Annotated in this window: 323 protein-coding genes, 7 tRNA genes, 1 rRNA gene and 2 pseudogenes (1 of these 333 cut by a window edge); 159 read left to right on the forward strand and 174 right to left on the reverse strand. The window is 40.8% G+C overall.

Annotated features, from left to right (window positions below; all coding sequences use genetic code 11):
* The 4 genes in view from QOL76_RS02745 to QOL76_RS02760 are tightly spaced (at most 1 nt apart) and all read right to left on the reverse strand, a layout consistent with a single transcriptional unit that may run on beyond the window.
* On the reverse strand, nt 1-314 hold the 5' end (the start) of the coding sequence (locus QOL76_RS02745) for a hypothetical protein (protein ID WP_283411493.1). It extends 382 nt beyond the left edge of the window; only the first 314 of its 696 coding nucleotides appear in the window; the start codon lies at nt 312-314; its stop codon lies beyond the left edge, outside the window.
* Nucleotides 304-678 (reverse strand): GntR family transcriptional regulator, encoded by a 375-nt coding sequence (locus tag QOL76_RS02750; RefSeq protein WP_283411494.1) that lies wholly within the window; start codon nt 676-678, stop codon nt 304-306. Before QOL76_RS02750 ends, QOL76_RS02745 begins: the two co-directional genes overlap by 11 nt.
* Before the next feature lies 1 nt (nt 679).
* On the reverse strand, nt 680-1,504 hold the full coding sequence (locus QOL76_RS02755; protein ID WP_283411495.1) for a hypothetical protein: 825 nt from the start codon (nt 1,502-1,504) through the stop codon (nt 680-682).
* Nucleotides 1,501-2,358 carry an ATP-binding cassette domain-containing protein gene (locus QOL76_RS02760; RefSeq protein WP_283411496.1) on the reverse strand — a complete coding sequence of 286 codons (858 nt, stop codon included), beginning with the start codon at nt 2,356-2,358 and terminating at the stop codon, nt 1,501-1,503. Before QOL76_RS02760 ends, QOL76_RS02755 begins: the two co-directional genes overlap by 4 nt.
* 100 nt (nt 2,359-2,458) lie before the next feature.
* Between QOL76_RS02760 and QOL76_RS02765 the strand changes: the two genes are divergently transcribed.
* Nucleotides 2,459-2,992, forward strand: coding sequence for a GNAT family N-acetyltransferase (locus tag QOL76_RS02765; protein WP_283411497.1), 534 nt, complete (start codon nt 2,459-2,461; stop codon nt 2,990-2,992).
* A 263-nt stretch (nt 2,993-3,255) separates the two neighbouring features.
* On the opposite strand, the gene QOL76_RS02770 is transcribed toward QOL76_RS02765, so the two are convergent.
* Nucleotides 3,256-4,074 (reverse strand): ferritin-like domain-containing protein, encoded by an 819-nt coding sequence (locus QOL76_RS02770; RefSeq protein ID WP_283411498.1) that lies wholly within the window; start codon nt 4,072-4,074, stop codon nt 3,256-3,258.
* 25 nt (nt 4,075-4,099) lie between these two features.
* A complete protein-coding gene (locus QOL76_RS02775) occupies nt 4,100-4,807 on the reverse strand; it encodes a ferritin-like domain-containing protein (RefSeq protein ID WP_283411499.1) in 708 nt (235 codons plus the stop codon).
* A gap of 230 nt (nt 4,808-5,037) precedes the next feature.
* On the opposite strand from QOL76_RS02775, the gene QOL76_RS02780 reads away from it, so the two are divergent.
* The 3 genes from QOL76_RS02780 (at nt 5,038) to QOL76_RS02790 (ending at nt 9,987) form a co-directional block, all read left to right on the forward strand.
* A complete protein-coding gene (locus tag QOL76_RS02780; RefSeq protein ID WP_283411500.1) occupies nt 5,038-5,853 on the forward strand; it encodes a creatininase family protein in 816 nt (271 codons plus the stop codon).
* 123 nt (nt 5,854-5,976) lie between these two features.
* Complete coding sequence (locus QOL76_RS02785) at nt 5,977-7,107, forward strand: FG-GAP repeat domain-containing protein (RefSeq protein WP_283411811.1); 1,131 nt, start codon at nt 5,977-5,979, stop codon at nt 7,105-7,107.
* A 216-nt stretch (nt 7,108-7,323) separates the two neighbouring features.
* Complete coding sequence (locus tag QOL76_RS02790; RefSeq protein WP_283411501.1) at nt 7,324-9,987, forward strand: DUF7133 domain-containing protein; 2,664 nt, start codon at nt 7,324-7,326, stop codon at nt 9,985-9,987.
* A 174-nt stretch (nt 9,988-10,161) separates the two neighbouring features.
* Here the strand turns inward: QOL76_RS02790 and QOL76_RS02795 are convergent, their stop codons facing one another.
* The 10 genes from QOL76_RS02795 to QOL76_RS02840 form a co-directional block, all read right to left on the reverse strand.
* On the reverse strand, nt 10,162-10,704 hold the full coding sequence (locus tag QOL76_RS02795) for a YceI family protein (RefSeq protein ID WP_283411502.1): 543 nt from the start codon (nt 10,702-10,704) through the stop codon (nt 10,162-10,164).
* Nucleotides 10,701-11,642, reverse strand: a complete 942-nt coding sequence (locus tag QOL76_RS02800) for a DUF5777 family beta-barrel protein (protein ID WP_283411503.1) — start codon at nt 11,640-11,642, stop codon at nt 10,701-10,703. Before QOL76_RS02800 ends, QOL76_RS02795 begins: the two co-directional genes overlap by 4 nt.
* Before the next feature lie 17 nt (nt 11,643-11,659).
* Entirely contained in the window at nt 11,660-12,079 is a 420-nt protein-coding gene (locus tag QOL76_RS02805; RefSeq protein WP_283411504.1) for a Rieske 2Fe-2S domain-containing protein, read from the reverse strand.
* Between the two features lie 112 nt (nt 12,080-12,191).
* The gene (locus QOL76_RS02810) at nt 12,192-12,902 is read right to left on the reverse strand and encodes a VIT1/CCC1 transporter family protein (protein WP_283411505.1); all 711 of its coding nucleotides are present in this window, start codon (nt 12,900-12,902) and stop codon (nt 12,192-12,194) included.
* Between the two features lie 104 nt (nt 12,903-13,006).
* Nucleotides 13,007-15,268, reverse strand: a complete 2,262-nt coding sequence (locus QOL76_RS02815; protein ID WP_283411506.1) for a lipid-A-disaccharide synthase N-terminal domain-containing protein — start codon at nt 15,266-15,268, stop codon at nt 13,007-13,009.
* The gene (locus QOL76_RS02820; RefSeq protein WP_283411507.1) at nt 15,261-16,013 is read right to left on the reverse strand and encodes a glycosyltransferase; all 753 of its coding nucleotides are present in this window, start codon (nt 16,011-16,013) and stop codon (nt 15,261-15,263) included. The genes QOL76_RS02815 and QOL76_RS02820 overlap by 8 nt, the downstream gene beginning before the upstream one ends.
* Before the next feature lie 20 nt (nt 16,014-16,033).
* Nucleotides 16,034-18,442, reverse strand: coding sequence for an outer membrane beta-barrel family protein (locus QOL76_RS02825; RefSeq protein ID WP_283411508.1), 2,409 nt, complete (start codon nt 18,440-18,442; stop codon nt 16,034-16,036).
* Nucleotides 18,432-18,893, reverse strand: a complete 462-nt coding sequence (locus tag QOL76_RS02830; RefSeq protein WP_283411509.1) for a PepSY-like domain-containing protein — start codon at nt 18,891-18,893, stop codon at nt 18,432-18,434. Before QOL76_RS02830 ends, QOL76_RS02825 begins: the two co-directional genes overlap by 11 nt.
* Before the next feature lie 59 nt (nt 18,894-18,952).
* The gene (locus QOL76_RS02835) at nt 18,953-20,242 is read right to left on the reverse strand and encodes a sensor histidine kinase (protein ID WP_283411510.1); all 1,290 of its coding nucleotides are present in this window, start codon (nt 20,240-20,242) and stop codon (nt 18,953-18,955) included.
* Entirely contained in the window at nt 20,239-20,913 is a 675-nt protein-coding gene (locus QOL76_RS02840) for a response regulator transcription factor (RefSeq protein WP_283411511.1), read from the reverse strand. The genes QOL76_RS02835 and QOL76_RS02840 overlap by 4 nt, the downstream gene beginning before the upstream one ends.
* A gap of 398 nt (nt 20,914-21,311) precedes the next feature.
* Between QOL76_RS02840 and QOL76_RS02845 the strand changes: the two genes are divergently transcribed.
* From QOL76_RS02845 to QOL76_RS02880, 8 genes are all read left to right on the forward strand, one after another.
* Nucleotides 21,312-22,094 carry a glycerophosphodiester phosphodiesterase gene (locus QOL76_RS02845; protein ID WP_283411512.1) on the forward strand — a complete coding sequence of 261 codons (783 nt, stop codon included), beginning with the start codon at nt 21,312-21,314 and terminating at the stop codon, nt 22,092-22,094.
* Between the two features lie 108 nt (nt 22,095-22,202).
* The gene (locus tag QOL76_RS02850; RefSeq protein ID WP_283411513.1) at nt 22,203-24,083 is read left to right on the forward strand and encodes a 7TM diverse intracellular signaling domain-containing protein; all 1,881 of its coding nucleotides are present in this window, start codon (nt 22,203-22,205) and stop codon (nt 24,081-24,083) included.
* 262 nt (nt 24,084-24,345) lie between these two features.
* On the forward strand, nt 24,346-27,357 hold the full coding sequence (locus tag QOL76_RS02855; protein ID WP_283411514.1) for a SusC/RagA family TonB-linked outer membrane protein: 3,012 nt from the start codon (nt 24,346-24,348) through the stop codon (nt 27,355-27,357).
* A gap of 12 nt (nt 27,358-27,369) precedes the next feature.
* Nucleotides 27,370-28,854, forward strand: a complete 1,485-nt coding sequence (locus tag QOL76_RS02860; RefSeq protein ID WP_283411515.1) for a RagB/SusD family nutrient uptake outer membrane protein — start codon at nt 27,370-27,372, stop codon at nt 28,852-28,854.
* A gap of 159 nt (nt 28,855-29,013) precedes the next feature.
* Nucleotides 29,014-30,600: a glucoamylase family protein gene (locus QOL76_RS02865; RefSeq protein ID WP_283411516.1), complete on the forward strand. Its 1,587-nt coding sequence runs from the start codon at nt 29,014-29,016 to the stop codon at nt 30,598-30,600.
* A gap of 130 nt (nt 30,601-30,730) precedes the next feature.
* Nucleotides 30,731-31,705: a carbon-nitrogen hydrolase family protein gene (locus QOL76_RS02870; RefSeq protein WP_283411517.1), complete on the forward strand. Its 975-nt coding sequence runs from the start codon at nt 30,731-30,733 to the stop codon at nt 31,703-31,705.
* On the forward strand, nt 31,702-32,484 hold the full coding sequence (locus tag QOL76_RS02875) for a tetratricopeptide repeat protein (RefSeq protein ID WP_283411518.1): 783 nt from the start codon (nt 31,702-31,704) through the stop codon (nt 32,482-32,484). Before QOL76_RS02870 ends, QOL76_RS02875 begins: the two co-directional genes overlap by 4 nt.
* A gap of 255 nt (nt 32,485-32,739) precedes the next feature.
* Nucleotides 32,740-33,603 carry a geranylgeranylglycerol-phosphate geranylgeranyltransferase gene (locus QOL76_RS02880; protein WP_377919045.1) on the forward strand — a complete coding sequence of 288 codons (864 nt, stop codon included), beginning with the start codon at nt 32,740-32,742 and terminating at the stop codon, nt 33,601-33,603.
* A gap of 33 nt (nt 33,604-33,636) precedes the next feature.
* Here QOL76_RS02880 and QOL76_RS02885 read toward each other — a convergent pair whose 3' ends face one another.
* Nucleotides 33,637-34,353 (reverse strand): hypothetical protein, encoded by a 717-nt coding sequence (locus QOL76_RS02885; protein ID WP_283411520.1) that lies wholly within the window; start codon nt 34,351-34,353, stop codon nt 33,637-33,639.
* 118 nt (nt 34,354-34,471) lie between these two features.
* Nucleotides 34,472-35,392, reverse strand: coding sequence for an IS1595 family transposase (locus tag QOL76_RS02890; protein ID WP_283411521.1), 921 nt, complete (start codon nt 35,390-35,392; stop codon nt 34,472-34,474).
* A 340-nt stretch (nt 35,393-35,732) separates the two neighbouring features.
* Between QOL76_RS02890 and proB the strand changes: the two genes are divergently transcribed.
* The 3 genes from proB to purN all read left to right on the forward strand — a co-directional run bounded on the left by proB (nt 35,733) and on the right by purN (nt 38,846).
* Nucleotides 35,733-36,815 (forward strand): glutamate 5-kinase, encoded by a 1,083-nt coding sequence (gene proB, locus QOL76_RS02895; RefSeq protein WP_283411522.1) that lies wholly within the window; start codon nt 35,733-35,735, stop codon nt 36,813-36,815.
* Nucleotides 36,808-38,049 (forward strand): glutamate-5-semialdehyde dehydrogenase, encoded by a 1,242-nt coding sequence (locus QOL76_RS02900; protein WP_283411523.1) that lies wholly within the window; start codon nt 36,808-36,810, stop codon nt 38,047-38,049. Before proB ends, QOL76_RS02900 begins: the two co-directional genes overlap by 8 nt.
* Before the next feature lie 239 nt (nt 38,050-38,288).
* The gene (gene purN, locus QOL76_RS02905) at nt 38,289-38,846 is read left to right on the forward strand and encodes a phosphoribosylglycinamide formyltransferase (protein ID WP_283411524.1); all 558 of its coding nucleotides are present in this window, start codon (nt 38,289-38,291) and stop codon (nt 38,844-38,846) included.
* Between the two features lie 84 nt (nt 38,847-38,930).
* Here the strand turns inward: purN and QOL76_RS02910 are convergent, their stop codons facing one another.
* On the reverse strand, nt 38,931-39,212 hold the full coding sequence (locus QOL76_RS02910; RefSeq protein WP_283411525.1) for a hypothetical protein: 282 nt from the start codon (nt 39,210-39,212) through the stop codon (nt 38,931-38,933).
* A 343-nt stretch (nt 39,213-39,555) separates the two neighbouring features.
* Between QOL76_RS02910 and QOL76_RS02915 the strand changes: the two genes are divergently transcribed.
* The 4 genes from QOL76_RS02915 (at nt 39,556) to QOL76_RS02930 (ending at nt 45,549) form a co-directional block, all read left to right on the forward strand.
* Entirely contained in the window at nt 39,556-43,635 is a 4,080-nt protein-coding gene (locus tag QOL76_RS02915; protein WP_283411526.1) for a two-component regulator propeller domain-containing protein, read from the forward strand.
* Nucleotides 43,636-43,940: 305 nt separating this feature from the next.
* Nucleotides 43,941-44,621, forward strand: coding sequence for a Tat (twin-arginine translocation) pathway signal sequence containing protein (locus QOL76_RS02920; RefSeq protein WP_283411527.1), 681 nt, complete (start codon nt 43,941-43,943; stop codon nt 44,619-44,621).
* A 1-nt stretch (nt 44,622) separates the two neighbouring features.
* Complete coding sequence (locus QOL76_RS02925) at nt 44,623-45,036, forward strand: DsrE family protein (protein ID WP_283411528.1); 414 nt, start codon at nt 44,623-44,625, stop codon at nt 45,034-45,036.
* Between the two features lie 147 nt (nt 45,037-45,183).
* Nucleotides 45,184-45,549, forward strand: coding sequence for a DUF2200 domain-containing protein (locus tag QOL76_RS02930; protein ID WP_283411529.1), 366 nt, complete (start codon nt 45,184-45,186; stop codon nt 45,547-45,549).
* Between the two features lie 214 nt (nt 45,550-45,763).
* Here QOL76_RS02930 and QOL76_RS02935 read toward each other — a convergent pair whose 3' ends face one another.
* The 5 genes from QOL76_RS02935 to QOL76_RS02955 all read right to left on the reverse strand — a co-directional run bounded on the left by QOL76_RS02935 (nt 45,764) and on the right by QOL76_RS02955 (nt 54,605).
* Entirely contained in the window at nt 45,764-48,172 is a 2,409-nt protein-coding gene (locus QOL76_RS02935; RefSeq protein WP_283411530.1) for an ABC transporter permease, read from the reverse strand.
* A gap of 231 nt (nt 48,173-48,403) precedes the next feature.
* Nucleotides 48,404-50,764: an ABC transporter permease gene (locus QOL76_RS02940; RefSeq protein ID WP_283411531.1), complete on the reverse strand. Its 2,361-nt coding sequence runs from the start codon at nt 50,762-50,764 to the stop codon at nt 48,404-48,406.
* 211 nt (nt 50,765-50,975) lie between these two features.
* Entirely contained in the window at nt 50,976-51,908 is a 933-nt protein-coding gene (locus QOL76_RS02945; RefSeq protein WP_283411532.1) for a DUF4097 family beta strand repeat-containing protein, read from the reverse strand.
* Between the two features lie 329 nt (nt 51,909-52,237).
* A complete protein-coding gene (locus QOL76_RS02950; protein WP_283411533.1) occupies nt 52,238-53,263 on the reverse strand; it encodes a cytochrome d ubiquinol oxidase subunit II in 1,026 nt (341 codons plus the stop codon).
* A gap of 10 nt (nt 53,264-53,273) precedes the next feature.
* Nucleotides 53,274-54,605 (reverse strand): cytochrome ubiquinol oxidase subunit I, encoded by a 1,332-nt coding sequence (locus QOL76_RS02955; RefSeq protein ID WP_283411534.1) that lies wholly within the window; start codon nt 54,603-54,605, stop codon nt 53,274-53,276.
* A gap of 273 nt (nt 54,606-54,878) precedes the next feature.
* On the opposite strand from QOL76_RS02955, the gene QOL76_RS02960 reads away from it, so the two are divergent.
* Nucleotides 54,879-55,865 carry a bestrophin family protein gene (locus QOL76_RS02960; RefSeq protein WP_283411535.1) on the forward strand — a complete coding sequence of 329 codons (987 nt, stop codon included), beginning with the start codon at nt 54,879-54,881 and terminating at the stop codon, nt 55,863-55,865.
* Between the two features lie 118 nt (nt 55,866-55,983).
* On the opposite strand, the gene QOL76_RS02965 is transcribed toward QOL76_RS02960, so the two are convergent.
* The 3 genes from QOL76_RS02965 to QOL76_RS02975 all read right to left on the reverse strand — a co-directional run bounded on the left by QOL76_RS02965 (nt 55,984) and on the right by QOL76_RS02975 (nt 60,166).
* Complete coding sequence (locus QOL76_RS02965) at nt 55,984-56,679, reverse strand: head GIN domain-containing protein (protein WP_283411536.1); 696 nt, start codon at nt 56,677-56,679, stop codon at nt 55,984-55,986.
* A 228-nt stretch (nt 56,680-56,907) separates the two neighbouring features.
* A complete protein-coding gene (locus QOL76_RS02970; protein WP_283411537.1) occupies nt 56,908-59,334 on the reverse strand; it encodes an ABC transporter permease in 2,427 nt (808 codons plus the stop codon).
* 142 nt (nt 59,335-59,476) lie between these two features.
* The gene (locus tag QOL76_RS02975) at nt 59,477-60,166 is read right to left on the reverse strand and encodes a head GIN domain-containing protein (RefSeq protein WP_283411538.1); all 690 of its coding nucleotides are present in this window, start codon (nt 60,164-60,166) and stop codon (nt 59,477-59,479) included.
* Between the two features lie 349 nt (nt 60,167-60,515).
* Here QOL76_RS02975 and QOL76_RS02980 point away from each other — a divergent pair, with 349 nt between their 5' ends.
* The 10 genes from QOL76_RS02980 to QOL76_RS03025 all read left to right on the forward strand — a co-directional run bounded on the left by QOL76_RS02980 (nt 60,516) and on the right by QOL76_RS03025 (nt 74,837).
* Complete coding sequence (locus QOL76_RS02980) at nt 60,516-62,453, forward strand: ATP-binding protein (protein ID WP_283411539.1); 1,938 nt, start codon at nt 60,516-60,518, stop codon at nt 62,451-62,453.
* A 216-nt stretch (nt 62,454-62,669) separates the two neighbouring features.
* Complete coding sequence (locus tag QOL76_RS02985; protein ID WP_283411540.1) at nt 62,670-63,884, forward strand: glycoside hydrolase family 18 protein; 1,215 nt, start codon at nt 62,670-62,672, stop codon at nt 63,882-63,884.
* A gap of 195 nt (nt 63,885-64,079) precedes the next feature.
* Nucleotides 64,080-65,606, forward strand: coding sequence for a bifunctional phosphoribosylaminoimidazolecarboxamide formyltransferase/IMP cyclohydrolase (gene purH / locus QOL76_RS02990; RefSeq protein ID WP_283411541.1), 1,527 nt, complete (start codon nt 64,080-64,082; stop codon nt 65,604-65,606).
* Between the two features lie 186 nt (nt 65,607-65,792).
* On the forward strand, nt 65,793-66,029 hold the full coding sequence (locus QOL76_RS02995) for a hypothetical protein (RefSeq protein ID WP_283411542.1): 237 nt from the start codon (nt 65,793-65,795) through the stop codon (nt 66,027-66,029).
* A 35-nt stretch (nt 66,030-66,064) separates the two neighbouring features.
* Nucleotides 66,065-66,310 (forward strand): type II toxin-antitoxin system RelE/ParE family toxin, encoded by a 246-nt coding sequence (locus QOL76_RS03000; RefSeq protein WP_283411812.1) that lies wholly within the window; start codon nt 66,065-66,067, stop codon nt 66,308-66,310.
* Nucleotides 66,311-66,499: 189 nt separating this feature from the next.
* The gene (gene cysS / locus QOL76_RS03005) at nt 66,500-67,990 is read left to right on the forward strand and encodes a cysteine--tRNA ligase (RefSeq protein ID WP_283411543.1); all 1,491 of its coding nucleotides are present in this window, start codon (nt 66,500-66,502) and stop codon (nt 67,988-67,990) included.
* Nucleotides 67,980-68,960 (forward strand): M28 family peptidase, encoded by a 981-nt coding sequence (locus tag QOL76_RS03010; protein ID WP_283411544.1) that lies wholly within the window; start codon nt 67,980-67,982, stop codon nt 68,958-68,960. The genes cysS and QOL76_RS03010 overlap by 11 nt, the downstream gene beginning before the upstream one ends.
* Nucleotides 68,961-69,096: 136 nt before the next feature.
* Nucleotides 69,097-70,119 (forward strand): LacI family DNA-binding transcriptional regulator, encoded by a 1,023-nt coding sequence (locus QOL76_RS03015; protein WP_283411545.1) that lies wholly within the window; start codon nt 69,097-69,099, stop codon nt 70,117-70,119.
* A gap of 4 nt (nt 70,120-70,123) precedes the next feature.
* Nucleotides 70,124-71,266: a galactokinase gene (galK, locus tag QOL76_RS03020; protein WP_283411546.1), complete on the forward strand. Its 1,143-nt coding sequence runs from the start codon at nt 70,124-70,126 to the stop codon at nt 71,264-71,266.
* Nucleotides 71,267-71,396: 130 nt separating this feature from the next.
* Nucleotides 71,397-74,837 carry a ThuA domain-containing protein gene (locus QOL76_RS03025; protein WP_283411547.1) on the forward strand — a complete coding sequence of 1,147 codons (3,441 nt, stop codon included), beginning with the start codon at nt 71,397-71,399 and terminating at the stop codon, nt 74,835-74,837.
* 129 nt (nt 74,838-74,966) lie between these two features.
* Here QOL76_RS03025 and QOL76_RS03030 read toward each other — a convergent pair whose 3' ends face one another.
* The 3 genes from QOL76_RS03030 to QOL76_RS03040 form a co-directional block, all read right to left on the reverse strand.
* Complete coding sequence (locus QOL76_RS03030; RefSeq protein ID WP_283411548.1) at nt 74,967-75,323, reverse strand: hypothetical protein; 357 nt, start codon at nt 75,321-75,323, stop codon at nt 74,967-74,969.
* A 70-nt stretch (nt 75,324-75,393) separates the two neighbouring features.
* Nucleotides 75,394-76,140 (reverse strand): NIPSNAP family protein, encoded by a 747-nt coding sequence (locus QOL76_RS03035; protein ID WP_283411549.1) that lies wholly within the window; start codon nt 76,138-76,140, stop codon nt 75,394-75,396.
* A gap of 79 nt (nt 76,141-76,219) precedes the next feature.
* On the reverse strand, nt 76,220-76,582 hold the full coding sequence (locus QOL76_RS03040) for a transmembrane 220 family protein (RefSeq protein WP_283411550.1): 363 nt from the start codon (nt 76,580-76,582) through the stop codon (nt 76,220-76,222).
* Nucleotides 76,583-76,761: 179 nt separating this feature from the next.
* Between QOL76_RS03040 and QOL76_RS03045 the strand changes: the two genes are divergently transcribed.
* Nucleotides 76,762-78,363, forward strand: a complete 1,602-nt coding sequence (locus QOL76_RS03045) for a mechanosensitive ion channel family protein (RefSeq protein ID WP_283411551.1) — start codon at nt 76,762-76,764, stop codon at nt 78,361-78,363.
* Nucleotides 78,364-78,844: 481 nt separating this feature from the next.
* Here the strand turns inward: QOL76_RS03045 and QOL76_RS03050 are convergent, their stop codons facing one another.
* The 3 genes from QOL76_RS03050 to QOL76_RS03060 all read right to left on the reverse strand — a co-directional run bounded on the left by QOL76_RS03050 (nt 78,845) and on the right by QOL76_RS03060 (nt 82,824).
* Nucleotides 78,845-79,864 carry an SMP-30/gluconolactonase/LRE family protein gene (locus QOL76_RS03050; RefSeq protein ID WP_283411552.1) on the reverse strand — a complete coding sequence of 340 codons (1,020 nt, stop codon included), beginning with the start codon at nt 79,862-79,864 and terminating at the stop codon, nt 78,845-78,847.
* A 172-nt stretch (nt 79,865-80,036) separates the two neighbouring features.
* A complete protein-coding gene (locus QOL76_RS03055; protein WP_283411553.1) occupies nt 80,037-81,521 on the reverse strand; it encodes an arylsulfatase in 1,485 nt (494 codons plus the stop codon).
* Nucleotides 81,522-81,549: 28 nt separating this feature from the next.
* Nucleotides 81,550-82,824, reverse strand: coding sequence for a sugar isomerase (locus tag QOL76_RS03060; RefSeq protein WP_283411554.1), 1,275 nt, complete (start codon nt 82,822-82,824; stop codon nt 81,550-81,552).
* Between the two features lie 764 nt (nt 82,825-83,588).
* On the opposite strand from QOL76_RS03060, the gene QOL76_RS03065 reads away from it, so the two are divergent.
* Genes QOL76_RS03065 through QOL76_RS03090 form a run of 6 tightly spaced genes read left to right on the forward strand, consistent with a single transcriptional unit; the run spans nt 83,589 to nt 90,829 of the window.
* Nucleotides 83,589-85,709 carry a bifunctional aldolase/short-chain dehydrogenase gene (locus tag QOL76_RS03065; RefSeq protein ID WP_283411555.1) on the forward strand — a complete coding sequence of 707 codons (2,121 nt, stop codon included), beginning with the start codon at nt 83,589-83,591 and terminating at the stop codon, nt 85,707-85,709.
* Between the two features lie 57 nt (nt 85,710-85,766).
* Complete coding sequence (locus tag QOL76_RS03070) at nt 85,767-86,801, forward strand: GntR family transcriptional regulator (RefSeq protein WP_283411556.1); 1,035 nt, start codon at nt 85,767-85,769, stop codon at nt 86,799-86,801.
* 10 nt (nt 86,802-86,811) lie between these two features.
* Nucleotides 86,812-88,137 carry an FGGY-family carbohydrate kinase gene (locus QOL76_RS03075; protein ID WP_283411557.1) on the forward strand — a complete coding sequence of 442 codons (1,326 nt, stop codon included), beginning with the start codon at nt 86,812-86,814 and terminating at the stop codon, nt 88,135-88,137.
* A 21-nt stretch (nt 88,138-88,158) separates the two neighbouring features.
* On the forward strand, nt 88,159-88,917 hold the full coding sequence (locus tag QOL76_RS03080; protein WP_283411558.1) for a (Fe-S)-binding protein: 759 nt from the start codon (nt 88,159-88,161) through the stop codon (nt 88,915-88,917).
* Nucleotides 88,914-90,272, forward strand: a complete 1,359-nt coding sequence (locus tag QOL76_RS03085; RefSeq protein WP_283411559.1) for a lactate utilization protein B — start codon at nt 88,914-88,916, stop codon at nt 90,270-90,272. Before QOL76_RS03080 ends, QOL76_RS03085 begins: the two co-directional genes overlap by 4 nt.
* On the forward strand, nt 90,269-90,829 hold the full coding sequence (locus QOL76_RS03090; protein ID WP_283411560.1) for a LutC/YkgG family protein: 561 nt from the start codon (nt 90,269-90,271) through the stop codon (nt 90,827-90,829). The genes QOL76_RS03085 and QOL76_RS03090 overlap by 4 nt, the downstream gene beginning before the upstream one ends.
* Here QOL76_RS03090 and QOL76_RS03095 read toward each other — a convergent pair.
* The 3 genes from QOL76_RS03095 to QOL76_RS03105 form a co-directional block, all read right to left on the reverse strand.
* Complete coding sequence (locus QOL76_RS03095; protein ID WP_283411561.1) at nt 90,826-92,133, reverse strand: sensor histidine kinase; 1,308 nt, start codon at nt 92,131-92,133, stop codon at nt 90,826-90,828. The two genes, QOL76_RS03090 and QOL76_RS03095, sit on opposite strands and share 4 nt — an antisense overlap.
* Before the next feature lie 112 nt (nt 92,134-92,245).
* Nucleotides 92,246-92,626 carry a VOC family protein gene (locus QOL76_RS03100; protein WP_283411562.1) on the reverse strand — a complete coding sequence of 127 codons (381 nt, stop codon included), beginning with the start codon at nt 92,624-92,626 and terminating at the stop codon, nt 92,246-92,248.
* A 63-nt stretch (nt 92,627-92,689) separates the two neighbouring features.
* Nucleotides 92,690-93,733, reverse strand: coding sequence for an NHL repeat-containing protein (locus tag QOL76_RS03105; RefSeq protein ID WP_283411563.1), 1,044 nt, complete (start codon nt 93,731-93,733; stop codon nt 92,690-92,692).
* An 86-nt stretch (nt 93,734-93,819) separates the two neighbouring features.
* Here QOL76_RS03105 and QOL76_RS03110 point away from each other — a divergent pair, with 86 nt between their 5' ends.
* Entirely contained in the window at nt 93,820-94,662 is an 843-nt protein-coding gene (locus QOL76_RS03110) for a sugar phosphate isomerase/epimerase family protein (RefSeq protein WP_283411564.1), read from the forward strand.
* Nucleotides 94,663-94,842: 180 nt separating this feature from the next.
* Nucleotides 94,843-95,988 carry a geranylgeranyl reductase family protein gene (locus QOL76_RS03115; RefSeq protein WP_283411565.1) on the forward strand — a complete coding sequence of 382 codons (1,146 nt, stop codon included), beginning with the start codon at nt 94,843-94,845 and terminating at the stop codon, nt 95,986-95,988.
* Nucleotides 95,989-96,033: 45 nt separating this feature from the next.
* Here QOL76_RS03115 and QOL76_RS03120 read toward each other — a convergent pair whose 3' ends face one another.
* Nucleotides 96,034-97,557 (reverse strand): M61 family metallopeptidase, encoded by a 1,524-nt coding sequence (locus tag QOL76_RS03120; RefSeq protein WP_283411566.1) that lies wholly within the window; start codon nt 97,555-97,557, stop codon nt 96,034-96,036.
* 143 nt (nt 97,558-97,700) lie between these two features.
* Between QOL76_RS03120 and QOL76_RS03125 the strand changes: the two genes are divergently transcribed.
* Entirely contained in the window at nt 97,701-98,306 is a 606-nt protein-coding gene (locus tag QOL76_RS03125) for a DUF2911 domain-containing protein (protein WP_283411567.1), read from the forward strand.
* A 124-nt stretch (nt 98,307-98,430) separates the two neighbouring features.
* Entirely contained in the window at nt 98,431-100,209 is a 1,779-nt protein-coding gene (locus tag QOL76_RS03130) for an arylsulfatase (protein ID WP_283411568.1), read from the forward strand.
* 81 nt (nt 100,210-100,290) lie between these two features.
* On the opposite strand, the gene QOL76_RS03135 is transcribed toward QOL76_RS03130, so the two are convergent.
* The 3 genes from QOL76_RS03135 to QOL76_RS03145 form a co-directional block, all read right to left on the reverse strand.
* The gene (locus tag QOL76_RS03135; protein ID WP_283411569.1) at nt 100,291-101,190 is read right to left on the reverse strand and encodes an energy transducer TonB; all 900 of its coding nucleotides are present in this window, start codon (nt 101,188-101,190) and stop codon (nt 100,291-100,293) included.
* A 162-nt stretch (nt 101,191-101,352) separates the two neighbouring features.
* The gene (locus QOL76_RS03140; protein WP_283411570.1) at nt 101,353-102,567 is read right to left on the reverse strand and encodes an exo-beta-N-acetylmuramidase NamZ family protein; all 1,215 of its coding nucleotides are present in this window, start codon (nt 102,565-102,567) and stop codon (nt 101,353-101,355) included.
* Nucleotides 102,568-102,935: 368 nt separating this feature from the next.
* Nucleotides 102,936-103,511: a hypothetical protein gene (locus QOL76_RS03145; RefSeq protein ID WP_283411571.1), complete on the reverse strand. Its 576-nt coding sequence runs from the start codon at nt 103,509-103,511 to the stop codon at nt 102,936-102,938.
* Nucleotides 103,512-104,058: 547 nt separating this feature from the next.
* Between QOL76_RS03145 and QOL76_RS03150 the strand changes: the two genes are divergently transcribed.
* The 5 genes from QOL76_RS03150 to QOL76_RS03170 all read left to right on the forward strand — a co-directional run bounded on the left by QOL76_RS03150 (nt 104,059) and on the right by QOL76_RS03170 (nt 107,603).
* Complete coding sequence (locus QOL76_RS03150) at nt 104,059-104,205, forward strand: hypothetical protein (RefSeq protein WP_283411572.1); 147 nt, start codon at nt 104,059-104,061, stop codon at nt 104,203-104,205.
* A gap of 80 nt (nt 104,206-104,285) precedes the next feature.
* Nucleotides 104,286-105,164 carry a hypothetical protein gene (locus QOL76_RS03155; RefSeq protein ID WP_283411573.1) on the forward strand — a complete coding sequence of 293 codons (879 nt, stop codon included), beginning with the start codon at nt 104,286-104,288 and terminating at the stop codon, nt 105,162-105,164.
* A gap of 942 nt (nt 105,165-106,106) precedes the next feature.
* Entirely contained in the window at nt 106,107-106,553 is a 447-nt protein-coding gene (gene tnpA / locus QOL76_RS03160) for an IS200/IS605 family transposase (protein ID WP_283411574.1), read from the forward strand.
* 95 nt (nt 106,554-106,648) lie between these two features.
* Nucleotides 106,649-106,873 (forward strand): hypothetical protein, encoded by a 225-nt coding sequence (locus tag QOL76_RS03165; protein ID WP_283411575.1) that lies wholly within the window; start codon nt 106,649-106,651, stop codon nt 106,871-106,873.
* A gap of 286 nt (nt 106,874-107,159) precedes the next feature.
* Nucleotides 107,160-107,603: a hypothetical protein gene (locus tag QOL76_RS03170; protein WP_283411576.1), complete on the forward strand. Its 444-nt coding sequence runs from the start codon at nt 107,160-107,162 to the stop codon at nt 107,601-107,603.
* Nucleotides 107,604-107,712: 109 nt separating this feature from the next.
* Here QOL76_RS03170 and QOL76_RS03175 read toward each other — a convergent pair whose 3' ends face one another.
* The 6 genes from QOL76_RS03175 to QOL76_RS03200 all read right to left on the reverse strand — a co-directional run bounded on the left by QOL76_RS03175 (nt 107,713) and on the right by QOL76_RS03200 (nt 115,816).
* Nucleotides 107,713-110,166: an ABC transporter permease gene (locus tag QOL76_RS03175; protein WP_283411577.1), complete on the reverse strand. Its 2,454-nt coding sequence runs from the start codon at nt 110,164-110,166 to the stop codon at nt 107,713-107,715.
* A gap of 205 nt (nt 110,167-110,371) precedes the next feature.
* On the reverse strand, nt 110,372-112,732 hold the full coding sequence (locus QOL76_RS03180) for an ABC transporter permease (protein WP_283411578.1): 2,361 nt from the start codon (nt 112,730-112,732) through the stop codon (nt 110,372-110,374).
* A gap of 34 nt (nt 112,733-112,766) precedes the next feature.
* Complete coding sequence (locus QOL76_RS03185; RefSeq protein WP_283411579.1) at nt 112,767-113,132, reverse strand: four helix bundle protein; 366 nt, start codon at nt 113,130-113,132, stop codon at nt 112,767-112,769.
* A gap of 118 nt (nt 113,133-113,250) precedes the next feature.
* Nucleotides 113,251-113,946 carry an ABC transporter ATP-binding protein gene (locus QOL76_RS03190; protein ID WP_283411580.1) on the reverse strand — a complete coding sequence of 232 codons (696 nt, stop codon included), beginning with the start codon at nt 113,944-113,946 and terminating at the stop codon, nt 113,251-113,253.
* A 175-nt stretch (nt 113,947-114,121) separates the two neighbouring features.
* Nucleotides 114,122-114,475: a four helix bundle protein gene (locus QOL76_RS03195; RefSeq protein ID WP_283411581.1), complete on the reverse strand. Its 354-nt coding sequence runs from the start codon at nt 114,473-114,475 to the stop codon at nt 114,122-114,124.
* 93 nt (nt 114,476-114,568) lie between these two features.
* Nucleotides 114,569-115,816, reverse strand: coding sequence for an efflux RND transporter periplasmic adaptor subunit (locus tag QOL76_RS03200; protein ID WP_283411582.1), 1,248 nt, complete (start codon nt 115,814-115,816; stop codon nt 114,569-114,571).
* A gap of 329 nt (nt 115,817-116,145) precedes the next feature.
* Here QOL76_RS03200 and QOL76_RS03205 point away from each other — a divergent pair, with 329 nt between their 5' ends.
* From QOL76_RS03205 to QOL76_RS03215, 3 genes are all read left to right on the forward strand, one after another.
* Complete coding sequence (locus QOL76_RS03205) at nt 116,146-117,534, forward strand: sigma-54-dependent transcriptional regulator (RefSeq protein WP_283411583.1); 1,389 nt, start codon at nt 116,146-116,148, stop codon at nt 117,532-117,534.
* Complete coding sequence (locus tag QOL76_RS03210) at nt 117,524-118,876, forward strand: sensor histidine kinase (protein ID WP_283411584.1); 1,353 nt, start codon at nt 117,524-117,526, stop codon at nt 118,874-118,876. Before QOL76_RS03205 ends, QOL76_RS03210 begins: the two co-directional genes overlap by 11 nt.
* A 376-nt stretch (nt 118,877-119,252) precedes the next feature.
* On the forward strand, nt 119,253-119,774 hold the full coding sequence (locus tag QOL76_RS03215) for a hypothetical protein (protein WP_283411585.1): 522 nt from the start codon (nt 119,253-119,255) through the stop codon (nt 119,772-119,774).
* Nucleotides 119,775-119,899: 125 nt separating this feature from the next.
* Here QOL76_RS03215 and QOL76_RS03220 read toward each other — a convergent pair whose 3' ends face one another.
* Nucleotides 119,900-122,056: a TonB-dependent receptor gene (locus QOL76_RS03220; RefSeq protein ID WP_283411586.1), complete on the reverse strand. Its 2,157-nt coding sequence runs from the start codon at nt 122,054-122,056 to the stop codon at nt 119,900-119,902.
* A 309-nt stretch (nt 122,057-122,365) separates the two neighbouring features.
* Here QOL76_RS03220 and QOL76_RS03225 point away from each other — a divergent pair, with 309 nt between their 5' ends.
* A complete protein-coding gene (locus QOL76_RS03225; RefSeq protein WP_283411587.1) occupies nt 122,366-123,124 on the forward strand; it encodes a sulfite exporter TauE/SafE family protein in 759 nt (252 codons plus the stop codon).
* A 193-nt stretch (nt 123,125-123,317) separates the two neighbouring features.
* On the opposite strand, the gene QOL76_RS03230 is transcribed toward QOL76_RS03225, so the two are convergent.
* Nucleotides 123,318-124,025, reverse strand: coding sequence for a LytR/AlgR family response regulator transcription factor (locus tag QOL76_RS03230; protein ID WP_283411588.1), 708 nt, complete (start codon nt 124,023-124,025; stop codon nt 123,318-123,320).
* Nucleotides 124,022-125,020, reverse strand: a complete 999-nt coding sequence (locus tag QOL76_RS03235; protein WP_283411589.1) for a sensor histidine kinase — start codon at nt 125,018-125,020, stop codon at nt 124,022-124,024. The genes QOL76_RS03230 and QOL76_RS03235 overlap by 4 nt, the downstream gene beginning before the upstream one ends.
* A 293-nt stretch (nt 125,021-125,313) precedes the next feature.
* On the opposite strand from QOL76_RS03235, the gene QOL76_RS03240 reads away from it, so the two are divergent.
* The 7 genes from QOL76_RS03240 (at nt 125,314) to QOL76_RS03270 (ending at nt 130,332) form a co-directional block, all read left to right on the forward strand.
* Nucleotides 125,314-125,763, forward strand: coding sequence for a nuclear transport factor 2 family protein (locus QOL76_RS03240; RefSeq protein WP_283411590.1), 450 nt, complete (start codon nt 125,314-125,316; stop codon nt 125,761-125,763).
* 18 nt (nt 125,764-125,781) lie between these two features.
* On the forward strand, nt 125,782-126,228 hold the full coding sequence (locus QOL76_RS03245) for a nuclear transport factor 2 family protein (RefSeq protein ID WP_283411591.1): 447 nt from the start codon (nt 125,782-125,784) through the stop codon (nt 126,226-126,228).
* Between the two features lie 12 nt (nt 126,229-126,240).
* A complete protein-coding gene (locus QOL76_RS03250; RefSeq protein WP_283411592.1) occupies nt 126,241-126,843 on the forward strand; it encodes a flavodoxin family protein in 603 nt (200 codons plus the stop codon).
* Between the two features lie 91 nt (nt 126,844-126,934).
* A complete protein-coding gene (locus tag QOL76_RS03255; protein WP_283411593.1) occupies nt 126,935-127,309 on the forward strand; it encodes a helix-turn-helix domain-containing protein in 375 nt (124 codons plus the stop codon).
* On the forward strand, nt 127,306-127,476 hold the full coding sequence (locus QOL76_RS03260; protein ID WP_283411594.1) for a hypothetical protein: 171 nt from the start codon (nt 127,306-127,308) through the stop codon (nt 127,474-127,476). The genes QOL76_RS03255 and QOL76_RS03260 overlap by 4 nt, the downstream gene beginning before the upstream one ends.
* 115 nt (nt 127,477-127,591) lie before the next feature.
* Entirely contained in the window at nt 127,592-128,050 is a 459-nt protein-coding gene (locus QOL76_RS03265) for a (2Fe-2S)-binding protein (RefSeq protein WP_283411595.1), read from the forward strand.
* Between the two features lie 11 nt (nt 128,051-128,061).
* Nucleotides 128,062-130,332 carry a xanthine dehydrogenase family protein molybdopterin-binding subunit gene (locus QOL76_RS03270; protein ID WP_283411596.1) on the forward strand — a complete coding sequence of 757 codons (2,271 nt, stop codon included), beginning with the start codon at nt 128,062-128,064 and terminating at the stop codon, nt 130,330-130,332.
* Between the two features lie 195 nt (nt 130,333-130,527).
* On the opposite strand, the gene QOL76_RS03275 is transcribed toward QOL76_RS03270, so the two are convergent.
* The 13 genes from QOL76_RS03275 to QOL76_RS03335 form a co-directional block, all read right to left on the reverse strand.
* Nucleotides 130,528-132,018 carry a hypothetical protein gene (locus QOL76_RS03275; RefSeq protein ID WP_283411597.1) on the reverse strand — a complete coding sequence of 497 codons (1,491 nt, stop codon included), beginning with the start codon at nt 132,016-132,018 and terminating at the stop codon, nt 130,528-130,530.
* A 128-nt stretch (nt 132,019-132,146) separates the two neighbouring features.
* Nucleotides 132,147-134,315, reverse strand: coding sequence for a hypothetical protein (locus QOL76_RS03280; protein WP_283411598.1), 2,169 nt, complete (start codon nt 134,313-134,315; stop codon nt 132,147-132,149).
* Entirely contained in the window at nt 134,312-135,484 is a 1,173-nt protein-coding gene (locus tag QOL76_RS03285; protein WP_283411599.1) for a BatA domain-containing protein, read from the reverse strand. Before QOL76_RS03285 ends, QOL76_RS03280 begins: the two co-directional genes overlap by 4 nt.
* Nucleotides 135,484-136,392: a DUF58 domain-containing protein gene (locus QOL76_RS03290; RefSeq protein ID WP_283411600.1), complete on the reverse strand. Its 909-nt coding sequence runs from the start codon at nt 136,390-136,392 to the stop codon at nt 135,484-135,486. The genes QOL76_RS03285 and QOL76_RS03290 overlap by 1 nt, the downstream gene beginning before the upstream one ends.
* Nucleotides 136,340-137,338, reverse strand: coding sequence for an AAA family ATPase (locus QOL76_RS03295; RefSeq protein WP_283411813.1), 999 nt, complete (start codon nt 137,336-137,338; stop codon nt 136,340-136,342). Before QOL76_RS03295 ends, QOL76_RS03290 begins: the two co-directional genes overlap by 53 nt.
* A gap of 2 nt (nt 137,339-137,340) precedes the next feature.
* Nucleotides 137,341-137,958 (reverse strand): DUF4159 domain-containing protein, encoded by a 618-nt coding sequence (locus tag QOL76_RS03300; RefSeq protein ID WP_283411601.1) that lies wholly within the window; start codon nt 137,956-137,958, stop codon nt 137,341-137,343.
* 145 nt (nt 137,959-138,103) lie between these two features.
* On the reverse strand, nt 138,104-139,426 hold the full coding sequence (locus tag QOL76_RS03305) for a TldD/PmbA family protein (protein WP_283411602.1): 1,323 nt from the start codon (nt 139,424-139,426) through the stop codon (nt 138,104-138,106).
* Nucleotides 139,427-139,442: 16 nt separating this feature from the next.
* Complete coding sequence (locus QOL76_RS03310; RefSeq protein WP_283411603.1) at nt 139,443-141,086, reverse strand: TldD/PmbA family protein; 1,644 nt, start codon at nt 141,084-141,086, stop codon at nt 139,443-139,445.
* Nucleotides 141,087-141,442: 356 nt separating this feature from the next.
* A complete protein-coding gene (locus QOL76_RS03315) occupies nt 141,443-142,051 on the reverse strand; it encodes an alpha-ketoglutarate-dependent dioxygenase AlkB family protein (RefSeq protein ID WP_283411604.1) in 609 nt (202 codons plus the stop codon).
* 8 nt (nt 142,052-142,059) lie between these two features.
* On the reverse strand, nt 142,060-142,908 hold the full coding sequence (locus QOL76_RS03320; protein ID WP_283411605.1) for a bifunctional helix-turn-helix domain-containing protein/methylated-DNA--[protein]-cysteine S-methyltransferase: 849 nt from the start codon (nt 142,906-142,908) through the stop codon (nt 142,060-142,062).
* Nucleotides 142,909-142,994: 86 nt separating this feature from the next.
* Complete coding sequence (locus tag QOL76_RS03325; RefSeq protein WP_283411606.1) at nt 142,995-143,123, reverse strand: DUF4287 domain-containing protein; 129 nt, start codon at nt 143,121-143,123, stop codon at nt 142,995-142,997.
* A gap of 90 nt (nt 143,124-143,213) precedes the next feature.
* Nucleotides 143,214-143,600, reverse strand: coding sequence for a DoxX family protein (locus tag QOL76_RS03330; RefSeq protein ID WP_283411607.1), 387 nt, complete (start codon nt 143,598-143,600; stop codon nt 143,214-143,216).
* 535 nt (nt 143,601-144,135) lie between these two features.
* Nucleotides 144,136-145,281, reverse strand: coding sequence for a cystathionine gamma-synthase (locus tag QOL76_RS03335; protein WP_283411608.1), 1,146 nt, complete (start codon nt 145,279-145,281; stop codon nt 144,136-144,138).
* A 129-nt stretch (nt 145,282-145,410) separates the two neighbouring features.
* Between QOL76_RS03335 and QOL76_RS03340 the strand changes: the two genes are divergently transcribed.
* Entirely contained in the window at nt 145,411-146,106 is a 696-nt protein-coding gene (locus tag QOL76_RS03340; protein ID WP_283411609.1) for a VTT domain-containing protein, read from the forward strand.
* Between the two features lie 67 nt (nt 146,107-146,173).
* On the opposite strand, the gene QOL76_RS03345 is transcribed toward QOL76_RS03340, so the two are convergent.
* The 6 genes from QOL76_RS03345 to QOL76_RS03370 form a co-directional block, all read right to left on the reverse strand.
* Nucleotides 146,174-146,317, reverse strand: coding sequence for a DUF2256 domain-containing protein (locus QOL76_RS03345; RefSeq protein ID WP_283411610.1), 144 nt, complete (start codon nt 146,315-146,317; stop codon nt 146,174-146,176).
* Nucleotides 146,304-146,942, reverse strand: a complete 639-nt coding sequence (locus QOL76_RS03350) for a flavin reductase family protein (RefSeq protein WP_283411611.1) — start codon at nt 146,940-146,942, stop codon at nt 146,304-146,306. Before QOL76_RS03350 ends, QOL76_RS03345 begins: the two co-directional genes overlap by 14 nt.
* A 28-nt stretch (nt 146,943-146,970) precedes the next feature.
* Nucleotides 146,971-148,071, reverse strand: a complete 1,101-nt coding sequence (locus QOL76_RS03355) for an FAD-binding domain-containing protein (protein WP_283411612.1) — start codon at nt 148,069-148,071, stop codon at nt 146,971-146,973.
* Nucleotides 148,071-148,361, reverse strand: coding sequence for a TIGR03643 family protein (locus tag QOL76_RS03360; protein WP_377919097.1), 291 nt, complete (start codon nt 148,359-148,361; stop codon nt 148,071-148,073). Before QOL76_RS03360 ends, QOL76_RS03355 begins: the two co-directional genes overlap by 1 nt.
* 676 nt (nt 148,362-149,037) lie before the next feature.
* Nucleotides 149,038-149,613, reverse strand: a complete 576-nt coding sequence (locus QOL76_RS03365; protein WP_283411613.1) for a DUF7010 family protein — start codon at nt 149,611-149,613, stop codon at nt 149,038-149,040.
* 582 nt (nt 149,614-150,195) lie between these two features.
* Nucleotides 150,196-151,695 carry an alkaline phosphatase D family protein gene (locus QOL76_RS03370; protein WP_283411614.1) on the reverse strand — a complete coding sequence of 500 codons (1,500 nt, stop codon included), beginning with the start codon at nt 151,693-151,695 and terminating at the stop codon, nt 150,196-150,198.
* A gap of 331 nt (nt 151,696-152,026) precedes the next feature.
* On the opposite strand from QOL76_RS03370, the gene QOL76_RS03375 reads away from it, so the two are divergent.
* Entirely contained in the window at nt 152,027-152,893 is an 867-nt protein-coding gene (locus QOL76_RS03375; protein WP_283411615.1) for an alpha/beta hydrolase, read from the forward strand.
* A 129-nt stretch (nt 152,894-153,022) separates the two neighbouring features.
* On the opposite strand, the gene QOL76_RS21230 is transcribed toward QOL76_RS03375, so the two are convergent.
* The 3 genes from QOL76_RS21230 to QOL76_RS03385 form a co-directional block, all read right to left on the reverse strand.
* Nucleotides 153,023-153,163 carry a type IIL restriction-modification enzyme MmeI gene (locus QOL76_RS21230; RefSeq protein WP_346771395.1) on the reverse strand — a complete coding sequence of 47 codons (141 nt, stop codon included), beginning with the start codon at nt 153,161-153,163 and terminating at the stop codon, nt 153,023-153,025.
* Nucleotides 153,164-153,486: 323 nt separating this feature from the next.
* Nucleotides 153,487-158,505, reverse strand: coding sequence for a putative type IX secretion system sortase PorU2 (gene porU2 / locus QOL76_RS03380; protein ID WP_283411616.1), 5,019 nt, complete (start codon nt 158,503-158,505; stop codon nt 153,487-153,489).
* Nucleotides 158,502-159,635, reverse strand: a complete 1,134-nt coding sequence (locus tag QOL76_RS03385) for a putative type IX sorting system protein PorV2 (protein WP_465251386.1) — start codon at nt 159,633-159,635, stop codon at nt 158,502-158,504. The genes porU2 and QOL76_RS03385 overlap by 4 nt, the downstream gene beginning before the upstream one ends.
* 960 nt (nt 159,636-160,595) lie before the next feature.
* Here QOL76_RS03385 and QOL76_RS03390 point away from each other — a divergent pair.
* From QOL76_RS03390 to QOL76_RS03435, 10 genes are all read left to right on the forward strand, one after another.
* On the forward strand, nt 160,596-160,925 hold the full coding sequence (locus QOL76_RS03390) for a PadR family transcriptional regulator (RefSeq protein WP_283411618.1): 330 nt from the start codon (nt 160,596-160,598) through the stop codon (nt 160,923-160,925).
* Between the two features lie 94 nt (nt 160,926-161,019).
* The gene (locus tag QOL76_RS03395) at nt 161,020-163,008 is read left to right on the forward strand and encodes a PspC domain-containing protein (RefSeq protein ID WP_283411619.1); all 1,989 of its coding nucleotides are present in this window, start codon (nt 161,020-161,022) and stop codon (nt 163,006-163,008) included.
* A 62-nt stretch (nt 163,009-163,070) separates the two neighbouring features.
* Nucleotides 163,071-164,471: an MBL fold metallo-hydrolase RNA specificity domain-containing protein gene (locus QOL76_RS03400; protein ID WP_283411620.1), complete on the forward strand. Its 1,401-nt coding sequence runs from the start codon at nt 163,071-163,073 to the stop codon at nt 164,469-164,471.
* Nucleotides 164,472-164,516: 45 nt separating this feature from the next.
* A complete protein-coding gene (locus tag QOL76_RS03405; protein ID WP_283411621.1) occupies nt 164,517-164,984 on the forward strand; it encodes a carboxypeptidase regulatory-like domain-containing protein in 468 nt (155 codons plus the stop codon).
* 87 nt (nt 164,985-165,071) lie between these two features.
* Nucleotides 165,072-165,581, forward strand: a complete 510-nt coding sequence (locus tag QOL76_RS03410) for a VOC family protein (protein WP_283411622.1) — start codon at nt 165,072-165,074, stop codon at nt 165,579-165,581.
* A 386-nt stretch (nt 165,582-165,967) separates the two neighbouring features.
* Nucleotides 165,968-166,537, forward strand: a complete 570-nt coding sequence (locus tag QOL76_RS03415; RefSeq protein ID WP_111612127.1) for an RNA polymerase sigma factor — start codon at nt 165,968-165,970, stop codon at nt 166,535-166,537.
* On the forward strand, nt 166,530-167,327 hold the full coding sequence (locus QOL76_RS03420) for a hypothetical protein (protein ID WP_283411623.1): 798 nt from the start codon (nt 166,530-166,532) through the stop codon (nt 167,325-167,327). Before QOL76_RS03415 ends, QOL76_RS03420 begins: the two co-directional genes overlap by 8 nt.
* A gap of 119 nt (nt 167,328-167,446) precedes the next feature.
* Nucleotides 167,447-168,478, forward strand: coding sequence for an outer membrane beta-barrel protein (locus tag QOL76_RS03425; protein ID WP_283411624.1), 1,032 nt, complete (start codon nt 167,447-167,449; stop codon nt 168,476-168,478).
* Nucleotides 168,479-168,601: 123 nt separating this feature from the next.
* Nucleotides 168,602-169,402, forward strand: a complete 801-nt coding sequence (locus QOL76_RS03430) for an outer membrane beta-barrel protein (RefSeq protein ID WP_283411625.1) — start codon at nt 168,602-168,604, stop codon at nt 169,400-169,402.
* A 12-nt stretch (nt 169,403-169,414) separates the two neighbouring features.
* Nucleotides 169,415-170,344 carry a DUF4097 family beta strand repeat-containing protein gene (locus QOL76_RS03435; RefSeq protein WP_283411626.1) on the forward strand — a complete coding sequence of 310 codons (930 nt, stop codon included), beginning with the start codon at nt 169,415-169,417 and terminating at the stop codon, nt 170,342-170,344.
* A gap of 199 nt (nt 170,345-170,543) precedes the next feature.
* On the opposite strand, the gene QOL76_RS03440 is transcribed toward QOL76_RS03435, so the two are convergent.
* Both QOL76_RS03440 and QOL76_RS03445 read right to left on the reverse strand, forming a co-directional pair.
* Nucleotides 170,544-171,086 (reverse strand): hypothetical protein, encoded by a 543-nt coding sequence (locus tag QOL76_RS03440; RefSeq protein WP_283411627.1) that lies wholly within the window; start codon nt 171,084-171,086, stop codon nt 170,544-170,546.
* A complete protein-coding gene (locus tag QOL76_RS03445) occupies nt 171,061-172,164 on the reverse strand; it encodes a ferredoxin--NADP reductase (protein WP_283411628.1) in 1,104 nt (367 codons plus the stop codon). The genes QOL76_RS03440 and QOL76_RS03445 overlap by 26 nt, the downstream gene beginning before the upstream one ends.
* Nucleotides 172,165-172,382: 218 nt before the next feature.
* Between QOL76_RS03445 and purB the strand changes: the two genes are divergently transcribed.
* Entirely contained in the window at nt 172,383-173,726 is a 1,344-nt protein-coding gene (gene purB, locus QOL76_RS03450; RefSeq protein WP_283411629.1) for an adenylosuccinate lyase, read from the forward strand.
* A 366-nt stretch (nt 173,727-174,092) separates the two neighbouring features.
* Nucleotides 174,093-174,230 (forward strand): hypothetical protein, encoded by a 138-nt coding sequence (locus tag QOL76_RS03455; RefSeq protein WP_283411630.1) that lies wholly within the window; start codon nt 174,093-174,095, stop codon nt 174,228-174,230.
* 247 nt (nt 174,231-174,477) lie between these two features.
* Here the strand turns inward: QOL76_RS03455 and ctlX are convergent, their stop codons facing one another.
* Complete coding sequence (gene ctlX, locus QOL76_RS03460) at nt 174,478-175,413, reverse strand: citrulline utilization hydrolase CtlX (protein ID WP_283411631.1); 936 nt, start codon at nt 175,411-175,413, stop codon at nt 174,478-174,480.
* Entirely contained in the window at nt 175,413-176,282 is an 870-nt protein-coding gene (locus QOL76_RS03465; RefSeq protein ID WP_283411632.1) for a hypothetical protein, read from the reverse strand. Before QOL76_RS03465 ends, ctlX begins: the two co-directional genes overlap by 1 nt.
* A gap of 131 nt (nt 176,283-176,413) precedes the next feature.
* Between QOL76_RS03465 and QOL76_RS03470 the strand changes: the two genes are divergently transcribed.
* From QOL76_RS03470 to QOL76_RS03485, 4 genes are all read left to right on the forward strand, one after another.
* Nucleotides 176,414-176,815 (forward strand): hypothetical protein, encoded by a 402-nt coding sequence (locus tag QOL76_RS03470; RefSeq protein WP_283411633.1) that lies wholly within the window; start codon nt 176,414-176,416, stop codon nt 176,813-176,815.
* A gap of 239 nt (nt 176,816-177,054) precedes the next feature.
* Nucleotides 177,055-177,128: transfer RNA gene (locus QOL76_RS03475), tRNA-Asn, on the forward strand.
* A 239-nt stretch (nt 177,129-177,367) separates the two neighbouring features.
* The gene (locus QOL76_RS03480; RefSeq protein ID WP_283411634.1) at nt 177,368-179,641 is read left to right on the forward strand and encodes a glycoside hydrolase family 20 protein; all 2,274 of its coding nucleotides are present in this window, start codon (nt 177,368-177,370) and stop codon (nt 179,639-179,641) included.
* 30 nt (nt 179,642-179,671) lie between these two features.
* Complete coding sequence (locus tag QOL76_RS03485; protein WP_283411635.1) at nt 179,672-180,832, forward strand: sialidase family protein; 1,161 nt, start codon at nt 179,672-179,674, stop codon at nt 180,830-180,832.
* Between the two features lie 14 nt (nt 180,833-180,846).
* Here QOL76_RS03485 and QOL76_RS03490 read toward each other — a convergent pair whose 3' ends face one another.
* Together QOL76_RS03490 and QOL76_RS03495 are read right to left on the reverse strand one after the other, a co-directional pair.
* The gene (locus QOL76_RS03490; RefSeq protein ID WP_283411636.1) at nt 180,847-181,536 is read right to left on the reverse strand and encodes a LytR/AlgR family response regulator transcription factor; all 690 of its coding nucleotides are present in this window, start codon (nt 181,534-181,536) and stop codon (nt 180,847-180,849) included.
* Nucleotides 181,524-182,663 (reverse strand): sensor histidine kinase, encoded by a 1,140-nt coding sequence (locus QOL76_RS03495; protein WP_283411637.1) that lies wholly within the window; start codon nt 182,661-182,663, stop codon nt 181,524-181,526. The genes QOL76_RS03490 and QOL76_RS03495 overlap by 13 nt, the downstream gene beginning before the upstream one ends.
* Nucleotides 182,664-182,842: 179 nt before the next feature.
* Here QOL76_RS03495 and QOL76_RS03500 point away from each other — a divergent pair, with 179 nt between their 5' ends.
* From QOL76_RS03500 to QOL76_RS03515, 4 genes are all read left to right on the forward strand, one after another.
* Nucleotides 182,843-183,721, forward strand: a complete 879-nt coding sequence (locus QOL76_RS03500) for an ABC transporter ATP-binding protein (RefSeq protein ID WP_283411638.1) — start codon at nt 182,843-182,845, stop codon at nt 183,719-183,721.
* Nucleotides 183,718-187,296: an ABC transporter permease/M1 family aminopeptidase gene (locus tag QOL76_RS03505; RefSeq protein ID WP_283411639.1), complete on the forward strand. Its 3,579-nt coding sequence runs from the start codon at nt 183,718-183,720 to the stop codon at nt 187,294-187,296. The genes QOL76_RS03500 and QOL76_RS03505 overlap by 4 nt, the downstream gene beginning before the upstream one ends.
* Before the next feature lie 543 nt (nt 187,297-187,839).
* Entirely contained in the window at nt 187,840-188,694 is an 855-nt protein-coding gene (locus QOL76_RS03510; protein ID WP_283411640.1) for an N-acetylmuramoyl-L-alanine amidase-like domain-containing protein, read from the forward strand.
* A gap of 211 nt (nt 188,695-188,905) precedes the next feature.
* The gene (locus QOL76_RS03515) at nt 188,906-189,568 is read left to right on the forward strand and encodes an SDR family oxidoreductase (protein ID WP_283411641.1); all 663 of its coding nucleotides are present in this window, start codon (nt 188,906-188,908) and stop codon (nt 189,566-189,568) included.
* Between the two features lie 4 nt (nt 189,569-189,572).
* Here the strand turns inward: QOL76_RS03515 and QOL76_RS03520 are convergent, their stop codons facing one another.
* From QOL76_RS03520 to QOL76_RS03550, 7 genes and pseudogenes are all read right to left on the reverse strand, one after another.
* Nucleotides 189,573-190,304, reverse strand: a complete 732-nt coding sequence (locus tag QOL76_RS03520) for a cyclase family protein (RefSeq protein WP_283411642.1) — start codon at nt 190,302-190,304, stop codon at nt 189,573-189,575.
* 310 nt (nt 190,305-190,614) lie between these two features.
* Nucleotides 190,615-193,305 (reverse strand): DUF4184 family protein, encoded by a 2,691-nt coding sequence (locus QOL76_RS03525; RefSeq protein WP_283411643.1) that lies wholly within the window; start codon nt 193,303-193,305, stop codon nt 190,615-190,617.
* Nucleotides 193,306-193,318: 13 nt separating this feature from the next.
* Nucleotides 193,319-193,705: a response regulator gene (locus tag QOL76_RS03530; protein ID WP_283411644.1), complete on the reverse strand. Its 387-nt coding sequence runs from the start codon at nt 193,703-193,705 to the stop codon at nt 193,319-193,321.
* 141 nt (nt 193,706-193,846) lie between these two features.
* A pseudogene (locus QOL76_RS03535) lies at nt 193,847-194,341 on the reverse strand (cupin domain-containing protein).
* A complete protein-coding gene (locus QOL76_RS03540) occupies nt 194,331-198,407 on the reverse strand; it encodes a PAS domain S-box protein (RefSeq protein WP_283411645.1) in 4,077 nt (1,358 codons plus the stop codon). The pseudogene QOL76_RS03535 and the gene QOL76_RS03540 overlap by 11 nt, the downstream one beginning before the upstream one ends.
* Nucleotides 198,404-198,946, reverse strand: a complete 543-nt coding sequence (locus tag QOL76_RS03545; RefSeq protein ID WP_283411646.1) for a heme NO-binding domain-containing protein — start codon at nt 198,944-198,946, stop codon at nt 198,404-198,406. Before QOL76_RS03545 ends, QOL76_RS03540 begins: the two co-directional genes overlap by 4 nt.
* Before the next feature lie 142 nt (nt 198,947-199,088).
* Nucleotides 199,089-200,441, reverse strand: coding sequence for a sigma-54-dependent transcriptional regulator (locus QOL76_RS03550; protein WP_283411647.1), 1,353 nt, complete (start codon nt 200,439-200,441; stop codon nt 199,089-199,091).
* Nucleotides 200,442-200,618: 177 nt separating this feature from the next.
* Here QOL76_RS03550 and QOL76_RS03555 point away from each other — a divergent pair, with 177 nt between their 5' ends.
* The 9 genes from QOL76_RS03555 to QOL76_RS03595 all read left to right on the forward strand — a co-directional run bounded on the left by QOL76_RS03555 (nt 200,619) and on the right by QOL76_RS03595 (nt 212,622).
* Nucleotides 200,619-201,500 carry a glycosyltransferase gene (locus tag QOL76_RS03555; RefSeq protein ID WP_283411648.1) on the forward strand — a complete coding sequence of 294 codons (882 nt, stop codon included), beginning with the start codon at nt 200,619-200,621 and terminating at the stop codon, nt 201,498-201,500.
* 7 nt (nt 201,501-201,507) lie between these two features.
* On the forward strand, nt 201,508-202,593 hold the full coding sequence (locus QOL76_RS03560) for a mannose-1-phosphate guanylyltransferase (protein WP_283411649.1): 1,086 nt from the start codon (nt 201,508-201,510) through the stop codon (nt 202,591-202,593).
* 17 nt (nt 202,594-202,610) lie between these two features.
* Entirely contained in the window at nt 202,611-205,634 is a 3,024-nt protein-coding gene (locus QOL76_RS03565) for a hypothetical protein (RefSeq protein ID WP_283411650.1), read from the forward strand.
* Nucleotides 205,631-206,452 carry a hypothetical protein gene (locus QOL76_RS03570; RefSeq protein ID WP_283411651.1) on the forward strand — a complete coding sequence of 274 codons (822 nt, stop codon included), beginning with the start codon at nt 205,631-205,633 and terminating at the stop codon, nt 206,450-206,452. Before QOL76_RS03565 ends, QOL76_RS03570 begins: the two co-directional genes overlap by 4 nt.
* The gene (locus tag QOL76_RS03575) at nt 206,449-207,009 is read left to right on the forward strand and encodes a hypothetical protein (RefSeq protein ID WP_283411652.1); all 561 of its coding nucleotides are present in this window, start codon (nt 206,449-206,451) and stop codon (nt 207,007-207,009) included. The genes QOL76_RS03570 and QOL76_RS03575 overlap by 4 nt, the downstream gene beginning before the upstream one ends.
* Nucleotides 207,006-208,187, forward strand: a complete 1,182-nt coding sequence (locus QOL76_RS03580) for a glycosyltransferase (protein ID WP_283411653.1) — start codon at nt 207,006-207,008, stop codon at nt 208,185-208,187. Before QOL76_RS03575 ends, QOL76_RS03580 begins: the two co-directional genes overlap by 4 nt.
* Nucleotides 208,184-208,675 (forward strand): GtrA family protein, encoded by a 492-nt coding sequence (locus QOL76_RS03585; RefSeq protein ID WP_283411654.1) that lies wholly within the window; start codon nt 208,184-208,186, stop codon nt 208,673-208,675. The genes QOL76_RS03580 and QOL76_RS03585 overlap by 4 nt, the downstream gene beginning before the upstream one ends.
* Before the next feature lie 136 nt (nt 208,676-208,811).
* Entirely contained in the window at nt 208,812-211,028 is a 2,217-nt protein-coding gene (locus QOL76_RS03590) for a T9SS type A sorting domain-containing protein (protein WP_283411655.1), read from the forward strand.
* Between the two features lie 265 nt (nt 211,029-211,293).
* Nucleotides 211,294-212,622: an ammonium transporter gene (locus QOL76_RS03595; RefSeq protein WP_377919194.1), complete on the forward strand. Its 1,329-nt coding sequence runs from the start codon at nt 211,294-211,296 to the stop codon at nt 212,620-212,622.
* 71 nt (nt 212,623-212,693) lie between these two features.
* Here QOL76_RS03595 and QOL76_RS03600 read toward each other — a convergent pair whose 3' ends face one another.
* Both QOL76_RS03600 and QOL76_RS03605 read right to left on the reverse strand, forming a co-directional pair.
* Nucleotides 212,694-213,065, reverse strand: a complete 372-nt coding sequence (locus QOL76_RS03600; protein ID WP_283411657.1) for a hypothetical protein — start codon at nt 213,063-213,065, stop codon at nt 212,694-212,696.
* An 87-nt stretch (nt 213,066-213,152) separates the two neighbouring features.
* Entirely contained in the window at nt 213,153-213,599 is a 447-nt protein-coding gene (locus tag QOL76_RS03605) for a hypothetical protein (RefSeq protein ID WP_283411658.1), read from the reverse strand.
* Nucleotides 213,600-214,154: 555 nt separating this feature from the next.
* Between QOL76_RS03605 and QOL76_RS03610 the strand changes: the two genes are divergently transcribed.
* Nucleotides 214,155-214,787, forward strand: a complete 633-nt coding sequence (locus tag QOL76_RS03610) for an ABC transporter ATP-binding protein (RefSeq protein WP_283411659.1) — start codon at nt 214,155-214,157, stop codon at nt 214,785-214,787.
* Nucleotides 214,780-215,841: a hypothetical protein gene (locus QOL76_RS03615; protein ID WP_283411660.1), complete on the forward strand. Its 1,062-nt coding sequence runs from the start codon at nt 214,780-214,782 to the stop codon at nt 215,839-215,841. The genes QOL76_RS03610 and QOL76_RS03615 overlap by 8 nt, the downstream gene beginning before the upstream one ends.
* A gap of 2 nt (nt 215,842-215,843) precedes the next feature.
* On the opposite strand, the gene QOL76_RS03620 is transcribed toward QOL76_RS03615, so the two are convergent.
* The gene (locus QOL76_RS03620) at nt 215,844-217,247 is read right to left on the reverse strand and encodes a sugar porter family MFS transporter (RefSeq protein ID WP_283411661.1); all 1,404 of its coding nucleotides are present in this window, start codon (nt 217,245-217,247) and stop codon (nt 215,844-215,846) included.
* 191 nt (nt 217,248-217,438) lie between these two features.
* Between QOL76_RS03620 and QOL76_RS03625 the strand changes: the two genes are divergently transcribed.
* A complete protein-coding gene (locus QOL76_RS03625; protein ID WP_283411662.1) occupies nt 217,439-218,434 on the forward strand; it encodes a PDDEXK nuclease domain-containing protein in 996 nt (331 codons plus the stop codon).
* A gap of 38 nt (nt 218,435-218,472) precedes the next feature.
* Here the strand turns inward: QOL76_RS03625 and QOL76_RS03630 are convergent, their stop codons facing one another.
* Nucleotides 218,473-219,270, reverse strand: a complete 798-nt coding sequence (locus QOL76_RS03630) for a phytanoyl-CoA dioxygenase family protein (RefSeq protein WP_283411663.1) — start codon at nt 219,268-219,270, stop codon at nt 218,473-218,475.
* Between the two features lie 286 nt (nt 219,271-219,556).
* Here QOL76_RS03630 and QOL76_RS03635 point away from each other — a divergent pair, with 286 nt between their 5' ends.
* On the forward strand, nt 219,557-219,874 hold the full coding sequence (locus QOL76_RS03635; RefSeq protein WP_283411664.1) for a GIY-YIG nuclease family protein: 318 nt from the start codon (nt 219,557-219,559) through the stop codon (nt 219,872-219,874).
* A 283-nt stretch (nt 219,875-220,157) separates the two neighbouring features.
* Here QOL76_RS03635 and QOL76_RS03640 read toward each other — a convergent pair whose 3' ends face one another.
* From QOL76_RS03640 to QOL76_RS03655, 4 genes are all read right to left on the reverse strand, one after another.
* Nucleotides 220,158-221,846 carry a sulfatase family protein gene (locus QOL76_RS03640; protein WP_283411665.1) on the reverse strand — a complete coding sequence of 563 codons (1,689 nt, stop codon included), beginning with the start codon at nt 221,844-221,846 and terminating at the stop codon, nt 220,158-220,160.
* 312 nt (nt 221,847-222,158) lie between these two features.
* Nucleotides 222,159-222,659 (reverse strand): peptide-methionine (S)-S-oxide reductase MsrA, encoded by a 501-nt coding sequence (gene msrA / locus QOL76_RS03645; protein WP_283411666.1) that lies wholly within the window; start codon nt 222,657-222,659, stop codon nt 222,159-222,161.
* Between the two features lie 32 nt (nt 222,660-222,691).
* Nucleotides 222,692-223,009, reverse strand: a complete 318-nt coding sequence (locus QOL76_RS03650; protein ID WP_283411667.1) for a low molecular weight protein tyrosine phosphatase family protein — start codon at nt 223,007-223,009, stop codon at nt 222,692-222,694.
* A gap of 242 nt (nt 223,010-223,251) precedes the next feature.
* Nucleotides 223,252-224,880, reverse strand: a complete 1,629-nt coding sequence (locus QOL76_RS03655) for a sulfatase family protein (RefSeq protein WP_283411668.1) — start codon at nt 224,878-224,880, stop codon at nt 223,252-223,254.
* 335 nt (nt 224,881-225,215) lie between these two features.
* On the opposite strand from QOL76_RS03655, the gene QOL76_RS03660 reads away from it, so the two are divergent.
* The 11 genes from QOL76_RS03660 to QOL76_RS03710 all read left to right on the forward strand — a co-directional run bounded on the left by QOL76_RS03660 (nt 225,216) and on the right by QOL76_RS03710 (nt 240,821).
* Nucleotides 225,216-226,814 (forward strand): sodium:solute symporter family transporter, encoded by a 1,599-nt coding sequence (locus tag QOL76_RS03660; protein ID WP_283411669.1) that lies wholly within the window; start codon nt 225,216-225,218, stop codon nt 226,812-226,814.
* A gap of 7 nt (nt 226,815-226,821) precedes the next feature.
* Complete coding sequence (locus QOL76_RS03665) at nt 226,822-227,895, forward strand: Gfo/Idh/MocA family protein (RefSeq protein WP_283411670.1); 1,074 nt, start codon at nt 226,822-226,824, stop codon at nt 227,893-227,895.
* Between the two features lie 5 nt (nt 227,896-227,900).
* Complete coding sequence (locus QOL76_RS03670; protein WP_283411671.1) at nt 227,901-229,346, forward strand: sulfatase; 1,446 nt, start codon at nt 227,901-227,903, stop codon at nt 229,344-229,346.
* Entirely contained in the window at nt 229,343-230,563 is a 1,221-nt protein-coding gene (locus tag QOL76_RS03675; protein WP_283411672.1) for a glycoside hydrolase family protein, read from the forward strand. The genes QOL76_RS03670 and QOL76_RS03675 overlap by 4 nt, the downstream gene beginning before the upstream one ends.
* A 52-nt stretch (nt 230,564-230,615) precedes the next feature.
* Nucleotides 230,616-231,866: an enolase C-terminal domain-like protein gene (locus QOL76_RS03680; protein ID WP_283411673.1), complete on the forward strand. Its 1,251-nt coding sequence runs from the start codon at nt 230,616-230,618 to the stop codon at nt 231,864-231,866.
* Nucleotides 231,867-231,923: 57 nt separating this feature from the next.
* Nucleotides 231,924-233,000 carry a glycoside hydrolase family protein gene (locus QOL76_RS03685; protein WP_283411674.1) on the forward strand — a complete coding sequence of 359 codons (1,077 nt, stop codon included), beginning with the start codon at nt 231,924-231,926 and terminating at the stop codon, nt 232,998-233,000.
* 75 nt (nt 233,001-233,075) lie between these two features.
* The gene (locus QOL76_RS03690; protein ID WP_283411675.1) at nt 233,076-233,249 is read left to right on the forward strand and encodes a hypothetical protein; all 174 of its coding nucleotides are present in this window, start codon (nt 233,076-233,078) and stop codon (nt 233,247-233,249) included.
* A 275-nt stretch (nt 233,250-233,524) separates the two neighbouring features.
* Nucleotides 233,525-236,830 carry a SusC/RagA family TonB-linked outer membrane protein gene (locus QOL76_RS03695; protein ID WP_283411676.1) on the forward strand — a complete coding sequence of 1,102 codons (3,306 nt, stop codon included), beginning with the start codon at nt 233,525-233,527 and terminating at the stop codon, nt 236,828-236,830.
* Nucleotides 236,831-236,843: 13 nt separating this feature from the next.
* Nucleotides 236,844-238,562, forward strand: a complete 1,719-nt coding sequence (locus QOL76_RS03700; RefSeq protein WP_283411677.1) for a RagB/SusD family nutrient uptake outer membrane protein — start codon at nt 236,844-236,846, stop codon at nt 238,560-238,562.
* Nucleotides 238,563-238,681: 119 nt separating this feature from the next.
* The gene (locus QOL76_RS03705; RefSeq protein WP_283411678.1) at nt 238,682-239,344 is read left to right on the forward strand and encodes a TetR/AcrR family transcriptional regulator; all 663 of its coding nucleotides are present in this window, start codon (nt 238,682-238,684) and stop codon (nt 239,342-239,344) included.
* On the forward strand, nt 239,337-240,821 hold the full coding sequence (locus tag QOL76_RS03710; protein WP_283411679.1) for a sulfatase family protein: 1,485 nt from the start codon (nt 239,337-239,339) through the stop codon (nt 240,819-240,821). Before QOL76_RS03705 ends, QOL76_RS03710 begins: the two co-directional genes overlap by 8 nt.
* 100 nt (nt 240,822-240,921) lie before the next feature.
* Here QOL76_RS03710 and QOL76_RS03715 read toward each other — a convergent pair whose 3' ends face one another.
* Both QOL76_RS03715 and QOL76_RS03720 read right to left on the reverse strand, forming a co-directional pair.
* Complete coding sequence (locus QOL76_RS03715; RefSeq protein ID WP_283411680.1) at nt 240,922-242,478, reverse strand: RagB/SusD family nutrient uptake outer membrane protein; 1,557 nt, start codon at nt 242,476-242,478, stop codon at nt 240,922-240,924.
* A 28-nt stretch (nt 242,479-242,506) separates the two neighbouring features.
* The gene (locus QOL76_RS03720; protein ID WP_377919137.1) at nt 242,507-245,698 is read right to left on the reverse strand and encodes a SusC/RagA family TonB-linked outer membrane protein; all 3,192 of its coding nucleotides are present in this window, start codon (nt 245,696-245,698) and stop codon (nt 242,507-242,509) included.
* Nucleotides 245,699-246,651: 953 nt separating this feature from the next.
* Between QOL76_RS03720 and QOL76_RS03725 the strand changes: the two genes are divergently transcribed.
* Nucleotides 246,652-246,843 carry a hypothetical protein gene (locus QOL76_RS03725; protein WP_283411681.1) on the forward strand — a complete coding sequence of 64 codons (192 nt, stop codon included), beginning with the start codon at nt 246,652-246,654 and terminating at the stop codon, nt 246,841-246,843.
* An 8-nt stretch (nt 246,844-246,851) separates the two neighbouring features.
* On the opposite strand, the gene QOL76_RS03730 is transcribed toward QOL76_RS03725, so the two are convergent.
* Nucleotides 246,852-248,669, reverse strand: coding sequence for an alkaline phosphatase (locus QOL76_RS03730; protein WP_283411682.1), 1,818 nt, complete (start codon nt 248,667-248,669; stop codon nt 246,852-246,854).
* A 251-nt stretch (nt 248,670-248,920) separates the two neighbouring features.
* On the opposite strand from QOL76_RS03730, the gene QOL76_RS03735 reads away from it, so the two are divergent.
* Nucleotides 248,921-250,000 (forward strand): phosphatidylinositol-specific phospholipase C1-like protein, encoded by a 1,080-nt coding sequence (locus QOL76_RS03735; protein ID WP_283411683.1) that lies wholly within the window; start codon nt 248,921-248,923, stop codon nt 249,998-250,000.
* Nucleotides 250,001-250,015: 15 nt separating this feature from the next.
* Nucleotides 250,016-251,863 carry a metallophosphoesterase family protein gene (locus tag QOL76_RS03740; RefSeq protein WP_283411684.1) on the forward strand — a complete coding sequence of 616 codons (1,848 nt, stop codon included), beginning with the start codon at nt 250,016-250,018 and terminating at the stop codon, nt 251,861-251,863.
* A 357-nt stretch (nt 251,864-252,220) separates the two neighbouring features.
* Here QOL76_RS03740 and QOL76_RS03745 read toward each other — a convergent pair whose 3' ends face one another.
* Complete coding sequence (locus QOL76_RS03745) at nt 252,221-253,966, reverse strand: RagB/SusD family nutrient uptake outer membrane protein (RefSeq protein ID WP_283411685.1); 1,746 nt, start codon at nt 253,964-253,966, stop codon at nt 252,221-252,223.
* A gap of 44 nt (nt 253,967-254,010) precedes the next feature.
* Entirely contained in the window at nt 254,011-257,082 is a 3,072-nt protein-coding gene (locus tag QOL76_RS03750; protein ID WP_283411686.1) for a SusC/RagA family TonB-linked outer membrane protein, read from the reverse strand.
* A gap of 836 nt (nt 257,083-257,918) precedes the next feature.
* Here QOL76_RS03750 and QOL76_RS03755 point away from each other — a divergent pair.
* Entirely contained in the window at nt 257,919-259,373 is a 1,455-nt protein-coding gene (locus tag QOL76_RS03755; RefSeq protein ID WP_283411687.1) for a PhoPQ-activated pathogenicity-related family protein, read from the forward strand.
* A gap of 74 nt (nt 259,374-259,447) precedes the next feature.
* On the opposite strand, the gene QOL76_RS03760 is transcribed toward QOL76_RS03755, so the two are convergent.
* Nucleotides 259,448-259,591 (reverse strand): hypothetical protein, encoded by a 144-nt coding sequence (locus tag QOL76_RS03760; RefSeq protein ID WP_283411688.1) that lies wholly within the window; start codon nt 259,589-259,591, stop codon nt 259,448-259,450.
* Between the two features lie 274 nt (nt 259,592-259,865).
* Here QOL76_RS03760 and QOL76_RS03765 point away from each other — a divergent pair, with 274 nt between their 5' ends.
* Together QOL76_RS03765 and QOL76_RS03770 are read left to right on the forward strand one after the other, a co-directional pair.
* A complete protein-coding gene (locus QOL76_RS03765) occupies nt 259,866-261,656 on the forward strand; it encodes a BamA/TamA family outer membrane protein (RefSeq protein ID WP_283411689.1) in 1,791 nt (596 codons plus the stop codon).
* A 187-nt stretch (nt 261,657-261,843) separates the two neighbouring features.
* Nucleotides 261,844-262,845 carry a sialidase family protein gene (locus tag QOL76_RS03770; RefSeq protein WP_283411690.1) on the forward strand — a complete coding sequence of 334 codons (1,002 nt, stop codon included), beginning with the start codon at nt 261,844-261,846 and terminating at the stop codon, nt 262,843-262,845.
* Between the two features lie 119 nt (nt 262,846-262,964).
* On the opposite strand, the gene QOL76_RS03775 is transcribed toward QOL76_RS03770, so the two are convergent.
* Genes QOL76_RS03775 through QOL76_RS03785 form a run of 3 tightly spaced genes read right to left on the reverse strand, consistent with a single transcriptional unit; the run spans nt 262,965 to nt 265,778 of the window.
* Nucleotides 262,965-264,350, reverse strand: a complete 1,386-nt coding sequence (locus QOL76_RS03775; protein WP_283411691.1) for an NAD(P)(+) transhydrogenase (Re/Si-specific) subunit beta — start codon at nt 264,348-264,350, stop codon at nt 262,965-262,967.
* Complete coding sequence (locus QOL76_RS03780; RefSeq protein ID WP_086501027.1) at nt 264,347-264,634, reverse strand: NAD(P) transhydrogenase subunit alpha part 2; 288 nt, start codon at nt 264,632-264,634, stop codon at nt 264,347-264,349. Before QOL76_RS03780 ends, QOL76_RS03775 begins: the two co-directional genes overlap by 4 nt.
* A 19-nt stretch (nt 264,635-264,653) precedes the next feature.
* The gene (locus tag QOL76_RS03785) at nt 264,654-265,778 is read right to left on the reverse strand and encodes a Re/Si-specific NAD(P)(+) transhydrogenase subunit alpha (RefSeq protein ID WP_283411692.1); all 1,125 of its coding nucleotides are present in this window, start codon (nt 265,776-265,778) and stop codon (nt 264,654-264,656) included.
* Nucleotides 265,779-266,187: 409 nt separating this feature from the next.
* Between QOL76_RS03785 and QOL76_RS03790 the strand changes: the two genes are divergently transcribed.
* The 3 genes from QOL76_RS03790 to QOL76_RS03800 all read left to right on the forward strand — a co-directional run bounded on the left by QOL76_RS03790 (nt 266,188) and on the right by QOL76_RS03800 (nt 268,795).
* Nucleotides 266,188-267,648 carry a Gfo/Idh/MocA family protein gene (locus QOL76_RS03790; RefSeq protein ID WP_283411693.1) on the forward strand — a complete coding sequence of 487 codons (1,461 nt, stop codon included), beginning with the start codon at nt 266,188-266,190 and terminating at the stop codon, nt 267,646-267,648.
* Between the two features lie 304 nt (nt 267,649-267,952).
* Nucleotides 267,953-268,186, forward strand: coding sequence for a hypothetical protein (locus tag QOL76_RS03795; RefSeq protein WP_283411694.1), 234 nt, complete (start codon nt 267,953-267,955; stop codon nt 268,184-268,186).
* Nucleotides 268,187-268,285: 99 nt separating this feature from the next.
* Nucleotides 268,286-268,795 (forward strand): heme-binding domain-containing protein, encoded by a 510-nt coding sequence (locus QOL76_RS03800; RefSeq protein ID WP_283411695.1) that lies wholly within the window; start codon nt 268,286-268,288, stop codon nt 268,793-268,795.
* Between the two features lie 86 nt (nt 268,796-268,881).
* Here QOL76_RS03800 and QOL76_RS03805 read toward each other — a convergent pair whose 3' ends face one another.
* Nucleotides 268,882-269,640 (reverse strand): DUF6503 family protein, encoded by a 759-nt coding sequence (locus tag QOL76_RS03805; protein WP_283411696.1) that lies wholly within the window; start codon nt 269,638-269,640, stop codon nt 268,882-268,884.
* 209 nt (nt 269,641-269,849) lie between these two features.
* Between QOL76_RS03805 and QOL76_RS03810 the strand changes: the two genes are divergently transcribed.
* The 6 genes from QOL76_RS03810 (at nt 269,850) to QOL76_RS03835 (ending at nt 278,575) form a co-directional block, all read left to right on the forward strand.
* A complete protein-coding gene (locus QOL76_RS03810; protein WP_283411697.1) occupies nt 269,850-270,851 on the forward strand; it encodes a Gfo/Idh/MocA family protein in 1,002 nt (333 codons plus the stop codon).
* Between the two features lie 264 nt (nt 270,852-271,115).
* Nucleotides 271,116-271,910 carry an SDR family NAD(P)-dependent oxidoreductase gene (locus QOL76_RS03815; protein ID WP_283411698.1) on the forward strand — a complete coding sequence of 265 codons (795 nt, stop codon included), beginning with the start codon at nt 271,116-271,118 and terminating at the stop codon, nt 271,908-271,910.
* 649 nt (nt 271,911-272,559) lie between these two features.
* On the forward strand, nt 272,560-274,971 hold the full coding sequence (locus QOL76_RS03820; protein WP_346771396.1) for a DUF1549 domain-containing protein: 2,412 nt from the start codon (nt 272,560-272,562) through the stop codon (nt 274,969-274,971).
* 390 nt (nt 274,972-275,361) lie between these two features.
* Nucleotides 275,362-276,795 carry a DUF1501 domain-containing protein gene (locus QOL76_RS03825; RefSeq protein ID WP_283411699.1) on the forward strand — a complete coding sequence of 478 codons (1,434 nt, stop codon included), beginning with the start codon at nt 275,362-275,364 and terminating at the stop codon, nt 276,793-276,795.
* Between the two features lie 129 nt (nt 276,796-276,924).
* Nucleotides 276,925-277,899 carry a DUF3887 domain-containing protein gene (locus QOL76_RS03830; RefSeq protein WP_283411700.1) on the forward strand — a complete coding sequence of 325 codons (975 nt, stop codon included), beginning with the start codon at nt 276,925-276,927 and terminating at the stop codon, nt 277,897-277,899.
* Nucleotides 277,900-278,134: 235 nt separating this feature from the next.
* Nucleotides 278,135-278,575: a carboxypeptidase-like regulatory domain-containing protein gene (locus QOL76_RS03835; RefSeq protein WP_283411701.1), complete on the forward strand. Its 441-nt coding sequence runs from the start codon at nt 278,135-278,137 to the stop codon at nt 278,573-278,575.
* 116 nt (nt 278,576-278,691) lie between these two features.
* Here the strand turns inward: QOL76_RS03835 and QOL76_RS03840 are convergent, their stop codons facing one another.
* Nucleotides 278,692-279,912: a cation:proton antiporter gene (locus tag QOL76_RS03840; RefSeq protein WP_283411702.1), complete on the reverse strand. Its 1,221-nt coding sequence runs from the start codon at nt 279,910-279,912 to the stop codon at nt 278,692-278,694.
* Between the two features lie 1,234 nt (nt 279,913-281,146).
* On the opposite strand from QOL76_RS03840, the gene QOL76_RS03845 reads away from it, so the two are divergent.
* Nucleotides 281,147-282,571: a DUF6600 domain-containing protein gene (locus tag QOL76_RS03845; RefSeq protein ID WP_283411703.1), complete on the forward strand. Its 1,425-nt coding sequence runs from the start codon at nt 281,147-281,149 to the stop codon at nt 282,569-282,571.
* 565 nt (nt 282,572-283,136) lie between these two features.
* Nucleotides 283,137-284,666 carry a SulP family inorganic anion transporter gene (locus tag QOL76_RS03850; protein WP_283411704.1) on the forward strand — a complete coding sequence of 510 codons (1,530 nt, stop codon included), beginning with the start codon at nt 283,137-283,139 and terminating at the stop codon, nt 284,664-284,666.
* A gap of 440 nt (nt 284,667-285,106) precedes the next feature.
* On the opposite strand, the gene QOL76_RS03855 is transcribed toward QOL76_RS03850, so the two are convergent.
* Nucleotides 285,107-286,399 (reverse strand): serine hydrolase domain-containing protein, encoded by a 1,293-nt coding sequence (locus tag QOL76_RS03855; RefSeq protein WP_283411705.1) that lies wholly within the window; start codon nt 286,397-286,399, stop codon nt 285,107-285,109.
* Nucleotides 286,400-286,635: 236 nt separating this feature from the next.
* Nucleotides 286,636-288,138, reverse strand: a complete 1,503-nt coding sequence (locus QOL76_RS03860) for a S1C family serine protease (protein WP_283411706.1) — start codon at nt 288,136-288,138, stop codon at nt 286,636-286,638.
* 356 nt (nt 288,139-288,494) lie between these two features.
* Between QOL76_RS03860 and QOL76_RS03865 the strand changes: the two genes are divergently transcribed.
* The gene (locus QOL76_RS03865; RefSeq protein WP_283411707.1) at nt 288,495-291,059 is read left to right on the forward strand and encodes a mechanosensitive ion channel family protein; all 2,565 of its coding nucleotides are present in this window, start codon (nt 288,495-288,497) and stop codon (nt 291,057-291,059) included.
* Between the two features lie 42 nt (nt 291,060-291,101).
* Here QOL76_RS03865 and QOL76_RS03870 read toward each other — a convergent pair whose 3' ends face one another.
* Complete coding sequence (locus QOL76_RS03870) at nt 291,102-291,293, reverse strand: cold-shock protein (protein WP_057935595.1); 192 nt, start codon at nt 291,291-291,293, stop codon at nt 291,102-291,104.
* 88 nt (nt 291,294-291,381) lie between these two features.
* On the opposite strand from QOL76_RS03870, the gene QOL76_RS03875 reads away from it, so the two are divergent.
* Complete coding sequence (locus QOL76_RS03875) at nt 291,382-291,867, forward strand: SixA phosphatase family protein (RefSeq protein WP_283411708.1); 486 nt, start codon at nt 291,382-291,384, stop codon at nt 291,865-291,867.
* Nucleotides 291,868-292,195: 328 nt separating this feature from the next.
* On the opposite strand, the gene QOL76_RS03880 is transcribed toward QOL76_RS03875, so the two are convergent.
* The 7 genes from QOL76_RS03880 to QOL76_RS03910 form a co-directional block, all read right to left on the reverse strand.
* A complete protein-coding gene (locus tag QOL76_RS03880) occupies nt 292,196-292,927 on the reverse strand; it encodes an SDR family NAD(P)-dependent oxidoreductase (RefSeq protein ID WP_283411709.1) in 732 nt (243 codons plus the stop codon).
* A gap of 29 nt (nt 292,928-292,956) precedes the next feature.
* The gene (hslU, locus tag QOL76_RS03885; protein WP_283411710.1) at nt 292,957-294,354 is read right to left on the reverse strand and encodes an ATP-dependent protease ATPase subunit HslU; all 1,398 of its coding nucleotides are present in this window, start codon (nt 294,352-294,354) and stop codon (nt 292,957-292,959) included.
* Nucleotides 294,355-294,466: 112 nt separating this feature from the next.
* On the reverse strand, nt 294,467-296,944 hold the full coding sequence (gene lon / locus QOL76_RS03890) for an endopeptidase La (protein WP_283411711.1): 2,478 nt from the start codon (nt 296,942-296,944) through the stop codon (nt 294,467-294,469).
* A gap of 234 nt (nt 296,945-297,178) precedes the next feature.
* Nucleotides 297,179-297,562, reverse strand: coding sequence for a hypothetical protein (locus QOL76_RS03895; protein WP_283411712.1), 384 nt, complete (start codon nt 297,560-297,562; stop codon nt 297,179-297,181).
* Between the two features lie 5 nt (nt 297,563-297,567).
* Entirely contained in the window at nt 297,568-298,842 is a 1,275-nt protein-coding gene (locus QOL76_RS03900) for a hypothetical protein (RefSeq protein WP_283411713.1), read from the reverse strand.
* A 142-nt stretch (nt 298,843-298,984) separates the two neighbouring features.
* Entirely contained in the window at nt 298,985-300,310 is a 1,326-nt protein-coding gene (gene rseP / locus QOL76_RS03905; protein WP_283411714.1) for an RIP metalloprotease RseP, read from the reverse strand.
* Entirely contained in the window at nt 300,310-301,476 is a 1,167-nt protein-coding gene (locus tag QOL76_RS03910) for a 1-deoxy-D-xylulose-5-phosphate reductoisomerase (RefSeq protein ID WP_283411715.1), read from the reverse strand. Before QOL76_RS03910 ends, rseP begins: the two co-directional genes overlap by 1 nt.
* 231 nt (nt 301,477-301,707) lie before the next feature.
* On the opposite strand from QOL76_RS03910, the gene QOL76_RS03915 reads away from it, so the two are divergent.
* On the forward strand, nt 301,708-303,156 hold the full coding sequence (locus QOL76_RS03915; protein ID WP_283411716.1) for a trypsin-like peptidase domain-containing protein: 1,449 nt from the start codon (nt 301,708-301,710) through the stop codon (nt 303,154-303,156).
* Nucleotide 303,157: 1 nt separating this feature from the next.
* Here the strand turns inward: QOL76_RS03915 and QOL76_RS03920 are convergent, their stop codons facing one another.
* The 5 genes from QOL76_RS03920 to QOL76_RS03940 all read right to left on the reverse strand — a co-directional run bounded on the left by QOL76_RS03920 (nt 303,158) and on the right by QOL76_RS03940 (nt 313,262).
* Entirely contained in the window at nt 303,158-304,690 is a 1,533-nt protein-coding gene (locus QOL76_RS03920; protein WP_283411717.1) for a hypothetical protein, read from the reverse strand.
* A gap of 50 nt (nt 304,691-304,740) precedes the next feature.
* On the reverse strand, nt 304,741-305,847 hold the full coding sequence (locus QOL76_RS03925; protein WP_283411718.1) for a DUF4249 domain-containing protein: 1,107 nt from the start codon (nt 305,845-305,847) through the stop codon (nt 304,741-304,743).
* 2 nt (nt 305,848-305,849) lie between these two features.
* Entirely contained in the window at nt 305,850-308,546 is a 2,697-nt protein-coding gene (locus QOL76_RS03930) for a TonB-dependent receptor (RefSeq protein WP_283411719.1), read from the reverse strand.
* Between the two features lie 67 nt (nt 308,547-308,613).
* On the reverse strand, nt 308,614-310,077 hold the full coding sequence (locus QOL76_RS03935) for a SusD/RagB family nutrient-binding outer membrane lipoprotein (RefSeq protein WP_283411720.1): 1,464 nt from the start codon (nt 310,075-310,077) through the stop codon (nt 308,614-308,616).
* 11 nt (nt 310,078-310,088) lie between these two features.
* The gene (locus tag QOL76_RS03940; RefSeq protein ID WP_283411721.1) at nt 310,089-313,262 is read right to left on the reverse strand and encodes a SusC/RagA family TonB-linked outer membrane protein; all 3,174 of its coding nucleotides are present in this window, start codon (nt 313,260-313,262) and stop codon (nt 310,089-310,091) included.
* Between the two features lie 419 nt (nt 313,263-313,681).
* Here QOL76_RS03940 and QOL76_RS03945 point away from each other — a divergent pair, with 419 nt between their 5' ends.
* Nucleotides 313,682-314,098, forward strand: coding sequence for a nucleotidyltransferase substrate binding protein (locus tag QOL76_RS03945; protein ID WP_283411722.1), 417 nt, complete (start codon nt 313,682-313,684; stop codon nt 314,096-314,098).
* Between the two features lie 31 nt (nt 314,099-314,129).
* On the opposite strand, the gene dnaA is transcribed toward QOL76_RS03945, so the two are convergent.
* Complete coding sequence (gene dnaA / locus QOL76_RS03950) at nt 314,130-315,554, reverse strand: chromosomal replication initiator protein DnaA (protein WP_283411723.1); 1,425 nt, start codon at nt 315,552-315,554, stop codon at nt 314,130-314,132.
* A gap of 407 nt (nt 315,555-315,961) precedes the next feature.
* Between dnaA and QOL76_RS03955 the strand changes: the two genes are divergently transcribed.
* Nucleotides 315,962-317,368, forward strand: coding sequence for a methylmalonyl-CoA mutase family protein (locus QOL76_RS03955; RefSeq protein WP_283411724.1), 1,407 nt, complete (start codon nt 315,962-315,964; stop codon nt 317,366-317,368).
* Nucleotides 317,365-319,485: a methylmalonyl-CoA mutase gene (gene scpA, locus QOL76_RS03960; RefSeq protein ID WP_283411725.1), complete on the forward strand. Its 2,121-nt coding sequence runs from the start codon at nt 317,365-317,367 to the stop codon at nt 319,483-319,485. Before QOL76_RS03955 ends, scpA begins: the two co-directional genes overlap by 4 nt.
* Before the next feature lie 11 nt (nt 319,486-319,496).
* Here the strand turns inward: scpA and QOL76_RS03965 are convergent, their stop codons facing one another.
* Nucleotides 319,497-319,943 (reverse strand): RES family NAD+ phosphorylase, encoded by a 447-nt coding sequence (locus tag QOL76_RS03965; RefSeq protein ID WP_283411726.1) that lies wholly within the window; start codon nt 319,941-319,943, stop codon nt 319,497-319,499.
* A gap of 11 nt (nt 319,944-319,954) precedes the next feature.
* Nucleotides 319,955-320,383, reverse strand: a complete 429-nt coding sequence (gene parS / locus QOL76_RS03970; RefSeq protein ID WP_283411727.1) for a type II RES/Xre toxin-antitoxin system antitoxin — start codon at nt 320,381-320,383, stop codon at nt 319,955-319,957.
* A 95-nt stretch (nt 320,384-320,478) separates the two neighbouring features.
* Between parS and QOL76_RS03975 the strand changes: the two genes are divergently transcribed.
* Nucleotides 320,479-321,828 (forward strand): AGE family epimerase/isomerase, encoded by a 1,350-nt coding sequence (locus QOL76_RS03975; protein WP_283411728.1) that lies wholly within the window; start codon nt 320,479-320,481, stop codon nt 321,826-321,828.
* A 152-nt stretch (nt 321,829-321,980) separates the two neighbouring features.
* Nucleotides 321,981-323,888 carry a TIGR00341 family protein gene (locus tag QOL76_RS03980; RefSeq protein WP_283411729.1) on the forward strand — a complete coding sequence of 636 codons (1,908 nt, stop codon included), beginning with the start codon at nt 321,981-321,983 and terminating at the stop codon, nt 323,886-323,888.
* Here QOL76_RS03980 and QOL76_RS03985 read toward each other — a convergent pair.
* From QOL76_RS03985 to lpdA, 16 genes are all read right to left on the reverse strand, one after another.
* On the reverse strand, nt 323,869-324,624 hold the full coding sequence (locus tag QOL76_RS03985) for a Dph6-related ATP pyrophosphatase (protein ID WP_283411730.1): 756 nt from the start codon (nt 324,622-324,624) through the stop codon (nt 323,869-323,871). The two genes, QOL76_RS03980 and QOL76_RS03985, sit on opposite strands and share 20 nt — an antisense overlap.
* Before the next feature lie 121 nt (nt 324,625-324,745).
* On the reverse strand, nt 324,746-326,284 hold the full coding sequence (locus QOL76_RS03990; RefSeq protein ID WP_283411731.1) for a M20/M25/M40 family metallo-hydrolase: 1,539 nt from the start codon (nt 326,282-326,284) through the stop codon (nt 324,746-324,748).
* A 136-nt stretch (nt 326,285-326,420) separates the two neighbouring features.
* Complete coding sequence (locus tag QOL76_RS03995; protein WP_283411732.1) at nt 326,421-326,870, reverse strand: YybH family protein; 450 nt, start codon at nt 326,868-326,870, stop codon at nt 326,421-326,423.
* A gap of 58 nt (nt 326,871-326,928) precedes the next feature.
* Entirely contained in the window at nt 326,929-327,678 is a 750-nt protein-coding gene (locus QOL76_RS04000; RefSeq protein WP_283411733.1) for a hypothetical protein, read from the reverse strand.
* Between the two features lie 252 nt (nt 327,679-327,930).
* Complete coding sequence (locus QOL76_RS04005) at nt 327,931-328,251, reverse strand: 2Fe-2S iron-sulfur cluster-binding protein (RefSeq protein ID WP_283411734.1); 321 nt, start codon at nt 328,249-328,251, stop codon at nt 327,931-327,933.
* A gap of 15 nt (nt 328,252-328,266) precedes the next feature.
* Nucleotides 328,267-329,271 (reverse strand): NAD(P)/FAD-dependent oxidoreductase, encoded by a 1,005-nt coding sequence (locus QOL76_RS04010; RefSeq protein WP_283411735.1) that lies wholly within the window; start codon nt 329,269-329,271, stop codon nt 328,267-328,269.
* 57 nt (nt 329,272-329,328) lie between these two features.
* Nucleotides 329,329-329,778, reverse strand: coding sequence for a MarR family winged helix-turn-helix transcriptional regulator (locus tag QOL76_RS04015; protein ID WP_283411736.1), 450 nt, complete (start codon nt 329,776-329,778; stop codon nt 329,329-329,331).
* A 149-nt stretch (nt 329,779-329,927) separates the two neighbouring features.
* Nucleotides 329,928-331,190 carry a replication-associated recombination protein A gene (locus tag QOL76_RS04020; protein ID WP_283411737.1) on the reverse strand — a complete coding sequence of 421 codons (1,263 nt, stop codon included), beginning with the start codon at nt 331,188-331,190 and terminating at the stop codon, nt 329,928-329,930.
* Nucleotides 331,191-331,298: 108 nt separating this feature from the next.
* Nucleotides 331,299-358,166 (reverse strand): DUF7507 domain-containing protein, encoded by a 26,868-nt coding sequence (locus QOL76_RS04025; RefSeq protein ID WP_283411738.1) that lies wholly within the window; start codon nt 358,164-358,166, stop codon nt 331,299-331,301.
* Nucleotides 358,167-358,571: 405 nt separating this feature from the next.
* Entirely contained in the window at nt 358,572-359,594 is a 1,023-nt protein-coding gene (locus tag QOL76_RS04030; RefSeq protein ID WP_283411739.1) for a threonine aldolase family protein, read from the reverse strand.
* Nucleotides 359,591-360,553 (reverse strand): glycerophosphodiester phosphodiesterase family protein, encoded by a 963-nt coding sequence (locus QOL76_RS04035; RefSeq protein WP_283411740.1) that lies wholly within the window; start codon nt 360,551-360,553, stop codon nt 359,591-359,593. The genes QOL76_RS04030 and QOL76_RS04035 overlap by 4 nt, the downstream gene beginning before the upstream one ends.
* Nucleotides 360,543-361,001 carry a DUF2721 domain-containing protein gene (locus QOL76_RS04040; RefSeq protein ID WP_283411741.1) on the reverse strand — a complete coding sequence of 153 codons (459 nt, stop codon included), beginning with the start codon at nt 360,999-361,001 and terminating at the stop codon, nt 360,543-360,545. Before QOL76_RS04040 ends, QOL76_RS04035 begins: the two co-directional genes overlap by 11 nt.
* 93 nt (nt 361,002-361,094) lie before the next feature.
* Nucleotides 361,095-361,790 carry a DUF2490 domain-containing protein gene (locus QOL76_RS04045; protein ID WP_283411742.1) on the reverse strand — a complete coding sequence of 232 codons (696 nt, stop codon included), beginning with the start codon at nt 361,788-361,790 and terminating at the stop codon, nt 361,095-361,097.
* 94 nt (nt 361,791-361,884) lie between these two features.
* Nucleotides 361,885-362,709, reverse strand: coding sequence for an anti-sigma factor (locus QOL76_RS04050; protein WP_283411743.1), 825 nt, complete (start codon nt 362,707-362,709; stop codon nt 361,885-361,887).
* Nucleotides 362,709-363,242, reverse strand: coding sequence for an RNA polymerase sigma factor (locus QOL76_RS04055; RefSeq protein ID WP_283411744.1), 534 nt, complete (start codon nt 363,240-363,242; stop codon nt 362,709-362,711). Before QOL76_RS04055 ends, QOL76_RS04050 begins: the two co-directional genes overlap by 1 nt.
* A 90-nt stretch (nt 363,243-363,332) precedes the next feature.
* Entirely contained in the window at nt 363,333-364,730 is a 1,398-nt protein-coding gene (gene lpdA, locus QOL76_RS04060; RefSeq protein WP_283411745.1) for a dihydrolipoyl dehydrogenase, read from the reverse strand.
* A gap of 293 nt (nt 364,731-365,023) precedes the next feature.
* Between lpdA and fabG the strand changes: the two genes are divergently transcribed.
* Nucleotides 365,024-365,770 (forward strand): 3-oxoacyl-[acyl-carrier-protein] reductase, encoded by a 747-nt coding sequence (fabG, locus tag QOL76_RS04065; RefSeq protein ID WP_283411746.1) that lies wholly within the window; start codon nt 365,024-365,026, stop codon nt 365,768-365,770.
* A gap of 266 nt (nt 365,771-366,036) precedes the next feature.
* Here fabG and QOL76_RS04070 read toward each other — a convergent pair whose 3' ends face one another.
* From QOL76_RS04070 to QOL76_RS04085, 4 genes are all read right to left on the reverse strand, one after another.
* Nucleotides 366,037-367,185: a hypothetical protein gene (locus QOL76_RS04070; RefSeq protein ID WP_283411747.1), complete on the reverse strand. Its 1,149-nt coding sequence runs from the start codon at nt 367,183-367,185 to the stop codon at nt 366,037-366,039.
* Between the two features lie 296 nt (nt 367,186-367,481).
* On the reverse strand, nt 367,482-369,119 hold the full coding sequence (gene pruA / locus QOL76_RS04075) for an L-glutamate gamma-semialdehyde dehydrogenase (RefSeq protein ID WP_283411748.1): 1,638 nt from the start codon (nt 369,117-369,119) through the stop codon (nt 367,482-367,484).
* Between the two features lie 81 nt (nt 369,120-369,200).
* Nucleotides 369,201-369,896, reverse strand: a complete 696-nt coding sequence (locus tag QOL76_RS04080) for a YjjG family noncanonical pyrimidine nucleotidase (RefSeq protein WP_283411749.1) — start codon at nt 369,894-369,896, stop codon at nt 369,201-369,203.
* Nucleotides 369,897-369,901: 5 nt separating this feature from the next.
* The gene (locus tag QOL76_RS04085; RefSeq protein WP_283411750.1) at nt 369,902-370,285 is read right to left on the reverse strand and encodes an ArsR/SmtB family transcription factor; all 384 of its coding nucleotides are present in this window, start codon (nt 370,283-370,285) and stop codon (nt 369,902-369,904) included.
* A gap of 151 nt (nt 370,286-370,436) precedes the next feature.
* Here QOL76_RS04085 and QOL76_RS04090 point away from each other — a divergent pair, with 151 nt between their 5' ends.
* Nucleotides 370,437-371,045, forward strand: a complete 609-nt coding sequence (locus QOL76_RS04090) for a carboxypeptidase-like regulatory domain-containing protein (protein ID WP_283411751.1) — start codon at nt 370,437-370,439, stop codon at nt 371,043-371,045.
* Between the two features lie 44 nt (nt 371,046-371,089).
* Here the strand turns inward: QOL76_RS04090 and QOL76_RS04095 are convergent.
* Nucleotides 371,090-371,461: pseudogene (locus QOL76_RS04095) on the reverse strand (GxxExxY protein).
* A gap of 110 nt (nt 371,462-371,571) precedes the next feature.
* On the reverse strand, nt 371,572-373,170 hold the full coding sequence (locus tag QOL76_RS04100) for an aminopeptidase P family protein (protein WP_283411752.1): 1,599 nt from the start codon (nt 373,168-373,170) through the stop codon (nt 371,572-371,574).
* A gap of 230 nt (nt 373,171-373,400) precedes the next feature.
* Between QOL76_RS04100 and pafA the strand changes: the two genes are divergently transcribed.
* Entirely contained in the window at nt 373,401-375,035 is a 1,635-nt protein-coding gene (gene pafA / locus QOL76_RS04105) for an alkaline phosphatase PafA (RefSeq protein WP_283411753.1), read from the forward strand.
* Between the two features lie 79 nt (nt 375,036-375,114).
* On the opposite strand, the gene QOL76_RS04110 is transcribed toward pafA, so the two are convergent.
* Nucleotides 375,115-376,278 carry a homogentisate 1,2-dioxygenase gene (locus tag QOL76_RS04110; RefSeq protein WP_283411754.1) on the reverse strand — a complete coding sequence of 388 codons (1,164 nt, stop codon included), beginning with the start codon at nt 376,276-376,278 and terminating at the stop codon, nt 375,115-375,117.
* Between the two features lie 281 nt (nt 376,279-376,559).
* Here QOL76_RS04110 and QOL76_RS04115 point away from each other — a divergent pair, with 281 nt between their 5' ends.
* The gene (locus QOL76_RS04115; RefSeq protein ID WP_283411755.1) at nt 376,560-377,201 is read left to right on the forward strand and encodes an MCP four helix bundle domain-containing protein; all 642 of its coding nucleotides are present in this window, start codon (nt 376,560-376,562) and stop codon (nt 377,199-377,201) included.
* Nucleotide 377,202: 1 nt separating this feature from the next.
* Here QOL76_RS04115 and QOL76_RS04120 read toward each other — a convergent pair whose 3' ends face one another.
* From QOL76_RS04120 to QOL76_RS04140, 5 genes are read right to left on the reverse strand one after another with little or no spacing between them, the layout of a single operon-like run.
* Nucleotides 377,203-378,069 carry a sugar phosphate isomerase/epimerase family protein gene (locus tag QOL76_RS04120; RefSeq protein WP_283411756.1) on the reverse strand — a complete coding sequence of 289 codons (867 nt, stop codon included), beginning with the start codon at nt 378,067-378,069 and terminating at the stop codon, nt 377,203-377,205.
* A gap of 54 nt (nt 378,070-378,123) precedes the next feature.
* Nucleotides 378,124-378,684 (reverse strand): gluconate 2-dehydrogenase subunit 3 family protein, encoded by a 561-nt coding sequence (locus QOL76_RS04125; protein ID WP_283411757.1) that lies wholly within the window; start codon nt 378,682-378,684, stop codon nt 378,124-378,126.
* A 17-nt stretch (nt 378,685-378,701) separates the two neighbouring features.
* Nucleotides 378,702-380,381 (reverse strand): FAD-dependent oxidoreductase, encoded by a 1,680-nt coding sequence (locus tag QOL76_RS04130; protein ID WP_283411758.1) that lies wholly within the window; start codon nt 380,379-380,381, stop codon nt 378,702-378,704.
* Nucleotides 380,382-380,409: 28 nt separating this feature from the next.
* A complete protein-coding gene (locus tag QOL76_RS04135) occupies nt 380,410-381,291 on the reverse strand; it encodes a hydroxypyruvate isomerase family protein (RefSeq protein WP_377919179.1) in 882 nt (293 codons plus the stop codon).
* Nucleotides 381,292-381,299: 8 nt separating this feature from the next.
* Nucleotides 381,300-382,526 carry an MFS transporter gene (locus QOL76_RS04140; RefSeq protein ID WP_283411759.1) on the reverse strand — a complete coding sequence of 409 codons (1,227 nt, stop codon included), beginning with the start codon at nt 382,524-382,526 and terminating at the stop codon, nt 381,300-381,302.
* A gap of 252 nt (nt 382,527-382,778) precedes the next feature.
* Between QOL76_RS04140 and QOL76_RS04145 the strand changes: the two genes are divergently transcribed.
* Genes QOL76_RS04145 through QOL76_RS04160 form a run of 4 tightly spaced genes read left to right on the forward strand, consistent with a single transcriptional unit; the run spans nt 382,779 to nt 386,228 of the window.
* Entirely contained in the window at nt 382,779-383,948 is a 1,170-nt protein-coding gene (locus QOL76_RS04145) for a Gfo/Idh/MocA family protein (protein ID WP_283411760.1), read from the forward strand.
* A 32-nt stretch (nt 383,949-383,980) separates the two neighbouring features.
* Entirely contained in the window at nt 383,981-385,036 is a 1,056-nt protein-coding gene (locus QOL76_RS04150) for a sugar phosphate isomerase/epimerase family protein (RefSeq protein ID WP_283411761.1), read from the forward strand.
* Between the two features lie 21 nt (nt 385,037-385,057).
* Entirely contained in the window at nt 385,058-385,489 is a 432-nt protein-coding gene (locus QOL76_RS04155) for a c-type cytochrome (RefSeq protein ID WP_283411762.1), read from the forward strand.
* Between the two features lies 1 nt (nt 385,490).
* Nucleotides 385,491-386,228: a 3-keto-disaccharide hydrolase gene (locus QOL76_RS04160; RefSeq protein ID WP_283411763.1), complete on the forward strand. Its 738-nt coding sequence runs from the start codon at nt 385,491-385,493 to the stop codon at nt 386,226-386,228.
* A gap of 34 nt (nt 386,229-386,262) precedes the next feature.
* Here QOL76_RS04160 and QOL76_RS04165 read toward each other — a convergent pair whose 3' ends face one another.
* A complete protein-coding gene (locus QOL76_RS04165) occupies nt 386,263-386,988 on the reverse strand; it encodes an SH3 domain-containing protein (RefSeq protein ID WP_283411764.1) in 726 nt (241 codons plus the stop codon).
* A gap of 134 nt (nt 386,989-387,122) precedes the next feature.
* Here QOL76_RS04165 and QOL76_RS04170 point away from each other — a divergent pair.
* From QOL76_RS04170 to QOL76_RS04195, 6 genes are all read left to right on the forward strand, one after another.
* Nucleotides 387,123-387,195 (forward strand) — tRNA-Lys (locus QOL76_RS04170).
* Between the two features lie 67 nt (nt 387,196-387,262).
* A tRNA-Pro gene (locus QOL76_RS04175) sits at nt 387,263-387,336 on the forward strand.
* 13 nt (nt 387,337-387,349) lie between these two features.
* Nucleotides 387,350-387,423, forward strand: a tRNA-Arg gene (locus QOL76_RS04180).
* A gap of 49 nt (nt 387,424-387,472) precedes the next feature.
* Nucleotides 387,473-387,545 (forward strand) — tRNA-Lys (locus QOL76_RS04185).
* 376 nt (nt 387,546-387,921) lie between these two features.
* A complete protein-coding gene (locus QOL76_RS04190; protein ID WP_283411765.1) occupies nt 387,922-389,409 on the forward strand; it encodes a PAS domain-containing protein in 1,488 nt (495 codons plus the stop codon).
* Nucleotides 389,410-389,665: 256 nt separating this feature from the next.
* Nucleotides 389,666-392,224, forward strand: a complete 2,559-nt coding sequence (locus tag QOL76_RS04195) for a M1 family metallopeptidase (RefSeq protein WP_283411766.1) — start codon at nt 389,666-389,668, stop codon at nt 392,222-392,224.
* Here the strand turns inward: QOL76_RS04195 and QOL76_RS04200 are convergent, their stop codons facing one another.
* Together QOL76_RS04200 and gap are read right to left on the reverse strand one after the other, a co-directional pair.
* Nucleotides 392,225-392,845 carry an LON peptidase substrate-binding domain-containing protein gene (locus tag QOL76_RS04200; protein WP_283411767.1) on the reverse strand — a complete coding sequence of 207 codons (621 nt, stop codon included), beginning with the start codon at nt 392,843-392,845 and terminating at the stop codon, nt 392,225-392,227.
* A gap of 111 nt (nt 392,846-392,956) precedes the next feature.
* Nucleotides 392,957-393,961 (reverse strand): type I glyceraldehyde-3-phosphate dehydrogenase, encoded by a 1,005-nt coding sequence (gene gap, locus QOL76_RS04205; protein ID WP_283411768.1) that lies wholly within the window; start codon nt 393,959-393,961, stop codon nt 392,957-392,959.
* A gap of 248 nt (nt 393,962-394,209) precedes the next feature.
* Here gap and QOL76_RS04210 point away from each other — a divergent pair, with 248 nt between their 5' ends.
* On the forward strand, nt 394,210-395,082 hold the full coding sequence (locus QOL76_RS04210) for a S1 family peptidase (protein ID WP_283411769.1): 873 nt from the start codon (nt 394,210-394,212) through the stop codon (nt 395,080-395,082).
* Between the two features lie 221 nt (nt 395,083-395,303).
* Here the strand turns inward: QOL76_RS04210 and QOL76_RS04215 are convergent, their stop codons facing one another.
* The 9 genes from QOL76_RS04215 to QOL76_RS04255 all read right to left on the reverse strand — a co-directional run bounded on the left by QOL76_RS04215 (nt 395,304) and on the right by QOL76_RS04255 (nt 406,016).
* Entirely contained in the window at nt 395,304-395,723 is a 420-nt protein-coding gene (locus QOL76_RS04215) for a hypothetical protein (RefSeq protein ID WP_283411770.1), read from the reverse strand.
* Nucleotides 395,724-395,991: 268 nt separating this feature from the next.
* Nucleotides 395,992-397,089 (reverse strand): GTPase, encoded by a 1,098-nt coding sequence (locus tag QOL76_RS04220; protein WP_283411771.1) that lies wholly within the window; start codon nt 397,087-397,089, stop codon nt 395,992-395,994.
* A 96-nt stretch (nt 397,090-397,185) separates the two neighbouring features.
* Nucleotides 397,186-400,176 carry a sensor histidine kinase gene (locus QOL76_RS04225; protein ID WP_283411772.1) on the reverse strand — a complete coding sequence of 997 codons (2,991 nt, stop codon included), beginning with the start codon at nt 400,174-400,176 and terminating at the stop codon, nt 397,186-397,188.
* Nucleotides 400,163-400,897, reverse strand: coding sequence for a LytR/AlgR family response regulator transcription factor (locus QOL76_RS04230; RefSeq protein WP_283411773.1), 735 nt, complete (start codon nt 400,895-400,897; stop codon nt 400,163-400,165). The genes QOL76_RS04225 and QOL76_RS04230 overlap by 14 nt, the downstream gene beginning before the upstream one ends.
* A 177-nt stretch (nt 400,898-401,074) precedes the next feature.
* The gene (locus QOL76_RS04235) at nt 401,075-403,306 is read right to left on the reverse strand and encodes an NADP-dependent isocitrate dehydrogenase (protein ID WP_283411774.1); all 2,232 of its coding nucleotides are present in this window, start codon (nt 403,304-403,306) and stop codon (nt 401,075-401,077) included.
* A 193-nt stretch (nt 403,307-403,499) separates the two neighbouring features.
* Nucleotides 403,500-404,297 carry an amidohydrolase gene (locus QOL76_RS04240; protein WP_283411775.1) on the reverse strand — a complete coding sequence of 266 codons (798 nt, stop codon included), beginning with the start codon at nt 404,295-404,297 and terminating at the stop codon, nt 403,500-403,502.
* On the reverse strand, nt 404,294-404,848 hold the full coding sequence (gene def, locus QOL76_RS04245) for a peptide deformylase (RefSeq protein WP_283411776.1): 555 nt from the start codon (nt 404,846-404,848) through the stop codon (nt 404,294-404,296). Before def ends, QOL76_RS04240 begins: the two co-directional genes overlap by 4 nt.
* On the reverse strand, nt 404,845-405,258 hold the full coding sequence (gene ruvX, locus QOL76_RS04250; RefSeq protein ID WP_283411777.1) for a Holliday junction resolvase RuvX: 414 nt from the start codon (nt 405,256-405,258) through the stop codon (nt 404,845-404,847). Before ruvX ends, def begins: the two co-directional genes overlap by 4 nt.
* Nucleotides 405,258-406,016, reverse strand: a complete 759-nt coding sequence (locus QOL76_RS04255; protein ID WP_283411778.1) for a hemerythrin domain-containing protein — start codon at nt 406,014-406,016, stop codon at nt 405,258-405,260. Before QOL76_RS04255 ends, ruvX begins: the two co-directional genes overlap by 1 nt.
* Nucleotides 406,017-406,185: 169 nt before the next feature.
* Between QOL76_RS04255 and QOL76_RS04260 the strand changes: the two genes are divergently transcribed.
* The 4 genes from QOL76_RS04260 (at nt 406,186) to QOL76_RS04275 (ending at nt 413,687) form a co-directional block, all read left to right on the forward strand.
* Nucleotides 406,186-407,838 carry a S41 family peptidase gene (locus QOL76_RS04260; RefSeq protein WP_283411779.1) on the forward strand — a complete coding sequence of 551 codons (1,653 nt, stop codon included), beginning with the start codon at nt 406,186-406,188 and terminating at the stop codon, nt 407,836-407,838.
* A gap of 133 nt (nt 407,839-407,971) precedes the next feature.
* Complete coding sequence (locus QOL76_RS04265) at nt 407,972-408,403, forward strand: VOC family protein (RefSeq protein ID WP_283411780.1); 432 nt, start codon at nt 407,972-407,974, stop codon at nt 408,401-408,403.
* Nucleotides 408,404-409,034: 631 nt separating this feature from the next.
* Nucleotides 409,035-412,181 (forward strand): SusC/RagA family TonB-linked outer membrane protein, encoded by a 3,147-nt coding sequence (locus tag QOL76_RS04270; protein ID WP_283411781.1) that lies wholly within the window; start codon nt 409,035-409,037, stop codon nt 412,179-412,181.
* Nucleotides 412,182-412,211: 30 nt separating this feature from the next.
* Nucleotides 412,212-413,687: a SusD/RagB family nutrient-binding outer membrane lipoprotein gene (locus QOL76_RS04275; protein WP_283411782.1), complete on the forward strand. Its 1,476-nt coding sequence runs from the start codon at nt 412,212-412,214 to the stop codon at nt 413,685-413,687.
* 154 nt (nt 413,688-413,841) lie between these two features.
* Here QOL76_RS04275 and QOL76_RS04280 read toward each other — a convergent pair whose 3' ends face one another.
* Nucleotides 413,842-415,800: a M1 family metallopeptidase gene (locus QOL76_RS04280; RefSeq protein WP_283411783.1), complete on the reverse strand. Its 1,959-nt coding sequence runs from the start codon at nt 415,798-415,800 to the stop codon at nt 413,842-413,844.
* Between the two features lie 157 nt (nt 415,801-415,957).
* On the opposite strand from QOL76_RS04280, the gene QOL76_RS04285 reads away from it, so the two are divergent.
* Nucleotides 415,958-417,784, forward strand: a complete 1,827-nt coding sequence (locus QOL76_RS04285; RefSeq protein ID WP_283411784.1) for a TonB-dependent receptor plug domain-containing protein — start codon at nt 415,958-415,960, stop codon at nt 417,782-417,784.
* Between the two features lie 101 nt (nt 417,785-417,885).
* Here QOL76_RS04285 and QOL76_RS04290 read toward each other — a convergent pair.
* The 4 genes from QOL76_RS04290 to QOL76_RS04305 all read right to left on the reverse strand — a co-directional run bounded on the left by QOL76_RS04290 (nt 417,886) and on the right by QOL76_RS04305 (nt 420,862).
* Nucleotides 417,886-417,960, reverse strand: a tRNA-Val gene (locus QOL76_RS04290).
* A 43-nt stretch (nt 417,961-418,003) separates the two neighbouring features.
* Nucleotides 418,004-418,078: transfer RNA gene (locus QOL76_RS04295), tRNA-Val, on the reverse strand.
* Between the two features lie 146 nt (nt 418,079-418,224).
* Complete coding sequence (gene amaB / locus QOL76_RS04300) at nt 418,225-419,769, reverse strand: L-piperidine-6-carboxylate dehydrogenase (RefSeq protein WP_283411785.1); 1,545 nt, start codon at nt 419,767-419,769, stop codon at nt 418,225-418,227.
* Between the two features lie 67 nt (nt 419,770-419,836).
* Nucleotides 419,837-420,862 carry a DUF4421 domain-containing protein gene (locus QOL76_RS04305; protein ID WP_283411786.1) on the reverse strand — a complete coding sequence of 342 codons (1,026 nt, stop codon included), beginning with the start codon at nt 420,860-420,862 and terminating at the stop codon, nt 419,837-419,839.
* Between the two features lie 332 nt (nt 420,863-421,194).
* Between QOL76_RS04305 and QOL76_RS04310 the strand changes: the two genes are divergently transcribed.
* Complete coding sequence (locus tag QOL76_RS04310) at nt 421,195-421,971, forward strand: glycosyltransferase family 2 protein (protein WP_283411787.1); 777 nt, start codon at nt 421,195-421,197, stop codon at nt 421,969-421,971.
* On the opposite strand, the gene QOL76_RS04315 is transcribed toward QOL76_RS04310, so the two are convergent.
* The gene (locus QOL76_RS04315; RefSeq protein WP_283411788.1) at nt 421,972-422,682 is read right to left on the reverse strand and encodes a glycosyltransferase family 2 protein; all 711 of its coding nucleotides are present in this window, start codon (nt 422,680-422,682) and stop codon (nt 421,972-421,974) included.
* An 83-nt stretch (nt 422,683-422,765) separates the two neighbouring features.
* Nucleotides 422,766-423,968, reverse strand: coding sequence for a pyridoxal phosphate-dependent aminotransferase (locus tag QOL76_RS04320; RefSeq protein WP_283411789.1), 1,203 nt, complete (start codon nt 423,966-423,968; stop codon nt 422,766-422,768).
* A gap of 134 nt (nt 423,969-424,102) precedes the next feature.
* On the opposite strand from QOL76_RS04320, the gene QOL76_RS04325 reads away from it, so the two are divergent.
* On the forward strand, nt 424,103-424,954 hold the full coding sequence (locus QOL76_RS04325; protein WP_283411790.1) for a toxin-antitoxin system YwqK family antitoxin: 852 nt from the start codon (nt 424,103-424,105) through the stop codon (nt 424,952-424,954).
* A 3-nt stretch (nt 424,955-424,957) separates the two neighbouring features.
* On the opposite strand, the gene QOL76_RS04330 is transcribed toward QOL76_RS04325, so the two are convergent.
* Nucleotides 424,958-425,485 carry a YSC84-related protein gene (locus QOL76_RS04330; protein WP_283411791.1) on the reverse strand — a complete coding sequence of 176 codons (528 nt, stop codon included), beginning with the start codon at nt 425,483-425,485 and terminating at the stop codon, nt 424,958-424,960.
* Between the two features lie 122 nt (nt 425,486-425,607).
* Nucleotides 425,608-425,964: a YraN family protein gene (locus QOL76_RS04335; RefSeq protein WP_283411792.1), complete on the reverse strand. Its 357-nt coding sequence runs from the start codon at nt 425,962-425,964 to the stop codon at nt 425,608-425,610.
* A gap of 84 nt (nt 425,965-426,048) precedes the next feature.
* On the opposite strand from QOL76_RS04335, the gene lipB reads away from it, so the two are divergent.
* From lipB to QOL76_RS04365, 6 genes are read left to right on the forward strand one after another with little or no spacing between them, the layout of a single operon-like run.
* Nucleotides 426,049-426,774 carry a lipoyl(octanoyl) transferase LipB gene (gene lipB / locus QOL76_RS04340; protein WP_283411793.1) on the forward strand — a complete coding sequence of 242 codons (726 nt, stop codon included), beginning with the start codon at nt 426,049-426,051 and terminating at the stop codon, nt 426,772-426,774.
* A complete protein-coding gene (locus QOL76_RS04345) occupies nt 426,771-427,172 on the forward strand; it encodes a hypothetical protein (RefSeq protein WP_283411794.1) in 402 nt (133 codons plus the stop codon). Before lipB ends, QOL76_RS04345 begins: the two co-directional genes overlap by 4 nt.
* Nucleotides 427,173-427,181: 9 nt before the next feature.
* The gene (locus QOL76_RS04350; RefSeq protein WP_283411795.1) at nt 427,182-427,931 is read left to right on the forward strand and encodes a 3'-5' exonuclease; all 750 of its coding nucleotides are present in this window, start codon (nt 427,182-427,184) and stop codon (nt 427,929-427,931) included.
* Between the two features lie 53 nt (nt 427,932-427,984).
* Nucleotides 427,985-430,186: a ribonuclease R gene (gene rnr / locus QOL76_RS04355; protein ID WP_283411796.1), complete on the forward strand. Its 2,202-nt coding sequence runs from the start codon at nt 427,985-427,987 to the stop codon at nt 430,184-430,186.
* A complete protein-coding gene (locus QOL76_RS04360) occupies nt 430,149-431,147 on the forward strand; it encodes a polyprenyl synthetase family protein (protein ID WP_283411797.1) in 999 nt (332 codons plus the stop codon). The genes rnr and QOL76_RS04360 overlap by 38 nt, the downstream gene beginning before the upstream one ends.
* The gene (locus QOL76_RS04365; protein ID WP_283411798.1) at nt 431,148-431,777 is read left to right on the forward strand and encodes a rhomboid family intramembrane serine protease; all 630 of its coding nucleotides are present in this window, start codon (nt 431,148-431,150) and stop codon (nt 431,775-431,777) included. It abuts the gene before it with no gap.
* Between the two features lie 281 nt (nt 431,778-432,058).
* Here QOL76_RS04365 and rpmA read toward each other — a convergent pair whose 3' ends face one another.
* Entirely contained in the window at nt 432,059-432,319 is a 261-nt protein-coding gene (gene rpmA / locus QOL76_RS04370) for a 50S ribosomal protein L27 (protein WP_283411799.1), read from the reverse strand.
* A 35-nt stretch (nt 432,320-432,354) separates the two neighbouring features.
* Nucleotides 432,355-432,666 carry a 50S ribosomal protein L21 gene (gene rplU, locus QOL76_RS04375; RefSeq protein ID WP_283411800.1) on the reverse strand — a complete coding sequence of 104 codons (312 nt, stop codon included), beginning with the start codon at nt 432,664-432,666 and terminating at the stop codon, nt 432,355-432,357.
* 580 nt (nt 432,667-433,246) lie between these two features.
* On the opposite strand from rplU, the gene QOL76_RS04380 reads away from it, so the two are divergent.
* From QOL76_RS04380 to QOL76_RS04390, 3 genes are all read left to right on the forward strand, one after another.
* A complete protein-coding gene (locus QOL76_RS04380; RefSeq protein ID WP_283411801.1) occupies nt 433,247-434,227 on the forward strand; it encodes a ribonucleotide-diphosphate reductase subunit beta in 981 nt (326 codons plus the stop codon).
* 39 nt (nt 434,228-434,266) lie between these two features.
* The gene (locus QOL76_RS04385; protein ID WP_283411802.1) at nt 434,267-436,666 is read left to right on the forward strand and encodes a ribonucleoside-diphosphate reductase subunit alpha; all 2,400 of its coding nucleotides are present in this window, start codon (nt 434,267-434,269) and stop codon (nt 436,664-436,666) included.
* 83 nt (nt 436,667-436,749) lie between these two features.
* A complete protein-coding gene (locus QOL76_RS04390; protein WP_283411803.1) occupies nt 436,750-437,196 on the forward strand; it encodes a DUF1569 domain-containing protein in 447 nt (148 codons plus the stop codon).
* Between the two features lie 218 nt (nt 437,197-437,414).
* Here QOL76_RS04390 and QOL76_RS04395 read toward each other — a convergent pair whose 3' ends face one another.
* Nucleotides 437,415-437,636, reverse strand: coding sequence for a hypothetical protein (locus QOL76_RS04395; RefSeq protein WP_283411804.1), 222 nt, complete (start codon nt 437,634-437,636; stop codon nt 437,415-437,417).
* Nucleotides 437,637-438,132: 496 nt separating this feature from the next.
* Nucleotides 438,133-438,221 (reverse strand): 5S ribosomal RNA (rrf, locus tag QOL76_RS04400); the annotation flags it as partial.

A 438,221-nucleotide genomic window follows, 5' to 3' on the forward strand; every position in this document is an offset into this window, starting at 1 on the left:
AGATTTTTAATAAAAAGTGTATCATTTTCCACTATAAAATCTTGAATTGGTTCGGTCTTGGGCGGCTTAAGACCTTCTCCAATTAACTCTTCATAATCTAGCCGATTGCTATCGCTAGGAACGATCTGAAGGCGTGAAGCTTCATCGATTGTAATCACTGAAAAATCTGCTAAATCAGTCTCTGATTTCACTACTTTACGCATTCCCGGAATATTATTATAATCTGCGAATTGATGGGAAATTAATAAAGTAGCCATAATGCTTACCCAAGCAATGGTCAAAAAGGAAAAGATGATTTTATTACTAGTTTGCATGGTCGTTGGATTGAATGGTTTGAATCAGGATTTGCAGATCCTCTGAGTTAAGTTTGAGCACTTCTATTTGGTGTAGAATAGAAGGAAGTTCATCTTGCAAAAATATCTGTTTTTGCATCTTGAGTAAGTTTCTCTTTGCGTCAGCCACTACGAAAAAGCCAATACCCCGCTTGTTTTCAATGATTCCCTCCTCCTCCATCAGGCTGTAACTTCTCATCACCGTATTGCGGTTTACTTCCATATCCACGGCGAGTTCCCGAACCGAAGGAATCTTCTCGCCAGCTACAATTTCCCCTTGTAGAATCTGGTCGGCTACCCAGTCCCTAATCTGGAGGAAGATGTTTTTTGTTTCGTTAAACTCCATCTTAAACTTCCCGCTCTTTGAGCTTTAGATAAGTGACAATAAATGGCAGAAAAACAGCAGTCCAGACCAGAATTAAGCATACTAGAATAAATAAAGGAACACCTTCAAACACCTCAGGATTACCAATCTCAATGTAAAAATTACTTCCAGGAGCAAAAGTATTTGGATCCAGTAGCAAACTCAATACATAGTATACTCCGATGAAAAACATCAGAAAAATTGCTATAGCAGTTGGCATTGCAATAAAACCCCACTTTCCAAAAAAAATACCCCCCAGAAACATCAGCACAGGAAGTGAAACAATCATCCCAAAAAGTATCCAATAACCAATATCTAAACTTGCATTTGGAATCCAGTACAAATACAAAACCTCCACCTTTTCAATCTCAGGAAGCGCAGTTTTTCCTAATAGCGAATGCTGAATGAAATAATATACATCAACTGATAAATTTGCTCCCAACCAAAAAACGATAGGATAAACAGTCAATGGTAAGAGTAAGCGAAGAAAGACTTGGACTAGGTACTTTTCCAGAGTACTTGCTGGCAAAGTCAAATACCGAATAGAGGAGGATTTTTCTCTCAAATCAATAAAACTCTGACTGACCCCAAAGACAGACAAAAAGGCAAATCCTCCGAAAAAAACTGAATTATAATCCACAGACCTCCATGTAAACCCTACATATTGATTAAACCAAACGGTCAAAAACACACCAAATGCGATCATGAATATCCCCAAGGTTCCAAATAGGTAAAACCTTTTATCCAATGCCCATTCGTATCGAATCAGGTTTTTCACTCGATGTAAACTGATTGAGTTAGCATTCATAGGGCTTCGGAATTTTGAGTTTGAAAAATGGAGTTACTGCTTAAACTTCTGTTCAGAACGGCATTGAAAAGCAGTTCCAGATTGATAGGAGTTTGCGCTTCCTGTTCTTTTCTAGACCGGATAAACTGGTAACCCGTCCCAAACTTCTCAGCATGCAATGCATCATCAGGTAGATTTGTAGACGAACTGAAAAGTAAGCGATCAGAAAGCTCCAATAAATCAGCATCCAGCTGAATCTTACCGTCATATAAAATCGCCACTCGATCTATCAACTTCTCCACATCAGCCACTAAGTGCGTGGATATAATAAGCGTCTGCTCATCTTTGAGATTTCCGGCAACTACTTTCCTGAAGACGCTTTTGGAAGGAATATCCAGCCCGTTAGTAGGCTCATCGAAAAGCAAAAACCTGCAATTCGTACTCAGCCCAAAGGAAAGGAACACCTTCTTTCGCTCTCCCAAGGAAAGCTCTTTAAGTTTGACTTTCTTTTCCAGACCGAAGTCAGTTAATATCTTTTCAAATTGTTCGGAGTCAAACGCTGGATAAAAAGCTCCCATTACTTTCTCGTATTGTCCTATGCTCATATTTCCTGAATAGGCGACATCATCGGCTAAAAAGAAAATCTCTTCCAAGAAAGCAGGGCTCCTATCTTTTGGACAATGTCGTCCTAGGTATATGGAACCACTTTTGGGAAACAATAAACCGGCAAGCAAATGAAGTAAGGTGGATTTACCCGCACCATTTTTTCCGAGTAAACCTACCACAGAACCTTCTGGTAAAGACCACTGAAGCCCTTCAAAAAGCAAAGGTTTCTTTCGGTATGAAAAATCTAATTCTTTGACTGAGATTACCATTGTGTTATACTGTCATAGTGTATTATGACACTAATGTATAAACTAAATCTGAAATACAAAAAATCCAGTCAACTATTTTTTGAAACTATTAAATTCAACCATGAATTCACCCTATCTTTTTCAAAGTCAGCGCCTAGGATTTCGAACTTGGCTTCCTTCAGACCTTCCTGCTTTTACAGCCATGAATGCTGATGCGGAAACCATGACTTTTTTCCAGCAACCACTTTCGAAGAAGGAATCACAAGCATTGATGGATAGAATGATAAGGCTATATGCTGATCGCGGGCATTGTTACTTCGCTGTCGACTTATTGGAAAGTGGGGAATTCTTAGGAATGATTGGCTTGGGCACTAAATCATTCAAAGCAGACTTCACCCCTTGTGTGGATATTGGTTGGCGGATCAGAAAAGAATATTGGAATAAAGGATATGCCAGCGAGGGCGCAGCAAGATGCCTTGAATTCGCAAAGGAATTAACAATCAAGAAAGTCTATTCCCTAGCCTCTTCGAAAAATTTAGCCTCCATTAGAGTAATGCAAAAAATCGGTATGAGCTACGAATATGACTTTGAACACCCAGACCTATTGGAATACCCAAGATTGCAGCCTTGTGCTTTGTATAAGATCGAGCTATAATCTCTCAAAGCGCATATTATAAGCTAGCGAGTAATAAGCAGAATAAAATCTGCAGGAATCTAAGAATTTTTATCTCTGCCTATCTGCGGGAGATTCTCAAGAAAGTCCCGGTAAAACCCGGCTTCTGGAGAAGCAGTATAACGATAACAAATAGCTGCCTTCTCTACGTTTCCCTCTGGGTGCTATGCGGTTAAAAAAAAAAAAAGATGCCACCTCCAAACGGAAGTGACATCTAACCACTTAACCCCAACTAATCACTCTTTCTATGCAAGGAAAAGCGAAGCAATCCCTAACACTTGATCTTTGTTAAGCGGTTCATCCCATCCTTCAGCAACTGCCGCCGCATCTATTCCAGTTAGATTTACCACGTTTACACCCCCGTGTGATACGTTATCTTCACCAGCATAAATCGGTTGAGTCGCTGCTGGAAGTGATCCTATAGAGTCATTGGTGATCCATCCTTTCACATCATCCTGACCTTTCTTTGTTCTCAATCTTCTGACCATAGAAGCATGCCTAGCTTCCACTGAGTGTATAGAAAGTGCAGCAGTCAAAACCACATCATTTTCCATAACATTTCCTGCCTGTCCCTTATACGCTCTCACTCCTGTGTCTTCAAAAGCTTGAGAAAGCGCCAAGAATGTAGGGTAATCAGAGAATGGCATAAAGTTGCCTCCAGCCGTAAAATCAAATTCCGGTTCAGCTACTGGTGTTCCCATTAACACGTTAGAAATTACCTCTTGAAGGAAATTCACATGAGCCAATTCATGATCTCTGATTTTGGTGAAAATAGCCATATCAGCACCATCAATTACGCCTGACTCTATCCCCATCTGGTAATATCTATACTCCAAATGCTCCAAGGTTAAGGCGTAATTCAATACACCTATCAAACTTGCAGTATCTGCCTTTGCTACTTTAGGCAAAGCTGACAGAATTCCAAGAGGCACAGCAGCCATAGCTACTTTTTTACTCATGTCTCCAAACTGGCGAAAGGCCTCTCTTCTGGAGAAAAAAACTTCCTTCTCTTCCGGACTATTTGTATCCGGGCACATTTTATCTAGCAATTTTAATAAGTTCATATCTAGTGTAGTTTAAAGTGGTTGATTATGATGTTGGTAGTTGGCTAAAATCTATTGGTGTAGTCACGTACGTACTTGCGGCAGTCAATACCTGGCTGAAAGTCAGCGTACGCTCAAGCCCATTGGCATCGATCAAATCATCACCTGCAAAATCAGCAGAACCTGGATTGATCAAATCTCTGATCGCAGCTGCATGTCTAGCTTCTACCGATACAATTTTCCCTGCTATCAAAAGGTAATCTACGTTTTGAATATACTGACCAGCCCCATTGTATGCAGCTACTCCCAAGTCTTCAAAAGTTTTGGCAGCGCCAAGCACTGATGTTCTGCTGCTGAAATCTATAGAACTAAAATCAACTTCCAGATCCGCAATGGCTGCATCTCCTAATGCTGCTTTGAAAAACTCTCGGTGCGCTCTTTCGTGCTTTTCCAAGTCGCCCATGATCGTTTTTTCTTCCGCACTGGCATTGTTGAAATAGGATCCTTGCAACACTGCAGCATAAAACGCTGCTTCCAATTGCTCGAGTGCATAAGCATAATTTAAAATCCCGATATCTCCTGAGCCTAGCATTACGCCATCTCCTACAGGAGGCATTGGATTCAGATCTTCTACATCTTTACAGCCTACCATGATCAATCCCGCAGCGGCTACTGATAGTGAGCCTGTTTTTAGGAATTGTCGGCGGTTGGCATTTTTGACCAGTCCTTGTGGCTTAATTACTTCATTTTTCATTTTCTGAGTGTTTAGGTTAATAATCCGGTTATGGTTTTCATTTGAAAAGAATCAATCACGCATCAGAATTAGAAGAGGTGATTTGAAAAAGAGTTACGAGCTAGGTTGGTCGATTGGATTTAGGACAAGAGGAATTATTCTAAAAAAAATTGGAAAAAGGACCTAAGTATGAAATGACATAGGTTAAATTGTAGGTTACACCCTATATAATGCCCGCTAAAATCTAAAACATGAAATTATTTTTAGTGCCAATTTTAATCGCTCTCAATGCTACTGTTCTTTTTGCCCAGCAAAATCCTTCCTCACGAGAGATGGACAGAATCAATTGGATGGAATTTGCAGAGTTTGTTCCCGAGAAAATCCCCACTGTTCTCTTGCCTACAGGCACCCTCGAACCGCATGGCGTGGTCAATAACGGAGCAGATAATACCGCTCCTACAGCTATGGCAAAAGAAATAGCAGAAGATGTGAATGCGCTCATTGCCCCTACCCTAAATTATGGGATCACCGGTAGCATGGCTGCATATCCAGGAGCATTTCAAATCACAGAAGAAGCCTATCGTCCTTTTATCAGAGATATCTTAAAAGGTCTTGCCAGAAATGGATTTAAAAATATTATCATTTTAAACGGCCATGGAGGAGGACAAACTAAAGTTCTGCAAGAAGTAACGGCCGAAATTTCAAATGAACTTGGCGTGAGAACCTTGGTAATAAATTGGTGGTCGTTTGCATCCGATGTTACTATGGAGGTTTTCAAAGAAGATGGTGGGCATGCCGGACTGAATGAGACTGCTTACATTCAGGCAATTGACCCTACCCTGGTTCATAAAGAAAGATACAGAGCCGATTTGGCAACTGCCTATCCTGAAGCGGGAACCTGGTCCGCCACTCCATTCCCTTCCTCTATAGGATTATATCAGGAGGGACAGGGATACCCAAATTTTAATCAAGCTCAGGCAGATGAATACTTCCAGAAAGTAAATGCAAAGGTTTCTAAATTTATTAAAGAAATAATTCAAAAATGGGACATGGCTGGACTACACTAAGCATGTAACCGAAGTCTTTGAAGAAAAACAAAAAAGGAATCAATAGTCACTACTTGAATTTAAATAGCACCGATTATGAAGCGAAACATTTTTAAACTTGGGTATCAACGGTTATGCGTCATTATGACTTTATTCCTCTTTACTAATCCAGCTTTTAGCCAAGAACATGAACTAGAATTCAAAAAAACTGTAATTACACGCGATTTTCTCTCTGAAGGAGTGGCTGTGGGCGATATGAATAAAGATGGTCAGCTGGATATAATAGCAGGCTACTATTGGTTTGAAGCGCCGGATTGGACACGTCATGAGATATCTCCTTCTAAAGTTTTTAACCCAAGAAAAGAATACAGCAATTCCTTTTTAAACCTAGGGATGGATGTAAATCTCGATGGCTGGGATGATGTGGTCATAATAGATTATCCGGGCACTCCTGCATATTGGTTTGAAAACCCAAAAACAGAAAGTAACAACTGGAAAAAGCATATCATCGCAGACCGAGTGGGCATCTCAAATGAGTCGCCTGCATTTGTGGACATTGATGGGGACGGCCGCCTCGACATCTTGTGTGGTGACTATGAAAAAAGACAAATTATCTGGCTCCAAGCTCCAACCACACCTGAAGCAACTGAATGGAAGCGCTTTAATATTTCAGAAGAAAATGTACCTGGAACTGATCGTTTTTCGCATGGCTTAGGCTACGGAGATGTTAACGGGGATAAAATCAAAGACGTAGTGATCTCCGAGGGTTGGTTTGAAGGCAAAGCGGATAAGAATTCCGGAGACTGGATTTTCCATCCAGTGCTCATAAGTGATCCTGCTTCCCACATGCAGGTTCTCGATGTCAACGGAGACATGGATAATGACGTGGTCAGTTCCTCAGCGCATTCTATGGGTATATGGTGGCATGAGTACAGGAATGATACAACTTTCAAAACTCACCTCATGAGTAACATAACAGCCCAAACCCATTCCACAATTATGGCTGATCTGAACGGAGATGGAGATATGGAAATGATCACTGGAAAGAGGTACTTGGCACACAATGGAAATGACGCGGGAGACGAGGACACCCCCTACTTGCTATATTTCGAATTCACCCCGATGATAGGCCCGTTTTTCCGCGAGCACATCATTGATAATGACTCGGGAGCCGGTCTAAACATTGCCGTTGAAGACATGAATAAGGATGGAAAACCTGATATCATTATTGCAAATAAGAACGGGATATTTTTGTTTGAAAATCAACTGAAGTAAAACAGAGAATCAGGCTAACCTTCAATTGGTAACCGTAGTGGAGTCTTTAACTGTGCCCATAAATACACATTTAACCGCTAAGCATCACTTATGCGCCAAAATTCACTGGTACTGAGCTTCTATTGATAATAACTTACCTTTTATCAATGAACCTGATATATTTGAGGGTGCAAATCGCATATTCCGAAATAATAAACCTCTAATATTATTTTTAGCATGTCTAAAATTTCCCTTCCTATAATAGCAATTATAGGCACCTTTCTAGCATTCGGATGCTCAAAACCCGACACCAGAAAAGCTGACTTAGAAGAACTTACCAATTACTATCCACAGTACCCCCTAGACACAGCCAAGCATGGCGCAGACAGTACCGAGCTGATCATGACTAATTTTGCGGGACCGGATATAGTTCCATCACCTGCAGCATTGGCGGTATCTCCAGACGGCAACGTGTTTGTTGGGGTAGATATGATGGGTTCACTTGGTAAAGAGCCTGGAAAAGGAGCAATTGTACGACTCGTGGATAGTAACAATGATGGCGAACTGGATGCCCACACGGAGTTTGTCAAAGTGGATAACCCACGTGGGATAATCGCTGTAAGAGATCAAGTCTTTGTTCTCCACACGCAATTTTCCGAAGAAACTGGAAAAGCCGAGGGAATGAACTTGGTAGTTTATGAAGATAAGGATAACGACGGTGTAGCTGATGGTCCATCCAAAATGCTAATTGAGGGAATCTCATCACCTGAATCCATACGTTCCCGTGGCACAGATCACTCTACTAATGGAATCAGAATGGGTATCGATGGCTGGATTTACATCGCAGTTGGAGATTTTGGGTTCCACAATGCTACTGACAGAGATGGAACGCAAATGACTATGCTGGGTGGAGGTATAGTCCGAGTACGGCCAGACGGAACCGAAATGGAAGAATACATCCATGGAACAAGAAATATCTACGATGTCGCGATAGATCCATTTATGAATATTTATACGCGTGGCAATACCAATGATGGAGGTGGCTGGAATATTCGTTTCATTCACTATACCCAATCCGGTGAATACGGGTACCCTAACTTTTTCAAAAACTTCACGGAAGAAACCATACCAGCACTGGTTGATCTAGGTGGCGGATCAGGTACTGGTAGTTACTTTATGGATGATGATCGCTGGCCAGCAAAATACAATCACGTGCCAATGATGGCGGATTGGGGCCGCAGTCAATTGTACATTCACAGGGTAACTATGGATGGCCCTGGTTTTACTCAGCAGACTGAAGAATTCATCAAACTTCCTCAAATCTCAGATTTAGATGTCGATGCCTCCGGACGCATGTTTCTCGCTGCATGGGATGGGGCTGGCTATTTTGGCAGTGAAGAAAAAGGATATGTAGTAAGAGTAGTACCTAAGGATTGGACTTACGAAGCTTTCCCAGACTTGAAAGCCGCAACTCTTGACGAATTAACCGCTTTACTTAAAGCCACTAATTCCGTTGCTCGCTTTCATGCTCAGCGTGAAATGCTAGCTCGTTTCCCTGAGGAAGCTGGTGCAGCAGCACTTTCTGTTGCAACTGATAAAACTTTACCGCTGGAAGCTAGAGTTGCGGGTATCTACACTTATGCGCAGGCTACTTGTGAAAATGGAAATGGAGAATTGGTAAAACTTAGTCAGGAAGAGAAAATCAGAGAATTTGCTCTAAGAGCTCTGGCGGATCGTAAAACCTGCCTTCAGGGAGTTCCACTAGACCCATTCATTGAGGGAGTCACTGATCCTAATGACCGTGTGAAGTCCGCGGCAATTGTTGCTCTGGGAAGAATAGGCAATCCAGAAGCTGCTGAGGAATTGCTAAAAGTGAAAGTACCAGCTTCATTCAAGCAGCCAGAGAAAGGCACCGAAGGCCCACACGCTACACCTAATTCAGCCATTATTCTTCCACACGTAGCTGTGAAATCACTGGTTAAACTTCATGCGGTGGATGCAGCTGTAGAAGCTATTGGAACAGAGAATTCAAAAATCGCACTTTGGACTTTGCGCTACATGCATGATCCGAAAGCAGTGGATGGCTTGATCAAAGCCTATGGCGATACTGATGACATGGAGTTGAAAGCTGAGATTTTGGGTACACTTTCTAGATTGTATAAGAAAGAAGCTCCTTATGACGGTTCATGGTGGTGGGGAACTCGCCCAGACACGCATGGTCCGTATTACAAAGGCATCACTTGGGAGGCTTCAGACAAAATCAAAGACTTCTTGGTAGGTGAACGTAATGCGCTAGAGGACCCAACGAAAAGACAATTCTTCACTGAGCTAAACGAGCGTAATCGAATGGATATAGAAGAGTTTGGTGAAGAGCAATCCAACTTGGTGATTCAGGAAACAGAAGTGGATCTGGAGAAAATCAAAAGCAAAAAAGGACAGGTCGGAGCTTCTTCTATCGAAGATGTGATGATCGCAGTACAAGATCTCAAAGGAGATCCAGTGAAAGGCAAAACCCTCTTCACCAGCCAAGGATGCATAGCATGTCATAGTATCGAGAAAGGTCAGCCGCTGAAAGGTCCATTTATGGGGCAGATAGGTTCTATTATGAACCGTTCTCAGATCACTGAATCTATTCTGAAGCCGAATGCATCTATCTCACAAGGTTTTGCATCAGTTCTGATCGACACAAATGACAACAAATCTTATATGGGGTTTGTCACAGCTGAGACCGCGGACGAAGTTGTAATTCAGGACATTACTGGTACAGCAACTAAACTTGACAAAAGCACTATCAAGACTCGTAAGGTGATGGAAACTTCCATGATGCCTCCAGGACTTGCTAATTCACTTTCTTATGAAGAGCTAGCTTCGTTAGTGACCTATTTGGAACAGCAGAAATAAAAGACTGCGAGATTTATACCATTTCGAAAACACCTTGGGATTTTAAGATTTCAAGGTGTTTTTTTTGATTTAATGCACTACTCTCCATAATCAAAAAATTGCAAACTGTGTAGAACAAAAAATGCCGTGGCATATACACATACACCACGGCAAATTATAACTAGTGAGCCAAATTTATTTTTTGACTAGCACCATACTTCCTGACACATCCACTATTTCAGCGATTTTGGAGAATACAATTGTCGGAATCTCAATTTTGTAATCTTCCAGTTTCACGGGGAATTTGAAGTCTAGCTTTAGCTGCTTTCCATCAGACACAATCGTACCGGGAATCAACACCTGATGGGTCACACCATGCATAGTCAAGGTGCCTTCAGCCGTTACCTGATACCTGCCTGCTACAGTAAGATCTGCTTGCTCTTTGATCTTTCCCTTAAACACACTAGTCGGAAATTTCTCACTTTCCAAGTAGTTTTCATTGAAATGCTCCTGCATCAATTTATTTGAAAACTCAAAGTCAATAACCCGCATCTGCACTGCCATTTCATTAGTTTCAGCATTGATGATGGCAGCGGTTTTTACATTGTCTGCCTGAATATCTTCCAGTGGAGCATCAGAATAGAATGAGACGGTTCCTTTAGCGGTGGAGAATAAATTCTGCGCAAACAGGTTAAGACTAAAACAGCTCAACAAGAGTACTAGAGATAGCTTTTTCATTTTGATTTCTTTTTATTATCACGTCCTAAACTGAATGTTCTTGCTATGTTAAATCCATAATAGATATCAGCATTTTCCCAAGTACCCGTATTTAACGCAATGAAATGGCGCTCTACCATTCCTCTGGCATTGGTGAAATGTAACTGGAATACGTGCCCGCCAGTATCTATATCCACTCCTAGGGAAAGTGAGTTATGATAGGGATAAGGTGTACCTGTTTCGAGTTGATAAGCATCTCGATCTGTGAAATTATAATAGTATTCGGCAGACAAGGTCACCCTATTACTCACTTTATATCTTCCCCCCATTCCTAGGGAGAATAGATTATTGTCCATGTATGGATTTTCCACCTTGTTGATGTGGATGAAGGTTGGAACCAATTGCATGGAGATTTTCTCGCTGAATTTCCTACCGATCAACAGTTGGCTGGTATAGGTTAATCTTTCTGCATTCGAATAGAATTTCATCTGACTTTCCGAATTCATCACATAGCCTGTTGCCATCGTGTTCACAGCCATACTGCCGTAGGCAGAAAGAGTGAAAGGAAATACATTGGACTGTCTCAGGAATTTGTACTTGCTGTAGAAGTCATACGTTTTCTCTTCAGAACTCCTCCCTACTCCGACCAGCAGTCTATCTGTGATTCCATATTCCAATCCCAGACGAATTCTAGCCTCATCCAGTCCAAAGAAATTGGAAATAAACCCACTGTTTACCGAGCCAAATCTATGGGAAATCCAAAAGTTCAAATGGTTCTTGGAAATAGTCTCCATGGTTTGTCCATTGATCAAGCGGGTTGCTTTGAAGGTTGCCTGAGTATAGACTGTTTCCTTTGGCAGCTCTTGATTCAGCATATTCAGCAAATCATCCTGCCCATAGGAGACCTTAGCCCCCATAAGGAAAATGATTAATACTGCAGTTTTCTTAAGTCTTTTCATCTCAGTTTATCAAAAGATTAAGCAAAGACATGAACTGATGTACCCGTAAATTCCGTGTTATAGGCTTTGATTCCTTTCTTTCCTTCAGAATTAAGTCCTTTGCCTTCCAGCGTATATCTTGCTCCATGTTCGGTACAATAGAATTCATCGTTTCTAAACACCACCTTGGATCTGTTTTCATGGGAACAAACTTGCGTGACAGCCGCAAAAGCATCTGTTGAAACTCTGGCTACTACAATCTTATTAATAACCAAATAGCCTCCGGTATTCAGGAGTTGCGCGTTCGCAGGATCATTTAGATCTAGGGTAAAATCTATTGCAGTAGGTCCATTTGTAGGATCACCTGCTTCATTGATACAGGATGATATAGCGGATGCACCGCAATAAATAGCCAAAAGAGAAGCGCCTTTGAATCCCATTGATTTAAGGAATTCCATTCTTGAGATTTTCTCGGTCATGAGTTCTAGTAGTTAAGTTTAAGATTTAGGGTAAGTATTGTAGGTGAGTAGGTACTCACAAGGGTAATTTGTAGTTAGGTAAGGTAGGCTCTTATGCCAAATTCACTCCGAATACGTAACCAATTAGTGCAGTGATTCCCATAGCCACTGTACCCCAGAAAGTAATCCGAAGTACTGGTTTGAGGATTGGAGAGCCTCCCGTTCGGGCGGAAACTGCTCCTAGAATTGCTAAAAATAAAATTGCAGAACCGTAGAGATAGATTTCCATCTGTTCTATGGGCATAAATAAAGCCACAAGTAAGGGGAGAATTCCTCCCACCGTAAATGAGGCTCCTGAAGCCATAGCTGCCTGAATCGGATGTGCTTGTGATATTTGATTAATACCCAATTCATCTCTGACATGGGCTGCCAATGCATCCTTTTGGGTGAGTTCTAGGGCGACAAGTTGTGCAGTTTGTTTACTTAACCCTCGCTCTTCATAGATAGAAGCCAATCTCTGGAGTTCAATTTCAGGCATTTCTTCAAGCTCCACTTTTTCACGCTTGATATCAGCTTTCTCTACGTCAGTCTGGGAACTTACACTCACGTATTCTCCAGCAGCCATAGAAAGTGCTCCAGCTACAAGTCCAGCTAGAGTCGCCAGGATAATAGGATCCCGCAGATTCGAAGCTGCTGCCACTCCAATAGCCAAACTGGAAGTGGACAAAATCCCGTCATTCGCTCCCAAAACAGCAGCTCTCAGCCAGTTGCTTCGCTGCACATAATGCACTGCCAAATAATCATCAACCAGTTCTGATTTCATATCTCTAATTTATTCCTTTTGACTTTATTAGCTCTCTAGTACTAAGCTCTGGATCATATCTTAAGTATATCTTAATCAATCCTTAAGCTAATCTTAAGCTTCACTCATTCTGCTCTTTGGAACTGGGTTATTCTCCATCCATCTACTACCTGAAGTTCCATCCATGATCCTCTTTCTTTTAGATCGGGCAGTTCCTTTTTTTCCTTTGAAATCCAAATCGAATTATTAGGTGCTTTATCAATAATCCACGCAGAATCCGATTGCAAATCGATCAACTCAGATTCCCATTTTTTATTCTGTTGAAATTGCGTTTCTCTGTTTAGGCTTTCATCTCCGTCATATACGGAGATCACTTCCAACACAGAATTGAATAGCACTGAAGGCAATCGCTTATTGAAAATGATCACTTCTTTTGTTGCTGGCTTATTTTTCATAATCCATTCCGTAACCCGATGCGTATCATTTGTCAAACCCGGATTTTGGCTCATGAAATAGGTCGACATCCCAGTCAAACCCATCGTGAAAATAAAAGCTGAAATCACAGCTCTCTCCATTCTTCGAATGTCAACTTTCTGCAAAGTCAAAAGAAGGGAAGCAGTCATAAACCAGATAAAGTAAAATTTGTAATTCAGCGTGATCTTCGGCCCTATCAAAGTCAAAGAAGCCAAGACAATCATCAATATCACATGAAAACCCAGTTGCCACCGCTCCCATAATCTCTGTTGAGAATCGCTCAGCTTTTCCCAATAATAGATCGCTCCTATAGCCAAACCAGAATAAAGGGGTAAAATATAAAGCACCAGTTTGGACTGACTGAGAGAGAAAAACACCAGCGGTAAAAGCACCCACATCACCAGCAAAGCTCCTTGCTTCACGAAATCAACTCGTTTGAGCGGAATCTTCTTCAAAAGAATACTTACCCAAGGAAAAGCTGTCCCCAGTAATACTGCTCCGTAAAACCAGAAGGGTTGACCCCGGTGGAAGGTATCTGTCGCGAATCGATCAATCGTATGTTTGAACAGGAAGTAATTGAGGAAGCGATCATCTTCCAAATACAAGAAGACAAACCAACTCAGCCCAATTCCCAGCATCAGTACTATTCCAGCCAAGTGGATTTTGAATGACCCCATTTTCTGCTTTATCACAAGAACTTGATAAATCCAGATCAAAAGCGGCACAATCAGCACCACCGGGCCTTTTGTCAAAAAGCCAATTCCCAGAAAAGCATAGCACACAAGTAGTTTCCACGGCTTTTTATCCTCCAAAAAAACAAACCAGAAATACAATGCAGCCAAAACGAAAAGTGCCAAAAATGTGTCCGTAGTCAGCGCTCTACTTCCTATGATCAAAGTAGGAAATGAAGCATAAAGCATAGCGGAAAGAAACGCAGGATTGGATCGCCTAAAGAAAATTAAAGCGATCTTATACACTAGCCAGATCTGAAGAAGCACTGAAATCTGAAGTAGGAATCTAGCCGAAAATGGAGAAATCCCCAGAACCTTATAGCTCAATGCCGTTAGCCAATAAGCCACAGGCGGCTTATGGTAATGGTAGATCCCCATCAGTTGAGGATGTAACCAATCTCCGGTTTGCACCATTTCTTTGGCGATCTCAGCATAGCGTGCTTCGCTGGATTCGGTAACTGACCAAGCTCCCAAGTTGAAGAATAAGGCCATTCCCACTAAAGCGAGTAACAAAATCATTCTCATGCTTTTGATCCGATCCAAGAAACTGAGCTTTGCTTCATTGGCTGCCCCGTAGTGTATCATCAGATTTCTTCCATACACCAAAACCCCAAAGGCCTGCCCAATAAATAGCACAGAGTCTTTGCGCAGAATCGCATAAGAAGCGATCAGGACTGCACCCACCAAACTGATGTACCAAAAACTCAACGGAAACTCAGATTCTTTGCTTCGTTCGGATTCAAACCATTGTACCACAAATCGGGTCGTAAAAATAACCTGACCCAGCGTCCCCCAAGTGAGCAGCATTCCACTGATCTCAGGATTATGCACCAAGCTGCGGAAGTCGTAGTGCGCATGAAATACCAAATATCCCAGAAATAGGATTGGCAGGAAAACAAAGCCCAATTGAATCCATTTCGGAAAAAGCTGCCATGCATTTTGGATTTTAAGGTTTCGGATATAAATAAAGTATCCCACTAATTGACCACCCACGATTACGAGATCTTGGCGAAATGTCCCATAAACCAGCAATAGAAAGGAAGCAACTAAGCTGAGTTGCCAAAAAATAACCGGAGAAAGCACTTTTCCTGCTTTCTCAGACTTCACCAATTGAATCAGAAATCGAGCTGAGAACAAGCCTTGAGCGAGAAAACCAATCCAAAGTAGAAAGGAGCTATTCATGGATTACTGCTTTATGTCTTTTGATAGAATTCTCAGAAATGGTATAAACAGACTGACGCTTCATCATCCAGCGCAGCGCAAGGGTATCCTGAAGTGGTGATAAAAGCCGATTCCAAAGATTGAACTTAGATTTGCCAGTAATTCTTGGGAAGTGTTTCACGGGTATTTCTATCACTTTTTTACCTTGAATCAATGCCAACGCAGGAAAGAACCGATGCATACCTTTGAAAAAAGGCATTTCCATGGCGACCGATCTTCTCATAATTTTCAGCGGACAGCCTGAATCATGCACCCCGTCATGCAGCATGGAATCCCGAAACCAATTAGCAAAACTGGAAGACATTTTCTTAACTGTGCTGTCCTTACGTCCCTCTCTTCTACCTGTCACCAGATCGTAATGAGGGATCATTGCTTCCAGCTTGAGGAAGTCGATAGGGTCTGTCTGCAAGTCAGCATCTATATACCCTACCCATTTGGTCATAGATCTTTCAAATCCCGCGCGAATTGCTGCACTCAGTCCTGCATTTTTATTAAAAGAGAGATACTCAACATACGCATCATGATCAGCAAGTTTCTTAATTTCAATCAGGCTATTATCTGTAGAACCATCATTGACCAAGAGTAGCTTCACTTCAAATTTGGAAGAGTTGATATACTCTTCAAATGCAGGTAAAAGCCGAGCAATCCCCTCTTCTTCATTGAAGATGGGGATGATGATAGTGATTCCGTAAGCATTTTCTTTCATGGGAAATCCAGTCAAAACCGTTAAAATTTATAACTATAGCCTACCCTGATTACCTGAGTCTCGTAATAATCGGTGCTAGTGTAGCTGAAGTCATTTCCATCAATCGTCTTCTTGATCATCATAGTGTTCAGCAAATCAGTGGCGTTGAGAAACAACTCTCCATTTCCTTGCTGTACCGTTCTCTTCAATCCCATGTCCAGTGAGAACCTAGCCTGGATTTTTCCCTGTGGAATAATATCCGGTGCCAAATAGATAGCTGTCAACTGTCCAGAAAAACCATCCGAAAATTTGAATTTCGAGTTCCACTTTACGTTTCCCGAAAAAATCTCCTGCTTGTCTGCGGAGAATAAATGTGGCGTAGGGTATTGGTTTTCCACTGTAAATGCATCGATCTGATTATGATATCCAGTCAGATTCAGGTCAAAGGAATACCAATCTGTGACATCCTGATCCCAAAAAATTTCCAAACCAGAGTTGTAGCTTTTGTCAGCATTCTGATAGATCGCGTAGATCAGTGTACTTCCCGGCACTGTCGTAGATATTCGCGTGATCGTGCCATCGACCATCCGGTAATATGCCGCGGTGTATAGATAGCCAGTACTCCACCCTGCTTTCCAGCCCAGTTCATAGAAATTAGTGAATTGAGGTTTCAAAGCTGGATTTCCCACTTTGATAATCTCAGCATCATCATACTTTGGAAAAATCCTGATATCAACTTCATTTGGTCTATCTACACGCCTGTTGTAAGATAGCGTAAGTTTATTTAACTCATTGATTTTAAAAGATATCCGTGCATTCGGAAAAGGTTGGAAGTAATTATAGCCATCACTTTTGTAAGTTGGATGATTTGGATTTACCTCGTAATCCAGATCTATGTATTCCAGTCTCAGTCCTATTTCCCATTCCCACTTTTTACTTTCATAAATATAATTTCCATAGACCGCGGGAATTATCTCCCTGTAAGTAGCCGATCCACCGGCTAAAGAATCAATCGGAGAATTCAAGCCTGGAAAAAACTGCATGTTGGTAGGAATCCAGCGTCTCCGTAATTTCAAGCCAGTTTCAAGACGACCATTTTTCAAGGGTTTTACATAATCTAGCGTCAGATCTATGACATTCTCATCGGAAAGCAATTTGAATGCATCCTCTCCTGTATAGCTCGGCAAGGTATTGGTGAAAAAATACTGTTCGTCTTCCCGGTGAAAGGTATAATTCAAGCCAGCGAAAAGGCTATGTCCCGGGTCTGTAAAATTGTGTTTGAAATCGACTGTCGCCATCACAGTAGTCTTCAACTCATCTTCCAGAAACTGCCAAAATCTCAATTGCTCCGAGTAATCTCCATTATAAAAAGGCTGATCTCCACGATCGATGATTTTTTCACTTCCGAACATCCCAGAAACAGTGAGCGTGTTCGCAGCATCAATTGCCCAATCCACTCCCGCCCGAGTGGTCAGGAAATTAGTATTTCTGTTACGTTTCAGTTGCTGATTGATGACCGTGCCATCATCGTATGTCCGTGTCACGAACTCATTTTTATTCAATGTTTGAGTATAGAGATTATCCGCCTGAAGGAAAAAATTCACATCCTTCTTTCGATAATTCAGCGAAAGTGATGGGTTGATTTTTGGCGTAGCCTGATACTGTGGACGAATTCCAGGAAGGTTTGCTTTCTTTTCCCAAAGCGCACCAAGCCCAAGTGCCATACCTACCGTTCCATTAAACCCTTCCTGCTTCTCCTTTTTGAGAATGATGTTGATGATCCCACCATTTCCATTGGCATCAAACTTAGCGGAGGGATTATTGATGATTTCAATCTTTTGGACAGAAGATGCAGGCAAATTATCCAGTCCAGACTGATTGCCAAAGCCAGTCAAGGCGGTCTGTTTTCCATCGATCAGTACGGTCACGCGGTTATTTCCACGGATTTGAACTTGTCCCTCCACTACAGCAACACCAGGAAGATTGGACATAGACTGAAGAACAGAACCGCCACTTTGGCTAATATTCTCGCTCAAATCGTAGGTCTTCTTATCCATCTTGGAGCTTAAGGCATCCTGAACTCCCACCACTTCCACCGCACCCAATTCTTGATAGGAGTCCGTCATCACGATTTCCCCTATATTCAAAAATGCAGAGCTGGAACCGACAAATAAGGAGGTCTTGCTCGTCTGGAATCCAATAAAGCTAGCCTCCAACACATAGTCTCCCGGCGCTACATCCGAGAGGGTGAAAAGTCCTGACTCATCAGAAATCGCACCTGTGACGAACCCTGAATCTGAGGCAGTTTTGAGTATTACATTTACGAAAGACAAAGCTTCCTGAGAAGCTTTGTCCGTAATTTTTCCTGAAAGTTTCACTTTTGTTTCTTGGGCGAAAACTGCCTGAGAAACTACTAATAGGGCTATCAGGAGTTGGTTTTTAATCTTCATCGTCTTCTTCGATCGCTTTCTTTTCCAGTAATTTTTCCTCGAGGTCGAACACCAATTCCCATTCTTCTTCGCCTTTTTCTACTGCAACTTCATAGACGCTACCATCCGCTTTTTCAGAGATTTCAGCCTCTTCGATTTTGAATCCTGCAAAATCCTGAGCTAAAGTCTGTTTGATCGCTTCTGGAATTTCAGTTGTTTTGATCTCGTGCTCGGTCTCTTGCCATGTTCCGCCTGTTAAAAAATTGGCTGAGTATTCTTTTCCATCCTGATTGAATTCTGCTTCCCATTCGGTCGCAGATTCCATATCCCAGTTCACTTTTTTTGCTTTAGGAAATTTCTGAAAAAAAGCATTTTTTACAGCTGATGGCACTTCATTTTCAGTATGCTCTTGGGCACATACACCTGCCGAAAGCAAAAGGCCAATCGATAAAATTGTAAAGTACTTTTGCATTAGAAATTTGGGTTTGGTAAAAATGATTACCCAAACTTCACATGAGATTTAGAAGACATTTAGAATTTCCCGAAGCGCACGGAAAAAATGTGGAAATGATCCAAAAAGTTATAGTTGATATCCCAGCCATTTTGCTTGCAAATCTCTTTCACGATGGCCAACCCCAATCCACTGTTAGTGGTCTCAGTGGTGGAAATAGAAAAACGCTTAAACAGTAAATCCTGATTTAACGCCTCATTGCCTGAATTCTTAAAAGAAAAGCCAGTTTCATCCCATTCCACACTGACTTCACCATTTTTGGAAGTGTGTCTAATTGCATTGGAAAGCAGATTATTAACTACTGTTTCCGCCAGAAATTTACTGCACAGAAACACGCATTTTCCAAGTGCTTTTTTATGAAAGTCCAACTGCTTTTCAACAATATAATCCTGAAGCAGCTCTTCACTTTTTTCTACTTTCTCCGCAAAATCTATTTCTGAAATATCTGAAAACTTGCTGTTGTCAATTCTAGCCAGTAAAAGTAAATTTTTGTTCACCCGAGTAAGTCTTGCCAGTGGAATCTGTATGGCATTTACCAATTCCGACTGCTCAGAACTGAGTTTTTCATCCTGAAAAAGCATGTCCAACTTGGATTTCAGCAAGGCAATCGGAGTTTGCAGTTCATGAGAAGCATTGGCAACAAAGGCTTTCTGTTGATTGTATGCGCTAACATTTTCAGATATCAGCTTAGATATCGTTCGATTCAATGCGTCAAATTCCTCAATATCAGTAGGCTCAAAACTCACTTCCTTACTCATGCTCAAGTCAAAAGATTTCAACTTATTCAGTGTACTTTCAAATGGGTCCCAGACACTTTTAGAAATCTTCCTGTTGAGCTGTATAAATCCAAAAACTAAAATCCCATAGAGAACGACCGTCACAAGGCCTATTGCAAAAATAGTCTCATAGGCTTCCTCCACGTTGGTCTCAATATTGAGCAGGTAAGGCTTCTTATCAATCTGAATTACCGTTTGAAGACCACGAAAACGATCCCATTCACCCTCGTATTCATTGTATTTAGTTACTTCATAAATACTGTCCTGTCTTGTTATATTTTCAGAAATCGCCATAATGGATGAACTCGGCTGCAAGGTATTCCAGGTGTGGAGAATCGTTTCCAAGTCATGTCCCGACACATGAGCCTGCTCAAATCGGTTCTCGATCCGCTCCATGATTATCTCATGATTATCATCTATCTCTGTCACCCAGATCCAGTCCACTACCAGAAAATATAGTGGGATGCTGACCAACAGTATGACCATAGCATATATTGTAAAAGCTTTGAAAGGCTTGTCGAGAAGTTTGATCATAGTTCCCATTTATATCCCGTGCCATACATCGTTTTCAAATAGTTACCATAGCCCGCTTCGCTAAGCTTTTTCTTCAGATTTTTGACATGGGCATAGACGAAATCATGACTATCAAACATATCCGCCAAATCCCCCGAAAGATGCTCTGCCAAAGCACTTTTTGATAAAACCCGATTCTTATTCCCAATGAAAAATAATAATAAGTCGTATTCTTTCTTGGTCAAAAGAATAGCGATATTTCCTATGTGGACTGTTTTTGAAAGTAAATCAATTTTTATCTCATTCTGGATAATAAGGTTGGAGGGATCAAATTGCTTCCTACGAATCACTGAGTGAATCCGTGCCGCCAACTCGGAGTGGTGAAATGGCTTGGCTAAGTAATCATCCGCGCCGATGTTTAAACCCTTGATCTTGTCTTCCAAGGTATTCTTGGCAGAAATAATAATCACGCCGTCCTGCTTATTCTGACTTCTCAGATGCTCCAGAATATCAAACCCATCTCCACCGGGCAGCATTAGGTCAAGCAAAATGCAATCGTATTGGTAGAGACTCACTTTTTCTTTAGCTGTCGCAAAGTCGCTAGCTGTTTCACAGCGATAATCCTCCTCGGAGAGGTATTTCACAATATCCCTTGCTAGCTCCTTTTCGTCTTCAATCACCAAGATTTTCATTGTTTCAAATTAAGCATTGAATTTGGAAGGAAATTAGAAGATGTGAATATTCAGTGATCAATTTTCAAATTCAATGATCAAGAAAGAAGAAAAATTCTTTTCACCGCAACCTCGTGAAGACTTCGGAGTTTTAGCAAAGAAACTTTAAATTGAATCCTTTGCAATTTTCTTTGCGTCTTGTCGCCGTGGCGGGATGATAAATGTTTAATGACCAATTTTCAAACTCAATTGTCAAGGAAAAACCCGCCCTATCCCTGGCGTCGCTGCGACGCCGCGAGCCAATTTCTGGCACATCCCAAACTCAATCATTATGTTTCTGTGAATTCTTACAACTGGGTATCTTCCTATCAAACGATTTTTTACTTTTGAAGAGTTAGTATTTACTAAACCTTACACCTATGCGTTTCGCACTTTTCACTCTTCTTACTTTTTTGATAGCAAGCTCCGCTTCCTTTGCACAAAAAACATTTCACAAAAATAAAGTAATCGCTCACCGTGGCGCGTGGAAAGCACAAGCACATCCTCAGAACTCTTTGGCTTCTCTCAAAGAAGCTGTGAAGCTAGGCTGTGAAGGTTCTGAGTTTGATGTGTGGATGACTTCCGATGGAGTTTTAGTAGTAAATCATGATGCGGATTTCGAAGGTATGGAAATCGAAACCTCTACTTATAAAGACCTTTTAACCATTAAACATGAAAATGGCGAGAAGCTTTCTACCGTAGAAGAATACCTAAAAGCTGGCAAAAAACAGAAAGGCACCAAGTTGATTTTTGAAATCAAGCCATCCAAAATCTCTGTGGAACGCAGCATAGAGGTTGCAGAAAAATCCGTGTTGGCTGTCAAGAAAATGAAAGCTCAAAAATGGGTGGATTACATCACATTCAGCTACGAAGGCGGTTTGAAGGCTATTGAAATGGATCCCAATGCAAATGTAGCTTACTTGACAGGAGACAAGACTCCAGCAGAATTGAAAGAGGCTGGATTTTTCGGCTTTGATTACAATATTAATCTGCTGAAAAAGAATCCTCAATGGATCAAAGAAGCACAGGATCTGGGGCTAACAGTAAATGCTTGGACAGTGAACTCTGCGGAAGATTTGAATTGGTTTCTTGATCAAAACCCGGATTTCATCACCACAGATGAGCCGGAGTTATTATTTAAACTGATCCAAGAAAGGAAGTAATCACGGCGCTTCGACTGCTGACTATTTTCAAATAAACCCTTCGATTTCACAAACCAAAAGCATTGGGTGTCGTTTTTGTTCCTTCTACAGGAATATACCCAATGTTTTATGGACAAGTTTTATCGAAATGTATTTGTACTCCTGAGTGCAGTGAGCAGTTTGTTGTCTTCCTATGCACTTGCCCAATCATCCCAGTACACTTTTCAAATCAACGATCAGCTTGACGAAAGAATCTATGCGATAGACCGCCTTACTTTCTATGAAGACCAGAGCAACGAGCTGGAGCTTAGCGACATACTCTCCAATCCAATTAACGGCAAACTCAAGATCAATCCTGACTTCAACAAAAATAAGTTTTCAACCGAAAGTACCTATTGGGTCAAAGTTGCAATTCAGAAAACACCGCAAAGTAACAAGCAGTGGCTGATGGAATTTTATGATCAGACGATTGATCAAATAACAGCATACATACCCTCAGAAAGCGGATATAAAGAATTAAAACTCGGTGATAAGGCACCTTTTGGAGACAGAATCTTTGCACATAAAAACTTTCACATCCCTGTAGAAAATGAAACTCCAGGAATAGCCACCTATTATTTCAAAATCAAATCTTCGCAGAAGGCTGACATACGAATTGCCTTCAGATCCTACAATCGCTTCATCTATTATGCACTAAATGAGTACTTCCTTTATGGCATTTTCTATGGAATGATTCTGATTATTTCACTTTACAATGGATTGATTTATCTGGCTATTAAAGAGGTGAAATACTTGTATTATGTATTCTACTTACTAAGCGTAGGTATTTTTGCAGCTTGTGTAGATGGGATCGCATTCCAGTATTTATGGCCCAATCATCCCGAGTGGAACCAGCCTATATCGGGCCTCTCCAGCTTTTTGATCATCGTATTTGCGCTGCTTTTCTCCACTCACTTCCTCAATTTGAAGAGGAGATTCCCCAGCATGCATCGCTGCTTTCATGTATTGCTCTTAGCTAAAACAATTCTTTTCGCAGCTGGAATTGCTTTTTTTCCAGCGCTGTTAGAAATTCAGATTTACGATATCATTCCCTTCTTTCTCATACTTTTTTCCAGCGTTTATGTCTTGGTAAAAGGCTACAGCGTAGCACGTTTATTTGTAATTGCTTATGCTATTCTTTTTTTGGGAGTAGCACTGAAAGCAATGGTCCACACAGCCATTATTCCACACAGCACAGTAATTTACTACAGTTTGCACATTGCCTTTCTGATGGAGATGTTGCTGCTAACTTTGGCACTTGGTGATCGGGTGAAAATTCTAAAAGACAATCGTGATCGGGCATTACTTCGCTCTCTTCGTCAAGCAGAGGCAAATGCCCAGCTGAAAGAAAAGGTCAATAGAGAATTGGAGCAAAGAGTCAATGAAAGAACTCAGGAACTGGCTAAAAAGAACCAACTCCTCCTAGAATACAATCAGCAGATCCTAGAAAAGGATGAAGAAATTAAGCGTATTAACTCCATTTTGGATAAAGACATCTGGAAGCTAAAGTCTCAGATCAAGGAGAACCTACAGGCGAGAATCACCAATAAACGGATGAGCTATGAAGATTTCAAAAAGATATTCCCAGATTCTACCGCTTGCCTTCGCTACTTGGAGCAAGTCAAATGGGACAATGGATTTTCATGCAAAGCTTGTGAGCATACTAAATTCTCGAAGAGCTCAAAGGTTTTTCACCGTCGATGCTCACGTTGCGGTCATATAGAATCAGCTACTGCCGGGACGATTTTCCACGGTATCCGTCTCCCGATTGAAAAAGCATTTTACCTGTCCTACACCGTCATTTCCGAGCATAGCAAACTCACGCTGGAAGAGCTTTCCCAGTTGCTGGATCTCAGAGTAAACGCGATAAGTAGCTTCAGGGTAAAGGTCAAATTGCAACTTGAAATGAAGGGGATTCATCAACCTGAATGGGAGGACATCGTGCTGGAGCGATCGCATGAACTCAACTGATTTCAAGCAATTATCATTGGTAGTCAAATCCTGATAATAAAGCGTGAACGAATTTCTAAAAACCCCCTAAATTAATTAAATAGACGTTTTTTCAATGAAAACAAAGCAGGAATTGACATCCAGAAATCGTTAGTTCCCAAACATTTTTTCAATCGATTTCGAAGTTATTTTTTCTTAAAATCTTCCAGTGGTGGTAGTTTCATTTACCACTGGAGCAAGTATGTGTCTCTAGTTATTAACTAAACCAAACCCAATACGCCAAATGGAAAAATTGCTACCTGAGCGGGGAAATACTTGGCATCTGAACAAGTATATAATTTTAGCCCTTCTCCTATTCTCATTCTTTACTGTCCATGATTCGTTTGGACAAAATGTTCCGGTCAGCGGCACTGTTGTCGATGACACTGGATTTCCTCTTCCAGGAGTGAATGTGGTCATCAAAGGAACCACCAACGGAACTGTCACTGACCTTGATGGTAAGTATTCCTTAGAAGTCCCAGAAGCCGCAGTTTTGGTATTCACCTTCGTGGGATTTCAAACGGTAGAGGAGCCAATAAATGGAAGAACTACCATTAACGTGACACTTGGAGAAGATCTATCTGATCTTGATGAGTTTGTAGTCGTCGGATATGGTATTCAGCGTAAAAGCGATTTGACAGGTGCGATCTCCAGTGTCAAATCTGAAGATATCAGTCGACTGCCTGTTTCCGATGTGACCCAATCCCTTCAAGGACGCGTCAGTGGTGTTCAGATTACCCAAAATTCCGGTGCTCCAGGAGCGGGCTCTACAGTTAGGATTCGTGGTGTCGGTACATTGAACAATTCAAATCCTCTGTATGTAGTCGACGGGATGCTGCTTGATGATATCAATTTCCTAAACCCAAATGATGTGGAATCCATGGAGGTATTGAAAGATGCCTCTGCCACGGCTATTTACGGATCGAGAGGTGCAAATGGGGTAATCATCGTCACTACGAAACAAGGTTCATTTGACACAGATACGCGAGTAACTGTGGATGCATACACAGGTGTGCAGCAAGTAGCTAATAAAATCAACCTCGTAAACGCCCGTGAATTTGCGCAGCTGGCAAATGAGCTGGAACAAAATGTAGGGAATCAGCCAATTTATAATGTAAATGATTACCAGGAAGGAACAGATTGGCAAGATTACATCTTCAGAAATGCTCCAATCAATAACATTAGCATTGGCGCGAATGGAGGTTCAGCGAAAACAAACTTCAACCTAAGTGCGAATTACTTCAATCAACAAGGTGTGGTCAAAGAATCAGAATTCGAACGTTTGACAATCCGATTGAACAACCAGTACAAAATGAGCGAAGCAGTGACTTTTGGTCACAACCTTTCTTTCATCTATTACAATCAGCAAAATGAGCCTGGGGTAATTGGAAATGCATATCGTGCGTATCCGATTTTCGAGCCTACTCAGCCTGATGGAAGCTATACCAACACAGCTCCAGTAGGAAATCCCGCTGCACAATTTGAGTACAACTCAAATAACCGCACCAACAACTACCGTGGAGTGGGTAACTTCTTCATGGATGTGAAATTCCTTAAGAACTTCACCTTCCGAAGTAATGTTGGGCTAGACCTGGTATTTCAGGACTCTAAGAGCTTTACTCCTGTTTACTTTGTCTCCCCTACCCAGCAGAATCCCGAGAATTCTGTAAATGTTTCCAATATGAGAAATACAAATATTCTCTGGGAGAATACACTGAACTACAGCAAAGAGTGGGAAGACCATCGGCTTAACTTGCTGGGCGGTATTACCACCCAAGATTTCTATACAGAATCCCTAGGTGGAGGAAGAAGGAATCTTCCAGGTGAAGACCCTTCACTTTGGTATTTGAATGCCGGTGAACTGACCTCCCAGACCAATTCTAATTCAGGAGAGTCCTGGGCTATGCTTTCCTACCTTTTCAGAGCAAATTATACGTTCAAAAACAAGTTTCTCTTTACAGGTACATTTAGAAGAGATGGATCTAGCCGATTTGGGGAAGAGAGAAGATATGGAAATTTCCCTTCCATTGCACTTGGGTATAATATCATCGAAGAAGGATTCCTTCAAAACCAAAATTTTCTTTCCAATCTGAAAATACGCGGTAGCTGGGGAAAAATCGGAAACGACAAGATCTATGTATATGAAGGCCGTCCTGTAGTAAATGGAAATCAAAACGCCGTATTCGGTGAAAATGAAGAGTTGGTTTACGGTGCGACAATAACCAGGCTTTCTAATCCATTTATTCAATGGGAAGAAACAGTTACCTCAAATATTGGTTTCGAGTTTGGCTTTTTTAATGAGAAATTGACAGGTGAGTTGGACTATTACACTAGAACCACCAACGACATCCTGGTAGCAGTTCCGATTCCATCTTATGTTGGTGCATCCAACAATCCTGTTGTCAATGCAGCAAATGTGAAGAATTCAGGGGTTGACCTTACGTTAAATTGGAGAGATCAAAAAGGTGACTTTTCCTACAATTTTGGAATCGTTGCTTCCACTGTGAATAACGAAGTATTGGATTTGGGAGATGGTAATGAGGCTATCTTCGGAGGAGCTGTAGGAATCTCAGGCTACCTCGGGTCCAGAACGATCGTAGGTGAATCAATCGGACATTACTATGGCTACAAGACAGCAGGTGTGTTCCAAAATGAAGCTGACCTTTCTTCCATTCCAAAGCGAGGACCAGAAGTAGCTGGTGACTTAATCTATGAAGATACCAATGGAGACGGAGTTGTCAACAGCAATGACCGGGTAATTCTTGGAAGCCCAATTCCTGATCTGGTTTACGGTTTCAATTTCGGCTTTGACTACAAAGGCTTTGATCTAAGTGCAGATTTCAACGGTACACTCGGAAACGAAATCTACAATGCGAAGAAGCAAACCCGCTTCAACACCTACAATTTTGAAACAAGCTACTTAGACAGATGGACCGGTGAAGGCACAAGTAATTCTGAACCTAGAGTTACGAATGGCGGACACAACTACGAAGTCTCTGATAGATTTGTAGAAGACGGTTCATTCTTGAGATTGAGAAACATCCAAGTTGGCTACAACTTCTCTGAGGTTGTTTTAAGTAAGGTAAAGCTTCAAAACTTCCGAGTTTACCTATCCGGCACAAATGTCTTGACATGGACAAAATACTCAGGATACACGCCTGAAATCGGCGGTGGAAATGTACTAGGAACTGGATATGACAGCGGTCTATACCCAGTAGCAAGAACGTTTAACGTAGGCGTCTCAGCCAGCTTCTAAACCCAAAAACAAATGAAAAATAAGATAAACCATAAAATAGCAGTCCTAGGCCTCGGCATTCTGATGAGTTTTGGGATAGTATCCTGCGAAGATTACTTGGAGAAAGCACCATTAGGTCAACTCACTTCTGAGAATTTCTTCAAAGATGCAACTCAGGCAACTCAAGCGGTTAATGCGATTTACGCGCATCTGAGAAGTTTCAATGTGCATGTATTTTCCTATATAGGTGTCACAGACATCGCTTCAGATGATGCAGACAAAGGTTCTGTGCCCGGCGATGCGGGATTCCTGCAGGACATCAATGACTTCACCTTTGACGCAAATAATTCTGCAGTAAACGGAATATGGTCAGGTTATTTTCAAGGAATTTTCCGCGCTAATCAGGTGATCGCAAATGTCCCTGAAATCGATATGGATGAGGAACTAAAAACCAGATTGATCGGCGAGGCAAGATTTCTAAGAGCCTATTTCTACTTCTTTTTAGTGAGAACTTATGGAGACTTGCCTTTGATCGAAACCCCGTTGAACCCTGATGAGTATCAACAAGCGCGTGTATCCAAAGAAACGATTTATGCATTCATAGAGGAAGATTTAGAATTTGCGGCAGCAAATCTGCCAGAGAAGTCTGAATATCCGGCTTCTGAACTAGGTAGAGCTACAGCTGGAGCTGCAAAGTCATTTTTGGCTAAAGTGCACCTTTTTCAAAATGAATTTCAGGAAGCCTATGATATGGCTCAGGAAGTGATTGCCAGTGGTGAATATGAGCTTTATCCCGATTACGAAGGCATTTTCCGTAGAGAAGGTGAGCATTCTTCGGAAAGTATTTTCGAAGTGTCCACCGTTGCGCTCGAAGCTGGTGGTGGCGGATCTCAGTTTAACGAGGTGCAGGGAATCCGTGGCAATCCAAATAACGGCTGGGGCTTCAATGGACCATCGGATGATTTGATGGCTGCTTATGAAGAGAATGATCCAAGACTTGCAGCGACCATAATTAACGAAGGTGATACTTTGCCTTCAGGAGAGATTGTGATGCCAGATCCAAATATGGGTGCTAATGCCCGTTTTAGTAGAAAAGCTTGGTTGCCGGAAAGACCACCGTCTGGCTTTGGTAACAGTGGTGCAAATATCCGCTTATTCAGATATGCTGATTTGCTTTTGATCGCAGCAGAGGCGGCTAACGAAATCGGGAATTCTAGCCAAGCGTTGGAATATGTCAACCTGGTGAGAGAAAGAGCCCGTCAAGGCAATGAGGATATTTTACCAGACTTGACTATGACTGAGCAGTCCGAACTAAGAGAAGCCATCTATCATGAGAGAAGAGTGGAATTAGCCATGGAGCAACACAGATATTTTGATTTGGTGAGACAAGGAAGAGCACAGGAAGTGTTCGCAGCACTAGGAATCACCTGGACTCCTGGCAAGCATGAAGTTTATCCAATACCTCAGTCAGAAATCGACATTAGCGGAGGTTCAATCATCCAGAATCCGGGGTACTAAACCCCTTGACTCCCGCTTACTTGCTGTGGTGGGAGTCTCCTTTTCTTTTATATTTCACCTAATTTTTAAGCTATGAAATCGAACATCAATCAGTCCATACACCAAGGAATGATCATCCGCGATGTGAGATTCCACGTGACAATTAAAATCAAGTAACACATGAAAAACCCTTTGCCCCTCCCCATTCTCACCTTAGCTGTATTTTCATTTGCTTGCCAACAAGCAGATGAAAATACCAATACCATCAAGGCGACACCATATGATATTCATGTGGAACTCTCTTGGGATAAAGATCCAAAAGCAGACTCCTATGGAGTATGGATAAGTATGGATGATGATCACTATACCAGACGGGCTGTGCTAGAGGACACGATTTACTTGGATTTCGTGAATGACCTCGGGATGGAACTGGATCTGAACTACGAGGTCAGAGCTTATTCCGGTGAGGATTCTACCATCGTTGGAAGAGCGGCCACCAAAACTCATAAAATGACGGATGAAGAACTTCTGGATATGGTGGAGTTCTATACCTTCCGCTATTTCTGGGATGGAGCTGAACCGAATTCTGGTCTAGCTCCAGAGCGAATTCACATCGATGGAGAATATCCGCAAAACGATGCCCACGTCATAACAACAGGAGGTTCTGGAATGGGCATCTTCGGTCTGATCGCAGGGATGGAAAGAGGCTGGATCACCAAAGAACAAGGAGTAGCACGATTTGAGAAAATCGTGGGTTTTCTGGAAAAAGCAGACAAATTCAAAGGGGTTTGGCCGCACTGGATAAACGGACAAACCGGAAAAGTGCAGCCTTTTGGCCAAAAAGATAATGGGGGCGATCTGGTAGAGTCTGCCTACCTGATGCAAAGCCTTATCGCCGTTCGGGAATATTTCAAAGATGGAGATGATAGACAAAAAGCGGTTGCAGACCGAATAGATCAACTCTGGAAAGAAATGGACTGGACATGGTACACTCGAGATGGGCAGGATGTGTTGTATTGGCACTGGTCACCGGAGTTTGCTTGGGACATGAATTTCCCACTGGAAGGATACAACGAATGTCTTATCACCTATGTACTCGCAGCTTCCTCTCCTACTCACACGATTGATCCAGCGGCTTACCACAAGGGATGGGCAAGAAGCGGAGGAATCAAATCCGAAAAGGAAGCTTTTGGCTATGAATTGGTCTTAAAGCATAATGGAGCTGAAGAAAAGGGCGGACCCCTTTTCTGGGCCCATTATTCCTATTTGGGCTTAAATCCTATGGGATTGAAAGATAAATATGCAGACTATCAAAAGCTAAATACTAACCATACGCTTATCAACCGAGCACACGTAGTTGAAAATCCAAATGGATTTGCCGGCTACGGAGAAGATCTCTGGGGACTGACTGCTTCCTACTCTATCAACGGCTATAATGCGCATTTTCCTAGAAATGATACAGGAGTAATTTCGCCAACTGCTGCGATTTCATCTATTCCTTACACTCCGGAAGAGTCCATGAAAGTGATCAAAAACCTCTATTACAATTATGGTAAAAAGGTGCTTGGAAGATATGGTTTCTATGATGCTATGAGTCCTGAGCATGATTATTATCCTGAGCGATACCTTGCGATCGATCAGGGCCCGATGGTCGCTATGATAGAAAACTATAGAACTGGACTAGGTTGGAAATTATTTATGGGCGCACCTGAAGTTCAGGAAGGATTGAAAAAGCTGGGCTTTGAAGGTCCAAACATTGCCAAATAGAAAAGTTGATATACTTTTACGATCAGTTAATCCCCCTATCCATAGTTGGTTAGGGGGATTACTTTTTACAGGCTCACTTCACTTTGATCGAAGATCACAATCCTGTAATTTCCGATCAAAATCCCCTATCATGACATCCTCCAATCTTCTGAAAGTAGCGCTAGCTCAAATTTCACCCGTTTGGCTAGACAAATTTGCCACACTTGAGAAAGTAAAAACTTCTATCAAAGAAGCTGCGGCTCAAGGTTGTGAGTTAGTTGTATTTGGAGAGGGGCTGGTACCTGGTTATCCTTTTTGGATGTCAATTACCAATGGATCCGCTTGGGATGATAAAGTGCAAAAGGAAATTCACGCACATTATTTAAGAAATTCGGTTCAGATTGAAAAAGGAGATTTGCTGGAGATTCAAGAGCTAGCTAAAAGTTTGAAAATTGCCATTTACTTGGGAATTATCGAAAGACCCATAGATAAAGGTGGCCACAGTATCTATTGCTCGCTGGTGTATATTAACACTGATGGTGATATTAAATCCGTTCATCGCAAACTTCAACCTACCTACGAAGAACGGCTCACTTGGGCTCCTGGCGATGGAAATGGGCTACAAGTTCATACGTTAAAGGAATTTACTGTCGGAGGGCTCAATTGCTGGGAAAACTGGATGCCTTTGGCAAGAACGGCCTTGTATGGTTTGGGAGAAAATCTCCATATCGCAGTTTGGCCAGGAGCTGTCAGAAACACAGAAAATATCACCCGGTTGATTGCTCAGGAAAGTAGATCCTTTGTTATTTCTGTTTCAAGTTTGATGAGTAAAACTGACTTTCCAGCTGGAACACCTCACCTAGATTTGATTCTTGAAAACGCTCCCGAAATTTTAGCGGATGGCGGTTCCTGCATTACAGGTCCAGATGGCAAATGGATCTTGGAGCCTGTGGCAAATAAGGAAGGTCTTTTGATTGAGACCTTGGATTTCAATCGGGTTCTGGAAGAGCGCCAGAACTTTGATCCCGTTGGACATTACTCTAGACCTGATGTGCTTCAGTTGAGTGTGAATAGAGAGAGGCAGGCGAGTGTGAAATATGAAAATCAACTCAAATCCATGAAATGAAGTCTATATTATGCTATATATTTTCAATTCCTATCACTAATCACTACACTACCCCCATGCCAATTAAGAATATTCTGATCATATCATTTTCTATACTACTAGTTTCCTGTACTGTAAAAAGGTCAAAAATGCAGGAGAGTCAATCAGATTTAGAAGGTAATAGAGGGAATTTTGATTTGGCTATTTTACACCTTGATAATGCTATTGTTTTAACTCCAACCAATAGTAGGTTATTTTATAAAAAAGCAAATTACTTAATTAATTTAGAGCAATTTCAAGAAGCTCTACAAGCTATTAACCTAGGAATAGAATTTACTGACAAGATGGGTTTATACTATTTAAAAAAGGCCGAAATATTTCATGGACTAAGTCAACTAGACTCTTCCTCATTTTATTACAACCTTTCTATTCAAAACAATCAAAACCCTGAAGAAGTCTATGAGAGAAGCGCAAGATCTTATATGAAGTTGGCTTTATATGATTCTGCCCTTTCGGACATTAACAGGGCTATTCAGATCAACCCCAACTACATTGAAGCTTATAATACAAGGGGTGATATTTATTATGATGAATTTGATTACGAAAATGCCATTAACGATTACACATTTGTGATTGATAATCCAATAGACGATGATGTCCTGACTGGATCTGCTTTTGTACACAGAGGCGGAAGTTTCTATAGAAGAGGTAATCTAAAATTGGCCTGTAAGGATTGGAAATTGGCAGTAGAACTAGGTATGCCTCAAGCTTCCATTTTGATAGATGATTTTTGTAATTAATTTGAAATACTAGACTGGCACTTCAGATAATTGCTTTACAAAAAAACCAGCGCCCTCTGTGGTGCCTTAGTGTCCTCCGCGGTTAAAAAACCTTTTAATTTCCACATACCGAGACATTTCCCTAGATGTGACGGGAATTGAATCTATTTTTGACGTATGAAATCGAGTATGACTAAAAAAGTCACACACTGGCAAGATCTAACCATGCGAGATTCCATCTGACCATAAAAAAGTAATTATTAACAGATGAATACCATGACTGTAGAAAGAACCATATCCATCCGGGGACTTTTTCGGATCAGCAGACCGATTAATCTGTTGATGGTGGGATTCGCACAGTTCATGACCGCTTATTTTTTGGTAGGCACTACCAATGCCGGCTTGCCTGTTCTTCAGGATTACAAACTGTACTTGATCATTTTCTCCACCTTATTGATCACTGCTGCTGGCTACATGATCAATGACTATTACGATGTCAAAATCGACTATGTCAATAGACCAAATGAGGTTGTAGTGGGGAAAGGAATCAAAAGAAGAGTCATCATTCTGCTTCACTCATTTCTAAATTTCACTGCGATTGGGCTGGGATATCTCGTCAGTCCAAAAATTGCTTTCATCAATTTTGTAGCGGCATTTTTACTTTGGATTTACAGCAATCAGCTTAAAAGAGAACCTTTTATTGGTAATGTGACCGTTGCATTTCTCACTGGACTTTCTATTTATATCATTGCTATTCATTACCAGAAAGCTGAGTTACTGGTTCTGACCTATGCCATATTCGCTTTCTTCCTTAATCTCATTCGTGAGATTATTAAAGACATAGAAGATAGACAGGGAGATAGAAAACACGGTTGCAGAACATTGCCAATTGTACTTGGCTTTCGCAAAACAAAAGCAGTTATTTTCTTGATTGCGGCAGTATTTATCTGTGCAATTTTGATTGTAATGTTCAAACTTGACCGACCCATTATTTTTGCCTATTTCGGTGGTCTGGGTATCTTTTTTATGTATTTCATGTACCGAATCTACCTAGCTGATCGCAAGGATCATTTTACTCAGTTAAGCACCATTGCCAAAATATTGATGTTGGTTGGGACGCTGAGTATGGGGCTTTTATAACTTCATTATTCGATAGTCAGCATTCAAATTTCATCATTTATTATTCCTAAAGAGTGTATAATAAAGAGTAATACGATTTGAAATAGTCTTTCTTTCAAAACTGTATGATTTCCCATAGAGCCTATAATCATTGCTTATCGATGAAAAATTATGATTTCTGGTGAAAGCAAGCCCCAGTCTCCAATACTCTAATGAGAATCCATATAGATAATTAGTATGGTATTTCTTAGAGATCGTTTCCACTGCATTCAAAGCATCCACAACTTCTTGAGTCCAGTCAATGCCATCAGGGATTTTGTCGAAATGAGGGCTGGAGGAAAAACTAAAAACCGGTACTATTCCGGCTATTAAATTGAATTTCAAAAGATTAAAACCAAATAAGTTCAATGACCCTCCGATTGGTAATTCCAAGTTTCTACTCACATAAGAAATCACCTTCTTAGAGTCAATTGGAAATCCTTCAATTGGAGTGGTCGCAAATATGGAAGCATATGATTTATAATATTGTGCCTCAATAGTTCCTTTAAATCTACTTCCAAAAGAATGTGCATATTGAACATAAGGCATCAACCTAGCATCGGAATTCCTTAAATTGCCTTCATAGATCGCCAAGGCATCTATTTGAATATAGGAGTTATTAAACTTCTCTTCGTTTGAAACTATTCCGAATCCTACTTTAAACTCCTGACTGCAGGCCAATAAAGGAATCAGGAATACAGACACAAAAAACAACGAAAATCTATAATTCATAAATTAAATAATTGAAAAACAATTAGATAGATTTTAAACCAGCAGCATAACTAAATATGAGCTAAGAAAAGTAAGTGTAAACAAACTCCATAAATATAAACTTAAAAAGTTAATATGATTATCCGCAATCATACCAGTATGGGTAAATTGAAGCAATGATGAGTCTGTCAAAGAGTTTTTGACCAAAATATCTTCGGTTGAGTTTGTAACAAAACTCGTCCAGATAGTTCTGCATCATTCGTTCACTGATCATATGGTATGTCTGCAGGTGTTTCTTTAAGTTACTGATTGCAATATGAACCCACTTGAGGTTAAAATTGCCTTCTTTGGTTCCAGAGATTTCACTGACATGAACATCAATACAATCACTCAGATCTGAGAAGGTGGTACTCTTATCTGTTTGAAGTACAGCGTTTGAATCAATGTAGTCTTTGATTAAATGCTGTGCTGTTTTTGCCTCCAAGTTCTTTATCTTCTTCATTTTGAAGTATCTGCAGCTCTTGTCACCTTTACCCGACTCAGGATCTTCTAAAGGCGTGGATTCAGCCATGACAGCCACTTTTGACTGTTTTTGACTGCCTCTTCCTCGCTTGAGTTGGCTTCGGACCTTGGCCTTGGTGGCTTTTCCCACGAATGCCTCATCGTATTCCACCATGTCCTCCAGTCGGTAGCGGTCATCCCGTTGCCCCATCACCACGCGGAGCTTGTGATACATCCTGAAAACCGGTTCGTAGCGTTTCATTCCCAGCTGTCGCTGGAGTTCTGCTGCACTGAACCCTTTCTTGGTGGCGGTGATGAACGTAATGGCCATCATCCAGGTCCTAATTGGCAGATTACTGCTCTGCATGACCGTACCACTCCTGATACTGGTTCTGAATCCACAGGAAGCACACTGGAAGGAAAGCTTATTTTCAAGCCAATAATGATTCAATCCAGCACACTTCTTACAGATAATTCCCTGATGGATCCTTTGTTCTTTGATGAATTCGATACAAGAAGATTCGTCTGGAAATCGATTAATGAAATTGATAATATTCATGGCCAAAACCATTTATTTCGACCTAATTTAAAACGAGTTAAAACCTCAATAAAGCAATTGTCACCAACTGTCAATAAGAACTTATTTGGTTACTGGTGTCTTTGCGGATATACATAAAAGTTAATTTAAATATTTCCCCATAATATCAAATGTTAATTTTTTTATGATTTTTAGTACAAAAGCTTTCAAATCCCAAACTCTTTTTGATTCTTGATTTTGAAAAAATAGATATTCTTCAACTTAGCTTAGCTGATCTTTACCTTTAGAATTAACCCCGTAAATCTTAAATCCGAAATCATAAGTCACAAATCTTCCCTATTTTCAGGCAAATTTTTCAATCATGCTAGACAGCAAATTACTTGTAATCAAGATCGGGTCGAATGTACTGACTCAGGAAAATGGACTTCCTGATTTAGATCGCATGGAAAAGCTTGTGGCCCAAATCCAAGCGCTAACCTCTCTCGGTAAGAAAGTCGTCTTGGTAAGTTCGGGCGCAGTAGCTTTTGGGAGACAAGCAATTCCTCTTCCCGAGAAACTCAACCCAGTTTTCAAAAAACAAATCTGGGCTTCCACCGGTCAAATCCGACTCATCAATCAATACCAGAATTTCTTCGAAAAACATAAGCAGCCCGTTGCGCAGATCTTGGTGACCAAGGAGGATTTTCGGGATAGAAAGCATTTCTTGAACATGAAAAACTGTGTGCAAGCCTTGCTTTCACAGGGCATCTTGCCTATTATCAATGAAAATGACACGGTTACCATTACCGAGCTGATGTTCACCGATAACGATGAACTGGCTAGTCTCACCGCTGCGATGATCAATGCAGACACCATGATGCTGCTTACGAATGTGGATGGGATTTTCACTGGAAACCCTTCAGATCCCGATTCTCAACTCATAGAAAAAGTAGCTTCTAAAATGCCTGAAGTTTCTAACTATATCTCAGCGTCCAAGTCATCTTTTGGCCGGGGTGGAATGCTTACCAAGTATGCCATGGCCAAGAAATCTGCCGATCTGGGCATTCAGGTTATAATCGCTAATGGCAAGCGGGAGAATGTATTGGGAGAATTTGCTGACAAAAGCTTGCGATGTACTTGGTTTGAACCTCAAAAAGCAAAACATGGTGCAAAGAAATGGCTGGCCCATGGAGAGCATTACTACGTAGGAGAGATCACAATCAATGAAGGAGCGAAAAGCTCCCTCACGGCAGAGGTAATCCGCAGTCTCTTGCCAATTGGAATTATTAAACTTGAAGGAGAGTTTTCCAAAGGAGATATACTTCTGATCAGAGACGAAACAGGTCATAAAATCGGCCTGGGGAGAGCAGAGTATTCCTCCAAAGTAGCCAATGAACGCATTGGCCAAAAGAACCAAAAAGCATTAATACACTACGATTACCTCTATATTTTCGATCATGACTGAGTACCAAGATATTTTTGAAGGAGTAAAAAAAGGAGCTAGAAAACTGACTGGACTCAGTAATGAGAAGGTAAATCAGGTTCTGCACAATCTGGCAATTTTGGCAGTTGAAAACACTTACTTCCTTTTGGAAGAAAACCAGAAAGATCTGGATCTCATGGAGCCAGACAATCCCATGTATGATAGGCTTTTGCTGACAGAAGAACGAATTCAAACTATCGCTGGGGAAATCATTCAGGTGAGTGCATTACCAAGTCCGCTTCATCATGTCTTGGAAAGTAAAACCCTTGAAAATGGACTTTCTCTGAAAAAAACTACCGTACCTCTTGGGGTGATCGGGATCATTTACGAGGCTAGACCCAATGTAACTTTTGATGTATTTACACTGGCTCTCAAATCAGGAAATGGATTGGTACTGAAAGGTGGTTCGGATGCTGATCATTCCAACCGAGCAATCATGAGTTTGATCCATCAAGTGTTAGAACTCAATGAGCTGCCAACTGAAGCATTCCAGCTTTTACCTGCGGAAAGAACAGCCACGAAAGCACTCTTGGAAGCAGTTGGTTTTGTCGACGTCATTATTCCACGGGGATCTCAGGGCTTGATCAATTTTGTCAGAGAAAATGCAAAAGTGCCAGTGATCGAAACTGGAGCCGGCATCGTGCATACTTATGTCGATGAATCCGCGGATTTGGAAAAAGCGAAAGAGATTGCCTATAATTCAAAAACCCGTAGACCAAGTGTATGTAATTCTCTGGATTGTCTAATAATTCATGAAGCAAAATTGTCCGTTTTAAATGACTTGATTCAGCCGATGTTGGAAAGCAAGGTTCAGGTTTTTGCAGATGAAAAGGCTTATGCAGCTCTAGATTCCCACGAATTGATTTCAAAAGCTGATGAGTCTCACTTTGGAACAGAATTCTTAGGGCTGAAATTAGCCATCAAAACTGTGGCAAATCTGGATGAAGCCTTAGATCATATTGCTATCTATTCTTCAAAGCATTCTGAAGCTATAGTTGCTGAAAACCAGGAGACTCTTGATCGCTTTTTACTGGAAGTGGATGCAGCGGCAGTTTATGCAAATGCCTCCACAGCTTTCACTGATGGAGCTCAATTTGGTTTGGGTGCAGAAATCGGCATAAGTACCCAAAAGCTCCACGCCCGTGGACCTATGGCGCTGAAAGAGCTTTGTAGCTATAAGTGGATCGTGAGAGGAAATGGACAGGTCAGAAAGTAGTTCGCAGTTTTCAGTGGTCAGTTTTGAGTTTATAGCCCTTCCCTTTTCTTTATGGAAAGATTGAAAAATTGGCCGGAAATGTCCTTTGAGGTGTAATCCCAAACGCCAGAGGGTTTGGGATCTCCTCGAAGGTCTTCTACTCGAAAACCTTCGAGGTTAGAAAAAAACCTCAAAGGTTACCCTGCGGTACAGTAGATTTCCCTTAATTTCGCATCAACCCATCAAAATCAAATATTCCCTTGAAACGTCTCGCAATCTTAGCTTCAGGATCTGGTAGTAATGCTGAAAAAATCATGGAGCATTTCCAGAATTCAAAAATTGCAGAAATAGCATTGGTTGCTTCAAATAAGTCAGATGCTTTTGTGTTGGAGCGGGCAAAGAAATTCGACGTTCCTACTTTTACTTTTTCCAGAAAAGAAATGGACGCTGGTGTTCTGCTTGAGAAATTACAGGAAGAAAACATTGACTGGGTGATTTTGGCAGGCTTTTTACTGAAAATCCCGGTTGAGTTAACCAGAGCTTTCCCTGATCGAATGGTGAATATTCACCCTGCTCTTTTACCCAAATACGGAGGAAAAGGCATGTATGGAAGTTTTGTCCACGAAGCTGTAAAAGCTGCTGGAGATACAGAAACAGGCATCACCATTCATCTTGTCAATGAAAACTACGACGAGGGAAGAATCGTGTTTCAGGCTTCTACCCCACTCACTTCAGAGGACACACCAGATTCAATAGCTCAGAAAGTGCATGCATTGGAGCATAAGCACTTCCCTGAGGTGATTGAAGGGTTATTGTGACATATAACAACTTATAAACACATCAAAATCATTAACAAGTGAAGTGAGGTATTAAAGCGAAAATCAAATTTATATTCTCACCTATCACCTTACCTGCATCCACTTTTTACTCTCCCGATCCACAAAGGTGATCGGCACAAACTTATCCGTAGGAGCACCGATAAAATAAACGGTCCAGTTTGGATCATGTTTAGTGAGCATTTCGGAGATACAGTCTGCTCTGTGAGCAGTAGGATTCAGACAATCATCCCAATAGAATAATTCTACTTTGTAATGAAGTGACTTCACTTCATTATTGATGATCACCTGGATGTCTATATTTTGTTTGCCAGGTAGATTCGGGATAGGAATGGCGATGTGACTCATGTGTTTGTGTGTTTTGGGTAAGGATTAATTCATGAATTGAGGTTGTAAAGTGAAAGCTGGTTTTTCTAAGATTTTAAAATATTGCGGTTTAGAGCAGATTCTTGATTAGGAAATATCGGGTTCTAGAACCTTCTACGCACCACTTCCTATGACCACTATTGTGCCAGCTAGAATAGCCTAAAACAGACAGTTTGGAAGTTCAAGCGGCTAAAGGCACTTAAGTCTTCGAACAAAATTGTTCGCAAATGGGCAAACAGCAGTTAACGTATTCTGCAAAAGATCAGTATCTTGAATCATGTTTTTTCAACGCTACTGGGTATTATTTTTAAAAAACCGGATTGGATTGAATCTAATCAGCAAGGAATTTCACGACTACTATTTAAGGTTTTTGGCAATACTTATTCTAGGTGTTTTTTATTCTAATTCTAATGCACAAACATCAACTACAAGAATCAAGTACTTCGGTCTAGAGGATGGGATTTCACAAGTTTCTATCAATGACCTGATACAAGATAAAAGGGGCTTTGTGTGGATTGCTACTCAGGATGGGTTGAACCGCTTCGATGGCAAAGAATTCAAAGTTTACAAATACAGCGAAATAGATTCAACCACGATTCATGGGAACTACACCAACAAAATCTTTGAAGATACTTCAGGTAAAATCTGGATAGGAACGATCGGAAATGGGCTGAGTTATTATGAACCTGACCAAGATCGTTTTCATCGTATCACATTAGCGAATTCTACAGATAAAAATGAAATCATCTCCTCTCTACTAAACGATCAAGATGGGAATCTGTGGGTAGCATCGAGCATCTCTGGACTTCATCAACTATCAAATAAAACTGATAAACAGAGTGCTTTTTTCAAAAACAAACCACTGACTACATTGTCTTTGGACAAAAAAAACACACTCTGGATAGGCTCCCAAAATGGAGAAATTTTCAACATAGACCCTACCAACACTAATTCATTTGATGAAGCCCCTGAATTCCTTGTGCAAGGTCAAGTAAAAGCACTTTACCCAACAGATCAACAGTTGCTAGTAGGAAGTGATTTTGGTTTGTTTATTTATGATTATGCAAAAAAAACTGCCCAGTTCTTCAACCTCGCCGAATCATCCTCAGCTCCTACCAGACATGTCAACTCATTCTTGAAAGAGAATGATTCAGAAGTATGGGTAGCCACTGGAAGTGGGCTTTACCTCTTCAATTGGAAAACTAAATCTATTCGAAGAAAAATCCTGAAAGATGATAATCAAAAAATTAGCCTAAGCAATGGCACTGTACAGTCCTTGCTGAGAATTTCGGATGAACAAATCCTCGTAGGGACGGCGAATTCATTGAATCAGTTGGATTTTTCAGAACCTTATTTTAAAAATATATCCAAGGATCTGAAAGGGGACCACTTATTAAATGACAACGTAATCTTTTCGATTTTTCGGGATGGGACGGACCTTTGGATAGGTACTTCCGATGGTGGGCTTAATTTGATCAGAGAAGGAAAAAGTTTCGCTTTTACTGAAAACCAAAATGATTCCTATAGCATTTCTGGGTCAGTAGTTCGGGCAATTCTCAAAGATCAAAAAAACAATAGGTTGTGGCTAGCTACTACCCGAGGTTTGAATATGATCAACCTAGAAACTTTTAATCCTACTAATCCCAAATTTCACGTATTCCAATTCGATCCTGAAAATGGGAATAGCATAAGCGATGATTTCCTAAAGGACCTGGCGCTAGACGCGAATCAAAACCTATGGGGAGCCACCAATGGAAAAGGGATTTTCCGGCTGGAATTCGACAATGAAAATAAGTATCAGGTCACAAGAATTAGCAAAAGCACTTCTGATGGCAATTCCTTGATCAACGACGTCGCTCATTGCATACGAGTAGACAACAAAGGGAACATCTGGGTAGGCACTCAAGCCGGGCTCTCCAAACTTAGCTTTGATGGCCCAGACTATACAAAGCCTGTTTTTGATAACTACTCTAGACTAAATGGGGAGGATATGGCACTCTCCCATAATTCAGTTTACGACATCTTGTTTGACCAAAGCGATCGAATCTGGCTCGGTACTAGACATGGGTTAAATTTATTCTTGGGAGACAATAAATTTAAATCCTGGACGGAAAGTCAGCAATTTCCAAATGCTATTATTTACAGTGTTCAGGACGATGAAAATGGAGATCTTTGGCTTGGAACGAACAACGGAATTGTGAAATTTGAACCTGAATCAGAGACCTTTACACATTATGGAGTTGAAGATGGCATCCAAAGCAAGGAATTTGATATCCACGCCAAATTCAAGGATAAAAGTGGGAAAATTTACCTAGGAGGCATAAGCGGAGTCAGTTATTTTCATCCAGCAGACCTGCTGAATATTGATCACCCAAAACCTCTTTATTTCTCAGAACTAAGAATCAAAGATGAAACCATAAAAACCAAAAGTGCACCTGATAATATCTTGCAAAAATCGCTTCTAAACACTTCCAGTCTCACGTTCACCAATAACCAGTTTCCTTTTTTTCTCCAATTCTCTTCCTTGGACTTTCGGATGAATAAAAAGGTAGAATATGGCTACAAGTTGTTGCCAAACAATGAGGATTGGAATATGCTTAAAGATCCGGAAGTCCAATTTCTTAATCTTCCCTCAGGCACGCACACTTTATTGGTGAATGGATTTGCGAGAGGGAAAGAGTGGGATCAGCTGCCATTGGAGATCAGCTTAATCATCCTGCCACCATGGTGGGCCTCTTGGTGGGCTAATATGTTGTATATCATCAGCATCGCACTACTCATCTATTGGGTATATCACTTCCAACTTTCTCGCAAATTAGCATTGGCAGAAAGCTTAAGACTAAAGGAGGTGAATCAACTTAAGAGCAGTTTGTACACAAATATCACCCATGAGTTCCGAACTCCTCTAACCGTGATATTAGGGATGGTCGACACCATTAAGACCAATTTGGATGACAAGGAATCCAACTCAACAGACCGACCGCTGGCGATGATCGAGCGCAACGGGAAAAAATTACTCAAGCTCGTAAACGAATTGCTGGCTACTGCTAAGGCAGAAAGTGGAGAAATGGGTTTGACCTTGATCCAAACTGATGTAGTTCCATTTGTTAAATACATTTGCGAAAGCTTTCAATCCCTCTCAGCAAAGTCAGACATTCAGCTTACAGTGTATTCGGAGGTTGATCATCTAGAGATGGATTTTGACCCAGAAAAACTTTCTGCAATCATCTCCAACCTCATTTCCAATGCCATCAAATTCACCCTTCCAAATGGGAAAATTCTGGTGCATATGAAGGTGGAAAATAGGAGTGGAAAGCAGTCCTTTTTCGTCAAAGTAAAGGATAATGGAATCGGGATTCCAGCAGAAACCATCCCGCATATTTTTGATCGTTTCTATCAAGTAGATCACTCCTCTTCTCGCATCGGCGAAGGAACTGGAATAGGTCTTTCACTGACCAACGAATTTGTAACCATGCTGGAAGGCACTATTTCTGTGAAAAGTGAACTGGAAAAAGGCAGTGAATTTACGGTGCAAATTCCTATTAGCAGAAAAGCCAAATTTGCTACCGAGGTAGATATGGATGAGATTCCTTCAGACTATTTAGCCTCTGAAGATTCAGCTCATTTTGAAATTATAACAACTCATGAAGAATCTGATCTGCCACTTGTACTGATCATCGAGGACAACATGGACGTTGCCTACTACCTGAAGTCATGTCTCGGTGAAAAGTATGAGCTTGTGCATGGACTCAATGGTGAAGAGGGAATAAACTTAGCTTTTGAGAGGGTTCCAGATATCATTATTTGTGATCTCATGATGCCAGGCAGAAGTGGCTATGAAGTCTGTGATGCATTGAAATCTGACGAGAGAACGGATCATATTCCTATTATTATCCTGACCGCCAAAGCCACTGCCAAAGACCGGATTACTGGACTCTCACATGGAGCGGATGCCTACTTGTCCAAGCCGTTTAATAAGGCGGAGCTTTTCACAAGGATAGAACAGTTGATTTTGCTGAGAAGAAAAATGGCTCAGAAATTCCGGCACGAGGAATTAAGTGGAGTGCTAGCCATCAAAAGTGAAACCCCAGAGGCAAAATTCCTCAAACGAACTATTGCAATCATCCGCAAGGAGCTCGATGATCCAGCTTTTTCATCCAAGCATTTGGCATTTCGCCTGAACATGAGTGATTCGCAGGTATACCGTAAACTGAAAGCCATTTCCGGGAAATCCACCGCGATTTTTATTCGCTCTATTCGTCTTCAGCAAGCAAAAGAATTACTTCAAATGAGTGATAAAACTATTTCGGAAGTGGCCTATGAAGTAGGTTTTAACGATCCTTCCTGGTTTAGCAGAGCATTCAAGGAAGAATTTGGATTTGCTCCCAGTACAATACATAAGTAATTTTTTATCAGTTAGTTAAACCAATACCGGTCACCATTTTTGAAAGAATGGTACAAGCTATTTTTTGTATTTGAACAATAGGTTCAAGCAGTTGCAGAAATACTGAATGTAACTAGAGCTCAGATTTTTTAGAATTGCACAGTAATAAATTGGCACCTCACTCAGTCTGGAATTGAAGTGAAATAAAGTATCCTTTTAGTGGATACTTCAACCTACAAATTTTTCAAAACAGTAATTCCTATTATTAAAATTTGAAATAGCCCCAAAAAATAAACCAAACCTTTTCCCACAATTAATACAATATCATGAAAAACAACGACGCTAATTCAAGACGAAAATTCATGGGTTCAGTACTCCTAGGAGCTACTTCAGGAACTCTTGCCATGATCACAAATCCACTAGTTGCTGACAATTCTGCTTTTGATGAAAGACGAATGTCTGACGCAGAAGAGTGGTTCAAAAAAATTAAAGGTAGCCATCGTATTGTCTATGATGGATCTACTCCTCATGACGGTTTTCCGATTATCTGGAACTGGGCTTTTTATTTAAGTAATAATGAGACTGGCTCTAGTGATAGTGACATCACTGCGATGACAGTGCTTCGTCATAATGCAATACCGTTTGCCCTCAAATCCAGCATATGGAAAAAATACAAGTTAGGAGAAGTCTTTGGTGTAAATGACAATTCCACCAAAGCTGCCTCATTGAGAAATCCATATTACGAGCCACAGGAAGGTGATTTTCCAATGCCTGTAATCCAAGGTATAAAGGACATGCAAGCACGGGGTGCTATGTTTTGTGTATGCAATTTGGCACTTTCTGTTTATAGCGGAGCTGTTGCTCAGCAAATGGGGCTTGATGCCACAGAAGTTTATAAGGAATGGGTAGCTGCCGTTCAGCCGGGAATTCAAATCGTTCCATCTGGTGTTTGGGCACTGGGAAGAGCACAGGAAAATGGTTGCGGGTACATTTTCGCCAGCAATTAAAATGAAAAGACACCTAATTATTGCATTAGCCTTGTTAATAACTACAATGGCTAATGCTCAAAAAACACCTGTAAAAGCAGTGTTTGACGTATCAAGTTCGAATGAAGACCTGCATGAAACCGTAGTTCGGCATATAGGATTGATGGCTAAAGCTTATCCTGATTCTGAATTTGAATTGGTAGCTTATGGTGGAGCTTATGCCATGCTCGTCGACGGTATTTCTACAGTAAAGTCGGGAATATCTGAGATTACAAAGATGGATAACGTATCAGTAGTGGTTTGTCAGGTTGCTTTAGAAAAGCATGGCAAAAACAAATCTGACCTTATTCCTGGAGTAGGCTCTGTTCCCGATGGAATCTATGAGCTACTTCTGAGACAGCAAGAAGGTTGGGGCTATATCAAGGAGATGAAGTGAGCACTGAAATCATTTAACAAGAACCTTGAAATTGTGATTATCGCCCGTTGTGAACTCAAAAACCTAAAACTTATTATTCTGGGAAAAAGAAAAAAAATTGACTCTTTTCAAATAACTTATAGAGTTTAAGGCAAACCAGACACAATTATGAGCAGCACCAGTCACCACGATGAGAAAATTGCGAAAATGACTTTCTCTTCGGTCTATCCACATTATGTCACCAAAGTGGAGCGAAAAGGAAGGACCAAAGCCGAATTGCATGAGGTCATTACTTGGCTAACTGGTTTTGATGAACAAGGCATTCAAAACCAAATCGAAGTAAAATCAACTTTTGAGCAATTCTTTGCGGAAGCAAAACTCAACCCTAATGCCAGCCTAATCACTGGCTCCATCTGTGGCTATAAAGTTCAGGAAATCGAAAATACGCTTACTCAGAAAGTACGCTACCTTGACAAGATCGTAGATGAATTGGCGAAGGGGAGAAAAATGGAAAAGATACTGAGGAAAGCTTAAAATAAAATCTTCACCTTGCTTCGTATCATCACAAACCGAAGTAATCCTAGGAAAGTTTGCCGTTCGTGATGACACAAACGGCGGCTTGAAAGTTAAGCTGCAAGTTTCTATGGTAGCAAAGTCTTAACTCTAATCCTTGGTTTTTAACATCTTGATTCTCGACTCGTGGCTCCACTATCTTGATACTTATGTCCAGATACTTGATACTCCAAGCTCACTCACTTTTCAAACTATCCACCGGATTCCTAATCGCTGCTTTAAATGCCTGGGAACTCACAGTTGCTAAGGCTATTAGTATGGCTACCAAACCTGAAACTGCAAATAACCACCACTCAATATCGATTCTATAGGCAAAATCCTGAATCCACTGATTCACTACATACCAGGAAACCGGAACAGCAAGGACGATAGCAACCAATACCAGTTTGATAAAGTCCTTTGAAAGTATAGCGACCACCGTGGTCACTGATGCCCCCAGCACTTTTCTGATTCCTATTTCCTTTACGCGTTGCTCCAAAGTGAATGAAACTAGTCCAAAAAGCCCCAAACAGGAAATCAGAATGGAAAGCCCCGTCAGCATGCCAACGATGGTATTTACCGTTTGGTCAGCTCTATACAATTCTGTAAAGTGATCGTCCAAAAACTGATACTCAAATTCCCGCTCAGGGGTTTGGGTATTCCAGATGGATTCGATCTGGGCAAGCGCTTCAGGGACATTATCTCCACTTATTTTTACAGATAATTCCTCAAAACCCCAATTACGCTGATTAAAAATGGTCAAGGTTTCGATTTTATGATGGAGAGAATTAAAGTTGAAATCCTTTACCACTCCCACTATCCTACCTGCCGAGTCCATTCCGCTGAATCCAAATTGCGAACCTATCAATGACTCGATATCCCTACCCTCTCCATCTTTCAAAATAAGCTCTTTGGCGAGGGACTCATTGATCAGATAGGTATTTCCATTGTCTGCCTCAGTGTCGTTAAAATTTCTCCCCGCTATCAATTCAATTTCATACACATCCAAAAAATTAGGATCCACTACAACCTGCGACGTAGCCAGATTTACTGCTGGTCCTGATCCGTGAAATGTAATTCCTGTCTGGTGAAGATTATTGCCAAGTCGCTGTCCGGAAGCAGTGACATCTTGCACTTGCGAGCTTCCAAGCAAAGCCTGTTTCAATGTCTCATACCGCTCAGTGTATCGCTGACCAAACGGAATTGTTATTACTTGTTCATGTGAAAACCCAAGGTCCTTTTCCTGCATGAACCTTACTTGCCGAGAAGCAAACAAAGTAGAAATAATCAGGAAAATAGCACAGCTAAACTGCACGACTACCAATACATTTCTGAAATCAGCCTTCCTTTTACCACTTACTGGAGAGCCTTTCAATACGTTCACTGGATTAAAACTGGATAAGTAAAGCGCAGGATACAAACCGGAAAGAATTCCTACCATAACAGCCCCCAGCAGCATAAATCCAAAGAATAAAGGATTAGTAAATAAAGGAAATTCAAGTTGGCGCTGACTGAATTGGTTTAATAAGGGTAATGCCAGAAATACGAAAACAGCTGCAAGTAACATGGCCATCAAGCTGATCACAATGGACTCACCGATAAATTGCAAATACAATTGAGTTTTGGAAGCGCCGGAAGCTTTTCTCACACCAATTTCCATGGCACGGCTTATTGATTTGGCAGAGGATAAATTCACAAAATTGATCCCAGCGATAAATAGCACGATCAACGCGATGTAGAAAAATATCCGGGTATAGGCTCCATCAAATTTTTGGTAATTGATATAATCATGAGTGATATCTGTAGATCCTGCATGGACTTCACTTAGAGGTTGAAGAAAAAGCTCATACCCACCTGCTCCTTCTTCTCCCATATGGGAAACCAAAAAAGCAGGGAATTTCGATTCCATTGCTTCAATATCCGCCCCTTCACTCAATTCCAAGTAAGTAGTCAACCAATTTCCTCCCCAATTTCCCATTGCCTGAGGCCCAGCATAGGTATTCAGAGAAACTAAGCCTTCAAACTGCAAATGGGAATTATCGGGAATATCAGCCATAATCCCTGTCACGGTGAAAAAAGTACTATCCTGATTAGCCACAGGTAATACTTTGCCTAGTGCAGGTTCATTTCCAAAAATCTTTTCCGAACTGGAAGTGGTCAACACAATACTATAAGGCTCCGTTAAGGCATTTTCAGGATCTCCTGCCAATATTTGAAAATCAAACAGAGCAAAGAAGGAATCGTCAGCAGAAAGTGTAGTAGCCAAAACCACTTGCTTCTCCTCATGTAGCAGCCTCATCTCTCCATTCTGAGTGATCCGGGTATAATTATCTATTTCAGGAAATTCGTCCAGTAAAGTTGGTCCCATAGGATACATGGACAAGGCTACTTTCTGTGGAGCCACCATACCTTCCCAATTCTGCACTTCGTCTAAACGATAGATATTCTTGGTGTGAATGCTATCAAAATTCCGCTCATAATTCACAAAAAGCATGATGAGAATACAAACCGCCATTCCTATGGACAGACCGGCAATATTCAGAAAGGAAAAAAGCTTGTTCTTCCTGATATTTCTGAAGGCGATTTTAAGGTAGTTTTTCCACATTTTTTTTGAGATTGAAAGATTGGAAAATTGAAATAACTTGTCCGCCGTGGCGGATTTGAAAATTAAGAGTTCAGGTGTGGGAAAGTGACAAAGTTGTGATAGGTGTCAGACTGAGCAGCTTGCATCGCCGTGGCGTGAAGTCGAAGTGGATCTACTAAAATCTTATGTCTTGATGCTTAATACTTGATTCTAACATCTTGAATCTTATGTCTTGCTACTTGATACTCCCCATCACTCGCTCTTCAGCGTCCTTGCCGGATTCGTCAGTGCTGCTTTGATAGACTGAAAACCTACGGTGAGCAATGCGATAAGCATCGTGACCATACCAGTGGCGACAAAAACCCACCATTCTACTCCCACGCTGTATTGATAATCCTGAAGCCATTGATCCATGATATACCAGGCAATAGGAACTGAAAACAGAAATGCAATTCCAACCAGCTTTAAGAAGTCCTTAGAAAGTAATAATGATATACTGCCTACACTTGCTCCAAGCACTTTTCTCACTCCTATTTCCTTCAGACGATTGGCAGCCATGTACGTGGAAAGTCCAAATAACCCCAAACATGAAATCACAATAGTCAGAATAGTAAAGACAATGGAAAGCTTTGCCGTTCGAGCTGTATCATCAAATTTCCTGGCATATTGCTCATCAGCAAATTGGTATTCAAAAGGGAAATTTGGGTTAAACTCTTCAAAAACGCTCTGAATTTTAGCGAGATTATCTACTACAGGTTGATCAGGATTGAGACGGATGTGTAGGTAACTGAACCAGGAAGATGGTCCAAATACCATTAAGGGGTTAACTGGATCATAAGGGGATTCGAAAATAAAATCCTCAATAATGCCAACTACCGTATAGTTATCTTCTCCATCAGAAACTATCTGCCCCAAAGGATTTTCCAATCCCATTTTTCTTATCGCTGTTTCATTCAATAAAATCGCTGTAGAATCACTAGCAAATTCATAGATATCTATGTCTCTACCTTCTACCAACTTGGTCCCCATTACTTTCATGAAATCGGCATCTGCACTGAACCGAATGAAATCAAGTTTTTCATCCTCTGGCGTACTACCTTCCCAAGAATACCCCCAGCCATCACTGTAGCGCTGAGTAATCGGACTCATCGATTGCGTGACCGCAAGGCTGGAGCCACTAGAAAGAAGTGCTTGTTTGATCGCACTATAATGCTTCTCTATATCACCCTGCATGTTGATAAAAATGAGGTTATCCTGATTATAACCCAGCTCACGGTTTTGAGCGTGACTTATTTGACGCTGAATAATGATCGTAGAGACGATTAGAATTATAGCAAAGCTAAACTGTATCACAACCAGTATTTTTCGGGGATTAACCGCCGAAGCAGCTGAACGGAAAGTTCCTTTAAGCACATTCACTGGACTAAACGAGGAAAGGAAAAATGCAGGATAACTTCCTGCCAAAAGACCAGTAAGCAATATAAAACTGATCAACTGAAGCCAGAAAACCACCTCAGTGTATGGAAGAAATAGCTGCTTGCCAATCAGGGTATTAAAGGAAGGGAGCGCCAGCTCCACCAGAAGGATTGCCAAAACTCCAGCAATCAACGCAATCAGCGTGCTTTCCCCAATAAACTGTGCGATAAGAGAAGTTTTTCTAGCTCCTACGACTTTTCTCAAACCTACTTCCTTGGCTCTCTTTTCACTTCGAGCAGTGCTCAGATTCATAAAGTTGATACAGGCAATGACCAGAATAAACAATGCGATAAATCCAAACATTCGGACAGTCACAATCCTTCCTCCTACGAGCTGCCCGTTCTCGCTTTTTCCATAAAGGTGTATCTGTGAAAGCGGATAGCTAAATACATCTGCAGTATTCTCCCCGTTGGTATGTTCCTTGGTAATGTTTATTACTTTCTCGTTGAATGCCTCATGGGAAGCATTTTCTGAGAGCAACACATAGTTCTCGACGGAGTTATTCCCCCACCATTCGTCATCCCAACCCAGTTTTTTCATGTAAGCCCACGATAGAAAGTAATCCGACTGGAAGCGCGTATTATTTGGCAAATTCTCCAGAACTCCCGTCACAGTAAAAATATCTGTACTATCGATCTTGACTGTTTGCCCCACAGCCATCTCAGTACCAAACAATTTTTTGGCAAAATCTTCAGTGACCACCATGTTATACGGATCTTCCAAAGCAGTAGAACTATTGCCTTGCAGCATAGGAAAATCAAACACATCCAAAAAATCCGGATCGATGAAAGAACCTGATTCGTTCATTTTCTTATCTCCAACGGTGAAAAGGAAATTGGCATGATTGATCCGAACCGCTTGCTCTACTTCTGGATAGTCCTTTTCTAGCGTAGGCCCCATTATTTTGGGAGTTGTACCCCATGCCCATAGTTCGCCGCTAAACGTATCTCTGTTATACATTCGATAGATTCGGTCCGACTTGGGATGCTCCCGATCCATACTCACCTCATTCTGTATCCACAGCAAAATCAGAATAGCTGACGCCATCCCAACACCCAATCCTCCGATATTGATGAAAGCGTAACCTTTACTTCTAACGATATTTCTCCAGGCGATTTTAAAGTAGTTTTTGAGCATTTTTCAGGATTGAAAGATTGGAATATTTTAAAATTAGAAGATTTCGGGTTCAGAAAGTTGGAAAGTGGTAAGGTGTTAAAGTTGTAATGTGGTAAGGTTTCATGCTTGTAAGGTTTTCAGTGTTGCCCCTATTCTAAATGTCCAAAGTCTTACATCCCACTTCCTTTATTAGCTCTTGGTTCTAGACTCTTGATACTTATATCTCTCAATCTCAATTAAACTCCAGATTGATACTTCCGCCTGAGCTCTGCATAGTCACAGGAACTCCTCCCCCATTTATTTTTCCTAGAATCCTGTCCTTTTTAACCTCTCCACTGAAATTGGAAAGCTTTGAATTGACTCTTCCTCCACTGAGATCAAGGTTTAAACCCAAGCCATCAGGAACTATTGCTGTAATACTCCCACCGCTAGATTTCATGGTCAGTTCTTTCTCAATATTTGTAAGCTGTGCTTTGATAGAGCCACCACTTGAGCTAGCTACTATGCTCCCACTAATAGCTTCCAGATTTATACTGCCACCAGAAGTATTTGCGTTCAAGTCCCCAATCAGCTGCTTTACTTTTACGGATCCTCCGGAGCTCTGAACATCCACACTTCCTTCAAAATTTTCCACTCTGAGTGAGCCTCCTGAACTACGAGTATTTATATAACCAGTGCTATTTACTACTTGGATACTTCCTCCACTTGTAGCTATTTCCTGCTGTCCGTTCAAGCCATCTACAGCAATTGATCCACCGCTGGACAGGAATTTAGAAGATATTTCTGTAGGCACCTGGACTTTAAAAGAGATATTCAATTTGCTTCTACCGCTGTTGTTTCGCTTTTTGAGGATCACGGAAATAGTATTTCCACTTTGGCTGATATCCAGAGTATAGTTATCTAGTTCATTCTCTACCTCAGCATCTTCCATTTCGACTTCTTTCCCATTCAACTTCACGTACATATCCACGATTACCTGATTTCCACTTGCGCCAGTGACTGCCACTGAAGCCCCGGAAGCTTCTACTTTGAGATTTCCAGAACCATTCAAAGTGAATTGTTTGGTGAGATAGGGATCTGCTTTGAAGTCAGATGCAAATGTTGAGAATTGCAAAGTCACTAGGACTAAAAACAACAATGCCGGGAAGAATTTTAAGAGTTTCATGGATAAGGAAATAAAATTCAGAGTTGATTGCAGGCCTCATATTCCCATTTGTATGCCATGAAAAAAACTGCGAATCTCCGCTTGAAATGGCATTTTTAGATTTAAAGCATATACTTCTCGGACAGTATTGTCCGCTAGTGGGCAAAGTCCAGTATAGTTTAAAAGTGGAAAGGATGTATAGCGGAGAGAGAATAAAGTTGATTCGTGGTGAAGTCTCTTTAGCCTAAAGGCTTATATCTTTTGCCTTTACTTCTAATTCTAGCTCCTTGACTTTTGGTTCTAGACTCTTGGTTCTAGGCTCTTCCTTCTTATGTCTTGATACTTACTGCTTACGATTCAAAAGTCTCTTCCCCCTCCTTACTTCCCTGAAAGCTATACAATAGGTAAAAAAGGGAAGGCAGTATAAAAACACTTCCAATCATCAGGGCCCAAGCCAAGGTGTCTATAGGTTTGCCAATAGCAGCGGAATTAAAGACAGAAAGGTTCTCTCCTGATTTGGTGATAATGATATCAGGAAAATAGTGATAACCAAAAGCCAAAAGGATAGCACTAACAATAAAACCACTTAAAAATCGAATTAAGGCCTTACTCCCTCTATCCAACTTTAACCAAAGAACTACAATAGCCAAAGTAGCCAACAGCAAAACAGCAATTGTAATCCACTCCTTCAATAGCAACCCTACAAGAGGAACTGCATCCACAATGGAGGCAGCAAAAACAAGACCGCCTGCCAGCACGGTGAATACTATAAATAACTTAGCTTTTTTTACCACCACCAGTCTAACCTCAGCACTTTTAGCCTCGCCTACTAAAAAAAGCGAAGCCAAAAACCCGCAAATAGCAACGGTGAAAATCCCCACTGAAATACTGAAAAAGTTAAACCAAGGATGAATATAGGCTTCATAAAACCCACTGGCTTCCGTATCTATCTCCCCTCCTATCGCCGCTCCGAAAATAAGCCCTAGAAAAAGGGGCGTGATAAAACTAGAATAGGTGAAAATGAGATTATAAACTTTCTGCATATCGTCCTGATACGCGTCATAATGCCTGAAAACAAATGCTGTCCCCCTTCCTATAATCCCAATAAGCATAAGTGCCAAAGGAATATGGAGATGAACAGAAAGAACGGTGTAAATCGGAGGAAATCCCACAAATAAAATCACGATGGCTATAATCAACCACATGTGATTGGCCTCCCAGATTGGACCAATAGTCTTGTATGTCGTGTTTCGAAGCTGTTCACGCATCGAGGAAGGAGTAACTAATTCCACAATACCAGCTCCAAAATCAGCACCTCCCAGCAACACGTACATCAATAGCGAAAGGCAAAGAAAAATAATAACTACGTAGAGCATAAGAGTAGATTTAAGAGTTGCCTGAGGTTTGAGCGTCTTTAGTCAAGTTTTCATCTAAAGCCTTAATCTGTCTATACAGCAAAAATGAAACGATTGCAGCAAGTGATACATAAATGGCTGTAAATATGAAAAATGAATACTTAATACCAGGAATTGGCGTCACAGCATCTCTTGTCAGCATAATCTCATAGATAATCCAAGGTTGACGTCCCACTTCGGTGACTGTCCAGCCAGCTTCCAATGCAATAAATCCAAGTGGCGTAGCCAATACAAAAAGCCATAAAAACCATCGTTGAATTTGCCAGTTTTTCTTTTTCCACAAAGAAATAAAATAAAGCAAACTGAGGCCAACCAATAGCATTCCTAGTCCCACCATGATTTGGAAAGCATAATGAACCACAGCAACTGGCGGATGATGCTCCTCCGGGAACTGATCCAAACCTATCACCTCAGCATCAAAATCCCCATGAGCTAGGAAACTCAAAGCTCCCGGAATTTTAATCGCATAGTTTACCTCCTTCGCTTCTTCATCGGGAATTCCCCCAATGATCAGAGGGGCAGCTTTGCTAGTTTCAAAGTGCGCTTCCATTGCAGCCAATTTTGCAGGTTGACGCACTGCAATATCTTTTGCAGAAATATCACCTGAAATAGGCTGAAGTAATGCTGCCACTGCCCCAAATACAATGGCAATGGTAAATGCTTTGCTATGAAATTGGATGTTTTTCCCCCTCAACATCATAAAGGCATGGATTCCTGCAACCGCAAAACCAGTAGCCGTAAATGCCGCTAAAGTCATGTGTAATGCTTGTGTAAACCAGGCATCATTGAACATAGCAGCGATAGGATCTATATTGAGAAATTTACCGTCTACGTAGTCAAAACCACTTGGGCTATTCATCCAGCCATTGGCTGCTACAACTAAGATCCCAGATGCTAAGCCACTGATTCCCACCACTACGCCAGTAAACCAGTGAAACCAAGGTTTGAATTTACCCCAACCGTAAAGAAAGAATCCTAATGCAATTGCCTCTATAAAGAAAGCCGTTCCTTCCAACGAAAATGGCATCCCAAAAATTGGTCCGGCATGTAGCATAAACTCCGGCCAAAGCAATCCTAACTCAAAGGAAAGCATGGTACCCGAAACAGCCCCGGTTACAAAGAATATGGCGACACCTTTACTCCAGGCTTTAGTCAGGTCTTTGTAAAGTGGATTATTGGTTTTCAAATACTTGTAATGGGACGTCGCCATAAAAAAAGGCATCACCATACCAATACAGGCGAAAATAATATGGAATCCCAGAGAAAGAGCCATCTGGGAGCGGGCAGCAAAAAGATCTTCCATGCACACTAGTTGGTTAAATTCAGTCTAGGTAAATAGCCTGAATGTATAAAACTCGTTATAGGATTGACGCTGAAATAAGAGGATTAGTTCATGTTTGATAAACTTAATTTCATACCAATACCAACGCCTATTTACCTTTTCCAAAGTTCAATTCTCAAGAAGTAAAATTATAAGTATTCCACTCACCCTTTTGTAATTTTTGGTACAGTAATACGCTTATTACTAATGGATTTTTGACATTTTTATGTAGTTTAATTGCAAAAAAATATTTTTATGTACGTAAAACGGTATTACAGTTTTTGGATGACCATTCGCTGGTCCAAACTTTCCTTAATTTATGGTCTGCTCTACTCGACTGTCATCATCGTCCTGTATGAAATCACTAACATCCCTTTTTCACTTCCTTGGCAACCTATCTCTGTAATAGGTATTGCTGTTGCCTTTTTCTTAGGTTTTAAAAACAACAGTTCCTACGACCGAACGTGGGAAGCAAGAAAAATCTGGGGAGCCATTGTAAATGAAAGTAGAACTTTTGCCACGGCTATTCTCAGTCTGCCAAATCCTGATTTGCCCAAGGAGGAAAAAAAGAAAATTATATACAGACACCTAGCTTGGCTTCTTGCCCTGAAGCATGTGATGCGAAAGGAAAAAACTTGGGAGCATAATTTACCAGTAGAAAAACTGGTTTTCATCCCAGGATTTATTAAAGAATACTACGACGGAATTTTTGCGGAAATAGAAAAATACGTCTGTGAAGAAGAGCTACAAACCGTCAGGGACAAGTCAAACATCCCCTCTCAGTTACTGAAAATCCAAAGCAAGGAAATAGCCAAGTTAAAAGAAGGAGGATTTATCTCTGATTATAAACAAGTTTGGATCCATCAGATACTAGCAAATTTCTACACCCATCAGGGCATGTCTGAGCGGATTAAGAACTTTCCTTTCCCCCGACAATATGCTTCCACCGGTCTATGGATCACCTATATTTTTTGCGCATTGATTCCCTTTGGTTTACTGGATATTTTTGCTCAAAGCACTGCGTTACATTATTGGCTGACCATCCCTTTTTCCGCAATTATTATTTGGACATTCTTCGTGGTGGATAGAATTGGAGATTACTCTGAGAATCCATTCGAAGGAGGGTACAACGATGTGCCTATTTCATCCATTTGCCGAGCTATAGAAATAGATTTGCTCGAGATGCTGGAAGAGGAAAATATCCCAGCTCCATATCAAACAGAAAATGGGTTTTTGATGTAATAAAGTTGGAAAATATAGGGTCCTCTGCGAAAAACTCTGCGTACCCTGCAGTAAAATCTACAGCAAAATAAATCCCTCAAACTTTCGCCTGAGGGATTGAAATAAGAGCAAGCCCTTATTATCTCTTTGTAATACTGCTTGAACCTGAAGTTCTAATGTTGCCCAACTGTGGGGAACCTGTATAAGTCACATCTCCTGAACCTGAAGAGCTCACTGATAATTTACCTAAGTCACCTACATTGGTGTCTCCTGAGCCAGACTTGCCAACTACTAATTCACCAATGGCAAACTTCTCAGCATCAAAATCGCCCGAACCAGATTGCTTAATTTCAGCTTGATCTGCAGAGCCATTTGTGATTTGAAGATCAGCAGAACCAGAAATACCAACTGACAATTTCTTGGCTTCCAGACTTTTCATTGTAATATCTCCTGAACCTGAAAGTGCTGCGTAAAATGAATCCGTCATCACAGGCGAATTCACTTCGATATTTCCTGAACCAGAGCATTTAATTCCCTCAAGTTCTTTATAGGTAATGAAGAATTTCAATTTGACGTTGTTATAACTTCCTTTCACCAAGCCTACGCTGAGCACATCCCCGTCTATCTCAGTTTTCACCTTGCTTAGGTCAACACCTTTCGCTTCGATTCTTACTTCTTCAGTATCCCCTTCAGTTAGGATTACCTCCCAGCTACCGCCAGAATGTACTTTAGTGAAATGTCCGGGAGTTCTAGTTTCTGTAGATTGTGCCTGTACGCAGGACACCATCACCAAAGCGGTCAAAGCAAATGCGAAGATTTTTGTGTAAAGTTTCATTATAAATGTATTGTAAGATTGGAAAATTGAAACATTGGAAAATTTGTAGTTGAAAAGTGATAAGTGGTAAAGTTTTAAATTCCTTTTCACATCTATAAGATGCTCTAGCTTCAGAAAAGGTTGCATGGACAGATCTTATTCATTTCTCTTAATCATAAAATCTTGAATCTTAATTCTTGGCTCTTGACTCTAGATACTTGATACTTTGTACTTAGTGCTAAGTACTCATCACTCACTTTTTATACTTTTCACTGGATCAGCCCAAGCAGCTTTTAATGATTGCGACATTACAGTGATGGCAGCTATTGCTCCAGCAATCAACCCCGCCCAGAAAAACACCGTCCAGCTGATTCCTATTGCGTAAGCAAAGTCTTCAAGCCAACTGGACATTCCGAACCAGGAAATGGGAATAGCAATAAGAAAACCTATCATTACAAGTTTTAGGAAGTCTTTGCCAAGTAAAATCAGAATATTCCCGGTCTCAGCTCCCATTACTTTCCTTATACCTATCTCCCGTGTTCTTTGCTGTGTAGCAAAAGTTGTAAGTCCTAACAAACCTAAAATTGAGATTATAACCGCTAAGCCTGAGAAAAAGGTAAAAATGGTTTTCACCCGCTCTTCAGCTTCATATTGCCGATTGAATCCCTCGTCTACATAAAGTGGCTCGAAAGGGAAGTCAGGTCTCAAGGCAGCCCATTCTTCCTTGATGTAAGCCATAGTTTGCTCCTGATTCTCAGCAGCTATTTTCAAGCTTACCTGATTATTTCTATCCTGGGAAATCATAAATACTATAGGTACAATCGGCTGATGTAAAGATTCGAAATGAAAGTTTTTCATAACGCCAGTCACAAATCCACGTCTGTCACCATACAAGAATTTCTTGCCTATGGCTTCTTCTGGACTTGACCACCCAATTTCTCTGATTGCAGCCTCATTGAGTACAAAAGCTTCCGTGGAATCACTCGCCAGATTGAAATTAAAGTCCCGCCCAGCTACTATTGGAATACCATAGGTATCCAAGAAATTATGTGCTACATGTATATCTGCTATCCGGACATTGAGCTGAGTCATTTCTCCATTTATCTCCGCAGTGCTGCCTTGGTTATCCAAAAGCCTTCCAGAAGGGACTCTACTGGAAATACTCACCGATTTTATCCCCTCATGACGCTCTAGTCTATCTTTCAAAATAAGATAATTCTGCTGAATTGCAGGACTTGAAGGAAGTACCACTATATCCTCTTTTTCAAAACCCAGATCCTTGCTTTGCATGAAATCCAGCTGGCGCACAACTACCAGTACTGCTACGATAAGCACTACGGAAATAGCAAATTGCCCAACCACCAACACTGAGCGGAATTGCTCATGACCTTTTCCAGCTTTGAAAGCTCCCTTAAGCACTTTGGCAGGGGAAAAACCTGAAAGAAACAAGGCTGGATAGCTTCCGGAAATCACTCCTACCAAAATAACCAAACCGATTATTCCCAAAATATACTCCGGGTTTTGTAAGAAGTTTAAATTGAGGTCTTTATCTGTAAAATTGGAAAAGGTAGGTAAAAACAAGTACACCAAAATCAAGGCAAAAACCATTGAAATGATGGTAAGCATAAAGGACTCACCCATGAATTGTCTGATTAAACGGCTCTTGTCTGCCCCCATTACTTTACGCAACCCCACTTCCATGGATCTCATAGAAGATCGGGCTGTGGACAGATTCATAAAATTAATACAAGCAATAAGGAGTATAAAAAGTGCAACTGCTAGATAAATATAGACATAATCAATGTTGCCATTTGGCTCCATCTCCGAGTCGAGATTAGAATACAGGTGAACGTCCGTCAGAGGCCACAGAAATAGCTTTGTTCCTTTAGACATCGGTACTCCAGATTGGGACTCCCCCATGTATTTATCTACCAAGTTTGGGAGTTTAGCTTCTAAGGATTTGTGATTGACACCTTCATTTAAAAGTAAATAAGTAGAGAAATTATTACTGCCGAAGTTACTCATGAAAGCATCCTGACCTCCATAGAAAGCCTCCACGGGAGCCATAGATGCTATGAAATCAGTATGAAAGTGTGAGTTATCGGGCATGTCCTGCATCAAGGCTCTTATTTGAAAAACAGCTTCCTGCCCTTCCAAATTTAGTATCAGATTTTTACCAATAGGATTTTCTTCTCCAAAGTACTTTTTGGACATAGACTCCGTGATCACTAGGCCATCTGAATTGGTAAGCGCCTCCTTAGCATCTCCTTCTAAGATGTTAAAAGAAAAAATATCAAATACTTCAGGATCTGCGAAAAAGAAATTATCCTCTTCGAAGGCCTTGTCTTCATATTTTACCAGAGGATCATAGTGAAAAAATCTACCCACTGCCGCTACTTCATCACCATAGTCAGCTTGGATCAAAGGACCAAATGGGGGAGCTGCATGTCCAAGATGCAAACTAAATTCTCCATCTGGATTGAACCAAGCTCTCGAAACTCTAAAGATCCGATCAGCATTTGCATGGTATCTATCATAACTCAATTCATGCTGAACAAACAAAAAAATCAAAATACTCACAGCCATTCCTACAGCCAAACCAAACACATTGATAAACATGTAAAGTGGGTTTTTTCGAGTGTTTCTGAGGAGTATTTTAAAGTAGTTTTTTAGCATGATTGTACGTGATTGGAAAATTGTAAGATCCGTATCGGGAACAGTAGTTAATTTGAAAAGTCTTCCGTATCTACTCTTGATTCTTGGCTCTAGACTCTTATTTCTAGATACTTGATCCTCTTTACTTGCAACTTTTTTCTGCTTACTTCTTAATCACCTTTGTAGAGCCTAAGTTACCCTTGCTAATATCCGTGGGATTTCCGCGGTAATACACATTTCCTGAACCGATAGAACCTACAGTAAGATCTCCATCTACACCTATATGTACATCTCCAGAACCTGTTTTGCCTATTTTCACATCACCGGCCATCAGGTCAATACCTTTGAAATCCCCAGAACCTACCTGGCCTATATTGACATCACCGGCTTTTCCACTTGCAATGGAAACAGTACCTGACCCACTCATACCTATATTTAAATCGTCAGTTTCAAGAAATTCCAATGATATCGTTCCAGAACCTGCTTGGCCTATTCCGAATTCTTTAGAATACACATCAGATCGAACCATGATATTTCCTGAGCCAGCCAATCCCAAACTTTCTAGTTTCTTGATGGTAACATAAACTGTAAAGTCTCTATTGTCATCATCATCGTCTTTGAGCTCAATCTCAAGTTTCCCGTCTTCCACTTCAGTAATTACCTCGCTCAAATCAAACCCTTTTGAAACTAGCTTGACTTGATCTATATCACCAATAGTTATGATTACATCCCATGAACCTTCGGAACTTACACCCGTAAATTTCCCTGGAGTTCGAATTTCAGTCTGTGCCTGAGCAGTTGTGCCCATTAAAAATAACAAAAGAACAAGTGCGGAAATTTTAGAGAAAGTCATAGCGATATATTTTAATTCGTGTGTGACTTCTACTTTTCAGAGATTGTGCCAATGAGAAAACCTACCTCATATGCCAATAAACAATGTTTCTGCACAATCTTCTGTCCGAAGCAATACCATTTTGTTCGGAAGCGAACGATAAATGCAAATAAAAAAGAATAACTGCTGTAGCAATCTTAGTAACAACGCAGTAAAAGGAATTCCCATTGACAAGTAAAAATTAATAGCTCTGGGTAGGAAAATTTTGCAATAGTTAAAATCACCAGTTTGATTTTCAGGCATTCAGATGCATCTTTACCTAATACTCCTTTTTATCACCTAAGGATAAAAGCCCACGTCAATCGCCTATATGCTTACTCACTTACTGGTTTGGATGGTTCTATTGATCCCATCTATGCAACAATCACAGACCGATAGTCTTAAGTCGGTTGTAAAGCAGACAGACAATGATTCCATCAAAGCGTCCGGATTTTACAATCTGAGTAGAATCTATTATCCCTACGACCAAGATTCAGCTATTCTATTTGCTACCTCCGCCAAGGAGATTTCAAATGCTAAGAATTTCAAAAAGTTGGAGGCAAATGCCCTCAATATTATTGGGGTTTCCTTTCTGATCAAAGCTGAATATGAAAAAGCACTAAGTACACATTTTGAAGCTTTAGGGATCCGCGAAACTCTGCAGGATACGGTCGGAATGATAGAATCAACGATGAACCTAGGCAATATCTATTACAGACTCGGCGAACCGGAAAAAGCAGTAGCTCAATACCATGAAGCACTGGCGCTGGCACAGCAAATCAACCATGAACGAGCCATGAGTTTGCTCTATAACAATCTGGGAAGTTTTTATAGAGATCGCTGGTTGGCTTTTAAGGATGAGAATGACTTTAATCAGGCCAAAGATTTTTTACAAAAGTCCCTGGACATAAAAGAAAAACTTCAGGACAATCGAGGTATCATCAATACGCTCGGCCAGCTTGGTGAGCTATATTACGAATCAGGTGAAAAGATCAAAGGCATAGAAATGGTGGAAAAATCCTTGGAATATTCTGAGGAACTGAACGACACCGAAGGTAGGCTTTCATCACTGGGGACGCTTTCCGATTACTATCGGGATGAACAGGACATCAGCAAATCTCTACCTTATGCAAAGGAGGCTTACGAACTGGCAGAAAGCACTGATTCCTACTATCATATTGCCATCGCAGCAAGCAGAATGGCTAATTTGTCCGCTTTAAATAAAGATTTTGAAAATGCTTACCAATACCTACTCGTTCATAGAGCCAGTAACGACTCAGTATTCAACGCATCAAGACAAAAAATTCGCGACGAATTGGAAATCCAATATGAGAGTGAAAAGAAGGAGTTGGAAAACCAGAAGTTGACTCAGGATCAAGCACTCGCAGAACTCTCCCTCACTCGTAAAAATGAACTGCTTTGGATTTTCATTTCAGTTGGACTGCTATTGCTCGCTCTCGCGTGGCATCAACGCAAAATCAACCAAAAACTACGGATAGCGCATCGTAAGTTGGAAGAAACCAACCAAAAAGTACAGAACCAAAACAAAAAAATTCAGGAACAGGCAGCGGAACTCAAGAACTCCAACCGAGAGCTCAAAAAAGCAAACAAATTTCGCGAAAAGCTTTTTTCTATCATTTCCCATGACCTGCGTACCCCCTTTGCCTCGCTTAATAATTCGCTGGATCTCTGGCAAGAGGGCGAGCTCAGTATGAATGAGATGAATTACATCCTTTCCAATATCGCCTCTAATACGCGATCAGCCTCTATCCTACTTTCGAACTTACTTACCTGGGCCAGAACTCAGATAAGCTCCGAGCAGGTAGAAAAAACCGAAGTTTCTCCCGCAGAGCTCATTTCCGAAAACCAACAGCTATTCGCCAAGCAATTAGATCAAAAAGAACTCACCCTCCATAACAATATCCCTGCAGGAGTATCCCTGCATACAGATCGGGATAGGTTACGATTTATCCTTCGAAACATTATTTCTAATGCTCTCAAATTCACACCTGCTGGTGGAGAAATCACTGCATCCCTTGATCCAGATTGCCCTTCAGCTATCCTAATCAAGGATAGTGGCATTGGAATGAGCCAAGCCCAGATCGACACCTTGTTTAACAAGAAACAGTACTCTTCTACGGGAACCAACGGGGAACAGGGTACTGGAATTGGATTGATGCTGTGCAAAGATTTTGCTGACAGTATAGGCGCAAAAATTACCGTCAGTAGTCAAGCGGGACGTAGCACAACTTTTAGAGTCGAGATTTGAAGGCATCTTACCTAATCTAATTCAAACTTGGGATAAAAGCCTAATACCAAGATTTACACTCCGAAGTGACTTTCCGAAATCAGGATACTAACTAAGCCCGGGCATCGGAAATTCACCTAAGGCAATTCTTTTCAGCAGAATTGTTGAAAAATATTTTTATTTAAGTAATTTCAACTTAATGTAAATTATTTAATAAGTACACTAAATCACCTTTCCTTGAAAACTGCTGTATTTCCCATTTTCCTTATTTTGACAGGCATCCTAGGTTGCTCTACTCCAACTGATAACTCTTCCGGGGAGTCAAAAGAATCTCAGTTACTCACCCCAGAACCAGTAATCATGGCCTATTATGTGGCAGAGCGAGATTACCAGCCAGAGAAAATTCCAGTAGAAAAACTCACCCATATCATATACTCCTTTACAAATGTTATTGACGGAGAAATGAAATTCCGAAATGAAGAAGTAGCAGGTCCAAAGATTGAAGCCTTGGTGAAGCAAAAAGAGCGTAATCCTGATTTGAAGGTAATGATTGCCTGTGGGGGCTGGGGAGCAGATGGTTTTTCAGATATGGCATTGACAGAAGAAAGCAGAGCAAAATTCATCAAAAGTGCTTCTGAATTCATTACCAAATACAAGCTTGATGGCATGGACATGGATTGGGAATATCCGGGGATATCCGGAGCTGGTACCATGGCTCGTCCGGAAGACACGGAAAATTTCACAGCTCTGATGAAGGGCCTAAGAGAAATGCTGGATGAATTTGACTCTCCAAAAGTCCTGACCTTTGCCTCAGCAGGCTGGAAACGATACTACGATTATGTTGATATGGACGAGGTGATGAAGTATGCCGACTATACCAATGTGATGACTTATGATCAAGTTTCAGGGGTCTCCATTTACACAGGTCATCATACCCCACTTGGCGATGTGAAGAATGCTGATACAGAAGGCACCCCCTTCCAAGCCCATTTAGATAGCCTTTATGCGAATGGTGAAAATCTTGATTCAGATCCACGTTCCTCTGAAAAAATTGTAGACTTCCTAATAAAAGAAGGTGTAGATCCAAAACAGATCGTCATAGGAGGCGCCTTTTACGGGAGAGTTTGGAAGGGAGTTCCACCTGTAAACAATGGCCTATACCAGTTGAGCAGTGGCTTGCATATTGGCTGGATGGCGTATCATCAGATTCGAGCCAAATACGAACAGGACAGCAATTTCACAAGATATTGGGATGAAAAAGCTGAAGCACCTTATATGTATAATGCTTCCGACAGCCTGTTTGTATCCTATGACGACACCGTTTCTGTGGCACTAAAAACAAGGCACACCATGGAGAAAGGTTTGGGAGGCATCATGTTCTGGGAATTGGGAAATGACACCAAAGAAGAAGGAAGTTTGCTAGATGCTATTTATAAGGCAGCAAAGGAATAAGTTTTTAAATCTTCTTGGTTCGTCTTACTACGTTCATGATTCAATATTAGAATTGATTAACACGGCCGTATAAGTATTATGGGTTTTGAAAGATCTCGTAATTCGTACTTCTTAAATCAAATTTCTTTCATCTCGCTTCCAAGCAAATTTCTTACCTTTGCACCTTGCTAAGTTTTCAAATCAACCCATTTCCAAATGGCTACAAAAAAAATAAAATCTGCCCTTATTTCTGTCTTCTATAAAGACAACCTCGAACCTATCATCGCCCTATTGAAAAAACATGATGTCACCATTTATTCAACCGGTGGCACTCAGAAGTTTATCGAGGATCAAGGTGCGGAAGTTATACCAGTAGAAGAGTTGACTAGCTATCCTTCCATTTTCGGTGGAAGAGTAAAAACCCTCCATCCGAAGATTTTTGGAGGTATTCTTTACAGAAGAGATAATGAAGGAGATCTTTCCCAAGCTTCAGAATATGACATCCCTGCTATTGATTTAGTCATTGTGGATTTATACCCTTTTGAGGAAACTGTAGCTTCCGGAGCTTCTGAAGCAGATATTATTGAGAAAATCGACATAGGAGGAATTTCCTTGATCCGTGCTGCTGCCAAAAATTTCAAGGACGTTACGATCATTGCTTCTAAAGATCAATATACAGAACTGGAAGGAAGATTAACGGAACAAGATGGAGCTACTACCCTAGCTGACCGTCGTTATTTCGCAGCTCAGGCATTCCAGGTGTCTTCCAACTACGACACCCATATTTTCAATTACTTCAACCAAACTGAAAACATTCCAGCGCTGAAAGTATCTGAAACTAAAGCAAAAGCGCTTCGCTACGGAGAAAACCCACATCAGAATGCCCATTTCTATGGAGATATGGAAGCACTTTTCGATCAGTTGAACGGAAAAGAACTTTCTTACAACAACTTAGTAGATGTGGATGCAGCAGTTAATTTGATCGCAGAATTCAAAGGGGAAACAGCTTTTGCAATTTTGAAACATACTAATGCCTGCGGAGTTGCTTTGGCACCAACTGTGAAAGAAGCATATCAGAAAGCTTTTGCGGCTGACACTACTTCTGCTTTCGGCGGTGTTTTGATTACAAATCAAACAGTAGATAAGGATGCAGCAGAAGAAATGCATTCCTTATTCTTCGAAGTCTTGATTGCTCCAGATTTCACAGATGAAGCGCTGGAAGTATTGACCGGCAAGAAAAATAGAATTTTGCTTAAGCAGAAAATGGATCTTCCTGGTACTAAAATGATCAAAACGCTTCTTAACGGCGTGATCGAGCAGGATAAAGATTTGGCAACTGAAACAAAAGCTGATTTCACGGTGGCTACCAAAAAAGCTCCAACAGAAGCTGAGCAAAACGCCTTAGTATTCGCAGCAAAAATCTGTAAGCATACCAAATCAAATACGATCATCCTTTCTAACAGTGATCAATTGTTCTCAAGCGGTGTGGGTCAAACTTCCAGAGTTGATGCCTTACTTCAGGCAATTGACAAGGCAAAAGCATTTGGCTTTGACCTGAATGGCGCAGTGATGGCATCTGATGCCTTCTTCCCATTCCCAGACTGTGTGGAGATCGCTGGAAAAGCTGGAATTACAGCGGTGGTTCAGCCTGGCGGATCTATTAAAGATCAATTGAGCATCGATTATTGTGACGAAAATGGCATCGCAATGGTGATGACCGGAGTGAGACACTTTAAGCATTAAAAAAGTAGCAAGTAGCAAGACATAAGTATCAAGACCTTCTGAGATTAAGTTTTCAGAAGGTTTTTTTGTATTGCTTAAGCCTTAAAATCAAAAACTTAGTGAGTCTTGGTTTTAGTGAGAATTTATAAAACCTCTATGTTTTGATTTAAGTTTGATATGTAATTTGTACTATCTAATCGAACTACTATGGATGTATCCGAACGAATTAAGAAAAATCTGATTTCCAGAATTAAAGAAACTCAGGACATCGATCTCTTAAAAGACATTGAATCTATTTTTGATTCTAAAAGTGATGAGGTGGTAGACTTAACTGAAGATCAATTGAGAGCTATTGAAACCGGACGTAATCAAATTAAAAATGGTCAATTCAAAGCTCATCAACAGGTAATATCTGAAATGAAAAAACGGCTAGAAAGCAAATAGTTTGGTCTGACTTAGCTTCAACTGAACTAGCAAGCATTTTAGATTTTTATCCTGTTCGTAATGGTAGCAATAGATATAGTTTAAAACTTTTAGATGAGATTGAAAAAGTAGTAAGTACTTTGATCGATAATGAGCATCCGGGTAGATTAGCTACAAATAAGTTAACTAGGATTTTACCTTTCAAATATTACTTGATTTTTTACGAAGTAAATCACCATCAAATAGAAATCGTTTCGATTTGGGATAATCGTCAAAACCCTGAGAGAAAAAAAGTTTACTGATTTTCTGTACTTAATTTTACAATTCAAGTAAAAAGGTTAAAAACCAATAAAATAAACTGAGATTATTTATACATATCCCATTTTTTCACAAACTTTCATTTCCCCATTTGAAACTGCTATTTTGCAGCCTGAATCAATTTCGGACTTTTTCCGTTCTTGCTTCTTGATACTTGAATCCTGATTCTATAAATGAAATCGCATAATTTAAAGCTATACAACACTCTTTCCCGCAAGAAAGAGAACTTCGAAGCAATCAACCCTCCTTTTGTAGGATTATATGTCTGCGGACCAACTGTCTACGGAGACGCGCATTTGGGCCATGCACGCCCGGCAATCACTTTTGATACTGTTAATCGATACCTGACCCATCTGGACTATCGGGTTCGCTATGTTCGAAACATTACTGACGTAGGCCACTTGCAGGGTGATGCCGATGAGGGGGAAGATAAAATCGCCAAGAAAGCCAAACTAGAGCAGTTGGAACCTATGGAGATTGCCCAGCAATACACGGATTCCTACCACAGGGATATGGCTTTGCTGAATACTTGGAAACCTAATATCGAACCTAGAGCAACCGGACACATTCCAGAGCAAATTGCTTTGGTTGAAGCCATTTTAAAAGAAGGTTTTGCCTACGTAGTAAACGGATCGGTGTATTTCGATGTGATGAAATACAACGAAACAAATGACTACGGTAAGCTTTCTGGCCGTGACTTGGAAAACTTGCTGACTGGCAGCCGTACACTTGATGGACAGGAAGAAAAGCGGAATGCAGTAGACTTTTCCCTTTGGAAAAATGCGTCTCCTGAACACCTCATGAAATGGGAATCTCCTTGGGGAGTTGGATTTCCTGGCTGGCATTTGGAGTGTACTGCCATGAGTTCAAAATATCTAGGAAAAACCTTTGACATCCACGGCGGTGGCATGGACTTGATGTTCCCACATCATGAATGTGAGATTGCGCAAGGAAACGCATGCAATCATCAGGATCCTGTGAAATATTGGATGCATAACAATATGATCACCATCAACGGACAGAAGATGGGTAAATCCCTAGGGAATTTCATCACCTTACAGGAACTGTTCAATGGAGATCATAAGCTGCTGGATCAGGCTTACAGCCCGATGACGATCCGTTATTTTATCCTAACTGCCCATTACCGCTCCACGTTGGATTTCTCTAACGATGCACTTCAAGCTGCGCAAAAGGGCTATAAAAAACTCATCAATGGTCTGAGAATTTCTAAGCTATTGAAATATGAGGCAGGTGAGGCTGAAAAGGATGAAGAGCAAATCGCTCAAGTAGAACAAATCATCACCAATGCCTACCGGGCGATGGATGATGATTTCAACACAGCACAAGCAATTGGACACTTGTTCAATTTGCTGAAGAAAATCAACTCCATGTATACAGGACAGTTAAAGTCCGCTGTCTTTGGTGAGGAGATATTCAAAAAATTGATTGATACATTTAACACATTCGTTTCGGATATTTTGGGTTTGATTGAGGAGAAATCAGACCACCAAAATGAAATGTTAAACTTGCTTTTACAATTGTATACAGAAGCAAAAACTGCCCGAGATTATACCAAGGTAGATGAAATCAGGGCTGGTTTGAAAGAGATAGGTTTTGTGGTAAAAGACATGAAAGATAAAATTGACTGGGCGTATGAAGAATAAATCTTGGCTGCTAGGCCTACTCTTACTTGCCTGGGCATGTTCTAGTCCTGAAAAGAAAGCTGAAACAGTAGCGGAAGTTCCAGTAAAGCCCTACCCTACTTTCTCTGCTGATTCGGCATATGCTTATGTGCAAAAGCAAGTAGATTTTGGACCAAGAGTTCCTGAAACTGAAGCTCATGAATCTACTAAAAACTGGCTTCTGGATAAGTTTGAAGGTTTTGGCTTTACCGTAGAAACACAGGATTTCGAAGCAATGACTTACGATGGACTTACCTGGAACTTGAGTAATATCATAGCTTCATATAATCCTCAAGCAAGCAAAAGGATTCTTTTGGCAGCACATTGGGACACCCGAAGAATTGCTGACAAAGATACTGAGCGAATCGATGAACCTATTGACGGAGCAAATGATGGCGGTAGTGGTGTAGCGATTTTAATGGAAATCGCTCGGGTGATAGGTACTCAGGAATTAAAGCCAGAAGTTGGAATAGACATTATATTATTCGACGGAGAGGATGACGGTGAGCCTGAAGGAACAGAAATGAGAAACAACGAGCAGGATTTCTGGTGGTGCTTGGGCTCTCAGCACTGGTCCAAAAACAAGCATAAGCCGAATTACTCTGCTTATTACGGGATCTTGGTGGACATGGTAGGTGCGAAAGGATCCCGGTTCTACCGAGAAGGTTATTCCCGTCAATACGCCTCAGGAATTGTTAAAAAAGTCTGGGACAATGCCCATCAGATTGGGCAGGGAGACTTTTTTATCTATAAAGATTCTCCAGAAATCACCGATGACCATGTATTTGTGAATGCATTTGCAAAAATACCCATGATAGACATCATAGAATTCTCACCTGATTTTGGATTTGCTCAGTATCATCACAAGCACTCGGATAATATGGAGATCATTGATCGTCGTACCTTACAGGCAGTGGGAGAAACTGTTCTTTTTACTGTTTACCAAGAGTAAAAACCTTATCTTTCCATCTTAGAATCGTCCAATTTAGATGCTACCAAGTGGATTCCTTAATCATTTTGACTAATGAAATCGAGAACTTCCGAGGTGCGAGATTCCATATGACCACTGAAAATACAATAGTAAGCATATGAAAAAAGGTCACCAGGTTACGATGAAAGAAATCGCCAAGAAATTAGGTGTTTCTGTATCGACTATTTCCCGAGCGCTAAAAGATTCTCCTGAGCTACACCCAGACACTAAAAAGCGTATAGTGGAAATGGCCAAGGAGATGAATTACCAGCCAAATCTCCTAGCTCAAAGTCTTAGGATAAGTAGAACCAATACCCTTGGTGTAATTGTGCCTGAAATCACCTCGCACTTCTTCGCTTCCTGTATCTCAGGCATTCAGGATCATGCCAATAAGCGTGGGTATAATGTGATGATTTGCCAATCGAATGAGACTTTGGAACTAGAAAAGGCAAATATCAGAACTTTAGTTTCCTCTCAAGTGGATGGCTTGCTGATCTCGCTGAGTAGAGAAACTAATAAATACGATCATTTATTTGACCTATATAATAGAGAAATCCCCTTTTTACTATTTGACAGAGTAAATGAAGATATTCCCGTATCGAGGGTGACTTTTAATGATGAGGGAGGAGCCTATCATGTGACCAAGCACCTCTTGGAAACTGGCTGCAAACGCGTAATGTATGTATCCGGTCCTGAAGACTTGTATATAAGTAAAAAAAGGAAAGAAGGGTATTTACATGCCCTTACAGAGTTTGGGATAGATGCTGATCCTGAATTAGTGAAGATTTCTGATCTGACTTCAGAAGGCAACGTAAAAATTGCCCATGAAATCGCAAAAATGACAAATCGTCCTGACGGTGTATTCTGTATGATAGACCCGGTCGCTTTGGATTTTATGTCTGTTTGGAAACCCATGGGAATCAAGATCCCTGACGACATGGCTCTAGCTGGATTTACCAATAATCCGGCCTCAGCAGTGATAGAGCCTCCATTGACCACCGTGGCTCAGCCCGGCTATGAAATGGGAAAATTGGCAGTCAGTCATTTGCTCGATCAATTAGAAGGCCAAGCTTCAGATGATCCGATTTCCATTGTTTTAGAAACTACCTTGCTACCCCGTCAATCGACAAAAGCACTTTAACTTAATGAAAGATAAAATTGCCCTATCCTTTGAGAATATCTTTGGAAATAAACCCATTATGGCGTTTGCCCCTGGAAGAATCAATTTAATCGGAGAACACACAGACTATCAGGAAGGTCTGGTTTTTCCAGCTGCTGTGGAACAAGGAATATGGGTAGCACTTCAAGAAAACAACCTTCCTACTTGCAGAATTTTTTCGGAAGACTATAATGAAGAGTTTGTCTTCGACATCCATTCATTCTCCCCAAAAAAAGGACACTGGGCCAACTACACCATGGGAATGGTCTCCCAATTTCAACAAGCCGGTTATAGATTAGAAGGGTTTGACTTAGTTTTTGGAGGCAATATTCCCGCTTCAGGACTTTCTTCCTCGGCTGCACTTTCAGTCGCAATTGGTACAGGGTTGACAGAATTATTTAAGTTACAAGTCTCCAAAAAGTCCATCGTACTATACGCTCAAAAGTCGGAGCATCTCTTTGCAGGAGTGAAATGTGGCATCATGGATCCATACGCCTCTGCCTTTGGGAAAGAAGATCATGCGTTAATCTTGGATTGCCGTACCAATAAGCACGAAGAAGTTGCTGTGAATTTCGGCTCCCATTCCCTAATATTGGTCAATTCTAAAGTCAAACACAACCTGGCTGATTCGGCCTACAATAAACGTAGAGAGTCTTGTGAAGAAAGTGTAAGTATACTTCAATCTTATTTTCCAGCGGCCACAACCCTCCGAGACATTCCAATAGGGGAAATTGAGAAAGTCAAGCAGACCTTACCGGCAACTCTTTTTCCAAAAGCAAAACATGTGATCACCGAAATAGAGCGAGTCAACCTTGCTTCAAAAGCTCTTCATAAAGGTAATTTAACTGTCTTTGGAAACTTATTGAAAGAGTCGCACAGGAGCCTGAGCAAAGACTTTGAAGTCAGTTGTTTGGAATTGGATTTTTTAGCCGATAAATCCTGGAGTTTACCTGGTGTATTAGGTTCCCGCATGATGGGCGGTGGATTTGGAGGTTGCACTATCAACCTGATTTCCAATTCACATAGGGAGAATTTCCAAAATGAAATACAGGCTTCTTACATAGAAAAATTTGGAATAGAAGCAGATTTCATACCTGTTAGTCTTTCTGAAGGAGCTAGAATACTGTAGAAATTTACCGCTTAAAAGCGCAATCCCATCTAGACAATAAATAGCGTATTTTTTTCCAAAAAAATCACCAATTTGTAGTCTTAACTCTCAAATGAGAATATTTGCCTATTATCCTAATAACATTAAACCTATGAATTTCCCAAAAAACCTAAGAAGCTTACTGCTGCTTGGAATGATAGCGAGCGTAGGTTTCTGGAGCTGTAATTCTCGCTCTGGAAAACCAAAAGTGCTCGTCTTTAGCAAAACCGCAGGTTACTATCACGCCTCTATTCCCCAAGGAGTAGCAGCTATTCAAAAGCTTGGCGCGGAGAATGATTTTGAGGTGGATACGACCACTCAGTCAGAAATGTTCACCGAAGAAAATTTAGCTCAATATTCAGCTGTCATCTTTTTAAGCACAACAGGAGATGTATTGAACAACTACCAAGAGGCCGATTTCGAAAGGTATATTCAAGCAGGTGGTGGATTCGTTGGTATCCATGCTGCCGCAGACACCGAGTATGGTTGGGGCTGGTACGGGAGATTAGTAGGGGGGTATTTCGCTGACCATCCTGGCATCAATGATCCCCATCCTAACATTCAACCTGGCGAAATAACGTTGGAGGACAATAGTCATTCTTCTACTTCCTTTCTCCCTAGCCCTTGGTCAAGAACTGACGAATGGTACAGCTATAAAAACCTGAATCCTGAGGTCAATGTGCTTTTGAGTCTGGATGAAGATTCTTATAAAGGTGGTATGGATATGGGTGAGCACCCTATCGCTTGGTATCATGATTATGATGGAGGAAGAGCTTTCTATACTGGAGGCGGACACACGGATGAGTCATACTCAGAAGAGCTTTACCTGAAGCATGTGCTGGCAGGCATACAGTATGCCATCGGAAAAAATGCAGAATTGGATTACTCAAAAGCTAAGAGCAAAAGAGTCCCAGAGGAAAATAGATTTTCTAAAACATCTCTGGTAGGACCAGAATTTACTGAGCCTACAGAAATGACCATTCTTCCAAATTTGGATATCCTTGTCGCTCAAAGAAGAGGAGAAATCTTATTTTTTAACAACGAAACTGAAGAGCTTTCAGAAGTGGCTAAGCTTGACGTTTACTGGAAAACTGATGTAAAAGGAGTTAACGCAGAAGAAGGCTTAATGGGAATTCAAAAAGACCCTAATTATGCTGATAATGGATATGTGTTTGTTTACTACTCACCGGTTGGAGACGAAGAAATCAATAGACTTTCCAGGTTTACTTTCAAAAATAACACCTGGGATATGAGCTCTGAGGTGGTGATCATGGATATTCACTCGGATCGGGATATCTGTTGTCACACTGGAGGTTCCATAGCTTTTGATAAAGAAGGGAACTTATACCTCTCTTTAGGAGACAATTCCACACCATTCAATCAGCCTGATTCTGAGTTCAGAAACAATGGTTTTGCACCTTTAGATCAGAGACCTGGATTTGAGCAATATGACGCGAGTAGATCTTCCGGCGATGCCAATGACCTTAGAGGTAAAATCCTACGGATTAAAGTAAATGAAGATGGATCTTACGACATTCCCGAAGGAAACCTTTACCCTGTTGGAACTGAAGGCACTAGACCTGAGATATATGTACAAGGAAACAGAAATCCTTATAGAATTTCCATAGATCAGAAAAACGGCTTTTTATACTGGGGGGAAGTTGGCCCAGATGCAAATGAAGACATGTTCGAAACCCGGGGACCACGAGGTTATGATGAGGTAAACCAAGCAAGAGAGGCAGGTAATTTTGGCTGGCCTTTCTTTGTAGGGAATAATTATCCTTACCGGGAATATGACTATGTCACAGGGGAATCAGGAGCCGCATTTGATCCTAAGGCACCTACCAACACCTCAATTAATAATACCGGAAAAAAGGATTTACCATCGCTGGCGCCTGCCTTTATTTGGTATCCATACGGGGAATCTAAAGAATTTCCACAGTTAGGGACTGGAGGAAGAAATGCAATGGCCGGCCCAGTTTACTACAGTGACATGTACACAGCGGATACTAAACTGCCAGACTATTTTGATTCCAAGGTGTTTATCTATGATTGGATCAGAGGATGGATAAAAGTAGTAACCCTAAAAGAAAATGGGGATTATGATAAGATGGAAGCATTCATGCCTAGCACAAAATTCAATTCTATCATCGATATGGAAATGGGGTCTGACGGTAGAATCTATATCTTGGAATATGGCAATGGTTGGTTTTCAAAAAACCCAGATTCAGGTCTTTCAAGAATTGACTTCAATGGCGGAAATAGAGCTCCTATTGTAACTCAAATCTCCGCTGACAAAACTTCAGGAACGAACCCTTTGACTGTCACTTTCACCACCAAAGCTTCCGATCCTGAAAATGATCCTTTGACTTATATCTGGGATTTAGGCAATGGACAAACTGTAACAACAGATGTACCTACACTTAAGCATACATTTGATGCTATCGGAGAATACGAAGTGACAGTTACTGCCAAAGACCCTAGTGGATTGACAGGAACTAGCGGATTGGAAAGCATTTATTCTGGAAATGTTGCTCCTGAGGTCTCTATCAGCATTGATGGAAATCAATCCTTCTATTTCCCTGGAAAAAAAGTGGCTTACAGCGTGAGTGTGAAAGATGCCGATAATCCTACAGCATCGTCTGATATGAGTACGCTTTACGTATCCGCGGACTACATAGAAGGATTGGATCAGGCAGAATCAGATATGGGTCATAAAGTAATGACTGAAGCTATGATGGGTAAATCACTCTTCACTACTTTGACCTGTAAGACTTGTCACAAAGAAGCAGAGGCTTCTGTGGGACCAGCCTACATCGATGTGGCTGAAAAGTACACCCAAAAAGATGCTGATTACTTGAAAAATAAAATCAAAAACGGTGGCGGTGGTGTCTGGGGAGAAGTAGCTATGCCTGCAAATCCAGACATGAAAGAATCTGATCTTAATGCCTTGGTAGCTTATATTCTCTCCCTAGATCAAGTGACTACGCCTTCACTTCCAGCTTCTGGAACTGTAGATGCCACTGCCGGCAAGGAAGCAACGCCAACAGGAGTATTGATGCTGAATGCATCTTATACTGACCAGGGAGGAGACAACATAAAACCCCTTTCAGGTTCTCAAACAGTATTTCTGAAAAGCAATACGATAGATCTTGGCAAAGCTGAAGAACTAATGGGTGGATATGCAGTCAATAGTTACGAAGGAGCAAACTTCCTAACAGTTCCTAAAGAAGATGGATCAGCTCTTATCACAACAGTAGATTTGACTGATGTTGCTTCAATAACTCTGAACACATTTACAATGGGCGCGCTAACGGGTACGTATGATTTTGAGTTAAGACTAGACAGTCCTTCCGGAGATCTAGTAGGCAAAGGAACCTTCAGTCCAAAAGGATCCACCACAGGAGGAGCACCAATTCAAGGTTCGCTGACTATTCCTTTCACTGGAAATGCTGATGGGAAAATGCACAAGGTATATTTGATTTCAACACCAAAAAATCCTGGCGAAGAAGGAAGGTTTGTAATTCGATCTTTCACTTTCAACGCTAAATAAAGTAACCATGAATAAAGCAAAAGACCCATGCAGAGATTACTGCATGGGTCTTTTTGTTTTCATTCACCTGGCGCCAAGAGCGTAGACAAGCTACCTTAGGAAGAATGAAATTTTCATAAAAAACGGGATTTAGTCAAATTGACATCTAGAATCTTCTGGCTGCCAGACTATTTTTGAATCCCCCAAATCTGCAAATGTATATTCTCCTTCGATTTGATTACCTCCACAATCCAATAGCAGCAAAGCCCAATTAGCCAAAGGATGGCAAGTTCCTGAGTAGAAAACAGTCTCTCCCTCAAAAGTAGCCTGAGCAAGGTAACTGTATTCAGAACTTGAACCAGATTCCGCTGCCTGTTTGATTGCATTGAGCCAAGCCAAATCTTCTACTGGATTAATAACGCCACAAACCATGACAGGATCTTTGTCTTCACTGCAAGCAAAAGAAAAGAGCAAACAGCAGTAAATTGGGTAAATTAACTTTTTCATTGAAGTAGATTTAGTGAAAAAAGAAGTTAAACCCAAAACGAAGCCATCAGCCAATACGCTACTTTTTCGCCTATTTTATCGGTGAAAAAGGAAGGGTTTTATAGAAAATAGCATCTACTTTCTCTACAATCTTCCCGTCAGCTTCAGATAGCTCCTTTGCCTTTACCCAAGCTGGGTCTTTGGCAAAGTTTTGAAAATTAGCTTCAAAAGATGCTTGATTTTTGTCACCCAATAAATAAACCAATTTAGGTTGACTGCCATCATTTTCAACTGTTACCCAATAGGGATAGTTTTTCAACCCTTGCTTCGCAAACAATTCCTGAGTGTGGTCTTTAAATCTTGTTAGTAGATTATCAAGCCTTCCATCAAAACAAGTATAGGTTCTCATCTGAAAAATCCCACTAGCCTGAGGGAGTGGGAAATCATTCAATCCTGGAGCAAGTTTCATGAATGTTTGATCCACACTTTTTACCAATGCTCCGTTTACCCTTGATTCCTCAAACACTTTTTGCCACACTGGATCATTCATAAATTTACCCCACATCACATCTCTTGACTTCTCATCCGGATAGCCAAGAATGTAGGTCAGTGAATTATCCTCATTATCAATTGGTAGAAAATAGATGATATTTTCCATCCCACTTTTCTCGAAAAGCGAAAGTGTATGCTCTTGAAAACGCTTGATCAAATCAGGAAGCTTTCCTTCATGGGCATAATACTTTCTTATCTCGAAATAAGTCGAAGTGTCACTCAACTTCTGTGCATAGCCTGCGAAGGCAAAAAGCATTGCAATCATACTGAAGATAATTTTTTTCATGAGTTATGATTTTGAGAATAAAAACGGCGGATTGGCTGACTTATTCAAATGAAAATTAAGCTATTGAAGAAGATAAAGCCTATTTCCTCCAAGACTTCCAGATTGCTGGAAACAACGCAACTAGAATAATTAATAAACCGAAAGTCTCTCTTGATTCTTCCATTGACTGAGTTTTCATACTTAGGTTATGTTGCTCCACTTCTTCGGAAATCCAACCTCCCACATCGCCTTGCCAATAATAAATAGCGCCAATAACACACGCTATTGCAAGAATTGTCAACGGAATTTTAGGGAAAATTCCCCGCACCCCCAACAAACAAAATATAATCGCTACTCCATAAATACTCACCCAAATCTCAGGATCAGGGTCGTTGAACTGCCAATAAGCAAAGAGTGAGAAAATAACAATCCAGATAGCAAAATAGATTTTGTTAAACTTCATAATATTTCAAGGGTTGGTTCATAACTACAGAAAGCAAAGAATTTTATTTAAATTGAAATGCTAACAATTGCCCAAATTACCGCTCTTAATTTTGGCAAACAAGGCATTATTTAAAGCTATTTATGACGTTCAATTTCATTTTAACTAGAGGAATTAAATTAATACTATTTTTCTACCTCATGTATTTTAGTTTTTGTTTTGCTGTCAATGCAGCTCAAGAAACTAGTCCGACTACTGCTCCCGAAATAAGTGCAGATACTACTGTAAAAGTGGAAAAAAGCCCGGTTGTCTTTTTTAGTGACACCCTCTATTTCATTTCTGCCAAGCTAGGTCCCTACTCTGCTGCTGAGCGAGCGCTCAACCAAAGTAAAAGGCTGGAAGCACTTATTGAAAATGATGAATTTGACACCTTATTACTCTCCACTTCTGAAGACGTGGTAGCGGTCGAAATACTGCATGGTGAACAAGTCATTGGAAGTATTACCCAAGCAGATGCGGACCTGTCCAACAAAAGTAAGTCTGAGCTAGCTGAAGACTATATTGCAGCTATAAAAATCAGTTTTGCAACGCATAATGACCAGCAAAGTCTAATTACAAATCTCACGAGAACAGGGCTTTTAATCGGGATTTTCTTAGTTCTTATAATCCTTGTCAAATTCATCAATAAGGGATTCAATAAGCTAATCGATTACATCTTACGCAAATGGCATAAATATTTTAAAGGCATAAAAATCAAAGACATAGAAATCCTTTCTGGAGAAAGGCAAGAGAAGTTGTTTTTCTTGGGTATGCGAGTGGTGAAGCTCATCCTTATCATCTTGCTATTATACCTTTCCCTGCCTATCATTTTCAGCATTTTTCCTGCGACAAAGGGGCTGGCTACTACCCTACTTTATTATATCACCTCACCAGTGAAATTAATTTTGTTAGGTTTTATAGGTTTCATTCCAGAATTATTCATGATTCTCGTCGTGATTTTTATCACGTACTACATCACCAAAGGAATCAATTTTATCTCCTTAGAAGTTGAGAGAGAAACGCTATCAATCCCTGGATTCTACCCTGAGTGGGCAAAGCCGACATTTAATTTATTTAAGATTATTGTCATGGCTTTTGCCTTCATCGTCATCTTTAATTATTTACCTTTTTCTGATTCTCCTGCTTTCCAAGGAGTTAGTGTATTCCTGGGTTTATTGATTTCTCTGGGATCTTCATCAGCTATCAGCAATATCATAGCAGGCTTAGTGATCATATACATGAGGGCTTTTAAGCTTGGGGATCGTGTAAAAATCGGAGATACTACAGGTGATGTGATTGAAAAAACTATGCTGGTTACCAGACTACGTACGATTAAAAATGAAGAGGTCACTATTCCAAATGCCTCGATTTTAGCAGGAAAAACCATCAACTACTCTGTGGAGTCTAATGGACCAGGTCTGATTCTGCACTCTACTGTAACAATTGGATATGATGTTCCATGGCGCAAAGTGCATGAATTACTTATTTCAGCAGCAATGAAAACAGACATGATCCTAAAGGCCCCATCTCCCTTCGTTTTGCAAACTAGCCTAGACGATTTCTATGTGAGTTATCAAATCAATGCCTATACCACTACTCCGCAAAAAGCGGCAGTGATCTATTCTGAACTGCACTCATTTATTCAGGATGCGTTTAGTGAAGCGGGTGTAGAAATTATGTCTCCCCATTATCGTGCTTCACGGGAAGGCAACGAACTCACAATTCCTCCAATCTATATTCCTGAAGAAAAAAATTCTAACTAGGACATACATATGTAAAACAAAAAGGGAAACCCTCTTGCGAACGCTTCCCTTTCTCCTACTCTAACCATAGTTAGCGTTAAGAGCCAAGCTACTGTTAAAAGACTTGTCATCCAGTTGCCCAGATTAATAATAATGATTTCTATGCTCAGTCTTCTACACCTTTCGGTTTCGAAAATTTCAATAAACACTTTTGTGGTAAACCATCTCAGACAAAATCCCGGAGGACATTGACCTTTCATGCAAATTTGAGAGCTTTCAATCCTTATCCGAGATCGTATTCCCGGTCTTTTTATCTCTTACTTGGTTTAATAAATATCTCCTTAAATTCGCCCAAAGACAACTTTTAGGCTAGTTAGTTTCCCACCATCTTTCCACCAAATTATATTCTAAACAAACACACATATCAACCTTAATTAGATGGTTATCAACTTTTTAATCACATCAATTAGAGATATATCATATATCTGCCAATAACTTGTTCTTATTTCATCTTAATTCTCATGAGAAACGCATCGGCAGTCATGTACAAATAATTCTCATCACTGTCAAAAGCACAATTTGCAGTGCCTTGCCCTGTCTTGATAGTACCTAAATGCTTCCCCTCAGGACTGATTACTAAAATACCTCCTGGACCTGAGGCAAACAAAGTCCCCGAACTGTGCACGGCCAGACCATCCGGTAATCCCGGATTCTCACTACCAATAAGCACTGTAGCATCCAGCAATATATTTCCTCCTAGGATATCTCCATTTTCACCCAAATCAAAAGCATAATACCTTGCTTTTTCGGGATCAGATTGCGCGATGTATAAGGTGCTCTCGTCAGGACTTAACCCAATCCCATTTGGCCTACTCAACGTATCCAAAAGCAGGTTTAAACTCCCATCAGGATCTAATCTATACACCCCTTGAAAATCCAATTCCTTAGTATTCCATGGGTCCAAACCATAAGGAGGATCATTGAAAAACAGCTGTCCAGATTTGTTAAATACTAAGTCATTTGGACTATTGAACTTTTTCCCTTCATAAGTAGAAGCAAGCGCTATAAAATCAGGTTTTGGATCAGAAAGAGAAGTATTCATTCTTGCTACCCTTCGTTCTCCGTGCTGGCAGATTATCAATTGTCCGGATGCATTCAATGCCAAACCATTGGATCCTGGTTCTTTCTTATTGGTCTCTGTTCCCAAATATCCAGAAGGCTCCAGAAATAAGCTTAAGCTATCCTTCTCAGTCCACTTCCAGATTTTATTGGTTGGCACATCTGAGAAGATTAATGCGTTTTGATCTTCCAACCATAGTGGTCCTTCTGACCATTCAAAGCCAGAAGCTATCACCTCTATCTTAGCATCCTCAGGCAAGAAAATATTCAAATCCGGGTCCAATCGTTCGATAGAACCAACAGATTGAAATTCGAAATCTTCATCTTCAATGTTAGATGATGTATTTGGATTAGCACATGCCGATAGTAGAATTAGTAATAAAAAGAGTTTTGAGTTTTTCATTTGGTTTTAGGTAGGGTTACTTGCTAATAATGAGTTAATTAATCGGAAAAAAAGTATCAAAACATTTAAATATCATCAAAATGATGCTTCCTAAAATAACCTATCCTTTGGGATTTTAAGGAGTAGGCAAAAAAGTGAAGATAAATCTTAGCCTTTTCCTCATGAAACCAATTTATTTTGCAGCCTGCCGTTCGGAAGGTAGTAAACTGAAAATAGGATTTTCTGTATGTGATGAATTCATCAAAGCTTCCATCTCCTTAACTTTTTCGGGATTTTCTGCAGCAATATTATTTTTCTCTCCCAGGTCTACGCTTAAATCATATAATTCAATCTTTGGCCTGTCGCTACCAAAAACCTGAAGCTTCACAGCCTTCCACTTGCCCTGCCTTACCGCCTGCTTACCACCTTGCTCATGAAATTCCCAATATAAATACTCATGTTCTTTCTGATCTTTTTGCTCCAACATAGAAGGTAAAAAAGAAATCCCGTCTATGTTAGTTGGAATTTCAGCACCAGCTACATCAGCAAATGTTGGTAGCAAATCCCAAAATGCTGATATGTGGTCACTTTTCGAACCCGCTTTGATCTTACCTGGCCACCAGGCAATCATCGGCGTACGGACTCCACCTTCATATAAGTCACGCTTATGTCCTCTGAAGGGTCCGTTGCTATCGAAAAAGTCTGGATCAGCCCCTCCTTCCTGGTGCGCACCATTATCAGAAGCAAAGATAATTAATGTGTTTTCGGCAATTCCTAGTTCATCCAACTTAGCCAGCACCTCTCCAACGTAAACATCCATTCGTTCTACCATAGCTGCAAATGCAGCATGTGGCGTAGGATGGGATTGGTAAGCAGTGATGTTGATGTCAGGACCATATTCTGTACCCTTTCCAGCTGGATGGGGTTTTTCATCACCAAATTTTGCTTTGTATTTCTCGATAATTTCATCATCCGGAGCAGCTAATTCAGCATGTGGCATAACGATAGGCATAAACAAGAAGAAAGGATTATCCTTGTTGTTTTCCAAAAATGTAATCGTCTCTTTCTGAATCACATCTGGTGCATATACCGTCTTATCGACCCAGCCATTTCCCTCCAAAACAATTTTGTCGCTATTATGCCATAAGTGCGCAGGATAATATCTATGAGCATATCTCTGACAATTATATCCGTAAAACTCCTCAAAACCTTGCTGATTTGGATCCCCAGTGGTTCCTACAAAGCCTAGCCCCCATTTCCCAAAAGCTCCTGTTTTGTAACCAGCATTTTCCAGCACTTTAGCGACGGTGGGAATAGAATCAGGCATAGGATATTGCCCCTCCGGCTGTACTTCACGATTGCCACGAATAGGCGTATGCCCCGTATGTAATCCTGTCAAAAAAGAGGATCTGGAAGGAGCACAAACAGTTGCTCCGGAATAATGATTAGTAAAAAACATGCCCTCCTTAGCCAGACGATCAATATTTGGAGTTTCTATGTATTCTTGACCAAGAAAACCCAGATCTCCATAACCTAAGTCATCTGCGAGGATAAAAATTATATTAGTCTTTTTTTCTACTTCAGCTATTGCGTTCTCCTTTTTCGAATCACAACTAGTAAAGCCTAGAAATGCAAAAGTAACCAGTAAGGATAGGGGTAAATATTTTCGTATTAACATGTCCCAAGATAACAAGAAATGTAGCGGCTTAAAATAAGTAGCTGTATGATTTTGCTCCGCGTTCCTGCACCAATTTATTGCGAATCATCAGGATTCTATACGCTTCTAAAGGCTCAGCAACTCCCCCAGACCGAAGTCTCGCCTCGCAAACCAAGGGCCTCACATCAGTCAAGTACGCCATTTGCAAAATCTCCTGAGCTTCTGAACCCTGCCCCTCTTTCTGAAACTCATTAAGCTTTTCCCGGTCCACCAGCAGCGCTTTTGCATAGGCAATTGTAATAGCTTCCAACGCTTGAATCAAATCGACCAAGGGATCTTGAGTATTATAGCTGGCATCTATCATCCAGGAAATACTTTCCCAAGCCTGTGCTCCATCCAGGTCTCCACTTATTAATTCAGTAAAAATCAAAAAAAGCTGATACGGCTTGATACTACTAGGATTCATATCATCCTCTCCATACTTACTATCATTGAAATGAAATCCTCCAAGGAGGTTTTGATACATTAGCGTAGCTACAATTTGTTCAATATTAGTTTTTGGAAGATGGTAGCCTAGATCCACCAGCGCTTTGGCCCTTGATCCTAATCGTTTGGCCAGCATACAGGAAGTCCCCCAGTCAGGGACCACGGTATGGTAGCAATTTGGCTCATAGGGCTTGTACTCTAGCATCAGATCCCAGTCTGAAGGCATGATTTCATATATTTCACGGAGAGACTCTTCAGTCCAAGCTAGAGTATTTCTGAAATTCGACTGACCTGGAAAATTACTTCCATCAGCCATCCAAACGGTCAACCCTTTGCTTCCCAGCTTTTTGCCAATGCTAATTACCTCTTCGTTGTGAGCAATAGCTTCTTGCCGGATTGTTTTGTCAGGATTCCCTAAAGAACCTAAAGCGGCATATTTCTGCTTGTTTTCATCCTGAGAACTTGTACTATTCATGGAATCAAATACCAAATCCAGATCAACAGCCAATTCTTTGGACTCCTGGTAATCCTCAGGCGTATCCCATGGTATATAAACAGATATTGAATTCGTTTTTCTAGTCAACTGCTGCAATAAGCCTACATCTTCCAACTTTTCATTTAAGTTTCGAGGCTCCCCTCCTGTTCTATGCATTTTTGCTCCTGCTCTACCGTTTCCCAACGCTGCACTTGGAATGGCTATTTGAAACTTTTGAATCTTCAGGATAATATCGTCAAAATCTAAGCGCTGATTTGAGAGTCGATCTCTCAATAAATCAACTGATCTGTAATGAAAATTAGTGGTAGAAAAAGATGCTATTTGGTCTTCAGTTATTTTCATAAATAGGTGGCAGTGTAACTTTTTTACTCATTTTGTTCATGAAAAGGCCAAAAATCAAGAAGAGAGGCCTTTCTTCGACTTGTACAATCAGATTAAGATATAAGGTTATTTCACATTCAATTTTTTGCTTTAACGTGTGAGAAAAGCTGTTTTCTCCTTCCGGCCCAACTGTTACTTTGGTAGGTAAAACACCCAAAACGAGTACGAATCAGCTTTTATAACAGATTTAAGAACTTGCTATTAGTGTATTCCCAACTCAGGTTTTTTGGGGAAAAATCATTGATATCTATTCCTATCCCAGTAAGCTGTTGGAATTTGTCCTAGTGATGAAGTATCAAATTGGTCGCCAAAAAAAAGTCCACAAAATCATTTAACTCCATAAAAAATATAGAAGTCTACCCCCTGAAATAAAATGAATTTCGCATTCTGCGTACACTCTTCCCCTATGATCTCTATAGATTTTGGATTATACTTTTTAAATTTCAGGTATAAAAAATATCCATATAGAGAACCAAAATTTTAGAAACAAACAGAAGGACGAGAACACCAAATACTACGGCAACCCTGAAATCCGTTTAATTAAAATTAAATTTCGAATAGTTGGGATATTTACAACAATAATATCATCGCATGATCTTTAGCGAAATATTGTAACAACCACAGGCCAAATAATTAGTGTTAATCTTTAGGTATTCAAGACAGCACAGGATACCTGAAGTAATCTTTTCGCCCATATTCACTATCAGAACAATCTGCTAAACGCAATGAGCATAACAACAAAAAACTTTAAGCATGTAAGTTACCTCTGGGATGATGCTGTAGCATCTAAACTTGAGGGAAAGGAAGTTGACCTTCTAATTTATCGTTCAAATATCCTTGGAGCTGATCTAAGAATCACCAATTACGGAGGTGGCAATACCAGCTGCAAAACCTATGAATCTGATCCGCTCACTAACGAAAAAGTAGAGGTAATGTGGGTCAAAGGCTCCGGGGGAGATATTGGGACTCTAACTAAAGCTGGCTTAGCTGGACTTTATGTGGATAAACTACGTGCTTTGAAAGGCATCTATAGAGGACTGGAATTTGAAGATGAAATGGTTGAACTTTTCAACCATTGTATCTATGATCTTAAGTCCAAGGCTCCTTCCATTGATACACCACTTCACGCATTTCTTCCATTTAAGCATATAGATCACCTTCATCCGGACGCAGCTATTGCAATTGCAGCTGCCAAAGATGGGGAGCAGATTACAAAAGACCTTTGGAACGGACAGATCGCTTGGGTGCCTTGGCAAAAACCGGGCTTTGATTTGGGCTTACAATTGAAACAAGCCCTAGACGAAAACCCTGGGATCCGAGGAATTATGCTTGGTGGCCATGGACTTTTCACATGGGGCGATACTGCCTTCGAATGCTATATCAACAGCTTGGAAGTGATAGAAACTGCTTCGGAATACCTAGCTCAAAATTACGGTAAAACCCGTCCGGTATTTGGAGGTGAAAAAGTAAAATCCCTAGCTCCAGAACAGCGAAAAAGTCAAGCAGCTAAGCTTGCGCCATTGCTTAGAGGCCTAGCTTCTTCAGAAAATCTGATGGTGGGTACCTTTACTGATGCACCGGAAGTCCTTCAGTTTATCAACAGCAACGACCTTAGCAAACTAGCTCCTATGGGTACAAGTTGCCCGGATCACTTTTTGAGAACAAAAATTTCTCCTTTGGTTCTGGATATTGCAGCAGATCAAGACCTTTCTGACCTTACCGCTTTGAAAGAGCAAATCAGTGTGGCATTCCAGTCTTACAGAGAAATGTATGCTGACTACTACGAAAATCATAAGCATTCCAATAGCCCCGCGATGAGGGATCCTAATCCGGTAATTATCATCTGGCCGGGTGTAGGCATGTTTAGCTACGCAAAAAACAAGCAGACAAGTCGTGTCGCTAGTGAATTCTACATCAATGCAATAAATGTAATGCGTGGTGCAGAGGCAGTTTCTCAATACGTTTCTTTGCCCCTACAAGAAGCCTTCAATATTGAATATTGGTTACTCGAAGAAGCAAAACTCCAGAGAATGCCAAAAGAGCAGCCTCTTTCGAGAAAAGTTGCCTTAGTCACAGGAAGTGCAGGAGGAATTGGTTTGGCTATCGTAGAAAAATATATCCAGGAAGGTGCCTGCGTGGTAGTTACTGACATCGATGAAAACAGACTTCAAACCACTGGAGAGGCACTTTTGAAAAAATATGGAAAAGATGCATTTCTAACTGTGAAGCTAGATGTGACTAATAGCGAAAGCTTAGAAGCTGCGATTGAAGCTACTTGTCTTCAGTTTGGAGGAGTGGATATCATGGTGAATAATGCCGGGATTTCTATTAGCAAGTCTTTTGAAGATCACACGGATCAAGACTGGGACAGACTGAATGACATTTTGGTGATGGGTCAATATCACATTTCCAAAGCCGGAGTAAAAATCATGAAGCTTCAGGGTCATGGTGGAGACATAGTAAACATTGCAAGTAAAAATGGCTTGGTGGCCGGTGCAAAAAATGTGGCTTACGGAACCGCCAAAGCAGCACAATTACATATGTCAAGATTGATGGCAGCAGAATTGGCGGAAGACAAAATCAAGGTCAATGTAGTAAATCCGGATGCAGTGATAGAAAACTCAAACATTTGGGAAGGCGGATGGGGTGAAAATCGCGCGAAGGCCTATGGAATAGAAGTGAAAGACTTGCCACAGTTCTATGCAAATCGTACCTTATTGAAAGAAAGTGTGAAAACTAGTGATATCGCCGATGCTGCATTCGTCTTCGTCAGCGGTCAACTTGGGAAGACAACTGGAAATATGTTGAATGTAGATGGTGGATTAGCCGCTGCATTCCCAAGATAGTTTATGAACTAATAAATTCCGATTCCCCCTAGTACCCCAACAATAACCTAAAACGCCATGTTAGTCGATAAATCAGAGAAAATCCACACGGATTCTCGAACCCCCAAGTACATGCAAGTGGTCAATCTAATTCTAGATGATCTCGATAGTGGTAAACTGAAGATCGGAGATAGAATTCCTTCTATCAATGAAACCAGTTTTGACTTTTTGCTCTCAAGGGATACCGTAGAAAAAGCCTATAATGAACTCCGGGATAGAGGAATTATAACTTCTGTGAGAGGCAAGGGTTTCTATGTTAATTCGACTAACATGGCTAATAAATTAAAGGTATTGTTGATATTCAATAAGCTGAGTTCGTATAAGAAAATCATCTATTATTCTATTATAGAGACTTTGGGAAATCAAGCGACAGTGGATCTTCAAATCCATCATTATAACCGCACCATTTTCGAAAACTTATTAGAACGAAACTTGGGAAACTACAACTACTATGTTTTAGCGCCGCATTTCTTTGATGACAACAATCATCCGGAAACCTGCTATGACTTGATTCAGCAAATCCCAAAAGATAAGCTTTTGATAATGGACCGTGATGTAAAAAATCATGAAAATGAATTCCCGGGAGTTTATCAGGATTTTGCCAGAGACATATTTGAAGCTCTGGAATCCGGTATTATTCACTTAAGAAAATATTCCAGATTAATTCTGGTGTTTCCTAAAGGAGACATGTATCCTGTAGAGATAATAGATGGTTTTAAACGTTTCTGCTATTTCCACAATTTCAACAATCTCATCCTAGATGGAATCGATGACGAACCTCTATATGAAGGAGATTCTTTTATCGTCTTAGCTGAAACTGACCTTGCCAACATTGTAAAAAAATCGCGGGAACAACAGTTACAACTAGGAAGCGACATAGGGATTATTTCTTATAATGAGACTCCCCTTAAAGAGATATTAGCAGAAGGAATCACCACCATTTCTACTGATTTTATGCAAATGGGGAATACAATCGCAAACCAAATCCTAGGTGCAGAGGACAGAATCCCTTTGAAAAGTCCATTCAAAATGATCATTCGAAAATCGCTTTGAAAGCGTAGCTATGAGTAAAATTCCAGTAACGGCTGTTTTTGATATCGGCAAGACTAATAAAAAGTTTTTTCTTTTTGATGAAAATTTAACCGAAGTACACAGTTCATATATTCGTCTGGATGCTATTCCAGATGAAGATGATTTTCCTAGTGAGCCCTTGGCACCACTTGAAGAGTGGATGATAAAGACCTTTAGGCAGGCGTTGAAATCAGAAGAATATCAGATCAAACGACTCAATTTCTCCTGTCATGGAGCTTCCTTTGTGCATACGGATGAAAAAGGAATTCCCGCAACTCCTCTTTATGACTACCTAAAGCCATTTCCAGATGAACTTCTTAAAAAGTTCTATGAAGAAAATGGTGGGAAAATGAACTTTTGCAGGGCTACATCCTCACCACCCTTAGCCATGCTAAACTCTGGTTTACAGCTGTATTTCATCAAGCACGAAAAACCAGAATTCTTTGAAAGAATCAAACATTCATTTCATTTCCCTCAATACTTAAGTTTCTTATTTACTGGAGAAATGGTATCGGATTACACGAGTATTGGGTGCCATACTGGGCTGTGGGATTATGAAGCGAACGATTACCATGCCTGGGTAGATCGGGAAGGAATCAGAAAGTTACTTCCTCCCATAGTACCTGGAAATACGCTTCTGAAGACTAAACCTGAACTTGGAAATATCCCCTGTGGCATAGGTGTGCATGACTCTTCTTCAGCATTGCTGCCATATATCAAGCAAGAAATAGAACCATTTGCTCTGCTTTCAACAGGTACTTGGGCTATTTGTATCAATCCATTCAACAAAACTAAACTCACCAAAAAAGAGCTTAAGCGGGATTGCCTACAGTTTTTAAGCATCAAAGGTGAACCGATCAAAATATCAAGACTTTTCATAGGTGAGGAGCATAAGTATCAGGTAGAAAAGCTCTATGAATACTTCCAAATGCCACTGGGTACTTACAAAAAATTAAAATTTAATTCTACCCTCTTTGAAAAAGTGAAGGGCTATACAGCTAAGCGAATTCATTTTCAATACCTAAAACCTAAGCATTATGGTTTGGATCAAGCAAAGGAAAATGATTGGTCTGTTTTCGCTGAATTCAATGAAGCCTATTATACGTTTATTCATGAACTAACAGATCTGCAAGCAGCGGCTATTAAGTTAGTCACAGACAATGCTCCTGTTGATAGGCTATTCATAGATGGAGGCTTCAATGCAAACGATATTTTTGTGGAGATGCTGCAGATTAAACTACCTGAATTAAAGATCATTCCAAGTGACTTCCCAAATGGATCTGCATTAGGTGCAGCTATGCTGGTTTCATTGGAATAGAAGGCTTAATTTACATTTCAAATGAAAAATAACGTACCACATATAGGCCTGTTTATTCCTTGCTACATTGATCAGTTTTATCCCAATGTCGCAATAGCGACGTTAGAATTATTGGAAAAATTAGGCTGTAAAGTAACTTACCCCTTAGGGCAAACGTGTTGTGGACAGCCCATGGCTAACTCCGGTTTTGAGGCTGACACAGAAGGCACCACCTCCAAATTTATCAGGGATTTTGCTGCATTCGATTACATCGTTGCTCCTTCAGGAAGCTGTGTTTTGCATGTAAAAGACCATTCACCAAAGATTAATAACCTTCAAAAAAACCAGGAACACGTACAATCAAACATCTATGAACTAAGTGAATTCATCACTGATGTTCTCAAAGTGGATTCTATCAAAGGTAGCTTTCCGCATAAGATTGGCTTTCATGCTTCCTGTCATGGACTTCGAGGATTAAGATTGGCCAGCGATTCTGAAAGAAATGAACCTAAATTCAATAAAACACTGCAACTGATGAGAGATCTGGAGGGAATGGAAGTAGTAGAACTTACCCGCAAAGATGAATGCTGTGGGTTCGGAGGAACTTTCGCTGTAAGCGAAGAAGCCATCTCAGTGCAAATGGGAAAGGATAGACTTGCCGATCATATGGACAAAGGAGTAGAAATCATAGTAGGTGGAGATATGTCCTGTATCATGCACATGAAGGGAATTGCAGCACGGGAACAGGCCCCGATTCAGCTTATGCATTTTGCAGAAATCCTAAACCAAGCCATCTCATGAGTCATCCAGAGAATGCCACGGTTTTTCTGAAAGATAAGGCGCGTGCCAAATGGCATGATGAAACACTTTGGATAGTACGTGAAAAACGTGACGCAACTATACATCAAATTCCCGAATGGGAGAAACTCCGGGAACTAGCTTCTCAAATAAAAGATCACACACTTTCCAAGCTTGATTTTTATCTGGAAGAGCTGGAGAAAAATGCCAGCGCAAATGGGATAAAAGTTCACTGGGCAGAAAATGCTGAGGAACATAATCAGATAGTTGCGAGCATATTAAAAGAAAAAAATTGCAAGGCGATAGTAAAGAGTAAATCTATCCTAACGGAGGAATGTCACTTGAATCCCTACCTGGAGGAAAGAGGCATTGAGGTGGTAGATACTGACTTGGGTGAGCGTATTATCCAATTTCTCAAGCAGCCACCAAGTCATATCGTAATGCCTGCTATTCACTTGAAAAAGTCCGATATCTCGGATATTTTTCACGAAAAACTGCATACTGAAAAAGGAAATGTGGACCCAGTATATCTGACTCATGCTGCCCGACTCCACCTGCGTGAAAAATTCCTCCAAGCCAAAGTGGCCATCACAGGGGTTAATTTCGCAGTTGCAGAGACTGGTGAGTTTGTCGTTTGCACCAATGAAGGTAACGCAGATATGGGTGTTCACTTGGCAGATACACACATTGCCTGCATGGGCATAGAGAAGCTAATCCCCCGCAGAAAAGACCTTGGCGTTTTCCTTAGACTCTTGGCAAGATCTGCCACTGGTCAGTCCATTACCAATTACAACTCGCATTTTAGAAGCCCTTCTCCCGGAAAGGAACTTCATTTGATTTTGGTGAATAATGGTAGGACAAAACAACTTGGAAGGGAGAAATTCAGAAATTCACTAAAATGCATACGCTGCGGAGCATGCATGAATACCTGCCCGATCTATCGTCGAAGTGGCGGATTTAGTTACGGAAGCACCGTTCCTGGACCTATTGGATCTATCCTTTCACCGGGAATAGACCTTAAGAAATACAGTACCTTACCTTTTGCCTCCACGCTTTGCGGAAGCTGCTCAGATGTGTGTCCGGTGAAAATCAACATTCACGAGCAACTCTACGAGTGGCGTCAAGAGATCACCAAAGCTCAAGGATCTTCCCTCAAAGGCCTATCTATGAAATTGGCAAATGGAATATTCAAAAGCCCCCTTGCATATAGGCTTTCAGGGAAAATGATGAGAGCTTCCTTAAAATCCCTTCCTGACAGTATCATTTACAATCCATTAAATGCATGGGGAAAAGGTAGAAATCTACCTGATTTGCCTGAAGAATCATTTAAAGCTTGGTACAAAAAGAATAGATCATGAGTAGTAGAGAATCCATATTGGCAGCTATAAAAGGACTAAAACTGGAAGAGAAACCGCTACCAGATATTCCGGATTTTGAGATTGCCGATGACCTCCTAGCAGCATTTACCAATTCTCTGAATGCTAATAAAGGAACCGTGGCGACCAAGGAAGAGGTTGAAAAATTGATTGAAGAAACTACATTTCTGAAAATTTACAGTGCTTCACCTGCATTTGAGCAATACAGCAATTGCCAAATACCGAAACATCCAGCCGACTTTGCTGACTTGGATCTGGCTATTATTGAAGGGCAATTCGCATCAGCTGAGAACGCAGCTATATGGCTGGATGAGAGTAATTTAGACCTTAGAGCTCTACCTTTTATCACAGCTCATTTAGTGATTGTGATCAAAAAAGAAAATATCCTTGGGAATATGCACCAAGCATATACTAGAATAGGATTGACCAATTCAGGCTTCGGGATATTCATAGCAGGACCATCGAAAACTGCAGATATAGAACAGTCACTCGTAGTTGGTGCTCATGGTGCGATGAGTCTTAGAGTGGTGATTCTCTAAGCAAGCTTTCTAGATAAAGTGAAGCAATTCTTGTAGTCATTACTGCTGGAATACTTCAATTCAAAATTGATTTTATCAGCAATTCTTTTGCAAAGCGGCAAGCCAACTCCAGTACCTTTTTCTTTTTTGGTACCGTATGAGGTCCTAGCTCTGAAAACAAATAAATTCTTTTGATCTGCTGCAGAAATCGTAACTCCCTGATTACACACTAACCAACTTATTTTATCTTCACTTATCCTGAGTTTGAGGTAAATAGTGGAATCTACAGGTGCGAATTTAATGGCGTTATCCATCAAATTTTTTAGGATAATTTTAATCTCGTTTATCTCCAAAGATATATTCCTGTCCTCCCCTTCTATTGAAAAATCTATAAGTTGGTTTTTCGCCTGGGCTTGCATTGCCATCATATCCTTCATCTCTTGAGTCAATTCACTCAAACTAATCTTATGAAGCTGTATTGGCGTATCTTCCAACTCTGTCATCACCCAACTTAATGTGTTATTGAGCACCTTATTCAGATGGTAGGTTTGCCCTTTCAAATTGTAAAGGATTTGCTCCATTTCTCCAGGCTCAAACGCATCCTTTTCTATTAGGCCTAGTGTAGTATGAAGCATTCCAATGGGGTTTTTCAAATCATGAGATAGCAACGCAATCAGCCTATTTTTCTGATCATTGAGCATTTTTACTTCTTCTAGGGAACTGTCCTGTCTCTCTTTGATTCGGTGGAGTAGATGACTTTGATTCAAATAGCTTTTTATAAAAAAGTGTATGACGGTAAAAACAAAGGCACTGATCCACAAAATTGCAAGCGTATGGTCAAAAAACTGATTCTCTACTCCATGATAATAATTCTCTACAATTATGTACCCTTTCACCTCCCCATAAAAAAGTATGAAAAACATGGAAAGTGAACCTAAATACCAAACCACTTTAAGCCAACCCTGAATCAGGAGGGAGGATACCACAAGCATTAAAAAAAAGGCGTATATCGTCGGTCCGTCATTCCCATCATTATATATAAAATTGATGCAAATGATTATATGGGCAATTATCAACAGGATATTCACGATCAGCTGCGACCTCCCGTATTTTGAAACTAAGTAATAGGAAATAATGAACGGAAGTGAAAATGCGATTTTAGAGAGATAAATTACGGGGGACATCCCAAGTAAAAAATCTGTGACGCCTAGAATCAATAACAGGTAAAAAGTTATTATGGCGAATATTTTTGCAATCTGTTCCTGGATATAATCAAGATTGGTGACATTCTCCTCAGTCAGCAATAATCCTTTTGTAATCAGCATAAAAATAGGTATAAACTAAATAGACTCGAAAATAATAAACTTTATCTTAGTTAAAGACTGGTCAATCCTAAATTAACCTCACTATCAAACTTTCTGATTTCTTTGGCAGTCATTAACTAGTGGAATGAAGTGCGATACGATTGCCTTCTGAGTCCAAAAAAACTCCCATATATCCATATTCCGGCGATATCATTCTTTTTTCGATCTGTACTTTACCTCCCGCTTCTTCTACTTTCTTCAATTCGATTGCCACATCTTCAGAAGAAAAATAAATAAGGGGACCGGCTAGTTCACTTGATTTGTAAAAATCTTTATGCAAAACTAAGCTTCCCCCAGCTCCAGAAGCCTCTCCTTCACCTGGAAACATAGCCATTTTGAAATCACCCATATCCATTTTATGAAGCGTGCAGCTAAATACCTTTTGATAAAAAGATATCGCTCTATCCATATCATTAACCGGGATTTCAAACCAGCCTACAGTAACTTTCTTCATAGTCTCGGAGATTTAATTTTTAATCACAACGTGGCTGAAAATCAATTCAGTGACAGGTTTCCATCACACTCTTGTCAACTTTATTGGGTAAGATTTTCCGGCATTCCACTGACATACATAAATATTCTCGTCCTGATCGACACATACGTCATGGCAATGCTTAAATATTGCTTCAGATTGTACCATTAGCTGTAGTTCACCATTTCGGTATTCAGGAGCTGTTCCGCCTGGATTAGATACGACCTTATTGTCTTTATCCAAGATAGTCACAAAACCAGAATCAGGTGTTTGCTCCAAATATCGAAGCCTAGACCAACAAACTCCAGCATAGAGATTGTCCCCATGAATCACAGGTCTGCAAACAAAAGCACCAGGCAAGAAAATCGTTTCCATATACTCCCCATCCATGGTGAATCGTTTAAAGGAATTATGTCCACGGGAGGTGCAAAGTAAAGTAGGCGTCTTGCCTCCTCGTTGATCTACTGTAATACCATGTGCGGTGCTAAATTGCGCGTCACCAGATCCGCTACCACCGAATTTGCGGATGAACTTGCCATTTTTATCGTAGTGTAGAAAAAACTGAGAACCATAGCCGTCCGCTATATACAAGTCGCCGTTCGGAGCAACTGTAGTTTCTGTAGGCACAAAAGACATTTTCTCAGTATAAATCCCTTCGCTTAAAGGTGGGGCTATTTCCGTGACAATGGTGCCATCGAGCGTAGTTTTTACTACTCTTCCTGCATTATCAGAAATCCATAGGTATTCTGCATCTCCCTCATCTACCAAAGTCAGGCCATGAGCCCGATCCATTCCTAGGGTCCAGGCTTTAATGAATTTTCCAGATTGGTCATAAATAATCACATTGTTTTTAGGCTCATCAGTGACCATAATCATCCGTCCTTTCCGATCCATCACCATTTCATGGCAATTGTTCACCGGTACTTTGGCTGGATCGAGCATGCCCCACTTGGCATCTACTTGATATTTAAAATCGCCGTGACCTATTACTGCATCTGGTCTTTTGGCAAAGGAAAATGAAGGGGAAATTGACATTGCTAATCCTATCAGGGAGGTATTTTGAATAAACTTTCTTCTATTGGAATTCATGAGTATAGGCTAAGGCTTCAATTTAAGTATTCTCTCGGAAACTAAATAAAATTATATATTTTAGGTCAAGACTAAATTAAATACAAATGAATAACTATTTAAAAGTAATCTCAATCACCCTACTAGTTGCACTACCCTTTTTCAAATCTCATGGGCAAGAAATAGCATTACAGCTGTATTCCTTGCGCAATGAAATGAAAATTGACCCTGTAAAATACCATGAGCGTATTGCTGAATGGGGTATCTCTGCGCTCGAAGGCGGTGGCACTTATGGAATGACGGATACAGAATATTCAAAACTACTAGCCGATAATAACCTCAGGGTAATCGGTGTAGGTGCAGAATACCTCCAACTCACCAAAAACTTACAGCCTATACTACACAAGGCGAAAAAATACGGAGCAAAATATGCGATCTGCTACTGGATTCCTCATGCGGAAGGTCCTATTTCTATGGAGGAAATTAAAATTGCAACTGCTCTTTTCAATGCCGTAGGTGCAGAATTGAAGAAAGAAGGAATAACTTTCCTTTATCACCCGCATGGATATGAATTTGCCAAGGATCGAAATAAGGTCAGATTCAATTACATGCTGGAAAACGCCAAAAATTTTGCCTTTAACATGGATGTGTACTGGGTAAAAATGGGCGGTGGAGATCCACTGAAAATCATGAAAAAATACCCTGGAAAATTCCCGATTCTACACCTCAAAGATCGTAGAAAAGGAACACTTGGATCTAAAAATGGTCAAGGCGATGTGGAAACCAATGTAATTCTCGGTACAGGAGATATAGATATTGCCGGAATCATCAAGGAAGCTAAAAAACAAGGTACCGAATACTTAACAATAGAAGATGAAAGTTCCAGATCCGTCACCCAAATCCCATTAAGTGTAGCATTTATCAAAAGAGAACTGGAGAAAAGCAACTAGCCCTCGAAGAGCAGATACATCAACTAGTGAGAATGTGATTGGTTCGTAAAAGGTGGTAAGTTTTGTTAGAAGTAAAAGGTGAAAAGTGTCCGAGCCTAGACTAACACAAAAAAAACAGGGGTTTCTTTTCATTTTCTGTTTTCTTTACCCTGAAAATTTACTTTGATTTCAATTGCACACATGAATGATTATCAGGTTGCGGTCATAGGCAGTGGGCCATCGGGCGCTATGGCAGCCTATTATTTAGCCGAAAAAGGTATTTCCACAGTTATCCTAGAGAAAGAAACCTTACCTAGGTATAAAACCTGTGGAGGAGGATTGGTTTTCAGAGGTAGACGCAAATTACCCTTTGATATTTCATCTGTGGTAGACCGAGAATACGACCGAATGAAGGTCTACATGGCGGGTGAATCAAAAGTACTTACCACAGTGCGGGACGTTCCGGTGATCAGCATGGTGATGCGGGACAAGTTTGATAATTTCCTGATCGAAAAAGCGAAAGAAGCCGGGGCAACTCTTAAGCAAAATCATAAGCTAACTTCTATTACTTTTGGTGAAAACCCCATCCTTCACACCAGTCAAGGAGATATTCAGGTTAGGCTGATAATTGCGGCAGATGGAGCGCTCAGTCCTACTGCCAAACTCGCCGGCTGGGAAGAAACCCGTAAACTTATCCCTGCGCTAGAATACGAAGTTGAAGTAAGTCCTGCAGATTTCGAGCGATTGTCAAAGGAAGTGCGCTTTGATATGGATAGTGTTCCTCATGGATACGCTTGGAGCTTTCCCAAGGAAAATCACCTTTCTCTAGGCATTGCTTCTACCCGAAGGAAGAGAATTGATCTCAAAGCGTATTACAAAAAATACCTGGATCTGTTGGAGATTAAGGAAGTCATCAGCGAAAAAGCACATGGGTTTCAGATCCCCATTACTCCCAGAACTGATGGTTTTTATAGAAAAAATGTCTTGCTGATTGGAGATGCTGCAGGTTTCGCAGATCCAGTGACCGCAGAAGGAATCTCGAATGCGCTTTGGAGTGGGCAATTAGCTGCTGAAGCAATTATAGAATCTGAGCTAAATCCAGAAAGGGCTGGCAGCATTTACCAGCAAAAACTGGAAAAAGAGATGCTTCCTGAGATCAGAACATCCCAAACAGCAGCCAAATGGTTCTACAGCTACCGGATCATCCGAAATATGCTCTTGAGAAAATATGGAGATTATGCCATCAACTTCATGACTGACATCTACATCGGTAACAGAACTTATCCAAAAGATCTGATGAAGACCATCAAAAATAAAATTCTTGAGATCAAAAACCCATTAGCGTAAAGGGGCCATTTTAATTGAAGTAGAAAAGTTGAAATCCCGACCTTACTATTTGCCTTCAAGCCAAGAATTTTGAATAGAACTCTGCAGGGAATCAAGGTTATTCATTCTGGAAATAGTGAATTTAGCTGCTTCGGTTCCTGTCTTATTTTCCTTAATTTCTAGGCCAGCATATCCTAAAAAAGTATCGTAATCCAGCTCCTTCGTGGTGTACACATATTCAAAAATCTCAGTCAAGGGAATTCCAGCCATTTCTTCACAGGTTTGCTGAAACTCTGCATCTGTAAATCCCCTGCCTAGATTTTGATAATAATGGGTGTAAAGTCTTCGCATGACATCATCCAAAGAAAGCTTATTTTCAGAGGCATTTCTGATTGCGAAATCAAGCAGCATACCCACCACAGGTCCTTTCGCATAATAAGAAATAGAACGGTCTGGACCCTTAGCCATCGTGCCAAAAGGTCCATCGCCCCAAGTAGCAAAACTTGCTTCCACTAATGATTGATGAACTTTTCCGGGATCATTTTCAAATTCATTGATATTACTTTCCAGGTTTTCGAAAAGCTCTTTTTCACTCATCAATCCACCTCTAAGTGTCACCAAATACTCATAGTAAACAGATAGCCCTTCGCTCACCCAAAGCAAGTTTGTCTTAGTGCCTTTGTCATAGTCAAATGGTCCCAATTCAAAAGGACGGATACGCTTAACATTGTAATGATGAAAATACTCGTGTGCGAGAAAATTCATCATTCTGAGCACACCTTCCTTATCCTCCATCTGCTTGCCATCGAAGCTGACTGTAGTATTATTTAGATGCTCAATACCTCCTCTTCCTGGACCTATTGCTATAAAAGTATATTCCTCAAAAGGTATGTCACGCATAATCTCCACGGACGATTCTACCACCTTTTTGAGATTTTGCATAAACGCCACTCGATCAAATTCACCCATTTCATAGCCAATAAACCTATGTTTCACGCCTTTAACTTCGAATGATGGCAACTCTTCCAACTCCCCGATCAAGAATGGACTGTCATATAAAACATCAAAATCCTCAGCGAAATAGGTCCTTTTATCATCAGAAATTTGCTTGAGTCCAGTGGCTACATCGGCCCATCGATCTACATCAACAGTAACGCTTACTGGTCTATTGATTTCTCCTTCCAAATACATAAACAAACCTGCCGGTATTAAATACGCATGGGTAGAATCAACCAAACTATTGGCAACAAACTTCTTATCCGCTTTCACTTCATAGCTCAGCATAATCTCAGAATTTTTGTCTGACTTCAATTGCCAAGTATTGGAATTGAGTTCGGTAATCGGGATTTCAGTACCATCTTCCCCTTTTGCAATGACATTGGAAACCTGCTCAGAATAATTCATCAATTGATAATAGCCTGGCATCCAATTAGGCATTTTGAGTGTTACTGTGTCATTCTCTCCCACCCATACATTCAGATTTACCTGAATTTTCTGATTCTGCGGATCATCGATTGATACTCGGTAGTGAAAATTAGGAGCTACTTGCTGTGAAAAAAGTAAATCCCCGCTTCTTGCAAATAAAATCAAAACAAGAAGTAGAATACACTTAGGACTAGAACACGTCATAAAAGATCAAAATTTAAGGAATGGTCAAAGATAAAATAAATGACTGTTTAGAGATGGGAAATACTTCTTAGATTGCTCTATAATCAATATCATTTATCTCACTTATGAAAAACAACAAACTCTTTTTATCGGCATTTGCCTTGATTCTCTTTTTCTCAGTTTCAAACACCTCTTTTGCGCAGCTACAAGCACCAGCACCTAGTCCAGCAGCTTACGTTTCCCAAAATGTGGGATTCACCAAAATCAGCATTGATTACTCCTCTCCTGCTGTCAAAGGCAGAAAAGTTTTTGGTGAACTTGAAAAATATGGCGTTACCTGGAGAGCTGGCGCAAATGGCCCAACCATCATAGAATTCAGTACAGGAGTAAACATTGCAGGTAAAAACCTAGCTGCAGGCAAATATTCGTTATTCATCACACCACAAGCTTCTGGTGACTGGACCGTGCACTTGAATGGAAAAGCCAATGCGGTTTTTGCTTACATGAAAGATGGTAAAATCGACGAGGAAGCAATGGCAAAAGACGATGCGGTGGCGATCAAAGTGACGCCGATTACAGCTCCTGAAACCTTCGAAAGACTGGCATACTTCATCTCTGCTGAAGACAATAAAGTAGCTACGGTAACCTTCATGTGGGCAGATGTGATGCTATGGTTTGAAGTAGATACCCAAGTGGATCAGAAGCTAGAGCAATTCAAAGGCGTTTTCTAACTTTCAGCAAACTTCAAATTTTATAAGGCCCGTATCAATTCCGGGCTTTTTTTGATTAAGACAATTCTACTTAAGTTGCATGTAGGATTTTATTAGAGTCAGCCCACTTAACCTTCGTAGATCCATGGTATTTAATCCAAAACTTATTTTTCATCTGATCCTTGGTATTGGACTTCTGCTTTTACAATCCTGCAAGCCAGAAACCAAAGAAATCACCAAGCCAAATATCGTCCTCATCGTGTCAGATGATCAAGGTTGGGGTGACTTGGGAATCAATGGAAATCCAAACGTACATACGCCCAATATTGACAAGCTGGCTGAAAATGGAGTGCAATTCAGTAGATTCTACGTAAACCCAGTTTGCTCTCCTACCCGAGCGGAGATTTTGACCGGCAGATATCATCCTCGTGGCGGAGTATATTCTACATCCAGAGGTGGTGAGCGATTGGATCTGGACGAAAAAACCATTGCGGATATCTTCCAATCAAATGGGTATAATACGGCTGCATTTGGCAAATGGCACAATGGCTCCCAACCTCCTTATCACCCAAATAACAGAGGCTTTGAAGAGTACTATGGCTTTGCCTCCGGCCATTGGGGCAATTACTTCAGCCCTATGCTGGAGCACAACGGTGAGGTAACCCAAGGTAATGGGTTTATCATCGATGACCTCACCGATCATGCGATGGAATACATGGAGAAAAACACAGATCAACCTTTCTTTGTTTACTTGGCATACAATACTCCACATAGTCCTATGCAGGTTCCTGATGTCTGGTGGGACAAATACAAGGATGCAGCTATAGATACTACTCATCGCTATGCCGATAAAGAAAAGATGGATAAAACACGAGCTGCTTATGCACTATGTGAAAACCTGGACTGGAATGTTGGCAGAGTTGTAGACAAACTCGATAGTCTGAAGCTTTTGGAAAACACGATCGTGATCTATATGTCTGACAATGGACCAAATGGCTGGAGATGGAATGATGGGCTGAAGGGCATCAAAGGCAGCACAGACGAAGGCGGCGTACGTTCTCCTTTTATCATGTATTGGAAGGAGCATCTCAAGCCGCAAATTATCTCCCAGATTGCCAGCACGATTGATATTTTGCCTTCACTGATGGACATGGCAGGAATCATAAATCCCTTCGAAAAGCCTCTTGATGGCGTAAGCTTGAAGCCTTTGCTAACGGGGTCTCAGGAAGAATGGAAGGCCCGAAATGTGTATAGCCATTGGAATGGAAGAGTCAGTGTCCGAAACCAAAACTTTATCTTGGATAGCGATAATCAGTTGTATGACTTAAAAGCAGACCCAGGACAGCATCAGCCTATTGCTCAGGCTACATCTGCTGCTTTTACAGAATTATCCAAGGCAAAAGAAGAGTGGATCAATTCCGTGTTATCAGAGCTTGATCGCGACAGGCAGGAGATATTTCCCGTAGGATACAAAGACAGCAAGTACACACTTCTACCAGCCCGAGATGGGATTCCCCATGGAGGCATAGCGCGGTCCAGCATTCATCCCAATTCCTCCTTTTTCACCAATTGGACATCCACTACCGATAGCGTCACCTGGGATACTGATATTCTGACTTCAGGGAAGTACAAAGCAACTGTTTATTATACCTGTAAGCCTTCAGCAGTAGGTGCTACGCTAAAACTGAAACAGGGAGCAAATGAAGTCAGCACTCCCATCAATGAAGCCCATGATTCAGACTACTTAGCCGTGGAATATGATCGTTCTCCTCGGGATGAATCCTATGAGAAGGATTACAAACCTTTGGAAATCGGAGTAATTCAATTGGATAAAGGCCATCATCCTATTACTATGAAAGCTTCAGAAATTAAAGGCCCGGAATTTATTGAGGTTAGGTTGCTGGTCTTGGAGAGAATTGATTAAATCCAAACCTCCTTCATTAAGTTTTTCAGTCTCTAATTCCTATCTAAATCACGAGAGGTCAAAAATTCTTCTAACTCACCATTAAAACCTAAATGGAACTTTTAGATTCGTTGCAATCGGCTGATTGTCGTCAACTTGGGCAGGGATAAACTTCGGCAAGGAACTCATCACCCGTATGGCTTCTACTTCCAACGCTTCGCCATTTTCAACCGTTTCCAAAACCTCCACATTACTCACATCTCCATTTTCATCTATACGCACATTCAGAAGTATCCGGCCTTTTGTCTCTGACTTTGGAGCTTTAAGATTTTCACTGATATGCTGTGAAATTTTAGCGTAGGTGCATTTTTCAATCTCCTGAGACGTACCCGAATCCTCACAGCCAAATGCTATGAATCCTCGTTCATTCGGCTTTCGATTTGGTTTGATGTAGGAAAAAGGTTGACCATTTACATTTAGCCCAATCATTCCTAAGCCTTTTTTGTAATACAAATTATAGACTGTCCCTTCCCGTTCTGAACTTTCCGTTTTCACTTCCAAGAGATCTGAAAATTCACAAAATGGAGTCGAATACGTGCTAGTCAAACTCACCACTTCATAGCTCCAGACCTGATCGCTACTTTTCCATTTTGTACCTACTTCTGGATTAGAAGGCAACTCCATGGATTGCCTGTTTTTCTCCTGATTCAAACTAAAAACGGCCTCATCCTCAGTACGCCAATACTTAGTTTTCACATCACCATTTGAATAGGATTGAGTTTCCACTAAAAAATATTTACCCTCAAACTCTACGCTATCCCCAGCGAAAGTCGAAACATAGGAATTGTTTCCATAGCTAAGGTTTTTCTTCAACCCTACCTCCATAGGCCAATAGGCACCGGAAGCATTCTCAAAGCAGTTACTTTCCTGTCCAAAAAGATGAATAATAGACAGGAAAAAGATAGAAATTGAGAGTGGGCACTTCATTGATTTGAATCTCATAGGTAACGACATTTCTGAGCTAAAAATACTGCTATTTTTGAATGGGAAAGAAACTAGATATAAATCCCCCAGCCGTGGTCTGTGTCTCACAGACCACTTCGTTCACAAATCATTTCGGTCTGTGAGACACAGACCGAGGCGATGGCTATTAGTTGATAGCGCTCAAGGATAAAGCAAATACTTTTCTCGCATTTTCTTGTAGGCAGTAAGCTCTGGTTCCCAGCCTGCTCGAATCACTTCCATAGGAACGCCATCAATGATTTGCTGTCTAAAATCTCCCCTACCTATCTGCATTTCGATGGTATTCATCTGGTTGCTGAGCTTAGAATCAAAAAACTTTTCCTTCTCTGGGCTAGCTTTATAAAGCTCACGGATCCATTCAAAATTGATTTGTCCGCTAGCTCTTAATTTTTCAGTGTCATATTCCCGCAGATCAATTCCATAGCAAACCTGATCCATAAAAAGTGGGGTTTCAGCCATGCCTTTGATACCTGTTGGGGTGAAGCTGAACTCGTAGATTCCCTTGTAAGCAGGACTTCCCAACACGGTAAAAGGAAAATAAGTACCGCGTCCAAGATTGATGTACGTTCCTTCAAACATGCAAAGGCTAGGATAAAGCAAGACCGACTGCGGAGTATTCAAGTTTGGCGAAGGAGACACCGGTAAATCGTACCGCATATCATGCGCATAATTTGCGACAGGAATTACCTGTATATCCGCTTTCACCTTGTTTGCCAACCAACCTTCTCCATTGGCCATCATCGCAAACTCTCCTACGGTAAGACCATGAGCCATAGGAATAGGAAACATCCCGATTCCTGATTTGTAGTTCATATCCAGCACCGGACCATCGATCAAATACCCGTTTGGATTTGGCCTGTCCAGGATAATCAAGCGCTTACCATTTTCCTGACAAGCTTCCATGAGCCGAGCCAAGGCATTGATATTGGTGTAAAATCGTACTCCCACATCCTGCAAGTCATAGATCAGAATATCCACATCTGCCAAATCCTCCTTGCTAGGTTTGCTTTTTCTACCATAAAGGGAAATTATAGGAATCCCTGTTCGCTCATCTTTCTCATCACTCACTTTTGCGCCAGCACTGGCATTACCTCTGAATCCATGCTCCGGACCAAAAACTTTTACAATGTTAATCCCCAAGGTTTGCAGACTATCCACTAGGTGGGTTTTGCCTATGATGGAGGTTTGGTTGGCCAGTACAGCTACCCGTTTGCCTTTCAAAAGCGGCAGGTACAATTCCGTTTGATCCGCTCCGGTTTTGATTTCTTGATCGGTTCCTTTGGCTTGCTCTGCAGGAAGTTTTGTGGTGCAAAAACAAAGGAGTATGCTTAGCGCAAAAAGTGAGATCGATTTCATGGGTTGGTTAAGTTTATTTCAGGATTTTTAAAAATACGTCATTGGGATGAACTAGGCAATTCAGATTATATAATGAGTCAGGCAGAGCGGAGTCAAAGGCGGTGTCAGACCTCCACTTTCTTATTATTGATAAAAACATATGTGTATCTGCTTAATTGTAAATACCTACTTTGAATTAAAGCTAGAAGTTCAAATTTGGCAATTCCCCCTTTCCAAAAGGGGACAAGGGGGATTATTTCAGGCTAGAACCAGACAAAATTTCTCCACCATGATCTGTGTCCCACAGACCACTTTCAGTTTAGTTTATTTCAGTTCGTCCTGTGGTGATCCGCCACGGCGGACAGGCACAGACCGAGGTATATAAAAACCTAACCACCCAACCTCCTGGTCACCACTTTATCAATTGCTTCAAAAAGCTGTTTGGGGTGACGGGTTCGCCAACTCACATCGTTTAACTTCACTCCCATGACCAAGTACCGGTCTACACCAAACCTGCTCATTTCAGACAGGACATGATCCTGCAGGTTAAGCATGACGATCCAACCTTCTTCTAATTCATCTTGCCATTCCTCGTAGTAATCATCAGCCTCCAGATCCCCGTGGAAATTCAGCACATTCTCACAAATCAGTATGTATTTATTGATGCCCTCTGCGATCATCAATTCTATGATATTCCGCTTCAAGGTCATGATGTTATTGTTCAGCAGGTCATTCCACTCACCAATAAATTCAATCACAGCAAAACCAAGGTTATAGTCTGCATAGAGAACTTTCAGAAAAAGCGTCTCAGACTCCATACTATCCCACTGTGGGTGAATCAGAAAATTATAGATCTGATCCGTAAAGTGAATCTCACTGTTCTGATATTCAAAAAACGGAGATTGAGGATCCTCCGCAGCGATGTAAAGATGTCTCCAGTTATAATATGGCTCAAGCGTATGCATGGTAGTTAAACAGAACTGACTTAGGCAAAGTTGCAGTTGATCCCTCCATTTACACTTCCCACCCCGTGGTCTGTGTCTCACAGACCACTTTCATTCCCCATGGTCTGTGTCCCACAGCCTCTTTTTTTTTCAGTTTATGTCGTTTCGCTCTTCCAATATAGTTTATTTCGGTCTGTGGTGATCCGCCATGGCAGACAGGCACAGACCTAGGTGGAGGAAGCCTTGAACCAAGAATCTTGAAAGGCCTAAGCACCTACTTTTGTGCCAACGGCACATCCAGTATCAGCCCTGAATACAGCGAAGCGAAATTCAGGGAGAGTGAAATTGATGTTGAAGCCATGAGTGCCAAAGGCACGATCTGTATCCCGTGGTCTGTGTACTACAGACCGTGGTGAGCAAGGAGTAAGGTGGTGTTAACCTTCCTTATCTATACATGTATCTTTTAATGCTTTCAGATAGCCTAAAAGCATTAGGAAATAAAAAAACTGCTTTTCGTTTTCAGGGTAAATGATATCTTTAGGAATCAGTTTTTATCAATTACCCGAAGATGCCTCTTTTTTATACATCAATTGCTGAAAAACCTTTCAGATCCCTGACCGAAATCAATCGCATCGATGCCGAAATCGACGCTTTGGTGTATGAGTTATATGGATTTACTGAGGAGGAGATTAGGATAGTGGAAGGGGGTGAGTAATATATAATTTTAATTTATCATTTTTGATTTATCATTCAGGAGTTAAATTTCGCTAAAAATTAATATAGATTTTTTATTATATGAAAAAATTATTTGGAATTGCATCGCTCATAATTTCAATTCTCACATTCATCATTTTGGTTCTTTCATATTTTAAAGAATTAGATTCGAAGGAACTAACATTAAGCAAAGATTATCAAGATATTTATATATCTGATATTGAGGATTATATAAGATTTTATGATTCATTGGGTGAAAATGAATATTTAAACTTAATGCCGTCACAAATAAAATTAGAAATTCCACCATACAGTCCAAATAAAATATCTATATCGGAATGGGTTATAAAAAATACTGGGCATATTCCAATAAAAAACGATAAAAAATCTAACTTAATTAAGATACAACTTCCATTGGAAAGTAAAATTTATTCTGTTTTATTAGAAGGGTCTTACTTATCTGAAGATCCAAAAGAATTGCAAGTTGATACTTTAGATAATTCTGTCACAATAGATGAATTTCTGTTAAATAAAGGTGATGAACTTTGGATTACCATTATACATGAGTTCCCTAATGCCAAACCGTATAACCTTAATCCACTTTTTATCTATAAAGGTGAAGGGATTACAGGATTTAAATCCTCAGATGAATGGGACCCGTTTAATTTGAATAAATATATTTATGTTTATACTAGTTTAAATGGGATTCAAATTTTAATCTTTTTTGTGCTCTCAGTTATTTTTTTTATTGTTGGTAGTTTTCGTGTAATTGTTTTTAAGTTTTCTAATAGGCGAAAATTATTGGAATTGATTTTTGTTTTCATTATTTCTATTTGTCTTGGGGAAATTTTGACATATTTATTATTTGGAAAAACTCTAAGCTTAGAAATCGCATCTATTCTATCAGTATTTGGAATCATTTATTATTTACGGTTGTACTTATTTTTAAAAAATAATTAATGTTGGATTCCTACCTCTGTATATTCTATTGCCTTTCTGTTTTGAGGTTTTATTGAGCCCCACTTAGACCGCGAAATTGACGCCCCACTGGGAATAGAAACTGTTACTAAGCGTAGATTGCATCTACGCTTAGTAACAGTTTCTAGCATTTGCAATTCCCGATATGTTCAACCCCTTTGGGGTTGCCATTTCCCATCACTATTTCACTTCCACGGGTTGCACCCGCGGTTATTGAAAAGTTGGACCACTACGTGGTCATAAGGTGAAAGCAAAAACTTACCTATTTAAATAATCCTGAAATGCATGCCCATTGCGGTTGAAATCTAATCTTTCAATAACCGTTCTGAACACATGATCCTGAAAGGATCAAACCTCTCAATAGCCATGGGTGCAATCCACGGTAAAAGAGCATCCAAATCCACCCCACGACCCCGAAGGTGGTCCAACTTTTTACATAATACCCATTGCCAATACCACCCAAATTCCCGAAATTCCAACACTCCACTAAGAGTAGAAACCTATACTAAGCGTAGATTGTATCTACGCTTTTTTATATTCTAGCATTTGCAATTCCCGATATGTTCAACCCCTTTGGGGTTGCCATTTCCCATCACTATTTCACTTCCACGGGTTGCACCCGCGGTTATTGAAAAGTTGGACCACTACGTGGTCATAAGGTGAAAGCAAAAACTTACCTATTTAAATAATCCTGAAATGCATGCCCATTGCGGTTGAAATCTAATCTTTCAATAACCGTTCTGAACACATGATCCTGAAAGGATCAAACCTCTCAATAGCCATGGGTGCAACCTACGGTAAAAGAGCATCCAAATCCACCCCAAGACCCCGAAGGTGGTCGAACTTTTACATAATACCCATTGCCAATACCACCCAAATTCCCGAAATTCCAACACTCCATTTTTCCACTAAATCCAGATTTTTATGAGCACTTACACACAGCTTATGTACCACATAGTTTTTTCCACCAAACACCGGGAACCCACACTTATCAAAGACGACAGACGCAGACTTTTTGCCTACATCCATCAACTCCTCACCAACAAAAATTGTCACCTATATCGGATCAATGGCGTGGAAGATCACCTACATATTTTAACCCATATCCATCCGACGATTGCGATTGCTAATCTGGTAAAAGACATCAAATTGGCCAGTGATGACTTGATAAAGGAGGAGAAGATTTTTCCTGATTTCCAGGGGTGGCAGGATGGCTATGGCGCATTTTCAGAAACTATAAAAGCCAAAGAAAGGCTAATGAAGTACATCAAAAACCAAGAGGAGCATCATCGTACCATTTCATTTGAAGATGAGTACAAATCCTTGTTGAATGAATATGAAATCAAATTTGATCCTAAATATCTATTGTGATTTTTACATTGCAAAAGGTTCACCCACTCCGTGGTCGTGCTTGTGAATTTAGAACTAAAAGCAAGACCCCCAATGGGGTCAAACCATTAATAACCATGGGTGCAACCCATGGTAAACGAATATCCCAAAGTGAACCCCACGACCCAGAATGGGTCGAACAATATCAGATTGAAACTCTTGACTATCACCTTCGATCTCCGAATTATCAGTTCAGAACACATACTTATCAGCTTAAAGCCGCTATGGATCAGAAAGAAGCACATAATTATCACCTCGGAATGAATAGCGAGCGGCTAATAGGCGATATTGAGCAGCTCTGATCAGATTTTGTGCTGCTTCGGGGGAATGGTCCTATAGATGAGACATTCCGGGTTTTGAAAACCTCAAAGGTCTTTGGGTAACTTTGCTTTTTATTCCTGGTCTTTTTGGTTCACCCATAAAAAAAACGAAGAATTTTCTTTTTGACCCGTCTGAGCGTAGTCAAATCATTGATTGGGACTGGGTGGGATTTGTAATCCCACCCTCCTATTCTAACCAATTTATAATTGGTAAAAACCTTCAGTATATTTTCCAAACCTTTTCTCTCCTGTCCAAGTAAAACCTATTATGAAAATCTTGGTAATCCTATTTTTCGCGATGTTGAGTTCTGGACTGTTTGCTCAATCGGTAATCGTAAATCCAGATGGAACTCACTCAGTGGTTATTGATCATGGCGTTCACAAAGTAATAGTCAATCCTGACGGAACCCACTCCGTTGCCGTGAATCCGGGCAGCAACAATATCTTGGTAAATCCCGATGGTACTCATTCACAAATTATTGGGAATGGAAACTCGAAAATCATTGTAAATCCAAATGGAACCCATTCCATCCTATTCTCACAAGATGATTCCCAGCAAGTAGCTGCAAAACCATACTCAGGATACCCATTCTTTTTCTTTAAAAAACGGGGAACCAAAACAATCATCCTTCCTGATGGGTCGGTTCTTCATTTCAAGAAAGTGAATAAAAAGAATAAGTCACAAATTAATAATAGACCTTCGAGGTTTTAAAAACCTCAAAGGTCTAATCTACTTTTCAGATCTCAGCCTTTAGCTTTCTGACTTGGCTCTTGTGTCTTGAATCTTAGGTCTTACTTCTTGATACTTGCTACTCTAAAAACTACTCACTTTTCAATGAATCCACTGGATTTGAAGTAGCAGCCTTAATCGATTGATAGCTCGTAGTCAGCAAGGCAATCAGAATAGCGAATAAACCTGCACCAAGAAATACCTGCCAGCCTAACTCCTGCTTGAATTGGTAGTCTTCCAGCCACTTTTGCATGGCATACCAAGCGATAGGCGATGCGATCACAAATGCGATAAGAACTAGCTTGGCGAACTCCTTAGAGAGTAATACTACAATACTTCCTATGCTGGAACCCAGCACTTTTCGGATACCAATCTCCTTGGTTCTCTGCTCTGCCGTAAAGGCTGTCAATGCAAATAGTCCTAAGCAAGCAATCACAATTGCAAAACCAGCAAAGATGCCAAAGACTTTGCCTAGACGGGTTTCTGAGGCATACATTTGCCCGAATCTATCGTCCAGGAAAGAATAAGTAAAGGGTTGCCCCGGAGCCAGTTCATTCCATTTTGCCTCGATGAAACTTACTACCTCATCTGTATTTGCAGAATTGAACTTGAAGGAAGCAATGCCGCTTGGACTTTCACTCAGAAAGATCATCACTGAACCTATATTTTCTTTGAGCGACTCGAAGTTGAAGTTTTTGACCACCCCTACCACAGTCTTACTTTCCAATTCATCCAAATTAGCGGTCTCGTTATTACCCGCCATGGAGTAGATCTTTTGACCTATAGGATTTCCGATGAAGTTGAATTTCTTTGCGGCTGTTTCGTTGAGAATCACAGCGCTGGAATCAGAGGGGAAATCCATGGAAAAATCTCTCCCTTCCACTATTTCCATTCCCATGGTCTTCACGTAATCGTAGTCCACCTGCCAGTTTTGTAAGCTGACCATATTTTCGGTTTGCTTGGGATCCCTGCCCTCTGCCCACCAAGGCGTGTCTGATCTCCAGGTTCCAGACACGGGCAGATATCCGGTAATTGTCCCCGACTCCATCATACTATTTGCCAGAATCTCTCGCTTGAAGGTCTCCGCCTGACCCTCTAAAGCATAGATATCATCCACGGTGATAATCTGCTCCTTATTGAAGCCGATCTTCTTGTTTTGTATGTAATTCAGCTGGTTGAAAACTGCGATAGTGGCGATCACCAAAATGATAGAGATCGCAAATTGAAATACCACCAGCGAGCTTCGAATCATTCCACTTTTCATTCCCATGGAAACCTTCCCTTTCAGAATGCTAATCGGTTTGAAGCCTGAAAGGAAAAATGCCGGATAAATACCTGCCAGTACGCCCGTACCAATCGCGCCTAAAATCAGAATCAGGTAAAAGGGCCCAAAGCTAAATGGCATGGCAAGTTCCCGCGCTGCCAAGTCATTAAACAGAGGCAGTAACAAAGAAACCAGCGGCACTGCAATCAAAAAGGAGATAAAGCTCAGTAGTATGGATTCCATCAAAAATTGTCGGATCAAGTGCGTTCGGAATGAACCCATCACTTTCCGAATTCCTACTTCTTTGGCACGGGAAGAAGATCTCGCCGTGGATAGATTCATAAAATTGATACAGGCAATAACCAGAATAAACAGAGCAATTGCCACAAACAGATAGACGTAGGTAACATTGAAATTAGGCTCAAATTCTCCCATCAGGTCACTTTTCAGGTGGATATCCAAAAGCGGCTGAACTTCATATTCCATTTTCCCACCATTTACAAACATAGTCTCCAGCGAAGCTCCTTCGCCGAATAGGTTACCCAACTCAGGTGTTATGTTCTTTTCTACCAGAGATTGTAATTTTTGATTTAAAGCGTCAGGATCTGTGCCTTCTCTTACTTTCAGATAAGTCTGGAAATTATTACTTAGCCATGAACTGGTCTGCGCTTCTTCCAAGCCTTCCATGGCCAATAAAAAATTGAAGTGGAAATGACTGTTTTGAGGAATATCTTCATAGACTCCAGTGATCCTAAAATCCATGTCATTATCCAAAATCAAGGATTTCCCTATGGCACTTTCCCCTGGGAAATACTTCTCTGCGATACTCTTGCTGATGGCCATGGTATTTGGTTCTGCCAATACCCCATCTCGGTTTCCTTCTAGAAGCGGAGTTCCAAAAACATTGAAATAGTCCTTGCTTGCCCAGATTACGCCATTTTCCTTGATGTTCTGATCTACTTTTTTCACCAGGTAAGAACCACGTCCTCTAAAGTTAACCGCATATTCCACCTCAGGGAATTCCTCAGGAAGAGCTTCAGCCATTGGAGCCGGTGCTTGGACCATATTCCAATGATTCCCACCAAAAATGATATCCGCATGAATCCTGTAGATCTGATCGGCATCTTTGAAGTGCTTGTCGTAGGAAAGCTCATTGATTACAAAAAGTGAGATAATCATGCAGACCGCCACACCCACCGATAGCCCTAGGATATTGATGAAGGTGTAGAACTTATGCTTCTTTAAGTTTCTGAGGGCGATTTTGAAATAGTTCTTAAGCATGGTTAGATAATTAAGGATTGAAACATAGGAAAATTGGAAGATTTAAAATTCAGATTTTGGAAGGCGGTAAGGTTGCCAGATATCTGGTTGTCTTTGTCCTCCAATCTATAAGTCTTTCCTTTTTATTCGATCTAGCTTCTTGGTTCTTGACTCTTGATTCTAGTTACTTGATACTTGCTACTTAAGTCTTATTATCAGCTACTTCCTACTCACTTTTCAAAGACTCCACAGGATTTGCAGAGGCTGCTTTAAACGCCTGATATCCTACGGTAATCAGAGAAATCACAATCAAAAGCACACCTGATCCAGCAAATATCCACCAGCTCAAATCTGTCTGGTAGGCATAGCTTTCAAGCCAGTTATTCGCGAAATACCAGGCAATAGGAATAGCGATCAGGATAGAAACCAGGATCAATTCGATAAAGTCTTTTGAAACCAAAGTCAGCACGCTCATTAAAGAAGCTCCCATGACTTTGCGCACTCCAATTTCCTTTTTGCGCTTCTCTGCAGTAAATGCGGCCAAGCCAAACAAACCTAGACAAGACAGGAAAATCGCCATAACACCGAAGTATTTTGCCAGCTTGGAAACCCTCTGCTCGGAGGCATAAAGCGACTGGTAATCTTCATCCATAAAGGAATAGTTCAAGGGCTGTCCAGTGAATTTTTCATAGATATCGGAAACACCTGCAATACTAGCCTGCTGATCATTTGACTCAATTCTCACCATTACCTTTTGAGCAAAACTCGGATCATATTTCAAAAAAGCTGGCTTTACTTTTTCCTTCAAAGATTCAAAATGGAAGTCTTTCACTACTCCGATCACCTCCATATCATCCCCCCAAAGGTTGACAATTTGCCCCACTGGATCTTGGAAACCTATAGTTTGAACTGCAGCTTCGTTTAGGATTATTTTACTTTCTTCCTCCCCAAACTCAGGAGAAAAGGCTCTTCCTGCCACCATATCAAAACCCATGGTTTCGATCAAACCCATATTGATACTGATATTTTCAAATTTGACTTGTTCCTCTTCATTTTTCCCCTCCCAAGTCAGACCTATAGTCGAACTGGAAAGTCCAACCAATGGGTGTGATAGGCTGGATGCATTGCTTACCCCAGCTACTTTTTTGGTTTCTTCAAGATAGGCCTCCAATTGGTTTGGAGTGATTCCAGAAGCATTCAATTCCAATAATTGAGCTTGATTATAACCCAGATTTTGATTTTGGATATAGCTCATTTGCTTGCTCAAAACCGTGATCCCGATAATCAGTAGAAGTGAGATTGAAAACTGAAATACTACCAGGCCTTTTCTGGCTAAAAGCTCTCCAAAACTTCCCTTGATAGTAGTTTTCATCACCTCCACTGGCTTAAACTTGGAGAGGTATATAGCTGGGTAAATCCCTGCCAATAATCCGGTAATCAACCAGACACTGAATAAGATGATCAGCACATCTGGCTGAAATGATAGCGTCAGGGATTTGGAAGTGACCTGATTGAAAAAGGGCTGAAGAACAAAAGACAACAACACTGCTAAGACTAGGGCAAATAGGGTCAAAACCAGTGATTCTGATATGAATTGGCCGAAAAGACCAGCTCTACTTGCTCCCATGGATTTCTTCACACCAATTTCCTTTAACCTACTCATAGATCTGGCCGTGGTCAAATTCATGAAATTGATGCATGCGATAACCAGGATAAAAATGGCGATCACTGAAAAGATTTTTACGTAGCTGATTCTTCCGCCGGCTACTTTTCCATCCTCATAAGTGCCATACAGATAGGTATCTCCAAATGGCTGTACAAAGACTGAGACATTGGACTCTACTTCCTTAGTTGTAATGAAATCAGAGATCTGGGCATTAAAACCATTGATGTCAGTTCCTTCTTTTAAGAGGACAGTTGTGGTCGAATTGTAATTATCCCAATGGGCGCCCTCTCCCAGCATTTGTTTGAAATAGGGAAATGCAAGCAGAAAATCAGGCTTATCAAGGTCTAGTTTCCCGAAGTCCTTATAAACTGCGGTAACTTCTACCTCATTCATAAATTCAAAAGCCTGCCATTTCAGAGACTTGCCTAAAGCCAATTGTGGACTTCCAAAAAGTTTGGTAGCCAAAGTTTCAGAGAGCGTGACGGCATTGATATCCGTTAATGCTTTTTGCGGGTTTCCAGCAACAAAATCCACATCGAAAATCTGGAAATACTCCTGATCTACAAAAAACCCACCCCCGGTCATTTTAGTATCTCCCTGCTCGAAAGTAACACCATCAATAAAAGAAGAATGCGCTGTTGCCTTTTCCACCTGAGACAATTCTACATTCATAGCTTCAGCCATCAACGCAGGGGTGTAAGGCACGGTAACAATCCCGGTGGAATTATCATGATTCGTCATCACCTGGTAAATCTGATCTACCTGAGTATGGTAGCGATTAATACTCATTTCATCCTTCACCCATAGCAAAATCAGAATGACCGTAGTCAGACCTACCGTCAACCCAAAGAGATTGATAGCAAAAATATGCTTGGACTTCATGAAGCTGCGGAAGGCGAGGAGGATATGATGGCGGAGCATGGGGAGGGGGAGGTTGGAGGTTGGAAGTGGGAGGTTATTTATCGGTTGATTTTAGTGTATTCCTAAAGGCGGCGATGCTATTCATCAAGTCAAAAGCTTGTTTATAACTATTCTGAAAGGATTCTTCTTCAATGTATCCGCGAAGTTTTGCTTTGTGAAGGCAGGTCACTACCTCAGCTAGTGATCTTAAGGAATAGCCAACAAATTTCCTGAATTCAGCTTGAGAATTACCAGTCGCTCCTTCTGCAATATTCAATGCAATAGAGTCAACTGCTCTACGGATTTGAGAAGTAAGGCTGTACAATTCCTCTTTTGGAAAATCTTTAGACATTCCAAAAATCATCTCGCCAAATACCATTGAAATTTGCCAGATACGAAGTTTTTCAAATTTAAAATCCATCAATTATTCGTTTTAAATTATATATCAATCGACAACAAAGCTCAATAACCACATATACTGTGATCACCAAACTTCCTACATCCCGACTTCCTACTCCCTAACCTCCTACTTCCCGACTTTAAACGTGAAACTGCTCCCTAATATTCTCAGTCACTACTTTACCATCAAATAGGTTAATGATTCGGTGAGCATAGTTAGCATCATGCGGAGAGTGAGTTACCATGACGATGGTAGTCCCCTCGTTATTCAATTCTTCCAAAAGACGCATTACTTCCTCGCCATTCGTAGAGTCCAAATTACCTGTAGGTTCATCGGCAAGGATCACGGAAGGCTTAGCTACAATTGCTCTGGCAATAGCCACACGCTGCTGCTGACCACCAGAAAGCTGCTGAGGGAAGTGGTTTCTTCTGTGCATGATATTCATGCGGGTAAGCACTTCTTCTACCCTTTTTTTGCGTTCATCTGCTGCGATTTTAAGGTAAAGCAATGGAAGCTCTACGTTTTCGAATACAGTCAATTCATCGATCAGGTTGAAGCTCTGGAAGACAAAGCCGATGTTTCCCTTTCTGAGTGAGGAACGCTGTCTTTCAGAGAATTTTGCAACTTCATGTTCAAGAAAGTGATACTCTCCATCATCAGGATTATCCAGTAGGCCGAGAATATTGAGGAGTGTGGATTTACCACAACCTGAAGGACCCATGATAGCGACAAATTCGCCTTTTTTGATTTCAATCTGGATGTTATCCAAAGCAGTTGTCTCTACCTCCTCGGTAGCGTACATTTTTCTGAGATTGACAGTTTTGATTACGTTCATGTTTTTTGAGTTTGAAGACGGGAGACCGAAGACCGAAGTGGGTTGGACCTTCCTACTTTATTTATAGATTTCTTTTTTAAAGACCGAAGACCGAAGTCTTTTGAACCCCCACCATTAGTGATAGAATTTTATGTTTTTTAGTATTTGAGACCCTGTCTCATGTCATCCTGCTTTTTTATTTAATCGCTTTTTTATATCCTATAATCATGTTCATCAGATTGAAACATTCCGAATAGAGTTTTTCAAACAGTGATTCCTCAATGTATTTCCTCCTTTTTGCTTTGTGCAAGCAAGTAACAACCTCTGCTAATGACCTCAGCGCGTAGCCAATAAATCTTCCTTGCTCAGGGTTAGTCTGACCAATCGATCCCTCGGCAATGTTTAAAGCGATAGAATCAGCTGCTCTTCGGATTTGAGAAGTAAGGCTATACAATTCTTCTTTTGGAAAGTCTTTGGACAAAACATGAATTTCCTCACCCAGATCCATAGCCTTTTGCCAAATGATCAATTTTTCAAATTTAAATTCCATATCCCATCATCTTAAATTCTGACTAGTATCGCTCATTGTCACTACTTACTTTCTTCGGTCTTCCGTCTCCCGTCTTCGGTCTTCCGTCTTACCTCACTTCAAATCCAAAATCTCATTCTTCCCAAAATTCTCATACCCAGAAATAATCACTTTCTCTCCTTCTACCAATCCTTCCAGCACTTCGTAATATTCAGGGTTTTTATTGCCAAGACGGATATTTCGCTTTTCGGCATTTCCATCGGAATTGATCACGAACACCCAGTTTCCGCCAGTATCCTTGAAGAATCCGCCTGTAGGTAGCAATAAACTTTGCTCGCTATCACTTAACTGCAATCTGATTCTTACACTCTGCCCTCTTCTGATTCCCTGTGGGCTTTCCCCGGTAAATCTCATATCGACTTCAAATCGCCCGTTTGTAATTGTAGGGTAGATCTTCGTGATCTCCAATTCGTGATCTACACCACTGAGAGTGAACTTTCCTCTCAGCCCACGACCGATTCTTGGTAGGTACAATTCATCGATCGGCACTCGAACTTTGAATTCATCCTGTACATCAATCTGACCATATCGCTCACCTGAATTGATCGCCTGACCAACTTCAATTTGCTCCATAGCCAGCTGCCCTGCAATGGGTGCTTTGATCACCAAACCATCGAGGATCTGCCCTACTCCATTCAGCGAAGCATTCATCCTGCTCTCAGACTGGCGGAGCTGAGCCAACTGATACGATCTGGCAATGGAATCACTTTTATACGACTTATAAGTCAATTCCTTTCTTTTCAGGTTGTATTCATATTGCTCAGCTACCTCTTCAAATTCCCGGTCAGAAACCAGTTTCTTCTCATGTAGCTCTTTGAATCTTTTATATTGTGGCTCAAGTAAACTGATCTGATAATCTATCTCTGCTAATTGACCTTGCTGACTCAAATCGTTTTGATCAAGGAAAAGACGGGTTTGACGTAAGTTGTTGATTTGCTCATAAAGCATGGTCTCACGCTGCATCACGTCCAATTGCAAATTGGAATTAGCCATAATCAAAATAGTATCCCCCACTTCCACCACCGCTCCTGATTCACGAACGATCTGTGCTACCATACCGCCTTCGACTGCATCGAGAAAGAATGTCTGAGCTGGTTCGATCTGACCCGACACTAATATGTAATCGGTAAACTCCCCTTTCGAAACTGTCGCGATACTTAAGCGATCCTTCTCCACATTCATAGTGGATCTATGATCTGCAAATCCGATTTGATAAATAATGCCGGCGACTAAAACAACTACGCCTACTATCCAGGCGATACGTTTAGGGGTCCAGGTTTTCTTAGCTATTTTTCTATCCATTGTGTGTAAATGCCATTTTCGGGCTATCCCCTTTATGCCAAATGGTATGCCATGCAAAAAATCGTCCTTACAAGCTTGTTTCGTTGATTTATAGAAAATCCAGAGCGAGACTCGCGAACATTTTCGTCCGCGAGCGAACAAAAGAATTCAAAGTCGACTATTTTTTCCCTAACTTATCTCCCACCTCATTTTCTAAAAAACATGCCTAGTTTGTCCGAAATCAAACGTTTTGTATCAAATTTAAACAGGATGGTTTTTCGGTATGCTTTTGGAACAAGGGGGTACAACACGACGGAAATTTTTCCGCGTCTGAATAAATTCTTTAAATCATGAGCGAGCAACGTACAGGCAAAATTCTAATTGTAGATGATAACGAGGACCTATTAAAGGCAGCGAAAATTTTTCTAAAGCGGCATTTTTCTCAAGTGGATACGGAAACCAATCCTGACCTACTACCTATCCTTACTCATAATGAATCCTATGACGTGATTCTATTGGATATGAATTTCACCAAAGATGTGAGTTCGGGTCAGGAAGGATTCTATTGGCTGGATCGTATTCTCGAGCTTGACCCTTCAGCAGTCGTAGTTTTGATCACTGCTTATGGAGATGTAAACCTTGCGGTGAAAGCAATCAAGGAAGGCGCATCGGACTTTGTGCTAAAGCCTTGGGAAAACGAGCGCTTGCTAGCTACGCTGAATTCTGCTCTGCAGCTTCGCAAAAAGAAAATGGAAGTGGATCTGCTTCGGGATCAGAAGCAGACGATGCAGCAGGACATAGATAATAAGTTCAAGGATATCATCGGGCAAAGTGATGCCATGCAGAAAGTCTTCGAGACTATAGAGCGCGTGGCTGTCACCGATGCGAATGTGTTGATTTTGGGAGAAAACGGTACCGGGAAAGAATTGATTGCACGTGCGATTCACCGGCATTCCAGAAGAAATAGAGAAGCTTTTGTGGGAGTGGATTTGGGTTCTATTACTCAGACACTCTTCGAATCAGAGCTTTTTGGACATAAAAAAGGATCTTTTACTGATGCCAAAGAAGACCGGGCAGGTAGATTTGAGCAGGCTCACAAGGGAACGCTTTTCTTGGATGAAATAGGAAACCTCCCTCTCGCGCTACAGTCTAAACTTTTAGCAGCTTTGCAAAACCGACAAGTAACTCGTGTGGGTGCAAACCGTCCAGTAGATGTGAATATTCGCTTGATCTCTGCCACCAATATGCCTATACATAATATGGTGTATGAAAATGGCTTTCGTCAGGATTTGCTCTATAGAATCAATACTATAGAAATCCAGCTTCCTCCACTTCGTGAGCGTGTGGAAGACATTCCACTTTTAGCAGATCACTTCATCGCCTTTTACTCTAAAAAATACAACAAAGACATACGTAAAGCTTCGGAACCACTGGTAAAACGCATGACCAAGTACCACTGGCCGGGTAATATCCGAGAATTACAACATAGTATTGAACGTGCGGTAATCATGTCCAATCATAATGTGCTGCAACCCGAAGATCTGTTTTTGCAGAAAATGGCTCAACCCGAGCGACAGGATGAATCGGTAAGTTTGGAGCACTTGAATATTGAGGATGTAGAGCGTATTTTGATCAGAAAGGCCCTGCAAAAGCACAATGGACATATCACCCGGGCGGCAGAAGAACTTGGACTAACTCGATCCTCTTTGTATCGCAGACTAGAAAAATATGGTTTATAAGCGGTTTTCCTTTGGCGTTGGACTTCGGATAATCGGTATCATCCTGAACCTCTACCTTGCGCTTTACCTTTATTACAGTCAGGACCTTTGGCTTGCTCCGGCAATCTTAGGTTTGATTGCTTTGATTCAGATTGGGGAAATGATTTATTATGTCAATTCCATCAACCATAAGCTGGCTAGATTTCTCGATTCCATACGATACGCAGATTTTTCCAGCTCCTTCACTTCGGACAGTAAAATGGGTAATTCCTTCCGTGAGGTAAACACTTCTTTCAATGAGGTCATGGAGGTGTTCAAACAAACCCGAGCTGAAAAGGAAGAACAGATGTTGTTTCTCCAAGTCATCATTCAGCACATCAATACCGGGATTATTTCCTTCAATGATGCTGGAAAAATTGGCGTGATCAATAACGCTGCAAAGCATTTACTGCAGATCCCGCAGTTTCGTGACATCACAGACCTAGGCAAACTCTCTCCAAAACTTCTGGAAGATGTAATGGAAATGAAGCCAGGTCAGCGTATTTCCAAGAAGGTGAATCTTTCCCTCCACCTTATTATTCAATCAACTTCCCTGAAGATGGGCGGCCAAAGCTGGACTTTGCTTTCCCTTCAAAATATCAATGCTGAACTTCAGTCAAACGAGTTGGAAGCCTGGCAAAACCTGACTAAGGTACTCCGACATGAAATCATGAATTCCATTACGCCGATTTCCAGTTTGGTAGAGTCACTTCGTACCATTTTGGATGAGGATAGTTACGTGCAGCAAGAGGGATTTCTAATTAAAAGAGATGGCTTTATGGATATGCAGGAAGGTCTGGATACCATTGCCAACCGTAGCCGCGGACTGGTGAATTTCGTCAATGCGTATAGAGATTACACCAACATTCCAGCCCCGAAAAAAGTCACCATGCCCGTGAGCGAATTATTCGAAAATGTACTCAATCTAATGCGGGAAGAGCTGAAATCTGCTCATGTGAAAATAGAAACTAAAATCCACCCGGTTGATCTAGAGATTCATTGTGATCCCGATCAGATTACCATGATCTTGATCAATTTACTAAAAAACGCATCTGAATCCCTTCAGAATCAAGCAGACCGTACGATTTGGCTTTCATCTATTGGACAGGGAGACCTAGGGTTGATGATACAGGTGGAAGACTCCGGACCTGGAATTATTCCTGAAGCTTTGGAGCGAATTTTTGTTCCTTTCTACACCACCAAAAAAACAGGGAGTGGCATTGGATTGGCGATTTCAAGGCAAATTATGAATCTGCACAAAGGCAGTTTGGAAGTCACCTCCATCCCGAATGAACGGACAGTATTCACGATGAATTTCAGGTAACATCTAACCTTTGAGGTCTTCAAGACCTCGAAGGTTTAATAAATTTGCAGTACCAGAATTTTTAACCGCAGAGCACACGGAGAACACGCAAAGGTCACAATTTAGTGTTAGCCAATTAATCCAGAGGTATGCTTGGTTCAAGTCTCATGACTAGGACCAGATCTAACGCAGTCTTCAGATTGCGATTATTCAAGCCTTTTATGAATCATTCCCTGTTAGTTCTCCACTAACAGTCCTGCCTGATTTCTAATGCTATTCGAGATTAGCAATCTGGAAGTACTAGTCATATCATTTTGCATCACCTTCAAAAAATACCACACCAACTTCATTTCATTGTTAATCAATACTTTGTAACTTATACAAAACGGATTATAAAATGGAAAACAACTTTTTAACACAAACCCAAGTAGCTTTTCACAATTTAAATGGCTTGGTTAATGGTATCGCCATGGATGGACGAATCACTAGAAACGAATACGAGGCACTCAAAGCTTGGTGTCAAACTCATGAAGGACTTTGTACGCAGGAACCTTTTGATTCTTTTTATAAGGAGATTTCTGCTAAAGTCAGAATAGGAACTGTAGGTGCTGAAGAGATATATGAACTCAAAGAAATACTGGAAAAACATGCACCGAACTTTGAAGAGACGGATAAAACCAAAGCCGATCTACACTTTCTCCAAGGAGTTTGTTATGGTATCATGGCCGATGGAGATATCAATAAATATGAGATAGAAATGCTGAAAAAATGGATGGATGAGAATGACCATTTGAGTGCATCTTATCCTTTCAATGAAATCCATGAGGTGGTGGAAAATGCAATAGAAAAGGGTAAAATTGATTCAGAGGAATACAAGGACCTGGTGAAGTATTTTAAAGAATTCCTAAAAATCGAATAGCAATTATCATTTGTAGAAAGTTGGTTGTACACATGGAAAAAAGCCTCTGAGATCAAATGATTTCAGAGGCTTTTAAATTCAGGTCCAGCTACTGGAAAAGTATGACACCTATAATTTCAAACTACTCAAAACTTATACATCGCAGTCACCCCAAACGTCGCTGGATTTCCCAAATGCGAAGGGCCGAAGTTGTATGCATAGTCAATGTAGGTTTCATCGAAGATATTTTTAGCCCAAAGGGTCAGTTCCATCGTGTCTGAAACCACCCCGAACTTTGCATTGGCGATCTGATATGCATCTTGGCTGATCGTATTTTCCAGATTGAAAAACTGCTCTCCGAAGTACAACCACTCCCCTCTTACCATCCAATCCAGCGTGCTGTAATTGAAAAACTGAGGTGTCCACTGCACGGCAACCATAGATGTGAAATCCGGGGTGAAAATCTGCCTGTTTCCAGCGTAATCCACTTCTCCCGATTCTCCAGGAAGGATCAGATTATCAAATGTCGCGTGTGTGTATCCGAAGCTCCAATCAATGCTCAAGTCATTGGTAGGAATAGTGTTGATCTCCCATTCTATTCCCTTGCTGGTCAGATCACCGGCATTTTGAGTGACTACGATTGCATCCGGCAATACTAAACTTGGAATTTGTACATCAGAAATTGTGGTATAGAATAGCGCGACATTTGCGCGAACTCTTCTATTGAAAAAGTAATTCTTACTTCCAATTTCAAAATTGTTTGAGAACTCAGGATCATAGGCAAATAACGGTGGATTGCTAGGATCAGAACCTATTTGGGTCAAGCCTCCAGGTCTGAAGCCACGGCTGTAACTTCCATATACCTCGTTTGTATTAGCCAGCTGATATGCCAAAGCAACTTTAGGAGAAATAGCATTGTAGTCTACATTTCCAGTGGTATCCGGCTGAGTCACCATAGGGTCCCCCTGACCAAAGTCCATCTCCTGCCCAACAGTCAACTCCTTTTTCTCATAATCAGAACGTAATCCAGCAGTCAGTTTCAACTTCTCTGTCAAACTGTAGGTTGCCTGCCCGAAAAACGCATAACCGTAACCAGTTGCTATATTGGTATTGATGGTAGTGAAATTGGAAATCGGAGAACCTAGCAGTGCTGCATCATCACCGAAATAAACGCCCTGCCGGGTAGGTGCATCAGAGGTGAATCCAAAAAACCCGACTTGCCAATTCAGTTTCTGACCTGAATTCACAGAAGCCAGCCTGAATTCCTGAGTCCAAACGGACACAGTATTCCAATCCTTGCCATAATCATTCACAATGGATACTCCATCAATAGGTGAAAAATCCCCATCAATCGGAGTCTTGTAGTAGCGGTAGTTCTTTTGGAAGGAAGTCTGGGAAGAGAAGTTGAACTTCGGTCCAGTATTTTTGATCACCAAGGAAACATTTTGACTGTCATCCACCATTTCAGTGGTTGCATTTTGATTGACCTCAAAAGGATTCTCTATAGCAGAATCAGAATCTGGAGCTAAAGAGAACGGACCATTATTTCTTCCTGAGTTGCTCTTGAAATTCACTATTGCTTCCCAGTTTTTTGCAAAGAGGTAATTCAAATTGCCGGCAAACAGCAAATTCTTTTGCTTGTCAAAATGGCTGTCGTTATACAAGTTAGTGTAGTACCCATCTGTTTTATCAGACAAAATAGAAAAGCCTGCATACAATTTTTGCGGAAGCACCATGGTCTTCACACCGGCAGCAATCCTAGAAAAACCATAATTTCCTACATCTGCACGAATAAATCCGGAGCGCTCGTCAGACTTGGGTTTGGTGATAATATTCATCACCCCTCCCATAGCATTTCTGCCATAAAGCGTTCCCTGCGGACCTCTAAGTACTTCTATTCTTTCCACATCATTTAGCAGGAAAAAGTAGGTATCCAAACCAAATTGATTCACTCCATCCACGTAAGTTGCCACTGCTGGCTCGTAGGAAGTGGTGGTGATACCACGAATGGAAATCACGTTTCTGTTGTCTCCAGGATTGGAAGAATACAAGTTTGGAATATATCCTCGAAGATCCTTCGTCTGCCAAAGGTTCATTTCCTCCACTTTCCGATCATCAACTACCGACACGGATATGGGAACCTTCTGGAGATTTTCAGTTTCTTTCTGCGCAGTTACCATCACTTCTCCGAGCTGAGTCAGGGGAATAGTATCGTTGCTTTGGGAAAAAGAAATTTGGGAAACTAGGCTAAGTCCTGTGACAAAGCACATCTTCGTCACAAATTGGGTATTAAAAATTGACATAAACGAATAGGTAGGTTTAGTCTTCAAATTTAGGGCTGGAAGATTGAAAACCCGATTTTTCAATAACTAATTACTTCCCAAAATACATGGGAATAAATTTGATTTGCTTATGCTATTGTTTGGAAAACGTATTTTTCTCCCAGAAAAGTCAGCCACTTTTACCTGTGATGATTCTGTGACTTACCCTTTGATAATTTACACTTCATAGGAAGACCAACAAAAATTCGACAATTTCATAGCTTTCAAACCTATTTCGATACTTGGAAATTAATTTAGGAACAGTTTCATGTGTCTAACCTAGCTTTCTAAATGCTCACCATAGAATACCTACCCCTCATCTTTTTCATCATCGCCTTATTTTACAGTTCAGTCGGCTTCGGAGGCGGATCTAGTTATTTGGCTATCATGAGTTTATTTCTGACGGATTTCTACGAAATACGCTCCACCGCCCTGATCTTGAATATCTGTGTAGTCACGATCGGGACGATAATCTTCATGCGCAACAAGGTGTTTGACTTTAAGCTCTTTTGGCCATTTCTGGTTTCCAGTATTCCATTGGCCTATTTGGGAGCGCAGCTGAAGCTTTCACAGCAGGCATTTTTTCTAATTCTAGGTGGTGCCCTGATTCTTTCGGGTGTGGCAATGATGCTTCGCTACCTTCAAGCCAAACTAGAATCACATGAATTTAGCCTGATCAAAAAATTGAGTTTGGGTGGTAGTGTAGGGTTACTGGCCGGAGTTTCCGGTATTGGAGGGGGAATTTTTCTTAGTCCTACACTCAATCTATTGAACTGGGCAAACCCAAGAACGGTAGCTGCACTTGCTTCCGTATTCATACTTGTGAATTCCATTTCCGGGCTAATAGGGTTAACCGTTGCAGGCACTTTTCAGCTTGATCCAGATTTGATCTGGAAACTTGTACTCGCAGTCGTGCTGGGAGGAAGCCTAGGATCCTATCTATCAAGCAAAAAATTTAATCTGAGAATCCTTGGTGGACTGACTGCTGTTTTGGTCATTTATGTCGGTCTAAGGCTTGTATTGATGCATGGGTTTGAGATAAATATTTAATATGATTATCCGCAATGATGCCAGTCACCTTAGATTCTTTGCTTATCAGGTTGGAAGACCGATGACCGAAGACTCCCGTACTAACGGGACAGGCTGAAGTGGCCTCAAATCTTAAGTCTAACAGATCTTACATTGCTTTTGCCACCTTATTGGTAGAAAAGGGGGAAAAGCACTCAATATATTTCAATTCGTCTCACAACAACTTCATCCCATCCAATTTCCTGAAAAAATCCTCCCGATAATTCCTGCTGATAGGATAAAGCTCCTTTCCTATCAAAACCTCATTAATCTGCACTTCATCGATATGCCGCATATTGATGATAAAAGATCGATGGATACGCACAAATTCTCCAGGCAAGGCATTTGCAATCCCGGTCAGGGAAACCAGAGACATCACCTTCCGGCTTGGTGTTATAAATTTCACATATTCTCTTTGCGCTTCAATCGCCTGGATTTCTGAAAAAAGAAACTTCACGATGCGGGTATCGGTCTTGATAAAAAAGTAATCCGGTTTCTCCGTGGCCTCTTCTGTAGTCACCTGCGCCGAAAGGTATTCTGTAGCCTTTTCGATTGCCTTTGTAAACCGCTCAAAGGAAACCGGCTTCATCAGGTAATCAATCACATCCAGCTCATAGCCTTTGACTGCATATTCCTCATAGGCAGTCACAAAAATAGTGAGTGGCTTTTCCTCCAATTCATTCAGCAAATCCATACCCGTCATCAGCGGCATGCGAATGTCGAGCAATAGGATATCAACCTGATTTTCTTTCAAAAACCCCAAGGCTTCCTCCCCGTTTTTGCACACCCCAGCGAGTTCCAAATTTGACATTTTGGATACATAATCGGAAAGCAACTTCCTTGCTGGCGGCTCGTCGTCTACAATTAAAACATGGTAGCTCATCCTAATTCAATGGTTAACTTCACTTCAAAGTACGTCGCATGCTGATCCAAGGTCAACTCATGCTTTCCAGGATAGATCAGATTCAATCGCTTTTTCACATTAGAAAGCCCCACTCCACTTTCTTCCTCTGCTGTCTTTCGGGCATCGATCACGTCATTTCTACTATAGAAATGTAACCTATCATCTGCGTCAATAGTCAATTTGATATCAATCGTACCATCAATTGTATTTCCATGTTTAAAGGCATTTTCCAGAAAAACCAGAAATATCAGATGGGCAATCCTGTGCCGATCTTTCACACCTTCATAAGTGAAAAATATCTTGGGCTTCTCATCCAATTTCAATCGCCACAGCTCAATAAAATTCTCCATAAAGGTGATTTCCCTGGAAAGTGATACAAACTTTCCCTGATCTTCATAGAGCATATGCCGCATCATCTCGGAGAGTTTCATGATCGCCGGAGCGGTATTATTCTCTTTGAAATAAGCCATGGAATAAATGTTATTCAGGGTATTAAAGAGGAAATGTGGGCTGAGCTGTAGCTTCAGAAACTTCAGTTCGGAGGCCAATTGACTATTGCGAAGTTCAATTTCATTTCGCTGAGCTTTGATCAGATTGGCAAAGAACCAGACCACCGTCGTGACCAAATAGAAACCAATGGCCGGAACCGATCTGATAAAATAAGTATAAGCTACAGATTGATGTGACATGCCGAGCATATTGACTCTCAGAAGCACAATGACAATCACCAAAGCAAGTGAAGCGATAACGTAGGAAAGATGCTTGCCTTTGGCATACAGCCTGGGCAGGAGCAAATAGTAATTCAGATACGTGATGGCGGAGGAAGTAAGCACATCAGAAATGACGATTTTCCAGATTTCCAACGGAGAATCAATCCAGCTGCTCAGCGAGGCAAATAATATAGCTCCATAGCAAAACCAGAATAGTACATGCAGTGCATAGAATGCCGGACGCGATATGACAGTATTCTTCATTTTCGAAATTTAGAATTTTAAATAACACCAAATCTCAGCGATCATCCAACTGACTGTTGCGCTCTACAGAAAACAGGTTTTCTCCAACCAATGGCAAAAGCTGTCTTTTGAGGCAATTTGTAGAATTGCACTTTTTTCATTCGTAGATCAAATCAGTTGACTGGGTGAGAGAACCTTGCTGTCTATTGATTTCCCCCAAACCCTAGGATTTTTTTTCGTCTATTAGTACTGATGAATTGGGTTAATCCAATTTACAACCAATTGAAAACTAGCACTTCAAAAACAAACTAACCATGAAAAAACTCCTCTTCATTTTTACCCTCCTATTATTCAGCGTTTCCTTCACTTTTGCCCAATCTTCCACGGAGCTGGAAATCAAAAAGCTTTCCATGGACAAATGGCAATGGATGGCCGATAAGGATGTAGCCAAACTGGAAAAGTTATTCGATGACAAAGCAAAGTTTGTTCACATGAGTGGAAGCTGGAAAAAAGACAGGGAACTTGAAATCATCGAATCCGGAAGCATTTGGTACAAGAAGGCGGATGTACACGATACGGCGATTGAGATCTCTGGAAACACTGCGTTGGTTTGGAATAGAATCACCTTGACTGCTCACGTGAGAGGAAATGATGTGGAAAATGAATTTACCGTGACAGAGGTATATCAAAAGCAGGGCGAAGAATGGAAAATGCTCGCGCTGACCTTCAGTAGTGTGCGTGATACACATGAGATAGAACATTAATCCTAAAACCAAGCAACCATGAAAAAGACAATCCTAGGAGTATTAATTCTTCTTTTTGCAATCCAGTTCACCTACGCGCAGGAGGAGGCTACCAAACAGGAAATCATTGAGCTCTCCAAGACCAAGTGGCAATGGATGGCAGAAAAGGATGCTGATAAACTTGCGGAGCTATTTGATGACAAATCGGTTTTCGTACACATGGGCGGTGCCTGGGGCAAAGACCGGGAAGTTGACATCATTCGGAGCGGTGGTATCTGGTATAAAAAAACCGATGTCCATGAGGTTTCTGTAGAGATCATCGACAATACCGCCATCCTACTCAACCGCATTACACTGATCGCCGAAGTCGGTGGTAATGAAGTCACCAATCCATTTGAAGTCACGGAAGTATACATTAAAAAGGCTGAGGGATGGAAACTCGGCTCGCTCTCATTTACCAAACTAATGGGGCCTGGCGACCGATAAACTCCTCGTCCAATGAAAAATTTCCTCCTGTTCATCTTCCTCTTCAGCTCGCTGAGCTGCAGCAGTCAAACACAGCCTGAAGTGCAGCTGAGTGAGGTAGCATCGGAAAAAATTCTAATTGTTTACCTCTCACGCACCAAAAACACCAAAGCTGTGGCGGAAATGATTTACGAAAAGGTAGGTGGAAGATTGGTTAGTCTGGAATTGGAAACTCCCTATCCGGAAGATTATGCAGCAATAGTCGCACAGGTAGCTCAGGAAAATGAAACTGGGATTCTGCCTCCCTTAAAGACTAAAATTAATCTTACTCAGTATGAAGTGGTCTTTTTAGGTTTTCCTACATGGGGAATGCAACTGCCACCACCTATGAAAACCTTCCTAAGTGAAAATGACCTGAGTGGAAAGACTGTCATTCCATTTAATACCAATGCAGGTTATGGAATAGGAAGCAGCTTTGATAAAGTAGAAGAGCTCTGCCCTGATAGTAAGATTCTGGAAGGCTATTCCACAAAAGGAGGCATAGAGCGGGATGGTACCCTGTTCGTCATGGAGGGTACCAAAGAAGTTGAAGTAAAAAAGGAAGTCAATGACTGGCTGAGCAGCTTGGGTTTTTAAAACCTCAAATTGATGCCAGAAAAAATTAATCAGAACTAAAAACAGGATGATTCGGACAGCAAGTAAATCACCAATAAGAATAAAAACTGATATGTCAGGAAATACTGCCGCAAACAGGATCAGTGCAGATTTTATGGAACTGTTGGAAAGTCAATTTCCTGTGACAGACCTGCGAAATACAATTAAACTAAGATCAGCTTCGGACTTTGCCCAAAAGCTCAATATCCATGTTAATCATCTTAACAGGAGTGTCAAATCGATTTTCCATAAGGCAACATCGGTGATTATCAGGGAAAGAATTCTGGCAGAATCCAAGCGTCTTCTAAAGCAAAGCGACTGGAATGTATCAGAAATAGCCTATGCCTTGGGTTTTACAGAAGTGACACATTTCAACAACTTCTTTAAAAAGGAAATGGACATGAATCCCTCACAATTTCGAAGATCGACGATTGAAAATATAGATTGATTGGGTTACAAGAGAAAGTTCAGGTCCATGTGGGTCTGGACTTTCTGCCTTCTGGGCTCGGCGAACCTGCCTACCCTCCTGTCTTTGCAGCTTTGGCAAATGCCTTATATAGAGGAACTGGAAAAAGCTTCTATGATCAGCCATTTATCAATCAGTTAACTAGCTAGTGAAAATTTAGAACCCATTTAAATTACTCCTATCAGCGGCAGAATATGCGTTTCGTTTGAATTTCGTAAGCATCACTCCTTGTAAATAATTAATTTAGAGATAAATACAACACTTATGGCACAGTACAACTTAACTATCAATGGTAAATCTCTCAACGTAGACGTAGATCCTAGCACTCCTATGCTTTGGGTTTTGAGAGATCATCTGGATCTGGTCGGTACCAAATTTGGCTGTGGCATCGCACAATGCGGAGCCTGTACAATTCATCTGGATGGCAATGCAGTGAGATCTTGCCAATTGCCAGTTTCGGCAGCAGAAAATGCTGAAATAACCACCATAGAAGGTATCTCCGAAAAAGGTGATCATCCTGTACAGAAAGCCTGGCTGGAGCATGATGTTCCTCAATGTGGCTACTGCCAAGCAGGTCAGATTATGTCAGCCACTGCACTTTTGAAAAGTAATCCCAGTCCTAATGATGAGGACATCGATAATGCGATGAACGGTAATATCTGCCGCTGTGGAACCTACACTAGAATCAAAGCAGCGATCAAAACTGCCGCTAAATCAGCTTAAATCCCGAGATCATGACATTACTAGATAAAAAGTTAAATAGAAGATCCTTTCTGAAAGTCTCCACTCTTGCAGGAGGCGGAATGATGCTGAGCTTTAGTTGGCTGGCAGGATGTAAGCCTACTCCTGAGCAGGTTCTGACCATGCCTAAAGAATGGTTTGAAATCAACAGCTACATCAAAATCGGTGATAATGGGGCAGTTACGCTTTTCAACCCAAATCCTGAATTTGGTTCAAATGTAAAGACTTCCCTTCCTATGCTTCTAGCAGAAGAACTGGATGTGGATTGGAAAAATGTATTTGTAGAGCAGGCAGATTTTTATCCTAAGCGATTTGAACGTCAGTTTACAGGTGGTAGCCAGGGAATCCGTTCTGGTTGGACTCCTTTGCGTACAGCAGGCGCGACAGCGCGTCAACTGATAGTGAATGCAGCAGCCCAAACCTGGAATGTGCCTGCAGGAGAAATCACCACCAATGCTGGAATGGTAGAACATACAAACTCAGGCAAAAAAGCTGGGTACGGTGAGTTGGCTTCTTTGGCAGGAACCTTAGAAGCTCCAGACCCTGAGACAGTCAAATTGAAGGATATTTCTGACTTCAAAATCATTGGTAATTCTAAAAAGAATGTGGATGGATCCAAAATCGTAACAGGCAAACCTATGTTTGCTATGGATCATAAGGTAGAAGGGATGAAGTATGCGGCTATCGTTCATCCACCGGCATTTGGGATGAAGATCAAATCCTTTGACAAAAATTCGGTGACTTCTATGCCTGGAATTCAGGATGCATTTGAAGTAAAGATTTTTAAAGATGATTATGGCCGTAATTTCTTTGACACCACGACATTCCCGGAGATCATTGCCATAGTTGGCAATTCCACCTGGGAAGTATTACAGGCCAAGAAAAGCATCAAAGCAGAATGGGAGAAAGCACCGGAAAGCAATTTCAAAATGGCTGGATGGGGAGGAAATATATCTGACGTCAAAGTTCCTAGCGGGTTGGAGAACTCCAATACGCATAAGGAAAAGATGGCCGAGTATATCACTAAACCTGGAAATGTGCTTAGAAAAGACGGTGATCCTGAGGCTGCTTTCAAGAAAGCTGCAAGAGTTCTCGAGAGAACTTATACCGCTCCTTTTTTGGCACATAATACCATGGAGCCTATGAATGCATTTGCGGATGTGAAAGGAGACAAAGCCGTCATCTATGGACCAACCCAAGCTCCTGAACAGATCAGTCAAACGCTTTCAAGCAGTCTGGGAATACCTAAAGAAAATATTCAAATCAACCTTGCCCGTATGGGCGGTGGATTTGGCCGAAGGGCTTATAGCCATCATTTGACTGAGGCCGCCTTGATTTCACAGAAAATCCAGGCTCCAGTGAAAATGGTCTATACCCGGGAAGATGATATGAGCGCCGGAGTTTACAGACCTACCTATTCTGCCACTTACCGCGCTGCCTTGGATGAAAACAATAATCTACTCGCGCTGCATGTTAAAGCAGGTGGGATTCCGGAATCTCCAATTCATGCGAATAGATTTCCAGCTGGGGCAATTGATAATTATCTGGCAGAAGGTTGGCAAATTGAATCCAATATTACTATTGGTGCCTTCAGAGCGCCTAGATCCAACTTTATCGCCGGAGCAGAGCAAAGCTTCCTGGACGAATTGGCAGAGGAAATGGGCAAAGACCCAATTGAATTCCGACTGGAATTGCTGAAAAAAGCAGAAACAAATCCCGTGGGCAAGGACAATGACTATGATCCTAAGCGATATGCAGGAGTGCTGGAATTAGTGAGGGATAAGTCCAACTGGTCTAACGTTCCAAATGGAATTTCCCGAGGCGTATCAGCCTATTTCTGTCATAACTCTTATGTAGCCGAAGTGGTGGATGTGAGTATCAAGGACAATCAGCCCGTAGTAGAAAATGTCTATGCAGCGGTGGATTGCGGAATCGTAGTAAATCCAGACGCAGCGGCCAACATGGGTGAAGGGGCGATAATTGATGGGATAGGCAATGCATTCTATGGGGAAATGGCATTTGAAAACGGAGCTCCTACCAAAAGAAATTTCGACACGTATAGAATGATCCGCCACTCAGAAGCTCCTAAGAAAATCGAGGTTCACTTCGTAGATAATAAGGAAGAACCAACCGGATTGGGCGAACCACTCTTTCCACCTGTTTTTGCAGCATTAGGAAATTCGCTTTACAAAGCAACTGGCAAAAGGCTTTATGAGCAACCATTCCAGCCCCAAATACTAGAAATGAAAAATTTAAGAATGTAAGTTCTTATCCAAAAGAATCGACTTTGGCTATGTCAATGAGGGCTTGATTTCAAGCTATTGACATAGTCAAGTGTTGATTTGGTTACTCCAAATTTTTAGAAGGTGAACTGCAAATAAGCGGGCTACTGGAATAACAAATGGAGCAGAAACGACTAGATCACTATTCTCCCCATCCATATAGTACACTTCGCACTCTTAATTGAGAACCTTAGGCTCAAGCCAAATCAAAGTCAAAACCAATAAAAACATCCCAAACCAAAGCCAATCAGAGATTTTCTCTTTCGAATTATTAATTGTTGAAGAAGTATCCTTATTCGAATACATAGTCAAAAAATCCGCCCGGAGCTTAGTAGCTCTCAAACTTGGCCATTCACCTGCTGCATAGCTATAAAACTCCAAGCTATCTGCTAAAGAAACCCATCCGGAGTCCAGACTCACAAAGCGCCCAGTCCTGCTAAAAGGATTTACCAGAGATGGTTGTAAAAAAACTGAATCGGATTCAATAGCAATAAAATCAGCTATGGATTCTTCTTCATTGATCTGAATTTCAGCCTGCAAGCCTCCAAAAACAGGTTGATTAAGTTCAACAGCTCCAGATTCCTGAGGTAGCATAGCTCCCAGGATTTGCTGCCAAATTGCCTGATACCTCAAGCTATCTCCGGCAAGTTTGATGGGGAAAGTGCTTTCTAAAAGACTCAGGCCTACCTTTGCATTTCCAATTTGCTGGACTGCAAAAGCATTATCGAAGAGTAGTTTCTGTGCGATAATGGATTCAAATTCATATGGAGCACCTCCCAAGTCCTCATCGATCACCCGACTTTCTTCGTTACTCGTTCGCTTTACTTTAAAGTTGGTCCCAAAGGCCTTATTAATCGCGGAGACATCATTGTTTACCTCGTTTCCATTCATCACCAAAACTGATGCTCCCTGATCGATTGCATCCAGCGTTGATTTCTTGGAAAGCTGAGCTGGGTCAATAATCAGGAACTGCAGGGAATCAGGTTCGGAATTTCCCGAGCGGATCACCGCGTTTTTTGAAATTGCAATTTGCTCATTCACCTGTTCTCCTGAGTTGATTAAATACTGAGTCAAAGTTCTGATTTCGGCATCAGGAAATGCAAACTGCAGCTTATACTGGATTGGTTTGGATGGCTGAACAAAGAAATTCACCCTCCCCAGCAGACTATCATTCATCATCAAATCCAACGCATTTCTCCCCACGACCTGTGCAGGAAATTCGAATTCGAAAATCCCAGAGTTTGCTTCGATGATTGTTTCTGCCAGTAATTCACCTTGCTGAGCAAGTGATAACCTCAGGGTATCTGTGGATTCTATTCTTCCTTTCACTACTTGCATTTCCCCTTTCCTGAGGATGCCTTTCCAGTTCAAATAAGTTATTGACCCACGTTCAGAGTCAGTTACCCATTGAATATCCTTATTCCAGAGGCCCAACAAATCTTGTTCTGAAAAGTCGGAACCTAACAGATAAACTGGATTTCCATCCCCTTGAAATTTAGAAATCTGCTTAGTCCTTTTGACCTTTAAACTATCTTTCCAGAAACCAATTTCATCTTTAGGTAGCTCTGAAGAGTATAGCAATATCGCTTCCTCCGGTAGATTGGAGGTCCAAGTAGGTTGAAAAATATAAGCTATCAGCAAGAGCCCAAAAAGGAAGTTCAATGCCATTCTAATTGCTTTCCTTGAGCTACTAAGATTCTTCTTCAGTATCCAAAAAAGCTGAACGCAAAGAATAACACAAATTGCCACAGCAAACAGCCAAGCCCAAGTCCAGGAAATCAGAGGTTCAAATTGAATCATTGTAACTTACTCCAAAAGGCTTTTTCTAATTCTTTTTGTTTGAGAAAAGATGCATTCACACCTTCTCTGCGGGCGATCAAAGGATATAATTTCTGAAACAGTTCCTTCTTTCCTTCCTTGCTAATTTTGCCGGAATTCAACTCCTGAAGCTGCAATAACACCGACCAATCTTGCAAACCGGAATAGTTCATACGGGCTGTCCAGAGTTCTCCGAATTTCTGCACCAAAGCCTTATCGACGGCAGAAAGCTGCTGCTTTGGCAACAAGCCTAGAACCTGAGACGCCAAAGGTGCTAGTCGGCTTTCCATAGCAATTTGCTCTATTTCAATTTGATCCTTCAAATCGTCCAATTCACCTGTCAGTCTCTTCTCCTCTTCCTTGATCGGAGGCGGATCAAACCCCGTTCTCTTCACATAAGCTCGTGATTTTTGCTGTACGCTTTTCAGGTATTCCAATGCTTTGTGTTGAAATGGCAGGGCTTTTTCCGGTTCAAATAGGCGAAGATGCAGCTCAGACTCCCACATTTCCTCCAATGCCATTTTCAAAAGGCTCATCGAAGAATTTTCATCCATTTTAGCCTTCGTAGATGTCTGGGTTTTATTCAGAAATGCACTCATTAAGCCCCCCATTCCGTCTTCGAGGTTGTTTGTCTCTGCTTTCTTAGATTCGCTACCCGATTTTTCCTTTTCAGGTTCAGCTACCAAATTGACAACTCCAGCTTCATGAGGATGATCATGGTCATGGCCAGCAAGGAAATCCACAGGCTCAGAGCCATTATTAGTTTCTGAATTTTCCTCACCTAGGTACTGACCGTATCGCATTCTTAGTAGCTTCTGATCGCTACCAATTAGGTTCGAGGCTGAATTAAATTCTTTCTCAGACATACTTTTCTGAGTAGCTATTAGATTTTCAGTATCAATAATAATCTGCCGCTGGCTACGAAAATACTCAGGCATCACATGGATCGCCATGCCTATCAGGTCCTGTTCTTCCACCCCTGTGGAATCTACATAATTGAGAAAGTAGGTGTCAGAGCGGGAGAAATTAGGCTCAGGCAATCTATTATCCATGGCAGCCCAATAGTAATACAATTCATCCCCGGGCTGAAAATCGAATGAATTCAAATCCAGGGTGACTGCTAGCTCATCAGATTTGAAATTCTGTTTCGGTATGGAAATTCGATTTTCTCTGAACTTGACATTCTCGCCAGAACCTCTAGCCAATGTTGCCACCAGATAAACTTCCTTTATTTTGAAATCATCAGACACTTTGGCTTTAACCTGCATGACCTGTGGATCCTTGGTGAAGTGGTACTTGTAAAGCTCCTTTTCACTGGGCTGAATCACAGGAGCCAAATCGTCAATTGCCTCCATTGGAAAATAATCAGATTCGTATACCACCTTTTCATCTCTCTTCGCCTGAAGGGCATAAATCCCAGATCCTATGACCTTATCCTGAAGAATAAATTGTTCTCCTGATTTGGTAAAAGGCAGGCTTTTCCCATTCGAATTGATTAATTCTAAAGATATATCCTTGGCATTCACCATTTCCACAACCCACTTGATATCAGAGTTTATAATTGTCTTGACCGAAAGCTCTGATTGAAGAGTATTTGGCAAGCCGGTATAGGCAGGCGGGGCGATGGAAATTTCCACAGAACCCATATCCACAGGCAAATTTGCCACTGAATTCACCTCCAGTTTATCTTCCGACTTAACCTGAGTTTTGGATGAATTTTCCGTCGGTAAGCTCAAAAGCGATAGACCATAGACTGCGAAAATTAGAAGTACCGCACTCAGGAAAGGCCAGGTATTCTTATACCAAACCTGAATAGCTCCACCTTGAAAAGTAGCATTCACACGCTCCCATTGAAGTTGCTCTGCACTATTTTTTGAGGGTTTGGAAAGGAGTTCCAGACTGAATTCCAAGTCAGGAAAACTATCATGAAGTAGCCGTAAAGCCTGTGTTCGCTTAGGTTGGAACAAACCCAAAAAGTACCCGAAAACAAAGAATCCAATTACCCCTATAACACTAATCGCAAAGATAGATGGAGTGAAAATCATGGAAAATACAGCCAGAGCAAACCCTGAGAGCAATGCTTTCAACCCAACTTGCAGAAAGAGTTGACGCTCAATATTGGCGATATAGCGCTCGATTTTGCTCATATCCCTTGTTGGTTTGCAAAGTATCGCTCAGCTGCAAAACAAAGCAGCAATAGCCCTAAAAGGAGCAAGTCGAGGTTTGCTTTCTTTTCCTGGGTATTTCTCCCTCCAACTATAAACCTGCTCTCAAACTGAGACTGGCTCAACTTTACATCTTGCTGCTCAATTCCAGAAAATGAGAGAAATGCCTCCAAAATCACTTCCGGAAGCTTTCCTGTCTGAACCAACTCAGATTCCTCAAAATCCAACTGATCCGGGAAAGTAAGCAAGTTTGATTGCTCTGAATAGGAATAATTATCCGAGACAAAGTAAAGCTTATCACTCTTCCTTTCAGCAGGCAGCTTGCTATCGAAAATCAACTTTGCCTCTTCCAACTGCTGCATTTCTTCAAACTCAAACCCGTAAACATCATTGATTGCATCTAGAGCGGCTTGGATAAATGTCCGCTCTGAAGAAGACACTTCATTCAACAAGTATCCAAATCGTTCCTTCTCAAATACTCTTTCCCCTTCGGCTTGTTGCCCTTTTGGAAGAGAATCCAATAACCCTTGCTCGTTTACTACCAGTGTTTTTTCTCCACCTAAAGAAACGGTCTGAGGCTTAGGCGTAGTAATATCTGCACTTCCTAAGTACAGGTTTGGTTTGATATTGCTTAAAAAGAACGATGAACCAAACGTGTTTTCCGAATTGCTCAAATACAGATTCAGGTCAGTAGCTTCAGAAGGAAGCTTATTCAGAGCTGCCTGTAGATTTAAAGTCATATACTCAAAAAGCAAATCCTCTATAGATTCAATTGGGGTCAAAGTTTCATCTGCCCAATAGACTTCTTCACCTTTTTCCAGCGCCTGCTGAAGCTCAAATTTATATTCCTCAGTGATCTGCCCACTAGGTTGCACCAGATGAACAATCCGCTCTTCAGAGACTTTATTATGCTTTGGAACAAACAGCTTACTGAGCAATAATACCAATATCACAAGCATCAGAATCCGCAGCAAAAGCACCAAGATATTTTCTAATCGTATGCCTTTTGCAACAGAACTTTCCTGAGTTGGGAGCCAATGCATCGCTGCCCAAGACATTACCTTTCCCTTTCTTCCACGCCACAGGTGGATAAGAAAAGGTATGCTAATTCCGAGCAAACCCCAAAGCAATATGGGCTGTAGCAACTGCATCAGAATAGGGATCTTTGTGATAAAAATTCACTGATCACACCGGCGATAGAATCCGTCAATCGCACCTGAAACAAATGAACTTGAGGTATAAGTAAAGATTGTTTAAATTCTGATAAATAGTTATTTATAGAATCGTTATAGGTTTTTTCTATCGCCTTTCCATCTAGAATAATTGATCGATCTGACTCCAAATCCTGAAGTGTGAAATTGCCCTTTAAATCAAACGCTAATTCCTGATTTCCTAAAATCTGGAATAGCACAATCTCTTTTTTGGGGTGGCGCATTTGCTCCACTATGTCCAGCCACTCATTATCCTTTTGCAAAAAATCAGAAACCAGAATGATCAATTCCTTCTGCCTGCTTTTCAAGACTGGGAACACCTGCTTTGACACTGGCCAAGAACCTGCCGCTGTCTCTTCTTCCAAAAAATAGAGCATGCGTTGGAAAGCTTTGGGAGAGGCAGACACCTTCTGCTCTACTCTACCATCCTGACAGGTAAAGTAACTCAATGAATCGCCTTGCTGATGTGCTAGGTATGCTAGAGAAGCAAGCAGGTTTTTAGCGTAGTCTAAGCGCTTAATCCCATTTTCCTCGTAGTTCATCGATCCGGACAAATCAAGCATCATACGGATCTGCAAATGGCTTTCTGTTTGGGATTCCTTGATCATATGCTTGCCAGACCTGGAAAAGTACTTCCAATCTATCCGCTTAGGGTCGTCACCTGGTTCGTAATACCTGTACTGCTCAAACTCAGAACCCACACCAACCCGCTTACCGAGATGTACGCCATGTTTCAGCTGCTCGCTGATGATCTTAGCGGCGAGCTTAAGGTTATTTAGTTTGATGATTTCCAGATTACTTGCCTGCATGTATCGGGAGCGCTTCGAGGATTTTGGAGATAACGGCATCTGACTGGATATTCTCAGCCTCTGCCCGGAAATGAAGGGAAAGCCTATGCCTCAAGACAGGATACGCGAGTGTTTTGATATCCTCAGGAGTGACTGAATAGCGGCCTTTCACCAAGGCTCTAGCTTTGGCACAAAGGATCAAAGCCTGCCCGGCACGGGTACCTGCACCCCATTCCACATAATCTATAACTGACTGTATTTGTGAGTTATCAGGCCTTGTAGCTCGAATTAACTTATTGATGTAAACCAACAGCTGAGAATCTATATGAACCTCTCTAGTCAGCTTCTGTAAGTTCTGAATATCGATACCAGTGAAGACTACTTCAGGTTTGCCTTTGTAAGTCCCTGTAGTCATTTCCAGTACATCCAGCTCCTCCTGCTCGGAAGGATAACCTAATTTGATGTATAAAAGAAAGCGATCTAGCTGCGCTTCTGGTAGCGGATAGGTTCCGGCTTGCTCAATCGGGTTTTGCGTCGCTATGATCAAAAAAGGAGCAGGTAGCGGATGATGCTGCCCTCCGTAGGTCACCACCTTTTCCTGCATGGCTTCCAATAGCGCTGCCTGAGTTTTGGGAGGCGTTCTATTGATTTCATCAGCCAGCACCATATTGGCGAAGATCGGACCTCTATTGAACTGAAAGAACTTCTTCCCTGTCTCATGGTCTTCTTCCAAGATCTCAGTTCCAAGAATATCCCCTGGCATCAAATCGGGTGTAAATTGAATTCTTTTGAAGTTCAGCTCCATCCCTTGCGAAAGAGAATTCACCATCAATGTCTTTGCTAGGCCAGGCACTCCTTCCAGCAAACAATGCCCCCCTGCTAACAGGGTAATGATAATCTCTTCGATCACAGATTCCTGACCGACGATGACTTTAGCTATTTCTTTTTTGAGCTGGGGAATCTTAGCCACCAACTCTTTATATGCTGTTAATTCTGTGTTTTCCAAACTCATTGTGTTAATGCATAAACCACTATGTTGACACCAAATTTAGTGTTATCGACTTTCAGGAATCGCTTGTTTCTAAAGTCATAATCCCATTCGCAGCCATAATCTTTGTTACTATAAAGGACTCCTATTCTGCCATTTATCACAATTGCCTTCAAGTAATCATGAATGAGGTCATCTCCCCAGCCATTGAGTTCAAATGAGGTAGCCGGAGGGCCATCTTCGAATTCAAAGAAGGAGGAATAAATTGGGTGGTTATTGGGGATTTTCTGGAGCGCATCAGCTCCAAAGGTTTTAGCCATTTCGGCTTCAAAGGATTTTGCGAAAAGCCCATCGATGTCATGATTGCAATCATCGGCAAAGACAAAGCCTCCATTTTCTACATAAGTCTTGAAGTTCTGCCGCTCTACCGAGGAGAACTCCACCAACTTATGTCCGCTGATATAGCAGAAGGGACTCTTAAAAATCTCCTTGCTACTCAGCTCCATTATTTTTTCCTTTTCGTCCACAGGAATGGTAGTGTATTCCACTAATGAATTTAGGAGGTTGATCGGCATGCGCTGATCGGTGTCCCAATTGCCGGAATTGTATTTTATTCTAGTGAAGAAGAAAGGTTGCATTTCAGTGAATAGTATTCAGTATCATCGCAGCTACGATTAACAGTAGTCAGTCGCTGGTTCAGTTTATAGAAAACAAGTTTCAATAAATAATCAGTGATCAGTAAGCAGCCGAACTGAGACTGCAAACTGATCACTGCAAACTGGTTTAAACTGCGTCAGATAAGCTAGTAAAGGTAAAGTCCCGGATCTTCATCGCAGGAATCAGATCACCTCCCACTCGCTGAGGTTTACCCATTGCTTCAATGTTGTTCAACATGATAATCGGACTCTCATTGAAACGGAAGTTTTTCACAGGGAATTTGATCTGACCGTTTTCAATGTAGAAAGTACCGTCACGGGTCAAACCAGTAAACAATAGGGTTTGAGGATCTACAGCTCTGATGTACCAGAATCTAGTCACAAGCACACCTCTTTCGGTGCTTTTAATCATATCTGCAATTGACTCGTTTCCACCAGCAAAGATATACCCACCTCTTCCAGGACTTGAAAGTGGCGGTACACCTTGCTTCTCGGCCCAATACCTAGAGTAAGCGAGATTTTTTACAACACCGTTTTCCACCCAGGTAGTCTTTTGCCTCGGCAGGCCATCACCATCCCAAGGAGACGAAGGGATTTCTGTATTGGTAGGATCAGAAGTGATGGTCACGCGCTCGTCAAATAATTTCTCTCCAAGTCGGGTTCCACCGCCTTTTTTGCTCATAAAGCTTCGCCCCTCGTCAGCGCTTCTGGCATCAAAGCCTCTAGTGAGCAAGCCAAGTAAATCTCCAGCTGCTGTAGGCTCTAAAATCACTGTGTATTTGCCTGGCTCTATAGCTTGTGCATTTGCAGATGCTTGTGCCTTTTGCATAGCAATGCTTGTTACCTCTTTTGAATTCAAAAGGTTTACATCATTAAAATCACGTGTAGCATATCCAGATCCTGTTCCGTCGGTAGTTCTCACTGTGATAGAAAAATCTACAGAGGTGCTGGTATTATAACCGAATAGCCCTTTGCTGTTTCCAGTTGCTACGAATCCTGAGAAGTCTTCCAAGTAACCTGCAGCCGTCAGATCTCCTCCACTACTCACCTCTATACTGTCTCCTGCAAGTTTCGCTCGAAACTCAGGATCTATTTTATCAGTAGCCGAACTGAAGGTAGCGGCTTCTGGATAAGTTTGTGGTCCGAGCATAGGCATATACTCCGGGTTTTCTGGAGCTAACTTCGCGATTTCCTCTGCACGTGCCACCACCTTTTTGAGCGATGCATCATCCAGTTCGTTGGTAGAAGATGACCCTACTTTTTTGCCAAATACCGAATTGACACTTAGTCTAATTTCATTGGTCTCACCACTGGTGTTAACAGTGTTTCTGGCATATCTAATATTGCCTGTTCTTCCCCCGAAAATGGAAACTTCCATCTCGTCTGCTGTGGAATAGGAAAGTACTTTATCTATAATTTGCTTTGCTTGTTCTTTAGTTAATATGGCCATAATTTCCGCGTTGAGGTTAAATATTTCTTCCCGTATTGATCACGTTCACACCGTCAAAACGGGTAGTTGAACTGCCATGAGAAACTGCTGATGATTGTGAAGGTTGACCTTTGCCGTCATTGAATGACCCAAAGAACCTGTAATCATCTTCATCACATATTTGGGAGCAAGAATTCCAAAACTCCTGCGTGTTGGACTGATAAGCTACATCTTCTAGCATTCCTGCGATTTTACCATCCTTGATTTCGTAGAACAACTGACCTCCAAACTGGAAGTTGTAACGCTGCTGATCGATGGAATATGAACCTCGTCCAAGGATGTAAATCCCTTTTTCGACATTCTTAATCATATCAGCTGGACTCAACTTTTCTTTACCAGGACGCAAAGAAACATTGGGCATACGCTGGAACTGAACTGAACTCCAATTATCTGCAAAAGCACAACCGTTGGATTCCTTTTCTCCTAATATTTGAACTTGATCACGGATAGCCTGATAATTCACAAGAATTCCATCCTTGATCAGATCCCACTCCTTACATTTTACGCCTTCATCGTCATAGCCTGTATTTCCCAGAGAATAAGGCTGAATCTTATCTGCAACAATATTTACCTTATCAGAACCATACTTAAAGTCACCAGATTTCCATTTGTCCAGTGTAGCAAAGCTAGTACCGGCATAATTTGCCTCATAGCCCAGTACACGGTCCAACTCAAGCGGGTGACCTACAGATTCATGAATCGTCAGTCCTAAGTGATCAGGGTCGAGTACTAGGTCATATTTGCCAGGGATCACTGATTTTGCGGAGATTTTCTCTTTGGCATGTTTCGCTGCATTGACTGCATCTTCCACCATGTCATACGAATTTTTATAGCTATTAAAGCCAGCAGGATTCATCATTTTATCCTTGGCTAAGCCATCCATGTATTCATAGCCCATTCCCATAGGAGCACTTAGTGCTTGCCTGCTTCGGAATCCGCCGGCACCTTTGTTCACAGCGGTGACTGAAAACGTAGGCCAGATCCTGTGGATATCCTGATCAATATAAGAACCATCGGTAGAAGCAAAATATTTCTGCTCATTGATTACAAATAGTGCGGAGTTGACAAAAGCAGCGCCGTTGTCCATCGCAGAATTATTCACGTTTAGAAGTAGGTCGATTTTATCCTTAACAGGGATTTCCATCGCATTCTTCTGAATTGGGGTATTCCAAGTCACTTCCCCATGACCGCTTACTGGAGCAAGCACTACAGGTTCCTTTTGCAATTTGGAATTCGCTTTTGCGATAGCCACGGCGGTTTCTGCACAGCTCTTAATGCCATCTGGTGTCACATCTGAAGTAGCAGAAAAACCCCAAGTACCGTTTGCTATCACTCGAATGCCAACCCCAAACGTCTCTGAATTTGAGATATTTTGAACGTTTTTCTCTCTTGTGCTTACATTTTGACGCAAGTATCTTCCGATACGAACATCAGTGTAAGTAGCGCCTTTGGTTCTGGCGGCATTCAATGCTATGTCTGCAAGTACTTTCTTAGCCGCTGGATCCATACCTGGCTCAAGCAGTTGCTCAGCCGAGACAGGATTTCCCATCATGACTAACCCGGAGGTGGCGAGGGCTCCTAGCCCCATCCCGGAAAGGTGGATAAAATCTCTTCTTTTCATGGTTTAAATTTGACAAGTAGTAGGTCACATTGAATCTCCTATGCAACATATTCTACGATTGGTAGGATATTTTCATATTGGATTTCAATTTGATCTACTGGTTAAAGTGTTTGGTTTATATTCTTAGGGTTAAAACAATGTTTAATACTTCTATCAAAGTACTGTTATCCTTGGATTAAGAAAAATAAAAATACAGACTCGGTAAAAATTCAGGGTGCAAATTGAAAAATCCCTGTTGGGAATTCTAAAATCCTAATTTTTTTGACCCTTAGATTGTAAAAACTTTAAAACTTGGAGAAAGGGAATTGGCTGATTTTATTGATGTATTGCCAAGATTGATAAACCTGCTTCTAGTATCACCTCACGATCGTCCGGAAGGTCAAATTGACTCTAGGTTTAGAAACCAGCTTTGTTGGGGGTAGTCTATGAAGCCAATGCGACTGAGTAGTTCCTTTCATCAGCAGCAAACTCCCATTTTCTAAAATCTGAGAAACAGTCTCTTTGGTTGCCTTATGCTTGAAAGCAAACTTCCGTTCGGCTCCAAAACTTACCGAAGCAATGGCACCATCCTTTTTCAAGTCCGTTTCTCCATCACTATGCCAAGCCATCCCCTCACTCCCATTGTGATATAAATTCAGCAAGCAGGAATTGAAGGTTTCCCCAGTTTTCTTTTCTACTAAATCCTTTAAATCCAACAATTCCTTGGTCCATGGCAATGCCGTCTTGGTGTTATTGGAATAAGTGTATTCAAAAGGCTTTTCGGCATACCAAGCCACTTTACGCTTGGTTTCTATTCGCTTTCCAAAAATCACTGCTACATCATTCTTCCATTGAATCTCATTCAATAAGTAATCCAGATAGTCCAAAGCACTGGCTGAGGGCATAATCTTTCCAAAGTAATTTACTACACCGTCTTTGGGTAGCAGATTTGTATTTTCTAATGAATCCTGATTGAATAAATCCATTCTCTAATTTATACTTCTTGGTTTAGCTGGGCAGCTTCCCAACCTATAATTGCTGACTTTCTGGTATTCCCCCACATATAGCCACCGATTTTGCCGCTGGATTGAATTACTCGATGGCAGGGGATCAGGAAAGCAACAGGATTACTCCCAATTGCAGTTCCAATAGCGCGGGAAGCTTTTGGTTTTTCTATTTTCTCAGCTATGCTACCGTAAGTAGTCAGATTTCCCATTGGGATCTTCAGAAGGGCATCCCAAACCTTCAATTGAAAAGGAGTACCATTCAAATGCAACTTGATTTGATTGAGTTTGTACCAATCATGCTGAAAAATATACAAAGCTTCTTGCTGAATTTTATCCACCAACTGATGATAATTCGCATTGGGAAAGCGGGCTTTCAAGGTAGATTCTCCTTCTTCCTGATCTGAGAAAAAGGCCATGTGGCAAATGCCTTTGGAAGTGGAAGCCACAATGATTTCTCCAAAAGGACTTTCTGCAAAGCTGTAATTGATCTGAAGGTTTTCTCCCCCATTCTTGAATTCGCCTGGAGTCATTCCCTCAATTTTAATAAACAAATCATGAAGTCTGCCAGTGCTTGAAAGCCCAGTTTCCTGAGCGGCTTCAAAAAGTGTAGCTTCTTTGCCTTTCAAAAGCTGCTTGGCATATTCCACACTTAGAAACTGCATAAATTTCTTTGGGCTCACTCCTGCCCATTCACTAAACATGCGCTGAAAGTGAAACGGACTCAGATGTACTTGCTCTGCAATTTCCTCCAAAGAAGGTTGGCTTTTGAAATTAGCCTGTATATAAGCAATCGCTTCGGCGATACGATGGAAATTGACGGATTGACTTTCGTTCATATTCTGAATGCTAGGTTATCCAAAAGTACCCTGAATAAGGAAATTGCAAAACCCGATTCTTGCGGAGTTTGAGACTGGAGTACTACTTATTCTGCTTTACCCTTTAGCATCGCATAAATTGCCATCGCATGTCCATGACCAATTTCAAAGTCCTGCTTTAGCCAGTTAGTAATTTCTGTAGCCTTAGTACCTGAGGTGGTTTTTCCACTAGACAAAACCCTTTTTCAGAAGCAAGTCCTTTAAAATTTTCTCGGCTCTTACCAGTCTTTGCTTGAATATTGGCCAAATAGGCTAGAAAGGACACCTTAGTAGGTTTTGAGGGCTGAATTGAGCTTATGGAAATAGCTATAGGATACTGCCAAAATAGCCAGGATGATTAGAGGAAAAATGGTTTGAAATCCAAAACCATCTACAGCCCAATGGCTGATGCAGGCAAAAATAAAATCGAAGGTGAAACCAGCATATGCCCATTCTTTCACACGCTTTGGGAATTTTGGAATCATTAGTATCAAAGTGCCACATACTTTAAAAACAACTAATGCATTCCCGAAATACAGGGGGTATCCCAGGTGACGGATCCCTTCTTTCGCAAGTTCAGTTTGGGATGTAAGAGCCGGCATTAGCCCTTCAAATAGGAAAATAAAGCTTGTTGCTGTCCAGAAAATGATTTTGTCTCTTTTAGTAGGATCCATCTTTTTACGTTTTAAATGATAGTCAAAGATTAAATTGTTGACATAATTTGACACGGTGGATTAATGACAAAGAGGAGGTGATTTGCGAAGGAGAAAATTGATGGGGCTTTTCAATACTGATCGTGCCTTTGGCACTCAATTTAAAAAATCGAATTCCATATGACCCAGAATTGCATTCTGGGCTTTTATAGGCCTTGCCGTTGGCAAGGGTTCTTTTTTAGATATTACGATGGACAAGGTTCAGGAATTCAATAAAAAGAATAAAAAATATACGGCTATTAGTTAGCTGAGATTAACCATTGTGCCAACGGCACAACCTGTATCAGCCCCGAATACAGCGCAGCGAAATTCGGGGTTCAAATGCAAAATGGAAAAATCTAAGAGTGCCAACGGCACGATCGGTGATAAAACAGGAAGAATTCACAGCACAATATATTTACATCATGGAGATAATAATCATTCATAAAAAAACCGTTCGCAATCCTGTCTTAGTAACAAGGTCACGAACGGCTGATATTTATTAAATCAATTCTAATTAGATCTTCTCCAATGCATTGGCCAAATCATTCTTCAAATCTTCGGCATCTTCCACGCCTACGCTCAATCGAATCAATGAATCCACTAATCCAACTTTTTCCCTCTCTTCCTTCGGGATACTCGCATGAGTCATAGAAGCTGGGTGTCCACAAAGCGATTCTACTCCACCGAGTGATTCTGCCAAGGCAAATAAATGAAAGCTCTCCATTACTTTTCTTGCATCAGATTCTTTATTTCCAACCAATGTGAAGGAAATCATTCCTCCATAATCGCGCATTTGCTTTTTGGCGATATCATGATTGGGGTGATCCTCAAAACCTGGCCAGTAGACTTTATCTACTTTGGGATGATTTTTTAGGTATGCCGCAATGGTTTTGCCATTTTGAGAGTGACGCTCCATTCTTAGATGAAGTGTTTTGATTCCTCTGATTACTAAAAAGCAATCCTGGGGCCCAGGTGTCGCGCCTGAAGCATTCTGAATGAAAACCAGCTTTTCTGCCAATTCATCATCATTTACCACCAAAGCTCCCATTACTACATCCGAATGTCCACCAAGGTATTTGGTCACTGAGTGCATCACGATGTCAGCACCAAGATCCAGAGGGGTTTGCAAGTATGGAGAAGCAAAGGTGTTATCTACTGCGACTATGATTTTATTGCCTTTTCCCAACTTTGCTACTGCAGCAATATCGATAATATTCATCATAGGATTGGTGGGCGTTTCTACCCAGATCATCCTAGTCTTTTCCGTAATATGATCAGCTATTGAAGCCGGGTCTGACATAGGCACAAACTTAAATTTGATCCCATAACGCTCATAGACTTTAGTAAAAAGCCTGTAAGTTCCACCATAAAGATCATTAGTGCTGATGATTTCATCACCTGGGTTAAATAACTTGATTACCGCATCGATAGCTCCTAGGCCAGAGGAAAAACAAATTCCATGCTTTCCATTTTCCAGCGCTGCCAGATTATTTTGCAAAGCAGTTCTGGTAGGATTGTGCGTGCGGGAATACTCATAACCTTTGTGATCACCAGGAGATTTTTGCACGTAAGTGGAAGTCTGGTAAATCGGAGTCATGATAGCTCCTGTCGCAGGATCTGGCTCTATTCCGGCATGAATGGCTTTTGTTCCAAATTTCATTCGTTATTGGTTTAGGTTGTTTCGGTTCGTAGGAAAATGAAAATCAGTTACGATTTTCAGGGTTATTTTAAGCAGTGCGTGTTAAACTTGCAGACTTTCCCAGTGAATCCAATAGATAAGAGACCAAATATGACAAAAAAGGGCAGGATATTCAAAACTATCCGAAGGTACTTCGGCAGTCATCCTGCCGGTATTTTTGCCTGGCTCTGGGTCACCGCTATGCCTTTTATTGGAAGCGTGATTTTTGCCACAAAGTATAATCTGCTTGAAGCATACCAACTTGAAAGTGGATTTGAATTCTTCGCATATACAGTCATTGGAGCGCTGTTAATGGGTTTGGCTCTGCTGCCAACTACGCTCATCGCCCTGGCGTCTGGATTCTACTTCGGTTGGGCTTCCTTACCCTTCTTGATTTTGGGTTACTCGCTAGCTTCTGTATTAGGGTATGCTTTAGGAAAAATCACCAACATGGGCTTCACAGAATTACTTTTTAAGAAAAACCCAAAATTCCGGAAAGAAGTAGAATCACGAAAAGAAAAGGAAGGATCCTTGGTCTTTTTTGTGAGAATCTCTCCGATTGTACCCTTTGCAGTTTCCAATTTTCTCTTTGCCTCGATGAATATCAAGATTTGGAAAGTATTGGTTTATGGTATTCCTGGTATGCTCACTAGAACGGTCATCGCTTTCGCCGCTGGAGTCATCGCCAATTCCTATATAGCTGCCAAAGAATCCATGAATAGTCCTTTGCAATGGGGAATTGGACTTGCTCTATTAGTAATCGGGGTAGCGGGGATTTACAATTACCTGAGAAAAAAGAAAAAATGAACAAGGTGCCATAGTCAATGATCAAGGGTAGACACCAATTCTAGATTCTTCTATTTGCTTGATGATTTCAAAAGAGTCTTTCTGCTTTATTCCTCCTGCATCTTTCGCTACAGTATCTTACCTCATCCCAGTTCTTTTCCCATTTTTTGCGCCAAGTAAAAGGTCTTTTGCAAACCAGGCAAATCTTGGTTGGCAGGTCAGATTTTTTCATTGAATTCAGGAATTTCATTTTCCCGTACATAGGGAAAAGAGTCCAGCTTCTTGAAGCCATAATAGGTATTCAAACCTGAAATTCCGACACCAGCATAACTTTCTAAATTCATTTGCCCTAGGTCATTAATGATATCATCTGGACAGATGATCATCTGCACCGAACCTATGATAAAAATGCATCCATTAGGTAAGGGGATACTTTCCTCGTACTTCATCCCGATTTTAACAGGACTTTCCTTCACAAAAGGCGCATGGAAGTCTCCAATATACTCTGGTCTCAGCTTCATCCTTTCAAATTCAGAATATCCTTTTAGCAACTTGGCTGAGGTGTAATGCGCTTTCTCTATAAAAGCTTCTGAGACATGATTAATCGTATAAAATCCCGTTTCCATAATGTTGGGATAGGTATCCCGAGGAATAGCTGTCTGCGGGCGCATGATGAAAGCTAACTGAGCTGGACTTGATCCCAAATGCACCACTGAGGAGAAAATAGCTACATTTTCCTTATTGGTAGAGGACCTTGTGCCAATCAGATTTGCTGGTTTGATTCCGCTTATGGAGTTGATTAAGTTCAATCTATAAGCACGCTCCAAGCGCTCTATATCTTCTTTATGTAATTTCATACGATCGGTATTGATTCAACTTGCCCTTTTATGACTCGAGTTCAATTTCTTTTTTACATTTTCTCCAAAACGAAAAAAAGGAAGGAAAATACCCCGTCACACTGCTCAGCCAGTCTCTGGCTTCTTCTATGCCTTGATAATGTCTACTGGCGGGATGTTCTTTGTAAACAATTTGATCTGGATTAAGCAATTCCATCAAATCAGAAAACTCCCCTACAAAAAGTTGAATTCCTTCAATGTTTTCGCTTAGATCAAGTGCAAAATCCAGACATTTTTGACTCACCGGATTCTTTTGAAAAAAAGAAGGCTCTAGGAGAAAAACCCGCTGCACGTCTTCTCCTTTATGCCAGTAAGGATCAAGATTATAGTAATTGTAGATGAGCGTCTTTTTATCTTTCTCAAAATTTGGTTGAATATGATTCGGAAGTTCCGTGTGCAAATTGAAAGCTACGGTGTCAAGCAATTGATTTGGAACTTCAAGCTGATTGAATTCCTCATAGGCTACATCCAGAAAAGTACCTTTTTGATTGTCATCAAAATAGGTATTGACATTCCATTGATTGGCAAAATATTTCTTACTGGAAAAAGCTCCCGCCACCCATTGCCAGCTCAACTGATTGCTCGCCAAATCTCCATCCAATAAGTGGCTATACATCCACTTTGCAGGCTCTAGCCAATGCGAATTGGCAATATTGCAGCAGATAGATGCCACGTACATTCGCATGTGGTTGTGCATATAGCCAGTTCGGTAAAGCTCCTTGATCGCTTGGTCAACTGTATTGATTCCTGTCTCTGCATTGAGAATGGCGGATGGGATTTGATGATTGGAAATGGGAGCTTGCTCTTGCTTGAGATCTTGATTAATCCCCTCACCTTTTGCAATCCATACCTGCTGCCAGTAATCCCGCCATGCTAATTCTTGAACGAGTTTTTCAACTTGGTACCACTTCAAATCCAGGGTTTTGATGTACTCAAAAACTTGCTTGGTGGAAATCACACCGCGTGAGATGTAAGGGCTCAGCCTTGTTACTGCCCCGTCTTTATAATTTCGAGTAGAGCTATAGCTAACTGGGTCAATAGCGCGAATCCTACGTTCTATGGAAGGCAAATCTGTTGGAAAATGATTCACTAGCTAATTTTATTTAAGGAAATACTTCGTTGTCTGGAGCATTTGAATCGCTCGATATCAGGATTTCTCTTTTTCAGATGCTTCTGACTCACTCCACTATTCACACGCTTTCGCCACATCTTAAAAGAACTTTCTTTGAGTTCTCTCCGCATCAGCTTGATCACCTCAGCTTCACGGATACCAAATTGTGTTTCTATAGCTTCGAAAGGCGTTCTATCCTCCCAAGCCATTTCTATAACTCGATCTGTTTCTCGCTCAGTCATTCGTAGTATTCTAGTTGTGAATCTCATTTTTATAAAAAAATGAGACTTTATTCCTTCCTACATTTAAAGCTTAGAGCGGGTAGAAATGTTTTGATGAATCCAGACTTTTTTGGTTAGAACTTCCCCCTATTAAAAAATATTATGCTATCCGATTTTGTTCCAGTATGGAGTCAAAAGCAAAAAAAGGATAGGTTAAACTTAGGAATTGAGGCGGTTTCAGCCTGTCCCGCCAGTCCGACGATAAGCAAAGAATCCAAAGTCACTGGCATCTTTGCAGATAATCATACAAAATATTTATTCTAGCAAAAGAAACTTGCCAATGTACAAATGGAGCATATAGCAAGAATGAAAAGGCTAAAAATCGTCAAAGGACGTTTTTTGTTTTGGAAGACAAATTTGACCCCCAGAACTAAAAAAACTAGTTGGGCAAGCAGAAACGGAATGGTGAGTAGTTCTACAAAAAATACGATAATCGCAGAGTTTAATTCCAAGAAATTCACCAACCAAAGGCAAATGAAATAGCCAACAATTAAAAAATTGATACCTGTCACTGTTGAATCATTCAATCCACCACGCATGATCTGGCTTATTTAAAATTAAAACTTGACTTCAAGCACATCGTCTAATAGCTCGAGACATCTCTTTCTCAAAATCTCCACACATGGAAATTCAGTTTATTTTCAGATATACCTCTCTTCTTTAATCATTCCTCTTTTCTTTTAAACCTTACTAAAACGAAAATACCAATAACTATCTCAATGAGGGATCCAGTAAGAGCTGAACCGAATGATTGGATATTAAGGGCAAAAAGTAAATACGCTGCTACACCCAAAGCAGCTCCAAGAATCCAGAAAATTTTATTACCATATAAAGAGGCAAAGGTCAAATACCTTCCGCCTATGATTAATAACATACCTTGAAAAAACCACTCGGTATGCTGAAATGACAATAAAAAAGCAATAGGTAAACACATCAGCATAAACACTGTCCCTTCCATAGCCAAGTTCCCCAAAGGATTTCCCTTACTATGTGCTCCTCTTATTTTAATGATTTTTGCCAGTGCCACACTTAGAGGAAAAATGAACATTCCACCTATCAAAAGTGTCCAAATAGCATGATGATCAGAAAACTGAAGAGATACCATTGATGATATGAACCAAACAAAGCCTGATACCAGCATGCCCACCGCCCCATTTCCATATCCAATACGCATGTCTCTCTGTGCTTGAGCTACTGAATTAGAATTACTTAATGTATTGTCGGTAGAGTTATTTTTCATTTGGCTTTCAGACTAATTTTATCATCCAATTATCTCGGGGTAAAAGATTCAAAGATATCATTTCAAAAGATCTATCAAAGACCCGATCAACAATACCGCAAAACTAGCGCTCTCCTATAGCCCAAACTTCTCCCCTTCTAAAACTTATTCAATCACCCAGCTACTTTATAAATGAAGCAGCAGTACTAAGAAGAAGGTACTGGGATCTATACGAGCACTTTACCTGTTTTTGGGCAACCACTTGGTTTTAGTATACAGGCTTTTGATAGGTGCTTCCAAATCGAATTGGGATAAAACCTGCTGAGGCGAATACTATGATAGATTAGATTCAGACTCCAATGGAGCAATTGCAAATCCAGCTAATCTCCTGAGGATCATTGAAATAATCCAAGATGCTTTTCTCCTTTCTCTATACCAATCCAAAGGATTGAAAGCATCTGCGTTCTAGCTATTTATTTTTGAAATATGATAATTCTCTGAAGACTGATAACACAGGGTATTTATAGAAGGTAAAAGCTTAACGTATCCAATTATTATAGCCACGTAATTTCTTAGCTTATATACTTCCAGTGCAGAAAGGGATTATTGATTTGGAATCAATTTTCTATAAAGCAAACTATGCTCCTCCATGACATTCCCATATTCATCAATCAGCCTAAACGTAACCTGAGGTTCTTCTTCATTCATGGAAAAAGTAAGCTCACCAAATGCTTTTAAACCTTGTCCAAGATATCCAAAAAGTTGCGTAGAGGAATCCTTGGCAATTGCTTCCGGTCCGGGAACTCCTCCTAGAGATGCAGGTCCAAACTCGTAAAACGCAAATCCTGAATTTCTAGGGATCGTAAAACCACGTGCACCATGCCGATCTCCACTCAGTAAGAGTACTCCAGGAATATTTTCAGTCTCAATTAACTTGTAAAGCTCTTCCCGACCCAGCGTATCCCAAGTCCCCCAAGAATCTTTGCCATCCGAGATAAAATCGCTCCACATTGTTCCGCTGGAAATCACTTTGAAAGTTGCAGGGGAAGTGATCAGTACATCCTTCAGCCAACTCAACTGTTCCTCCCCCAAATAAGAATTATAAGCTCCTCTTCGCTCATTTTCCCGGAAGGATCGAGTATCCAGCATGATGACCTCCACATCTGCTATACGCGTATTGAAATAAATACCTGCCGATTCATTCTTAGGATTATTCCAGTTCTCGGCCCAAATAGCCCGAAGCGCCTCCCTGTCTTCTTTGCTAACACCTTTAGGCAATCCACTTAGGTCATTATTGAGGTAATCATGATCATCCCAAGTAGCATATACAGGAACATTTGCGGCTAACTTTTTCCAAGCCTGCGAGACATCTCTTAGCAAATAATCAGATCTATGCATGCTGAGATTAGTATCTCTATCATCCACAGCCAAATCACCCAGTAACAGCATAGCCATAGGATCTCGAGCTAAAATGGCTTCCATCAAATTGGGGTTATGCAAGCCTATCTTATGAAAATCTGAAGCAAAGGCTAGTCGTAGCTCGCTTGTTTCTTCGATTTTTGAGGCGGTTTGGAAAGTACCTTTCGCCACCTCTGCACCTTGTATTTTCATTAAATAGGAATACTTCGTTGCTGCTGACAAATTTCCTAAGACGATTCGCTCAGCTTGTCCGGCCACGCTTGGATTAAAAAAATAAATCTTTGTTTCTTTACCAGCTAAATCTGCTATTTCAATTTCAATCAGATTTTTACTTGCTGGTCTAAGCCAAATACTTACTCCATTCTCTTTGATATCTCCCAACATCGGTCCAGCAATCAGCGGAATATCATTATTCGCAGCAGCTGCTACAATTCTTTCGTCTGTAAAATCAACTGCATTATCCTCGAATACCGACCTAGCTTCCAGATAAAACTTTCTAATATTCTCAGGTAATCTCACATAACTATCGAGAAGCAAACTGTCAATTTCCAACGTTCCCTTGTGTGCTTGTGGTAAAGAAACGTCATGTTTTACCGGTATGGAATCAGTTCTTTGCGCAAAAGTAGCAGTACTAAAAAGAGTGACGATAAAGGCAAAGAGGCTGGATATTTTTTTAAATCTCATTGAGAGTGGGGTATTGGAAGTATTGGAAAAGTTAAATTACGGCTTTAGCGGGTGGTAAAAAAGTTGAGTTCTAGGCAAAAGATGGCTTAATGCAAATTCGATTGTATAGAAGCAGAGTGGGAAAATTACATCTAGCCAAAACCCTTGACAACGTTCAGTTGGGTTCCCAGCATATAGACCACACTCTATGGGGAATTGACCATCGGAAAATCCGCACGACCGCAAAAAAAGTAAGGATTTTTATAAATCCATCTTTATGGTAGATTAAAGAATTGATAGATATTTTGTCTTAAAATCAAACTACTACTAAACCCCAAACTCCCTAACCTATATGAAAAGATACACACTTGCTTTAGCCTTATGTTTACTGTTTTCAGTACTTGCTTTTGCACAAGACAGTAAGGTTTTTGATCAAATGACAATGCAGAGTAAAATTCTCAATATGGAGCGGAAATATGCGATCTATCTCCCCCCAGGTTATGAGACCTCGCAGCGCTCTTACCCTGTCTTGTATCTCCTTCACGGAGCCGGAGATGATCAGACAGGTTGGGTACAGTTTGGAGAAGTCCAACACATCGCTGACAAAGCCATCTTGGAAGGAAAATCCACGGCTATGATCATTGTCATGCCGGATGCCAATACCGGAAAGCGCGGATACTTCAATGATGTCAACAATGAATGGCGATATGAAGATTTCTTTTTTGAGGAACTGATGCCTGAGGTAGAAAAAAAGTACCGAATCAAATCTGAGAAAAGGTATAGGGCAATAGCTGGATTGTCCATGGGAGGCGGTGGCACATTTTTCTACGCCATGCACCGCCCGGACTTATTTTCTTCCGCTTGCCCCTTAAGTGCAGCCTTGAGGAATTCCACTTTTGAAGAATTCAATCAAGGACTTCAAAACAGTAAAACTGAGGTAAAAAATAGGGAGGCCTTACAAGGCTATTATGACAAGCATTCGGCACTAAGGCAAATCGAATTGAATGAGTTGGAAGCGATGAAATCTGTGAAATGGTATTTTGATTGTGGGGACGATGACTTCCTTTATGAAGGAAATAGCCTAGTACATATCGCAATGAAGAAAAAAGAAATCCCCCATGAGTTCAGAATAAGGGATGGCGCTCATAATTGGACCTATTGGAGAACATCCCTTCCCGAAGTGTTATCATTTGTATCAGATACCTTTCGTCAGAAATAGGCATTATGTAGATCTAGAACTGTCCTTGTAGGAGTAATTCGTGTGTTTGAATCCGTGGGTATAGTCAATAGCTTGCCGATAGGTTCGATCAAGGTTTTTACCTCGACTTTTCATTTCTATTAAAATCGTCTATTTCCAAAGCAGATCAATGTAGCCGTCTCTGGGATCCAACTTTTTTACGCGATGTTCGAAAGTTGAAACCCGATTGCGGCTTATACCAAACACGTTAAAAAAGTCTACTAAAAATGGCTGACACATCCGCTCCCTCATTGGATGTATCAGCCCATTTCTTAGAAAAATTTAAAAAGCTATTTTTTATTTCTTTCCAGCTTAGTGCTATTGGTTTATAGGTTGAAGGTTGTGGTGAGGAGAGGGTGGTTGCCAGCGTTATTCACCCAAGTAAGATAAGAAGGTCAATTTCAAATTGATAAAGATAGGAAGGTAGGATCGAGCGTAAAAAATGCTTTGTTAAAGCATTTTAGCGAGAGGCCAGCATGCAGGGCTGGAATCTACACCTAGCGACGGCAACGCCTAGAGTACGCTCAGAGGGGGATTACTGCAGATGAGCAGCTGGACAATCATTTTCAAATGATTTACCTCAACAAATACATCTTCCCATATCCCTTCTTAAATGCCTTATCTCCGGCAGTAGGTCTATGCTCCATGAATTGCCCGTTTTTGCGAACTAGAACGCGGTAGATATAGACACCATTGGCAAGTTGGTCGCCAAACTCATCCTTGCCGTCCCAAGCGTATTCGGTCAGGTTATTTCCGATGCGGATAGGACCTAATTCGTTCTGCAAAATCTCCCGGACAACTTTTCCGGTTACAGTCATGATCTGAATCTTAATTTCATCGGGCACTTCCATACCTGTGACCGTAAAGACAAAGCGAACACTCGTACTGAATGGATTCGGATAAGGATAAAAGTTCGTGATCTGGGATTCGTTGATCACCTCAAAAGTAACTTCATAAGGTTCACTGGAATCCTCATTAACCACTCTTAGGGTATAAATCCCATCTTCCAATGGTCCTGGAATCAGTGAAACTTTGAAGTCCTCATCTTCTGAAGCTGGTGTCCAAGTCAAGTTTGGATTGGAGAAACTTACCCGCTTGAAGTCACAGGCCTCACAGTTTTGCTTCAGATATAGATCCAGCCCAACTGTGTCTTTCTTATACAATAAGGTTTGATCATTTTTAAGAAGGGCGGTGATCAGTACATTTGGCGAGACGATATCCCCGTCCATGATGTAGATTCCGTCAAAGTTTACATCCAGCAGTGCCGTAGAATTATCTCCCTCCACGATGAAGTAGGAACCAAGATCTACCTGATTATTGCGGAAAGTCTGCTCCCGCTGTATTCTAGGATTGGCAAAAATCTCTAGTTCATTCTCACCTGATTTCCCGATGGAATTAAACTCTATCGTAAAGTCAAATGACTCTCCGGCTTTCAGCGCAGGGAATTTCTTCGAGAATTCCTCCACTTTCTTGCTCGTCAGATGGGTCATATTCCAATTCACCTGAATAGAATCCAAGAAATTGTACTTGGAAATATTCTTGAATTGCAGTTCCAGAAGCCCAGTTTCTCCCTCCCGCAGATTCACTTGCTCTTTGGCAGATTTCAGGATTAAAACTCCCTCAGGAACTCCAGTATAATTCACCTGCCACTTATCCAACTGAGCTGGGGCGGTGGAAGCAGGATCATTCATACTATAGCGAAGTTTCAGATATGGATAAACATCCGTACTGATAAAAGACAGATCCATTTCCTGATCGTAAGTATTTCCTATCAAGAGATCCTCCTCCCCATTTTCCTTCACTCCGATGATATCAAAGTAGGTTTTCTCCTCCTCATTGATCCAGTTTCGAGCATTCACATTTTGGAAGAAACGCTCCCAAGATGATGCAGGGCCAACTCTTGGTGTCAAAATCATCCCCGAAGTCAGGTAGCCTGAAAGCTCAGTATCGAAGGAGAGTGTTTGCTGAGAAGCCGGAACTTCCATGTTTTTATTCCCTACTATCTCAATCGCCTCACCCGGACGCATGCCTTTTCTTCCGTAAAGAATATAAGGTTCACCTGTTTTCAAAGCTCGCAGCGTAGCCTCGCTTGCTCCAAATTCTTTCAGCTTTTCAAACGCAATATCTGGCCAAGCTTCAAAGGTGACATTGCCCACAGAGAAAATCACCACATAATCACCAAGTTTCACATTGTTCACATACTGCTCCAGCATAGTCTGCCCCGGCGTTGTAATCCAGGAATTCTGAATACTCTGGATCATTTGCGGCACGCGACCACAAGCTCTGGAATCCAGTATATCAAATCCGGGAACAGGAATCGCCAGGTAGGGCATCAGGCTTTTTTGCTCAAAAGCCACCAAACCCAAGGAGCCATTAGGACACAAGCGGCTGTTGGCATTATTCACATTATCAATGATCTGCGGGATCTGATTTAAGTAGAATTGAGTGTTGCGGAAAGAAAGTGTATCCACCGCAGCCCCAACCGTAAAGACCTCAATATTAGCTTGCTGATCTAGGTATTTCCAGCTTCTATCGGATTCTTTGATTTCCAGATTTGTCAACTGATCCTCAGCAAGCTGGTAAGTTGTGCGCTGAGTCCAGCCTTCTGGGCCAGATGGAATGAAAGAGAAACTGGAATTCGTCCAAGCATCGGTTTCGCCTGGTTTTGTTTCCTGAAATTTTGATCTCCAATAATAGGTGGTGCTATCCGAAAAAGCAGTCAGAGCCAAAGGCATTTCTGCCAATCCTCGTGTAGTGACTCGAACTTCCTTGCGATAGGCGGAATTAAATGCAACAGCAGTATCCAATTGGATGATGATGGTGCGGTCTTCAATGATTTTTCCAGGTGCCTGAGCAATTAGCTTCGTCTCAGTTCCACTCACGATTCCATATTCTATGGGATAAAGATTGAGTGTCCCGCTTAGTGGAATAAACTTGGTGAAGCTGACAGAATTATTGGCAAAGGTCATTTCCTCCACTTCCCTTTTCGAATTTACCTCAATGCTAAATGTGTTTTCTCCAGCTGAATTTCGGCCGATATTTGGAATAGTAAAATTGATAGAATCAATTCTTGGGATATAGGGGATTTTTACCGGATCAAAGCTTTCGGTAGTTCCATCAGGCAATCTTCTACTCACTTTATACTCTATGGAATCAGTATCTACACGGCCGATATTTCTCAGGACGAAACTCAATTTCAAACTATCCGAAAGTACAGAAATAGGCACTTCATCGAAGCTATCTACAGAAACCTCTTCGGCCTTGACCGCATAGTCAGCTTTGTCTGCAGGAAAAATCCTTACGCCCGGATCACCATAATTAATCATCTGCTCCATGTGGGAGTAAGACAGCGGACTTGTGCCATAGTTATCAATATATTCCTCCTCAGCTTCCCGCTTTACCTCACCAAGTGTGCGATAAATCAAGGTACTATCGGCAAAAGCCTTTCTGTAAAACATATCCGAATAGCGGCGCAGATACACATCCACACCTATGGAGGAGTTAGCCAAAACTGAAACAGCTCCCTTATCCGGTGTAATCACCCAATCTTCCCCTTGGGTATAGCTATTCCCATAGGCACTTCCGTAGTCGCAACCATTGAAAAGCATGACTGGATATTTCCCCTTATTCTGATAATTCAGTGTGGGATCAGAGGCAAAACCAATTTCAATATCAATGACTGTAGGTGAACCATGTCCAAAAAACGTCAGCATGGATCGGCCTTCATTCAGATCTCCTGTAATGTCAATCACTTCAATGGTGGAATTTGAACGCTTGCGGTAGGTGGTGACATTTCCTCCAAGATAAGGTCCTTCGGCAATGGTTTTGAAACCATTCATGAAATTGAAATACCGCTCCAACTCAAACTCGGATACTCCGCCAGTGAGGTGAATCAACTCTTTTTGCCAAGGTTCAGCAATGCCAACCGCATCTTTTTCTATTGCCTTGCTCAGGTAATCTGCCAGGTGTTGTGAATTTCTAGCCGGAATCCTTCCTACTGCCAGGGCCGGAGCCAGAGGTTTGTCAGGGTCAAGTCCAAGGGTGTAAACATTGTCCGAAAAAGGAAACCCACCAGCAGGAACTAGGTCACGAAAGCTAAAAGCTGCGGGATTGTTTCGGTAGAAATAAGTAACACCACCAGCCCTGGCAGTGGAATAAATTGCCAAAGCTCTACCTGCAAGAAGCATGTGCGTGGGTTTGTGAACGGGAAAATACGCCCTCAAAAACTCATAGATCGCAGCGGGGGTATATTCTCCATAGGAAAACTGATTATACAAATCCTCAACTTTCACTGTGAGCGTATCAAACCCTCCTCCTGCCGGCGAAGCTCTGTGTTCAGCATAGGATTTTAAGGGATTGTCAAATTGGCTACTCGGCTGCTCCAAAGCTGAATGTCCAACCAAAATATAATTAGCGGCTTGTGCAAGGTAATTCCTAAACTTAACTGGCTCTAGCGTAGCAATCGGGATGATATTCTGCTCGTTTTGAATCCAAACTTTGCTAGAATCACTTGGGATAGAAGACCTGAAAGCCAAGATCTGCCCAGTTTTACTTAGTTGTACTTTTTGTGGATTAATAGGATCTGCAATATCTATAGCTGAATAATTTCCAGAAATTCCCGTGAGCTGGATTCTCTGATTTCCAGATGGGGAGATGAACAATTTTGAGGTAAAATCACCGGAACTGACATTATTTCTATAAGTGATTTTGGCATAAGCCACAGAAATATTATCCACAGATTCTGCTCCCGCCGAATTCACCCCAATGACTATACTTCCGTCCGAATTGAAGTCACTCATAGCTAGGTCTAAGGTGACCTGAGGATACTCGTATTGAAGGCTCGAAATAGTGCCAATAAGCCGCTGATTTGCTGCAGTAGGTCCAGCCAAAATTCTTGTGGTGTGAGGATTATACGACCTACCTACCAATCCGATTTCGAGCTTGGCCGTGCCTGTCCCCATTACTCCGAGTTGATTCAAGGTTAGCTGTCGGGTATTTCCTTTCGTGATGACGGCTGACATCCACCCTTGCCCCTGATCAAATTTGGATAATCTAAAGTCAAATGCATAACCCACACCCAGCGAATATTGCTCTCCAAGAGCCAATAATTTCTCTGATGCATAACTTGTCGCTACTGGCAATGATGCTTCTGGGGCAGATCGGAGATTCATCCGCTTTCCATTTTGCCCTGAACTAACTGTCAGAAAAAAAGCAGTGGTGTCAGAATTGGTGTTGAAATAGGGATTTGGGATCTTTTCAAAGTCCGTGTAAAGCAATTTATCTACCGTTCCGTCATTTCGTTGTCCAAAGAAATCTATGTAATCGCCCGAATCAAAACGTCCATCATTTTCTCCTTCTATGTGAATTGCCACTTCCTTTCCTCTATGATAAAGGCGGATAGTTCTAGGGTCCAAGCCAGTTAGGTTTATCCCTGAGTTGCTTAGTGAGGTGGCAGAAATCCGATGAATTCCATCTGAACCGGTTAGGATTTTATAGTAGGTTTGGTCATAATTATACCAAACAGGCTCCTGGGCTAGAGCTAGGTTGGAAAGCATGAGAAATGCCAGAAAAACGATGCTGATGTTTTTTATCATTTGTCTGTCCAGCTTTTAAATTTTCTGAAATCAGGATCCAATTTCTCCAAACTCACTTTTACACTAAACACATGGGAATAAGGTGTTTCTGAAACATTTCCAATATCTGAAAGGGCGTAATCAATCTGAAATCGCTCACTTATAAAAACCCCTATACCCATACTCGGCTGCATATTCAAGCTTTCTTTTCCCTGAAAATCCTTGATATACTGGAAATTCCCAACACCTGCGCGTAGGAAAGCAATATTCTGAAAACCTGCTTCCAGTCCAAACCGTGGGTCTATACTTAGCAAAGGCGTGCTAATCACGGTGTTTCTTTCCCCATCAAAAGTCATATCCAAGTCCAAAGTCGTTAGTAAATTAAACTGCTTTCCGATTTGAAATGTGTAAGCCACGGAGGAAATCGCTCGTGGCAAGGTCAATTCCACAGAATTGACAGGAATCTCGTTATCTGTTTGTGAGTATATCTCCCTAACTAACTCGGCATCATGAGACCAAGCATTGAAAGTGGTAGTGATATCACGAACCATCAAGCCCAGCGTCAACTTGTCTTTCACATAGATTCCGCCCACATCTAATCCAAAACCCCATGCTTGAGCGAATTTACCTACATTTCTATGGATGATTTTGGCGTTCATGCCCACTTTGAATTTGTCTGATAGATCCCGTGCATAGCTGAGAAGCATGGCATAATCTGCCGCATTGAAAAACTGGATATTATTGTAATTCAAAGCGCCATTCGCATCATAGAGAAATCGGGTATCGGGAATATCGTCCACTCCAAAGCGAATGATAGAAACAGCAACTTGGCTTCGGTCTTTGATAGGCGTAGTGAAACTTAGATAATCGTATTGTGCTACTCCGGCAAAGTATTCCGAGTGCATTAGGCTGAACTCATATTTATGCTGGACTCCCATCAGGGCCGCAGGATTCCAATAAGCCGCCGTCACATCGCGCACAGCCGAAACCTGCGCTCCACCCATCCCTAGAGCTCTGGCTCCTACTCCTATGCTGAGAAATTCATTGGAATATTTGGGAGCTAAATCTTGAGAAAAAACATGCGTATTCCTCCCCATTAAGAGTATTAAGAGAAAGGAATAAAAAACTGTAGTTGCTCTGCTAAAATTCACCTTTCAAAATAAACCAAATAATCAGTCCAATGGTAACCGGTGCGAAAAATAATGAAATAATGCCGCTATAATTATCTTCTATAATGCCAGAAACCTTACTTACTTTCTTTTCTTGCTCTGAAGGAAGACCCGTGAGCTAAACCATCTTAACGCGAGTTTTCACCCTATAATTAAGTCGATTTCAACCATTTACTGATACAATTGCGGAAATACACCTAAAACATGGAAACTGGATTTGGCTTTGATTGACGGAAAACAGAAATAAGCATTAATACGGATCGTACCGTTGGCACTCATAGTCTCCTCAATGCTCCTCATTACCCTGAATTTCGCTTCGCTGTATTCAGGGCTAATACTGGATGTGCCGCTGGCACAAATAATAATATGTGTATCTGCAGGGATGCACGTACCAGAATTTTGTCTAGTTCAAGCCCCCCCCCTTAACACTTTTGGAAAGGGAGTATTGGCAAATTTGAACCTCTAGCCTAAATTAAAAGCACATACGTGCACTTAAGTGCAACTTCACTAATAATAAATTGAATAAACAGTTTGCCCAAGGCAACACCTGTAAAAGCCCGGAATGCAATTCTAGGTGAATGCAGCATATGAAAATAGCGAAGAGTGTCAAAGGCAGGATCGGTAATCAATTTGGTACTACAAAGGTCCAGACCACCTGTCCGCCCCCGTACATAAATATGTTCAGAAATTTAACATTTCATTAAAGTTGGAAAGCCAATATTTTTTTTGAAAACTTTTTTTCCTCCAAGTTCAAAAAACCTAAAACATCGATCTGAGTGAAATAAGAGTGGTTTTTTGACTATATCACTATACCTACTACCTGTTTATCACAAGGAAATAGGTTATACAAGGTAGCTTGGAAAAGATTGGTATAATTTTTCTTTACCAAGAAGGGACGGGAATAGGTATTTTCCGAAACATTGACACATAATCACCTTACAAATGAATGTCGCCAACACACAGATTCAAATGCGCAAAGGGCTCTTGGAGTTTTGCGTGTTGCATATCATCTCTCGAGGCGAGGTTTATACTTCAGATTTGATCGAAGAGCTAACCCAAGCTCAAATGATCGTAGTGGAGGGCACGCTGTACCCACTGCTCAACCGTCTAAAGTCTGCCTCATTGGTCGAATATCGCTGGGTAGAGTCTGAATCCGGTCCGCCGAGGAAATACTACTCCATCACGGAAGAAGGAAAATCCTTTCTGAGCACTCTCTCCAACACCTGGGATTCACTAGTCAATTCCACCCTTCTTATCACCTCAAAGAATTGATCATGAAATCTAGCCCTACATCAACTATCTCAAAGTGGAGCAACTCTCTAACAGGCGAGATTCCATCTGACCGTAAAAATTTAATGACAAACAGATGAAAAAGACTATAAGTATAAACATCAGTGGGATTCTTTTCCACATCGAGGAAGACGGCTATGATACGCTCCGAAAATACCTGGATGCGATCAATCAGCACTTTTCTTCCTATAAAGACAATCACGAGATCATCTCCGATATTGAAAATCGAATTGCCGAGATCTTTCTAAGCAATCTGAAAAACAATAAGCAGGTAATTTCTGCGGAAAACGTAGACAAACTCATCGAGAAGATGGGGACTATAGCAGATTTTGCCTCTGTAGATGAGGAAAAAGCGGAAGTTGATCAAGAAGAGGAAAATACTGCCAAAGACCAGGATTTCTATAAGTATGTCACTCCTCCGGAATCTGAGAGAAAAGGGTATAAAAAATTAATGCGCCTGGAAAACCGTAAAATCCTCGGTGGTGTTTGTGCCGGAGTGGCTCATTATTTTACCATAGATCCACTTTGGACCAGACTGATTGCCATCCTTTTGCTTTTCTCTGGGAATCTACGGTTCAACTTCGGTTTCTTGGATATTTGGCCATTTGATGACTTCAGGTTAAACCTAAGTTTTGGGATTTTCGCAGCAGTAGCCTACATCGTATTATGGATTATCCTTCCTGTTTCCTATGAAATTGAAGAGGATAAGAATATCAAAAAACTATATCGGAACCCTGACGATAAGGTAATCGGTGGTGTGGCAAGTGGATTGGCAGCATACTTCGGTGTGGAAGTGGTCTATACAAGATTGGCATTGGCCTTTTTGATTTTGGCGGGTGGATCTGGATTCTTGATTTATCTTATTCTATGGATTATCACACCAGTGGCGAGTTCGATCACTGAGCGTATACGTATGAAAGGTGGGGAAATCACGCTGGATAATATTGATTCGACCTTGAAGGAAAACATAAACCCTATCCCAAAAGCCCCAGAATCAAAAACTAGGCAAATCCTTCTTACTCCATTTAGAATAATAGGACAGGTCATCGAAGCTATTGGATCAGCTTTGGGACCATTAGGAAGATTCTTCCTGAATGTGATCCGGGTGATCTTCGGTTTATTTGTATTCTTTATTGGATTAGGATTGACCATCGCACCTATATTTAGTTTGGCTGTTTACTTGGGCATATTTACCAATGACGACTACCGAGTACTAATGGATAATTTCCCAGTGGAGCTATTCTCCAATTTGATCCCAATCTGGTTAGTGGTAGGAGCATCGTTCCTCTTAATCATCCCAGGTATTATCATCATTCTGCTAGGGCTTAGCGTTTTGATGCAAAAGAATCTAATTGGCTCCAGATTTGGCTTTGTAGCACTTGGCTTATGGTTGCTTTGTGTAGGAATCTGTGCTTTCCAAATCCCATTGATCGTAGCACAATTCAAAGAAGAGAACTGGCATAAAATCGAAAACACAGTGCCTGTCACTGAAGGAATCATGATTCTGCGACTAAACCCAATCGGTGAAGAGTCGACGTTCAATAACGTAAACCTGAAAATCGAAGGGACTTCTGATAGCACAGTCACACTTCGCGAGGATTTCTTTGCCAGAGGCAAAACTAAAGCAGAGGCAATGAATAATGCCAAAATGATCACTTACCGATATGAAGTATTGGATTCTATGATCACCTTCGATGAAGGTTACGATGTTTCCAACTTGGATAAGTTCAGAGATCAAAAACTGAATCTCTTTCTGGAGATACCTTATGATAAACCATTTATCATGGAACGCTCGCTTCTTGAAATCCTAAGAAACACTATTTATAGAAATGGCTACAGTTCAAACGATCTTTCCCAAAATGCAATCTGGACATTTAATGAGCAGGGATTAGTATGCTTGACTTGCAAAGAGGATGTTGAGCTGGAGGAGGAAACTGAAGATGTAAACTTTGAGGTAGAAGAACCCGATACTGGAGAGTACGACAGAGCACAACTCGACAGTATAAGTCGGGCAAAATTTAATCAGTCCCAAGCTCCCGTAGATACCTCAGTTGTAATTGACTAATATTAAAGGCACCCAAATGGGTGCCTCTTTTTTTGTATCTTTTGGGTTAAACCCAAAAGAATATGGATGTAAGCGTAAAATTTTTAGGTGCAGCAGGTACAGTCACTGGTTCCCGCTATTTATTGGATCTTGGAGATTTTGAATTTCTTGTCGATTGTGGGCTTTTTCAGGGAAGAAGGGAACTGCGGCGGAGAAATTGGGACAAATTCCCAATGCCACCTACTGATATGGAAGCGATTGTGCTTACTCATGCACACATGGATCATATCGGTTGCCTACCAAAACTGGTGAAAGATGGTTTTAGAGGACCAATTTATTGCACTGCCGCGACTGCTGAGCTAGCCAAAATCCTACTCCTTGACTCTGGTAAGCTACAGGAAGAAGAAGCAGAATATGCCAAAAAGAAGGGTTATTCCAGTCATGAGAATCCAGAGCCCCTTTATACAGTAGAAGATGCAGAAGCTGTATTTCCCTTGTTGGTCCCGCAGAACTTCAAAAAACCTTTCTCTATTCATCCTTCAGTGGAAGTGACTTACTATCACGCAGGGCACATTTTGGGAGCAGCTATAGTCAAGGTTGTGATCAAAGGCGATTCCCAAACAAAAAAATTGGTTTTCTCAGGAGATCTAGGAAGATATCATGATCCTATACTCTACCCTCCTACCCTGATTCCTGAAGCAGATATAGTATGGATAGAATCCACTTATGGGGACCGTGTTTCTACTCCCGTAAAACCTGAGGAAGAGCTCGCTAGCGCTATCAATGATGTGTTTGATCGAGATGGTTTGGTGATTATCCCAGCATTTGCGGTAGGCCGTACCCAGTTGGTTATGTATTATTTGTATCAGTTGGTGAAAAAAGGAAAAATCCCAAATGTGCCTATATATCTGGATTCACCCATGGCCATCAATGTATCTACCCTTTATAAAGATTTCCACCAAGACCACCAGCTTATAGCAGTTTTAGACGATCAAGCTCAGCATCCATTCCAGCATTCTCAGTTGCATTATTTCAGAAAACAAGAGCAGTCACGCACGCTCAATGACCTGAAAGGAAAGGCTATCATTATCTCCGCAAGCGGCATGGCTACAGGAGGCCGTGTCCTTCATCATTTATTTCATCACTTGCCAAATGAAAGAAACGGCGTGGTCTTCGTAGGATATCAGGCAGAAGGAACTCGCGGAAGGCGTTTGGTGGATGGAGAGCCAGAGGTAAGAATATATGGACAAGAAGTTCCTGTAAAAGCTAAAATCTATAGCGTGGAAGGACTTTCTGCACATGCCGATCAAAATGAGTTGATGGAATGGGCTGAGGGGTTCGGTGAAAAGCCAAAACTTGCATTTATCGTTCATGGTGAAGAGCGTAGCGCAGGTGTGCTAGCGCATAAACTTAAAGATGAACTAGGCTGGAATACCATCATCCCAAATTATTTGGAATCATTTATGCTGTTTGAGGAAATATAAAAAACAGGAGATTTACTCCGCTTGAATTTATAATTCCATCTACTCATGAACCAACTACTTAGAATTCTGATCGCATTTGCATTTACATCTATCCTTTTCCAATGTGCACCCTATCAACCCGAAGGTCAGGGTGTGGTAGGTCAGGTAACTTGGCTTGAAGGCAATCAAATGCCTATGGTGTTGGAGGAAGAAAAGAAAGCGAAGGATACCAATACAGGAAACCCTGTAAAAAGAACAGTACGGGTTTATCCATTAATTAAAATCTCTGATGTGACCTTGGAAAATAGCTTGTTCCAGTCGGTGGCTGCCAAACCCATTACCGAATTCGAAACTGATGAAAACGGTAAATATTCCATCAACTTGAGCCCAGGACGATATTCCATACTTACAGTTGAAGAAGGCGGGCTTTTCGCAAGCATATTTGATGGAGATGGAAATATCCAGCCAGTGACCGTGAAAGAAAATGAATGGACATTGTTGGATATTGTGGTGAATTATAAAGCAGCGTACTAATAGCTCAAGCTTTTAGGCATTGGAGCATTTTCTGAACTCTTTGTCAAGATGCATAGTTCTCCACCCATTATTTATCATTAAGCAATTATGGAAAAAACGACTTATCCTAAATCATTTTCTCATATAGGAATCACCGTTCCGGATATTCAAAAGGGCGTAGATTTTTATCGTGACGTCATGGGCTGGTATGTGATCATGGCTCCTTCCAAAGTAAAGAAAGAAAAAGAAACAGCTATTGGTCAAATGTGTATAGATGTATTCGGAGATGATTGGGAGGAATTTGAAATCGCTCATATGTCCACTTCTGATGGAGTAGGTATAGAGTTATTTTCCTTTCCCCATGGTGTGAAAAAGGCTCCTGCTTTCAATCCTTTTAATACAGGACTATTTCATTTTTGTATCCAGGATCCGGAGATTGAAGCGCTTACCAATAAAATCGTAGCGCATGGAGGCAAGCAAAGAATGCCTATTCGTGAGTATTATCCTGAGGAAAAGCCTTTTAAAATGGTCTACGTAGAAGATCCATTTGGAATAGTATTCGAGATATATACGCATAGCTACGAATTGACCTACTCATCTGGAGCGTATCAGAAATAAGAACTTGTCTTATAAAAGTCTATTATCAGCCCCAACATGGCATTTAGTCAAGTTGGGGCTGTTTTATTAGTCGTCAGTTTCGCAATTTCTCAATAAGATGATTCAATTATTTTGTAAGTAGCAGGAAGCCAGCCATAGGTTTAAAGTAAATTGTAATTTCCTTACTCATTTTGTAAAGGCTTAGTTTTTTTAATCCTTACTTTCGATACAATATAAAGTCACAAAAAACGTGATCAGAAAACCCCACGTAAAACACTAATTTTAAGGAGATTAAGATTACACCTATCTTCAGTCAATTCGTTAAATAAAAATAATTAACTTTTTTTCACTTACCCACGCAACCATTTTTTCAATACGGGCATCTACCTAATTGAAAGCTAATTCAAATGTTCAGCAGAGTCAATTTTTCAAACGAATCAGATTTACTACAAGGATGTCTCAAAGGAGATAGAATGGCGCAGCGCCACCTGTATGATCAGTATTCGGGAAAATTCTTGGCCATCTGCATCCGATATCTAAAAGATCGGGAACATGCCGAAGATGTGATGATCGAAGGCTTTATGAAAATCTTTGAAAAACTCCCTCAGTTTCAGTCAAAGGGAAGTTTCGAAGGCTGGATGAAGCGAATCATCGTCACTCAAGCTCTCATGACGCTGAGAAGTCATCGTCATCTTATGATGGAGATCAACATGGAAAATGAGACTGAATATCAGGATCACAACTACGAGCTCAACCATATGGAAACTGAAGATTTGATGAGAATGGTGGAAAGCCTTCCGGTAGGATATCGGACAGTATTTAACCTCTACGCAATCGAAGGTTTCTCGCACCAGGAAATTGGAGATCTCCTGGGAATCACAGAAAGCACTTCAAAGTCCCAGCTCAATCGGGCAAGGAATACTTTGAAGGAAAAAATTGCCAGTCAAACACCAAAAGAAAGGAGAATCAATGGCTAAGGAAAAAAATAATCTCGATCAGTTTTTCAAAGAAAAACTAGAAAACCATACCGAAAGACCAAGCAAGCTTGCCTGGGAAAGGCTAGAATCTCAGCTTCCTCAGCAAACTAAATCCTACAAGGGGATTTGGTGGGCAGCGGCTGCCACTATTACTATCCTTTTCACGGTTGGATACTTTGTCTTGAGGGAAGGAGATGTGACCGTAGAAAAGCCAATGCTTGCTGACAATACCACTGAAGAAGTAATTGACACTCCAACTCAACCAGAAGTCATAACACCTGAAGAAACAGAGAAAACGCAAAACGAAATTGAAAATCAGCAGGCTGCTGAGGAATTGAATACTAAACCAACTACTACTACCACAAAATCTAAAGCCAAGCCTGCTGATACTTCTTCTAACACACAAAAACCTCAGAATACAACTCCTCAAAATCTAGTCGCGATGAACGAGGTAAAAGAGGAACCAAAGCCAATAAAAACGGAAGCTCCCATAATCGAGGTGGAAACACCTGATTTCAAAGAAGCGGAACTACCTCCTTTGAACTTGGAACAAGCTGTAGCACAAGCAACAGAGTCAGTAGAAGCTGAACCAGCGTACCGGGTTAAAATCTACTCCAGTGGGCTCAAAGAAGAACCAAAAGATAAAAACCTAATCGCCGAAATCGGCAAAACTGTCAACGAAGTAGAGGACTTATTGGGCAAAGTAGATCAAGGGTTTGCAGACCTGCAGGATGCAAAAAACAATCTCTTCGCCTCAATCACCACCCGAAAATCAAAAGCAGAAAAGTAAACTTCACCAACTCATAAAATTTGAAACTCAACATTAAATTGGGCATGCCCCATGCATCAATCGGAGACCTTTTTTGCCCGAAATGCAGGATGCCATTTGATAGAAAACTCTAAATACCAATGAAAAAATACCTTCTATTATTTTGTTTGATGGCCATCGTGCAAATGGGATTTGCGGGAACCATGCCATCGGTAGACCACGGCGTTCTAAGTGACAGTGTAGTGGTGGAATTCGGTAAAGCCGGAAGAATAGTAATCATCGTGAACAGTAAAGAGGATTTTGAAAAACTAAAACTGATGAACATCAATCAGATCATCCGTGAGCTGGATCTGGAAGAGAATGAAGAAACCGGAGAAACAACCATCGTTGAAATCAAGAAAAAAGATGGCTCATCCAAGCAAGTGGTTAAAGTGACAGAAGATGGAGCGGAGACCGAAGTTTACATCGGCAATATGCGTCTGCTGGTAGATGAAACCGGTGAAAACACAAAAGTCCGATTTGAGCCAGGCTTAAAAAGGAAAAGCGACCCTCCTTTCAGAACCTATTTTAATCTGGATCTGGGAGTAAATAACTACCTGGAAGATGGGAAATTCCCAACCTCTGATAATCCATACGCTGTAAAAGGCTGGGGAAGCTGGAATGTAGGAATCAACTGGATGGCTGCGCAACGTATTTCCAAAGGCTTCTATTGGGACTTCGGACTTGGATTCCAGTTCTACAACTTCAAGTTTGAAAACCGAGATTTCCAAGCGGTAAGAGGTGACGATTCAATTGATTTCCTCCAGAGAACAGATGTGGACGGATTCAAAAGCAAGATATCTGCTTCTTATTTGACCGCAATGACGATGTTGGAATTGGATTTTGGCAAAATGAATGACAATGGTCGCCGTGGAGTAAGAATTGCCGCAGGACCTTATGTTGGCTACAGGCTAGGCGGACAATCCAAATATGTCTATCGTGAATTAGGCGGATCTGGACGTAAGAAAGACAAGCAAGACACTGGTCTTTACCTTCAGAATTTCAGATACGGTATCCGTGGAGAACTTGGAATCGGAAGAGTTAAATTCTTTACCACTTACGACCTGAATGAATTATTCCAGGAAGACAAAGGACCTGCTCTTAACCCGATCACTTTTGGGATAGTATTTTAAGCGATCTCATCTTCACTACTTGAGTCAGACTGAGCGACCTAGCAAGCTATCCGGGTCGGAATAGGCTTCGACTTCGCTCAGCCTGACTATTAAAAACGAATTTTTCGTCAAACCTTTTAAATAATGAAAACTACACTACTACCACTATTATTTCTTGTCCTATCACTTAGCCAGGCCTTTGCTCAGGACAAACCAGACACGGTGATTTACACGAAAAGTAAAGTAATAAAGGTCTTTGGGAATACTTGGTCGTACCAACAAAAAGAAGACGGAAAATGGATTCTGGATATTGAAGAATCAGATGAAGTGAAAATCAAAGATCTTAAACAAAATCGTCGATTCACTGCCGGAATAGACACAGAGTTGGGAATCAATCAGGTGACTCCTACTGACAGAATGCCTACTGTAAAGCCTTGGGGTTCCTGGTACTACGCTATCAATTTGATGGGAACTACCAAAATCTCTAAAAACTTCCATTTGTACTCTTCTATTGGGGTAAACTGGTATAATTTCAAATTAGAAGACAGAAGCTTAATTGCCGTAAAAACTCCAGATGGAATCGTTTGGGAAGAGTTTGCAGGACCTGGCACAGGCACCAAATCAAAAATCTCAGCTTCCTACCTCAACTTTACTTTAGTACCTACGATTCTTACAAATAATCAAAAACTCCGTCTTGGAGTCGGAGGATACGCAGGTGTGAGAATCGGAGGTAGAGGAAAATATGTCTATGACGATGAAAACGGCAAAAAGCAAAAGCAATTTGAGAAGTCTAACATGTACGTGGAAAACTTCCGCTACGGAGCACGTGCAGAGATAGGAGTCAGTGACGTCACCTTATTCTTTAATTATGATTTAAACAATCTTTTCCAAGAAAACTTAGGCCCCGAGGTACAGGCAATCAGCTTCGGAGTTACTATCAGATAAACAACCAGAATTATGAACAGACTATTCAAATTTTCGAGCTTGGCCTTAGCCATGATACTGATCTCAGTGGTCAGCTTTGCACAAAAAGTATTGGTTGACGCCAATAAAAACTATTCCAACATCAAGGCTATCGAAGTTAGCGGTGGTTGGCTGGATGTCACCTTCTCAGGTGGGTCAGATTCTAATGTGAATGTGGAGGCATTTCTTGAATCTTCAAATGAAAATCAAGACATCATTTTTGTGACAGTCGGCGATGTATTAAAGATCTCTTACGAGCAAAGTTCGAACAATTCTTCCTGGGGTAACAATCGAAATAAGGGCTATATCAAAATCACAGGTCCAATGAACATTGACCTAGACATGAAAAATTCCTCAGGAACCTTGACCGTAGATAAAGTAGTAGGTGATGAAACCAACCTGAGAGTTTCATCAGGAAAAATCACGGCCACCAACATCTCAGGCGATTTGACCATCAAAGCCAGTTCAGGCTCTCTTTATATAGACAAAGTATCTGGAGATATAGAAGCTGGAGTAACTTCAGGAAATGCAGACATCAACAATGTGGGTGGGAATGTTGACTACAAATCAACCAGTGGTTCATTGACTGCAGATAGAATTAAAGGCGAATTAAGTGTTGCACTTACTTCAGGAAATGCAAAGTTGAGTAACATTGGATCGTTGGGTTCCATGAAATTCACATCTGGCAATATCAGAGCGACTAATGCTGGGCTTAGCGGAAACACCAACTTCAACGGTACCTCAGGGAATTTCAAAATTCAAACTTCTTCGAATTTGAAGGACTTCAATTTCTCTTTGAAAGCGTCCTCCGGAAATCTTAGGGTAGGCGGAATCAATACAGGTAAAAATCTGGAAATTGATAATGATGCCTCTGCTTGGGTAAAAGGGTCTATTTCTTCAGGAAATATCTCAATAGAAAACTAATCATTAGCTATAATAATCCGAAAAGGCCAATCCGCATGGGTTGGCTTTTTTTGTATTTTCTAACCGCGGGGATCGCAGAGGATTACGCAGAGAACACAGATAATCAACATTATTATCAATGTAGAAATCTAACATTCAGATCGAATATTCTTGGTTATAAAATCTTAAATCTAACGTCTAACGTCTTGCATCTAAAATCTCAATCTGGTCTCGAAGCCAACCTGATCACTTCGGCATCCTCTTTATTCAGCTTTAGCAATTTTTGTATTCGCTCAGGAGTTGGCTTGGCTACAGAAAAAAAGAATAGCGCCACGGCAAAAATCACGTTGTAAATAGCCGACCCGAAAAAAAGCAATCCAGCTGAGCAGATCAGCGCAATCACAAAAAGTATTAAATATCGCTCTCTGGTGGCGCTTGCATAAATCTTCAATTTCATCAACAGCTTGTCAGTGTGAAAAACTGCCTTAATTTTCTTGCGGAAAAGTAAGTATTGCGCCAGCAAAAGACCAACTCCTAATCCTGACAAAACCTGACCAACAAAAGCAGGCAACTCCGGTAGATCCCACTTGATTTCCCCGCTGGACTGATACAAATAGATCATCCCAAAAAGTGGTAAAACCAAGATCAGTAAGACCAAAATAAGTTTATCCAGGTTTTTATAAACCCTCCTGAATTCCTGAGTTTCCAGATTTGGAGTTTCGTTGCTATTATCCAAATTACTCAATGGTGATTTTGACATCATCTGTTAGTGGGTGCCCTACACAGCAAAGTACATAACCTGCTTCGATTTCATTTGGACTAAGACCAGCATCCTCATCCATTTTCACTTTTCCACTCAGTAATCTACCTCTACAAGCCGTACATAATCCACTTTGGCAGCTATATGGCATATTCAGATCCTGAGAAAGGCCAGCTTCTAGTATGGTTTTGTCAGGTGAAACTGTGACAATACTTTCCTCACCTTCCAAAATCACAGTGATATCTCTTGTCAACAAACCACCTGTAATCCCATGCGCAGCATCTTCATGTGCTTTATCCGCAGCTGAAGAGTAAAAGCTCTCTCGATGCACTTTTTCACTTGGTACACCTAGCTCCTCCAAGACAGCAACCACATTATCCATGATTCCTTCCGGACCACAGGCAAAATATTCTTTTTCAAATTCCGGATCCAACTCAGCTTTCTTAGCAAAGTCAGCAATACTTTCCTTTGTCAATCTACCCTTCATCCCTGTCCAAGCTTCCGAAGGCTGACTTAGATTGTGAATTACTTCCAGTCGATCAGGGTTTTTCTCAGCCAATGCGGCTAACTCCTTCTTGAAGATAATCTGCTCTTCATTTCTACTGCAGTAAAGCAAGGAAACCTTGGAATTTGGCTCATTTACCAGCACAGATTTAAGAATACCCATGATAGGCGTGATACCACTTCCGGCGGCTACTAAAAAGAAATGCTTCTTGTTCTTGGAGTGAAAATCAGTGGTGAAATTCCCCAAAGGCTTCAACACATTGATAGTTTTTCCAGGAAAAACTCGTTCATTTAAAAAATTAGAGAATTTGCCTTTTGGCACTCGCTTGACAGAAATCCCGGGAAATGGATCCACATAGGGCGAAGTACACAAACTGTAAGATCTTCGCTGCTCTTTTCCTTCAAACTCCATCACCAAAGTCAAAAACTGACCTGGTTTATAGTCCAAAAACGGTTCTGGTTGCTCAAAATACAAGGTTACTGTATCCTCTGTCTCTCTTACTACCTCTCTCACTTTTAGTGGCAAAAACTGTGGGGCCTTTACCTCTTCCTTCTTTTTCTTAAATAAATTGAACATTCCTGATCTGAGCTTTTATCTGTTAAACGGTTGCAAAATTAACGCTGAAAGCCAAATATTCTGGCTTGTCACTGATTATTTGCTCATGATAACTCAGATTATGCTTTAGTGGTTCGAATTAATTGAAGGATATTTCCCGAATTAGCCTACTCAAAACCGAACTTTTGGCTTCAAAAAATTAACTTTACAGCTTCCTAAAACCAAATTGATTTAAAGAGATGGAATTAAATGCATTGACCGCGGTGACTTCAGTAGATGGACGCTATGCTGGCAAAACTGCTCCGCTGAGAGCATATTTTTCTGAATTTGCCCTGATCAAATACAGAGTGCACGTAGAAGTGGAATATTTCATAGCACTTTGCGAACTTCCATTGCCTCAACTTAAGGATTTTGATAAAGGCTTATTTGCAAACCTAAGATCTATCGTTTCTGACTTTTCTATGGATGATGCAGCTACCATCAAAGCCACCGAAAAGATCACAAACCATGATGTGAAGGCTGTGGAATATTTCCTGAAGGAAAAATTCGATGCGCTAGGTTTAGAAGCACACAAAGAATTTATTCACTTTGGACTGACTTCCCAGGACATCAATAACACGGCTACGCCACTGATGTTAAAGGAAGGCTTGAATGAAGTGATTTTACCTCAGCTTAATGCTGTAATCGATAGACTTCATGTATTGGCCAAAGATTGGAAGGATATTCCAATGCTAGCAAAAACGCATGGTCAACCTGCCTCCCCTACCCGGCTGGGCAAGGAAATCGAGGTGTTTGTAGTGAGATTAAAAAAGCAGCTTGAACTGCTTCACCACATCCCTTACTCAGCAAAATTTGGTGGAGCAACAGGCAATATGAATGCGCACCATGTTGCTTATCCAGAATTTAAGTGGAATGAGTTTGCGTTTCAGTTTGTGGGTGAATATTTAGGCTTGGAAAGAAGCTACCCAACTACGCAGATTGAGCATTATGATAATCTGGCAGCTGTTTTTGATGGATTGAAAAGAATCAATACCATTCTTTTGGACTTGTCTAAGGATGTGTGGCAGTATGTGGCTATGAATTACTTCAAGCAAAAGATCAAAGCTGGGGAAATCGGATCATCTGCGATGCCACACAAGGTAAACCCGATTGACTTCGAGAATGCGGAGGGGAATTTAGGTATTGCCAATGCCCTTTTGGAGCACTTGGCTGCAAAACTTCCTGTTTCGAGATTGCAGCGGGATTTGACAGACAGCACAGTTTTAAGAATCATCGGTGTGCCACTTGGTCATATGCTGATTTCTTTTGAGTCTTTGCTGAAAGGACTTGGTAAATTAGAATTGAATGAAGCAGCTATACAATCGGATTTGGAGGAAAACTGGGCGGTGGTAGCGGAAGCAATTCAAACGGTATTGAGAAGAGAAGGATTCCCAAAACCTTATGAAGCGCTAAAAGACCTTACCAGAACGAATACAAAAATCACCGAAAAATCTATTGCTGAGTTCATCGCCAACCTACCGATCTCGGATGAATTGAAGGCTGAGCTAAGTGTGATTTCACCATTTAACTATACTGGAATTTAATTGATGTCGGATGTCGGATGTCGGATGTCGGATGTCGGATGTCGGATGTCGGATGTCGGATGTCGGATGTCGGATAAGTAAACTTTGGTTTGAGCTTAGGGTTTCAAGATTTGAAAACAATTCTTGAAACTCTAAGCTTTCTTTATTTCAGGATCAACTTGAATTTAATTTGCAATAATTAAAGTCAGTAAATCTTACTTTTTTACCATGAAAATCATTCATAGAGCTCTGGTAGTGTTAATTAGACAAGTTTGATTGTACTTTTCCAATAAATTATCAGTAATTTACTTTCATCAAACAGAATAAATAGCAGTTCAAATACACTCAACTGCTGTTTAGACTTTAAACACTCTAAAGCTTAATGTTATGAAAAATAAAAAAACAACAACTTCAACTCAAGAGAATCAAGTTACAAATGCGGCTATTGATTCGGTTAAAAACATTTCCGAATTAGGAAAAACCGAACTTTTGAGAAAAAAGAAAGTAGATCCAGAAATTGAGTAGGGATTACACTATTCCAAGATATGTATGTCTGCTTTTGTACCAGGATGGAGTCAAAAGAAAAAAAGGATAGGTAAAATTTAAGAATTAAGGCCGCTTCGGCCTGTCCCGCCTGTGTGGAAGTCATCGGTCTTTCGACCAGATAACCAAGGATCTAAGGTACATGCCATTTTTGCGGATAATCTCCTAGAAAATGTATTAATCGAAAACCGTGTGTGAGACACTGACGGTGGCTAAGGACTTCCTAAAATCAATTAGTTGCCACAGGCAAAAAGATCTCAGCCATCATACAGCGTGCACTTCCACCTCCTAATTTTTCTATTGTAGGAATAGAAGGGCTTATGATGGTTGAGAATTTTTCTATCAGTTGAATCTGCCCCACATTCAACGAGTCCAGTGCAGTTTCAGACATAACGGTGAACTTTTCCCCGCCGTCATTCCCTACCTCAAGCATATTCCCTGCGAAATGAAACTTTTGCTTAGGAGTGATAGGAACCACTTTTTTACCGGCTTGAGTTAGACACTTCTGCACAGCCTGCTTTTCAGAAGCTTTCGGAATACTATCCAAACAAACAACTGCTAAGTCTGTGCCTACATGCATCATTACATTCGTATGATAAATAGGAGAAAGTACCCCTTGATTCTCCTGCACAGCATGAAAACCTATTACTTTATACCCAAGCAGCTTGCCTAGATAGTCCAGAGGAATGGTATGGGTTCGTTCTGAAAAACAAGCATAAATTATTTTGGACTGATGATCTATAACCATACTGCCAGTCCCTTCTAAATACTGCTCATCCTCCTCAAAAAAACTTAAATCAATGATTTCCTCAACTTTAAATTTCCGCTGCATCAGATCCTCCACAAAATCCTTTCTTCTTTCTAGTCTTCGCGTAGGAGAAAACATAGGATATAGAATCAATCTACCGTCAGGATGTGTGCTAAACCAGTTGTTGGGGAAGACAGCATCGGGCTTGATTGGATCAGAAGTATCATCCTCCACGATCACCTGTACTCCTTGATCTCGCAGCATTGCCACAAATCCATCAAATTCCTTCTGCGCCAACGCATTGATCTCAGAAGCAGGTCTATTATCTGATTGTTGATAAAAGTTATTTTCAGCAGTTTCGGGATTGAACCCAAAGTTTGCTGGACGAACCATCAGAATAGTAGAGGTAGTTTGCATTAAGGCTTTTTAGCTGTGTACTTATAAAGAACGGGATCCAGATCGAATCGTTTTTCACTCAAGGTATAGTATGCTTTTCCGCTCGGCAAAAAACCTATTGCCTCACCCTGAGGCTCTGGAGAATATGGCAATTGAATAGGAGTTCTACTCATGGCTTTCTCGATAGACTCCCCTTCTTTTCTCTGCCAGTAATATATTTCCAGGTAATTTTTGACTAGAATCTGACTTCCATCAGCTGAAATATCTGCCCCAGTAGCGCTGGTAAAAGGCAACTTAATCAACTCCTCTAATTCTACATCAAGAGTTCCAAATTTCTCAGCAGGCAATCTATAAAGTGTATTTACACTATCTCGCTTGGACACTATGAAAATATCTCCTGAAACGGGATCAACCATCAGAGATTCCGCATCTCTAGCACCTCCAGGATAGTTAAATGTCTGCTTTTCCGGAATTACCTGCGTAATTGATTCCTTTTTCATTGGCTCTGGCACTCTATAAATAGCGACTTCATTATAAGCAGCATTATTATCTCCAATTTCGCCAACATAGATATAGGATTTACCATCTGCTCCAGGACCTACTGCAATATCCTCCCAGTCTCTATTTTGAGCTCCGAGAAACTCAATTTTCCCCACATTATTCCCGGTGGAATCCAATATAAATATAGCCGCTTCTCCCCCGCTATCATTATGTACATACATCAACCCGGGAAGGGTCCTACTGCAGGAAAGGCCTGATATCTCATCTAACTCCTTATCGATTAATGTAGAAACAGCAATTCCTTCACTAAAAGCTGTAAGTAATTCCTCCTGTGCATTAACGCAGGAAAATGAAAAAAATAATAGGATTGCGCTGACTGATATTTTCATAAGATAGCCTTAGATACATTCAAAAGTAAATAAAATGCCCGAGTAGGCACGCTATTATACATCAGCTTGGAAGGGAATTTTTATATTAGTGGACATCATATACACTACCTATGAACCCAATTCTAAAGAAAATGACATGGAAAGAGGGTATGAACATTCAAGTATGGAACTGCCCGGCAGAACTTGAGGGATTAATTATCGAATGGAAAGCAGAAGGCTTGTTAGATGGTAGCAAAAACCCCGATTTTATGCTGGCTTTTGTCCAGACGGAACAAGAAGTGAAAAAACACTTTTCTGTGATGCAGAATCTTGCCACAGACGATCAGCAGATTTGGCTAGCCTACCCCAAAAGAACTTCTAAGCGATACAAAGCTCAAATAAATCGCGATTCTGGATGGAAGTATCTAGGTGAGTTTGATTATGAAAGTGTCAGACAAATTGCCATCAACGAAAACTGGTCTGCTTTACGCTTCCGCAAAACAAGGTATGTAAAAGTCATGACCCGGAAATTCAGCGTGAAAGACCAAAAGTAAGAATGTAGGTTCAGTTCCAAATTCTTTGTGATCAAAAAACACTACCTAGAAAGCCTGCTTGCAACATCAATCAAAAAAAGTAACAAATTATTCAAAAAATTAAGTCTCTGATTTTGAATACAAAAACAACACACAAAGTAAAAACATGTAGTTTTTCCTGATTGTAGTTTGGAATAATTGGAATAGCCTCCTACATTTGCATCACCAATTCGGAACAAGCTCCGAATGAAACACAAAATTCCTCCTTAGCTCAGTTGGTTAGAGCATCTGACTGTTAATCAGAGGGTCCAAGGTTCAAGTCCTTGAGGAGGAGCACCTAAAGCCTCATTTCGTAAGATTTGAGGCTTTTTTTTTGACCAAAATTATTGAAGTCAAAATTCTCTTAAAAACCTGCTGTTTTTCCATTGAGGGGTTACAATAAAGTTGCTCTAATAAAATCAATTACAAAACACAGCATCTGCCTCCTTCCGTTAGTTACATTATTTTTACAACACTGGTTTCCGGCTATAGTATTTCACGGCTACCTTTGCAGTTCACCTAGACTGATTTATTTTGAAGTATCTTGCTTTTTTCGCTTCCACCCTTTTGGCACTTGCATCTTGCAGCTCACCAGAATCTATCGAATTTTCTATAGTTCCTTACCCTTCTCAGATTGAAACTGGAAGTGGTCAATTTCACTTGAGTTCCAACACCCAGCTACTCGTTCAGAACCAGGAAGAGTTTTCGGAGGAAATCGCCTTTTTTCAATCCATGATGCAGCAGGCACTTGGCCAAAAACTCTCTGATGGAACTGGAAAAAACATATTGGAAATCAGGAAATCAGAAAACTCTGACACTCCAGAATCTTACCATCTTTCCATCTCTGCTGACAAAATACTCTTGGAAGCCGGAGATGCTCAAGGTATATTTTATGGTATGATTACCCTAAGGCAGCTACTACCTGCCAGCTTTGAGTCCGGGCAAATTAGTGAAGGAATCACCTTCCCTGAACTGGAGATTAATGACCAACCTCAATACGACTGGCGGGCAATGCATCTAGATGTTTCAAGGCATTTTTTCTCCATGGATTACCTTCGACGCTATGTGGATTTGCTATCGCTTTATAAACTCAATAAACTCCATTTACACCTGACTGATGATCAAGGCTGGAGAATAGAAATCAAAAAATATCCTGAACTCACGGAGCAGGGAGCCTGGAGAACGTTCAATGAACAAGACTCTATTTGCATAGAAAAATCCAAGGAGGACCCACGATTTGCTTTGGAATCAAAGCACATAGAAATGCGGGATGGAACTCCATATTATGGAGGATATTATACTCAGGATGAACTTCGCGAATTTGTAAAGTATGCGCAAACCAAACATGTTGAGATCATCCCCGAAATAGATATGCCGGGACATATGATGGCTGCAATAGCGATATTTCCCGAATTGGCCTGTAATGGTGAAGCAGCCTGGGGAGATTTGTTTTCTACCCCACTTTGTCCTGTAAATGAAGAAGTTTACACGTTTGTAGAAAATGTACTAACAGAAGTAATGGACATTTTCCCTTCAAAATACATCCATATCGGAGCCGATGAAGTAGAGAAAAAGACCTGGGAAGAGTCAACTGCTGCTCAGAAATTCATGAAGGAAAATGGAATGAATAACGTAAATGAACTGCAATCCTATTTTGTAAACAGAGTTTCAGCTTTTCTGCAAAAAAACGGCAAAGAAGTGGTAGTCTGGGACGATGCCATGGCTGGGGGAATTGATCCTAATTTGAAAGTAATGTACTGGCGAAACTGGGTAGCTGAAGTCCCTGATAAAGCTGCGCAAAATGGGAATGAAGTCATCCTAACTCCCGGTGATCCATTTTATTTCTCTTCTCCTAATTCCAAGCTATTTGACATTTATAACAAGCCACTCTTGGGATCAAAATTCCCAAAAGAGCTTTCGGATAAAATCAAAGGTATGCAAGCTTGCCTTTGGACCGAAACTATACCTTCTGAGGCGCTAGCTGATGCTATGCTTTTCCCAAATGTGCTGGCCTTGGCAGAAAGAGCTTGGTCCGTCGAAGAAGCCCAAGATTGGGATTCTTTTAAAACCCGACTTAATGGTCAGCTACTTCGACTTGACCAACTTGGAGTAAAATACGAATACAACCCATCCACAAAGCTTATCCCCTTTATGAATGTGGATACAGAGGCAAAGCAGATAGGAATCACACTGGAGAGCGAAATCAGCAAACCTACCATCTACTATACCACGGATGGCTCTCAACCAACTACTGCGTCCAACCTGTATAAAGGAGAATTTTTCGTCAACGGAAGCGCCAATATCGCAGCAGCTGTTTTTCAAGACGGGAAGATCACCGAGCCAGTACTTCATAAGCAAGTAGACTACCATAAGGCAATAGGTAAATCAGTGGAGTATCTCAAGCCATGGAACAAATCGTACCCTGCAGGTGATGCAGGAAGCATGACCGATGGCTACCGAGGCGAAGAATCCTACAATGATGGCAAATGGCAAGGCTTTACGAATGACTTTGCGGTAACCGTGGATATGGGTGAAAAAACTACCCTAAACTCCATCTCTGCTTCTTTTATGCAAGCCGCCGGGCCAGGAGTATTTATGCCTGAATACGTAGAAGTTGCTATTTCTGATGATGGGGAAAATTTTGAATCCATTCTGAAAATTGACAACGATATTCCCATCACTGAAAAAACTAAAGTGGTTAAAGACTTCAAAGGATCCTTGGAAGGAAAAGAAGCGCGATACGTAAAAGTGGTCGCTCCAAACGTTCAGAGAGGGTTTATTTTCGTAGACGAATTGGTCATTAATTAGTCATTTTTAAAAAGTCATAAACCCAAAATCATGAAACCTCTCTTTCCCCTATTATTTATTTTCCTGTACTCCACAGCCTTTGCTCAGGAAACGATCGTGTACCAAGGTGGTCAAGAAGGACATGCTACGTACAGAATCCCAGCAATTATTGACTTACCTAGTGGCGAACTTTTGGCTTTTGCCGAAGGCAGAGTAAATGGATCAAATGATTATGGTGACATCAATTTGGTGCTCAAGAGAAGCAAGGATAAGGGAAAAACTTGGTCACCACTCCAAACCATAGTTGATTACGACGACTTGCAAGCCGGCAACCCCGCGCCAGTAATCGATCTTTTTGATCCAGCATATCCGAATGGCGTGGTGTACTTATTCTATAACACCGGCAACAATCATGAATATGACATCCGAATGAATAAAGGAGTTCGTGAGGTTTGGATGATCCGATCGCTGGATCTGGGAAATTCTTGGGAAGAGCCTATAAACATCACCAGCCAAGTGCACAAGCCAAATAACCCAGCATTCAATGCTGCATACACCAATCCTGCAGACTGGAGGCATTATGCGAATACTCCTGGCCATGCCTTTCAATTCCAAAATGGAGCTTATAAAGGAAGAATCTACGTAGCGGCAAATCACTCCCAAGGAGATGCCCAAGATGAATTCAAAGATTACCAGGCACATGGTTTCTATACTGACGACCATGGTAAAACCTTCAAAATCTCAGAATCAATTAAATTTCCTGGTTCTAACGAATCTATAGCGGCAGAACTTCCGGATGGCAAAATGATCATGAGTACGCGTAACCAACGAGGCGATATTCGAAGCAGAATTCTCGCCTATTCTGAAGATGGAGGTGCGACTTGGTCTGAGCAATACTTCGAAGACGGGTTACCTGATCCAGTCTGCCAAGGCTCTATACTTTCTTTTCAAGATGAAACTGGAAATACTTTTCTGGCTCATTCGAACAATGCTGATGAACTCTATAGAAATAACTTGACACTAAAAATCAGCAATGACTTAGGCAAAACTTGGCCAAAATCTATTCTGATTGACCGGAAGGATATTCAAAAAGGTAAAACCTGGACAGCTTACAGTGATTTGGTTTTACTGGATTCACAAACCCTAGGCATCCTTTACGAACGAGATGATTATAAAGAAATCGTGTTTAAGTGGATAGACTGGGAAAAGTAACAGCGAGCATAAACCTAGCCCAGCAGCCTACTTACCTCTGCTTTATACGTTTGGCCAATTGGAATTTCATTCCCATCAATTTTGATTCGATTACCCTCGATGGTTTGGATTTTGGCTGTATTGACCAAATAGGACTTATGAACCCGTAGAAATTTTCCTTGCACCAATTTCTTTTCCAGCTCAGAGATTTTCTCCGGGCAAATAATCATACCAGACTGATGATAGACTTTGAAGTAATTCCCAAGAGCCTCAACAAAGCAAATCTTGTCCAGTTCAATCTGCACGTGCTTTTTGTCTGACTTAAGAAAAATCCGCTCTGGTTCATCCTCCTTTTTGGAAGCTGAAGCATTTGAAGAGCATACCTTATTGATAGCCTTGATAAACCGATCCAAACTAAAAGGCTTCAGCAAATAATCGGCAATATCCAGCTCATAACCTTGGAGAGCAAACTCCTGATGTGCGGAAGTTACAATCACCTTGGGAGGGCTTGGCAGAGATTTCAATAATTCAAAGCCTGTAAGTTTTGGCATATTGATATCTAAAAAGATCAGATCTACCTGATTACTCCTGAAAAACTCCAAAGCCTCAAAACCATTGAAGAAATTGCCCGCTTTTGCCAAAAATGAAAAGTTCTCACAATAGCCTTCAATAATACGATGTGCAATGGGCTCATCATCCAATATAACGTAGCTTACCTGCTCCATAAGATTTCCAAAACCAAAGTATAGATACCGTTCTTTTGAGTGATTTGCAAGGTATGTGAGCCAGGATAGGTTAATTCCAGTCTCCTTTTTAAATTCTCCAGTCCTATTCCAGGAGCTGTAGATTGGGAGCTGAGATCGAAATTATTTTCAACTTCAAGCCTTAATTTTTCCTGATTCGAATCCAATGTAATGGATACAAACGCCTCTTCTGCCAACTTTTCAACTCCATGTTTAAAAGCATTTTCCACAGGTACAATAAACAGTAAAGGAGAAATTAATTTGTCTTCTGACACGGACACACTAAAATCAATTTTAGGGAGTTGGCGATGACGAATTTTGTGCAGTTCTAGGAAATTTTCCACATAGGCCACTTCCTGAGAAACAGACACCTCCTTTTTTCTCCCCTCATAAATCGTATAGCGCATCATATCCGACAGCTTCAGCACCACCTCAGGCGCAGCATCAGATTTCTCCACACAAAGTCCATAGAGGTTATTAAGTGTATTAAAAAGAAAATGCGGATTGATCTGGTTTTTCAGCATGGCCAGTTCCGCCTGATTTTTCTGGTTTTCCAGATCTCTCATCCTTTTCCATTGCTCAAAAACCCATAACAAAAGGAAGAAAGGAATCGGAATCAACAACATGAAAATAGCCATTTCATGGTGTTCTCGCAGGTAAGTTTCATGCCAACGAAGAATGGAAAAAACCATCCATATCAGTCCATAAACAATGAAAATGACTTTTTGGTACTTCTTGAAAAAGGCCGGAGCGACAAACCTGGCAATCCCCATCCAAAATAGAATTAGCAAAAAGATGGAAACCGGATTATCAGGAATGGACATCCATTGATCCAAAAGCAAAATTCCAGTGAAGAAAAGTGCCAGATACAGAATCTTAAGGAGGTTCTTTTTATGCAAACTGATTTTTCTGCTGTAATAAAAGACCAAACTGGTCAATATCCACCAAGACCCAAGGATCAGTACATTCTCTAAATATTCATCAAAATCAATCTTGATAAACCCGATTCTTTGGAGCAAAAAGGTGATAAGCAAGGTAACTGCGAAACCCCAGGCCAAGGCCTTAAAAAAAGAAGCTTTTGGAAACATACTTCTAAGATAGCTAAGCACAGATTTTTAGAAAATAAAGATGACCAACTGAGGTATTTCGATGATAAACTTATTAAAACCTTCACTTTATGCCCAGATCCATTAGATACCGAGTTCATCCTCAATTTGAACCTGTTTGACATATTAATTAGATCTAGTCTTTTCGATTCCCAATTTTTGATGGAGCAAAAACACAGGACATGAACCAACTCGAAATCAGAAATCTCAGCAAAACCTATCCAAATGGGATCAAGGCGTTAAATGACATTTCCATTACCATCACTAACGGGATGTTTGGTCTGTTGGGACCTAACGGCGCGGGAAAATCCAGTTTGATGAGAACACTTGCCACACTTCAAGCAGCAGGTTCAGGGGAAATTTTTTTCAACGGGCAAGATGTCCAGAAAAAACCTGAGATCATCCGCTCTGTACTAGGCTATTTACCTCAGGAGTTTGGGGTGTATCCAAAAGTTTCCGCACTTGAATTGCTCGATCATATCGCCATCTTAAAAGGCATCACAAATTCTGTTCAGCGAAAAGATCAGGTCCATTTTTTACTTCAACAAACCAACTTATACGATCATCGAAAAAAAGCTGTGCATTCCTATTCAGGTGGAATGAAGCAGCGGTTTGGAATTGCCCAGGCACTTCTAGGGGATCCCAAATTGATTATCGTAGACGAACCAACGGCTGGACTTGACCCCGAAGAAAGAAATCGTTTCCTAAATCTTCTGAGTGAAATCGGAGAAAACATCATCGTTATTCTTTCCACCCATTTGGTGGATGATGTATTGGAGCTTTGTCCTCAAATGGCAATTATGAATCAGGGAAAAATTATTAAACAAGGAAATCCTGCAGTGCTCACAGCAAGTTTGGAAGGCAAAATATGGCGAAAAAAAGTCTCCAAATCGGAGTTGCCCCGCTACCAACAAAAGCTGAATATCATCTCTTCCAAACTCATAGCCGGAGAAACTTTGATTCATGTAAAAGCCGATGAATTACCCGAAGTAGGTTTTGAGCAAATCAAACCCAGCTTAGAAGATTTCTATTTCTCCACGCTTCAACAGACAAAGCAATGAACAGCTCAAGATTTATTTCTTTACTTCGATTTGAGCTCAGCTATCAACTCCGAACCAAAGCCGTTTACCTCTTTGGGCTAATCTACTTTGGATTTGCCTTTCTGATGGGAAGCCAAGGAGCCACGCCAGCCGGAGTCAATTACAATTCAGCGTATGAACTGTATTTCAAAATGGGGTTGGTTAGCTTGGGTGCAGTTTTTTCCATTATGTTTTTCGTAGTCAATGCAGTTCTGCGAGACAGTAAATTTGGCATGGAAGCGCTTATTTTCTCCAGTCCACTTTCCAAATTGGAATTCTTTTTCAGTCGTTTCTTAGGCGCCTGGCTGGTCGGAATACTAGTGCTAGTATTAGCAATACCAGGCTTCCATCTAGGAATCGCTTTTTCTGATCTAGATCCGAACAGAATCACGCCCCTTAATTTAATAGACAGCATTTCAGTAGCTTGGATGCTTTTGATCCCATCGGTGACAGTTTGTACAGTGCTGCTTTTTACCGTATGTCTGCTCACCAAAAACTCATTAGCGACCTATGCTATGGCAGTTTTAATTTATGCCTTGTATTTCATCTCTGCCATTTTTCTGAACTCGCCGCTCCTGGCAAATGCAGCACCAGTTTCCAGCGAGAACTTATTCCTTGCAGCTCTGGCTGACCCTTTTGGACTTTCAGCTTTCTTCGAGCAAACCAATCTTTGGACACCATTTCAAAAAAATCAGGAGCAGATTTCATTTATCAGTTTGCTGGGATTGAACAGATTAATCTGGCTAGGGATCAGCGGATTGGTTTTGACAGCTTGCTATCGCAAATTCTCTTTTAGATCCTCCCATCAAAAACAGCAAAAAACTGAACCTCTCAAAGAAGATGAAAGTCTAAATCGTCTTTCACTCCCTAAACCAAAAAAGGCTACCATTTCAATTTGTAATTACTTCCCAATTCTTACTTCTCTGATCAGAATAGATCTGAAATTCATATTCCAAAGCATTGCCTTTTGGGCTGTTTTGGGGATTTGGATAGTACTGGCTGTAACCGAAATTTATTCAAAAATCTATGCAGGAGGAGCCTATGATGAGAATTACTTTCCTGCCAGCCAACTGCTTTTGGAGCAGGTTCAACAGCCTTTGTATCTATTTGGAATCTTGCTGCTGGTGTTTTTCTCAGGTGAATTAGTCTGGCGAGTGAAAAATGTAAAGTCACATGAAATCATAAGCGCCACTCCTATTCCAAATACCTATTTTTTTCTTTCTAAACTGGGTTCACTCTCAATTCTAGTACTGCTTTTGATCGGAGTGACTGTGGTTATTTCCTTAAGTTTCCAATTGCTGCAAGGCTACCTAAATATGGATAGTCTAGCGATTTTAAGCCTGTTGATTTATCCCGGAATCCCCCTTCTCTTCTATGCTTGCTTTTTTCTTTTGATTCAGAATTTCTCTCGAAGCAATTACCTTGGAATGGGACTTTCAGTCCTTGCATTCGCCTTATTCGCAGGCCCATTGGGCACTGCATTGGGACTTAATCATCCCTTATTAAAAATCGGAGACCTTCCTGCACTGGTCTATAGTGAGCAAGCTGGATGGGAAATGAATGCATCCGGTTTTTGGATTTTGGCCTTGCTTTGGGTACTACTTATAGGAAGCGCCACGCTATTTTCTATTACTGATTGGCGTGGATCACTGGATAGAATATCAGGAAAATTTACTTGGAACAAGTTCAATAAGGCTGGATTAATCTGCTTGGCGGCATCTACTGCAGTGATTGGGTTCAGCTTCCATCAAATAAATTATGAGGAAAATTATCAAAGCAGAGATGAGATTCTTTTCGCAAAACAGGATTATGAATTGAAATATAAGCACCTGCAAAAAAGCCCTGTTTTAAGTTACTCAGCTTTGAATATGAAGGTGGACATTTTTCCTTCCAAAGGAACCTATTCTGCAATGGTAAAGGGAAAGCTGATAAACAACAGTGACAGCCCAATCAGTAAAATGCTGTTAACAGAAAAAGAGGAATTGAAGAATTTAAGCTTGCAAAAAGCCACTGAGATCACAAAAGATGAGTCATTGGGAGTTTATGTAGTAGAGTTTGAAATCCCCTTATTACCTAAGGAAGAGATTGAATTTTCGTTTGAAGTGCAGACCAAACCTTCCATCTTCTCCACAAATCCTGCTGTTATCAAAGATGGCACTTACCTCAATTTCCGTGATTTCTCACCTTATTTTGGCTATTCTGAAGAGAGGGAAATTAGCGACAATCAGGAAAGGAAAAAGCGAGGTTTACCTCTTAAACCAAATTTTTACGGTTTACAAGAGCACAAAGAGCAATTAGAAAGAAACTTGGCTAAAATTGATTTTGAAGCAGAAATCAGTACAGATTCAAATCAGATTGCATTAACCTCAGGTGATTTAATCGCGCAAAGAACCCATGGGAGCCGTACCACTTTCATGTTTAAGAGCCCTCATAAAATAATGCCTGCCATCGCTTTTTTCTCCGGAATCTACCAGGTAGAACGATTGAATCTAGAAGGAAAACTTCTGGAAGTTTATTCAATTCCAGCCCATCACCTGAGCTCCAAAGAGACTTTGGCGATCATGAAAACCAGTTTGGAGATGCTCTCAGAGACTTTTGGCGAATACCCTGATGAGCATCTGAAAATAGTAGAAGTACCATCCTACTGGGCATTTGGAGGCTTTGCCCATCCCGGAATTATCAGTATGGTTGAGGACAATTACTTTCTGGTGAGATCCGAGCCCGAGAATCAATTTGATTTAAAGCGCAAGCGGGTAATTCACGAAGTTGCACATCAATGGTTTGGGCATCTTCTAGCACCAAGAAATCTACCTGGCGCTTCCCTTTTCGTGGAAGGATTTGCAAAATATGCCGAGGCGATGGTGATGGAGAAAGAAATCGGAAAATCAGCGCTTTGGCACTTGACCGACAATGCTACCAGAACTTACTTTTCAGGAAGGGCTTTCGCTTCAGAAACAGAGCCAGCGCTCTCCAGTGTTGAAAACCAAGGCTATTTATCCTACGGAAAAAGTCTTTTGAGTTTGCTAGCAACTCAGGAATTGATCGGTGAGAAAAAACTCAATTCAGTAATTCACAAAATTGTGGAAACCAATCGAGAGAATACCCAACCAAAGGTGAAGGTGAGCGATTTTCTAAGCGAACTAAGCGCAGTATGCAAGCCTTCCGAAAATGCATTGATTAGCGATTGGTTTGAAAAAGTAATTCACTACGACATCAAAATTGAGGACGTTACTATACAGGTCTTGCATAGTGGCGAATACGAATTGAAAATATCCTATGCAGCTAAAAAGCTAGAGACATTAATCGACGGTTCTGTTCAAGAAATCGCGATGGATGAACCTCTGACTATATCCCTTTTGTCTGATCATCCAGAACAAATCGAATCAGACTCTGAAATCATCTCTACCTATAAATCACCACTAAAAAATGGAAATGGTGACTTGATTATCATTTCCAAGGTAAAACCGCAATGGGTTGGAATTGATCCCTGGGGCACGAGGCCGGATCAAAATAGAAGAGATAATTTTTATAAAATAAAATTTGAATATTCGCAATGATGCCAATCGTCTTAGATTCCCTGCTTACTTGGTTGGATGAAACCGGAGACCGCAGGTGCCTCAATTATTTATTGTTATAATTTAAATTGCTTTTGGCTCTTTATTGGTAGATAAGGATGTACATAAAATAAGTTTTCCTTATTTGCACACTATCTACCTAAAGCATTCCTAGCTCAGTTACTTTAGCTCATCCCCTCTTGATGAAATCGGAAAAGCAAAGCTCCTATGCATAAACCCCATGTAGATCTCAATATATCTGTCTCTTTCTTCATCTGTCAAAACACCTATGAAGTTTGCTATCAGATCATAAATATGTGATACAGGAATAATATTGATCCTTCCCTTTTCAAAATAAGCAGGGAAGCACTTATGGATGCCGCGGAATCCATGGCTGTAAGAACGGTAAATGGCACGCTTATTTAGCGTTCAGTCAAGAAAACCGCAGAACCAACAAAAGAAAACTTTCAGATTCTGTTTATTTGGGAGTTATTTAGATGTTATGTGGTATGAGTCAGATACTGCTCATCCTATATAATTCCATTTATGAACAAGATTATTCCGTTAGTCCTATTTCTCATCCTACCATTCCTCTCCCCTGCCCAAACGGTCTGCACTTTGGAGAGCAGAGAAAAACTTGAGGAGATGCTGGACCAACTCGCACAGGAAGGTCTTAGCAATAGAACTTCAAATGAGCGGGTAATCGAGATCGGAAAGAAATTCCTTAAAACTCCCTATGTGGAAAAAACGCTGGAGCTTCCGGGTGAAGAAAAGTTGGTAATCAACTTGACTGGTTTGGACTGCACCACTTATGTGGAAACTGTTATCACACTTACACGAATTGCAGAAGAGGGTAAATTCACTTTCCAGGAATTCGAAAAGGAGCTGGAAAATCTTAGGTATAGAGATGGAACCAACGAAGGGTATGCTACCCGACTTCATTATTTTTCTGACTGGATTTTTGAAAACGAACAAAAGGGCATTTTGAAGGATGTTACCAAGGAAATCGGGGGGGCTCCTTATGCCAATGCTCCTACTTTTATGTCTGAAAACCCTCAATTTTACAGGCAACTGAGTGAATCCGAGAATTTGGACGCCATCAAAGAAACTGAGTCAAAAATTGACAAGCGTGGGTATTACTATGTCCCGAAGGCGGATATTCAATCCCTTGAAAAAAATATACAATCTGGGGATATCATTGCCATCACCACCTCCATGACTAATCTAGACGTTGTGCACACGGGCTTCGCTATTGAGAAAAATGGAAGAATTCATTTGATGCACGCAAGCTCTAAAAACAGAGAAGTGGAGATATCCGAAAAACCCTTGAGCGAGTATCTCGCAGGCAATAAAACTCAATCCGGAATTATCGTTTCTAGGCTGATCAAAACAGCCTATTAAGCCTATACGCTTATTTTTAAGCCTTTTCTCTTAGAACCTTTTTAGCATATACTGGCATTCATTCTCACCATTACATACTACATCTTCGACCCATGGGAAATTGCATTTTACTTCAAATGTACCTGGTTTTTTTGTTGAAATGAGAACCTTAGAATCTAACAAATACAAGTAGTGGCTTGCTTATTGGACTTTTGCCAATAAAAAAAAACTCATGAATACCGAAAAGCAAAAAGTATTGATCATCGGTGCTAATGGAAGCACTGGTAAACTCATATGTAATTTATTAAAGTCCTCTTCTTCTTATTCTCCTCTCGCCATGATCAGAAAGGAAGCTCAGAAGGAATATTTTGAGGATAAGGGAATAGAAACCGTGATGGGCGATCTGGAAAAAGATTTTGAATCTGCTTTTACTGGCGTTTCAAAAGTAATTTTTGCCGCAGGCTCTGGAGGTTCAACTGGACCAGAAAAAACCATAGCAGTTGACCAGGATGGTGCTATAAAGAGTATTGACTTCGCTCAAAATCATAAAATTGAAAAATTTGTCATGCTAAGCTCCATGGGGGCTGGTAATCCTGAAGATTTCGAAGATTCAAAAATGCATGGATATTTGCTTGCCAAGCATAAAGCAGACGAGCACTTGATAAAAAGCGATTTGAATTACACTATCGTTCGCCCGGGAACATTGACAAACGAGACTGGAACAGGCAAAATTGAAGCTGCCCAAAACCTTGGTAAGCGTGGTGAAATATCACGGGAAGATGTCGCTGAAACCCTGGTGGAAGTTTTGGATTCCAAACTCGCTTCGATCATATCATTTGAGATGATAAAAGGACAGGACAAAATCCGAGAAGCACTTGAGAAGCTAGGCTCCTAAAATATCATTCAATTATAGTGGCTATAATCCTTAAGGGGCCTCCACTCCCTCCTTTGATTTTCATAGGAAGTGCAACTACGTAAATGCCAGTAGGGGGAAGTAAATCCAAGTTGGCGACATTTTCAAATCCGGGAATTTGGTTTTCCATCAAGGCTTGATGCGCTGCAAAGTCCTTGGACTGACCAAAGTCTAAACTTGGGGTATCCAACCCCACTGCTTTCACTTTACGTGTTTTGGCTAGCCAAGTAGCCGTTTCGGGCTGAATCCCCGGAAAATGGAGCTCGGGAATCGCTTCTGCGCCCGATTTAGCAGTGCCAAAATAAGCTTCCCGATCAGGATAAAATTTCCCATATCCAGTGCGAAATAACACCATCGCCTGGACTGGGATTTTTCCATGCTCTGCTTCCCAATTCAAAATAGCTACAGAATCGATCAAATAATCCCGGTCTTCCAAGGCTTTTCCACTCACATCTATTACCACTGCCTCTCCCGTCAATTTGGACAAAGGAAGTTCGTCTACCGTTTCTCCTTTTGCAAAAAAGTGAATAGGCGCATCCAGATGCGTACCACCATGTTCGGGGGTCAAAATCGTATAGGAAGAATAATAATACCCCAAGTCAGTCACACCTTCCGCATCAACTCTGTGCTGAAATCCATCAGGATTATTAGGCCAGTATAAGGTGGTAGAATCAAAAGCATACGACAAGTCAATCCATTCACTTTCTAAAAAAGGCATCTTTGGAACGGGGGCTTCCGCTTCTTTTTGCTCGCAGGCGCCTAAACCACAAAAAATTAAGACAACGACAACCTTTCTACTAATTTGGACAAACTCAAAAAATCTCATCTGCTAGTACGTTTTGTTTCATTCAAGTTAAAAATAGATTTGATTTTTCGCAATGATGGTAGTAGCCATACTACTTGGGGTCGGTGTGTCTGATGGGAATCTAAGGCGGGCAAGCTCCATTGCGGATAGTTATTTAGATTAAAAAAGCCCTCTCCAAATGGAAAGGGACTTGGGTGAATTAAACAACTTAAGCGGGTACTCTTTAGAAACTTTTTAGCACTTTAAGTGTGATATAATGAAAGCTGTAGCCCGTTCCTGAGGCAGCTGCCACATTGCTGAATTGCCCGTTGAGGCCAAAATCAAATCCATTAACTCTATAATTAATCTCAGCTTGCGCTCTAAAAGATGGATCCCATCCTCGCTTCTCTATTTGTTGCAATCCTGCCGCAGCTTGAATTTTGAGCGCCATCTTTGACACCAAAGGCAATGGAGTACTATAGTCAACAAATACTTCAGTGCTTAAAAACTGATCAGGTGCGAAATACAACGTGGTCTCAGAATCACTAAAGCTGAGTGCAGAAAAGTTCAACCCAGTTTTCAAAGTAGGCTCTGTTCTCAACAACCTGTAAACTGAACCGAAAAACTGAAGTCTGGAATTCTGATCATTTAGAAAACCTACATTTCCCTGAGAAAAGAAGCCTGTTTTACCGCCAAACATAATATGAGTCACATACCCCAGACTTTGACTTCTGATATCTTTTCCTAGCAAATCTGCTGTAAAATTTAGTATCTCAGAACTATAGGTAAGCCCAACCATCCTTCTATCATTGGGCTGATATTTAGTTTCAAATTTTCCAGTCACTCCTGTAAAAGAATCGCCTTCTTCAGGGGAAACTTGCTGCGCAACAATCTCAGCACTACTTTGTAAGGCCTGGCTCCAATTGATTCCTACTCCTGCAGCAATAAACTTTGTCTTAGTCAACTGACCTTCCGGTGCTTTTACCTGATTTGCACCCGCTCTTACATTTACTTGTAAAGGAGCACTTAATTGGTTTTGCCAGAAAATAGATTGCTCTGTTCTTGTGTTTTTAGCCACATCCGCAAAGTACCCTACTGCAATTCCGGCAATTTGCTTATCTCCCTGACTTAGGAGGCCACCCAGCTTTTCCTTTTGGGAATCTGACAATTCATCTTCATAATCGTTCAGGATCTTAGCTGCCTTATCCCACTGTTTTTTCCCAGCGAGCACCTCGGTAAACTCCTGTATATAAGGAGCTTTTGGAAATCTTTGAATTAAGGAATCGTAATAAAGTTGACCTTGGGTATAAGCACCACCTGTAGTGTATAATCTGGCTTTCATCACCAAAACCTGATCTTCATCTACTAAGCCGGCATTATCATTTAAAAACGCTTCAGCATCTTTAGTTTTTACATTCCACAGAAGCGCATTGAAATAGTTGACTACAGCACTTTTGTTTTCCTGATCCTGATTCCACGCACTATAAGCAGCTTCCAGCGCTTTGGATGGCTTTTTACTCATAAAAAGTGCATAGGACAAGTTTACCCGAACTATTGTGCTTTCAAATTCTAATGGCACCAACGAAGAATAAACCTCCACGGCTTGAGCAAAATCCTGATTCTGAAGACAAAGGTCTCCTTTGAAAAGTAAAATTTGTGCATCCAGAGGATTATGAACTAGAATGCTATCCAACTGAGCAATCGCGCCAACATAATTTTCCTTACTTCTCAATTGAGTTGCTTCTTGAATAAACCCCTCACGCTTTGCTGGATCTAAGGCTTCGCTTTGACCAAAGGCAAACAAAGGCATAGATATTAATCCTAAAAAGAGTATAAGTTTAACTGGAGAATTAATATATTTCTTCAAATTCTTATTCATATGGATATTCAGATCAGCGAATTTTTGATCACAGGAGAAAACAAACCCGCGCTTAAAGTTCAAATAAGAGGTGAGGCTAAAGGCAATGCGACTGAACTTCTCAGAAGCAGACTTCCAGAAATTACTGCCAGTGATACAAATTTGGTTTACCTGGACATCAGAAACTTGACCGACAACGATTTGGGGTTTGTCAATGAAGTCATTCACCTGCACTATACCTTGACCGAACTTTCCAAGAAATTCATTCTTCTCTATCAAAAGGGCTCTACTTTTGAACCCTGGATTAGTACCTCGGGAATTGATAAGTTTATTGCTCTTGCTATGACGGCTTAAACGTGAATTATCTGCAATCCTTAAAATCAAAGCAGCGAAGATCAACCCATAAAATAGTCCCCCTACACACATCATAAACACATCCCAAAAGGATATAAACTCGGGAAACAAATAAATTCTTGACAGGATTGCTGCTGTGAATCCTATTGACACCAATATCCAAAATCTGTTTTTCCCAAACTTGGCAGCATTAGCCTCTGGCATGGATTCCAATGAAATAAGTACCCTGGCCACCATGACCAACCCTAGGACACTAAGACCATATTGCAATAGATCATATACCGCAATAGTGAAAATCTCATGCTGTAATAAAGGCAACAAAGCCACCACCCAACCATCATAGTGAGTCATACCGTCCAAAATCAAATGAGTAGCGATTCCAATTGTTATAGACATCACTACCCACATCCAATTTTGCGTAAAGAATTTATTCCAATCCAAGTTGACCTGCCCTGCGACTTTCATCTGAATCTTAGCAGGACTTGCGTTATACAATGGTTTTTTCACCAAACCATGAAATAGAAAAGCGACCAGTAGCGCCACCGGAAGATCGAATAATATCACCCCGGGAAGTGTATGCCCTATATTTTCACCAAGTTTTAGTTTGAAGTAAAACTCCAGATCAGGCACAAGACTTCCTATCACCAATCCTGTCTGAGAAAGACGCTTGTTAGGCTTAGTAAAAGGAAGAATAGCTGCTGGATGTGAAAATGTAAATGGCATGGAGACTTGTGGTTTAGGCTAGTTTGGCGGATTGGAAGTTGTCTACTATATCTTTCACCAACTCCTCAGTGACGTTACTTTTCAGCAAATACTCCACTGACCCGTGTTCTATGGCGGCAATTGCAACCTCAAGACTTTCTAAGGCCGTGCAAAAAACAACTTCAATTCCTGGAAAGTAATTTTTCACTTCCTGGAGGATTTCCAGTCCATTTGAATTTTCCATCTGGTAATCCAAAAAAATCAATCCTGGATTGAGGTGGATGTGATTTAGACAATCTACACCGTCCTCAAATGTGTGGATTTTCGTAAATCCTAGCTCGGTGAGGATTTGCTTTAGGATAGCAGTCCAGAAAGGATCGTCATCTACTATAAAGGCTGGTAAAATTTTTATGTTTTTCATGTTTTCCAATTTCTATCTCTATATTCCAAATTGAGACCAAACTAAAAAAGTGCCTTAGAATAGCTCTAAGGCACTTTTTTAGTTACAGTATTCCAGTATTTGGAATTAATTTCTAGAAATTGGAATCATATCCTGGCTAGTTCACCTGCCGAAATCATCTTGCAGCCTAACTATATCTTCTTCGTCCGACGGATTGGAAGCATCTGTATGTTGCCAGATTTCAGCTACAACTCCCTAATCATCCAATCCAATCAGTCTATGCCTTTCCCCTTGTTTCAGTTTAACTTTATCTCCCTTGGAAAGAGTAATGATTTCTTTTTCAACATCATGATCACTTTTGGCAACTGCCACTTCACCCGCAATACATCTCCAAATCTCAGCTCTTCTAAAATGATATTACCAACTCAGCCGTTTGTTAGGAGCCACCAATAAAATCTTTGGACTCAGCTTTTCGGAAATCTTCAAGGAATCAAAATCCTCTTCTGGGAAAAACTCCTTGGCAAATTGCGAGGCTTGGCTTTCATTCAGGACAAGAAAACCGCCCCAGGGACGCATTCTGTCCTGTTCTTTAATTTCAAATCCTAGGTTTAGGACAAGAGATTCTGCGTATTCAAATATTTCCTCCTTACTTTTCATTGTTAATTGATTTCATGTCCTTAGCTACCCACTTGAGAACTTGATCGATATGACCCATTAAATAAACCATTCTTTCAGACCGTTTTTGGCTCATTACTTCCAGCTCTACTTCAACGACTTCGTCAATGATTTCATGAATATTCAACATCTTAATAGAGGGCTTGATCTTATGGGCCAGTTTTCTTACTTGATCAAAATCTTCCCGTTCAAAAGCTTCAACAGCCTGGTCTACCGACTCCAGTATGCTTGTATGGAATGTTTCGATCATTTTCGCCATGAACTCCGAATTACCCTTAGAAATAGCCTTTAACTCATCTAAAGAATATCTCTCCTTTTCCTCTTTCACCTTCAAACTGCCGATGTAATTCTGAACTGGCTTGCCTTTTAATAATTGGGAAACAATATGCAGTAGCTCACTCTCCTTAAATGGTTTAGCCAAAAAACTATTCATTCCTTTAGAAAGGTATTTCTCCATATCTCCTTTCATCGCAAAAGCAGTCAAAGCAACGATTGGCACTTCAAGCTTTAAGTCTTCTCTTATTATTTTGGTAGCCATGATCCCATCCATTATTGGCATCTGAACGTCCATCAAAACTATATCGAAAACTTCTTCCCTTAATAAATCTACGGCGTCTTGCCCATTGACAGCAGAGGTAGTAATAATATCATGCTGCTCCAAAATAGTGCTTGCCAGAAGTCGGTTGAATTCATTATCATCTACGATTAACACTTTCTTTCCTTTCAGCATCCCATAGTCTATGGAAACAGGAAGATCCTTTGGAAGATCATTCGAGCTACCTTTTAGCAACGCTAATTTCACTGAAATTTTTGTTCCAACTCCTTTTTCGGATTCAATCTGCATTTCCCCTCCCATAAGCTGGGTAAGCTCCTTTGATATACTCAACCCTAAGCCAGTACCTCCATATTTTCTTGTTATAGTGGTATCCTCCTGGACGTATTTCTCGAAATTACTTTTGATAAAAGACTCCTCCATGCCTATTCCCGTATCTACTACGGTAAACTTGATTTCCTGCTTCTGATTGTTTTCAGAAATAAGATCACATGTAATGTATACTTTGCCTTTTTCAGTAAACTTTACAGCATTAGACAGGAGGTTAAGCAGGATTTGGCTAATTCTAATAGGATCCCCTATCAAGACCTCTTTAATTCTGCTGTCGAAATTTAAAATAGCGAAATCCAACCCTTTCATCTCTGCCTTGTCATTCATCATGGCAAACACATGGTCCACAATGTTTTTAGGTTTAAATCCTATTGATTCAATAGTCATCTTACCGGCTTCGAGTTTGGACAAATCCAAAATATCTTTGATAACGACCATCAAATGGCTTGCGGAATTTTGGATAGCTTTTATGTATTTCGTCTGTTGATCATTTTGACTGATTTTCGCTAATTGCTCACCCATTCCTACAATAGCATTCATTGGCGTTCTTATCTCATGACTCATATTTGCAAAGAAAATTTCCTTTGCTCGTTTCGACTTTTCCGCCTCCTCTTTTTGCCTGATTAATTCCTCTTCCAGCCTCTTCTGATCGGTGATATCTAGATGTATACCTATAGAGCCGATTAGCTCATTGTTATCGTTGTAATTAGGCGCTCCACTGATAAACCACCATCTATATTCTCCATTTGGCCTCTTGTACTTTAACTCATATGAATCTGAAATCCCGGTTTTTCTGCTTTCTGACTTTTGTAAGAGCCTTTCTTTATCTCCAGGATTCAAAAGTAAATCTGTAGCCTTCTTCCCTACCAACTCCTCCAATTTACGATCAGCCATTTTACAGAATGTTTGATTTGCATGGAGTACATTCTCTTCAAGGTCTACTTCCAAAAGACCCAAATTCATATTTGAAATAATATTTCTGAATTTTTCTTCCTGTTGGAAGAGTCTTTTTTCGGATTGCTTTCTCTTTTGCACATTGACTAGCATTTGTGCAAATACAAATAATAACTCAACTTCTTTTTTGGAGTATGAATGTTGTTTTTTAACTGAATCAAAGCCGACAAAACCCAATAGTTCGTCTTTAATCATCATCGGAATTGTGATTAGGCTTTTGATCCCTTGAGGCTCAAGAACATCATATAAACCATCCATCCCCTGTTCTTTTAACAAGGAGACATCTTCCACTAAGAAGGATTCTCCATTAGAATGGACTTCAAACCATTGAGGAACATATTCCAAAGGAACGTTTTGAGTATTTTCTATTTCTTGGGATATTCCTGGGGCACACCACTCATGTGTGCAGGAGCATGTCAAAGCATTTAAATCATAGGAAAAAAGATAAGCACGGTCAGCATTGACAAACTCTCCGATTTTCTCCAATGAAGCATTTATTTTCATATCCACCTCCTCTAAATCAATATTGATATAGGTCGAGGAGATGTCGATTAAAATATTTTTGAGTTGTTCTTGGGATTTTATGAGTGCTTCCGTCTTTTTACGCTCGGTGATATCCACCAAAATCCCATTCATTCTTACTGGTATGCCATCCTCAAAAATTAGCTTCCCTTTATTTTGAACCCATTTTACCTTCTGGGATGTAGTAACAATGCGGTATTCTTTGACATATTCATGATTAATACCTACCTGCTTAATGATATCACTTAAGACATGTTTATCCTCTGGATGAATTGATTTTTCCCACCAGGATTTATCATTCATCATGGTGTCCAGGTGCAACTCGAAAAGATCTTCGGCTGAAGGTGTAAAAAATATACTGTTCATATTAGGATAGCTGACTGACCAGATTACATCTCTCAATTCATTTAAAACGCTACCCAATTTAGTATTGAGGTTTACCAGCTCTTTTTCTGAGTCTTTCTGATCAGTGATATCAGAATGAGTTCCTATAATTTTAAGAGGAACCCCATTTTTATCCTTTTCAATTACGATTCCTCTGTCCTTTACCCATTTTATACTTCCATCTTCATGCAGCATCCTGTATTCTAGCTGATGTGATGAAATCTCCCCGTTTTTGTATTTCTTATCGTTTTCTTCTAGTAAAATCAAATCTTCAGAGTATACGTGAGCATACCACACATCTTCAAGGTTTGTGTTTTGGTCAAATTTAAGACCTAGGAAGTTTTTTGCCTGATTAGAAAAACTTGTCTTTCCAGTCCTAAAATCATGTTCCCAAATATTATCCCCAGAAAATTCCAATACCTGTCTAAAGGTATCTTCGAATACTTTAATCTTATTCTTGGATTCTTTTTCTTCCGTGACATTTTCCAACAGCGTGAAGAAGTGTAGAAAATTACCTTTTTTATCAAGAACCACCTGACCATTAACTCTAGACCAAAACCAAGTACCATCCTTGCGGTAATGCTTTAGTTCTATTTTAAATTGCTCTTTATTATAAAAAGCATCTATCATTTTATGGATTTCAGGCTTCTCAGTTTGATCTCCAATCCCGATTTCAATGGGAGTTTTACCTAGCACCTCATCTATTTGGTACCCAGTTTCATCCAGATATCCTTTATTCACATAAGTTATTAAGCCATTCTCATCTGTGAATATGATCCCGTCTGCATTTGCACTAGCGACATACGACAAGTTTTCAAGCCTCTCTTTTTGCTGAGTAATCGTCCCTAGGAGTTCTTTCAAGTCTGAAGTAACCAACTCTTGATTTTTGATTAAATGCAGGAGGTCAACTAAAGGATCTAGGGGCGCAAAGTCAGAGATTGACAAATCGTTAGCCACTAACTCTTCGATAGAACTGAACCAAGGTGAACCAAGGAATAGCAGAATGTCATTATCTTCAAAATATTCGAACTGTCCCCTAAAAAGAGTGGAGTTAGATGACTTTGTCCTTAATAAGAAAGTTTTTTGCTGTGTTTTTGCGAGTTGATCAAACTCGAACTTCGTATCTCGCGGGCGCTCAATAAGAAAAATGTCACTAAATAATTTCCCTTTGACATCGCCCATCATTTTTAGAAAACTAGAACCAAAAAAACCAATAGTTCCACTCTTTAAAACCGCGAAGTGAAAAGGAAAAGTCCGATCAATATGACTTTTTTTTACTTCAATATTTAAATCATCCTTGCTCACCAGCTTACTTTAAAAACTTCATTATCATGTCCATTTTCTTTACTGTTAATATGGTCAATTTCTACAGGGGTTTCAAACAATTTCCCTAATCCTGAAAGTAATCCTTTCATAAAACCCACCAATCCATCTCGTTTTGAAATGTAATATAGTACTAATGAATTCTCCTCAATCTCTGCTATTTCAAACTCCGGAGGAGTCAGCTTTGGATAAAGCAACATAATTCGATCATGAAAGAGTGGTAGGTTAATTAAAAACTCTTTTAGATTATTCCCGCCAGCTTTCATTAAGCCACCATACTTCTCATTGCCGGTTTTTAAAATCCACCATTCTCCAAAGACAAACAAAATTTCATCTACTGAGACATTTAATTCTTCCGAGGCAGCTTGTGCTAATTTAAAAGTTATTGAATCATCATAGGGCTCAGTACTGATGAAATAATCAATTTCTATCCCACTGTTTAATTTGATAATATCCCACTTCTCCTCTCCAAAATTAGTGGTAATGAGTTCCTGAATTGATTTATTTACTAATCCGTACATAGTGCTTTAGGTTGTATTTCATTTACCTAAAGAAAAATCAAGCCAAGTCCACTACCCCTCTTATTTGGGTATTTACTAAGGATTACTAACTATAAAACCACTTCAAATTCCTAATACTGGAAGATCATTCCAGATTCTGGAATCACTCAGTGTTAATTTCCCCCTCCTGAATCATTTTATAAATCGTACTTTTCCCAATATCCAAAACCTTAGCCGTTTCTATCACATCGCCATTATTTTTCTTTAAATAGTGATTGACGATATCACAGGTGTGTTGCCTGAGTGTTTTATTTTCCATTAGAAAAACATTCTCTTTCTGCAGAGAAAAGAAACTAATATCTTCTCCTTTGATTTCTCCCTCATCAGCCATTACAGCAGCCAAGTCTATCACCGCTTTCAGCTCTCGTATATTCCCTGGGAATGGATATTTCAATAGTTTATCCTTTGCGTCTGTTGAAAGCGATAGAGGCGGGATTTTATTGCTCTTGGCAAATTCGCTTATAAAATGCTTCGCCAAAATCAGCACATCTGAACCTCGCTCTCTCAAGGGAGGCAAATCTATCGGCAATCCCATCACCCTGAAAAATAGATCTTCTCTAAAATTCCCTTTTCGCACCTCTTCAGAGAGATTCTTATGCGTCGCAGTAATCACCCTTACATCCAACTTCACGGATTCATTCCCTCCCACCCTGGTCAACTCTCGCTCTTGCAAAACCCTGAGCAATTTTGATTGAAGATTAAGGTCCATTTCAGCGATTTCGTCCAGAAAAATTGTACCTCCTATAGCCTCCTCAAACTTGCCTATTTTACGACTCATTGCTCCAGTGAAAGCTCCTTTTTCATATCCGAACAGCTCACTTTCAATTAGATCTTTTGGTATAGCAGCCATGTTTACTGCCACGAAGCTCTTTTTCTTTCGATCGCTATTATAATGGATTGCTTTTGCCACCACCTCTTTACCTGTACCAGTCTCACCGGTGATAGACACATTGATATTGGTTCGAATAGACTTTTCGATCAATGTGAAGACTTTCTTCAGCACTGGGCTATTTCCCAGAATTGATTTTTCAAAAGAAAATTTTTGTCCTAACTCCTCTTTTAAAGTCTCTACTTCTTTTTTTAGAGATTGATTTTCCCTGATCTTAATTACGCTGTTCCAGAGCAGGTCTTTTGTTGCCTCATCTTTTACCAGGTAATCACTGACTCCTGCCTTAAGTAGCCCCACAGCTACACTTATATCCTCCTGGGAGCTAATTACAACGACTGGAATAGTAGGATCAAACTCTTTGATCTTTTGAAAAAGCTTATCCCCAGATAAGTCAGGTAGGGAAAAATCTACGGTAATAAGGTCCGGCTTCTCGTGGAGCTTTGTAAGGCAAGCTTTGGCCGTTGAAAACAGATTGACATTATAATCCGGATTTAAACTCAAATGATATTCGAGTATCTGACCATACCAAGGGTCATCTTCCACGATAAATATTTTAAACTGGCTCATAGCGTTTCATTAGTCCAATAAGTTACAAAAAGGAAATAGAAGGGATACATTTTTTGGAATTTTTTCCATTATATGGAAAATACAGATTAGTGAAAATACATATACCTTTATTAATCAGTTACTTATGAAAATGGTTTATGATTTGAATAAATGTTGGCACACCGAAAAACAACTGGGATGACAACGATACAAATTCAAAAACACCAAAACGAAATCAATCATTTACTTCAGAGTGCTTTGAAATACGAGCCAGAGATTCAGCATAGGTACGCCATCGTAGTCCCTTGCTACAATGAGGAAAAAAGATTTGCGTATCAAGAGTTTAAAACGTTTGCCCAAAGCCACCCTGAAGTATTGCTTTGCTTAGTGAATGATGGCAGCAAGGATAAAACCTTAGCGGTGCTCAGAGGTATTCAAACTGAAAGCCCGGGGAATATTGTGGTTTTTGATATGCCTCAAAATGGAGGTAAATCAGAGGCTGTAAGACAAGGAATGTTATTTGTCCATAAGAATTACGATTCTAACCTGATTGGATTTTTGGATGCAGATTTAGCTACCACGCCTGAGGAATGGTTGATGATGGCAAAGTATAAAGAAAATCATCCTAAATACGGTGCTATAGTAGGTAGTAGAATTCAGCGTTTGGGTGCAGAGATAAAACGCGACGATAGTAGATCATTAGCTAGTAAAGTGATAAAAAAAATCATCAAGTCTATTCTAAAAGCAAATTTTCAAGACACCCAATGCGGGGCTAAAATTTTCCAAAGAAACCTCGTCCCATTTTTATTTAAAACCCAGTTCCAGACACCTTGGCTTTTTGATGTGGAAATCTTCCTCAGACTACAAGGAAAGTTCGGTAAAACCACCTTGCAAAAAGGAGTGCTTGAATACCCACTGCTTTACTGGTCCGAGATCGGTGATTCTAGGTTAAAGCTAAAAGACACCATCAAGATCCCTGTTCAACTTCTAGGGCTATACTATCACTATCAAATAAAAAGCAAACCTAAGGGAATCATAACCGCCAATAAATCAAGTGTATCACTTCCAAAAGCCAATTAATAATCTTATGAAAAATCAAAATAATTATGTCGCAATTATGGCCGGAGGAGTTGGAAGCAGATTTTGGCCAATGAGCAAAACCAGCTATCCAAAGCAATTTTTGGATATACTAAATACAGGAAAAACATTGATCCAGTCCACATATGATCGATACACTTCGTTTATCCCTGAAGAGAATATTTTCGTGGTCACGTCAGAAGAATATGTCTCTATCGTGAGAGAACAATTGCCCATGCTCCCTGCAGAAAACATAGTGGCAGAACCACAACGAAAAAACACTGCTGCTTGTGTAGCCTATATCTCCTTCAAACTGCAGAAAATCAACCCAAATGCTAATATGATTGTGGCACCCAGTGACCACCTGATTGGAGATTTGGATTTGTTTACCCAGACTTGCCAAAAGGCTTTAGATTATACTTCAAGTAGCTATTCTTTTGTGACACTAGGTATTAAGCCTACACACCCAAATACTGGATATGGCTATATTCAGTACGATGAGAACAAAAGCTCCGAAGGAATCTTTCAGGTAAACCGATTCACAGAGAAGCCTGACCTATCCACCGCTAGAGAATTTTTGTCAGAAGGAAATTACCTCTGGAATTCAGGAATATTTATTTGGAAGGCTGAAGACATTATTGATTCATTTTGGGAGCATTCTCAATACATATATGATTTATTTAAAGATATTGAGGCAGACTTAAATACTGAAAAAGAAGCTGAGGCAATCCGAAAAGTCTATGAGGTTTGTCCTTCTACTTCTATTGATTATGCCATAATGGAGAAAGCTAATAACGTCTTTCTAATTCCTTCGGATTTCTCATGGAATGATTTAGGAACTTGGAATAGTGCTTGGGAAAACTTCTCAAAAGATGAAGAAATGAATGCCAGCAATAGCAACAGCACAATTCTAGTAGATAGCAAAGGTTGCTTGGTTCATTCAAACGAACAAAAGCTCATGGTGATCGGCGGTCTAGAAGATTTGATCATCGTCAATACACCCGAGGCACTGCTTATCTGTAAAAAAGAAAATGAGCAACAAATCAAGGAATACGTCGCTAAAGTCAGGAAAGTAAAAGGAGAACTTTATATTTAGTAAAAAAGGATTAGCACGTGAAGAGTCAAGACACTATGTTATGGGAGGAATTTATAGGGAAAAGGCTGCTTTTGGTAGCCTTATCTCTTGGACTAATTACTCATGGGATAATTGTCTACTTCACCTTGCCCCAGACCTATGACGCCTATGTGCATATGTTTTTCGCGGATCATTATTCCAGGTTTTGGTTTGAGCCGTGGGAATATCGCTGGTATACGGGTTTTCTGACCATCAGCTATCCACCTTTAGTTCACCAGCTTCTAGCTCTGATCAGTAAAGTATTTCCGCTGAAAATTGCCTTTAGCATCTATTCAATAGTGATTTTTGAAGCTTTGATCATCGGAATCTATCGATTCACCAAGATGTTCTATTCGAAGCAGACTGCTGGAGTCGCAGCTATTCTGGCAGTGGTATTGAGCTCGCTAGTAGAGACACTTCACGTATATGGTCAAGTACCCACGCTCACAGGACTGGCTTTCTTGCTAAACTCATTACCATTTCTTTACCAATATTTCAAAACATCTGATTGGAGGTACCTAATCATGGCTTGGGCTTTTATCGGCGTAGTCGTGAGCTCCCACCATGTTACTGCTATTTTTGGAATGGTGTTTTTTATAGCTCCTACAGTACTAATGGCGCTGATAGACAGACACCCAGAGTTGGGAAAAAAGAATCTATTTGGAAGGTTTTTCCCTGATTTGCTAAAAGTCATTTGGGGTAATATGTGGCGAATACTACTCTTCGGTGTTACAACAATCATCTTGACTATTACGCTGATTTTCCCGTATTGGTATTGGAGTCGAACCGACCCTATCAGTCAAGTATCAATTCCTCATGGATCGAGAGACAATTTTCTCGAGGTTACCAGCTCAGGATTGGTTTTTTATATCATCCCTCTACTACTGATTTTCGCCTTGCTTCCGGCGATCTCCTTTTTGATCACCCGAAAGAAAAGACACCTAGGATGGGCAGTTTCCTTCTATATCTGCCTTTTACTTGGAAGTGGCGGCACCACCCCCCTTCCCAGACTTATGCTAGGCGAAGCCGCATTCAATATCTTGACTCTGGATCGTTTTGGATTTTGGGCTTCTATCATCGCCATACCATACATGAGTCATTTGCTGGTTTCCTTTTTAGGCGGAAACATCAAAAATTATTGGACAAAAAAATACGGGGAAACTTCACACTTCCTTATCTCAGGAGTGAGCGGTTTTTCCTATCTCCTATTTATCATATACATTTTTCATTTGGCTAGTTTTCGCCCGCTACAGCCCAAATCTGTGGAGATTGAGCCCATCATCAATTTTCTAAACCGGGACGATCACATGCGTTGGCGCTTTCTGACGCTTGGCTTCGGGGACCAAATGGCCTGGCTTTCTTCCAATACTCTGGCAGCTACGATTGATGGCAACTACCACTCCGCCAGAAGGCTTCCCGAAATGACTTCCCGCGCAGTGGAAAGATTGGAAAATGCAAAATACCTAATGGAAGAAGGCATGGCTTCATTGAACGACTTCCTCACCGTAGCAGAAAAATACCAGCTGAAATACGTATTCAGCAATGACAGGTATTATGATCCTCTCCTCTTTTACACAGGCTGGAATAGAACCATTAGTTTAGAAAATGGGATCATCGTTTGGGAAAAAGGCAATATTTCCACCATACAACCTATCAAACCGAAAGAGCTAAATCCTTTGCTTAAAAAAGCTTGGGGAATTCTCCCCATATCTACTTTACTGGTTGCTATAGGTCTCACTTTTGTTTACTTATTCTATTTCAAAAAAACTCAGGAAGAGCTGGTAGCAGATGAAGAAGTGAGCATATATCCCAAACCGGTAATTTATTTGACAGCATGGCTACCCTTTGTTATGTTCAGCAGCTTTTTGGTCTTTCAGATCTATGAGCTTTTACTGATCGATGAGCAAAAGGACCCTACGACTACAATTTATTCCCATTTTGATGATTTAGATTTCCAGCGATTTGAAGAAGCATTTCAATTTTTTACCCCCGGGCCTTCCTATAGTCTTGATCAATATTTACTGGAAAAATCAGTAAGCGATGGAGGTTTATTGCCGTCTTTTGCAAAGCTCGATGCACTCAAAATAGATACGCTAGAGCTGGAGGAAAATTCAGCCAAAATGAACGTCCTAAGCACTTGGAGAACTTCTTTAGGCAATAGGGAGAAGCAAGAAGTGATGAACTTGGAAAAATTAGGGTCCAAATGGTACATCACCCCTCCTAAACTTGACTTGGAAATTCCTGAAGAACAAGTAATTACTTACAATTACACACTATTCAAGAAAATGGGGAAGCGTAAAATCAGTAGTTTTCCAACCGTAAAAGACGACCGGATCAAGAAGCCATTTGCTGGATTTTATCAGGCAAATTTGATTCAAGTAGGTGAAGAATATAACCTTACCGGAGAGCTGATCAACGCCGATAATATCCCGATCACTTTAGCACTAAAAGCCGTGGTAACTTATGAAAATGATAGCTCAGCTACATTTTTCCCGAAAACAAATTTCCATTACAATCTTGCACCAAAGGCTTCTACCTGGTTTCAGTTACCACTGGGAATGCAAGAGTTGGAAGACCAAAAGAAAATTACATCAATCAGGCTGGAGTTAGAAACTGACATCAGTGAGCGTGGCTATATCAGAGGTGGCGAATTAGGCTATAAGACACTCACAGAAACTCCAGATGAAATGCTGTTTGAAGCTTCCATGAAAAATCCCTTTACCGTAGAAATAACTATCCCGGGTGTACTTATTTCTGAAAAAGACGATCTAGGAAGGATCCTTCAGGTAGACCTATGGACCTATCCTAAATCTATACGTAGCGGGCTGGAAGGTAATTTTGAAATTCCTTTCCAAAAAATAGGTTCAAACTCAAAGGTCCTCACCCACCTACCGATAGAACTTCAAATTAACGGTCAAAGGAGACAAATGCTAGACGAATTACCAGCAAGTCAACCTTCCCCAAATGAAAGAATCAGCTTATTGCCTCATTGTTTTTTATCTCAAGAAATCTACCTTCAATGAAACGACTACTATTATTCATGATAGGTAACTTACTTTTTGGCTGCCAGCAAGAAAAGGTTACAAAACCTGAGATGTTGAATCCAAAAGCAACATTTGTGGTCAACCTAGACAGTCTTCTATTTGAGGCAGAAGCACGTGAATGGCAGGCCTGGGTGAGTACGGCAGTTCAGGTTATTTATCCTGAAGTAACCCAACATGAGCAACAATTAAGCATTTCTATCAATCCGAAAAATGGAGTAATAGAAGGCTCTGCTTACCTTACGCTTCAGGCAGGAGAGGATCAATTTGTTTATCCTATTTATCTCAGAAACCCTAAAGAAACGCGCAATTTGGTAGATCTGCGAAGTCCGAAAACAGTCAATACTGATTCTTCAATGATTCAGCAACAAATTCTATATTCCTACGACCATTCAGGTAACCTATCTGTTTTGGAAGAAGGGGTATACTTCAAGGAAAATTCAATAGGATTAAATCCAAAAACAGGAACATTCAAAGGCATAACAGCAAGCAGACAATCCAGTTTCTATGTAGACCCTGGAACTGTCACTGAAATTCCCCTAAGTATTTCAATTGATGATTATGCAAGCACGGTTACATTCAAAGCTGGCCCACTAGTAGATCAATATAAAAACGAGGTAGCAGATGGTACTCTCGTGTTATTTCTCTTTGAAAAAGACAACTACCAAAAAAGAATTGAAGCAGTAGTAAAAGATGGTTACAGTATTCTGACTTCACCCTACTCCGAAGTAGAAAATGGTAAAATAAAAGTAAGAATTGCTCACATTTATTCTCAAACCTTAACTATCCAGAAGCTATGACCAGATGGATATTCCTAGGATTTCTACTGATAGTTGGGGCATTACTGATCTCCATGTCCCGACTTCAGGTAAAAAATGATGATGTCCCCTATTTTCTTAGATATGATTCGATTGCAGCTAATTCTAACCCTCAAATTGACCTAGAAATTGAATCAGTTATTGTTCCTTCTGAACAGCAAATAGAAAAGCTTTTGGAAGATTATGCAGCAATTTGGGCACATCTGAACGAGCTCTATCAGCATTCTAACCCTAAGCCCAATAAAGAACGATTTACAGAACGATTCTACGTCAATCTTGCTGAGAACTATCAAGAAGGCCCACCCGGTCCCATCCGACGAACGAATTTAAGTCATGCTATTCAGATAAAAACTTGGTCAAAAGACGGACTAGCCTGTAATATACTTGACAGTTTAGCTGTATTCCAGTATCGGTTTCCTGATAACACCAGCCAAACCAGCGAAGCAAAAATTGCAGTTAGCCTTCTATTCCAAGGAGACAACTGGAGATTAGATGCCATCAGATTTATTGAGGAAAAAACCACAACCCCGACACCATGAAATTAGCCTTCATTACTCCCTACCCACCAAGTCAAGTGACCCTTAATGAATACGGGTACCATCTTTCCCAAAGCTTCATCGGCAAAAAGGGCATAGAAAAGATCTATATTCTCACCAACAATCTGGAGGACAATAGCCAATATTCCAGGTACGCTACGGATGGACTGGAAATTATCCCGTGTTGGGATTTTGATAGCTGGTTTACAGTTTTGAATCTGAAGAAAAAGCTAAAAGAGCTGGCTCCAGACGCAGTAATTTTAAACCTACAGTTCATGACTTTTGGTGCTGGCAAAATTCCTGCGGCATTAGGTTTACTTACTCCCTGGATGTGTAAAAAGCTGAATATACCCTCCGTAGTCATCCTTCATAATATTACCGAAACGGTAAAATTGGATACCATAGGGATGGCTGATAGCAAATTGAAAGGCAATCTTTTCCTTTGGATAGGTGAGCAACTCACCAAATTCATCCTCAAGGCAGATCTAGTGGGTGTTACGATTTCCCAATATGTCACCATTCTCAAGGAAAAATATAAGGCTGAGAATGTGATTCTTCTTCCTCATGGAAACTTCGAGCTTCCCGAGCGTAACTACGTTCCAGAAGGCTCAAACAAGATCAACTTGATGGCTTTTGGGAAATTTGGTACCTACAAAAAAGCTGAGGTGATGATAGATGCAATGGAAATTCTTCAGAAAAAATATCCTGAATTGGAATTCACCTCCACCGTAGCAGGCACAGATAATCCCAACGTGAAAGGCTATATCGACAGCCTAAAAAATAAATATGCTCATCTACCCAATGTAGAGTACACCGGATATATCCCGGAGGAAAAGGTCTCTCAAATCTTCTGGGAAAGCACATTTGTAATTTTCCCTTACACTACTACTACAGGAAGCTCAGGCATTCTGCATCAGGCAGGAAGTTATGGACGAGCGTGCATACTACCAAAAATTGATGATCTCGAACGGGTGGTAGACGAAGAAGGATATGGTGGAGCCTATTTCGAAACTGATGATGCTGCGAGTCTCGCTCAGGCAGTTGCTAGCTTGATAGATAACCCAGAAGAACGTAAGAAGATCGAAGACCAAAACTACAAAGCAGCCAAAGGGCTACCTATGGGAGAACTCGCACAATGGTACCTAAGCCACATCCACACTCTCTTGAACCAAAGAAAATGATCTCACTACTTAGCCGGGCGATAGAAGCTTTCCTGCAGCTATTTTACCCTCTTTTCAGAAAATGGCTTGCCTATGATGTGTATGCCTATTTGGCTGTAGGAGCGATCAATACCGCTTTAAACATCCTATTATTTGCAGTTTTGTATGAGTTTATCCTTCCTAAAGAAGGTTGGGTAATACTTGACTACTCAATAGCCTCTTACACGCTTGCCTTACTTATTGCTTTTTTCGTCACCATTCCTACAGGGTTTTGGTTGAGTAAAAATTTCGCTTTTAAGAGCGCTCCCTCTGGAGGCAAGAAAACCACAAAGCAACTATTTAAGTACATATTAGTAGTTGGGCAAGGCCTTGGCAGTGATTACCTGATCCTCAAAGGATTGATTGTATTTTTTGAAATGGAACCCACCCTGGCCAAAATCTTCTCTACAGTCATCGTATTGACAGTGAATTTTTTACTTCAAAAGTATTTTACATTTAAAAACCACTAAGTATTTTCCATATTTTGGAATATTTCACTAAATATTCCTAATAATGGAAGGTGCGCCAAATGCAACTTATTGATTTTAAGGTTTTTATGAGTTGGCTTACAGATTGAATAAGTATTACCACTTAACAATCGGAGTCATGCTAAAAAAACTACTTTCCAAACTAATTTTCATTGTGCTTTGGACTTTAATAACAAGCATAAGTCATATGGCTTTAAGCCAGCAAGTTGGAAACAGACGTTGTCCTGAGCTTTACAAAAGAAATAACGGGAACGGACAGAAGGTTACTGAATATGCCTCAAACATCAGTCCTGCAAGCATTTATTTCCTAAGTGCACTTTCCAAATCAAATCAAGGGAATTTCACCTTTGGCTGGGCGGAGCCAATCATTTTTCCACCCGTTGTGACTAAATCATGGATCACAACTACCGACGGCAATACTTACTTAGATTGGGAATTTGGCAACAATGAATCTGGAAGTCCATTTAATCCTCCAGGAATTCCAAATGGAAATGAGGTGAAATATACTTTTTACAACAATAACCTTCCCACCGCAGGTCTAATCACTTTAGAATTAACAGACCCAATTGACGGATTACCTTATTGCACTTGTACCTACCCATTGACTTCGGGCTCATCAGCTGAAGTAAAGTTAGTTTCTGAAGAAAATTTGCGGGTAAGCTCTGGAAATGACGGTGGATTGGAAAGTAGAAGTCTGGGTACTGCAGTGGTAGAGCAGGTTTTTGAAAGATTCTCCAGTGGAAAAAACACCTTGAACTACAAAGAGAAAGAAACTCTAAAAAATTATAGAAAAGCTAAAGTAAACGGATTTGAACTCTCTTCTTTAATCCCAGATGAACAAATGCTGGGAGAGAATTTTGTGGGGTACCTTACCAGTCCAGAAGAGTTGTTAGCTATCACCAATGCCGAGGAAGTTGTATCAGTTGACTTTCTGAATCAAGGAAATAACCTTGCGACTTTCTTTGCTACTAAAACATCGGAAAAGGTTTACGAGCACTCCAAATACGTGTGTGATAGGTTAAAGGGGGCTGAAATTTTGGCAATTGACAGTATTCAGATTGGTGAATTTAATTTGATCAGGAGCTTGCTGAAACCAACCTCTGGCCTAAATGAATATTCAATCTCTTTTTCCATCGGAATTACTCCAGCTTCGAATGAAATGCATTTGCAATCCGCATGGCTTTTGGAAGATTATGTTTCAGAGCCAAGTTTTTACAACTTCCAATTTTGGAGTGCTGATGGAAAACTCCTTCAGTTGATGATTGAAAATATTTTATCCCAAGTGAAAAACTTCGGATCACTGCATCAGACAGTGTCTAAAACAACACCGGGGATTTTTGTGAGCAAAACCCATAGAATCACAAATGATCCAAGCAAGGTGTCATTAAAAATCTGGAACCGAACGCTTGAAACCTCAGCTACAATCCAACTTACTTCCAAACCAAATGAAAATTCACAGACTATGATTACGAGTACTATGGAGGTGGAATTGACCCCCATGGGAACATCTTCAGTGGAAATCGATGCAAAAGATTATTCTGAGGTAAGTATAAGTTTGATAGATAAAAGCATCAAAAATGATTACCTCTATCAAAGTGATGGGATTTGGGCACATTACATCCCAACGGGTGGTAGTATCATTCAAAATCAAATTAGCAACACAGACAATTTTGAAGTTTTGGACGGCGACTATCCTATTTTACGAAATGTAGCGTTTTCTGCTTCTGGATCTGATTATGCCACTGTGTATAAGACCATAAAAGGAGGTGCAGTACCTGAGGACTTGAGTGAGTTCAACTTCTTAAATTTTAAAGCTTCCGGTCAAGGAGAAATGACCATACGTTTTGTGAAAAAATCAGTAGAGAACTTCGACGCTCATTACTACTATACTTTTGACCTAAGCAAAGAAATCAAAAGCTATAGTATACCCTTGAGTAATTTTCGATCAAATGAGTTTTCAGAAAATGTGAAACTTGATGATTTGGTCATCCTTTCCTTTACCTCTCAAAATCAGGGCTTAATAGCTATGAACCTGAGTGAGATTCGCTTTTCAAATAGAAATGAAAATCAAAAGAACTCTGTCTTATCGATAAAAGCTTACCCAAACCCATTCCAGGAAAAGACTAATATTCAGTTTGAGTCAAAATTTGGAGGGCAGATGCAATTAGGCGTTTATAATCTTGACGGAAATCTAGTGGCAAGTGATCTTATAGAAACTAAAGCAGGCCAAAATCAGCGAATTCTAGAATTGAACAGAGTGACTAAAAAAGGTATCTACATTCTAAAAATCTCTTCAAACTTAGAATTACTTACTTCAAAATTAATCATCAATTAAGAGTATTCTGACATAGAATCCATAGAAGCGGTTAAAAAAACCACCAAAAAATAAATCTTAAACAGGAATTTGGGGTGAAAAGAAAATGCAGAACACAAGTAGTAATCTCCTGTTTTATAACACCTTAAAGCGTATAATTACCAGTTTTTAAAAACCCTACTTTATTAACTTTTTGCCTTTTATTGTAAGTTTTTATTCTGTATTAATTAAATAACACAGAATAAAAGATTAATTATTTTATTTTTGTGGCATGGAAAAAAGTGGAATGAAATTCAAGTGGAAGGTTGCATTTCTGATAACGATTGCGGCACCTGTACTAGGTCTTTTTTGGAAGCATAGTCAACCTGTACTGGAAAACTTTGGAACTGAGAGTGATCTGAATTATGCGGATATAGCTTGGCTACTCACCGCATCCTGTTTGGTTTTACTGATGACGCCTGGGCTCTCCTTGTTTTACGGCGGGATGGTCGGCAAGAAAAATCTTATTTCCACAATGTTGCAGAGCTTCATCTCGCTGGGAGTAGTCACCATGCTGTGGGTAGTGGTAGGTTTCAGTATCGCCTTTGGGGATCCTATCGGCATTACCATCGATGGAGTAAAGTATGGTCTTTTTGGCAACCCATTCCAGTACATGTTCTTTGATCAGGTAGCAGAATTACCGCATAAGGCGCTTGGTTCCTCGATTCCATTTATCCTGTTCGCCTTATTTCAGATGAAATTCGCTGTGATTACTCCTGCGATCATCACAGGATCTTTTGCGGAGCGGGTTCGCTTTATAGGCTACCTTTTCTTCATTGGCATCTTCTGCATATTTGTCTATGCACCTCTGGCACACATGGTTTGGCATCCAAATGGGCTGATCGGTTCCTACTTTGGTGTGCTTGATTTCGCCGGCGGGACAGTTGTGCATATCAGCGCGGGTCTTGCTTCCTTGGCTGGGGCTTTATTTTTGGGTAAAAGAAACAAGCCTCATCACGAACCTTCGAATATCACCTATGTACTCCTCGGAACTGGCATGCTCTGGTTTGGCTGGTTTGGATTCAACGCGGGTTCTTCCTTAGGAGCCAATGCCACAGCGGCACTTGCATTTGCTACTACAACAATATGTTCCGCAACAGCAATGATGACCTGGGTGCTTTTTGATAGGATTCAGGGAAGAAAAATCTCTGCCCTGCAAGCTTGTATAGGTGCAGTAGTCGGGCTGGTAGTGATCACCCCGGCAGCTGGCTACATCACGGTTCCCGAAAGTTTCTTCTTTGGAGCTGTGGGAGCCATCGTTTCCAATTTGGCTATGCATGCGAAGTTTTTGAAGAAAATTGACGACACACTGGATGTCTTTGCTTGCCACGGAATTGGCGGAATTATGGGGATGATCCTCACTGCAATCTTCGCAGGAAAAGAAGGCTCTAGTTTACTTCATGGAGGCATCGGAGTATTCGCGTCACATATGGTGGTGCTAGTGGGTGTATGTCTTTTCTCCTTTGGGATGGCCTATGCTATTTTCTTTATCCTAAACAAATTTGTTACGCTGCGAGTGCGGGAGGAATACGAAGAAGTGGGACTTGATATTTCCCAGCATGGGGAGTCGATATAAGTATTTTACCTTTCCACGAAAAAAAGCCTCTGAGAAATCAGGGGCTTATTTCTTGTGAAGTTTCCTATTTCTTAATACCCAAATTTAGAAAAGGTCACAAAAGTTGAGTCATTTTCAATCCTATATTCTACACGTTTTTCTAGTGGTGCTCCATTAGTATAATATCCAGTAATGCTGGTTTCTTTTTTACCATCCGAATGGGTAAATGTCAAAGAATATGCACCATCAACAATATTATTTTTCATAGACAAAAAATCTGACACACGCTCATCAGCCTGAATATCACCCATAGCCAGGACTTCCAACTTCTCTGTGGTGCTAAATCCCACATTCGTCAGCATTTTGTCTGTGTTGTTTTTGATAACTACCTCAATACCTTTTTCCTCGTGAGAAACACAGGAAATTAAAGTCATAATTAAAAATACAGGCAGGAATTTTTTCATTTTTTAGTCACAAATAATAATCTAGTCAACTGCATAGTAATATCAAGTCCAGCTTCTGGAGAAGCAGGACAACAGTGGGATTTGGAATCACCTCTCTAATTCCTTCCTCATAGCAAGCCCAATAATTGGCCCAAACACTAAAGCAGGAGCTAGAGCAGTAATTACAATTCTTATCAACCCACTCAATGATAGATCAGAGACTGAAGCAAAAAACATTATTAATAAACAAGGTACCGTCCAGCAAACTAACAGGCATTTAACACCTATAAATACCCCATTCCTTCCTTGACTAATAGCCTGAGCAGCATGTGGCCCAATGAAATAAGCTATCGCAAGTGAGCAAAAGATTAACAAACAAATCATAAAAATTTGCATCGGTTCAATAGCAAAGCCAATTGCTAATCCACTACTGCTTTCCCCAATGGTTCCCACCATAATTAAGATCAACAGTACAATTGTTATAATGGCTACCGTACCTGTGATCAGCAGATATTTAATAAATAAAAAATTAGTATTGCCAGGAAGCTGTATCATAGTCTATGTTTTTAAATGCTTATCTAACTCTAACAGTCGGTTTCTCAAGTCTATTCTTTCATGGAGGATCCTGGTGATTTCCACATAATCTTCATTCACTTTTCGATAGAAAATTATGTGTCGATTTGACCTCATTCCAAGCAACGCTTTTGTGATCCCCTCGTAACTTTGACCTAAAGCTGGCTTGTATGCAATAACCTGGCAGGTTCCTATTAGGAATACTTGTCGGCTTGGTTTTCTGACCCCATATCAAATATATTATTCTATTTTGAACAATTGGTCAAAATGATTTCCGAGTGATATTGATGTGTTTTTGTTCATCCTGATGCTGTTTGGTTTTAATATACCAAAAATTGGTACATCTTATAACTACTGGGTTTTCTATAAATGAGTGAAATAACCAATTCCAACTAGGTTAAAATTCCTAAACCCCTCCCACCATAACCCAGAATTTCTGAAATTGACTTTCTAAGCAAAACGCAAGTCCAGCTTCCGGAGAAGCAGGACAACTGCGTCCTTTGCGTGAACTTTGCGAACCTCTGCGGTTAAAACTTTATGCTAGAAATACAGCACTTCAAAAAAACTTACCCCACCGGCTTTCAGATGGAGATTGATTCACTCCACTTGGCTAAAGGCATACATTTAATCAAAGGTGAAAATGGCTCAGGGAAATCTACTTTGCTTAAGGCTGTTGTCGGGATTCATGACTTTGAAGGGGAAATTAAGTTGGATGGGATTTCACTGAAGAAAGAACCTATCTCCTTTCGCAAGCTGGTCAATTACTCTGAAGCAGAACCCCTTTTCCCGGATTTTCTAAGTATGGATGAACTGATCGCCTTTGCTGCAGAAACCAAAGGAGCGGATCAATCTCAAATACCGGTTTTAAAGGAGATTTTGGGCATAGGTGACTTTTCCAAGAATCCCATAGCTACCTATTCCTCGGGAATGTTGAAAAAGACAGGATTGATCTTAGCTTTTCTGGGCAAGCCAAGCTTGATCATTCTTGATGAACCCTATACGACGATCGACGTGGGAACACAGCAACGATTAACTGAGCTGATCCATCGTGAACTGGAAGGCGGAGTGAGTTTTCTACTAACTTCCCATATCGCGGATTTCGAAGAGTTTTTCGCCTATGATTCTGTCCTGACTATCGCTGATGGCAACCTGATCCAAAGTCATGAATGAGCTATTTTTCAAGACTTTTGTAATCACTTTCTACCGGGCTTTTCTGGGATTTTTCATATTGGTCATCTTGGTTTTTGGTGTCTTTATGGAAATGAAGCAACACCTCATGATTGCCGAGCGACTGCTTCATGATTTTATAGGTTTTTATACTATCCTGCTGATTTTCCTGGGCTATTCTTTGGCTCAAAAAAGATTTCAGATTCGACTCCTGAATGACAAGCATTATAGAATCTTTCATCAGCTAGGCTTTTTCACCTGGCACCAACTTGGCCGAAACTTCCTGCCTGTTTGGCTGGCAAATCATGCCCTAATTTTAGTCTATTCGGTTTTGCTGACTTATGTAGGAATTGGGATTAATGCTGGTGGAAAGCTTGGGATACTTTGGCTATTTCTCATTGGTATTTTCTTGGCTGATATCACTCTCCTTTATTTCAAACTCAAAAAACCTTTCCCCGAAAGCACCCGAGTTAGACCAGCCATTTTTAGAAATCTAAGCTTCGAATTTTGGTTTTTGATGCATTTGAGGGAAAATAGAACGCTCTTAATTCTGGCTGTGAAAATCATCAGCATCTTCCTGCTGAATGGGTTTTTCTACTTCTATTTTGGTGGTGGTTACGACCTGCGATGGCTGGAGTTTGGGCTACTCTGCGCGGCCTATGTTCACTTTCCAATTTGGCTGGAGAAAGATGGATTTGAATCAGCGCAACTAAGCTATTTCCGTAATATGCCATTGAGTTTTTCTAGAAAGATCTGGCAACATTCAGTTCCTATTTTACTCATTCTTTTCCCAGAACTTGCCTTGCTGGTCTTTAAGTTTGGTACCCTCGAAAACATTCCAGATCTAGTCTTTTTGCTTATCCTCTTGATCGCTATCAATATGGGGATCTATGGTCTTATCAAATTGAGAAATGAGCAGGAGAAAGCCTTAAAACTTGGCTATTTGGTTTTCTTTTTCCTATTCCTGCTTGTGATATTCGGGATTCATCCGCTGATTATTTCTGCGGTTTGCTTGATTCCTTTTTTGGTTTCAGTGAGGGCTAGGTACTCGGTCTGAGTTTACCCCACCAATTCCTTTTCTATCTCTTCCAAGGACTTGCCCTTTGTCTCGGGCAGCACAAAGTAAATCACGAGGAACCCAAAAGCACAGATTCCTCCATAGAGCCAGAAGTTATTTGCCCATCCTAGATTCTCACGGATAGCGGGAAAGAAATAGGTCAGGGTGAAGTTCCCAACCCAGTGCGCAAGCGCTCCTATAGAAATCGCTGCTCCCCGGATTCGTGTAGGAAAAATCTCCGAAAGAACTACCCATAGCAAGGGTGCCAAGGTGAAGGAATAAAACATCACATTGGTCAATACAGCAAATACTACCGCATTTCCACCAAGATCTATGTAGAAAAAGTAGCCGATCAGACCATACAATATCGCCATCGCAGATGTACCGATCAGCAAGAGTTTCTTTCTGCCAAATCTATCCACTGTAAAAATGGTGATGAACACCGATAGCACCATCACCCCACCAATCACCACGATATTCAGCATCATCTGTTTGAGATTATATCCCGCTGCTTGGAAAATATCCGCAGCGTAATAGATCACCACATTGATTCCGCTCCACTGCTGTAGAAAAGCTAGAAAAATACCTATTCCCAATAGCTTCATAATTCGCTTTTGAAACAATTCCTTCAGATTCACCTGCCCAAAATCACCTTCCTTCAAGGTGGTTTTCACCTCAGCGATAGTGTCTTCGGCATAGGCATTCCCACCGATTCTTTGGAGAATGGTACGCGCCCGACCTTCTTCCTTATTTTTGACCAACCAAGGCACGGACTCAGGCACAAAAAACATCAACACAAAAAACAAGAACGCTGGAATAGCCTCAGCAGCAAACATCCATCTCCAGCCATTTTGCCCAGACCAACTGGCCGCGATCATCTCGAAAGTAGCATCATCAGCCAATTGGGTATCCGCAAGAGAAATCTGCCAGTTGATTATCTGAGCAAGCAAAACTCCGATCATAATCAGGAGCTGATTAATTGTGACCATTTTGCCGCGTTTCTCTGGAGGCGAAAGCTCTGCGATGTAAAGCGGTGAGAGGTTTAGCGCTACTCCCATCGCGACACCACCAATGATTCTATAGAAATTGAATTCCCAGAAAGTACCAGCCAAGGCAGTTCCTATAGCCGATATGGAAAACAATAAACCAGAAGCGATCAGTAATCTTTTCCTCCCAAACTTATCCGAAATCAAGATGCAAATCCCCGCTCCGATCATGCAGCCAATGAGTGCCGAGCTTGTTCCCCAACCCTGATCGCCCACCGAAGTAATATTGAAAAAAGGCTCGTAAAAAGGCTTGGCCCCACCTATCACCACCCAATCGTAGCCAAACAAAAACCCTCCCAAAGCAGCAGTAAGGCTAATCAGCCAAATATAAGTTTGGTTGTAAGTATAGGTAGGCTTCATGGGATCAGGTTAGGTTTTGGGAAAAAGCATAAAATCGAAGCCATAAAATAGGGCTTTTTGGGATTTCAGCAATCCTGTGGTTAACCTATAGGAATGTATCCATTAGTTTACTATTTCAGAAATAGGATAAAGCTTAGACTCAAAATAAAGATTAGCATTTATATTAGTATATCATTCGTTATGAAGACACTATGAAGCAAATCTCTAAATCGTTTGTAGAGAATATCAGGCAAATCATTTCTCAGGCGCAAGCAAATGCGGTTCGTGCAGTAAATCATGAACGGGTATTAATGTATTGGGAAATCGGAAGACATATCGTAGAAGAAGAGCAAAACGGAAAAGAACGTGCAGATTATGGGACTTTTCTCTTAAAAAACCTGGCTGAACTACTGGAAAAGGACTTTGGAAGCGGTTTCTCAGTTCGGCAATTAGAACTTTGTCGGCAGTTTTTCAACACCTTCTCAATTACGAACACACTGCGTTCGCAATTGAATTGGTCTCAGTACAAACTTCTGCTCCGTATTCAAGATGAAGACAAAAGAACCTACTATATAGAAGAAACCTGCAACAACAATTGGAGTGCAAGACAATTGGAAAGACAGATTAACAGTCAGTTATACGAACGTCTTTTGCTCAGTAACGAGAAAGAGAAAGTACTTGCCGTAGCAAAAAAAGAAGCTCAACCTGAAAGCCCAAGAGAAATAATTAAAGATCCGATGGTGCTGGAATTTTTAGGATTAAAACCACAAGCTTCATACTATGAAAAAGATCTGGAAAATGCCCTAATCTCCAATATGCAAACCTTTTTATTGGAGCTAGGTAATGGCTTTTCATTTGTAGCCAGACAAAAAAGAATTCAATTGGAAGATGATCCCTATTTCATTGATTTGGTTTTCTACAATCGACTGTTGCGGTGTTTTGTTTTGATAGAAATAAAAACACACAAGCTGACACATCAGGATTTAGGACAACTGCAGATGTACGTCAATTACTACGATCGAACTGAAAAGCAGGCAGATGAAAATCCTACGATCGGCATTATACTCTGCGCTGATAAAAACAATACCATGGTGGAATATGCCCTACCCAAACACAACACCAATATCCTAGCAAGCAAATACCAATTATACCTCCCTAAGAAAGAGGAACTAGAGAAAGAATTCGAAAAAATCATACAAGACAGTTAAGTAATCCTTTACTTACATGCTATCATAAAAAAGTTATCTTATCCAGCCACAGGATTCAATTCCGTATCGATCACCTCGCCGATCTTCGCTCCCGGGCACCAGGTATTCCAGTCATTGATCTGATTAGTATTTTCAGGATTCTTGAGTTTGGCGGTTGCGTCCATATAGATCACTGTCATTACTTTTCGCATTTGATCCGTCTGATTCGCTCCGGCACGATGGAAAACCCATCCTGAGTGAAAGCTCACCTCTCCCAAATCGAATGCTTCGATCACATGCTCGAAGTTATTGATACGAAGATTCTGTTTGATTTTCAGTTCTGAGTCATCCCCTATTTCCAAGTCTCTACCAAAAACAATCTGCTGGCTTCCGGCAGAAAACTCCAGCGGCCCCATTTCCAGCGGAGTTGCTTGAAGAGGAATCCAGGCTGTTATCGTATTATCGGAATCTATCGGCCAGTAATACTGATCGGCATGCCAAGGAGTAATTCCTCCACCCGCCTCTTTAAATAAGGCCTGATCGTGGTATATCCGAACTTGCTCACAGCCCATCAGATCCGCGGCGATTTGTGCTAGTCGTTTGCTTAGGACCAGCTTTTTCACTTCCTCAGATTCGGTCCACAAATTAAAAATCTGTAAGAATGCCTTGCTGTAAGTATCACGCTCCTCCATCGGTTTATCCTGCGTGTTTTTTCGCTGAACTTCTGCTGAAATCACTTCATTAAAATGAGCGACTTCCTCAGGACTGAGTACCTGCTTCAGTTTGATAAAGTTATTTTCTTGGTAAAAAGCTTTGGCCTCAGGAGAGATTGGATAGGGTTGATCGAGGTTATTCATGGGTTTGGGTTAGTTGCTTTTAAATTAGGAAGCTCAAATGGGTAATAAAATAGATTTTAATAAAAAGTGGTTTTTACCGCAAATCGTGTTAGTCCGAGCGGTGTCGAGGACATTAATGTTACATAAATTAAAAGGGGCTTCGACTTCGCTCAGCATGACAACACCTTCGCTCAGCCTGACAACTACAGAAAGATTAATTGTAATTTAATACAACTTAGATATCCACATTCGGCACTGGTAATTGGTATATTGTTATTACAAAACTCATTTTTTCAATTGAAATTGTATGAAAATATACTTCGTCTACATACTGAAATGCTCCGACAATACTTTCTATACAGGAGTTACAAATAATTTGGAGAGGAGATTGGCTGAACATTCTGAAGGCATAGATCCCTTTTGCTATACTGCAAAAAGACGGCCTTTGGAGTTAGTGTTTGTTCAGGAATTTCAAGAAATCAAAGAGGCTATTTCTTTTGAAAAACAAATTAAAGGATGGAGCAAAAAGAAAAAACTCGCAATGATTAATGAAGAATGGGATAAATTGAAAGAATTATCAGCGTGCAAGAATGAGACTTCTCATAAAAATTTAAAGGAGAATTAATATATGGCATGCTGATGAAAATTGACGAGGGCTTCGACTTCGCTCAGCCTGACATACGACTTCGCTACCAATGACGGATTATGTTTTTAACCGTAAATCGTGTCAGTCCGAGCGAAGTCGAGGACAATAACTTCATTTACTTTAAAAGAGGCTTCGACTGCGCTCAGCCTGACACCGACTTCGCTTAGCCTGACAATTGCGCACACCGCGTTAACCTCCGCGACCTTTGCGGTTTAAAAATAAGCCCCAATTCTCATCGGGGCTTCATATTAGGTTTGTTGAGTTATTTCTTCCTCTCCTCAAAAATCTTATCGATCAACTCGGTGTTTTTACCTCCGTTATACGAGTTATTCTCCTGAATGTAGTCAAGGTATTTCTCTATATATTCCTGACTTAGCTCTGAGCTATCACCATATTTTTCTCTCATATCATCCAACTGCTTATGCAAATCTGCTCTTATCTCTGCATAAGCTGGATCATCATAGACATTGGTCAACTCCATAGGGTCTTTCTTACGATCGATCAATTCCCATTCGTCATTATCAAAGTAGTAGTGAACCAGTTTATACTCCTTGGTAATGATCGCATAGTGACGCTTCACCATATGCACCGATGGATATTCGTAATAGTGGTAGTAAACCGCATCACGGGTCCACTTATCTGTTTCCCCAGTAAGCAAAGGCAACAAACTCTCTCCCTGCATATCAGATGGAGCTTCTATTCCAGCAGCTGCTAAGAATGTCTGTGCAAAATCCAGGTTCTGTACCATCTCATCTGATTTGGTTCCTCCTTCTACTTTGCCTGGCCAAGCCATCAATAAAGGTGTTTTGAAAGACTCATTGTACACAAAACGCTTGTCAAACCATCCATGCTCACCTAGGTAAAAACCCTGATCAGAGGTGTAAACTATGATCGTATTTTCCATCAAATCATTTGCTTCCAAATAATCCAATACCCGACCCACATTTTCATCCACAGCTTTGATCGTGCCTAGGTAATCCTGCATGTAGCGCTGATATCTCCACTTCATTTTATCCTCTTCCGTCATGGTTGGGTAGGCTTTTTTGAAGTCTTCATTCACTTTCATATACGCCTTGTCCCAGTTGGCACGCTGAGTTTCATTCATTCTGCCTACTTCTCTATCAAAAGCTCCCTTGTCCCAACCGGATGTTCCTTCTATGCCCAATTCGTCCATCACTTCCGGGTAAACTTTTGAGTCCCCAGACCAGTGCATATCTGTCAGAAGATTCATCTCAGCCTCGTGCGCAGCTCTACCTCTGCCTGAGTAATCATCGAAAAGTGTCGCCGGTTCTTTGAAAGTTCTGTTGGTGAATTCCTCTACATGTCTTTCAGCCGGAAGCCATTCGCGATGTGGCGCCTTGTGCAGGTACATCAACATAAAAGGCTGATCGGCCTTGCGCTCATTTTGCAACCAATCCAAGGTCATATCTGTGATAATATCCGTCACATAGCCTTCAACTTTGATGTTTCCCTCATTTTTGGTGATAAAATCAGGATTGTAATAAGCACCCTGACCTGGCAAAATCTTGAATTGATCAAAGCCTTTTGGACTGTTTCCGAAGTGAAGCTTTCCAAACATGGCAGTCTGATATCCTGCATCCTGAAGGATCTGCGGGAAAGTCACATTTGTGGTATCAAAGGGAAAATGATTATCCACTTTTCCATTGATGTGCGAGTGTTTTCCAGTCAAAATGGTCGCTCTAGAAGGCGCACAGATAGAATTTGTCACAGATGCATTAGTGAAAAGCATCCCCATTTTCGCTATGCGATCAATGTTCGGAGTTTCTATCAAAGTATTGTCGTAAGCAGAAATTGCTTGATACGCATGATCATCCGACATGATAAAAATGATATTTGGCCTCTCCGCAGTTTTTTCAGCCTCTTGGGTTTTACATGCAAAAGCAAGTATAGCCAAGGAGCCGAGGAAAAAAGATTTTAAACTATGCTTCATTTTAAGGTGGTTTTTTGAGTATTAATATTTGTGTTTAAAGATGTCAGTTGCAGCACTTTCATTGGTTTGCCGGATGCCGGATGTCGGATGACCGGTACGGCCTCAACAATTGATCTGACCTCTTCTTTTATTGCTTGAATTTTCATGTTGGCAGACAGGCTAAGAGACAAAAGCAACATAAGAAATACTTAACTTTTAACTTTAGACATCAGCCTACTTACGTCTCCCGTCTTCGGTCTTCGGTCTTCGGTCTTCGGTCTTCCGTCTTCGTTCACCTTACATCGGACACCCTACATCGGTCATCCGTCCTCCTCATCCCTCAATAAAACTCTCCTCAAATCTCAAGAAGTGACAAGTATATCCATTCGGGTTTTTTACCAAGTAATCCTGATGATAGTCTTCTGCTGGCCAAAAAGGAGTAAAAGGCTCCAAGGTGGTCACTACGTTATCAGGCCATTTGCCGGATGCATTGACTAAGTCAATCATTTCCTGAGCTTCCGCTTTTTCTTCCTCATTTTGGTAAAAAATCGCTGATCTATAGCTCGAGCCCATGTCATTTCCCTGCTGATCCACCGTCGTAGGATTGTGCATTCTGAAGAAGTAATCCAAAATTTCTTTAAAGGACGTTTGGCTTGGGTCATAGGTCAGTTCTATGCCTTCGGCATGACCTGGATGGTTTTTGTAGGTGGGGTTTTCATTTTCACCACCTTGGTAACCAACTTCTGTATCTACGATTCCCGGACGTGTTCTGAAGAGATCTTCCATCCCCCAAAAACAACCGCCTGCGATGTATGCTTTTTTAGTATTGCTCATTTTGTTTTGGTTTAGCGTTAATGCGTTTTCATTTACAAATACTGATCAACAGAAACTCTAATCATATCAATTAGTTCATTATCCATAAACTGATAATCATCTTCAATATCCAGAATCACTAAAGTTTTATCTTCTATCTCATCTCTAAAATTTTGAAACAATCTTTGTTTATGCTTCTTCTCCATAACAAAAATTATGTCCGCCCACGAAATAGACTTTGCAGAAACTTTAATCCTTGCAGAGGGCTCAGTTCCAGCTGATCTGAAATTGTGATCTTGCCTATTTTTATAAATCGCTTCTGCAGTTGGACTTCTCCAAATATTTCTACTGCAAACGAATAGTATGTTCATCTTTCATCGCTTAGATAAATTCAAATTGTGTTGGATTATCAATTCTGAAAATTAATATTCTCGATTGTCAAATATCATTTTCAAAGTAAATAATTGAACTGTTGAACTACTTCATTTCCTTACCTGCTCTACTAATTTTGACCACCTGTAGTTGTTGACAAAAGTATCATAGGATTTGGCAGATGCTAAGTTTAAGGCTACTTCGGTCTCCCGTCTTCTGTCTCCCGTCTTCTGTCTGGTAATTACTTTCCATTCCTCCTATTATAAACTTCCATATATTCATCCAGGAAACGCTTATCATTCGCATCGCTGTCTCCATACTTTTCGCGAACCTCCTCAAATTTCTTGTGCATCATTTCCCTCACCTCAGCATACTCAGGATTATCGTAGACATTATTCATTTCACTAGGGTCTTTTTCCAGATCGTAAAGTTCCCACTCATCGATGTCATAATAGAAGTGAATCAGCTTGTATCTATCGGTGGCGACGCCATTATGACGCTTCACGCTATGCTCAGCAGGATATTCATAATAAGTATAATAAACTGCATCTCTCCACTCTTTACTTTCTCCGCTGACTAGCTTTCTGAAAGACTCGCCCTGCATTTCTTTAGGAGCTTCAATACCTGCATAATCAAGGAATGTAGGCGCAAAATCAAGATTCTGAACCAAGTTTTTGATGGTAGTTCCTGGCTTGATTTCTTTTGGATACTTTACCAAAAGCGGAGTACGGAAAGACTCTTCGTACATAAAACGCTTGTCAAACCAGCCATGCTCTCCCAAGTAAAAACCCTGATCGGAAGTATATACTACGATGGTGTTTTCCGCCAGTCCATTTGCTTCCAAATAGTCCAAAACCTCTCCTACTCCATCATCCACGGATTTGATTGTACGCAGGTAATTTTTGATGTAGCGATTGTATTTCCAGATCGCGATCTCACGTTTCTTCTCCATGCTCAAGGTCTTCTCGTCCAGTTGTCCGTAAGCCTTCAGGAAAGCCGCATTCTTTGGATCAAAAGCTTCTCTCCAAGCCTTCAATTGCTCAGGATTGAATCGCTTTAAATCTCCTGCCAAACCAGTACTATCACCGTTAGGATTTACTTCCAACATCAAATCACGTCCCCAACGCATGATCTCATCAATCTCCATTTCCTGCTCACGAGCTGCTGTTCCTCTTCCCTGATAGTTTGTCTCTTCATCAAAGAAATTAGCCGGAGGAGTGAATTCCTTGTCATCATACAATGTCAAGTACTCTGGCGCTGGCTTCCAATTTCTGTGAGGAGCCTTTTGGTGATAAAGCATTACAAAAGGCTTTTCCTTATCTCGTCCATTTTCCAACCAGTCCAAAGCCAAATCGGTAGTAATATCTGTGACGTAGCCTTCTATTCGCTTTTTCTCCCCATTGATTAAAAAGTCGGGATTGTAATAGTGACCCTGTCCAGGCAAAACCATAGAATAATCAAAACCCTGAGGCTGTCCGTCCAAGTGGATCTTACCAATTAGTGCTGTAGTGTAGCCATTGGCCTGCATCAGTTTCGGGAAATTATCCTGATCCCAATTGAATGGCTGGATATTATCCACTTTACCATTCATGAAACTATGCTTTCCTGTGAGCAGAACAGCCCTAGATGGTGCGCAGATGGAATTTGTTACTGTAGCTCTGGTGAAAATCGCTCCTTCTTTTGCTATTCGATCTATGTTTGGCGTCTCATTCAACCCTCCACCATAGGCACTAATGGCCTGATAAGCGTGATCATCAGCCATGATAAAGATAATATTGGGCTTTTGGGGTTGCTTTTGCTCCTCCTTAGCGTTGCAGCTAAATGCAAAAGCCGCAACTAAAAAAAGAAAATAGAGTTTTGACTCAGACATAGTGTATTTTTTTATTGAAGTTCGAATTTATAGTTATTTGATCAAATCATGCAGTTTAGAAGAAAATCTATCAAAATTCCATGGCTTGTACTGTATTAAGTGCTGGAATTCAAAACAGAAATTAAGCACTCAATAAATCTACATCGCTTCGATAGAACAAACATTCCATTGTTAATGCGGTGGTAATATCATCGGAAAATTAACCTAATACTATTAGTGAACAAAAAATTAAGAGATAAACTAGGGCTCTAGCACTAATTTAATTATGTTAGTAGCGATTTACCAATAAAGGCAATTGTTTATGCCCCATATTTGGTATTCAACAACCCGATGTAATGACCTCAATAAGCGCATTAGACTTACTAATAATAATTGTTTACCTGCTGGCAATAGTTGTCATTGGCCTATGGTTTTCTTCCAAAAAGAGGAAAACTAGTAAAGGCTATTTTCTTGCGGGGAAATCTTTGACCTGGTCTGTAATCGGCGCCTCACTTTTTGCCTCTAATATTTCTACCGTTCATTTGGTAGGTTTAGCAGAATCAGGATTTATAGACGGCATAGTTTGGGGGAACTTCGAATGGTTCTCAGCATTTGAACTGCTCATACTCGCTTTTGTATTTATACCATTCTATCTAAGAACGAAAATCACCACGCTTCCTGAGTTTTTGGAAAAGCGATACGATCAGCGTTCCCGTATCATTCTTGCAATATTCAGCATACTGGCGGCTCTATTTATGCATATTGGTGTCAGCTTCTATGCAGGGGCGGTAGTTTTCGAGCAAATATTCGGAATTAACATCCTCAGCTCCATTGTAATTATTGCCCTTGCAACCGGGATATATACCATTATCGGTGGGCTTACTTCAGTCGTAGTCACCGAAACTATTCAGACAGTGATCCTGATTTTAGGTTCGCTAACGGTGACTTTACTTGCAATTTTTGCACTTCCAGATGTAGGAATTACTAGCTATGCGGAATTAAAAAATGCTGTTTCAGCCGACCGTCTCCATGCAGTAGCTTTTGATTCGGAAGCGAAAGGCTTCACTTTTCTGGATATGCTTTTCGGGCATTTGATTTTGGGTATATGGTATTGGTGTACAGATCAGACGATCGTACAGCGTGTCCTTGGAGCCAAATCAGAAAATCAGGCAAAACTCGGAGCCATTTTCGCGGGCTTCCTAAAAATCTTGCCTGTCTTTATCATGGTAATTCCGGGGATTCTTGCCTTTGCTTTATTCAAGGATGAAATAGGTAGTGACACTAAATCTGTGCTCCCGATTATGATTATGAACTTGATGCCTATCGGGCTAAAAGGATTGATGGTGGCAGCTTTACTTGCAGCTGTGATGAGTTCTGTGGCAGCGGCATTGAATAGCTGCTCCACGCTTTTAGTATATGATGTTTTTGGAAGAATCAACCCAAATCTATCGGATAGCATGAAGATCAGAATTGGACGAATTTCGGCAATAGTGGTTTTAGTGCTGGCTGTGGCGTGGTCTCCATTCTTAGGCAACCTTGGCGCCATTTTCGAACTCATCAATCAGATGTTTTCCATCTTCGCTCCATCTATAGTTGCGGTTTTCTTATTTGGAATTTTGTCTAAAAAAGGGACTTCAACTGCTGCTTTTGTCACCTTACTTGGTGGGAGTTTATTTGCCGGAGTGATTTTCATGATAGAAAAGTATATTCCGGTCGGAGGAGTAGATAATTACATTTCCAGCAGCGAGGGACTTGGTATCAATTGGCTTAGGCAAACCTATATTTTCTTTCTGATCTCCAGTTTGATTTACTGGGCCACTTCATTTACTGATAAACAAGCGAGTTCCGTTAACGGAGATTTCTATCTCAGCATAGAATCGTCCTCTACCAAAACAAAAGTGTTGAGTGCCCTCCTTGTAGCCATAATGCTAACCATTTACATGATTTTCTATTAAAGCAAATATGAATTTAAATCAGTCTCCTATACTTCCTCAGAACCCTCGCCCTATTGCAATTATAGGTGCAGGTGGGATAGTGACAAATGCTCACTTACCTGCTTATACCTTGGCTGGATGGAAGGTCATGGGAGTTTATGATTTGGATAAAGCGAAAAGTGAGAATGCAAAAGCTGAGTTTCCAATTGTATCTCAGACATTTTCCGATTTATCGGAATTGATTAAAGCCGCCACTGAGCAAAAGGCGATAATCGACCTTGCCGTCCCAGCAGATCAGATTATCCAGATTCTTGAGCAGTTGCCTAATGGCACGGCAGTGTTGATCCAAAAGCCAATGGGCGAAACACTGGCTGAAGCATCTGAAATCCATGAGCTTTGTCTCAAAAAGAAGCTGATCGCAGCAGTGAATTTCCAATTGAAGTTTGCTCCCTATATGCTAGCTGCCAAGGATATGATTAAGCAGGGATTACTTGGGGAAATATATGACCTGGAACTGAAAGTCTGCGTTTTTACCCCTTGGCATCTTTGGGGATTTCTGAAAGAAAAGCCTCGTATGGAAGTGCTCTACCACAGCGTTCACTACTTGGATTTGATTCGCTCATTTATGGGAAATCCCTCGCGGGTACATGCCAGCACCATCCGTCATCCCAAAATGACAGAATTGGCAGATACACGAAGCTCCATCATTTTGGATTACGATGAATTCACCCAAGCCAGAATTCTAACAAATCATGGACATGAGTTTGGTCTAAAAAACCAAGAATCCTACTTCAAAATAGAAGGAACAAAAGGCGCAATCAAAATAACAATTGGGCTATCTCTGGACTATCCCAAAGGTCAGGCTCCAAAGATGGAGTACTGTCTGTTAGATGATCCTAAAGGCTGGCAGGAAATTCCGCTGAAGGGTGGCTGGTTTCCTCATGCATTCATCGGCTCGATGGCGGCCTTGCAGGTAACCTGCGAAAATCCTGGAACTCATTTACCAAACAGTACAGCAGACGCTCTTCAGACCATGAAACTCGTCGAAACAGTTTACAAAGCATCCGAATCAGGTGGTACACCATTCGGTAAAATAAGTTGATCCTCATGAAAAAACTACTTTACATCACCTGTTGTCTACTATCACTTACAGCTTTTTCCCAAGAAAAGAACAAGCCAAATGTGTTGTTTATCATCTCTGATGATCTGACTACGACAGCCCTAGGAGCATACGGAAATCCGGCACCAAAAACCCCAGTCATCGATCAGTTGGCGAAGGAGAGCACACTATTTACCCGCGCGTACACACAATATCCAGTTTGCGGACCATCCCGTGCTTCCTTTATGTTTGGCTATTATCCCAATGCTACGCAAACCTATGGCTACGTAAGCGGTAGGGAAAATGTAGGTCCTGACCGACCTTCCTTGGCTGAGCTTTTTAAGCAAAATGGCTACTACACAGCCCGAGTGAGCAAAATCTATCATATGGGCGTCCCGATCGATATAGAAAAAGGGTCAGATGGAACAGATGATCCTGCTTCCTGGACTGAGAAATTTAACTCCCAAGGTCCTGAATGGACGGCTGCAGGTAAAGCAGAACTGGTGCAAAACAACCCTGACGGAAGCATAGAGCGAAAAGGTGGAAATGTGATGACTATAGTCCAAGCTGACGGGGATGACTTGGTACATTCTGACGGTAAAACAGCCGAAAAAGCATCCGAATTGATCCGCCAACATAAAGACAAGCCCTTCTTTCTAGCAGTAGGATTGGTTCGACCTCACGTGCCTTTTGTGGCGCCAGCAAAGTATTTCGATCCATTTCCATATGAAGAAATTAAGCTACCAGAGCAGGTAGAGAATGATTGGGATGATATACCTGAACGTGGGATAAACTACGTCACCAGTGTCAATGCGGAGATGAATGACGTGCAGAAGCAAAAGGCAATTGCTGGGTATTATGCAGCAGTTTCCTATATGGATGCGCAAGTTGGGAAGGTCTTAAAGACGCTGAAAGAAGAAGGATTGGAAGACAATACAATTGTGATTTTCACCTCGGATCATGGTTTTCACCTGGATGAGCACGAGTTCTGGATGAAAGTGAGTTTGCACGAAGAGTCTGTTCTCGTGCCGATGATGATCAAGGTGCCTGGCAAAAAACCGGCTGTAGTAAACTCTTTCACCGAGCTACTGGACCTCTACCCTACATTGGCTGACTTGGCAGGATTGGAATATCCAGCGGCTATTCAGGGGAAAAGTCTGGTTCCTGTTCTACACAATCCTAAGAAAAAAGTGCGGGATTATGCTTTCTCTGTCACGCAGGGAGGCAAGTCCTTTTTGATTCGCACAGATAAGTGGGCTTATATACAGTACAATGAGGATGCCTCAGCAGGAATGGAGCTTTTTGATATGGAAAATGATCCCCAGCAATTTACAAATCTTGCCCATGATCCAGCGCACAAAGCAACTCTAGATGAATTGCAGGCAATCCTAAAGAAAAAATTGGCTGAGGTAAGAGACAATGATTTGGGTATAAATTATCAAGCTTCGAAATGAAAACTGCATTGAAGAAAATAGCTTTAGCCTGCTTTCTGATTTCCATTTCAGGAATTGCTACTGCACAGTTTCAAGTGAAGCCTTTGCCTGTACAGGCAGTGCTGAAACAAGGCGAAGAAAATCAATTTCTAGACGGACCTTCTACCTTGAAACTGAAGGATTATTTCGTTTGGGGAGGTTCCGTAGTAAAAGGTAAAGAAGGGAAATACCACATGCTCTTTGCTCTCTGGGAAAGTGGGGCTGATAAAGAGCAGTTTAATAAAAGTTGGGTCCTGGAAAGCAAGATTGGACATGCTATCTCTGACTATCCTGACAGGGATTTTGAGTTCCAAAAAATTATTCTTCGAGGTGCCCGCTACGATGGAAATGTAGATGCTTGGGATGCGCAAGGCGTCCACAATCCACATGTGAAGGAATTTGATGGATCATTCTATCTCTATTATATAGGCGGAAAAGACCCTGGAGAGCAAATTGCTCCAGATGTGGATAAGAGAAATCGTGTGCAGCAAAGCCAACAACTTGGTGTGATCAAATTCGATTCCTTTGAAGATTTGGAAGCAGGGAAATTCACTCGGCCTACAGAGCCGCTATTAAGTCCACGGACACGTGTCAAGCCTAACCAAGTAGTCAATCCTTCTCCTGAAGGAACCGTAGCTAAGCCAGATAACCTGATTGTGGTGAATCCCTCCGTGGACTACAACCCGAAGACAAAGGAATACATGCTTTTCTTCAAAGGAAACATCTACGAACCATCCTGGAAGGGTGTTCATGGAGTAGCGACTGGACCCACACCTGTGGGGCCATTTACGGCAAGGGATGAATTCATCTTCGATGTACGTATGCCAGACGGGAAAATTGCCAGCACAGAAGATCCTTACGTCTGGTTCTCTACTAAATACGACTGCTTTTTTGCAGTGGTCAAAGACTTTACTGGCACTGTGGCAAGAAGCGAAAAGAAAGTTCTGGCGATCCTAAAATCTGAGGATGGCATCAAATGGGAAATCACGAGCGAGCCTCTTTTTATGAAACGGGAGGTTACTCTTGAAAATGGAGAAATCCTTCATTTAGATCGTCTGGAGCGACCTCAACTACTACTTAGTGATGATGGAATTCCGCTTTACCTCTATTGCGCAGCCGCTGTGGAAAATGTGAACGACAAAAAGGACGGAAGTTCATTTAATATACAAATACCTCTAGCAGTGACCCCTGCAAATTAAAACCTATGCAATCAACCTATGCTGTATTAAAATCAGCAAAACCATTTTAAGAATGAGAAAATCTATTGTAATTAAAAAAGGCCTTTCGAGTGACATGCGCTTTGACTTAAAGGACGGCGCGGGATCTGATGCTGTACATACCAGTCCCGTTTATGCCTATGCAGTCTGTAAGCTTGCCACTGATACTGAGTTGGAAGGAGTAGGTCTTGCCTTCACTTTAGGATCTGGAAATAAAATTGTTTGCGACGCGATAGAATACCTAGTCAAACACATAGAAGGTAAAGAGATCTATGAACTGATGTCCGACTTTGGTACCACCTATAAAAAAATGGCAGATGACCCAAACTTCCGTTGGTTAGGCCCGCATAAGGGCGTGGTTCAATTGGCTTTGGCAGCGATAGTGAATGCTTGCTATGATCTTTGGGCAAAAGCAGAAGGAGTCCCCTTGTGGAAATTACTTACTGATTTGAGTCCTGAGCAATTGGTAAACACGCTGGACTTCTCTTACTATGAGGACATTCTACCAAAGCATGAGGCTATTGAGCTGATCAAAAACCAGAAAGCTGGAATTGCATCACGTGAAAACATCATCAAAACTGGTTACCCTGGCTACGATACTTCGATTGGCTGGTTCAATTATTCTGACGAAAAAATCATCCAAAATGTGGAAGCTGCTATGGATAATGGGTTCGCTGCAATGAAACTAAAGGTAGGAGCTCAAAATGCAGCTCATGATATCCGCAGAGCCGAATTGGTGAGGAAAGTAGCTGGAGATCAGGCCACCATTATGTTTGATGCAAATCAGCAATGGACTTTACCTCAAGCAATTGATATTTGCTCCAAATTAAAAGAACTCAATCCGTTTTGGATAGAAGAGCCTACGCATCCAGATGATGTATTTGCTCATATGGCTTTGGCAAAAGCTGTCGATGTCCCCCTTGCGCTGGGCGAGCATGTTCCGAACAAGGTGATATTCAAAAACTTCATTCAATCTGGATGCATGTCATTCAATCAGGTGGATGCTGTACGGGTAGGTGGAGTTTCTGAGTTCATTTTGATCAGTTTACTTTCCCGCAAATACAATATACCGGTAGTCCCACACGTGGGAGATATGGGACAGATTCACCAGCATTTGGTCTTATTCAATCATATTACTTTGGGACATCCTGCTTTGCTTTTGGAATACATTCCTCATTTACGTGAGTATTTTAAGTCCCCGGCAATTGTCAAGGATGGCAAGTACCTAACTCCCCTGGAGCCAGGAATGAGCGCGGATCTTTTACAATACGAATACTCCTATTAAGGGAGCACGGTAGCCAACTACCAAAATTGCTCAACAGGTTTCTAAAACATTCTTCAAATGAATATTTCTTTTAAAAAAGTAGCCATTGCAAGGTATGCCCTAGGGATTTTAGGTTGGCTGTCGCTCCAGACAATTTGTTTAGCGCAAGATGATTTGCAAATTTCTAAATCCATTTTGCCAGTGGATACCGAAAATATCTTTCGAACGGAAGCTTATTACAATTGGGGCGGATCGATTGTCAAAGGAAATGATGAAATGTACCATCTCTTTTATTCCCGATGGCCAAAAACTACCAGTTTTAAGGGCTGGCTAGTTTACTCTGAGATAGCTCATGCTGTGTCGAGCAGCCCAACAGGACCTTGGGAATACAAGGAAACAGTTTTGAAGAGCAATGGAAAAGGGCATTGGGACGCCATAACTGCACATAATCCCAAGATCAAATACTTTAAGGGCAAGTATTACCTCTACTACATATCCACCAATTTGGGGGATAACTTAGATTATTCAGAAAGTGATTTAAAGAGTTTTAGCCAGAAGGATTTGAAAGATCCAAACAGGCATATTCTCAGATCAAATCAGCGTACCGGAGTGGCTGTTTCAAATTCGCTTTCTGGTCCATGGGTGAGACAGTCCGTGCCCCTTATAGAACCTTCAGGCCCTATCACGACTTTGACCGTGAATCCAGCGGTGACCCGAGGCAAGGATGGGAGATATTATATGATTGTCAAAGGTGATAAACCAAATGAAACAAAATTTATCAGAAATCAGGCTATAGCTATAAGCGATCACCCTGAAGGACCTTATGAGATTCAACCTGACCCGGTAATTGATTATTTGGACACCGAAGACATGTCACTTTGGTACGATGAGCAGCGTGAAGTTTACTATGGGATCTTCCATGCGTCTGATGGATTTATAGGTTTGGTCAGCTCTTCTGATGGTCTCCAATGGCAAAAAGCTTCAGAGTATCGAATCATGCCAAAAGAAATAAAGATGAAAGACGGATCTATCCTCAAACCCGATAGACTAGAACGACCATTTGTATATCAAGAAAGTGGAAATCTGATCACCTTAGGGTTAGCCGCTAAACAAGGCGATGATTCATTTATTGTTTTTATCCCGCTACATAAATAAGCAAAACCGAAATCCTTGTCTTTTTCGACTTAGTCCAATGATATCATCTTTTTTAAAATCGTATAATTCACCTATATGAGTATCCGCAAAGATGCCAGTCACCTTAGCTTTTTTGTTTATCTAGTCGGAAGATCGGTGACTCCTACACTGGCGGGACAGGCTGAAGTGGCCTCGATTCTTAAGTCTAACCTATGCTTTTTTGCTTTTGACACCATACTCAACCAAAAGCAGATATACATATTCCCTTAAAAGGGAAAACTCCTTTACTATTGAAAAGTAAGGAGTCCATGCCCATATTCTATTTTTCTTCCTACCAATTCCCCAGAATAATCCCCACTGTTTGAGCAGTAAATCAATATTTTACACGTTTTTAGACCTAAAGCCCTATTTTTTTCAAAAACTACTAGGACATCTGCACTATTTTTACTTAACTTACCCGCAGCTATCTAGAAATAGCTTTATTCAATTCCCTTCCTAGATAGCTGTCTACAACATTTCTATCCAATACAAACCACTTTGTGCGTATGAAAAATTCTACTACAAAAAATCTGAGTAGTATCAGAATGTGGCCTGAAACCAAAGTAAATTTTGGTATTCTTGGTTGCATCTGCCTTCTACTCTTTTTCCTGTCAAGTTCAGGATCAAGTATGGCCCAAACGTCTCCTATTGCCGTAAAAGGCACTGTAGTCGATTCAGAAGGCCTTCCATTGCCAGGATTGACAATTCTAGTAAAAGGTGCCACAGCTGGTACTGTAACGGATTCGGAAGGCAGATATTCCATCACTGTCCCTGGAGAAAGCACAGTTTTAGCTTTCAGCTACATTGGTTATCAATCCCAAGAAATCACTGTAGGTAGCAGGACCATAATTGATTTGGTCATGGAGGAGGATATTTCATCTTTAAATGAGGTGGTGGTAGTTGGCTATGGCACACAGAAAGTCACCAACCTCACTGGAGCTGTAGATGTAGTTGAAGGAAAAGTGTTAGCAGACCGTCCTTCTCCTTCAGTATCACAATTGCTTCAAGGAACCTCACCTGGTCTAACTTTTAGTGTTGGTAACAATGGGTTTCAGCCAGGGGCTGAAATGAATATTCAGATCCGAGGTATGGGATCCCTTAATGGTGGCTCTCCCTATGTAGTTATTGATGGGATTCCTGGAGACATGGATCGCTTGAACCCAAATGACATAGAATCTATTTCAGTATTGAAAGACGCTGCAGCATCTGCAATCTTCGGAGCACGAGCACCATATGGTGTTATCGTAATTACTACAAAATCAGGAAGAGGTAAACTGAAAGCAAGCTATTCGGGAAGTGTAGGGGTAGCTTCTCCTCAAAATCTTCCATCCATGCTAAACTCTTATGATCACGCCAAGGTAATTAATGAGGCGGGTGTATTTGGCGCTGGCGGAAGATTTTTCCCAAACAGAACAATTGACAATATTCTTGCTTTCCAGAACGGTGACTTTGACTTCCTAAGATCAAATGCCAACTTCCCTGCCGATGCTACTTTCTTTGAAACAACGCCTAACCCCAACAACGTAAATCAATGGGGTTTCAACCAATTTGGTAATGCAAACAGGGATTGGTTTGATGAATATTTCGGTAAGGGAATGATTCAAAAGCATGACCTCAGCCTTTCAGGTGGGTCTGAAAAAACTTCATATTACTTCTCTGCAGGTTTATATGGTCAATCAGGTGTCTTAAACTATGGCACAGATACTTTTGATCGCTATAATATCATGGGTAAGATTACAACTTCCATTACAGATAAATGGGATTTTACCTACCAGCCACGTTTTTCCAAGCAGATCAGGGAAATCCCTAATATGGACAGACAGGGTAGCTATGATCTGATTTTCCATCAAATCGCCAGAACCATGCCTACTAATGCTATGTACGATGGCTTTGGAAATATCATGATCCAATCCAAAATCCCTTGGGTAAACGATGCTGGTACAGATATCACTGAGACCACCGAAAACTGGCACACCTTTGCAACCGACCTGAGACCTACAGAAGGATGGACTATTCATGGAGATTTTGCCATGAAAAACACTGATATTTTTTATAGAAGTAATGAACTTACCGTATATGACCATTTAGTGGACGGAACAGTCACACCAAGTGGAAACACAGTACCAAGCAATACTAGAAGAACTCATTATAGTAATTTGTATTGGACTAGTAACATTTACACTTCTTACGAATTCCAGCTGAATGAAGTCCATAATTTCAAAGCTATGGTTGGAACCCAATTTGAAAAGACTCAAAACAGGAATTTATCTGGATATAGAACCAACCTATTGGTACCTAACGTCCCATCTTTGAACACCGCTGATGGGGAAATTCAAATGAATGAAAACCTTTTAACAGTAAGCACTCAGGGTTATTTTGGAAGATTCAATTACAACTTTGATGAGAAATACCTGATTGAAGTAAATGCACGATATGACGGTAGCTCAAGATTCAGAGAAGGAAACAGATGGGGCTTTTTCCCATCCTTCTCAGCAGGGTGGAATATCGATAAGGAATCTTTCTGGCAGCCAATCAGCCAGACGGTAAACACGTTTAAAATCCGTGGTTCGTGGGGTGAATTGGGGAATCAAAATGTAGATCCTTATCAGGATTTGCAACTAATTCCGCTATCTGGCAATGCAGTAAACTGGATCTTCTCTCAGGGCGGAACTAGACCAATCGGATTTGCTGGCACACCTTCATTGATTAGTCCAGACCTCACTTGGGAAACTGCAAGGTCTATAGACATCGGTGCTGATATGAGCTTCTTGGATAATCGTTTGAAGTTTGTATTCGACTGGTTTGAAAGAACAACTTTTGATATGATCGGCCCCGTGGATCCTGCGCCAGGAGTATTGGGTGCTACAGTACCGCAGTCTAACAATGCCACGCTAAGAACAAGAGGATGGGAAACAACCATTAACTATGGTCAAACGCTTTCTAATGGACTTACTTTCAATGTAGGCTTCAACATTTTTGACAGCCGCACATTTGTAACAGAGTATCTTAATCCTAACGGCGTACTTTCTACTTGGTATGAAGGTAGAGAGCAGGGTGAAATCTGGGGCTACACTGCCAATGAATTATATGCAAGCCAAGAAGACGTAGATTCTTACACTTCACAAGTAGACTTATCTGATTTGACAGGCCTTAGCTGGAATCCAGGTGACGTAAAGTATTTAGATATTAATGGAGATGGAAAAGTTGACAATGGAACTAATACCCTGGAAAACCCTGGTGATTTAAGCATAATTGGAAACAGTACTCCAAGATGGCAGTATGGTCTAAATCTCAATGCTTCCTTCAAAGGATTTGACCTTTCTATGATCTGGAGAGGTGTAGGAAAGAGAGACATTGCATTTGGCTCTGGAGACAATATTTTCTGGGGCTTCAGATCAGGTAATCAGTCCTCCTTATTTCCAGAACATTTGGATTATTTCAGAGACACTCCTGGGGATATGTATACAGGACTATATGAAGGCGATGCAAATATCAATTTAGACGCCTATTTCCCAAGACCTTATATTAATGATGGTCAAAACAATAAAAACAGATTGACCAGTACAAGATACCTTCAAAGTGGAGCCTACTTGAGATTGCAAAACTTGCAGGTAGGATATACACTTCCAGACCCGGTGTTGAACAAAATGCGCCTGAGCAATTTCAGAATGTATGTAACAGGAGAGAATCTATTGACTTTCTCCAAAATACCAGTAGGTATAGATCCAGTAGCTACCGGAAGTTCATGGGGAGCTGGAAAAACCTATGGAGCGGATAGAATGATATCTGTAGGTGTACAAGTATCCTATTAAAATGACGATGACAATGAAAAAATCAATATCAATATTTGGACTCTTGATTGTTCTGGCCGGAACTTTTGGATGCGAATCCTTTATAGACAATGCGCCTGAAGATCAAATTGCAGTTGAAGACTATTTCAAAACTGCAAATGACATAGAAAACTATGTAAAGAAGTACTATGCAGGACTTCCTACCCATGGTTCAGCAAATCTCCCTTTATCAGAAACTAGCTCAGACAATCTGATCGTAGCAGTCCCTAATGCAGTGATTCAAGGTTCACGCGCTCCTAGAAATGGACAATGGACAGGAGAATGGGATGACATTAGAAGTATTAATATTTTATTTGACAATCTAGAAAATGTGCAGGACGATCTGAGTTCATATGCGCAATTTCTAGGAGAAGCTCATTTCTTCAGAGCTTGGTTCTACTACGAGAAGCTACAGGTATATGGAGATGTGCCGATTTATACGAGTCAGTTACTCCCAGGTGATGAAGGGCTTTTTAAATCACAAGACCCAAGAACTGAGGTTGCTGATTTTATATTATCTGAGCTGGATTTTGCATTCCAACATCTTGGAACCAGAGCCAGCGTAGGTAATGCCAGACTGAATAAAGAAACTGCTCTTGCATTTAAAACGCAGGTGGCTCTTTATGAAGGCTCTTGGCAAAAATACCATGCAGGCACTGAATTCGGTACTAGCGGCGCCGATCCTAACAAGTACTTTCAGGAAGCTGTCATTGCAGCAGAAAAACTTATGAATGGTAGCTATACTGTAGGCGTATATTCCACAGGAAATCCAGAGTCAGATTATTACGATTTATTCGGAAAAGACAACATGTCTGATATAAACGAAGTTCTTTTTTACCGAATTGCCAGCACATCAGAGCAACTAGGTCATGAACTGCAGTTTTATACGACCAGACGCACAAGGGATATGTCTTTGACATGGTCTTTGATCAGTTCTTACCTCGGCAAGGATGGCAAACCTTATAACTATGAGGCCCTCACTCAAACTGCAAAGGGAAATGAATTTCTTAAGAAAATTGCAGAAGAAACTGATCCGAGATTACAATCCACAATCTGGATCCCAGGGGATTTAAGAGTAGCTAGCTCAGGACAGGTATTTGATAAACCTTTCTTGACTGGCGGATCCGAGGAACTTTGTTCAACCGGATTTCAAGTGAAAAAATTCTCAAACCCTTATTCTTCGGCAGCAGGTGCAGATTTTGGAGGATTAAGTCAAACAGGAAGAATATACTTCCGATACGGAGAAGTGCTACTAAATTATGCAGAAGCTAAATACGAATTAGATGGTACCATCGCATTCGAAGCTCTCAATTTACTGCGTGATCGAGTAGGCATGCCAGCGTTTGAAGTAATTCCTCAGTCTGAGTATGGAGCCAATTTGCTCGACTATGGCTATTCAATTGACGATGCACTTTATGCCATTAGAAACGAAAGAAGAGTGGAGCTAGCACTGGAAGGTCAGAGACCTGATGACTTTAGAAGATGGGCTGCTCATAATCTGGTAATTGGAAAAAGACCAAAGGGTTACCCTTTTGATCCTGCAGAATTCCCTGGTTTCACTCCTCTGATCGATGCAAATGGTCAGACAGACTATTTCAAGAACCAGTTGCCAAATGGATATGGATTCAGACCTGATCAGGATTACCTCACCTCAATTCCTTCTGATGAATTAGTGTTGAATCCTAACCTCGTACAGAATCCAGGCTGGGAATAAAAAAACTTCATAGGTTTAATTTGGGTTTATAAAAGTAAAAAAGGGGATTTATAATCTCCTTTTTTATTATTTCAGATTATCTTGAATGCCCATCTTTTTTTAAGTATCAATAAATCGAAATGGAAAAATCTAAAAAGATCAAAACAAAGGATAAAATCTTACTAACTGCCATCAAGCAATACAACGAAGTAGGCGTCCAAGGCGTGACTAGTCGGCATATTGCTGGAGAAATAGGCATTAGCCATGGCAATTTAGATTACCACTATAAAACCAAAGAGGATTTGATATTGGCAATCCATGAGAAAATGAGGGAAGAAATGAGTGGGATTTATGAAAATCAAAACACTATCATTTCCTCAATAGAAAACTTCCATTTGCTATTGATCCAGTTTGAAGAGTTCCAGTACAGATATAGATTTTTCAACCTAGACGTCCTGGAAATCACCCGCTCATTCCCAGAAGTAAGCAAATTGATACAAAGCACTTTAGAACTCAGAAAATCACAAACTGAACTTCTTTTCGAAAGGCTAATTGAAGAGAACTTTATCGCAAGTAATTACGCTGAGGAAGCTGAAAGAATACAACATATTATCCGTATGGTTATTTCCTTTTGGCTATCACAACGTGAGGTATTAATTACCTACAACTTTACTGAAAAGGGAGAAATGGTCAAAAGTATCTGGGCAATAATCAATCCCTACCTGACTGAAAAAGGCAAAGAAGAAAAAGAAAAAGTCATAGCCAAATACGGTTATACACAGATAGAATCAAATAATGAATAGTAAAACCACAGTTTTCTGTCTAGGAATAGCGCTTTTATCTCTTATTTCAACACAAGAAAACCTAGCCCAGACATCACAAAGTAAACCCAACGTCCTCTTTCTTTTTGCTGATGATCAGCGAGCCGATGCATTAGGGGTATCTGGAAATCCTTACATCCAAACACCAAATCTGGATCAGTTGGCTAGTGAAGGTAGCCGATTTGCCAATGCCTATGTAATGGGCGGAAATCATGGAGCTGTCTGCGCAGCAAGCCGAGCTATGCTTTTAAGTGGAAAAAGCTTGTTTCATGTCTATGACAAGCTCCAAGGTGAACGAACCATGCCTATGGACTTTGCACAGGCAGGATATTCTACATTCGGCACTGGCAAATGGCATAATGAGAAGACCGCATTCGAAGCTAGTTTTCAGCAGGCAAAAAATGTCTACCTAGGTGGAATGGCTGATCACTACAGTGTAGCGCTGCGTGATTACGACGAAAACGGAAAACTAGGTGAGCCAACCCATAAAGGCTATTCCACCGAAGTATTTGCTCAAGGCGCTATTGATTTCATTAATTCTCATGCGAAGGCAGGTTCTGACAAACCATTCTTTGCTTACGTAGCATTCACAGCACCACATGACCCTTACTCTCCGGAGGCAGGCTACATTTCTCACTATCCAGATGGTTCTTTGCCCCTTCCAGGAAATTACAAACCATATCATCCCTTCGAGTTTGATAATTTAATGGTCCGTGATGAATTGCTAACGGACTGGCCAAGAAAGCCGGAAGTGATCCAGATGATACTTTCTGATTACTATGCGCTGGTGACTCACTTGGATAGCCAGATTGGCAAAATCATCCAAGCCCTGAAAGACAATAATCTTTATGAGAATACCATCATCGTTTACGCAGCAGATAATGGGTTAGCAGCGGGAAGTCATGGATTGCTAGGAAAGCAAAGCCTGTACGAGCATAGCACCAACGTACCGATGATCATCAAAGGCCCCGGTGTACCTAAGAACGAGACTTTTGACGCGATGGTCTATCTCTACGACTTGTACCCTACCCTTTCAGAATTGGCTGGCTTACCTAAACCAAATCAGGTGGATGGAAAAAGCTTGGCTCCCATCTTAAAAGGAAAAGAAAAGGAAGTTAGAAATAGCTTATTTACTGCTTACCGATATACAGTGCGTGCAGTCAGAACAGCAGAATGGAAGTTAATTCGCTATCCTGAGCGTGATTATTTCCAGCTTTTCAACTTGAAAAATGACCCCTTAGAATTGAATAATCTGGCAGAAAACAAGGAGTATTCCGGAACTAAGGAAGAGTTAATCACTTTGCTCAAAGACTGGCAAAAAAACGCGGATGATACCGCAGCATTTACTACTAAAGTAATCAAGCCATTGGAATATGATCCAGCCACACTTTCCCGTCAACCAGATCGATGGCAGCCAGACTATACGCTGAATAGGTATTTTGGAAATATGGAAAAGTAAGGTATGTCTGAAGGTTAAGTTCAATTGTCTTCAAAAAAATCAAAAAAAGGGCTCCTAGGTAGGAGCCCTTTTAATTCACTATTAATTCTAAAACTATTCTTTAATACCCAGGATTCTGAGGAGTCAAATTTGGGTTATTCTGCATTTCTGGAAGAGGATAAGGCATTAAGTAATGCTTTGCCTGGAGCGTTTGATTAGAGCTTGGATTGGTATGTCCTTCAAAATTGTCAAATCCATTGGTAGCTTCATTGTACACTTTGCGCAAGCGAAGCATATCGAACCAAGTAATCTGCTCGTAGCAGAGCTCATGCCATCTCTCTCTTAACACCGCATCTCTGAATGTATCTGCAGTAAATCCGCCCACAGATGGAGTACTTAGTCCCGCTCTGTCTCGAATTCTCTTCAAGCTTTCAACCGCCAAAGCATTTGGACCCCCAACTTCGTTCTGTGCCTCTGCGTAGATCAACAATACTTCCGCAAATCTGATCAATGGGACATTGAGATTATTAGCTCTAGTGCCCGGCTGGTCTTTAGTGCCCAATGCCATCTGATTAAAATGCTTGAAAATATACGGAGCACCTAGGTCAAATTCAGCACCGCTACCATTCGTATAGTAAGTAGTATAAAAGAACCCTTCCTGATTCACCGCCCTCTTATCTCCAGGCTCATATGAATTGTAGAAATCCTCAGTCGGCACAGTACTCCCCGTACCTGAAGGTCCTGCGAATGTTACCGGCTTAAAGTTTGGAAACATATTATTCATTGGATTTCCAGCAACGATCACGTTGTACTGAAGCATGAAAATATGCTCTAGAATGTTGTCGTTATTCTCATCGTGGATTGCCTTATAGGTAGGAAACAAATTAATAGATAAAGGATTACTGTTAGCGTAATCGATAACCTCTTTTGACTTATCAGCAGCCATTTGATAATGAGATGCTCCCTTACTCAATGGAAATCCTGCCATAGTCAAATAGACCTTTGCCAACAATGATTTGGCAGCAGCCAAAGATGCCCTACCACTATTGTCCATCCATGGTAAGCCTGCTGATTCCGCCGCTTTCAAATCCTCAACGATCAAGGCGTAAACGTCCTCTTGCGAAGCAGGTGCCGGTCTAAAATCTTCAGAACTGGCTGTTTGTGGCAACGTAATCAATGGCACATCACCCCAAAGTCTAACTGCATAGAAATAAGCCCAGGCTCTCAAGAATCTTGCTTCACCAAGGATTTTCGTTTTCTGTGCAGCATCCATTGGCGTAATTGCCGGCACTTTCTCCAACACCAAATTGGCTTGCGCAATCACTTTATACAAGCCATTCCACCAGTTGATCACATGTTGAGTTCTTCCATCATAGATTAGACCATATAGGTTATTCAAATCGGAATTTTGTGCTGTTTCAGTGGTAGATGTACCTGTTGGAGCTTCCAATAATTGCCAGGTAGAAGAAAAGATTCCTCCATCTCCTCCTATAAATCGAGTATCAGCATAAACTGATGCAAGTGCTGCTTCGGCGTGGTCTGGAATAGTATAGAAACTTTCCGGTGTCAAATTAGAAGGATCCTCTTCCTCCAGAAAACTTGAACAACCTACAAATCCTGCCACTAATGCTCCAAATAAGAACAATCTGCCTGCTTTGTTATATATGTTATTTTTCATTGTTATATCGCTTTAAGTAAAACAAGGATTAAAGAGTCACCTGTAGACCGAACATAAAAATTGTAGGTCTTGGATAACTGTGCCAGTTCATACCCTGTGAGAACACATTACTACCGTCACCACCTCGTATAGGTGTTGTTTCAGGATCTCCATTGATATCTTTTCCTGTCAAAAGGAAGAAATTCTGAGCTGAGGCATAGGCTCTCAATCTACTTAGCTTGATAGCGCTGGTAACATTTGAAGGAAAATTATATCCCAGTAACAGGTTTCTACCTCTAAGGAAGGAACCATCTTTCACCCAGTGTGAATCCACATTTGTTACATATCCAGCACGAGTATCACGTATCTCAGCAATCATCGTATTTTGATTCTGAGGTGTCCATGCATTCAATACTGAAGTGTAGCTATTTGCTAAAGCCTGACGATCTTCACTTGGGTGAAGTGTCATATCTAGTACATCATTACCCACACTGTATTGCAGCTCAACAGTAAGGTCAAAATTGTAAAATCTGAAGCTATTGGAGATTGCTCCCCAGAAATCAGGACTACCGTTACCTATGATCATTCTGTCCGAATCGTTGATTGCTTTATCACCGTTTACGTCTAAATATTTGATATCTCCTGGAAGAATAGTGAGTCCATTTCTATAACTCACAAATTCCGCAGCTTCTGCTCTTTCTGCCTCACTCCAAGTACCTAATCTTACAAGTCCCCAGAATGAACCTACTGGCTCACCTACTCTGATTATGTTGGTTTGATTAGTAAAATTAGGACCACCTACACCGAAAATATCTGCTGGCGTAGCTAGTGATAAAACCTTGTTTCTATTTAGCGAAAGGTTAAAAGAAGTATTCCAGCTGAAATTTTCTGATTCAAAATTCACGGAATTTAGAGTGAATTCTATCCCTTTGTTCTCCATGGAACCTACATTGCTTCGAATGGTCGCATAGCCACTTGTTCTTGGCACTGGGGAATCCAATAGCATGTCAGTAGTTTTTCTGTAATACAGATCCACTTCCAAATTCAATCTATTATTGAACATTCCTAGCTCAACCCCAAAATCCGTCTGAGCTGTTTTCTCCCATTTCAAATCCGGATTTGCTAGTCTATTGATACCAGTTCCACCCACTTGATTCTCGTTGTAAATAGCTGAATAATTAGAGCTCAATAAAGAAAGTGAGGAGTAAGGCGGAATTTCAGAGTTACCTGTCAACCCGTAACTCGTTCTAATCTTCAGGTTTGAGATAGTTGAATTACCCTTTAAAAATCCTTCCTCAGAAACTCTCCAAGCTAATGCGGCAGAAGGGAAAAAGGCATACTTGTTATTGTCACCGAATTTGGATGAACCATCGGCACGACCAGTCGCAGTAAACAAATACTTATCATCCAGAATATAATTAATTCTAGCAAAATAGGAATTTAATGCTTCGCGCGCTGCACCAGAACCTACCCTTGGTAATTGACTTCCAGCTCCAAGGTTATTATACAGGAAGTAATCTGTTGAAAAATTCTGGATACTAGCACTCATGGAAGAGAAATTGCTCTCTTGCCAGGAAATACCCAGTAATCCTTCAACAGCATGTCTTTCAGCAAAGACCTTATTATAGGTCAAGTAATTCTCAAGAGACCAGAAGGTGTTTTTACTTAAACTTTTGGATGCGGTACCACTTTGACCTATGGCCAAGGTCCTTGTCTCAGATCTATCATTTTCTTGGGTTAGGATATTTACCCCCAAGGCAGTTCTCATTTGAAGTGCATCAGAAAACTTGATATTGGTATACGCACTTCCCAAAGTTGTTTGCGTATTGAGAATATATCTCCTTCCAGACAATCTGTGCATGGAACTCATGGTGCCCTCAGCAAATGGATAATCTCTGTTATTTGCAAACGTACCATCTTCGTATTTCACAGGAAGGAAAGGAAAATCCTCCACCATCTGTCTAGCTACCGCATCAGATACATCGACTAGATTTTCTGACTGATTGTTATAGCTTAGACTACCACCTACTGTCAACCAAGTTTTCACTTTATCTTCTATGGTAAAACGCGTAGAATATCTCTTTAAATAGGATGTTTTCACTAAGCCTTCATCATCTCTGTATCCTAAAGAAAGAGAATATGAAGTACGTTCGTTACCTCCTGTAAAGCCTAATTGATGGTTTTGAGAAAGTTTATTTTGAGTAGTTTCTTTTAGCCAATCGGTATCGTAAAGTGGATTTCCTTGGCTATCAAAAATACGCGGGTCAGTTCTACGGAGAGCTGGGTTCAGATATGCCCATTTGCCAGCATTCCATCCTTCTGGATCATATTTGGCCATATTTGCCCAAGCCAGATCTTCCACAGCTAGGTATTGCTCGGCATTCAATACTTCCGGCCTATTGGGACCGATGATAGGAACACTTAAGTCCACATTATAGGTCACACTTCCTTCGCCTGATTTACCTTTTTTGGTAGTTATGAGAATGACACCATTTGCTCCTCTGGAACCATAAATAGCAGTAGATGAAGCATCCTTTAATACTTCTACAGATACGATATCGTTAGGGTTGATGTAATCAACTGCACTACTTTGCTGATCCAAAGTACTCATCGGCATCTGGACACCATCTATCACATATAGAGGATTGTTTGATGAGTTGATTGAACTGAAACCCCTGATTCTCACAGTAGTTCTTCCCCCTGGTCTTCCTGAGTTATTGTTTACTTGAACACCGGAAATTCTTCCCGCCAAAGCTTGATTTAGAGATGCAGCTGGACGCTCTCTCAGTGCTTCTGCACCTACAGAACCTACCGAGCCCGTCAAATCACTTCTTTTGGTAGTACCGTATCCAATTACGACCACCTCATCTAATGCTGTTGCATCAGGCCTAAGAGTAATGTTGATGACAGATTGAGAACCAACTGTTACTCGCTGTGGCTCATATCCTATGTAGGAAAATATCAGCTCAGCATTGTCAGCCACAGTAATTGTATACTTGCCATCTATGTCTGTAATGGTACCAGAAGTAGTACCAGCTACTGATACTGTAGCACCAGGAAGTGGTAATCCTGTTTCATCCAAGACTTTCCCGGTTACAGTTACATCCGCTATTATTACATTTATCAGGGGATCTGCATTAGCACTTGTAATTACTATAGCACTAAACATAAGTTGAATTAAGAACCCATACAGGACTCTTTTAGACACCCGAAAGAGTCGTCTATGTAATGTTGATTTCATATTATGTGAGGTTTATTATTAAAATTGACTAAAAATATTCTGTAATTATTTTTCAAAAAACAGATTATCGAGTATTGTGCAGCGAGGAATTTTCTAAAATATCAACTGCTCCTTTCAAAGGTTCCTTTAGTTTAATTCATTGGCATTGTTTTTATGTAAAAATTATGTAAAACCTAGTTGAAACATCAAAGAATAAATAATATAAAACCAAAGAGATCTAATCTAAGTATTCATAACCAAGACCAAATCAACCTAAAAAGCATTAAAACACTGATAAACAAATCATTACACTCTATATATAAATGTCAGGTATCCCAAAACACCTATATAAAGTAATTCGTAATATAAAAAATGAATCTTATGCAAAAGCAGCATAGAATCACAATTAGAGATTCAAATTTTTAAAATTAGTAATACCGAAAGTTAAGATTTAACAAAATTATTAAACATATCCAATATTAATTGAACTAAACTCATTTAGAGTATTAATAAATCAATTTAAACATACCAGCCCTGTGAAAAAGACCTCTTCCTAATTTAAACAAAAAAATTTATCATTTGACCTGAGTAATAAAAAAATATTAACAATCAAAAATACAAGCTATTACCCTACTTAGCTAAATTTTACATTTTTAATAAAAAATATTAAATATAAATAAACCACCATTTCCTTTTTAGCAAAGAAAAATCTATCCATGATGGATTCTGATACCTTAAAACTCCAAATTGAACAATTTTAGTAATCATGTTTTTTATCAAATGAATTGAAAGCACCTCATAGACTAATTCATGAGTCCGGAAAAAATTAACTTTTCCCAATAAAATGTCCGAAAACCCCAATTTTCGTGTTCGGTTTCGTGACAGAAATTACCTTCAACCTGCGTGTATTAGCTAAAAATCGATTTAATTGAGATTGGAATAAGTATTGAATCTCTCAATCCTAAAAACAAACTATGCTAAGCTTCCTTCTTTGGTGCATCCTCTTTATCCTTTGCTGGCCATTGGCAATTATCGCTCTTCTCCTCTACCCCATAGTATGGCTTCTTTTACTTCCTTTTAGGCTATTGGGATTTGCTGTTGACCTTTCCTTTGACCTGATCAGAAACATCTTTATGCTGCCCTTTACTTTGGTAGGCAAGCGATAGAAAGCAACTTATTTGGAGTGATAGCGCTTTACCAATTTCATGATTTTATGGAATACTTCAGTATTTTCATAAATCCCTCTGAAATCACCCGAATGTGCACCGTAAGCAAAAATAGGAACCATAATCCCGGTATGATCATCAGAATGGTAAGCTAGCTCTACAGTTCCAGTTGCAATATCCCCCTGCGGAATAGAAACACCGCCTGTCTCATGATCGGCAGTAATGATGACCAAAGTTCCGGGATTTTGGTCTGCAAACTGTATCACTTCAGCTATTGCCTGATCAAAATCCAGCATTTCGGAAACTATCATGGAGCTGTTATTCTCATGCCCTCCCGAATCGATATTGGCTGCCTCCACCATTAGGAAAAAAGGTGTGTTTTTTTTCGCTAAAAAGTTAAGACCAAAGGCGGTGCTTTCTACCAAATATTCTCCTCTTCCTTCCAGCTTTTTAGGCAAAGCATCATTTGCAACAAAATAACCTATTCTCTCCGCCGATGTTTCGCCTAGACTCTCCACCATGGTGAAACCAGCATCTTGGAGATTTTTCGACTCTGAGGAAAATTTTGTTCCTCCACCAGCGATAAACATGTCCAGTTTACTCTTCGACAAATACGCTGAGATCTGATCTGCATCGTCACGCTCAGGATGATGCGCATAGAAAGAGGCTGGCGTTGCCCCTGTCAGTTGATCCGTGGTGATGATGCCGCTCGCAAAACCATACTCATCCAGGATGTCTGGAAGATTTGACAAAGCCTTTCCTTCTGAATCCACTCCCAAGGCTCGATTATTTGTTTTTTCGCCTGTGGCATAGGCTGTGGCTCCAGCCGCTGAGTCGGTTGTAAAATCGTCTGCCGCTTGAGTTTTCACCAAACCCAGATTCTTCAGCTGAGTCAGGTTCAATTGATTACCATTGGAAAATAAAGCTGCAGAAATCTGAGCCAAGCCATTACCATCCCCTATCATCAGAATCACATTTCGCACAGGCACATTGGCTCCATCCAGTTCGAATGTAGGCTGATACACTTCATGTTTTGAGGTATTATGATAGACATTTTTAGTCAGCTTACTGAGGTAATCAGCAGCCTCATTTGGATGATCTGTGTTGATGTAATCTTCTCCCATTTCATAGAAAGCCTTCCAGGCCGACTTGCTATCCGGTGATCCCCAAAAGCGCACAGGCTTACCAAAACTATGAACCAAATCAATGAAGTTTTGGAGCTTCGCACGTTGTTCTTCCACCATTCTCCCTTTTCCATTCCAAATAGAAAACTGCCTAAAACTTAAGCTGACCATTCCGATTTTATCCCAAGGCAAATCCTTGCTTAATTCCTTACTTTGATAATCAAAAAGCATCCAGTCCGGATAATTTTTATAATCGTCAGGTTTTGGTCTATTGCCTGAAATAATCAATTTCAATCCACCCGGATTGCTTTCAGAAAAAAGTACATCCTGATAGTTCAACATGCTTTGCTCTAATACTTCCAAAGTAGAATAGGCTTCCGTCTTTAGGTCCACCAGCAAATGAAAATTGATGGAAGGAATAATATCATTTTTTAAGCCTTCTTTAATGGGGTCTAAATACAAGCTTTCTATGGTACGTCGAGAGTCAATACTCTCCACTTCATGAGCAGCCATCAGAATACCATCTTGCAGGATCAAATCGACTTCAATGGAAGTAGCTCCTGCACCATAGGCCGTCCAAAACGGCACAGTCTGCAAATAGTCGTTGTGGGAATGGATTTGAAATGCTGCCTGATTCTGAGCAGAAAGGCCAAAAGAAATCAGTAGTAGCAGTAATAACTGAGTTGAAAAGAATTTATTCATGCCTAAAATTAGGGTATTCAATAGGATTAAATGCCTTCATTATGTTCAAAAAACAAAGCCTTAACATATTCATAAACTATAAAGCATTAGAGTAAAACATAGAATCCAGTTTAAAAAATTAATACCCTAATAATAAAGCTATTGTATGGCTGACTTCGATTTCAGATTCTTTTAAATCATAACATAAACATGAAGCAAAAAATAAAAATCATCTTCAAATTAGTAGGAACTTGCTATTCAAAATACATCTTATGAAAACCTCCACCAACGTACTGTTACTAGCTTTTTGCCTGTTTTTTTACTCTGCTATTTCTGCTCAAGACCTCAAAATCAACCAAATTCAGGTAATCGGCAGTCACAACAGTTACAAAAGTCAAATGGCACCGGAATTACTGGCTTATTTGGCCAAAGTAAACCCATCAGCATCTCAGAGTTTGGAATACGCACATATTCCTTTAGAAGCTCAACTTGATCTGGGACTTAGAAATTTGGAACTTGACGTGTACCACGATCCCGCAGGAGGAAGATATTCAAACCCGAAAGGATTGGAAATCATCAAAGCCAGCGGAGGAAATATTCCTGATTATGATCCTAGCGATGCACTTTCCAAGCCGGGCATGAAACTGTTCCATGTGCAGGATCTGGATTTTCAGTCTCACTACCTACTTTTTGCAGATGCTTTGACAGCACTCAGAAAATGGAGCGACAACAATCCTGAGCACTATCCTATTTTCATTTTGATCAATGCAAAAGATGGAAACATCCCCGGCACTCGCCCTACTTTACCTTTCACTGCTGCCGCGCTGGATAGCATTGACCTGGAAATCAGGACACATTTAGGAATGAATAAACTAATCACTCCAGATAGGGTAAAAGGAAAGTATGCTGATTTGGAAGCTGGCGTGTTAGCCGGAAACTGGCCTAAATTGGATGATGCAAAAGGAAAATTCCTTTTTGTTTTGGATGAAAGTGAGGAGAAAATCGATCGATATCTCGAGGCTAAGCCGGAGCTAAGGAATGCGGTGCTTTTCGTGAATAAAAAAGAAGGTAATTCTACCGCTGGATTCAGGATTATTAATAATGCAGTGAAAGATGAAGCCTACATCAGAGACCTAGTCCAGAAGGGATACATGATCAGAACGCGTGCGGATTCTGACACGAAACAGGCCAGAGCAAATGATTACACCACATTTGAAAAGGCAAAAGCTTCTGGCGCACAAGTAATCTCTACTGACTATTATTACCCTTCTACTTTCTTTAAATCAGAATACAAAGTTAATTTCGAAGGAAACACCTACGAAAGACCTAATCCAGTATTGGTCAACAAATAGCTTTACTGCATTATTTTGAACAAAAAATACCTTCTTCCAAGCATCCTTGGCGCTGCAATGCAATTAATCGGCGCCAATACACCGCTCGTTGCGCAAGGATCAGCTGAGATTGAAATCGCTTTTCTCTCAGACATCCATCTTCAGGACATTTATGCAGACCTGCAGTCACCTGATTTTAATGGAATTCTGAATCCAAAAACCGGTAAATACGCGACTATTCGCACCATGAAAAGTCAGTTGAATTCCACCCGCCTGTTCAATGAAAACTATTTTGCTTTCATCAGCGCATTGGAAGATTTGCGGGAAAAAGGGATTCAGCTCGTAGTGCTTCCAGGCGACTTTACCGATGATGGCCAACCGATGAATGTCCTAGCTCTACAGAAAATTCTTGAGCACTATTCCAGCAAGTTTGGAATGCGCTTTTTTCTGACCACTGGGAATCATGACACAGTGAAGCCTTACGGAGGTCTTGCAGGCAAGCGTGATTTTCTTGGCACCGATGGAAAGGAGCAGGCTATTGCTGGAGATGCAAAGGTATTCCCAGCTCTTGAGGTGGCGCAATCAGATCAAATCAATTACTGGGGCTATCCTGAGGTTACTGCTGCTTTGAGCAATTTTGGTTTTTTCCCTGATGAAAAAGACCTCTTTTGGGCACATCCTTTCCAGGAGCTTGACTATGAAAACTATTCTTTCGATCAGGCTATGGCCTCTGCTAACCTCGAACAGAGAAAGTTCCCTCTTTCGGATTCAGGGTTATTTCTACCGGATGCCAGTTATGTAGTTGAGCCTATCGAGGGAATCTGGCTGCTGGCTTTGGATGGCAATGTATTCACTCATTCGGGAAAAGATTTGAAAGAAGGCTGGAAAGGCTCCTCTGTTGGATTCAACCAAGCTTCTATTTCCAAAAAGCATCAGCTAGACTGGATTAAAAAAGTAGCTGCAGAGGCAGAAAAGAGAGGCAAAACGCTGATTTCTTTCAGCCATTATCCCCTAGTGGAGTTTCATGATGGAGCTTCCGAAGAAATGAAATCACTCTTTGGACCTAGAAAATTTCAACTGGAGCGCGTGCCTACCAACGAAACCAGCGAACTCTACGCCACGGCAGGCATCAACATTCATTTTGCCGGACACATGCATATCAATGACACCGGAGTTTATCAAGACCAATCAACCACCCATACCATGTATAATATTCAAGTACCTTCTTTGGCTGCTTTCCCACCTGCTTATAAGACTGCAAAAATCTCGAAGAAAGACAATTTTGAGATTGAGACTATCCCACTGACGGAAGTAGATCATATGAATGAATTCTTTGATCTCTATAGAATGGAACATAGATGGCTGCTGGAAAATCAAGATCCTGGAATTTGGGACACTACCATCCTAGCATCAAAAAATTACCTGGAATACACCCGGAATCACTTACTTGAATTGACCAAGTCCAGATTTATTCCTTCAGATTGGCCAGAAAACCTCGCCCTGCTGTTGCAAAATATGACGGAATCTGAATTAAGGAATTGGAGTCAAATCAATGAAAAAGAAGGGGAAATTTATCTTTCTAAAATAGTAAATAGGTTAAAATCCAGCTCTACACAAAGCGGCTCTAACCTAAGTATAATCGATGATTTCTACCTTTTGAAAAATGGAGATGACCTTGGTAAACGCCTCATTCCAGACAATAGGCTAGGTTTTTACAAGGAAATCATCCCCGTGATTATTCAAAAAACATATTCTCAGGAACAAATTCATAGTAAGGAATTGATTCAGTTTTTTAGGATTTTTGACCTGCTTTTCCATTCCCAGCCTGCAGATCATTTTTCGATTGATCTAAAGAAGAATACCATCAAAATGATTGAAGATTGATTTTCTGGAGTTTTACTTGATAAAGGAATAGCATCAAAAACACAATACTGATCGCACCGGGGGCACTCCTCAAAATACACGACCTGCGGAACCCAGAATGTTGTTTCTGGGCTAGTATTGGTCTAGCCTTAGGTAAGATGTTTTCAACCTTCTAACTTTCTCTTGCTTGCTCAACCTAGATGCTTTTTTCTTTCACCCTTCATTAGGGCTACTACTATCCTAAACAATCCCCAATCTATGAATGCCAAAGGCACGATGAGTAGCTTTACCTAGTCCTATTTTGCCCTAAAAGCGTACAAATAGCAAAGCCGATGAGTAATCTCATCGGCTTTGCTTTTAATAAGAGGTTATCAACTATTAATACCCTTGATTTTGCACCAAGAAACCAGAAACATTTGAGGCTCCATCTATTGCCCTTTGTGGAATTGGGAACAATCTTTTGTTCGGATCGCTATCGGTTTTCTCAGTCCAGCTATCTTCATATTTACCAAATCTGATTTGATTGGTTCTTCTCAAACCTTCCCAATAAAGCTCAAAGCCAGATTCACGGAATAGTATATCCAAATCAATCGAAGCCAAAGGAGCAGGTGTTTGCGCAGGACGAGCTGTTCTCGAAGTTCTGAGGGTATTTACATCTGCAAGTGCCCCTGCATTATCACCTTTTCTCAACTTGGCCTCAGCACGCATCAAATAAACCTCACCTAATCTCAGCAAAACGATATCTACACTGCTATTTGAACAGCAATTCGGCGCGGTTCGGCTAAACTGATATTTAGAGAATCGATTTCCAGTATTGTGCAAGCTACCCTCGCTGGTAAAATCCACCTGGAAGGTGTGATCCACGTAACGGATATTTGCTCCACTACTTCTTCTGTTAATCACTGGATAGATTTTCACTTTCCCATCAGTATCCCGAATAATCGCTCCGGTTTCATCTTTTCGCGGTCCCCAGATAATATTTCGAAGAATCCCTCGATCCATTTCAAACTCGGTATCTTCTACTGTGTAATAGTGATCTTCATCATTTGTAGGATTAACCCCTGTTAAGTCTTGAAGATTCTCAGGAACCATCGTATTGCGCATGAAGAAACGTGCATCTGCATCCGCAGGATCCACATTACCATATGCGTCATACCAGGTTTGCACGAAATCCGGTGTAGCAGCGACCGCATCAGTTCCTCTAGTGCTAGGGTACTCAGGTCTTGGAACCTGATCACCCGAAATTGACCAGTATTGCCATCTGCTATGCTCAGTCTGCAATACACCACGCTGGTCTAGAGAGAAAATAATCTCCTTATTGGTATTATTATCATCATTAAATAAAGCGAAGTATTCAGCAGACAAGGTATAAGGTCCATTGATTATATCAGTCGTGTATTCTATGACCTTATCCATGTCCTCAGTTCTGAAGTCAGGTGTACCATAAGGATCACGATATACAGCGGCATTCAAATACAAGCGCGCTAACATTCCCTCAACAGCATATTTATTTATTCGGCCTGGACCATTAGTGCTACTGATCACATTGACAACCGAAAGCAGCTCATTCTCAATGTAATCGAGTGCTTCTTGGCCACGCAAAATGACAGACTGTTCGTCAGAAGCATCTTTTCTGAAAACCAACCCCCAGTTGTCCAAAGCAAGCATATTCAAATATGCCTTCATTGCTATCATTTCATACAGTGGGTTTTGAGCATTCGTGTTCCCGTTTTCCACCTCTAGAGTCAATTGCTCCTCTGCCGCTACTGCTCTGGAAAGTGTCAAGGTGATATAAGTCCAAGAATCACCAACTAAGCTGTTTCCAGGAGTCATCAAATGCTGGTGTATAGCGATAAACTTACCTCCATCAAACCAATCTGTACCTCCACGGTAGGGAAGAATCCCTTCGTCTGAAGCTACTTCTTGAAGACCAAAATTAACGGTATGCATCCATACCTGCCGAAGCATCCCATATACTGGCGCAATAGACCCGCTGACGATTTCTGCTTCGCCAGTACCTGTAAGTGACTCATCGAGGATGTCTTCATCTAGTGTAGTGCAGCTTAGAAATGCAAGCAACAATGCAGCTACAGGAAGTATTCTATTAAACTTGATATTTTTCATTTTATTAAAATTTTCTAGAAGATTATCTGGTGATCTTTGAGTGATTAAAAGGTAACATTCAAGTTGATTGTGAATGTCCTCGCTCTTGGGTAGGTGAATCTGTCAATACCGAAAGTCTGAATTCCAGAAGAAGTAGAACCTGTATTGACTTCAGGGTCAAATCCGGAGTAGTCAGTTATCACGAAGAGATTCTGACCGGTAACTGAGAGCCGGATATTTTGGAATGTATTGCCCATTCCAAAGCTTGTTGGATTCACATTATAGCCCAATGTTGCGTTGTTAAGTCTAAAGAATGACCCACTCTCCAAAAATCGTGTTGACACCGTATTGGAGTTGTTGAAAGATTCCTCTGGATACTGTACGGCAAAATCTGTGGTATTATTTGATCTGGAAAGTTGGGCTTTGGTAAACAAAGACATGGTCGTGTGATTGTATATCTTGTTGCCAGCAGCTCCATTAAAGTTTAGACCCAAGTCGAAACTATTAAATCGAAAATTGGTATTAAATCCGTAGATGACCTTTGGTATAGCGCTTCCTACCACGCTTCTGTCATTATCCAGAATTTGTCCATCATTATTGATATCCACGAATTTATTGAGTCCATCTTCTCCGATTCCATCAAACTCAAGCATGTAAAAAGCGCCGATCGGTTGATTATTAATGTAGCCATTAATAGTGGCACCAGTTTGGCCTGCGCCCTGCGCTGCCCCAGTAGTCAAGACTGCGTACGGAGAATCTCTCACCTCATTTTTAATAAATGTGACGTTACCACCAATTTCATAAGAGAAGTTGGTTGATTCCTTACTAGCATAATTCAAAGTAAGCTCCACACCACTATTGTGGATTTCCATATTGTCGATATTATCCCAAAAAGTGGAGGTAGGCTGAACTGGATCTGCAGGAACTACCTCAAGGAGGATATTTGAGGATACCTTGTTGAAGTAATCCAACGTACCGCTCAATCTGTAATCCATCAAGGCAAAATCAATTCCGAAATCGATTTGGGTAGAAACTTCCCATTGCAAATTTGGATTTGCTAATCGCGTGAAGACAATACCGTAAGGGTAGCTATCTAACGTAGTTCCGTCAGTGTCTATTGGGTAAGTATTCAAACTACCTGAACCAGTTGCCAATCGATCTTCGGAATAACTGGCTTTGGTGATCTTAGACGGGATCTCCTGATTTCCTGTTTGACCCCAGCTCGCACGTACTTTAAGGTTATTGAAAATGGAGTTGGCCATGAAAGCTTCTTTACTCAAATTCCAACCCAATGCAAATGAAGGGAAGTATCCATACTTATTGTTTTGTCCAAATTTGGAAGAACCATCTGCCCGGAAAGTAGCTGTAAATAAATATTTATCAGCATATACGTAGTTCAGTCTGCCAAAGAAAGATTGTAATTCATTTCGCGTCGCAGAAGCATTTACCGTTGTTGGAAACTCGCTAGTACTGTTATGGTCCTGGTATCTTGGTTCTATATTGTTTGCAGCGAATCCTCGGTAATAAGTTCCTCTAAATTCGTCCAGAAAGGTCTGGTAAGAATGTCCTGCTAACACAGTAAAATTGTGTTTGTAATTGTTCCAATTATAGGTCAGGGTGTTTTCTACCAAGCTATTGGTATTGGAAGAAATAAGTTCGTCCAAGGTGCCGTCAGAGACATTAGATTCGTTGATCACCTCTGTATATGGCTTGTATTGCACATATCTGTTGGTGGTGGAATAATCCACACCTAAATTCAACTTATACGTCAAGCCATCAAAAATCTCAAAAGATGGGGAAATAGTCCCTAAAATCCGGTTGTTTGCCGCATCATCGCTGTACAAATCATATCGCTTGATTGGATTCAATGCATTTGTATTCAACAGCGTAGGTTCGCCATTCGTAAAAGCTGGAATTGTGGGGTTGAGCCCCAACATATCGCTAATCGTTCCAGTAATTACAGGTCTAAGGTTCTCTGTGTAAGCAGCTGTAAGATTGTAATCAATATTCAATCTGCCTTCGAAAGCCTTTTGATTTACGTTTAGTTTACCTGAATAGCGCTTCAAGTCACTGTTTTTCAAAATACCTTCTTGCTCCTGAAAGCCCAATGAAGCGAAATAGGAGAATCTCTCCGTATTGGCGCCACTCATGGATAAACTATAATCCTGAGAGAAGCCTACTTGAGTCAACTCGTCTTGCCAATTGGTATTTCCTCCGAAATCCTCCAGATTCCCTCCTACTGCCACTACTTGCTCTCTAAACTCATCCGCACCAAAGACATCAATCTGCTTTGCCATGGAAGACCAAGACGTTCCAACGGAGAGGTTCACCTGAGAGCTTCCCTTTTTGCCCTTTTTGGTGGTAATAACCACAACCCCATTTGAAGCGCGAGAACCATAAAGCGCAGTTGCACTAGCGTCTTTAAGCACATCGATACTTTCAATATCATTGGGATTTAGGAAGTTGAGCGGATTTGATGCTACTCCAGTTCCAGAGTTATCCAATAAAAACCCATCCAATACGTAAAGCGGCTGGGTACCTGAGCGTAAACTTCCGATTCCACGGATGATCACATTTTGATTTGCACCAGGCTCACCACTGGTAGAAGTAATGTTTACGCCTGCCATTTTTCCTTGCAACAGATCAACTGGATTTGTGATCACTCCCCTATTAAAATCCTCACTTTTAACAGAGCCAATAGCCCCAGTAACATCGGATCTTTTTTGGGTACCGTAGCCTATCACTACTAGTTCGTCTAGTTGGGTAGCATCAGGCTGCAACTGCACATCAATGATGGATTTTCCATTCACGGAGATTTCTTGGAGTATATACCCCACATAAGAAATCTGAAGAATAGCGTCTTCACCCACCTCAATTGTAAATTTGCCATCCAGATCAGTAACCGTTCCATTCACAGTACCTTTTATCTGAACTGTGGCTCCTGGAAGTGGCTGACCCGTTTCATCGGTGATCGTTCCAGTCACTGACTGTTCACCCGAAATCAAGGTAGATGTCGACAGACTAGTTCTAGTCTCTAGTTCTTTCGCAAGTAGTTGCGAGGAACTGGAGACTGATGTCCAAATCAACATACAGGTGGACGCATAAATAATTTTAGATAATTGTAATTTTGTATTCATAAAATTTATTGTATATAAAAGAGAACAATTCATATAAAAAACTAAACCAACCCTGTTAGCTTAGCCAAAATTCAAACGCAAAAGTACCGCTTACCTAACACAGTCCTGTTAAGGATATTTTAGGCTTATATTAAGTAAACTGAACCAATTTAAAGATCTATTATTTGCTCGGTAATGATTTCATCTCAGTAACTTAAAAAAACGACAAACACCTAAAAAGCCTTTAAAAATGTAAAATAAGGCCTTTCACAGGTTTTAATACTGGAATAACAATCCCAACAAAGAGTCAAAAAAAAGAAACAAACCAGCTTAAATTATTATTTTGTTAATTAATTAATATCTTTTGTAGACATACCTATAATTAAATTAACTTAACATTATATATACACTAGCTATACTCCCTAGTATTTTATTATCACATAATAATTTTAAATATGTCCACCCGCTTTTCTGCCAGTAAGGTAGCAAAGGCAAGGTAGGATATGTTAACCTTAAGAATTGAGGCTACTTCAGCCTGTCACGCCCTTGTGGGAGTCTCGGTTACTTGTAGTGAGCGTAGCTGAAGTATCGGTCTTATACCCTGACAGGCAAAAAAGCTAAGGCGACTTACTTCATTGCAGATCATCTTATTTTAAAAAACTCACAAGAATAAAGGGTTGCTTTAAGAAAGCTAAGCAACCTATCTCTCAACTTAATTGGTCAGAAAACCAACTTTTCAACAGTGAAAGGAAAAAGTAATTATTCATAGAATTCCTTCGCTATCATAATCATGTTGACGAATAGTTTATAAATTATATGATTATTAGCTTTTAATGATTAACAAAACCCAATTCCTGATGAAATCACTTTTTCCACGTCCCACACTGGTTTTTACCTGTGCTTATGTTTTCATTTCCCTTGTTTTTTTCTCCTGCCAAAAGCCAGAAGAAAAAACAATAACCCAAGAAATTGCCTCAGACAACCTGTTGAAGGATTATGTAATGGCTCCAGACTCTGCATTCAAATTTGAAGTAGTCCATACGGTCACGGGGGCAGAGTATGATTATCACGTCATCAAAATGACTTCACAGCACTGGCTCACTCCAGAATTAGTAGATAAGACCGAGTGGTGGCACTGGATTTCTATAGTGGTGCCTAGAGATACTCCCTTTGAAACAGGGTTGATGTGGATTGGCGGGGGAAGTACAAACACAAAAATGCCGGAGAACCCTGATGAACTGATTTTAGCCGCAGCGATGCAGACAAATTCAATTGTGGCACAAGTCCATAATATTCCTTTCCAGCCCTTAACCTTCGCGAACGATCCAGAAGGAGAAAGGTATGAGGATGCCATTATTGCTTATGGCTGGAGAAAGTTTCTGGAAGGAGGCGCTAAAGACGAAGATGCGATTTGGTTGGCTCGCCTCCCGATGACCAAAGCGGTAAAACTCGCAATGGATGCTACTTCAGAGGTAGTAAAAACCCTTTATGACAAAAACCTAAACAACTACGTCGTCGCTGGAGCATCGAAACGTGGGTGGACCACTTGGACAACTGCAGCTGTGGATGATAGGGTCGTTGCGATTATTCCAATCGTCATAGACATGCTAAACTTAGAATCTTCATTTAAGCATCACTGGAAAAATTATGGATTCTGGGCTCCAGCCGTAGATAATTATGTGAATGAAGGTGTAATGGACTGGATGGGAACTCCTGAATTTGATAGGCTATTAGCGATTACAGAACCTTATACTTTTGCTTCTGAGATGGAATTACCTAAGCTCTTGATCAATGCAGCAGGAGACCAGTTTTTTCAACCGGATAGCTGGGAATTTTATTGGAATGATCTGCCCGGTGAAAAGCATATTCAATACGTCCCGAATTTCGGACACGACTTAGGAGATTCTGATGCATTACCAAACATGATCTCCTTTTATTCCTCGGTGCTAAACCAAAAACCTAGACCTAAATACGAATGGAAAATTGAAGGAGACCTCATTTCATTTCAAGCGGATCCTGCCGACAAACCAATTTCAGTAAAAATCTGGAGCGCATATAATGATAAGGCTAGGGATTTTAGAGTGGATGTGTTTGGACCAAATTGGAAAGCAACTGAGTTAGAAATGGAAGCAGACGGACTTTATGAATTCCAGATGCCAGAACCTGAAACAGGGTATCAGGGATATTTTATGGAAGTCACTTTTGCAGGTCAGGCGCCTATGAAAGTAACAAGTGGTGTAGAAGTTCTGCCTAGATCCTATCCATTTGAGGAATTTGAACCTTCCCATGCTGTCTTAGAAAAATCAAACTAAAATTTTATAATAAAAACTTCCTTCATTTCTACATTTCCTTCCTATCCTTCTAAAAAAATAGTCTTCCATGGCAATTAATCATCCTCCACAGTTCCATCTGCATTTTCCCAAGGTATTAGCTTAGAAGTGTTCTTAGTCAGCTCCTTGTAAAAACCGAAATAGGCTCTCAACGCTGGCTTTGCAGAAAATATGGATTGGACAAGGTCAAAAGTCTCCAAAAAGAGCTAATATTTTTGAGTCTTAAACCTTTTGGCAGCTTATATGCAATTGAAAAAAACAATGTGATTATCCGCAATGATGCCAGTTGCCTTAGATTCTTTGCTTAACTGGTCGGAAGACCGATGACCGAAGACTGAAGTGACCTCAATTATAATTTTGAACAAATTCTAGATTGCTTTTCCCTCTTTACTGGTAGAAAAGCGGATATACATAAAAAACAAACTCTCATTGCAGAAATCAGAGCTTAATTTTTCGATTAAATTATAAAAAAACTTGTCAAAAGCATCATTAGGGGCACTTTTACTACTAATCATACTCCTTAGTGTGAAGCAGAATCTTTTTGCCCAAAATGAGAAAGATACTTCCAAAATTTCCATTACTCAAAAGGCCTTGGAGAAAGGAATGGATCTGATTACCAGATCAAATAGAGATTCCGTTTTAGTAGAAAAAGCAGAGGAAAAATTCCTTCCATATGAAGGAATGATCATCCGTAATATTACGATTGAAAACCTAGGATTTGAATTTTCTATTTATGGTCGACAAAAACCCATCGTACAGAAAGTTGGCAGGATAGCAAATAAGCTTCACACCAATACCCGCGAAAAAACTATCCGTCAACATCTTTTCATCAAGCCAAATCAAAAACTCAACCCTTACAAACTGGGCGATAATGAGCGATACCTCCGGGATCAATCGTTCATTTTGGAAAGTAGAATAATAGTGACCCCTATAGCCGGGACAGACTCCGTGGATCTGGCAATTGTCACCCGGGACATTTTCAGTTTTGGAGGCTCATTAAGCGGAACAATCCCTACAGCACCCTTGCTGAAAGTGTACAATGCCAACTTAGATGGACGAGGCCAGGGTTTTGAATTCGACATTCTATATGACCATGATCGAAGTCCAAAAACGGGGATAGCTTTAGCTTATACCAAGAGTAGTTTTTTGGGAAGTTTTGCGGATTTCACTGCCTATTATACCCAGTTGAATTCGGGAATCAGTGCCGGTGAAGAGAAAGAATACGCTACAGGCATCAGTTTAGAGCGTCCCCTTGTTTCTCCCTATTCAAGATTTGCAGGGGGAGCTGGATGGAGTCAAAATTGGTCAAAGAATGTAGATTCAAGACCAGATTCGGTATTTCTAGATTACAAATACAACATCATGGATCTCTGGATCGGCTATAATTTAGGGGCGAATAAAATACTCCAAGATAGAAAAAGAGAGTTTCTGGCGTTGCGGGTTTTTGATGGATATTTCATTAATCAGCCTGAACAGGAAGATGTGATTGATGAAAGTAGATATAATGATAGCAAGGGAATATTGGCAGAGTTTACGGTTTACGAGCAAGACTTTTTCAAAACCCAATATGTCTATGGTTTCGGGCGAACGGAAGACATTCCTTCTGGATACAATATCTCCACGACCTGGGGTTTTACAGAGACTATGGGTTACAAACGACCTTATGGAGACATCAATATCAATTTCAAGAGAGCCTTCAAAAGTGGTAGCTTTTATGATTTGAATTTAAATGGAGCTAGTTATTTAAGAAATGGCCTCGAAGACGCTGTACTTCAAACTGGGGGAACCTATTACACTCAGGCTTTTTCTCTTGGAAAATACAAAATCAGAAACTCTGCGAGTGTACTATACACCCATATTTATAAGCGACTCACTAACGATTGGTTAACTATCCGGGGTAATCTAATACCTGGACTGCGCGTGGAAGAGGTGGATGCCACCCGACGTATAGCTTTAGGCTTTGAGACCAGCCTATTCACTCCTTGGTCTTTGGTGGGATTTAGAGTAGCTCCATTTTCCTCATTTTATTGGGCAAAACTCAATTGTTACACTTGTGAAGAAAAATACCAGAATTACACTGGAATCAGTCTCGGAATGAGAATACGAAATGAAAACTTAATCTTCGGTACTATAGAATTGAAGGGCACCTTTATTCCCAACGATGACGAAGGCAATTCCAAGTTTGCTTTCAGCGTAAGAAAAAACTTGAGATTTAGGAAATCAGACATTTTTGTGACCGCTCCAAACTTGATAGTATATAACTGAGATCGTCATAATTAAGCTATCAAAGGAGGGGGAAAATGTGTCAAGTATGGCTCAAAAACCTAGTGTCAATTTCGCTGCGGATAATCATATTTTTTTTAGATGAACTTACAATTCCTTACAGGTAAGCAAAGGAAACTTGCCCTTTTTTTATAACTTATTTCATCAATCCAAATTTAAAATAACACTTATGTCAACCTTACTTTTCATTCTCTCCCTATTCAGCCTTTTACCCCAACCCGAAAAACCAACGGTGAAAATTCTCTCCTCTGGTTTTATCTACGAATCGGCTCCTTTCCCCTCTTGTCACGCCTCTACTTTAATTGAAACTGATCGAGGTATTATGGCTTCCTGGTTTGGCGGCACCTACGAAAGGCATCCCGACGTAAGTATCTACACTTCCCTTTTAGCAGACGGAAGTTGGTCAACTCCAGAAATGGTAGCTGATGGTATTGAAAATGAAGTTTTCAGAAACCCTACTTGGAATCCTGTTTTATATAAGAGCCCTGCAGGCAAAATTTTCCTTTTCTACAAAGAAGGACCTAACCCAAGAGAATGGTGGGGGCTATACAAAACCTCAGATGATGAAGGGAAAACTTGGTCAAAAGCCATTCAAATCCCGCCTGGAATGCTCGGTCCTGTGAAAAATAAAGCAGTGCTTTTAGAGGATGGCACACTACTCCACCCATCTAGCTTCGAAACCAACGGAGTTTGGAGCATGCATGTGGAAACTACAAACTCAGAAGGTCAGAATTGGAAGAAAACAGAAATCGACAATGGAGAATTTCATGCGATTCAACCAACTATTCTGCAATACCCAAACAACAAGCTACAAATGCTTGCCCGCACCCAAGAAGATGTCATAGGATCTACCTGGTCAATGGATGGAGGCAAAACCTGGTCGAAAGTAGAATCAACTGGATTAATTCACAATAACTCCGGGATTGATGCGGTGACTTTAAAGAGTGGGATTCAATTACTTCTTTGCAATCCAATCAAAGATGGAAGAAACAAGCTTTCTCTCATGATGTCCATGGATGGGATGAATTGGGAGGAGATATATGTATTGGAAGATCAGCCAAAAGGGGAATTCAGCTACCCTGCTATCATTCAGGGAAAAGACGGTACCGTTCATATGACATATACTTATAACAGAGAGAAGATTAAATATGTATCTCTCACTTTAGAATAATCATTAAAAACCCACAGTTACCTATAAAACAAACTGTGAATGGAAGGGCTATAATCAAAAGGGCTATCTGAAAACCATCAGATAGCCCTTATTATATAGGTTTGAGATAAAACAGGTAATTACATTTCTTTCATTTCGGACACCACTTTGGTAATAGTTTGCTTGGCATCTCCGAAAAGCATGAGACAGTTTGGATAGCCAAAAAGCTCATTTTCCACGCCTGCATAGCCTTTACCCATACTTCGCTTACTGACGATTACCGTTCTAGCTTTGTCCGCATTTAAAATCGGCATACCATAAATAGGACTTTGAGGATTATTTCTAGCTGCTGGATTTACGACGTCATTTGCTCCTACGATTAGCACCAAATCAGTATTTGGGAATTCATCGTTTATGGATTCCATTTCAATCAATTTGTCGTAGGAAATATTTGCCTCGGCGAGTAGTACGTTCATGTGTCCTGGCATTCTACCTGCCACTGGGTGAATAGCAAATTTGAAATCTATGTTACGCTTTTCGCATTGCTCCATCAATTCTCGGATTACATGCTGAGCTTGAGCTACAGCCATTCCATAGCCAGGAACTACAATCACCGAAGAAACTCCATCAAACAACATAGCCGTTTCCTCCACTCCAATTTCCTTCACAGTGATCGATGGGCCGTCTCCTTGTGCCTCATTCACCGTCTGCCCAAATCCTCCAAGCAACACATTGACCAAAGATCGGTTCATCGCCTTACACATGATCTGAGTGAGGATAATCCCAGATGCTCCGACCAGTGATCCAGCTACGATCAACACATTATTATTTAGGATAAAACCAGTAGCACATGCTGCCATACCTGAGTAGGAATTCAACAAGGAAATCACCACCGGCATATCCGCTCCTCCGATAGGGATCACCGTCAAGATACCCAAGAGCAAGGCAATTACAATTAAAATAATGATCAGCATAGGGTCAGTTTGATCCATTACGGTAAAGACCGCAGCTGTCAAGAATCCTAAAAACAGGATCAAGTTTATCGCGTGCTGTCCTTTGAAGGTAATCGGCGAACCGGAGATATTCCCATTCAATTTCAGATACGCGATCAAAGATCCTGTAAATGTCAGACCGCCTATAAATACCGAAACGATAATACTGATTACAGTTACGAGCTCTATGGATTCCATATTGACTTCTGTACGAAGGAAATAATCCGAGAGGGCTACAGAGAAAGAAGCTAATCCTCCAAATCCGTTGAAAATGGCCACCATTTCAGGCATTTTAGTCATCTCAACTTTATTGGCATAATACAAGCCAATGGCAGATCCTAATACCACGCAACCTAGTATCTCAACCAAGGAAATGGCATCGATCTGTAGCAAGGTAGCTACAATGGCTATAAACATTCCCAAAGCTGAAAGACGGTTACCCTGTCTGGCAGACTTGGTTTTATTCATCATTTTCATCCCCAGTACAAACAAGACTGAGGCGATCAAATACGCTAATTCTATGGCTATACTCATTTCTTCTTAAACATTTTAAGCATACGATCTGTGACAGTGTAGCCGCCGACTACGTTGATGGTGGCAAGCACCAAGGCTACCATTCCCAGCCATTTGCTAAGGGTGGTGTAGCCCATTTCGTTACAGGCTAAAAGCGCTCCTACTATGGTGATTCCGGAAATAGCATTCGAACCGGACATCAAAGGGGTGTGCAAGGTTGGGGGAACTTTTGCGATTAGCTCAAACCCCAGAAAACTTGCTAATACAAGTATATAAATCAGAATAATCAGTGCTTCTGAGCTCATAATTTGAAAAGGTTAATTCTTATTTATTTAATATTTTATTGGTGAATTCATGCACTACCTGACCTTCATAAGTGATCAAAACACCTTTGGTGATTTCCTCCTCCCGGTCTAGATTAAATCCATCTTTGGTAGCCAGATGCAGCAATAACGTGCTGATATTAGTTGCATAAAGCTGACTGGCATTGGTAGACATCAAGGAAGGCAAATTAGATTCACCGATTATTGTCACTCCATGCTTTTTCACGATTTGGTCCTTTTCAGAAATTTCACAATTCCCCCCAGACTCCACTGCCATATCAACGATAACAGCCCCTTTTTTCATAGTTTTCACCATTTCTTCAGTTACGAGAATGGGAGACTTCTTCCCCATCACCAAAGCCGTGGTAATAACTAAGTCTGAGTCCTTGATCTTACTTTGAATAAGTTCCTTTTGCTTTTGTAAAAACTCAGCAGAAACCTCAGCAGCATAGCCTCCCTCTACCTTCACTTCTTCTGCTCCTTCTACAGTCAAAAATCTACCGCCAAGAGACTCCACTTGTTCTTTGGTTTCGGGACGCACATCAGACACTTCTACGACAGCTCCCAAGCGCTTGGCCGTCGCGATCGCTTGTAGTCCAGCTACACCCGCACCGAAAATCAACACTTTAGCAGGCGTAATCGTACCGGAAGCAGTCATCATTAATGGAAAAATTTTCTCGAGGTAATTTGCTCCCAAAATCACAGATTTATAGCCAGCAAGATTAGCCTGAGAACTCAGGCAATCCATTTTTTGGGCTCTAGAAATCCTTGGTACAGCATCCATGGAAAAGGAAGTGATGGATTTCTTATTCAATTCTTCAAGGATTTCAGGATGATTATAAGCATACATGATTGACATACATGCACCACCATTCTTCATCTGAGCTACTTCTGTTTTGGTAAAGAGGTTCACCTTTAATAAAATATCTGCAGTAAATACCTCAATATTATCACCAACGGTGGCACCTGCATCCTTATAATCCATATCAGAAAAATTGGATCCAATACCAGCACCAGGCTCTACAATGACCGAAAATCCCTTTTTGATCAATTGCTTGATGACATCCGGAGTAAGTGCTACCCTATTCTCACCCTCCTTTGTCTCTTTTAAAACTCCTATTTTCATTTTAGGCTAGTTGAGTTTGTTTATTTCAATGCTATTTCATTTCAATGCTTCAAATAAAGTAGGAAATTCTGGCATGCACTACCTGCTTTATCCTGTTTTTTTACTATTTCTTGATATTTTATTTTGACAAACAGAAAAACCATAAAATAAAACTTTAACCAAAAAACTTGAAATCAACCAGTTATACCATCGATTGCACAACAAATTTTAACCGGATTTCTCAGCGAAAATTCTTTTTTTTAAAATAAGTAAGAAGAAAGTACCCCCTATTTCTAAAATTGGGATTTTAAGGAGATTTCATACATCACCCTTAGTCATTTGATAATTATTGTTTAACAACAAAGAGGATTCTTCCATGAAAATAAATCCCTATTTTAGAATACTTATTTGACTTTAAACTAATAACCTCATGCGCAAACCAAAGAAAAATTCCGAGGGACAAACCCGAAGGGATTTTATCAAAAATGCAGCAATTGCATCTTCTTTTATGATTGTTCCCCGACACGTATTAGGCGGTGTAGGATTTATTTCCCCTAGTGATCAATTGAATCTAGCTGCTATTGGAGCTGGTGGAAAAGGAGCCAGTGACATCAGAAATGCCTCAGTGAATGGGCGAGAACGAGTAACTGCACTATGTGATGTTGATTTTTCCGGTTCTGCCAAAGCTTCTGTAGAAAGATTCCCAGACGCAAAACTTTATGCGGATTTCCGCAAAATGCTGGACACAGAAAAGGATATCGATGCAGTGACAATTTCCACCCCAGATCATGTCCATGGTCCTGCTGCTAAATACGCAATGGAGCGCGGTAAGCATGTATATGTGCAGAAACCAATGACACATAACATCAAAGAAGCAAGAATGCTTACCGAAATGGCGAGAAGTCAAAAGGTAGTAACTCAGATGGGAAATCAAGGTGGTTCAAATGAGCTTTTGAAACTTGTCCAGAAATGGGTAGATGACGATAAAATCGGTAAAATCTCCAAAGTGGAAGTTTGGACAAACAGACCAGTTTGGCCTCAAGGCGGTGCTTTCCCTAAGCCGAATCCTAGTGCTAAACCAGACGCTTTAAACTGGGATCTGTGGCTAGGCCCATCACCGGAGATTCCTTATACTCCAGGACTTCATCCGTTCAGTTGGAGAGGCTGGTGGAATTATGGTACTGGGGCGCTAGGCGATGTAGGATGTCACTTGATCGATATCCCATTTAGAACCTTGGGATTACACTATCCAACCGATGCAGAATGTAGTGTAGGGTCTGTTTACAGTGGAATGTGGACGCCAGATTATCATCCTGACGGCTGCCCGGCCTCTTCTTTTATTTCTTTGAATTTTGCGGCAACTCCGAAAAGCAAGTCACCTATCAACATGACTTGGATGGATGGCGGTATCAAACCAGCACATCCGGATATTATCCCTGCAGATCAGGAAATCGGCGGTGGTGCTAACGGCGTGCTGATTATAGGTGAAAAAGGAATAATCGCTACTAACATCAATGATTCATCTCCTTTGATGCCAAAACTCTATCTGAATGACGGCACTCAGGAGTTTGGCCCTCAAACGGAAGAAAATATTGAACCAGAGTACGGACATCAACGAAAATGGGTTGATGCATGTAAAGCAGGTTTCGGTAGCAAGGAGCACAAAGGCTTGACATCTTCATTCGACTATGCCGGACCTATGACTGAAACTGTATTAATGGGTAACCTAGCCATCCGAAGCTATATGCTTCGCAGAGAAAACTCCAAAGGTCAAATGGAATTTTATGGTAGAAAGAAATTACTTTGGGACGGAGATAAACTACTGATCACCAACTTTGAAGAAGCCAATCAATTTGTTGGAAGGACCTACAGAGAAGGCTGGGAAATGTAATTTTTCCCTAAAAATGAATCATTCGAAACCCGTTCAAGTTGACATTGGACGGGTTTCGATATTTAAATGAATATACCAACACACCCTGTCCAAGAATTAGCCTAATTCAGCATACTAAATTTTCTTTCGTCAAGTGAATTTTAAGTTTATGGTGGAGCAGGAAATAGAATTTTTATGGCCTAAAACCAAAAAATATTCTGTAAATAAGTATTAAAAAAAATTGGATTTTATCCATAAATACTTTGCTTAGTTTTTTTTTAAACGACAAGCATTCTTAGATTGGCAGGAATTAAATAATTGATAAATGGCACAAATGATTAAAAAGGGGAAAGAGCTAATTCGTATCTGCCCAACCAACACGCTTAAAATTGAATACTCTGTAGATGAGGGTGAAACTTGGGCTCTACGTTATATGGGAAATCCAGCAAGTCCAGGAGAATTTTCAGAATTAGCTGATGGTGGTAAAGAATTGCTAGCAGAAGGGCCTAAAGGAAGTTTTTATTCTAAAAATAAAGGCAAATCCTGGCACAAAAAATAGTGGACTAGCAAGGGTATCGTTTATCCAAAAATTAATAGTTTCTGATAAAAATTTAAACTTTCCCTACTACCCCAAGTCTAACAAGAAAATCTTTTAGCCATGTTAAAAAAAGTCGGAATTGTTCTCTTAGTTATTCTAGTAGCCATTCAGTTTATCCCTTATGAAAAAAATGAGGGTTCTCCAGCTGCAGCCCCGTTATCGGGTAGCTATAATGTTCCGGACAATGTCGATAAGTTATTGGTGAATGCTTGTAACAATTGCCACACAAATAAATCGGAATACCCTTGGTATGCGAAAATAGAACCTGTCGGGTATTGGCTAAACCATCATATAGAAGATGGCAAAAGACATCTAAATTTTGACGAATTCACCAATCGCCCACTGGCTTATCAGAATCATAAGTTGGAAGAAACGATTGAAATGGTTGAAGAGAAGGAGATGCCTTTGGAATCTTATACCTATTTCGGACTACATCCTGAAGCTAATCTGTCGGATGCAGATAGAAAGGTGATTATCGATTGGGCAAAGGATCAGATGGCATATCTGAAAGCCACCTATCCAGCGGATAGCTTGGTAATGAAGAGAAGAAGTCCTCCTCCAGCGCAGTAGAAGTTTTAATCGTTTAGGATTCTAACTCGTAAATAAAAAAACAGGCTCAGATAACTCTGAGCCTGTTTTTTTTAGGAAGTTTTCTCCTAATCTACAGCCCCATCCTTTTTATAAAAGGAGGACTCTTTACTGTCTTTTGATAAAGAAATATTGGTGAAATTGACTCTATTTCGCTCCCCAACTATTTCTCCGTCCTCGAGCTTTTGCCATGCAATAGAAGTCGGTAAGCTTACCCCATTTACTTCAGCCCATTCATCGTACCTAATCCAGCTTGGAGGGCCTGGCTTCAATTCTTCCCCAAAAGTCGCTTTATATCCCAACCAGGCCATTTTCTTGGTTTCTGGATGGTAATGAAGCAAGTAAATATCTTCCGGGGCCTCACCCACATTGGCTTGGTAGGTGATTTTCACTCCAGGATAGCTTATTCCTTCATAAACCATCGGCTCAGCTGTTTCATAATTGATCCCTTCGTCAGCAAGAACAAAAGGCATGGCATAAAAATAAAACATCAGATCATGCCTGAAAGAGGGATCTCCCTTATATTCTTCAGCCTTATTCAATGACCAAGCAGAAACTCCGTCAAAACCTATGTCATAAGCCGGCGCCACTACTCTATCCATTCTAGAATGTAGATCTATCGTATGCACTTCATCAAAGCCTTCCTTTGGAATAGAAAACGACAAGGTTTTCATTTGATCCCAATTCTCTATGCCACCATGCGCTTCCAACACATCCCACAATTCCTGCGGGATACGTTGTTTTTTAAGATCGTACTGCTTTTCATCTTGAGCACCACAAGCTGACAAACCAAATAGTAATAAACTAACAAGGATAAAATTCTTCATAAGAGTAAAAGTGCCGGAAAATGATTTACTGAACAACATTACCCATGGCATTATTCGTCGTCAAGCATACAAAAGATTACTATCTAGCTTTTTCAATCCCACATTTACAAACCTTACTTTCAGTGGTTGTTTAAGCAAAAACTAGCTGAACCAATAACTATCTTAGGATTAATGCCTATTCTTTACGCAGTATCACCTATTTTTAAAACATGAGCAAAATCCAAGATAACGAAGTCAAATGGGGAATTTTAGGCGTGGGAAATGTCTGTGAAGTCAAATCTGCACCTGCCATGAACCTCATTCCCAATAGTAAAATAGTCGCGGTGATGCGCCGCTCTGAGGAAAAAGTAAAAGACTACGCCAAAAGACATGGAGTAGGTAAATGGTACACTTCCGCTCTGGATCTCATTAATGATCCTGAGGTGAATGCGATTTACATTGCTACACCTCCCAATGCACACCTCGAATTAGCCACTATCGCGGCCAAAGCTGGCAAACCCGTGTATGTGGAAAAGCCGATGGCTAGAACTCATCTGGAATGCCTGGAAATGATCGAGGTGTGTAAGCAAGCAAACGTCCCGCTATACATCGCCTATTACAGACGAGAACTTCCGCACTTCCTGAAAATCAAAGAATTGATGGATGCAGGAGTTTTGGGTAAAATCCGTACAGTCCACATCAATCTCAAACAAAAGCTGGACGCGAGTTTAATAACCAAAGTTGAGACCAACTGGCGCGTTGATCCAGAGCTAGCCGGAGGTGGATATTTCTTTGACCTTGCCTCTCATCAATTAGACTTGCTGGACTTTTTCTTCGGAAAAATCACCCATGCGAATGGATTTGCTTCCAATCAGGCAAAAACCTACGCAGCCGAAGACATTGTGACAGGTAATTTTGTTTTTGAAAGTGGGGTTTTAGGATCCGGAAACTGGTGTTTTACCACATCCAAAAATGCAGAATTAGACCAAACCATCATTTACGGTAGCAAAGGCAAAATCAGCTTTGAGACCTTCGGCAAAGGGGAGTTCATTCTGGAAACTGATGAAAAAGGTCTTGAGAAATTTTCCTTCGAACTACCAAAACATATACAGCAACCCTTGATCAAAACTATTGTTGGCGATTTATTAGGCACCGAAACATGCAACAGCACTGGTGAAAGTGGAGCCAGATCAAACTGGGTAATGGATCAGTTGGTGAAGGAAAGAATATAATACATTTAAGCTGTTCAGTTAATGTCTTAGCCTCATCTCATGTCTCACTAACCAAAAAAACACCCTCGCTTTGCATTTCAGCCTCCACCTTTGTCACGAATCGAAACGTTCTGACAATTTCGAGAGGCCAAAAATAGCAGCATTAAAAATTAATTTTCTCGAGATTATTTCCACTCTTCCGAATTTTCTTAACGCTTAGATAGTTTACTCTAGCATGTAGCACTTCGCTACTTTTCAACTATTCATTTTTAATCATCACAAACAATGGATTTAAAATTAGAAGACAAAAAAGCATTCATCAGTGGATCTACAGCAGGAATTGGTTTTGCTATCGCAAAGAGATTCTTGGTAGAAGGTGCTACTGTCATCATCAACGGAAGATCTCAGGAAAGTATAGATAAAGCCATCTCAGAACTGAAAGAAGAAACTGGATCGGATAAAGTCACAGGGATACCAGCTGATTTCTCTAAAGTTGAAGAAGTTGATAGTTTGCTTCAAGCCCTACCGGAAGTAGATATCTTAATCAACAATGCAGGGATCTTTGAGCCAAAGGCATTTGCGGATATTCCTGACGAGGACTGGTTTCGATTCTTCGAAATGAATGTCATGAGCGGAATCCGTCTTTCCCGACAGTATTTTCCAAAAATGCTTACAAAAAATTGGGGTAGAATCATCTTTATATCCAGCGAGTCGGGAGTTTTCATCCCAGACGAAATGATCCATTACGGAATGACCAAAACCGCCCAATTGGCTGTATCAAGAGGTTTGGCAGAACTGACTAAAGGTTCAAATGTCACCGTAAATACAATAATGCCTGGCCCTACCAAATCAAAAGGAGTGGGTAAATTCCTCGAAGACATGTCAAAATCAAGTGGTAAATCCGTAGCAAAGGTTGAAGAAGAATTCTTCCAGGATATGAGACCAACTTCCTTGATTCAGCGCTTTGCTTCTGTGGATGAAGTGGCGGATACCGTAGTGTATTACTCCAGTCCATTGGCTTCGGCGACGAACGGTGCAGCCATACGGGTAGAAGGCGGACTAGTAAAGTCAATTCTGTAAGATTCGCACTTCTGATACTAATGGAGTAATATTTTTATTCTTACAGAAAATCAATTCAGAAGCCCTGTTTCACGTAGAGACAGGGCTTTTCCATTTTATCAACCGCTCAAAGGGTTGAGTACAAAGAGCATGGGTACTACAGCTCCGAAGGTGCGAAACAATTCATGACCCTGTACGAAGTGCAGGGAAGCGATTTAGTTATTATCCTGAAGCTCTGAAGGTGCGAAACTCCAGAGTTATCCTGCTTCTCCAGAAGCTGGACTTTGACTGATTCAAATTTAACAATTGCCCCATCGGAGCAAACTCTTGGTAGCTAAATAAGGTCTAGCAATAATTGCTATGCCTTTTGGGACAGCACATTAGGCGCAAGTCTGAAGGCTTTAGCCAAAATGCATCAAAGTAGAATTGTCAGGCTGAGCGAAGTCGAAGCCCAACAAAATTTCTAACATCTTTCCCCATTCATCAAATCAACCCACAAACAGGATAGGTTTACTCAACAAAACCACTATTTTTCAATTGTAAGATAAGTAAGCTCCTAATCCTGAGCGCTTATTGTTAAATTCTTATTTAGAGGACTGCATTGAAAAATCAATCTCAAACCCATTATTCACCTCCATTATTCCTCCTTCTCATAGGAGGTTCACTTTTTATTAATTTTTCAGCATTTGGACAGACTGAAGTAGTAGAAGAACCTGCTTTTTGGCTTTGGCAATTCCTAGGTAGGCTTCATCCTCTGATCGTCCATTTCCCTATCGCGCTGATAGTGGTAGCGGCTTTGATGGAGCTCTTCACCTTCGGGAAATTTAATTCCAAGATCAGGCCTGGAATTCTGATTTTAGCGGTTATTGGCGCTGTTAGTGCAATTATAGCTGCTCCCATGGGTTGGCTTTTGGCAACAAATGAAGGGACATCCGGCGAACTTTTGGATCTGCACCAATGGATAGGAATTGGAACCGCGATTCTGAGTCTTGTTACAATATTCTTCCTATCCAAAATCAGAACCAACCCCAACCCTACTCAGATAATAGCCTTTAGAGCAACACTTTTTTTAACTGCCATATCCGTATCAGTTGCTGGACATTTTGGAGGTTCACTTACACACGGGGAGGATTTCCTTACCGAGGTTTTGCCTAGCGACAAAGAGGATGATTCAGAAATAGAAAAAGCTCCGATCAACCTTGCTTCCTACAACACAGAACTAACTCCTGACAAAGAGATGAAACTCATCGGGGAAGTTCGGATGGTCTTGGCGCATAATTGTTACAAATGTCACAGCGGAGCAAAGATCGAAGGAGAATTACGCTTGGATGAAAAAGAGTTTGTCTTTGCCGGAGGCGAAAATGGCCAAATTCTAATCCCTGGAAATCCCGGGGAAAGTGAGATCATCCGCAGAATTAACCTCCGCAAGAATCACAAGGAGGTGATGCCTTCCAAAGGCAAACTACTCAGCAAAGACGAACGAGATTTGATCGCGCTTTGGATTGCCAAAGGAGCTCCTTGGCCAGATGGCGCTGCCCAGCAGTCAGTATACCGTGTTGCGGAGTTGGCTCCGAGAAATCCTACCCTACCCGCTTACAAAGCTGGCATGGAAAACCCAATAGATCTCTGGGTGGATCAATATTTCCAGGCAAACAAGTTGGATTGGAAAGGCGTCGTGGACGACAAAACTTATCTCCGCAGGATCTATCTGGACATCACCGGAATGATTCCAAGCCCACAAGAACTGGATGATTTCAGATCTGACTCGCGGCCTGACAAGAGAAGCATCTGGCTACAGGATTTATTAAATCAATCGGATGATTATGCCACTCATTGGCTCACTTTCTGGAATGACGCCTTGCGCAATGACTATACGGGAACGGGCTACATCACCAAAGGCCGTTATAATATCACAGACTGGTTATATACTTCATTACGTACTAATAAACCATACGACCAATTCGTGAAGGAATTGCTCAATCCAACTGAAAAGTCCAAGGGCTTTATCGAGGGAATTAAATGGAGAGGAACTGTAAATGCAAGTCAGCGAACCGAAATGCAGGCTGCACAAAATGTGGGACAGGTGATTTTAGGGTTGAATTTGAAATGCGCCTCCTGTCATGACAGTTTTATCTCTGACTGGAAACTGGAAGAGTCTTATGCTTTTGCCAATATTTTCGCAGATTCTACGCTGGAAGTCAGTCGCTGTGAAGTACCTACCGGGAAGATGGCTAAGACCAAAATCCTCTGGGAAGAACTTGGAGATATAGACAGTGCAGCGAGCAGGGCAGAAAAGCTCCGACAGCTCGCTGATCGATTGGTACAGCCAGCGAATGGAAGAATGTATCGCACGATTGTGAATCGGGTTTGGAAGCAGCTTATGGGGCGTGGAATCGTAGAGCCCGTCGATGAAATGGACAACGAACCTTGGAGTCAGGATTTACTGGATTGGCTGGCTTCGGATTTCGTGGAAAATGGCTATGACCTCAAGGAGCTGATTTACCAGATTGCAAGTTCGAAAATCTACCAATCCCAATCCATTGGTTATGAATCCTACGATGAGGTGATGGCCGACGATTACAAATTCAGCGGAATGGTACGTAAGCGGATGACAGCCGAGCAGTTTTCTGATGCCGTTAGTGAAATCGTCTATCCTCTTTTCACGGAGGAGGAAATCAAGTACAATCCCTTCCAGCTTCAGCAACCTGAATTGGCAACTCCATCCTTTGCGCGAGCATCCCTTGTCGCTAATAATCCTTTCCTAACGGCTTTGGGAAGACCAAATCGTGAGATTGTATCGACAAGCAGGGAAGCGCAGGGGAGTTTGTTGCAGGCACTGGAACTTACAAATGGAGAGCGCCTGAATACTGCTTTGCACAAAGGAGCGGAAAAATGGAAGACACAACTCAGCGATCCTGTTCAGATCACGGAAGAATTATACCTGAAGGCACTTAACCGAAAACCAAACGAGAAAGAACTGGCGATCGCAAAATCGGCTTTAGGCGAAAAACCAGACGCTGCTAAAATCCAGGATTTATTCTGGGCGGTGATATTGTTGCCGGAGTTTCAGATGGTGGAGTGAAAAAGACGGGAGACAGGAGACGGGAGACAGAAGACAGAAGACGGGAGTGTCGTCATTTGTAGGAGGCACTGCATTTCTCTTCAGCAAAAAGAGTTAAGTTTTCAAAGGAAATGAATGAAGTGCAACTGAGGCTACTCCCTCCGCCGCGGCGGAGGGCAAGGGGGATTTAAAAAAATAGACGGAAGACAGGAGACGGGAGTATCGTCATTGCGAGAAGGCACGACGAAGCAATCTGTAAGAGATTAATGATTTCCCGCAGATCAGCGCAGAAAACTATCGCTGATTTTCGCTGATCTTGTGTTGTAGTAAATAAATTAAGTATAGTAAATCTGCGTTTATCTGCGGTTCTTTTCAGCGATAATCTGCGGGAAAAAGAGAGTTAACCAAACCATGAAAACACCACTTAACCGTCGAGACTTTATCAAAAAAACCTCAGCTGCAGCCATGGCAACCATGGGGATGGGCGCTCCATTAGCGGGGTTGTTGTCTTCCTGCGGAGTGGACAAAATCCCTGCAACGGCAGACTCGGTGATCTTACTTTTCATGGCTGGGGGAATGGCGCACACCGAGACCTTCGATCCAAAGAAATACACCCCATTTCGCAAGGGAATGGAATCCAAGGAAGTGCTCAGCACCTTCCCTTCTATTCCGACAGCCTTGGATGGAATCCACTTTTCTGAAGGTTTGGAATCCATCGCCAAAATCATGGACAAGGGAACGCTGATCCGCTCCTACGTGGCGGCAGATCTGGGTCACATTCTTCATACACGCCACCAGTACCATTTCCACACCTGCTACGAACCTCCACAATCCGTAGTCGTACCGCATTTAGGTTCTTGGATCTCCAAGGAACTCGGCCCCTTAAATCCTGTGATTCCTTCCTTTATTAATATAGGTCAGCGATTTTCTGTGGGTGAAGGTGAGGAACTGAAGGCTTTTCACAGTGCCGGTTTTCTGGGTTCTGAGCATGGCCCATTTTTGATTCCAGATCCTTCGGCTGGTTTGGAAAGCGTGCGCCCTCCTATCGGCATGTCCACGCAGCGTTTTGAATCCAGAAACCAACTTTACCAAGACCTGATTTCTGCTGGAGCGATGGGAGAATATGGATCGGACTATCAAAAAGAATCACTGAAGCGATCCATGGAGCAGGCGTACATTCTGCTGAATTCTCCTGAGGCAAAGGCTTTTGATCTAAGTCTGGAGCCCAAGGAAAGCTATGACAAGTACAACAACAGTAAGTTTGGGCTGGGATGCCTGCTGGCAAAAAGACTGGTGGATCAGGGTGCCAGATACATCACGGTCACCTCCGAGTATGAGCCTTTCAAAGGCTGGGATACGCATGACAATGGACATACCCGATTGACAGAAATGAAGAAGATAATCGACTCTCCTATCGCCCAACTTATCTCTGATCTGGATGAAAGCGGGAAACTGGATAGAACCCTAGTGATCGTAGCTTCTGAGTTTAGCCGGGATATGCTGACAGAAGGAAGACCTGGGCTGAAAGTAAAAGATCAGGTGGAAGTGCCTGATATCATAGAAGACATGAAAAATTACGGAATGCATAGGCATTTTACCGATGGCTGCTCCATGCTGATGTTTGGTGGAGGAATCAAAAAGGGTCATGTGTATGGCAAAACCGCAGATGAGCGTCCTTGCAAAAGCATAGAAAACCCGATCAAAATCGACAGCATTCACCAGACCGTTTATCATGCCTTAGGTATAGCTCCAGAAACCAATTACGAGATCGAACAGCGCCCATTCTTCACCACGCCAGATGGACATGGGAAGGTGGAGTTTGATTTGTTGCAAAAAGGATCCTAATCCAAACCCAACCTTTTTTTAACTAAGATTTGTAGGACAATGTTAGGTAGTGTAATTTGAAGTGATCATTACTAATACCAAACCCAATCTACTCCATCTCAAGCCTTCACACTTATCTTTCGCATCAATATGAACATCCTCAAAACCATATCCTTGCTAGCACTTTTACTTCTCCCATTAATAAGCTTCGGGCAGGGTGAGAAAGAAACTTATAAGAAAGTATCTGCTGAATTTGAACAGTTTTTTAATGCAGATGAATATCAGAAGGTATTTGACCTATTCTCTTCACAAATGAAAGCGGCTTTACCGCTAGAGAAGACTACAGAATTTGTAAAGGGAATAAAAAGCCAGGCTGGTTCTATTGAAAAGATGGAATTCATCAGGTACGAAAATGGCACCTATGCTTCGTACAAGACAAATTTTGAGCGAGCCGTTTTTGCTGTCAATATTTCGGTTGATGGAGATAATAAAATAAATGGCTTGTTTGTGAAGCCTTATCAAGATAGCAAACTCCCAACCCTTGTGCGGAACGAAACTAAGTTGATCTTACCATTCAAAGGTGAATGGACGGTGTTTTGGGGTGGTGACACCAAGGAATTGAATTACCATGTAGAAAATATCGCTCAAAAAAATGCCTTTGACATTTTGGTCATCGATGAAGACGGGAAGTCCTTTAAAACAGACGGGAAGCAAAATGAAGACTATTATGCCTTTGGTAAGGAACTGATTGCTCCTGCAGACGCAGAAGTCGTACTGGTGGTAGACGGAGTCAAAGACAATGTGCCAGGTGAGATGAATTCTATTTACATACCTGGGAATACAGTCATTTTAAAGACTGCAAATAATGAATATCTATTCTTTGCACATTTCAAACAAAACTCAATTGTAGTAAAGCAAGGTCAACAAGTAAAACAAGGCGACTTATTAGGTCTTTGTGGTAATTCAGGCAATTCTTCAGAAGCCCACCTACATTTCCATATTCAGAATTTAGAAGACATGACCAAAGCTACTGGAGCGAAAGCCTATTTTGAGGAAATAATAGTGAATGGAGAATTGAAAACGGATTACTCACCAATAAAAGGGGAGAAAATTAAAAATCCATAAAACCCATCTAAGTGTAAACTATGCATTGAGGCTGCTAGGGATAGACTGTATCTACGCCCCCCTCTGAGAGTAGATTAGGCGTTGAGGGCGCTAGGTGTAGATTGTATCTACACCTTAATATCCTTATCAATTTCAAATTTATTTTTATACAAGGGTGAAGTTGCAAATTTCCCCCAGTCATAGTAGCTGCAAATCGTTGGGCGCAAGTCAATGTACAATTTACCAAAGACTAGGAATGAGGCATTTAATACTTCTGACAATCTATTTAATTCCATTTCTTTCAACTGGACAAACACGAACAATTTCTGGAAAAGTCATTGACGAATTCGGACTGACGACCATTCCACAGGTGAGAATTCAGAATCGCGACACCGTACAACTTGGGACAACTGACATAAACGGGAATTTTAAAATAGAACTCCCCGCTGAGACCGAGCAATTGCAATTCAGCTTTATAGGTTTTGAGTTGACAACGGTTCAGATTCTAAACAACTGCGACAACCTGGAGATTATCATGATGGTGGCAAGCTCCTATGACTTCATGACAATGAAGAGAGTTAATAGGAAACGATATAAAAGATTCAGAAAATTAAATGAACGACATAAGGAAGCATTTGAGAAAGGTGTTTTTAAGTCAAGGACACCTTGTGTGGCTTATATCTTCAGTGAAGATTAAACGCTTGAACCCAACAAACCACACTAAGCGTAGACTTGGCGGTGAGGTTGCTAGATGTAATCCCGAACAGAAGCCGAGGTAATTACACCCCTAGGGACAGGGCACTCCATACTCTGTCAATCGCCAATTTTTTTCATTGCCATACTTGCTGTAAGTCCATGAATCAAAATAGACAAAGCCACCATCAGCGATACCATAGACCAAAGCTCATCTTTATTCTCAAATTCTACTTCTTGAAAGGCAAATGCCAGATAGAAAATTGACCCTAAACCTCTGATACCGAAAAAGCTGATTGTGATTTTTTCCCTGTTTGATATGGCTGCTCCCTGTAAACTTAAGTAACCTACTACCGGCCGGATCACAAGTAAAAATAACAACACGAAAAACACCATAATCCAACTTAGATTTTCTAGCACTCCTAATGAGATAGCCCCTCCAAAAAGCATCAAAAGTAGGACTACAAATATCCTCTCGATTTGATCTGTAAACGAATGCATGGATTCATGGTACTCGTGATCTTTTTCATAGCTACGAAGAGCTAATGCGCCTACAAAAACGGCTATAAAACCATAGCCATGCAATAATTCTGTAAATCCATAGACGAACAAAGTCATGGATAGCGCAACGAATCCGTCTAATTTCTCCAAAAACTTATACTTTTTAGAGAAAGTGAATAGTAAGTAACCCACTGCCTTGCCCAACAAAAAACCTACAACTAATCCTACGGCGATTTGATAAACAAAATGGTAGGAAAACCAACCCCACAGCGTATCATCACTTCCAGCACTTATTGAGGCAACAGTTATGGCTAGCCAGGTAAATGGAAAAGCCAATCCATCATTAATTCCAGCTTCGGCAGTTAGGGCAAATTTTGTTTCCGGACCCTTCTTTTCGTTAGGCGGACTTACTTGAACATCCGAAGCGAGCACTGGATCAGTAGGTGCTATTACAGCCGCCAATAAAAGGGACGCAGCCAAATTCAGGCCTAGCATAAAATAACCCAGCAAAGTGGCTATCACTATCCCCAAGAGCATAGCTATAAAGACCAATCGCAAAGGCAGGCTCCAATTTTTTAGAGAAAAAGTGCGTTTTATTTTCAGTCCCGCACCCATTAAAGAAATAATAACTATCAGTTCTGTCAAGTGGAGAACGGCAGATTCATTCTCCTGTGGCAGGGGATTTGGCAGATAATCAGGAAAAAGCCAATAAAGTAAAACACCCGCAACCATGTAAAACACCGAATAAGACACCTTCAGTTTCTTGGAAACGAAAGGCATCCATGCCATAGAAAAAGTCACGAGCCCAATGATAAAAAGCGAAACAATAAACGAATTCATAAGTGGAAATTAATCAATGCTATTGGGTTCAAAATCTGCATGGCAACAAGTAGGCTAATAGAAAGAGAATTTTCGTGATACTTTATACCATTATTAAATATCTTAAATGATTATCCGCAATGATGCCAGTCAGCTTAGATTCTTTGTTTATCAGGCTGGAAGACCAATGACCGAAGACTCCCGTACTAACGGAACAGGCTGAAGTGGCCTCAATTTTTAAGTTTAACATATCTTACATTGCTTTTGCCACCTTACTGGTAGAAAAGGGGATATACATAATATTTTATTTTGGTTTGTGGACTTGAAAATAGATAAAGGCAAATTTTTAGCCAGCTTGAAAAATTGCACTGCAGCGACATTTTAGCCCATTGATGATACTCTGCGGGTCAAATACTGCTTAATATGTTGCTAAATATCCCACAATCTCTTTTCTCTACCGGAAGGGCAGCTAACAAAAAATTGATTAGACCAAGCGATAGAGTAGCTTGGACTTTACCCCGACTAAGCGTAGAAAGGCCTTGAACTCACTAGGTTTAGATTATATCTACACCTATCCAATCCAATTTTTAATTGGTCACCTAGATCAAAATCAATTACAATTCGAAAAGTACAGTTGGGTGAAGTTGCATCAAAAATTTATTGGGATGCACCCAGCCGATATTCCATTCATCCTATTTAACCTTGGCCAATTTGAGCATAGTAAGATTACATCATAGTTGAATCTCACATCTACATTCAGAAGGCAATTAATTACCTTCTGAGGATAACTTTTTAATCGAGTAGCAAAGAAAGGATCCTTGTGAAGAGAGCAAGTTTTGCTTTTTACATAATTAATTCTCCTCCGAATGTAATTTTTCAAGAAAAAATACTTTTTATTTTAAAGAAGTAATACCGTAGAATCCGGGTTTTTTCTGGCAAAAGCTTAAATCTATCCAAAAAATTATTTAAAAGGCCAAAAGAGATTAATTAAATTTTTTATATAAGTTTTAATTTTCATCATCAATCTTAAGGTAATATTAAGATTTAACGCAACCATTGACTTAATTTTTTACGTAAACCACTTCCATAGACTAGTTCTTTTTAGATAAGCCCTGAAAAGTTGGCGTGATTTTGGTTTTAGTATGCATGCATCCTTTTTATAGAAAATTGCATCTACCTAACTAGGAAGCCTTAGAAAGCCAACAACCGGAAAGAAATACCAAACCAATATTATTTACACCTAAACCCACTAAATATGAAAACGCTACAAGTACCAAACTGGATGAGAAACTTGATGATGGGCTTTGTCGCTTTGCTTTGGCTTAGCCCATCTGATGCCTCAGCTGATGACATGAACGGTGTCTCATTTCAAGTATTCTATGACGAACTGATGCCTTATGGTGATTGGGTCAAAGATGGCCGTTATGGCTACGTATGGTTACCTGCTGTGTACGATGATTTCCATCCTTATGGAACAAACGGACACTGGGTGATGACGGAATATGGAAATACCTGGGTTTCGGATTACGATTGGGGTTGGGCGACATTTCACTACGGTAGATGGTATTATGATGACAATTTCCGTAGCTGGGCATGGATCCCTGATTATGACTGGGGACCAGCATGGGTGGACTGGAGAACTGGTGGCGGATACTACGGATGGGCCCCTATGGGCCCTGGATTCTCTGTCAATGTGAGGATCAACATTCCTACTGCATACTGGTTGTTTGTACCACAAAATAGATTTGCATACCACAATGTATACAACTACTATGTGCCATACGCTAGAAGAGTCAAAATCTATAACAATACCACAATCATTAATAACACGGTAGTTTATAATAACAACCGATACTATGCAGGACCTTCAAGAAGAGAGATTCAGCGCGTAACTAGAACAACCTATCCTGTACACAGCGTGCAGTCTGCAAGAGCTGCCGGGAGAAATACCGTATCCAGAAATACCGTTAATGTATATAGACCAGACTTAAACAGCGGCGGAAGAACAACCGCTGCAGCTAGACCTTCTAGAGTACTTGCAAACGGACAAAGCAGAACACAACCTGCATCCGTACCATCCAGAGGAAATAGCAGAACTGAAACTGTATCCGGAAGATCAGCTACTACTCCTGCGGGAACTACCAGATCTAGCCAAAGAACTTCCTCTTCCCGTTCTAGCAACTCAGAAGTGAGATCCACTACCCCATCGTCTAGTCGTGGTGGAAGTTTTGAGACAAAGCCGTACTCCGGAGTTCAAACTAGAACCGCTACGCCTAGCAACTCTAGAAGTAGTGAAACTAGAACTTCTACTCCGTCAAGCAGAGAGTCCCAGACTAGATCTAACCCTACGAGAACACAAAGTTCTGCTCCTGCTCAACGATCTAATGAATCTAGAACTCAGCCAGCTCCTACTCAGCGTTCGACTCAGCCAAGAACTCAATCTGCTCCTGCGCAGCGTTCGACTCAATCTAGGACACAGCCAAGTAGCTCTTCTAGACCTGAAGTAAAGTCTAGTGCACCTACGAGATCAACTCAGTCTAGAACTCAATCTTCCTCCAGTAGATCAACTCCTCAGGTAAAAAGCGCGCCTTCAAGGTCTTCTACCCCTACCAAGAGTTCAAGTAGAACAACTACTAGTTCTTCTTCAAGAACCACTTCAAAAACAAGAGGAAATAATTAAACCCAGTTAAACCAAAGTGAAAAGGATAGCCAAATGGCTATCCTTTTTTTTTAGCCTACAAGCGTAATTAGATAAGTCCATTTTATGAAATAGGAAAGTCCCTTAGGGACGAAATATGGGTAGAAAAAGGGGAATATTTATTTTTTGCTGTTTGGCAGAAAAGGAGTGAATTGAGAAGAAGATTTTTCGCCAAAAACAGTTGATGTATGATAAAGGAAATGAAATAAGCATCGCCCTTCAAAGGCTCATATTATGATTTAATAAATTTGTCCAACAAGCTATTGGACTTGCACCATATCTTCTTGCTTACCTAAAAGTAGAACAGCATTCAACCGAGGACACTACTCAAACAGATTGCTTCAGGGCAAAATCATTATTGAATTAAATAAACTCTTCGTATGCCCTTCGCAATGACGAAAACCAAAACAAACAAAAGAATCCAGTCTTTGATTAAAGCGACACAACAAACCCATCTTACCAAATAAAATTTCGAATTGCAGTTTTTGTCTATCTTTGCAGCTTGTTTTCAACACACGCGACCTCAGTCGTCAAACCTATTCACACCTTGAAACAATACTTCAACTTATTCGACTTCAGTCAAAAGGTAGATTACAAAACCGAAGTTCTCTCTGGACTTACGGTTGCCATGGCGCTTATTCCTGAGGCAGTTGCCTTTGCATTGATTGCCGGACTTTCCCCATTGACTGGCTTATATGCCGCATTTATGATGGGATTGGTCACTTCCATTTTGGGAGGTCGTCCAGGAATGATCTCTGGTGCTACCGGCGCTGTAGCTGTGGTAATCGTCACATTGGCAGCTACCCACGGCGTAGAATATGTATTCGCTGCAGTTGTACTTGCAGGCATTCTTCAGGTTTCTGCTGGAGCTTTGAAACTAGGAAAACTCATGCGTCTAGTGCCACATCCGGTGATTTTTGGATTTGTTAATGGACTTGCCATTATCATTTTTATGTCCCAATTGGACCAGTTCAAAGATGCTAGCGGTGCTTGGCTGACAGGTTCTTCACTTTATATTTTGCTTGGCTTTGTCCTGTTGACTATGTTGATCATATGGGGATTACCAAAGCTAACCAAAGCTGTTCCTGCTTCCTTGACAGCCATTTTGGTTGTTTTCGGACTGGTAACTGTCTTAAATATCGACACCAAAACCGTAGGTGATATCGCCGCTATCAAAGGTGGCTTCCCTCCTTTTCACCTTCCTGCCGTTCCATTGACTTGGGAGACACTTCAGATTATTTTTCCGTATGCAGCTATTGTAGCAGGTGTAGGTTTGATCGAAAGTTTATTGACTTTGAATATCATTGACGAAATCACCGAAACCCGTGGACGTGGAAACAAAGAAGCAGTAGCTCAAGGCGTAGCAAATATGCTTTCCGGTGTATTCTCTGGAATGGGTGGTTGTGCTATGATTGGTCAGAGTTTGATCAATATTTCATCCGGTGCAAGGGCGAGACTTTCGGGCATAGTTGCTTCTGTGATGCTATTGGTATTCATCATGTTTGGATCCAGCTTGATCGAGCAGATGCCAATGGCAGCATTGACAGGGCTGATGATCATGGTATCTATTGGAACATTTGAATGGGCTAGCTTGAGAACCTTCACCAAAATGCCAAAATCAGATGTTTTCCTGATGGTTTTGGTAACGCTAATTACTGCGTTTCTACACAATTTGGCATTGGCAGTACTGGTAGGCGTGATCTTAGCAGCCTTATTTTTCGCTTGGGATAACGCCAAAAGAATCCGTGCAAGAAAGAATATCGATGCCAACGGAGTGAAGCACTACGAAATGTTTGGCCCATTATTCTTTGGATCAATCGCTGCTTTCAACGAGAAATTTGACGTGCTCAATGATCCGGCAGAAGTGATCATAGACTTTCAGGAAAGTCGTGTAGTTGATATGTCAGCTATTGAAGCCTTGAATAAATTGACGGAGCGCTATCACAAGGTTGGTAAAAAAGTACACTTGAAGCACCTAAGTCCTGACTGTAGAAGACTGCTGGAAAACGCAGATGAACTCATCGATATTAATGTAATCGAAGACCCTACGTATAAATTAGCGGTGGATAAGGTTTGATTTTTAACCGCAAAGATTCGCAGAGGACACGGATAAAACCGCCCTCAGCTCAATAAGATATATTAAACTGAAAAGGGAAGTTGATCGACTTCCCTTTTTGTATTTCATCATAGATCAATCCTATTTTCCCCAATGAGTATAATTCATCGCTGGCGATCTCTCGCGACTTTAGGAAGTAACACTGCCCCGTCGGGGCAAACTATGGGTAGCTTTTGAATGATTTAATATAATGCTGTGCCTTTAGGTACAGTTCTAAAATTGTTAATACAGGGCCGTACCTAAAGGCTCTGCTGGTTTTCTCTTTTCTATTTTTCTACCCACAGCTAGTCCCTGACGGGACAACTGTATGGTAGGTTTTTAGCCGCTCAGCTTAGCCTCGATTCGTCTCTCACGAAAGGATTTAGAATAAAAAACCTATTCTCGAATCTCAAATCAGCTCATTATTCAATCGCAGAGAAAACCATTTGTCTGAATTTCCAAGCGGACTCATCGCCTGTTCCTCCCTGGGTTTGCTTCATTAAGATTCCAATCGTGTTTGTAACGGGATCAGCGAAATACTGAGTATTGAAATATCCTCCCCAATCGAAGGTACCCAAACTTCCAAGTCCCCCTTGTGCTACTCCTTTTTCATCCACCAAACCAAAAGCTAATCCATAATCCTTTCCTCCATCTCCTAACATATCGCCAACTTGATTACTCATCATAGTTTTTATCGTTGTTGGACTGAGGAATCGAGTTCCATTATACGCTCCTCCATTCAGGTACATTTGAAGGAATTTAGCATAGTCTTCGGCAGTAGAAGATAGGCCGGCACCTCCCGAGAAAAATGTCTTTGCGCCAGTTTTAGGATAATCAGGATCATAGAAAGTTACAGGAAAGGATTCCCATTGGTTGTTTACTTTTCTATGAATTGTTACCAGCTTTTTCCCTTGAGCCTCATTCAGATAAAATCCTGTATTACTCATTCCCATAGGATCAAAAATTCGCGTTTTCAGAAACTGGTCAAATGGCATTCCTGAAACAACTTCTATAAAATATCCCAACACATCTAACCCTTCGCTATAAGTGTATTTCGTGCCTGGTTCGTGGTGAAGTGGTAGCTGTGCAAGCTTTTTAATGTTATCGCTGATCTTCACGGGTTCGGAAGTGAACAAATCCACAATCCCGGCTTTTTGGTAGACCATTTTCATCTGCTCATTTCCATCTATCACCCCATAACCTATCCCAGAAGTATGGGTAATAAGATGTCTAATGGTGATTTCCCTTGGTGAAGGTCTGGAAGAATAAGAAGAATCCGCATATCGAAATCCAGACAAAATCCTAGGATTAGCAAACTCTGGAATGTACTTGGAGATGGGATCATCCAACTTAAATTTCCCCTCCTCCCAAAGCATCATTACGGCAGTAGAAGTAATTGCCTTGGACTGAGAAGCAATCCTAAAAATCTGATCTTTAGCCATTTTAGTACCGGAAGGCACATCAGCTAATCCTTTAGCTTCGTGATAGACTATTTTACCATCTTTCACGATCAATGCCACTAGACCGGGAACCTGATTATCAGCCAGGGTTTGATCCAGCATCTGGTCAATTCTCTCTAAACGTGCAGAAGAAATACTTTGAAGGGGTTGTTTTCCTGTAGGTGCAAGGACGGTTGATGGACTTTGAGCTTGTGTATTAACGCTTAATACTAGCAGAAAAACTAGGCTTCCGAGCGCGCCGAGGTACTGTTTCATGGGTTGTATGGGTTTGATTGAAAAGTAAAGTAGTTAATCTCACTAAGAAATCTATCCCGCTGGAAAAAATGGCAGGAAAACTGGGGAAAATGAGAATTTAATAAGAATGGGAGCCAGTCATTTGTCAATGTTATCAGCAACCTTAAACGGCACATAAAGCAGTCAAAAAAGTGTAACAAAAAAAACAGGCCGATGAAAATTCATCGGCCTGCCTAATGTAGACGCTCAGTTGTATATCAATTCAATTCAAAATAATATTCTGTTCCGTCTTGGAACATACCAAGTACTACGATATCGTCACCCTGAGTATCTTCTAATACACTTAGTAAGTTGTCAACTCCGGATATTTTGACTCTACCACTTTCTGTGATGATAGAAGTGATAATAAAGCCCTCTCTTGCTCCAGCTTCTCTCCATTTTTGACCATTGACAGAAGCAATCAGTGCGCCACCGGATAACTCAAGCGACCTTTTGATTTGATCAGGAACTTCTTCAAAATTGACACCCTGAAACTCAAAGGTTTTTGGGATTACTTTTTCTACTATATCAGTTGTTCCTGAGAAGTTTTTCAATGTAGCTTTCGCTTTGTAGGTTTTTCCATCACGGATATATTCCACTTCCACCTTATCACCTGGTCTCTTTCTAGCAACCATTTCCTGTAGATTTGCGACGTTATTGGTCACTCTACCGTCTACACTGATAATGATATCTCCTATCTTCAGTCCTGCTTCTTCTCCTGCACTATTTTCGTTGACGCCACCTATATATACCCCTTGCTCTACAGGGAATTCGGTGTCCAGGTAATCTGCTAGCTCAGGGCTTACATTTTGGATATTAACTCCCAGCAAGGCACGCTGTGCTGTACCATATTGCATGAGATCATCCATTACTTTCTTCACCAAGGTACTTGGTACAGCAAATGAATAGCCATTGAAAGTACCTGTTCTACTTGCGATGGCAGTGTTGATACCGATTAGTTCTCCTGCTAAATTAACCAGCGCTCCACCGGAATTCCCAGGGTTCACTACAGCGTCAGTCTGAAGGAAAGCCTCTACGGAAAGGTTATTCTCAACGTTTTCCAGAATTCTGATATTTCTGGCTTTTGCTGAAATAATACCTGCAGTAACTGTAGAGTTCAAATCGAAAGGATTACCCACAGCAAGCACCCATTCACCAATTTGAGTTTTGTCTGAATCACCGAATCTCACGAAAGGCAGGTTTTCTCCGTCAATTTTCAACAACGCTAAATCAGTGGTAGGATCTGTCCCGATAACTTTGGCTACATAACGCTTATTGTTGTCAAGAGAGATTTCTAATCTATTGGCATTTTCAACCACGTGATTATTGGTAACTATATAGCCATCAGGAGAGATGATTACCCCGGAGCCGGAACTCATCATAGTTCTACCTTCTCCACCTCTATTTTGGTCTTCTCTAGGCGGGATTCCAAAAAACTCCTGTAAAGGATCTCTTCTTCCTCTACTATTTCCAGTATAGGTCATCTGACTTTTGACGTGAACAACAGCGGGCACTACTGCTTCTGCAGAAGCTACAAAATTGATCCCGTCAGGCACGGTAAAGTCTTCCCCCGAAAGTAAGTTTGCAAAGCTAGCCGGCTGCTTATCATCGAAGCTTGTTGCATTTTGTGGTTGTACTAGAAAGCTGACGCCCGCTAAGGCAACTATGCCTCCGATCAAAGAGGCAAGAAGCATTCCCAGAAAGAATTGTCTTTTGCTCATATTTTTAAATTTTAATAATTAATGTTATTAGGGTAATACTCGAAAAGAACCAAATATTACACCTGAAAAAGTGGCTAGATCTCCAAATTAACAGGAATTAACCAATTTCTTCAGATATTAATTAATATTATGTTTTAAGGCTCTATTTGCTTGCCAAATCTGAAATGACTGACACTTTCAAACAAAATTCTGAAATTTTGACAGGAAATCGAAGGTGATTTCTGACTGATGGTTTTCAGAAATTGAATTAAAGTTTCAGTACCTAATACAGTTATTAACTCATTCTAGCATCATCTTGTTTTGGTTCCTAACTACTGTTGTTTTTTTATTTACTTTAAATTTTCATATTGAGAATTATGTACAAAATTCTGGTAGCCTTTCTTCTATCCCTGCAGGTAATTCAATCAGCATCTGCTCAAGGTACAACTGCGGAGGGCAATTCAACAGAGGAAGGAACAGGTATTGAACTTATTGACAGCCTTTTTATTTTCTCCGATTCGGTAGATCTCACACCTACAAAACCTAAGACTGGCGGAGCGATATTAACTCAGTTGATCAATAAGGCCCAGCGATATGCCTACGATCTGAGTGAACTTAACGTAGAACTAGCGGAGAGCCTTGATACCACTGCAATGTCTGAAAGGCTGAGGATAATTAACATTGTGGCCAAGAGAGTCAAAGCCAAAACGGAGGAAGATGCCGGAAATCTAAACCACCGGTATCTGATTGGTATGGAAAATCTGGTCTCAACGGTGGCTGATGAAAACATAGGTATACAAAAAAAGATCCAAGAAAGAGTTGATAAACTATCGGCTGCCGGGAATAAACTAAATTCCATAAAGTCTGACTCACTATTTGCAATGACTCTTCGTGACACCTCATTGGTTCCTGCTATCAATAGAGAGCTTAGACTCCTCAAGGAATCATTGAAAAATATAGACAGCATATATTTGGAGCAAGAGATTCTCACTGCAAAATTGCAGGCAAAGGTTTCTGAAAATGCAATGGCATTTCTTTCGTTGAAACAATACCTCAACCAGACCAAGAAAAAACTTGACAGGCAGTATTGGACAAAAGAAATCAACTACGCATGGGAACCGGCTAACTACCAAAAATTTAGCGACTTACCTACTAGAGCAAAAAGGTCTATTGACCTCAACATTGACCTAATGAAAGCCTATGCAGAGCGGAATTTATATACTTTTTTAATCTGTGCTATACTCTTCGGGCTATTATACTGGAAAATCAAATCCACAATCAAAGAGATTAGTAATCAGAAGGATTTTGCCTCGCTCATTCTAGATAGGGTTAAGTATTTCAATAAACACACCTTCTTTTCCACCCTCATAATTCTTATTCCCATCTTTTTAATAATATTCAGTAAGCCACCTCTGGTTTTTATTTCCATTTTATCTTTATGCCTAGTCATTGCCTCTAGTTTTCTAATCAAGGAGCAATTCGGCCAAAAGCTCAATAAAATATGGCTTATCTTCCTCACACCTTACATCGCACTGGCTATTAGTGGTTTAAATTGGATAGTAATCTATCAGGAGCGATGGTACATTTTACTCTCATCACTGACATTTGTAGTAATGGGAATTGTTGTTTTAAAAGAAGTCTTAACCAATAAGGAAAAACAATTTACTTTTTTAAAATACCTCGCCATATTCCTTATTATCATTGAAACATTTGCTTTTTTCAGCAATATTTTAGGGCGATTCAGTCTTTCCAAAACCTATTCTATCACTGGTGTAATACTATTTTATCGAGGCATAGGTTTATTCCTATTTGTCAATGTTTTCCTTGAAGCTATTTATCTATTCATAGAACATAGTAAAAAAGAGAGTGACGTATTCACCTCCTATTTTGATTTCCAGGATTTGCAAAAAAGGATGAAAGGAATCCTTTACGTTTTTGCGGCTGCAATCTGGGTTTATGGCTTAATTTGGCATTTAGGTTTCTTTGATAAAGCGTACAATACTGTGCAGGAGTTTCTGCTCAAAGACCGCACACTGGGCGACACTGTATTTCAATATGGCAGCATTCTCCTATTCATTATTGTTCTCTATATCTCTACTTTTCTTGCGAATAACATCGCTTATTTCGCGTCAGTCAAAGATCAAAAAACAGCAGCTTCAAGAAAACAGCGCCTAGGCAGCTCTATACTTCTGATCAGGTTAGCTGTTTTGTCGATAGGTTTTTTGATCGGAATGACCGCCGCCAAAATTCCTTTTGACAAAATAGCCATTGTTCTTGGGGCGTTATCGGTAGGTATTGGCTTTGGTCTGCAAACCATCATCAACAACCTGGTCTCGGGGATTATTCTAGCCTTCGAGCGCCCTATTCAGATAGGAGATGAAATTCAAGTGGGGATGAATGCCGGTACAGTAAAAGACGTGGGTATCCGAGCAAGCAAAATCCAAGCTTACGACGGTTCCGAAATCGTTGTTCCAAACGGCGACTTGCTATCGCAAAGCTTAATTAACTGGACGCTTTCTGACAAAAAACGCAGGGTGGAACTGATCATAGGCGTGGGCTACGGATCAGATATGAAGCTGGTAAAATCAGTGCTTGAAGAGGTAATGAAAGGCGAGCGCATCCTGAAAGCTCCCGCTCCCCGTGTTTATATGCAGACCTTCAATGATAGCTCAGTAGACTTCAGGGTGCTTTTTTGGGTAGAAAGTATGGATATTTGGATTGATGTGAGAGGCGAGGTAATGAGTACCATATTTGAAAAATTTGCTGAGCATGACATCGAAATTCCATTCCCGAAGAGAGACCTCTATCTAAAATCCGTGCCATCCAACTGGCAGGAAAAAATATCCAAGCCTGGAGAAGATATCAGCCCAGGGGCTTTAGATGTTAAACCGAAAGATGATTTATCAGATATGGATAAAAACAAAAAATCCCCTGAAGAATAATCTTCAGGGGAAAGTTTTTTTCGCTAACAAAAAAGATATTGATTAAGCTCTTTTGACATTGACAGCGTTAGGACCTTTTTTGCCATCTTTGATGTCATAGGTTACTTTGTCATTCTGTGCGACTTGATCCACCAAACCGGTTGCGTGTACGAATACTTCGCTTTGAGACTCATCGTCAACGATAAATCCGAACCCTTTGGCTTCATTGTAAAATTTTACTGTTCCGGTAAACATAATAATTTGTGATAAATTGGAATTGAAAGAGCGCTAAAAGTAAATATTCAATTAAAAAAAACAAAATAATCATTCTTATTTTCAAGAAATGAAGAAAATAATTTTGATCAGACACGGAAAATCAGATTGGAACAACCCTAATCTGACAGATCACGACAGACCCTTGGCTCTGCGTGGGTTGAATGATGTGCCTGAAATGAGCTTGCGTCTGAAAGAAAAAGGAATTTTTCCAGACCTTATTTTAAGTTCTACAGCCCTTCGGGCGATGCAGACCGCAGAAATAGTAGCCGAAGTTCTGCACATTCCCAAAGCTAGTTTGGCTTTCGAAAAAAACCTCTACCATGCTTCCTATGGTATGATTTTGAAAAGCATCCAAAGACAAGATGATTCGAACGAACTAATCTTCATAGTTGGCCACAACCCAGGAATGAATGATTTTATAGAATTTATGGGTGGAAATTTAGATAACCTGCCAACCTCAGGGCAGTACGCCTTTATAGTCGACACAGCTCATTGGATCCAACTACGCCCAGATAATGTTAAAACCTGGTTTGTTGATTACCCGAAGAAATGATTGTTCAGTGTAGCTAGTGCCCAGTCTCAGGTATCAGTATTCAGTCTCATTTCTCAAACACGTCAATCTACCATAAGGTGACTAAAGAATTTTATGATTATCCGCAAAGATGCCAGTCACCTTAGATTCTATGCTTGTCTGGTTGGAAGACCAAAGGCCGAAGACTCCCGCACTGACGGGACCTCAATTCCTTAATTTAGCATATCCTTTTTTGCCTTTGACTCCATCCTGGAACATAAGCGGATATACATAAAGAATTTTATTGATTAACTACCTAACTGCACTGCGCACTCAGAGTTAGCTTCTGTGACCAATGCTGTCAAAATTTTCAAGGCAAATCAAAATTCCTTACATCCTGAATTACTTCTTGAAACTCATTTTCATGTTCCAATAGATAACTGATTTTGGAGGCAACCGATTCTGGAGAGGACAAATCCCCATTTTCCTTGTAGCTTTTGAATCGCTCTATCTCAGGAAAATCCAAACCATCTGCCTGCCGGATCTCATCTTGCATTTGCGTATCTACGATACCTGGCGCTATGCTGAAGAATCTAAATTGGGAATCAGCATTCTCTTTGGCAGCCACTTTGGTAAACATAGCAATAGCAGCCTTTGTGCTGCAATATTGGCCCCAACTTTCCATGGGCTTTGACGCGGCACCTGAACTGATGTTGCAAATGATTTTTTTAGCCGTTGAATGCTTATAAGCAGCTACAAAAGCATTTGTCAGATACATTGGAGCTAGCAGATTGATATTGACACTATTCCGCATATGTTTCACCTGAAGACTGCCAACAGGTTTAATCTCCCCTATCCAACCCGCATTATTTATTAATATAATTTCTTCGAACTCATCGGAAGGAAACAAGTTGGAAAGTTCAGTTTCTAAAACTTCCAACTCACCGAAATCCATGCTGATTTCGGTGAGATTTGGTTTGTTCAAGCCCAGTTTTGTTCTGGAAATAGCAATTATTTCAAACTCCTCTTTCTGCAGATAAGTATCTAAAATAGCTCTGCCGAGCCCCTTGCTATGACCTGTAAGTATGAGAAGTGACTTCATTACCTATTGGATTCTATTTCAAATTGGAATTAAAGAATATACTGAGACAGATCTCTATTCTGAACCAGCGAACTCAACCTATCCTGAACCATCTCTTTGGTTACCATGATTTTCGAATTGGCAGTGATCGTATCCGGCACTTCAAACAAAAAGTCATTTAACAAGTGACTCATTACGGTGTGAAGTCTTCTCGCGCCAATATTTTCTACTTCCTGATTGATCAAGAAAGCTAATCGTGCGATCTCTTCAATCGATTCGTCATTGAATTCCAAGTAAACTTCCTCTGATTCAAATAGCGCCTGATACTGTTTGGTGAGGGCATTTTTTGGCTCGCGCAAAATTCTGGAAAAATCTTCCTGAGTTAAACTCTGCAACTCCACGCGAATCGGGAATCTACCTTGTAATTCAGGAATTAAATCAGAAGGCTTCGCCACGTGAAATGCACCCGCAGCAATAAACAACACATGATCGGTGTTGATCACCCCATATTTGGTATTGACAGCAGAGCCTTCCACAATCGGCAGCAAATCACGCTGCACACCTTCCCTACTCACATCAGGTCCTCCACCATTTTTACCTGATTTGGAGGCAATTTTATCGATCTCATCGATGAAGATGATGCCGTTATTTTCAGCAAGTTTGATTGCTTCCTCTTTTACTTCTTCGAAATCAACCAATTTTGACATTTCCTCTTCGAGCAAAATCTTACGCGCTTCGGAAATACTCACTTTACGTTTTTTGACTTTTTTGGGCATCATATTGGAAATCATATCCTGAAGACCTGCCATACTGGCATCATCCATCATTCCATTTCCGATCATCCCTACACCCATCGGAGATCCTGCTTTTACGCTGATTTCGATTTTGCGCTCGTCCAACTCTCCGTCACGAAGCTTCTCTCTGAATCGCTCACGGGTTCTTTCGTTTAGCTCTGCATCATTGTTTGGCTCAGCATTCGTATCCGAATCCACAGGAATAGCCCGTGTAAATCCAGCACTTTTCACCGGTGGAATCAAAATATCCAAGATAAGTTCTTCGACTGCTTCGGCCGCTTTTTCTTTGACAGATTCATTCTTTTGCTCTCTGACCAATGCCACAGACTGCTCCACCAAGTCACGGACCATGCTTTCTACGTCGCGTCCTACGTAGCCTACTTCGGTAAATTTGGAAGCTTCAACTTTGGTGAATGGGGCATGAGCCACCTTAGCCAATCTTCTAGCGATCTCAGTCTTACCTACACCGGTAGAACCGATCATCAGGATGTTATTTGGCACAATGTCCTTTTGTATATCCGTCTTTACCATCAAACGACGGATTCTGTTTCTCAGCGCAATCGCTACATTACGCTTGGCATCGTGCTGCCCAATGATATATTTATCCAACTCAGCGACAATTTGTCTCGGAGTAAGTGAAAGTATTTTTTCCATGTTGTTAGGTTAAAATGCGCTCAGACCGTAGTGGTTAAGTTTCGATCTAAAGCTTTGTGGTATGATAGTTAAAGGAAAGTGCCTCCTGAACAGGAAGCACTTTTATCTTTGATTAGTTTTCTTTTCCGCTGTCAGACTGAAGATTAAAGTGAAGAGGGTGATCTACTTTGGTTTTAAGTAAAGCAATCTCCAAAACCTCCTCAACTCTGTTCACAAAGTGAAATTCTACTCCTTTCACGTATTGCTCATCGATCTCTTCGATATCGCGTTTGTTTTTACTACAAAGGATGATTTCCTTGATTCCAGCTCTTTTCGCAGCCAAGATTTTCTCCTTGATACCACCTACAGGCATTACTTTGCCTATTAAGCTGATTTCTCCAGTCATAGCCACTTTCGCTTTTACTTTTCTCTGGGTAAAAACAGAGGCCATTGCTGTCAGCATAGTAATACCAGCCGAAGGTCCATCTTTAGGAACAGCTCCTGCAGGCACGTGAATATGAAGATCGTATTGATCAAACACTCTATGGTCAATTCCTAGCGTTTCCGCCTTAGACTTCAAATAAGACAAAGCAGTTATAGCCGATTCCTTCATCACATCACCAAGTTGTCCAGATAGCGTAAGTTTCCCTTTGCCTCGGCTCAAGCTTGTCTCAATGAATAAAATCTCACCGCCAACACTTGTCCAAGCCAATCCAGTGACCACTCCTGCAATGCTGTTATCAGTATATGACTCCTTATCGAAGATTTCAGAACCCAAGATTTTCCTTACAGCAGCAGCTGTGATTTTAGGGCTATATTCCTCTTCCATAGCAATTGACTTGGCAATATTTCTTACCACTTTCCCAATTGCTCTTTCCAAGCTTCTCACACCGGATTCTCTAGTGTAATCTTCTATCAACTTCACCAACGCTGCTTTGTCAAATGTAATCTGCTTGGCTTTCAACCCATGCTCTTTGCGCTGTTTTGGTACCAAGTGGCGCTTAGCTATTTCCACTTTCTCTTCCTGGGTATATCCAGTCACCTCTATGATTTCCATTCTATCCCGCAATGCAGGTTGAATAGTGTCCAATGAGTTGGCTGTAGCAATGAAAAGAACCTTACTCAAATCATATTCTACTTCAAGGTAATTGTCCAAGAAAGCATTGTTTTGCTCGGGATCAAGAACCTCAAGGAATGCCGAGGAAGGATCTCCACGAAAATCTGAAGAAAGCTTATCAATCTCATCCAAGACATAAACTGGATTAGAGATTTTCACCTTTTTCATGTTTTGGATAATCTTTCCCGGCATCGCGCCTACGTAAGTTTTGCGGTGACCGCGAATCTCTGCTTCGTCATGCATACCGCCAAGAGACATTCTGACGTATTTTCGACCTAATGCCGCTGCAATAGACTTTCCTAGGGAAGTCTTACCTACACCTGGAGGGCCATAGAGACATAGAATTGGACCTTTAAGGTCATTCTTCAACTTCAATACTGCCAAATATTCGATAATTCTTTCTTTGACTTTTTCCAGTCCAAAGTGATCTCCATCCAATACTTTTTTGGCATGATTCAGATCAAAATTATCCTGAGTAAACTCGTTCCATGGCAATTCAACCATAGTTTCAGCATAATTCAAGGCAATTGGATATTCTGCTGCAGAAGGGTTAATTCTTAGGATTTTATCCAGTTCTTTTTCAAAGTGTTTTTTCACTTCAGCAGGCCAGTTTTTCTTAGCCCCACGAAGACGCAAATCTTCTACTTCCTTCTCTGGTCCTTCATCGCCAAGCTCCGTTTGAAGCACTTTCATCTGCTGACGCAGGAAGTAATCCCGTTGCTGCTGATCAATGTCAGTGTGCACTTTCTTCTGAATTTCAGATTTCAGTTCCAGCATCTGGATGTCTTTCATCATGAATTCCAGCAAAAGCGTCGCACGCTCTACCCCATCATTAATCTCCAATAATCTCTGCTTGGCTTCCACCGGAGCATTGATATTGGAAGAAAGAAAATGAGTAAGGAAAGGGGTATTATCAATATTATCTAAAGCTACTTGTGCCTCACGGGGAATTTCAGGATTCAAGTGAAGAATGCGGGTAGCAGATTCCTTCAAAGATTCCTCAAGCGCTTGAATTTTCTTGGAGCTTTTTGGAAAATTCTCTTCCAGATACTCTGCTTTAGCAATAAAATAGGGATCATCAGTGATTTGCTCACTGACTTTAAAACGCTTCTTGCCCTGGATAATAATTGTAGTATTTCCATCCGGAAGTACGATCATTTTGATGATTTTGGCGAGAGTCCCTACTTGGTAGATATCTTCCCATCCTGGATCATCTATGTTTGGATTGATCTGAGCACACACTCCTATCAACTTATTTCCCTTTTGGGCTTTCTTCACAAGACGGATGGATCGCTGCCTACCGACAGTGATAGGAATCACAACTCCTGGGAAAAGAACTGTATTTCTTACTGTAAGTATTGGAATCTCTTCTTCAAGGACTTCCTTTCCTTGTGAATCATCCTCTTCGTCGGTTATCAGCTGGATCAGATCTCCCTCACCGGCATATTCACCGACCATTAAGTTTTGAAACACAGAATTTTCGAATTGGCTCATATAGACAGAATGACAGCTAAGCTGTCGGTTTTATGCTAAAATAAAAGAAGAACCCTCAAAATACGAAGGTTCTTCCTAAAAGGTCAAGGTGCATGCCAAAGGCTGAAGTGGTCAGATTGGCAGTTTATTCTTTGAAATAGGCTGGACAGGTCATTTGGCTAGGTGTCTTTATTGGACAACCTCAATAAAACCTCAAGTCTCCTGCCATGCTGTTTTAAAAACAGAAGCATCAACTCATTTACTATTAAATGGTATAGCCTGGGAGTATATAACCGACTTATTAGTTTTTATAAAAGCTACAACATAATAAGTTTTGCTAATTTCAAAGGAATGATTGCTTACCAATCTGAAAGATTTCTCGGGACGACCAGATCCCTTTACTACTTGATCCTTTCCGATCTCAAGCTGACTTCTATTATTAAAAACAAAACCATATTCAATTATTTCGTCAGAACCATAGTCATATACTTGGGCTATAAATTCAACTTCACTTTGATTAATCACTTGAACAGAAGGAGTACTAAAACGGGGATTGGTCCTTGGGAGCACATTTTCTTTGTCATTACAAGAAAAAAACAGAAGTGAAAAAATAAGTAAGAAGAGAAGACCGCTTTTCATCTTACTTATAGTTCGATCCCGATTTGAAGTGAAACAGAAGTTCGGTTGATTCGATACACTGGCGAATCTCCAAGTTGGGAGAAATAAAAGTCATTTAGATAATCAGCCTCTAACTCGACAAATAATTTCATTTTGGATGAAATCGGAAATTTGGCGCTAGCCCTTATTCCGGGGTTCACAGTATTATCCGTTAAGGTGATTGATTGCTCCTCGAAAACCTGCGTCTCTACAGGACCATAAATATTGCTTATCTCTATTAAATACTGATCATTTTTGAATGAGGAAAGCCATGCAGACATTACCAAACCCACGTAAATTTCCTTATTTGCATTTTTGATAATACTGTAATTATAGCCTAAAGGAATAACTATACTACTTTCTTTAAACTTCTGAGTTCCGGTAGCAATCTCATGTCTCACCTCATAACTAGCGTCATAAGTTGTTGAGCGAGTTACATATCCAATTCGAAGATCTATTGATGATTTTGGGAATCTTCTAAAATCATGTAATCTAACACCTGCAAAAGCTCGATAATCTAAAGAATTACTAAAATTGTAATTTGCATTGTCAGGAATATCTGAGGAATTCGTAAAACTTGACCCGATACCTAAGGAAACTATAGGAGAAATGCTTACAAATTTAACCCGATCTATATACAGCTTATATGGTAGTCCCTCACATTCGTGATATTGAGTGAGAATCTTGATAAAATCCTGCTCTTCCAAGTTAGATTTTTCTATCAAGCCGTTAAGCTCTAAGCCGCAATCTCCGGCTGTAAGTACTTTTAAAGTAGATACATACAATTTGATGAGGCGGCTACGTTTTTCTCCATCTACGGAGATATCTTGGCTATATTCTTTTAACTGCTGGATTTCAACCCCATTATCGATATAATAATTACCTCTTCTATAATCCAACTGAAGCTTTCCCGAAAATAGTACTTGGACAAACTCTAATTCCGAGGCATCTGGAAGTTTCTTACTTAAGAATAAATGACCTTCTGTTAGGCCAAAAGCCTGCAGATCAGTAGGAAGATAAGAACTTGTATTGCCTTGGTAAGCAAAATCTACTTTACTATAATCTGTGAGTTCAGCAGTTCTGAGGATTGCACCAAAGAGCTTAGTACCTTCTTTTGTAACAATAAAGTCCGAACTACTTCCAGTAGCAGGATTAATATTTGACCAAACTGACTCCTCAATAAAACCACTCTGACCTTGGGCATAAATAAAAGGCGTGCACATTAACAATATACAAGCTGCTAATCCTAAAATTTTAATCATAAAGTCTAATTTGCTGCTAGATAATAAGATTAAGTTTATGCAACAACAGATTAGTTCAAAATAGTTTGAACGGACTTTAGAGCTCATTAAAAACAAAAAAAGCCGAGATTTCTCCCGGCTTTGAATTCTAATTTTTAATGACTTATCCCTCTCCAGTAAACAGCTTCAGCACGTCATTTCCGATCGCAAAAACCATCAAAGCGAGGAGTATGACCATTCCGACTTTCTGAGCATTCTCAAGGAATCTATTAGAAGGCGCACGACCGGAAATCATTTCATAAAGCAGGAATATCACATGACCACCATCCAAAGCTGGAATAGGCAAGAGATTCATAAATGCCAGAATCATAGAAATCAAACCGGTAATTGTCCAGAACTTAGTCCAGTTCCAAGTATCCCCGTAGATTTTTGCCATTCCTATAGGCCCGCTGACGTTTTTGGTAGAGACTTCACCTGTAAACATCTTGCCCATTGCTTTTGCATTTACAATGACAACTGTGAATGCTTTGGTAGTTCCTTTTTTCAGTGCTTCCGCAAAACCATATTTGCGTTGAACCATATCGATCAAAGGATTCACAGCAATATCTATAGTGCCTCGATCAGTCACTGCCACCATTGTATGAATAGTATCATTAGCGCTAGTCAACAATTCAATATCGGCTTCTTGATCTTTAGCTTTTGCAAGCTCAGTTTTAAGTTCGTCGAAGTAAGTGATGGCCTTACCATTTACAGACAGAATCTTATCATCGATGGTAATTCCAGCTTTCTCAGCAGCACCACCTTCGTCTATTTTGAGTAATTCAAAAGGATATCGAATTTCGACAAAGCTGTTGATTGCTTCCTGACTGTTGAAGGAATTGATAAAACCTCTAGGGATTTCTACTTTGATAATCTCACCTCCACGGTCAACAGTGTAATACCCATTTTCGCTAAGCAAAGCCGAACCAGCAGTCAAATCGTTAATGGATTGGTAAGGTTCACCATTAATATCCAAAATCTTATCCCCTGTTTTCAAGCCAATAGATTCACCGATTTCCAGCGCTTCTATACCGTTTTCTACTACTTGATCACGGGAATAATAAGTCTCACCATTGTTATAAACCAAGATTACAAAAATGACAATACCTGTAACTACATTTACGATTATACCTCCCAGCATTACGATTAAGCGCTGCCAAGCTGGTTTAGATCTGAATTCCCATGGTTGAGGAGGACCTGCCATTTGGTCGGCGTCCATAGATTCGTCCACCATTCCGGAGATTTTCACAAATCCTCCAAGCGGAATTGCCCCTATAGAATATTCCGTTTCTCCCCACTGGAAACCAGCAATTTTGGGAGGAAATCCGATAGAAAATTTCTCTACTCTCATGCCAAACATCTTGGCGGTAAGCAAGTGGCCCAACTCATGTAAACCCACTAGGATTGATAATCCAAGGAGCAACTGGCCCACCATAATTAAGGTATCCATTATACTTTATTCGTTATTAGTTCTTTTGTAATTTCTCTCGCCCGCATATCCATCTCCACATAATCTTCCAAACTTGGATGTGCAATAAACTCAGCTTTTTCGAGAGTTTCGCCAATCAAATCCGACATTTCTAGAAAACCAACTTCTTTATTCAAGAAAGCAGCTACTGCAATTTCATTGGCAGCATTCAAGACGCACGGTGCTGTACCGCCTTTTGCAAGAGCATCATATGCTAATTGAAGGTTTTGAAAAGTCTTTAAATCCGGCTGCTCGAAGGTCAATTGAGGGTAATTCATAAAGTCAAATCTTTCGAAATCACTTTTTAATCGATCCGGAAAGCTTAGGGCAAACTGAATTGGGATACGCATATCCGGCAATCCAAGTTGTGCTTTTATAGATCCATCCTCAAATTGCACCATAGAATGAATGATACTCTGTGGATGTACGACTACATCTATCTGTTCGGTTTTCAGGCCAAAGAGCCACTTTGCTTCAATCACTTCCAGCCCCTTATTCATCAAGGAAGCTGAGTCAATCGTGATTTTGGCACCCATATCCCAATTAGGATGCTTGAGGGCTTGTTCACGCGTCACTGTCTCCAGGAATTTTCTATCTTTTCCTCTGAAAGGACCGCCGGAAGCTGTCAGAATAATCTTTTCGATTGGGTTATGGAATTCACCGATCAGACATTGAAAAATCGCTGAATGTTCAGAATCCACAGGGTAAATATTCACTCGGTTTTCTTTTGCGAGAGCAGTGATAATTTCTCCGGCTACAACAAGTGTTTCTTTATTTGCTAAAGCAATTTGCTTGCCCGTTTTAATTGCATTTACCGTAGGAATAAGGCCAGAATAACCTACCAATGCAGTCAAAACTACATCGATCGTATCCATTTCTACTACCTGTGCAATTGCTTTGGTGCCTGCATACACTTTGATATCCTTTGGCTGTAAGACATCACGTACTTTTTCATACAAGCTCTCATTGCCTATTACCACGACATTTGGAGAAAACTCCAGAGCCTGAGTTATAAGTAAATCTGCATTATTTTGGGCCGTAAGAACCTCTACGATAAAGTCTTCAGGATGCTGACGAATTACCTCTAGGGTTTGAGTACCAATGCTTCCGGTGCTGCCCAGGATGGCTACGCGTTTGGGTTCTGTCATTCAGTTTGGGATTGTCGAGTAATTAAAACCCTTAATGATTTGAAGAGTTTTCTCAATAGCTGACAAAATTACAAGATGCTCCCACTTTTCCTCGTACAAATCGTCAGTTTTTGCCAAATGGCATAATATTCAAGCAATAAAGAGAGCGTTTATCCTGTTTAGGAACTTAAAAAATGTGAATTTATTCAACGGAAAACTTTCACACTCGTCAAATTGAAAAATGATTCATCTATGAACAGTCTATTCAAAACAACCGGAGTTTCCTTTCTGGCAGGCTTGGCCGGAGCTGCAGTTTGGACAACTATCAACTTCAATGAACCAGAGCAATTCTCTGATTTTCCAAACGACACCAAAACACAAGTAAATTTCGCTTCGCAATATCAACCCATTTCATCCCGCTCAAGTGCTGATGCTCCCATATCCTTTGTGGACGCTTCAGAAAACAGCACAGAATCAGTGGTCTTCATCAAAAACTTTTCAGGAACAGATCCAAGAAGATATAGCATGTTTGACTATTTCTTTGGTGGCGGAGGTGCACCTTCACAGCAAGTGAGCACAGGTTCCGGCGTGATTATCTCAGGTGATGGATATATTATCACCAACAACCACGTAATTGATCGAGCTGAAACCATTGAAGTTGTACATAAAAAAAGGACCTACAAAGCCACTTTAGTCGGTACTGATAAAAACACGGATATAGCAGTGTTGAAAATTGAAGGAGAAAACCTTCCTTCAATCAAGCGAGGAAGCAGCCGCGATTTGAAAATCGGTGAATGGGTCCTAGCCGTAGGAAATCCATTTAACCTTACTTCCACCGTGACTGCCGGGATAGTATCTGCAAAAGAGCGACAAATCAATATTCTTGGCGGGGATTTTCCCTTAGAGAGTTTCATCCAGACTGACGCTCCGATTAACCCAGGAAACTCAGGCGGTGCTTTAGTAAATGTCAATGGAGAATTGGTCGGAATTAATACGGCTATCTTGTCCAGAACCGGTTCTTATACTGGTTATGGATTCGCGGTTCCGGTGGATATTGCGATGAAAGTATCCAATGACTTGATCCAATACGGTGAGGTTCAAAAAGCGATCCCTGGAATCGAGGCAGTCGAAATCACACCAGAATTGGCAGAAGAAATGAATATCAAAACACTGGATGGTGTGATCGTAACTCATGTAATTAAAGACGGTGCTGCAGAAAGAGCTGGACTGCAGCGAAATGATGTGATTACCAAACTGGGTTCTCAACCAATTACAGGTAAAGGCAGCTTTGAAGAGACACTTTCCTATTACTATCCTGGCGACCAACTTCCAGTTACCTATTTGAGAAATGGGAATGCGAAATCCGCCAATCTAAAACTTCAGAATTTAGAAGGAGGCAGCGGAGTAATCAAACGGGAGTTTTATAGTTCAGGGATTCTCGGAGCTAGACTGGAAGCTGTAAACACTATCGAAAAGGATAAATTTGGAGTGGACTATGGTATTAAAATCACTGGCCTCACTAGAGGTTATCTCAGAGAACTTGGACTAAGAGAGGGATTTGTAATCACCCGAATAAATAATGAGCCAGCAAAGGATCCTACCAAAGTTGGAGCCTATTTGGAGAAATTTAGTGGCAGATTATTGCTAGAGGGAGTAGCCTCCAATGGTCAACCATTTATGCAAAGTTATAGCGTGAGATAAGTTACTTCTGGGTGGATTGCTGCGGTAGGGGCTGCGACCATTGTAACGATGTTCCGTCCTTTTTCAGCAAATCCACCCATATCACATGATTCCCTTTCACATCTGAACCTTCCCATTCCAGCGATTGAGAGTTTTCAAAGTTGATAGCCTCGCCAGCATCCCAAAGGAGCACTGGCCTTAAGTCAGGGGTTGAGGGATCAATTTCTTCTGAGTTGATTTGCACCAGATCATTGATTCCCAAATAAAATGGATAACCTTCCTTCTCAGCAACTAATGGATCATCGAATTCAGGCTTCATTTCTATACTTACCACACCAAACCGCCCGAGGATGCCAAAGCGCTTCTGTGACTGAAATGAATTGTAAACCGAAATCGAATAAATCTGGTGCATGGGAGTTTCTATCAAATCACCAAATTGAAAAATGGGCGATCCATTGAATAAAATCAGGGGGCTTTTCTCATATCGAAAACCTGCATTCGCAGGAGATAGAATGAGTTCGTAGCCATCTTTAGTTCGCTTCACTGATGCTTTTGATACAATCCCGGAAAACGCCTCTCGAAGCGTAGCAATTCCTTCATAATCCTTAGAAAAATACACCTGATCGGGAGCTACATGATCTGATTTTTGTAGGAAAGGCTCGTAATTATCGAAATCAGTTCTATAGATCTGATCTATGTATTTACGCTTTCTTTTGTGATCCAGAATATTTACCACCGCATCATCAAAAGGTACGGTGTTATCAAAGGAACTAAACTGCTTTTTTTTCCAATCAGAAAGATTCACTGTCACTTCCCCTAGAGGTTCTCCCAAATTGTCAAACTGATAAGCCCAAACCGATGAAGAACCTTGGTGCTTCAATAATTCTTCTTCCATAGAAGCACTATCCCGCATGTTGTATTCTTCCACTAATCCTTGATCGAGAAAAAACACCGAGATTCTCGAATTTGGATCATTATAGGGCGGTTTCAACTTAAATGACACCTTAGTCTCTTCATTTAATTCTGATTCTTTCACATGGCCTAATACAGGATACCCTTCTAATAACGGGTCAAAAACCTTGACTGCCAATAGCCCAAAATCTAAGGTTTCAGAAGAAATACTAAAACTGCCTTCATCTACTTTCCATAGTATATTTTCACCTGCTTCAGAAGCTTGTATAACATGTGCTCCTAGCTCTGGATTTGCATTTTCAGGTAATGCTGTGGAGGAAAAAATCGTAGGGCTATAAACATGAATCAATGCTTCGGTTTGAAACCTTGAGCCTTGAATTTGAGCTACCAATTTATAATTACCTGTACTCAATTCTTCAGGCAGCAAAAAAGCTTGATCAGCATCCTGCTTAGCCGAATTGAAGCGCTCGATAGCGACAGTACTTCCTGAATGGTCAACTAGGTACAAATTAATCAGGCTGCCTTCCCGCGCTGGTTTCCCTTCCGAATCAAGTGTCTGTAACTGCAAGGCAACCAAATCCCCGCTTACATACAGAGAAGAAGAAACGAGCATTCTTACCTTAAGTGAGGCTGATTGCCCCAAAGAGACAAAATTAGTGAACACTGCACAGCACAATGCCAGGGTTAATGTTTTCAATTTTGGTCCCACCATATCGGTTGTTGGTTGGTATTTTCTGTATATGATCCTCTGTATTCTAGACAATTGGAACAGCCTGGAGGAGGAATAAAAGGCACACCAGGGAGAGGCTCACAAGGATCTAAGAAGGTAAGTGTATAAGGTAGATCAGATGGGGTAAGTTTCCATCTATAGGAAGATTCATGTGCAACGTAGAAAAAACCTGAAACTGCTTCTTCCGGATTGTCCACATTTTTAATATTGGTGACCAGAGAAAATGGCGGAGGATCAAAAATCCCTCCTCCACTCTGCTGCTGAGTAGCCAGTTGGTCCCAAAATTGAAATCCTTGCGGAGATAGGCTGTATTGAGTAATTAGGGTAGAGTATCCGTATTGAAGTTGCTCATTGTCGTCTGTTTCAAGAAAAAACAAATCCCGATTATATCCACCAGCCTTATCTTCCCAAACACTTATGGACTGATATTCATACAGATTAGTGACATAGCATCGCTTATTAATGTTTTCTTCGGGAAGTCGAGAAGTCTCAAATATCCAGCTTGGCACTATTTTCCAGCGGTAATAGTATTCTTCACCACCATGCTCATCTAAAGGAACCGAAATTTGGATACCGCGCTGCTGTACGATCTCTGTCTGATTTCCCACAGATATACTTTTCAAAATTGATTTGTATTCTACATCAATATCCTCCAGCTCAGGAGCGGGATGCAACTTATCGTTATCCGATTCATAGACTTTGCCTTCGGATGTTTGAATCCGAATCTTGTAATCCACATTTTCTTTAGCAGAAAAATTCACATCACGGATCAGATATCGCTGCTCGTCTTCATCCCAGAAGTATCCAAAACTTTCCCCATCAGATGAAATTAAGGCAACTGTAGCATCTGAAATCACCTCATCTAACACATTATTCACGGGACTAGTCCATCGTACTGCCACATAAAAGCGGCTTGGTGGAGCAGGTTTTTTAGATTGATCTGCAAAAGAAATATTGGAAATAAACCCATCAACAACTAGGCGTCTAGGCTCACTTCCTGTCTCAAAAGAAATTGGCTCTATGCATGCCGTCAAAATCAATAGAAGCGCAATAATATAACTCTGTCGCATCTTTATATTTTAAAATTGTAAGAGATTGATGGGAATGCGCTTCCCAGCACCGAAAGCTGAAATGCATTGCCTCTTTGCGTGAAATACACTGAGAACGGGTTTTTTCTTCCATAAACATTATATAGGGAGAATACCCACTCTCCGTCAATTGCTTTCTCTTTTTTCAGGCCACTTTTCAAGGTAAAGGCTAAGTCTAGTCTATGGTAATCCGGCACCCTATATTGATTTCGATCAGAGAAATTCAAAACAGAAAGTATGTCTTCATATTGGAATTTGGAAACAGGAACTGTGATCGGCCTGCCGGTAGAATATGCAAAGTTTAAGTTCATTGCAAGCCTTCTACTCACCTTATAATTCATCACCAACGAGATGTCGTGCGGTTTGTCATAATTGGCAGCAAAGAAATCACCGCCATTTATCTTCTCCTCGTCAAATTGGGATTCATCAAATTTTCTCAAGCTTCGCGAATAGGTGTATCCTAGCCATCCTGTGAGCTTTCCTCGATTTTTACGCAATAGGAATTCAGCGCCATATGCGCGTCCTTCACCTTGAATAAGGTCCGCATCCAGGTTCTCATTCAGCAAAATAGAGGCAGCATTTTTATAATCTACTACCTGCTGTATATTCTTGTAATATCCTTCTACTGATATTTCGAAGAGGTTATCTTTCCAATTTTTAAAGAGGCCAATGGTGTATTGATCCGCAATTGAAGGGGAAAGATTGTAGCCAGAAGACTTCCAATAATTTACCGGAGAGATCGCAGCAGTATTAGATATCAAATGTATATACTGATTGGTTCTGTAATAGCTAAGCTTCAAAGAACTGGTAGGGGTAACGAGCCAACGAAAAGATGCTCGTGGCTCTAATCCAATGTACGTTTTGGCTACTTCATTTTGACCAAAACTCAAGGTATCTGTAATCGTCGCTGTAGACTTAGGCTGATTGGGATCAAAATCGTAATATGTCCCACCGAGAGCTAGGTAATTAGATACACGTATACCGTAGACAAGAGAAGCTTTAGGAGAAATAACAAATTCATCATTGACATAAATAGCACTTTCTAAAGCATACTCTTCGGGTATGTGAATTTCTTCTGAGGTAGTATTTTCAGAGCCAGGGTCAAAATTCCCGTTGTTAAAGGAATAGTAAAGCGAACTTATGCCAAAATCCAACTTATGCGCTGTGCCCATTTCATAGGAGAAATCGACTTTTCCTTGATAGTTTAGAATACCTGAGGTATAGTCAAAATCATAGCTTTCTTGAGTATTTCTGATGTTACTTTGAAAGTCACTGACCACCACCTGAGTCTGCATCAAGAACTTGTTGCTAAATCTATGACCCCATTTTAGTATCCCCAACTTAGTTTTCCACACATAGGCAGTGTCAGAAGCAAATTCGAAATTGTCATCGCTCAGATAGCTGGAAAAAGTGAGCACATTTTTTTCATCAATAGTATGATTTATTTTGAAGTTCACATCATAAAATCCAGCAGCACTTTGGTAGAGATCTGGGTCTTTCATCTGCTTTAGCATCCAATTAGGATATGCGGTCCTACCTGAGAGCAGAAAAGTGGTTTTATCTTTCCTTAATGGACCTTCTACCAGAAGTCTGGATGAAATCAATCCTATACCACCTTGTACATCTATGTCTTGGGAATTGCCATTTCGTAGATTTACATTGAGCACAGAGGAAACTCTACCTCCATAATTGGCGGGCCCACCACCCTTATAAATTTCCACATCTCTGATCAGATCAGAATTGAAAGCTCCGAAAAAGCCAAATAAATGTGAGCTATTGTAAACAATTGCGCCGTCCATCATTACTAGATTTTGGCCTGGATCACCACCTCTTACATTAAATCCCGATGAGCCTTCTCCCACGGAACTGACGCCCGGGAGAGAAATTAGGCTTTTGATCGGATCTACTTCTCCCATAAATGTGGGTAGGCTTCTAATCACAGCAATATCCAAAATCTCCCTGCCGGCGATTTTCTCAGAAACTGAAACTTCCTGACTTCTAGCGGTAATCGTGAATTCTTCTAGCTTCAGCGTTTCATTAAAAAGTTCCACATCCAATTCACCGGAGTTAATTACCTGAACATCGATAGACTTAGGTTCATATCCTGAATATTGTACCAGTAGTTTATATTTACCTGGAATGATTGATAGTTCATAGTTGCCATCCAAATCTGTAATAACTCCTTCTGAACTATCTACTACTTGAATACTAGCTCCTATTAATGCTTCATTTTCACCTGCATCTTTAATATGACCGGTGAGGGTCACTGGCATATTGGAATTTTCCGGTTTGCCAGTACCTATTAATTGATATTGCTTAAGATTAAGGTCTTCTTCATCCCATTGTTCATAGCGATAAGCTTCCAGGCCTTCCTGATTTACCACTACAAAAAGGTCTCTATAGGGAACAATGCTAAAACCGTAGGTGCTCAACATACTATTGATAGTTTCGATAGCGTTTTGCCCTTTGGATCCGTTTACAAGAAAAGCATCTATCCCCCAATCTTCTTTGTAGAAAAAACGGATTTGAAATAGGTTTTCAAGATCTTCTAATACTTCTGGAAGCGGTGTTTCAACGTAATTTTGATCAAATACAACAGTTTTTTCAACTGATTGACCAAAGAGAAAAGTTGCATTGAGAAGTAATAAAAATATAATTATTGGCTGTAGTTTTTTTTTCATAGTGGGCAAATAGCATAAAAATGCCATCTACAACTTGCAGATGGCATTTTATGGTATTTAGTTAATATTATTTATCCCACCATACTGGTGTATCCAATCCATCAGCACCTTGACGTGCAACTACTGCGTCGTAGTTAGTTGAGTTAAGGTTCAGCTCAAATAAAGGATAAGCCTGACGTACTGGGATTTGCTTGCTATCGTTAAGTGCATCTTCGCCTGGCTTCAGATCAGGATAACCTGTTCTTCTCCATTCAGCCCAAGATTCGTAACCATTTAGGAAGTTAGCAATCCATTTCTGAGTAAGGATTTGCTCCATAGCTTTAGAAGCATCATACTGTACCCAAGTATTGGTAATGTAATTTGCATATCCGTCACTAACACCGTACTGATCAAGAGAAGCCTTAACACCCTGGTAGTAAAGTGATTCAGCATCACCTGATATCCAGCCTCTCTGCACAGCCTCAGCCATAGAGAAAAGAACCTGAGCAGAAGTAAAGATATAGTTTGGAGCAGCTTGTGCTCTCAAATCAGCATTCAAGAAAGAAACGTCTGAATTAGAGATTGCACCAGCTCTTGCTTCACTAAGACCATAAGGCATACCAACATACTTACCACCGATGTCAGTAGGATCTGCATATTCAGGAAGTCTTGGATCCATTGATACGTTAAGTACTCCACCGTTTGCAGTAGTCTGCATTCTGTTCACCAAAGTATTGGCAACAGCATAATCACGGCGAGTAAGGAAACGTGCATACCAAGCATTTTGGAAAGCTGCTTCAGGCAAGTTTGCATAGAAAATGTTCTCGCTATTGTCTAATGCAATCACACCGTCATTGATAGCAGAAGAAAATTCTGCAGCTGCTGTGGAAGGATCCACTTCAGACATTCTCAATGCCATTTTCATTCTGATCGTATTTGCAAACTTTTTCCACATATCCATATCCCCATCAAAAAGGATATCACCTTGTACAGGAGCAGTAGAGGAAATATTTCCTTGTGCTGTTTTCAATGTAGCCAATACCCCAGCATATACTTCTGATTGAGGATCAAAAGAAGGCTGACGAACTCCCTCATCAATATTCAAAGCCTCAGAATAAGGAATGTCACCCCATCTGTCGGTAATGAAACTGAAATAGTACGACTGAAGAATTTGAGCTACAGCAATCTGGTTCTCATTTGAACCATATAGTGAAGCTTCAGATTTAGTCTCCTCATCAGTATTCATTATGATGATTTGCTCCAAATCCATCAATACCCCACTATAATAGCCTCCGTAATTGAAGATGATCGTCTGATAGTTATCAGCACTGGTGTATTGCGAATTTGCTAGGTATTGGGAATATAGTGATCCAGTAGGATCATCTATAGTACCCTTCAGCCCGTTGATTGAGTTGGTCAAAAGCGAAGAAGGGATAGCTTGTGTAGTTTGATTTGGGTTGACGTTGGTATCACCAAAATCACCTAGATCACAGGATGTTACCCCTACGGCAATCAACCCTACAAGTATATATTTTGAAATTGAATTTTTCATGTTTCTTTATTTTAGAATCCTAGACGAATGTCAAAACCGATAGAACGAGTAGCAGGCAATTGACCTGAATCTACCCAAGCACCATTGTTTCTGGAATTTCTAGTATCACCACTCACTTGAGAAGGATCCAAACCAGGTACATTAGTCTTAATCAACCATGGGTTGTTTGCTACTACCGCAAAAGATGCAGTTCTAACAAAATTAGTTCTCTGAAGAAGAGACTGTGGAAGGCTATAACCCAATCTGATTTCACGAAGCTTCACATAACTTGCGTCATAAACCCAAGCCTCATGAAGTGCAAATTGAGACTTAAAGTATTCAGATGCTTCTAGATAGATGTTGTTTTCAGTTCCATCTGCAAAAACACCGTCGAATCTCAATCCACCACCATCTGCAACTGGATCACGCATTGGAGTACCTCTGTCGTTATTACCTACTGTCATTTCACCTAGACCTGAGTATGCATTAAACATGTTGGTGATAGAGTTGATTTTACCACCCATTTGCCAGTCAATTGTGAAACTCAATTCAAAACCTTTATAAGTAACTCTATTGAAAATACCACCAGTATAATCAGGAAGTACTGTACCTAAGACTTGGTTTTGCTCAGTCATTGGATAGCCATCTTCATCGATTAGGATGTTTCCAGCTTCGTCTCTTTGGAATTTTTCACCGATGATAGTTCCCCAATCTTCACCTACTTTAGCTCTGGCTGAGATAGATCCCCATCCACCGCCTACACGGTTACCTAAGAATCCGTTTACAAGTTGGATCGCATCGATACCTGGATAAATTTCTTCGATTACGTTTCTACTTCTCGCAATATTGAAGTTTACATCCCAATTGAAGTTAGCAGTCTGTACCGGAGTACCTCCGATTGTAGCATCCCAACCTCTAGTAAAGGTTTTACCTGCGTTGATGGTGTAAGAAGAAATACCAGTTGTACTTGGCACCTCTGTACTTAGGATCTCATTAGTGTTATCATAATAGTAGTAAGAGAAATCAGTTCTAATTCTACCTTGTAAGAAAGCTAATTCGATACCACCTTCAATTGCTCCTGTAGTGGAAGCACGAAGATTCGGGTCAATCAATGAGTTAGGATAAGTCATCGTTGGGTTACCATTATATGGAGTACCCAAAGAGAACGCCGGATCCAATTGATATGGACTAAGCTCTCCACCTACTTCAGCATAACCTGCACGTAGCTTACCAAATGACAAGATGTTAGTAGTTGGCAACAATTCAGAGAATATGAATGATGCGGAAATCGCTGGATAAGTAAAGGCATTACTTGTAGTAGGAAGAACAGAATCGTAATCACGACGGATAGATCCATCCACAAAAACAATTTCTTTCCAACCAAAGCTAGCTTGAGCAAAGATTGAGTTCACCTGACGCTGACTGAAGTAGTTAGACGTATTTGGTCTATCAACAGATGCACTGATGTTATACAAATTAGGAACAGAAAGTCCACCTGCAGTAGACATACTGTTTGTACTGTACTCTTCCATTCTTATGTTTCCACCTATCAAGGCTGAAACCGAGAAATTTTCAGTTACCTTATTGTATTGAGCTAAAAACTCATAGTTATCTTCCTTCTGCTGGTATTTACTTTGGCCATAAGAATCAAGATCTAATGTTCCTGAAGCAGTACGTCCATCAGAGAAATAAGAAGTAAAGTAACGGCTTAAATTAGCTGATACAGAAAGTCCATCAATCAACTCATAAGTCAATCCGAATTTACCACTGTAAGTATCCTTCGTGCTTTCAGAGAAGTTAGCATACTGCTCAGTGTAAGGGCTATTCCAGTACAATGGTCTAGAATTTCTTGCTGAGTTGATGTTCCAGCTAGTATATCTGCCATCAGGCATTCTATAGTATTTCTTCAACAAATCCATGTCCAATTGTCTCTGGAACCACTGGTTGAAGTTTTGTCCAATACTACCTCCTTGATAACCTTCAGTAAGGTTACCGAATACATTTGTTCTGTTGTAGTTAGCAAGTGTAGTCAAAGTCAAGTTTTTGGCAAGATCTACAGTTGCATTTAAGTTCAAGAAAGTTTTCTCCTGCTTCGTGTTCGGAAGTACACCAGTACGATTTACATTAGAAAGAGTAGCGGTGATATTGTATCCGTCACCTGCTTTACTTACTGATAAACTGTTATTTAAAGCGACACCCGTGTTAAAGAAGTTTTTAACATTGTCTGGATTTGGAGACCAAGGTCTAGTCTGTCCATAAGTATCTGTTCCAGGAGTGAAAGCATCCCACTGAGCTACCTGACGACCGTCCATTTTAGGTCCCCAGCTCTCATCAGCGTAAAATTCTGGAATCAAAGCACCATCAAGTCCTGCCAAAGCCGGATCATCCGTTGCGGGATTGAAGGTAAAAGTCTGAAACTCTTGAGAGTAACCTCCACCATATTCATTTTGATACTTAGGCATTACAGACACATTCTCAAACGTTGTTGTGTTGTTGAAATCAATGTTCATTCTGCCTGATTTCGCTTTTTTCATGGTGATCAAAATCACACCATCACGAGCTCTAGAACCGTAAAGAGCAGATGCATTCGCACCTTTCAATACGTTAATAGACTGCACGTTATCCATGTTGATTGTAGCAGGATCTGCAATAGGAACACCATCCACTACATATAGTGGAGAATTGGATCCAAATCCTCTAACACCACGAATACGGACAGCAGCCTCTCCAAATTTAGCACCTGAACCAGAAATTACTTGTACACCGGACACTTTACCTGCCAATGCTTCGTTCAAGTTAGTCTCTCTAGCTACACGTAGGTTTTCAGATGTAACTTCTTGAGTTGCATAACCCAAGGTCTTTTTCTCACGCTCTACGTTAAGGGCTGTTACTACTACCTCGTTTAGTTGCGTCACATCATCTGACAACTGCGCGTCAATAGTTGATTGGTTTCCAATCGCAATCTCAGTTGAGGTCATGCCTACAAAAGAGAATACCAATACTCCTCCTGTACTTGGTACAGAGATTTGATACTTACCGTCAATGTCGGTAATTGTTCCGTTTTGAGTTCCTTTCACGAGGACACTTACTCCCGGTAAAGTGGTTCCATCCGTCGAAGACGTCACCGTACCTTCAATGGTACGGGTCTGGGCCCAGGCAATACCTGTAAGGACCATCAAGAAAGAAAATAGTAAAATTTTCTTCATAAAGGTTTTGTTTTATTTGGTGTGATTGATATTAAAATGAAACGTTAATGTTTCATAATCGTACATGACAAATATATGTAAATTCATAAAGCGGACAAATTTCAACTGATTTCAGAAACACATGCATTTTGAGAAATGGCTTTTCTTCATTTACAAAACAAAGGATTACAACCCTCGGACAATTTTTTACACCAATAAAATCGAATTTTTCAGTAATTTTTGAAGCTTATATCAAAAAATTCAGATTTTTCATCTTTCTCAAAATTTCCGCAATTTTTAATAAAAAAAATTATTTTTTCTCCCATGCCAAAAATAAAAACCCAGCATCCTTATTTAACATTTAAATAACATTCATTAAATAATATATAATATTCATCATATTTTATTATTTTAAGAGTATTCGAATATACGCCCGTACTATGAAATCTATCTCAAAATCCTGCTCACTACTTATGGATGAATTTAGTGCTGAACTAGTTGACCTAACAGACTACGGAAAAAGAGCAAAAAATGGAAAACTTACCGAATCCCAATCAAGAGATCTCTTAAGTCATTTTGAAGCTACACATGAGTTAGCTCTGAATGTGATTACTCAGTATTTCAAAGAAATAGGAAAAGGACCTTTTTCTGGATCAAGGGATTTAACAGTCGAAGCTTTTCACGCCGAATTAATTGATGATGGAAAAGCCTGGTTGGATATAGTGATAGACAGGATACAATACAGCCCAGTGTATGAAATTGATACTCAAGAGAAGTTTTTAGATAATATTCAAAAACGATACATCAGACTATTACAGCGATTTGAAGATACAATGGGTAAAAAGCTTAATGAATAGGAAGCCTTATTTCACCTCCACAAATCCACTCTTAATAAGACCGCATCTTGAATTTCTTCTTCAGCTCTAGTACTGTATTTCGGAATGAGCTGTCTGTTTCCATAATATCATTTACAGTCTGCACGGCATGTATCACGGTAGAATGATCTCTTCCTCCAAAATGATAGCCAATTGATTTCAAGGAATGATTGGTGAATTCCTTGCAAAAATACATCGCTACTTGGCGAGCAGTTACTATTTCTTTTTTTCTGGTTTTAGCCTTCAAATCATCTACAGCTATGCCATAATATTCAGAAACCGTCTTCTGGATAAAATCTACACCAACTTCAGTTTCTATATCCTTGATGATGTTTTTCATCACCGTTTTACCTAACTCTAGACTGATTTCAACACGGTTCAGTGAAGCATGCGCAATCAATGAAATAAGAATTCCTTCTAGCTCCCGTACGTTGGTATCCACGGTGTATGCAAGATATTCTACCACATCATCAGGAATAATTATTCCTTCAGACTGCATTTTTCTTCTAATAATTGCAACTCTGGTTTCAAAATCAGGCATTTGCAAATCTGCAGTCAAACCCCACTTGAATCTGGAAAGTAAGCGCTCCTCTAATCCTTTCAAATCTCTAGGAGGGCAATCTGAAGTCATGATAATTTGCTTCTTGCTTTGATGCAAGTGATTGAAAATATGGAAGAACATCTCCTGTGTCCTATCCTTGCCAGCCAGAAACTGAATATCATCTATAATCAACACATCCACCTGCATGTAGAAATTGGTAAAACTTTTCACATTTCCATCCTTGATGGAGTCCATGAATTGATTTACAAATTTCTCAGAGGAAACGTACAGCACGAATTTATTTTCCGGACCATTTTTGATTTCATTTCCAATTGCCTGTACTAGGTGAGTTTTTCCCAATCCTACCCCCCCATATACCATCAGAGGATTAAAGGAAGTAATCCCTGGCTTTGTAGCCACAGCAAAACCAGCAGATCTAGCTAGCCTATTACAATCTCCTTCTATATAAGTGGTAAAAGTATAAGTCGGATTTAGATTACTATTCGTCAGTGCCTCAGCATTGAGTGACTTCATCTCAAATGGAGTCTTGTCAGGCTCCACTGGGGCTTGAGGCTTTTTATTAGTATTTCCTGAATTCCCTTGAGGAAATGAAACCACATATGGCTGGTTCGAGGAATTGCCTCTATCTACTACAACCGCATATTCTAATCTACCACTTTGGCCTAAGGTAGTTTTAATAGCGATTTTCAACTCTTGAACGTAATTATCCTCGAGCCATTCGTAGAAAAATTGACTCGGAACCTGAATGGTCAACGAAGTGCCTTCAAGTTTAACGGGATTAATAGGTTTAAACCAAGTTGAAAAGCTCTGCTCATTGACGTGTTGTTCGATAACACGTAAACATTCATTCCAAACGGCGCTAGCTTCTGAACTCATTAGAGAAGATTTCTGAAAAACAATGATCTTGCGGTAGGTGCAAGGGTGTCAAATTTGAGCAAAATTAACTTAAATAAAAAATGGATTTCTTCTTGAAATATTGAGTTTTTGCACAACAGTAGTTTTTGAGCCAAAGAAAATTTTGTGAAAAAATCCTTTACAAATTCCGGCAATAACATTCTGGTAGGTAGAGGGCTTTTTTAACCACAATAGACTGATTATTCTAATATTCAAGGCGTTGTTAAGAAGTGTGAAACAATTAAGAAAAATTTAACGATTCATTTAGAATCTTGATTTCCCCTTCATTTTCCTAATTTTGATAAAGCTCTTTTTAGTCTGACTACCCAGATCAAAAATTGCTTTTTTATCAAGAGAAATTTGAATTATGACTAATTCTAAGCCCAACTATGACAGATAAACACTTTTACACATTTCCAGCATCCAACAAAAAAGCCTGGATTGACCAAGTGAAAAAGGACTTAAAAGGAAAGGGATTTGACGCCACTCTAACTTCCACACTTTGGGACAAAATCAAAATACAGCCATTCTACACTGCAGAAGATTTAGGAGGGCCAAAAGATGCATATAAATTCCATCCTAGCTCAGAAATCCCAGGTATGTCTCCCAGAATCTGGAGTAATCTAGTTTCTGTTTTTCCGGAAAATGAAAAAGAGACAAATGAAGAAATCCTGCACGCACTTCAAAATGGTTCGGATGGATTAGTAGTCCATTTAAATGGAACTGAAAATTTAAACGAGCTACTAAAAGCCGTTCATACTGAATTTATCTCTACTAATTTTTTACCTACAGGAGAAGCAGTTCAATTCTTTCAACTGATTGAGGAATGGATTGAATCAATCAGTCTGAAGCCAGGAATGTTGCAAGGCGCGATCTTATGGAGCCCTTGTGACGAGCTATTCCGAAGCGGAGAAAATTTTGATTCAGCAATCAGCCAAGCAGCAAAAGCCATTATTGATTTCAAAGAGTTCCAAGAGTTCTACCCTCTGACTATTGATTTTGCTCGATATGCCAACACTGGAGCAACAGGGATTCAACAGCTTTGCTATGGACTTGGAGAAATTATTGAATTGATTGAAAAGCTTTCGAAAAAAGCTATCTCTCCCACTCAGGTATTTGAAAACCTGACATTTCATACCGCTATTGGCGATTCCCATTTCGCAGAGATCGCCAAAGTCAAGGCTCTTCGAAAACTAATTGTGGAGCTTGCAGGCAACTATGGAGTAAAAATTCAGCTGGAAGACGTTCCTATCATCACTTCCACCAGTGAATGGAGTAAGTCACTTTTGGACAAAGACACAAACCTTATCCGCCAAACCTATGAGGCTATGGCTGGGATTTTAGGAGGTGGAAATTCACTTTGGGTGAAACCTGCCGAAGGGAAAAAAGCCAGTGTTTTAGAAAAAAGAATTGCGAGAAATGTATCATCCGTTCTAAAGGAGGAAAGCTACTTGGACAAAGTCATGGACCCAGCAGCCGGTTCCTATTATCTGGAAAATCTGCAGGAACAAATCGTAAACTCAGTGATAAAAGAGCTGCAGGAACTGGAAGAAAATGGCGGTTGGCTAAAAAACTTCGAAGACCGTTCCTTGCATACCGCTATCCGAAATTCCAGGGAAACCGTACAAAAGAAAGTTTTATCAGATACTGATATAAAAGTGGGCGCCAATAAATATTTAGCAACGGGCAAATTGGAAAACAACCTTGGTTTTTCACCTCTCGTCGAAAAAGACTTTGAATTATTGCCAAGTAGAGCAACCTATTTCGTAGAACAAAGAAACCTGAGCAACGCATGAGACCAGACCTGAAAAATTGGAGATCCGCAAAAACTCAAACTTCACCAAGCGAGGAAAACACGAACTGGGAAGCACCAGAGCAGATTTCAATCCCTTCGATTTTCGACAGTGAGCAAATTGCTAAGCTTTCACATATAAATTTCTCAGCGGGAATTCTACCTTATTTACGCGGGCCTTACAGTACCATGTATAGCATGCGTCCGTGGACTATTAGACAATATGCAGGGTTTTCTACAGCAGAAGAATCCAACGCCTTTTACAGAAAAAACCTGGCTGGGGGACAAAAAGGCCTTTCTGTAGCTTTTGACCTAGCCACGCATCGAGGCTATGATTCTGATCATCCACGGGTAGTAGGAGATGTAGGAAAGGCCGGGGTTGCGATAGATTCTGTCGAAGACATGAAACTACTTTTTGATCAAATTCCGCTCGATCAAATGTCAGTTTCCATGACCATGAACGGAGCAGTGATTCCAATCCTCGCTTTTTACATAGTCGCTGCCGAAGAGCAAGGAGTGAAACCTAAGCAGCTAAGCGGAACGATACAGAATGATATTCTCAAAGAATTCATGGTGCGCAATACCTATATCTATCCTCCGCAGCCATCCATGCAGATCATTGCAGACATTTTCAAGTTCACCTCAGAGCACATGCCGAAATTCAATTCTATATCCATCTCCGGCTATCACATGCAGGAAGCAGGGGCTACTGCGGACATAGAATTGGCGTATACGCTTGCTGATGGATTGGAATATTTGAAAACTGGAGTAAAAGCCGGTTTAGACATCGATGATTTCGCTCCCCGACTTTCCTTTTTCTGGGGAATTGGGATGAATTACTTTATGGAAATCGCCAAGATGCGGGCAGGACGTTTACTTTGGGCAAAAATCGTAAAGCAGTTTAATCCAAAATTTGACAAATCTTTAGCGCTACGTACCCACTGCCAAACATCAGGCTGGTCACTTACCGAGCAAGACCCTTTCAATAATGTCACCAGAACAGCAGTTGAAGCACTTGCCGCTGTCATGGGTGGCACTCAGTCCCTTCACACGAACTCACTCGATGAAGCCATTGCTTTACCCACTGACTTTTCAGCAAGAATTGCCCGAAACACTCAATTGGTCCTACAGGAAGAAACTGGAATCACCAAAGTGGTCGACCCTTGGGGAGGCTCACATTATGTGGAGTTTTTGACAGATCAGTTGGTGCAGCGCGCATGGAAATTGATCGAGGAAGTTGAAGAATTAGGAGGAATGGCTAAAGCAATAGAAGCCGGTCTTCCAAAATTGAGAATAGAAGAAGCAGCTGCTAAAAAGCAGGCGAGAATCGATAGCGGAAGGGATGTAATCGTCGGCGTGAATCGCTACGTGGTGGATGAGGAATCTGAAATTGAAGTTCGTGACGTGGATAATCAGGCTGTGAGGGAATCCCAGTTAGCCCGGCTGAAAACAGTGAAGGCATCTAGAAATCAAAGTGAAGTAGAAGCAAGTCTGGAAAAACTGACTCGGGCTGCGAAATCAGGCGAAGAAAATCTACTAGAATTGGCGATCGATGCTGCTAGAAAAAGAGCTACTTTGGGAGAAATCTCAGATGCGATGGAAGTGGCTTTTGGCCGCCATCAGGCCCAAACCAAATCAATAACCGGAGTTTATGCAGCAGAAGTGAAAAATCAAGATTCATTCAAAAAAGCGATCGCTTTATCAGACGAATTTGCAGCACTGGAAGGTCGCCGTCCTAGAATTATGGTGGCCAAAATGGGTCAAGACGGACATGATCGGGGTGCCAAAATTATTGCAACTGGTTTTGCAGATATGGGATTTGATGTGGACATCGGTCCACTTTTCCAGACACCCGAAGAAGTAGCTCAGCAGGCAATAGAAAATGATGTGCATATTGTCGGAGCTTCCTCTTTGGCAGCGGGTCATAAAACTTTGGTTCCTCAGTTGATCGATGAGTTGAAAAAACTGGGAAGACCGGATATTATGGTTGTCGCTGGGGGTGTGATTCCTGCAAAGGACTACCCGTTTTTAAAGGAGGCAGGAGTATTTGCTGTTTTCGGGCCTGGAACTGTTCTTTCTGAGGCAGCCACTAAAATCTTGGAGAGATTGATTGAGGAGTGAAATCAACGATTCTATTTTGAAAACAAACGCATATCAAACTCAAAGGGATCTATTGAAGTGATTTCAACTTCTCTAAATCTTCTATGAGCAGGATTTATCAAAAAATTAAAGTCCCCCTGTACAACTACAGAAGGGACTTTAAAAACCAAGAAGTTATTTTCGGATAAAAATCCGTCTCCAATTTCCTGTGTAGTATGAGAATGTGGTATTGATTTCCAATCAGGAGGTAAATCCGAATTTTCAATAACCTTTATCTCAACTCCATCTGGTATGGTGATCTCTACTATTTCGTAGTCTGTAGGAATGTTCCCTAGTGGCGTATGGACCGCAATTTCAGCGGTACAAAGAGCTCGAGATTGGCTGGTATAAACCACGGCTTTTCCTTTGCTATTCCATCTCCCGCCCGCCAATTCAGCTCCTTTTCCTGATAAATCACTTGAGAACTTACTTTTGCTCAACCGAAAAACTATCATGCCAAGACACCATATTCAATTCTAGTCAGCTCATCTCTCAAGAGATTAATACCAAAGCTACTATCCAAAAAGGATTTTGGCATCAAGTCCCCCAATGCCAAACAAGGTGTCTCAAGCCAAGTCTGAAACTTTGACTTACTTCCGAATACTTCTACTCCCCTTTTTTGAAGCAGAGCAATTTCAATTATCTTTTCTGACTGCAAGGAATCAAATGACTTCTGTTCTTTTTGATAACGCTGCAACGTACGCTCTGATATATGCAGGTACTCTGCCCATTCTTCAGTTGAAAATGCACTTTTGGAGGCGAATTTATCAAAGTCTTCAAAAGTAATACCCTGCCTTACCAGCATTATCACCTCATTTATAAACTTATCATCTGTAGTATTATATGCTACTTCTGGATCGAAAATAGTAAATTGAGTCATGGCCGATAAGCTATATTAAGTACAACTGTCATAAATTTAACGACATTTGTCGGAAGTTGTTTAAATTCATCAGTTTTTTTCAAAACTATTTCAGTATGCCCTTTAGGTATTATTCAACTCTCTTTCTGTCAATTTTAATTGCTTGTCATTCACCTGAAAAGGAAGAAGATCCAAAAGAAATCCTTGCGGACCAAATGGAGGATCATCTCAAAACTGAAGTTCTGGACAACTGGTATCCTCAGGCTATGGACACAGTTGATGGTGGCTTTCTGAGCAATTTCTCTTACGACTTCAACCCAGAGGAAAAGCAGGAGAAAATGATCGTTACCCAGTCTCGCCACGTCTGGACCAATGCTAAAGCCTCAAAAAAGTATCCTGAAATTGAATATTATAAAACAGGAGCTAAACACGGATTTGAATTTCTAAGGGATAAAATGTGGGATTATGAAAATGGTGGGTTTCATTGGTTAGTGGACAAACAAGGAAATCAGATTGGCAATCCAATGAAAACAGCATATGGAAATGCTTTTGGGATCTTTGCACTTGCTGCTTATTATGATGCATCGGGAGATAAGTCTGGTTTGGATCTTGCAAAGGAGGCTTTCCTATGGCTAGACAAACATGCACATGACTCTATAAATGGAGGATATTATCAGCATTTAGCCCCAGATGGCACTCCTATTTCCCGACCAGAATCTACTCCTTCCACTTCAGACCTTGGCTATAAAGATCAAAATAGCTCCATCCATTTATTGGAAGCATTTACTGAACTGTATCAAGTTTGGCCTGAACCATTGGTTAAAGATCGATTAGAGGAAATGTTGCTGCTCATCCGGGACCAAATTGTTACAGAGAAAGGCAACTTGACACTTTTTCTCTATCCCGATTGGAGCCCAGTAACCTTTGTAGACTCTACCGAAGAAGTGATATTGGCCCACCATAATCTTGATCATGTTTCCTTTGGTCACGATGTGGAAACAGGTTTTTTGATGATAGAGGCATCTGAGGTTTTAGGATGGGAAAATGACACAACTACTCATAGAATCGCCAAGAAAATGATTGATCATGCGCTGGAAAATGGTTGGGATAAAAGCGTAGGTGGTTTTTATGACGAAGGCTATTATTTCAAAGACGGCTATCGTGCGACTCATGATACCAAAAACTGGTGGGCCCAAGCCGAGGGGATGAATGCACTTTTATTGATGGCTGAGCTTTACCCAAATGACCCGCACGACTATTACGGGAAGTTTCTAAAACTCTGGGACTACACAAATGCTTATTTAATTGATCATGAAAATGGTGATTGGTATTCCGGAGGGTTGGATAAGCAGCCTGAGTTAAAAACTGTAGGAAAAGGAAATATTTGGAAAGGGATTTACCATCATTACAGATCATTAGATCACTGTACAAATCGTTTGAGAGAAATGAGTGAACGATCCGAGTAGATAGAAAGAATTCAAAAGCCAATTAACTTTTCTAGATCATACCAAGTCGAGAACAATATTTGTAAATAAAAGGCTTTCCATTTGCTCAGGCTGGTATTTCCAACTTCCGTACAGTTTAGGAAATCAAACTTCTGTTACGCTAATAACCCAAAATGAAGAAAATCACTTTTGTATATGATCCGGAAATATCAAGCGAAAAACTCGATGAGTTGCTCGAAATGATGGATCCCAAACCTGATAAAAAACTTTCTTTGGATCAAGTGTCTATAGAAAACCTGGGCCAAAATGAATGTTTTGCCTGTTCGCTTTCAGATATTCAACTTCACCAACTACTCGATCAAGCAAAAGATAAAGAGATAAATGTAGCGCTCCTTCCCCACCCTGAGATGATTCAGGCTAAAAAGGGATTTGGAATCAATACTAATTTTAAAACTGCCTGGCAGGAAATTCAGGAAGCTGAAGAAATTCCTGAAATCGATTTGATGCAGGTAAATGAGGAGCTGGCATTTAATTCTTTGGTGGTCGGCACATCACTAGGCATTCTTTACTCCAATGGAGCAGCCAATTTCTTCGATGGTGTCAAGACAAGGTTCTCTCAACTACTTAACCTTTTTCGAAGAGTAAAACTCAAACCTTATACCATCACTTATAAAAATGGAGAGGAAGAAAGTAAAATTGACATAGCAGCAATGGGAGTTTTAGCTGTAGCCCATTGTGAAAGCAACTTGATTTTTCGTCGTGTAATTGAACAATCCGGTTTGGACGATGGTAGAATCCACCTGTTGATATTGGCACCGAAAAGCCTTTTCTCCTTAATTCAATTTGGATTGCAGAATCTTTTTTTCCCTATCAAGGGAGGAACGCTGCCAAGATTTGTAGGCTATATTTCCACCAGTGAAGCATGCATCACGTCCACTGAGACGATAAAGTTCGCCGTGGATGGAAAGGAAAAGGAGAAACAAGAAATAAAGATTTCCTTGACTGAAGAAAGGGTTAAAATTCTTCCGGGTGCAAGTATACAGGAAAAGGAAACTACAGAAGGCCCAAGATCCATCAATGTGTCGAGGCTTCCAACAGGACGATTAAAGGAAGAATTACTCCACTCTTATTTACCCTGGGTTCGCCATGCCACGGCTGAGGAATTCAAAGATCTTTTTACGCTCTTAAGGACAAATTCTCAGACTTCGTCCACCTACTTAGTGCTGATGGCACTCTCTACAATGATCGCTTCTTTTGGACTTTTTGGCGATTCTGCTCCGGTAGTAATAGGCGCAATGATTTTAGCACCGCTGATGGGGCCGATTATTTCCTTGGCCATGGGTATGCTTCGTCAAGATGGTTTATTGATCAAAAACAGCTTGATTACCATATTCTGGGGCTCAATAGTAGGCCTATTCTTTTCAATTATGATTTCTCTGATCACTCCTCTGGAAGTATTAAATGATCAAATTCTTGCCAGGATTCGACCTAATCTTCTTGATCTAGGTATTGCAATAGCATCTGGAATAGCAGGAGCATATGCTTACTCCAAGGAGGAAATATCTAAAACGCTCGCAGGAGTGGCAATTTCAGTTGCACTGGTGCCCCCGCTGGCTGTGGCTGGAATTGGAATTGGATGGATGGATAAGGAAGTCTTTGGTGGAGCCATGCTTTTGCTGGGCACTAACCTAGCTGGCATCACCATGGCGGCAGCATTGACATTTCTGCTACTTGGATTTAGTCCTTTCAGGTTGGCAAAAAGAGGTCTATTGATAAGTCTGGGGATCTTGGCAGCAATAGCCTTACCGCTAGGACTGAGCTTTAATAAAATGGTAAATGAAACCTCGATCATCCAAGATCTGAGTGGTAAGGAAATCCCACATGGATTGCTTCGTGAGGTAAAAGTTGTACAGATGGAACCTTTGAAGCTTTCCGTAACCATTCTTTCAGAAAACGCATTGGACGCAAATGATTTCAAAGAGATCAAAGCTGAAATTGAAGAAAAAATCGGAAGAACGGCATCAATTGAATTGACACTTGGAGTACAATTGGGTGAGCCTATTACAAAGGCGAAGGAGTAGCAGTGATCAAGTCGCAGTACCAAAATCCATAGTTGGCGGGATCTTCTTTTTCCTTAGAAAAGCACTGGTCGGAATCATCTTCATTCTTTGGAGCTTCGTATTTTCTTAGCACCTTTTCACCAACCTCAAAATCGATGGGCTTACTGAAAATCGGCCCATCATACACAAAGGTATGGAATTCACCGTTTTCACCGCAGGGATCCACATCAGAAGGAAGGTCTTTCAAAAAGTCCTCATCGATCACTCGCCCGACAAAACTTTTATCCAAAAACTTCTCATTGACACAGGTAGTAATGGTTTTAAAACCCAGATCCAAAAATTCGCGAATTAAGTTCTCTGTAGGGTGTTTCCAAAGAGGAAAAACACCCTTCAAATCTAACTCAGCAAGTTTAGTCTCACGGTAAGTTCTCAAATCTTCTAGGAAGATATCTCCAAAAATTGAGGCAGTAATACCTTCCCTTTTCAACTCAGTAAGCGTTTCTCTCATCGTCTTTTCATAGACTTCCATTGAAGGCATGTCGGGAATTTCCATTTTCACCAAGGGAATCCCTATGCTTTTTGCCTGCATTTCTAACAATTCAGATCGAACACCATGCATTGAGATTCGCTGATATTTTTGACTGATACTAGTTAGCAAACATGCAATTTCAAACTCCTGAGATTGTTGTAATTTAAATAATGCAAGTGAAGAATCTTTGCCCCCACTCCAATTGAAAAGTGCTTTCTCTTTATTCAAAACTTTACTTATTGATTTCCCAAAAGTAAACCCTGATACCCAGAAAATTTGGCCTACTGCAAACAAAAAAACGGATATAAAATACTTTATACCCGTTTTCGATGTGGTTGATAGTTATTCTTTATTCTACTTTCCTCAATTCTTTTCTCGGAATCATTTCATCTTTTTGAGCTGTATTATACACAAATGAAGCTATAACAACTGCCATTTGCTTCAAATCATCCAATTCCAATCTTTCAAATGTATCCATATTCGTGTGATGAGTACGAGTTCGGTATTCCACAGGATCTTGGATAAACTGAAATCCTGGAAGGCTTAATGCATCAAAGCTTTGGTGGTCTGTCCCACCAGTATTACTGATGGTGATCGTACGATCTTCCACGATATCATCTAAAGGCAAAAACCACTCATTGAAAATCGGCTCTGCTGCAGCATTTCCCTGAAGGTAAATCCCACGAATTCTACCTGTTCCGTTATCAATATTATAATACGCAGACAACTTTTCGTGCTCAGGTTTCAACTCCATTGTCTCACGATCACCAAAATGTTTTGCCACATATCCTCTAGAGCCATGTAAACCTTGCTCTTCACCTCCCCAAAGGGCAATACGCACTGTTCGCTTTGGTTGAAGACCTGTAGCTTTCAATATTCTTACCGCTTCCATCATTACAATACATCCTGCAGCATTATCAGTCGCTCCGTTGGCTCCATGCCAAGAATCTAAGTGTCCACCAAGCATCACCACTTCTGACTTCAATGAAGGATCAGAACCTGGAATTTCTGCTATTACATTATACCCCTGAAGATCTTCTGTTCTAAAACGAGTTTTCACCTCTGCCTCTATCTCCACTTCTACCCCATTTTCACTTAATCGAGCCATCAAATTCACATTCTCAGGAGCAGTTTCCAATTCTGGAATTACGTCTGGGGTGTCTTTAATATAACCTCTAGGGCTGCTTGTGAATAGCGTTCCATGACGCCCATTTACTCCTTTGATGATCAAAGCAGGACCTTCACTGGCAATGAACTCATTTATTTTTTGTGAAAAAGCTCTAGCTGCTCTTAATTCAGCAATCATTTCTGGAGTATAACTACCATTTCCGCCACCTCTTGGCGCTGGATGCTCCATTCCATGCAATTGTTCGGCTGTATATCGAACAGCATCAGGTTCGTATGTAGGCTCTTGGGTTCCCGTTGGTTTAATTGCAACTATAGCACCTTTGAGTTTACCCTTATATTTTGCAAAGTCCTCTTCAGTTTTTATGTCAAGAAAATAAACCTTGCCACTTACTTCTCCTTTTGTGCTTTCTGTCCAAGCTTTTGGAATTGCAATAAAAGGCATGTAATAAGGAGAAGTCATCGCGATGTAGCTCTTTTCCATTTCCCAGCCTCGACCAAATTCTCCCCAAGGTTCGGCGTTGGCATTTTGTAAACCCCAGTCTGAAAGCTGCTGGATAGCATAATCCACAGCCCGCTCGTAACCTTCGGAATTACTCAACCTCGGGCCAGCCTTGTCCACTAACTGAAATGCGATTTCCTCTACTTTTGAATTTTCTAAGCCTTCTTTTTTGATTTTTTCAATTGCCGCAAGGTCAACTTCCTGAGCAAAACTCATTCCGGCTAAAAGCAGGGCCGGCAGGATTAATAATTTTCTCTTCATAATATTAGGGTTTGGTAATGGTGCTATTTGAATAAATTTTTGTCTAAAAATAAATTTCAGGGTGAAATTAAGCCAAAATATAGGATCACAATAGCTATTCGTGTAAAAGTAGGTCACTCCTATAATAGGATGCAAATTAGTCACCTGCAGGAAGCATATTCCGAATAGCGGAAATTTTCCATTGCCCGGTCTCTGTCACCACGACAAAGGTGCTCCACATTTTTCTGACAGTCCCATCTCCATTTTTGATCTCATAGCGAGCATCAACTATGGCCGCATCAGGATCCAGAAAACGAATAGACTCTACCTTTAAGGTTCTATCACCAGGATTAGAGGTAGAACTCTCCATCATTCCTTGCACTGCTTCAGCGAGGCCCTTTCGCCAAACTCCAGAGGAAACCAGCTGATCTACATCTTCTATCAATATTTCCTTCAGCAACACTGTGTCCTTTGTCTCCCTAGCTTTGGAATAAGAACTGATCAGGTCTATGATCTCTTGGGATTCGCCTTTTGTGTTCAAGGGATTTTGGCAAAAAGCGGAGAAGTTGATGAGGTGGAGAAAAAACAGGAAAGCGAAGGTTTTCATTTGATGGAATGTTTAAGACAAATCAAATTAATCAATTATAGAAAACATAAGCAATTTGCTAAACTGCAAATATGCTTATAAAACTTTCATACTCTTCTGCTGCTGGGTAATAGTAAACTGCAACGATGAGTTTAACAGCCCCATCTATTTTATCGGATTCTAGATAGTAATTTAGTTTCCATGTGGATTGATAAAGCTCTTTCACTATTTCAACATCTAATTCATCACCAAACCCTTTAATTATTTCTACCTGAGATGGGTTAACCTGGTCGTCTAGCACTACTTCAAAAAGTGCAAAATTCTCTTTTAATACAATTCCATTTTTGCTTTTTAAAAACAAGGTGAAGTTTGGAGATATGTAGGGAATATAATGTGCTGTAATTGAATTATCATACCTACTTAAAGCTCTAATAAATTCTAGATCTCTTTGTTTACTTCTATAATTAGTTTTAAAATTTATTTTATAATCACACATACCAAAGACATACCTACCATCGTCCTTTGCATGAGCGGTAACTAATAAGTCAGATCCTTCGGGAAAAAACACAGAACAAGAGGTGCCAAATTTTTCATCGCTTCTACCATAAACATAGATGAAATTTAGGTTTGGCCCTTTAAAATGCTCTACAACTTGCACATCTGCCCTGTATATTTGCTCTTTACCCTGATTGGGATAAACTTTTAAGATCTTAATCCTTCCCACAAAATCCGACCCGACAAAGCTATTAGTTGGTGTTGAAAATGAACAATCGCAGGCAAAAGCTTGATTACCAAAAACCAGAATAAGTAAAGTGAGTAGAAATTTCATATCTCCCTAAAATAGCAAAAGCTACTCAGCACTGAATAGCTTTAAGGTTTTTTAAGGAGGATATTTAAGTTTTCAAAAGTCCAACTTCCTGAGAGTCAAGACAACTGTGAACTTTGCGTAACCTTTGCCTCCTCAGCGGTAAAAACACCAAAAGCCACCCATTGCTGAGTGGCTTTAAGAATATTTACAGTAAGTAAGATGATTCGGAAGTCCAGCTTCTGGAGAAGCAGGTCAACTGTGAAGTTGTGTAGCTTACTGATCTTCTCCTCTTAGTTTGAGTACAGAACCTTCCAATACATCTCCGATCCGGATTTGGCAAGCCAAACGTGAAGTAGGAAAGTACTCTGGTAGGTTTTCCAACTGATCCAATTCAGGATCCGTGGCCTGACCCAATTCATCCTTGCCTTCCAACACTTCGATGTGGCAGGTTCCACATAGTGCCATACCTCCACAGGTAGCCAAAATCGGATATTCGTATGCTTTGAGAATTTCCATCAGATTGAAGCCCATATCATCTGGCGCTTCGCATTCTTGACGATTTCCTTCTTGATCTTCTACAGTGAAATTAACCATGCTGCAAAAATAGTATTAAAATGAATTTACACCGTTAACGGTTGTGTATTTGAAGCTCAATTTCTGATCAGGATACACATATTTGAAAGCAGAATGCATCATGATCGCCGCTTCGTGGAATCCACAAAGAATCAATTTCAGCTTTCCAGGATAAGTATTGATATCACCAATCGCGTAGATTCGGTCAACTCCAGTAGAGTAATCTCGCGTATCTACTTCGATCGCATTTTTATCTATACTCAATCCCCAGTCAGCTATCGGCCCAAGCTTTGGACTCAAACCAAATAGTGGGATTAAATAATCAGTTTCAATCTTGATTTCTGCTTTGCTCTTATCTACAAAAGTGACAGATTCCAAGGTGCCATTCCCAGATACTTCTTTCAAATTGGATGAAAGAATCAAGTCAATTTTACCATTATTTGCCAGGTCAAATACCTTAGCAGCGGAATCAGGTGCCCCACGGAAAGTCTCATTCCGGTGAACCAAGGTTACTCTTTTGGCAACTTTAGAAAGGAAGATAGTCCAATCCAAAGCAGAATCTCCGCCTCCGGCAAGAATTACATTCTTATCGCGGAAAGTTTCAGGATTTTTCACCATGTAAGTAATTCCTTTTCCTTCGAAAAGCTCCAAGTTCTCTACTACTGGCTTTCTAGGCTCAAAACAACCCAAACCACCAGCAATCACAATCACCTGAGCATGAACTTTTGTTTTATCGCTAGTTGTCACGATAAAAGATCCATCTTCCTGCTTATCCAAGTGGTCAACTCGCTCTCCTAAGGTAAACGTCGGGGAGAAAGGCTTTGCCTGCTCCATCAGATTGTCCACCAAATCCTGTGCATTTACTTCCGGATATCCTGGAATATCATAAATAGGCTTTTGCGGATAAATCTCCGAAAGCTGACCACCCACCTGAGGCAGGGCATCAATAAGATGACAACGCATTTTGAGCAAACCAGCTTCGAATACTGCAAATAGGCCTACTGGGCCGGCTCCGATAATACAAAGGTCTGTATGGATCATGATGTATGAAATTTGGGGTGCTTCCCCGGTTAAAAGTTTCCTTTTTCTTTAACTTACTTATTGACCAAGCGACTCACCATTGAGATTCTGATAAATCGTATTGAGAATCCGCTTAAACTCCTCGAAATCATGGGGACTTAAATTCTCCCATGCTTTCTCTCTAATCTGAAGAATCTCCGGCCGTAAAGAACTCACTTTCGAAACTCCGGTTTCCGTCAAATGCAACTGAAAACTACGTCGGTCCTGCGGATGTGGCACTCGCTCCACATACCCCTTTTTGCAAAGCAAATCGATAATACGTGTCAGCGTAGGATGATCTTTAAAGACCAAATTCGCCAATTCTGTTTGACTTAAGAGGTCATTTTCAGATAGGTTTTTCAACACCAACCATTGATCAACAGTCACATCAAAATCTCCTGATTTGAACTGCTGCTGAGCATATTGCTTCACTTTTCGGGCCGTACGGTCCAATAGAAATGAATACTTAGAATATTGCTCTTGTGTCATACCAATAGTTAGTGTGACAAATATATAAAAAATTTAATCGGGCAATACAATTCTCTATTATTTTTATAGGGTTTATAGGTTTTAGTATTGGAAGATTGAAAAATTGGAAAATTTGAAAATTGAGACTTGCATTTGAAAATTGAAAATTCTCAATACCCATATTTCCCTTGCCACTTCGAGCTAAGGTATCTTCTCAGCTCATTTTCCCTCGCATTCTCTCCGGGATCATACAGTTTCAACCCTTTGATTTCATCTGGCAAAAACTCTTGATTCACAAAGTTCCCAGGGAAGTCATGGGAATATTTATAGGCTTTTCCATAGTTCAAATCCTTCATGAGTTTGGTTGGAGCATTTCGCAAATGAAGTGGTACAGAAAGATCGCCCTTCTCTCTTACCAACGCCTGGGCTTGATTGATAGCCATGTAAGCAGCATTGCTTTTCTGCGAGCTCGCCAAATAAGTAACGCACTGGGAAAGGATAATTCTGGACTCTGGATAGCCGATAATCTTAACCGCCTCGAAGCAATTTGTAGCCAAAAGCAAGGCATTTGGGTTGGCATTCCCTATATCTTCTGAAGCTAAAATCACCAATCTTCTAGCGATGAACTTCACATCCTCTCCTCCTTCGATCATCCTTGCTAACCAATAAACCGCTGCATTCGGATCAGACCCACGGATGGATTTGATAAAAGCAGAAATAATATCATAATGCTGCTCTCCCGATTTATCGTAAAGTGCCACTTTTTGTTGCGCGATCTGCATCACTTTTTCATCGGTAATCACACAGGGATCTTCATTTATCCCATCAATTACTATTTCCAACAGGTTCAATAACTTTCGCCCATCTCCTCCTGAAATACGAAGGAGCGCATCGGTTTCCTTCAGCTCTACTTTGATTTTCTTCAACTCAATATCCTGCTCTAATGCCTGATGGATCATCGCTTCGAGTTCTGGTTTACCCAGTGAATTCAAAGTAAAAACCTGGCATCTTGATAGTAGTGCTGCATTTACTTCGAAAGATGGATTTTCTGTTGTAGCACCTATTAATCGAATTACACCCTTTTCCACAGCTCCCAAAAGCGCATCTTGTTGGGACTTATTAAAGCGATGAATTTCATCAATAAAGAGAACCACTCCTTGTTGAAACTTTGCTTTTTCGATTACCTCACGAATGTCTTTTACCCCAGAACTTATAGCACTTAGCGTGTAGAAAGGCGCTTTTATTTCATTTGCTATGATATTGGCAATGGTAGTTTTCCCAACACCCGGCGGGCCCCAAAGGATCAAAGAAGGCACATTTCCGGATTTGATCGCTTTAAATAAAAATGACTTGGGAGAGGACAAATGCTCCTGTCCGATTAGATCCTCCAATCGGGTTGGTCGCATACGTTCTGCAAGAGGGGTGTTATTCATTTAGTAGCTGGTCTTAGGAATGCAAGATACTAGACAAAAAAGAAAGGCCCGTGAAGGCCTTTCTAATTTTACGACAAACATTGTCGAGTTACTCTTTGACTAGTGGATTTAATCCTTGATAACCTGGATCCATCCTTTGAATTCATGCTTGCCTCCATCCTTATCTACAGTATTTAAAATGTAGAAATAGGTTCCGGCGACTTGACCTGGGGCATCCCAATCATTTTGGTAATCTTCCGTCTCAAAGACATGATCACCATATCTATTGAAGATGACAATGTCGTTGCTCACAAACTTGCCAAGTCCCTGAATCACAAAGGTGTCATTATCACCATCCACATTAGTCGGTGTGATTACATTCGGAATATGGAATGGTAAGATTTCATTTACGTCATCATCTTGATTATCCATTTCGTCAGTATCTGTTTCACTTGAGCCAACTTCTGCTACGTTCGTAATGATACCTGCATCTCCTGCTTTCACTCTAATGCGAATTATAAGTTCTGCCTCTGCTGAGAATAATGGCATAGCCCAGGTGATTCTGCTTCCAGTGACCGAAGTGGTAACTTCAGCATTGCTACTATTGGCTATCACCTCAGAGCTCAGATAAGTTACGTTTTGAGGGAGATCATCAGTCAATAATACTTCAGTCGCGTCTACTCCACCGATGTTTCGGATGACTACTTCATATTCGAACTCATCACCTTCAAATATTTCTACATCGAAAGAAGTTTTCTCAACTGAGAGATTGACCTCATCATCTACTAAGTAGCAACGCAAACCATAATCGAAGTCGAAATTAGAAGGACTGTCTTGAGAAACAGTACCATACTGCACGATATCGGTAGTGACTTCACAAACCAACTTATTAATTTCATCCCGCTCAGTAAGTCTACCACTAGGATCTGGCAATACTTTCACCAATCCAGATGCACCTAACTTGAGGCCTTGAGCATCGAAAATAGGATCCGTTACCAAAGTCACCTCATATTCTCCGTATGGATCAGCCTGTGGCAACACGTGTTTCCAATTACCAAACTGACCTACAGTAGCCATAGCTTCGTAGCCATTTGGACCTTTGATGGAGATATTTTGACCAGCAGGGTTTCCAAAACCAGCTTTATTCAATTCACCTTCATTTTCAGGACCCTCATAGCTTCCGTCACCATTTAGATCAAACCACTCCCAATTAAAGATATTAATTGGAACTCCAGGGGTAATAACATTCTGGGTGACTTCATCGTCTCCATTGGCATCATACCATTCGTTTTGGATAGCATCTCCATTCAGATCGTACCACACATATCCACTTATAACCGGATTAAATGAAGGCCCATCACCTGTCTTGGCATATCTAAAGTCATTTGGACTATACACACATGCCTCAACTTTCACCTCAGCTGTATCTCCATCAACTGGTCTTAAGTTTTGGCTACTAAGAAGGTTCCCGTCCAGAACTTTAACAGTGTAATTTCCCTCAGCTACATTTCTGAAAATATACCTACCCGCACCGTTCGTTAATACAATCAAGGTGTCACCTTGAGTATCAGCATTCGGAATCAACACCACTGGGACATTTGGCAATGGTTCTCTTTCTATAACAGTAAAGATCTCCCCTGTCACCAATGTCTCACCATTACACAACAATGCTGTTTCTGCATCGTCTTCGTCTGTGAGATCTTCACCTCCATCTGGATCAGGTGCCGTCACATAAGCTGTATTGATAATCGTTTCACCTGCTGCGATATCTTCGGAAGTTACAGTGTATGAAGTTATAAGGAAAATAGATTCTCCCGGCGCTAAGCTGGTTAGCGTACTATCCAATCCAGTGAGCGGGTCAGTCACCTCGACATCTTCCAATGGCACATTTCCTGTATTTGTCACAGTCAAAGTATAAGTTATGACTTCGCCCACTACAATGACAGCCTCTTTATCGGCCTCTTTGACAATCTGGATTGCAGGCATCTTCACCACCGTAATAGTAGTACCATCTCCGCCATCGACTTCATTTCCGTCAGGATCTTTACCTGATGCAGACGCAAAATTGGTGATACTACCTGCTTCGATATCTTCCTGAGTAACTGTATAACTAGTCTCATAAGTCACTGATTCACCTGGAGCCAAAGTTGGTAGTATCTCTACCATTCCTGTCAAAGGATCAGTAATTAATACATCAGTCAAAGTTTCATTACCAGTATTGGTAATCACAATGGTATAAGGTATCACCTCCCCAACTTCAGAGTAAGTCTCAACTCCAGCCACTTTAACTACACTCAGACCTGGAGCATCCGTTCCCGGAACGATCACCGAATCCGTACCGTCAGTCTCACCACCATCAGGATCTGTTCCTGTTGCTGTCGCAATGTTGGTTACTTCTCCGTTGTCAACGTCTTCCTGAGTCACCGTGTAAGTGGTCGTCACCGTGGCTGATTCGCCTGGTGCCAATGTCCCTACATTTTCATCCAGTCCTGTTAACGGATCTGATACCGTTACATTCGTCAAGGTCACATTGCCGGTATTTGTCACCACAATGGTGTACGGAATCTCCTCACCTGCTTCTACGTAGGTTTCGACATTTGCTACTTTCTCCACTGTTAAGCTTGGGGCATCCGTTCCCGGAACGATCACCGAATCCGTACCGCCAGTCTCTCCTCCGTTTGGATCTGTTCCTGTTGCTGTTGCAATGTTTGTTACTTCTCCGTTGTCAACGTCTTCCTGAGTCACCGTATAAGTGGTCGTCACCGTGGCTGATTCGCCTGGTGCCAATGTCCCTACATTTTCATCCAGTCCAGTTAACGGATCTGATACCGTTACATTCGTCAAGGTCACATTGCCGGTATTTGTCACCACAATGGTGTACGGAATCTCCTCACCTGCTTCTACGTAGGTTTCGACATTTGCTACTTTCTCCACTGTTAAGCTTGGGGCATCCGTTCCCGGAACGATCACCGAATCCGTACCGTCAGTCTCACCGCCATCAGGATCTGTTCCTGTTGCTGTCGCAATGTTGGTTACTGCTCCGTTGTCAACGTCTTCCTGAGTCACCGTGTAAGTGGTCGTCACCGTGGCTGATTCGCCTGGTGCCAATGTCCCTACATTTTCATCCAGTCCAGTTAACGGATCTGATACCGTTACATTCGTCAAGGTCACATTGCCGGTATTTGTCACCACAATGGTGTACGGAATCTCCTCACCTGCTTCTACGTAGGTTTCGACATTTGCTACTTTCTCCACTGTTAAGCTTGGGGCATCCGTTCCCGGAACGATCACCGAATCCGTACCGCCAGTCTCTCCTCCGTCTGGATCTGTTCCTGTTGCTGTTGCAATGTTTGTTACTTCTCCGTTGTCAACGTCTTCCTGAGTCACCGTGTAAGTGGTCGTCACCGTGGCTGATTCGCCTGGGGCCAATGTCCCTACATTTTCATCCAGTCCTGTCAACGGATCTGTTACCGTTACATTCGTCAAGGTCTCATTGCCGGTATTTGTCACCACAATGGTGTATGGAATCTCATCTCCTACTTCTACGTAGGTTTCAACGTTTGCTACTTTCTCCACTGTTAAGCTTGGTGCATCCGTTCCCGGAACGATCACCGAATCCGTACCGTCAGTCTCACCACCATCAGGATCTGTTCCTGTTGCTGTTGCAATGTTTGTTACTTCTCCGTTGTCAACGTCTTCCTGAGTCACCGTGTAAGTGGTCGTCACCGTGGCTGATTCGCCTGGGGCCAATGTCCCTACATTTTCATCCAGTCCTGTCAACGGATCTGTTACCGTTACATTAGTCAAGGTCTCATTGCCGGTATTTGTCACCACAATGGTGTATGGAATCTCGTCTCCTGCTTCTACGTAGGTTTCGACATTTGCTACTTTCTCCACTGTTAAGCTTGGAGCATCCGTTCCCGGAACGATCACCGAATCCGTACCGTCAGTCTCTCCTCCGTCTGGATCTGTTCCTGTTGCTGTCGCAATGTTGGTTACTTCTCCGTTGTCAACGTCTTCCTGAGTCACCGTGTAAGTGGTCGTCACCGTGGCTGATTCGCCTGGGGCCAATGTCCCTACATTTTCATCCAGTCCTGTCAACGGATCTGTTACCGTTACGCTTGATAAGGTCACATTACCGGTATTCGTCACCACAATGGTGTATGGAATCTCGTCTCCTGCTTTTACGTAGGTTTCGACATTTGCTACTTTCTCCACTGTTAAGCTTGGAGCATCCGTTCCCGGAACGATCACCGAATCCGTACCGTCAGTCTCTCCTCCGTCTGGATCTGTTCCTGTTGCTGTCGCAATGTTGGTTACTGCTCCGTTGTCAACGTCTTCCTGAGTCACCGTGTAAGTGGTCGTCACCGTGGCTGATTCGCCTGGGGCCAATGTCCCTACATTTTCATCCAGTCCTGTCAACGGATCTGTTACCGTTACATTCGTCAAGGTCTCATTGCCGGTATTTGTCACCACAATGGTGTATGGAATCTCGTCTCCTGCTTCTACGTAGGTTTCGACATTTGCTACTTTCTCCACTGTTAAGCTTGGAGCATCCGTTCCCGGAACGATCACCGAATCCGTACCGTCAGTCTCACCGCCATCAGGATCTGTTCCTGTTGCTGTCGCAATGTTGGTTACTTCTCCGTTGTCAACGTCTTCCTGAGTCACCGTGTAAGTGGTCGTCACCGTGGCTGATTCGCCTGGAGCAAGCGTTCCTACATTTTCATCCAGTCCAGTTAATGGATCTGTTACCGTCACGTTTGTTAAGGTCACGTTTCCGGTATTCGTCACCACAATGGTGTACGGAATCTCCTCACCTGCTTCTACGTAAGTTTCGACGTTTGCTACTTTCTCCACTGTTAAGCTTGGTGTATTAACAGCATTTACTAGCGCCTCATCTTTATCATCCACTGTTTCCATTTCTGGGTCAGACCCCACCACATAGGCCACATTTAGGAAACTTCCATTATCTATATCATTCTGTGTCACCGTATAGTTTGTGGTGGTAGTAAATGAATCTCCAGGAGCAAGGGTTCCAAAGTTCTCAGTGTATCCAGTTAAAGGATCGGAAACTTTCACTGCTGTCAATGTAACATTACCAGTATTTGTAATTACCAGAGTAAAAGGTATCACATCCCCTGGCTCATCATAGGAGGTCACATTGGTTGATTTCTCGATATCTATTTCCGGATCCTGAACTCCATCTATTGTAGTTCCATCTCCTCCATCAACCTGACCTCCGTCTGGATCTGTACCTGTTGCTGTTGCGAGGTTGGTGATGCTACCATTGTCAATATCCTCCTGAGTGACGGTGTAGTCCGTTGATATTGTCACCGATTCTCCAGGCTCCAATGTGCCCTCATTTCTGGAATACCCAGTAAGGTTATCATCAACCATAACGTTTGTCAATGTGACATTACCAGTGTTAGTCACCACAATGGTGTATGGGATCACTTCCCCTACTTCATCGTATGTACTGAGGTTAGCCACTTTCACTACACTCAATGCGGGAGATTGAGTACCTTGAACTAAAGCATCATCTGTGTCATTCACTCTTCTAATTATCGGCGTTCTTCCCTCTGCTGTCACGGTATTCAACACTTCCCCATTGTCCACATCTTCCTGAGTCACAGTATAAGTGGTTGAGAATGTCTGGGATTCTGATGGTTCCAATGTGTCTATCTCCACCTCCATACCAGTTAGCGGATCTTCAACCGTTACATCTGTAAGGGTCACGTTGCCTGTATTGGTCACCACAACGGTGTAAGTCAATATATCCCCTTCCTTATTGTACTCATCAGTAGTTGCTGTTTTCTCAACAGAGATTTCCCCTCTTCTTTGACCCAATACCACCGCTCGGTCATTGTCTCTCAATATTCTGCCAGCAGGGGTTGTGCCTTCTGCGGTAGCATTATTAACTATCCTACCCATGTCCAACTGTTCCTGAGTGGTTGTGAGGACAGTTGTTCTTTCTAGGCTTTGTCCCGGTGTCAGCACTGGTATCACTGCATCCAAGCCCGTCAGCGGATCTTGCACGTGGACATTCGTAAGCGTCACATTGCCTGTATTGGTAAGAGTCAGCGTATAAGTAATCTCATCCCCAGCTTCATCAAAGAGATTCGGGGTCGCCCTCTTAGTAATCTCCAGACCGGAAGCTCTCCTAGCTACTACGGTAGCCTCATCCTGATCAGATACAGCTTTCTCATTAATATCTACAGCTGACACACTTGCCGTATTGGTGAAGAAGCCGTTGTCAAGATCATCCTGAGTCACATCTCTACTTAGGTTGTACGTGAGAGATTCTCCTACCCCAAGGGAAGCCACTGTAATTGGTTCATCCAATACTAGTGGATCGGAGATCACTACATCGTAAAGCTCCAGATTCCCCACGTTGCTCACTACGATTTCATAATCGATCGTCTCCCCAGCTTCGTCATAAGTAAGCGGTGTTGCAGTTTTCTGTATTTCTATGCCCGGCTCTCCATCGGCAAAAACCCTGACCTTGTCATCATCTTCCACGGTGGAATTATCCGGCGCAATTCCTTCAACCAACACGGTATTCAGCACGTTTCCATTTTCCAGGTCCTGCTGTACTATCGTGTAGCTTGTGGTGAAGTTCAATACCTGACCTGGTGCCATGATATCTATGTTCTCAGAATAACCTGTTAATGGATCTTCAAGAGTTACTCCAGTCAAGGTTACATTGCCCGTATTGGTCACTACTATCGAATAGACAATATTCTGGCCCACTGTATCGAATATTCTAGGTGCGGCAGTTTTTGTTACCTGAATTGCTGCCGCTTGAAGGGCAAGAACAGTCACATCATCCTCATCTTCAACTTCATCTTCGGCAGGAGTAAATCCGCGTACGGTGGCCGAATTGTATACCTTTCCGGCATCTAACTCTTCCTGGCTGATTGTGTAGGTTTCCGTAAGAGTGGCTGTTTCCATTGGGGCGAGTTCCCCTACATTCTCACTCAAACCGGTCAACGGATCTATCACCGTTACTTCGGTAAGCGTAACATTCCCAGTATTGGTCACCAACAAGGTATAGGTAATCACATCGCCTACTTCATCATAACTGGTTACATCCGCAGACTTGTCAAGATCTATCTCACCTCGCTGATCCGCTGTAATAATTACCTCGTCCTCATCTTCAACTTCCTCTTCCTCAGGGTCAACACCTGTGGCGATAGCATTATTTATCAACTCACCGTTGTCGACATCTTCTTGGGTAATCGTGTAGCTGGTCACGACTGTCACGGATTCTCCCGGTGCCAAAGTGCCAGTACCCACTGTCTCATCCAATCCGGTCATCGGATCTTCTACCGTCACACCAGTCAAGGTCACATTACCTGTATTGGTCACAATCAACTCATAATTGATTACGTCACCGGCTGCGTCATAGGTCTGAACGTCGGCAGATTTCACCACTTCAATCGAAGGATCCTGTATCGCTTCAATGGTAGTCCCATCTCCACCATCTATTATGTTTTCGTCAGGATCAGTACCGGTCGCTGTCGCAAAATTGTCTCTGCTGCCATTGTCCATATCGTCCTGGGTAATGGTGTATGTGGACGTCAATGTCACCGATTCCCCTGGAGCAAGTGTGCCCACATTCTCTTCTAAGTCTGTCAATGGATCTTCTACCGTCACATCGCTCAGGGTCACATTTCCGCTATTGGTCACCACTAGGGAGTAAGTGATCTCATCACCCGCTTCTACATAGGTAGGCTGTCCGGCAGTTTTCTCCACTGTTAGCGACGGGGTTTTGATTCCCGGAACAATCTCCTCTGCCTCTGCATCCACTTGGGTGTTTTCCGGGTCTGTACCGGTCACGGTCGCACGGTTGGTCACTTCTCCAAGATCCACATCTTCTTGAGTCACCGTATAATTCGTCGTCACCGTGATGGATTCTCCAGGTGCCATGGTGCCGAAGTTTCTGGTCAAGCCCGTGAGGTCATCTGCTCCGTTGACATTAGTTAAGGTTACGTTACCCGTATTGGTTACAACCAAAGTATATGGGATCACATCTCCAGCTTCGTCGTACTCGGTAACGTTCGCATCCTTGGTCAGGCTAATTGATGGCTCCTGAGTTCCGTCCACATCAACTCCATCTTCCCCGTCTGTCTCTCCACCATCAGGGTCTGTGCCAGTCGCTGTTGCAATGTTGGAAACTGTTCCTGAATCCAGATCATCCTGAGTAACGATGTAAGTTGTTTCGATTAATACAGATTCACCTGGAATTAATGTGCCTACGTTTTGATCCAATTCAGTTAATGGGTCAGTCACTGTGACATTTGTCAAGGTTACATTGCCGGTATTTTCCACAGTAATGGTGTAATTCAGCTCATCACCAACTTCTACGTAGGTAGTTTCCTGAACAGTCTTCACAACTTCAATTTCAGGATTTTTAATACCATCTATAGTCAGATCATCTGTACTATCTACCTCATTTTCTTCTGGATCAAGCCCCACTACATTTGCAGTATTTTCGATAAATCCTCTATCTACATCTGCCTGAGTGACGGTGTAGCTGACAGATATCGTAGCTGTCTCGCCCGGTGCCAACGTACCAAAGTCTCTGCTAGAACCTGTTTTAGGATCACTGGCGACTACATTGTCTAATGACACATTTCCGTCATTGGTTACCAAAACAGTATAGTTGATCACATCCCCTGCTTCATCGTATTCCTCCACATCTGCTGATTTTACGAGCACAATCGATGGTTCCTGAATAGCCTTGATTACCGCTGTGTCCGCATCAAAAATATTTACATTTTTAGGAGTAGTCCCTCTAGTGCCTGCTATGTTAATGTACTGTCCATTGTCGAGATCTACCTGAGTTATTGTATGAGTCGTTTCAAAGGATTCTACATCCCCTGGAGCCATAGTGGTAATAACTTCATCAAGGCCTGTTCTCGGATCTTTGACCAATACATTACTTAAGGTTACATTTCCAGTATTTGTCACTGTGATGGTGTAATTAGCCTCCTGATTTACTTCAGTATAGGTAGAGATATCTGCAGATTTTTCAATCTCAATCTGTCCATTCTGAATAGCTATAACTTCCTCATCGTCCTCTGCTTCAACTATTCTGCTAGCTGGTGTAACACCTGTCGCTGTAGCCGTATTGACATACAAGCCTGCATCTACATCTTCTTGACTGATCGTGTAAGCGGTAGAAAGAGTCTCTGACTGTCCTGGCTCAAGTGTGCCCACATTTGCAGTAAAATCAGTATTTGGATCAGTGACAGTTACATTGGTCAAAGTCACATTTCCTGTATTCGTCACCACCAATGTGTAAGGAATGACATCCCCTTCAGAATCGTAAGTTTTCACATTTGCCGTTTTCACTAGGGAAATAGCTCCATTTCGTAGTGCAACTACCACCGCATTGTCCGTCACCAATATCTCGCGCCCCTTAGGTGTAGTCCCTGTAGCAGAAGCTGTATTGCTGACAAATCCTGCATTCATATCTGCCTGCGTAATCGTGTAATTCTCAGTGTAGGTTCTGCTTGCTCCAGGAGCCAAACTACCCACAGCTACTTCCATTTCCGTCAGCGGATCAGATACAGTAACATCACTTAGGGTCACATTACCACGGTTTCTGATCACAATAGTATAGGTAATCTCATCCCCTGCTTCTCTGTATAGTCTTGGACTAGGAGTCTTGTCTATTGTCAGAGATCCTGCGGTCAATGCTGTGACTTTCGCATCATCTTCATCAGTCACAGTCTCACCATTACTTGCCTGACCAGATACAGAAGCAATATTTGTGATGCTTCCATTATCCATGTCTAATTGGGTAACCGTATAGCTGGTATTTCTGATGGCAATATTACCAGGAGCTAGTGTCCCCACATTCTCCGTATAGCCTGTCAAATCATCAGTAATGACAACATCTTCAATGGTCAAGTTACCAACATTGGTGACTGTCAACGTATAAGTAATCACCTGACCTGCTAATCCATATACTATCGGAGAAGCTGTCTTAATTATCTCAATACCTGGAGTACCTCTTCTAAACACTATGACATCATCCGTGTCAGTTAGTGTTTCATTAGTTGGAGTTTCTGCAGTTACAGTGGCTGTATTTACTAATCTTCCACCATCTACATCTTCCTGTGTGATGGTATAGGTTGGATTGAAAGTAATGCTTTCTCCAGGCAATAGCGGCCCAAAATCCTCATCCACTTCCAGTCTGCTATCTACAAGGTTAAGGTTAGTCAAAGTCAGATTACCAGTATTAGTCACTGTTAAAGTGTAAATAATCACATCGTCTGGTGCATCAAAGATTCTAGGCGTAGCTGTTTTTGTCAATTGAACAGCACCACTCTGCAAAGCAACCACCTCCACAGCATCCTCATCAGTCACATTCGGTCCTGTAGGAGGAGTGCCAACTACATTAGCATCATTGGTCACAGACCCATTATCTACATCTTCCTGCTCAATGGTGTAAGTAGTAGTATACACCATAACTTCATTCGGAGCTAGGTTCGGAATCACCTCTTCCATCCCAGTGAGTGGATCCGTAACGATGACATTGGTCAAAGTCACATTACCCGTATTGGTCACTGTCACGGTGTAAGTAATCACATCATCTGCAGCATCATATGATGCTACATCTGCCACTTTCTCAATTAGTATCGCAGGGCTTTGCTCAGCGATGACTGTCACCATGTCCTCATCCGTAACCACAGCTGGATTTGGGGAAGTAGCCGTTACGCTGGCAGTGTTGTCTCTTTGTCCACTATCCACATCGTCTTGAGTCACGGTATAGTTTCTGCGAATTGTCACAGATTCACCCGGAGCCAAACTTGCATAAGTCTCATCCAATCCTGTAAGCGGATCCGTAACCTGAGCGTTTGTCAACGTTACATTGCCAATATTCTTGATAACTATCGTATATCTAATGACATCACCTGCCTCATCATAGGTAGAAACATTGGCGGTTTTGGTCAATTGTATTGCTCCTTCCTGAATAGCAATTACAGTCACATCATCACTATCCTCAACCTCCAAACCATTCGGGTCCAGGGCGGTAACAGTAGCAGTATTGTCTATTTGCCCTGCATCTACATCCGCTTGAGTCACAGTGTATGGGAATTCTTTGGACAGACTGGCTCCAGGAGCTAAAGTCACAATAGGTTCATCCGCACCTGTCAAAGGATCTGTGACTTGTAGTGTATTCAGCGTAACATTTCCAGTATTGGTAATAGTCACGGTGTAAATAATCACTTCTCCAGCCTCAGAATATTCGGCTTTATCCGCCTCTTTGACCAAGTCAATTTCAGGTGTTTGATCAGCTTCCACAGTGACAGAATCATCATCTTCTACGATTTCACCTTTAGGAGTTGTACCAGTAGCAGTGGCAGTATTATCCACTTGTCCCACATCCAAATCTCCCTGATCTACTGTATAAACTGCCGTATAGGTCCTAGATTCTCCAGGTGCCAAAGTCTGAATTGTTTCAGTCAAACCAGTCAAAGGATCAGTAACTTCTACATTAGTCAGCGTGACATTTCCTGTATTTTCAACTAGGATAGTATAAGTAATCTCATCATTAACTGCATCGTAAGTAGCTACATCTGCAGTCTTAGTAACAGTGATCTCTCCATTTTGAATCGCGGTGACTAACTCATCGTCAGAATCAGTTACAGTTCGATCAGCCGGAGTAGTACCTCTCACCGTAGCCGTATTTGGCAATTCTCCATTATCCAGATCTTCCTGAGCAATGGTGTAAGTAGTAATAAAGTCTACAGACTCTTCAGGAGCCAAACTTTCTACAGTTACGCTATATTCTGTAAGCGGATCTGTGATTACCACATCCGTCAAGGTCACGTTTCCTGTATTCGTGGCTGTGAGTGTATAGGTAATTACATCTCCAACAGCATCATAAGTCGTAACATCCGCTTCTTTAGTAAGCGATATATTCGCTGATCTTCTCGCCAATACAACAGCATTGTCCGTATCAGAGACGGTATTGCCAGGAGGCGTTGTACCTGAAACAGTAGCTACATTGACGATCAATCCATCATCCACATTTTGTTGGGTGACGGTGTAAGAAACAGTATATACCTCAGAGTCGCCTGGAGCCATCGTCGGAATAGTCTCCGTAGTCTCTGTCAGAGGATCTGTTACTTCTACATTGGTCAAAGTTACATTTCCTGTATTTGTGACAGTCAACCTATATTCGATCACTTCATCTGCGGCATTATAGAATCTCTGAAGTGGTGTTTTGTCTATGGTAATTGCACCTGATCTTTTCGATAAAACACGTGCATTATCAGAGTCAGTTACTGTTCTGTCAGTCGGCGTCAGACCGGTTGCAGTAGCTGTATTAAGTACCAATGCTGCATCAACATCATCTTGATCCACGATATATGAAGTAGTATTCGTAGCACTTTCTCCAGGTATTAATGTTCCAACCTCCCATTCTAGACTTGTCAGAGGATCGGTAACTACCACATCAGTCAAGGTCACATTACCTTCATTGGTGACAACAATAGTATAAGTCAACTCATCTCCCGATTCATCAAAGGTCAGTTGATTTGCTTTTTTATGTATTCCAATTGCCCCAGATCTCAATCCTTGTACACTGGCATTGTCAGTATCATTTACAACTCTTAAATCTGGATCTGTTCCTCTTACAGAAGCTGTATTGACAATCACACCATTATCCAGGTCCTCCTGAGTGGCTGTATAGGTAGTCGTGATGGTAGAACTTTCGCCTGGTGCCAAAGTCCCCAGATTTTCATCAGTGTCAGTAAGTTCATCTAGAATGGTGACATTATTCAATGTCTCATTTCCAATGTTAGTGACTGTGAGTGTGTACGTAATCACTTCACCAGCTTGGTCAAAAGTATTCGGTGATGCAGTTTTCGTGATTTCAATTGCAGGTGTTCCGATCACATAAACCCTTGCATTATCCGTATCCTCTACTTCCTCACCTTCAGGAGTAATTCCAGTAGCCCTTGCTGTATTGACCAGATTTGTATTATCTACGTCTTCCTGAGTCAACGTATAAGTGGTCGTGAATGTCTGGCTCTCACCAGGCGCCATGGTGTCAATTGTCTCATTGAAGCCAGTCAAAGGATCAGTTACTTCCACATCTTCCAATGTCACATTTCCAACGTTAGTCACCACTATCGTATAAGTGATCACTTGCCCGTCTTCATTGAAGAATTTAGGATTGGAGGTTTTCTTCACTTCAATTGCACCATTCTGGATAGCGATGATTTGTTCATTGTCACTATCCTCCACCTCATCATCATAAGGGGTTGTTCCTGTTGCTGTAGCTACGTTATTTACAAAGCCAGTATCTACTTCCTCTTGACTTACGGTATAAGTGGTCGTGAATTGCTCAGAATCACCTGGCGCTAGAGTTGGAACAATTTCAGATAGACCAGTCAAAGGATCTATGACTTCCACATCAGTTAAGGTAACATTACCCACATTGGTCACTTCCAGTGTATAGGTGATTATTTGATTTGCGGCGGTATAGATTTTTGGCGAAGCCACTTTATTAATCTCTATACCTGCAATCTGATTTGCTTTGGAAGTCACTTCATCATCGTCAGTCACTTCCTCATCATTCGGATCAGTTCCGACTACATTTGCTACGTTTAGTATTTCTCCTACATCTACATCAGCTTGAGTTACGGTGTAGCTAGTTTGTCCTTCCTTACTTTCATTTGGAGCAAAAGATCCTGCATTGTAAGCAAGCCCTGTCAACGGATCAGTCACCGTTACATCAGTCAAAGTGACATTACCCGTGTTGGTCACTTTCAAGGTATAGAAAATCACATCTCCAGCAGCATCATAGGTAGTTTGCGCTGTAGTTTTCACTATTTCTATTTGCGAAAGCTGAATACCTTCAATCGTCAGATCATCGGCATCAATGACTTGTGAATTCTGAGGAGAGGTGCCTTGAGCAGTTGCTTGATTGTAAATAGAACCATTATTTACATCTTGCTGAGTCACAGTGTAGTTTCCTTTCACATCAGCAGATTCACCAGGAGCCAAAGTCCCAACGTTAGTATTGACTGGAATCAACGGATCATTCACAGTAACATCTTCTAGCGTGACATTTCCTGTATTTGTCACTGTCATGGTGTAGCGAATCACATCTCCAGCAGCATCGTAATCCGACACATTTGCAGATTTCTCGATGGTAATTTCCGGATCTAACAACGCTGTTACCGTTTCATCATCCTCATCTTGAGCCAAACTATTGTCTGGAGCAGTACCTGAAACTCTTGCGGTGTTGTCCACGGCACCTGCGTCCACATCTGCCTGAGTAATTGTGTATCGTGTAGTACCTGTTTGGATTTGACCTGGAACGAACGTACCTAGATTTCTATCCAAAGAAGTCAATGGATCTTTCACGGTCACATTTTCCAGTGTAACGTTTCCTGTATTTTCTACTACCAACGAATAAGTAATCACTTCTCCAGGAGTTTCGTACGTGCTAGGACTTGCAGTTTTCGTGATACTGATCAATGGACTTTGTACCCCGATCACTGTCACTTCATCGATATCCTGAACCTGGCTGCCATCCGGAGCATATCCTCGGGCACCAGCCTGGTTGAATACCGTTCCATTATCCATGTCTTCCTGAGTCACAGTATAAGTCTCTGTAAACACTTTGGATTCTCCCGGGTCAAGAGAGTCGATAAATCCACTCAATCCGGTAAGGTTATCTATTCCATAAATTCTGGAAAGTGTCACATTACCTGTATTGGTCACGGTAATGGTATAAGTAATCACTTCTCCAGCTTCAGAATAGGTAGCCCTATCTGCTACTTTTACTAATTCTATAGCTGGTGTCTGCACACCTGTTACGGTTACTGAATCATCATCTTCAACGATCTGATCCGTAGGAGTGCTACCTGTGGCAGTGGCAGTATTGTCCACTTGTCCAGCATCTAGATCGTCCTGATCTACCGTGTAAACTACCGTATAAGTTCTTGTTTCTCCTGGTGCTAAAGTGGCTACATTTTCAGACAAATCTGTCAGAGGATCTGAAACTTCCACATCTGTCAAAGTGACGTTTCCAGTATTTTCTACCGTCACGGTATAGGTAATCTCATCTCCCACCTCATCGTAGCTAGTCACATCAGCAGACTTAGTCAAGTTGATCTCACCTGATTGAATAGCCGTAACCAATTCATCGTCGGAATCTGTAACCGCCCTGTTGGCAGGTGACTGTCCTGTCACACTTGCTGTATTTGGCAAGTTGCCATTATCCAGATCCTCCTGTGTGATGGTATAGGTAGTGGTGAAAGTCTGTGTTTCTGCTGGCGCAAAAGTGTCTATCGTCTCACTAAACTCTGTCAATGGATCCGTTACTTCGACATCCGTCAAGGTTACATTTCCTGTATTTGTAACAGTTAAGGTATAAGTAATAATATCCCCTACTTCGTCATAGGTCGTTACATTTGCCTCTTTGCTGATCTCAATAGCAGCAGCTCTTCTTGCCAGAACTATTGCATTGTCTGTATCAGAAACATTCCTGTCTGCTGGTGTTGTCCCTGAGACAGTAGCCACATTAAGTATAGTTCCTCTATCCACATCGGCTTGGGTCACTGTGTAGGAAACAATGTATGTTTCTACCGCATCAGGTGCCATGCTCGGAATAATGATACTGAAGCCAGTTAGTGGATCCGTCACCTCCACATTTGTCAGCGTCACATTCCCTGTATTGGTAATGGTAAGTTCGTATTCTATCTCTTCACCAGCTTCGCTATAGGTCCTTTGAAGTGGTGTTTTATCTATAGAAATTGATCCTGCTCTCTTAGAAATCACTCGTGCATTATCCTGATCGGTTACTACTCTTCCCGAAGGAGTATTTCCAGTAACTGTAGCTTCATTGTATACTAAAGCGGCATCGATATCGTCTTGATTAGTGATGTAAGAAGTCTGCTCAACTTCAATTTGCCCTGGAATCATTTCACCTATATCCCAAGTAAGGCCAGTAAGCGGATCAGTCACTTGTACATCTGTCAAAGTCACATTTCCGGTATTGGTTACCGTGATCGTGTACGTCAGCTCATCTCCCGCATTGTCAAAAGTTAATTGATCGGCAGTTTTATCAATGCTGATTGCTCCTGCACGTAAACCTTGTACTTGTGCATCATCTGTCGCAGTTACGACTTCCAAATCAGGATCCAGACTGGTTACTGTAGCAGTATTTATTACAAATCCCTGATCCAGGTCATCCTGAGTCACATCGTAGGTAACTTGAATGGATGTGCTTTCCTCCGGTGCCAAGGTGCCAACATTTTCATCTGTATCAGTAAGTGGATCAGTGATCGTCACATCAGTCAGTGTCTCATTCCCGATGTTTGTCACTTCTATCGTATAGGTGATAGTCTGGCCCGCTTCATCGAATGTAAGTGGCGAGGCTGTTTTCTCTATTTCGATGGCTGGACTGCCAAATACATAGACAATAGCCCGATCGCTATCAGTGACAGTGTCACCAGAAGGAGCCTGCCCTGTCGCAGTAGCTGTATTTACCAGTGTGGTATTGTCCACATCCGCTTGACTCAATGCATAGGTAGTCGTGTAAGTCCGGCTCTCTCCTGGAGCCATCTCACCGATCAATTCATCGAAATTAGTCAATGGATCTTCCACCTCCACATCACTCAAAGTCACATTACCCACGTTTGTTACTACTATCGTATAAGTAATCACTTCGCCAGCGGCGTTGAAGAACTTAGGATTAGAAGTTTTGATCACTTGTATGGCAGCGCTTTGCTGGCCAGTGACCAACTCGTTATCTGTATCCGAAACATCAACTCCTTGAGTGGTTTGACCAGCTGCGCTCGCGGTGTTTGGAATACTGCCGTTGTCAAGATCCTCCTGAGTGGTGGTGTAAGTTGTGATATAGGTTTCTACCTGACCTGGAATCATCAGCACGATCACTTCCTCCAAACCGGTCAACGGATCAATTACACTTACATTTTCCAGTGTTAGATTTCCGGTGTTTTCTACCTCAACCGTATAAGTAATGACAACCCCAGGTGCGCTGAATTCTTTAGGATCTGCAGTTTTTGTGATTGTTATTTCACCATTTTGAAGCGCCTGAATCAACACATCATCAGTATCGTTCACCTGATCATCATTTGGATCTAAACCACTGGCAGAAGCTGTGTTGGAAATAGAACCATTGTCTATATCATCTTGAGTTATGGTGATCGGTGTATCGTAGCTGGCGCTTTCGCCTGGAGCCAAAGTTCCAACTTCCTCATCCAATCCAGTCAGAGGATCGATTACCGTCACATCCGACAAGGTCACATTCCCGGTATTCGTCACTACCACCGTGTAGGTTACAATCTCGCCTGGGGTATCGTAGGTTGCTTTATCTGAAGTTTTTACTATCTCTATCGAAGGTGTCTGAATAGCCTCTACCAGCTCATCATCTGAATCGGTCACTAACGGAATACCGCTAGAAGCTGGAGGAACCGCTTGAACCGAGGCTGTATTTGGCACAGAACCGGTATCCAAATCATTCTGATCTACTGTATAAGTGGTCGTAAAGACTTCTGAGTCTCCCGGTGCAAAATCAGTAAATTCTTCATCCATTCCTGTCAATGGATCTGTAACGACCACGTCTGTCAAGGTCACATTCCCTGTGTTTGTGACGGTCACCTGATAGGTAATTTCTTCACCATTTTCGGCATAACTAGTCGTGATGGCTGTTTTATCTATGGAAATAGAAGGCGCTTCAATCGCTGGAACAGTCACTTCGTTGGTGGTCGCATTTACATCCCCATCATTAGTATCCTGACCAAGGGCTGAAGCCTGATTGGTATAAGAACCTGCATCGATATCTTCCTGCACGACCACATGCTCTGCGGTGACAATCGCACTTTTTCCTGGAGCCAAAGTAGCTATTGGGCTACCTCCGGTAATGATAGCCTTAGGATCTGTCACGACTATGTTTGATAAAGTGACATTTCCCGTGTTAGTGACCACAATTGAATAAGTAATCACATCACCAACCGCTGAATATCGGGTAGTCGGAGATCGCTTAGTAGCGATCATGGATGGGGACTGAATTGCTGGCACGATTACCTCTTCGGTAGTCGCATCTACATTTCCATTATTCGTGTCTTTGCCTTGGGCTGTCGCCTGGTTAGCATAGAATCCTGCGTCCAAATCAGCCTGAGTTACGACATGCTCTGCAGTGATGGTCGCTGTTTCTGTTGGCGCCAAAGTCAACACTGGATTTCCTGAGGTAATCACAGCTTTTGGTTCGGTCACTGTGACATTTGACAGGGTCACATTTCCTGTGTTTTCAACCACAATAGTGTATTCTATCACATCTCCTACCTCATCGTAATCTGCAGTAGAACTTGCTTTTGTAGCGGTCAGGGAAGGATTCTGAACCGCATTAAGGGTTACCTTATTGGTAGTGGTAGAAATTGGAACACCTGTTTTCAAATTACCATCAGCCGTCGCCTGATTGGTGTAAGATCCTGCATCCAAATCGGCCTGCGTGACAATATGCTGAGCTGTTACTGTAGCTGTTGTTTGAGCAACTACAATTGGAATTGGATTTTCGCTGGTAATTTCTGCTTTAGGATCATTGATCTCCATATTATAGAAGGAGACGTTACCAGTATTATTAATCAGAATCTCATAATTGATCACTTCACCGACAAAAGAATAGGTGCTTTGCGGAGAAGATTTAGAGGAAGAAATAAATGGATTTTGAACCCCTGTAATTCTTTCCAAATCCGAATCAGAAACTGTATTTCCATTAAAATCCAGCCCTTCAGCAGTTGCTGTATTGTCTATTTTGGAATTATCTACGTCATCTTGGGTGACCGTATATGTGACCTCATAGCTCACTTCATCTCCTGGGGAGAAAACCTCCACTGTTTCTGATAATCCTGTCAATGGGTCAGTTACTTCCATATCAAATACAGTAATATTTCCTGTATTAGTCACGACGATGGTGTAATCTAAAACCTCACCCGCATTGATGTAGCTGTTTTGAGTTACTGATTTATCAATTGTTATCTGAGGATTCTGAGCACCATTCAGGTTTTCAGTGTCATCATCCTGAACAGTGTTTCCTAACAAATCCTGCCCTGTAGCATCTGCCGTATTTTCAATGATTCCCCGATCGACATCTTCCTGAGTCACTGTGTATGTTTCAGAGTATTCGCGACTTTCGCCAGGCTCCAACACATCAATAGTTGTACTCAAGAAGGTTTTTGAATCAGAAACTGTGATATCATAAACGGAGACATTTCCGATATTCTCAACTGTAATATCATAATGCAATACCTGCCCAACTTCGGTGTAACCACTTTCCTGAACTGATTTGGTCACTTCCAGCCTTGGGTTCTGAACCGCCGGTACGATTTCCTCACCTTCTGCTGGAGCTAGATTTCCACCAGCAGGAGTACCTGTAGCTGAAGCTGTATTTTTAAACTCACCAACATTTATGTCATTTTGATCTACGGTATACTGCGCTACGAAAACCCACGTCTCTCCCACGTCCAATGCATTGTCTGCATCTTTGTCGCCGCTTCTATAGGTAGGCCCTGTTGCTACAAACGGATCAGTGATGCTCACATCGGTGATGGTTACATTTCCGGTATTTTTCAGTTCCAAGGTATAATTCAATATATCACCTGGACTATTGTAATTATTTGGTGTAGTAGTGCTTGTCTTGGTCAAAAGCCAATCCGGATTCTGCACCGCGCCTGTGGTTTCACTATCAGTCAAATCCGGAATGTTGCCACCTGCCGGTTTGCCTTTAGCAGTTGCAGTATTGGTAAATGAACCATTATCAATATCCTGCTGAGAAATGACATGAGTCGCTACATAAATCCAAGTCTCTCCCACATCCAATACATCGTCATCGTCCTGATCACCTGACACATAAATAGGCCCAGTGGTTGCATCAGGATCTTGAAGATTAATATTACCAATAGATACATTCCCCGTATTGGCTAACGTAATGCTATAATTTAATACCTCTCCTACTGATGAATATGTGTTTGGATTATTGATACCACGCTTATCCAAAGTCCAACTTGGGCTTTGAATACTTGGCACAGATTCATCAGCAGATGATTGTATTGAACCACCTCCTGCTAACTGGCCTTGGGCGCGTGCGGTATTATCAAAACTACCCTTATCTACATCTTCTTGGGTAGTCGTATAAGATGCTTCATAAACCCAAGTTTCGTCTACATTTAGGACACCATCTCCATCATCACCGCTGATATATGTTGGGCCGGTGTTCACATTTAGGTCAATTACTTGTAAAAGAGCTACAGTAACATTGCCTGAATTGGTCACGGTAATCTCGTAGTTAATATCTACTCCCGGAGCATCGAACTCTGTGATATCAGCATCTTTAGTAACAGTAAGCTCAGGCTCTCTATTTGCAAAAATATTCACAGCTCCTCCGGCAGAAACTATCTGACCTAAATAATCAGTCCCAGTGGCACTAGCCGTATTTAAGATGCTTCCTCGATCAATATCTGCCTGAGTAATAGTATAGGTGAATGTAAATGTTACTGATTCGTTTGGAGCCAATTCAGGAATGACCTCTTCATAATCTGTAAAATTGTCTATGACATCTGTTTCAAAAACAGTCAGATTTCCTGTGTTGGTTACTACTATAGAATAGTGTAATATATCTCCAGGAGAACTATAAGTAGTTTCTTCTACTGTTTTCTCAAGTTTCAATCTTGGATTTCTGGCACCAGTCACCTCTTCATCCGCTTGAGCAGAAACGGGATTATCGTAGTAATCAACACCTGCTGCAGTAACCGTATTAGTTACTTTTCCTACATCCAAATCATCCTGAGTTACAGAATAAGATTGGGTAAGTACAATTGTTTCTCCTGGTGCGATGCTAGGCTCCGTCTGGGTAAGTCCTGTAAGCGGATCTTCAATTTGTACATCAAAAATGGTGACGTTACCGGTATTTCTCACCACAATATTGTAGTCAATTACATCACCTTCAGATTTGTATCCACCTTGAACTGCTTCTTTTTCTGTGGTCAACTGAGGCGTTTGAACCCCATTAATATTCTCAGTATCTGAGGCAGTGAGCGTTTCATTAGAAGTATTTTGCCCTGTAGCTGTCGCGGTGTTGGTAATAAATCCTATGTCAACATTCTCTTGCGTGACAGTATATGTTTCGTTAAAAGTTTGGCTTTCTCCTGAAGCCAAATTAATTGTTTCATTCAAGCCTGTTAATGGATCAGTAACCACTACATTACTTAGATCATCATTCCCAGTATTTCGGACTACGATCGTATAGTGAAGTACCTCGCCATCTTCACTGTAGCCAAATTCTTCGACATTCTTATATATACGTAATCCACTATGTGGACCACCTCCATCGGTGGTTGTATCTGTATCTGAAATATCATTGTTATCAGGAGTCTTTCCTGAAGCAGTTGCAGAGTTCACTACTATTCCATTTGCCACATCGTCAGCAGTCACCGTATAGGAAGTGGTCACCGTAACTGATTCTCCTGGTGCCAAATCCCCGACGTTTTCATCCAAACCAGTTAATGGATCAGTAACATTGATATCAGTGATGGTAACATTCCCCGTATTTGTGATCACAATAGAATAAGTAATTACTTCACCCTCTACCAAATCACCTGTTTTATCAGAAGATTTATTGACTGTCAATTCCGGGTTTTGGGCAGAGTTGACCACTTCGGAACCATCATCTTGCACCGAATTTCCATCTGTATTAGTGCCAGAGGCAGAAGCCGTGTTTTCTATAGATCCATTATCTATATCGTCTTGGGTAACGGTATAAGTTGTAGTGTAGGTAACTACTTCATCTGGAAGTAATGTATCAATTTCCTCAGTCATTCCTGTAAGAGGATCTATGACTGTTATATTATTAATCGTAGAATTACCAGTGTTTGCAACTACGATAGTATAAGTGATTTCTTCCCCCGCTTCATAATACCCAGACTTATCTGCTGTTTTAAGAACAGTTAGCTCATCAGATTCAGCACCATTAGTAGTCTGAGAATCCACGTCTGTCACATCTTCTCCATTAGGATCCTCTCCAGTGACTGTGACATTATTCTCTACAGTTCCAGAATCTATATCCTCTTGGGTAACTGTATAGGAGGTAGTGATATCAATGGACTCTCCTGGGGCCATGGTATCAATCGTCTGATCTAAACCCGTTAATGGATCACTAATCACCACTGGCGCTAAAGTAACATTCCCAGTATTGCTGACAGTTATAGTGTACTCAAGTACATCTCCTGCCTCTACATAGCCTTCACTGTTCAGTGTTTTTTCTACACTGATGGAAGGTTTTTGATCGGCAATTGAAGAAGCCGAATCGCTATCTTCTACCTCTTCTCCATTGGGTCCTGATCCGGAAGTTGAAGCTGTATTTTCAATCGAACCATTATCTATATCCTCTTGTGTAATAGTGACAGTTCCTGTGTAGGTAACTTCTTCACCAGGTTCTAGTGAAATGCCACTTTCATCCAAGCCAATTAAATCATCCTCTACCGCTATATCGCTCAGACTTAAATTACCTGAGTTTCTAACTGTAATCGTATAGGTCAAAACGATGCCAGTATCATCGTAGGACACTTTATCTACAGATTTATTAAGTGAAATTTCCGGATTTTGTATGGCATCAATAGTATTGGTATCTGTGGCATCCGGCAAATCAAGTCCACCGGCTGGAGTTCCACTTGCATCCACAGTATTAGACACACTTCCGTTATTAATATCGTCTTGCGTAACCGTGTATTCTGCAGTAAAAACCCACGTTTCGTCAGGATCAAGCTTACCATTGGAATTACTATCTCCCGATACATATGTAGGGTCTGAAGTCAATGGATCCTCTACGGTAATATCTGAAATAGAAACATTTCCTGTATTCTCTAATTCAAATGTGTAGGTGATTTCCTCCCCCGCATTTGTGTAGGTATCAGTTGAAGGCGTTTTGGTTATTTCCCATTCTGCTATTTGATTAGCAGGAACAGTCTCATCATCTGAAATATCGGGCAAATTGCCACCTAACGAAATCCCATTGGCACCAGCTGTATTGGTGTGACTACCATTATCCAGATCATCTTGTGTGACGATGTAGCTAGCAGTATAAGTCCAGGTTTCGCCCACATCAAGGACTTGATCATTATCCAAATCTCCGGAGGTATAAACTGGTGGATTCGTAGCACCTACATCAAAAACATCTACACTTTTGATCGATACATTACCTGTATTTGTAATGACGATATCGTAAAAAATCTCCTCTCCAGCCTGAGTATATTCTTTTGGATTATTAGTAGCCGTCTTCTCCATATTCCAGCTTGGAAGCTGAATGGCATCAACGGTTACTTCATCCGTTTCATCCTGAAGTGTTCCCGCTGCAGAATCACCGGTGGCGGTCACTTCATTCGTATAACTACCATTGTCAATATCTTCCTGGGTGACGATATAGGTGGCAGTGTAAGTCCAAGTTTCACCTACATCCAGAATCCCATCTTCGTCTTCATCTCCCGTTTCATACGTAGGGCCGGAGGTAGCAGTCGGATCTTCGACCACAGGATTATTAATGGTAATGTTGCCCGTATTTTCCAAGACTATGGTATAGGTCAATTCATCCCCAACATTGGTATAATCTGTTTGAGATGTAGATTTATTAACCTCCATTTTTGGAGTCTGGGAAGCTTTGATAGTTTCCGAGTCGCTTAAACTGAAAGTTTTCCCATCAGGAGTAGTTGCAGTAGCAGTAGCGGTGTTTTCCAAAGTTCCTCGATCGACATCTTCCTGGGTGACCACATAAGTAAGCTCAAATGAAATTGTTTCACCAGGTTGGAATTCAGAAAAAATATCCGAAGTCCCCACTTTTGGATCGCTCACGACCACATCAGTAAGCGTTACGTTACCTGTGTTGACAATTTCTAGCGTGTAGTGTAGTTCATCTCCCGCTTCGTCATAACCGCTTTCTTCCACAGTTTTTGAAATGGAGAATTTTGGATTTTGGCTGCCGACGATGGATGCATCGTCTGTCGCATCCTCCAAATCTCCACCAGCAGGAGTTCCACTGGCTGTTACCACATTGGTGAATTCACCGGCATTTAAATCATCCTGATCAATGATATGGGTAGCCGTATAAGTCCATGTTTCGCCAACTTCTAATACACCGTCACCATCATCACCAGAAACATAATCAGGCCCCGAAGTAGCCTGAGGGTCACTCACGACTACATCACTGATAGAAACGTTTCCAGTATTCGATAAAACTATATCATAAGTCAGTTCGTCTCCGATTTCCCCATATCCTCCTTCATTGACAGATTTGGAAATGGTCCATTTCGGTGTCTGAGTAGCAGGCACGGACTCGCTATCATCTATATCGTCCAATTCTCCACCCGCAGGATCTCCTGTTGCTGAAGCAGTATTCTCAAATGAACCATTGTCCACATCTTCTTGGGTCACGGTATATTCAGCTGAGAAAGTCCAAGTTTCCCCAACATCTAGTTTTTGATCGTTGTTCTGATCTCCAGACAGATAATTAGGCCCAGCTGTGGCCTGCGGATCTGTAACTACCACGTTGTCAATAGTCACATTTCCAGTGTTTGCTACAACGATCGTATATGAGATCTTATCACCAGGCTTAGCATAAGTGGTGGTAGTAGCCGTTTTAGAAATGGTCCATTCGGGAGTTTGCACAGCAGGAACCGTTTCTCCATCCGTAGCGGGATCCAATGTGCCAGATGGTGGATTTCCATTTGCAGTGGCGGAATTGGTGAATTCTCCAGCATCCACATCGGACTGAGTGACTGTATAAGAGGCTGTAAAAACCCATGCTTCGTTAGGGTCAATTTCCGAATCTCCATCCGTATCCCCTGATTCGTAGATTGGTCCTGAGCTGGCTTGAGGATCTGTAACATTTACACCACTTATAGAAACGTTTCCTGTATTTTCTATTACAATAGAATAGGTGAGTTCGTCCCCAGCATTCAAATATTCGGGTTCGTTTGCTGTTTTGGTCAAAGTCCAGGATGGATTTTGAATTGCTGGCACAGAAGCCTGACCCGAGGCATCAGGTATAGTTCCTGTCGTTAAATCCGCAGAAGCGGTAGCCTGGTTTTCATAGGAGCCATTATCAAGATCTTCTTGAGTTACCGTATGCGTTGCTGTATATTCCCAGGTTTCACCCACTTCCAAAACTCCATCTCCGTCATCTCCTGCCACATAACTAGGATCAGAATCCGCTCCAGGGTCACTTACTGTAGGATTCAGGATAGAAACATTTCCTGTATTTGCTATAGAAATGGTATACGTAAGCACATCTCCTACCTCGTCAAAATCAGATGTCTCGGTAGTTTTACTCAAGGTCCATGAAGGATTTTGAGTTGCATTGACGGTAGTACTCCCAGTCGCACTGTCCAGAGACCCGTCTATAGGATCTCCACTTACACTGGCATTATTTGTAACGCTACCGTTGTCAATATCTTCTTGAGAAACTTCATAGGTGGCAGTGTAAGTCCAGCTTTCTCCAACTTCCAGTACATTATCGCCATCATCACCAGAATCATAGGTTGGACCAGAAGTCACAGTTTCATCAGTCACTTGTACATTTGAAATGGAAACATTTCCTGTGTTGGTGATTACAATGGTGAAATCAAGTTGATCATCCGGGTTCGCGTAAGTACTGGAACTGCTTTTAGTCAGAGTCCAGCTTGGATTGGAAACTGGTGAAGTAATTTCCTCAGCAGAATTATTCCCGCTGTCAGGATCATTTTCATTGCTGTCCGTTATAGAAGTTTCATTTTGATAGTCTGCACCGGAGATTGGCTCCAACACTTTTGCAGTAATCTGCAAAGTAGCTGATGCATTCAAAGCTAAATCCCCAACTGTCCAAACACCATTGCCATCGTCATAACTTCCTTGCGAAGCATTTTCCGAAACATACTCATATCCACTAGGTAGCTGGTCTTCTACAGTCATTCCCGTGGAAGGTGAAGGGCCATTATTGGTCACTGTAATCGTGAAAGTAACTTGGCTTCCTACATCCGGTGTACCGTTATTTACCGATTTGGCTATTTGTAGATCCGTCTGCGGAACAGGAGTTAGCGTAATAGAACTTTGATTATCCTCATTGTTGGGATCATATTGATCACTTGAGGCTGTCGCTGTGTTCTCATAGTTCCCCGATCCATTGACCAAAACAGTTATCTCAATACTCTCAGAGGCATTAACAGCCAGACTTCCCACATTCCAATTTCCCGAAGCAGGGTCATAGTTTCCACCGCTGTTATCACTTATATAAGTGTAACCACTCCTCAACTGATCTTTGACTACTACATTTTCGGCATCATAGCCACCATTATTGATCACCTCTACAGTAAATACAACTTGATCACCGGCATTTGGAATTAAGTTGTTTACCGACTTATCTATTGCTAGATCAGCAATAAAAACTGGTGTAATTGTAATCTCTGCTGAATTATCATCTACCACTAGATCTTCTTCTTCGCTAGAAGCACTTGCTTCCACTAGGTAGTCATTGGTGTCTGTCACCTCTGCGGTAATAATTAGCGATTGTGATTCGTCCACATCTAAGGCTCCAACCGTCCATACTCCAGAAACTGAATTGTAGGAACCAGCACCATTGTCTGATTGATAACTATACCCACTAGGAAGCAGCGAAGTGACTTCAACCGAATTAGCTAAGTCAGGCCCCTGATTTAATACTGTAATAGTAAAAGAAACACTACTGCCAATGAATGGACTGGAATTGCTTACCTGAAGTGTCAACTCAAGATCAGTAGGTGCAAAAGTTTCTTTAGCTAATGCGCTATTGCCCCAATTATCATGGCTGACACCGCCTTGGGCAGGTGATACAAATGCGCATAAAATAAATAAAAGTAAAACTCCAAAATTGAAGTTAACTCTCAAATCTTGAACATTAATGTTTCTATAAAATCTCAGTGGAGATGAGTAAATTTTTTGCATATGAAAAATTGTTTTACAAAAAAAGCATATTAAAAATCCCTAAAGAATTAAAGGAATTTGAACATCGGTATAAATACTAGCTTAGTTATCTCGGGTAATTAAAGTTAAATATAGTGAAAAATTAAGATGTGATTGCCTATTTAAACTACGGATAAAGATAATATCACCTACGAAAAAACTTTAAAAAATAGCTTATTAAACACACCAAATAGCTTACTATCAGAATCTTAACAATAATTTAATTTTATCTGAAATCAACTTTCATTCTAATTGGAGTATATTTTGGAACGTTAGATTTTTAGGAGACAAAAAATTATTTACTGAATTTGCCTAAAACCAAAAGAATAGAATTATACCTCCAAAAACTTGAAATATACTAACAGTCCATTTGACTGTGTGTACGCCCTAGTAATTGTGAAACACATTAATCTTTTCTCCAAAATCCTCCAATCCATCATCTCCAAAATCCAAATGAGTAACAAATCGAACTAAGTCCGGACCAAATTTTACAGCTTTGATTTCCCTGGCCGCAAGATTCTTTAAGAACTCTTCCGGTGAAATTCTATCCAATCGGGCAATCACAATATTCGTAGCAACAGGAAAAACCTCCGAAACGAAAGGCAATTTTGACAACATGACCCCGAGAGTTCTTGCTCGAGCATGATCTTCTTTCAACCTATTCACATGAATATCCAAAGCATAAATTCCAGCAGCCGCCAAGAATCCAGCCTGACGCATTCCACCGCCCCAAGACTTTCTGACTTTTCTCGCTCGCTTGATATCAGCTGATGAACCAAGGAGCAATGAGCCTACTGGGCAGCCTAGCCCTTTGCTCAAGCAAATAGAAATCGTATCAAACTGAGCCCCCCAGTCTGCTGGACTTTCTTCAGTTTCTACAAGTGCATTAAATAAACGAGCTCCATCCAAGTGCAGTTTCAGCCCATGATCATCGCATACTTTACGGATTGGCTTGACTTCATCTAGTGTATAAATACTCCCCCCACCCTTATTCATTGTATTTTCCAGAGAAACCAAGGTGGTCTCAGGCGCATGTACATCGTCAGGATTAATTGATGCTTTGATCTGATCAGCGGTGATTTTCCCCAGATTGCCATCTAACAATTTTACGGAAGCAAGGGAATTTGCCATAATCCCGCCACCTTCATAGAGGTAAACATGAGAATATTTATGGCAAATCACTTCAGTCTGAATTCGGGTATGCAATCGGATTGCGATCTGATTGGTCATCGTCCCTGAAGGACAGTAAAGAGCAGCCTGCATCCCAAATAGCTTGGCAGCTTTCTCTTCTAATGCATTCACAGTCGGGTCTTCCCCAAAAACATCGTCTCCAACAGGCGCAGAAAACATCGCTTCCTTCATTCCTGCTGTAGGTTTTGTCACCGTATCGCTTCTTAAGTCAATTATCATTTTTTGAAATACTTGGATTTAGAACTTTTTGATGGAGCCAAAGTCTTGATGGCAGCTGCAGCTTCTATGGGACGATCAGTCGCCAGAATATCCGCACCTTTCTGCACAAAACTCGCATACAACTGATCTCCGCGAGCAATGGCTCTACCATCTAGGTTACCCAAAACGCCCAAAATAGTAAACACTCCTTTTTCATGTAAGGCTTTATTAAATTCTTGTGGACGCTCTGCTACTCCTGTAAAAGCAATAACTCTAGTCCAAGGAATCCCTGTTTCTTCAAATCGTTGGATTTCCTCTTCGTTTCGAATAGTCACCGACAGCATCAATTCAGGAGCCATGAAATGAAGCTTTTTGGCTGCTGCAAATGAATAGGTGATCAAAGCCGCATGAGCTTCAGAACCAGTATTCCGAACTACCTCAACTATCCTTTCATACGGAACAGACTGTTTGATATCGACTGTTAAAAGTGCTTTCCCCTTAGACCAAATCAAAGCTTCTTCAAAGGTTGGCACCTTGAAATCGGTAACATTCCCATCTTCATCTTTCAGAAAAAGGGCTTGAATCTCTTCATAGGTGGCATTACTCACTAACCCTTTACCAGTCGTAGTTCTGTCCAATTTATCGTCATGCATAAGAACCAAAATACCATCTTTGGTCATGGCCACGTCCAACTCGATAATGGTAGGAGTGTATTTCACCACATTGGCAAAAGTCTCAATTGCATTTTCAGGAAACCCAGAATATGGTCCGCCTCGATGTGCGGAAACCATAGGAATGCGATCCGAAGTCCAGGTATAAAAGTCCCGAGCTTCCTCTATACTACCTAATTGAATGTAATTATTAGATACTTCCTCTACTTTAGATTCTGCAGCAACTAATTCCTTTTGGTCTGCTGGCTTTTGGCTGCATGAACCAAAAAATACTAGCAGGAGCGGAATCCATAAAAACTTATTCTTCATCTTTTTTCGAATCTTTTTTGAATATAAAGTCTAGACCAGAGCTCCTCTTTCTGAAAATTTCTTCCATGTCTGCCAATTCCAGATTTAAAGCTTTGGTAGATATTTGGATCTCAATCAATGACAATCCAAGTGAAATCAGTAGTGACAACATGCTTCCTACGAACACCCAATTCGCTACCATGGTATAACCTCGAAATAGTAAATACATGCAAATGATGCATGATAAAAAGCTGAAAACCCCGAAGAGTTGCATGTTTTTGATGAGGGTAAGTCGTCGACGCAAATTATGAATCTGCTCTACTATTATTTCCTGATTAGAGGCCTCCATATAGTTTTTATGTAATCCTCTGATCAAGCTAGCTATAGCCAGAAACCTATTTGTGTAAGCTAGCATTAAGAGTGTGATTGCCGAAAAAAGTAAGGCAGGCGTTGAGAGTTGGAGTTCCATAGGCGAAAGTTAATAGATTAAAGATGCTTCTATTTCCCGAAAATGAAAAAACCTACGCCTTTCTGAGTCGACAAACCAGAAAATTATTTGCTACTAAAACTTATGGTGTAAACTAACTTGTAATTGCCCTTTGCTCCAGGCATCAGTGGTCTGCAACATCCAGCCAGATTGCACTCTAAGATTAGATAACAAGCCATATCCCCCACCAAGGTATAATCGATTTCTATCAAATAGCTCAACCGTTCTTCCTCCACCAATATCACGTTGACCATTAATGAAAATCTCATTGTACAGAGCCAGATAGACAATTCCTTTTTCCAAAGCAAAACCATTTAATGGAATATTGAGAAAAAGATTGTAGCGATATCTGGTCCGAAGATCCTGCGACTCCACCCATCTTTGCTCATACCTAATTCGATGAGTGAACAGAAATCTGCTACCTACTTTGCTGGGGAAAAGAGCTTCTTGATAAACTCTATTTTCCATTACAGTGACGTCAGACTCACCAAATGCCCCAGTCGTAATATTGGCATAACCTAAGGTGAATAAAATATCAGCGTTTTTTGGTGTGTAAGTAAGGCCAGACCTAAGAAGCAACTGTTCCAAATCACTTACTGGACTCCAAAGTCTAAGCTGCATATCTCCCTGAATACCGAATTGAGAATTTTTAAAAGATTTATTATAAAAATACATGTACCACGCACCCAGTTGATCTTCATCTGGACCAGATTGAGCAAAGGAAGCCACGGACAACGCAGAAAGAAAGAGACTGAATACTAACTTTTTCATAAGGTAAAACTGGTTGGATTTTCACAAAATAAAAAAGCCTGCTCTTTTCAGAACAGGCAATTATAAATTAAATCACATTTTAAATTTCAAATTCTTAGGCCACTTCTCCCAGCACAACCAATTTCTCCAAAGTAGGAGCTTTTGATCCACCTTTAGGTTCTATGGTAATAGCAAATGCTCCAGCCTGTGCTACCGCCTCCATTTGTTGCAAAGTCAGTTTTTCACCTGTGTTAACCAAACCAATTCCTACTGGCCCATCATCTCCAATAGCCCATAGCTGGTAGTCAAACTCCTCACTGAGTTCATTCAGGTTATTTACTGCGATAAATACTTCTTGTGCATTTTGATCCCAAAGCACATCGACTCTGGCATCTTTCTGCATATCAAATCCCTCACCTTTCATTTCAATTCGCTTGAAATCTCCAGCTACAAATTTATCAAGTCGGCTGTCTGCCTCTTTATATTGCTGATTTACCTGATTCAGATTATCAGCCATTACGCTCTGATCCTGAAGCAAGGCAGTAAATTGATCGTTTCTCTCCTGATACTTATCTGCATAATAGAATGCTGCACCCGAGGCCACAATTGCGGCAATAGAAGCAGCAATAGCAAATGGTTTCCAAGGGCTACTGATCGGAATAACTTTAGTTTGCGATGAAGATGAGCTAGACTTAGATTCTTCCTTTAAAATAAAATCCTTCTCAAGTGTAGAGAAAATTTTATCCTTCACTTTCTGAGATGGGACTGCGCCAGTCATGTCGTCAAAGGCGAACATTGTCTCCTCCAATTCATCCAGCTCACGCTGAATCTCAGGGTGCGTCTTTGCCAGGCTCAACACCTCCTCACGCTCTCGCTCCGTCAACTCTCCTAAAAGGAAAAGCTCCAGTTTACCTGACGATATGTATGATTGAATATCCACTAGATTCTTGCTACATTTTTTTTCAACACTTGTATGGCCGCTCTCACCCTGGACTTGACGGTGCCTAGAGGTATATCGAATTCCTCCGATACCTCAGAATGTGTATATCCTTTGAAGTAAATATACTCGACAATGAACTTCTGATCATCGTTAAGTTCGATCATTAGTTCTTTCACTCCGATTCCGTCTATTTGTTCTTGGGTTCCTGATTGGCTCTCCATTCCATATACGAAGTCGTCTATTGTGTTGGTCTTACCGGATTGTGAAATTTCTTTGGAGCGTAGTTTATCAATGGCTGAATTACGGCAAATATTGGCCATCCATGTATATAAACGGCCTTTTGACTCATCGTAACGATCTATTTTTTTAGTGATTTTAACAAAAGCATCATGAAAAACTTCCTCTGCGATGTCCTTGTCAAAGACTATTCTGGAGATCACCGCATAGAGAGCTCTGGAATATTTGTCGTACAAATACTCAGTGGTCTTTCTGTCTTTTGCCCTTAGCCCGGCGATGATTTGTTCTTCCTGCAAAAATCTATGGTTTGAAAAATTCTTCCCTAAAAGTAAAACACAAGACCAATTGTTTTAGGTCTTGTGTCTTTTATTTTCAAATTATTTATATCAAAGGTGGATTACCTCATCATAAGCAGCGGCCGCAGCCTCCATAATCGCTTCTGACATGGTTGGGTGTGGATGCACTGTTTTGATCAATTCGTGACCAGTGGTTTCCAGTTTGCGGATAGCAACAATCTCTGCGATCATCTCAGTCACATTGTATCCTACCATATGTGCTCCTAGCAGTTCTCCGTATTTCTTATCGAATACTAGCTTTACAAAACCATCTTTTGCGCCAGCAGCAGATGCTTTTCCTGAAGCAGAGAATGGGAATTTACCGATTCTCAACTCATAGCCTGCTTCCTTAGCTTTTGCTTCGGTCATACCTACAGATGCGATCTCAGGAGAGCAATAAGTACAGCCTGGGATATTTCCATAATCTAAAGGATCAGGGTTCTGACCTGCGATTTTCTCTACACAGATAATTCCTTCAGCAGATGCTACGTGCGCCAATGCAGGACCAGGAATCACATCACCGATAGCATAATAGCCAGGCATGTTTGTCTTATAGTACTCGTCAACTTTGATTTTGCCTTTGTCTACCAAGATTCCAACATCTTCCAAACCAATATTCTCCAAGTTTGAAACAACTCCAGCAGCAGATAGCACAACATCACATTCAAGTGTTTCTTCACCTTTAGCTGTTTTGACGGTCACTTTACAGCCTGCCCCCTTGGTATCCACCGCAGTCACTTCTGATGAAGTCATGATGGTCATACCAGCTTTTTTGTAAAGTTTCTCCAAAGTCTTAGAAACTTCAGCGTCCTCCACAGGTACGATTCTATCCAAAAATTCTACTATGGTCACTTCTGCACCCATAGTAGCATAGAAATAGGCAAACTCAATTCCTATCGCTCCAGAACCAACAACTACCATTTTCTTTGGCATCTTGTCCAACACCATCGCATCACGGTAACCGAGAATCTTTTTCTTATCGATTTTCATCGCTGGCAATTCTCTGGATCTAGCTCCGGTAGCGATGATGATATTATCAGCAGCATAGACAGTTTTCTTGTCTTCGCTATCGGTCACCTCTACCTTTTTACCCGGCTGGATTTTACCCCATCCTTTGATCACTTCGATCTTATTTTTCTTCATTAGGAAGGTAACTCCCTTACTCATACCGTCAGCTACGCCACGGCTTCTTTTGACGATGCCGGTAAAATCAGCGCTGGCGTCTTTTACAGTAATGCCATAATCCGCTGCATGATTGATGTACTCGAATACCTGAGCACTTTTCAATAAAGCTTTGGTGGGAATACAACCCCAGTTAAGACAAATACCACCCAATTCCGCAGCTTCTACTACGGCAGTTTTTAAACCGAGTTGGGAAGCGCGGATAGCAGCCACATAGCCACCTGGTCCACTACCCACCACGATCACGTCAAATTTTGTCGAAGACATATCTATTTTGAGTTTTTATACGAGTTGAAACTAGGCAAAAATAGGCCTTTTAGCTTCAGAAAAAAATTCCATTTCAATCGCGATTATACTTCAAACGCCAATTCTGAACAGCTTACAGAGCTCTATAAAGAATATAATTTTACATTAAACACATTTAACATGTTTTTCATCCTATCCGCAGAGAATACTCAGAAAATTCACTCAGCAATTCTCATTTATTCGATAGATTCAAACACCCCACCTAAAAGTTTTAGCTTTTTTTCTAATTTTGGCCAAACAAAATTTTAAACTCCATGGGATTACTTTCAGGAAAAACGGCATTGATCACCGGCGCATCTAAAGGCATCGGAAGAGCAATCGCCCTCAGATATGCACAAGAAGGCGCAAATGTCGCTTTTACTTTTTTGTCAAGTGTGGAAAAAGGCCAAACACTCGAAAGAGAATTGGCAGCATATGGCATCAAAGCCAAGGGGTATAGGTCAGATGCTTCGGATTTCAAAGCTGCAGAAGAATTAGTGAATGATGTGGTTGCAGAATTTGGCGGATTGGACGTCCTGATCAATAATGCCGGTATCACCCGCGACAACCTATTGATGAGAATGACTGAGGAAGCTTGGGACGAAGTAATTGGCATCAATTTGAAATCCTGCTTCAACACTGTAAAAGCAGCAAATAGAACGATGATGAAAGCTAAGTCAGGCTCTATTATCAATATCACTTCCGTAGTAGGCGCAAAAGGAAATGCTGGTCAAGCCAACTATGCGGCTTCGAAAGCTGGTATCATCGGCTTTACCAAATCAATCGCTCTTGAGTTAGGCTCAAGAAATATCCGTTGCAATGCAATTGCGCCGGGATTTATTGAAACTGAAATGACTGAAGTTTTGGACGAGAAAACTGTCCAAGGCTGGAGAGACGGAATTCCTATGAAGCGGGGTGGCCGACCTGAAGAAGTGGCTGACGCTTGTGTATTCTTAGGGTCTGAAATGAGTAGCTATATCTCAGGACAGGTGCTTCATGTGAATGGCGCGATGTATACTTAATCAATTTGAAATTTATTATTTGAAATTTGAGATTAAACGGCTGGAGAGATTCAGCCGTTTTTTTATAGCAACCTTTGAGGTGTCATTTCGAAGGAAGGATAACTGAGAAATCTCCTCGAAGTTTTTTATTTACATAAGACCTTCGAGGTTTGAGAAACCTCAAAGGTCAGACGAACGGCTGGAAAGATTCAGCCGCTTTTTTTGTTTTAACCGCGAAGTGAACGAAGTGACGCAAAGCGGTGGGATTCTAGTTATCCTCTATTTATTCAATCCGCAAACCGACTTAAATCAATCTTATAAAACTCGTATTCATCTTCAGATTCCTGCTCGGGTTTATTGATAAATAGACCTTCGGATGTTGAAAAAATATTCTCAAAACGGGTTCCTGGAGGGTAAACTACTTCGAGCTCTGCTCTCAGTTTCCATTCAGCATCATAAATCAAAAGTAGATATGTCCTTTCGTCCGAATACATTCTTTTGTGTGGATCTCTGATATCAGGATCAGGCCTTCTTTCCTTTATTAAAGTCAATCTGACGTTCATATCTGTTGCTTGATCATGAACCAAATGATAATTTATTGCACCATTTTCAGGTCTTTTCCATGACCCTTTATTCTTATCTCCCTCATATTTATCTGGGAAATACGAAAGAGGGCTTAATGACTGCAGTTTCATTCTTTTTACTATCTCGCAGTCCTTGATCTGGTAAAGAGAATCTGAATAAGAAAACATACCCCATGATTTTCCATTTTCAACCATTCTGACCATCGCAGACGCTTGGGAGGAATTGGCATAAGACTCATCATAGGGAGCTTTAAAATCAGTTTTGCAAAGCCAGTTTCCTTGCTCATCAAACTTGACTATCCAAGCTGAAAAATCTAAGTCAAACCCAACTTTACCCATCCGCTGTGCCATAAAATCAAAAGGATTGTAGGTAATTTCAAATTGATCAGAATTTACCTGATGTAAGGCATTGCCACTTAGGGGAAATGAAAAAAAAGTATTGGATTCAAAATCCTTCATATCCAATTGAAAACTGCTAAACACAGTATCTGCTTTATAGATATTGGTATACCCCAAGGTATTGGTTGCGACTAGGTTGTTTTCATCAAAAGTTTTCGAAATATGGACTCTTCCTTTTAGTGACATTGGCCCTTCTGCGGGAATCTCAAAAGAACCAATTTTTCTTCCCGATCTAGAGTTATAATACTTAAAATGCCCATTCGATTCTGTATAAACAGCCTCATTTGAGTAATAATCCACCACTCCAAGAAACCCCATAAATCCAGTCTCTGAGTCCCGTTCAAAACTCATTTCTCCCAAGACAAAATCTTCAAGCTTACCTTGGATCGGCTCTTTTTCTTTGGAACAAGCAAAAAATGTAAAGACCAGTAGAAGAGAGAATAGATGTTTCATTTACGAAATTTTAGAAGGATAACTAAAAATAAATAAAATCTCCCTCAAAGGGGCTAAGGAGTAAAAATTTAATCCTAACATTAAGATCTTAAACGAAACTGCACCCTCTGCGAAACTCTTTGTGAACTCTGAGGTAAAAAAAAGCCCCGAATCTAAATCCGGGGCTCCTATTAACCTTTGAGGTCTATTTTTGACCTCGAAGGTTTCAATTTCAAAAACAATCTAAAACCTCAAATAAAGACCTTCGAGGTGATCCCGAAGTCTAGCGACATTCGGGACAACACCTCAAAGGTCAATTACTTGTCGCTTCCCAAGAAAGGATACTTGTAATCCTCCGGAGAAACAAATGTCTCTTTAATCGTACGTGGAGAAACCCAACGAAGCAAGTTGATCATAGAACCAGCTTTGTCATTTGTACCGGAGGCTCTAGCTCCACCGAATGGCTGCTGACCTACAACCGCTCCTGTTGGCTTATCATTGATGTAGAAGTTACCCGCTGCATTTCTAAGTTTTGTAGTGGCCAATTCCACTGCATAACGATCCTGAGAGAATATAGCTCCGGTCAAAGCATACGGAGAAGTCTGATCGACTAATTCCAATGCTTCTTCGAATCTTTCGGAATCATACACATAGATCGTCAATACCGGACCGAAGATTTCTTCACACATGGACGTGTACATAGGATCTTGGGTTACGATGACAGTTGGCTCAATGAAGTAACCCTTCGACTTATCGTAGTTTCCCCCAGCGATGATTTCTACCGCAGGATTGGCCTTCGCATTGTCTATATACTTGGCGATTTTATCAAAAGATTTCTCGTCGATCACTGCATTGATAAAGTTGGTGAAATCTTCCGTTCCGCCCATTTTCATATCAGCAAGATCTGCCAGCAAGTTTTCTTTCACCTCATCCCAAATATTGGAAGGAATATAGGCACGGGAAGCAGCTGAGCATTTTTGACCTTGGAACTCAAAAGCGCCACGGGAAAGTCCTACAGCAACAGCTTTTGGAATAGCTGATTTGTGAGCAATCACGAAGTCTTTTCCACCTGTCTCACCTACGATTCTAGGGTAAGCTTTATACTGATGGATATTAGTACCTATTGTTTTCCAGATATGCTGGAATACGCCAGTGGAACCTGTGAAGTGGATTCCTGCAAAATCAGGATGCTTGAAAATAACATCTCCCGCAACTGGTCCATCTACGTAGATCAAGTTGATCACACCAGCAGGAACACCTGCTTCTTTGAACACTTGCATCAACACATTAGCAGAATATATCTGCGTGTAAGCTGGCTTCCATACGATGGTGTTACCCATCATCGCAGCAGAAGTCGGAAGATTACCAGCGATTGCCGTAAAGTTGAATGGAGTCAAAGCAAAAATAAAACCTTCGAGTGGACGCTGCTCTAATCTATTCCAAACCCCATTTCCAGAAACCGGCGGCTGTTGGGAGTAGATTTCAGTCATATACTGCACGTTGAAACGCAAGAAGTCGATAAACTCACATGCCGCATCGATCTCTGCTTGCATCGCATTTTTAGATTGCCCAAGCATGGTAGCAGCATTGATTTTAGCTCTGTATGGCCCAGCCAAAAGATCAGCTGCTTTCAAGAAAATCGCAGCTCTTTGTTCCCAAGCTAAGTTTTCCCAAGCTTCTTTAGCACCAAGGGCAGCATCGATCGCCTGCTCTACATGAGATGCATCTCCTTCATGAAAATGACCCAACACATGCTGGTGATCATGTGGAGGAGACATGGTGTGCGTATTACCTGTTCTGACCTCATCGGAACCAATATACATTGGCACATCAACTTGCTGAGATCTAGCTTCTTTGAGTGCAGCTTGTAACTCTTTTCTCCCGGGGCTTCCGGGAGCGTATGCTTTTACCGGTTCGTTCACCGGAGTTGGTACATTAAAAAAACCTTTGAGCATAATATCTGGGGTTATGATTTTCTGATTCGCCAAAGATAACCAGAAGGTTTAATTGGCGGGTTGATTTGAAGTAAAAGAACCCTAAAGTATGTCTTCTAGTTCTCTCAAATGTGAAATAGTATAGGTAGGCATCAGATCAATGGACTTTCCAAGTGGGTTGAAAAAGACCTGATCTATTCCTGCCCCATAAGCTCCTCTAATGTCAGACACAGGATTATCTCCTATCATCAAGCTGTTTTCCTTTCTTGCTCCTGCCTGCTCCAACGCATAGTGAAATATCCTCGGATCTGGTTTTTTATGTCCGGTGGTTTCTGAAGTGACTACCAATTCGAAATAATCATTTAAGCCAGAGGACTTCATTTTCTTTGCCTGACTCTCATCAAAACCATTTGTAATCACATAGAGTTTGTAGTTTGGCTTGAGGTAATCTAGGATCTCAATAGTATGTGGAAATAAGTGGGGTTTGCTCGAAGTTCTGTGCATAAAATCACCTTCAAATTCATTTGGGATTACTGCATCGATCACACCCGCTTGTTCAAATATTTTGGGAAATCTACTTGCCCGCAATTCATCCTTATGGAGTTCGCCCTTATCGTAAGCTTCCCAAAGCTTGAAATTCACTGCATAGAATGAATCTATTAAATGCTGAGCGGATGATAGTCCAAGTTCTTCTAACTTATAATGAAGAAATAGCTCAGTGAGGGATTCTTGAACATTTCGATCGTAATCCCATAACGTGTGATCTAGATCGAAGAACAAATGCTGGTAAGTTTTCAAGGTAATTAACGACGGTATTGGTTATTCTGAATTTTATTTATTGCAAGCTCACGGTTGGATTTCAAAATTTCGAAAGTTTCTTGGTCCTTGATGAGACTTGGGTCTTTTTGAATAAACTTAAAAACCTGATTTATGATTTCAAGATATTCTTCAAGGATGTAATAAAACACCCATTGATCTACTCTCCTACTTCCTAGTAGCCCAGCATTTTTCAGGTAAATAAGATGCCTGCTGGTCTTAGTCTGAGTAAAATCAAGGATTAATTCGAAATCTGAAATGGAAAGCTCCTTATTTAACATCAATAGGTGGAAAATCCTCACTCTTGGCTCTTCTGAAAGCGCTTTGAAGATTCTAAGCCCGTAGTTTAAACTGATATTTTTTAGCCGCATTAGTAAGATTTAACGGAGTTTATGAGGGGAAAAAGAAATTTCACCCGAAATTAGGGTAATATCGTATCCGAAAAGATAACCATTTGCCGTTCTATTAAGTTTATAATTCGTGAAGAACTCATTACTCCTTAGCGCCACTTTAGTTTTCCTTATGGGAATATTTTTTTCCTCGCTTGATGTAAAAGCTCAAGATGTACAAGAAAAAAAAGTAATCCAACTTTCGGGTATTATCCTTAATTCCGATAGCACAGATGCTGTTGCCGGGGTAAATATTTACGTACCAACAAAAGGCAGAGGTACTAGTTCCGGCCGTTTCGGCTACTTTTCAATGCCTGTTTTAGAAGGAGATTCTGTTATATTTAGTTTTATAGGTTTGAAAAAACAAACATTCAAAGTACCTAATAAAGTAGAAAGTGACCGAATCAGTTTGATCCTTACCATGGAGGTAGACGAAATTGCGTTAGCTGAAATTGAAGTAATGCCTTATCCGACTGAGGAAGAATTTAAACAAGCCGTTATTGCGCTGAATGTGGTGGATCCAATGTCAATTTCCAGAGCGAATATGAGCCCTGAAATGCTCCTTCGCTGGGCGGAATCTATGCCAGCCTCAGGTAATGAAAATTTCCGATACTTTCAGGAAGGGCAAGCCATTCAAAATCAAGATCTCTACGGTCCTAGAACACTCAGACTCCTCGACCCATTCGCCTGGGGGCAGTTTATTCGATCTATCAAGCGGGGTGATTTGAAGAAGAAGGATTGATGAATTTCCACTAATATCTCCCGCAAAGGCGCTAGGGCGCAAATTCAATTGTCGGTAAGACCGTTTACCACTCTTTTAATTCCTTCTGTGAGTTTATCTTCATTGAAATTTATTAGCATTCCAAGCCTTAATCCTGTCAATCTTAGGTATGTTCTAAGTTGTTTTGGATGAACGGGAAGGAGTTTTTCCACCGATTTCAATTCTATAATCACCTTATTATCAATGATAATATCAGCGCGAAATCCTTAATCCAATTTCATCTCATTCCAAATCACGGGAATCACAACCTCAGTCTTCACTACCAATCCTCTGGCTCTAAGTTCATACACAAATACTGCTTGATATACTGACTCTAGCAAGCCAGGACCAAGCCTTTTATAAATCATAAAGGCTATATCAACAATTATCTTAGAAATCTCATTTTAATGCATTTCAGTCAAAATTAAATCTTTCTAAAAAAATTGCACCTTTGCGCCTTTGCGGGATTTATTCAAATGCACCTCCTAGCTCCTTTTGCCTGAGGTAATTAATCAATCTCCGGCAGCACCCACTCCTCCAATACACTTGGTAGCCGCATCATCTCTTCGATAGCGGCGATGGTTCTTGGGGCGGCTTCGGAAAGATTTACAGCTCCGTCTTTGGTAATCAAGATATCATCTTCAATCCGCACTCCAATTCCCCACCATTTTGGATCACAATCTGATCCCTCTGGTATATAAATTCCTGGCTCAATAGTAAAGACATTACCTTCTTTGAGCGGATCACGGGTACCGCGATCATGCACATCTAGGCCAATATGGTGGCTAGTCCCGTGAGGAAAATACATATGGCTTTCCCCTTTTTTAATAATTCCCAAGTTGGCAAGTCCATCATTGATTATCTGGCGGCCTGCCGCATCAATTTCCTGAAAAGTAACCCCAGGCTTAGATATTGCTATTCCTGCTTCTTGAGCTAGGTAAACTAATTCATAAATAGCCTTTTCTTCAGCATTGAATTTACCATTTATCGGTATGGTGCGGGTCACGTCTGCAGTATACCCTCTCCACTCTGCGCCCAAATCCATCAGAAGTAACCTGTCATTCAAATCCCGTTTATCATTCTCAATATAATGCAGAATACAGCCATTATTCCCTCCACCTACTATGGATGGATAGCCAAGCTCTTCAGCACCATATCGCTTATAAATAAATTCATGAACACCCTGAATTTCCCGTTCTGTCATTCCTACCTTCGCCGCTTTCATCACCTCGATTTGTCCAACCGCAGAAATCATTACCGCTTTTTTAAGTAGGGCAATTTCTTCGGGAGTTTTCACTTCTCTAAGTACACTCATCATACTTGCAAGTGACGTAATATCCAGCTTTTGATCAGGCATTTCATCTTTTACGAGCATTCTCTTTTCAGGTGATTCTGCATTCATAAATGAATTGATCAATGGATCTTGCATCATTTCGGGATATTGTCGCTCATATCTTTTTAGCATTTGAATGACACGATCAGAAGTCTCCAAATCTGAAGTTTTTATCATTTTATAGACCTGTGCACTTATCTCATTTAGTTTATCAGGATAAGCGGTAGCGGTTTTGAATTCATCAATCATTTGATTGAGAGGTTGATTTGCGCTACTTTCTTCAATTTCTTCAGAAAGGCTAAAAGTCAATATTTTGTCAAAATCCTGAAGATTAATCCCTGACTTTGTCCCAAAATCAGTGTTAAGAAGAGCTTCTTCAAAGCCTAACTCATTCTTCATTCCTTCAATCCCCATCCGCTTTCCATTCCACATTTCTGCACGTGGATCTCTATTCTGAACAAAAATCAATTCATCTACTAATTTGCCATTAACTTCGCGCTTTTCACTAAAGACGACTAGCACCGCATTAGGCTCACGAAATCCTGTCAGGTAGAAGAAATCGGTGTTAGGATGATAAATAAAATCCACATCATTGGTTCTATTTTTAACAGGATTATTAAAAAAAACTGCCACAGAACTAGCAGGCATTAATTTTCTTAATTCTTCTCTTCTTTGGCTATGCCATTCTGAGCTGAGCCCATCATCAAAATAAGATTGAGAGAATGCCGTGAATGAATACGCAATTAAAAATAGAGTCCAAAGTATCTTTTTCATAGGGATCATGTTGAATTAAGAATTCTAATGTCTGCGCTTTTGACCATTTAACAAAGTCTTAATCCACAGATTGCAGCATATCCTTATCTTTGGCTATTAAAAAATTTAAATCATATAATCGTAAATCACGAAATCGGTACACTTTAGAAATTATTATCGATCAGGCGAGATGCACTCAAGTTAAGCTTAGAGCAGCTTTTCTGACCGTAAAACCCCAATTGAATAAATAGATGAAAAAAATAGGGATTGTATTTTTGCTATTCGTTTTGGCTTCTAATCCTCTGAAAGCACAGGAAGCTGCCAAAAAGCCCAAACTAGTTGTTGGTATCATAGTAGATCAAATGCGCCAGGATTACCTATATCGCTTTGCAGACAGGTATTCCGACGGTGGTTTTAAGCGGATGATGAAAGATGGTTTTATGATGAAAAACGGCCATTTCAACTACATCCCGACTTATACCGGACCTGGTCATGCTTCCGTCTATACTGGCACTACTCCGGCCACGCATGGAATAATCAGCAATGACTGGTACGCAAAAAGTATCGATAAAATGATCTATTGCGCCGGAGATACTACCGTAACTAATGTAGGTGGATCTGAAAGCAATGGCTACATCAGCCCACGAAACATGCTCACCACCACTATCACAGATGAGCTTAGAATCGCTACCCAGAAACGATCCAAAGTGGTAGGAGTAGCAATCAAAGATCGCGGAGCCAGCCTTCCTGCCGGTCACATGGGAGATGCCTACTGGTTTGATTCCAGCACAGGCGAGTTCATGACCTCTTCCTACTATTATGATCAGCTCCCTAAATGGGTAGATAAATTCAATGAAAGAAAATTGGTCGATCAGTACCTTTCCCAGACATGGAATACCCTCTATCCCATCAAAACCTATACTCAAAGTATGGTGGATGACAATCCTTTTGAAGGAAAATTCAGCGGAAAAGATACGCCTACCTTCCCTTATGACTTGAATAAACTAAGAGAAACCAATGGCCAATTTGGATTGATTTCTTCTACGCCTTTTGGCAATACCCTTACTTTGGACTTTGCCTTGGCTGCTCTGGAAGGAGAAAAGATGGGCATGGGAGAGGATACAGATTTCTTAGCACTTAGCTTCTCGTCTACTGATTATGTTGGCCATAGGTTTGGTCCTCAATCCAAAGAAATCGAGGATACTTACCTTCGTTTGGATCAGGAAATAGAAAGGCTACTGAATTACTTGGACGAAACCTATGGAAAAGACCAGTATATCGTTTTCTTATCTGCCGATCATGCCGTAGCCGAAGTGGCAACACATATGATCAGCGAGAAAGTGCCTGCAGGCAATTTACCTACTGGTACTGTCATGAATGGGCTTCAAAACTTCATTTTAGCTAAGTACGGTGTTGGAAAATGGATTAAAAACTATTCAAATGGACAAATCTTCCTTGACCATGAATTGATTCGGGAAAAGGATATAAACCTAGAAGATTTTGAAAATGAAATTGCACAGTATCTGTTGAAAGCTGATGGAATCAAAGAAGTCTATACTGGGACAGCCATGCGAACCCGCGAGTTTACCCAAGGTAGAGCGATGCGACTTCAGATGGGCTACAATCACAAGGCTTCAGGCGATATTTTAATTGTACTCGAACCCGCATGGCTAACAGGAGGATCCACAGGTACATCTCATGGCACAGGGTATTCATACGATACCAATGTCCCAATCCTATTCTATGGATGGAATGTACCAGCCGGAGAAAGCTCTAGGTACGCTACCATTACTGACATCGCTCCTACACTTTCTATGATGCTGGACATCAAATTGCCAAATGGTGCGACTGGAGAACCAATTTTGGAGATTACTGACAAAAAGTAAACTCCCTAATCCTAGCAAGTAAAAAGCCTCGATCTTGAAAGACCGAGGCTTTTTGCTAATAATACAAGTAATAATCCCTCTATTCCGTCCAGCTCATCGGATAATTCTCATCCACAAATTCCAACGCATCCGTTGTAATCTGAAGTGATTTGAATGTATCCAGCATCACCGCATATTCATCCGTAGCTTTTGCACCGATGGACTTCTCAACAGTCCCGGGATGCGGACCATGTGGCAAGCCTCCCATGTGCAAGGTGAATGAACCCCTATCGATTCCTTTTCTGCTCATAAATTCGCCCTCTGCATAATATAATACCTCATCCGAATCAATATTGGAATGATTGTATGGCGCAGGTATGGAAAGAGGATGATAATCGAATAGCCTAGGAACAAAAGAACAGATCACAAATCCCCAAGCCTGGAAAGTCTGATGAACTGGAGGTGGCTGATGAATTCTGCCAGTTATGGGTTCAAAATCATATATTGATAAAGCATAAGGATACAAGAACCCATCCCATCCTACAATATCCAGCGGGCTATGGCCATAAGAATACTGATGGAGCATTCCTTGTTTTTTGATCTGGACAAGGTATTCACCTTTCTTATCCTCGATATGAAGGTCATGTGGCGGACGTATATCCCGCTCACAGTAGGGTGAGTGCTCTAACAATTGTCCTACTTCATTTCTATAGCGCTTGACCGTCTCAATAGCACCTACAGACTCTATAACCAGTAGTCTGAGTGGCCCTTCTTCCTCAAATTCAAACCGGTAAATCGTTGTACGGGGAATGACGATATAATCACCCTTGTGCACTTCAAGTTTTCCAAATTGAGAATACATCACACCTTCACCATCGTGGATATAGATTAATTCATCCCCATCAGCATTTTTGAAATAATAATCCATTTTTCGCTGGCGTGGCGCACATATCCCCATCATGACATCGGAGTTCATCATTAGGTTTCTTCGTGCTGACAAATAGTCTTCACCCGTGAATTCGACACCAGAAGTCTTTAAGTGGGTTTGATTTAGCCCGTGCTCAGTAGCCGGCTTCCAGGAATAAGGTTCTGGTTTGCCGATAGACTTAACTTGGTTAGGATTATGAATATGATAAAGTGTGGAGTAAATCCCTGAAAATCCTTTGGAACTCACCACTTCCTCTTTATAGAGACTGCCATCTGGCTGACGGAATTGTGTGTGTCGTTTGGGCGGGATATCTCCCATTCTGTGATAGTATGCCATTGGTATTGGGTTTATTTCTTAGCCTAAATTTAATCATTCCATCAAAAGGACTCTACCTATATTTTAAAAATGATTTTTTCTCTGTCTATCTTTAATGTCTCCCAATTAAAATGAGTTCAAAAACATTCTCAATTGCCTTGGAGTTAAAACAGGTAGGTAAAAACGTAAAATCATGGCCCGGTTTTGAAAGACTTTCTTGATTAGTTTGAAAAAAATAGGAAAGTCAAGGAGTTATCCCTAAACTGAATACAATTAACATCCCAGCATAAATCTATTTATTGATGAAAAACACTTCTTTTAAGAAAAGGAAAATTACTGCCCTTGTAATTATTGGAATTTTGATGCTCTTGATCTATGGTAAAAACTTAACTGAGCGCCAAGCCTTCAAAAGTATAAGCAGTACTTTCACAGAAGTATATAATGACCGCTTAGTAGTAGAGGGCTATATTTTTAGAATATCCGAGAACTTATTTAAAATTCAAAAACTAGTAGACCATTGTGATATGGGGTACGATTACTCATCGGTAGTAAATGAAATAGCCACGTATGAAAAAAATATTATTGAAATAGTAAAAGATTTCGAACAGACCAACCTCACCAAAAATGAGGAGCAATACTTAACTGATTTCAAAAGTATTATAGAAACAGACCTGCAAATCAAGAACTACAGTCTATTATATTCTGACTCTTCTGGAGTGAATATAAATCAGGTAAAACTGTACGATCAAAAAATAAGTAAAGCCCAGCAGGACTTAGATAACCTAAGCAAAATCCAATTGGAAGAAGGTGAAAAATTAATCAACAAAGCCAATATCATTATTAATCGCTCCCAGATATGGGCTCAATTTGAAGTGGCTTTGTTGATCATATTAGCACTGGCTGTTTATTTACTGCTTTTTAGAAGTAAAGTACCCTTTACCTGATCTAAACCTTGAGTTTACTAAGGTATACTGCATTTTCTTCTGCTGCTTTTAGAGGTGTAGTACCTACAAATCTTTCTTGTTCCACAACAAAATACTCCATTCCATACTTCTTAGACTTCCTGATAATATCTGCATAAGGTATCTCGCCTGTTCCAAGAAGGACACCGCGGTCATGTGCATTTCCTCCCTCCGGCTCTGCATCTTTTACATGGCAAAGTTTAAATCGTCCAGGGAACTTAGCTATGTATTCTAAAGGGTCGTAGCCAGCCACATGAGACCAATACATGTCCAATTCAAAATCAACTAATTCAGGATCCGTATTTTCCATCAAAATATCCTGAGGCAATTGTCCATCAAGCATCTTGAAGGTATAGTCGTGATTATGATAAGCGAATTTCAGCCCATGGGATTGTAAGGTTTTGCCGGCCTTATTAAATCTTTCAGCGATATTTTTCCATTCATCTATCGATTTTTGAGCACCGATATATGGACAAATCAAGTATTTCATACCAACTTCCGCAGCTTGTTCAGCCTGCGCATCAAGATTTTTAAAGACATCGGCGTGAGAAGAAATAAACTCAACACCTATATCACTCAACAAACTTTTGCACTCCGCTGGATGCATTCCCCAAAGGATTCCTTTCCCTCCATCAAAACCTTCAAATTGCTTATATCCAAACTGAGCAAGCTTGCGCATGGTGCCCGCTGCATCATTTGCCATCTCTTCCTTCACAGAGTATAATTGAAGTCCAAATTTGGAAAGTTTGGCTCTATCCAGTGCACGCGCAGCGATATCATAAGGGAATAATACTGCTCCAACACCAAGCATTCCGCCAATCTGAAGTAATTTTCTTCTTTGTTTATTCATAAAATAGGAAGGCCTGCCCTAAGTAAGAGCAGGCCATTTATATAGGTAAATTAATTAAACTGCGTAGGCCTTATCTCCTTCGTTGTATGGAATACAAGGGTCAAATCGTCCCGGTACTTCTACGTAATTCAAAGCTTGAGTCGCTCCGATTTCAGAAGTAAAGTAGCCCAAAACCGTTAAGTCGCGGAGCATATTAATAACTTTAGGGCTTCGTTCTTCCCCACTGGACTTGAACTCATCATACATTCCATTCAAGAATGCTAACCTTTCGGCTGCAGGCGCACCTACAAAGCTCTTTCCGTTTGCAGCTTTGAAATCTTTGCCGAGCTTGTTAACTCCATCTACAAAGTCCTTTTGGCTATCTCCATCGTAGGTATCTTTAACCATCATTACCATAAAAGAGCCAATTCCTACAGCTTTAGCTCCAGGAGTATTCGTCTCAGGAATAATAGTATCTCCTATCTCATCCAAGAAAGCAATGTCGTCTGGATCAAAGTCCAAGCCCTCTATTTGGTTCTCGGGAGTACAACCAGTCAACACCGCAGTAGCGCCAATCATTGTGCCTCCCATCATTACCATTACGCTTTTCAAAGCGTCTCTTCTATTCATAGTCATAGTCTTGTCTTTTACGATTAGAGATTTTGCTTTTTCAATTCATCCACAGCAAAAGCTGCTGCTCTAGCAGTCAATGCCATGTAGGTAAGTGAAGGATTCACTGCTGCAGCTGAAGTCATACAAGCTCCATCAGTTACGAATACATTTTTCGCTTCCCACACTTGGTTATTTCCATTCAACACTGAAGTTTTTGGATCTCGACCCATTCTTGCAGTTCCCATTTCGTGAATTCCTTGTCCAAAAGTGTATCCAGCATCGAATTCCCTGACATTTTTGAAACCAGCCACTTCAAGCATTTCAGCTGCATCAGCCATCATGTCTTTGCGCATTTTGATTTCATTGTCCTTGATTTCAGCGTTCATCACCAAAGATTCCAGACCCCACTTATCCTTTACAGTGTCACTTAATTTGATAGTATTTTCATGATATGGCAAAATTTCTCCAAAAGCCGTAATTCCCATAGACCAAGGGCCTGGCTGCGTAAGCGCCTCTTTCATTGGTGCTCCAAAATTCAATTCGGCTACGTCTCGAGACCATCCGCTACGGCTAGCCCCTCCCTGATATCCAAAACCTCTTAGATAATCTCTTTTATCTCCATTTACATTTCGGAATCTAGGAATATAAAGACCTGTTGGTCTTCGGCCAAAGTAATATTTATCTTCATAGCCATCCATAGAACCGTTAGCTCCCAATCGGAAATGGTGATCCATTACGTTGTGTCCTAGCTCCCCTGAGCTACTTCCCAATCCACCCGGCCAAACATCCGTTGCTGTACGCATTAGAATGGCTGTGGAGTTGAATGCTGATGCGCAAAGGAAAACGATCTTCGCATCGAACTCGATCGTTTCGTTGGTTTGACCATCAATTACTTCTACGCCTGTGGCCTTCTTGGTATCTTTGTCATAGATCAATCTTCTCACGATGGACCAAGGACGTAGCGTAAGATTACCGGTCGCTCTAGCTGCTGGTAATGTAGAGGCTTGCGTGCTAAAATATCCTCCAAATGGACATCCTAATGAACATTTATTTCTATACTGACAGCCTGGTCTCCCTGGAAGGGGCTGGGTAATATTAGCTGGTCGACCGATAGTCCATGTTCTAGCTCCCTTGTAATGATCTTTGATTTTTGCTGCTGCGTCTTTCTCCACACAATTCATCGGCATAGGAGGCATAAACTCGCCATCTGGCAAGACGTCTAATCCATCTTTTGAACCGGAAACACCTGCAAACTTCTCCACATAGGAATACCAAGGCGCAATGTCTTTGTAACGAATCGGCCAGTCAACAGCAACACCTTCCTTCGCATTTCCTTCAAAATCAAGGTCTGACCATCGATACGATTGCCTTCCCCAAAGAAGTGATCGACCTCCTACTTGATATCCTCTAAACCATGTAAAAGGTTTTTCCTCTACATAAGGAGAGTCATCTTCATGAGCCCACCAGTCAAGATTGAGTTCATTTAGCACATAATCTCTTCTCAAATTCGGATGATTCTCTAGCTGCTCCTGGGTTCTTCTGCCACGGTGCGGGACTTCCCAAGGAGGTAGAGTCGCAGTCTTATAATCGGTCACATGTTCTACATCCGGCCCTCTTTCGAGAAGTAAAACTTTCAGTCCCTTCTCTGTTAATTCTTTAGCAGCCCAACCGCCACTTATTCCTGACCCAACTACTATTGCGTCATATGTTTCATTTGCCATAGGTATGGTTTCTTTTTGGTTAACTTACTTAAACGTCACAGACCTCTACTGCTTGTCTCAGTGAGGCCATTTTATCTGCAGATTTTGGTATAAATTCATGGGACACATAGCCTTTGAAACCCGAATCTGCTATCGCTTTCATCACTGCCGGATAATAAATTTCCTGGGTATCATCTAGCTCATTTCGACCGGGGTTTCCTGCGGTATGGTAATGTCCGAAATATTGATGATTATCATTAATACTTCTGATCAGGTCACCTTCATCGATTTGCATGTGGTAGATATCGTAAAGCAATTTAAAATTATCACTTCCCAATCGCTTACATAGCTCCACCCCAAAAGCAGATTTGTCACATAGGTAATCTTTGTGATTCACGCGGCTGTTCAGCAGCTCCATCTGAAGGATCACTCCATGTTTTTCTGCCAAAGGAATCAATTTCTCAAGCCCCAACTGGCAGTTTTTCAAGCCAGTCTCATCGTCCATTCCTCTCCGATTTCCGGAGAAGCAAATCAGGTTTTTATAGCCTGCTTCTGCCACTTTAGGAATCATCTCCGTATAGTTTTTTATGAGTTGCTCGTGAAATTTCACTTCACCAAATCCATCATTCAAACCAAGTTCAGCGCCGTTGCACATGGAGGAATCTATACCATGTTTCTTCAGAGTTGCCCAGTTATCAGGACCTATTAGATCTATTCCCTTGATACCGATTTTTTTTGCTTCTATGCATAACTCTTCAATGGTGTAGTTTTCGCGAAAACACCAGTGGCAAACGCCGTGATTGATATTTCCTTTCAGCTGGTAAGGCTTTTCTTCCTTCATATCAAAAGAAGACAAAGTGCTGAATGCAGCGCCTCCAAGTAATACTTTTTTGAAAGATTCTCTTCTTCCATTATCTATAGGTTTGGTCATGAGGGGGATTATTGTTGTGAATTTATTTGTTCCTTTTTAAAAAGGGCTGTGAAAAGTAGCAAAACCAAAACAGAAATACCAGCAGGAATTAACCAAATTGATTTCCAAATATGGCCATCCGTATCATTTATAAAATAGTTTGAAATTAATCCTGCGGCCCAAAACCCTACTAACATTCCAATTCCGTAGGTAGCTAGTGTAATCAATCCTTGTGCAGAGGACTTATATTTTTTGCCTGCATGGGAATCAGTATATATCTGGCCACTGACAAAAAAGAAATCATAACAAATCCCATGGAGTAAAATACCTAGTAATAGCATCCACACACCTTCATTTACATCTCCAAAAGCGAAAAACACATAACGCAATGCCCAAGCCAGCATGGCGACCATCAACGTTTTTTTGAAACCAAACCTGGAAAAGAAAAACGGTAGCGCCAACATAAAAACTACTTCTGACACTTGGCCCATTGCCATTTTTCCTGTAGAATTCTCCATTCCTATCTCAGTTAGAAATGGACTGGTATTTTGATAATAAAAAGCCAAAGGGATGCAAATCAGAATCGACGAAATAAAAAAAATCGCATAATTCTTATCCTTCAATAACCCTAATGCATCGAGGCCAAGTGCTTCGGAAAGCTTGAAATCTCCCTTGGCTTTGGCCTGAGGAGGAGTGTGCGGGAGCACAAAACTAAAAAGACCTAAGCCCAAAGAGCTAACCGCCGCCATCAGCCAGGTATTTCTCAACAGCCCCTCTTTTAATCCTTGCTGACTGTCCCATGACATAAAACTGATCAAAAACCCCGCAGTAATCCAACCTATAGTACCCCAAACCCGGATTCCTGAAAATTCCTTGGCAGGATCTTTCATTTGGTTAAAAGAGATCGAATTCACTAATGCAAGGGTAGGCATAAAGAGAATCATATAGATAAAAAGGAGCGGGAAAAACCCTGAGAAATCTTTGGAAGAATAAAGCAAATACATCAGGCCAGCTCCCAGAAGATGAATGACACCTAGAATTTTCTGCGCATGAAAATATCGGTCGGCAATGAGACCTACTACAAATGGGGCGATAATAGCTCCAAACGATTGGGTAGAAAAAGCCAGCGAGATATCTTGATCTTTAGCCATCAAATTGGTACCCAGGAAAGTCCCCATCGTCACAAACCAGGAGCTCCAAATAAAAAACTCCAAAAACATCATAAGAGAGAGACGGAGCCTGGTATTGATGTTCATAGATTTTAATTCGAATAAGGAAATGGATAACTTTTAGCACTTTGCCAATGTTTAATGTTTGGCCTTTTTGAAGTATTTTAGGCATTTCTAAACGACTCTCTGAGGCTAAAACTCTTGATTCGTACGAAGCCATTTATACCCTAATGGAGCAATTGATCAATTATTCCATCATTTCAGGTGAATACCGAAGGTTTTTTCACTCAGAATCAATTATTTCAAGCATTTAAACCTGAATATAAAGTCTTTTTCCTTATGTCATCCTCACAAAAACTAAAACTCGGACTTATCGGTGGCGGTCCAGGATCTTTTATAGGAGCCATCCATTTGAATGGTGCGTTGATGGACGGAATGTTCGAGCTGGTCGCTGGAGCATTCAGTTCTAACCCTGAGAAATCTAAACAGCGCGGCGAAGAACTTATGCTAGATCCTGCTAGGGTTTATGCCAGTTACGACGAGATGTTTGCTGGTGAACTAGCACTCCCAGAATCAGAACGCATCGATGTCGTCGCCATCGTCACTCCGAACAACGTGCATTTTGACCCAACCGTAAAAGCGCTCAAACATGGCTTCCATGTAGCTTTAGATAAGCCGCTGACCTTGAATTACCAGGAAGCCAAAGAACTTTATCACATTGTAAAAGCTTCCGACAAACGATTTTTACTAACCCACACCTATTCTGGCTATCCGATGATCAAGCAAGCCAAGCAGATGATCGCAGAGGGGAAAATCGGGAAGGTAAGAAAAGTGTACGTGGAATATCCGCAAGGATGGCTTTGGAAACTACTCGAATCGGAGAACAACAAACAAGCAGAATGGCGTACAGACCCTAAAAGAAATGGAATGGCCGGCTGCATGGGGGATATTGGCACACATGCTTTCCATTTGGCTGAGTATGTTTCTGGAGAAAAAGTGGCCTCAATCTGTGCCGATTTATACATCAAAGTGGATGGTAGACCTATCGATGATGATGGTGTAGTTTTGATGCGTTTTGAAAACGGGGCATCAGGAGTGCTTACCGCTTCGCAAACCGATACTGGTGCGGAAAACAATTTAAGGATACGCGTATATGGAGAGAAAGGTGGCTTGGAATGGCAGCAGGAGTTAAATAACACACTGATTGCTAGGTGGCCAGATGCTCCAGCTCAAGTTTTGAGAGCAGGCACCGGCTATTTAGGGTCCTTGGCAAACGAAAATACCAGAACCCCGGCTGGCCACCCTGAAGGATATGTAGAAGCTTTCGCCAATTTGTATAGAAATTTTGCACGCTGTATCTATGCAGATCGAGCTGGAGAATCTCCAAAAGCAGAATGGGAAGATTATCCTGGCATAGAAGATGGAATCAGAGGAATGGCTTTTATCGATCATGTATTGAAAAGTAATGAGTCCGATATCAAATGGACTCCATTTGTAGTAGAAAAATAAATTCTTAAACCTAATATTTTAACCTAAAAAAAATGAAGACAATTAAAGGCCCTGCGATTTTTCTCGCACAATTTATTGACGACAAAGAACCATTCAATAACCTGAAGAACATCTGTAATTACATGGCCGACCTCGGCTATGCTGGCGTTCAGATTCCTTCTTGGGATGGCAGAATGATGGATTTACAAAAAGCCGCTGAAAGCAAAACCTATGCAGACGAAATTAAAGGTACCGTAGAAGAAGCTGGCTTGCAGATCACAGAGCTTTCCACGCACCTTCAGGGGCAATTGGTAGCAGTACATCCTGCATACAATGAATTATTTGACGGTTTTGCGCCTGACAATCTGAAAGGAAATCTACAGGGAAAAACAGATTGGGCTGTACAGCAGTTGAAATATGCGGCAAAAGCATCCGAAAATATGGGACTGACCCAGCATGCTACGTTTTCAGGAGCATTGATGTGGCAAACAGTATATCCCTGGCCACAAAGACCAGCAGGTTTGGTAGACACCGGTTTTACCGAATTGGCCAAAAGATGGACTCCTATACTTGACGAATTCGACAAACATGGTGTAGATGTATGCTATGAACTTCACCCAGGGGAAGATTTGCATGATGGAGTAACATTTGAAATGTTTCTAGATAAAGTCAATAATCATAAGCGCGCAAATATCCTTTATGACCCAAGTCATTTTGTATTGCAATGCTTGGATTACCTGCAATTCATTGATTTTTACCATGAAAGAATCAAAATGTTCCATGTAAAAGATGCCGAATTTAACCCAACAGGTAAGCAAGGTGTCTATGGTGGATACCAAGGATGGGTAGAGCGGGCAGGCCGGTTCAGATCTTTAGGAGATGGACAGGTTGATTTTAGCGGAATTTTTAGCAAACTTTCGCAGTACGATTATGATGGCTGGGCAGTTTTAGAGTGGGAATGTGCCATCAAGCATCCAGAACAAGGAGCTGCGGAAGGCGCTCCATTCATCGCTTCACATATCATCAACGTAACAGAAAAAGCATTTGATGACTTTGCAGGCCGTGGAGCAGACGAAGAATTCAACAAACGAATCTTAGGAATCAAATAACTCAATTTTAATATCCAACTAATGAAAATCACAAAACCTATAAATCTTGTCTTAGTAGCTCTGGCAGGATTTACATTCGCCTGTGGCGGAGGAGAAAAAACATCTGAAACCACGTCAACTGCAGAAGTAGAAGCTCCTGAAGCTGCTCCTGAAGTAGAAATGAGCTTGGAAGAAAAATACCAAGACGATCCCATCTACATCAAAGGTTTAGCCAAATTGAAGACTTCAGACTGTACCTCATGCCATATGGTAGAGCGTAAAATCGTAGGACCTTCTTACGCAGATGTAGCCGCTAAATATGAAAACACTGAAGAAAACATCAATATGCTAGCAGAGAAAGTAATCGCTGGTGGCGTAGGTGTATGGGGAGAAATCCCAATGCCTCCACACCCAGCTTTGAGCATAGAGGATGCTAAGGATATGGTAGCATACGTTCTACTTTTGAAAAAATAAGATGAAGAAAAATTATATCATCGTCACAGCATTGGCAGTAATCCTATCTTCATGTTCCAGTGAAAAAACGGTCGAAACTGAGGTAGAAGAAATAACTGTTTCTGAATCTCCAGAAGATGAATGGGTCGATCTATTTGCAAACAACGACCTCTCCAACTGGCACAAATACAATGGAGAAGATGCCGGCAATGCTTGGAAAATTGAAAATGGTGAAGTCTATCTCGACGTAGCGAATATAGACAGAGAAGCGGGAGAAGGTGGAGATCTGGTAAGCAATGAGGAGTACGAGAATTTCCATTTGAAATACGATTGGAAAATCGCTCAGAATGGTAACAGTGGCCTTATATTTTATGTTCATGAAGCTCCTGAATATAAGAACACCTATAATACTGGCTTAGAAATGCAAATACTGGATAACAACGGCCATCCTGACGCTAAAATCGTCAGCCATAGGGCTGGAGATCTATATGATCTGATCGTAAGCAGTGAAGAGACCGTGAAGCCCTATGGTGAATGGAACTCAGCGGAGATTATCTCAAACAATGGTCATCTGGAACTTATTCTAAATGGAACAACTGTGGTGAGCACCACACTATGGACCCCTGAATGGGAAGCTTTGGTCGCTGATAGCAAATTTAAAAACATGCCTAATTGGGGCACTTTCAAAAAAGGTAAAATAGCACTTCAAGACCATGGAGACTTGGTTCACTTCAAAAATGTGATGATCAAAAAGCTATAAAGTAAAAAGCCTCCTATCGGAGGCTTTTTTCATATTACAATCTCGTAACATTCTCTTTTTTGATGTAGGCATGTTTGTCTTTCCATTCTACTTCATACCAGATATCCTTTGAAGATTTGATTCTCACACGATGTCCTGGCTCCACCATATCGACTAATTCTCCGCCCGCTGAAGGCTTAGAGACAATAAAGGTAGGGCTACTTGTAACAAGCCCTGTCCGAGGCCCATTTAGGAAATTATTAGCACCGAAGATCAGAATGATAAGTAAGATCGTTGGCCAAAACGTTTGAGTTTTATCAGATTTTCTCCCTGTCACCCAACTTGTAACTATTGAAAAAACAAGAAATACCGCTAGCACTCCTACCATATAATCTTGGTATTCAGTAAGGAAAATCATAAACCTTTGACCATCGCTGACCTCATATCCAACCAAAGTACTTTGTCCAGTAAGACTTTTGATTTTAGATATGGCTTGAGGGTTTGGATCTAGGTCATAATATTTACTCAGGTAAAGAGTAGCTCGTTCGTTGTCACCAATTCCTTCGGCTATGAAGGCCATTTTCAACAACATTGCGGGTGAATAAATCCCGGATTGGAAGTTAGAATCGTAAATTTCCATCGCTTCCTTGTAGCTTCTGGAATTAAACAAAGAATCTGCTTTTTCCAGCGCAATTACATCTGCTTGACAATGAATACTTTGTAGAGATATCGATAAAAATATCAAAAGTTTTGTGAGAAAGATTGATTTCACGTTTGGCATTTAAAATTTGTCCCCTTATTTTTGCAGTCCAATTACGACAATGATCTGGCAAAAAGCAAGGCCAAGAAGTCAATTTGAAAGGTTTTAAGTCACCATTTGGTGGTTAAATTTTCTGAAAATTTTCAGGGAAATATGATTCCGTAGCTCAGCTGGTAGAGCAATACACTTTTAATGTATGGGTCCTGGGTTCGAGCCCCAGCGGGATCACTTGATGATATCAAAGAAATTTGATAAAATCGCAGCTTTAACTTACAAGGAGTTAAAAAGAAAGTTTCGGGGTGTAGCGTAGCCCGGTATCGCGCCACATTTGGGATGTGGAGGTCGTAGGTTCGAATCCTGCCACCCCGACTTTATTTATCCAGGTCCTGTAGCTCAACTGGATAGAGCAACTGCCTTCTAAGCAGTAGGTTTCAGGTTCGAGTCCTGACAGGATCACTCTCGAAAGCGGAATTACGTTCCGCTTTTTATTTTATTATTAAGTACCGATTCCGTAGCTCAGCTGGTAGAGCAATACACTTTTAATGTATGGGTCCTGGGTTCGAGCCCCAGCGGGATCACAAAAAAGCAGACTAGAAATGGTCTGCTTTTCTTATTTTTAGCCTATCTTTTTATCCTAAGGCTTGCAGTACTACCTTTTTTTCCTAAAGCATAAACAATTCAGCAACTCACTAAGTTGAATTTCAGTAGATTAACACCCCACCTACCGAATACTCCTATTATTTTCGTAAGTTTTTAGCTCCAACTTTCATCAAATACATTATACTAGCTATACCTCACGTTTAATATTCGGTGAAATAGGAAGGTTTCATTAAGATTTCAGCCATTTTAAATAGGTAGTGGTGAATTATCCCATTCCACCAATTTGCTTACCTATTACTAGCTGCAAATTATTTTGTAGCTTATTTATTGAAGACAAATTTACCCTTAGCACTTATGAACAATAACCCTGACCAATTGTATGCATTTCTGCGATCCATGGGTGACTTTGTGTGGGAAGCTGATATAGATATGCGGCAAATAAACTTCAATAGAAATGAAGGGACACACGTTTTAGGTTTTTCGCTTGAAAAATGGGCAGAATCTCCTGGTTTCTGGGAAAGCCGCATACATCCAGACGATATTGGTGTAGTTTTTCAATACCGTAACTTAAGAAACAACCCAGGCATCATTCATTCATTTGAGTATCGTATGATCAGTGAAGATGGGAATATTAAGTGGGTAAAGGATTCGGTCGCCTTCACACATGAGGAAGGCAGACTCCCTGTTCTTAGTGGTATAATGAAGGAGACCACTAACTATCAAAGACTAATTGCCATGGAAGAGTTGGAAAAAAATGTTTTTCGACTTTACATAGATAATTCCCTCAATGATCTTCTTCTTAGTTACCTCAAAGGATTAGAAACTTTGTTTCCGCAGATGCATTGTTCGGTAATGAAAATTAAAAACGGGCATTTATACGACGGTATTGCTCCTTCTTTACCTGAAGACTATATGAAGGCAATTGAGAATCAACTGATCGGTGAGAATGTTGGGTCATGTGGTTCAGCAGCAGCTTTAAAAAAGCAGGTAATAGTTTCCGATATTTCCACCGACCCTAAGTGGGCTAATTACAGGGAGGCAGCTTTAATTCACGGATTAAAATCCTGCTGGTCAAACCCGGTCATCAGTACTGAAGGCGAGGTGATGGCCACCCTAGCAATGTACTATCATGAGCCTAAAACGCCCACCGTCGACGAACTCCAGGTGATGGAACGCGTGACAGCCTTGTTGCAGATCATTTTAGAGAATAGACAAAAATCAGAAATTATTAGAGAATCCAATTTGCTCATGCTTCAAAGTCAGGAGTTGGCACATTTTGGTAACTGGAATTGGGATATTGAACACAATATTGTGACATGGTCACCAGCCCTGTACTCCATCTACGGATTGAACAGACATGAATTCAAAGCCACCTTTGAGGGATACCTTGAATTACTCCACCCTGATGATCGTCCCATGGTTCGTGGGATAATTGAGCATGTATTGAAAACCGGAGAAGATAGCGAATTTGAAGAAAGGATAATCCGCCCAAATGGAGAGGAAAGATATCTCCGTTCCTGGGCAAAGCAAAAATTGGATCAGAATGGTAAAGTAATTGGTTTGATTGGGGCTTGCTTAGACAACACGGAAAAGGTCAAAAGTATGATGTCTATTAAGCAACAAAACAAAAAATTTAGAGACATAGCATGGTTACAATCTCATGTTATCCGTGCCCCTCTGGCCCGTATCATGGGGCTTGTAAACTTGATCAAAAACACCCCAACTGATGAATTGAAGCAAGGTGAATTATTGGATTTCTTATTAGATTCCGCAAACGAGTTGGATGATCAAATCAGGGTCATTTCACAAAAGGCTGAGATTAGGGATACTGATGAGGAATGAAAGGCTCTGGTGCAAAAGTTTCACTGAGCTAAAATTTATTGTTCGTCTAATAAAATGAGCAGACACTCATCTAAAAGTCGTTATCAAATCCACTTTAAGAATAACAAGGTTTAATCATAAAGAATCAGAGTGACCTAAAGAATACAGACTTGGAACGGTTTGCTGTTCTTTTGTCAAGGCATAATACACCATAAGAGACAATTGCATTCATCCAATATCGCTTGCGATTCCACCGAAATATGCTGATTGTTGGAACATGAAAAACCTCCTGCTACTTTGTGGTATTGCATTGCTATTTGCTTCCTGTGAAAAACTTGTTTCAGACAAGCATTTCTACGACCCCGGAATCTCATCTGAGTTAGCCCAATTCCGAAAACAACAAGTATCAGACATTCATTACGACTTGACTTTTGAAATTCCTGCGGAAAAGTCGGCCACAATTCCATCGAGTTTGTTATTGGAAGTTGAAATCTCTGATCTTTCACATCCATTGATTCTAGATTTCAACGAGGAATCTTCTCATCTGCTTTCTCTCGAGGTAAATGGAATGGAAACAGAGATCGATCATAGGGACCAACACTTGGTTATCCCTAAGGAATCACTGACAAAAGGAAGCAATGCTATCGCCATAAAATTTATAGCAGGCGAGCTATCGCTCAATAGAAATGACGACTTCCTTTATACCCTATTAGTTCCAGAGCGAGCCAGCACGCTTTTCCCTTGTTTTGATCAGCCAAATTTAAAGGCAAACTACTCGCTGACGATTACTGCTCCCAAAGACTGGAAAGTCTTGGCAGGAGCGCCAGAAAAAGCTTCTGAGGAAAATGGTGAGTTTGTCACTCATCGCTTTTCTAAGTCTGACTTAATGAGCACGTATCTGTTTTCCTTTGTAGCAGGCAAATTTGAAGAGGCAAGGTCAGATTCAGATTTTCCTCAAACCATGCTTTACCGGGAAACGAATCCTGATAAAATTGAAGCCAGCATTCCCGAACTCTTTACTTTACATCAAAAAGCAAAGGAATTCTTAGAAGCATATACCGCCTACCCTTTCCCATTTCAGAAGCTTGATTTTGCCACTATTCCTATTTTTCAATATGGCGGAATGGAGCATGTTGGGGCAATTCAATACCGGGAGTCCTCACTTTTCTTGGATGAAAATGCTACTGACTCGGAGCTATTGAGCCGGGCAAAGTTGATTGGCCATGAGACTGCACACATGTGGTTTGGTGATTTGGTGACTATGGATTGGTTTGAGGATGTTTGGATGAAGGAGGTTTTTGCAAATTTCATGGCTGGCAAACTTGTCAACCCCACCTACCCTAACATCAATCACGAGCTTTCATTTCTAACCAACCACTATCCTTCTGCCTATGGAGAAGACCGTACGAAAGGAACCAACCCAATTAAGCAAAAATTAGCCAACCTGAAGGACGCTGGCTCACTTTATGGCAGCATTATCTATGACAAGGCTCCGATCATGATGCGACAGCTGGAAACGGCTATGGGAGAAGCTGCCTTTCAGAAAGGCATTCAGAAATACATCAAAACCTTTGCTCATGGAAATGCCGATTGGAATGATCTCGTGGAGATTCTGGATGCAAACACAGAATTGGATCTTCAGCAATGGAGTGAAGTCTGGGTAAACCAATCCGGAAGACCTATCCTTTCTGATAAAATCGAGCTCGCAAAAGATGGGACAATCAGCTCTTTTGTAATTACACAAAACGCAGAGGATGGTTCAGACAAAATCTGGCCTCAGCTTTTTGATATCACCTTTTTTTACCCAGAGGAGAGTAAAACCTTTTCGGTTTCTATGATAGAAAAAACTCTGGATTTGAAAGAAGCAATAGGTGCAAAACAACCTTCAGCTATTCTTTACAATAGCAATGGTTTAGGTTATGGGGTTTTTCCTTTGGATCAGGCTTCTCTGTCTCATATCCCTTCGCTCACCGATGAAGTGATGCGCGGACAGTCCTACATCAACTTATTTGAGAACACACTTTCAGGAAACATCGAGCCAATGTTGGCTTTTGAGACTTTTCAAAAGGGAATTGAACTTGAAGAAAATGAAATACTTGCAAGATTGATTTCTGGGGAACTCAGCGCTATTTTCTGGAAATACCTCAATGATGATCAGCGGGCACAAGTCCTTCCAGGTTTGGAAAGCCAACTTTGGACTCAATTGCAAAAGGACCTTACTACCAATCTGAAGAAAACAATCTTCTCGCTTTACAGCGGGATCGCTTATTCAACGATTGGTCAGGATCGCTTGTATTCAGTTTGGAAGAAAGAAGTGGAGATCAAAGACCTAAAACTCAACCCAGACAATTTCACCAGTTTGGCAATGACTTTAGCGCTTTATGGTCACCCAAAAGCAAATGAAATTTTAACTGAAGAACGATCCAGAATCAGCAATCAAGATAAACTCGACCGCTTTGACTTTCTTCTCCCAGCTTTATCACAAAATGTATCTGAAAGAGACACTTTCTTTGAATCATTTAAAGAAGCTGACAATCGGGAAAAAGAATCCTGGGTATTATCGGCTTGTGGCTATATTCACCATCCGCTGAATCAGAATTCAGCAATCAAGCACCTTCCGCTCGCTTTGGACTTATTGGAAGACATTCAGAAGACTGGAGACATCTTTTTCCCAAAGAGATGGATGTCGGTTACTGCTGGGCAATACACCTCGCCTGAGGCTGCTAAAATCGTCTCTGGGTTTTTAGATAAAAACCCAGACTACAACCCAATCCTGAAAAGCAAAATTTTGCAGGCCACGGATGATTTGATGCGTGCTCAAGAAATAAAGCAGTAATTAGAAATCCAATGGATCAAGGTGCTTAAAATGTCCATTTTGTTTGATCTTCTCTTTGGCTTGCTCAGCCGCTTTTAGAGCCGGTATAATTCTCTTAAAGTGCTTAATTAGAAACTCTGTTCGTTCAGCTTCCGAAGGAAGTTTGATAAGTTCTAATTCCTCCTCCAGTTTGAGACCGATTTTATGAGAAAAAGAAAATGAATCTACGTCTGCAGGATTAAAGCTCACATCGTAATGCAGTAAATGAAGCATTTCCCTGAGATAAAAAATATACTCATGATGCAAAAAGTCCGGGACCCTGAGATCATCTTCCAGCCACTCGATAGCACCTGCGGCATATCCTTTATTAGGTGAAGGATTGTCAAAGGTTGCAATTTTAAAAACACGCTGGCCTATTGTTTTAATATCCATTCTACCATCTTCATATCTGGTATGAATTTCATCCAACTTCACTTCAGTGCCATATCCGGAAAGCTGATCAATGAAAGTACAAACCCCAAAAGTCAAACCACCTTCCTCTACATCTTTTATGAGCTCTTTATACCGAGGCTCAAATATGTGAAGGTTCAGTTCTTCTCCTGGAAATACTACCAGTTTCAATGGAAAAAAAGGAAGGATCATAGAAGTGCTTTTTTAATACAACGTGATTAGCCCCATTTTTTGTTTTCCTCGAAAATGAAAAAAGCCGATCCTAAGATCGGCTTTCATGTATATTTTGAGAATTACTTCTCCTTATTTGCTAGCGATGAAGCTTACCAAGTCGATTACTTTGTTAGAGTAACCCCACTCGTTGTCATACCAAGAAACAACTTTCAAGAAGGTATCAGAAAGCTGGATACCAGCGCCTGCATCGAAGATAGAAGTTCTAGAATCTCCAAGGAAATCGTTAGAAACCACATCGTCTTCAGTGTAACCAAGAACACCTTTCATAGTAGTCTCAGAAACTTCTTTCATTTTAGCACAAACCTCAGCGTAAGTAGCTGGCTTTTTCAATCTAACTGTCAAATCGACAACAGAAACATCCGGAGTAGGAACTCTGAATGCCATACCAGTCAATTTACCGTTAAGCTCAGGAATTACTTTACCTACCGCTTTAGCAGCTCCAGTAGATGAAGGGATGATGTTTTGACCAGCGCCACGTCCACCTCTCCAGTCCTTCGCAGAAGGTCCGTCAACAGTTTTCTGAGTAGCAGTAGTCGCGTGAACTGTAGTCATCAAACCTTCCTCGATTCCCCAGTTGTCATTCAATACTTTGGCGATTGGAGCCAAACAGTTTGTTGTACAAGAAGCGTTAGACACGAAAACCATGTCAGAAGTGTAAGAATCTTCGTTTACACCCATTACGAACATCGGCGTATCATCTTTAGATGGAGCAGACATTACTACTTTCTTTGCACCTGCATCGATGTGACCTTGAGCAGTTTCTTTAGTCAAGAAAATACCAGTTGATTCGATTACATAATCAGCTCCTACTTCACCCCACTTAAGGTTTGCTGGGCTTTTTTCGGAAGTAACACGAATGCTATTTCCATTCACTACCAATGCGCCGTCTTTTACCTCTACAGTACCTTTGAAGTTACCGTGAGTAGAGTCATACTTAAGCATATAAGCCATGTAGTCTACATCGATCAAATCGTTGATCGCTACTACTTGGATATCTTCTCTTTCTTGTGCAACTCTGAACGCCAAACGTCCGATTCTTCCGAATCCGTTGATTCCAACTTTAATCTTGCTCATATTTATTTTGATTTGAGTATAGGTTTGATTCCTAAAATCCCTTTAGCGGGTATGCCACTTTTGGCTAAAAATCCCTGAGGGATGGCTAAGTTATTACATTTATTTGGCTAGCCCAAACTATCTGTTGAGGCTCGTCAAATCTTCTTGTATTCAATCGATTTCGAAGAAAAATAATTCCATAAAAATTTTGAAAAAATCAGTTTTACAATGCTTTTGCCTATTTTGAAGCCTTACTTAAGCAATTTTTAATGTTTGAAAAAGCAATTCTCGAAACTGCCGGCTACACCCGGGCGATTCATTCTATCTCCAGAAATTTTGGAAGTACTCAAATTGAAAGAGGTGCGGCTACGCTATTTTTTGTAAACCAAGAAGGCTATGCACTGACTTGCAAGCATGTCGCTCAGTGGCTATCTCAAGCAGATCAAATCAACCAGAAGTATAACAACTATTTACAGCAAGGCAAAGATCTTAGCGGGGGACAACGTTCGGCTTTAGCCAAAAAACTAGGCTTAAAACCCGATGCTACTTCCGAGATGCGGGTAACCTTTGTAGACTGTGTGGATCAGATCAAAAACATGAGATTTTTTATCCACCCAGAATATGACCTGGCTTTGATCAAGTTTGAAGGTTTTGAGAAAACGCTATTCACCAATGTTCCAAAATTCAAGAAAGATCATTCCGAAATCAATCCCGGAGCGATGTTGTGCAGACTTGGTTTTCCTTTTCCTGAGTTTTCAAACTATCAGCTAAACACCCAAAAGCAATCTCTTGAATGGACAAGCACTGGAGCGATGCGCTCTCCCCGATTCCCAATCGAAGGAATGCTCACTCGCTTTCTCGGAGATAAAAAAGGAAAAGTCTATGGGATGGAAATGAGTACGCCTGGACTAAGAGGACAAAGTGGCGGCCCATTATTTGATGCCAGCGGCAAGGTATGTGGCATGCAAAGCCGTACCAAGCATTTACACCTAGGATTTGATATCGAGGAAAAAGCAATTATTGCCCACGGCAAAGCAAAAAAGGTGAATGATTACGCATTTATCCATCTGGGTGAATGCATTCACGTTTCGGTGATTAAGGAATTTATGCGAGCGAATAATGTGAGTTTTGAGGAAGAATAGGCGAATTCGGGTTTCGGAATTTTGATTTCGGGTTATGTGTTAAACAAAAAAAATCGGACAGATTTCCACCCCTAGAAATAAGTCCGATATTAAAAAAATACTTAACGCATTGAGAATTGTCACTCCCAACTAGCCACAAGTATATTCATAAACTTCAGAGCAAGGATTAATAACACATAAGTGGATAGATTATCTTCATAATTGTAAGAAAAGACAGAAAATCAACAGAACTGACTAGCTTTCTTTTCTATAGCAATTTTGGCTCGTTCTATGACTTTAGCCGCAATACCAAATTTAATTTTTGTGGATATAATCAATCTGGAATCCTGAATCCAGAGCTCGGGATCTTTTTTACCTTTTGACTGATTGATACTTCGTAGCGTCACCGCAATATTCTCAGGAATATTTACAATCTCAGCTATCTCCGTATCTGTAAGTTTATCTTTATAGCGACTATGAATTAACTCAGAAGGAAATATATGATCGTAATCGTAGCGATCACCACCCCATAGTTCTTCCCCTGTATAGGAATCAATGTAACGAGCCTTGCCTCCTCCACGCTGCATGGCATCAAAATGAAGTAAGGCTTTCACCCGCTCAAAGGCACGATTTATTTCTCCACGATGGTATGGTCTGGACATAGTTAAATGTTATAGCGCTGGAGCATGCTTTCCTTTATTTGAGCCTGATGGGTGGTGAAAACAAGGGGATGCTGTGAGGTTCGCTAAGCTATGATTGCTAGTCCCACAATACTTGCAGGTATAGCTTTTCTTTTCAGAACCTTCATACAATTTGTGCTTCCCTTTGTTCAAACCTAAAGGATGTCTAAAACAGGGAGATGAAGTTAAGTTGGCAACGGAAGTAAATTTGGTACCGCAGTATTCGCAGAGTGAGGTGGGCATAGGCTTCTTAAATGTTAGAATTAGTTAGCTCTTCCAAAATAACTTTAGCCTCAGCTTCACAATCATTTATCATATTGTTACCAAAATAAACTGATAATGAAAAAGCCGCAGCTACAGCTGAAATTTGACCAATAACAGGAATATATTTAGCTATAGTTTTAGCAGTTAATTGAGGAGCGAAACGTTTTAAAGCAATCAAAACCAACTCTTTACTTAAATATTTTTGTGCAAAAGATTTCATACTAGACAGTACCCCAGCTTTTACACCATGTCTTTCTAAAAAATCTATTGAATCTTCATCTAAATTATAAATCTTTAAAATCTCTTTATTCATTTTCATAAGAATGGCTATATCAGCTGCAATGTCAACTCCAGGTATTGGGTTAAGACCATTTACTCCAGCTCCAGCAGATATCCACATAACCATTTTTAGAGCTATTTTTCGCTTCTTTTTTAGAATTTCATCATTTGAAATGAAAGCTTCTGCGATAAACTTATCTCTCTTTAAATTTGTGAGGTTTTGTGAAATTTCTGTAATCAGTTTCCCTAAATCATATTTGGTGGGTTGTCTTGAGGAGGTCAAATAAATACCAAAATGTTTTACACTAGTTAAGTATTGCTCTAAGTCATATAAACATTCACTCAATGTTTCAATTTCAGATTTTTTAGGGGTATTAAATTTACCGTCATCTATGGATTGATCAATCTTAGTCCTAACTATAAAAATGGGCTTGTTTAACTTTTTTACCTCTTCAATTAAAAACAAATCATTTTCATAAAACCTATTTGCAGTAACAAGGATTATAAAATCAAAAGAAGACAATCCCATCCTGTCCACATAGTCTTCTTTTGGGAATTTGGTTGTACCGCAACCTGGTAAATCATAAAATGAAACTCCATTTTTTGAATAAGGGCCATTTTTTTCAAGGGTTGTCTCAATTGTTCCTGTATTACATATATTTTCTCCAATGAGTGCGTTTATCAAGCTAGACTTCCCTGATCCACTTTGCCCTATTAATGCCCCAGAAACTTTAGTGTTATTAAACTCTTCACCTTTTTTGAGTAGCTCTTGTAGATACTCCTTAAATTTATCAGATTCTTCCATAGCTTATTTTAAGATTATAAGCTTAAGTTTTCAACATATAAAATAAGGAAATCGACCAATTCACCCCCGCCCCAAATCACTTCATAACTGTAGCTTTTAACTATAAAAAATCACTACCCGAACCTCATATCCCTTATCACCACTCCTTACTTCTAAGCTCTTTTCATTATATCCAGGCAGCAAGCTCAGCTTTTCACGGATCATTTTGATCCCTTTGGACTCGTGACTTTTTTCGGAACCCAGCCCCATACCCTCGCCGTTGTCCCGAACAGTGCATCTCAACTGATTGGTAGATATTATTTCATAAAGTATGGTCAATTCAGGATTTGGATGCTCTGCCGGAAATGCATGTACAAATACATTCTCCACCAAAGGCTGAATCAACATAGGAGAAATCATAATCTCCTTTTGGCTATCCAATGCATCTCCTTTGATCTCCCACTTCACCCGATTATCCATTCGGGTATTTTCCACTTCTATGTATTGAGTGAGGTAGATGATCTCCTCCTCCAGAGAAACCTGTGACTTACTACTTTGCTCCAGCGTAATTCGTATCAGCTTGCTAAATTTCCCTAAAAAACTCAGCGCCTGATCGGAGTCATTTTTGAGAATATAATATTGAATACTATTGATAGCATTGAAGGTAAAGTGGGGATTCATCTGGGACTGCAAGGCTTCCAACTTGATCTCGGTAAGTCGTTGCTTGAGTTGAGATTGGCTTTGGATTCTCTTAAGCCTAGTTCTATATATCGCGAAAAACACTGCTCCAACCAAAAAAAGCATTGAACAGATAAACCAAACACTGAGGTAGTAGGGCTTCGCTATCGAAAATTCGAGTAAAGAAACCCTCGTCAACTTTCCTGACATATAATCCAAAACCTCAACTTCCAACTGATAGTTGCCGAATGGTAAAAAAGGAAGTTCTATAAGTGGCTCATTATTAAATTCTGTCCAATCTGCCTCTGGCTTAATTCTATAATGGTATCTAAGTTTTCCTCCATTAAAATTACCTATTGGTTTGAAGCGAATTAACAAAGAATTCTCATTGGACTTTAGAGTCAAGTTTTCTCCTTGATATGCAAACCACTTAAAATCTTCAGCATTGATCGATTGGCTGTTTACTTTTAGATCTGTTATAGCCAATTCAATTGCAGGATATTTTTGGGCAAGCAAATCTGGAAGATTAATCCTAAAGAACCCACGATCCAAGCCTATATACAACTTATCTTCTACCCTATTAGCACTTCTGAAAACCCGCTGAAACTGGCCCTTTCCCTCTGCCCAAAATCTATTTTCACCTTCACTCAAAATATGCAAACCCAATTCCGTTCCTACCAAAAATACACCCTGATAAGATTCAATGAATAAGATTGAATTGCCCTGCAACTCTTCATTTGGCCATTTCCTAACTATTTCAAATTCAGGCTTGGTTCTGATCTGATACAAATCTCCAAACTCCGTCCCTGCCAACAACATTCCTTCTTCCAGGTAGTGAAGCGTTTTAAATTTGGACTCATCCCAGATGCCTTCATTTTTATAGGAAAAAAATTCATTGCCATCCCAATGGTACAAGCCATGAAAAACGGATACCAAATAGCTCCGGTTTTCCCCTGTCGCTACCTTTGAAATCTGCAAAGGAGTGGAAGGTATAGAAGGCTCATAATAGGTGTATTCAAAGATTCTCGGATCGGAATAAATCCTAACTCCTGCGTAAGGGTTTGTTTCCAATAATTCCCCATCAGGTGTAAAACCTACACTAAATGCATGAACAGGCAAATAGGTCACAAATCGACCATTCAAATCCACCTGAAAGATTCCAATATTGGTATTAATCCAGTAGGAATTGTCTTGAAAATGGAGTTGGTAAAACTCAATATCTTCTGGTAATATAGTTGGGTCAAGTTCAAAAAAACCGTCCATATGTTGCGGGATTTTGGAAGGAAAATCTCTGTAGAAATCAGCTTGGGTCTTTTTAAATTCACCTCGATCAACCCTCACTTTGGAACCATTTGAGTCTCTGATTTCCAATCCCAAATTACTCAAGAGCCCCAGCTTAATTTCACTTCCCGCAATTCCATTTACTTCCGCCTCATCATATTCCTCATAAACAATAATATCATCCAGACGAATTTGAAACAGGCCCTTATCTTGGGACCCCAGGTACAACAAATTTCGATTTTTGTCTATGGCACCACTAAGAATAAACTTTGAACTAATACCAAACCATTGACTTGCGTCGACCATCCGATCATTTTCAAGTCGAAATACACCTCCATCTTTGGAAAACAAACTAGCTGCTAGTAGATAACTCCGCCCATTTAAGACATCTACTTTCTTCCATACGACTGACTGTCCAAAAGTTTGAGAGGGAGTTTTTCCTGAGATAAAATCAGATTTAGCAATCTTCTTTACTGAGCCTTTATCTGCGAGTAGCAAACTGTCGTTGTGGACAGAAACAGAATAAATAGGTAGCCACTCATTAACTTTTCGAATTTTAGGGTCCTTATCTTCCCATATAATTTCATAGCTCCCATTTCTATACGTAGAATAAAAAAGCCTATCCCCCATCTCAAAAAATCCTGAAGTAAAATTCAAGTCATTCTGACGAATACTTGCCGGGATCGAATAGATCTCAAAGGTATCCACATCAACAATGCTAATTCCGTCTTCAGTGCCTATTAGCATCATATTTTTATATGAAAAGAAATGACGGATTCTATTATCGGCCAGACCATCCTTTGCAGTGAACACATGGAATTCTTTCCCGTCAAAAACCGAAAAACCTCCCCCATAACTACCAAACCACATGTTCCCATTACTATCCTCTGCTATCGCCCAGCAGCTATTAAAGCCCAATCCCTCAGATTCATGAAAGTTTTGAAAAACTCCACTCTCCAACTTTGACACACCATTTTCTGTTCCGACCCACAAAATCCCTCTGGAGTCTACCAGCAGGGATCGAATTGCATTGTTTGGCAAGCCATCCGCTGTGGTAAGGTTAAACGAAGGTATTTGCTGAGCTTCTGTAGAAAAAGTAAAACTCAAAGTCAGTAAAAAAACAACGAAGAGTATCTTAATAAAATCCATTAGTTAGCGTAGAGCTCTTTCGGACTGAAACAGAAATTTTATCGCCATTTCTCAACATCATAAATCCCTCTTTTTTGTCATAGCGAAGAAATTTAGTAGCGTTTGCTAAGAAAGAATGATGGATTCGAACAAAAAGATTACTCTCCTCAAACCTTTTTTTGTAATGTCCTATCGGTTTAGAAAGCAGCAATTTCTTTCCTCCTTCCAAGTGAAATTCAGTATAATTCCCATCCGCTTTGAGATAGAGAATATCATTCAAATCCACATACTCTACCGTGTCCTGGGTATTTAGATCAACGATATTGTGAGAACTAATTTGTCGTTTGATACTCACCAAGGTTTCTTCAATGGAATTAGGCTTCCTTTTTTCCTCGAATCGAACAATAGTTTTTTGCAATTCTACAGGATCAATAGGCTTAAGTAAATAATCAAAAGCTGCATGTTTAAATGCCGGAAGCGCGTGATCCTTATGTGCCGTAGTAAATACCACTTCAAAATCACGTTGGGGAAATATCTCAAGTAGCATAAAACCGCTTTTTTGAGGCATCTGTATGTCCAAAAACACTAAATCTGGCTCATGCTTTTGAATTGCTGGGATTGCCTGATCTACCGAATTGCACATCGCACAGATATCAAACTTTAGAGGAAAATGCTGCTCTAAAAGCATTTTAAGCGTTTCTATTGCATGGTTCTCATCGTCAACAAGTAGTGTCTTGATCATGGATTTTGACATGGTTTTAAAAAGTTAAGTTTGAAAATATTACTAAAAAGTATCTATTCAATGTACCTCTGTAAAGTATTTTCGAATAAGTGATGTCTCAAAGAATTAATGTTAATTTTTTGAAACCAAAAAAGCCATCCGATTTCTCAGATGGCTTCCTGTAATTTTAAAGTTGTCTTAAACCAAGGTTACTATCACTTCGTTCAGGGTTGCGCTTGGTCTCATCGCCTGAGAAGCCAATGCTGCATCTGGTCTGAAGTATCCACCGATATTCAGCGGAGTACCTTGAGAGCTATTCAACTCATGTACGATCACTTGCTCATTTGCTTCCAAAGCTGTCGCAAGTGTAGTGAATTTGGCCTTCAACTCAGCATCTTTGTTTTGCGCAGCAAGTGCCTGCGCCCAGTATAGTGCCAAGTAGAAATGACTTCCTCGATTATCCAATTTACCGACTACTCTAGCTGGAGATTTATCGTTTTCCAACCATTTGCCAGTTGCCTGATCTAGCGTTTCTGCTAGTAACAAAGCTTTGTCATTATGGAATGTTTGTCCCAAATGCTCCAGGGAAACCGCCAGTGCAAGGAATTCACCAAGGGAATCCCAACGCAAATGACCTTCAGTCACAAATTGCTCTACGTGCTTAGGTGCAGATCCACCAGCTCCAGTTTCAAACAATCCTCCTCCATTCATCAATGGAACGATTGAAAGCATTTTAGCAGAAGTACCCAATTCCAAAATCGGGAACAAATCTGTAAGGTAATCTCTCAACACATTTCCAGTCACCGAGATCGTATCCATACCTTCTTTAATTCTAGCCAAAGAAAGGTTGGTTGCCTCTATTGGGGAAAGGATAGAAATCTCCAATCCAGTCTGATCGTGATCTAATAAATATTTATTTACTTTTTTGATCAGTTCCGCATCATGAGCTCTATTTGGATCCAACCAGAAGATGGCAGGAGTATCAGAAAGTCTAGCTCTCGTTACAGCTAATTTCACCCAATCCTGGATCGGAGCATCCTTAGTCTGGCACATTCTCCAGATATCTCCAGCTTCCACATCGTGAGAGAAGATTTCTACGCCATTTTGATCCAATACTTTTACAGTTCCAGCGTAAGAAATCTCGAAAGTTTTATCATGGGAACCGTACTCTTCAGCTTTTTGAGCCATCAAACCTACGTTAGGCACAGAGCCCATCGTAGAAGGATCAAATGCTCCATGAGCCTTGCAGAAGTTGATTGTAGCTTCGTAAACTCCAGCGTAAGATCTGTCTGGAATGATAGCCTTGGTATCCTGAAGCTTACCAGCCTTATTCCACATCTGACCAGAAGTTCTAATCATCGCAGGCATAGAGGCATCGATAATCACATCACTAGGTACGTGTAGGTTGGTGATTCCTTTGTCAGAATTTACCATAGCCAAGTCTGGACTATCAGCAAGGCAAGCTGCGATATCCGCCTCAACTTCAGTTCTTTTAGGAATGGAAAGTTTATCAAGATTGGAAATCAAATCTCCAAATCCATTATTCACATCGATTCCCACCTCGTTGAAAGTAGCGATATGCTTCGCAAAAACTGGCTCAAAAAACACCTTCACCGCATGACCAAAGATAATAGGATCTGACACCTTCATCATCGTTGCTTTCATGTGTATGGAGAATAGGACACCTTGCTGCTTTGCTTCAGCTTTCGCTTTTCTAAGAAATGCTGTCAACGCTGAAATACTCATCGTTGAAGCATCGATCACTTCCCCAGCCTGAATTTTCAACCCAGATTTAAGAATTTCTTTTTGCCCGTCAGCGCCATGAAGCTCAATAGAAACAACCGCTTCATCAGCCATGGTGTGAGACTTTTCACTTCCATAAAAATCACCTTCGGTCATGCTATCCACATGAGACTTGGAATCTGCAGACCACTTACCCATGGAGTGCGGATGCTTTCTAGCATAAGCTTTCACCGCCTGTGGAGCTCTACGGTCAGAGTTACCTTCACGGAGAACAGGGTTCACAGCAGAACCTTTGATTTTATCGTATTTGCCTTTGATGGTCTTTTCTGCATCAGTTTTTGGCTCTTCAGGATAATCAGGAAGAGCATATCCCTGCGCCTGAAGTTCCTTGATTGCAGCTTTGAGCTGAGGAACAGAAGCAGATATATTTGGAAGCTTTACAATGTTAGCTTCAGGAGTTTTTGCGATGTCACCTAGCTCAGCCAAGGTATCTGGAAGCTGCTGCTCAGGAGTCAAAAACTCAGAGAAATTGGAAATAATTCTACCGGAAAGCGAAATATCACGCGTTTCCACAGATACACCTGCGGACTTAGTGAATGCTTCTACAATTGGTAATAGGGAATACGTAGCCAAAGCCGGAGCTTCGTCAGTTAGCGTATAAAGGATTTTTGGAGTTTGGTTACTCATGGTTTTAAGAATTCTAAAAAGACATGTTACACCCTGAGGCTTCAATTGACCTTCGTTAGGTCAGCTCCATTTCAAACTGTAGTTGGATTGGAAAAAAGAGGAAACAGGGTCTTAAAATATTGGGGCTAAAATACGGAAAATATCCTTGTTTCAAATTCCACTTACGTAAAGTAAGAATCCTTAACGGGTTAACTTATTGGATTGAAAAATTATCGGAATCCATCCAAGCCGGAAACTTCTCCCGGTAGGAATCTAAAGCTTCTCTATCTAAGGTGATTATGCTGATTTTCTCCTCCTCTCCCAGAAACTCAAGCGAATTTCCCTTGAAATCATAGGCAGCAGAATGCCCATTGTACATTATCCCATTGCCATCTTCTGCTACCCGATTAACACCAATAGAATAAGCTAGATTCTCAATAGCCCTGGCGGGCAAAAGTGCATCCCAAGCGGAAACTCGGGCCGCAGGCCAAGACGCTACATAAAAAATCAGATCGTACGCCAGCTTCCCATCAATCATTCTATTCCTAGACCAAATAGGAAATCGTAAATCATAACAAACCTGTGGGCATATTTTCCAGCCATTCAACTCAAAAATCGGCAACCTATCTCCTGCTGAAAAAGATTGATCTTCATCAGCCATCCGAAAAAGATGACGCTTATCGTAATGCTGAATCATTCCGTCAGGACTCACCCAAAGCAAGCGGTTGTAATAATCCCCATCCACTTGGATGATCGCACTTCCGGCGATTGTGGCATTCTTTTGCGAAGCCATCTGCCGCATCCACTTGCAGATATTCAGGTTCATGGGCTCAGCCAACTCAGCAGCATCCATACTAAATCCTGTCGGGAACATTTCAGGCAGGATAATCAAATCCACGCCATTATCAATCTCCCACATTTTCTCTTCCAGCATCGCCAGATTGGCCACCTTATCTTTCCAATAAAGCTTTGTCTGTACCAGTGCTATGTTGAATTGTGGGGATTTTATCATCTGAGAGGATATATCATACGGTAATCAGTGGATATCTTTCCTTTGCTGACGTCGATCAATTTGGATTTCACCAAGCGTTTTTTCAGACCCTTTAGGTAATCTATAAAAAGGACTCCTTCTAGGTGATCATATTCATGTTGAATTACGCGAGCGGTCATTCCTGTGAATTCATCTTCTTTCAGATTCCAATTCTCATCGTAATACTCGATAGTCAAGGTCTCAGGGCGAGTAATCTCCGCACGAACCTCGGGAATACTCAAGCAGCCTTCTTCGAAGCTGTAATCATCCCCATATTCATCCAAAATAATAGGATTGATAAATGCACGACGAATCCCGACTTCTTCATCATCCTCATCTAGCATTAAGGTACTGTCAATCACAAATAGACTAATTCCCTGATTGATTTGAGGTGCTGCGAGACCTACGCCATTGGCGTTGTCCATCGTAGCAAACATATTTTTGATAAGCTCATCGAGCTCGGTCCCCTCGGTAATTTCCTCTGCTTCTTTCTTAAGAATTGGGTTACCGTAAGCAACTATTGGGTAAATCATTGTCTCTCTAAATAGGATTGTAGAATAATCGCCGCACTTACCTTGTCCAGGTTTCCGGCCTTTTCTTTTCTGTCTTTCTTTTTACTTCCCATGGTGATCATACTTTGCATGGCCATCTTAGAAGTGAACCGCTCATCGACGAGTTCTATTTTTTTATCGGGAAATGCCTTTGAAAGCCTGTCCTTCATAGTAATTACTTTCGGGGTCATTTCGTTGTGCTCACCATTCAATCGTGTTGGATAGCCTAAAACTAATGTATCAACCTCTTCTTTTTGGCAATACCTTTTGAGGTAATCGAGCAATGTGGAAGTTTCAATAGTTTCAAGCGGATTAGCCAACATTTTTAAAGTATCGGTAACAGCCAGGCCGGTTCTTTTGGTTCCCAGATCAATTGCGAGTATTCTGGGCATTAGTTTTTTCTAGTTTTCTTCTTGATTTGGCGCAAAGCTTCTCTTTCTAGTTCAACCGCCTTAGGGAAAAGAAGTTCGTCTTCAATTTTTGCATGGATCCTAAGTTCTTGTTCGAAATTCTGTAATTCGTGGTAAAGAACCTTCATGGTGAGCGGAGCCTCCGGAGCTAAGGAATAATCAGCGGTCAACTTTCGAATTCCCTCCATCTCGTCATCGTGAATTTCATGCTGGTCGGCAAGCATATGTACCGGATCTCTCTCTAAAATAGTGATGGCATCTTGTAACGAAAATCGATTTTCCTCAATATCCTGAAGCAATTCGATTCTTTTGAAAAGCCTGTTTTCCTCCTCATGGATATGATGTATAAAATCCTCCACAAAAAGTGGGAACATAATCCTAAGATCTGCCATCAAAGCGGTAAATTGTGGCTCAGGAACTATCCCAGAGATTATATTAGAAAGAAAAGGTAATTCTTGTCGTACGAAATAGTAGTGCTTTTTCTTCAGATAAGCCACTAAAACTTCGATGGGGTTCAAGTAAAGTTCTTCGGTAGTTGGCTCCTTGCGCTGCGCCCAAGATTCCAATTCTGTAATCAGCTGACTGGAATGCACCTTGTGCTTTTTGCAAACCACTTCCAGCGACTCCGTTGGGTACTGATAAAAGCTAATTCCGAAATAATGTAGCACAGATGCGAAGACATAGTTTTCAGAAACTAAATCTCCTATCAGAGCCTTTTCGAAATCGTCTTCTGTTTGCATGTTGCAAAAATAATTTTTTTTAACAGAAAAAAGGGGAATAAATTGAGCCATTATATACTTCCCTCGTATAAACATTTGTAACCTTTATCAAAAGACGCTTCGAAATGAGGGGGAAAATGGGTAATTTACCTTAACAATAAAGAAATATAACCAACTGAAAGAGAAAGCCGTGAGCGAGACGAAAAACACTAAATCCCAAATCAGACTTCCAATAATTTTGGCATTAGCCATTTCAGCTGGAATATGGATCGGGGCAACTTTTGCTGAGCCAAAAGGAAATCAAAATGACCTAAGGGCTGCACTTTATAAGCTTCAGGAAATAATGACTTACGTCAACAGAGATTATGTAGACAGTGTCAATTCCAATGAATTAATAGATTATGGGATCAATAAAATGTTGGAGCATTTGGATCCACATACCAGCTATATTCCTGCAAAAGACGCTTCAATTGTTCAATCACAACTTGACGGAGAGTTTGATGGAATTGGAGTAGAGTTTGGAATCATACGAGATACCATATATGTGGTGGCACCCTTGACTGGTGGACCTTCCGAAGCTCTAGGTATTCAATCTGGCGACCAAATCATCAGAGTAGATGGAGAAACGATGGCTGGTGTCGGAGTTACTAATAGAGATGTCTTTGAAAAACTACGTGGACCAAAAGGTTCTGTTGTAGTGGTGGACATGAAGCGGAAAAACCAAAAGGACCTTATCGAATATAAAATTACGCGTGATAAGATCCCTCAATATAGCATCAATGCATCTTACATGGTTAACGATGAGATCGGCTACATCAAAGTAACCCGATTTGCTGCTACTACCTATGATGAGTTCAAAGAAGCTCTTTATGACCTGAAAGTAAAAGGGATGAAAAAATTGGTCATTGACCTTCAAGGCAATCCAGGAGGTTACATGGGAGCGGCGATTAATATGGCTGATGAACTATTGGGAGGTAAAGCTTTGATCGTTTCTCAAGAAGGAAAAGTAGACCAGTACAACCAAAAAGCTTTTGCTTTCAAGCCAGGCCTATTTGAAGAAGGGCCAATAATCGTACTTGTGAATGAAGGATCCGCTTCAGCTTCTGAGATTCTTGCAGGTGCAATTCAGGATAATGACAGAGGTTTGATTGTAGGTAGAAGATCATTTGGAAAAGGCTTGGTACAAATGCCTATTGACTTGTCTGATGGTGCTGAATTAAGATTAACGATAGCACGGTATTATACTCCTTCGGGAAGATCTATTCAGAAACCTTATGGATCTGATTACGAAGCTTATGAAAGCGATTTCATGAATCGTTTCAAACACGGAGAGTTTTTCTCTGCTGATAGTATTAAGTTCAATGACAGCTTGAAATACGAAACAGTGAAAGGCCGTACAGTCTATGGCGGTGGAGGTATCATGCCTGACTACTTTGTTCCTCTAGACACCACCATGTCTTCAGCCTATGTAAATAGACTCTTCAACTCAGATTCAAATAGGGAATTTGTGCTGGATTATGTAAATGAGAACAAAGCCAAATTTGAGAATATGACCGTGGAGCAGTATTACAGTGACTTTACCGTAAGTGACGCGATGCTGAATCAATTGGTAGAATATGGCAATAAGAATAAAGTTGACTTTGACGCAGCTGATTTCAATAAGTCTAAAGAATACCTTAAAATCTTGGTAAAAGCTCATGTAGGTCGACAGCTTTATGATGACAGCGCTTTCTACAAAGTCGTCAATGACATCAATGAAGTTTACCTTCAAGCGATCAAGTTGTTTGATGAGGCAGAGAAAATTGCTATGGCAACTGACCTCCATGAAGAAGAGGAGGAATAAAGATTGGTATTATCGAATGCATAATTGGGAAAGCACTCACTTTGGTGGGTGCTTTCTTATTTATTATCAAAATTAATTTTCAATCCATGACCAAAACCATTAACATTAAGCTTTCCAAAACCCACTAATGCAGATGAAGACCTTATTTACCTTTTTATTACTAGGAATTACCATGAGTACTTATGCACAGATCAAAGTCAACCATATCGCTGTTCACGTAAGCAATCTTGCGGAGAGCAAGGAGTTTTATCAGAAAATAGTTGGCCTGAAAGAAATTGAAGAACCTTTCAAAGATGGTCTTCATGCTTGGTATGATATAGGAAGTGGAGCTGCTCTTCATATTATTGAAGCCGCAAATGTCCCAACTCAAATCTCTAAAGTGAACCACCTTTGTTTCAGCATGGAGGATATGGATGCCTTCATAAAAACACTGGAAAGCACAGACTATCCATTTGAAAGCTGGCTTGGGGAAAAGGGCAAAGTAACCATCCGAGTCGATGGTATTCGCCAGATTTACATCCAAGATCCTGATGGGCTTTGGTTGGAAATCAATGATGACTATTGACAGTCAACTATGAAACAACACATTCGTAAAACCCAGACTTAGATCTGGGTTTTTTCTTTTAAGGCTGCCCATATTTCTCAACATTAATAATAGAATATGTATATCCGCTTTTGCTCCAGTATGGAGTCAAAAGCAAAAAAGGATATCTTAACTTAAGAATTGAAGCAGCATCGGTCATCGGTCATCGGTCTTCCGGCCATATAAGCAATGAATCTAAGGTGACAGGCATCTTTGCGGATAATCATATAATAGAATATAAGATAGGATTCACCGAGTTTACCTTTCTGTTAAGAATATAAAACTGACTTAACCCTTAAAAAAGCACAAACCCGCCCACTTGACTAAAATAAATTACTTTTTCATAACAAAAACTAATCTGCTCATCGATTAAGACTATTTAATACATCTACTTTTTTAAAAAGTGTGGATTTATAAAAAGTCAATTAGTTGACCACATTACCTCTCCTTTATTATTCAGGTTTTTAAAATAACAAATTGAAAACCTAAATTCTAAGCCTCCCTTTCTCTCCTTAGATACTTTTGTCCTCTGATATCAGCCACAGCTACTTACACCTGGCTTCAAACTGATTATCAATTATTTAAAACCATTCTCAAATTTTAAATCTAGGAAATGAAGAAGACTTTTACAGTTATTGCTTTGTTGATGCTGCTCCTGCCGACATGCCTTTTGGCGCAGGTTCAGATCAAAGGAAAAGTATCAGACGCCACAGGAGAGGGACTTCCAGGGGTAACCATATTGGTGAAGGGCACCAATAAAGGGACGATTGCCGATTTTGATGGTAATTACACAATCATGGCAGACGAGAGCGCTATTTTAGTGTTTAGTTTTATTGGATTTGAAGCTCAAGAAGAGCCTATCAATGGAAGAAGTATTATCAATATCACTCTAACGGAAGACAGCAAGTCTCTGGATGAAGTAGTAGTAACTGCGATAGGTATCAAGCAGCAGAAGAAAAAACTAGGTTATGCTACGCAGGAAGTTCCAATGGAAGTAGTAGCAGAAGCTTCTACTTTGAACCTTGGGAATGCCTTATCTGGTCAAATTGCAGGATTGACAGTTACCAATCCCACGGGAATGTTCCAATCCCCTTCATTTAGTCTAAGAGGGAAAAGTCCATTGATTGTATTAGATGGCATTCCTCTAGAAAGTGACTTATTTGACATCTCTCCAGAAGACATTGAAAGCATTAATGTGCTTAAAGGGGGGTCCGCCTCTGCCCTTTATGGCTCTAGAGGAAAAAATGGTGCAATTCTGATCACAAGAAAAAATGCGTCTAAAGAAGGGCTGACTGTAACTGCCTCTACGAACAATATGATTATTGCTGGTTTCACGGTCTTTCCAGAAACTCAGACAGAATATGGAAATGGATCAAATGGAAAATATGAATTCTGGGATGGTGCAGATGGTGGTATCTCAGATGGTGACATGATCTGGGGTCCAAAGTTTGAACCTGGAGTAATGGTTCCTCAATGGAATAGCCCTATCCGTGATAAGCAGACAGGTGAAGAAATCGAATGGTACGGAAGCGTCACTGGTACCGTATATGATGACAAATCTCGCTATGAACGTGTACCTACAGAGTGGAAGCGTCATGATAATTTGAAAGATTTCATGAGAACTGGTGTAGTTACCAAAAATGACATTTCTGTTGCTTACCAAGGTGAAAAAGCTCAATTGAGATTTTCAGCAAATTATGCATTTCAGCAAGGTCAGGTTCCAAATACTTCTGTAAACACAGGGGGTTTTAACTTTAACTCTACTTTTAAGCTCAGTGAAAAATTGCAATTGGATGCGACATTGGGTTACAATAAAGTTTACTCCCCAAACTATCCACGATACGGATATGGTCCTAAAAACCACATGTACACGATCCTGATATGGATGGGTGATGATGTAAATGGCCAGGACTTGAGAGACCACATGTACGTACCTGGACTGGAAGGCTATAGACAAGCTAACTTTAATTATGCTTGGTATAACAATGTCTATTTTGCAGCCAACGAACTGAATCAGGTTCACAACAGGAATGTAATGGACGGCAAGCTGAAACTGAAATATCAGATCATGCCTGATTTGTACATACAAGGTAGAATCTCTGCGAGACAGAGATCTCTTTTTGAAGATATGCAGAGTCCGAAGTCCTATATGAATTATGGAGACTCCAGAAACGGCGATTACAAATTCTGGAATGATGACCAGTTAAACCTTGACACGGATTTCCTTGCCGCCTACAATAAGAATTTCAACGAAACCTTTGGATTAACAGTCAACGCGGGTGCTTCAAGTTTCTACAGAAGCTACAAACAAGCTTATTCTTCTTCAGATGGATTGATCGTTCCTTATGTTTATAGCTTAAATAACACCCAGGGTCCAGTTCAAGCTTCCAATTATTTGGAAGAAAAAGAAATTCGAAGTGTATATGGCTCAATAGGCTTAGACGTATGGCAATCGCTTTTCTTCAACTTTACAGCAAGAAATGACTGGTCGTCGACCTTGCCAAAGGTTAACAATTCGTACTTCTACCCATCTGCCTCTATAAGTGCAATTGTATCTGAATTTGTTACCCTGCCAAAAGCAATCGACTTCATCAAGTTGTATGGATCCTGGTCTGAGGTTTCGAGTGATTTGAGTCCTTACAGTATTTACTCTGCTTACAATAAAGGAGTGACTTACGGTTCTATTCCTTCAGTAAACTATTCCTCGAGCCTTGTAAACCCTGAGATCATGCCTCAGAAATCAACAACTTTCGAAGCTGGTTTATCTACTTCATTTGCTCAGAAAAGATTAGGTGTAGAAGGAACCTACTATAGAATTTTGGATGAAAATCAGATCATAGATCTAAGCATATCTGAAGCATCTGGCTACTCTTCACGCAAGGTGAACGGAAACGAATACACCACCAACGGTTTTGAATTAATGTTGAATTATGCAGCAATTCAGAAAGAAAAATTCTCTTGGAACATTGGTGCCAACTGGACCAAGTTTGAGCGAAAAATCACAGGCATCTATGGCGACGAGGAGAAATTCGGCAACCTAAGCGTAGGTGATAGAGCGGATAGCTATTATGCTACTGTTTGGCAAAAAAGTGCTGATGGTCAAGTAATCCTAGACGCCAACACTGGAATGCCTTCCAGAGATCCTTTCCCAACTAAAATTGGCCACCTAGACCCATCCTGGAGATTTGGTATCCAAAACCAATTTAACATCAACAAATTCAGAATTGCAATGGATGTGGATGGTGCCTGGGGAGGACTACTGAGATCAGTGACTATAGAGAAAATGTGGTGGGGAGGTAAGCACCCGAACTCTACAGAATATAGAGATGCAGAATATGCTGCCGGGCAACCAGTCTATGTACCAGAAGGTGTAGTAGTCACTGGGGGTGAATTGGTACGAGATGTAAATGGAAATGTAATTTCTGACTCCAGAGAATACGCTCCAAACACAACTGCAGTGAGCTGGCAGACCTGGTCGCAGACCTATCCATATAGAGCACAAGTCACTGAAGACGAAAGCAAAACTTTTGCGAATGTGTATGACCGTTCCTACCTCAAGTTGAGAAGACTCTCTGTAACCTATGACTTGATGAACCTCATGCAGTCCAAAAAAATTAAAAACCTTGATCTGACACTTTATGGATACAATCTATTTGTACTGAAGAAATTGCCTTATCTAGACCCGGACTATGGCAATGATAACAATCTACAGGATCCATCTTCTCGCTATGTAGGCATGACCTTGAAGGCCGTATTTTAATTGATTTCAGTCAGAAAAAACTTGAATAAAATGAAAAACATATTAGTTATCCTATTTCTTTCTATGGTATTCATTTCCTGCTCCGATTTGGAGGAAATGAACATCAACCCTAACCTACCTACTGAAACTCACCCTCAGCTCCTACTCACAAATGTAGAATGGGATGTCTTCAGAGCTTATGGAGGCACTTCTCCACTTTATGCGCAGAAAATGCTCGTTCAGACCGATGGAGAAAACTCCAATCAATTTTACAAATGGGACAGAGGCAGCTTCGGACCGTATTCTGTATTGAGAAATGTAACCAAAATGATCGAAGAGGCTGAGCGAATTAATGATCCTTCCTACATCGCTTTGGGCAAGTTCTTTAGAAGCTACTACTTCTTCAATTTAACTTTGAATTTTGGTGATGTGCCTTATTCTTCTGCCTTGAAAGGTGAAACCAATGAAGAATATGCTCCTATATATGACGATCAGGAAACTGTATTCAAAGGAATTTTGATGGAATTGAAAGAGGCTGAAGAGATACTTTCGGAGCAAAACACAATTATTGCTGGTGATATTATCTATGGTGGAAATGTGCTTTCTTGGAGAAAATTGATTAATGCCTTCCGACTTAAAGTTTTGATGACTCTTTCTCCGAAGGTAGAGTCAGGAGAAATCGACCCATCTGAATTCAATTCTATTTTCACGAAAAATCCATTAATGGAAAGTGAGTCTGAAAGTGGTCAATTGGTTTTCTTAGATCAGCAAAACAACCGTTACCCTGACTTCAATAGTAGTGGATTCAGTTCTGGGATGTACATTGATTCTACATTTATCCAGAGACTACAGGTTAGAAAGGACCCTCGTCTATTTATCTACTGTACTCAGACGAAATCTGCCAAAGAAGCGGGTAAGGCAATAGATGACTTCTCTGCATACGAAGGTGGTGATCCTGCTGCTCCTTATGGCGAAGTAAATGAAAAAGCAACTCAAGGAAATGTGTCTAAAGTGAATGATAGGTACCACAGAGACCCTGTGAACGAACCTTACAAGCTTATGGGCTATTCTGAGCAGCAACTGATTCTAGCTGAAGCTGCTGTTCGAGGCTGGATCAATGCAGACGCCAAAATGCTTTATGAATCTGGAGTAAAAGGCTCTTTCAAATTCTATGAAATGTATTCTGAAGAATACAGCAGCTATGTAGATGCTGATGCAGCGTTGAGCTACCTGAACGAACCATTGAATGACTTTTCCAATGCCACCCAGAAGGAAGAAAAAATCGAGATGATTGTGATGCAAAAATACCTACAGTCTTTCTTCCAGATGCAATGGACATCTTTCTACGACCATCATCGCACAGGTTTCCCTTCTTTCAGAAGACCTGCAGGAGTAGAGATTCCATACAGATGGATCTATCCCCAGTCAGAATACAATTTCAATGCTGACAATGTTACTTCCGCGATTACAAAACAATTTGGAGCAGGCAATGACAACATTCACGAAATGACGTGGTGGATTAAATAACACCCTATTGAAATAAATTAAATGGGCTTTTCTCAATAAGAGACGAAGCCCATTTTTATTTATAGCGTATGCAAAATCATGATAATCATATCTTAGGATATCATTGATTTGAGAAGCATCAAAAAGCCCAGACTTTCATCTGGGCTTTTCTACTTTAATTTTCGTATAGATGCTGTGGCCAGCTATCGTTACCAAGATTTACATCTGGAAGAAGCTTATCCGGATCAATAACTACGCTTTTCACTTTCTTGTCAGTTTTCAACAAGTAATTCCAAGTATCACCTCTTTGCCAAATCTCTACAGGAAGCATTTTTCGCTCTGTTGTACCATCCTCAAAAGTAACTTCCAGCAATACTGGCATTGGCATATCTCCTTTGTTTGCTAAAACAACCACATAGTTGCCAGCATAAGGAACTACTGCACTTACACCTAAATCAATATTACCTGTTCCGTAGAACCATCCTTGCCAAAACCATGAAAGGTTTTCACCAGCTACATTTTCAATATGATTGAAGAAATCTGTTGGTTGCGGATGCTTGTAAGCCCAAGTTTTGATGTAGGACTTAAACGCATTGTCAAAACGCTCATGGCCCAGTACATATTCACGAAGCAACAACAATCCCATTGCAGGCTTATTGTATGCTAACATTCCCAAATTATTGATATTCACAACATCTGGATAGGTATCGATTCCCTCTCGTGTCTCGCTAGTAAAGAAATTCACATATCTGCGAGTTTGATTCAGATTAGAAGGATACTCTCCTTCATTGAATGCCAATGTACTGTAATGATTGATAAACGTGTTAAAACCTTCATCCATCCAAGCATAACGACGCTCGTTAGTACCTACGATCATAGGGAACCAGTTGTGCCCAAATTCGTGATCAGTCACGCCCCACAACCCTGCTCCTTTGGAATTATAGCTACAGAAGTTCAGGCCGGGATACTCCATGCCTCCTATGTCTGCTGCCACATTAGTTGCAGTAGCATAAGGAAACTCAAACCACATCTCGGAATAATGCTCGATTGAAGCTTTACTATATTCCGTTGATCTTGACCAAGCTTCTATCCCATTTGATTCTTTAGGATATGCAGACTGAGCCAAAATTTTCTTCCCGCTAGGAAGATTGATTTTTGCAGCATCCCAGATAAATGCTTTGGAAGTAGCAAAAGCCACATCGCGGCTATTTTCGATAGCGAAGTGCCAAGTGACCGTTCCTTCTTGCTTAGGTCTCGTCAATTCAGTATTGCCAAGCTCCTCGGCAGTAATCAACATTACAGTGGTATCACTGTCCTTTGCTTTCGCATAACGATTCTGAAGCTCTTTGCTTAGCACTTCTTTTGGATTCAAAAGCTCTCCGGAACCTACCACGATGTGGTCATAAGGCACAGTAACTTTATAATCAAAATCTCCATACTCAAGGTAAAACTCTCCAGCTCCCAAGTATGGCTCGACATTCCAACCTTCTACATCATCGAATACCGCTACTTTAGGATACCACTGAGCAAAAGCATAAATCCAACCATCTTCTACTTCTAATCTTCCCATTCTATCCATTCCTTCAACTGGAACTTTGAAAGAGAAATCCATAGAAACAGTTGCCGTTCCACCTTTTGCTGGGATAGGCTCATTGAACCAAACCTGCATTCTTGTGTCAGAATCAATGTGCTTGGTAGAAACTGACCCTTTGGAACCAACTTTGGCCTGTAGATTTGTTATTTCATATCCTCCATCCACATCTCCATTGTAACGGTTGCCTTGAATCGGGGTAGTCAATGTACCTCGGGAATCCTCGGTGAATCGATTTTGCTCCATCTGCATCCAGATAAAATCTAAAGACTCAGGGCTGTTATTTGTATAAGTAAGGGTGATGTTTCCGGCCAGCGTATGGGTGGAATCATCCAAGGTTACCGCGATTTGGTAGTCCGCTTTGTTCTGCCAGTATCCCACATTAGGTTTTCCTGAGGCAGATCGGGTATACGTACCTTTACGGTTGATAAATTCTCCAAATTCCTTTTGGTTATTTTCTTTTACTTCTTGAGCAAAAGAATTGCTGAATCCTGCGAGCATAGCTCCTGCAAAAAGCAGCTTAACTATTATTTTCCTGCGCATACTATTTATTTGATTTAGTTTCAAAAGTAAGAATTGCTATTCTAACCTCCCTTATATTTTCCATGAGATTCGCCCTTTAAGGAATTTTTAGAAATATATCCTTATTGGAAAAAGGATATTTTCAGTCCACTTTTGGGTTACTATTTACGATCAACCCATGCAAAAACTAGTACTACTTGTGTCTTCCTTGGCATTTTGTTTAAGCGTAAATGCCCAAACAGACACTACCACCCAAGAATTAGGAGAAGTTTTGATTCAAGAAAACAGGATCCAACTTCCTTTTTCAAAGCAAAGCAGAAACATCTCTCTGGTCAGTAAACGTCAAATAGAAACTACGCCAGCCCGAAGTTTAGCCGAAGTTTTATCCTTTGTTCCTGGAGTTGATGTCCGTCAAAGAGGTGTCACCGGGGTGCAATCAGATATTAGTATCCGTGGTGGCTCTTTTGAGCAGACGCTGATGCTGCTAAATGGAATCAAACTCAGCGATCCGCAAACAGGCCATCACATGATGAACATACCTGTCCCGCTGGTGAATATCGATAGAGTTGAAGTACTGAAAGGCCCAGCTTCAAGAGTTTTTGGTCAAAATGCTTATGCTGGAGCGATTAATGTCATTACCGAACTGAGCGATAAAAGATACGCAAGAGTACAAGGATATGCTGGCGACTTTGGAATGAAAGGAATCAACTTCGCCGGCTCTCTACCCATAGGGAGCTACAAGCAAAATCTGGCGATTTCCTACGATGACTCTAATGGACATTGGTACAACTCAGACTACCAAGTCAGTAACATATTCTACGAAGGCGGAGCTAACCTCAACGAAAAAAATGAGCTAAAAGGGATGATTGCCTACACAGATAGAAGTTTTGGAGCCAATGGTTTTTACTCCAGTTCTTTTCCTGACCAGTGGGAAAGTGTGCAAACTACCTTAGCCTCCTTGAGTCACACTCTTACGTTGAACAACTTTTACTTGAACACCCGAGGCTACTTTCGAAAAAATCAAGATGAGTATGTGCTCAAAAGAAATGAGCCTTCTTTTTACCAAAACTTTCACACCACCGATGTCTACGCGTTGGAGGCAAATGGGAATTTTGAGACAAAACTTGGCACAACTGGCTTTGGAGTAGAAACTAGAAAAGAAACGATCGAAAGCACTAACCTTGGAAATCGTGATCGAGTTTTAACAGGAATCTTCTTGGAGCAGATGGTTACCTTCGGTTCGAAAGTAGATTTGAGAGCTGGAGTTTATTCAAATTATTATTCAGAATATGGCTGGAAGCATTTCCCAGGTGCTGAACTTGGCTTTCAAGCGGCAACCGACTTTAGATTATACTCAGGATACGGAATCAGCTATCGTATCCCCACCTACAACGATCTCTATTATGTGGGCCCTACGAATATCGGGAATGATCAACTGGTACCTGAGCAGGCTCAAAACTTTGAGATTGGAGCAAAATGGTCGAAATCCGGAATTTTTGCAGAACTGGTTTACTTTAACAGAAGTACTGACAACCTAATCGAATGGACTCGACCTGATGCAGACACACCATGGCAACCACAGAATTTCAGTCAAGTTAAATTCAATGGAATTGAAGCTTCATTAAATTATAGAATTAGCCCTAATGGCAAAACTTTACACATCAAAGAATTTAACCTATCCTATAACTACCTCGACGCAGATTTAATCAATCAGCCTGGAATCGAGACTAGATACGCATTGACAGCTTTGAAAAATCAGCTGATTGGCGGAATCCTCATTGGGATTGGCCAAAAGCTGGAGTGGAATACAAAGATGAGAAATGTAGAACGAATGAATCAGGACCCCTATTTCCTTCTGGATATGAGAGCAGATTATAATAGAACAGGAAAAATCGGATTCTTTGTAGAAGCATCCAATATCACTGACACTGATTACGTGGAAGCTGGAACTGTGCAAATGCCAGGGAGATGGTTTAGGGCTGGATTCATGTTGAATTTAGAATAATCAACAAGTACAATTCGAACCAAGGCTAGGCTGTTTCATATTTGAGACAGCCTTTTTTTTTAACAAAAAAAAATCCCGAATAAATTATCCGGGATTGAATGTGGGAGTTGAGGGATTCGAACCCCCGACCCTCTGCTTGTAAGGCAGATGCTCTGAACCAACTGAGCTAAACTCCCAGGAAATAACTTTTACACACTTTCGAGTAATTATACTTAGATGTGGGAGTTGAGGGATTCGAACCCCCGACCCTCTGCTTGTAAGGCAGATGCTCTGAACCAACTGAGCTAAACTCCCATCTTTGTGTCCCTTTCCGTTCGTAAGGGAATGCAAAGGTAATTTCTATTTTCTCATAAGCAAATACATTTTGAAACAACATCCCTAAACTATTGAAAATGAGAAAGAATATTTACAAAATATTTTCAGAATCAAGAATAATAGTTTTAAATATCAAATTTAATCCCCTGCGCCAATGGTAAGGTGGATGAGTAATTAATTGTATTAGTTTGGCGACGCATATACGCTTTCCAAGCATCAGATCCAGATTCACGACCTCCACCTGTTTCTTTTTCTCCACCAAAAGCACCACCAATTTCTGCTCCTGAAGTACCGATATTTACATTGGCAATTCCGCAGTCAGATCCGGCCACAGAAAGGAACGCCTCTGCCTCTCTCATATTTGTGGTCATGATAGCAGAAGACAGCCCTTGCGGCACACCGTTTTGCATAGCAATCGCTTCTTCAATTGAACTATATTTCATTAAATAGAGGATTGGAGCAAAAGTTTCGTGTTGCACAATCTCAAAGTGATTTTCGGCTTCATATATTGCTGGCTTTACATAGCAACCAGATTCAAAACCATCTCCCGTCAGAACTCCACCATTTACCACTACTTTCCCTCCTTCTTTTTCAACTTTCTCTATGGCAGCCAAGTACATGTTTACCGCATCTTTATCGATCAGCGGACCTACATGATTTTTTTCGTCCAAAGGGTTCCCAATTACCAATTTGCTGTAAGCTGAAGCTAATCTAGACTTAACCTCTTCATAGACATTTTCATGGATAATAAGTCGACGAGTACTAGTACAGCGCTGACCTGCCGTCCCTACAGCTCCAAATAAAGCACCACGTATCGCCATATCCATATCAGCATTCGCTGTGATTATAATGGCATTGTTACCACCAAGCTCTAACAATGATCTGCCTAACCTACTCCCTACTGCTTGACCGACCAATTTCCCCATACGGGTAGAACCAGTTGCCGAAACCAATGGAATCCGTGAGTCATGAGACATCAGTCCACCTACTTTGTAATCACCAATTATAAGCGAGCAAATGCCCTCAGGCATACTATGTTTTTCAAAAATCTCTCCGGCTATGAGCTGGCAGGCAATTCCTGAAAGAGGCGCTTTTTCACTGGGTTTCCACACACAAACATCTCCACAAACCCAAGCTAAAGCAGCGTTCCAAGACCAGACTGCAACTGGGAAATTAAATGCTGAAATAATTCCTATTATCCCCAAAGGATGCCATTGCTCATACATACGGTGGCCAGGACGCTCTGAATGCATAGTAAGACCATATAACTGTCGGGAAAGACCAACTGCAAAATCACAGATATCAATCATCTCCTGCACCTCACCTAGCCCCTCTTGATATGATTTACCCATTTCGTAAGAAACTAGCTTTCCTAAGTCAGCCTTCTTTTCTCTCAGGGCATTTCCTATTTCCCGAACAATTTCTCCTCGTTGGGGAGCTGGCACTTGTCTCCAGCTCTCAAATCCAACTTGTGCCTTAGTCATCACTTCTTCGTAGGCCTGCTGATTAGTCAACTGCACTTTTCCGATCAGGGCACCATCTGCTGGTGAAAAAGAAGAAATAGACGACTCACCTGAATCTATCCAATTGATGCCAGTTGAAGTTCCTAAGTTTTCGGATTTAAGCCCGAGTCGCTTCAATGATTCTTGAATACCAAATTGGTCTGCCATTATATTTGGGGTTTGTTATGCTTTCAAAACTAAAACAATTATAACAGGGAGTCCAAAGAATTAAGTACTATTCTTTAATTATGATCCGCACAGGATTCACTTTATTGAACTTTCTCTTAAAACTCTTTCCTGCATATATTTTATATATAAAATTAATTCTATAATCGCCCGTATTTACTGCTTGATCATAAGGTCCTCCCTTGATGAGATTAAGGTTTTTATAAACATAGCTCGTGGTAATTGCAAACCGAGGACCATTGTACCCTAAAAACCCACGTAAATAATAAGTAGGTGCTACACCCCACTTCGTAAATTCCTCCTCGTTCCTCCACTTCGTATATCCTCCACTCAGGTTTACAGAAGCCACTCCTGTCAGATAGAAATTTCTCCAAAAAACCCAAGTTCCAGCCATCCCTGCATTTGGTCCAGCCAAAAAGTAACTGGCCTGGTCAAAATTAATCAAATCAGTCTGCGGGGTCGATGGCAATAATAGAGAGTCACCACGCATATTCCCTCCATACCCTTCGACTCCAACAAAAGGTGAATAAGCCGATTTCTTTTGGACAGAGGACTGATTCCAGGCTGCCGCAATGGACAGCTTGTCACCAAAAAACAAGTAATTCATATTGAGTCCCAAAGAAATGAGACGCATATCTTTCCTTAGGTAATCTTCGTCAGAATAAGTCCGGTTTTCAGCATCTATCTTGTACCCATTGTAAAACTGCCCAAAGAAATCCACAATAACCTTTGGAGCATAGATGTGAGACTGCAAATCCAAATTCCCAGGCCAATCACCTATTCGGTCAGGATTCAGAAATCTTACAGGAAACGAAGCATTAATAGTTAGATCTTGATAGGTAAATCCAAGTCCCAATTTTAATCCAGTATTAGGAACTAACATGTATCGCTCATTGGATTCTGGCGCCTTAGCTACTAATCTGGTATATTTTCTGCTAAAAAAAAGTCTAGTTGCCAACACATCACGAGTACTTTCCACATACATAGAGTCGTATTGTAGCTTCGATTTTTGTGCAAAAGACTGATTGCAATAGATAAAGACAAAAAAGATTATTGAAATCTTTATTCGGATCATAGCTGGTGAGTGTATACGCAAGCCGAAAGTTCACTAAAAAATTCTCAAAAAAAAATCCGAACCGTAGTCCGGATTTTTTCTGAAACAGGTTGAGGTTGAAAAATGGATTAGTGTTACAATCCTCGTTTGAAAAAGTAAAATACGATTGAAAAGTTGTTTAATCACCAGATTAAAGTTATGAACTTCAGGGAATTAAACAAATTATTGTTTGGCTTTTTTATACCAAACCAAAATAAACTTACAATAAATTGATCCTACTTCAACCTTTACAATAATGGAAAATCACCAACTATTCAATTAAATTGCATCTACTTCAACATGTCTATAAAAACTTGAAACCAACCATATCTATCATAATCCCTTGCTATAATCAGGCACAATTCCTTGCTAAATCTGTCGAATCCGCACTTAACTCAACTTATCCTGAACTTGAAATCATCATCGTAAATGATGGTTCTACGGACAATAGTGAAGAAATCGCAGCAGAGCTCACCGAAAAGTATACGAACGTCTACTTACTTAATCAGAAAAATGCTGGCGTTACCTCAGCTAGAAATTCCGGAATAGAATTTTCTAAAGGTAAATACATCCTTCCCTTGGACGGGGATGATCTAATATCCTCAAATTACATTTCGGAGGCAATTCAGGTCTTGGAGAAAAAACCTGAGGTAAAAGTCGTCTATTGTGAAGCTGTAAAATTTGATGAGTTTGGACAAAAGCCTTGGAAGCTCAAGGACTTCAACTTGAACCTCCTGGCAAGAGACAACATGATTTTTGTGAGTGCTGTTTTCAGAAAAGCAGACGCATTAGCAGTAGGTTGCTTCAGCGATGACATGAAAATGGGCAGAGAAGACTGGGAATTTTGGATCAAAATGCTAAAAAATGGAGGTGACGTTGCCAAACTCCCTTTCATTGGTTTTTTCTATCGAATTCATTCAGGGAGTAAGCGAAAGAAAACTGGCACATCCCAGAAGAAGAGAGAACGAATAGCCTATCTAAATTCAAAGCACATGGATTTTTTCGAGCGAGAATTGAATGGCCCACTTCGATTTCAGCGCACTTGGTCCAAGCCTTACAATAACTTGATGAAATTCCTGGGCAAACTCTAATTAGATCTTATCCATTCCTTTCCAAAACTTCAGGAAATAGTATTTCAGAGGATTACTGTACTTCAGTTGCTTCCAAGGTCGGCTCGCATGTGGGCGGTGCCAAACTGGAGCATTCATTAGGACATGGTTTTTAAATCCTAGTTCAATAGATTTTTTCGAAATAAAGGTATCGTACCAATCTTTTGCTTCATCCAAACCCATAAAATCATAGGCTTTCAAAAAGTCAGATGAAAAAAGTGTGCAGCAAAAGCTCAAACTTCTTGAGGTGTCTATCACTTTTTCTTTTACACCTTTAAATTTCAAATAAGGAAAATTCACTACGCCTTTTTCATCCACTGTCACAGATCCCACCAAACCTGATTTGGAAGTTGCTTTTTGGAAACTCAGCAAATCAGCAATTGTATTTGGCTTTACAACCACGTCTGATTCTATTACCAAAAGAGGCAGACTCGCATCATTAGCCATCCTCTGAGCCATCTGAAGAACTAGTTTATAATTAGGAGATGGATGATTAGTATGATCTTCCAAATGTACCAGTTCGTATCCTACCTGAGACTTGAATTGTTCTAAACCAGCTTTTGTCTCTTCAGTACTGAAGTCATTAAAAATAATATGCCTCACTTGAACGGTAGATCGCGAAATTGCCCTTGCGGTATCCAAGGTAGTTTCAAGAGAATTCTTTACAGGTGTGATAACGATAACTTCAGCCATAGGGTAAATTTTCCCAAAAATAAGCCTTTCTGACTAGGCAAAAAACAACCCCGGCTATTTGCCGGGGTTAAGAATTGTTTTTATTAAGCTAATTCGCCTAGGGCTTTTTTCATTCTGCCCAGTGCATCTACAAGCTCCTCGTCTGAAGCCGCATAAGAAAGTCTGATACAATCCGGAGCTCCAAAAGCGGCTCCAGTCACCAAGGAAACATGAGCTTCAGCCAACAAATAAAGGCAAAGGTCATCTGCATCTTTTACGTCATGCCCTTTTGCAGACTTGCCAAAGAAAGCAGTCACATCAGGGAAGAAATAGAATGCTCCTTCAGGAACGTGAGTTTTGATACCAGGAATATCACGAAGTAAATCCAATACCAATCCTCTTCTTCTTAGATATGCATCAGCCATCTCTGTAGTAGGAGTCTGGTCTCCAGCAATTCCTGCCAATGCTGCTCTTTGGGCAATACCTGTTCCTCCAGAAGTAAATTGACCTTGGATTTTTTCTACAGATTTAGCCATCCAAACTGGTGCACAGATGTACCCAACTCTCCAGCCAGTCATTGCATAACCTTTAGAAAAACCATTCACAGTAATTGTTCTGTCAAACATACCTGGGAAAGACGCGATGCTATAATTTCTACCAGCAAAGTTGATTTTCTCATAGATCTCATCAGCGATCACCATGATATTCTCATGCTTTTTCACTACGTCAGCGATAGCTTCTAGTTCCTGCTTGCTGAATACAGATCCAGTAGGATTACATGGAGAAGAATAGATCACGCCCTTAGTCTTTGGCGTAATAGCAGCCTCCAATTGAGCGGCAGTAGCCTTGAAGTTGTTTTCCAAAGTCCCTTCGATCAATACTGGAACTCCACCTGCCAACTTGATGATTTCAGCATAACTCACCCAGTATGGAGAGAAAATAACAACTTCATCACCTTCATTGATCATGCACATGAATACATTGGCAATGGAATGCTTTGCTCCGGTGGAAACAACGACATTTTCCGCTTTAGCTTCAGTGATTTCATTTTCTTCACGAAGCTTCTTTGCGATAGCTTCTCTCAGATCCTGATAACCTGCTACGGGAGGATATGAAAAGTACTTACCTTCGTCGATTGCATCTTTTGCTGCTTGTTGGATATGCTTAGGTGTTTTGAAGTCAGGCTCACCCAACGATAGGCTGATGATGTCAACTCCTTGTGATTTCAGCTCTCTTGCTTTTTTTGCCATCGCAAGAGTGGCTGATTCTTCCATATTGATTATCCGGTCTGATAAAATAGAGTTCATTGTTTGAGAGATTTTTTTTACAAATTCCACAAAAGTAGAGAGAAGATTATAAAATCTAAACAATCGGTGGGTTTTGATCTCGAAATGTTATTTTTGGATAAAATACACCGAAGGATATTGCGTTTTTCTAATATATGAGTAGATATTATATCAGTTTTATTTTCCTCCTACTTCTGAGCAAGGTTTCTTTAGCCCAAACTGAAGAATCAAAACCGAAATCAGATCCTGATTCCAGTGGTGTGGTGAACTCCAGATTACTCCCTACGACAATGCCTTTACTACTTTTCGACGACTCAAAAGAAAAGGAAGAAAAAAAGGAGAAAAAGAAGAAAGCTCGGAAAAATGAATGGTTTGGGATTAAAACCAGAAAAGGCTATACCCGTCAGGAAATTCGGGGGCAGCAGATTTTTGAGCACTTTAACTACACTGATGCTGCGCGACGTCCAGACCCCTATATACGTGATGTTTATTGGTTTGATCCTCAAGAAAGAAGTATAAAAACCAAAGAATATGAAGCAGGAAAAGGCTACCTACTGCATGGACCTTATGAGCGGGTAATTAATGAGGAAGTGGTGGAAAGCGGTATGTTCTACTACGGCACCAAGCATAAAACATGGATGCTCTACGATGCAAACAATGTGCTACAGGACAAAAATCACTTTGAAGCAGGTTGGCCGCGGGAGTCAAGAACTCGATACTTTGATCAGTCATCCAAAACCATCCAAGAGATTATCCCCGTTCAGTATGGTTTGGAAGAGGGAAACTATTTTTACTTCTATGAGAATAAACAAGTCGCGGTCACAGGGGAATATCAATATGGCGAAAAAGTGGGTCTGTGGACAGAATACTGGGACTTCAATAATACCAAAGCAGTAAGAAAGCGTGAAATCCAATATCAGGAAACTGCTTACACAAAAAATTTCCGCCCTTACATTCGTGCTGAATGGGATAAGGACGGAAATTTAGTTTATCGAAAAGATAATTGAAGTTTACAATTCTCTGAATTTAAACTGCTGACCTCCTACTGAGGCTTCGTACATCAATCCTCCTTTTGTTCGGGTAAACACCGCTACCCCATCAACGTATTTTGCATTAGCTGATGCTCCAGAGGCAGCTGCGACAGCAGAGACTTGAGCAGACATTTCAATATTGTTTGATTTAAATCTTGCGAAAGCTTCCTCATCTTCAAAGAAAACAACTTCTGAATACGCTTGACCTCCAGCCTGAAAACCAATGGTCACTTGAGTCATTTTCGCATACCCGACTTGTTTTCCACCTTGGAAAGCAACACCATTTCCAGCCGCTCCCCCAATTCCGAAACCTCCTTTTCCCACATTTGGTAAAATAATGTAGCCATAAGATGAGTCAAATAATTCCTGCATGCTCTCATCTTCCTCTAAAAATGCCGCTTTGGCATCCATACTATCCTCTTCGATCTGTTTATCTTTTCTATCACTTTGAGCGAAAGCTACAATTGCCATCAGGGCAAAAAAGAAAGTGAATGCTAATTTTTTCATGTGTTTATAATTTGTTTTTCAATGGTTACATGGAATCTCGCAAGGGTATAATTATCCCAGGTGTGACGTTCTTCGTCATGCTCGATTTCATATGTTTTTAAAATTTGAACGGAGCTGTGTGTTTAGTAAAAAGCATCTTCAAAATGCCTGAAATTAATTTTTCCTGTTCGGTCTTTGTATACGCCAATGATATCAAAGCGGATATCATTATGCCAATCATTAACATAAATAAACTGATCAGCTGCTTTAATAAGTAATTTACGTTTGACCGAATCGACAAACTCCTCAGCAAATCCGAAGCCAGTCCCAGATCTGAACTTTACTTCAACAAAAATTAACAAACCTTTATGCTTGGTGATGAGATCGATCTCAGCGTGTCCATGCCGATAGTTTGTTTCGACTAGTTCATACCCCTTGCCCACCAAAAAATCAGCTGCGAGTTGTTCTGCGAGTTTTCCGGAATCGTTGTGTTCAGCCATCTTGGATATTTGTTTAATTTTGAAAAATCAATGAACGAACCACTTGCTGATTCAGTTGAAAAGTAAATCCCTCGGGACTAGCCGATGAATGAAATTATTAATAAAAAAGTAGAATTCCGAGACCTTGGACAGCTGGATTATCAACAAGCCTGGGACTATCAGGAAAAACTCTTTGCTGAAACTGTAGCGCTGAAAATCAGCAATCGTCCTTTGCCCCCAGCCGACCAGGTACCAAGTAAAAACTACCTACTCTTTGTAGAACATCCACATGTATATACACTGGGAAAAAGTGGCAAAGAAGAAAATCTACTTTTGGATGAAAACGGTCTTAAAAGCCACGACGCCCAATATTACAAAATCAATCGTGGTGGTGACATCACCTACCACGGTCCAGGTCAGCTGGTTGGTTATCCGATTTTAGATCTGGACAATTTCTTCACTGATATTCATAAGTATCTAAGATTTCTCGAAGAAGCGGTCATTTTGACTTTGGCCGACTATGGAGTTGAAGCAGGAAGGATCGATGGGTTAACTGGTGTTTGGATAGATCATGTGGAGCAAAAAAGCCCCAGAAAAATTTGTGCGATGGGCGTGAAGTCCAGTCGTTGGGTGACTATGCATGGTTTCGCTTTCAACGTGAATGCAGATATCAGCTATTTTGGACATATTATTCCCTGCGGCATCGATGACAAGGCTGTCACTTCACTTCATTTGGAACTTGGTCGCCCTGTGGAAATGCATGAAGTCAAAGACCGAGTGAAGCGACATTTGATCGAATTATTTGAAATGGAGAGTATAGAAGCAATATGAAGAAAGACATAGATTTCAGTCCCGTGACTGGAGTAAAACTGGCGATAGCTAAAGAAGAGACCGCATCCGGAACGGAATGGGCAGTATATATTATAAACTTGAATTTGATTGAGTTAAAAAATGTCATGATCACTTCAAAAGGATATGGCGAAATAAATGGAGAAGTAAAAAAGACATCAACACTTCGCCATATGATGGAAGAGCTTGGAGAGCAGTCAGTAGCCAAAGTAGAGCCCATAGATCCAGCAGTTTTTGCTTTAAACAATGAGTTTTGGGTGAGTTACTATATTTTAGATCAAATTTTTGATAAAAAGTTTATCTTTACTTCAGGCAGTTTCGATCCTGGATTCATAAAGATGATTCCCGAAATTGGCCTAGAAGGAGTTCTCCACGCTTAATAAACGCTTATGGCAGATTTTTTTGATCAACTGAATGACATCCTTTTTCTAGATATAGAAACAGCCTCATTAACTGAGAAATTTGAAGAACTGCCTGAGCGTATTCAAGATGAATGGCTAAAGAAAGAGCGCCTTATCCAATCACCGGATCACCTTCACGATCCAGGTGCATTATATTTTGACCGAGCAGGAATTCATGCTGAATTTGGACAGGTAGTCTGTGTAGGTGTCGGCTATTTCCAATGGAAAAAGAAAGATAAAAAACTAGCGTTCAGATCGAAATGTTATTCCCATGAAGATGAACGGGAACTTCTTTTGGAGTTTAAAGCTTTGTTAGAGAAGAAAAAATGGATTCTTTGCGCTCACAACGGTAAGGAATTTGATTTTCCATACCTCTGCCGCAGAATGCTCATCAATGGAGTAGCTTTGCCGGAGCCTTTACAGATCTCAGGGAAAAAGCCTTGGGAAGTTCGCCATCTTGATACGATGGAGCTTTGGAAGTTTGGAGACTATAAACATTACACCCGCTTGGAGCTTTTAGCTTCAGTTTTTGGAATTCCATCTTCAAAAGATGATCTTGACGGAAGTCAGGTCAACACTACTTTTCATCTGGATAAAGACGTAGAAAAAATCAAAAAATACTGCCTGAGAGATGTGGAAGTCACAGCTCGAGTATACATGGCTATGCATCCGCAGTCGGATGACTTAGAAATTGAAATCATTCATTTATACGATTCAAAGAAAGATCACAAAGATTAATGGGCGCAGGGACATAAATCTTTTTACCTTAACCCTAATCAACAACCCAAATCATGGGAAGAAAACAACACAGAAAAAACAACAGTAAAAATCAAGGAGGAAAACAAACAGACGCAGCCAGCTTGGCCCGTCGCATCCTTCAATTTTTAGATGCACATTATGGAGAAGAATTCAACTCCAAGCAGATTATTAAGAAGCTCGAAATCAGAGATGCCCTTACTAAAGGTGGCGTCGAGCCTGTACTAAGCAAATTAGTAGAAGCAGGTTCAGTTTCTCGAAATCCAAGAAACTATTATTCATCTACCCAAGACCCGGAGTTCATCGAAGGAATCGTAGATTTTGTAAATCCACGCTTTGCTTTCATCGTACCACTCGATCCTGAGAAGGTAGATGGAGATATTTTGGTCAAAGAGGCTGATATGAAACAAGCACTCGATGGTGATAAAGTCCGCGTGATGGTATATCCGCTCAAGGGTAAAACTGGTCGCGTAGAAGGTAAGGTCCTGGAAGTAGTAGAGAAAAGCCGTGATGAATTTGTAGGCAGAGTAGAGATTTCGCCTCGATTCGCCTTCGTTGTGCCGGATTTCAAGAAAATGCACAAAGACATCTTCGTACATAGAGGTGGACTCAATGGTGCTCAGCACGGAGAAAAAGTAATTGTCAAACTTACCGAATGGAGAGATGGCGATAAGAATCCAACGGGAGAAGTAATTCGAGTATTAGGAAAAGCCGGCGAACATGAAGTAGAGATTCACTCTATCATGGCAGAGTTCGGATTGCCATTCGAGTATCCTGAAGAACCAGAAAAGGAAGCTGAGGAGATTTCAGAGAAGATCACTGCCAAAGAGATCAAGAAAAGAAAGGATTTTAGAGACGTCCTCACTTTCACGATAGATCCAGCTGATGCAAAGGATTTTGATGATGCTATTTCTTATAGAAAACTGGAAAATGGCAATCATGAAATCGGTGTTCACATCGCAGATGTCACTCATTATGTGCAACCAAAAACGGCTTTAGAAAAAGAGGCCTATAATAGAGCTACTTCTGTTTATTTAGTAGATAGAACCATTCCTATGCTTCCTGAGCGCTTGAGTAATGGGCTATGTTCACTTCGCCCACATGAGGACAAACTGACCTTTGCCTGCGTATTCGAAGTGGATGACGAAGCAAATGTGAAGAAACATTGGATTGGCAGAACTGTCATACATTCTGACAGAAGATACGCATATGAAGATGCCCAAGAAAATATTGACAATCAATCTGGTGACTACTTCGAAGAACTGACATTATTAAATGTCATGGCTAAGAAAATCCGTCAGCGAAGATTCAAGCATGGAGCAGTTAATTTCGAGACTGTTGAAGTGAAGTTCAAGCTAGATGAAAAAGGCACACCACTTGGCTTGATGATCAAAGAGCGAAAGGATATCCATAAGCTCATCGAGGAATTCATGCTACTTGCCAACAAGTATGTAGCAGAATTCATTTTCAATAAGAATAAAGGAAAAGATACTTTTGTCTATCGTACCCACGATTCGCCAGATATGGAGCGATTGGATACCTTCTCTGGCTTTGCGAAGCGATTTGGACATGAGTTTGAAATCGAAAATGAGAGAACTATCTCTACTGCATTAAACAAATTAATGGAGGAGATTCAAGGTAAGCCTGAGCAAAATGTTCTCGAACAATTGGCAATTCGAAGTATGGCAAAAGCCAAATACACCACTGAGCCGAAAGGGCACTTTGGACTCGCATTCGCACATTACTCTCATTTCACCTCTCCTATTCGAAGATATCCGGATATGATGGTGCACAGACTGCTTGAACTATACCTCGAAGGAGGGAAATCGCCGGATGCAGAAGCTTGGGAACAAAAATGTGTTCATTCTTCCGAACGAGAAAAACGAGCAGCAGACGCCGAAAGAGCTTCCATTAAATACAAGCAAGTAGAATTCATGTCTCTTGCGGAAGACAAAGATTACGAGGGAATTGTAGCTGGCGTCACCGAGTGGGGTGTCTTTGTAGAAATCACCGAAACTAAGTGTGAAGGCATGATCCGCGTCCAGGACATGGATGACGATTACTATGATTTCGACCAGAAAAACATGCGCTTAATTGGCTCGAAAACAAAAAAAATGATCACTTTGGGCGACAAAGTGAAGGTCAGAGTAGTTAACACTGATATTGACCGTAGAACGATAGATTTGGAATTTGCAGATAATGAAAGAAAAAAGCCACGCGCACGAGTTATTAGGTAAGCTGGAAACATATATCCAGAACCTCCCGAGTGCACTAGAAATAAGAAAATCACCCGAAGAACTATACGACCCAATCACCTATATTTTGAGCTTGGACGGTAAGAGAATCCGTCCTTTGCTAAGTCTTTTGGCATATGGAATTTATAAGCCAAATCCTGCTGAAATTCTAAGTCAAGCAGCTGCAGTTGAAGTTTTTCACAATTTCACGCTAATGCATGACGACATCATGGATGATGCTCCATTGAGAAGAGGTAAGGATTCTGTCCATGTAAAATGGAATAAAAACGTAGCGATACTCTCTGGTGATGTCATGCTGGTAAAAGCGTATGATTTACTGCTACCTACTGAGGCAGATAAATTGGGTGAAGTGATTCGCCTATTCAATAAAACAGCAGCAGAGGTATGTGAAGGCCAGCAATTCGACATGAATTTTGAGTCCTTGGGATCTGTTCATGAGGACGAATACCTAGACATGATCCGTCTGAAAACAGCTGTTCTCTTAGGTTTTGCTCTACAGCTAGGCGCTTTACTAGCTGGAGCAGAGAAGGAAGATGCTCAAAAACTTTATGATTTCGGGATGAATATCGGGGTTGGCTTTCAGTTAAAAGATGACTTGCTGGATGTATTTGCAGATCAGGAAAAGTTTGGCAAGCAGGTTGGAGGTGATATCATTTCCAATAAAAAAACATTTCTTTTGATCAAAGCACTTGAATTAGCGAAAGGGCAGGATGCTGAAGACTTAAATTTCTGGCTCTCTCAGCGTGACTTTGACAAAGATCAAAAGGTGAAGGCAGTAAGAGCTATCTATGAAAATCTCGGAATCAAAGCCCTTGCAGAATCCAAAATGAACTCCTATTTCGAGGCTGGATTTGCACAATATGATGCAATTCATTTCAAAAACGAAGACTATTTCCTTGAACTCAAAAAAATCACTCAGGACTTAATTCACAGAGAAAAATAAATGGAATTATCAATTACAGTTGTCCTGATTATAGTCACCGCAATTAGTAGCTACTATGGAATCAATAATGCAGCATTTATGGAGCGTTGCATGTTCATTCCATATAAAATCAAGAGAAATGGCCAATGGGATCGTTTTATCACCTCCGGATTTATACATAAAGACTACATCCACCTTTTCTTTAATATGTTTACCTTCTACTTCTTTGGAGGTGTAGTCGAGCAGATTCTTGCTTATAAATTTGGAGTAGTCTTAGGTGGCTTGGTCTATGTGCTCTTCTATCTTTTAGGAATAGTAATCTCAGACATTCCTACTTATCTAAAAAATAAAGATAACAGCTATTATAGAGCCTTAGGAGCTTCAGGAGGAACAGCCGCTACAGTATTTGCCAGCATCATCATACTTCCGCTTTCTGACATCTGTCTTTTCGGAATTCTTTGCTTGCCTGGATTTATTTTGGGTGTACTATTTTTGCTTTATTCATATTTCAAAGGTAAAAACCAAGATGATGCAATTAATCATGATGCGCATTTATATGGAGCAATTTTCGGTATTGTATTTATCCTACTAGTTTCTCCAAGTAGTGCAACCACATTTATTAATGAGGTAATGAGCTATAGACCTTTCTAAAAAACATAATCAAACGAAAGCCCGACTGATAATTATTAATGTGCCCCCAAAAGTTAGATACTTTTTGGGGGCTTTTTCGTGACCTGTTTCCACGGAATAACTATACTGCTGTAAGCTTGAAACATTGCCCCTAGTCATCAGGGTTGAATAAATTTAGCCAAGCGAAACATCTTGCTGTCTCTTCGGAAACCACAATATCCTCTGCAGTTAATCAGTGAAGAAATTATAGACACAAAAAAAGCCCCTTCAAGTGAAGGGGCTTTCAATATTGATTGATTAAATCAAGCTTCTGCTGGCAATACGCTTACGTATGATCTGCCATCATATTTCTTTCTAAAGGTAACAACACCGTTAGCTGTTGCAAACAAGGTATGATCTTTACCTAGTCCTACATTTTCACCTGGGTGATGCTTAGTACCTCTTTGTCTTACGATAATATTTCCAGCGATTACTACTTCGCCACCAAATTTCTTAACACCTAATCTCTTAGATTCTGATTCCCTACCGTTTCTGGAACTACCGACGCCTTTCTTATGTGCCATGGTTTTATTCTTTTATAGTCTTCAAAAAGAAAACTTTAGAGTGTAATACTTTCTATCAAAACTTTGGTGAAATCTTGTCTGTGACCGTTCTTCTTTTTGTAGCCTTTACGACGCTTCTTTTTGAAGACGATGACTTTATCACCTTTTACATGATCTAGGACCTTCCCAGATACCTTCGCTCCAGCCAATAGGGGAGCGCCTACAGACACAGATCCATCAGCCTCAGCTAATAGTACCTGGTCGAAGTCGATGGAAGCGCCAGTTTCTAAATCTAGCTTTGGAGCATAGATAAACTGATCTTGCGTTACTTTGAACTGCTTTCCTGCGATGTTTACAATTGCGTACATAGTTCTTGATTCTTTTGAAATCGGAGTGCAAATATAGGGAAGTTGATTGGAAGAAAAAAACTGGCTTCTGAAATATTATTTGCGTTTTATATTGAAACTTTGCCACCCGCCCTCATTTACTTAAAAAACAACATAAAATTTCCACGATAAAAGACAATTAAACTTAAAAATGAATTAATTTTTTTTTCTGATTTTACCTCCAACTGATTGAGGATCATAATTTTGAATAGTAAAATTAATATCACGAAAATATTGACCGAAAGTCAGAAATTGCCTTGAATTTTGGTTGAAAATCTTTTTTGCAATTATTTGATTTTTTTTCAAACCCCCGATAATAGCCCATTCAATTAATCTAAAAGTATATTTAAACCAACCTAACTATTTGTATATATGACCCCTATATACTTTTTGACCTCGGGTCAGAAATGGCCTTAAACAGACACTTCACAGGTTTTATTTCCCAATTTTGATTCACATATTTGTTGAAAGGCTGTTCTAAAAAGGCAGCCTTTCTTATCCCCGGACAAACTATTTATTCATTTAGGGGCAAAAATTAATACGCTTAAACACTACAGTAACAATGCAGAACGAACCAATACTAGAAGAGAATAAGAATCGCTTTGTTTTATTCCCTATCCAGCACAACGACATTTGGCAGTATTATAAGAAAGCCGAGGCTAGCTTTTGGACTGCTGAGGAGATTGACCTGGGACAGGACATGGTGGATTGGAAAGCATTAAATGATGGTGAGCGTCATTTTATCTCACACGTATTAGCATTTTTTGCAGCTAGTGATGGGATTGTTAATGAGAATTTGGCAGAGCATTTCGTATCAGAGGTTCAATATACAGAAGCAAAATTTTTCTACGGCTTCCAGATTGCGATGGAAAACATCCATTCAGAAACTTACAGTCTTCTTATAGATACCTATATCAAAGATGCAGCTGAGCGGGACAAGCTATTACATGCTATTGAGCATATTGATTGTGTAAAGAAAAAGGCGGACTGGGCATTGAGATGGATAGATAATGGCAACTTCCAAGAGCGATTAATCGCCTTTGCTGCGGTGGAAGGCATCTTCTTCTCAGGATCATTCTGCTCTATTTTCTGGCTCAAGAAAAGAGGCCTGATGCCCGGACTTACCTTCTCCAATGAATTGATCTCCCGTGACGAAGGATTGCATTGCGATTTTGCCTGTCACCTATACACAAAGCATCTGAACAATCAATTGCCAAAAGAGACGGTAAGAGAAATAATCAGAGATGCTGTAGAAATCGAAAAGGAATTTGTAACTGATGCACTTCCTGTACGACTTATAGGAATGAACTCTGACCTGATGTGTCAGTACATTGAATTTGTAGCAGATAGACTATTAGACGAATTAGAGTGCGATAAAATATGGAATAGCACGAATCCTTTTGATTTCATGGATATGATTTCGCTTCAGGGTAAAACCAATTTCTTTGAGAAAAGAGTTGGAGACTACCAAAAAGCCGGAGTAATGAAATCTAATGAAGGATCAGACGATTCACCAAGATTCTCCATTGGTGAAGACTTTTAATTAACCCAACTTTTCCATCAACCTAAAAATCCCAAAGAAATGCTAGTATTAAAAAGAGACGGAAGACGAGAATCAGTACGATTCGACAAAATCACAGCAAGAATTGAGAACCTATGCTACGAACTCGATTCTAAATTCATTCATCCAATTGATGTTGCCAAAAAGGTAATAGATGGTCTTTATGATGGAGTATCAACTACAGAGCTGGACAACTTGGCCGCTGAAGTTTGTGCTTCACTGACTGTAAAGCATCCTGACTATGCAATCTTGGCAGCAAGAATCGCTATCTCAAATCTCCATAAAACTACTAGTCAGTCTTTTTCAAATACCATGAAAAGGCTCTATACCCACGTGAATCCAAAGACTGATGAAAATGCAGCTTTGCTAGATCCTGAGGTATATGGCATCATTAAGAATAATGCGGCAAAACTAGATGCGGCAATTGATTACAAAAGGGACTTTGGGTATGATTATTTTGGATTCAAGACTTTGGAGAGAAGTTACTTGATCCGTTTGAATGGAAAAGTAGTAGAACGTCCTCAGCACATGTTGATGAGAGTGGCTGTTGGGATCCACAAAGAGGACATGGAATCAGTAATCGAAACATACAACCTTCTTTCTGAAAAGTGGTTTACCCATGCAACCCCTACCCTTTTCAACGCAGGTACACCTAAGCCTCAGCTTTCCTCTTGCTTCCTACTTACTATGAAGGATGATAGTATTGACGGTATCTACGACACTCTGAAACAATGTGCGAAGATTTCCCAATCAGCTGGAGGTATTGGTCTTTCGATACACCATGTGAGAGCTAAAGGCTCTTACATTAAGGGTACAAATGGAGTTTCTAATGGCATTGTACCAATGCTTAGAAACTTTGATATGACAGCTCGCTATGTAGACCAAGGTGGCGGAAAAAGAAAAGGCAGCTTTGCTATTTATTTAGAACCTTGGCATGCAGATATCAAGGATTTCTTAGAGCTGAAGAGAAATCATGGTAAGGAAGAGATGAGAGCTAGAGATTTGTTCTATGCACTTTGGATTCCAGATCTTTTCATGAAGCGCGTAGAACAAAACCTTGAGTGGTCTCTATTCTGTCCTCACGAAGCTCCAGGACTTTCTGAGTGCCATGGTGAAGAATTTGAAAGACTGTACGAAAAGTATGAGAGAGAAGGGAAAGCTCGTGAAACTATCAAAGCTCAAGAACTTTGGTTTGAAGTATTAGAATCCCAGATTGAGACTGGAACACCATACATGCTTTATAAAGATGCTGCGAATGGTAAGTCAAACCAGAAGAACCTTGGTACAATCAAATCTTCTAACCTTTGTACAGAGATCATTGAGTACACAGCTCCAGATGAGGTTGCCGTTTGTAATTTGGCTTCTATTGCCCTTCCAAAATTTGTAACTCAAGGACCTGATGGAAAATTATTCTTTGACCATCAGAAACTATATGAAATCACCAAAGTAGCCACCAAGAACCTGAACAAGGTAATTGATGTAAACTACTATCCAGTTGAAGAAGCGAGAAGATCAAACTTCCGTCATCGTCCAATTGGTCTAGGAATACAAGGTTTGGCTGATGCATTTATTTTGCTTCGTATGCCTTTCGATTCTCCAGAAGCTAAAGGATTGAATGAGGATATTTTCGAAACTATGTATTTTGCGGCGGTAGAAACTTCTATGGAGCTAGCAAAAGTTCAAGGTACATACGAGACTTATGAGGGTTCGCCAGCTTCAAAAGGAGAGCTGCAGTTTGACCTTTGGGGAGTGAAGCCAAAGTCAGGAAGATGGAATTGGGCTGAGGTAAAAGAGAAGATCAAGAAATACGGGATGAGAAACTCTCTGTTGATGGCTCCTATGCCTACAGCTTCAACTTCTCAAATCCTGGGTAACAATGAGTGCTTTGAACCTTACACTTCAAATATCTATACTAGAAGAACCTTGTCAGGTGAGTTTATTATTGTGAACAAGCACTTAATGAAAGACTTGATTGCATTAGGTCTGTGGGATGATACCATGAGAAACCGATTGATATCAACCAATGGCTCTGTACAAAATGTACCTGGCATCCCACAACACATCAAAGATATTTATAAGACCGTTTGGGAGATTTCTCAGAAGATCATTATCGATATGTCTGCCGATCGTGGCGCATACATTTGCCAGTCTCAAAGTATGAACGTGTTCATGCAGGATCCTAACTTTGGTAAGTTAACCTCTATGCACTTCTATGCTTGGAAAAAAGGCCTTAAAACAGGTATGTACTACTTGAGATCACAAGCGGCTACAGCAGCTATTAAATTCACGCTTGACAAAACAGGTTTTGAGCCTAAAGTTGAAAAGGCTCAGCAAGAAATAGTTGAAGTGAAATCACAAAAACAAGATGCTATTGCATGTTCTCTGGATGATCCAGATAATTGCGAAATGTGCGGAAGCTAAAAGATAAAGTTCAATAATCACCAAGAAAGCGTTTGAAGTCTCAAACGCTTTTTTTTATAACTTATAACCCAAAGAACCCAGGCATGGATATAACATCGATAGAGAAAAAATTAAAAGCCTTAGAAGCTAATACTAAGGCAGAATTCGGGATAATGACTCCACAACATATGGTAGAACATCTTACGCTTACAGTCAAGATATCATACGGCAGAATAAAGATTCCAGAATTTGAACCAAGTGAAAAACAGTTATTTCAAAAGAGAGCTCTATTAGATTCTACAATGGAATTTCCACGAGGTGTTTTAGCTCCTAATATGAAGGCAGGGGAATTACTCCCGTTAAGAAATAGTAGCTTAGATGAAGCAAAAAAACAACTCATTGAGAGTTTAACTGGGTATACTACATTTTTTAATTCAAGCCCTGACGCCAGCTCCGTACATCCAAGATTTGGAAAATTGAATTATTCAGAGTGGGAAAAGTTTCATCCCAAACATTTTAAACATCACTTCGGACAGTTTGGGATTTGGTAGAAATCCCATTAAGCTAGGGATGAACTCTGCCTTGACGTATAAAAAAATCAATCTCTTTCTTTAAATCATCATGCTGTCAATTTCCTACTATTGCGATTGATATTTATTTAAGTTCAAAAACCTCTATAAAACCAAAATGCCCAAATAAGTGTCTAGATTTTGGGGGCACATCATTAACTATAGGGCTTTAAATAAATGAGACGGCTACCAAATCCAAATTAGTTAAAATCGAAATATAGGTCCATATGTTCTACCAATTCTCCATTTCTGTAAATTGAAAAATTCAAATCGTTATATGGTTTGTTGATTGAATCTCCCACAAGTATTTTATCCCAAAAGTCGTCATACAAAGGACTTGTTGGGAAATAATACTTTAAATCACCATTTCCACTTTCAATAATAATGTCTTTCACACCTCTATCCCATTTATAAAAATTCAAGTACTACTCCAGAATATTCTTTCATATTTCTTCTGTTTTGAAATTTGCAATTATCACATGAAACAAAAACTAGAACACTAGTCAAACAAATAGAAATCCTATTTCCATTTAGATCAAACATATGAGATTAATTAAAATTTTATTCAGCACATGCATTAAACCTAATATATAGTAAATTCTGAACTACCTCTCACGGCGTAGTCAAATCATTGTAGTGGACCGGTTGTAGATTGAAACTTACCCTAATATTTTTAACAATTTTCAATTGCAATAATATCAACTGAAGTTAATTACAAATTTGGCTGAATATTCAAGCATAAGAACTGTCTGTAATTTTTTAAGGTATAACCTACGCCTGCTCATAACGCTACTATTCCAAGAGGAGGGCGTCTACCGATACCAATAGTAGGCTAATCTTCTAAAAGGAGTGATTAGCTAAAAATATAAATATTTCCAAACGCAAAAAAGCCAGCTGGTTAAAGCTGGCTTTGAATAAATGAGGCGGCGACCTACTCTCCCGGGTGTAACCCCAGTACCATCGGCGCTGCAGGGCTTAACTTCTCTGTTCGGGATGGGAAGAGGTGG

The organism is Algoriphagus winogradskyi, from assembly GCF_900182815.1.
GTDB classification, from domain to species: domain Bacteria; phylum Bacteroidota; class Bacteroidia; order Cytophagales; family Cyclobacteriaceae; genus Algoriphagus; species Algoriphagus winogradskyi.

Bases quoted from the DNA above. Each gene is read 5' to 3' on its own strand.
- QOL76_RS04320 (WP_283411789.1), bottom strand. From the start codon at position 423,968: ATGAACTCTATTTTATCAGACCGGATAATCAATATGGAAGAATCAGCC.
- purH (WP_283411541.1), top strand. From the start codon at position 64,080: ATGGCTACAAAAAAAATAAAATCTGCCCTTATTTCTGTCTTCTATAAA.
- QOL76_RS03135 (WP_283411569.1), bottom strand. From the start codon at position 101,190: ATGAGATTCAAATCAATGAAGTGCCCACTCTCAATTTCTATCTTTTTC.
- QOL76_RS03240 (WP_283411590.1), top strand. From the start codon at position 125,314: ATGAAAAAACTCCTCTTCATTTTTACCCTCCTATTATTCAGCGTTTCC.
- QOL76_RS03630 (WP_283411663.1), bottom strand. From the start codon at position 219,270: ATGAATAACCTCGATCAACCCTATCCAATCTCTCCTGAGGCCAAAGCT.
- QOL76_RS03910 (WP_283411715.1), bottom strand. From the start codon at position 301,476: ATGACAGAACCCAAACGCGTAGCCATCCTGGGCAGCACCGGAAGCATT.
- QOL76_RS03795 (WP_283411694.1), top strand. From the start codon at position 267,953: ATGGCACAAATGATTAAAAAGGGGAAAGAGCTAATTCGTATCTGCCCA.
- QOL76_RS03995 (WP_283411732.1), bottom strand. From the start codon at position 326,870: ATGAAAACCTTCGCTTTCCTGTTTTTTCTCCACCTCATCAACTTCTCC.
- QOL76_RS03125 (WP_283411567.1), top strand. From the start codon at position 97,701: ATGAAAAACAACAAACTCTTTTTATCGGCATTTGCCTTGATTCTCTTT.
- QOL76_RS03465 (WP_283411632.1), bottom strand. From the start codon at position 176,282: ATGAAAATATCAGTCAGCGCAATCCTATTATTTTTTTCATTTTCCTGC.
- QOL76_RS04110 (WP_283411754.1), bottom strand. From the start codon at position 376,278: ATGGCATACTATCACAGAATGGGAGATATCCCGCCCAAACGACACACA.
- QOL76_RS03310 (WP_283411603.1), bottom strand. From the start codon at position 141,086: ATGAAAAGAAGAGATTTTATCCACCTTTCCGGGATGGGGCTAGGAGCC.
- QOL76_RS03195 (WP_283411581.1), bottom strand. From the start codon at position 114,475: ATGGAATTTAAATTTGAAAAATTGATCATTTGGCAAAAGGCTATGGAT.
- QOL76_RS03810 (WP_283411697.1), top strand. From the start codon at position 269,850: ATGAGCAAAATCCAAGATAACGAAGTCAAATGGGGAATTTTAGGCGTG.
- QOL76_RS03825 (WP_283411699.1), top strand. From the start codon at position 275,362: ATGAAAACACCACTTAACCGTCGAGACTTTATCAAAAAAACCTCAGCT.
- QOL76_RS03775 (WP_283411691.1), bottom strand. From the start codon at position 264,350: ATGAGTATAGCCATAGAATTAGCGTATTTGATCGCCTCAGTCTTGTTT.
- QOL76_RS03830 (WP_283411700.1), top strand. From the start codon at position 276,925: ATGAACATCCTCAAAACCATATCCTTGCTAGCACTTTTACTTCTCCCA.
- QOL76_RS04230 (WP_283411773.1), bottom strand. From the start codon at position 400,897: ATGATCAAGACACTACTTGTTGACGATGAGAACCATGCAATAGAAACG.
- QOL76_RS03075 (WP_283411557.1), top strand. From the start codon at position 86,812: ATGAGTAAAATTCCAGTAACGGCTGTTTTTGATATCGGCAAGACTAAT.
- QOL76_RS03555 (WP_283411648.1), top strand. From the start codon at position 200,619: ATGACAACGATACAAATTCAAAAACACCAAAACGAAATCAATCATTTA.
- QOL76_RS03715 (WP_283411680.1), bottom strand. From the start codon at position 242,478: ATGAAAAATAACATATATAACAAAGCAGGCAGATTGTTCTTATTTGGA.
- QOL76_RS03420 (WP_283411623.1), top strand. From the start codon at position 166,530: ATGGCTAAGGAAAAAAATAATCTCGATCAGTTTTTCAAAGAAAAACTA.
- QOL76_RS02935 (WP_283411530.1), bottom strand. From the start codon at position 48,172: ATGTGGAAAAACTACCTTAAAATCGCCTTCAGAAATATCAGGAAGAAC.
- QOL76_RS03375 (WP_283411615.1), top strand. From the start codon at position 152,027: ATGAAAAGATACACACTTGCTTTAGCCTTATGTTTACTGTTTTCAGTA.
- QOL76_RS04220 (WP_283411771.1), bottom strand. From the start codon at position 397,089: ATGGAAGAATCTGATAAATTTAAGGAGTATCTACAAGAGCTACTCAAA.
- QOL76_RS02975 (WP_283411538.1), bottom strand. From the start codon at position 60,166: ATGACTTTCTCTAAAATTTCCGCACTTGTTCTTTTGTTATTTTTAATG.
- QOL76_RS02900 (WP_283411523.1), top strand. From the start codon at position 36,808: ATGACTGAGTACCAAGATATTTTTGAAGGAGTAAAAAAAGGAGCTAGA.
- QOL76_RS02785 (WP_283411811.1), top strand. From the start codon at position 5,977: ATGACTTTATTCCTCTTTACTAATCCAGCTTTTAGCCAAGAACATGAA.
- QOL76_RS02980 (WP_283411539.1), top strand. From the start codon at position 60,516: ATGCTTACTCACTTACTGGTTTGGATGGTTCTATTGATCCCATCTATG.
- lpdA (WP_283411745.1), bottom strand. From the start codon at position 364,730: ATGTCTTCGACAAAATTTGACGTGATCGTGGTGGGTAGTGGACCAGGT.
- QOL76_RS03635 (WP_283411664.1), top strand. From the start codon at position 219,557: ATGAAAATATACTTCGTCTACATACTGAAATGCTCCGACAATACTTTC.
- QOL76_RS04210 (WP_283411769.1), top strand. From the start codon at position 394,210: ATGTTTGAAAAAGCAATTCTCGAAACTGCCGGCTACACCCGGGCGATT.
- QOL76_RS03280 (WP_283411598.1), bottom strand. From the start codon at position 134,315: ATGAGCAAAATCGAGCGCTATATCGCCAATATTGAGCGTCAACTCTTT.
- QOL76_RS03935 (WP_283411720.1), bottom strand. From the start codon at position 310,077: ATGAAAAATTCAATTTCAAAATATATACTTGTAGGGTTGATTGCCGTA.
- QOL76_RS21230 (WP_346771395.1), bottom strand. From the start codon at position 153,163: ATGAGGGAGCGGATGTGTCAGCCATTTTTAGTAGACTTTTTTAACGTG.
- QOL76_RS02850 (WP_283411513.1), top strand. From the start codon at position 22,203: ATGGACAAGTTTTATCGAAATGTATTTGTACTCCTGAGTGCAGTGAGC.
- QOL76_RS03975 (WP_283411728.1), top strand. From the start codon at position 320,479: ATGCCCTTTAGGTATTATTCAACTCTCTTTCTGTCAATTTTAATTGCT.
- ctlX (WP_283411631.1), bottom strand. From the start codon at position 175,413: ATGCAAACTACCTCTACTATTCTGATGGTTCGTCCAGCAAACTTTGGG.
- QOL76_RS03235 (WP_283411589.1), bottom strand. From the start codon at position 125,020: ATGAAGAATACTGTCATATCGCGTCCGGCATTCTATGCACTGCATGTA.
- QOL76_RS03170 (WP_283411576.1), top strand. From the start codon at position 107,160: ATGAAAATCTTGGTAATCCTATTTTTCGCGATGTTGAGTTCTGGACTG.
- QOL76_RS03525 (WP_283411643.1), bottom strand. From the start codon at position 193,305: ATGCCATTTACATTTTCACATCCAGCAGCTATTCTTCCTTTTACTAAG.
- parS (WP_283411727.1), bottom strand. From the start codon at position 320,383: ATGACTCAATTTACTATTTTCGATCCAGAAGTAGCATATAATACTACA.
- QOL76_RS03250 (WP_283411592.1), top strand. From the start codon at position 126,241: ATGAAAAATTTCCTCCTGTTCATCTTCCTCTTCAGCTCGCTGAGCTGC.
- QOL76_RS02910 (WP_283411525.1), bottom strand. From the start codon at position 39,212: ATGAGTCACATCGCCATTCCTATCCCGAATCTACCTGGCAAACAAAAT.
- QOL76_RS03035 (WP_283411549.1), bottom strand. From the start codon at position 76,140: ATGAAAAAAATTATCTTCAGTATGATTGCAATGCTTTTTGCCTTCGCA.
- QOL76_RS04365 (WP_283411798.1), top strand. From the start codon at position 431,148: ATGGAATTATCAATTACAGTTGTCCTGATTATAGTCACCGCAATTAGT.
- QOL76_RS03100 (WP_283411562.1), bottom strand. From the start codon at position 92,626: ATGAAGAAAGTTACTGTAGGCTGGTTTGAAATCCCGGTTAATGATATG.
- QOL76_RS04070 (WP_283411747.1), bottom strand. From the start codon at position 367,185: ATGAAACATCTATTCTCTCTTCTACTGGTCTTTACATTTTTTGCTTGT.
- rnr (WP_283411796.1), top strand. From the start codon at position 427,985: ATGGGAAGAAAACAACACAGAAAAAACAACAGTAAAAATCAAGGAGGA.
- QOL76_RS04350 (WP_283411795.1), top strand. From the start codon at position 427,182: ATGGCAGATTTTTTTGATCAACTGAATGACATCCTTTTTCTAGATATA.
- QOL76_RS03320 (WP_283411605.1), bottom strand. From the start codon at position 142,908: ATGAACGAAAGTCAATCCGTCAATTTCCATCGTATCGCCGAAGCGATT.
- gap (WP_283411768.1), bottom strand. From the start codon at position 393,961: ATGAGCAAGATTAAAGTTGGAATCAACGGATTCGGAAGAATCGGACGT.
- QOL76_RS03150 (WP_283411572.1), top strand. From the start codon at position 104,059: ATGCCTCTTTTTTATACATCAATTGCTGAAAAACCTTTCAGATCCCTG.
- QOL76_RS03575 (WP_283411652.1), top strand. From the start codon at position 206,449: ATGACCAGATGGATATTCCTAGGATTTCTACTGATAGTTGGGGCATTA.
- QOL76_RS02830 (WP_283411509.1), bottom strand. From the start codon at position 18,893: ATGCAAAAGTACTTTACAATTTTATCGATTGGCCTTTTGCTTTCGGCA.
- QOL76_RS03780 (WP_086501027.1), bottom strand. From the start codon at position 264,634: ATGAGCTCAGAAGCACTGATTATTCTGATTTATATACTTGTATTAGCA.
- QOL76_RS03015 (WP_283411545.1), top strand. From the start codon at position 69,097: ATGAAAAAAGGTCACCAGGTTACGATGAAAGAAATCGCCAAGAAATTA.
- QOL76_RS03570 (WP_283411651.1), top strand. From the start codon at position 205,631: ATGAAACGACTACTATTATTCATGATAGGTAACTTACTTTTTGGCTGC.
- QOL76_RS03010 (WP_283411544.1), top strand. From the start codon at position 67,980: ATGAAGAATAAATCTTGGCTGCTAGGCCTACTCTTACTTGCCTGGGCA.
- QOL76_RS02845 (WP_283411512.1), top strand. From the start codon at position 21,312: ATGCGTTTCGCACTTTTCACTCTTCTTACTTTTTTGATAGCAAGCTCC.
- QOL76_RS03045 (WP_283411551.1), top strand. From the start codon at position 76,762: ATGTATTTTAGTTTTTGTTTTGCTGTCAATGCAGCTCAAGAAACTAGT.
- QOL76_RS02925 (WP_283411528.1), top strand. From the start codon at position 44,623: ATGAAAAGACACCTAATTATTGCATTAGCCTTGTTAATAACTACAATG.
- QOL76_RS03870 (WP_057935595.1), bottom strand. From the start codon at position 291,293: ATGTTTACCGGAACAGTAAAATTTTACAATGAAGCCAAAGGGTTCGGA.
- QOL76_RS03025 (WP_283411547.1), top strand. From the start codon at position 71,397: ATGAATTTCCCAAAAAACCTAAGAAGCTTACTGCTGCTTGGAATGATA.
- QOL76_RS04130 (WP_283411758.1), bottom strand. From the start codon at position 380,381: ATGGCAAATGAAACATATGACGCAATAGTAGTTGGGTCAGGAATAAGT.
- QOL76_RS02765 (WP_283411497.1), top strand. From the start codon at position 2,459: ATGAATTCACCCTATCTTTTTCAAAGTCAGCGCCTAGGATTTCGAACT.
- hslU (WP_283411710.1), bottom strand. From the start codon at position 294,354: ATGGAAAAAATACTTTCACTTACTCCGAGACAAATTGTCGCTGAGTTG.
- QOL76_RS03925 (WP_283411718.1), bottom strand. From the start codon at position 305,847: ATGCGACAGAGTTATATTATTGCGCTTCTATTGATTTTGACGGCATGC.
- QOL76_RS04005 (WP_283411734.1), bottom strand. From the start codon at position 328,251: ATGGTTAATTTCACTGTAGAAGATCAAGAAGGAAATCGTCAAGAATGC.
- QOL76_RS03675 (WP_283411672.1), top strand. From the start codon at position 229,343: ATGAAAACTGCATTGAAGAAAATAGCTTTAGCCTGCTTTCTGATTTCC.
- QOL76_RS03340 (WP_283411609.1), top strand. From the start codon at position 145,411: ATGACAAAAAAGGGCAGGATATTCAAAACTATCCGAAGGTACTTCGGC.
- QOL76_RS04190 (WP_283411765.1), top strand. From the start codon at position 387,922: ATGAACAATAACCCTGACCAATTGTATGCATTTCTGCGATCCATGGGT.
- QOL76_RS03750 (WP_283411686.1), bottom strand. From the start codon at position 257,082: ATGAATACAAAATTACAATTATCTAAAATTATTTATGCGTCCACCTGT.
- QOL76_RS04140 (WP_283411759.1), bottom strand. From the start codon at position 382,526: ATGAACATCAATACCAGGCTCCGTCTCTCTCTTATGATGTTTTTGGAG.
- QOL76_RS03040 (WP_283411550.1), bottom strand. From the start codon at position 76,582: ATGAAGTTTAACAAAATCTATTTTGCTATCTGGATTGTTATTTTCTCA.
- QOL76_RS02760 (WP_283411496.1), bottom strand. From the start codon at position 2,358: ATGGTAATCTCAGTCAAAGAATTAGATTTTTCATACCGAAAGAAACCT.
- def (WP_283411776.1), bottom strand. From the start codon at position 404,848: ATGATTTACCCAATAGTTGCTTACGGTAACCCAATTCTTAAGAAAGAA.
- QOL76_RS03070 (WP_283411556.1), top strand. From the start codon at position 85,767: ATGTTAGTCGATAAATCAGAGAAAATCCACACGGATTCTCGAACCCCC.
- QOL76_RS03735 (WP_283411683.1), top strand. From the start codon at position 248,921: ATGAAAACCTCCACCAACGTACTGTTACTAGCTTTTTGCCTGTTTTTT.
- QOL76_RS03625 (WP_283411662.1), top strand. From the start codon at position 217,439: ATGAAGCAAATCTCTAAATCGTTTGTAGAGAATATCAGGCAAATCATT.
- QOL76_RS03940 (WP_283411721.1), bottom strand. From the start codon at position 313,262: ATGAAGAAAATTTTACTATTTTCTTTCTTGATGGTCCTTACAGGTATT.
- QOL76_RS04160 (WP_283411763.1), top strand. From the start codon at position 385,491: ATGAAGAAAAATTATATCATCGTCACAGCATTGGCAGTAATCCTATCT.
- galK (WP_283411546.1), top strand. From the start codon at position 70,124: ATGAAAGATAAAATTGCCCTATCCTTTGAGAATATCTTTGGAAATAAA.
- rseP (WP_283411714.1), bottom strand. From the start codon at position 300,310: ATGGATACCTTAATTATGGTGGGCCAGTTGCTCCTTGGATTATCAATC.
- pruA (WP_283411748.1), bottom strand. From the start codon at position 369,119: ATGCTCAAAGGTTTTTTTAATGTACCAACTCCGGTGAACGAACCGGTA.
- QOL76_RS03605 (WP_283411658.1), bottom strand. From the start codon at position 213,599: ATGATACAGCTTCCTGGCAATACTAATTTTTTATTTATTAAATATCTG.
- QOL76_RS03785 (WP_283411692.1), bottom strand. From the start codon at position 265,778: ATGAAAATAGGAGTTTTAAAAGAGACAAAGGAGGGTGAGAATAGGGTA.
- QOL76_RS03105 (WP_283411563.1), bottom strand. From the start codon at position 93,733: ATGAATTCCAATAGAAGAAAGTTTATTCAAAATACCTCCCTGATAGGA.
- QOL76_RS03515 (WP_283411641.1), top strand. From the start codon at position 188,906: ATGAATACCGAAAAGCAAAAAGTATTGATCATCGGTGCTAATGGAAGC.
- QOL76_RS03895 (WP_283411712.1), bottom strand. From the start codon at position 297,562: ATGAAAAGCGGTCTTCTCTTCTTACTTATTTTTTCACTTCTGTTTTTT.
- QOL76_RS03200 (WP_283411582.1), bottom strand. From the start codon at position 115,816: ATGGATAGAAAAATAGCTAAGAAAACCTGGACCCCTAAACGTATCGCC.
- QOL76_RS03315 (WP_283411604.1), bottom strand. From the start codon at position 142,051: ATGGATTTATTCAATCAGGATTCATTAGAAAATACAAATCTGCTACCC.
- QOL76_RS03430 (WP_283411625.1), top strand. From the start codon at position 168,602: ATGAAAACTACACTACTACCACTATTATTTCTTGTCCTATCACTTAGC.
- QOL76_RS03155 (WP_283411573.1), top strand. From the start codon at position 104,286: ATGAAAAAATTATTTGGAATTGCATCGCTCATAATTTCAATTCTCACA.
- QOL76_RS03610 (WP_283411659.1), top strand. From the start codon at position 214,155: ATGCTAGAAATACAGCACTTCAAAAAAACTTACCCCACCGGCTTTCAG.
- QOL76_RS02865 (WP_283411516.1), top strand. From the start codon at position 29,014: ATGAAAAACCCTTTGCCCCTCCCCATTCTCACCTTAGCTGTATTTTCA.
- QOL76_RS02890 (WP_283411521.1), bottom strand. From the start codon at position 35,392: ATGAATATTATCAATTTCATTAATCGATTTCCAGACGAATCTTCTTGT.
- QOL76_RS02810 (WP_283411505.1), bottom strand. From the start codon at position 12,902: ATGAAATCAGAACTGGTTGATGATTATTTGGCAGTGCATTATGTGCAG.
- QOL76_RS03145 (WP_283411571.1), bottom strand. From the start codon at position 103,511: ATGCATACGCTTGAGCCATATTATAACTGGAGACATCTTTACATCGCT.
- QOL76_RS02750 (WP_283411494.1), bottom strand. From the start codon at position 678: ATGGAGTTTAACGAAACAAAAAACATCTTCCTCCAGATTAGGGACTGG.
- QOL76_RS02815 (WP_283411506.1), bottom strand. From the start codon at position 15,268: ATGAATAGCTCCTTTCTACTTTGGATTGGTTTTCTCGCTCAAGGCTTG.
- QOL76_RS02770 (WP_283411498.1), bottom strand. From the start codon at position 4,074: ATGAACTTATTAAAATTGCTAGATAAAATGTGCCCGGATACAAATAGT.
- QOL76_RS03600 (WP_283411657.1), bottom strand. From the start codon at position 213,065: ATGAAAAAATTCCTGCCTGTATTTTTAATTATGACTTTAATTTCCTGT.
- QOL76_RS03175 (WP_283411577.1), bottom strand. From the start codon at position 110,166: ATGCTTAAGAACTATTTCAAAATCGCCCTCAGAAACTTAAAGAAGCAT.
- QOL76_RS04135 (WP_377919179.1), bottom strand. From the start codon at position 381,291: ATGACCAAACCTATAGATAATGGAAGAAGAGAATCTTTCAAAAAAGTA.
- QOL76_RS04325 (WP_283411790.1), top strand. From the start codon at position 424,103: ATGAGTAGATATTATATCAGTTTTATTTTCCTCCTACTTCTGAGCAAG.
- QOL76_RS04200 (WP_283411767.1), bottom strand. From the start codon at position 392,845: ATGATCCTTCCTTTTTTTCCATTGAAACTGGTAGTATTTCCAGGAGAA.
- QOL76_RS03095 (WP_283411561.1), bottom strand. From the start codon at position 92,133: ATGCTGATTACAAAAGGATTATTGCTGACTGAGGAGAATGTCACCAAT.
- cysS (WP_283411543.1), top strand. From the start codon at position 66,500: ATGAAATCGCATAATTTAAAGCTATACAACACTCTTTCCCGCAAGAAA.
- QOL76_RS04240 (WP_283411775.1), bottom strand. From the start codon at position 404,297: ATGATAAAATCCCCACAATTCAACATAGCACTGGTACAGACAAAGCTT.
- QOL76_RS02970 (WP_283411537.1), bottom strand. From the start codon at position 59,334: ATGCTAAAAAACTACTTTAAAATACTCCTCAGAAACACTCGAAAAAAC.
- QOL76_RS03050 (WP_283411552.1), bottom strand. From the start codon at position 79,864: ATGAAAAACTCAAAACTCTTTTTATTACTAATTCTACTATCGGCATGT.
- QOL76_RS03255 (WP_283411593.1), top strand. From the start codon at position 126,935: ATGTCAGGAAATACTGCCGCAAACAGGATCAGTGCAGATTTTATGGAA.
- QOL76_RS03880 (WP_283411709.1), bottom strand. From the start codon at position 292,927: ATGAAGTCACTTCTCATACTTACAGGTCATAGCAAGGGGCTCGGCAGA.
- QOL76_RS03395 (WP_283411619.1), top strand. From the start codon at position 161,020: ATGAAAAAGACTATAAGTATAAACATCAGTGGGATTCTTTTCCACATC.
- QOL76_RS03700 (WP_283411677.1), top strand. From the start codon at position 236,844: ATGAAAAAATCAATATCAATATTTGGACTCTTGATTGTTCTGGCCGGA.
- QOL76_RS03865 (WP_283411707.1), top strand. From the start codon at position 288,495: ATGTACAAAATTCTGGTAGCCTTTCTTCTATCCCTGCAGGTAATTCAA.
- QOL76_RS03520 (WP_283411642.1), bottom strand. From the start codon at position 190,304: ATGCCTTTTTTAGAAAGTGAATGGATTGACTTGTCGTATGCTTTTGAT.
- QOL76_RS03215 (WP_283411585.1), top strand. From the start codon at position 119,253: ATGGAAAACAACTTTTTAACACAAACCCAAGTAGCTTTTCACAATTTA.
- QOL76_RS04195 (WP_283411766.1), top strand. From the start codon at position 389,666: ATGAAAAACCTCCTGCTACTTTGTGGTATTGCATTGCTATTTGCTTCC.
- QOL76_RS04020 (WP_283411737.1), bottom strand. From the start codon at position 331,190: ATGAATAACACCCCTCTTGCAGAACGTATGCGACCAACCCGATTGGAG.
- QOL76_RS03815 (WP_283411698.1), top strand. From the start codon at position 271,116: ATGGATTTAAAATTAGAAGACAAAAAAGCATTCATCAGTGGATCTACA.
- msrA (WP_283411666.1), bottom strand. From the start codon at position 222,659: ATGAGCAATACTAAAAAAGCATACATCGCAGGCGGTTGTTTTTGGGGG.
- QOL76_RS04215 (WP_283411770.1), bottom strand. From the start codon at position 395,723: ATGTCCAGACCATACCATCGTGGAGAAATAAATCGTGCCTTTGAGCGG.
- QOL76_RS02835 (WP_283411510.1), bottom strand. From the start codon at position 20,242: ATGATCAAACTTCTCGACAAGCCTTTCAAAGCTTTTACAATATATGCT.
- QOL76_RS04155 (WP_283411762.1), top strand. From the start codon at position 385,058: ATGAAAATCACAAAACCTATAAATCTTGTCTTAGTAGCTCTGGCAGGA.
- QOL76_RS02960 (WP_283411535.1), top strand. From the start codon at position 54,879: ATGTACGTAAAACGGTATTACAGTTTTTGGATGACCATTCGCTGGTCC.
- tnpA (WP_283411574.1), top strand. From the start codon at position 106,107: ATGAGCACTTACACACAGCTTATGTACCACATAGTTTTTTCCACCAAA.
- QOL76_RS03860 (WP_283411706.1), bottom strand. From the start codon at position 288,138: ATGAGCAAAAGACAATTCTTTCTGGGAATGCTTCTTGCCTCTTTGATC.
- QOL76_RS03115 (WP_283411565.1), top strand. From the start codon at position 94,843: ATGAATGATTATCAGGTTGCGGTCATAGGCAGTGGGCCATCGGGCGCT.
- scpA (WP_283411725.1), top strand. From the start codon at position 317,365: ATGAGACCAGACCTGAAAAATTGGAGATCCGCAAAAACTCAAACTTCA.
- QOL76_RS04035 (WP_283411740.1), bottom strand. From the start codon at position 360,553: ATGAAGAATAAGTTTTTATGGATTCCGCTCCTGCTAGTATTTTTTGGT.
- QOL76_RS03580 (WP_283411653.1), top strand. From the start codon at position 207,006: ATGAAATTAGCCTTCATTACTCCCTACCCACCAAGTCAAGTGACCCTT.
- QOL76_RS03285 (WP_283411599.1), bottom strand. From the start codon at position 135,484: ATGCAGTTGCTACAGCCCATATTGCTTTGGGGTTTGCTCGGAATTAGC.
- QOL76_RS03455 (WP_283411630.1), top strand. From the start codon at position 174,093: ATGAAAAATAAAAAAACAACAACTTCAACTCAAGAGAATCAAGTTACA.
- QOL76_RS04345 (WP_283411794.1), top strand. From the start codon at position 426,771: ATGAAGAAAGACATAGATTTCAGTCCCGTGACTGGAGTAAAACTGGCG.
- QOL76_RS03230 (WP_283411588.1), bottom strand. From the start codon at position 124,025: ATGAGCTACCATGTTTTAATTGTAGACGACGAGCCGCCAGCAAGGAAG.
- QOL76_RS02825 (WP_283411508.1), bottom strand. From the start codon at position 18,442: ATGAAGATTAAAAACCAACTCCTGATAGCCCTATTAGTAGTTTCTCAG.
- QOL76_RS04270 (WP_283411781.1), top strand. From the start codon at position 409,035: ATGAAGAAGACTTTTACAGTTATTGCTTTGTTGATGCTGCTCCTGCCG.
- QOL76_RS03445 (WP_283411628.1), bottom strand. From the start codon at position 172,164: ATGTTCAATTTATTTAAGAAAAAGAAGGAAGAGGTAAAGGCCCCACAG.
- QOL76_RS03770 (WP_283411690.1), top strand. From the start codon at position 261,844: ATGTCAACCTTACTTTTCATTCTCTCCCTATTCAGCCTTTTACCCCAA.
- QOL76_RS03405 (WP_283411621.1), top strand. From the start codon at position 164,517: ATGAACCAACTACTTAGAATTCTGATCGCATTTGCATTTACATCTATC.
- pafA (WP_283411753.1), top strand. From the start codon at position 373,401: ATGAAAAAAATAGGGATTGTATTTTTGCTATTCGTTTTGGCTTCTAAT.
- QOL76_RS03915 (WP_283411716.1), top strand. From the start codon at position 301,708: ATGAACAGTCTATTCAAAACAACCGGAGTTTCCTTTCTGGCAGGCTTG.
- QOL76_RS04285 (WP_283411784.1), top strand. From the start codon at position 415,958: ATGCAAAAACTAGTACTACTTGTGTCTTCCTTGGCATTTTGTTTAAGC.
- QOL76_RS03205 (WP_283411583.1), top strand. From the start codon at position 116,146: ATGAGCGAGCAACGTACAGGCAAAATTCTAATTGTAGATGATAACGAG.
- QOL76_RS03065 (WP_283411555.1), top strand. From the start codon at position 83,589: ATGAGCATAACAACAAAAAACTTTAAGCATGTAAGTTACCTCTGGGAT.
- QOL76_RS04085 (WP_283411750.1), bottom strand. From the start codon at position 370,285: ATGCGGCTAAAAAATATCAGTTTAAACTACGGGCTTAGAATCTTCAAA.
- QOL76_RS03755 (WP_283411687.1), top strand. From the start codon at position 257,919: ATGAAATCACTTTTTCCACGTCCCACACTGGTTTTTACCTGTGCTTAT.
- QOL76_RS04335 (WP_283411792.1), bottom strand. From the start codon at position 425,964: ATGGCTGAACACAACGATTCCGGAAAACTCGCAGAACAACTCGCAGCT.
- QOL76_RS02875 (WP_283411518.1), top strand. From the start codon at position 31,702: ATGAAGTCTATATTATGCTATATATTTTCAATTCCTATCACTAATCAC.
- QOL76_RS03835 (WP_283411701.1), top strand. From the start codon at position 278,135: ATGAGGCATTTAATACTTCTGACAATCTATTTAATTCCATTTCTTTCA.
- QOL76_RS03615 (WP_283411660.1), top strand. From the start codon at position 214,780: ATGAATGAGCTATTTTTCAAGACTTTTGTAATCACTTTCTACCGGGCT.
- QOL76_RS04235 (WP_283411774.1), bottom strand. From the start codon at position 403,306: ATGAGTAACCAAACTCCAAAAATCCTTTATACGCTAACTGACGAAGCT.
- QOL76_RS03725 (WP_283411681.1), top strand. From the start codon at position 246,652: ATGCTAAGCTTCCTTCTTTGGTGCATCCTCTTTATCCTTTGCTGGCCA.
- QOL76_RS03945 (WP_283411722.1), top strand. From the start codon at position 313,682: ATGAAATCTATCTCAAAATCCTGCTCACTACTTATGGATGAATTTAGT.
- QOL76_RS03510 (WP_283411640.1), top strand. From the start codon at position 187,840: ATGAACAAGATTATTCCGTTAGTCCTATTTCTCATCCTACCATTCCTC.
- QOL76_RS03790 (WP_283411693.1), top strand. From the start codon at position 266,188: ATGCGCAAACCAAAGAAAAATTCCGAGGGACAAACCCGAAGGGATTTT.
- QOL76_RS02940 (WP_283411531.1), bottom strand. From the start codon at position 50,764: ATGCTCAAAAACTACTTTAAAATCGCCTGGAGAAATATCGTTAGAAGT.
- QOL76_RS03300 (WP_283411601.1), bottom strand. From the start codon at position 137,958: ATGCAACCTTTCTTCTTCACTAGAATAAAATACAATTCCGGCAATTGG.
- QOL76_RS03400 (WP_283411620.1), top strand. From the start codon at position 163,071: ATGGATGTAAGCGTAAAATTTTTAGGTGCAGCAGGTACAGTCACTGGT.
- fabG (WP_283411746.1), top strand. From the start codon at position 365,024: ATGGGATTACTTTCAGGAAAAACGGCATTGATCACCGGCGCATCTAAA.
- QOL76_RS03550 (WP_283411647.1), bottom strand. From the start codon at position 200,441: ATGAGCCAGTTTAAAATATTTATCGTGGAAGATGACCCTTGGTATGGT.
- QOL76_RS02885 (WP_283411520.1), bottom strand. From the start codon at position 34,353: ATGAATTATAGATTTTCGTTGTTTTTTGTGTCTGTATTCCTGATTCCT.
- QOL76_RS04045 (WP_283411742.1), bottom strand. From the start codon at position 361,790: ATGAAAAAGTTAGTATTCAGTCTCTTTCTTTCTGCGTTGTCCGTGGCT.
- QOL76_RS03190 (WP_283411580.1), bottom strand. From the start codon at position 113,946: ATGAACGTAATCAAAACTGTCAATCTCAGAAAAATGTACGCTACCGAG.
- QOL76_RS03875 (WP_283411708.1), top strand. From the start codon at position 291,382: ATGAAGAAAATAATTTTGATCAGACACGGAAAATCAGATTGGAACAAC.
- QOL76_RS02880 (WP_377919045.1), top strand. From the start codon at position 32,740: ATGACTGTAGAAAGAACCATATCCATCCGGGGACTTTTTCGGATCAGC.
- QOL76_RS03225 (WP_283411587.1), top strand. From the start codon at position 122,366: ATGCTCACCATAGAATACCTACCCCTCATCTTTTTCATCATCGCCTTA.
- QOL76_RS02870 (WP_283411517.1), top strand. From the start codon at position 30,731: ATGACATCCTCCAATCTTCTGAAAGTAGCGCTAGCTCAAATTTCACCC.
- QOL76_RS03655 (WP_283411668.1), bottom strand. From the start codon at position 224,880: ATGTCTGAGTCAAAACTCTATTTTCTTTTTTTAGTTGCGGCTTTTGCA.
- QOL76_RS03060 (WP_283411554.1), bottom strand. From the start codon at position 82,824: ATGAAAATAACTGAAGACCAAATAGCATCTTTTTCTACCACTAATTTT.
- QOL76_RS04330 (WP_283411791.1), bottom strand. From the start codon at position 425,485: ATGAAAAAATTAGCATTCACTTTCTTTTTTGCCCTGATGGCAATTGTA.
- QOL76_RS04225 (WP_283411772.1), bottom strand. From the start codon at position 400,176: ATGGATTTTATTAAGATACTCTTCGTTGTTTTTTTACTGACTTTGAGT.
- QOL76_RS03210 (WP_283411584.1), top strand. From the start codon at position 117,524: ATGGTTTATAAGCGGTTTTCCTTTGGCGTTGGACTTCGGATAATCGGT.
- QOL76_RS04390 (WP_283411803.1), top strand. From the start codon at position 436,750: ATGGATATAACATCGATAGAGAAAAAATTAAAAGCCTTAGAAGCTAAT.
- proB (WP_283411522.1), top strand. From the start codon at position 35,733: ATGCTAGACAGCAAATTACTTGTAATCAAGATCGGGTCGAATGTACTG.
- QOL76_RS03410 (WP_283411622.1), top strand. From the start codon at position 165,072: ATGGAAAAAACGACTTATCCTAAATCATTTTCTCATATAGGAATCACC.
- QOL76_RS02930 (WP_283411529.1), top strand. From the start codon at position 45,184: ATGAGCAGCACCAGTCACCACGATGAGAAAATTGCGAAAATGACTTTC.
- QOL76_RS03165 (WP_283411575.1), top strand. From the start codon at position 106,649: ATGGGTGCAACCCATGGTAAACGAATATCCCAAAGTGAACCCCACGAC.
- QOL76_RS03745 (WP_283411685.1), bottom strand. From the start codon at position 253,966: ATGAAAAATATCAAGTTTAATAGAATACTTCCTGTAGCTGCATTGTTG.
- QOL76_RS03805 (WP_283411696.1), bottom strand. From the start codon at position 269,640: ATGAAGAATTTTATCCTTGTTAGTTTATTACTATTTGGTTTGTCAGCT.
- QOL76_RS03080 (WP_283411558.1), top strand. From the start codon at position 88,159: ATGAAAAATAACGTACCACATATAGGCCTGTTTATTCCTTGCTACATT.
- QOL76_RS03330 (WP_283411607.1), bottom strand. From the start codon at position 143,600: ATGGATCCTACTAAAAGAGACAAAATCATTTTCTGGACAGCAACAAGC.
- QOL76_RS04280 (WP_283411783.1), bottom strand. From the start codon at position 415,800: ATGCGCAGGAAAATAATAGTTAAGCTGCTTTTTGCAGGAGCTATGCTC.
- QOL76_RS03640 (WP_283411665.1), bottom strand. From the start codon at position 221,846: ATGAAGCATAGTTTAAAATCTTTTTTCCTCGGCTCCTTGGCTATACTT.
- QOL76_RS03485 (WP_283411635.1), top strand. From the start codon at position 179,672: ATGAAACCTCTCTTTCCCCTATTATTTATTTTCCTGTACTCCACAGCC.
- QOL76_RS03720 (WP_377919137.1), bottom strand. From the start codon at position 245,698: ATGAAATCAACATTACATAGACGACTCTTTCGGGTGTCTAAAAGAGTC.
- purB (WP_283411629.1), top strand. From the start codon at position 172,383: ATGGAATTAAATGCATTGACCGCGGTGACTTCAGTAGATGGACGCTAT.
- QOL76_RS03180 (WP_283411578.1), bottom strand. From the start codon at position 112,732: ATGCTCCGCCATCATATCCTCCTCGCCTTCCGCAGCTTCATGAAGTCC.
- QOL76_RS03585 (WP_283411654.1), top strand. From the start codon at position 208,184: ATGATCTCACTACTTAGCCGGGCGATAGAAGCTTTCCTGCAGCTATTT.
- QOL76_RS04385 (WP_283411802.1), top strand. From the start codon at position 434,267: ATGCTAGTATTAAAAAGAGACGGAAGACGAGAATCAGTACGATTCGAC.
- QOL76_RS03930 (WP_283411719.1), bottom strand. From the start codon at position 308,546: ATGAAAAAAAAACTACAGCCAATAATTATATTTTTATTACTTCTCAAT.
- QOL76_RS03730 (WP_283411682.1), bottom strand. From the start codon at position 248,669: ATGAATAAATTCTTTTCAACTCAGTTATTACTGCTACTACTGATTTCT.
- QOL76_RS04275 (WP_283411782.1), top strand. From the start codon at position 412,212: ATGAAAAACATATTAGTTATCCTATTTCTTTCTATGGTATTCATTTCC.
- QOL76_RS03670 (WP_283411671.1), top strand. From the start codon at position 227,901: ATGAAAAAACTACTTTACATCACCTGTTGTCTACTATCACTTACAGCT.
- QOL76_RS03440 (WP_283411627.1), bottom strand. From the start codon at position 171,086: ATGATGTCAAAATCACCATTGAGTAATTTGGATAATAGCAACGAAACT.
- QOL76_RS03370 (WP_283411614.1), bottom strand. From the start codon at position 151,695: ATGAGATTTAAAAAAATATCCAGCCTCTTTGCCTTTATCGTCACTCTT.
- QOL76_RS04360 (WP_283411797.1), top strand. From the start codon at position 430,149: ATGAAAGAAAAAAGCCACGCGCACGAGTTATTAGGTAAGCTGGAAACA.
- QOL76_RS03085 (WP_283411559.1), top strand. From the start codon at position 88,914: ATGAGTCATCCAGAGAATGCCACGGTTTTTCTGAAAGATAAGGCGCGT.
- QOL76_RS03900 (WP_283411713.1), bottom strand. From the start codon at position 298,842: ATGATTAAAATTTTAGGATTAGCAGCTTGTATATTGTTAATGTGCACG.
- QOL76_RS03800 (WP_283411695.1), top strand. From the start codon at position 268,286: ATGTTAAAAAAAGTCGGAATTGTTCTCTTAGTTATTCTAGTAGCCATT.
- QOL76_RS03500 (WP_283411638.1), top strand. From the start codon at position 182,843: ATGAACCAACTCGAAATCAGAAATCTCAGCAAAACCTATCCAAATGGG.
- QOL76_RS03350 (WP_283411611.1), bottom strand. From the start codon at position 146,942: ATGAAATTACATAAAGAAGATATAGAGCGCTTGGAGCGTGCTTATAGA.
- QOL76_RS03665 (WP_283411670.1), top strand. From the start codon at position 226,822: ATGAATTTAAATCAGTCTCCTATACTTCCTCAGAACCCTCGCCCTATT.
- QOL76_RS02920 (WP_283411527.1), top strand. From the start codon at position 43,941: ATGAAAAACAACGACGCTAATTCAAGACGAAAATTCATGGGTTCAGTA.
- QOL76_RS02800 (WP_283411503.1), bottom strand. From the start codon at position 11,642: ATGAAAAGACTTAAGAAAACTGCAGTATTAATCATTTTCCTTATGGGG.
- QOL76_RS03980 (WP_283411729.1), top strand. From the start codon at position 321,981: ATGAAGAAAATCACTTTTGTATATGATCCGGAAATATCAAGCGAAAAA.
- QOL76_RS04145 (WP_283411760.1), top strand. From the start codon at position 382,779: ATGTCATCCTCACAAAAACTAAAACTCGGACTTATCGGTGGCGGTCCA.
- QOL76_RS03680 (WP_283411673.1), top strand. From the start codon at position 230,616: ATGAGAAAATCTATTGTAATTAAAAAAGGCCTTTCGAGTGACATGCGC.
- QOL76_RS04115 (WP_283411755.1), top strand. From the start codon at position 376,560: ATGAAAAACACTTCTTTTAAGAAAAGGAAAATTACTGCCCTTGTAATT.
- QOL76_RS04040 (WP_283411741.1), bottom strand. From the start codon at position 361,001: ATGGAACTCCAACTCTCAACGCCTGCCTTACTTTTTTCGGCAATCACA.
- QOL76_RS03620 (WP_283411661.1), bottom strand. From the start codon at position 217,247: ATGAAGCCTACCTATACTTACAACCAAACTTATATTTGGCTGATTAGC.
- QOL76_RS03855 (WP_283411705.1), bottom strand. From the start codon at position 286,399: ATGAAACAGTACCTCGGCGCGCTCGGAAGCCTAGTTTTTCTGCTAGTA.
- QOL76_RS03245 (WP_283411591.1), top strand. From the start codon at position 125,782: ATGAAAAAGACAATCCTAGGAGTATTAATTCTTCTTTTTGCAATCCAG.
- QOL76_RS03690 (WP_283411675.1), top strand. From the start codon at position 233,076: ATGAGTATCCGCAAAGATGCCAGTCACCTTAGCTTTTTTGTTTATCTA.
- QOL76_RS03305 (WP_283411602.1), bottom strand. From the start codon at position 139,426: ATGGCCATATTAACTAAAGAACAAGCAAAGCAAATTATAGATAAAGTA.
- lon (WP_283411711.1), bottom strand. From the start codon at position 296,944: ATGAGCCAATTCGAAAATTCTGTGTTTCAAAACTTAATGGTCGGTGAA.
- QOL76_RS02945 (WP_283411532.1), bottom strand. From the start codon at position 51,908: ATGAAACTCTTAAAATTCTTCCCGGCATTGTTGTTTTTAGTCCTAGTG.
- QOL76_RS03130 (WP_283411568.1), top strand. From the start codon at position 98,431: ATGGTATTTAATCCAAAACTTATTTTTCATCTGATCCTTGGTATTGGA.
- QOL76_RS02950 (WP_283411533.1), bottom strand. From the start codon at position 53,263: ATGCTCTACGTAGTTATTATTTTTCTTTGCCTTTCGCTATTGATGTAC.
- QOL76_RS03595 (WP_377919194.1), top strand. From the start codon at position 211,294: ATGAAATTCAAGTGGAAGGTTGCATTTCTGATAACGATTGCGGCACCT.
- QOL76_RS04265 (WP_283411780.1), top strand. From the start codon at position 407,972: ATGAAGACCTTATTTACCTTTTTATTACTAGGAATTACCATGAGTACT.
- QOL76_RS04090 (WP_283411751.1), top strand. From the start codon at position 370,437: ATGGGAATATTTTTTTCCTCGCTTGATGTAAAAGCTCAAGATGTACAA.
- QOL76_RS04165 (WP_283411764.1), bottom strand. From the start codon at position 386,988: ATGCCAAACGTGAAATCAATCTTTCTCACAAAACTTTTGATATTTTTA.
- QOL76_RS04025 (WP_283411738.1), bottom strand. From the start codon at position 358,166: ATGCAAAAAATTTACTCATCTCCACTGAGATTTTATAGAAACATTAAT.
- QOL76_RS03185 (WP_283411579.1), bottom strand. From the start codon at position 113,132: ATGGATTTTAAATTTGAAAAACTTCGTATCTGGCAAATTTCAATGGTA.
- lipB (WP_283411793.1), top strand. From the start codon at position 426,049: ATGAATGAAATTATTAATAAAAAAGTAGAATTCCGAGACCTTGGACAG.
- QOL76_RS04255 (WP_283411778.1), bottom strand. From the start codon at position 406,016: ATGCAAACAGAAGACGATTTCGAAAAGGCTCTGATAGGAGATTTAGTT.
- QOL76_RS04305 (WP_283411786.1), bottom strand. From the start codon at position 420,862: ATGATCCGAATAAAGATTTCAATAATCTTTTTTGTCTTTATCTATTGC.
- QOL76_RS03590 (WP_283411655.1), top strand. From the start codon at position 208,812: ATGCTAAAAAAACTACTTTCCAAACTAATTTTCATTGTGCTTTGGACT.
- QOL76_RS04380 (WP_283411801.1), top strand. From the start codon at position 433,247: ATGCAGAACGAACCAATACTAGAAGAGAATAAGAATCGCTTTGTTTTA.
- QOL76_RS03845 (WP_283411703.1), top strand. From the start codon at position 281,147: ATGAAAACGCTACAAGTACCAAACTGGATGAGAAACTTGATGATGGGC.
- QOL76_RS02780 (WP_283411500.1), top strand. From the start codon at position 5,038: ATGAAATTATTTTTAGTGCCAATTTTAATCGCTCTCAATGCTACTGTT.
- QOL76_RS03990 (WP_283411731.1), bottom strand. From the start codon at position 326,284: ATGAAGAGAAAATTATTAATCCTGCCGGCCCTGCTTTTAGCCGGAATG.
- QOL76_RS03030 (WP_283411548.1), bottom strand. From the start codon at position 75,323: ATGAAAAAGTTAATTTACCCAATTTACTGCTGTTTGCTCTTTTCTTTT.
- QOL76_RS04030 (WP_283411739.1), bottom strand. From the start codon at position 359,594: ATGATAATTGACTTAAGAAGCGATACGGTGACAAAACCTACAGCAGGA.
- QOL76_RS03360 (WP_377919097.1), bottom strand. From the start codon at position 148,361: ATGAGATTCACAACTAGAATACTACGAATGACTGAGCGAGAAACAGAT.
- QOL76_RS03290 (WP_283411600.1), bottom strand. From the start codon at position 136,392: ATGCCGTTATCTCCAAAATCCTCGAAGCGCTCCCGATACATGCAGGCA.
- QOL76_RS03270 (WP_283411596.1), top strand. From the start codon at position 128,062: ATGACATTACTAGATAAAAAGTTAAATAGAAGATCCTTTCTGAAAGTC.
- QOL76_RS03705 (WP_283411678.1), top strand. From the start codon at position 238,682: ATGGAAAAATCTAAAAAGATCAAAACAAAGGATAAAATCTTACTAACT.
- QOL76_RS03955 (WP_283411724.1), top strand. From the start codon at position 315,962: ATGACAGATAAACACTTTTACACATTTCCAGCATCCAACAAAAAAGCC.
- QOL76_RS02755 (WP_283411495.1), bottom strand. From the start codon at position 1,504: ATGAATGCTAACTCAATCAGTTTACATCGAGTGAAAAACCTGATTCGA.
- QOL76_RS02790 (WP_283411501.1), top strand. From the start codon at position 7,324: ATGTCTAAAATTTCCCTTCCTATAATAGCAATTATAGGCACCTTTCTA.
- QOL76_RS02805 (WP_283411504.1), bottom strand. From the start codon at position 12,079: ATGGAATTCCTTAAATCAATGGGATTCAAAGGCGCTTCTCTTTTGGCT.
- QOL76_RS04125 (WP_283411757.1), bottom strand. From the start codon at position 378,684: ATGACTATGAATAGAAGAGACGCTTTGAAAAGCGTAATGGTAATGATG.
- QOL76_RS03415 (WP_111612127.1), top strand. From the start codon at position 165,968: ATGTTCAGCAGAGTCAATTTTTCAAACGAATCAGATTTACTACAAGGA.
- rpmA (WP_283411799.1), bottom strand. From the start codon at position 432,319: ATGGCACATAAGAAAGGCGTCGGTAGTTCCAGAAACGGTAGGGAATCA.
- QOL76_RS03685 (WP_283411674.1), top strand. From the start codon at position 231,924: ATGAATATTTCTTTTAAAAAAGTAGCCATTGCAAGGTATGCCCTAGGG.
- QOL76_RS03470 (WP_283411633.1), top strand. From the start codon at position 176,414: ATGACATGGAAAGAGGGTATGAACATTCAAGTATGGAACTGCCCGGCA.
- QOL76_RS03560 (WP_283411649.1), top strand. From the start codon at position 201,508: ATGAAAAATCAAAATAATTATGTCGCAATTATGGCCGGAGGAGTTGGA.
- ruvX (WP_283411777.1), bottom strand. From the start codon at position 405,258: ATGCCCAGAATACTCGCAATTGATCTGGGAACCAAAAGAACCGGCCTG.
- QOL76_RS03840 (WP_283411702.1), bottom strand. From the start codon at position 279,912: ATGAATTCGTTTATTGTTTCGCTTTTTATCATTGGGCTCGTGACTTTT.
- QOL76_RS03390 (WP_283411618.1), top strand. From the start codon at position 160,596: ATGAATGTCGCCAACACACAGATTCAAATGCGCAAAGGGCTCTTGGAG.
- QOL76_RS04100 (WP_283411752.1), bottom strand. From the start codon at position 373,170: ATGAAAAAGATACTTTGGACTCTATTTTTAATTGCGTATTCATTCACG.
- QOL76_RS03530 (WP_283411644.1), bottom strand. From the start codon at position 193,705: ATGAAAAACATAAAAATTTTACCAGCCTTTATAGTAGATGACGATCCT.
- QOL76_RS02840 (WP_283411511.1), bottom strand. From the start codon at position 20,913: ATGAAAATCTTGGTGATTGAAGACGAAAAGGAGCTAGCAAGGGATATT.
- QOL76_RS03660 (WP_283411669.1), top strand. From the start codon at position 225,216: ATGACCTCAATAAGCGCATTAGACTTACTAATAATAATTGTTTACCTG.
- QOL76_RS03110 (WP_283411564.1), top strand. From the start codon at position 93,820: ATGAATAACTATTTAAAAGTAATCTCAATCACCCTACTAGTTGCACTA.
- QOL76_RS03425 (WP_283411624.1), top strand. From the start codon at position 167,447: ATGAAAAAATACCTTCTATTATTTTGTTTGATGGCCATCGTGCAAATG.
- QOL76_RS02775 (WP_283411499.1), bottom strand. From the start codon at position 4,807: ATGAAAAATGAAGTAATTAAGCCACAAGGACTGGTCAAAAATGCCAAC.
- QOL76_RS03090 (WP_283411560.1), top strand. From the start codon at position 90,269: ATGAGTAGTAGAGAATCCATATTGGCAGCTATAAAAGGACTAAAACTG.
- QOL76_RS03140 (WP_283411570.1), bottom strand. From the start codon at position 102,567: ATGAAATCGATCTCACTTTTTGCGCTAAGCATACTCCTTTGTTTTTGC.
- QOL76_RS04010 (WP_283411735.1), bottom strand. From the start codon at position 329,271: ATGATCCATACAGACCTTTGTATTATCGGAGCCGGCCCAGTAGGCCTA.
- QOL76_RS03545 (WP_283411646.1), bottom strand. From the start codon at position 198,946: ATGTACGGATTAGTAAATAAATCAATTCAGGAACTCATTACCACTAAT.
- QOL76_RS02965 (WP_283411536.1), bottom strand. From the start codon at position 56,679: ATGAAACTTTACACAAAAATCTTCGCATTTGCTTTGACCGCTTTGGTG.
- QOL76_RS04315 (WP_283411788.1), bottom strand. From the start codon at position 422,682: ATGGCTGAAGTTATCGTTATCACACCTGTAAAGAATTCTCTTGAAACT.
- QOL76_RS03710 (WP_283411679.1), top strand. From the start codon at position 239,337: ATGAATAGTAAAACCACAGTTTTCTGTCTAGGAATAGCGCTTTTATCT.
- QOL76_RS02795 (WP_283411502.1), bottom strand. From the start codon at position 10,704: ATGAAAAAGCTATCTCTAGTACTCTTGTTGAGCTGTTTTAGTCTTAAC.
- amaB (WP_283411785.1), bottom strand. From the start codon at position 419,769: ATGGCAGACCAATTTGGTATTCAAGAATCATTGAAGCGACTCGGGCTT.
- QOL76_RS02955 (WP_283411534.1), bottom strand. From the start codon at position 54,605: ATGGAAGATCTTTTTGCTGCCCGCTCCCAGATGGCTCTTTCTCTGGGA.
- QOL76_RS03265 (WP_283411595.1), top strand. From the start codon at position 127,592: ATGGCACAGTACAACTTAACTATCAATGGTAAATCTCTCAACGTAGAC.
- QOL76_RS03505 (WP_283411639.1), top strand. From the start codon at position 183,718: ATGAACAGCTCAAGATTTATTTCTTTACTTCGATTTGAGCTCAGCTAT.
- QOL76_RS03490 (WP_283411636.1), bottom strand. From the start codon at position 181,536: ATGGAGCAGGTAAGCTACGTTATATTGGATGATGAGCCCATTGCACAT.
- QOL76_RS03275 (WP_283411597.1), bottom strand. From the start codon at position 132,018: ATGGCATTGAACTTCCTTTTTGGGCTCTTGCTGATAGCTTATATTTTT.
- QOL76_RS02860 (WP_283411515.1), top strand. From the start codon at position 27,370: ATGAAAAATAAGATAAACCATAAAATAGCAGTCCTAGGCCTCGGCATT.
- QOL76_RS03335 (WP_283411608.1), bottom strand. From the start codon at position 145,281: ATGAAATTTGGAACAAAAGCCATTCATGCCGGAATAGAGCCAGATCCT.
- QOL76_RS04000 (WP_283411733.1), bottom strand. From the start codon at position 327,678: ATGAAATTTCTACTCACTTTACTTATTCTGGTTTTTGGTAATCAAGCT.
- QOL76_RS04120 (WP_283411756.1), bottom strand. From the start codon at position 378,069: ATGAATAAACAAAGAAGAAAATTACTTCAGATTGGCGGAATGCTTGGT.
- QOL76_RS04015 (WP_283411736.1), bottom strand. From the start codon at position 329,778: ATGACACAAGAGCAATATTCTAAGTATTCATTTCTATTGGACCGTACG.
- QOL76_RS03695 (WP_283411676.1), top strand. From the start codon at position 233,525: ATGAAAAATTCTACTACAAAAAATCTGAGTAGTATCAGAATGTGGCCT.
- QOL76_RS03220 (WP_283411586.1), bottom strand. From the start codon at position 122,056: ATGTCAATTTTTAATACCCAATTTGTGACGAAGATGTGCTTTGTCACA.
- porU2 (WP_283411616.1), bottom strand. From the start codon at position 158,505: ATGATAAAAAACATCAGCATCGTTTTTCTGGCATTTCTCATGCTTTCC.
- QOL76_RS03345 (WP_283411610.1), bottom strand. From the start codon at position 146,317: ATGAAAAAATCTGACCTGCCAACCAAGATTTGCCTGGTTTGCAAAAGA.
- QOL76_RS02995 (WP_283411542.1), top strand. From the start codon at position 65,793: ATGGATGTATCCGAACGAATTAAGAAAAATCTGATTTCCAGAATTAAA.
- QOL76_RS02820 (WP_283411507.1), bottom strand. From the start codon at position 16,013: ATGAAAGAAAATGCTTACGGAATCACTATCATCATCCCCATCTTCAAT.
- rplU (WP_283411800.1), bottom strand. From the start codon at position 432,666: ATGTACGCAATTGTAAACATCGCAGGAAAGCAGTTCAAAGTAACGCAA.
- dnaA (WP_283411723.1), bottom strand. From the start codon at position 315,554: ATGAGTTCAGAAGCTAGCGCCGTTTGGAATGAATGTTTACGTGTTATC.
- QOL76_RS04150 (WP_283411761.1), top strand. From the start codon at position 383,981: ATGAAGACAATTAAAGGCCCTGCGATTTTTCTCGCACAATTTATTGAC.
- QOL76_RS03365 (WP_283411613.1), bottom strand. From the start codon at position 149,613: ATGAAAAATAACTCTACCGACAATACATTAAGTAATTCTAATTCAGTA.
- QOL76_RS03055 (WP_283411553.1), bottom strand. From the start codon at position 81,521: ATGTTAATACGAAAATATTTACCCCTATCCTTACTGGTTACTTTTGCA.
- QOL76_RS03435 (WP_283411626.1), top strand. From the start codon at position 169,415: ATGAACAGACTATTCAAATTTTCGAGCTTGGCCTTAGCCATGATACTG.
- QOL76_RS03650 (WP_283411667.1), bottom strand. From the start codon at position 223,009: ATGAACATACTATTCGTTTGCAGTAGAAATATTTGGAGAAGTCCAACT.
- QOL76_RS02855 (WP_283411514.1), top strand. From the start codon at position 24,346: ATGGAAAAATTGCTACCTGAGCGGGGAAATACTTGGCATCTGAACAAG.